Raw genomic sequence first — 461,373 nt, 5'->3', positions numbered from 1 at the left:
GTGCCCAGCTCGACGAATTCGCGCTCGGCAGCCACGAAAAGGCCGCCCGCGCAACCAAAGACGGCGCGTTCGACGCCCAGCTCGCGCCGCTGGCCGGACTCACCGCCGATGAGGGCATCCGCCTCGGCGGCACCCTGGAAACCCTCGGCAACCTGCGGCCCGCCTTCTACAGCGAGGAGATGGCGGCCCGCTTCCCGCAGATCGGCTGGAACATCACCGCCGCCAACGCCAGCCAGATCAACGACGGCAGCTCCGCGGTTCTGATCATGACCAGCGAGCGCGCCGCGCAACTCGGCCTCACACCCCTGGCCCGCCTGCACAGCTTCGCCGTCGCGGGCGACGACCCGCTGCTCATGCTGACCGCCGTGATCCCCGCAACCCGAAAGGTATTGCAGCGCAGCGGCCTGCAACTCTCCGACATCGACCTGTTCGAGGTCAATGAAGCCTTCTCCTCGGTGGTCCTGGCCTGGGCCCACGACACCGGAGCCGACCTGTCCAAGGTCAACGTCAACGGCGGCGCGATAGCCATCGGCCACCCCCTCGGCGCATCGGGCTCCCGCATCGCCACCACCCTCGTCCACGCCATGCACGACCGCGGCGCCCGCTACGGCCTGCAAACCATGTGCGAAGCGGGCGGCCTCGCCAACGCCACCATCTACGAACGCCTCTGACCCCCCGAAGTCACAGGGACACCGCGACAATCGCGGTGAGCAACCCCAGCACCCACGATTCGATGAGCAGCGGGAACGCCACCAACGCGGTAGGCCAAGCCCGCTGCCCCAACCGCACCGCCCGCTGCACCCACAACGGAATCACCAAGAGCGTCACAACAATCCCGAACCACCCCACGAAATAAGCGACCGGCAGATACCGATGCTCGCCGCCCCCACCGGCGAGCACCCGATAATCCGGAACAAACGCGGCCAGCACCCACCCCGCAACCACCGCCGCGACATAAATCACCACGGCGACAACAAGATCCACCGGCCGAACCGGCGGCCGCCACCGCTCCGCCATACCTCCAGCATGCCCGCTAAGGCAGCAACTCATCCCGCATCGCAGCATTGAGCCGCTGGTACGCCGGAGTGGTGGCGAACCGCTCCCCGCTCCGCGCCGCAGCCGCTTTGGCGTAGACGGCGCCCAAGAATTCCTCAGCGGACAGCACCACGCCCGGTCCCCCGATCAGCAGGAGCACCCCGGCGGCCTCTCGCCATTCGGAGTCCATTTGCGGCCAGTCGCTATTCGCCACGAGGTCAGCCAGATCGACAGATCGCGGGCTGCCGTATTCGCTGACTTCATCGCGAAGCCGCACCAGCAGGTCGTTGAGTCGGTTCCATTCCGACCAGAACCGCACATACGCCTCGCGCCGCTCTTCCCGCAGTGCCTTGACCAGGTCATGCCGGAACTGTCGCTCGGCGTGTTGCACCTGCCAGCGATGGTTCAGAATCGCGACCACCAGCCCCGTCAGGGCGGTGAGAGCGACTCCGCCCAACGCCCCGGCGAGACCGAACCAGGCTGCGCTCACCGTGACACCGCCTCAGTCGACGGCGTTGCCGACCAGGAAGTGGCCGATCAGGCCGCAGATCGCGATGATCGGCAGCGCCGCCGCCGTCCACCACCAGGCCCTGCGGCCGGTCATGGCCGCGACCGCCGCGAGTACCAGGGCGGCGACCAGGGCGAGGGACATGCCGCCGCCCGCGATCAGCAGGCCCCAAAGGGCGGAACCGGCGGGGCGAATCACCGTGCACTGCACCGAGAAATCCTTCTTGGCGGTGCAGCGGTTGCGGACCAGGCCGAAGGCCTTGCCGAACAGGTCGTAGGAGAACAGCGCCACGATCGCGATATCCACCGCGAAAAGCAGTGCGGCGAGCAGGGTGTCCTTGCGGCTGACCTGGGTAGGCGCATTCGTGGAATTGGACTCGGATTCAGCCGTTTTCGAACGATCGGCTGCGGTTTCGCCGCTCTTGGACAGAGTCTGGCGGACGGTTTCGTCGCCAGCGCCGGGCACGTTCGGAGCTGATTCGCCGCCGCCGGGCCGATTCCCGCCGGGGCCGAAACCCGGCCCCGGAACCGGCTGTGACAGTGGCCCTTCCGGGCCCCACGGCGCATGCTGCCCCGTCCCGTATGGCCCACCCGGGCCTCCCTGGCCCGGAGCTCGGCCCGGATTCCGCTGTGACGCTGGATCGCCCGGCCCGCGACCTTGACCGGGTCCGCCTGGCCCGGGACCTCCCGGACCACCGGCTCCCGGTGCGCCGCCGCGTCCGCCCGGGCCGCCGAAGCCGCCGGGGCCCTGGGGGCGGCCGGGGCCGCCCGGGTTGCGCTGTGGCCCTGGGCCGCCGGGGCCGTGGGGCGGTGGGGCGCCTGGGCCCGGGGGTGGCATGGGGGTGGGTGGGTAGCCCTGGCCGCTCGAGCCTCGGGATTGGTTCGGATCTCCCTGCGGGTCGCCGGGTCCACCCTGTCGCCGCGTCTGGCCCGGGTCGCCGGGGACGGGGCCGGAGTTCGGCGGGCTGCCGTCCGGGCCGGTCCGACGCGGTTCATTGGGTGGGTACATGCTGATGGGCTCCCCCGGTCGATCGATTGCTTCCGGGCATTGTCGCCGCGTCGCGACCCGGACGCCACTTTGTTATCGCGACGCGGGTCCAGATCGACAACATCGGGCCGCGTGCGCGTCATTCCCGCCACACTCTCGCACCAGTGTGCGCCCATCTCCACAGGGAAGCAGGGTCTTTCGCATGCGGCGTGAGTAGGCTCGGCGGGGATGAGCGAGCACGCTTTGCACTCAGCCTCGGGGGCGGATCTCGACGCCGCGATCGTCTACGCCATTCCCATGCGGACCAGGTTTCGCGGGATCACCGTGCGCGAGGGGATGTTGATTCCCGGGCCGCTGGGGTGGGGTGAGTTCTGCGCGTTCGCCGAATACGACGATCGGGAGGCGGCGGCCTGGCTCGCCACGGCGGTCGAGCAGGCAACTCTCGGATGGCCGGAACCGGTGCGGGATCGGGTCCCGGTGAACTGCATCGTGCCCGCGGTGGGGCCGGAACGCGCACGCGAGATCGTGGCGGGGTCGGGATGCCGGACCGCGAAGGTGAAGGTCGCCGATCACCCGGATTCGCTTGCCGAGGACCTGGATCGGGTGGCCGCCACCCGGGAGGCGCTCGGGCCGGACGGGGCGGTGCGGATCGACGCCAACGCGGTGTGGGATGTGGAGACCGCCGTCGAGCGGATCGCGCTGATCGACAAGGCGGCCGGCGGCTTGGAGTACGTCGAACAGCCTTGCCGGACCATCGAGGAATTGGCGCAGGTGCGGCGCAGGGTGACTGTGCGGATCGCCGCCGATGAATCCATCAGGCGCGCAGAGGATCCCATGCGGGTGGCGGTGGCGGGCGCGGCGGACGTCGCGGTGCTGAAGTGCACGCCGCTGGGCGGGGTGCGGCGCGCACTCCAGGTGGCCGAGGCGGCCGGACTGCCCGCCATCGTGTCGTCGGCGCTGGAGACCAGCGTCGGACTCGCCGCTCAAATACGTTTGGCCGCAACCCTTCCCGAACTGGAATTCGCGTGCGGCCTGGACACGCTCTCGCTGTTCACCGGCGATCTGGTGAGCGAATCACTGCGCCCGGTGGATGGATACCTCACCGTCCCGCCCGCGCCCCCGACACCGGACCCGGAACTGGTGGAGCGCTACCGCCACCCCGATCCGGAACGGGAACGGTGGTGGCGGCAGCGCCTCGAACGGGTAGCGCCGCTCCTGCCATAGCGAGCGGCCCAACTCGACGGGCTCGGGCATCGCTCGGTCCACGCGGCCGGTCACCCCGGCGTGCACGTCTTGATCAGGCGGGCACGGATACCGCTGTGGCCGAACGCGGTTGCGGTGCTGTGCTCAGTCGGCGATCAGGGCATTGCGCATGCTGCCGGAGGTGGTCAGGGTGCGTTCGCGCTGGCGGCGGATGAGGTAGCGGCCGGGGGCGATACCGCTGCCGCCGTGTTCGGGGTGCAGCAGGTAGGCGGTGGCGCGGGTGTCCAGGCAGCCCAGCGCCAGGCCCTCGGGGTCGGCGACGCGGGTGGTCCAGCGGCAGACACCGGGATCGGCGACCAGGACGTGCGGGTTGGCTCCCGTTGCGCCGCGGATGATTTCGATGCCCGCCCGCGGAACCTCGGTCCAGCGGTTGTCGGGCACACGGACATTGGCGACCAGGTCGATGGGGATGACAATCAGATCGCCCTGGGCTTGCAGGCCCGCGACGGCGGGGACCGCGACCTGGGTTTCCAGGTGGTCGAGGACGTCGACACCGGTGCGGGCGGTCAATTCGGCAAGGGTAATGGTCATGAGATCACCTCGGGTGTGAGAAGTTTCAGGTGCGGCGCAGCAATTGCGCGTATTGCGCGCCGGTCAAGCCGTAGGACCAGCCGGCGGCGGCCACCGGATCGCCGATGGTCACCGGGACATTGAGGCCGTAGCGGCGACGGGTGCCGTCCCGTTCGCGAGAACCGTTGACCACCAGCAGGACTCGGGTGCGATCGCGCCAGTTGTCGTAAAGCCGCAGTTCCGCGCCCGGATTGCCCGGATCGGCAGCGGTGGACAGCAGGGTGAGCCCGGCCCGATCGATGAATTCGTCCCAGCCCAGCCGTTCGACGGCGGCCCGCCGGACCTCGATATTGCGGGTGGCCAGCACCCGCTCCACGGTCAGATCGGTGAACACCCACTCCGGGACGAAGGTGCCGTGCAGCGCGAATACGCCCGCGCCATCGGCGAATTCGACCGCCGGACCCGCGTCGTTGTGCAACCGAACCTCGCCGTACCAGGCACTCTGCTGCGCCTCGGTATGCACCGCGACCGGCCGTTCGGACAGCACACAGCGCCTCGGACCGGGCCACCACCAGCCCGCGTGCCGGGCCAGGGCCACCCACTGATCGAGTTGATGCGCATCGTCATCGCGGTATCGAGCCAATCCGGCGACCCGATTCACGTCGTGGAATGCCACGGTCCAGGTGTCGTACTGCTCATATCCGGCGATATCGGTGCGCCGCCCCTCCGGACCGAGCAGTTCGGTGCGCATCGGCCGATACATACTGTCGCGCAATGATTCCTGCAAAGGCAGATGCACCAGATTATCGAGAATCCGCGGGGCGGAAATACCCGCCGCCAGCAATTCTCGCGGCGACATCACCGCCCATTCGTGCGCGGGCAAAGAAGGTCCGCGCAGCCACCATTCTCGTTCGGGCTCGGTGCGCTCGATCATTCGCCGGCGCATACCGGATTTGATGCCGATCAGACGCTGTATCAATGGCCAGTTGCGAAATGGCTCATCCGAGGGCGGAATTCCGATGCCGCCCGGTGGCGCGTCCGGATCATCGCGCAGTAATTCCACCGCCGCCGCAGGTGAGGGCACCCAGACGAATTGCGGTGGTGGTTGACCGACGAGCCGATACAGCTCGGTGACGGCACGCTGTGCGATATCCCGATCGGCTGGTGCGGTGGACAATCCGGTCCGCAGCCATTCATCGCGTAATCGGCACGCGATTTCGACGGGTTCTACCAGGGAAACCCCACGGGCGCTGGGCCGGCGCGGGGTGGCGACCGCGGTCACCGCTGCGAGGCGGTGGCCGCCTTTCCATAGAAGGAGATCATGAATCCGATCATGGCATCGAATTCGCTCCGCCGCAACCGCGATCCGGCGTGGCGCTCAAAGTACGCGCACGCCACAGGAATACATGGTGGTGCGCAGCAACAGCGCCGCTTCCGGTCCGACGATGCCGTCGACGAGCTCGATATAGCGGCCGCAGAATTCCGGCCCGTGCGGCGCGGTCACCGCGTGCTCGGCGTCCAGGTGATGCGCCAGTTCGTGCAGAATCACCAATTCCCGCAGCGCCCAGGCCTTTCCGTGCACGTGCAGCGGTACCGCGAGTACCGCGTCATCCGCCTCGTAGTGCGCGGCCCGCGCCCCGGAACGCGCCCGCACCGTGATCGGGACATCGGCTCTTTTCCACTGGGCGGCAACCCAATTCAGCGCCAGCACTTTATCCACATAGCTCTGCACCGATTCCACCGAGGCGAACTTCCGTTCCACCGGCAGGGTCACCTGTGAGCCGAGCACCTCCACGGTGCGCACCCCGAACTCGTCGGCCCGCTCGAAAGCCCCGCGCACCAGCATTTCCGCGTCGTACACCTGTGACCGCTGCGAGTCACGCACGGCGGAGGTCAGCCCTCACCGCGCGGTAATTGCCCGCGGCCCGCACCCAATTCGGGAGCGGTGCCCAGCCGCGCGGCGCGCCCGGCACGGTCACCGGCGCGACGGGCGGCGGCGGAGTAGCCCGCCGACGCCTGCGGCCCGCGCCAGGTACCGCGCGCCTCGGAGGTACTGGAGTAGAAGTCCGTCAACTCCAGCTCTTTATTGCGCAGTGCGAGAGCCGTTCCGGTGGACAGGTTTTCGGTGCGCACGGCCTCTGCCTCCACCTCGGTTTTGACCTCGGCCAGACGGCGGCCGATGCGCGCCGCGAACGCCATCTGGAAATTCAGGCGCGCGGTCACCGCCGCGACCGGAGCCTGCACCCGCTTCTGAATCGTTCGGCCCCAGCGGGTTTCGGCGACGATCTTCTCGGTGGTCGCGCTCTTGTACGCCCCGGATTTGATGTACTGGTCCGAGGCCCGCACCATCTGCACCAGCAGACTGCCGTACAGCGCCTCGCAGGTGTCGATATCGGAGTCGAATCCGTACGCGTACACCGTCGTCGAGGACCGCGCCACATCGCAGCGCACATCATTGGCCGCGGCGATCGCCACGAACAGCTGCACGTAGGTGCGCAGCCCCTTCTTGCCCGGCTCCCCGATCGGGATCACCCGCTGCATCGGGGTGGGCCGCCGCTCCCGGCTCGCGATATGCGCCCGCGCCACAGTCAGATCCACCGAGGACCGGGTGGCGAGCTTTTGTGCGGCCGCCAGGAACGCCTCGGCCTCATGCTCGTTATCGGTCGACTCGGCCTGGCGCAGCAGCCCGCCGATACGTGTGAGTAACTTGTCCTGAGAAGACATCGGCACCCAGCCTAGCTGGGCGGATGATCGGATGACTCGGTGCGGGGACCTACCGGGCGGGGGTGCGAAGACCGAGGTAGTCCGGGCACGGGGAAGATCCACCATGTATCTTCCCTTGTGCAACCGGCTGAGTGTGCTGCCGCTCACGTCTCGACCCTGGAGTATCCGCGATGGTTTTGAAGAAGGTGTCGTCCCTACGATCGTCGCTCGTCCCGCGCGCCGCGGTGGCTGTCACCTCGGCCGCGCTGTTGACCGCGACATTCGCCGCGGGTTGCTCGAGCGACTCGGGGAGCAACGCCGCCTCACAGAACCTGACCGGGCGCGGCCCGATCACCTACGTCGAGGGCAAGGACACCACCGAGACCGGTGCGGTCAAACAGCTCATCGACCGCTGGAACAGCGCGCACCCGGATGAGAAGGTGACGTTCAAGGAGCAGTCCAACGACGCTTCTCAGCAGTACGACGATCTCAAGCAGCATCTGCAGGCCAAGTCGTCGGACTACGACGTGGTCGCGCTCGACGTGCCGTGGACCGCGGAGTTCGCCGCGCAGGGCTGGATCCAGCCGCTGAAGGACTCCTTCGCGATCGACACCTCCACCCTGCTGTCGCCGCCGGTCGCCTCGGCCACCTACAACGGCACCCTGTACGCCGCACCGCGAAACACCAACGGCGGCCTGCTGTTCTACCGCAAGGACCTGTCCCCCGAACCGCCCAAGACCTGGACCGAACTGCTGGCCCAGTGCCCCAAGGCCAAGGAAGCCGGAATCGGCTGCTACGCCGGGCAGTTCGCGCCCTACGAGGGCCTGACCGTGAACACCGCCGAGGTCATCAACGCCTTCGGCGGCAGCTTCGTCGGCCCCGACGGCAAGACCCCCACCGTGAACACCCCGCAGGCCAAGGCCGGCCTCCAGGTGCTGGTGGACTCGTACAAGAACGCCGATATCCCGAAGGAAGCCATCTCCTTCAAGGAGCCGGAATCGCAGAACGCGTTCGTCACCGGCAAGCTCATGTTCATGCGCGGCTGGCCGTCGTCCTTCGGTGACGCGGGCTCGGACGCCTCCGCGGTCAAGGACAAGTTCGGTGTCGCCCCGCTGCCCGGTAAGGACGGCATCGGCGCCTCCACCCTCGGTGGCTACAACGCGGCCATCTCCACGTTCTCCAAGAACAAGGCCACCGCGCTGGACTTCCTGCGCTACCTGATCAGCGAGGACGCCCAGCACATCGTCGCCCAGGGCGCGCTGCCGTCCGTGCGCGCCTCGGTGTACGACGATCCGGCCCTGATCGCCAAGATGCCGTACCTGCCCGCGCTGAAGGATTCCATCGCCTCGGCCGTGCCGCGTCCGGTCACCCCGTTCTACCCGGCGGTGTCGAAGGCCATCCAGGACAACGCATATGCTGCGCTGACCGGTACGAAGTCCGTCGACGACGCCATTGTCGGAATGCAGAAGGGCATCGAGACCGCCGGTTCGTAGTCCGACGAGTCCGTCCCCGTAGGAGAAGATAAACGGTGTCACGTCCTTCGGGAGCGACCGATGTCGCGACGCCCGACCTGCCTGGCAAGCCCGTGAAACCCGCACCGCCGCAAGGTAAACGCCGATTCGCCCCGGGCGGATCGGCCAAGCCGTGGCTGTTCGTCACGCCCGTGCTGCTCGCCCTCGCCGTCGTGGTCGGCTATCCGGTCGTCCGCGCGGTGTACATGTCCTTCCAGAAGGACGCCGGACTGGACAAGTCCACCGGCATGTTCACCAAGGGCGGCAGCGCCGGGTTCGACAATTACACGCACTGGCTGCTGCAGCAGTGCACCAACTCGCTCGGTGAGACCGTCGACTGCCCCACCGGCAATCTCGGCTCGCAGTTCTGGCTGGCCATCGGCGTCACGCTGTTCTTCACCGTGGTGACCGTGACCCTGGAGGCCACCATCGGCCTCGGTATGGCCGTCATCATGGGCAAGACATTCAAGGGCCGCGCCCTGCTGCGCGCCGCCGTGCTGATTCCGTGGGCCATCCCCACCGCCGTCACGGCGCGCCTGTGGGAGTTCATGTTCCAGTACGACGGCGTGGTGAACCGGGTGCTCGGCACCCACATCCTGTGGACCGCCGATCAGTGGCCCTCGCGTTTCGCGGTCATCATCGCGGACGTGTGGAAGACCACCCCGTTCATGGCGCTGCTGATTCTGGCCGGGCTGCAAGTGATTCCGGCCGATGTGTACGAGGCCGCCAAGGTCGACGGCGCGTCCGCGTGGCAGCGCTTCACCCAGATCACACTGCCGCTGCTCAAGCCCGCCCTGCTGGTGGCCGTGCTGTTCCGCACCATGGACGCGCTGCGCATGTACGACCTGCCCGCGATCCTGACCCAGTCCAATCCGAACACCCGCACCATCTCGATGCTGGTGGTCGATCAGGTGCGACAGGGTCCCAACAGCGCCTCGGCACTGTCGGTGATCACCTTCTTCCTCATCTTCGCGGTGGCGTTCCTGCTGGTGAAGGTGCTGGGCGCCAACGCGGTTCGCACCCAGGAAGCACAGCGGGAGGCGCACTGATGAGCATCGATATGAGCAAGGCTCCCGCCGCCCCGGTGAAAAAGCCGGTGGCGCAGACGGTTCCGTGGACCAAGCGACTCGCCTCGGGCCGGGTCTATCTCGGCGCGCTGATCGTGCTGGTGTGGGGCCTGGGCCCGTTCTACTGGATGGTCGTCACCGCACTGCGCGATCCGGCCTACACCTTCGACAACACGCCCTGGCCGACACACGTCACCCTGGACAACTTCCGCGACGCGTTCAGCACCAACCGCGGCAACGACTTCGGGCGCGCGCTGTTGAACAGCGTGATCATCGGATCGGTGACCACGGTCATCGCGCTGCTGCTCGGCGTCATGGCCGCTTACGCCCTGGCGCGCTTGACCTTCCGCGGTCAGTACGTGGTCTCCGGGCTCATCCTGAGCGCGTCCATGTTCCCGGTCGTGGTGCTGGTGACACCGCTGTTCCAGCTGTTCACCGACCTCGGCTGGATCGGGCACTACCAGGCCATGATCATCCCGAACATCTCGTTCGTGCTGCCCATGACCGTGTACATCCTGGCCTCGTTCTTCACCGAACTGCCCTGGGAACTCGAAGAAGCCGCGCGCATCGACGGCGCGTCCCGCTTCCAGGCGTTCCGGCTGATCATGCTGCCGCTCGCCGCGCCCGCCGTATTCACCACGGCCATTCTGGCTTTCATCGCCGCGGTGAACGAATATCTGCTGGCGCGACTGCTTTCCAGCGATAAGACCGAACCCGTCACCGTCGCGGTGGCGCGTTTCTCCGGTAATAATCCGCTGGTACAGCCCTATGCCGCCATCATGGCGGCGGGCACCATTGTCACCATTCCGCTGGTGATCATGGTGTTGCTCTTCCAGCGCCGCATCATTTCCGGTCTCACCGCGGGCGGCGTGAAGTCCTGATCCTGACGGTAGCGTCGATTAGCATGGGTCGCGCCGCGCCTGCGGCGCTCTGACGTACACAAGCTTTTTCGACGCTCCGGAAGGAGATGATCGTGAGCTCGTCCCGCAAGCGGCGCCGAAACGAACCGGCCCCGTACGCCACCATGGCAGGGTGGAACGAGCTCCCGACCGTGCCGCTGCAGCGGCAACCGTCGCACGGCAAACCGCGCCGGCGCGCGAAACCGCCGAGCCGGCCCGAATCGGCCACGCGTCCGCCGCGCACCCGCGGGCAGCGCGTGCGCCGGGTGATCGCCGCGCTGGTCGTCATCTTCCTGGTGCTGCCCGCCATGCTGCTCGGACTCGCCTACTGGAGCGCGGAGATCCCCGATCCGTCGGCGGTACAGACCAATCAGATCGCCACCATCCTGACCTCGGACGGCAATACCGTCATCGCGAAGGTCATTCCGCCCGAAGGCAATCGGACTCCGGTGCCGCTCACCGACGTGCCGCAGCCCATGCGGCTGGCCATACTCTCGGCCGAGGACCGCAATTTCTATACCAATCCCGGATTCTCGACCTCGGCCTTCCTGCGCGCGGCACGCGACAACCTGACCGGTAAGGACGATGCGGGCGGCGGCTCCACCATCACCCAGCAATATGTGAAGAACGCCTTCCTGACCTCCGAGCGCACGCTGAGCCGGAAAATGCGCGAGCTCATCATCGCCGCCAAGATGTCCAGGCAGTGGAGTAAGGACGATATTCTCGCGGCCTACCTGAACACCATTTACTACGGTCGCGGCGCGTACGGCATCTCCGCCGCCGCCAAAGCCTATTTCGGCAAACCGGTTCCGGAGCTGAACCTCGGTGAGAGCGCGGTACTGGCATCAGTGGTGCGCACCCCGTCGATCCTGGATCCGGAAACCCATCTGCCGCAGTTGCGCGCCCGCTGGGCGTACGTGCTGGACGGCATGGTCGAGATGGGCGTGCTGAGCCGCACCGACCGGGCCGCCGTGCAATTCCCGGAAATCGTGCCCGCCACCGAGGTCGGCGACAATATCCCGCGCGGCCCGGAAGGACTGATCCGCGCGCAAGTGCTGCGCGAACTGCGCGCCTCCGGAATCAGCGAGCAGGAGCTCAATACCGGTGCGCTGCAAATCTTCACGACCATCGACGCGCGGGCACAGCAGGCCGCGCTCGGCGCGGTCGGCAACACGATGGGCGGACAACCCGGCGAGTTACGCACGGCGGTGGTCTCTATCGATCCGCGCTCGGGCGCGGTCCGCGCCTACTACGGCGGACCCGACGGCATCGGCTTCGACTTCGCACAGGCCCCGCTGCAAACCGGTTCCGCCTTCAAGACCTTCGCGGTACTGGCCGCGCTGCAACAGGGAATCTCGCTGTCCTACAAGCTCGACAGCACACCGCTCACCGTCAACGGCGAGAAGATCCAGAACGTCGGCGGCGAATCCTGCGGCACCTGTTCACTCGGCGAGGCGTTCAAGCGCTCGCTGAACACCAGCTTCTACCGGCTCACCCAGACGCTGTTCGAGGGACCCAAAGCCATTGCGAACGCGGCACATCAGGCCGGTATCCCCGATCAGATCCCGGGCGTCGCGGGCAAGACGCTGACCGAGGACGGCGGACAGCCGCTGCCGTCCATCGTGCTCGGCGCGTATTCGGTGCGGCCCATCGATATGGCCTCGGCGTACTCGACCCTCGCGGCCTCCGGCGCCTATCGCGCACCCTATTTCGTGCAGAAGGTGGTGACCGGGGACGGCCGGGTGCTGCTGGATCGCGGCCCCGCACCGCAGAAGGGTGAGCAGCGCATCCAGGCCACCGTGGCCGATACCGTCAGCCAGGCCATGCTGCCCATCGCCGCGTACTCGAACAATCACAATCTGGCCGGGCGGCCGTCCGCGGCCAAGACCGGCACCACCCAGCTCGGCGATACCGGGCAGAACAAGGATGCCTGGATGGTCGGGTTCACCCCGTCGCTGTGCACCGCGGTCTGGGTGGGAACCGAACAGTCGCAACCGATTCGGACCGCGCGCGGCGCGGCGATCTACGGTTCCGGGCTGCCGTCCGATATCTGGAAGCAGACCATGGACGGCGCCCTCGACGGCGCGCCGGTGGAGCAATTCCCGAATCCCGGTGACCTGCCCGGCGCGGCGCCGGGCAGCGGCAACTACGACATACTCAACCCGGGCCCGGGTCCGCAGCAGGAGCCGGTGGTGATCATTCCGCCCGCGCCGGAGCCACGCCAGGTGGAGATATTTCCGGGCCTCAGCATCCCGGTTCCGGGCTAGTTGATCATGAATCCCGACTACCGGACCCATCCGCCCCCGGCCACGGATATTGTGGAAACGGCCACCGGTGCCATCGACTCCGGACATCGGTGGCAGGATGCGGGTTGGGAGCAGGGTGGGGTCGGAGACAGCACGAGACTTAGGGGCGACGCCGGTGGATTTCAATGTAGTTGAACGCCACGAGACGCTGGTGGCCGGAACGGTGCTACGCAGCCCGGCGCTGGCGGTCGAGGGACCGCGCCGCGCCAAGGTCGAGGACGCCTGGAAACAGAACCTCGCCCGCAGCCTGCCCGGGCCACCCGCGACCGCGTATGTCGATCACGCGCCCGAGATCGGCTCCTATCTCACCCATATCGTCGGCTACCGCTGTGAAAGCCTGGACGACCTGCTGCCGGGCGATGTGCTCGCCCGGATTCCCGCGGGCACCTTCGCGCGCTTCACCCGCACCGGCGACAACCTGGGCGACACCATCGCCTCCATCTGGCGCACGGTGTGGGATCTGGAAGCCTCGGGCACGTTGACCCGCGCGTATACCGGGGATTTCGAACGGTATCCGGACTCCCGGACCGTGGAGGTTTTCGTCGCGCTGCACGCAGGCGCGGAGGGGTAGGGGCTGTGGATTTCGAAATCATCACCCTCGACGGGTTTCTCGTCGGCGGGCTGACCATCCCGCTCGCGGGTCGCGAGGTCACCGCGCGGGACCTCGATCTGGTCAATTTCACCTGGGACCGCTATCTCGCCCGGGAGAAGAAGGCATCGCGCGTGGCCGCCTACATCGGCCAGAACGACCACGCCGTGGCGGTGCTCGGCTACGAGCTCTCGGGTCTGGACGATCTCGACACCGGGGACGTGCTGACCCGGATCCCCACCGGGCGCTATGCCAAATTCGTGGTCTCGGACAAGCCCTACGACCTGCTCCGCACCGCCTGGGCCAAGGTCGCCAAGGCCGAGAACGCCGGAACCATCACCCGATCCCACACCGCCGAGATCGAGCGCTACACCGGGCCGACCTCGGTCGAGGTCTACGTCTCCCTCGACTGACCGTCGAACTGCGCGAAAAGCCAAGGGCGGGACCGCGAATCGCGGTCCCGCCCTTCCCTCACCCGTTGGTGAACGCTACCTACTCGGCACCGATGATGAAGGCCTCGAGCTGGGCGCGCGCGACATCGTCGGCGAGCTGCTTCGGCGGGGACTTCATCAGGTAGGCCGAGGCCGGGATGACCGGTCCGCCGATGCCGCGATCGAGGGCGATCTTGGCGGCGCGGACGGCGTCGATGATGATGCCGGCCGAGTTCGGGGAGTCCCACACCTCGAGCTTGTACTCCAGGTTCAGCGGGACGTCACCGAAGGCGCGGCCCTCGAGACGCACGTACGCCCACTTGCGGTCGTCCAGCCAGCCCACGTGATCGGACGGGCCGATGTGCACGTTGCCCTCGCCCAGTTCCTTCTTCAGGTTGCTGGTGACGGCCTGGGTCTTGGAGATCTTCTTGGACTCCAGGCGCTCACGCTCGAGCATGTTCTTGAAGTCCATGTTGCCGCCGACGTTCAGCTGCATGGTGCGGTCCAGCTGCACACCGCGGTCCTCGAACAGCTTGGCCATCACGCGGTGCGTAATGGTCGCGCCGACCTGGGACTTGATGTCGTCGCCGACGATCGGGATGCCCGCGTCGACGAACTTCTGCGCCCACACCGGATCCGAGGCGATGAAGACCGGCAGCGCGTTGACGAAGGCAACACCCGCGTCGATGGCGCACTGCGCGTAGAACTTGTCGGCCTCTTCCGAACCGACCGGAAGGTAGGAGACCAGGACGTCGACCTTGGCATCCTTGAGCGCCTTGACCACGTCGACCGGCTCGGCCTCGGACAGCTCGATGGTCTCGGCGTAGTACTTGCCGATGCCGTCGAGGGTCGGACCGCGCAGCACGGGCACATCGGCCGGCGGCACATCGGAAATCTTGATGGTGTTGTTCTCGCTGGCGAAGATCGCGTCGGAGAGGTCGAAGCCGACCTTCTTGGCGTCGACATCGAACGCGGCGACGAACTTCACATCGCGGACATGGTAGGGGCCGAACTTGACGTGCATGAGACCCGGAACGGTAGCGGTCTCGTCAGCGTCCTTGTAGTACTGCACACCCTGAACCAGGGAAGACGCGCAGTTACCCACACCTACGATGGCCACCCGAACTTCGGTGTTGTTCTCACTCATGGCCGCTATTTCCCTCTTTCTGTGGTGCCGCCTTCGTCGATTGCTCCGCAGCAATCAACTCGTTGAGCCAGCGCACTTCGCGCTCGCTTGATTCGAGACCGAGCTGATGGAGCTGGCGGGTGTAGCGATCGAGTTGCCCGCTGGCTCGTTTGATCGCTTCCCGCAGTCCTTCTCGGCGCTCTTCGACCTGCCGTCGCCGACCTTCCAGAATCCGCATCCTCGCTTCCGCGGGGGTGCGGCTGAAGAAAGCCAGGTGAACGCCGAAGCCGTCGTCGGTGTAGTTCTGTGGTCCGGTATCGGCCAGGAGTTCGGCGAACCGCTCCCGGCCGAGATCGGTCAGCTGGTAGACCCGCCGCGCACGCCGCGTGGTCAACCCCGGTGGAATCTCTTCCGCGATAAGGCGATCCGTCTGCATGCGCTTGAGGGTCGGATACAGGGACCCGTACGAGAAGGCCCGGAACGGGCCGAGCAGACCGGTGAGCCGCTTGCGCAACTCATAGCCGTGCATCGGAGATTCGAGGAGCAGCCCGAGGATTGCCAACTCGAGCACCGGGCCTCACCCCCTCCTGACTGTTGTCTTCAGACCTAACCGATGGATGCGATTACAAACTATATCGCGCCGATATATTTAGCGAGACGGGACGGCCATCGGGGTGTCTGACGGAACCCTGAGAGTCACTCGGGGGCGTGCGGGGGGCGTGCCGCCGCAAGTACTCTGGGTCGCGTGCGAATACAGCGGCAGGTAGTGGACTATGCGCTCCGGCGCCGGTCGCTGCTGGCCGACGTCTACGCGGGCCGCGTGGACGTCTCGTCGGTGTGCGATGCGAATCCGTACCTGTTGCGTGCGGCGAAATTCCATGGGCGCGGGAGCGAGGTCACATGCCCCATCTGCCGGAAAGAGCAGTTGACTCTCGTATCGTGGGTCTACGGTGACGCTCTGGGACCGGCCGCCGGTTCCGCGCGCACACCGGAAGAACTGATCCGGCTGGCCGAGACGCGCGAGGAGTTCTCGGTGCACGTGGTCGAGGTGTGCCGGACCTGCAGTTGGAACCACCTGGTGCAGTCCTATGTGGCGGGCCTGGCGCCCGCGCCGGGCCGCCGTCGATCGGGCGCCCGCCGCCGCGCGGCCGAGTGAAGGGCCGCACCGACTGCTGAATGCGCGGGTACACGCGTGCCCGCAGCGGCCAACTGCCGCAAGGACCCACCACCCCGGGCTAGGACCGTAAGTATCGAGTAGCTATTGGAGAGCCAGGCTGTGACATCGCCCTATGACGACGGACCGCACGGCGGCCGCCCCCAGCGTGGCGGTTCGCAACCCGGCCCCGGCGGATATCCGCCGCCGCGACCGCAGGGTCCGCCGCCAGGAGCGCGCCAGCCGGGCATGGGCCCGGGGCAGCCGGGCCGTCCCGGTCCCGGCGGGCAGCCGCCGCGCGGACCGCAGGGGCAGCCGATGCGCGGTCCCGCGCCGCAGGGTCAGCAACCGCCGCGCCGTCCGGGTCCGCCGCCGCCGGGGCGGCCCAATCCGGACGCGACGCGCAAGCTGCCCGCGCCCGATGCCACCCAGAAGATGAACACCGGCGGCCGCCAGGCCGTGCCCGCGCATCTGCAGCGGGCCGCGACTTCCGATCGCGCCGAACGGGTTTCCGATCGCAATCCGCGGGTGCAGGCCCGCGCGGGGGCGGGCGTCGCCGACCGCACCCGCAATGACGACCGCACCCGGCCGCCGTCGGGCGCCGAGCCCGCGGTCGGTCGCCGCCCGCAGGGCGGTGCGCCGGGTGGACCGCCGCCGCGGCGTCCGGGCGAACGAGGTTCGGGCGGGGGCGGCGGCAGCAAGCGTCCGAAGCGCAAGTCGCCGTGGAAGATCGTGCGCCGGGTGGCGTACGTACTGATGGCACTGTTCATCGTCACGCCGAGCACCATCTTCCTGGTCGCCTATTCGACTGTTGACGTACCCAAGGCCGGTGACCTGAAAACCAATCAGGTCGCCACCATCTACATGGCCGACGGCACCTCGGTGCTGTCCAAAGTCGTTCCGCCCGAGGGCAACCGCACCGATGTGACCATCGACCAGATTCCGCCGCACGTGCGCAACGCGGTGATCGCGGCCGAGGACCGGGACTTCTACACCAATCCGGGCTTCTCCATCTCCGGCTTCGTGCGCGCCGCGCGTGACAATGTCATGGGCAAGGCCAGCGCCGGTGGTGGTTCCACCATTACGCAGCAGTACGTGAAGAACGCGATGGTCGGTGACGAACGCTCGCTCAGCCGTAAGCTGCACGAGCTGGTGATCTCGGCCAAGATGGCGCGGCAGTGGTCCAAGGACGACATTCTCACCGCGTACCTGAACACCATCTACTTCGGTCGTGGCGCGTACGGCATCGACGCGGCGGCCAAGGCGTACTTCGGCAAGAAGGTCTCCGAACTCGATCCGTCCGAGGGCGCGATGCTGGCGGCGACGATTCAGCAGCCGTCCAACCTGGATCCGGAGAAGAACCCCAAGGGCGCGCAGACGCGCTGGAACTATGTGCTCGACGGTATGGTCTCCGGCGGTAACCTGCCCGCCGCGCAGCGCGCGGGAATGCAGTACCCGCAGGTGATTCCGGCCGCGCAGGCCGCCGGTGACAAGACCATGGACGGCGGTCCGGAGGGTCTGATCAAGACCCAGGTGCTCAAGGAGCTCGAGACCGCGGGCATCAGCGAGCACGAGCTGAACACCGAGGGTCTGCAGATCACCACCACCATCGATCAGAAGGCACAGCAGGCGGCCGTCGATTCGGTGAACAAGACCATGGACGGTGAGCCGGACATCCTGCGCACCGCGGTGGTTTCGGTGGATCCCAAGACCGGTGCGGTGCGCGCGTACTACGGCGGCACCGACGGTCAGGGCTACGACTTCGCCAATGCCGGTCTGCCGCCGGGCTCTTCGTTCAAGGTGTTCGGTCTGGCCGAGAACCTGGAGATGGGCAAGCCGCTCTCGACGCTGTACGACTCCTCCCCGGTGACGGTGAACGGCATCAAGATCACCAACGTCGAGGGCGAGCAGTGCGGTATGTGCACCATCGCCGAGGCGCTCAAGCGATCGCTGAACACCAGCTTCTACCGCATGATGCTCGATATGCCGGGCAACGGCCCGCAGAAGATCGCCGATATGGCGCATAAGCTCGGCATCCCGGACACCATCCCGGGCGTCGGCAAGACCCTCACCGAACCGGACGGCAGCGGCCCCAATAACGGTGTCGTACTGGGTCAGTACCAGGTGCGCCCGCTCGATATGGCCTCCGCGTACGCCACCATCGCCGCCTCGGGCATGTACCGGGCGCCGCACTTCGTGCAGAAGGTCGTCACCTCCGACGGCACCGTCCTGCTCGACCGCGGCGAAACCGCCGGCGAACAGCGGGTTTCGGCGGCCGTGGCGGATAACGTCACCGATGCCATGAAGCCGATCGCGGCCTGGTCGCGCAATCACAATCTGGCGGGCGGCCGGGATTCGGCCACCAAGACCGGCACCAACCAGCTCGGCGATACCGGCGAGAACCGCGACTCCTGGATGGTCGGTTTCACCCCCGAGCTGTCCACCGCGGTCTGGATGGGCACCGAGCAGGGCGTGAAACTGCGAAATGCCAACGGCGGCATGATCTACGGCTCCGGCCTGCCCGCCGATATCTGGAAGGGCACCATGGACGGCGCGCTCAAGGGCGTGCCGAACGGCAAGTTCCCCAAGCCCGGCACCATCGCCGGACAGGCGGGCGTGCCGTCCTGGTCGGCGCCGTACACCGCGCCGTCCACCACCGATTCGCCGGTGCTGCCGCCGGTGATCACCCAGAGCCAGGTCGAGATCCTGCCCGGTATCACGATTCCGGTGCCGGGACTGGCGCCGAATCCGCAGAATCAGCAGCGAGCGCAATCGCAGCCGACCCAGGATCCGGGGGCGGGCCCGATGTCCGGGCAACCGGTGGCGCCCGCGGACGGTTCACCACTGACCACCACACCCAGTACGGGCGGCGGGAATGGCAATGGGAACGGCAACGGGAACGGCAATGGCAACGGGGCGCCACGCGGTCGGTAGCCTCGAGGCGTGATCGAGCAGGAAGTGACACACCGGTCGGCCGCCCTCGGCGAGCCGGCCGGTGGCGCACCGGAACCCGGCCCGTCCGCCCCGGTGCGATACGTCTCCCCCGCACCGCTGGCAGCCGATCTGCGATCCGCCGACGACCGCGACAAGCCCAGCCGCACCGATACCCTGACCGCGCAGCTGTGCGATCTGATCGGCGGACCGGTCGGGGATCACGCGCTCATCGGGCGGGTGCGGTTCTGGACGCCCACGCGGGTGCTGCTGGCGTTCGCGGTGCTGTTCCTGGCATTCAGCTGGTTCGGCAAGGCGGGCTGTATTCAACAGGCCCCCGACGGCTCCGGCGGTATCGGGCTGGACTGGAACAACGGCCGCCAATACGTGGCCATGTGCTACTCGGACACCGTGCCGCTGTACGGCGCGGAACATTTGAACGAGGGCGCGTTCCCGTACAAGAAGCAGTGGACCGACTTCGGCGCGGACGGCAAACCGCAGACGCGGTACATGGAGTATCCGGTGGTATCCGGGCTCTACCAGTACGGCGCGATGGGAATCGCCAAGGCCTGGAAGCAATCCCACCTGCCCGGCGCGCTGGAAGTGGTCATCTACTTCAATGTGGTCGCGGTGGGTCTGGCGGTGGCCTGGCTGATAACCGTCTGGGCCTCAGCGCAATTGGCGGGACGCCGGGTGTGGGATGCCGCGCTGGTCGCGCTGTCACCGCTGGTGCTGGTGCACGCGTTCACCAATTTCGACACCCTGGCAACGGCTTTCGCGGCCGGTGGCCTGCTGGCGTGGGGACGGCGGCGGCCGTGGCTGGCGGGCATACTGCTCGGCCTGGGCGGTGCGGCGAAGCTGTATCCGCTGCTGCTGCTCGGCCCCATCCTGATTTTGTGCCTGCGCGCCGAGCGCTGGCACGAGGGTGAGAATGTCTGGGGCGGAATGCGTCCGCTGCGGGCGGGCCTGACCGCGGTCGCCGGGGCGGTGATCACCTGGCTGGCGGTGAACGCGCCGATCGCGGTGCTCTACGGCAAGGGGTGGCGAGAGTTCTTCCGGCTCAATACCGAACGGCACGCCGATCCGGATTCGGTGTACAACGTCATCACCTCGTTCACCGGCTGGAAGGGATTCGACGGGGCGCTGGGTTCCGCCGAAACCCCGACCATGTTGAACAGCGTGTCGCTGCTGCTGTTCATCGCCGCGTGCGCGGGCATCGGCTGGATCGGATTGACCGCCGCGCGGCGACCGCGCCTGGCGCAGTTGGCATTTCTGGTGGTGGCGGCGTTCCTGCTCACCAATAAGGTGTGGAGCCCGCAGTATTCGCTGTGGCTGGTGCCGCTGGCCGTGCTCGCACTACCGCAGCGCCGAATCCTGTTGGCGTGGATGACGATCGACGCGCTGGTGTGGGTGCCGCGGATGTACTACTACCTCGGCACCGATCACAAGGGCATACCCGAGCAGTGGTTCACCGGTACCGTCGCGATCCGCGATATCACGGTGATCATCCTGTGCGGCTTGATCATTCGGCAGATCTATCATCCGGGCGAGGATCCGATCCGCCGCGACGGCGTCGATGATCCGGCCGGCGGCATCCTCGACAGGGCCCCCGACCCCGACCAGCCCTGGCTGCCGCCGCTGCTGAGGCCGCGCCCAGCCGTAGTCACCTAGCGCGACAACCCCTTCCGTCATCCCGGCATGTCTTTGGCCGGGATCCACACCGCGCAGTACATGCGCCGAAGGTGTGGATCCCGGCCAAAAGCGCGCCGGGATGACGGGGGCTAGTGCAGGAAGCGCCCCAGCTGGGGTACGGCTTCACCCGGGTGCTTGGCCTGGAAGCCTTCGCCGAGGGCTTCCAGTTTCCAATCCTGGGTGCCGCCCTGGCGGTAGACCTTGGCCATCGCCATGCCGGTGAAGGACATGCCGCCGGTCATCGTGTAGCGCGCCAATTCCGCGTTGTTGGTGCCGTCCACCATGCGGCAGAACGCATTCGCCACCTGTTCGAAGGTGTGCCCCTTGTACGAGGTGACGATGAACAGCAGCGTGGTGACGTGCGTCGGGATGCGGGTCAGGTCGACCACGATCACCTCGTCGTCGCCCTCGCCCTCACCGGTGAGGTTATCGCCCTGATGCCGGATCGAGCCGTCCTTGGAGGCCAGGCTGCCGTAGTAGACGACATCGACCGGGCTCATATCGGCGAACAGCACCACCGAGGCGTCCAGATCGATATCGGGCGCGCGGTTTCCGAACATGCCGCCGCGCTTGGCCGGATCCCAGCCCAGGCCCATCTTCACGTAGGTGAGGGCGCCGCCGCCCTCCTTGCGCAGATTGATGCGCTGACCCTTGACCAGGCTCACCGACTGCCCCTTGGGCAGATCGCGATCCGCGCTCGGATCGGTGGCGGGACTGTAGGCGGGCGGGGCCGCGCTGCCCTGCGGCGGATAACCCTGTGCCGGAGGCGGATAGCCGCCCGCGGGCGGCGGATAGCCACCGGCCGGCGCGGACTGCTCCGCGTATCCGCCCGCGGGCGCGGCGACCGGGGCCGGCTGGGACTGCGCCTGATTCACCTGCACGCCGTGATCGGTGACCAGCGCGGCGAATCCGCCCGCATAGCCCTGTCCGACCGCGCGCACCTTCCAACCGCCCTGGCGCCGATACACTTCCAGCGCGATGACGATGGATTCGGTGTCCAGGCCCTCGATCCGGTACTCGAACAACGGGTTTCCACCGAGGTCCGAGACCACCGCGACCGGTGCGGGCAGCCGGCCGAAATTATTGCCCGCCTCGTCCAGGGTGATCACGGCCCGGATCTGCTCGATCCCGGCGGGCACCGCGCCCAGCGAGATCACCAGCGCGGCAGGCTGGCCCGATGAACCCGGTTGCAGGTTCACCCCCGGCCCGCTGGGCTGATTGAAGAACACGAAATCGGCGTCCGAGCGGACCTTGCCGTGCTCGGTGACCAGGAGTGCGGACAGATCCGCGGGCGCGGCGATCTGCACACTGATCACCACATCGTTCACATTCAAAGGACCGTTCTGGCCCTTCACCAATGCTGCGGACAAGGTCGACCCTTCGCTTGTCGGTGTTGTCGCTGCCACTCTACGAGAAATAGACGACCACGGGCGGCCACCCGATCGGTTAGGGTTGCCCGCAAGTTTCGAGTACGGGGAATCCATTGGCGCAGCTGTTCGAGAAGTCCAAAAAGGTGATCGAGGCGCACCTGTCCGGCACCAGCCTGCGGGCGATCTCCGGGTCCATGGTCGCCTACGAGGGCAACGTGCAGTTCAAGAGCGCCGGTTTCGGCGGCGGTGACGGCCTGGTCGCGGGCATCAAACGCCGCGCGACCGGCGAATCGCTCTCGCTCATGGAGTGTTCCGGGCAGGGCCGGGTGTTCTTCGCGGTCAACGGTCAGCACGTGACCGTGGTGGATATCAACAACGAGACCTTGCAGGTGGAGTCGCAGCAGCTGCTGGCGTTCGCCGGAAACCTGCGCACCAATGTGAGTTTCGCCGGTCTGCGCGGCGCGACCACCGGCGCGGGCCTGTTCACCACCACGGTGAGCGGGCAGGGACAGGTGGCGTTGCTGTCCGCGGGCGGGCCGCTGATCCATCTGGAGGTGTCGCCGCAATACCCGTTGGTGGTCGATCCGGATGCGTTCGTGGCCGCGCGCGGCAATCTGAATCAGTCCTTCGTCACCGACGTGTCGTGGCGCGATGTGATGGGTCAGGGTGGCGGGGAGGCGTTCTCGCTGCGCTGGGACGGGCAGGGCGTGGTGTTGATCCAGCCCGCCGAACGGTAGGGGCGAGAACATGTTCGAACAGGTCAACGCGAAAGTCGTGAAGGTCAATGTCGCGCAGGCCGGTGGTGTGATCGCGCGCACCGGGGCCATGCTCTTCTACACCGGCGATGTGTCGTTCTCCCCGCATCAGGTGCCGGGTGCGGGCGCGATGGGCGGTATGAGCGGGCTCGCCGGTATGGCCGGTCGCATGATGGCCGGTGAGCACGAGCGCACCATGCTGGCGCAGGGCAACGGTGAAGTGCATTACGGCTTCGCGGGTTTGGAGACCCACGTGGTGCAGATGCAGCCGGGCGCGGTACTGCGCGTGGAAGCCTCGCGGCTGCTCGCCAGTACCGCCGGATTACAGAGTTCGGTTGTCTCGGTGGCGAGTTCGGGCGGCGGCTCGGGCGGTCGCGGTGGCGGCCTGATGGGCGCGCTGCGCGGCGCGGCGAGCGGAATGCTCACCGGCGCGGGCATGTTCACCACCCAGCTGTCCGGGCAGGGCAGTGCCGTCTTGCTCGCGCACGGCGGGTTCTTCGAACTACCGGTCGGCGGGCAGTATCCCGTCGTGGTCGACCCGCAGGCTTTCGTAGCGGCCTACGGGAATGTGCAGACGGAATTGAAAACCGCGTTGAGCTGGCGGGACGCGGTCGGCCGCGGGTCCGGTGAGGCTATGCAATTGCACTGCGCCGGCCAGGGCGTCGTGTACGTGCAAGCCTCCGAACAGAAGCTGTGAGACTGCCATGAGCACCCTTCTCAATCCGATGAATCTTGTTGAAAGCGATAATCTTCCGGGCAACGATTATGCCTACAGCATCGATCTGCGCCAACCGTGGTTCATGCGCCGGGGAGCGATGATCGCCTACTACGGGCAAATGGAGTTCCGGGCGCTGACTCATGGACTGCAGGGCGGGTTGCTACACATGGTGTCGCAACAGTTTTCAGCTCCATTATTCACCGGTGACTACGTGATTGCCGAAGGTCACGGAAAATTGATCATCGGCGATCGTGGTTACAACATCAACTCCTACGACCTGGACGAGGGCAATCTCACCATCCGTGCCGCGAATTTGCTGGCATTCGAACCGGGTCTGTCGCTGAATCAGTCCATCGTTCCTGGTTTTCTAACGCTCATCGGCACCGGCAGGTTCCTGGCATCCTCCAACGGACCTGTGATGTTCGCCGAACCGCCGCTGCGGGTGGATCCCGAAGCGCTCGTCGGCTGGGCCGATTGCCCGTCACCGAGCCATCATTACGACCAGCGCTGGGTTTCGAGTTTCCTGGCCGCCGGGGCCGCGCGGTTCGGCGTGAACTCCGGCGAGGAACGGCAATTCGACTTCACCGGCGCGGGGACGGTGCTCATCCAGTCCAGCGAGAAGATCCTGGACGACTCGCATCTGGTGCGCACCATCGAGGGTCAATTGCAGAGCGGCATCACCCCGACCGGCCTGCAGCGCATCCAGAGCGTGGTCACCCAGCAACTGGGCGGGCAGCAGAGCTACTGAGCGCGTGACCGACACCGCCCGGGGCACACCGCACAGGGCACGCCAGAGGTTTGCTGCCATTACTACGCGGCGCCGCTCACCCGTGGCAGGATCGGATTCGTGAGCGACGGTGAGGTAGAACCCGCGGAAGCGCACGAACAGTATCTGCGCGCCTTCCGGCATCCCGCCGTGTCCCGGAACCAACTCGAGGACCTCCTCGACGCCGTGAACGGCTTCCTGGACACCATTACTCCCGGCGAGGGCGAATTCGTGCCGCAGGGCGGCTGGGCGCCGGAATCCACCGCCATGGCATTCCAGATCGGGCGCGCGGTGGAACAGGTGCTCACCGAACGTGAACAAGCCGAGCAGGAATTGTTGCACCGCCGTGACATTCGAGACCGGCTCGTGGTGGCGCTGGACGCGGTGCTGGACTGCCTGCGCACACTGCCCGATCTCGCCGAGGCCGAGATCGCGCTCGGCACAACGGCTGTGAACGAGGGCTTCCAGGTCTTCGACGACGGATCGGTGCGCACCACCGTCTCCCAGGAGATCGGGGCGGATCTGGGCGCGCTGGAGGCGCGCCGGGTGGAACTCGACGAACAGATGACCGCCGCCGTCGCCGCCCGCACCGGATTGATCGAGGACACCACCGATCTGGTGCGCGACCGTCTCGGCGTCGCCGACGTCGGCATCCCGTGGGTGATCCTGGAGGCCACCCGCGGTGGACTCGATGTCTCCGAACCCTTCGAATTCGCGGCGCACCACCTGCCCGACTGCGAATTACGGGAGTTGATGGTGCAGTTGGTCACCGATATCGAATTGGCGCGCACACTGGAAGAGGACGCGACCGCCTGACGCCGTTGGCTGCGGAGGAGACGATTCGGTGAAGAAGCTCATCAACAACCCGGCCGAGGTGGTCGACGCGGCACTGGCGGGAATGGCCGCCGCGCACCCCGAATTGCGGGTCGACGCCAAACAGCGGCTGATCATTCGCGCCGACGCACCCGTTCCGGGCAAGGTGGGCCTGGTCTCCGGCGGCGGCTCCGGACATGAACCGCTGCACGCCGGATTCGTCGGCCACGGCATGCTCGACGCCGCCTGCGCCGGCGAGATCTTCACCTCACCGGTTCCCGATCAGATATTGGCCGCCACCACCGCCGTCGACGCCGGGGCGGGGGTGCTGCACATCGTGAAGAACTACACCGGCGATGTACTGAACTTCGAGATGGCCGCCGAACTCGCGGCCGCCGAGACGGGGGTCCAGGTGATCTCCGTCGTGGTGAACGACGATGTGGCCGTGCAGGACAGCCTCTACACCGCCGGGCGGCGCGGGGTCGGGGCCACCGTAGTCGTGGAGAAAATGGCCGGGGCCGCGGCGGCGGCGGGGCGGCCGCTCATCGAGGTGGCGGGCATCGCCACCCGGGTAAGCGTCGAATCACGCAGTATGGGAATGGCTTTGACCTCCGGAACCGTCCCGGCCGTCGGCCATCCCACCTTCGAACTCGGCGACGACGAGATGGAAATCGGCATCGGCATCCACGGCGAACCCGGCCGCCGCCGCGTCCCGCTCGCTCCCGCCCGCGATATCGCCGCCATGCTGGCCGAGCCGATCCTCACCGATCTGCCGTTCCAACGGGGCGATCGGGTGCTCTGCTTCGTCAACGGCATGGGCGGCACACCGCTGCTGGAGCTGTACCTCATGTTCGACGAAGTGGCTCGACTACTGCGCGGTCAGGGTGTGGAAATCGAACGCTCCCTGGTCGGTTCGTACATCACCTCGCTCGATATGGCCGGCTGCTCGGTCACCCTCACCCGCCTCGACGAGGAACTCACCACCCTGTGGGACGCACCGGTCCGCACCCCGGCGCTGCGCTGGGGCATCTGATGCGGGTCGACGCGGCGACCTGGATACGCGAATTCGCGGCACTGATCGACGCACACGCCGATGAACTGACCACCCTCGACGCCGCCATCGGCGACGCCGACCACGGCACCAATATGCGGCGCGGCATGGCGGCCGCCGTTGCGGCACTGGATGATTCGACACCCGCGACGGCGGCCGAAATCTACAAGCAGACCGCCATGGTGTTGATCCGCACCATCGGCGGCGCGAGCGGCCCGCTGTACGGAACCTTCTTCCTGCGCCTCGCGACCGCCCTCGGCGACGACCCCGAAACCTCCACCGGCCTGGTCGATTTCGCCCGCGCCTTCCGCGCCGGAGTCGACGGGGTCATCGCCCGCGGCAAAGCGGAACCCGGCGACAAAACCATGATCGACGCCCTGGCCCCTGCTTCCGACGCACTGGCCAAGGAGGCGGCGGCCTTCACCGACCACTCGACCCCCGACGTGGGCGCGGCGGAGATCGCCGCCCTGGATGCGGCGCTCGCCGCCGCCGAATCCGGCAGGGACGCAACCACATCCCTCATCGCTCGCAAGGGCCGCGCCTCCTACCTCGGTGAACGCAGTGCGGGACACCAGGATCCAGGCGCAACCAGCGCCGCCCTCCTGCTCCGCGCCGCCCGCCGGGCACTCCGATGATCGGCCTGGTGGTCGTCTCACACAGCCGCCCACTCGCCCGCGCAGCGGTAGCCCTCGCAACCGAACTACTCCCCGAGCAACCGATACACATCGAAATCGCCGCGGGCACATACGAAAACGAACTCGGCACGGACGCGCTGGCCGTAGCCGAGGCCGTCACCGCCGCCGACAGCGGCGACGGCGTCCTCGTTCTGATGGATCTCGGCAGCGCGATACTCTCCGCCGAGACGGCCCTGGAACTGCTGGAATCCCCCGTGCGCGTTCGCCTCTGCGCCGCACCCTTCGTCGAGGGATTGATCGCCGCGCTCGCGACGGCGGGTGGTGGCGCAAACCTGGAGCAGGTTGCGCGGGAGGCCGAACACGCCCTCGAAGCCAAATTCGCCCAACTCGGCAATAACGATTCACACCGGGAATCCGAAGCAGAGGCCGTCACCACCACCACACACCCCGCCCAGACCGCACGCACGATAACCACCTTCGAGGTCACCGACCCCCACGGCCTACACGCCCGCCCCGCCGCCGAACTCATCGCCGCGCTCCGCGACCTGGACGTCGACGTAGAACTCCGAAACGCCACCACGGGAACGGGACCAGTCCCCGCCGACAGCCTCACCCGCCTCCTCACCCTCGGCGTATCACCCGGTCATCAGCTGGAGGTGTCCGCACTCGGCCCCGATACGGCCGCGGCGATCGACCGAGTGCGCACCGCGGTCACCGGCGATTGAGATCGGCTTCACCCTGGACGTATCCAAATTCTCGGCCTATTTTAGTCATTAAGACTAATACAGTAGGACGGGGAGGCAACCATGACCGCCACGGAGATTCGGTTTCCGGGAGTCGACATCGACGAGCGGATCGGCGAAGGCGCCGAACTCGTCACGCACCGCATCGGCGATCGCGAACACACCTTCTCCCTGCCGCTGACCTTCACCCCGTTCGCTTCCGCCCAACCCTGTTCGGCCCGCTGCGTCTTCTGCTCGGAAACCCTGCGGCACCGCGACGCCACCGTCCTGTCGGCCGGATTGCGGCCGGGGCCGGACTATTTCGACGGTCTCGCGCGCTCGCTGCGGGAATTGCGCGGCCTGCCGTTCGGTCTCTCGCTCTCCGGACTGGAATCGACCGATGACCCGGACTGGCTGGAGCGGGTACTGGCCCTGATCGACGCGCACGAGGGACCGATCACCGAGAAGGTGCTGTACACGAACACCGCGGGACTGTCCCGGGAAACCCATGGGGCCCGGTTGATTCCGCGCCTGCGCGAGTTCGGGCTGACCCGCGCCGAAGTATCCCGTCACCACCCGGATCAGCAGGTCAATGATCGAATCATGCGCTTCCGCAAGGGAAAGCCGGTCGCGGACAATGCTGTCTTCGAGCGCACGGTGCGAGATGTGGTGGCAGCCATGCCGGTTCGGCTGGTGTGCATCGTCCAGGCGAGTGGAATCCACGACCTCGCCGGTGTCGAGCACTATCTGGCGTGGGCACGCGAACTGGGCGTCACCGACGTGGTGTTCCGGGAGTTCTCCCGCCTCGCGGATCTCTATCGCCCGAACGCACCGCTGCGATTGATCGAACAGGACCGGGTGCCGATCGAAACGCTGCTGGATCAGGTGTGGCCCGCCGCCACCGAACCCGCCGCCGGATTCGCCCCGCTGCGGCACACCGTCGGGTACTACTACTGGAACCTGCGCCTGCGCTGGCGTGATGCCGTCGACGTCACCTTCGAGACCTCGGATTACGGACTCATGAAGGAACGGCACCACTCGGGCGTGGTCTACAAGCTGATCCACCACGCCAACGGAAACCTCTGCGCCGATTGGGATCCGCAAACCGATGTGCTGCTCCGGACCGCCTAGATGACCGCCGATCTCACAGACTATTCGGACATGCTGCGCGAATTACGTTCGCGCGGTGTCCCGTTCGTGGTCATCGGCGGCTTCGCACTGCACCTGAGATACGGGGACGCGGTGCCGGTCAACGATTGCGATCTCATTGTCGAACCGGCCGATCTCGACGCTCTTGCCGACACCCTGATCACACACGGCTGGCGAATTCACTCCTGGCAGGACGAAGTTCGGCCGCCACTGTGCCCGGGGACGCTGACCGGGCGGTTCTATCTGCGCGCACGACGGGGTACGGCGATCATCGACGCCACCTATGAATACGACGCCGTGCCCTGGCCCGAACTGGTCGCCGCGGCGGACACCGGCTTCGGCTTCCCCGTCGCATCGCCGGCACATCTGATCGCGTTCCTGGCCGCGCGCGGAACGGACCGGGATCAGCAGCGGATCGAGCTGGTGCGCGAACACCTGCGGCACGCGAGTGACGCGGGCCGCCTTTCGCCGTTCACGTGTGAAGGGCAGGATCGTGGGATGACTCTGAAGGAGCAAGCCGAAACGTTTCTCGCACTTCATCAGCCGGGGAATCCGGTAATTCTGCCTACCGTGTGGGATGCGTGGTCCGCGAAGTTGGTGCAGGAGGCCGGGTTCTCGGCGATCACCGTCGGTAGTCATCCGCTGGCCAACTCGCTGGGGCGGGCGGATAACGAGGGGATGACCTTTGCCGAGGTGACGGCTCGGATTCGGGAGATCACCGCGGCGGTGGATATTCCGGTGTCGGTGGATATCGAATCCGGGTATGCGCAGAAGGCCGCCACGCTCGTCGATGGGCTGCTGGAGGCCGGGGCGGTGGGGCTCAATATCGAGGACACCGTGCACAGTGAGGGCAAGCGGCTGCGGGAGCCGCAGGAGCATGCCGATCTGGTCGGGGAATTGCGGCAGGCGGCCGATGCGGCGGGCGTGCACCTGGTGGTGAACGCGCGCACCGATGTCTTCATGCGGCCCGATACCGGGACACCGGCCGAACGACTGGACAGCGCGCTGGAGCGGATGAAACTGGCCGCTGCCGCCGGGGCCGATGTGCTGTACCCGGTGGGACGGCATGAGCCCGAGGTGCTGCGGCGGCTCACCAGCGAACTGCCGTTGCCGGTCAATTCGATCGGCATCCCGGCGCAGGACGGACGCGCCTACTTCGCCGAATTGGGTGTGGCGCGGGTGAGTTTCGGGCCGTTCCTGCAGAACGCGCTCACCGAATACGCGAACGGGCTGTTCGGCATCTGGCGCTAGGAGAGCACCGGCTCGGGGGTCGTCAGCGCGGCACCGGCCAGGAACCAGTCCAGGATCTCCACACCGGCGAGAATGCCCGCCGACGCGGTGAGCGTCAGATTGGGGCTGGTCCAGCCGAGCTGTTCGAGTTCGCCGTGCCTGGGACGGATGGCGGCGTCGGCGGCGCGGAGCATTTCCGCGTCGAGGGCGCCGTCACCGGCGGCCAGCAGCCGCGCCGCCGGGGCGAGTTCGCCCGAATCCCGCAGGCGGCGACGGACTTCGGCCACCGCACGGCTCTTGCACACCGCATCTGGCATGGAGTAGATCTTGCGGCCCTGCTGCGAGGCGGACCAGCCGTGCGCGCGGCACCAGGCATCCCATTCGGCCAGGAAATCGGCCGGCTGCCGGGCCAGGTCCACCACCAGGTAGTTGAAGAGGTGGTCGGCTACGCGGAACTTGGTCGCCCAGGAATCGTCTATGCGGGCAAGCAATTCGGCGTTCACCTGCGACAGGGTGGCGCTGCCCGAGCGCACCTCGGCGTCCAGTGAACTGCGCCAGCGGGTGTCGGGGACGCCGTTGTCGAGGATATTGCCGCCATTGGTGGTGACGGCGTACCGCCACGGCGCACCGGGCAGGCCGATTCGCTTGAACTGCTTGATGGTTCGCGTAGTCGTCGGGATGACCGCGGCGATCTCGGTGAGGGATCGCAGGCGTTCGGTGGCGATAACCGTCATGAACGACAGCGGTGCGCCTTGGTAGTGCTCGACGCACACCGCGGGCAGGTCCGGGGTCGCGCCCGAGGCATCGCGGGATGCGTTGCGGGAGTAGATCATGGTGCGGTCGAGATCGGTCGCGATCAGGGTTTCCCTGCGCGACAGCAGCTTCCGTCCGGTCACTGCTCGGCCACATCCTTGATCAGGCCCATGCACGCGTACGCGAGATCGGGCACCACTTCGACGGGGACATCGCGGGCGGCGGCCAGCATGCGGATGTGCGCGTGCTCGGGGGCATCCGCCTCGCGCACCAGCACCCGCCAGGGCACGCGGCGCAGCAGCACCCGGGTCGTCTCTCCCACACCGGGTTTCACGAAATTCACGCTGGCGACGCCGTACGCTTCGCGCACCTTCTCCACCGAGGCCCAACCCGCCCAGGTGGGGGTGCGATCGGAAGCCAGCACCGCTTCGACCTGCGCGGGGACCTGCGGGCGCACCGTATCGAAGGCCGCGGTGACGGCATCGAGCAGGCGGCCGGAGACATCGTCGGCGGCGAGTTCGGCGTAGAACTTCGCGCCGTGGAAATCGCCGGGGCCGATCAGCGTGTCATTGAGCACCGTGCGCGAAACCAGGCCGGACACCGTGGAATTCAGGCAGGCCGACGCGATCAGGAAATCGTCGCGGGTGCCGTAGGTGCGCACGCACGCGCCCGGATCGGCGAGCACGACCAGCTCGGGATTGAACCGTGCACCACCCGCGGCGGCGTACGCGTCGAGCGCCTCGGCCAGCTCATGGGTGATCGCACCCTTGCCGGTCCAGCCGTCCACGAACACGATATTCGCCGGATCATGATGCACGGCAAGGTAATCCAGCGCCACCGCGTCGATGCCGCGATCCCGCACGATCGACACCGCGTAATGCGGCACATCCAGGCCGCGGGTGGCCAGCCACCGCCGCATCAACACCCCGACCGGTGTCCCTGCCCGCGCCAGCGACACCAGCACGATATCGTTCCCGCGCTCGGCCATCACGACTTCGGAAACGGTCGCCACCGCCAGCGCCAACCGCTCCGCGCTCTCGGCGAGCACCTTGTCGAACAGCTCCCGATAGGCGGCATCCGGCTGATACTCCACCGGCAGCGACTCCGCGTAATGCGCGACCCCGGCCTGAATCCGCCGCTCCCGCTCCGCCACATCGGCTTCCAGATCCGCCCCCGACAAATCCTTCAACAGCCAAGCCACTTCATCGGCCGCATACGACCCGAACTCGGGTCCGCGCAACGGTTCCGGCAGCACGCGCTCGGCCCCGGAAGGTGCTACGACTACCGCACCGGCGGAGCGAATGGCCTGCAACGCCTGCGGATCGACGCCCGGCAGCACGGCCAGCACGACATCCGCACCGGACGCGGTCAGCACATCGATCAGGCCGCCGGCCTCGGTGAGGCGCTCGGTATCGGCGGGCTCATCGATCACAACCAGCAGAATCGGCTCCACAGCGATCGGCTCGGGCCACTGCGCGTTGTACACGAAGCGCGGTGCGTCCTCACCGAGTTCCGGTGCGGTGAAACGGAACCCACGCCGCAACGGATACCCGGGCTCATCCAGCACATAGGCCGGTGACCGCGTGGTGGTCTGGTACCGCGCCGCCACTCCCCCATCGGCCAGCGCCGCCGCAAGACGCAGCGGCAAGTACATGAGCTCCTCATGCGCGAGCACGATCACCGGCCGAAGCGAAGATCCATTCGCGGCCGCAGCCGAGGACCGATCGGACACGGTTGCGGAAGCAGGCTCGGCCTCAACCGAATCCACGTGCGCCACTGCCTGATCAACCGATTCGGGAGCGGTCGCGATCCGCTCACTGCCCCAGGGAAGTTCGGTGAGATGGTCGCGCAGTGCCGCGGTCGCGATCGAGACAGCGGCCTCGAAAGCGGGGGTATCGGACTCCAGAATTCCGTGCCGGCCACCCTCGGGAACCGTTCGGGACCAGGGTAGTTCGAGGCGCGAGAACTCACCGCGAACCGCGGCGACGGGATTCAGCTCCGGATCCGGTAGCGCCGCAACGGCTTCGACCAGTCCGGCGGGAAGGAGGGTCTCCCCAGCCGCCAGGCACACCGCATCGATCTCGACACCGAGCTCGGCGGCGGTCGCGGCGAAGGCGGCCTTGTCCGCGTCGGTGCGCATATCAACCAGCGAAGCCAGAATGTAGTGCGGGCGCGGAGTGAACGCGTGCAACGCGCGAATAGCATCCAAAGCCGTTGCGCCGGTGGAGATCTCATCATCGATGAGCACCATGGGTAGCTCATTGCGGAAGATCTCGGCGGGCATCGGCTGCAGCAGATGCGAGGTGGCGTGCGAATGCCCCTCTTCGAACCCGGTGAGGGTTACGGCGGTCGGCACATCACGCCGAGTGGAGTGCAGATAGCACCGCGCACCGATCCGCGCGGCGACCGTATGCCCCAGTCCCGTTGCGGTCTCGGCGAATCCGAGCACAACCGCGGGGCTGTCGCCGAGCGCCTCCAGCACCAGATCGCCCAGGCGGTTTCCGGCGTCGATGACGCGGTGCGGGTCGGTGGGGAGGTGTTTGCCCAGGACGGTGGAGACCAGCAGGTGGGCACGGCGGGGGTTGCGGCGCAGGCCGGGTTCGATGAGGTCGGGGATGTCCCAGGCGGGGGCGGGGACGTGGGAGTCGCCGTGGCGCAGGCCGAGGCCGAGTTCGCGGGTGGCCCAGGGTTCGGTGGCGGACGTCGCGGGCTCGGTGGTGACTGTGCCCTCGGGACGCGCGCTCACGATGCCACCAGCACTTTCAGTAGGTCGACGAAGGAGACGCCCTTGTTGGTGACTCCGAATACGCGGGCGCGCAGGATGGTTTGGCGGGCCCAGCTGCGGTGCGGCTTCATCTCGTTCATCTTGTTGCGGTACTCCGAGGCTGCGACACCGCCGGAATCCTCGCGCAGGATGTCGAGGGCGTCGGAGTACTCCTCATGGGTGACGACCGAGAGGGCATGCACCACCGCCACGTGGGAGGGGTGGATAACCGTCTTGCCCTGAATTCCGTTGGCGCGGTCCAGGGTTATCTCGCGCAGCAGCCCGTCCAGGTCGCGGCTGACCAGGTACTGCCGGAACGGCACAGCGTCCGCTTCGGAGAACGGCGAGGTGCGCAGCTGCGGGCGGAACATGCGCTCGTGATCGGCGAAGTACTCCCATACCGGCCCGGTGATGGTGAATCCCGTTCCGTCCGTTCGCCCCAGGTAGTTCACGATGTCCGCGATGACGTCGGCCACCACGCGCACGTCGTAGATGGTCAGGTCGCGATCGCGCCGAATTCCGAAGGTGGAGCACATATCCGTGGCCCCGATGCGCACCGCGAGCACGCTGTCCCGGCGCGCGGTGAGCATGTCCTGGATGCGATGCAGTTCCAGATCGCGGGTCTGGCGGTGCACCAGTGCGGGCGATTCCAGCACCGGCATGCAGAAGACGGTGCGCCCCAGCACTTCCGAGGCCCGATCCAGGGCGTCGAGGTATTTCGCGCCGGAGGTGCTGTCGAATTTGGGGAAGACGAATCCGGTGAGCGCCCGCGCGCCCGGTCCGAGCGCGGCGACGATCTCCCCGACGGATTCGGCATCGCGCACACGCACGAACAGCAGCGGATGCGCGGCGGTGCCCGCGCCGAGTTCGTCGAGCGTGGCGACGGCCTGCTTCTTGCCGAATTCCAGGTCGTGGTCGGCGACGGCGTCCTCGAGGTCGATGACCATGGAGCAGACCCCGCGTTCGGCCCGGCGCACGATGGTGGCGGTGAGGTCGTCGCGGGTCGCGGGCACGTAAAGCGTCGCGCCCAGGGCCATCGCAAGCAGTTCGCGGTCGCTGGAGCCGCCGAAGGGTTCGGGCAGGCAGTGGAAGAGCAGTCGCAGTTCCGGCCCCGGTACCTGCGGGAAGTGGCGCATGGGGAAGCGCTTGTGCAGGGATACGGGGGCGACTTCCGGATAGGTGCTGATAATCGCGGTCATCGTCCCCCGTGCCTCCTACTGTTCGGTCGGTTTATCTATCGGTATTTCGCATGCGTTCGACAACACCCGCAAGGAACGCCGAGACGGCGTCCAGTTCGGAGATATACGCCCAGTAGTCCGGATGCGGGCCGGTCAGCCCGGCGACCACCCGATCCAGGCGTTCGGACTGGGCATCCAGTACCGAACCCCACTGTGGGACGAGACCGTTGTTGACCGCCAGCATCTGCGCGTCACGCAGTTTGAACCGTACGGTCTTGGCCTTCTCCTGTGGCTTCTCGCGGACCTCGCGCAACAGTGTCAACCGGTCGGTGACAGCGTCGGCCTGCTCCTCTGCGGAGGCAAGGTGCCCGCGGGCGGATGTGGTCAACTCAAGCGTTTGCTCCGGGTCGTTGTTCTGCAATGCGGCCCGGGCCCGGGACAGTTCCGCGGCTGCGGCGTCGATGGCTCGGTGGGCTTGCCGCTCATTGTTCGCCAAATCCGCCGAACTTGCAGCGTTGAACTCCCGGAGCAGGGCGGACAGCGCCGGGGCGAGTCGCTCGGTGCGATGCTGGGCGGCCGCCAGCCGGGTACCCGCCGACGCCAGTGCGGTGGTCGCCGAATGCTGTTTGCCCGGTGCGTCTTCCAGTGCCCTTGACAACGCGCGCGTGCGACTGTCCAACTCCGTCGCGGCCTCGCGGGTCGCCCCGACACCGGCCGCGGACGCCGCCTCCAGTGTGACGAGACCCTCATCGACCGCGGCCTTGGACAGCAGCACCGACGGATATCCGGTGAACGGTGAGGCGTCCGCGGCCTGCCGCGCCTGCTGTGCCGCGGACCGCACCTGCGCCACCAATTGCGGTACCGAACCGTAGATAGCGACGGCGTGTTCGAGGTGCGCCTGATTGCCGCGATAGAACTCGTCGACCCCGCGCGCGGCGTCCGCGAGCTTGCGCACCTGGGCGTCGATCTCGGGCTGCGGCACCGTGCCGCCGTCCCGTTCGGCCTGGTCCAGCCGCTCGTTCAGGCCCAGGTAGGAGCCCGCAGCGTCATAGCAGCGGGCCCGCACCCGATCCCACTGCGCCGCCATCCCGCGTTCGGGAAACACCTGCGCTGATGCCGCGACCGCGTTCTCGGCGATGCTCTGCCGGGTATCCATGTCCAGGAAGGCCGCGGTCAGCGCCGTCCGGGCGTGCGCCACCCATTCGGTGTTCGGGGGTGCGGAGCGGAACCATCCGCGTCTACGGCCTGCCACGCCCCGATGTTATTGGTCTGTTCACACCGGCGGCGACTGTCACGATGAACCCGGTGACATGTCGCGTGACAGGCTGGTGCCGGTGGATGTCCTCGGCTTGTTCATGCACAAGCTCGGGGAAAGCTACTAGGGTCGTACCTGCGGACCCCGGCAATTCGGACATGCCGCGCTACAAGAACGTTTGAACGCTTTCCAACGGAAGGGATTCCCGCATGGGTGTCAGTTTGTCCAAGGGCGGCAATGTTTCGCTGACGAAGCAGGCCCCGAACCTCACCGCTGTGTCGGTCGGCCTCGGCTGGGATCTGCGGACCACCACCGGGAGCGACTTCGACCTGGACGCCAGCGCCATCGCGACCGGTGCCGACAAGAAGGTCGTGTCGGACAAGCACTTCGTGTTCTTCAACAACCTGACCTCGCCCGAGGGCTCGATCGTGCACACCGGCGACAACCTCACCGGTGAAGGCGAAGGCGACGACGAGATCATCAATATCGATCTCGCGGCCACCCCGCCGAACATCGAGTCCATCTTCTTCCCGGTCTCGATCTACGAGGCGGATCAGCGCGGCCAGAGCTTCGGCCAGGTCCGCAACGCCTACATCCGCGTGGTCGACCGCGCCAACGGCGCCGAACTGGCCCGCTACGACCTCACCGAGGACGCCTCCACCGAGACCGCCATGGTCTTCGGCGAGCTGTACCGCAATGGAGCCGAATGGAAGTTCCGGGCCATCGGCCAGGGCTACGCCTCCGGTCTGTCGGGTATCGCGCGCGACTACGGCGTAAACGTCTAATCAAATAGTTCGACGCGCCAGGGGGGGCTCGGGTGCACGAGCCCCTCCTCGTGCGAGCATCACCCGATCCTTCAGCGGTTCCGGTACAACGAAAGGCCCCCTAGCGGTGCGTATATTCGGCCTCTCCATCCTCGTCACGGTGGTGTCGCTCATCGCGGCATTCCTGTACGGCGGTCCGACAGCGCTGGCACTGTGCGCCATCCTGGGCATCCTCGAGGTGTCGCTGTCGTTCGACAATGCCGTAATCAATGCCAGTGTGCTGCAACGGATGAGCGAATTCTGGCAGCGCATCTTCCTGACCGTCGGCGTCGTCATCGCCGTCTTCGGTATGCGCCTGGTCTTCCCGCTCGCCATCGTGTGGGTCACCGCGGGCCTGGACCCCAAGCGCGCGTTCGATCTCGCGATGAACCCGCCCGAGGGTGACGCGCTCACCTTCCCGGACGGCAGCCCCTCCTACGAGAAGCTGCTCACCGACGCGCATCCGCAGATCGCCGCCTTCGGTGGCGCGTTCCTGCTGCTGCTGTTCCTGAACTTCATCCTCGAAGAGCACGAGATCACCTGGCTGGGCTGGATCGAGCGGCCGCTGGCCAAGCTGGGCAAGCTCGACATGCTCTCGGTCGTGCTCACCCTGGTCGCCATTGTCATCGCGGCGGAATGGATCGCCGACGCGGACGACCGCGGCACCGTCCTGCTGTCCGGCATCCTGGGCGTGGTCACCTACATACTCGTCGACGGACTCGGATCCATGTTCCACACCGAGGAACTCGAGGAGGGCGGCGAGACCGGGCCGAGCGGGGTCGTCAAGGCCACCGGTAAGGCCGCGTTCTTCCTGTTCCTCTACCTGGAAGTGCTCGACGCCTCGTTCTCCTTCGACGGTGTCATCGGCGCGTTCGCCATCACCTCGGACCCGATCCTGATCGCCCTGGGCCTGGGCCTGATCGGCGCCATGTTCGTCCGGTCCATCACGGTGTTCCTGGTCCGCAAGGGCACGCTGTCCGAATACGTGTACCTGGAGCACGGCGCGCACTGGGCCATCGGCGCGCTGGCGATCATCCTGCTGGTCTCCATCGGCGTGCACATCAACGAGGTCATCACCGGCCTGGTGGGTGTGGCGTTCATCGGAGCGGCCTTCATCACCAGCATCATTCGCAATCGCCGGCTGGGCGATGACGACGACTCCAAAAGCGTGACCACCCAGGAACCCACCCCGGTAGCCTGAACCACGTAACTCCACTTCCCGCGCCCGTCACGCGAATTCGCGCGGCGGGCGCGGTGTCGTTTCAATCCCTGAGGGGGGAATGTCATGAGCAAGGTGACGCTGTCCAAGGCCGCACCGTCGGTGAATCTCACCAAACCCGGTGACAGCCAAGGGTTGTTGCGAGTGAACCTGAACTGGTCGCAGGGGGCGCGGCGCGGCTTCTTCAAACGCTCCAGTGCGATAGACCTGGATCTCGGTTGCCTGTGGGAACTCTCCGACGGCAGCAAAGGCGTGGTGCAGGCGGTCGGAAACAATTTCGGCTCTTTGCATTCCGCGCCCTTCATCCAACTCGACGGCGACGACCGCACCGGGGAATCCTCCGGCGGCGAGAACATGCACATCGACCTGGCACGCCCGGACGCCTTCCGGCGGATTCTGATCTTCGCGTTCATCTATGAGGGCGTACCCAATTGGGCCGCCGCCGACGGTGTGGTGACGCTGTACCCCACCTCCGGTCCGGAGGTCGAGGTGCGGCTGGACTCACCGGTGGACGGCGCGCGCTCGTGCGCCATCGCCCTGCTGCAGAACAGCGGCAGCGGACTCACCGTGCATCGAGAAGTCCAGTACATCAACGGGAATCAGAGTGCGATCGACCGCGCCTACGGCTGGGGCATGAAGTGGCAGGCGGGTAGCAAGTAGCTCCGGCTCGGGCGCGGGGGTTTTGCGCGAGGCCAGCACCATACCGAGGATGCCGACGGCCAATCCGGCAATCGTCATGGGGTGCAACGGTTGTGCGATGAACAACCAGGCCAGCACGGCGGTGGTGACCGGGGTGGCGAAGAAGAGGCGGCCGACCCGGGTGGCGTCCCAGCGGCGCAGCATGGCGTTCAACAGCAGGAACGCGCCCATGGAATTGATCAGGATCATCCAGATCAGCGCAACGCCGTAGCGGGCGGGATCGCTGATGTGGAAGTTGCCGCCGAGCAGTACCAGCAGTCCGGCGAAAGGAGCGCTGACCAGCTGGTGCACGGCGGTCGCGGCGCGGGAGTCGACGGTGGGAGTGAATTTCTTCTGGTAGACGGTGCCCAGGCTCAGGCCGAGCAGGCCGATGACGCACAGCAGCAGGCCCAGCCAGGAGAAGTTCGATTGGTCGCTGACCGCGAAAGCCACACCGAGACCGCCGATTCCGAAGCCGAGCCACTGTCGCTTGGTGATGTGCTCACCGAGTACACCCGAGAACAGTGCGATGACAACGGGATTCAAGCCCTGCACCAGGGAGATGACGGCGGCCGAGACGTGTTCACCCATGGCGGTGTAGAAGGCGCCGAACTGCACGATCTGCATGAGCAGACCGGCGATCATGACGTGCCGCAGTTGCCTGCCGCGCGGCCAGACCGCGTGCACCGCAAGCCCGTACAGCAGCAGTAGCGGTCCGGCGATGGCGTAGCGGCCCAGCAGCACCAGCATCGGCGGGGCCGCACCGACGCCGATGATTCCGGCGATGAACGCGCTGCTCCACATGAGGACGAAGGCGGGTTGTGCGATGCCGTTCATCAGCCGGTCCTGCATTGCGAGCTCCCGTCGAAGTAACCCCTTTAGACGGTTATCAGCGTCCACCTCATCGACGTAACCTGTCAAGGGGGTTATTGTGGATGGCATGTTCACCTTCGTCAGCGGCAACCTGGCCTTGGACTTCATCGGCACCGTGAAAGCCCGGCGCGCCCGCTTCGAGGACCTCCTCGAAACCCCGGCCGACCTGGGCGCCTGGGCCGTCGCGGCGGAACTGCTGGACAGCGCCCCGCCCGCCGATGCCGCCGAACTCGAACGCGCCACCGCACTGCGCGAAGCCACCTGGCGCATGACACTGGCCGTCATCGACGGCGCGACCATCGCCGACGCCGACCGGCGACTGGTCAACGACATCGCGCGCGGCCCGCTGCCCGGCGTCGAACTCACCCCCGCCGGGGGGCTACAGCGCAGCGGCACAAGCGAATCCGTGCTCGCCGCGATCGCGCGCTCGGCCGTCGAACTGGTCGGCGGCGCGGACCGGAATCGAGTCCGCGAATGCGGGCGCGCGGACTGCACCCGGCTCTACGTCGACACCTCACGGGCCGGTTCGCGGCGCTGGTGCGATATGACCGTCTGCGGAAATCGCGCCAAGAGCGCGGCCTTTCGCGCGCGCGGCACCGAAACCGATACCGCGGCAGCGCATTAGGACATCAGAGTGCCGAATACGCCAGCACCGGCGCCGGATTCTCCTCGAATCGGGTTGCCGCGCTATCCCTTACGCGCGAGCGAGCCTTGATGAACAGGAAGAAGAACACCAGCAGCAATACCGCCCGGCCCCACACCCCGAACTGCACCACATTCTCCGCCAACTCCGGCGCGTGCCCCGAACCCAGCGCGTAAAAATACCGGAACACCCCGATCCCGATCGCGGCATCGGCCAGCAGATACACCCCCACCAGCGTCCACGGCACCTCCAGCAGCACCAGGAACGGAATCAGCCACAGCGTGTACTGCGGTGAATGCACCTTGTGGAACAGCAGGAATCCGCACAGCATGGCCCCGCTCACCCCGATCCACGGGTACAGCCCGGTGACCGCGAAACGCCGCCAGCCCAGCCAGCCCGCCACCGCGAACGACAGCACGATCAGCAGCGGAGAGGCCGCCGACACCACATCCTGGAAGTTGGCCTCATCGGCGGCGGTATTGCCGAACATCGGGCGCAGACCCCAGTACCAGATCGAATTCGTGGTGATATCGGCCTGCCGCAACTGCTGGAACGTGATCGAGGCCCGCCAGCCCTCATAACCGGCCAGCGCGAACGGCAGATTCACCGCGACCACCGTCGCGATGGCGGTACCGGCCACCAGCAGCGCGCCGCGCACATCGAAACGACGCGGCACGCGCGCGTCCTCACCCGGCTGCGGTTCACCCACCAGCACGTATAAAAGCAAGGGCAGCACGAAGATTCCCGGATACAGCTTCAGGCAGAAACCGATGCCGAGCAGCACCGCGGCGGCGATTCCGCGCGCCCGCAACGAATATCGCGTCATCGACACGATGTAGGCCGCGCCGACCGCCGTGCACACCACCGGCAGTTCCCAATTGTGGAAGGCGTACAGGATCAGCGGCGGACCGGCCGCCCACAGCAGCGCCGCGCGCCCGCCCATCCGACCCAGCATGTACGCGGTCAACAGCGCGAACGGCGCCAGCAGCAGTGCCGAATGCAGCAGGAACGCGGCGTCATCGTGCGCGCCGATCGCGCCCAGCCACATGAAAAGCCCACTCAGCACCGGATATTCGACCGCACCGCCGGTGAGCGCGCCATCCGGGGTGATGCCGCCGGACAGATACGGGAAAACGTGCTCGTTGATATCGCGGCCCAGCCACAGGAACTGAATGTCCGAATAGCAGACATTCGAATCCTTGACCGAATCGAAAACGGTGCTGCGGCCGAACTCGGTGAACGGCGCGCCCGCACAGCGCGCCTTGTTGAAGTAGGCCACCAAAAGTGTGACCGCGCACACCAGTACGGCGATCAAACCCATCGATGAACGGTCCGCGCCCGCGCGGCCGGTGACCGGCTCATTGCCGACGGGTCGGTTCAACATGGCCACCACCCTAGGCGGCATAGCCGGGTTCCGGCCCGGCAAACCCTTGTCCGGGGCCGATTTCGCTGCTCACAGCCGCTCATGTAGCCTTGGCGGGTTGCTGACGCAACGAACCCTCCTGCCACGGATCGTCCGTGGCCGTTTAAGCCCATAGGAGGTGATGAGGTCCGTGCGTCATTATGAAGTGATGGTTATCCTCGATCCGAGTCTGGACGAGCGCACCGTTGGCCCGAACCTGAACACCATGCTCGGCGTGGTTGGTTCAGAAGGCGGCAAGGTCGACAACGTCGACATCTGGGGCAAGCGTCGTCTCGCTTACGAGATCGCCAAGCAGGCCGAAGGCATCTACGCGGTCGTCAAGCTGACCGCCGAGTCCGCCACGGTCAGCGAGCTCGATCGCCAGCTGGGACTGAACGAGTCGGTGCTGCGCACCAAGGTGCTGCGCCTCGGCAAGAAGTAGGTCCTGCCCTCCCGCATGTGCGCTCACAATGCGTCGGTCTGTGTCTCTAGGCTGAGCGCAACAGGCGAGTGCACTGCGGACTGCACCGGATAGCAGGAGGAACCATGGCAGCAGGCGACACGGTCATCACCGTCATCGGAAACTTGACGGCTGACCCCGAGCTTCGATTCACGCCCGCGGGAGCGGCCGTCGCGAACTTCACGGTCGCGTCGACTCCCCGTGTGTTCGACCGTAATACCAATGAATGGAAAGACGGCGAAGCGCTTTTCCTGCGCTGCAACATCTGGCGAGAAGCTGCGGAGAATGTCGCCGAGAGCCTGACCCGTGGATCTCGGGTGATCGTGAGCGGACGACTGAAGCAGCGCTCCTATGAAACCCGCGAGGGTGAGAAGCGCACAGTGGTCGAGCTCGAGGTCGAAGAGGTCGGTCCCTCCCTGAAGTACGCGACCGCGAAGATCAACAAAACCACCCGTGGCGGTGGCGGCGGAGGCTTCTCGGGCGGCGGCGGACAGGGCGGCGGCCAAGGCGGCGGCGGTTTCTCCGGCGGTGGCAGCAGTGGTGGTGGCGGAGGTCGTGGCGGCCAGAGTGCCGGCGACGACCCGTGGGGCAGTGCGCCCGCGGCCGGCTCCTTCGGGGGCGGGCAGCAGATGGACGATGAACCGCCGTTCTAGACAACGGCTTTCGCAGGGAGCCTGAGAGCTCCCCCAGAATTACGGAGTAAAACCCATGGCCAAAGCACCGGCACGCGAGAAGGTGCTGAAGAAGAAGGCTTGCGCATTCTGCAAAGAAGCCAAGACCGGCACCGTCAACATCGACTACAAGGACACCGCGCTGCTGCGCAAGTACGTGTCCGATCGCGGCAAGATCCGCGCGCGCCGGGTGACCGGTAACTGCGTGCAGCATCAGCGCGACGTCGCCGTTGCCGTCAAGAACTCTCGTGAGGTGGCTCTGCTGCCTTACGTCTCCACGGCTCGCTGAGAAGGGAAGACACAGCAATGAAGTTGATCCTTACTGCTGATGTGGATCACCTCGGTGCGCCCGGCGACACCGTTGAGGTCAAGGACGGTTACGGCCGTAACTTCCTGCTGCCCCGCGGCCTGGCGATCGTCGCCACCCGTGGCGCCGAGAAGCAGGTTGCCGGCATCCGTCGTGCCCAGGACGCGCGCAAGGTGCGCGACCTGGACCACGCCAACGAGCTGAAGCAGGCCCTCGAGGGCCTGACCGGCGTGGCGCTGTCCGTCAAGACCGCGGGCACCGGCAAGCTGTTCGGTTCGGTCACTACCGCCGACGTCGCGGGCGCCATCAAGGCCGCCGGCGGTCCGGTTGTGGACAAGCGCAGCATCGAGCTGCCGAAGGCTCACATCAAGAGCACCGGCAAGCACAATGTCGTGGTGCACCTGCACCCCGATGTGGCTGCCAAGTTCGACCTGCAGGTCAACGCCGCCGAGTAATTTCGGCGTCAGAACGGAGGCCGCCTTCGTACTTCCGGGTGCGAGGGCGGTCTCCGATTCTTTTCTCCTGCGCTCTTGTTTGCCAGGTTGTGGATGGTTGAACAAACCAACCTTTCTCTTTGTGTGACAGCTCACAAACCGGTCCGGCACTGTTCACCGAACACGCCCGAAGGTGGACGTCCAGCGACACGCCGGAACGTTTTGATCCACAGTCGCCAACATTGAGAAATAGACCACTACCTGGCGGTTGTACACTCCAGCCGACTGTTGTCCCCAAGTAATCCACAGGGGGTGCACAACGGTTGGTGAACAACACCCACTTTATCCACAGGTGTATCCACAGGTCGGTTTGGCGAGTGCCTGTTCGGTCGCCTAGGTTCGCATCGTTGTCCTCATCACCACGCGCGTTTGCCCGCCGCGTGGCAGCCCGAATCTGTCGGTATGCAGGCGTAGAACGGTGAGGGATGTCGAATCCGGGCCGGAGGAGAGAGGACGGTCGAGATGGCAGTCATCGACGATCGCGGCCACGACGATAACGGACCCTCCGAGTACCGCGAAGCCCCCGGCGAGGATTTCGGCCGCCAGCCCCCGCACGATATGGCCGCCGAACAATCCGTCCTGGGCGGCATGCTGCTGTCCAAGGACGCCATCGCCGACGTCATCGAGGTCATCCGCCCCGGCGACTTCTACCGCCCCGCGCACCAGGCTGTCTACGACGCCATCCTGGACCTCTACAGCCGCGGCGAACCCGCCGACCCGGTAACCGTTTCCGCCACCCTCGACCGCCGTGGCGAACTCAAACGCATCGGCGGCCCCCCGTACCTGGTCACCCTGACCCAAACGGTCCCCACGGCGGCCAACGCCGGCTACTACGCCGAAATCGTCGCCGAGAAGTCCGTCCTGCGCCGCCTCGTGGAGGCAGGCACCCGCATCGTCCAGTACGGCTACGCCGGAGCCGACGGCCAAGACGTAGCCGAGGTCGTAGACCGAGCCCAAGCCGAACTCTACGAAGTAACCGAACGCCGCTCCAGCGAAGACTTCCTCCCCCTGGAAGAACTCCTGCAGCCGACAATGGACGAAATCGACTCCATCGCCAGCCGCGGCGGCATTTCCCTGGGCGTCCCCACCGGCTTCACCGAATTGGACGAACTAACCAACGGCCTGCACGCCGGCCAGATGATCATCGTCGCGGCGCGACCCGGTGTCGGTAAGGCGCTCGCGCTCGATACCCCGCTGCCGACGCCGACCGGCTGGACCACCATGGGTGAAGTTCAGGTCGGTGATCTATTGCTGGATGCCAACGGCAACCCGACCCGCGTGGTCGCCGCCACCGAGGTCATGTCCGGCCGACCCTGCTATGAAGTCGAATTCTCCGATGGCACAGTCATTGTCGCGGATGAGCAGCACCAGTGGCTGACCGATACCCGAGCCTCCCGGAAGTCCGCACAGGCTGCGGCGACCGGGTACAACCGGACGCGTAATCAGCGGATTTTCGCCGAGGTTCGAACCACGGCGGATATCTCGGCCACGTTGCGCTGCGAGACCGCGGATCGCCGTCTGAATCACAGCGTCAATAACGCCGCGCCACTGCAACTTCCGGAGCGCGAACTGCTGGTGCCCCCGTACACGCTGGGTGCCTGGCTCGGTGACGGAACCTCCGCGGCAGCACAGCTGACCACCGCAGACCCCGAAATCCTCAGTCGTATCGAGGATGAAGGCATCATCACGGTGCAGTCGAAGTCGGCGACACTGCGCTATCAGCTCCGCTTGCCGGCCGAGGATGCCATTCCGGCGCGCGAGTGCGTGGTGTGCGGCATCGAGTTCATTCCCTTCACCAGCGAAGTCCGCACCTGCGGACAGTCCTGCGGCGGCAAGGCCCGATTCGTCTCGGCCGCGGTACCCGCGCCGAGCTGCGCCATCTGCGGAGGGCCGTCCATCGGACTTCGCATGTGCCAAACCTGCCGCAACACAGTGGGTTCGGTGCAGGCGCGGCTGCGCACGATCGGCGTGCTCGGCAACAAGCACATCCCCGCCGACTACCTGCGCGCCTCGGAAACCCAACGGCGCGCGCTCTTGGCCGGGCTGCTCGATACCGACGGCACGGTGACCAAGGGCGGATCGGTTCAGTTCTCGGTGACCAGCGAACGCCTGATCCGTGATGCTGAGGAATTGATCGTCAGCCTCGGCTACCGCTGCCAGCTCTCGACCAAGCGCGTACGCGGCCGCACCGAGGAATCGTCGACGGCCTACACGCTGACCTTCCAGACCGAGGACGAGGTCTTCGGCCTGAGCCGAAAAGAACTGCTGCACAAGAAGCGTCGGGGCGCCGTGAACACCGCGCGCTCGAGTTCTCGCTTCATCGTGGACGTTCGCCCCATCGCGAGTGTCCCCGTACGTTGCGTGGAGGTCGCCAATATCGACCACCTCTACCTCGCGGGCCGAGCCATGGTCCCGACCCACAACTCCACGCTCGGTATGGATTTCATGCGCAGCTGCTCCATCAAGCACGGCATGGCGAGCGTCATCTTCTCCCTGGAAATGAGCCGCACCGAAATCGTCATGCGCCTCCTATCCGCCGAAGCCAAGATCAAACTCGGCGATATGCGCTCGGGGCGCATGAGCGATGACGACTGGACCCGGCTGGCCCGCCGCATGAGCGAAATCAGCGAAGCCCCACTCTTCGTTGATGATTCGCCGAACCTGACGATGATGGAGATCCGGGCCAAGGCCCGCCGCCTCAAACAACGTCACGACCTACGCCTCATCGTGGTCGACTACCTCCAGCTGATGAGCTCCGGCAAGAAGGTGGAATCCCGCCAGCAGGAAGTCTCGGACTTCTCCCGAAGCCTCAAGCTGATGGCCAAGGAATTGGAAGTCCCGGTAATCGCGATCAGCCAGCTGAACCGTGGTCCGGAACAGCGAACGGATAAGCGCCCCATGGTGTCCGATTTGCGTGAATCTGGATCGCTCGAGCAGGATGCGGATATGGTCATCCTGCTGCATCGCCCCGATGCCTTCGAACGGGACGACCCCCGTGGCGGCGAAGCCGACCTCATCGTCGGCAAGCACCGTAACGGCCCCACCGCCACCATCACCGTCGCCCACCAGCTGCACCTGAGTCGCTTCGTCGACATGGCCCGAGGCTGATCGACCCTCACGACAATGCCCTCCCCGGATTTGAAATCCGGGGAGGGCATTGTTTGTATTCGGTTGTCCGGTAAGGGCTTTGGGTTAGCGGTTGGGGGTGGTGGTGACCGTGGTGGTCGGGGGCACGGTTGTTGTGGTGGTGGGGGCCGTGGTTGTGGGCGGGGTGGTGGTGACGGGGGCCTGGGCCAGTACGGAATCCGTGGTCGTCGGGGCGACGGTGGTCGGAGCCGGGGTGGTGGGCGTGGTTGTCACGGGGGCGGGGGTGGTTGTGCCCGGGGTTGTGGTGCCCGGCGTTGTGGTGGCCGGGGTGGTTGAGCCGGGGGTGGTGGTGCCCGATGCCTTGGTGGGGGAAGTTGTTGTGGTGGGGGCGGCTTCGACGGTGGGCTTGGCGGCCTTGTAGGCGGCGGCGAGGTCTGCCGGTTCGGGCTTGGCGGTGGTGGTTACCGGTTCGCCCTTCTGGGCCTGCTGGGCGAGGTGGGTGAGCCAGGCGGCGGCGTATTCGGCTGAGGTCAGCGGCTTTCCGTTGGCCTGGTCGGCGTCTTTCCAGTAGTCGAAGTGGTGGCCGGTGTGGTCGGGGCCGAGGGTCTGCTGGTACGGGTCGCTGAGGATGACGGGGATCGTGTTGGTGTTGGTGACGATCAGGCCGACGATCTCGTTGAAGACCTTCTGCGGCAGGTAGGCCAGCGGCGACATGTCGTTGGTGGCGACGCTGTTGCCACCGGAGACGGGTCCGGCGGTGACGGCGGCGGCGCCGGGCTTGTAGGTGGGGGCGGAGACCTTGAGCAGCACCTGCAGGAAGGTTTCGTCGCTCTTCATCCAGTTCGGGTTGTTGCCGATGTACTGGAATGCCTTGAGCGCAATATCACCGAGTTTGACCGCGACGTCCTGACCCGTTGCGGGCGTGAGCCCGTCGTTCTGCAGCGAGTCGACATTGATCTGGCGGCCGACGTTGATGGCCAGCTGCAGCAGCGAAATGTTCTGCGGCGCAGAGCAGGTGAGGTCGCCGTCGGAACAGAAGGAGGCGATCTTGCCGTTCAGTTTGCCGAAGTCGCCGCCGGTGTCGGGCAGTGCGCCCTGGCCGCCCGCGCCCTTACCGCCGTAGTTGGTGTCGAAGTTGTCGGGGTGGTTGGGGTCCTGGGCGCCGATGAAGGTGCCGTCGCCCGCCTTGCGGCCCGGGTCGGCGAGGATGACGACGCCGAGCACCTTGTCGGGGTCGATATCGGTCTGCGAGTTGCCGATCTGCATGGCGACGCGGCGGACGACGTCCGAGCCTTCGCTGTAGCCGACGATGGAGTACTTGGTGTTCGGGCAGACCGAGGAGATTTCGCGCATGACCTTCTCGGTGTTGGCGACGCCGGCGGTGACGGCGGCCTCTTCCGAGTTGAGGTTGGCCGGGTAGGCGATGTAGATGGCGGCGTTGGAGTCGGAGCCGACGGCATTGCTGCCCGCGTTCACGACCGGGTCCAGCCATTCGCTCTTGTGGTCTCCGGACAGCGCGGCGGGCAGTTCATTGCCGTTGCGGTCGACCAGCATGGCGGTGGTGCCGGAGACGGGGGTGTCGTTGCGTCCGGCCACCGAAATGGTCACCATGTCATGGCAGTCCATGACCGATGAGGTGAGCTGCGTCTCGGTGGTGCCGGGCTTCGAGGTGATACCCCAGGAGGCCGCGATGGCCGCGACCAGCCCGAGTGCGGCGAGTGCCGCAACGGGTATCGCGGTGCGGCGGTTCTTTCCGAGGAACGATCGAATGCGCGCAAAATAAGTTCGAAGAGCCAATGTCCCGGTTCCCATTCCCATTCCGGTGGATGGATAGGCCCCCCGACGGGCCGTGATTCACCGTGGACGTCGGAATGGGGAAGGGAATCGTTACTGCGGCTATCGTTTCCGCTGCTAGAGGTCAGTGCGCGCGCAGCATGCGACCGGCGGCGTCGACGGCCGGGGTGGATGATCCGGCGTCATTGATGAACACCGCGAACGCGAGATCACCGGAGATTCCGACGAACCAGCCGTGCGCGTGTTTGTCATCGATGAATTCGGCGGTTCCGGTCTTGCCGAGCAGTCCGGGGATATCGGCCAATTGGGTGGCGGTGCCGGAGGTGACGGTTTCCCGCATCATGGTTTTGATCTGGTCCGCGATGCCCGCGGGCAGTGGTGCGGCGGCGTGGTCGGGGGTGCCGGGGCGGCCCTGCACCAGCACCGGGTTCGGCGGTGAGCCGTGTGCGAGGGCGGCGGCGACCAGCGCCATGCCGAATGGGGTGGCGGTGACCTTGCCCTGTCCGATGCCCTCTTCCACGCGCAGCGCGGAGGTGTCGGCGACGGGCACCTTGCCGGTGACGGTGGTCAGCGCGGGTGTGACGTAGTCGATGCCCAGGCCCAATTGGTTGGCGGCGTTGGTGAGTCCGTCGGGCGGCAGGTTCACCGCGAGCCGTCCCATGGTGGTGTTGCAGGATTTCGCGAAGGCGGTGTGCAGCGGCACGCTGCCGAGGTCGAAGTTGTTGTCGTTGGGGATCTGCCGACCTTCGATGTTCTCGGTGCCCGGGCAGGGCAGCACGGTGTCGGGGGTGACGGCACCGGATTGCAGTGCGGCCGAGACGGTCACCGTCTTGAAGGTGGAGCCGGGCGGGTACAGCCCGGTGAGCCCGATCGGTCCCTGGGCGTCGGCCGGCGCGTTCTGCGCGATGGCGAGCACGTCGCCGGTGGAGGGTTGCAGCGCCACGATGGTCGCGGCCTGCGGGATGGGCGCGAGCGCGCCTTCGGCGGCGCGCAGCAGCGCCGGGTCCAGCGTGGTGCGAATGTCGGTGACCGGCTTGGCGTCCTGTCCGCCGACCCGCTGTGTCCCGTCGGTGCCGCGCGCCCGCACGGCCCAGCCCGCGGCGGCGTCGTTCTCCTGTTGCCACAGGTCGGACAGCCCGGACCAGGATGGCGAGCTGAGGGTCTTGTCGGTGGTCAGTAGCCGATTCTGCGGAGCCAGCGTGACATTCGGCAGCGCGGACAGCGCGTCCTGAATCGGTGCGATATCGGCCGCGCGCAGCGTGACTGCGGTTATCGATTTACCCTGTGCGCCAGCCAGTTCCGTGGTCAGCGAGGCCGCGGTGATATCGGCGGCGACCGGTTGCAGCAGTGCGGCGACGGCCGCGGTGTCGACCCCCGGTGACAGATTCACCAGGGTGACGACCTGCTGTGTCATGAATTCCGCACCGGTGCTGTCGAGGATGCGGGCGGCGGGCGCGGGATCCACGGCGCTGTACGAGAGCGGCCCGATATCCAGTCCGGGTGCGACGGTGGCCGGATTCCAGTGGATCTTCCACCCGTCACCGGTGTCGTCGAGTTGCCCGTTCGTCGTGTACGTCCACGCGTTGTGCCCGTCCTTACCGAGTTTCCAGGTGCCGGTGAGGGTGAAAGTGCCGCCCCCGTCGGTCTTCTCGACCTTGCCGACCTGGAATTTCACATCCTTGCCGAGTGCGTCGTACAGGCCGGCGAGGGTGTCGGTGGCCTGTTTGCCGTCGGTGGTGGACGCGGCGGCGGCGGTGACGTCGTCGCGGCTGAGCGCATCGGCGAAACCGCTGACGGCGTCCTGCATCCGGTCGGCGGTCTTATCGCCGGAGCAGGCGGTGAGTGCGAGTCCGCTCGCGATGACCATTCCGAACAGTCTGGTTCCCGTGCGCATTGGCCCGACGGTACCTGCCGATCACGTGGTAAGCACGGACCTCGCGGGGCTACTGTCGCCACGTGGGTTTCGAGGTTCGGGTGGACAGTGCGGGCGCTATCGAGATCGTCCGGGCCGCAGTGCGGTTCGTCTGGGGCTGGGATGCGACCGATGTCCGGAGTTTCGCGCGCCGGGTGGGGTGGGACACCCCGGAGCCGGTGGGCACCATGCGGCGCGGCGCGGTGTTCTCCCGCACCGGGCTGAAGATCTGGTGGGATTCGGCCATGTTCTGGGGCAGCGGGCGGCGCCTCCAGTACGTGCGGGTGCCGGTTTCGGATTGTCCCGCGACCGCGCATCGGGAACTGCTCGCCGATGCGCTGGCGCGGGTGCGCGCCGCGTTCGTCGAGGTGTGGGGTGAGCCCGAATCGGGTGCGGGACCCGATGAGGGACCGTCCTGGGTGTTCCCGAATCTGCTGGTGGGTTTGACGATCGGCTCCGACACCGTGGATTTGATGCTGGTGAATCCGCTCGATCAGCGCTTCTGGATGGATAAGCGGCATGACGGCGCACGCAGGCGTGCGGGCCTGGGCGGCTGGGGCCGCTTCACCGAGGATCTGGCGGAGTATCTGGAATCGCTGGCCACCGACGCGCGCCTGGTGGTGACCGCGCCCGGCGGCCGCTACGTGCAGTTCGTGGTGGAGCCGGGCGAGTTCACCGGTGAGCTCAGTCGTAGCGAATTCATCGATCCCACTTGGCGATACGGCGTCGAGGTCGAGGATCAGCTGATGGCGCAGGGCTGGAAACCCTCCGAGGACGCGAACTGGTGGCGCACCCTGCCGCGCGATGCCGGGCGCACCGCCGTCAGTCATTTCGCGGCCGATACCGTGCAGGCGCTGCGCATTCTGGATGTGCGCGCGGTGACCGATCTGGTGGCCGACGCCTGGGTGGAGGGCGGCGAGGACCTCGATGTCACCCCGCTCGGTATTCCGCCGCATGCGACCGCGCGCACGCAGCGCGCGGAATTCCTGCGCAGCAACGCCCCATACGGTTTCGATATCGGCCCGTTGCGCGTGGATGTGCCCGGCGGTATCGAAATAGCGCGTGCCGCAAAGGATTTCGACTGGTCGTGGGCGCGCGCGGATATCGTCGCGTTCACCGAGCGCCTGGGCTGGCGACTGGAGGGCGAGCCCGGTCCGTCGGATCGCGTGGTGCACGCGAAAACCGAACTGCGGATCGATCATTCGCGCGCTCGCTACTGCTACGGCGGCGACCGTCTGGAGGCGGTGTGCATCACCCTCAGCGACAGCATCGAATCCCAACTGTACGAGGAGGGTCCGCCCGCCGAGGTGCGAGAACAGCTGACGGCGGCCGTAACTCGCGCGGTGGAGGGTCTGCGCGCCGAACTCGGCGCACCCGTGCACGGCACGCTCCGGCATGCGCACGGCCCGGTCTGGGCATCGAAGAATCTGGCGATCGGCATTGTGCCGGACGAGAATACGGTCGAGCTGTACCTGGTGAATCCGGCCGAACGCGGCCGTCAGTTGATCATCGAACAGCAGCAGACCGCCCGGCGCGCCGCCGAGCGCGAATGGCGGCAGTTCTTCGACGATCTCGCGGTGGTGGTCGCGGAGCTGCCCGAGAACGCCGAGGCCACCGTCGATGCCGGTGATCGCGGCACCGCGCATTTCCATCGCGACGCGGACGGCCTGCGGGTGAGCCTGGACGCCGAGGCCGGTCTCGGCCTGCATCCACGCATTACCGGGTTGATGCGCGCGAACGGCTGGCAGCGGCCCGAGGCGGCGCGCCCGGTGTGGCGGTGCGGCCTGTATCGCCCCGCGCTGTACCGGGACTTCCGGCATTTCGTGGAGTTCGCGCTGTGGCCGCTGCGCACCCGCATGGGCCCGTACACGGTATTGCGGGTGCGCTCGGGCGCGGAAGATCACGATCTGCGCACCCCGTCGACGGGGGCTACCGGCTTCTGACCGTGCGCGGCCATAGAGTCAGAGTCATGACCACCGAGATCGACGATGTCCGGGTGACCAGAGAAAGCTATGACGAGATAGCGGAGCTGTACACGAACACTTTCCAGGAGGGTATCGAGGAGAATCCCTTCGATCGGGCGATGCTCGATATGTTCGCCGCCTCGGTGCGTGCCGCCGAAGCCGAGCCGGGGTTGATCGCCGATCTCGGCTGCGGTCCGGGCCGTGCCGCACGCTATCTGGATGTGCTGGGGCTCAATGTCTTCGGCCTCGACCTATCTCCCGAGATGATCACCCGCGCGCAGTCCGCGCTGCCGCATCTGCGGTTCGAGATCGGTTCCATGGAGAGCCTGGATCTCACCGATGCGTCGCTGAGCGGAATCGTGGCCTGGTACTCCATCATTCACACCCCGCCGCACCGAATCCCGGCGCTGCTGGGCGAATTCGCGCGCGTGCTGCGCCCGGGCGGTCACGCCCTGTTCGGTTTCCAGGCCGCCGACGAATCGCGCGGTATCCAGGAGTACGACCACAGGGTCACCACGTCCTACCGCTGGGCCCCCGATACCCTGGCGGCGACCCTGGAGGACCTCGGTTTCACCGTGACCGCGCGCATGTCCCGCACCGCTCGCGAGGAAGAGCGCACCCCGCAGGGCTATCTGCTGGCCGTCAAGAACTGAGCGGTTCCACCGGGCGCGCCGCGCGCTCGTCGAATTCGGCTCGGGCGCTGGTGATTTCATCCACGTGCGCCAGCGCCCACTGCCCCATGGCATGCGTGAGCTTTCCGAGGTCCGCCCCGATCGGGGTGAGTGAGTATTCGACCCGCGGCGGCACGGTGGGATAGACCGCGCGGCGCACGAGTCCGTCGCGTTCCAGATCGCGCAGGGTGCGGGTGAGCACTTTCTGGGTGATGCCGTCGAGGCGGCGGCGCAGTTCGTTGAAGCGGACCGGGCCGTCGTTCGCGCGCAGTACGCCCAGAACCAGCAGCACCCATTTGTCGGCCAGCACCGCCAGCACATCACGCGCGGGGCAGCGTTTGAGATAGTCCTCCACCAGATTGGTGGATTCTTCCACGTCGAAGACGGTATCCATCGGGTACCTCGGGATCTATTTAGTGCCTTCTTCCCAGAAGATACTACCGGCCGAAGAATCATGGACATGAAAGCGATCAGTCAGAACACAGTCGGCGGACCGGAAGTTTTGGAAACCGTCGAGATCGAACGGCCGGTCCCCGGTGCGGGTGAGGTCCTGGTGCGGGTCGCCGCCACCTCGGTGAACGCGGCGGACTGGAAGCTCCGCAACGGCAGCATCGATGTGCTCGGACCGCCGCCGTTCACCCTGGGGTTCGACGTATCCGGGACGGTTGCCGAAATCGGGGACGGGGTAACCGATTTCAGTATCGGCGATGAGGTTTTCGGGATGGCACTGAGCCGTTCGGGCACCTACGCCGAATATGTGGTGACCCCGGCGGACAATCTGGCTCCCAAACCCGCGAGCCTGCCGCACACCGCGGCCGCCGCGTTGCCGACGGCGGTGCTCACCGCATGGCAGGCATTGGCGAAAATCGAACCGGGACAACGGGTGCTGATCCACGCGGCCGCCGGTGGCGTCGGACATCTGGCGGTGCAGATCGCGAAACACCGTGGCGCGTATGTGATCGGCACGGCGCAGGCGGCGAATCACGAATTCCTGCGATCGCTCGGCGCGGATGAGGTGATCGATTACCGGACAGTCGATTTCACGACGCTGACCCCGGCGGTCGATGTGGTGTTCGATCTCGTGGGCGGCGATTACGGTGACCGCTCACTGTCCATCCTGACCCCGGAAGGTCGCCTCATCGACGCCCAGCGCGACGGCGTCCTGGACGATCCGCGGTTCCACCGGCACTACGTCGCCCCCTCCGGCGCGGATCTGCGCGCGCTCACGCCCCTGCTCGAACAGGGTCTGCTGCGCGGTGCGGTCGAGCGCGTCATGTCCCTGGCCGATGCCGCCGAAGCGCATCGGCTCAGTGAATCCGGGCGGGTGCGCGGCAAGATCGTGCTGCTGCCCTGGGTTGCCGCCTGATTCCTGGCCATCGGGACGTTCCTGTGCGAGGCTCGCGCCCGCGCCTTACCGTCGGGCGTAGGCGAGAACAGGGAGTTTGTGGTGACGTACTGGGACAATGAGGTCGATGTGCTGGTCGCCGGTTCGGGCGGCGGCCTGGCCGGGGCGTATACGGCGGCGCGCGAGGGACTGACGGTGCTGCTGGTGGAGGCCACCGAGAAATTCGGCGGCACCACCTCGTATTCGGGTGGCGGTGGGGTGTGGTTCCCGTGCAATCCGGTACTCCGGCGCGAGGGTGTGGATGACACGCTCGAGGACGCGCTCACCTACTACCGGGCCGTGGTCGGTGATCGCACGCCCGCCGAATTGCAGGAAGCGTATGTGCGTGGCGGCGCGAAGGTGATCGAGTATCTGGAGAGCGATGAGAGCATCGCGTTCCAGATGTTCCCGTGGCCGGACTACTACGGCAAAGCACCCAAGGCGCGGCTGGACGGTAAGCGCCACATCATCCCCAAACCGCTGGCCGCCAAGAAGCTCGGCGAGCTGAGCGCGTCGATCCGCGGACCGCTGGGCACCGACCGCAATGGCGAACCGCAGCCGGACTATCTGATCGGCGGGCGCGCGCTGGTCGGCCGGTTCCTGCTGGCAATGGGCAAGTACCCCAACGCTTCCCTGCGCTTGAACACCGCGCTGGTGGAGCTGGTCGTCGAGGATGGCGCGGTGGTCGGCGCGATCGTCGAACAGGACGGGGAGCGCACCGCGATCCGCACCCGCAAGGGAGTGCTGTTGGCGGCGGGCGGTTTCGAGGGCAATGACGAACTGCGCCAGCGCTTCGGTGTGCCGGGTGTCGCGCGAGACACCATGGGGCCGTGGGGAAATGTCGGCAAAGCCCATGAGGCCGGTATCGCGGCGGGCGCGGACACCGATCTGATGGATCAGGCGTGGTGGTCGCCGGGTCTGATCCACCCGGACGGGCGCGCGGCGTTCGCGCTCTGGTTCACCGGCGGCGTTTTCGTGAATCAGGCCGGGGAGCGGTTCGTGAACGAATCCGCGCCGTACGACCGGCTCGGCCGGGACATCATCGAGGCGATGGACGCCGGAACCGTGACACTGCCGTTCTGGATGGTCTACGACGACGCCGACGGCGGCGTACCGCCCATCAAGGCCAGCAATGTGCCGATGGTGGAACGCGAGAAGTACCTCGAGGCCGGACTCTGGCACACCGCCGACACGCTGGAGGAATTGGCCGCGAAGATCGGCGTGCCGGGTGATGCGCTGGCGGCGACGGTGGCCCGCTTCAACGAACAGGCCGCCGCCGGGGCGGATCCGGACTTCGGCCGCGGCGACGAGGCCTACGATCGCGCCTTCTCCAACGGCGAATCCCCCCTCACCCCGATCGTGCAGGGGCCGTTCCACGCCGCCGCCTTCGGCATCTCCGACCTGGGCACCAAGGGCGGCCTGCGCACCGACACCGTCGGCCGCGTTCTCACCGCCGACGACACCCCCATCCCCGGCCTCTACGCGGCGGGCAACACCATGGCCGCCCCCAGCGGCACCACCTACCCGGGCGGCGGCAACCCGATCGGCGCATCGGTGCTGTTCAGCCATCTCGCGGCGTTGGATATGGCGGCTCGCTGACAACCTCGTCATCCGTTGCGGGATGGCGGAGAGTTCCGGCATAGCCGGGCTTAGAGTCGATTCATGAGTGACGAGACGGCTCCGGGCTTTCCCGCGCGCGGGCGGTACGACGTGGTGGTGGTCGGCGGCGGGCACAATGGCTTGGTCGCGGCGGCGTATCTGGCGCGGGCCGGGCGGTCGGTAGCGGTGCTGGAGCGGCAGGATCACACCGGCGGGGCGGCCGTCTCGTCCCGGGTGTTTCCGGGGGTGGACGCACGGCTGTCCCGGTATTCGTATCTGGTGAGTCTGCTGCCGGAGCAGATCGTGCGAGAACTGGGGCTGCGCTTCGAGACTCGGAAGCGGCGCATCTCGTCGTATACGCCGGTGGGTGCGGGTGGGCTGCTGGTGGACAACGGGTCCGAGGCGCAGACGCGGGAGAGTTTCGTTCGAGTCACCGGTTCGGACAGGGACTTCCGGGCGTGGCAGGATTTCTATGCCCGTACCGGGGCGCTCGCGGAGCGGGTCTTCCCGACCCTGACGCAGCCGCTGCCCAGCAGGGACGAAATGCGCGGCACCGTCGCTGATTCCGAGCTCTGGGAGTCGGTTTTCGAACGGCCACTGGGTGACTGGGTGGAGCGCGAGTTCGCCGACGACACCGTGCGCGGTGTGGTGCTCACCGATGCGCTGATCGGCACCTTCACCCACGCGCATGATCCGTCGCTGCTACAGAACCGCTGCTTCCTCTATCACGTGATCGGCGGCGGCACCGGCGACTGGGATGTGCCGGTCGGCGGGATGGGTGCGCTGACCGACGCGCTCGCGACGGCCGCGCGGACGGCCGGGGCGGAGATCATCACCGGTTGCGCGGTGACCGGTATCGAAACCGACGGCGGCACAGCGGAAGTGGCATTCACCTCGGGTGAGGGCAGGGCGGGCGCGGTCGCCGCCCGGCAGGTGCTGGTGAACGCCGCACCCTATGAACTCGCGAAACTACTCGGCGAACCCGCCGAACGCCCCGAGGGCGCACAGCTCAAGATCAATATGCTGTTGCGCCGCCTGCCGAAACTCCGCGATACCGCCGTCGATCCGGCCGATGCCTTCGCGGGCACCTTCCATATCGCCGAATCGAGTTCCCAACTCGCCCGGGCATATCGGGAGGCCGCCGCCGGGCAGCTCCCCTCCGCACCGCCCGCGGAAATCTACTGCCACACCCTGACCGATCCGTCGATCCTGTCGCCGGAATTGCGCGCCCGGGGCGCACACACCCTCACCCTCTTCGGTTTGCACACCCCCGCAAGACTTTTCGCCGACGACCCGGAGGGCGCGAAGGCCCGCCTGGTCGAGGCCACCCTCGCCCAACTGGACGCCGTCCTCGCGGAACCCCTACGCGACTGCCTGGCCCTGGACGGCGACGGCAACCCCTGCCTGGAAGCGAAATCCCCGGTCGACCTGGAACGCGATATCGGCCTCCCCGGCGGCCACATCTTCCACCGCGACCTCGAATTCCCCTACCTCCCAGTTGATTCCAGCGACTCCCCCGCCGCCCGCTGGGGCGTCGCCACCGCCCACCCCAACATCCTGCTCTGCGGCGCGGGCGCGATCCGCGGCGGCGGCGTAAGCGGCATAGGCGGCCACAACGCCGCCATGGCAGCCCTGGAAACCACCTAGCCCCTCGTCATCCCGGCATGCTTTTGGCCGGGATCCACACCGGCCACACACCAACAGGTTTGGTGGATCCCGGCCAAAAGCGCGCCGGGATGACGGGGTGCGGGGCGCACTATTGTCCCGACCCGGCGGCGCATACCTCTAAGCAGCAGTGAATGAAATCGCTGACCAGCGGCGGAGTCTCGGCCGAGGCGGGCCAGGCGACCGCGACGCGGCTCGGGCCGATGCCGCGCACCGGCCGATACACGATGCCGGGGCGCGGGTAGTAGCGCGCCGACGAGGCCGGGGTGAAACTGAGCCCGAAGCCGTTGGCGATGGCGGTGAGCCATTCATCGGTGTTGCGGGCGATGGCCCCGATGACCGCGGTACCGGCGGGCCGGGCGTCCGCGCCGATCCAGAAGTCGCGCCACCAGCCGTTTTCCGGTGGTGAGGCGACGAATGGCTCCTCCCATACTTCCCGGAAGTCGATTTCCGGGGCGGCGGCGAGCGGATGGTCCGCGGGCAGCGCCAGCCAGCGCGGTTCGGTGAACAGCTCCCGGGCGCGGAAGCGGTCGTCGCCGGGAAACGGTAGTCGCACCAGCGCCGCGTCCACATCCCCGTCGGCGAGTCCGGCACTGGGGTCGGTCCAGCCGACCTGGCGCATATCCACCCGCCAGTCCGGGTGCGCGCGCCGGAAGGCCGCCACGATCTCGGGCGTGAATTCGTTTGCGGCACTGGCGATGAATCCGACCCGCAGCACTTTCCCGGCCCGGCTGGCATCGCTCTTGGTGGCGCGCAGCATGCGATCCCATCCGGCGAGCAGCTCCGGTGCGTGCTCGGCGAATACCCGTCCGGGTTCGGTGAGTGTCATTCCGGTGCGCGATCGGGTGAAAAGCTGCACACCGAGCTGGTTTTCGAGTAGCCGGATCTGTTTGGTCAGCGCGGGCTGGGATACGTAGAGCCGTTGTGCGGCCCGGGTGAGATGACCTTCCTCGGCGACGGCGACGAAATAGCGCAGCAGCCGAGTGTCGATATCCATTCCCACAGGTTATGAATGCGGGTATTGGACGCCGAATCCGCCCCCGGCGAGGCTGAAAATCATGAACAACAGCGAATTCACTTCCCCTCCGAGCGTTGTCGTCGCCTATCACTCGGGTTGGGGACATACCGAGGTACTCGCCGCGGCGGTAGCGGACGGTGCACGGACGACGGGCGCACGCACCCGCGTGGTTCCGGTGGACCGGATCACCGAATCGGACTGGTCGGCGCTGGACGAGGCCGATGCCATCGTTTTCGGCAGCCCCACCTATCTGGGCGATGTGTCGGCCGGGTTCCGAACGTTCGCCGAGGCCACCTCGCGCCGCTGTTCGGAGGGCCGCTGGCGGGACAAGGTCGCGGCGGGCTTCACCAATTCCGGTGCGATGAGCGGTGACAAACTGCATTCGCTTGTCTCGCTGTCGATTTTCGCCGCGCAGCATCACATGCACTGGGTGAACCTGGGTTTGACGGCGGGCTGGAATTCCAGCACCGCGAGCCGGGAGGATTCGAATCGCCTGGGTTTCTGGCTCGGTGCGGGCGCGCAGACGAATGTCGATCTGCCGCCGAATGCCATGTCCGAGTCCGATATTCGCACCTGCGCCGTACTCGGCGAGCGGGTCGCGCGGCTGGCCGCGCAATTGCGGCGGGGCCGGGCCGAGGAGCCGGGCCGATCTGTGCCGGGCGTGAATAGCGCCGCGTTGCTATGAGGTGCGGCGGCCGTCGCCGGCCTGATGTCCCATGATGTCGGTGCAGCACCGAATGAAGTACCGCACAATGGGATCCGCTTCGGAGGCGTCCGGCCACACCAGTGCGACGCGGGTCTGCGCGATGCCGTGCACGGGCCGGAACACCACGCCCGCATGGGCATTGGCGGCGGCGGTGGAGGCGGGGGTGAAGCTGACGCCGTACCCGTTGGCGATGGCGCGCAGCCATTCGTCGGTGCTGCGGGCGATGGCGCCGATGATGGCGGTATCGGCGGGTCTGGCGTCCAGGCCCATCCAATAGTCGCGCCACCACCCGGTTTCCGCGGGTGAGGCGACGTAGGGCTCATCCCAGAGTTCGCGGAAGGCGATGTCCTCACGCTGGGCGAGCGGATGGTTGTCCGGCAGTGCGATCCAGCGCGGTTCGGTGAACAGTTCCCGGACGTAGTAGCCGTCCTGGCCGGGGAAGGGTAGTCGCAGCAGCGCCACGTCCACATCGCCTTCGTCGAGTCCGGCGGTGGGGTCGGTCCAGCCGCCCTGGTGGATGTCGACCTGCCAATCCGGGTGCAGCCGGTGGAAGACGCGGATGATTTCCGGGATGTGCCCGTCGGCGGCGCTGTGCACGCAGCCCAGGCGCAGTACGCGCGCGGCGCGGCTGGCATCGCTCTTGGTATCGCGCAGGATGTGGTCCCAGGCGCCGAGCAGTCCCGGAACCCGGTCGGCCAGTACCTTTCCGGCGGCGGTCAGGGTCCAGCCCGCCCGGGAGCGGATGAACAGTTCCACGCCGAGCTGCTGTTCGAGCTGTTTGATCTGGGTCGCGAGGGCCGGTTGGGCGACATGCAGGCGCTGCGCCGCCAGCGGCAGGGACTCGGTGTCCGCGACCGCCAGGAAGTAACGCAGCAGTCGCGTGTCGATATCCATGCACTCAGGTTATGGACGCTGCAACCGATAGGCATACCCCGGCTTTGAAGGCCGGGACGGGATTGACGGTTCTGTCACACCGCCAATGCTCGCAGACGAGTCGTTCCAGGCGAACCGGATTACCCAAGGTGGATGTCGTCGTGAAACCCCGCACGCCACCGACCAGTCGGTTAGTTGCGCGCTAGGGTGAATTTGCCAGAAAGTTGCCAACTCGAACGGGCGAAAGGAGGCGCATGGACTCGGACACCCCCGACCACCCGCAACCGGAAAATCATCAACCCCAGCACCGCATCGCTCCGGCCCCGCGCCCCAGTAGCGGCCGTCTGTACGGGGCCACCCGCCGCGCCGCCGGTTCCATGGATCGCTGGCTGCGCCGGGTCAGCGCCAGCGGACCCGAAGTGCCCGCCGAGGACGCGCCCGAACCGGAGGAGCCGCCCGTCTCGGCCGATCTGCTGGATCTGCTGCGGCATATGGGCGTCGCGCTCATCGCCTCCGGCGAGACCACCAATCAGGTGCAGCGCATTCTCGATGATCTGGCCCGCCGCTACGATGCCGATGAAGTGCACTTCTTCGTGCTGCCCACCGGAATCTTCGTGCGCGTGCATGATTCGCGCGGTTCGGCCGTCGATCTGCTGGACGCCTCGGTGGATACGCTGCGACTGGATCAGATCGCCGCGCTGTACAAGCTGATCGATCAGATCAAGAACAAGGTGCCCCCGCCACCCATGGCCACGGCCGCCCTGGCCGCGATCCTGCGCTCACCGCCGCCGACCGCGGTGTGGCTCATGCTGCTCGGCAATGTGGTGCTCACCCTCGGCCTGGGCCTGATGCTCAATCCGACCGCCAATGCCCTGCTCGGCTATATCGTGATCGGCCTGGTGGTGCAGTTGCTGATCATGCTCGCGGACCGGATGCCGCTGCTGTCCCTGGGTTTGCCGGTGGTCGCGGGCGGCGCGGTCACCATGCTGGCCTTCGGTTTTCCGCACGCGCTCGGCGGCGGCAATCCGCAGCAGCTGCTGGTGCCGGGCGTCTCGGCGCTGCTGCCGGGCGCCACGCTCACCAACGGTTCCATCGAATTGGCCACCGGCTCGATGGTGGCGGGTGCGAGTCGCACCATCTATGGCCTGAATAAATTGTTCCTGCTGGCGTTCGGCGTTTTCATCGGATTGCAGCTGCTGGGCCCGAATCATCCGAATCCGCCCGAGCATATGCATCAATTGGGTTGGTGGGCCCCGATTCTCGGTGTGCTGCTGATCGGGTTCGGGCATTCCTGGCGATCCAGCGCACCGCCGAAATCACTGCCCTGGCTGCTGGTGGTGCTGTACGCGGCGTTCGCGGCGCAGAAGCTCGGCGTGCAGATCGGCGGGGGGCTGCTGGGGTCGTTCCTGGGCGGCATGGTGGCGGTGCCCGCGGCATATCTGGTGCAGCGCAATCGGAATGCCCCGCCCACCCAGGTGACGTTCCTGCCCGCGTTCTGGATGCTGGTGCCCGGCGGCATCGGGCTCACCGGTGTCTCGCAACTGGTGGCCGAATCCAATGCGAATGGTCTGCACGTGCTGGTCACGACCACGCTGACGGTCGCCGCCATCGCGCTGGGGGTACTGGTCGGTTCCGGTATCGCCGCCAAGCGGCCGCCGCAGATCACGCCGGTGGTGGATCAGCTGCTCGGCCCGGACACCGGGCGGCATTCAGCGAACCGTCGGAAGTCCTGAACCCGGATCGGCCAGCCACAGTAGCCAGTGCGGTGCCAGCAGTGCCGCGAATTCGTCGTAGCCGGTGGCGTCGGGGTGGTAGCCGTCGCCCGCGGCCACCTCGCGCATCCAGATCGGATTGGCGCGCAGTGGTTGGTGCACACGCAGATACCGCGCGTCGAAGGCGTCGCAGACTTCGGCGAAGCGCAGATCCAGAGCCAGCAGTCGCCGATTGTGATCCTCGTCCACATTCGGCGGCGGTGCGACCACCATTGTCTGCCAGCCTCTTTCCCGCGTCCCGCGCAGAATGGCGGCGAGGTTGTCCGCCGAGACCCCGGGATCGACTCGGGGATGGCCGTTCTCGTATTGCGAATCGTTGACCCCGGTGGAGATGACCACCCGGCAGTCCGCCCCGGCGGGTAATCGCGGGGTGCATTCGGCGGCCCAGCGCGCTCGCAACTCGGTACTGGTCTCCCGGCGAATTCCCAGGTTGTAGTAGTTGAGCGGCTGTCCGGCCGCGGTGGCGCGCACCGCGAGACGGCCCGCCCAGCCCAGGTGTTTTCGGTCGCCGATCCCCGCTACGAAAGACTCGCCGAGAAAACACACACGCAGATCGGGCACCACGCGTCGATCCTCGCACGGGGCTCCGGCGGCCCCGCGCCGAACCTATTAAGCAGGAATAACCGCGACGACGCGTTCGGCGTGGCGGCGGGGTCGTCCCGCTCGGAGGGCGCGACGGGTTACGGTAACCGGGCACCACCACCGCCCCGAGCCGACCATGGGACCGCAGTCGTTCCCACGATCCGAAAGCGCCCATAGGACATGCGAGTCGACGGACGGGAAATTCCTGTCTCCGGCAGTCTGCTGCAGCCGCGGATCCGGCGGACCAGCGACATTCTGCGTGTCGTGCTGTCCGCGATACTGACCGCCGTCGTCATCACCGGCTCGCTCATCACGCGGCCGCAGTGGGTGGCGCTGGAGCGCTCGGTCTCGGAGATCGTCGGATTCCTCACCCCGGAACAGTCCAACCTGGTCTACATCCTGTACGGCATCGCGATTCTGGCGCTTCCGTTCGCGATTCTGGTGCGCCTGATCTGGGGCCGGCAGTGGAAACTGCTGGGCGGCTTCCTGTCCGCGGGCCTGATAGCGCTGCTGCTGTTCTCCATCACCGGCACCGGTTTCACCCCGCCGAAGTGGCATCTGTCCGAGGCCGAACAGCTCAATACCTTCCTGTCGCAATTCCTGGACGATCCGCGCTGGATCGCCATGCTGGCGGCCACCCTCACCGTGGCCAGCCCGTGGCTGCCCCCGCGCTGGCGGCGCTGGTGGTGGACGCTGCTGCTGGCGTTCGTGCCGATCCACCTGGTGGTGTCGCTGGTGGTGCCCGCCCGCGCCATGCTGGGCCTGGCGGTGGGCTGGCTGGTGGGCACGGTGATCGTGCTGGTGGTCGGCACGCCCGCGCTGGAGGTGCCGCTGGACGCGGCGGTGCGGGTGCTCGCGCAGCGCGGTTTCAAGGTGACGGCCTTCCAGGTGGTGCGCCCGGCCGGGCGCGGGCCGCTGGTGCTCTCGGCCAAGACCGAGGGCGATCCGATCACCGTCGAGATGTACGGACAGAATCAGCGCAGCCGCAGTGCGCTGCGACAGTTGCGGCGCTGGTTGACGATTCGAGCCAGCGAGTATCCGAGCCTGTTCGCGTCCATGCGGCGCGCGGTCGAACATCGCGCGCTGATGGGCATCGCCATCGGCGATCTGGGCCTGGGCAGCAATAAACCGCTGACCGTCGCCGCCCTCGATCGCGGCTGGATGATGTACGCGCACACCGTGCCCGGCGGTAAACCGCTTTCGGCCGCCGACGGCGCCCAGACGCTCGCCAAGGTGTGGCAGGCGCTGCACACGCTGCACGACGCCCAGATCTCGCACGGGGATCTGCGCGCCGAGGATATTCGGATCATCGACGGGCAGGTGCGCTTCGGCGGTTTCATGGCCTCGGAATTCGGCACCTACGAGGTGCGCTTCCAATCCGATGTGGCACAGTTGCTGTTGACCTCGGCCGCGCTGTTCGGCGTCGAGACCGCGGTGCGCACGGCCATCGAGTGCATGGGCGCGCAGCGGGTGCTGATCTCGTCCCGGCGGCTCACCAGAACGGCCATCCCCGAACAGGTTCGGAACGCGGTGACCGATGCCGGGGATCTGATGAAGCACACCCGCGAAGAGGTGGCCAAGCAGACCGATCAGGACAAGATCGAGGCGGCGCGGATCACCCGGTTCTCCCGGAACCAGTTCATTCAGCTGATCCTGCTGATCGGCCTGGTGTACGTGGCGTACCCGTACATCAGCGCCGTGCCGACGTTCTTCTCCGAACTGCGCTACGCCAACTGGTGGTGGGCGCTGCTCGGGCTCGCGGTATCGGCGCTGACCTATCTCGGTGCGGCAATGGCGTTGTGGGCGTGCGCTTCCGAGGAAGTGAACTTCCGGAATCTGCTGTTCATGCAGGTGGCCAATACCTTCGCCGCGACCACCACTCCCGCGGGTGTGGGCGGGCTGGCGTTGAGCGTGCGGTTCCTGCAGAAGAGCGGGTTGGGCGCGGTGCGGGCGACCGCGGCGGTGGCGCTACAGCAGACCATTCAGGTGGTCACGCACCTGATCCTGCTGCTGTTCTTCAGTGTGGCGGCGGGGGTTTCGACGAACCTGTCGCATTTCGTGCCCAGTGCGACGGTGCTGTATTTCGTGGCGGGCGCACTGCTGGGGCTGCTCGGTGTGACCATGTTCGTGCCCAAGATTCGACGCTGGCTGCTCAACGAGGTGCGGCCGCAGCTCGCGGATGTGCTGGCGCAGCTCAAGGATCTGTCGCGCCGTCCGGGTCGGCTGGCGATGATCGTCGCCGGTTGCGCCACCACCACGCTGGGCATGGCGCTCGCGCTGTGGGCGAGTATCGAAGCCTTCGGCGGCAGTACGACTTTCGTGACCGTCACCATCGTGACGATGATCGGCGGGACGCTGGCCTCGGCCGCGCCCACACCCGGCGGCGTTGGCGCGGTGGAGGCCGCGCTCATCGGTGGTCTGGCGGCATTCGGAGTGGCGGCGACCATCGCGGTCCCCGCCGTACTCCTCTACCGGGTGCTCACCTGCTGGCTCCCGGTGTTCTGTGGCTGGCCGATCATGCGCTGGCTCACCAAGAACGACATGATCTGAAACCTATTTGCGCAGTTCGACCTTCAAGACCTTGCCGCTGGCGTTGCGGGGCAGCTCGGTGACGATGACGAGATCCTTGGGGTGCTTGTAGCGGGCCAGGGATTCGTTCAGGAAGGGTTCGAGTTCCTCGAGGGTCAGGGTGTCCACGCCCGCGGCCAGGGCGACCACCGCGACCGGGACCTCGCCCCACTTCTCGTGGGCACGGCCGATGACCGCGGCCTCGTGGATCTTCGGGTGCGCGAAGAGCACATTCTCCACTTCGGCGCAGTAGATGTTCTCACCGCCGGAGATGATCATGTCCTTCTTGCGGTCGACGACGTAGATGAAGCCGTCCTCGTCCGCGCGGACCAGATCGCCGGAGTGGAACCAGCCGCCGTGGAAGGCTTCCGCGGTCGCTTCGGGCTTGTTCCAGTAGCCCTGCATGAGGGTCGGGCCGCGGTAGACGATCTCACCGACGGTGCCGGGTTCGACATCGTTCATCTCGTCGTCGACGATGCGGGCCTGAATGGTGGGGATGGGCTTGCCGACCGAGCCGAGCTTGGTCAGCGCGTCACGACCCTCGAGCACGCAGGTGATGGGCGACATCTCGGTCTGGCCGAAGACCGCGACATTGAAGGCGTCCGGGAAGCATTCGGCCATGGCGCGCAGCACCGTATCCGAGGCCGGTGCCGCACCCCAGCAGAGCGCGCGCAAGGCCAGCTTGCGGTCCTTGACGGTCGGGTCCTCGCAGATGAGTTGCCACTGCACCGGGACGCAGAAGGCGGTGGTGGCCTGTTCGGCCTCGATGGCGTCGAGGAATTCGGTGGGGTTGAACGCGCCGAGCGGATGCAGCACGGTCTTGCCGCCGAGCAGGAAATACGGTGTGAGACTGCCCAATCCGGCGATGTGGAACAGCGGTGAGGTGCAGAAGCCGATGGAGTCGGGGGTGATCTCCATGGCGCGGATACAGGTCAGCGCCTGGGAATTCAGGTTGGCGTAGGACAGTACCGCGCCCTTGGGGGTGCCGGTGGTGCCCGAGGTGTACATGATCAGCGCCGGGGAATCCTCCGGAATGTCCAGTGCGGCATGGGGTTCGCCGCCTTCGGCGAGGAAATCGTCGTAGCCGATGACGCCGTCGCCGCTCTGCCCGTTGATGACCACGCAGGTTTCCAGCGCCGGGGCCTGGGCGCGCACGGCGGCGGCCAGCGGTTGCAACGGCGCGTCGGTGACGATGGCCTTCGCACCGGAGTCGCTCACGATATAGGCGACCTCGGGCGGGGTGAGCCGGAAGTTCACCGGCACCGCGATGGCTCCGAGCGCGTTGATGCCGAGCACGGCCTCGATGTACTCGGTGTAGTTGAGCGCCAGGATGAGCACCCGGTCGCCGAATCCGACGCCGCGCCGGGCGAGCCCGTCGGCGAACCGCTCCGAGCGCTCGTGCAGCTGTCCCCACGTGGTGTCCGTGCCCTGGAAACGGAAGGCCACACCGTCTCCCCGCATGGCCGCGTGCGTGGCGACCTGGTTGACCCAGTGATTGCGCCGCGACCGGATCGGCTCGTCGAGCGGCCGGAAACCTGTGGTCATGCTGTGCCCTTCCGTCTGGTTGGTCGCGAGAATACCAACTAACTTCTTGGCGTGACAAGGGTTACAGAGAAGGTTCTGTACGATGTTTATCATCGATTCAATCAGCAGCTCAGAGGCTGTAAATTGCTCTTGGTAGCCGAAGTGACCAGCTGCGGTTATCCCCAGGTCGACGTCACCTACGCCACCGAAGGTGCAAACTCCGACTCACATCGGGGTTGAACCCCCATATGCAACTATGCGAGTATCGAGCCAGTTGTGAGAGGCCAGAGAGGACTGCGTCGATGCTGCGTACCAGGTTCACCGAGACCTTCGGGGTAGAGCACCCGATCGTGCAGGGCGGCATGATGTGGGTCGGCCGCGCCGAACTCGCCGCCGCCGTGTCCCAGGCGGGCGGTCTCGGCATCATCACCGCCCTCACCCAGCCCACGCCCGAGGATCTGCTGAAGGAGATCGAGAAGGCGCGCGAGCTCACCGATAAGCCGTTCGGTGTGAACGTGACGATCCTGCCGTCGATCAATCCGCCGCCGTACCAGGAGTACATGCAGGCGATCATCGAGTCGGGCGTGAAGATCGTGGAGACCGCGGGCTCCAACCCCGAGCCCTTCCTGCCGTACTACAAGGCGGCGGGCATCAAGGTGCTGCACAAGTGCACCAGCGTCCGGCACGCGCTCAAGGCGCAGAAGATCGGCGTCGACGGCGTGTCGATCGACGGGTTCGAATGCGCGGGTCACCCGGGCGAGGATGACGTCCCCGGCCTGATCCTGATCCCCGCCGCCACCAAGGCGCTCGATATTCCGGTGATCGCCTCCGGCGGTATCGCCGACGCGCGCGGTCTGGTCGCGGCGCTGGCGCTGGGCGCGGACGGCGTGAATATGGGCACCCGCTTCATGTGCACGCAGGAATCGGCCATTCACCAGACGGTGAAGGAGCAGATCGTCGCCAATTCCGAGCGCGCGACGCAGCTCATCTTCCGTACGCTGCACAACACCGCGCGCGTGGCGGACAATGAGATCAGCCGCAAGGTCGTCGAAATCGAGAAGGCGGGCGGCACTTTCGAGGATGTGCGCGAACTGGTCGCCGGTGCGCGCGGCCGCCGCGTTTTCGAAGAGGGTGATCTGAACGCCGGAATCTGGTCCGCGGGTCAGGTCCAGGGCCTCATCGATGACATCCCGACCTGCGCGGATCTGGTGTCCCGCATGGTTTCCGAGGCCGAGGAGATCATCCGCGGCCAGCTGGGCAGCATGCTGGTCTGACGACCAGGCGGCATGTTCTCGAAAGCGCAATAGGTGTTTTGAGAATTTCCGCTAAGAGCCCTTGGCAGATCGTGCCAAGGGCTCTAGTCATTTCGGTTACCCGGGGCCCGTCGATGCGTCATGCTTTAACGACAGTCCGAAGTGGTGGAGGTGCCGAAATGGCAATCACTCGTATCTATCTCGACGATGACGCGCTGCGGCGGACAATGGCTATTTCGGGCGTTCACACCGAACAGGACGCGGTGAACCTAGCATTGCGATTCTTCACCTCGCATGCCACGCCGGCGGATCTCGAGCACCCGATTCACACCCGGGCAGCCTCGGCCTAGCAGCCGCTCCCCCGCCGATGTCGTAACCGCGCGCGGCCACCCGGTGGCGGCGCGCGGCGCGCGTCCCACACCCGTGGATGGCACGCCGAGTCACAATCTACCTGCGCCAAAGCTCTTCTGGCGGCGGCGAATTCTTGGCAGAATCGCCGGAGGTACCTCGGCGCACACGTCGCCGGACCACGGGAGGGGTTCTCCGTGCGGCAGAGTACGACAGCAGCGAACGATTCGGCGCCCGCTCCGCGGGTGTCGATCGTCGGTGTCGCGTACCGGCCGACAGGTACGGCATTCGACAATGACTGGTTCGCGCTGCCCGAACACGAGGCGGCTGCCCTCGATCCGCGCCAGCGCGTCACCCTGGAACTCGCCGTCGAGGCCCTCGACGATTCCGGCCTGGGCCACCTCGCCCCCGGTTCCCGCGCCGCCGTGGTCTTCGGTGCCGCAACGACATTCGGCCCCGCCGCCGCGCTGAACATCGCGCACCTGCTCTCGCGCACCCTGGACCTGCACGGCCCCAGCCTGCTGGTGGCCAGCGACCGCACCGCACCGCTGGTCGCGGTCGACACCGCCGCCCGCCTGCTCGCCGACGAATCCGTACCGTTCGTCATCACCGGCGGCGCGGACCTGGCCGCAGTTCTCGATTCATCTCTGCCGCAGCATATTTCGGCGATCGCGATTCCCGAGTCCAGTCACGCCGCCGTGCTGATCCTGCAACGCACCCGGGACGCCCATCGCACGGGCGTTCGGTGTCACGCCGAATTCTCCGGCTCGGGAATGGGATTCCCGCATGGAGGAGACGCCATGACGCGAATTTCCTTGCGCCTGAACGATGCCGGGGCGACCCAAACCAACACTTCGGTACCCTTCGCCGCGCAGACCGTGTCCGCGAACGTCGCGGCCGCCCGTGTCCACCATATGGACCCCCCGCTGCTTATCCCGCTGTCGGCGCGGGATCTCGATGCCCTGCACGAACTCTGCCTGCACTATGCGTCGGCGATCGGCGCCTATCCCACGCTGCGCGATTTCGCCGCCGCCGTGGCGCGCCTGACACCGGGCAGCACCCGAGCCGCCATTCTGGCCGATGACATCGCCGACGCCGCAAGCCAATTCCGCGAACTGGCCCGCCACATCACCGCGCTCGCGGGCGCACTGCCCGTATCCGCCGCCGCCCGCGTATCCCCGCCCGCGCCGAGCACACCGTGCGATATCGCCGGTGAAATGGTGCGGCGCGTGGTCGGTTCCACGCTGCCGAGCACGACAGGGACAACCGGATCCGGTGAGGTGGTCGGGATTTCCGACCATGAGCGCGCGGGCGGAGTGCTGTTCCTGTTCTCGGGTGCGGGCGGGCACGCGCGCATGGGGCGCGGCCTCGCGGCACGCTATCCGGTGTTCGCGGCGGCACTGACCGAGGCCGCCGATGCGGTGGCGGCGGCGGGCGGGCCGCGAGTGTGGACGCCGCGCAACGGATTCGGTGCTGCCGCCGAGGGCGAGGAGTTCGCACAACCGGCGCTGTTCGCGTTCCAGGTGGCGCTCGCCGCCCTGCTCGGCGTGTGGGGTGTCTGGGCGGATGCCGTTGCGGGACACGGGATCGGCGAAGTCGCCGCGGCCGTGGTGTGCGGTGCGGTATCACTGGCGGACGGTGCTCGGATCGCCGTTGCCCGCGGCCGCCTGCTCGCCGGAACCGGTGCGGACGGTGCCGCGGCGGTACTGGAAGCCACCCCCGCCGAAGTACATCGGCTGATCGAACCCATGCGCTCCTCGGTCGGAGTCGCGGCCGTCGACGGCCCATCGTCCATCACGGTCTCCGGCGACCCGCGCTATATCGACACCCTGGTACGCCGCGCCCACCGCCGCGCCATCTTCGCGCAGCGCATCGCCGCCGACGACGCCATCGGCGGCCCGATCCCTGTGCCGCACGCTCCGCGCGCCCGAGATGTTGCCCCGCAACTGGTTTCGGAACTCGCGACCGTTTCGGCGCTGCGTCCCGAAATGCCGTTCTTCTCAACCACCCGGCGCGGCATGGTGATCGGACCGAAAGCAGCGCAGGGGGCGAATGGGGTGGCGCAGGGGTGTACGGATGCGGCGTATTGGGCGCTGAATGCGGCTGGGCCGGTCGAACTCGGTGCGGCGTTGGATTCTGCTGCGGGGGCCGGTATTTCGACGGTGGTGGAGATCGGGCCGCACGGGGTGCTGACGCCGGTGGCGCGGGAGCATATGGCGTTTCGGGGAGCGGCGTACGCGGTGGGGTCTCGGACGGATGAGGCGGGGAGCTTTCTGCGGGCGGTGGGGCGGCTGTTCCTGGAGGGGCGGCGGGTGGAGTGGTCGGCGCTGGGTGCGCTGACGATGCCGCCGCCGCAGCGGCGCTGGGGGCGGCGGGTGTCGGTGGAGGGGGTCGGGGTGCGGATGCCCGAGGTGCGGATTCGGGTGGACGGGACGTACGTGGTGGCGGGTGGGCTCGGGGTGTCGGGGGCGCTGGTGGTGCGGTGGCTGCTGGACGCGGGGGTGCGCGAGGTGGTGGTGCTGACCCGGTTGGCGCGGGCGCTGCCGGAACCCCTGGAGGGGATGGAGGAGTGCGTGGTGGTGGTGCAGTGCGATGCCACCGATCGGGTGGATCTGGCTGGGGCGCTGGACGATATCCGCGATTCCGGGCCGCCGATCCGGGGTGTGGTGCTGGCGGGGCGGGCGCTGCATCCGGTGGCGGCGGGCAATCTGGTCGAGCTGACCTCGGCCGATCCGACGGATTTCACCATCGGGTTCTCGGGGGTGGGCTGGCTGCCGCTGACCAGCGTGTCGGGCGGTGCCACGCCGGTCGCGCGGGAATGATGTCGGAATGGCCGAGGCGACTATCCAAGTGAAATGGAAGGACCAGCCGGACGAGCACGACTATCCGGCCGCGGCGGACTTCCTGGACATGCTGGGCGATCCGGATGTGGTGAACACCGTCATCGAGGAATTGCGCGCCGCGCAGGTCACCCACAAGAAGGCCAAGGATATTCTGCGCGCCTCCCAGCTGGAGATCCTGCCCGCGTACAACCCGTACGTGCGCCGCGATCTGGAGAAAATCCTGGCGGGTAAGGCGCTCTCGCCGATTCTGCTGGTGCGCGGCAACTTCCGGCGCGGTGTGCCCGCGCAGATCGCGGACGGCTATCACCGGGTGTGCGCGATTTACTACTCGGACGAGAACATCCTCATCCCGGTGAAAATCGCTTCGCTGCCGTGACTTTCGAACTGCTGTCGCTGATCGTGCTGCTCGGCCTGGCCGGACCGATCCTGGCGTGGCGGCCGCAGTGGCACATCCCGGTCATCCTGGGTGAGCTGCTGGCGGGAATCGTGTTCGGCAGCACCGGTTTCGGGGTGCTGAACCCCGCCGACGACACCTTCACCTTCCTCGCGGACGTGGGTTTCGCGGTGGTCATGTTCGTGGCCGGAACCCATGTGCCCATGCGGGATTCGACCATTCGGTCGGCGCTGGGCCGGGGCGCGGTGCGGGCCGTGCTGGTCGGCCTGCTCGCGGTCGCCGCCGGGCTGGGTGTGGCCGCGCTGTTCGACACCGGCCACGGCGCGCTGTACGCCGTGCTGATCGCCTCCTCGTCGGCCGCGCTGGTGCTGCCCATCATCGACGGGCAGGGCCTGACCGGAAAGCCGGTGCTGGAGTTGACCGCCCAGGTCGCCATCGCCGATGCGGCGTGTGTGGTGGCGCTGCCGCTGGTGATCGATCCCGGCAATGCGGGCCGGGCGGCGCTGGGCGCGCTGGCGGTGTCGGCGTGCGCGGTAGTGCTGTACTTCGCGCTGAAGTACCTGGGCGATTCCGGGCTGCGCCACCGCTTCCACAAGGTGTCCGAGCAGCGCGGTTTCGCGCTGGAGCTGCGGGTCAGCCTGGTGCTGCTGTTCGCGCTGTGCGCGCTGGCCACCCGCACGCACGTCTCGATCATGCTGGCGGGTTTCGCACTGGGCCTGGTGGTCTCGGCCATCGGGGAGCCGCGGCGGGTGGCGCGACAGCTGTTCGCCATCGGCGACGGTTTCCTGACCCCGATGTTCTTCGTCTGGCTGGGCGCGCGACTGAACCTGCGCGAGTTCGGCGATCACCCGTGGCTGATCCTGCTCGGCCTGGCGCTGGGCGGGGCGGCGGTGCTGGCGCATATGGCCATGCGGATCACCGGTCAGCCGATCACGTTCGGCGCCATGGCTGCCGCGCAGATCGGGGTGCCGGTCGCGGCGGTCACCGTCGGCACCGAACTGCATGTGCTGCGCCCGGGCGAACCCGCCGCGCTCATGCTTGGCGCACTGGTGACCGTGCTGGCGACGGCCCTGGCCGCCAATCGCGCCGCCGCCCACTCGCCGAGCACGGCCGATGGCGGGCACGGTGCCGGGGCGAAGCGCGGCGGCTCAGGCGTCGCGGCCGAGTAGCCGATCCGTTTCGCGGCGTTCGCGTTTGGTGGGCCGGCCGCTGCCGCGATCGCGCTGCGGCAGGGTGGCGATCACCGCGGGATCGGGCGGGGGCGGGCTGTTGTCGATCATGCACTGCACGGCGACGGCCGCGCCCACGCGTTTGGTGAGCAGCCGCTGCACGATCACGATGCGTTCGACGCCGCCGATCCGAACCCGGATCTCGTCACCGTGTTTGAGCGAGTGGGCGGCCTTGACCGCCACGCCGTTGACCTTCACATGCCCGGCCCGGCAGGCGGTCGCGGCGGCGGAGCGGGTTTTGAAAAGACGAACGGCCCAGACCCAAGAATCAACTCGGGCCTGGGCCGGTTCGCTCGGTAGAGCTGACGTCACGGGCTACACGATACGTGTCGCGCGCGAGGTCGTGATCTTCGACTGGGCGGCAGTCGTTTCGAACTCGGTCGTTATGCGGCGATCGCTGTTTTTCAGGCGGCGATGCGGCGCGCGGTGACGACCATGTCGGGGCGCAGGTTGGTGTAGGAGACGGGGGTGCCGGTCTGCACCGCGTTCAGCAGCTTGCCGTCACCGGCGTACATGCCGACGTGGCCGCCGCCGTTGGTGACGACGATGTCGCCGGGCTGCAGATCCTGGAAGGCGACGGGCGCGCCGACGTGCGACTGCTCGAAGCTGGTGCGCGGCAGTTCGACTCCGGCCTGCTTGTAGGCCCACTGCACCAGACCGGAGCAGTCGAAGCTGAACGGACCGGTGGCACCCCAGGAGTACTGAGCGCCGACCTTGGTCTGCGCGGCCTCGAGCGCGATCTGCGCGGGGCCGGTCTGCTTCTGGGGGAACAGCTCCGGAAGCTGGAAGCCGTTGGCGCCGGGGGAGGGATTCACCCCGACCTGAGTGCTCTGGAGGTCCTTGACCGCCTGGTTGAACTGCTGAACCTGGGGCGCGAAATCGTCCGGTACATCGAAGTTCCCGATACCCGGGATATCGATGGTGGCGGCCTGGGCGGTGATCGCCGGGAACACGCCGGTTGTCGTTGCCGCCATGGCGCCCATGACCACTGCGCCCTTCACGGAACTCGGAATTCGAGATTCCCGCTGCATGCTGTGCTTACCCACCGAGCCGCCATCTCCGATCTTGCTACATCCCGATTCGCTGACGAACGTCTTTGTGGTTCGTCGTCGACTAGCCGGTAACGTCGCGGGCCGCCTCTCCGATGAAGCGACAGACTCCGCTAAGTCACGAAGAGATTACGACTACCCGGCTGTGTTGTCCACCCCACACGCGGCGCGTGTCGCGACACACCGCAAATCCCCCGGCCGCAGCACGAATTCCGCTATGCCGGGCCGGATCACGGGAAGATATACGCGATCGAAATGCCCGTTATCGAAGCGCAAACTCGAGATCAACCGCGCGCCTCAACTGCTTTTTCGAGATCCGCGATGCGGCGGCGCGCGTCCGCGAGTTCCACTTCGAGTTGGCCCAGCGCCATCACGAGTGGACCAACCGCGAGATCGGCGACCAGTTGCGGATCGTCATAGCCGCGTTCGATCGCGACCAGAATGTTGTTGCGAATGCGCGCGGCGACTATCGCCTCCGCCGGTACGTTCCAGGACTCGACCACCTCGGCGACGGTGGACGGGGCTTCCTCCGACATGAACCCTCCTGCCCTGGGCATCTGTGAATCAGCCATAAGGGTAGCGAGGGTGCAAGCGCGACAAGGGGTACGAAGCGAACACCCGCTCCCGGCGAAACGGACAGTTCCTCGTGTCGCCGGTGGACAGGCGGCGTATGCCCGTCGATTGCCCTCTCTAAGGGCTTCGGTAGATGCCCGGATAATCCCGAACTTTGGCGCTACCGTCGTGCCCGTGGATCCGGTCAGAAATCCCTACGCCCCAGGTGCCGGGCAGCGCCCACCCGAACTCGCGGGTCGCGATCGGCAGCTGGACGCTTTCGACATCGTGCTGGAGCGCATTGCCCGCGCCCGCCCCGAACGCAGCGTCATGCTGACCGGTCTGCGCGGTGTCGGAAAAACGGTGCTGCTGAATCAACTTCGTTCGGCCGCGCGGACCCGCGGCTGGGGTACCGGCAAACTCGAGGCACGCCCCGATCAGGAATTGCGGCGGCCGCTTTCCTCAGCTCTGCACATGGCGGTGCGCTCGATAGCGGTGGCACATCGCAATCCGGAGCAGGTGGACGATTTCCTGGGGATTCTCAAGGCTTTCGCGCTCCGATCGACCGCGGACAAGGGTATGCGGGACCGCTGGAATCCGGGTATCGATGTTCCGGCGGTCACCGGCCGGGCCGATTCCGGGGATATCGAAATCGATCTCGTCGAGCTGCTGCTGGAGGCCGCGCAACTTGCCCGCGACATCGGTGTCGGCATCGCTTTGTTCATCGACGAGATGCAGGATCTGGGCCCGCAGGACATCTCCGCCATCTGCGGCGCCTGCCACGAATTGAGCCAGGACGCCGCGCCTTTGATCGTGGTCGGCGCGGGCCTGCCGCATCTGCCCGCCGTGCTCTCGGCCTCCAAGTCGTACTCCGAGCGCCTGTTCTCGTACCACCGCATCGACCGCCTGGATCGGGAGGCGGCGGATCAGGCGCTGATCGCCCCCGCCGGTCGCGAGGACGTGAAATACAGCGAGGCCGCCCTGGACGCGCTCTACGAAAAGGCGGACGGCTACCCGTATTTCGTGCAGGCGTACGGCAAGGCGACCTGGGACGCGGCGGCGCAGAGCCCGATCAGCGAGGAGGATGTGGCGGTGGCCGCGCCGCATGCCGAGGAGGAGCTGGCGGTCGGATTCTTCGGCTCCCGCTATGAGCGCGCCACACCCGCCGAACGCGAATACATGCGCGCCATGGCGGATCTCGCGGGCGATGAGGGGCCGGTGTCCACCTCCGCCGTGGCACGCGAGCTCGATCGCAAACCGGCGTCCCTGTCCCCCGCCCGGGACGGCTTGATCAAGAAGGGTCTGATCTACTCCGCCGAACGCGGCACCATCGGTTTCACGGTGCCGCATTTCGGCCGATATCTGCGCGGGGTTCAATAACCGAAGAATTGCTGTGCAACCAAGATCATTGTCCGACAAGGGTTTTTGATCTTAACTGGCGTCTACCGGTGGGTAACAAAGACTTCTACACTCGAATGTGATTCCGATCACCTCCGAGGAGGACGCTATGGCGACCACAGCGAAAGTCGATGCCACCGAAGAGCAGGCCCGCGCACTTGTCGAGGAGTCCCGCGAAACCGACTGGGCCAAACCCTCTTTCGCGAAGGAGATGTTCCTCGGCCGCTTCCGCCTCGATCTGATCCATCCGTTCCCGAAGCCGAGCACGGCGGATCAGACCAAGATGGATCTGTATCTGACCCGCCTGCAGGCCTTCTGCGAAACCATCGACGGCCTGCGCATCGAGGCCGAGGGCCGGATTCCGGACGAATATGTGCGCGGGTTGGCCGAACTCGGCTGCTTCGGCCTCAAGATTCCGGAGGAGTACGGCGGCGTCGGCCTCACCCAGGTGGGCTACAACCGCGCGCTCATGCTGGTCGGTTCCGCGCACGCCAGCCTCGGCGTACTGCTCTCGGCGCACCAGTCGATCGGCGTCCCGGAACCGCTGAAACTCGCGGGCACCGATGAACAGAAGCGAGAGTTCCTGCCGCGCTGCGCCAAAGGCGCGGTGAGCGCGTTCCTGCTCACCGAACCCGATGTGGGCTCGGATCCGGCGCGCATGGCCTGCACCGCCACCCCGACCGCCGACGGCGAAGCCTACGAACTCAACGGCGTGAAGCTGTGGACCACCAATGGCGTGGTCGCCGAACTGCTCGTGGTGATGGCCCGGGTGCCCAAGAGCGAGGGCCATCGCGGCGGCATCTCGGCGTTCATCGTGGAGGCGGACAGTCCGGGAATCACGGTGGAGCGCCGTAATTCGTTCATGGGCCTGCGCGGTATCGAGAACGGCGTCACCCGCATGCACGATGTGCGGGTGCCCAAGCGCAATCTGGTCGGCCGCGAGGGTGACGGCCTCAAGATCGCGCTCACCACGCTGAACGCGGGCCGCCTCGCCATCCCCGCGATGTGTACCGCGGCGGCCAAGTGGTCGCTCAAGATCGCCCGCGAATGGAGCGGTGCGCGCGTGCAGTGGGGCCGCCCGGTAGGTGAGCACGCCGCGGTCGGTTCCAAGCTGTCCTTCATCGCCGCAACCACTTTCGCGCTGGAGGCGGTGCTGGACCTGTCCGCCACCATGTGCGATGAGAACCGCAATGACATTCGCATCGAGGCCGCGCTGGCCAAGCTGTGGGCGTCGGAGATGGCCTGCACCATCGCCGATGAGCTGGTGCAGATTCGCGGCGGCCGCGGCTACGAGACGGCGGCCTCGCTGGCCGCGCGCGGCGAACGCGCGGTGGGCGCGGAGCAGATGGTGCGCGATCTGCGCATCAATCGCATCTTCGAGGGTTCCAGCGAGATCATGCGGCTGCTGATCGCACGCGAGATGGCCGATGCGCATATGTCGGCGGCGGGCGCGCTGGTCGATCGCAATGCCGAACTCAAGGACAAGGCGAAGGCGGCGGTCGGCGCGAGCGGTTTCTACGCCAAGTGGTTCCCGCAGTTGGCCGTGGGCACCGGCACGGTACCGGCCACCTTCGGCGAATTCGGCCCGCTGGCACGGCATATGCGGTTCGTGGAGCGCATGTCGCGCAAGCAGGCCCGGGCGCTCATGTACGGAATGGCGCGCTGGCAGGCGAAATTGGAGTACAAGCAGGGTTTCCTGGGTCGCATCGTGGATATCGGCGCGGAACTGTTCGCGATGGCCGCCGCGTGCGTGAAGGCGCAATCCCTGCGGGTGGCGGGCGATCCGGACGGTGCGGCGGCCGAGGAGCTGGCCGAGGTGTTCTGCCGTCAGTCCCGTATCCGAGTGCAGCGGCTGTTCGAATCCCTGTGGGACAACACCGATGACGCCGATACCGAACTGACCCGGGGCATTCTGGACGGCCGCTACAGCTGGCTGGAGGGCGGTGCGCTGGATCCCAGCGAGGGCACCGGGCCGTGGATCTCCGAATGGCAGTTCGGACCGTCTACGGAGCAGAACCTGATCCGGCCGTTCCTGCCGTCGACGAAGGCGGCCTCGTCCACCTAGTACTCGTCCGCCTAGCGCTCGTCAGGTAAATCTGCCCCTCTCTAGCTTCTCGGGTAGAGAGGGGCAGATTGCTGTCGAGAACGCGGGCGTGCGCGTTGACCAGGCGGTCTGTAGTTCTCATAAGCATCTACAGCTTTCTAGTGCCATCACTAGAAAGCTGTAGATAGTCCGATTGCGCAGCGATGGCGCAGAAATCCGGTCGAATCGGTATATCGATCACCGGCATCGGTTGGACAACTTGTGCATAACGCATGGTGTGAACGGTTAACGGAGCGGCAATACCCATCGACAACCGGGCAAGAGGCGAACTCTCCAGGAGGCCGTCATGTCCATCCGCACCCCCGCCGCCGATCACGACGGTCACCACCTGACCGTCACCGCGGACGATGGCGTGCCGATCGCCGTCCGCGAATTCGGCCCCGCCGGCGCACCGCTCACCGTGGTCTTCGCACACGGGCACTGCCTGCGCACCGAATCCTGGGAGCTGTTGCGCGAGCATCTGCGACGGCGCTGGGGCGAGAGCACGCACATGGTGTTCTACGACCATCGCGGACACGGCAATTCGGGTGCGGCCGATCCGGCCACCTACACCATCGATCAGCTGGCACTGGATATGGACGCCGTGCTGCGCGCGGTCGCACCAACGGGTCCGGTTGTGCTGGTTGGTCATTCGATGGGGGCCATGACCATCCTGGCCTACGCCCGGCTCTTCCCCGAGACCATCGGCACCCGCATCATCGGCGTGGGGCTGCTGGCGGGCGCGGCCAACAGCGTCACCCGGGTCGGCCTGGGCCGCCTGCTGAACGGTCCCGCCGTGACCTCGCTGCGGGTCGCGGTACGCCGTGCCCCGCGCGCCATGCAGGCGTCCAAGCATTTCACCCGGCATCTGTTCGAGCCGATCATGCGCGAGGCCACCCTGGGCACCCGCAAGATCAGCCCGCGGGTACTGGCGGTGGCCACGGCCATGCTGAACGAGACCTCGCTGCTGACCATGGCGAGTTTCCTGGAATCGCTGATGCGCTTCGACGAGACCGCCACCCTGCACCGGCTGGGCGCGATTCCGGCGCTGGTGCTGGCCGGTTCGGCGGACATCGTCATCCCGTTCGCGCATTCGGTGGTGCTGGCTTCGCAGCTGGACGATGTGGAACTGGTGCGGCTGGACGGCGCCGGGCACAGCGTGATCATGGAGCGCGCCGAAGAGGTCGCGGCTTCCATTGCGGCACTGGTGGATCGGGCCGTGGCGGCGCTGGCGGATCCGGCGGAACGGCCCTGCGGGCGCGGCGAGGACTGTGGCCCGGAGTTCGCCATCGCGGGGTGAGGCGCTGGTCGTTCCGGGTCGCGACTGTCGCGTCGGCGGCCCGGATCGGCACCGGGGACAGGCCGCTGACCAGCGAATATCGCTCTGCGACGAGACGAACAGAGTATCTTCACGTACTGTGTTGTAGATCATATTGTGTGGTCGGTCACACGGCTCGAGGAGGCTTTCGATGACACGCAGCGAGATTGCGGAACTCCGCTACACGGTCGGCCAGCTCCGGCAGTGCGTCACCGCATTGCGTTCCCACTACGGGGAGACCGGTTCCATCCGCCGGTTGGAGAACGATCTGGAGAGGCTCGTCATCGACGCCGATGAATTCGAGCAGGCCCCGCCGAGCGAATCGGCGAAGGCCAAGCAGGAACCCATCTACGTCCCGGATGCCAAACACGACGAGGCGGCATGGATGGGCGCGCAGGACGAGGGCCTCGGCTTCCACTCCCGCCCGCGCACCAAGTAACTCCCACTTCATCGACACTTCCGCCCACACCGGCGTGGGGAATCACTAAACTCCCGCCCGGGACAATGCTGCCCGGCAGTACCCGTCCATCGCGATGGGGCGGTCCCGGGCAGGAGTATGTGTGTGAGTCGCGCGGAGCAATTGACGGCGCGCGATGCCGTCTTCGTCTATGACGAATTCGAGCGGCACCCGTCGAATATCGTCGCGGTGTACGCCTTCGACGCCACCGCGGCCGGAGCCTCGCCCCCCGATGCCGCGACCGTGATCGCCTGGGTCCGAGCGCGTCTCGGGCATTTCCGGTTGTTCCAGCGCCGACTGGCGCGGGTGCCGGGGGATCTGGATCTGCCCTATTGGGTATGGGACGCGGACTTCGACATCCATCGGCACGTCTCGATGGAATCGGCTCGGGACTGGAGCGCGGTACGCGCCCGGATCGCCGAAATCGCCGCCACCCGAATGGATCTCACCCGGCCGCCGTGGCGGATTCACATCTTCGAGGCGGTCACCGAATATCCGGGCAGGCCCGATGCGACCGTGACCCTGGTCCTGCTCGGCTTCCATCACAGTGCCGGTGACGGTGTGGCGACCCGGGAACTCGAACTGAAGTTGTTCGACGGCAGCGCATTACCGACACCGATCGATTCCGGCGACGCCCGGGAATGGTCCGCCCGCCGGGCGCTCGCCCGCGCGGTGGTGACACAGCCGTACCGGTTGCTCCGGTTCGCCCTCGGATTGCGGAGCACCCGCGCCGTCCCGTCATCGGCCCCGGAACCGCTCGCCATGCGGCCCGCCACCCGGTTCAATCGAAAAGTGGATCCGCGCTTCGGATTCGATCTGGTGCGCATTCCCATGGCCGCTGTCCTGAAGGCCAAAGCCGCTGCCCCGGAGAGGATTACGGTCAACGATCTGGTGCTGACCGTGGTCGCCGGAGCGCTCGCCGCCTACCTGGACGAGCAGGGCGAGACACCCGCCGATTCGCTGGCCGCCATGGTGCCGCGCTCCATGCGCGGTCTCGCGCACTGGGATTCGGTGAATCAACTCACCCAGATGTCGGTCGATCTGCATACCGATATCGCCGATCCGGTGCGGCGGCTGCGCGCCATCCGGGAATCGGTGCGACGGGAGAAGGAACGCGGCGGCGATCCGGCGTATCTACGGCGGCAGGAACGCGTGCAGACCTCCCCCGCGTGGCTGCTGCGATTGGCCGGATGGGGCAGGGCGCAGCGGCGATTCGATGATGTCGCGCAGGTGCCGCTGTCCAATACCACTGTCAGCAATGTGCCGCCGGTGGCGGAACGGCTGGCCTTCCTGGGTGCGCCGATGATCAGCGCGTTCGGTGCGCTGCCGATCATGGACGGTGACGGTCTGCGGCATCTGACCACCTCGCAGGGCGATGAGCTGATCATCAGTTTCAGCGCCGACACCGCCATGCTGCCCGATACCGGGCACTACGGGGAATTACTGCTGCGCTCGTTCGACGAGCTCTGGCAGGCACTCGAATCCCACCGGGACTGAAAGGATTACAGCCCCAGCGCCGGACCGAGCACCGGCCAGGAGCGGTGCAGTTCGTCCTGCCAGTAGCCCCAGGAGTGGGTGCCCGGTGCATCGAGGTTGTAGGTGATGTCGGTGCGGCCCAGTGCGTTCGTGCGATCGGCGAGCCGGGCGGTGCAGTAGTTGGTGGCCGCCTCGATACCGCCGCCGACCATCATCTGATTGGCCAGGGTCTTGGTGTTCTGCCGCACGGTCGGATCGGCCAGCACATCGTGCGGGCCGGGCAGCCCGGTGCCGCTGGAGATGTACATGGGGATGCGCGGCAGCCGGTCCGCGTTCAGCAGCACATCGTGCGCACGCCATTCCGGACCGTTCAGCGGACCCCACATATTCTGTGCGCGACCGCCGCCGAGGCTGATGACGAAGTTGATGAACGACTGTCCCAGTGGATCACTGGTCATGGCGCAGCCGCTGTACGCGGCGACGGTGCGGTACAGCTCGGGCGCCTGGATGGCCAGATCGAGTACCGAGGTACCCGCCATGGAAATGCCCGCCAGCCCGTTCACGCCGTTGGTTCCGAAGGCGCGGTCGATGACCGGCGGCAGTTCCTCGGTGAGGAAGGTGGCCCATTTGTTCCGGCCGTTGTTGCCGAGCAGCTTGCCCAGGCCGGGATCGTCCTGCTGCCAATCGGTGTAGTAGCTGAACGCGCCCTCCATCGGGACGACGATATTGACCTGTTTATCGGTGAAGAAGCCGTTCAGATCGGTTTGCGCGACCCAGCTCGCGGCGTCTTCGCCGCCGCCCGCGCCGTTGAGCAGATAGAGCGTGGGCGCGGGGGTGGCGGTATCCACCGGGCGCAGCACCTGGAGTGCGATATCGCGGTCCATCGCCGGTGAGTGGACGCTGATCTGAATCAGCCGTCCCGCTCCCGCGGTCTGCGATATCAGCCGGGCCGGGCCGGCATCCTGGGCTCGGGCGGGACCGGCGGGGGTCCAGAGCAGGGCCGCGGCCAGCAGACTCAGCCCGAACGCGGTGTTGCGCAACCGCCGTGTACTCATGAAATCGCCTGTGCCCCTGTGCTATCGCCAAGGGGGCGCACCCGAGTCGGTGCGCCCCCGTAATCGACTATCCGTCTGTCTACTTGCCCGCCGCGGGCGTGCCGCCGCTCAGCGTGATCAGCGCGTTCACAATCGTGGTGCCCAGGCTGCCGATGCTGCCGCTGCCCTTACCGAGCACATCCCAGAGTGATCCCATGGTGTATCTCCTTGCCGTGCTTGTGATTTAGCGAATTGTTCGGCTATTTGCCGCGGAAGGCGGCGAGCGAGCCGAGGAAGGTGTCCAGCAGGCTGTCGCCCGCGACCGCGGAGCCGAGAGCCGGAATTATGGAGCCGAGCAGATCGCTCAACGAACCCATCGTGAATCTCCTTGTGCGCGTTCGTCGTTGCCCCGTGCGAACGGCGCCTGCCCGCAAAGAGAAACGTTCACATTCATCAATGAACGTGACGCAGGCAACATAACAAGCGACCAGTTTATGATCAAGACATCACGTGAAAAATTCTTCGCCACGCGCACTATCGATCAGGCGAATTTTCAGCAACCACAGCTGATTTGGGCACTCCCCCGAAAACATCGGCTTCCGCTAACCAGGAACACGTGCTATCCGTGCGCGCGGAACTTTTCCGTTCAGCAGCAATAGTCGGTGTGTCGAACGGCGTGTCGAATTCGGATCAGGCGCGGTGCCTGCCGAAACGCCGGGGCGGACGCGCCCCGTGGAAGCGCGCACCGCGCGGGGTCGGAGCGACTTGTTCGGTGTAGGCCGATTCGAAGACCGCGGCCAGCGCCTCGGCGGGGCCGGTGGGAATTGCGGCCAGCCCGTAACCGCCTTCGCTGCGGGCCAATTCGTGCAGCAGCGTGGTCACCATGCGCAGTCCGGCGGCACCGCCCGGATCCCCGAGCGCGATGGCCGCGCCGTGCACGTTGAGGCGGTCGGCGGGATCGAATTCCCAGCCCTCGCGCTCCCAAAGCCGGGTCAGCGCAAGCACTTCCACCGCGCTGGTCTCGTCGATCTCCAGCAGGTCCAGGGCTTCCAGACCGAAACCGCTGCGTCCCAAAGCTTTTTCGATGGCGGGAGCGGCTGCGGGCACGGCCTGATCAGGTTCACCGGTGGCGGCGGCCCAGCCGACGAGATAGCCGAGCGGTTCCAGTCCCAGATCGACGAGGCGGTCCTCGGCCACCACCAGGCAGGCCGAGGCGGCCAGGGTGCGGGTGCTGCTGTTGCCGACGGTGGTGACGCCGCCCGGCAGGAACGGTTCCAGCGCCGCGAAGGCGCGCGCGGACACATCGTCGCGCAGCCCCTCATCGCGGTCGACCAGTTGCACCACACCGGAATTCACATCACCGGCGATGGCGTTCACCACCACCGGCGCGGTCTCCTCACCGAAGATGCCCTGTCGCCGGGCGCGCGCGGCGCGGCGGTGACTGGCCGCGGCGAACTCATCGGCCTCGAGCCGGGAAATCCCGTAGTGCTGCGCGAGCAGATCCGCGTACTTGGATTCCTGCGGACGGCGCACACCCTCGGCCGCGGCCCACACCGCCAGCTGTTCGCCGGTGTCAACACCCATGGCCACACCGCTACCCACGGCCACACCGTTCGGCGCGGGCGGTGCGACCCGCTGCGCGCCGATGGGCCTGCCATTGCGCGGACCGGTCGGCAGCGGTCCCGCACCCAGCGGCCCCGGACCGACCGGTCCCCTGGGTTGCACCGGGGCGCAGGGGAATTCGGCGCCGAGCGTGAGCACCACATCCGCGGATCCGGTCTGCACCATCATGGCCGCGGTGATCAGGGCGCGCAGTCCACCGCCCGGTCCCGCGCCGAGCGGGAATTCCCCCACGGTGGGCGGCAATCCGGCCAGCGGCACCGCGGCGCGCACCGCGCGCTGATCCGGCACCGCGGTGACGAGTTGTTCGATGCGGTACGGATCGATGCCCGACCGGCCCACCACCGCGCTCAGCACGGTCGAGATCAGCCGTTGCGGGGCGACCGCAGCGAGTGCGCCGCCCGGCAGACCGACCGGTGTGCGCATCGGCATGACGATTGCGGCTCTTCTCATCACAACAGCTCCTAACTCACTACAGGGCAAGGTCCCACAGTGTTGTTGCTGCTGTGTGACGGCTGAGATAGCCGTTTGTTCACCAATCAAACGACAGGCCGGGAAAATCACGGATTGTGGCGCAAATCACGGGATCACGAATTCGCGGTACCGAGCTCGAGTGATAGCTGCCCTGTCGTAGGGTGCTCACCATCACATTCGATGCCGGAGGTAACGATGACGTTCCACGGGGTAGAGCAGCGAGGCATCCAGCAGTGAGCGCCGCACCAGTCAAGGGTCCTGAATCGAGCACAACCGGGGTATTCAGCAAGGGCCGCGCGGCCATCTCCGCGCGCACCCTACGGACCGACAGCTGGTGGGTTCCACCGCTGGTCACCGTGCTGGGCCTCGGCACCTTCGTCATCTACGCCACCGTGAGATCCTTTGCGCGCGCGGCGTATTGGGTGAACGACTACCACTATCTGACGCCGTTCTACTCGCCGTGCCTGAGCGCGTCGTGCGTCGAGGGTTCGAGCCACCTCGGCACGCCGATCGGCCACCTGCCCATGTGGATTCCACTGGGCTTTCTGGTGTTGCCGTTCCTGTTGCTGTTCCGGCTCACCTGCTACTACTACCGCAAGGCCTATTACCGCGCGGTGTGGTTCTCCCCGCCGGCCTGCGCCGTGGCCGAACCGCACGCCAAGTACACCGGCGAGACCAAGCTGCCGCTGATCATCCAGAACGCGCACCGCTACTTCTTCTTCGTGGCGGCCATCATCGCGGTGATCAACACCTATGACGCGGCGATCTCGTTCCACGGCAAGGACGGTGGCTTCGGCATCGGCCTGGGCACCATCATCATCACCGGCAACGCGCTGCTGCTGTGGGCATACACGCTGTCCTGCCACTCCTGCCGGCATATCGCGGGCGGGCGGCTCAAGCACTTCTCCGCGCATCCGGTGCGCTACTGGTTCTGGACCAAGGTCTCGGCGCTGAACACCCGGCACATGCTGCTGGCCTGGACCACCCTCGGCACGCTCATCCTCACCGACTTCTACGTCATGTTGGTCGCGAGCGGCACCATCAGCGATCCGCGTCTCATCGGCTGAGCACGCTTCGCTGATCCCAATCCTCAAGTCTGTCAGGAGTATTCGGTTCCATGCCTGAAGTCGAACGGCACAAGTACGACGTCGTGGTCATCGGTGCGGGCGGCGCCGGACTGCGTGCGGTGATCGAAGCCCGCGAACACGGTCTCTCGGTGGCGGTGGTGTGCAAATCGCTGTTCGGCAAGGCGCACACCGTCATGGCCGAGGGCGGCTGCGCGGCCGCCATGGGCAATGCCAATGAGAAGGACAATTGGCAGACCCATTTCAAGGACACCATGCGCGGTGGCAAATTCCTCAACAACTGGCGGATGGCCGAACTGCACGCGCAGGAGGCCCCGGACCGGGTGTGGGAACTGGAAACCTATGGGGCGCTGTTCGATCGGACCAAGGACGGCCGGATCAGCCAGCGCAACTTCGGCGGCCACACCTACCCGCGGCTCGCGCACGTCGGCGACCGCACCGGGCTCGAACTCATTCGCACCATGCAGCAGAAGATCGTCTCGCTGCAGCAGGAGGACTTCGCCGCCACCGGTGATTACGAGGCGCGCATCAAGGTGTTCGCCGAGCTGACCATCACCGAACTGCTCAAGGACGGCGACAAGATCTCCGGCGCGTTCGGCTACTGGCGCGAATCGGGCCGGTTCGTGCTGTTCGAGACCCCGGCCGTGGTGCTGGCCACCGGCGGAATCGGCAAGTCCTACAAGGTGACATCCAATTCCTGGGAGTACACCGGGGACGGCCACGCCCTCGCCCTGCGCGCGGGCGCGACGCTGATCAATATGGAATTCCTGCAATTCCATCCGACCGGCATGGTCTGGCCGCCGTCGGTGAAGGGCATCCTGGTCACCGAGGGCGTGCGCGGTGACGGTGGCGTGCTGAAGAATTCGGACGGCAAACGCTTCATGTTCGACTACATCCCCGGGGTCTTCAAGGGGCAGTACGCCGAATCGGAGGAAGAAGCCGATCAGTGGCTCAAGGACAACGACTCCGCGCGCCGCACCCCCGACCTGCTCCCCCGCGACGAGGTCGCGCGCGCCATCAACGAAGAGGTCAAGGCGGGCCGCGGCACCGAGCACGGCGGTGTGTACCTTGACATTTCGTCCCGGCTGCCCGCCGCCGAGATCAAGAAGCGGCTGCCGTCCATGCATCACCAGTTCCTGGAACTGGCCGATGTCGATATCACCTCCGAGCCGATGGAAGTCGGCCCCACCTGTCACTACGTGATGGGTGGCATCGAGGTCGATCCCGATACCGGCGCGGCCACCGTGCCCGGATTGTTCGCCGCCGGTGAGTGTTCCGGCGGTATGCACGGCTCCAACCGGCTCGGCGGCAACTCGCTGTCGGATCTGCTGGTGTTCGGGCGTCGCGCCGGATTGGGCGCGGCGACCTACGTGGAGCAGCTGCCCGGACGGCCCAAGATCACCGATCAGGATATCGCCGCCGCCGCGAAAGCCGCTGTGGTGCCGTTCGATCCGGCCGCCGAGGGTCCGGGCGAGAACCCGTACACCATGCACCTGGACCTGCAGCAGACCATGAACGACCTGGTCGGCATCATCCGCAAGGAGGGTGAGCTGAAGCAGGCCATCGAGAAGCTCTCCGAACTGCGCGATCGCTACGACGGGGTCACCATCGAGGGACACCGGCAGTTCAATCCGGGCTGGCATCTCGCACTGGACCTGCGCAATATGCTGCTCATCAGCGAATGCGTGGCGCAGGCGGCGTTGCTGCGCACCGAATCTCGCGGCGGGCATACCCGCGACGATCATCCGGGCATGGATCCGGCGTGGCGGAACAAGCTACTGGTCTGCCGCATCGATCCGGACGAGATCGGTTTCTCGGTGCCGTCGGTGACGGTCACGCCCGAACAGCAGATCCCCATGCGCACCGATCTGCTGCGGCTGTTCGAACTGAACGAACTCGAAAAGTATTACAGCACCGCCGATCTCGCACCCGTGCGGGACGGCGACGCCGGAGAGGCGGAATAGCCATGGCTTACGACGCGAAGTTCAAGGTCTGGCGCGGCGATATCGAGGGCGGCGAGCTCCAGGACTTCACCGTCCAGGTGAACGAGGGCGAGGTCGTGCTCGATGTGATCCATCGCCTGCAGGCCACCCAGACACCGGATCTGGCGGTGCGCTGGAATTGCAAGGCGGGCAAGTGCGGATCGTGTTCGGCGGAGGTGAACGGGCGGCCGCGACTGCTGTGCATGACCCGCATGAACACCTTCACCCCGGATGACGTCGTCACCGTGACGCCACTGCGCACCTTCCCGGTGATCCGGGATCTGGTCACCGATGTGTCGTTCAATTACCAGAAGGCGCGGGAAATCCCGTCCTTCACTCCCCCGGTTGATCTGAAACCCGGCGAGTACCGCATGCAGCAGCAGGATGTGGAGCGGTCGCAGGAATTCCGCAAGTGCATCGAATGCTTCCTGTGTCAGAACACCTGTCACGTTGTCCGTGATCACGAGGAGAACAAGCAGGAGTTCGCCGGGCCGCGCTATCTGATGCGGATCGCGGAACTCGAAATGCATCCCCTGGATGTGGCGGATCGGCGCGATCTGGCGCAGGACGAGGCCGGGCTCGGATTCTGCAATATCACCAAATGCTGTACCGAGGTGTGCCCGGAACACATCAAGATCACCGACAATGCGCTGATCCCGCTCAAGGAGCGGGTGGCCGATCACAAATACGATCCGCTGGTCTGGCTGGGCAACAAGCTCTTCCGGCGCTGATACGCGTACTGCCCGTCGTTCCACGGAACGGCGGGCAGTTCTTACGGTATGGCGGGTGAGATCACAGCATCGCGACGACGCCCAGCGCCACCGCGCCGACCAGCAGCCCCACGGCCACCGCCGATACCAATGCTCCGGTGAGTACGTATACGCCCATCGCCGATACCGCGAAGAGCATCCCTACGATCAGCCGTTCCATCCAGTCATCGGGACCTACTTTGCGGTACCGGGGTCGGGAATTCTTCAGCCCTCGGTCCACGAATACTTGGATACCCAACTTTAGCCGTCGCAAACATGTTTTCGATATGCAACGGCCGCCGTTTCGTGATCTTGGGCGGGGCGGGGGATGAACAGGAAGTTCATCGCCCGCCGACCGTTATCAATCGCGCACGATCAATTCCGTGAACGAATCCCATTCCCGCGCACCGAACACCAGGGCGGGCCCGCCGGGATTCTTGCTGTCCCGCACACCCACCTGCCCGCCGGTCAGGAACGCCACCTCGACGCACTCCTTACCGGCCCCGCTGCGGCTGCTCTTGAACCAGCGCGCACCGGCCAGATCCTGCACACTCATGCCGAATACTCCTTCGCCACCTGCCGCAGCAGGTTTCTGCTGTCCTGGACCTCCAGCGCGCAGCGTTCCAGGCATCCCTGCGCCCGGCGATAGCGCTGAACATCGCCCTGTCTTTCGAGATACAGATCGCCGGTGAACCCCTCCACGTACACCACCGGGGGTTCCACCGGCTGCCCTTTGCCATCGGTCCCGAACTCGAGAATCACGAATGGTCCGGTCGAAAGTCCCAGGGGGACACCGGCATCAAAGGGCAGGATGCGCAATGCGACATTGGGTCTGGTGCTCACCTCCGCCAGGTGCCGCACCTGCGCCGCCATCACCCTTGCACCTCCCACCGACCGGCGCAATACCGATTCGTGCAACACCATGGCGACCGTCGCCGGATGCATGCGGCGGGTGATCAGCGCCTGCCGCTGCAACCGCAGCTGGACCCGCCGATTCACCTCCGCCGCAGACTCTTCCGGATATCCGAGGGTGTTCAGGGCCCTTGCGTAATCGGCGATCTGGAGCAGTCCGGGCACCAATTCCGATTGGTAGCAGGACAACTGCTGCGCGGATGCCTCCAGGCCGACGTAGACGTCGAAGTTCTCCGGAATGAGGTCGCCGTAGGAGTGCCACCAGCTCTTCACCGCGGCCTGCTGCGCCAAACCCTTGAGCCCCTCGGCGATCTCGGCCGGGATGCCGTAGATGCGGCAGAGTTCGTGGATGTCGATGGTGCGGATGCGATCGGCATTGCCCTTCTCCAGCCGCTGCAGCGTGCTCGCGCCCCATTCCATGAGTTTGGCGGCCTCGGCGATGGTCAATCCCGCCTGTATCCGCCAATCCCGTAAATAGCGCCCGAGCTGGCGGCGGGGCAGGGTCGATGACGCAGGGCTCTCTGACACAGCGCGCTCCGTTCTCGGTCGCGGGCACGAGCGGGGCGGCGGCACGACGATGCCGGAGGGCTGGCGGCACGATAGTGTTGCGGCACACCGGCTCCCGCCCGGACGCACTTCTCATCGGCTGGGGGCTTCGTCCACTATGGAGAATCTTCCTCTCCCAGTTGGATTCACTGCTGGGAATTCGCGCAATTTTGCGTTCTCATCTTCGAAAATCACCCGCCGGACGGCTGCTCATGGTGTGCTGGATATGTGCCCGGGGCGGTGTTGCCAGTCCCCTTTCGTTTCCTGAATGCTCCGGGCACTTCAGGAATTCCATGCGGAACGAGGAGTCATGGCCGAAGCAGTCACCCCCTACCACCTCTCTCTTGCGGAGGTCGGATCATGCAACTGACCGCCCTCAATATGCATGTAGCCGGATTGCTGCGGTGTCGCAGGGATCCCGGTGTCATGAGCACCGAACAGGCCCACGCCGCAATGCAATTGCACCTCGATTGCACGGTTCAGACCTGCAAGGTGCGGCGCCGCGCCCGCGCGACGCTGGTGGACGAGGGGCGCTGCGTCCTCGACGAGCGCGCCCTGCCATGACAACCGGCGCCGATCGGTATGAGCGCGCGGTCTTTCGAGCACTGTGGTGGATGCTCGATCGCCGCCGCGCGCTCATCCGGCGGCGCCGCGTCCAAGGGCCGGGGAAGGCCCCTGGCCGCGAAAGCAGCTGCCGCACCGCCTTTCGATAGCCGTCGCACCTTCCTACCTCCTGGGTGCGCCGGCCAACCCCCGCCGCGATGCGTCAGCGCGGTTCGGCCCGCCCGTCCGGCAGACGGCAGGCGGGCCGAACCGCATCCCACCACCGCTCTCACCTGTGAGTACACTGCCTCCTGGCTCGTTTGCGGAGACACCGGACCGGTGTGCCGTCTAGGCTTGACTCAGAGACTTGTGTACGAACGCAAGGGAGCAGATGACCACCATCGCGGAGACAGTTCGATCGTCGCCCGTGTACCGGGTGCCGGAGCGGGCCGACCTGCCCGACATCCAGATCATCGACGCGGCGGCCTTCCGCGACCGCTATCCGTACTTCGTGCTCCGCCAACTACTGGACGCGCACAGTTCCGGCTGTGTCGTCGCCGTCGAATTCGGTGACGACGACGAGGAGAAGGTGGTCGGCTACGCCCTGACCATCGGTGAGGGCGGCCGCGCCTGGCTGATCAGCCTGGCCGTCTCCCCCGATGCCCGCGGCCACGGTTACGGCCGGGGTCTGCTCCAGCACACCGTCGACGTCTGCCGCGACAAGGGCGATGTGGACGAGGTGCTGCTGACCGTTGACCCGAAGAATCAGCCCGCCTACAACCTGTTCAAGGATTTCGGCTTCGTCCTGCACGAGCGCGATGAACGGTATTTCGGCGATGACGAGCCCCGCGATGTGCTGATCTACAAGGTGCACCGGGTGCCCGATCCGTTGCCCGCCCTGCTGGACTGAAAACGGTTACCCTGGAACCTGATTGGTGGTTCGCAACGGGGGAGTAGCCGAATGCCGACGGCTGACGAACGGTGGGGGCGGCTGAATTCGGTCATCGAGAATATCGAGGACCGCGCGGCCAGGCACACCGAGAAGATCGATTCGACGGGCGCCGCCGATCTCTCGAAACCGACTGTGCTGGATGACTTCCACGGTCGCGTCGAAGCATTGATCGACAGATCCGAACTGCTCGGCCTGGGCCGTCGCGGTAATCGGCTGATGTTCGTCGCACTGTACGAGAAGGCCCCGCAGCTGACCCCGGGCACCGAGGCCTGGCGCACGCCGCTGCTGGCCGGACTGCTCGCCGCGGAGGTCGAATTCCGCGGCCCGCTGCGCCTGAGTCAAACCCAGAATGTGCTGCTCGCAACGGAATTCGAGACACTGGCGGAGGAACTACGCAAGGCCGGATTGCCCGCGCACGCGGTGCTGGCCTGGCGGCGCGCGGTGGCACTGCACCGCCTCACCGAGGATGTGCAGGCCGAGGATCGCTGCGGCCTCGCCCTGGCCAGAGCCCGGCGGCGCGCCACCACACCGGCCTGGCGGCGCATTCCGGGCGCGATATCGGATCTGTTGTGCGGCTACGGCTATCGGCCGTTCTGGCTGCTCGGCTGGGTGGCCGTGCAGCTGGTGGTGTTCTCCCTACTGGGCCTGGCCTGGCGGGGCACCGTATCGCGGGGCGATGTCATCTACCTGTGCACCGTCGGCTTCCTCAATCCGCTCGATCCGGGCAATACCAAGGATATGGCGGCACCCGCGGAGGCGCTGTTCGCGGTCGAGGCCTGGCTGGGCGTGGTGTCGATATCGGTGTTCTTCGCGCTACTGGTCCGAAAGTGGTTCCGGCTCTAGCCCTCTCAGTGATCGTCGGCCGGGTAGCCGCCGCGCGCGGCGTGGTACGTCGCCACCGCGATGCGGTGCTCCAGCTGCGCCACCCGGGTATCCCACTGCCGGGAGAAACCCGGATCCGTCTGCAGTTTGCGCCACAGCGACCGGATCTCGTCGGGTACGTGCGCACCGGGCATCCACAGGTGCGCCAGGTGTTCCAGCACGGGGGCCAGCACTTCGACCTGCCGGGCATACCCGCCGCCGAATCCGTTCGCGGCGAGCACTTTCGCGTTGATGACGGTCAGCAGCCAGTCGTGCGCCGCGACGTCCTCGCAGAATCGCCGCGCGGTGGGCAGATCCTCGGCGCGCTGCACGGTGACCGTCAGGGTTCGGGGCTGGTCGTCCCGGTGGTATTCGAAGTACACCGAGGTCGCCTTCTCCTTGCCGACCCGGGCCGTCCAGCGCAGCCGGGTGGTGGGGGCCAGCAGCGGCGGGCTCTGATCCAGCAGCGGCGAATAGCGCAGTTCGTCCAGCTGCCGAGCGCAGACGGACGCGATATCCAGGAACGCCATATCCGCGCTGTCGGAGGTCGGCATGGCGCGATAGGCGTCGGTCAATTGCTGATCCGCGCCCTCGCGATCCGGCAGGGTGCCGATGATCTCCACCGTCCCGACCCGGCTGACATAGTGCGACCAGGACCGGCGCAGCTTCTGCGGTGCGCGCACCACCGTGACGTGCGAGGAGACCTGAGATATGCGGCCGCCCACCAGAATCGCCGTCGAGGCGACGGTACCCACGATTCGCGCCGTCGCCGTGCCACCGCGGGACAGGTGACAATCCACCCCCACCGCGCGCGGCGGTGAAAAAGCAAGGGGCCCGGGACGATCCCGGCTGACCACATTCGCACCCGGGATCAGCGCCAGCAATTCCTCGGTGGCCTGGATGTCGAGCGTGGTGGAATGCGGCAGCAGGCAGGTGCGGATCTCGCCCAGTGCCGCGAGCGGAGTCTGCGAGACCTGACGGGACCGCCCGCGCGCGGGTTGCGTTGTGGTGGTCATGGTCAGGTCCCCTCGAGGAGCAGATGTCCCACGCGTTCAACGACTTTGGCGGGTACCGCGACGTCCTCCGCACCACCCTGCGCGATGACCCGCGCGGCCACGGTGTCATCGATCGCGATGTGATCGAGAATGACCCGCACCGCGTGCTCGATGGGCAGATAGCGTTTGGGCAGCATGGACATGGTGCGATACGCGGTGAACGGAGCGGCACCGGCTTCCAGGCGCACCACCGGCGGCAGGTCCTGCCAGGTGGCCGGCCAATCTCTGCCGTCCGGCCACGGCTGCGGTTCCGCGACCGGCGCGCCCTCGTAACGAAGCATGCCCAGCCGCAACAGCTGCCACACCGCGGCGAGGAACGGACAGGACCAGCGGCGCGGCTTGTCGACCGAGTCCTTCCACAGCTCGACATCGATGAAGATGGAATGCTCCCGAGCACCGTGTTCCTGGGGGTGCCGATATTCCTCGCGATGCATCGCGGATCTGGTCCGGCCCGCCACCTCGCGCCTGCCATTGCACAGCCAGCCGGATTCCGTGGTCGGCGGGCGACGTCCGTTGGCGGTGTTCTCCTCCTCGGGCTGTGCGATCAATCGTGCGGCCACCATCGCCGCGACCGGAACCGGTTCTCCCACAACGACTCCGCCGGAGTAGGCCGGAGCCTCGTGGCAGCCGGACTCCCGTGCCAGATAGTCGATGGTCAGCCCCGCGTCGGCGGCGACACCGAGCAGCCGGTCCAGCACCTCGGCGGGTTTGTGGTCGGTCTGGAAATAGTCGTCCGCCAGATAGCAGGTGCTGACCCTGGCCTCGGGACCGAACTCGACCCGCGCCGATTCGGTGAACGCCCGCACCAGCGGCACGGCCCGGCGGAATTCGGCCCGGATCTTATCGGTCTCGTAGACGATCTCGTCCAGCGAGAAGTGCCCGACTTCGATCGACAGATGGGCCATGGGTAGTCGCGCGACCGCCGACTCCTCCGAGGACTCACGATAGGTTGGTTGACTTATCACTCGATATCCCAGGTCGACTTGTCGGTCAGCTTCCGGGCCAGGCTCATGTACGCATCCACCGTGGCCACATTGGCGATCTTGGTATTGACGTCCACATCCATGATCAGCTGCTCGCGCCACTGCAACACCGGTTCGATGGGCGTCTTGCCCAGCAGCATGGCGGTGCCCAGACCGTTCGCCAGCGCCAATTCCGTCAGCGATTTGGCCTGCGTGTCCAGCCAGGTGCCCTGCGGCGCGTGTTCACCGCTGGGGGTGCGATCGGAGGCGACGGCGGTCCGCACACAGCGGGTCGCGGCCAGCAGCGTCTCCCGCTCATGCCCCCATTCGCTTCCGGTCTGCAGCAATCCGTGCGGGCCGTACACCAGCCCACCGGCCGCCAGCACATGCTGGCGGGTCCAGCGGTGATAGACCAGCCAGCGATGTGGCCTGCGCCGCAGGCCATTCGAGGCGGTCGCCCGCAGCGCGATCTCCAATGCGACCGAACGCCCGGCGCTGAGATCCACGATCACCACGCTGAACTCGTTCAGCAGCGCGGACAGCAGCGCGACGCCGCGCGCCACCATCGCGTCATCGCATCCGGCGAATTCCGCGCCTCCTTCGTCTCCCGGCAGCAACACCAACTTTCCGGCCCCGGACGGAACCTTGCGCAGCGCGATCCGATCGGTGCTGCTCGCGACATTGAGCCGCTCGGGCTCGCCGATCTGGTCGAGCAGATACGAGTGCACGCCGGTGCCCTCCGGATTTCCGCGCTCGGCCTTGCCGATCTCGAAAAGCGCACCGGCCGTTGGTGATCCGAAGTCGAAGTCGACGTACGCCACGTCATGACCGCGCAGGCTGAGCCGGTACGCGATATTGCAGCTGGTGACCGATCGGCCCGTCCCGCCCTTGTCGGAGGTCGCGAACACCAGCATCGGGTCCATACCCCGGACACTCATCGCGTCGCGTCCTCCCGGGCATAGGCCAGGGCGTTGAGACGCAGCAGGGCGTCGGCGGCCAGGCTTTCGGCGGTATGCGGTCGTTTCGCGGCGATGGCGCGTGCACGATCGAGCGACTGTTCGATCGCCTCGAGTTCCTTGCGCCGGGGCGAATACGCGGTGTCGCCGATCTCCAGGAATTCCTGGTTCAGCAGATGATCCGCCTCGCTGATCCTGCCCGTCGCGCTGTTCACCATCGACGCGGTGGCAACGGGCGGGCGCGAGAACGTATTGTGCGCGACCACAAGCGATTCCATCATCCGCTCGGTCAGGAACCAGGACGGAGCGGGCTCCGCGGCATGGTCGGTCGGAGCCAGGTTGTCCCACAGACCGGATGAGCGACCGCGGCTCACGCTGCGGTCCTGCATATGTTCCATGGCCGAGGCGGCCAGATCGAACAGCTGCTCCCGGGTCTCGACATCACGCGCCAGCCGGGCGGCCTGCAGACAGCGTTTGAGCAGCAGCGTGGTGAAGTCGGCCACGTGATAGCCCATCATCGGACCGTCGCCCACGTCCTGTGATCCCTTGAGCGTCAAGGTGATTCCGGGATAGTGCAGGGTGGCGGCCGGATCCTCCGGGATCTCCCGGTTGGTGATCCGCGCCCGCTGCGCGAGCTGGGTCAGCACCGCGACCGTGCGCGGCAGATCGGTGGTGGACTCCCGATCCAGCATGTCCTGGATCAGGAAGGAGGTGACGACCAGGCTGTAATAGTCCGATTGTTTACCGTCCGAGGTCCGCCACGGCAGATCCTCCAGCGGCCAGCGCCCCGTACCGAATCGAGAAATGGTGGACCAGTAGCGCTGAGTCAGTTCCGCACGCCGCTTGAGCGATTCGGCGAGCGCCAATTGTTCGCCCTCGAGCAGGTCCGGCTCCTGCGTCCGCTGTGAATAAAGGTCTTTGACACCGTCCAGGGCCACCAGCGTGAAATAGAGATACGGCTCGGAAACCGCGACACCCGGCTGACTCGCGATCCGGGTATCGAGCTCACCGCGCGGGGCGGACCTACCGTCGATGCTCCAGCTCCACCCGCATTCGAAGAGCAGATTGTCATCGCGCAGATCGGTGTCCGGCGTCTGCAGACTGCGAATATCGTTGCGCGCCTGCACGCGGATGCGTTCCAGCGTGCCGGAGAAATCGGCGATGACATCCTTGAACGCGGAACCGGTCTGATTGACCAGCGTCAGAATCTCCTGTCCCGCCGGGGAGGAGAAATGCGGCGTGTGAATCACGAAACTGCGGATCAAACCCATCATGGCCGCGGTCAGACGGCTCTGCACCCGGGGAGTCAGCGCCTCGATGCGCTTGCCGAGTCGTCCCGCCTGCAATCGCACCTCACCACCGAGATAACGCTGGAGACCGCGTACGAAGCGCAGTACCGCGATGCACAGGCTCAGCGACATCGAATACGAGTCGACCACATCGAGCGCACGCTGTTCTTCGGTGGGCGCACCCTGCCCGACATCACGAAAGTAGCTGCCGCCCGCGAAGATCGGCTCACCCTCGGCATCGGTGTAGCGATCGAAGAACTGCTCGATGACCTCGACCAGGAATTCACCGACCCGCAGATCCTCGCCCAGCACCGATACCACCGCGGCGACATCATCGGCCGTCGCGATTCTTTCCGGATCCAGCCCGAAACTCGAAAGCTCGGTGGCCGGATACAAAAGACACATCAACTGTTCGGCGTCGCAGATCGAATTACTGCCATCACGCCCGCCCCAGACCCACACCCCGTCCCGATATGACGTTTCCAGATGCGCACGCCATAGATCGAGCAGCTGTTGCCGCGGTCGAATCCTCATCGATCCCCCTCCACGAGCCGACCGGATACGGCTCGTCGCCGAACTCGTCCTTCCAGTGTGAGTGGTTCACAAGATCTTGTCATCGGTTGCGCCGGAATATGTTTCGCGTCGATACCGGCGTTCACGCGCGAGTTATCGGCCAGTTTCGGCACGAAACCACCGTGATTTCTCTCGATGTTCATCGCGGACACACCGGGCGGTGGAAATTCGCGTCCGGGTTATCCCGGCGGTAGCGTCGGCGCTCATGAACCGGGCCGTTCGGCGTGTGGCCACCAGTTATGTCCTGCTGTTGCCGAGTGCGATCGGCGTCGGCTGTTTTCTGCTGATTCCGATCGGGGTGGTGCTCTGGCTCAGCCTGCACAGCTGGAATCTGCTGGGGCCCATGGAGTTCAGCGGACTGGCCAACTGGCGGGCGGTACTGGGCGACCGGCAATTCGGGCACTCCCTGCTGGTGACACTCGCGCTGACGGCGATGGTGGTGCCCGTGCAGACGGCGCTTGGGTTCGGGGTGGCGGCATTGCTGGCGGGGCGGCGGCGCGGGGGAACGGTGCTGCGGGTGGTCTACGCGCTGCCGTGGATGTGCGCGCCGGTTGCGGTGGGAGTGGTGTGGCAGTGGATATTCGCGCCGACGGGCGGGGCGTTGAGTGCGGTGCTCGGGCGGCGGGTGGAGTGGTTGAGTTCGCCGGTACTGGCGCTGCCGTGCGTCGCGGCGGTGCTGGTGTGGATGAACGTCGGGTACGTGGCACTGTTCTTCGTGGCCGGGATACGAGCTATACCCGGGGAAATACTGGACGCCGGGACATTGGACGGGGCCACGGGGTGGCGGCGGACGCGGTGGCTGGTGCTGCCGCTACTGCGGCCGACCATGTTCTTCGTGCTGGCCACGGGCGTGCTGACGGCGTTCCAGACCTTCGACGCGGTATACGCGCTCACCCGGGGCGGACCGGACCATCACACCGATGTGGTTGCCATGCGGCTGTATTCGGAGGCGTTCGACGCGGCGCGGCCGGGACGGGCCGCGGTGATGGCGGTGGTGATGTTCGCGGTGATGTTCGCGATCACCTTCGCGCAGCATCGGTACTTCCGGAATCGGACCAGCTATGAATACTGAAACGCGCAGGGGAGCGATGCGCTCCGGGGTGGCGTATCTGGCGTTGATCGCGGGGGCGCTGCTCACCGTCGCGCCGCTGGTGTTGAGCGCATCCACCGCGTTCAAGACCCCGGGGCAGTTCAGTGGCGAATCCGCCTTGACGCCACCGCATCCGGTGACGCTCGACAATTTCCGCACGGTACTGGATCAGGGACTCGGCCGGGCGGTCGTGGTGACCGCGCTGATGACCGCATGCATCACCCTCGGGCAGCTGCTGTTCTCGATCCTGGCCGCGTACGCGTTCGCGCGCACCAGCTTTCCCGGACGGGAGGTGCTTTTCTGGGTGTATCTCGGCACCATGATGGTGCCCAGTGCCGTCACGCTCATTCCGCTGTATCTGATGTTCGCGGAGCTGGGGTGGTTGAACACCTTCTGGGCACTGGTGCTGCCCTTCATGTTCGGATCGCCTTACGCCGTATTCCTGCTGCGGCAATACTTTCGGGCCATCCCCGGTGAGCTCATTGACGCGGCGCGCACGGACGGGGCGAATACGCTCGACATCCTGGTGCACGTGGTGGTGCCGATGAGCAGGCCGATCCTGGCCACGCTCACCGTGATCACCGTTGTCACGCAATGGAACAGCTTCATGTGGCCGCTGGTCGCGGCCAGCGGGGCGAAGTGGCAGGTACTCACGGTCGCCACCGCGAATATGCAGACGCAGTACAACTCGCAGTGGCCGCTCATCATGGCCGCGACCACGCTCGCCATCGCACCGCTGGTGGTGGTGTTCGTGGTGTTCCAGCGGCAGGTGCTGCGGTCCATCGCGTGGACGGGGCTCAAATGAGGGTCAAGGATTCCACCCGGGTCGTGCTCGGGATCGCGCTGATCATCGCGCTGCTGGCGGGGGCGGCGCTGTGGCTGGGACGGGACGGGGAATCCAGCGGGCGCACGGTGGTGCGATTGCGGATCTGGGATGAGAGCTTCGTTCCGGCGTACCGGGCATCGCTCGATGAATTCGAGCGGGCGAATCCGGATATCGAGGTGCGAATCACCTTGGTGCCGTGGGCTTCCTACGCGCGCAAGCTGCGACTCGACGTGGCGGGCGGGATCGCCGACGATCTGTTCTGGACCGGACTGTACGAGGACTACGCCGACAGCGGGCGACTGGTCGATATCGGTGCGGCGCTGGGGCCGCAGGCTGCCGCGGCCTGGGATCCCAGCGCGGTCGACCAGTTCACCCGTGGCGGAAAGCTCTGGGCGGTACCGCAATTCGTCGACGGCGGCAGTGCGGTGTTCTACAACCGGGACCTGCTGGAGCGCGCCGGAGTCGATCCGGGGGCAGTGACCGCCGCGCGCTGGAGTCCTGATGACGCGGTGGATACGTTCCGGCCGCTGCTACGCCGACTGCACGCCGTCGCGCCGTGGCCGTACAACGCCGCCAAGGACTTTCAATCCATCGAACTGCCGTACCTGGGTTCGGCGGGAGCCGAATTGCAGCGTGACGAACGGTTCGAGTTCGCGAATGCCCAGGGCAACGCGGCGTTCGGCTATCTGGTGAGCCTCATTCGGGACGGGCTGTCGCCGTCCGCCGCCGATACGAACACCAGCGGGGACTTCGCGAAAAACGCATTCCTGCAAGGGAAGATGGCGCTGTTCCAATCCGGCAGTTTCACGCTCGCGACCATCTCGCAGCAGGCCGGATTCCGGTGGGGTCTCACCCTCATACCGCAGGGGCCGAAAGGCCGGATCAGCACCAATAATTCGATCGCGGTGGCGGGCAATGCGGCCTCGGCGCATCCCGAGCAGACGCGCCGGGTGCTGGCGTGGCTGGGCAGCGCGGCGGGCAATCGCCATCTCGGGCTGACGGGGGCCACCATTCCGGCGGTGCTGTCGGAACAGCATGTGTACCGGGACTATTGGGCGCGGCACGGGGTAGATGTGACACCGTTCTTCGAGGTGCTGCGCGACGGGCGGATGGCCGGTGGCAGCGGGCCCGGATTCCCGGCGGCCCTGGAAGCCATGGATCCGATCCTCGCCGAAATGTTCCTCGGCCGGGTACCCGTGGACGTGGCGCTGCGGCGTGCGCAGGATGCCGGGAACGCGGCCCTGGACCAGCGTTGATCGACATCGGCCCGGCACGGCCGCGAACAAAGGGGGCGGGTCAGATGCGGCTGTGATCGGTGTACGGGGTGCGCGGACCGAACTTCGGCTTGTGCGCGAAACCCGCCAGGCCGAGCAGCCGAACGGCCCGATACCGGTGCGGCCGTAGCGGTTCCAGGTAATCGATCATCTCGGCATCGTCGATCGGACGGCCCAGCAGCGTCCAACCGACGATCGCGGCGAGATGAAAATCGCCCACCGACAACGCATCCGGATCACCGAAGGCGCGCTGTGCGATCTCCGCCGCCGTCCACACCCCGATACCGGGCACGGTGCGCAACCGACGCTCGGCGTCGGCATGACCCATGGCCGCCGCCTCCTCCAGCTTCCCGGCGATACGGGCCGCCAGCACAATGGTTTTCGAGCGCTGCGGACCCACATTCGCGCGGTGGTAGACCCACGACGGAATATGCCGCCAGGTCTCCGCGTCCGGCATCACCCGCAATCCGTCCGGCGCGGGTCCGGGCGCGGGAGTTCCGTACCGCCACACCAGCTTCCGCCAGGAATCGTGCGCGGTCCTGGTGTGCACCTTCTGCTCCAGCACGCACGGCACCAGCGCCTCGAACACCAGTCCGGTCCGCAACATCCGCAGACCCGGATTGAGCCGATGCGCCTCGGCCACCTTCGGATGCTCGGGCGCGAACCCGCTCAGATCCTCGTCCAGGCACAACATGGTCGGCACTTGCTCGAGAAACTCCTCGGCCCCCGGACCCCACGCCCGAGCCTCCACCGCGCACCGATCAACCTGCCGCAATCGATAGGTCACCACCCCGGACGCCATCCGCGAGGCATGCCAGTGCGAACCGTCCGGCGTCTCCCGATGACAGGGATCGCCGAACCCGTGGCGCAGCGGCGAGACGGTCGCCGCGAGATCGATGGGACGCTCCGACCGCACCGTGCGCGTCAATGCGAGGGCGATCGGCGCGGTGGTCACCGGGACATTCTGCCAGTGCCCGAATCCTCGATCAGGAATTGGGCGAGATGCCGGGCGGACCTGCCCGCCAGCTGGGCGGCCTGGGTGCGGCAGGAGAAACCGTCGGCGAGGAAGACCGCATCGGCGGGTGCGTCGCGCAGGGCGGGGAGCAGGCCGTTCTCGGCTACGGCGATCGAGACGTCGTAGTGGCCGCGTTGCATGCCGAAGTTTCCGGCGAGACCGCAGCAGCCCGCGATCTCGCGCACGGTCGCGCCGGTGCGCTCCAGGATGCGGCGGTCCGCCGCGAAACCCGAGACCGCGTGCTCGTGGCAGTGCGGTTGCACGACCACCGTCCGACCGGAGCGATCCGGGGGCGTCCAGTCCGGCTGCGCCTCGAGAAATTCCGCGAGGGTGCGCACGGCCGCCGCGACCGGGGCCGCGCGCGGATCGTCGGGCAGCAGACGGGGGAGATCCTCGCGCAGGGCGGCGGAGCAGGACGGCTCCAGGCCGATCACCAGACCACCGGCGCGCACATGCTCGTGGAGCGCGTTCACTGTGGCGCGCAGGCGCTTTCGCGCGCCATCCAACTGACCGGTGCTGATCCAGGTCAGCCCGCAGCACACCCGCTGATCGGCGACAGCGACCCGATAGCCCAGCGATTCGATCAGTTCGGCAGCCGCCCAAGCGATCTCGGGGTCGAATGCGTCTGTGAAAGTGTCCACCCACAGCAGCACCCCGGGCACAGTGCCACTATTCCGGGCCTGGGTTGCGGCCGCCGGCTCGGTACGGTCGCGAGCATCCCAGCCGCGGCGGAAACTCACGCGTGCCAGTTCCGGCACCGGGCGGCGGGAATCGATTCCCGCGGCGCGCAACCCGATTCGGCGTAGCAGCGGGTTCCCGGACAGCGCGTTGGCCAGGCGGGGGAGGCGGGTGGCGGCGGATAGCCATTGCGGGAGGCGGCCGAGGGCGTAGTGGTCCCGGGGGCGGAGGCGGCCCCGGTAGCGGCGGTGCAGGGTTTCGGATTTGTAGGTGGCCATATCGACTCCGGCGGGGCAGTCGGAGTGACATGCCTTGCAGGACAGGCAGAGATCGAGGGATTCGGCTACCGCGTCGGAGCGCCAGTCGAGCGCGCCGCGCACCACCTCTTGCAGGACGCGGGCACGCGCTCGGGTGCTGTCCTTCTCATCGGCGGTGGCCAGGTAGGACGGGCACATGAAGCCGCCGGAGGCGCGGGTGTCGGCGCGGCATTTGCCGACGCCGACGCAGCGGTGCACGGCGGTCGCGAGGTCGCCGTCGGCGGGGAAGGCGAAGCCGCCCGCGGCGGGAGTCGGCAGCAGACCCGCCACCCGCAGATCGGCGTCGATATTCCTGGGGCGCACCAGCACACCGGGATTGAGGACATCGTCCGGGTCGAATAGCGCTTTGAACTCCGCGAACGCGGTAAGCGCGGCGGGGGAGTACATGTGGCGCAACAGTTCCGAGCGGGCGCGGCCGTCGCCGTGCTCGCCGGAGAGGGAGCCGCCGAACGACACCACCTGCCGGGCGGCCGCTTCCAGGAAGGCCCGGAAGCGTTGCGGGGCATCGGCTATCGGAAGATCCAGGCGGACGTGGATGCAGCCGTCGCCGATATGGCCGTAGAGGAGTCCGTCCACCCGGTGCTCGCTCATGAGCTTCTCGAATTCGCGCAGGTAGTCGCCGAGCCGTTCGGGCGGAACCGCCGCGTCCTCCCAGCCCGGCCAGGCCGGATTACCCTCCGGGGTGCGGCCGGACAGGCCCGCACCGTCGGCGCGAATAGCCCACAGCGCCTTGGCTTCCCGGCCGTCGAGCACCAGGCGGGAATCCACGGCCCCGGTGGATCGACACAGCAGTTCGGCGGTTTCCCGCGCCTGCTCCGGCGTCTCACCCTCGATTTCGACGAACAGCCAGCCACCGCCGCGCGGCAGGGCGGGCACGCCACCGCGATATTTGCGAACCACGTCGACCAGGCGCGCGTCCATACCCTCGACGGCGACCGGCCGCAGTGCCATGACCGATGCGACATCGTCCGCGGCCGTTGGCATATCGGGGTATCCGAGGACCACCAGCACGGTCGCGGCCGGGACGGGCACCAGTTCGACGGTCGCATCCAGCAGCAGACCGCAGGTGCCCTCGGTGCCGACGAACGCCTTCGCGATCGACGAACCCCGTTCCGGCAGTAGATGTTCCAGCGCGTAACCCGACGCCTGGCGCTCGAATCTGCCCACCTCGGTGCGCAGCACGGCCAGGTTCGCCAGCGTGAACTCGTTCAGCCCCGGCACCGCCGACAGGTCGCTGCCCAGCCGCCGCTCGGTACCCGAACCGTCGAGAATTCGCAGTTCACGCACGGTATCCGAGGTTCGCCCCCAGGCCACCGCGTGCGGCCCGCAGGCATTGTTGCCGATCATCCCGCCCAGCGTGCAGCGGTTCTGCGTCGAAGGATCCGGTCCGAATCGCAGCCCGTGCGGGGCGGCCGCGCGCTGCAATTCCGCGAGCACCACCCCGGGCCGCACCCGCGCCCACCGTTCCTGCGCGTTCAGTTCGAGGATCGCGTTCATATGGCGGCTGAAATCCAGCACGATGCCCGCGCCGATGGCATTCCCGGCCACCGAGGTCCCCCCGCCCCGAGCCGTAACCCCGAGCCCTTCCGCCCGCGCGAACTCCAGCACCGCGCGCACATCCGAATCGCCGTGCGGAAACACCACCGCCGCGGGCAGCACCCGATAGTTGGACGCGTCGGACGAGTACTCCGCCCGCCGCCGCTCGGACCACTCGACCTCGCCGCCGACCCGCCCGCGCAACTCCCGCATCGCCGCTTCCATCCGCACCCCGCCAGCCTATGAGCCCGGGCCCGCGATGGGACGCACGCGCACCCACCAGGCCTGGATGGCCGGGGAGACGAGACGGCGCCGTCCCGCTGCCGATGTTCGCCGTCAGCGAATCTCTGCTGGTAACGGCTTGTCCTCAACCTTTGTTGAGGTCCTACTGTCGGTGGTCTGAGGTTCGATGAACTTCAGACGGTGAGGAGTGCGGTTATGACCATGGAATCCATCGCTTGGAGTCAGCTCTATCGGCAGGCGAACGCGCCTACCGCGCAGCGGCCGCTGCGGGCCGGGACCGCGCGGCGGATCCTGGTGTTCGCCCGGGCGCATCATCGGCGGCTGGCGGCGTTCCTGGCTTTCAGCATTGTCTCGGCGCTGCTCGCGGTGGCGACGCCGGTACTGGCCGGGCGGGTCGTGGACGACATCGTCAAGGGGTCCGCGCCCCGGACGGTGCTGATTCTCGCGGGCGTCATCGCGCTGGTCGCGGTGCTGGATGCCGCGCTCGGCGTGGTCATTCGCTGGCTGTCCTCCCGAATCGGGGAGGGACTCATCTTCGATCTGCGCACCGCGGTCTTCGATCACGTGCAGAAGATGCCGGTCGCGTTCTTCACCCGCACCCGCACCGGGGCGCTGGTGAGCCGGCTCAACAACGATGTGATCGGCGCGCAGCGCGCGTTCAGTTCCACGCTGTCCGGTGTCGTCACCAATGTGGTCACGCTCGCGCTGACCTTGGCGGTCATGCTCCGACTGTCCTGGCAGATCACCCTTCTCGCGCTGGTGCTGCTCCCGGTGTTCGTGCTGCCCGCCCGCCGCATGGGCGAGAAGATCGCCGGAATCCAGCGCGAGGCCGCCGGACTGAACGCGTCCATGAGCACCCAGATGACCGAACGGTTCTCGGCTCCGGGCGCGACGCTGGTCAAACTGTTCGGCCGCCCGCAGCAGGAATCCTCCGAATTCGCGGTGCGCGCCGGGCGCGTGCGCGATATCGGGGTGCGCACCGCCATGCTGCAGACCGTGTTCGTCACCGCGCTGACATTGGTGTCGGCGCTCGCATTGGCGCTGGTGTACGGGCTCGGCGGCTACTACGCGCTGAAGGGGCAGCTGGAACCCGGTGCGGTGGTGGCGCTTTCGCTGCTGCTGACCCGGCTGTACTCACCGCTCACCGCGCTGGCCAGCGCGCGGGTCGACATCATGTCGGCACTGGTGAGCTTCGAGCGGGTCTTCGAGATCCTGGATCTGAAACCGCTCATCGAGGACGCCCCCGATGCCCGCGCGGTGCCGGAGGGTCCGATCGCGGTCGAGCTGGATCGGGTGACATTCGGTTACCCCTCCGCCGACAAGGTGTCCCTCGCCTCCCTGGAGGATGTGGCGACGCTCGACACCCGCGGCGGCGAGGAAGTGCTGCACGAGATCAGCCTGCGCGCCGAACCCGGGCAGATGGTGGCCCTGGTCGGCTCCTCCGGAGCGGGCAAATCGACCATCGCGCAATTGGTTTCGCGACTGTACGACGTGGATTCCGGCGCGGTCCGGCTGGGCGGCGCGGATGTGCGCGAGCTGACCGGACGGTCCATCCAGGACACCGTCGGCCTGGTCACCCAGGACGGGCACCTGTTCCACGACACCATTCGCGGCAACCTGCTGCTGGCCCGGCCCGAGGCCACCGAGGACGAACTCTGGAACGCGCTGCGGCGGGCCAGGCTCGGCGAGCTCATCGAATCCATGCCCGACGGCCTGGACACCGTGGTCGGCGAGCGCGGCTACCGGCTCTCCGGTGGTGAACGGCAGCGGCTCACCATTGCCCGGCTGCTGCTCAAGCAACCGCGCGTGGTGATCCTGGACGAGGCCACCGCCTCGCTGGATTCCACCTCCGAGGCGGCGGTGCAGGAGGCATTGGCCGAGGCGCTGGACGGCCGCACCGCGCTGGTCATCGCGCATCGGCTCTCCACCATCCGCAATGCCGATCAGATCCTGGTGCTCGAACACGGCCGCATCGTCGAGCGCGGCAGCCACACCCAACTGCTGGCCGCGAACGGGCGCTACACCGAGCTCTACCGCACGCAGTTCGCCGACGACGGTGCACCCGCCGCGGCCTGATCGCGGTGTGCCGGTCCGGCAACTGTTTGCCGGACCGGCAAACAAAGTTGGCAATTCGGGGAAATTCGATACGGTCGTAGGAATGGGAGCACACACGCACGGGCACTCGCATTCACCCGATATCGCCGCACCTGAGGAAGAAAACGCCGCGCACGGGAACGGGCACGGTGGCGGCCACGGGCACGGCCATCATCACGGCCACACCTATGACGGGATCGACTGGACCGAGCAGATCGGCAATCTGCGGCGTGAGGACCTGATCACCGCCGATGCGCAGGCGCGGATCGCGGAACGGCTCATCGGCCTGCCGACCGGATCCGACGGGCAGCCCGTGATCGTGGATATCGGGGCCGGTGCGGGCGGACAGAGCGCCGCGTTCGCGGTGGCGCTGGCCGCGCGCGGTGGCGGGCGACTGATCATCGCCGACGCCGTACCCGAATTGCTGACCGCGGCCCGCGAGCACACCGAGCAGGCGCTCGCGGGCGACGATCGGGTCACCATCGAAACGGTCGTGGTGGATGCCGCCGCCGACAGTGTGCTCGACACGGTCGCGCAGGCCGATATCGTGTGGGCCTCGCGCATGGTGCACCACCTGCCCGATCAGCAGGCGGGCACCGATCGACTCGCCAAACTGGTGCGCGCCGGCGGCTGGCTGGCACTGTCCGAAGGCGGGCTCAGCACCCGAAACCTGCCCTGGGACATCGGAATCGGCGCACCCGGACTACAGGACCGCCTGCTCGCCGCCCGCGATGCGGCCTTCGTCCGCATGCGCGCCGAGATCACCGGCACCGTCCCCATGCCCTACGGCTGGACCACCGCGCTCACCCGCGCGGGCCTGACCGAGGTCACCTCGTTCAGCGTCCTCACCGACCACCCCACCGCCACCCCCGAGGTCCGCGCGTCGGTCGCCGCCTGGCTGGAATCGCTGCGAAATCACGTGAGCGATGCCATCACCGCCGAGGACCTCGCCGCCCTGGATGCCCTGCTGGACCGGGACGCCGACAGCTATGTCGGCAATCGCGACGATCTCTTCGTGCTCGGCGCCGGCACCATTCATCTCGGCCGGCGCTGATCCTCCTCGGTGGCAACCGGATATCGCGGATGATCCGACCACCCGCGATATCCGGTGGCCGCGCGCGGCCCGCGCGACGGCATCGACATTCGCGATCCTGATCACTAATAGTTTTGTGCTGCAAAGTATTTCGACCTACCCGGCGGTAGTCGTGCGCCTTTCCGGGTGGTTGCCCCCGTGCGACGGGGAACGGATTCATAGCGAATCGGTGCTACGACGTTTGCAAGATCAGTTGAGAATGCATCCTCGATGGTATCGGCGCGAGTCCCTCCTGTGACCGTTCCGTTAAGGTACGGCCGGTCTCAAATGCCCTGCTGTACGGCATAATTCGGGTTCCCTGGCACAGCAGTCGGACGCTTGTTTCACATGCCGGGGGAGGAGTTTCGGTGAGCCGTACCACGGAGCAGCGGCGGGTGCCCGCCTTCGGTTTCGATGATTTGCAGCGTTTCGCTGCCGCCGCGCGGAGAAGCGGTGAGCAGGCCCGAACGCCGATCCCGGCGACCCCGCCGCTGGAATTGCGCGTGACCGGTGAATCCCGGCGCACCGAAGAACAGTGGACGGTGCCGGAAAAGCTGGTCGCGGAATGCACTTCGGGCAAGGTCGTCGTGGATTTCACCCAGGCCTACTGCTCCCGGCGCGAAATCGATATGCGGGTCATCGCGGGCTCCGGCACCATCATCGTGATCGTGCCGCGCGGCTGGCGGGTCGACCTCGAAGCCGTGGAATTCGGTACCGGGGGACATGTGTCGAATCGGGTGACGCTGCCGCGTTTCCCGGGAGCGCCGCTGATCCGCATCGAGGGCCGGGTGGAGACCGGGGTGCTCAAGGCGCGGTACGCGTACCGCTCGCCGAAGGCCTGGCTGCGCGGGGACCGCTGACCGCTGATTGATCCCGCCGAATGCCGCGCGGGTGCGCCGGTATCCCGGCATTTCGACAGACCATGCGGTATGACGGAAGGGTGACGCGCTGGCTGCTGCACGTCGACCTCGACCAATTCCAGGCCGCGGTCGAATTCCGGCGGCATCCCGAGCTGCGCGGTCAACCCGTCATCGTCGGCGGCAACGGGGATCCGAAGGAGCCGCGCAAGGTGGTGTCCTGCGCGTCCTATCCGGCGCGGGCGCACGGGGTGCGCGCGGGCATGCCACTGCGATCGGCGCTGAAGCTCTGCCCCGACGGGGTGTTCCTGGCGCAGGATCTCGCCACCTACGCGGAGGCGTCCGAGGAGATCATGGCGCTGCTGCGCACCTTTCCCGGACGGGTGGAGGTGCTCGGGTTCGACGAGGCCTTCCTGGCGGTCGACACCGATGACCCGGACGAGATCGCCCGCGATATCCGTTCCGCCATCGCGGAATTGGGGCTGACCTGCGCGGTCGGCATCGGCGACAACAAACTTCGCGCGAAGCTGGCCACCGGATTCGCCAAAGCCGTTGGAAAATCGGGAGATTCGGATACCGGGCAGTCGGATGGCACGCAGTCCACCGGAACCGGTATCTTCCGGCTCACCGCCGACAACTGGACCGAACTGATGGCGCATCGGCCCACCACCGCGCTCTGGGGTGTCGGCGCGCGCATCGCGAAACGCATGAGCGCCTTGGGAATCGAGACCATCGCCGATCTCGCCGCCTCCGATCGCGAGGTGCTCGCCAAGGAGTTCGGCCCCAATACCGGCCCATACCTGTGGGTGCTCGGGCATGGGGCGGGCGATACCGATATCTCCGAACCCCGTGAGCCGGTGGGCCATTCCCGCTCGGAGACCTTCCCCGCGGATCTCACCGAACACGCCGAACTCGATGCCGCCATCACCCGGCTGGCCACCCAGGTCGCGGAGGAGACCCTCGCGGGCGGCCGCAGCGTGGGCCGGGTCGGCGTCACCGTGCGCACCAAGACCTTCTTCACCCGCACCAAACAGAAGAAGCTGCCGCGACCCACCACCGATGTCGACGAAATCGTCCGGACCGCGCTGCTGATCCTGCACACCTTCGAACTGGATCGCCCCATCCGGCTGCTCGGCGTGCGCGTCGAATTCGGGAGGGAATGACCGAGCCGCGAGCGGGCACACCGCGTTTGTCATGCTGGGATCAGGCATACCGACGGAAGGCACCACCGGACAATGAGCAACTACCAGAACATCGGCTTCGTGACGGACGGCCCGATCGCCCGCATCACGCTGAACCGGCCCAGCGCCGCCAACGGCATCGACCAGGCGCTCGCCGACGAACTGGCAGCCGCCGCGACCTACTGCTCCGAGGATCCGGCCGTGAAGGTCGTGGTGCTGACCGGTGCGGGCAAGTTCTTCTCCGCGGGCGGCGATCTGCGCGCCATGAGCGAGAGCCCGGACACCGGCGAGTTCATCGCCAAGCTCGCCGATACCCTGCACCAGGCCGTTTCCGCGCTGGCGCGAATGGACGCGCTGCTCATCGTCGCGGTGAACGGCACCGCGGCGGGGGCGGGCTTCAGCCTCGCGGTCGCCGGTGATCTGGTGGTGGCGGGCGAATCCGCGTCGTTCACCATGGCGTACACCAAGGTCGGGCTGAGCCCGGACGGCGGCGCGTCCTACTACCTGCCGCGCCTGATCGGCGTGCGTCGCACCCAGGACCTCATGCTCACCAACCGGGTGCTGCGCGCGGCCGAGGCGCTGGACTGGGGCCTGGTGCACCAGGTGGTGCCGGACGCCGAGCTGACCGACACCGTCGAGGCGCTGGCGCAGCAGTTCGCGCAGGGGCCCAAGGGTTCCAACGCGAATGTGAAGAAGCTGCTGCTGGTTTCGTCGCAGCACACCCTGGAGGAGCAGCTGGCCACCGAGGCCTCCTTCATCACCCACGCCGCGGAATCCGCCGACGGCGCCGAGGGCATCGACGCGTTCCTCGGCAAGCGGGCGCCCAAATTCGCCTGAGCCACACCGTGATTCGCCGAGGAACGCGGAGATTCAGCGCTTCAGGAATTCCAGGATTTCCGCGTTCACCTCGGCGGCATGGGTGATGTACAGCCCGTGCCCGGCGTCCCAGTACTCCTTCAGCACCGCGTGCGGGGCGAGCTTTACCGCCTGATGGCTGCTGATCTCGATCGGAATCGACTGATCGGCCAGGCCGTGCAGCAGCAGGAACGGCACCGTCACCGCCGCCACATCCGGGCGGTGATCGGAGTGGAACAGGTCCCGCTGCACCGCGATCGAGGCGTACGGCGACGCCGACAGGCAGCGCTGAATCTCCATATCGATGATCGCCTGTGAGGTGCCGCGGCGCAGATGCGTCGCGAAATAGCCCTGCGCGCGCTCGGCGAACCACTGCGGACGGTCCGTCTTCATCTGCGCGATCGAGCTTTCCAGCGCTTCCCGGGGTGCGCCGACCGGGTTGTCCTCGGTCTGGCACATGAACGGGATGGCCGGGGCCAGCAGCGCGATGCGGTTCACCCGGTCCTGACCGTGCCGGGCCAGGTAGCGCACCACCTCCGCGCCGCCCGCCGAATGCGCGATCATGGTGAAATCGTTCAGATCCAGGTGCGCGATCAGGGCGGCGATATCGTCGGCGCGGGTGTTCACGTCGTATCCGGCGGCCGGGCGATCGGAACGGCCGTGGCCGCGCCGGTCCAGCAGGATGCAGCGGTAACCGCGCTCCACGAAGTAGTGCAGCTGGTATTCCCACATATCCGCGTGCAGCGACCAGCCCGCGATGAAGACGAGCGGTGCGCCGGTGCCGTACTCCTCGTAGGCGAGGGTGGTGCCGTCGGTGGTCTGGAAGTAAGGCATATCGGCTGCGCTCCTTGGTCTTTCGCGGTGCGGGGGGAGTGTCTCCCGCTGTGCTGAGAACAAGGTTGCCGCAGCGCGGGAACGAAAGCGATTACGCGCGAGGTAAAGTCACCGCTTCCCCGGGAACACCGCCCTGACCAGCGGCGCGAGCCCTATGCTCGGTGCATGGAGTTCCAGGCGATGGTGGCACGCAAGACGGACAGCGGGATCGCACTCGCGCGCGAGACGGTCGGCGACGACTTCCTCGGCCCGGGCGAGGTGACGATCAAGGTGCACTTCACGAGCGCCAACTACAAGGACGGTCTGGCCATCACGCCCGGCGGCGGTGTGGTGCGCGAGTACCCGATCATCCCCGGCATCGACCTCACCGGCGAGGTATTCGCCTCGGACAACCCGGAATTCGCGCCCGGCGATCTGGTCGTCGCGCACGGCTACGATATCGGCGTCGCGCATAACGGCGGCTTCGCCGAATACGCCCGCGTTCCCGCCGACTGGGTGGTGAAACTGGACGGCCTCACCCCGCGCGAAGCCGCCACCCTGGGCACCGCCGGCTTCACCGCGGCCATGAGCGTGCAGGCGCTGCTGGACAATCGCATCACGCCCGAATCGGGTCCGGTGCTGGTCACCGGCGCGACCGGCGGCGTCGGCAGTGTCGCCGTGGATATCCTCGCGGGCTTGGGCTTCGAGGTGATCGCCTCCACCGGAAAGCTCGGCGCGAGTGAACTTCTCACCGCGCTCGGCGCGTCCAGCGTGATCGGCCGCCTGCCCGGCGAGGGCGAGAAGCTGCGCCCGCTCGGCAAGGCGCAATGGGCCGCGGCGGTGGACAGCGTCGGCGGCACCTCGCTCGCGCATATCCTGTCCACCGTCAAATACGGTGGCGCGGTGGCGGTTTCCGGCCTCACCGGCGGCACCGACCTGCCCACCACCGTGATGCCGTTCATCCTGCGCGGCGTCTCCCTGCTCGGCGTCGACTCCGCGCACTTCCCGATCAAGTCCCGGCGCGAACTGTGGGCGCGGCTGGCCAAAGACCTGAAGCCCCAGCATCTTTCGCTGCTGGAGAACTACGCCTCGATCACCGAGGCCGAAGCCGTGCTGCACTCGATTCTGGAGGGCAACCACTCCGGCCGCACCGTGCTCGCGGTGGCGGGGGAGTTCTAGCCGACCGTCGCCCGGACGAGATTGTGGTCGGACACCCCGGCCACATCCTCGACCGCCGTTGCGCGCGCGGCGATTCCGCGCGTCACCACGTGGTCGATGAACTGGGACTTCTCCGCTCCCGAGGTGCGCGGACGGGTCGCGATGGCATCGGCGGGCAGCGCGGCGACGGTGTAGTTCGCACCCAGTGCCGCACCGACTTCCGCCGCGGGCGCGTTGAAGTCGCCGAGCAACACCACCGGTCCGCCCGCGGTCAACTCCGCCAGCCGCGCGAATTGCCCACCGCGCCGATCATCGCCGGTCACATGCGTGGCGACCACGAGCACCTCGTCCAGCAGCACGGCGACATAGCCCTTGCCCGGATCGCTGGTGAAGGCTCCGGCGGCGAAATCCCGCGCGGTCCCGTTCACGATCAGTACCAGGAATTCGGCGCGCTCCTCGAGCACCGAGGGCACCCGGCGCGGCCGCGGCACCCGGGGATACCGCAGCACATGGAATGCGCGGTCCGGCAACGCTTCCCGCAGACTCGCGAGCTGATCACCGCTCACCTCCTGTAGCGCGATGACCTGCTCGGATCTCCCCGCCACCACCGCGGTGACGCCCTCGATCCGCACCTTCTCCTCCGGCCAGCGCCCGGAAAACGAGCTGTCCCAGTTGTCGGCGTGCACCCGATGCAGGACATTCCACGTGGCAACAGTGATCACGCAGCACACGTTACGAGACACAAACGGACCGCGCGGGATTCACGTTTCATGTGAAACACGCGCGGTCTCGGTAGTTGACATGGGAGAGGCCGTGCATGTGGGACGCATGCACGGCCTCTCATGAGGAGCGCTCGCGGGTTAGGCGGTGGCGCTCAGGGGGCGGCCTTCCAGGGCCGGTTCGATGACCGGTTCGATGGCGTAGGCCAGGATTTCGGCCACGTCGGCGACGGGGCGGACATCCAGGGCGGCCAGCACCTCGGCGGGGACTTCGTCGAGGTCGGGCTCGTTGCGGGCGGGGATGAAGACGGTCTTCAGGCCCGCGCGCTGGGCGGCGAGCAGCTTCTGCTTGACGCCGCCGATGGGCAGGACGCGGCCGTTGAGGGTGACCTCACCGGTCATGCCCACATCCGCTCGGACCTGACGGTCCAGGGCCAGCGACACCAGGGCGGTGACCATGGTGACGCCCGCCGACGGGCCGTCCTTGGGGACCGCGCCTGCCGGGAAGTGGATGTGGATATTGCGGTCGAGGACCTTCGGCTCGATGCCGATCTCCTCCAGGTGCGAGCGCACGTAGGTGAGGGCGATCTGCGCCGACTCCTTCATGACGTCACCCAGCTGACCGGTAAGGGTGAGCGAGCGCTCGCCCTCGGCGGCATTGGCCTCGATGTACAGGACATCGCCACCCGCACCGGTCACGGCCAAACCCGTCGCCACACCGGGGACCGCGGTGCGTTCCACCCCGTCCGGGGTGAAGCGCGGACGGCCCAGGTAGTCCTTCAGGTCGCCGAGACCGATCACCAGCTGATCGGCCGCGCCGTCGTATCCCAGCTCCTTCGCGTAGCCGAGCTCGGTGGATTCGCCTGCGGCCGAACCGTTCCGGCCGGCCGCCGGGGCGTCCGGCACGAACTCTCCTGCGCTGACGATGCTTTCGACATCGGTGAGATCCGCCGATTCGGACAGCTTGGTCGCCGCCTTGCGCAGCGCCTTGGCGATCAGGCGCTCCATCTGGCGGACACCGGCCTCCCGGGTGTAGTTGGCCGCGACCTCACGCAGCGCCTCATCGGTGATCTGCACCTCGGCGCTGGTCAGCGCGTTGCGCTCCAGCTGACGCGGGATCAGGAAGTCACGGGCGATGGCGACCTTGTCGTCCTCGGTGTAGCCGTCGACGGTGATCAGTTCCATCCGGTCCAGCAGCGGGCCGGGGATGGTGTCCATGACATTCGCGGTCGCGATGAACAGCACATCCGACAGGTCCAGATCCAGGTCCAGGTAGTGATCGCGGAAGGTGTGGTTCTGCGCGGGGTCCAGCACCTCGAGCAGCGCCGCCGCCGGATCACCGCGGAAATCGGAGCCGACCTTGTCGATCTCGTCCAGCAGGACAACGGGATTCATCGAACCCGCCTCCTTCATGGCGCGCACGATGCGACCGGGCAGCGCCCCGACGTAGGTGCGCCGGTGACCACGGATCTCGGCCTCGTCGCGCACGCCGCCGAGAGCGACGCGAACGAACTTGCGGCCCAGGGCACGTGCCACGGACTCACCCAGCGAGGTCTTACCCACACCGGGCGGGCCGACCAGCACCAGCACCGCGCCGGAACCGCGACCGCCGACGACCTCCAGGCCGCGGGCGGCACGACGGGCGCGCACCGCCAGGTACTCGACCATGCGGTCCTTCACCTCGTCCAGGCCGTGGTGATCGGCGTCCAGCACCGCGCGGGCAGCCGAAACATCGGTGCTGTCCTCGGTTTTCACGCTGAACGGCAGTTCCAGGACGGTATCGAGCCAGGTCCGGATCCAGCCGGATTCCGGGCTCTGATCGCTGGAACGCTCCAGGCGGTCCACCTCGCGCAGCGCGGCCTCGCGGATATTGTCCGGGAGATCGGCGGTCTCGACGCGGGTCCGGTAGTCATCGGCACCGTCGGGCTCACCCTCGCCCAGCTCCTTGCGAATCGCGTTGAGCTGCTGGCGCAGCAGGAATTCGCGCTGCGACTTCTCGACGCCCTCGCGGACTTCTTCGCTGATCTTCTCGTTGACCTCGGTTTCCGCGATGTGCTGTTTGGTCCACTCGATCAGCTTGGTCAAACGGGTTGCGGTGTCCAGGGTTTCGAGCAGCTCGCGCTTCTCGTCATGGCTCAGGTACGGGGCCCAGCCCGCCGCGTCGGCGATGGCCGACGGATCGGTCAGCTGGTTCACCGCGTCGATGATCTGCCACGCCTCACGACGTTGCAGCACCGCCACGACCAGCTTCTTGTATTCGGCGGCAAGCTCTTTGGTGCGGCCGTCGGGCTCGGGCACCTCGACCGGTTCGGCCTCGACCCAGAGCGCCGCGCCGGGTCCGGTCACGCCGTGCCCGATCTTCGCGCGCCCCTCGGCCTTCAATACCGCCGCCGGTGCGCCGCCGCGCATGCGGCCGACCTGCTCGATGGTGGCGACCACGCCGTAGCTGGCGTAGCCCTCGTCCAGGCGAGGCGCGACCAACACCTGGTTGACCTTGCCCGCGCGGGCGGCATCGATGGCGGCTTGGGCGGACTCATCGAGCTCGATCGGGACGATCATGCCCGGGAGCACGATCGGATCGGTCAGGAATAGCACCGGCAAGTTCTGAGGGTTGGTCACTTCTCTACCTCTTCCAAGATTGAGCGTCTCCTACTCAACTCAGGTTGAGCGTTACCCAGTCAACTCCGACCCCCGCCGAGTAATTCCGCGACCTTGTTCGCCCCGGGCGAACGCCGGGTTCACCCCGGTCGGAATATAGATTCCATGTACATAGTTTCCATGTACAGTAAATGATCGGACAGCTTACTCGTCGATATAGGGAGTCACCATGACCACCGCACCCACACTCACCGGACAGGACATCGCCGAGGCGGAAGGGGCGGTCACCGCCCTGCTCGAGGCGACGCTGATCGCACAGGGATTCAGCACGACCAGCAATGAATACGCGGTGCTGCGGGCGCTCGCCGTGCGCGGGCCGATCGCCGAACCGGGGGAATTCCACCGCTACCTGGCCGGGCAGCGGCAGCTCGGGGTCGATGCGGCGGGGGCGGCCGAACTGCTCGCCGGAATGGAGAAGAAGGGGTTCGTCAGCGGGTCCGCGGTCGACGGACCCGGACCGGTGGAACTGGCCACCGCCGGTTCCGCCGAGTTGAAGACCCTGATGCAGACCATCGCGCCGTTGACGCGGCCGATCTTCGGCGGATCCGATCCCGAGGAGCTGGCCATCGCGCATCGGGTGCTGGCCTCGGTCATCGAGCGCGCGAAGAAGTTGCGCGCGGGCGAGGCGCTGTGAAAACGCTTTAGCGACAGTACTATTCGGCACTCTCGGGCGCATCGAGGAGTTCGCGCAGCATGGCCGCCAGCTCCGCGGTGCGCTCGCTGTCGTTGCCGCCCAGGGGCGCGGTCAGCCGGTCGCGCATGCCGTGCACGAGTTCTATTGTGCGCCGGGCGGTTTCAGCACCCTGGGCGGTCAGCGAAAGTTCGACCGCGCGCGGGTCCGCGGCACTGGTCGCGCGGGTGACCAGCCCCTGCCGTTCCAGTGCGCGCACCAATTTGGAGATGTAGACGGCGTCGAGACCGGTCAGATCCGCCAGTCGCCGCTGACTCGGACGCGTTCCATCGCTGGTTAGACCGTAGAGCGGGGCGAGCACCGAATACTGCGCCTGGGTGAGACCGTGCGGCGCGAGGGCTCGATCGAGGGTGGCGCGCCAGCGGGTGGACAGCCGCCAGACCAGGTATCCGACGTTCGCGTTCACATCACTCTCGGTATCCGCCACGCGGGACAGTTTATATGGCAACTATCCGCCGGAGACTCGCCGGGAATTGAGGGTTGACGACTTTGGCTAAAGCTATTAGCTTTATGGCTACAGGAGTTAGCCACACGAAGGAGCGAACGACATGACCGAGTACATGGACATCGACGGCGGACAGATCGCATACGACTCGATCGGCGAAGGCCCCCTGGTGGTGCTGTCGCACGGCATCGGCGACCGCCGCCAGGCCTACCGATTCCTGGCCCCGATCATCGCCGCCGCCGGGTACCGGGTGGTGAGCGCCGATATGCGCGGACACGGCGATTCGAGCATGAACTGGGTGTCCGAGACCGGTAAGGAAGCCATCAGCCGCACCGATGTCGCCAATGATCTGCTCGCCCTGATCGCCGGACTGAACGCCGGACCCGCGGTCGTGGTGGGCCACTCGCTCGCCGGCGGCTCGGCCACCATCGCCGCCGCCAAATCGCCCGAACTGGTGCGCGCCATCGTGGAGATCAACCCCTTCACATTGACCCAAACCCCTTCCGTCGGAGCGCTTTTCACCGTGTCCCGGTACCGCCGCGGCATGTTCGCGCTGATGGGCACCATGATGTTCAAGAGCGTGAACCAGTGGCTGAAGTACCTGAACATCGCCTACCCGACCAAGCCCGCCGACTACGACGAGTACATGGCCGCCAATGCCGCCAAGCTCCGGGAGCCGGGCCGGATGGCCGAATTCATGAAGACCGGCAAGTCCACCCCCGTCGATGCGCAGGCCCAGCTGCCGAACGTCACCCAGCCCGCGCTGATCGTCATCGGCACCGCCGATCCGGACTACCCGAACCCGGAGGCCGAGGGCAAGGCCATCATCGCCGCGCTGCCCGCCGGGCTGGGCACCCTCGGACTCGTCGAGAATGGTGGCCACTACCCGCACGCGCAGCTGCCCGAGCGGACCGCCGAATTGATCCTGCCGTTCCTGAAGGAGTACGCGAATGCCTAGAGCCGGGCTCAGCAAAACCGATGTCGTCGCGGCGGGGGCTCAGCTCGCCGACGACGCCGGTTTCGCGAACCTGGCCCTGAGCCCGCTGGCTCAGCGACTCGGCGTTCGCACCCCGTCGCTGTACAAGCACATCGACAGCCTCGCGGACCTGCAGCACGGCGTCGCCACGCTCGCCATGACCGAACTCGATCAGCGACTGCGCGACGCCATGCACGGACTCTCGGGCAGTGCGGCCCTCGCGGCCTTCGCCACCGCCTTCCGGGAATACGTGGTCGCGCATCCGGGCCGGTACAGCGCCACCGTCGGGGCCGGCTTCACCGGGCCGGAAGATCCACTGCTGCAATCGAGCTTGCGCGTCATGGAATCCATGCGGGCGGTGCTGCGCGGCTACGGCATCCCCGAACAGCAGATGGTGCACGCCATCCGCACGCTGCGCTGCACCTTCCACGGCTTCGCCACGCTGCAGGCCGCGGACGGCTTCCAATGGAGTGACGACTCCGAGGACAGCTTCGACTGGATGATCCGCTTCCTGGACCGCGGACTCGGCCAAATCGGCACCGCCTGAGCCGAACTCCCACGACGCGGCCGCGATCCGGAGGACCATGGACACGACACCGGCAACGAAGCCACCTGGAGCGTCATGGAAGACTTCACCTTCGACGGGACCCGCATCGCCTATCTGAAGCGCGGTGACAGCGGACCACCGGTGGTGCTGCTGCACAATGCCGGATCCTCGCATCTGATCTGGACCGCGCAGTTGACGGCGCTCGCACGGGAGTATCGGGTCTACGCGCTCGACCTGCCGGGTTACGGTTCGTCCGACCGGCCTGCCGACAACTTCACCCTCGCGCGCTATGCCCAACTGGTGCACGAGTTCCTGCTGCACCATGAGCTCACCGATGTCCGGATGATCGGCAATTGCCTGGGCTCGGCCATCAGCCTCACGCTGGCCCGCACCCATCCCGGCCTGGTGCACGCGGTGGTGGCGATCAATCCGCTCACCGAATCCACCGCCATGCGCGGCGATCTGGGCGCGGCGGCGCGGCTCACCCGCGCGCTCCCCGATTCCGGCGCTCGCGCGCTGTTCGGCTGGCACACTCCGAAATGGTTCGCCCGCACCACCATTCGCACCTGGTTCTCCAGCGGCAGGGCCTATCGCGAATGCCCGTACGTGCAACCGCTCTCGGACGGTTTTCCGGCCCGGGCGCTGGTCGGACTGGTCCGCGACCTGGGAGCTTTTGCCGCACTGGACAACTGGCCCGACCGCGACGCCATGCCGCCGGTCTGCACCATCTGGGGCACCGAGAACCGCATCCTGTCCGCCGCCGCCGGGCGCACGCTCAATGAACAGCTGCGACCGGACCGCGCGGAATGGCTGGATCGGTGCGGTCACGTCCCGATGCTGGAGCGCGCACCCGAGGTGACCGCCATCATCACCGGTTTCCTGGAATCGACCGCCTCCGATACCCATCGCGGCGCTCGGACCAGACGCCGCGCATCCACCGCGTAGCGGACGAACCGGACCAAGTACTCCCGAACGCGACCTAGCATGGCGGGAAGTGAGCAATGCTTCCAACCGCCATAGGAGTCGATGATCATGCTGGCCGCGCGACTGCACCTGGGACCGAATCGCCGCTTGGAATTGGATGAGGTTCCGGTGCCCGAGCCCGGCCCGGATCATGTGCTGGTGAAGGTGGAGGCGGCGGGCGTCTGCCTGTCCGATGTGCATCTCATCGACGGCACCCTGTCGCCGCTGTTCCTCGAAGGTGACGTGGTGACGCTCGGGCACGAGGTCGCGGGCACCGTGCATCAGCTCGGACCGGGGGTCACCACGGCCAAGGTCGGGGATCGAGTGCTGTTGCAGGCCGGGGAACTTCGCGGGGGAGCCACCTACACCCGCGGGGTGGATTACGACGGCGGCTGGGCCGAGTACACCCTGGCCCGCGTCGACACGCTGGTCCCGATTCCCGATGAGTTGCCGTTCGAACAGGCCTGCTTCATTCCGGACGCGGTCTCCACGCCGTGGGCCGCGGTCACCGCCACCGCCGAGGTGAAAGCCGGTGAGGCCGTTGGCGTCTGGGGCGTGGGCGGGCTGGGCGCGCACGGGGTGCAGTTGCTGCGGCTGGTCGGCGCGGCCCCGATCATCGCCGTCGATCCGCTGCCCGCCGCCCGGGAGCGGGCGCTGGAATTCGGCGCGGACTTGGCCTTCGATCCGGCCGATCCGGACCTGCGGCAGAAGATCTTCCAGGCCACCGGGACCGGACTGGCCGCGGCCTTCGATTTCGCCGGTGTCGCCGCCGTACGCGAGCAGGCCGTGGTGTGCCTTGCGCCGCAGGGGCGTTTGGTGCTGGTCGGGCTCACGAACAAGCCGATCACCATTACCGGCGGCACCGCGTTCAGCTTCTTCCAGCAGCAGCTGCGCGGGCACTATGGTTCCGGGCCCGAGCATGTCACTCAGCTGGTGAAGTTGCAGGGATTGAATCGGGTCGACTTCTCGCGGTCGGTGAGCGCGGTGGTGCCGCTGGCCGATGCCGCCAAGGCGGTACACGCACTGGATGCCAAGGAAGGCAACCCGATTCGGATCGTGCTCAAGCCCTGAGTCTCAGAGGCGACGCTGGAATACGTCGGCGGGCTGACCGTTCGAGGGATCGACGGTGTGAACGGTCAGGTCCGCCGACGATGCGGTGAGGTCGAGCACCATGAAGCCGAGGTCGGTGAAGTTCTCGAACAGCGCCGGGGTGATGCGGGCCGGATCCTTCTCGTGCGAGCCGGAATTGGTCTTGGCGGCCGCGCCGGACACGATCTGCCGGGTGCCCTTGCAGGCCGGATTCGGTTCCAGCACCTGCAGGCAGTGGTCGTGGCCCGAGAGCAGGAACTGGGCGCGGCCCAGCACATGGGCTTCGAAGAAGCGCTTCACGTGAATGCCGTTGACGGGTTCGATGCTCAAACCCTCGTATTCCCCGGCGTTTCCGTGGCTGCCATTGCTCAGGTACGGGTGATGGGTGCAGACGATCTTCCACTTGGCGGTGGATTGGTCCAGCGCGCGATCGAGCCAGGCGGCCTGTTCGGTCATGAACTGGCCGTCCGCCGCCCAGTAGGGCGCGAACAGCGGGGGCAGGTACGCCGCAATGGGATTCAGGTCCAGGACGAAGAATTCCACCAGGTCGCCGATCGGGACCGAATAGTAGCGGGACGGCATCCACCAGCGCGGTGAGCGGGAGTGATAGGCGACCTCGTGATCGCCGCGCAGCAGCCAGCCGCCGTCGCCGGGCAGGATGGAGCTGTTGTCGTGATTGCCCTGCACCATGATCCAGGGGAAGTCCAGATCGTGGTTGGGGTCTTCGAATTTGGCGTTGAACTGGGCGTCGTCATCGGACTGCGGGCCCTGCTCGTACATATTGTCGCCGAGTCCGATGGCGAAGGAGAACGGCTTTTGCGCGTGCAGCGTGCGGGCGGCGTCGGCGACGGCCCACTGCGGGCGCGCGCCGGTGCCCGCGTCACCGGTGACCAGGATGCGCAGCGGCCCGCCGTCGGGGAAGGGCAGTTTGCCGGGTGCGGGTTCCGCTGCGGCGGGTGCGGCGGTCGCCAGGCTCGCGGCGGTGGCCAGTCCGGCGGCGGTGGCGGCGCCGGTCAGAAAGCCGCGGCGGTCGACGTTCATTCATCTCTCCCTTGACTACCCGATTTGGTCGCCCGACCAGTATTGCCGGTCCCGTGAAACCACGCACAATATGACACGTTCTCCGAGGCCATCGACCTTTTGACAGCACACTTGGCCAATGAGAGTGTTGTGTGTCCGTTTTCTCACCATCGGCCGCAGGGGGACGCAGTAATGACGACAATGGCCTCGGGTGTCTTCCTCGACTGGGAGCAGCTGACCGGCCAACCCAAACTCGTCGTCGATCTGATCAGCTTCCCCATCTTCAGCGCCATCGCCGGTTGGCTCACCAACTGGACCGGCGTGCTGATGTTGTTCTGGCCGCTGTATTTTCGCGGCTTCCGCGTTCCGGGACTGGAGATCCTCTACCCGTATCTGCCGCGCCGCGTACAGGTGCTGCCGACCTTCTCCGGTGACGGCAGACAACTCGGCTTCCAGGGCTTCATCCCCGCGCGCGCCGAGAAAATGGCCAGCATCTGCGTGGACGTCGCCATCATGCGGATCGGCAGTCCCCGCGATTTCATCCATGAACTGGATCTGGACGGTATCGCCGACTACATCGCGGACGTCGGCCGGAAACAGGTGCCGTCCATGGTCAACGAGATCATGAAACGGGAGAACCCGGACCTGTGGGGCGCGGTACCGCGCGCGGCCCGAAATGTGTTGTACCAGCGCGTGGAACGCGAATTGCCGACACTGGCGCGACGCGCGTTCGAACAACTCGGCGACAATGTCGATCAGCTCATCGACATCAAATCCTTCGTCATCGGCTACCTGCGCGAGAATCCGCACATCCTGAAGGACCTCACCACCACCATCGCCGCGCCCGAACTCAAATTCATGGTGCGCATCGGACTGCTCGGCGCGCCGTTCGGCCTGCTGCTGGCACTGTATATGCAAGTGCACCACCGGATTCCGATCGTGGGCTGGGTGCCGAGCTGGGTGGTCATCCTGGCCGCGGCCGCCGCCATCGGCGTACTGGTCAATGTGATCGCGGTGAAGATGGTGTTCGAGCCCGGCGATCCGCAGCCGCGCTACAAATACCTGTGGAAGCAGGCGCTGCTGGCCAAGCGGCAGCCCGAGGCGGCGGCCGATCTCGCGCACATCCTGGCCTACCAGGTGCTGACGCTGCCCAATCTGGCCAAGGAACTGCTGGACGGCACCAATGGCGATAAGACCCGGCAGCTGCTCGAGCGCCTCATCGCCACCGAGATCCACCGGCAGCTCGGTCCGACGCACACCTTCGTGCGCACCGTGTTCGGCGCGCGGAATTTCGACAATCTCAAGGTCGGCGCGACCGCCGCGGCCGCCGGGCTCGCACCGAGCCTGGTCGAGGACGAGGAGTTCGCGGCCGCGCAGGCCAAGAAGATCGACGAATTCGCCGCGCGCAAACTCCAGCAGCTGACGCCGGGCGAGTTCATGGAGATGTTCTACGCCTCGGTGGAACAGGACGCGTGGCTGCTCTACCTGCACGGTGCGGCGCTCGGGCTCGGCGTCGGCGCGGTGCATCTGATTCTGTTCGGCTGGTAGACGGCCACTTCCGGACAAATACAAGCACGTGTGCTTGCATTTTTTCGCCCGCACTGCGATGCTGGCGGCGACGGCACACACAATGGCGTGTGTGCCCGTTCTGTGCCTGTCTCGGCACAGCGAGCATGAGCGACAAGGACTTTCGATGGCCGATCTCGAGGCGTTGCTCGCCGACTTCATCGCCGAGTGCGACGACCTGGACCGGCTCATCGCCGATCTCGATCCCACCGAGTGGCAGCGGGACACCCCCGCGCCCGGCTGGACCATCGCCCATCAGATCGCACACCTGACCTGGACCGATCGCGTCGCCGCGATTGCCGCCAGCGATGCGGTCGCCTTCGACGCGCTCGTACAGGCGGCACTGCCCAAGGCGCTCACCTTCGTGGACGAGGCCGCCGAGGAAGAAGCGAAGACACCCGCGCCGGAATTGCTCGCCGCCTGGCGGCGCGATCGCGGGGTGCTGGTCGAGGCGCTGCGAGTGGTGCCCGCGGGCACCAAACTGCCGTGGTTCGGGCCGCCGATGAGCGCGGCCTCCATGGTGACCGCGCGGCTCATGGAGACCTGGGCGCACGGACAGGATGTGGCGGATGCGCTCGGGGCCACCCGAGTACCGACCGCTCGGTTGAAGAATGTCGCACACCTGGGCGTGCGCACCCGCAATTTCGCGTACATGACACACGGGCGCACCGCGCCCACCGAGGAATTCCGAATCGAACTGATCGCGCCCGATGGCTCGGCATGGACCTGGGGTCCGGCGGACGCGGCGCAGCGAATCAGCGGGCCCGCCGTGGATTTCTGCCTCGCGGTCACCCAGCGCAGGCATCTCGATGACCTGTCTTTGCAGGTGGAGGGTGCGCAGGCGCTCGAATGGCTCGGGCTGGCACAGGCTTTCGCGGGTCCGCCGGGAGTAGGCCGGACGGCGGGTCAGTTCGACTGACCCGCCGCCGATCCCGGCCTCCGGCCCAGATCTCCCCAATTCCCAGGGAGTAGAGCGAGCGAGCGCCACCCTTGGGTGCGCCGTGCCTGGTGCCGACCGGACGACATTGGCCGGAGGTCCTCGAGTGGCAGTCGAGTGGGCGCTCGCCGCTCTCTGGTATTTACCCAGCCTTCCGATACCGGAAACCTGATCGTGCAGAAAGCCGGGCGAAGTTCCCATTTCGGACCCGGCAGTCTCATTCGTCGGTACAGTCGCTGTGATCCTGGTCTCGAGGGCCGCGGGTGTCACCGCGCGTCGCCGTAACCTGGACGAGCGTACGACTTTCAATGGTGCGGGTCGTGGGCGTCGAAAGACGCAGGGGGACCAGGGGAGAGGGAAAGGAACGCACCAGTCATGTCGCATCAACTCGCGACGCAGGCCGCCGGATCATCGCGGCGTGCGGCACAGGTGCTCCGCTACAGCGCCATCGTCACCGCCGGAATGGCGAGCATCGGTCTGACCGTCGCCGCCGGCTCCTACATCGCCAATCAAATGGCCGAAGCACAGAAATCGGGCACGATCGTTGCCGCGCCCGGCGCGCAGCACGCACCGGTGACCGCACCCGGCAACGTCGCAGCACCGGTCGAGAACACGCCGAGCGCCGACAATATCGGCCTCACAGCGTTTTTCACACCGCACGTCACCGAAAATCATGCACCGCTGAATATTCCGGTCACCCGGGTCGGAACGACCACCGAAACCACCGGCGCGACCCGGCCCGAGCCGATTGCCGGGCAGTTGCGACTCGGCGGTACCTACGTCGGCGCGGCAGTCGTTCCGGTACAGCGCAATTCGGTCTCGCTCACCCTGGACACCAATGTGTTCGCGACCCTCGCGGATCTGGTGCTGCACACGCCCATCGGGGAGACCCTGGGCATCGGATCCGATCCGACCGCCAACACCCAGCTGCGCACCGATGTGGATACCCACAGTGGTGAAGTGACGGTGACGCTGTCCGATCCGGCCCTGGGCCGCTACGGCGTCCAACTGGCCAGGCACAACACACCGGCCGCGGCGACCGTGCCGAACGAGGCCGGAGCACAGCAGGTCTCGCCCGGCGCGGCAGCGGATTCCGGCCGTGCGGGCGGCTCGGAACTCACCGCTGTGTGAGACTTCGGGTTGTGTACGACTACTGCGTGATCGGCGGCGGCATCGTCGGAGTGGCCACCGCGCACCGCATTCTCGAACGGCATCGCGGCGCGAGCCTGCTGCTGCTCGAGAAGGCGGCTGCGCTGGGCGTGCACCAGACCGGGCACAACAGCGGGGTGATCCACTCCGGAATCTATTACGAGCCGGGCAGTCTCAAGGCGCGACTGTGCCGGGCCGGGGCCGAACAGACCAAGGAATTCGCCGCGGCACACGGCATTCCGTTCGAAGTGTGCGGAAAACTGCTGGTGGCAACCGATTCCGCCGAACACGCGCGAATGATGGCGCTGTACGAGCGGTCGGTGACCAACGACGTCGAGGTGGAACTGCTCGACGCGGCCGAGCTGGTGCGCCGGGAGCCACGCGTCACCGGGGTGGGCGCGCTGTTCGTGCCGAGCACCGGAATCATCGACTACAAGCTGGTCACGGCGGCGCTGGCCGATGGCATCCGCGCCGCCGGGGGTGAGATCGCGCTCGGCGCGGAGATCACCGATATCGCCGAAACCACCGATGCGGTAACCGTTTCCGGACCCGCCGGGAGCTGGCGCGCAGCCCGGCTGGTGGTGTGCGGTGGCTTGCAGGCCGATCGGCTCGCCGCACTCGCCGGATTGCGCCCCGACCTGCGCATCGTGCCGTTCCGCGGTGAGTATTACCAGCTGCCGCCCGAGCGCGAGGGCCTGGTGAGCACGCTCATCTACCCCATTCCCGATCCCGAATTGCCGTTCCTGGGCGTGCATTTGAGCCCGACCATCGACGGCGGGTTGACCGTCGGGCCCAACGCGGTGCTGGGACTGGCGCGCGAGGGCTACCGCAAGGGCAGCGTGAATCTGCGCGATGCGCGGGAAATCCTGGGATTCCCGGGTTTTCACCGGGTGGCCGCGGCCAATGTGCGCACCGGACTGCGCGAGATGCGCAATTCGATGTTCCGGCGCGGATATCTGGCGGAGTGCCGGCGGTACTGCCCGGAATTGACGGTAGCGGATTTGTTGCCCCGCGAGGCCGGGATCCGTGCGCAGGCGGTGCGGCGCGATGGCACGCTGGTGCACGATTTCCTGATCGAACGGACGACGCGGTCGGTGCACGTGCTCAATGCGCCGTCACCGGCCGCCACTTCGGCGCTGCCGATCGCGGCGCATATCGCCGAACAATTGGACAACTGACCGAATTGCGCACGCACAGCAAATCCGGGTATCCATTCATTAAATAGGATTGCTGTAGTACTTTTGTTGGCAGCCGTGGGACAGGGAGCACCTATGGGCCACATGAAATACGCGTGCGACGTCGGGGCACCGGTGGAGGTCGCGTTCACCTATACCGACAACCATCAGTTCGTACCGGACTGGGCCTTCGCCGTCACCGCCTTCGAACCACTCGGAGACAGCGATCACGGCTCGGGCGCCATCTTCGGCACCACGCTGCGGGTCGGCTTCTGGCATCCGGTCATCGAATGCGAGATCACCGACTACCGCCGCAACGCGGTCATCGAATACACGCTGCGCAGACGCAGGACGGGGAAGTCGGCGCCCGCGCAGCCCGATGGCGGCACACCGGTGGGCGCACCGCTGTGCGTAATCACCCTGCGATTCGATCCACTGGGCTACGGTCGTGCGGTGCTGACCTCGGAAACCGAGTACCGCGTGCCGAGCGGGCTCACCGGCCGCCTGCTCTCCCGAATGCTGGCCGCCGCCGTACAATCGGCCGTGCGACGCACCGAATCGCAATTGCGAAGGGAGATAGAGGAATTCCACGGAACGGATCTTGTCGGCCGGATTGCGTAGGGTTGTGAGCATGATCATCGTGAGCACCGACGGATCGTGCCTGCGTAACCCGGGCGGAGCCATCGGCTGGGCGTGGGTCAATCACGCCGGCGGATCGGCCAGCGGCGGTGCGGCCTCGGGCACCAACCAGATCGCGGAGCTACGCGCGCTGTTGGAGGCCATCCGCGCCCATCCCAGCTCGGAACCGCTGTTCATCGAATCCGACTCGCTCTACGCGATCAAGTGCGCCTCCGAATGGATCAACGGGTGGCGGCGCAACGGGTGGAAGACCTCCAACGGGGGGCCGGTGAAGAACCTGGAGTTGATCCGGGCGATCGATCAGGCCATCAGCACCCGGCCCGGACCCGTGCGATTCCGCTGGGTGCGCGGGCATGTCGGCAACTACTTCAACGAGCAGGCGGACACGCTGTGCGGGCAGGCCGCGCGCGCCATCGCCGCCGGAACGCTCGAGCCCTCGCCCGACCCGACGCCGAATGACCCGGTCACCGAACCGATCCCGATCGATCCGATGACCGAGCCGATTCCGGTGATAGCTCCGGTGGAGAATGTCTCGGCGGTCGCCGAAAAGATCGTGGCGCAGGCGCATACGGCCCCGGCGACTCCGCGGCGCAGGGCCGCCCCCGCGAAAACTCCGGCGCCCGACGCGCTGACCCTGTTCTAGAACAAGGGAAATGGGTAGACGCTGACGCTGGGTCTTGGGGGCTACGCCCCCAAACCCCCGGGCGGACGCGGTGACAGCCGCTAGAGGACGCGACCCCATACCCTCGGCAGCGCGACGCCGGACCGAGGACGCGACCTCAAACCCTCGGCAGAGTGACGCCGGATTCGGGACGTTGCGCCAGCCGCTCGATCAAAAAGGCCCGCCTCCGATTTCTATCGGAGGCGGGCCTTTTCGTGTGGTGGCTTAGTTACCCGGGGCCGGGGTGGGGGCGGGGGCGGCCGGGGCGCCGGAGGGGGCGGGCTGTTGGGTGCCGCCGCCGGGGAAGAGGCCGTTGTTGCCGTTGTCGGCGATGGGCTCGAACTTGGAGACGAGCCACTTGCCGTCCTTCTTCTCCAGTTCGGCGTAGGTGGGCAGGGTCAGCACCAGGGGCTGGGCGCGCATGGTGTTGCTGGAGGTCTGGGTGAGGCTGACCAGGACGGTGGCCTTGGAGTCGTCGCCGGATTCCCAGCCGCAGCGCACCGTATTCAGCTTCGAGGAAGCGTGCACGCTGGTGAGGACGTCTTTGAGATCCCCGGACATCTTGTCGAACATGTCCCGGAAGTCGCCGGTGGTGGCGGCCTGGACGCGCTGCACGTAGTCGCCGAGGCTCTTGTCGTCGTAGACCGAGACGGTTTTGACGAAATCGCAGGCGGCCTTGGTGGAATCGTCGCGGTCCGCGAGTTCGTTCTTGTCGTTGTTCGACTGCATCCAGAAGAACACGACCGCACCGATCGCGGCGACCAGCAGCACACCCGCCGCGAAGGCGGCGATCAGCGGCAACGGCAGCGATGAGCCCGACGGCTTCGCCGCAGGCGGCGGCGTGGCGGTAGCGGGCCTCGCCGGAGCGGGCGGCACCTCGGAATCGGCGGCGACCGCGGCCGGTTCGGCCGGGATGGCGTCGGCCGGCGCGGCCTGGTCAGCCGCGTCGGAATCCTTGGTCAGCGCGACCGTTTCCGGTTCGGCCGCTTCCTGCTTCGCCGTCGGCGTTACGTCGGCGCTGCCCTGTACATCGGCCTCGGCGATCGAGTCGTCTTCGGTTTTCTTGTCCTGGGCAGCGTCATCCGACATGTATCGATCACTTCCTCGGTGCGCTGCGGGCGCACCGTTCTAGGTTCTTCAGCGAGTATGCCCGCTCACCGGATCGGCGGAATGGTCCGCTCGTTCTGGTCGGCACCCGCGGGCGGGTACGCGCCATTGTTCGGCACATCCGGTCGCGGTGCGTTCCCCGAACCGCGGATCTGCTGATCCGCCTGTCCGTTGGTGCAGTAGCTGCCCCATTTGGAGAGGGTGGCCTCGGTGGCTGCTTCCGGGCGGATCTGCTTCGTCGGGTAGTCGCAGAACGGACGCGGCCAGATATCGACGATGGTGTAGAACTCGCCGTCGTGCGCCGGCACACCCATCGCCGAGGTACCGACCACCAGCGCCGGGAACAGCGCGCGCAGCGCGGGCTGCCGCAGCATCGCGCCCTTGGTGATGGCGGCGAAATTGGCGGCCAGGCTGGTCATCGGGTCGGCGGTCTTGTCGAGCACCGCTCCGAGGGCCTGCAATTGCGCGGGCGCCTGCTCCAGGATCTTCTGAAGTTCGGCATTGGCATCGTTGAACTGCTGGAACAACACACCCGAATTGCGGGTCAGCGTAGCCAGATCCGGCTGTGCCATCGAGGTGGTGGCATTGATCGTCTGCAGGTTCTTGATCAGATTCGTGGTCTGCGGCAGCAGGTTGTCCAGGCCGGTGGTCGCCAGGCTGATGCCGTTGATGAGCGATCGTAGCTGATCCGGTCCACCGGACAGCGCGGTGTCGAGTTCGGTGAGGATGGTGGAGAACTTATCCGGATCGATCTGCGAGATCAGCTCACTGGAATTGTCCAGCACCGACCACACCGGGGTCGGCGTCTTGATCTTGTCCTTGTCGAACTGCACGATCGAGCCATTGTTCAGGAACGGCGCCTTATCGGTATTGGGCCGGAAATCCAGGAACTGCTCGCCCGCGCCGGACAGCGCGCCCACCGAAATCACGGTATCGCTGGGGATTCGGTACTTCTTGTCGATCTCGACGGTCGCCGCGATGGCCGAGCCGTCCTTCTCCAGCTTGATATCGGTGACCTTGCCGATGCGGTAACCGCGCAGAGTGACGTCATTGCCGGACTGCAGACCGCCGGAGCGATCCAGATCGACTGTCACCTTGTACGTTTCGCGCAGCGGATTGATGCGCATGACGCTGATGGCCAGATAGGTCGCACCGACGATCAGAATGAGCACCAGCGCCGAATTCGACACCAGGTTCTTGTGGTTCTTCACCCAATTCATCGGTGGCCCCCGTTGATCCGGCCGTAAATGATCTGCAGCACCTGGATCAGGCTGCCCCCGAAGTCGTTCAGGTCGCGCAGGTCCGGGAACTTGCTGTTGGCCGGGTCGGTGAGCAGGCCGATATCGAGCATGCTGAGCGTGGCCGCGACCGCGAGCGTATTGCCCTTGAACGAGGCGTCCACCGCCGGTCGCAACTCGTGAATGCCGTCGAGCATGGGACCGAAGTCCGGTTCGGTACGGGCCAGCGCGTTCATCAGCTGTTGCACATTGTCGAGCAGGCTGGCCAGATCGGCGGAGGTGGTGTTGGCGTAATCGCCCAGTGCCGCACTGGTTGTGGAGATCTTGGTGAGCAGATCGCCGAGCGCCTGATTGTTCTCCGCTACCGCGCCGATCATGCTGGGCAGCGTGTTCGCCACCTGACCGAGCTGATCGTGATTGGCCTGAATGGTGTTGGCCAGCGCGCTGAATTGGGCGAGCACGCTGTCCACCCGCGAGCTGTTGTTGTTGAGACTGCCCACCACACCGGTCATTTCGGTGATCAGGTGCGAGAGGGTCTGCCCCTTGCCGCCGACAATGGAGTCCATCTCGGAGGTCAGTTTGGACAGTGCCGCGATACCGCCGCCGTTGAACAGCATGGAGATCGACAGCAGCAGTTCTTCGACGGTGGCGCCCGCGGACGTATTCGTCAGCGTGTCACCGTTCTTCAGCATCTGCACGCCGGGATCGGTCTTGGGCTTGGACACCGCGACGAACACGTCACCCAGGGGCGTGGCCTGCCGCAGTTCCGCCGTACTGCCCGAAGGCAATTCGATATCGGTGCGGATGGCCAGGTCGACATTGGCCTTGAAATCCTTGGTGCTGATCTTGGTGACGACGCCGACGTCGGAACCACCGATCTTCACCTTGGCCTGATCGGGCAGGTTCAGCGCATTGTCGAAGACCGCGTGGATGGTGTACGTCTTATCGCCCGCGCCGGGTTTGGGCAGCGGCAGGCTCTCCACGGTCAGGCCGCAGCCGGAGACCGCGAGGGTGGACGCCGCCACCGCCAGCGCGACGATGGTGTGCCGGGTTCGCCTGCCCGACCGCAACTCCCGGCGGAAACGGTTACTCATTTCGTCATTCCCAACATTGCCGCCATCAGGCCGAGATCGGGGCCGAGGTCCTCCACCTTGCCGGTGCGACAGCCGTCCGCTTTCATCTGGAGGCGTTCGCAGAACAGGCTGATGACCTCACCGGAGAGGGTGACACCGAGCACCGCGTGCAGGCGGATGAACTGGCCCTGCCGGTTCACCGAGCGGTCCAGGTTCTGCATGAGCAGCGGTGCGGTGTCGACGACCTCGATGACACCGGCGGCGTTGGCGCGCAGCTGGTTGGTGACATTGGTGAGGCCGGTGAGCGTGCCGTTGAGCTGATCGGAATACTGCGAGAACGCGCCACTGGTGTTGGCCAGGAAGGCATTGAGCTGTTCCAGGGTGGCCTGCAGGCCGGGGGCCTGGTCGGCAAGCAGCCCGGTCATCTGGGTCATCCGATTGCTGAAATCCCGTACCGACTGGTCGTTGTCGGCCAGCATGGTGGTCAGTTCGTTCAGCTTGATGATGATGGTGGAGACGGCGTCCTTGTTGTCGACGCCGACCTTGAGCGCGCCCGAGAGCGAGTTGAGCACATCGCGCATCTTCTCGCCGTTCCCGTTCATCATCGGGTACAGCACGCGACCGGACAGCGGACCGAGACCGTCATTGCCGTCGGTCGGCTTGAGCGCCGCGGCGAAGGTGTCGATGGTCTTGATCATGGTGTCCAGCTCGACCGGGGTCTTGGTCTGCTGGGTGGTCAGGTGCGAACCGTCCTTCAGCTTGTCCCCGCCGGTGTAGCGCGGGGTCAGCTCGATATGCCGGTCCGTCACGATGGACGGCGAAATCAGTGCCGCCTGCACGTTTTTCGGGATGTCCACACCGGCGTCCACCGTCATGTGCACCTCGACGTACTGCCCCTTGGGCACGATCTTGTCGACCTTGCCGACATCGAGCCCGAGCACGGTGATCGGGTTGCCCTCGAACATGCCCGCGATATTGAGGAAGTCGGCGGTGAAGTGCTGGGTCTGGCCGACCGCGTCCTTCACCCCGAGCGGCACGATGGAGCAGCTGCCGACCGCGAGCGCGGCGGTGCCGATCATGGCGACCTTGGCGATGCGCCCGATGTTGAGCTTGACCGATTTCATCCCTGGCACCCCTGAATGACTTGAGCGAAGCACAACCAGTTGTCCGGGAACAGCCAGGGCAGACCGACATTGCCGTAGTTGCCGTCACCGAACGCGTTGTTGAACGTGCGCACGCCGACCGGCATGGCGGACAGCAGGCGATCCAGGTTGTCCTTGTTCTTCTGCAGGCCCTCGGCCATGGTGTTGAGCTGGATCAGGGTGGGGCCGAACTGGTTATCGTTCTGCGCGCCGATCTGCTGCAACTGATTGCTCAGCGTGGCGACGTTGTCCAGCAGCGTGCGCAGCAGGGTCTGCCGTTCCATCACCCGGTTGGCGATGGCCTCGCCCTGGGTGATGACCAGCAGCACGCTGTTGCGGTTGTCGCCGAGGATCTTGGTGACCCGGTCCAGGTCCTTGAGCAGCTGGTCGACCTCGCCCTTGCGGTCGTTCATGGTCTTGGCCAGCGCGCCGACCGAATCCAGCGCCTGCACCGTGAGCTGCGGCGAATCACCCATCTGCTGATTGATCAGATTGAGCGAATCGGCGAGCTTCTTGGTGTCGAGCTCCTCGAACTTCGGCGTGCCCTCCTGCACCACATCGGCCAGGTTGTAGGGAACGGCGGTGTTGGACTTGGGGATTCGATTGTTCTTCAGACCGGAACCGTCGCCGGGCACCAGATCGACATAGCGGGCGCCGAGCAGCGTCGCCATCTTGATCGAGGCCTTGGCGTCCGGTCCGAGCTTGACGTCGTTGTTCACCGAGAGCGAGACCATCACATGATCGCCCTCGAGTTCGGCGCCGGTGACGGTGCCGACCGAGACGCCGGATACCGAGACCCGGTCACCGGTCTTGATGCCGGCGGTCTGCACGAATTCGGCCTTGATCGTCTTCTCGCCGATACCGATCTGGCGGTACAGCGTCGAACCGGCCAGCAGGCCGACGATCAGCAGCACGCCGAACAGGCCGAGCCACAGATTGCGATTGGCGTTGAAGCGGGACTTGAGTTTCACCATCATGGCCGGCACACCGCCGAGTGGGAGTTGCCGCCGATCTGGTTGAACAGACCGCGCGGGAAGAGGATTCCGTACAGCGAGACGTCCAGGCTGCACACGTACGCGTTGGCGTAGGTGCCGTTCTGGGTGAACTTGCCGATATCGGTGAGGATGTTGGGGAAGTCCACCGCGCCCTTGTCGAGCTTGTCGCCATTGGCGAGCAGCAGCGCGAGCGCGTCATGCGTGGAGTTCTGCGCCAGTACGAGTTTCGGCTGGATCTGACCGATCATGGTCACCAGCGCGGAGGTCGCGTCGGCGATCTGCACGGTCGAGGACTGCAACGACTGACCCTGCGCGTACAGCCCGCCGATCAGCGAACGGGTCTGTGTCACCAGGGTTTCCAGTTCGTCACCGCGCTTGGCCAGCCCGGACATGACACCGGAGAGATTGGTGATCACATCCGAGAGGATGGCGTCGCGGCGCTGGAAGTCGGTGGCCAGGGTGGCGGCCTGGGTGATGAAGGCGCTCAACGAGACTCCGTCACCCTGCAGAGCCTGGATGAAGGTGTTGGACAGGTTGTTCACCTGATCCGGTTGCAGCACCTGGAACAGCGGCTGGAAACCGTTCAGCAGACCGGACACGTCGAAGGACGGTTCGGTGCGCTCGACCGGGATACCCCCGTTGTTCTTCAACACCGTATGCACGCCGGACACCGGCTTGCCCTTGACCGGCTCCGCCAGCGCGATATAGCGCTGGCCGATCAGGTTCTGGTAGCGCACCAGCGCCTTGGTGTCGCCGTACAGCGTTTGATCGCGCTGCACGATGAAGGTCACCTCGGCGGCGTTCTTCTTGTCCAGCTTGATGTTCTCGACCTTGCCGACGCGCACGCCGGCCATCCGGACGTCATCGCCCTTGCGCAGGCCGAGCACATCGGTGAAGGTCGCGGTGTATCGGTTGGTGGAACCGTCCACGGTGCGCGCCAGGGTATTCCAGATGACCGCGGTCACCAGGACGGACACGATCGCGAAGATGCCGAAACCGATCAGCGGTTTGCGAATGCTCATCGACCGGGCTCGCTTTCGGTCACTTGCAAGGTTCCATCCCTCAGAATCGGGCTCAGCAGCAGGTATTCGGCCGCTGACGGGCGACGGCCCAGCAGCGCGGTAATAGCGGAGTCACCGGGGTAGGAGATTGTCCCGCCCTTGGGCAGCGTCTGCTGGGACGCCGGTGCGGCGGCGGGCGCCGCACCCGGCTGATTGCCCGGCGCCGCGGGGGCGGCGTTCGGGAACAGGCCCTGCAGCGGGGTGCCCGCGAAGGGGTTGGCGGGCGCGGTGTCACCGGCGGCCGGGGTCGGCTCGACCATGGTCAGGCCCGGGATCAGCGGGAAGCCCGCGGGCGGCGGCAGTTTCGGCAGCCCGGCGGCGACGTCGAGGGATTTGGGCCGCAACGATTCCGGCAGCGTGCCAGGATCGGAGATGAGCGGCGCGTTGGCGCAGCTCGGGGCGGCCAGTTCGCCGTAGCGCGGGCAGTCGTCACGGGTGTACGGCTTATAGGGCGTGAAGGTGAGCCCCATATTCCAGACCATCTGCTTCTGCGGACCCCAGTGGAACGTGGACCCCAGCCTCTTCACCGAGTTGTTCAGGTTCGCGATGGCCTGCGGAATGGCGTTCGGATCATCGGACAGCGCGCCGAACAGCGCACTGGTGCCGGTGGTGACGTCCTTGCCCACGTTGGGGTTTCGCGCGAACAGGGCGTTGACCTTGTCCACGGTGACCGCGGTGCCGGAGATCAGCGAGGTGAGTTCGGCGCGGCGATCGGCGATGGTCTGCGCGGTCTTCACCGATTCGCTGAGCACGCCCATCAATTCCGGCGCGGACTGATTGAGCGCGCGGAAGGAATTGGAGAAGTCGCCCAGCATGACACCGAGATCCGGAATCGAATCGTCGACCGACTGCAGCCAGCGGTCCACGCGTTCGATGGAGGAACCAGGCATGCGACCGGAACCGTCGAGGGCGTAGGACAGCGTGCCGAGCACCCGGCCGAACTGGATCGGGTCGATCTTGCCGAGGATATTGCGCACCGTGGTGAGCGTGTCCTGCAGTGCGATGGTGCCTTTGGAGCGGTCCTCGGGGATCTGCGAACCCTCTTTGAGGTGTGCGGCGTCCGCACCGTTGTAGACCAGCTCCACCGAGGTGACGGCGAAAAGGTTCGAGGGGACAACGCGCGCGGTCACATTCGCGGGAATGCCGGAGGTGTACTCCGGCTTCATCTCGATGTGTACCTGCTGCAGTTCACCTTTGGCGGCGACCGAGACATTCTTGACCGCGCCGACCAGCACACCGCGGAACTTCACGTCCGCCTTGTCGGGCAGACCGTCACCGGTGGTGGTGAGGTTCGCGGTGACATTGACCTTGTCGACGAACGCGCCCTGGTAGCGCGCCATCAGGAAACCCAGGATGAGTGCGAAGACGATAAGCCCGGCGACGCCCGCTATGAGCAGTTGTCGCATGGTCGGGCCGCGCCCGCTGGGATCGAGAATCATGCTGTGCGCCCCCTTATCCCGAGATCCGGATGCCGGGGTTGACGCCCCAGATGGCCAACGTGATGAACAGGTCCGCGAATACCACGGCGATGATGCTCAGCTTGATCGCGCGACCCGCCGCGACACCCACGCCCTCCGGGCCGCCGGAGGCGAAAAACCCGTAGTAGCACTGGATGAACGTGGTGATCGCGACGAAGATGATCGCCTTCAGCAGTGAGTACAGCACATCGTGCGGTATCAGGAACTGATAGAAGTAGTGCTGGAATGTCCCGGACGCGGTGCCGCCGATCAACTGCACGGTGAGCGAGCAGGAGATGTACGCGAACGGCAGCGCCAGGCAGTACAGCGGCACGATGGCGATCATGGCCGCGATCATGCGGGTGCTCACCAGGTACGGAAGTGGCCGGATGGCAACCGATTCCAGCGCGTCGATCTCCTCGGAGATGCGCATGGCGCCCAGCTGCGCGGTGAACCGACAGCCCGCCTGCGCCGCGAAGGCGAGGGTAGCGAGCATCGGGCCGAGCTCGCGGGTGGTGGCGAACGCGGAGATGGCGCCGGTCAGCGGGCTCAGGCCGAGCAGGTTCAGCGAGGTGTAGCCCTGGATGGCGACGGTCATACCGCCGAACGCCGACAGGATGAGCACGACGCCGATGGTGCCGCCACCGACGATGAGATTGCCGTTGCCCCAGGTGACGTCGGACAGCAGCCGCCACACCTCTTTGGGGTAGTGCCGGAACGCCATCGGCATCGAGCCGAGCGAGCGCAGGAAGAAGAAGACCTGGTGGCCGATGCGCGCGACGAAGTCACGCGGCGAATTCGCCACACCCTTGATCCGCTGGAACGGCCGCAGCAGCGGCGGAACATACGTTGCTGACACGACTCAGACCATCTGTGGGGGGAACAGGGAGTTGTAGACCTGCGTGAGAATCAGATTCACGCCGAAGAGCATCACCGCGGACATGACCACCGAGGTGTTCACCGAGTTGGCGACACCGCCCGGGCCGCCGCGGGTGTTCAGCCCGGCATCACAGGCGATGATCGCAGCAAGTACGCCGAAGATCAGTGATTTGAGCAGCGCCACGAACAAATCGGTGGTGATGGCGAACGAGGCGAAGGTGCCGACGTAGGAGCCGGGGGTGCCGCCCTGCGCGAAGATATTGAAGACGTAGCCGGTCAGGAAGCCGACGAAAACCACGAAGCCGCAGAGCAATACCGAGACCAGCATGGCCGCGCCGAGCCGGGGGGCGACCAGGCGGCGCATGGGATCCACGCCCATCACCTTCATGGCGTCGATCTCCTCGCGGATGGTGCGCGAGCCGAGATCGGCGGTGATGGCGGAGCCGACCGCACCGGCGATCATCAGCGAGGTGACCAGTGGCGCACCCTGCTGAATGATGCCCAGGCCGTTGGCCGCGCCGATGAACGAGGTCGCGCCGACCTGTCCGGCGACCGAGCCGACCTGAATGGAGACGATGACGCCGATCGGTATGGCCACCAACAGGGTCGGCGCCGCGGCGACATTGGTCATGAACGCGCACTGCCGGACGAACTCCGCGAAGGGAAAGCGCTTCCGGAAGATCGCGATGAACAACTCGGCGATAGCGGAGACGCCCATGGCCATCATTCGGCCGCCGGTTTCCAGCGACTTCTGTGGATGGTCCTGCCAGTAGCCTCTGGCCCAGTCCACGGCTGCGTTCATCCGCGACTCCGTGGGGCTCCCCTGCCCACCCGGGCTCTTGGTCAACTGCACTGACTACCCCTCTCGACGCCGGGTTACCCGCCTCCGGCACCTGTTTGCTTGACGCACCTTACTACGGAGTTAGGAAAAACACACCACGCGTTGTGGTTTCAGTCATAGAGGCAGATCACTTTGCATGAACTGTTGTGAACTGGCAGATCACGGTTGGTTTTTGTCACAAAGAACCAGGCAAACAACTAGAACTTGTTCTAATTTCGCAAGCGTTTGCGAACGATTTCCAGAGATGTGAAGCTGCGCCGAGTAAGAATTAATGGGAGAGAATTTATCGGAAATCGAAGCGAGTTATGCATTAATTCCATAACTCGTATCCAACTCGGTATCGCCCTCGAAGACGCGCAGGACACGGCTGCGCAACATGTGGCAGTACAAGCAGCAACCCGGAACGAATACTGACAGGATGAGTTCCGCAGCTTGACTCGAGCGGCTTCCGACGTCTGGAGGGACATGTTCAGGAAACTCGCCGGTGTGGCCGGCGTCTTCGCAATCGCCCTGGGGACCGCGCTGCTCGGCACCGGGGCCGCGAACGCCGACCCCGCTCCGGCAGTCATCGGTGGTGGCTCCGGCATCATCATCGATGACATGTTCGAGTGCACCGTCACCACCATCGGGCATGACGGCACCGGTCGGCTGGTCGGGCTCACCGCGGGACACTGCGGTGACGCGGGCGCGAAGGTATGGGCCGAAAAGGACCGTGGCGCAGGACAGATCGGCAAGTTCGTCTACTCGAACCATGATCTGGACTACGCGGTCATCGAGTTCTTCGGGGACCGGGTCATCCCGGTGAACCGGATCGGCAATGTCACCATCACCGGACTCGGCGGTCCGCCGAGCTTCCCGATGATCGTCTGCAAGGAAGGCCGCACCACCGGCAATACCTGCGGACTCTCCTGGGGTGACGTCTTCGCCAGCAATGTCGAGACCTGGAGTCAGATGTGCGTGGTGGAGGGCGATTCCGGCGCTCCGGTCGTCGTCGGTACCACCCTGGTCGGCATGGTGAACGCGTATCTGGCCCTGGCCTGCTTCGGCCCCGAGGTCGGCACCAATATGTCCGCGATCATGGCGGATCTGAACGGGCACGGCGGTATCGGCTCCGGGTACTACCCGATCTAGCCGGACCGGCGAACCGCGCCGTGGCGCGAAACAGACTGAGCGGGGCGGTGATCCGATGGATCACCGCCCCGCTCCTTATATCTATGGGGTCGCTACAGCGTGTTGACGCAGATGACGATTTTTCGCTCGTCGTAGACGTATCCGGAGTCGCCGTTGGCGCAGTCGTCCACGCTGGTGCTGTTCTTCATGATCGCGAGCACCTTCACCCCGTTCGCCGCGCCGCGGGTGGAGCAGTCGATGCGCTTGGGATCGGCATTGCTGCCCTTGGCGCCCAGATCCAGGCAGTCGTTCACGACCCAGTCGATGTCCAGGCAGAGCGCGCCGGTCTCGACGCCGACCACGGTCTCGTAGTAGGCCTGATCGATATCGCTCGGACACTGGGCGTTGGTGCGCGCCTTGGCCACCACCTTGTAATTGGAGTCCTTGCTCCCGCAGGTCGCCTTGTGGATGCTGGCGTTCTCGGTGGTGCCGCCGAGTTTCACGCAATCGCCGATGCTGGCCTGGAAGTCGGTGTCACCGCCCTTGTCGGCATTGGTCGTGGTCGGGCGGTTGCCCTGCGTCGGCTTACCGGAGGGCTTGGGTGTGGTGGTGGTGACGACCGAATCCAGTCCGGGCGGGGCGGCCACCGGCGTGCCCGAGATGGTGGAGCCGCAACCCGCGAGCAGCAGGGCTGCGGCGGCGACGGCCGGGGCGGCAATCCGGGCGGAGATCTGCTGACGCAACACGAAACTGTCCTAAATTCGAGTAATACCAGGCGCGGAGTTCAATGCCCATGCATACACGACAAATACGACAACCGTCGAGCCATATGGCCACTCACCAGCGGTCCTCGAACCGGAGCGGGCAGTGACAACGTATAGGGGAGCATGAGTAGCACCGCGCGATCAGGCGCAGCCGGAACGCTGCTGCGCGAACCCCGGCCGATGCCGCTGCACGCGCTGGCCGCCGCGATCGATCTGCGGCGCTATTTCGACTGGCGGCGCGGACGGGACGGCGATCCATTTCTGATGCGATTCCCGGCCTTCGGCTCCGCGGTGTTCACCGGCACCGCGGCGGGAGCGCGGGAGATGTTCCGCGCGCCGATGGAATTGCTGGAACCGCCGCTGCCCAATCCGATCGAACCCATGGTCGGCCCGGCATCGCTGATCCTGGCGCGCGGCGAACAGCACCGCAGGCAACGCGCGGTATTGGCCCCGGCCTTCCATCGGCAGCGAATCAGCGCGTACGGCAGCGTTATTCGCGATACCGCGCGGGACGAGGTGGCAGGTGCGCGCACCGGGCGGGCCTGGCGGCCGGGCAACCGGGTGGATGCGCGGGACGCCGCGCGCGCCATGACATTGCGAGTCATCCTGGCGGCGGTATTCGGTATCGAGGATCCCCGGACACTGGCCGAATACACCTCGGCCACAGCCGAATTCCTCGCCTCGTTCGGCGGGCCGCTGTTTCTGGTTCCGGCACTGCGGCGCGAGATGTTCGGACTATCGGGATGGGAACGGTTCCTGGCGGCGCGGGATCGGCTGGACGCGCACATCGATACCGAAATCGACCGGCGGCGTACGCATCCGGGCGCGCGCGGCGGCGCGGACATGCTCGGCCTGCTGCTGGAGACCCGCTACACCGACGGCAGCGCACTGACCGATATCGAATTGCGCGAGCAATTGCGCACGCTCATCGTGGCCGGGCACGAGACCACCGCGACCGTGCTGGTGTGGGCGCTGTACCGATTACACCGCGAACCGGCGGTGCTGGAGCGGCTGCGCGCCGAACTCGCTTCCGCCGGAACCGATATCGATCCGGTCGAGCTGGCCGAACTGCCCTATCTGGACGCGGTGTGCCAGGAGACGCTGCGCCTGCATCCACCGGTGCCGATCGTATTACGCAGGCTCACCGGTGATTTCGAACTGCGCGGGGCGCCGCTGGTGGCGGGCGACACCATGGGGCTCTCGGTGCAATTACTGCACAGTGATCCACAGGTGTGGAACGAACCACAGCGGTTCCGGCCCGAGCGCTTCCTCGAACGCCGCTACAGCCCATTCGAATTCGCGCCGTTCGGTGGCGGGCACCGGCGCTGCGTGGGAGCCGCCCTGGCCGATTACGAATTGCGGATCGTGCTGGCGACGCTGCTCGGGTCGGTGCGATTGCGGCTCTCACCGCGGTTCGCGCGAGGGCGGGCGCCGTGGACCGTGCCGCACAACATTGCGACCGGTCCGCATGCGGCCATCACCTTCGACGTGCTCGAACCCTGATGCGACGTCAGTGATTTCGATCACAACCAGGTTTGGGCATATCGACTCCGCCGCGATGACCGGACAGCCGGTCTGATTAGGGAATCGCCGACGCGAACGGCGATAACACACCGGCGATTCGACCCCTCGCGGTTGTGTGCCCCGGAACACACCATGAGGTCTGTATGCATGACCGGCGCAAGTCGATTGGCACACGCTGGATCGCAAGGTAGGAATGAACCCGGGGTTGGGACCTACGCGGGTAGAGCTGTGCCCGCGATCTGCGTATGAAACAAGGATCGGAAGGACACCTAGCTGTGCGCAACACCCGGTATGGACTGATTTCCCTCGCCGCCATCGCGGCGACCGGAGCCCTGGTGGCCGCGCCCGCCTCAGCAGCCCCGCTATGGCCGGGCGGCCCGGAACTCCCGGGTGTGCCCTCCGCCGTCATGCCGCAGCCCGTACCCGGCGATCTGCCCACCGCGCCCGGCGCGAGCTCGCCGCTGCCGCCCGCCAACTTCACCGCCCCGAACATCACCCCGGGTGACGGCGACAACGTCGGCGTGGCGCAGCCCATCATCATCAACTTCAAGGAACCGGTGAGCGATCACGCCGCCGCCGAGAAGTCCATTCGCATCACCTCCACCAACAAGGTGGACGGGCATTTCTACTGGCGCGGTGACAGCCAGGTGCGCTGGCGGCCCGAGGAGTTCTGGCCGTCCGGCTCCAAGGTCACCGTCGAAGGCGGCGGCACCAAGACCGCGTTCGAGATCGGTGACGAATTCATCGCCACCGCCGATGACGCCACCCACCAGATCGTGGTCACCCGCAATGGTGAAGTGGTGCGCACCATGCCCACCTCCATGGGCAAGACCGGGCACGAGACCCCCAACGGCACCTACATCGTCAGCGAGCGCAATCGCAAGATGATCATGGACTCGTCCACCTACGGGGTGCCCACCACCGCGCCCGAGGGCTACAAGCTCGAGGTCGAGTACGCCACCCGCATGTCCAACAGCGGCATCTTCGTGCACGCCGCGCCGTGGAGCGTTGCGCAGCAGGGCTATTCGAACACCTCGCACGGCTGCCTGAACGTGTCCACCGAGGATGCCAAGTGGTACATGGACAATGTGAAGAAGGGTGACCCGGTGGTCGTCAAGAACACCAAGGGCGGCACCCTGAGCACCAGCGACGGCTGGGGCGACTGGAACTGACGTTCCGCGCGCTCCCACAATAACTTTCGTCGGCCCCGCCTCTTATGAGGCGGGGCCGACATACTTGTGGAGTGGGCTTCGCAAGCGCGGCCGGGTGCGCATCGTCGGTGCGGGGCCTCGGACTTGTACGGCATGCGCACGCGCTGTCGCAGTTGCCGGAGCCGCGTTGTCTCTCAATACTGTTCGAGGCGGATCGCGTTGGCGGCGTGCTCGAGTGGCTTCGTGATCGAGCGCAGGGCCATGCCCTTCCAGGGGAGGTGGCGCAGGGCGCGCATGGCGGTGGTTTGAATCCACACCGCGAATTTGTCGGCGGCCACCATGCGGGTGGCGTTGTCCCAGCCGATGGTCAGGTTCAGGTCGATGTATTCGCGCATGCGGTCCTGATATCCGGCGAAGGCGATGCGGTGATCGCCGCGCGCCGCTTTCAGTTCGCCCGCAAGGACATACGCGCCGACCAGCGCCATGCTGGTGCCCTGCCCGGACAGCGGGGACGGGCAGTAGGCGGCATCGCCGACCAGTGCGACGCGGCCGCTCGACCAGCGCTCCAGGTGAATCTGGCTCACCGAGTCGAAGTAGAAGTCCGGCGAATCCGCCAGGTGCCGCAACAGGTTCGGGGTTTCCCAGCCCGCGTCCGCGAACGCTTCCGCCACCAACCGCCGCTGCGCCGCGCTATCGCGGCGATCGGGCAGGCCCTCGGGAGCGCCGAAGATGAACTGCGCCTTCGCCGAATGCCGCCGGGTGCTGTACACCTGCACGACCCGGCCCGGCATCGGATGCATGATCTCCCAGTGATCCAAGCCCAGATAGTTGGGCACCGAGATGACACACGCGGCCATACCGGTGTGCCGGGCGAACTGCTCCTCCGGACCGAAAGTGCCGCGCCGCACCGCGGAATGCGCACCGTCCGCGCCGATCACCAGGTCGAAGACCTCGGGCGCGGCATTCCGGAAGCGCACCGAGACGCCGTCGCGGCCCTGCGTCAGTTCCGCGATCGAGTCGCCGAAGAGGTAGCGCACATCATTCTTGGTGGCATCGAACAGGATTCGAGCCAGATCACCCCGCAGCACCTCATCGTCCCCGGGCGACCGCAGCCCGATGAGATCCGGGCCGAGTGTGGCCAGCGCCTTCCCCGAACCATCCACCCACTCGCCCCCGCGCATGGCGGTCGAGGCGCGTTGCAACTCCGGTAGCAGCCCCATCAGCTCCACCACCCGCATGGCGGCCCCGCGAATATCGACCTTGTACCCGCCCTCGCGCAGTGCGGGGGCCTCCTCCACAACGGTCACGGTGAACCCGTGCCGATGCAGCCAGTACGCGAGCGCCGGACCCGCAACACTCGCACCGCAGATAAGAACCGTCTTGCTGCTGAACTGCCGCTTCGTCATGCCCAAAGCATCATCCGCACCCCTCACCACCGACTCACCGTCGGCTCACCACCGCACACCGTCCACGCCGATCAACCTGCGGCAGGCCGACCGCGGCCAACCGCTACGGTCCGGTCTGCGCCAGAGCGATCACCTGGTCCGCAGACAGCCCGGTGCCGCGACCGAAGGCGACGTTGAAATCCCGGTCGCCCAGGGTGTTCCGGCAGCGCTCGACGAGGCCGGACACTTCGGGATCGCCGGTTGACGCCAGGCCACGCATGGTCTCGGCCGCTCCGAGCAGTGCCGCCGCCACCTCCGGCGCACCTGACGAGCAGGATGCGGCGGCCATGCCCTCCACCGCGCTGGCCGCCACGGGTGACAGACCACTGCCGAGTGCCAGATCGAAGGCCGCGCGATAGTGTGAAAACCCCTGCACCACTGCTTGTTCGGCGATACTCAGCCGGGCAAGGCCGATCAGTGCGCGGGCGCGGGCCTCGACCGCACCGATCGATTTATCACCGGACGATTCCAATGCCGCCTCGTAGTACGCCCGCGCAGACCCCGGATCGGTAGCGGACGCGATATCGCCGAGTCCACGTAATGCGTTGGCACGCATATCGGTCGCACCTACCGCCCGAGCCAAATCCGCGGCACGTTCGTAGTCGTGAAGCGCACCCTCCCGATCGCCGCTCGCGCGGATATCGCCACGACGGCTGAGCAGATCGGCGATGTCCGCGGCCATGCCCAGTTCCGTGCCCATCGCGATGGCCTCGTCGATCAATGTCAGCGCGGTCCCGTGGTCACCGCGCAGTTCGGCGACGGCGGTCAGCTTGTCCAGGGTGGCGGCAATCGCCCAGCGGTCGCCGATGCCGCGGAAACCGGCCAGGGCCGCGAGGAATTCGGGCTCGGACTCGGCGGCCCGGCCGGACATGAACAGCCCGAGGCCGTCACCCAGCCGCACAAACGCCTGTGACCAGGGATCCGACCCGAACAGTCGGCGCATCCGGTCCGGATCGCCCGGTATCCGCCCACCGGCGAACGCCAGCAGCAGCACGAGATACGGCCTCCGCAGCGGAGTTTCGAGCCTCGCGATCGCGGCGGCCGCCTGCGCGATGACTGTCGTGTATTCGGCCGCTACCGCATGACCGGCCGCATCGAAGGCTTTGGCACCCCGGGCGGCCACAGTGACACACAGAGCGAACTCCTCCGCGTCCCCACTCGAATCCTGCTTCGCGCGTGCGAATTCCCCGCCGGCTTTGCCGGAATCGAGCTCGGTTCGTCGCCCGGAACCTGTTCGCGCACCTTCGAAATCGCCGGGGGCGCGCACCGAAGTCGCCTCGGTACGGCCGAATCCCGGGTGCGGATCGGTGGAATCTCCCAGGCCCCGAGCGAGATACAGATCGGCGGGTCGGGAACCCGGGATCACGGGATCGGAAAGAACCTCGGCGCCTGGGGTGTCCGCGCCGGTGCGGGCGGGTCCTGCCGCGATGTCGGGACTCAGGCCCGTGAGGAGGCGTCGGGCCAGTGCGGGGGCGTCGCCGGGACGGCCGGTCAGCCACCAGTACCAGGCTTGGGAAGCTATGAGGCGTTGTGCCAGTGGGGGATCGGCGCGGGCCGACCAGTGCAGGGCGGCTTGGAGGTTGTCGTGGTCCGCGGTGAGGCGGGCCAGGTGGGTGAGCTGGTCGGGGCCGCGCAGGGCCGGTTCCGAGTGTTCGGCCAGGCGGAGGTAGAACTCCGCGTGCGCGCGCAGGAGGCGGTCGTGGTCGCCGGAATCGCGCAGCTCGCGCAGCCCGAATTCGCGGATCGTCTCGAGCATGCGGTAGCGGCCCGATACCGCCACGACCAGGGATTTGTCGACCAGGCCGGACAGTAGTTCGTCAACGTCACCCGGGAATTCGCGGTCGTCGCGCCATGTTCCGGCACCAGCGCCTCGGTCTTCGACACCGGCGTTCCGGCCTTCGGCACCGGTGTCACGGTTTTCGGCACGGTCGCCCCCGTTTTCGGCACCGGCGTTGGGGTTTTCGGGCCTGCCGCGCATGGCTTCGGCGCTGCCGCGAAGGATTTCGCCGCCGGTGCCGGACGCACAGATGTGCTGGACCGCCGCGAGTGTCGCTCCGTTGGCGAAAACGGTGAAGCGTTGGGCGAGTTGGCGTTCGGCGGGGGTGAGCAGGTCCCAGCTCCAGGCCACGACGGCGTGCAGGGTGGCGTGGCGGGGTTCGGCGGTGCGATCGCCGCGGGACAGCAGGCGGAAGCGGTCGGTGAGGCGGGCATCGATATCGTCGATATCGAGGGTGCGCAGGCGGGCGGCGGCCAGTTCGATGGCGAGGGGGAGGCCGTCCAGGCGGGCGCAGACGCGGCGGACCGCGCCGATGGTGCCGGCGTCCACGGTGAATCCGGGGCGGGCGGCGGCCGCGCGGTCGGCGAAGAGGCGGATCGCGGGGCTGTTCAGTTGCTCGGCCAGCGCGACTTCCGGTGCGGCGATGGGCAATTGGCCCAGGGAGAAGACCGCTTCACCGGTGATGGCCAGGGGTTCTCGGCTGGTGACCAGCACGCGCAAGCCGGGGCAGGCCCGCAGTAGACGGTGGGTGAGGTGCGCGGTGTCGAGGACCAGGTGTTCGGAATTGTCGAGGATGAGCAGTAGGGGCCGGTCGGCGAGCATGGCCAGCAGCTGGGTTTCGGGGTCACGACCACCGGTTGCGTCGCGGCCGCCGAGGGCCGCCACGACCGCGGGCGCGACCTGGGCACCGTCGGCGAGGGCGGCCAGTTCCACGACGCACACCTCACCCTGCACTCGCGCGCCGACCTCCAGCGACAGCCGGGTTTTCCCGGTGCCGCCCGGTCCGGCGATCGTCACCAGGCGTGACCGGGCGAGCAGTGGAATCAGCTGTGCGAGTTCGGTTTCACGGCCGATGAAGCTGGTGAACTGGGCGGGGAGCCTTCGCACGGCGGGTGCCGGGGCGGCATCGGCGCGCAGGATCGCCAGGTGCGCCTCGGTCAATTCCGCGCCCGGGTCAGCGCCGAGCTCATCGGAGAGCAGGCGTCGTCCCTGTTCGAACGATTCCAATGCGTCGGCCTGACGGCCCGCCGCGTAGAGCGCGCGCATGAGCAGGGCGCGCAGGCGTTCCCGTAGTGGATGCGCGGCCACCAACTCCGGCAGCGTGGCCACCACCGAATGGTGATCCCCCAGTGCCAGTGCGGCTTCGGCGCGATCCGCCAGCACGGTGAGACGGGCCTCGTTCAGGCGTGCCACCTGCACCTCGGCGAAAGGCGCGTCGCGGACATCGGCGAGCGCGGGTCCGCGCCAGCAGGCCAGCGCCTGATCCAGCAGCGTCGCCGCGGCGGCCGGATCCCTGTCGCGCAACGCGTTTCGTCCCTGTTCGGCGAGCTGCGCGAAACGGTGCGCGTCCACCGCCCGCGGTTCCACCGCCAATCGATAACCCGCGGGCGAGGATTCGACGAACTCGCTCGTGGCGGACTCCGTACTCGTACCGACCGGCCCACCGGCGGACGCGCCGGTCGCGGCCGACCCCGCATCGGCGGCCGCGCCGGTCCTGGCCGGCCCGTCCGCAGCGCGCAGTGCGCGGCGCAATCGGGAGACCTGGGATTGCAGGGCGTGCGCGGCATCGCCGGGCGGATCCTCACCGTAGAGTCCGTCGATCAAACGTTCCCGGCTGACGAGTTTGCCCGCGTCCAGCGCCAATAGCGTCAGCAATGCTCGCACCTGCGGTCCGCCGACCACGATCGGATTGCCATCGGTCCGCCGTACCTCGATCGAACCGAGTATTCCGAACTGCACGCCGTCAGTATGCCCGCGGCCGCACCGCCGCCGTATCGGACGATCGACCCGAAATCCGGCTGCCCGCCGCGCCTCGCGTCGCCGGGCGGTACGCCCCGGCACCGGATCGCTACGCCCCGATGGCGGGGCTGATGGCCGAACCGCCGCTGACGTCGATCACCGCGGCGGTGACCCAGCGAGCATCGTGCGAGGCCAGGAAGGCGACCACATCGGCGACGTCCGCCGTCTGCCCCATCCGGCCGAGCGCGGTCATGGCGCTCATCTGCGCACGGGCCCCGGGGTTGGCGTCCAGGAACGCCGCCATGCCCTCGGTCTCGGTCGCGCCCGGCGCGACCGAGTTCACCGTGATGCCGCGCGGGCCGAGCTGTACGGCAAGGGTTTTGGTGAGCACGTCCAGTGCGCCCTTGGTCATGGCGTACGCGACCTGCGACGGGGCGGCGATGCGCGGTGCGCAGGACGAGATATTGACGATGCGCCCGCCGTCGGCCAGCAGCGGCAGCGCCCGCTGGGTGATGAACAGCGGCGCGGACACATTCACCGCGAACAGCCGATCGGTGTCGGCGGGGGTGAGCTGTTCGATGGAACCGCCGCCACCGCCACCGCCCGCGTTGTTGACCAGGATGTCCAGCTGTGCACCATCCAGGCCTGCGGCCAATTCATCGAAGAGGGCGTCGATGCCCGCGGGCGCGCCCAGTTCGGCCCGCACCGCGAAGGCGCGGCCGCCCTTGGCCCGGATCTCCTCGACGGTCCGCTCCGCGGCTTCCTTATTACTGCCGTAGTGCACGGCCACCGTCGCGCCGTCGGCGGCCAGGCGCAGTGCGATGGCGCGGCCGATGCCGCGGGAGGCGCCGGTGACGAGTGCGTTCTTACCGGTGAGAGACATGGGGAACTCCTGTGCCGTTCGGGTTTCGGTGCTGGACACAGAGTTGCCGGAGGCGCTCACCGAACCCTCACCGTGTGCTCACCAACGGTGGTGATCGATTCCGGCATGAAAGAGACTGGGCGGACGTACGATTCGGCGCATGTCCGCGCCCCCAGCGGGTGCGTCCGGTGAACAGTCGGTTGCGCCCGTGCGCCGACTATTCAACCGGGCGGCATCCAGTCGTTACCGGCTAGTCGCAAGCAACCGTCACGCTGCGCGGGTGAGATCGAGCCCGGAACGAGTACTGCCGCAGCCCACCGGGCGCGGATGGCGCGGTAGACCCTGGCGGGACTACGCGCTGTTCATAGTGCTCGTCGCGCCAAACCTGGTGCTGCTCTCGGTATTTGTGTATCGGCCGCTGATCGACAATATTCGGCTGTCGTTCTTCGACTTCAATATCTCCGATACCTCCGCCACTTTCATCGGCGTCGACAACTACACCGAGTGGTGGGGTCGGCATGATTCGTGGCAAATCGTAAGCAACACGGTCATCTTCACGCTGGCCGCGGTTATCGGCAGTATGGTGCTTGGTTTGGGTCTGGCGCTGCTGCTGGATCGGAAACTGTTCGGGCGCAATGTGGTCCGCTCCGCGATCTTCGCGCCGTTCGTCATCTCCGGCGCGGCCATCGGCGTGGCCTTCCAGTTCATCTTCGATCCCGGTTTCGGCCTGGTGCAGGATGTGCTGCACCGGCTCGGCGTCGACAAGGCCCCGGACTTCTATCAGGACCCGCACTGGGCACTGTTCATGATCACGGTGACCTACATCTGGAAGAACCTCGGCTACACCTTCGTCATCTATCTCGCTGCCCTGCAAGGGACTCGGGCCGATCTGATGGAGGCCGCCGAGATCGACGGCGCGAGCCGGTGGACCACGTTCACCCGGGTGCTGCTGCCGCAATTGCGGCCCACCACGTTCTTCCTGTCGATCACCGTGCTGCTCAATTCGCTGCAGGTCTTCGACATCATCAATGTGATGACCCGCGGCGGTCCGCTCGGCACCGGCACCACCACCATGGTCTTCCAGGTCTACGAGGAGTCCTTCCGGAACTTCCGGGCCGGATACGGCGCGACCGTCGCCACCATCATGTTCCTGGTGCTGCTGACCGTGACCCTCGTGCAGGTGCGCATCATGGATCGGAACGAACAGTGAAGCTCGACAATGACCGCTGGGCAACGATTTTCGGCTACCTCGCCATGGCGTGCGTGCTGATCATCGTCGGCGTACCGCTGTTCTGGATCATCATCACCTCGTTCAAGGCGCGCGGCGATATCTACGTGCAGCCCGCCGTGTACTGGCCGCACAGCTGGCATCCGGAGAACTACAGCGAAGCCACCACCGCGCTGCCGTTCTGGACCTTCCTGCGCAATTCGCTGATCATCACCGGGGTCATCTCGGCGGTGAAGTTCGTGCTCGGCGTGCTGAGCGCGTACGGCCTGGTCTTCCTGCGGTTTCCGGGCAAGACGGTGCTGTTCCTGGTGATCATCGCCGCGCTCATGGTGCCGAATCAGATCACCGTCATCTCCAATTACGCGCTGGTCGCGCAAATGGGCTGGCGAAACACCTTTCAGGGCATCATCGTTCCGCTCTGCGGCGTCGCGTTCGGCACCTTCCTGATGCGCAATCACTTCCTGTCGCTGCCCGCCGAGGTCATCGAGGCGGCGCGGATGGACGGTGCGGGCTGGTGGCGGCTGCTCACCCGGGTGGTGCTGCCCATGTCCGGACCGACCATGGTGGCGTTCGCGGTGGTCACGCTGGTGAACGAATGGAACGAATACCTGTGGCCGTTCCTGATGGCCGATGACTCGCGCGTCGCCACGCTGCCGGTCGGCCTCACCCTGCTGCAGAACACCGAGAACCCGAGCGTCACCAACTGGGGTCCGGTGATGGCCGGAACCCTGCTCACCATGCTGCCCATTCTCATCGTCTTCCTGGCATTACAGCGTCACATGATCAAGGGCCTCACCTCCGGTGCGGTCAAGGGGTAAGTCCCAGAAGGAGATTCCCGTGTCCGAAGCACGTTTTCCCGCTCTGTCCCGGCGCGGGTTCCTAGGGTTGGCCGGCGCCACGGCGGCCGGACTCGCGCTGACCGCGTGCGCCGGATCCGGCGGCGGCAGCCAGCAGGGCGGCGACTCGAAGACCATCACCTTCTGGTCCAACCACCCGGGCACCTCCAAGGACCTGGAGCTCGAGCTCATCAACCGGTTCCAGGCCAAGTACCCGGATCTGAAGGTCAACCTCGTCGACGCCGGTAAGAACTACGAGGAGGTGTCGCAGAAGTTCAACGCGGCGCTGTCCGGCGGCGAACTGCCCGATGTCGTTGTGCTGTCCGATGTCTGGTGGTTCAACTACGCGCTGAACAGCACCATCGAACCGCTGGACTCGCACTTCGGTTCCGCCGGTGTGAAACTCGACGATTACGTCGATTCGCTGGCCAACGACTACAAGTTCAACAACAAGCACTACGCGCTGCCCTACGCGCGGTCGACGCAGGTCTTCTACTACAACAAGGATGTCTGGGCCAAGGCCGGACTGCCGGACCGCGGCCCGAACTCCTGGCAGGAATTCGACGAGTGGGGCCCGAAGATCCAGGGCGTCATGGGCGGCGACAAGTTCGCGCACGGCTGGGGCGATGCCAAGAACTACCTGGCCTGGACCTTCCAGGGACCGATGTGGACCTTCGGCGGCGGCTACTCCGACGACTGGAAGCTGAAGTTCAGCGATCCCAAGTCGATCGAGGCGGGCAAGTTCTTCAGCGACATGATCAATGTCAAGAAGTACGCGAGCATCCGCCCGCAGATCGCCAATGAATTCGGCACCGGCCTGCTCGGCTCCACCATCGCCTCCACCGGTGACCTCAAGGGCATCATGAAGAACGCCGAGGGCAAGCTGACCGTCGGCACCGCGTTCCTGCCGCACCCGAACGGCGCGGGCGCCACCACCGGCGGTGCGGGACTGGCGATTCCGTCGCGCATCTCGGACGCGCGCAAGGAGAACGCGCTCAAGTTCATCGAGTTCATCACCAATGCCGCGAACACCGCGTACTTCTCGCAGGGCACCGGATATATGCCGGTGCGCAAGTCGGCGCTGAGCGATCCGAGCGAGCAGGACTTCCTGGCCAAGAACCCGAACTCCAAGACCGCCATCGATCAGCTCGCGGTGACCAAGTCGCAGGACTTCGCCCGGGTGTTCGTGCCCGGCGGTGACCAGATCATCGGCACCGGTATGGAGCAGATCGGCCTGCAGAACCGCGATGTCACTTCGGCTTTCGCGGATATCAGCAGCCAGCTGCAGACCATCATCGACCGGCAGATCACGCCCAAGCTGCCCAAATAAGAACTAGCTAGCTAGGAGACCCGCCCGCATGGCGACTGTGCAGTTCGAGGGTGTTTCCCTCAGTTACCCGGGTGCGCCCCGCCCCGCGGTCGAAGACCTGAACCTGGAGATCGCCGACGGCGAATTCCTGGTGCTGGTCGGACCGTCGGGCTGTGGCAAATCCACCAGTCTGCGCATGCTGGCGGGCCTGGAGGCGGTGTCCGCCGGGCGAATTCGCATCGGCGGCGTCGATGTCACCGGACTGCCGCCTCGCTCCCGCGATGTGGCCATGGTCTTCCAGAGCTACGCGCTGTACCCGAATATGACTGTCGCCGAGAACATGGGCTTCGCGTTGCGCAACGCGGGAGTCAGCAAGGCGGACACCTTGATTCAGGTCAAGGAAGCCGCCGCCATGCTGGAACTGGAAGAACTGCTGGACCGCAAACCGGCCAAGCTCTCCGGCGGGCAGCGCCAGCGCGTGGCCATGGGCCGCGCCATCGTGCGCCGTCCCCAGGTCTTCTGCATGGACGAGCCGCTCTCGAATCTCGATGCCAAGCTGCGGGTTTCGACCCGCTCGCAGATCGCGGCGCTCCAGAAGCGACTGGGCACGACCACCGTCTACGTCACCCACGACCAGGTCGAAGCCATGACCATGGGCCACCGGGTGGCGGTCATGAAAGACGGTCACCTGCAACAGATCGCCGCACCCCGCGAGCTCTATGACAACCCGGTCAACACCTTCGTGGCGGGTTTCATCGGCTCACCCGGCATGAATCTGCTCACCGCCTCGGTCCGAGACGGCGCGGCCGTACTGAACGATCTGCGAATCCCGGTGCCCAACAGCGCTTCCGGCAACAAGATCATCATCGGCATCCGCCCCGAGTCCTGGGAAGTCACCACCGATCCGGAGAACTCCCTGGCCGTGGAGGTCGAACTCCTCGAAGAACTCGGCTCCGAGTCCTTCCTCTACTCGCACGGCATCACCGACGAATGGTCCAGCCGCTCCGGCCGAGTCGTCGCCCGCGTAGACCGCCGCTTCCGAGTGGCCCTCGGCGACCGTCTGCATCTCACGCCCAAACAGGACGAACTCTTCTTCTTCGACGCCGAGACCGAAGACCGCCTCCGCTAGGGAGGCGGCTCCGGACCACTCGGGAACTACCAGATCTTCACGCGCTCAGCGGGATCCAGGTAGAGCTCGTCGCCCTGTTTCACGTTGAACGCTTCGTGGAAACTGTCCAGGTTGCGGACCACGCCGTTGCAGCGGAACTCCGGCGGGGAATGCGGGTCCACGGCGAGACGGCGGATGGCTTCCTCCTGGCGCGCCTTGGTGCGCCAGACCTGGGCCCAGCCGAAGAAGACGCGCTGCAGACCGGTCAACTCGTCGAGGACCGGGATTTCCTTACCCTCCATGGCGATTTCGTAGGCGGCCAGGGCGATGGTGAGGCCGCCGAGGTCGCCGATGTTCTCGCCGATGGTGAACTCGCCGTTGACGGTGTGGTCGTCGGAGAGATCCTTGGGGGAGAAGGCGTTGTACTGATCGATGAGCGCCTTGGTGCGCTTACCGAATTCGGTGCGATCGGATTCGGTCCACCAGTCGATCATATTGCCGTCGCCATCGTACTTCGAACCCTGATCGTCGAAGCCGTGGCCGATCTCGTGGCCGATGACCGCGCCGATACCGCCGTAATTGGCGGCGTCGTCGGCGTTCATATCGAAGAACGGCGGCTGGAGAATGGCTGCCGGGAAGACGATTTCGTTCATGCCCGGGTTGTAGTAGGCATTGACCGTCTGCGGGGTCATGAACCATTCGCCGCGATCCACCGGACCGCCCAGCTTGTCCAGGTCGCGATCGTGTTCGGCGGCGTAACCGCTGCGGTAGTTGCCGACCACATCCGCGGGATCGATGGTGATGGCGGCGTAGTCGCGCCACTCGTCCGGGTAGCCGATCTTGGGGGTGAACTTCTCCAGCTTGGCGATGGCGGCCTGCCGGGTGTCCGGGCTCATCCACTCCAGACCGGAAATGCTGCGGCGGTACGCCTCCTGCAAGTTCTCCACCAGCTCGACCATGCGGGCCTTGGCGGCGGGCGGGAAGTGCCGAGCCACATACAGTTTGCCGACGGCCTCGCCGAGCAGATCCTGCACCACCGAGACGCCGCGCTTCCAGCGTTCGCGGTTCTCCGGCGCACCGGTCAGGGTGCGGCCGTAGAAGTCGAAGCTCTCCTCGACCAGGTCATCGGTGAGATACGCGGCGCGCGCCTTGACCACGCGCCAGGCCGCCCACGCCTTCCAATCGTCCAGCGATTCCGCGGCCCACAGCCGGGCAAAAGTGCGCACGTAATCCGGCTGCCGAACCACGAGTTCGGCGAACAGTTCCGGACCGGAGCGATCCACGCCCTCGGCGAGGGCGGAAGTCCAGGCATTCCAGTCGAATTCGGGGTTTTCGGCGGCCAGGGCGTCGAATGTGGTGAGGTTGTAGCTCTTCTCGGCGTCGCGACGGCGCACCACATCCCAATGGCCCTGCGCCAGCTTCTTTTCCAGTTCGAAAACCCGCTGGGCGTCGTAATCCAGCCCGGCGAGCGCGAACATGCGGCCGATATGCGCGACGTACTTCTCGCGAATCTCGGCGTTCTCGGCCTTGTGGTAGTACGACTCATCGGGCAGGCCGATACCGGACTGCGAGGCGTGCACCAGATAGCGCTCGGAATTCTTGTCATCGGTATCGACGTAGAACCCCAGCGCGCCACCGACACCGGTGCGCTGATGGCGGCCGATGAGCGCGGCGAACGCACTCGGGTCGGACACCTCGGCGATCGCGGACAGTTCGGCGGCGATCGGGGACAGCCCGGCGGCGGTGATGGCCGCGGTGTCCATGAAGCTGTTGTACAGATCGCCGATCTTGCGCTCTTCGCTGCCGGACGCGGCATCGGAGGCGGCCGCCTCCTGGATGATGGCCTGCACATCCCGCTCGGCCTGGTCGTAGAGCGTGCGGAAGGCACCGTCCACCGCCCGGTCCGACGGTATGTCGTATTTCTCCAGCCACTCGCCGTTGACGTGGGCGAACAGGTCGTCCTGCACCCGCACGCCCTCGTTACGGAAGGACAGGTCGATACCGGAGGGAGGCGTCAGCTGCGAAGTCACGCCCTCCAGTATGCCGATCTCCCCTCGGTCGGGGCAGCATCACGCGGAGAGCGAAACAACATCACGCGGAGAGCGAAACAAGATCACGCGGCGAGTGCGATCCGATCGAATTCACCGTCCCGCACGCCCGCCAGGAACGCGTCCCATTCGCCAGGGGTGTAGACGAGACCGATCTCCCCGTACCCGAGCGTGGTGAATCCGTCGGCGGCGGTGTGCGCGGTGAGCCGCACGCCACCCGCAGGACGCTCCCGCAGCACGGACAGGAAGGACATCCATTCGACTGCGCTGACGGTGATGATGGGTTCATCGTGTGAGCTGTTGGCCGGATTTCGCCGGAACTTGCTGTCACGGATGAACACCGCCGCACCGTCGAATCGGACCTCGACGCACTGATTCCCATTATTGGTGCGCGTCGACGTGAACCAGCCGGTGGATTCCGGTTGATACTTCGCGGTTTTCAGCATAGGCAGCATTCTACGGTCTCGCATGCGTCTCCTACCCTTGCGAATAACTCTTGATCATTTCCAAAGACTTTGCACGACTGAGAGATTGGTCGAGTGCACGCACAAATGCGAAATCCAGATCGCGAATCAGATCCGGATCCTCCACGGCCCCACCGAAAACCGCGCTCTCCACCCAGCCGAAGGTATGCAGCGCGGTGGAGGGGAAATCCAGCAGATGGAAACTGGAGCCGCCGAGAATCGCACCGCGGGTGGCGGCGAACGGAATCACCCGCACCGTCACCGAATCCAGGTCATCCAAGAGTGTTGCCAGGTGTTCCAGTTGTCCCCGAAGGACTTTCGGGCCGCCGATCTGCTGCACGAGCGTGGCCTCGCCGATGACGGCGGTCAACTCCGGATGATCGCCGTCGCGTAATCGTTCCTGTCTTCGCATCCGCACCGCGACCAACTGCTCCACCTGCACCGGGCGGATCATCACATCGGCGCTGATCAGCGCCCGGGTGTAATCCTCGGTCTGCAGCAGACCGGGCACCACGAGCGAGTCGTAACTGCGGATGGCGTCGGCACCGAATTCCATTCCGTAGTAGCGCTGTAGTTCCGGGCCGATCAGCGCGGGGGATTTCGCCCACCAGCCGCGTTCTTTACTGGCGGTGAGCAATTCGAGGAGCTCGTCGCGCTCCTCACCGTCCACCTCCAGCAGTTCCAGCACCGGGCCGATGGTGGTGGCGGTCAGGACCCGGCGACCCTTCTCCACATGGGACCAATTGGCCGGGGTGAACCCGACCCGCTTGGCGAACGTCGCCGAATCGAAGCCGCGCTGCTCGCGCAGCTCCCGTAATCGCAGTACCAGTTCCCACCGGGCGACGGTGGGTGACACGGGCGCCATGACTGCTGACTCTACGCCCCCAACTCACCGGCGTGTGACTATTGTCATACCGATTGCGGGAGAATAGGGTCGGTAGCAGGAGGTTCGCCATGAGCGCGCTGGACCCGTCCTCGTACACCGCCACCCAGGAGGCGCTGGCCCGCTGCCGGGCCTACCGCAAGGAGCATGGCCTCTACGGGATAGTCGACTCCGCGCTGGGCCGGATCATGTTGGAGATCGGCTCCGTCGGAGCCGTCACCATGCCCGCCGAACTGGGCGCACGCGTCCGCGACCACCTCATCGCGCGCCGCCGCTGCGGCCCGGTGATCAGTCATCCGCGCTCCGGGCGCTGGACCTTCCTCACCGGGCCGACCGACGATTCCTACCTCGATATGGCGCTGTTCTCCGACCTGTTCCGGGATTGCGCGGCGGTGGCGCTGCCCGGTAGCCACATCGTGCTGCCCTCACCCACCGATGAGCACAGCGGCTACCGGATCTGGATCTGCCCGCCGGACAGCGACTTTCGACCCGAACTCGCCGAAGTCGTCGGCGCCACCCGCGAATGCGGCACCGTGCAGCGGTAGCAAGCCGCGCGCGAACGGTCGAGACGGAACTCAGCGGGTGGGGGCCGGGGTCAGCGTGATGCTGAACTTGTCCTCGATGCGCTGCTGGAAATCGTCCTGGCAACGCTGCTGCGCGGCGGTGTCATTGCCCGCCTTGTTCAGGCAGTCGACCAGATCCGTACCACCGTTGTCCTTGAACACCACCCAGACCAGGATGCCGATCACGACGCCGCCGATCAGGCTCAGCACGCCCAGGATCAGGCCGGCCACGGCCATACCGAAACCGCCGGAGGTGCCCTTGCGCGCCTTCATCATGGCGATCAGGCCGAAAATGGCGGCGAGCAAACCGAAGAAGACGCCGACCACGGTGAGGATGACGGTCCAGAACGTCAGCACCGCGATGATGCCGAGCACCAGGGCCGTGATCGCCAGGCCCTTGCCCTTGGGCGATTCCTGCCAGTACTGCGGCTGCTGACCGCCGGGCGGCGGGTAGCCACCGGGCGGCGGCGCGGGGTATTCGCCGTAGTTACCGGGGGGCGGGGGCGGGTACTGCGACATGGGCGTCGTCCTTCCGTCGGTGCTGCTCCCGGTATCGCCAACGCTGCGACCAGCCGTTAACGGGGTCCGGTTCGTCCGGAATCAAGTTATCCCGAAATGCTATTGGCCACCGAGACGAGCGTGCATTTCCCACACCAGGATTTCCGACGGCAGGTTGGCGGTCACCCGCTGCCCGCCGCTGCGCGCCATGCGCACCGCATCACCCTCGTACAGGGTGCCGACACCCTCCAACTCCACCTCACCGCGCGCGATGAACACATGCAGATACGGGGACTCCGGTAGTCGCACCTCCGGCGCGTCCGCGGCCACCGGCATCCGGGCCACATGCATGGCCGAATGGGTGCTGCCGATCGCGATGGCCGTGCGATCCCGATACCGGGGCAGACCCGACGCGACCGTCACCAGACCACCGGACGCCAACTCGTCATCCACCTCGAGCTGCTGATAACCGGGCGCACTGCCCGGCTCATCCGGAACCACCCACATCTGGACGAAATGCACCGGTTCCTCGTGTTCGGGCGCGGTGCTGATGCGCCACGAATCATTCTTCTCCGAATGCAGAATCCCCGAACCCGCGCTCATCCGCTGCGCCAGACCCGGATAGATGACACCGTTGTGCCCGAGCGAATCCTGATGCACCAGGCTGCCACTCAACACCCAGGTGACGATCTCCATATCGCGATGCGGATGAGTTTCGAAGCCCTCACCCGGCAACACGATGTCCTCGTTGTTCACCAGCAAAAGACCGTGGTGCGTGTTGTCGGGGTCGTAATGTTCCCCGAACGAGAACGAATGCTTCGAATCCAGCCACGCCACACGAGTTTTCATGCGGTCGCCGCCCCGATGGACATCGATGTGTGGTCTCGTGAGCGTGGACACCGCCCTACTCCCTTCACCGGCGTGCACCGATCGGAATCCAGGGTAGGGCCACATTCGGTGACCCGGGCTGAACTCCGGGTAAATTTTAGCGTGCGAGCAGCGCCGCCCGCACGCCGCCTACCAGGCAGGACGCTCGGAGCGCCGTTCTTCATGCCCTGCCAGCGGCATTCGGTCGGCGACCGTATCATGATGTGCCGCAAGTGAAACCGGAGGGAGAGCAAGGGGATGCGACCCGACGTACTGGCGGGCATCGAACGCGAACTCCGGCAGCAGGCCAACAGCGAGGGGATCACCCACTTCGTCGTGGGTGTGGCCGTTTTCCGTGGGGGAAAACTCCTGGTCGTACGGCGTGTTGCCGATGATTATCACGGGGGCATGTATGAACTTCCGGGTGGCGGAGTGGAATCGGGAGAGAGCTTCGCGCAATGCGTGGAGCGCGAACTCTTCGAAGAGACCGGACTGCGTGTAGTGCGCATCACCGATGTACTCGGCGGATTCGACTACGCCACCCGCACCAAATCCCGCGTACGCAAATACAGCTTCGTAGTCGAAGCGGAATCAGGGGATGTGTTGCTCGCGCCCGGCGAACACGATCAATTCCAATGGATCGACGCCGACAGTCTGGACAACCTACCCATGGCGGACGATATGCGGGCCGCCGTATTCGCACTCGTCACCACGCACCCTTCCAGGTGAACGGGGCCGAGATCGAATCCGCAGAGGTACCCACCACGCCCGCGCCGCCACCGGAACCACAGCGGCTGGAGCGCATTCGGCGTGGCGCGGGCGCGCTGCGCACCGCGCTGCGGGAGAGTCCCGGAGCGCTGCGGCTCGCCGCCGTGCGGCTGTCCGGGCAGTTCGGCGACGGCATGTTCCAGGCCGCACTGTCCGGGGCGATCCTGTTCAACCCCGAACGCGAGACCGATCCGCTGGCCATCGCGGGCGGATTCGCGGCGCTGCTACTGCCGTATTCGATCATCGGGCCGTACGCGGGCGCGCTGCTCGACCGGTGGGATCGGCGCACGGTGCTGCTCATCGCGAATATCCTGCGCGGGTTGCTCATCGGCGTGACCGCGGTGAGCCTGCTCGGCGGGGTGCGGGAGACGCCGCTGCTGTTGCTGGCACTGTCGGTGGTCGGCGTGTCGCGGTTCGTCGGCGCTGGCGTGTCGGCTTCGCTGCCGCGGGTGCTCGCACAACAGCGACTGGTGGCGACCAACTCGATCCTGGCGACCGTTGCCTCCGGCTGCGCGATTCTGGGCGCGGGCGTGGCCTTCGGACTCATCGCGGCCATCGGCGCGGGCGATCGGGCCTCGGCGACGGCGGTCGCCGTGAGCGCCATCGGATCGGTCGTGGGCGCCTGGGCGGCAGCCGGATTCCGGCGGCACGCGCTGGGGCCCGATCCGGACGAACCCCCGGTCGGATCCGACGTACCGGGCCAGCCCGGCCAAGCCGGCGCGGGCAGCCCACCGGCCCAGAGTTCGCTGCGGGCGATCGCCTCCGGATTGCGCTCCGGGGCCGGGGCCGCGTGGCGGTCACGCGAGGTCACCACCGCGATGATCGGCATCGCCGCGCACCGCGCGGTATTCGGTGCGGACACGCTGCTCATGGTGCTCGTGCTGCGGCGCGGGTCCACGGGCGGCGGCGGGGGTGGGCATCACATCGCGAAATTCAGCGCCGCCATCTCCGCGACCGGGGCGGGCATGCTGCTCGCGGCGGTCATCGCGCCCATTCTCATTCCGCGGCTGGGGCGTTCACGCACCATCGTCGCCGGACTGCTCACCGCCATCGTGGTGCAGGTCGTGCTGGTCACGCCCATCACCATCGCCGACGGAACCGGCGAGCGGCGCGCCGAACTGTGCCTGCTCGCGGCGGCGTTCCTGCTCGGACTGGCCGGACAGACCATCAAACTCACCGGTGACGCGGCCATGCAGATCGATATCGACGATCTGCATCGCGGACAGGTATTCGCGCTGCAGGACACCATCTTCAACATCACCTACGTGGGCGCACTGGCCGGAACCGCGCTGTGGATTCCGGCCGATGGGCGCTCACCCATCGTGGTGCTGGCCGCGGCCGGGGTGTACTGCTGTGGAATAGCGGCCATCGCGCTGGTATCGGCTCGATCACAACCGGGCGACAACCGCCACCCGTGAACGCGCACGACGCCCCCGCCGGTTACGGTGGGGGCCGTTCGATCTCGCGCAACCCCGGACGAGGAGACCCGCGCCGCATGGGATTCCGCACGACCGATGCCCTGATCCTGTCAGGCGTACTGACGGTCGGCGCGATCCTGTTGCCCGCCGCACCCGCCGGGGCGCTGCCCGAATGGCAGCCACCGCCGGTGAACAGTTGCGGCGAAACGGGATTCGATCCACTCAGACGCCAGACCGCGCCCGAACCCGCTCCACAGCAGCCGGATCCGACCATCCGCATCCAGATACCGGTTCCCGAGATCACCCAGGTGCCGATTCCGGGACCGCCGCCGGACACCACCCGCATCGAACCCGAGGCGCTGCCCGAGGATCCGTGCGCCGCGCCCTGCCCGGACATTCGCGACAATCCCAAGCCGCCGCCGGTCACCACACCGCCGGAAGGCACTCCGGCGGAAAGCGATCCGACCACCGACGCGCCCGCCCCGACCACCACCGCGCCCGGCGGCTCCGGCTCCGGCGGACTGCCGAAACTGCCGCGCATCGAGATCACGCCCGAGACCGAACCCATCCCGATCCCGGTCCCCGGCGGTGAACCACCCGAACCGCAACCCATGCCCGCACCGGACGTACAACCGCCCGCGGCCGCACCCACCGCCCCGCCGGTCGCACTGCCCAGGGTCGACTCGGTGGACCTGGTCAATCAGATCACCGGGCACGGCTCGGTCAATCGCACCGATATCCGCTGGGGCGTCGACGGCACCGACCTCGGCCTCATGTGGGAGAACCAGCCCGGACAGGTCGCCGTCGTCTTCGGCGACACCTTCGGCAAGGGCTGGGAACCCATCGGCGCGGGCACCGGCGATCAGGACTGGCGCAGCAACACCATCGCCTACAGCAGCAATCACGACCTCGCCGAGGGCCTGGTGCTGGACAACTTCGTGCAGGACACCCGGTGCCACGCCACCGAGATCCTGGACAGCCGCAAGATTCGGAACTTCGAGATCACCACCATCCCGACCTCCGGATTCGCCATCGGGGAGCGGCAGTACCTCAGCTATATGTCGGTCAACCGGTGGAGCCGGATTCCGGGCATGTGGTGGACCAACCAGGGCGGACTCGCCTGGTCCGACGACAACGGGCGCACCTGGACCAAATCCCAATGGGCGCGCTGGGACAACCTGTTCGGACTCGGACGCTTCCAGGTCGCCGCCATGGCGCCGCAGGGCGACTACGTCTACATGTTCGGCACACCCAACGGGCGCATGGGCGTCATCGGACTCGCCCGCGTGCCGCGCGCACAGGTGCTGAACAAAACCGCCTACCAGTACTGGATCAACGGCGGCTGGACCGCCGCCGACGGGGCCAATGAATTGCTCGCCACCCCACTGGTTTCCGGCACCGCCAGCGAGCTGTCCGTGCGCTACGACCCGGACAGCGGGCAATGGCAGATGGTGTACCTCGATCTGCAACGGCATCAGATCGTGCTGCGCACCGCCGCCGAACCACAGGGGACCTGGACCGAACCCGTCGGGCTGCTCGACACCGACGACTATCCGACCGCGTACGGCGGATTCATCCATCCGTGGTCGACCGCGAAAGACCTGTACTTCACGATGTCCGCGTGGAACAGCTACAACGTGTATCTCATGCATGCCACGCTGAATCGCGAAGACTGAACTCGGTTCCGCCTCGCGACCACGGGAAATACCTGTGGCACAGCCGGAATCACGTGCGGCACGGGCGGAAACGGATGCGCTGGCCCGGCCGCGCCTGCGCGACCAGATCCACCTCGGCGGCGGCCACCACGCCGATCACCGGATAGCCGCCAGTGATCGGATGATCGGCCAGGAACACCACCGGCTGACCGCTCGGCGGGACCTGGATCGAGCCCAGTGCCATACCCTCCGTGGGCAATTCGCTGGATACCCGGCGTTCCAGAGCGGGACCGCTGTGCCGATCCAGGCGCGCGCCGATGCGATCCGTCGCCGACGAGACCGTCCAGTCGCCCGCGAAAAGCGCTGCGACAGAGGAGAACCAGTCATCGCGCGGACCCGGAATCACGTGCACGGTGAGCAGACCCGACGCCGGCGGCAATACCGGAGCCACATCCACGATCGGATACTGGCGCGGCGGCGGGCCGACCGGCAGCAGATCACCCGCCCGCAATGGATCCGGACCGAGCCCCGAAAGTGTGTCGCGACTGCGTGATCCGAGCACCGCGGGCACCTCGATGCCGCCGCGAACCGCCACGTAAGTGCGCAAACCGGCCATTGCGAAACCCAGGCGAAGCCGTTGGCCCGCTTCGATTTCCAGCACACTGGCCGCGCCCATCGGGCGGCCGTCGACCGAGGCGGGTGCGGCCGCACCGGTCACGGCAACCGTCAGATGCCGATCGGCCAGCAACTCCAGCCCGCCCAGCAGCACCTCTATCCCGGCCGCGCCCTCCGGATTTCCCACCAGGCGATTGGCCAGCCGCAACGAGGCGCGATCCGCCGCCCCGGCGATACCGACACCGGAATCGAACCAGCCGGGACGCCCCAGATCCTGAATCGTGGCCAGCGGGCCCACCCGCTCGACCCTGATCACGCCAGACCCGCTTCCACATCGACGAATTGGACGGCGGCCGCGGCGCGGATCAGAGCGGGCGGATCCCGATCCACATCCCACAGCGGCACATCGGTACTGCCGATCAACTGCCAGCCACCCGGACTGCGCCGCGGATAGACGGCGGAGTAACCGCCCGCCAGCGCCACCGCGCCCGCCGGTATCGCGGTGCGCGACTCCGGACGGCGCGGCACCGTGAGACGGCCGTCGGCGGATTCCAGATATCCGAAACCCGGAGCGAAACCGACGAAGGCACAACGCCATACGGTGGACGTGTGCCGCGCGATCACCTCGTCCGGGGTCACTCCGAGCAGGCGGGCCACCTCGGGTAGATCCGCGCCGTCATAGCGCACCGGGATGCGAATCGGCTCCGTACCGGGATCGGCCGCCGAACCCGCCGGGGGTGCGTCGGGCAGGGATCGCGGGCCGGGTGATACCGGAGCACCCGCACCCACCCGCGCATCCGATTCCAGTTGTGCGAGCAGTGCATTCAGGCGCACGCGGACCGGTTCGGCGGCAAGAGAATTCGACAGGGTGACCAGTACTGTTTCGGCCGCGGGCAGCACATCGACCACCCCCTCGGGCCGGGTCCGCAATGCCACGACCAGCTCGGCCACCAGTGCGCGCGCCGCCGGAATCACCAGCAGCGCACAATCTCCCGCCGTACGTATCTCACTCCGCACCGGACCCTCGCTCACTACTCGAAGTTGTCCCACCGGCGACCGCCACCGCCGAATGCCGCGGCCCGAGCACCACCCCGCGCGCGGACCACGATCATCGGGCCGCCGCGCCGGAATTCATACGCCGCATATGAAATATCGCGCGATTCGGCGCGCGGCGGGCGAAAACGCGCACCGCGGACAAGTCGCCGGCGAGAGTCCGCGACCATCAGGTGAAGGGGCGAACGGGAATTCCCGCATCGGTCAGGGCCGCGCGAATGCGAACGGCCATTTCCACCGCGGCGGGGGAGTCGCCGTGCACGCAGATGCTGGCGGCCGAGATCGCGACCGTACCGCCGTCGACGGTGATCGCCTTACCGTCGCGGGCAATCGAAAGCGCCTGGGCCAGGGCGTCATCCGGGGACAGGACCGCGCCCGGGGTACCGCGCGGAGCGAGCAGGCCGTCGGCGGTGTAGGCGCGATCGGCGAAACCCTCACCCAGAAAAGGGGTTCCGGCGGCGCTCGCGGCGGTCTCCATCTCCGTGCCCGCCGGGCCCAGCAGTGCGAGGGCGGCATCGAATTCGCGCATGGCCGTCACGATCGCCGATGCGAGCGCCGGATCTGCGGCGGCCGCGTGATAGAGCGCGCCATGCGGTTTCACATAGCGGACGCGATCACCGGCAGCGCGGGCGAAAGCATCGAGACTGCCCAGTTGGTACAGGGTTTCATCACGGATTTCGGCGGGCTGGACCGCGATGGCGCGGCGGCCGAAACCGGCGAGATCGCGATAACCGATATGCGCGCCTATCCGTACACCCCGCTCGACAGCCAGCGCGCAGGTGCGGCGCATGATCGACGGGTCGCCCGCGTGGAAACCACAGGCGATATTCGCGCTGGTGACCACGGCCAGCATGGCGGCGTCATCACCCATGCGGTACGCGCCGAAACCCTCGCCCAGATCGCTGTTCAGATCCACCGTCATGCCAACGATTGTGGTCGCGGGCGCCGGCGCCGACAACATGCCCACCGGAATGTTCGTGACTCAGGTCATATCCGGACGCGGTTCACCTGTTGGGCACGCCATGTCCGATGTCGGCGCCGGCCAGTACGCTCGAAACAATCATGGCCACGTATTTCGATCCCAGGGCCTGGTCACCCCTGCGGGCGGTGGACATGGGCCTGGACCTGGGCAAACGCCTGTTCGACCAGACCTGGGTCGACCAGTGGACCAGCTTCACCACCGCCTGGCTCGATCCCGTCGCCGATCTCGGCGTCGGCACCGTCACCGCGCTCATGCCCGATGTGCTCATGACGCTGCTGTCCGAGGGGATACTCAGCCGGTTCGGCGGGCAGGAGGTGAGCGCCACCTTCCTCGGCCACGATGTGCGGGCCAATCTGCACACGCTCAAGGTGCGGCGGCGCGGGGCGCACTTCCAGACCAAAACCGTGCTCACCGAACTGCATTGGGATACGCATCGGATCGAGGAACTGACGGTCATCGCGCACGGGGTACGGCTGGTGCCGGGCGTGCCGACCAAACTGCGGGCCGCGCAACTCGATGTCACCGGGGTGATATCGCGTGCGGCACTGCTGGATTGGGTCAACAGCTGGCAGCCGGACTGGGAACTGTCGCCCGCCCCGGACGGGCTCGCGGTCGCGCGGCACAAGCGAAAACGGATTCGGGCGCTGGTCGATGCCGATATCACCGACAATCTGCTCACCATCACCGTGCACAGTGCGCACTGGCGCAAAGTGCGTGCGCCGAAACGACTTACGACGCTCAAGCCGATTCCGCTGGTGGAATTGCCGAATCAGGCGCGGATACGCAGCACCGAGCGGCTCGGGGACCACGTGCGTTTCACCGCAGACCTGCCCGGGCTGACCGGATCGTTCGACCTGGCGCAGATTCGGTCGGCGATCGTCGCCGGAACGACACTGATCGTCTTCTGATCCCCAAAGGTTGGGGAAGAAAAACTGACGTTAGGTCTTGGGGGCTTCGCCCCCAAACCCCCGGAAGGGGGGAGACGACGCAGGCCCCCGGAACGACGCGCGAGGCTTGGGGCGAGCTACCCGCCCCTACGACTTGGCGGTTTGCCACCATTCGAGTAGGGCGGCTTCGGCTTCCTCGCGGGGGAGGGGGCCGCGGTCGAGGCGGAGTTCCTTGAGGAATTTCCAGGCTTTGCCTACGTCGGGGCCGGGTTTGATGTCGAGGAGTTCCATGATGGCGTTGCCGTCGAGGTCGGGGCGGACGCGGGCCAGGTCCTCCTGTTCGGCGAGTTTCTCGATGCGGACTTCGAGATCGTCGTAGGTGGAGCGGAGCAGGGCGGCGCGGCGCTTGTTGCGGGTGGTGCAGTCGGCGCGGACCAGTTTGTGCAGGCGGGGGAGCAGTTCCGCGCCGTCGGTGACGTAGCGGCGGACCGCGGAATCGGTCCACTGGCCCTTGCCGTAGCCGTGGAAACGCAGGTGCAGGTAGACCAGGCGGGCCACGTCTTCGGTGAACTGCTTGGGGTATTTCAAGGCGCGCATACGCTTTCGCACCATTTTCGCGCCCACCACCTCGTGATGATGGAAGCTCACCCCGCCGCCGGGCTCGTTCTTCTTGGTCGGCGGCTTGCCGATGTCGTGCAGCAGCGCGGCCCAGCGCAGCACCAGATCCGGATCGCCCTCCTCCTGATCGATGGCCTGGCGCAGCACCGTCAGCGAATGCTCGTAGACATCCTTGTGCTGGTGATGCTCGTCGATCTCCAGCTTCATCGCCGGAACCTCGGGCAGGATCCGCTCGGCCAGACCGGTCTCGACCATGATGTCGATGCCCTCGGTGGGATGCTCCCCGCCGATCAGCTTGTCCAGTTCGGCATGCACGCGTTCGGCGGTGATGCGGTCGATCTCCGGGGCCATCGCGACAATCGCCTCGCGCACCCGCGGCGCGAGCCGGAAACCCAGCTGCGATACGAAACGCGCACCGCGCAGCATGCGCAGCGGATCGTCATTGAACGAATCCTGCGGCAGCGCAGGGGTATCCAGCACACCCTCGAGCAGATCTTCCATCCCGTTCAGGGGATCGACGAACTCCAGTTCACCCAGTTCACCGATGCGCACCGCCATGGCGTTCACCCGGAAATCGCGGCGCACCAGATCAGCTTCCAGGGTGTCGCCGAAGGTGACCTCGGGATTGCGCGACACCCGGTCGTAGGAATCGGCGCGGAAGGTGGTGATCTCCAGCTGCTGCCCGGCCTTGGACGCGCTCACCGTCCCGAACGCCAGCCCGCCGGTATCCCACAGGTGATCGGCCCACCCGCGCATGAGCTCCTGCACCGCCTCGGGCCGCGCGTCGGTGGTGAAATCCAGGTCCGTACCCAATCGGCCCAGCACCGCGTCCCGCACGGTGCCGCCCACCAGATACAGCTCATGCCCGTTCTGGGCGAACAATTCCCCGAGCGGGGTCAGGACATCGGACAACCGGCCCACCGTGATCGCCGCCGAGGCCAGCAATCGGGTTCGGCGATCCACGTTTGCTTCCTCGGACTTCTGCGAAACCACGAAATCCGAGCTTAGTGGAGCCCGCAAATCCATTACCACGGACATCCGCCGAGCGCGCGCCGGATCACGGTCACGGCGTCATGGAGACGGCACCGCTGCGGTGCGGCTGTCCGAGCATTCCTGCCCTATAGACTGACGCCGTGTCTCCGGCCGATCGCGCGAACAGTCGACGCCGCCAGCCCCGGCGCCGTGGTTCGGCCGGTAGTGCGGCGAAACCTCGCATGCGCACGGTGCGGGAGACTTCCGCCGGTGGACTGGTGGTCGACGGCCTCGACGGCCCCCGCGAGAAGCGCTGCGCCGCACTGATCGGACGCACCGACCGCCGCGGCAGACTGCTCTGGTCGCTACCCAAGGGACATATCGAAGAAGGCGAGACCGCCGAACAGACCGCCATCCGTGAGGTCGCCGAGGAAACCGGCATCAACGGCAGCGTGGTCGCCGAACTCGGCAGCATCGACTACTGGTTCGTCACCGAGGGCCGGCGGGTACACAAGACCGTGCACCACTATCTGATGCGCTTCCTCGACGGCGAACTCTCCGACGCCGATGTCGAAGTCACCAAGGTGGCCTGGGTTCCCTTGAGCGAACTCGATTCCCGGCTCGCCTACGCTGACGAACGCAGGCTGGCCGAGGTCGCGAACCGGCTGATCGACCGGATGGAGAACGGCAGACAATGACGCGTGCGGGGTCTGGGCGTCCTGGGCAACACACCGCGGGGGCGCTGCACCGCTGGATCCTGTCGCTCGTCGCGGTGGTGCTGGCTGTGCTCACCGGGGTACCGGTTGTGCTCACCGCACATCCGGCGGCGGCCGAGCCCACCGGTAGCAATACGCCCACCGGGCCGAAATTCCTGAAACTGTCGCTGGATTCGGTGACGCCGACGGCGATCACCGCCACCAGCGACCCGTATTTCGTGGTGTCCGGAACCGTCACCAATATCGGTGACCGGCAGGTCGACGATGTCAGCGTGCGCATTCAGCGCGCCACACCCGTCACCAGCCCCAGCGGACTGCGCTCCGCGCTGCGGCTGGATCAGGGCAGCTACGACATCACCGGCGAATTCCAGGATGTCGCAGACCAATTGACGCCCGGACAGCGAAAGCAGTTCAGCCTCACCGTCGCCCTGCACTCGGCGACCGAACTGCCCAGCGGCATATCCACTCTCGACATCACCACGCCCGGCATCTACCCGCTGCTGCTGAACGTGAACGGGCAACCCGCGTACGGCGGGCAGGCCCGGCTCGACGATGCCCGCTTCCTGCTGCCGGTGCTCGGCATTCCCGCCGCGTCCGCCGATCCGAAACGTCCCGCCCCCGCCGCGGTTCCGGCCGCTCCGGACGGCGGACCGGTCGCCACCACCATGCTGTGGCCGCTCGCCGACCGGCCCCGCCTGGTCGCCGGTAAGCCCGGCTCCGCCGATGCCGAAGCCCTGCTCACCGATGACGATCTGGCCGCCTCACTCACCTCCGGCGGGCGCCTGGACCAGCTGCTGTCCGCGCTGGAGACCACGCTCAAACCCGATACCGGGCGCGATAAGAACCTGAACACCTCGCTGTGCCTGGCCGTCGATCCGGATCTGCTGATCACCGTCTCCGATATGAAGGACGGCTATCGCGTCCTGGCCAGCCCGTCCGATCCGGACGGCAGCACCCGCGCGGGCACCGGCGATCACGCCGCCAAGGCCTGGCTGGACCGGCTGCGCACACTGGCGCCGAGCATGTGCGTGGTCGCGCTGCCGTTCGCGCAGGTCGATCCGAGCGCCCTCGCCGCCACCGGTGACATCACGCTGTCCGATCGCGCGCTCAACGCGCCCGCCGACCTGGTCGACCAGCTGCTCGCGGTGAAATCCGTGCGCGGCGTGGCACTGCCCGACGCGGGCAGCCTCGACACCGAGGGCGCGGAACTGCTCGCGCACCACGGCTACAGCACCGCGCTGCTCGCCGACAACGCCGTGACGCCCGCCGACGGCCGCTCCAATATCTCCAGCGCCAAAAGCCCGGCCGCCCCAGCGGATTCGGTGAGCCCCGATGTGGTGCGCCTGGACGGACTCACCCTGCCCGCACCCGGCGGCGGCGAACCCGCGCCCGGCGCACCCGAATTGCACGCCGCCACCTTCGACATCTGGTCCGCCACCGCGCTGGCCGCGGTCGGCTCACACCCGCCGACCCCGCCGTACACCCCGGACCGGGTCCGCTACGACGTCACCAACGACTCCCGCGCCGCCCGCCTGCAGGACGCGCTCGGCGCGATCACCTGGAGCGCGCTCAACCCGCAACCCGGCCGCCCGCGCTCGGCGCTGCTCATGCCGCCGCAGCAGTGGGGACCCAACCGCGACGAGGCCACCGCCCTGCTCGGACAACTCGACCTGATGTACCACGACAACCTCGCCACCCCGCGCTCGCTCACCGATCTGCTTGCGCAGCAGGTCGATCCGCAGCCCTACGACCTGGACTATCTGCCCGCAGCCGCCGATGAGGCGGTACCCGGCCACTTCGCCGAACCGGTCCGGCAGCAGGCGCACAACATCACCGAACTGATGAGCGCGCTCGCAGATGTGCCGCAGCAGGAACTCAGCCCGCGCGGTTTCCTCACCCCGCTGCGCGACGATCTGATCCGGGCGCTCACCATGTCCGACCGGCGGGCGGGCGGCGCACAGGCCGACACCTTCGCGCAACGCCGCATCGACCAGACCACCCGGACCGTCGACGATCTGTTCCGCTCGGTGACGGTATTGCCGCCCGGCGGCGTCTACACCCTCGCCTCCGAACAGAGCCCGCTGCTGCTGGTCGCCCGCAACGATCTGCCCGTCGCCATCCGCATCAAATTCCGGATCGACGCACCCGCCGAGACGAACATCACCGATATCGGCGAACAGGTATTGCCCGCCAAGGGCACCCGGTCCTTCCAGATCCCGACCGAGGTGTCGGACAGCCGAAACCTGGTGATACCCATCGCACTTACCACACCCGACGGGGTGCCACTCGGCAATGCGGTATCGGTATCCGTGCGATCCAACGCCTACGGTCGTGTGTTGGCGATAATTACCGCGAGTGCCGGTGCGCTGCTGCTCCTGCTGGCCGGACGCCGGCTCTGGCACCGCTTCCGCGGCCAGTCCGATCCGGCCGACGAGGGGCTGGATCCGGAAACCCGACGTCGGGTGAACAGGTTCTCGCGCGCCAAACGCGAGCAACGAAAGGAGGCGTGATGAGCGAGTACGGCGACGACCCCCGCTCCTCCGGCCGACCCGACGGCAATGCCTCCGGCCGTCCCGACGGCAACCCCGGCCCCTACGCCTCCGGCCGTCCCGAGGGCAGTCGCGACCCTTACCCCTCCGGCCGTCCCGAGGGTTACGACGGACCGCGTTCCACCGGCCGACCCGACGGCGGCGCACCCCGCCAGGGCGGACGACCCGCCGGGCAGGACGGGCCACCCGCGCGACGCGCGCCCTCCGCACCCTGGGAACGCGGCATCCCCCCGCAGCGCCCGCAGCGGCCCGGACCGCCGAATCAAGGTCCGCGCACCGGGAATCCGCCGTCCCAGGGAATTCCGACCGTCATGCCGGGTCGCCCAGCCGGTCAACCGTCCGGTCCGCCGACCGGACCCGGGCCCGGCCCCCGCACCGGCGAATCCGGGCCGATCATGCAGCGGCCACCCGGTCAGCCCCCGCGCCGGCCGCAACCCGGCCCGCAGGCGAACCCGCAGCCGCCGCGACCCACCGGACCCCCACCGGGCCGCGGCGCACACGCCGCACCCGAGGACCGCTACCACTGGGGACACCGCCCGGGCGACCCCGATCGGCCACCCGGTGGCGGGCCGTACAACACGCCCACCGGCGGACAGCGCTACCCGACCCCGCAGTCGAATCCGCTACCGCGGCAACCGCTGCCGCGCACCGCGGGCGGACCCGGCACCCGGGAACAACAGGTCGTCGTCGCCGAGAAACCGGAAAGCTCCAACGCGCGGCTGGTCCGCGACTCCGGGTCCATCGCCATCGCCACCCTCGCCAGCCGGATCACCGGCTTCGGTAAACAGCTGCTGCTGCTGACCGTGCTCGGCCCGGCCATCGCCAGCGCGTTCACCGTCGCCAGCACCATCCCGACCATGATCTCCGAGCTGCTGCTCGGCGCGGTGCTCACCGCCATCGTGGTGCCCACCCTGGTGCGCGCGGAGAAAGAGGACCCGGACGGCGGCAGCGCGTTCGTGCGGCGACTGTTCACCGCCGCGCTCACCGTGCTCGGCACCGGCACCCTCATCGTGCTGATCCTCGCGCCGGTGCTGACCACGCACGTCTTCCTGTCCAATGACGGCAAGGTCAGCACCGCGCTCACCACCGCGCTGGCCTTCCTACTGCTGCCCGCCGTGCTGTTCTACGGCACCTCGGCGCTGCTCATGGCCATCCTCAATACGCACGGGGTGTTCAAACCCGGTGCGTGGGCGCCGGTGCTGAACAACCTCGTGGTGCTCACCGTGCTCATCGCCTATCGCATGACACCGGGCGAGATCAGCCTCGATCCGGTGCGCATGGGCGAACCGAAACTGCTCATCCTCGGCATCGGCGTCACGCTCGGCGTGGTGGTGCAGATGGTCAGCCTGCTGCCCGCCATCCGGCGCGAGGGCATCGACCTGCGGCCGCTGTGGGGCGTGGACGCCCGGCTCAAGCAGTTCGCGGGCATGGGCGCGGCCATCATCCTGTACGTGCTGATCAGCCAGGTCGGCTGGACCTTCGCGACCCGCATCTCCTCGCACTGGGACAAGGCCGGACCGGCCATCTACCAAAATGCCTGGCTGCTACTGCAATTGCCGTACGGCGTGCTCGGCGTGACGCTGCTGACCGCGATCATGCCGCGACTGAGCCGCAATGCCGCCGCCGACGACACACCGGCCGTGGTCGACGATCTCGGCACCGCCACCCGTTTGACCATGATCGCGCTGGTCCCGGTGGTCACCTTCATGACCTTCGCCGGACCGCAGATCGGTGAAGCCCTGTTCGGCTACGGGCATTTCGGGCTCGGTCAGGCCGCACGCCTCGGTGAGGCGGTGTCCTGGTCCGCGTTCACGCTGATCCCGTACGCGCTGGTGCTGATTCATCTACGGGTGTTCTATGCCCGCGAACAGGCGTGGACGCCGACCTGGATCATCCTCGGCATCACCGGTGTGAAGATCGCGCTCTCCGCGCTCGCCCCGGTGTTCTTCGATGAGCGGCACGTGGTCATCGCGCTCAGCGTCGCCAACGGCCTGGGCTTCGTCACCGGCGCGGTCATCGGCGGCTTCCTGCTGCACCGCAGCCTCGGCGATCTGCGCATGACCAATGTCGGGCGCACCGTCACCCGGGTCGTGCTGGCCTCCATGGCCGGCGGCGCGGTCATGCTGATCGCGGACAAAGTCATCGGGCTGCACCGGCTTTCGGACTCGTTCGGCGGCCTCGGCTCACTGGTGCGCGTCGGCCTCACCGCGATCATCATGTTCGGCGTGGCCTTCGGGCTGATGCGCCTGGCCGGCATCCCGGAGATCGTCGCCATCACCGTGGCCATCTCCCGGCGACTCGGCTTCACCGCGCCCGCACCGGATCTCGAACTCGACGGCGGGTTGGTCGGCGACCTCGGCGAGACCACGCTGCTGCCCAAGCCGGATCTGCGCGCCGCGCCGTACTACTACCGGTTCGATCCCTATCTCGACGCGCAGACCATGGTGCTGCCCGTCATCCGACCCGATGCGGTTGACATCACCGGCAAGGGTGAGTTCCCGTACCCTGTTCGGCAGGCAAGCGCAAGCTCCGGACACGCCCTCCCCGACCTCGGTGGCAGGGCGGATCCGGGTGCTCGCGCCGCTTCGGACGACGGTGTCCGCAGGACACCTGGTCCGGCCCAACAGCATCGGTCTCCGACATACCAGGGCGAAGGAGGAACGAGGGTGAGCGACGACGCGGCGAGCGGCGTCCCGGCCGCCGAATCCGCAGCGGCCGCGGGCGGTGGGCTCTCCACGGACGCGCCCCCGACTCCGGATCGTACGGATGAAAAGCGGGGCGGCACGGCCGATTCCACGCACCGGAACACCGGGCGGGACGACCGGGAGGATCCGGACGACCTAGAGGAGGCCCAGGCGGGCCCCGAAACCGGTGTCTACGAGGCGATTTCGCCGCAGATGCCGCCCATGCGGGTGGAGGCCACCAAGCGCATCCAGCGCGGGCCCAAACTGCTGCCGGGCGCCTCCGTCGCCGGAGGCCGCTACCGGCTGCTCGCCGGGCACGGCGGCGCGCGCGGACTCAAGTTCTGGCAGGCCCTGGATGTGAAACTCGACCGCGAGGTCGCGCTCACCTTCGTCGACGCCGACCAGCAGGCCGCCGAGAACTCCGGGCACGACGGACCGCAGGCCATCCTGTCCCGCACCCTGCGCCTCGGGCGGATCAACTCGCCCGGTCTGGCGCGCGTGCTCGACGTGGTGCGCGGCTCCTCCGGCGGCATCGTGGTCGCCGAATGGACGCCCGGCCGCTCGCTCAAGGAGATGGCCGATACGGTGCCGTCGCCGATAGGAGCCGCACGCGCCATCCGGGCGCTCGCGGCGGCCGCCGAACTGGCGCACCGCGGCGGCGGCTCGCTGTCCATCGACCACCCGGACCGGGTGCGCATCAGCGCCTCCGGTGACGCCGTGCTCGCCTTCCCCGGCACCCTCGGCGATTCGGACGCGCAATCGGACGTGCGCGGACTCGGGGCCATGCTGTACGCGCTCATCACCGCGCACTGGCCGATCCGCGTCGGCGGGGTCACCGGCACCGCCGCCACCATCGGCGGACTGCCCCTGGCCGATTTCGGGCCGGACGGAACTCCGGTGGAGCCCAGGACGATTCGGCCCGAGGTGCCCTTCGAGATCTCCGCGGTCGCGGTGCGCTCGCTGGAATCCAACAAGGGTGTGCGCACCGCCGCCACCGTCCAGCACGTGCTGGAACAGGCCTCCGTGGTGGATCAGAAGACCGATCTCATCCCGGTGCTGCGGCTGGGCCAGCGCCCGCCGTCCGCGCCGGACGAGACCCTGGCCGATCCGGAACTGCTCGCCGCCGAGAAGGAACGCTCGCAGCGGATGATGTGGATCCTGGTCGGACTCGGCGTGCTGGCCGCGCTGGTCGTCGGCGTCATCATCTGGTGGCTGCTGAGCGTATTCGCGCCCGGCAGTTCCGAGGCGCCGCTCAACGAACAGCGCAATATCGGGCTCACCACCTCCAGCCTGGCCCCGCCCGTACCGGGCGCGCCGCAGACCACCGCGGGTGCGGCGGCGGGCGTGCCGGTGCCGGTCACCGGGGCCATGGTGTTCTCGCCCGAGGGCACGCCCGACGGCGTCGGCAGCATCGGCGCGGTGCTGGACAACAATCCGGCCACGCTGTGGCGCACCGACGCGTACTTCCAGCAGTTCCCCGCCCTCAAGAAGGGGGTGGGGGTGCTGGCGACGCTGGGCAGCCCCAGCAAGCTCACCAAGGTGATCATCGATTCGCCGACGCCGGGCACCCAGGTGGAGATCCGCACCTCGCCGACCGCCTCGCCGACCCTGGATCAGACCCAGTTGATCGGGGCGGCGACGCTCGGCAACGGCACCACCGAGATCGCGGTGCAGGCCGATCAGCCCGCCCGCTACGTACTGGTGTGGATCACCGCGCTGGCGCAGAACGGCGGTCAGTACCAGACCTCCATCGGGGAGATCCGGTTCGAGGCCGCGCCATAATTTCGTGATTTTCGGGTCGTTCCGGTTATCGAAGATGCTGTCCGGTTCGCCCGAAAACGCCCGCTAGCTGCGCTTTTATCGCGCATTTCATTGCTACCGAATCGTTATCTTCGATATGATCTTGCGTACTCTCTGCTGGTTTCAGGAGTCGCATTGTCGTCAGCTCAGGATTTCGGAGTAGCGACCGAGTCACGAACTCGGCCCACAGCGACGGCTGTCCGCACCCGCCCCCGGGTCTGCGAGGCCACCGATCGCGATCTGCTCGCCGCCCACGCCCTCGGCGAGCGGCACGCCTTCGCCGAGCTATTACGCCGCCATCGCGACCATCTCTGGCAGATCGCGCTGCGCACCTCCTACACCCCCGAGGATGCCGCCGACTCACTCCAGGACGCCCTGCTGTCCGTTCATCGCTGCGCGGGCGGCTTCCGTGGCGAGTCCGAAGTGCGTAGTTGGCTGCACCGAATAGTGGTGAACGCGTGCCTGGATCGCATCCGTCGCAACAAACTCCGGCGCACGGTACCTTTGTCCGACGAGTCCGTACTCGAACCCCTGTGTCCCCGCGACGATTTCGCGAGCCTGGAGGCCACGCTCGTGGTCGATGCCGCGTTGTTCACGCTACCCGCCGAACAGCGCACCGCCCTGGTCGCCGTGGAGCTCGAGGGCTATTCGATCGCGGAAGCCGCTGTGCTGCTCGGTGTTCCGGCCGGAACCATCAAAAGCCGGTGCGCCCGCGGGCGGCGGCGACTCGAAGAACATCTGCACTCGATGAACACCTGATTCCGCCGCGCGCGGAGCAGGATATCCGGGGAACCGGACGCGACTCCGGTGCGTCGAACACTAAGACAGGTCTGCGATTTCCCACACGGGTCCGATCTGGAGGGGCAATGAACGAGGACGACGCAGTACTCGCAGGATCAATGGCACCGGGAACGGCGACCGCCGGAACCATCCCGCGCCCGCCCTGGTCCCACGAACTGCTCGCCGATCTGCACGCCGGGAACGTCCCGGCGGATCTGTCCGCACAACTGTGGACGGAGGTGCGCCGCGACCCCGCGGCCATGCGCTATCTGCGCTCGCTCGACCAGGTGAACCTGCGCCTGCGCGATCTGGGCCGCAACGACCATCTCATCCACCCCATGCCGGATGAGATCACCACCCGGCTGGAGCGCATGATCGGCGATCTGGCCGCCACCGAGATCACCGATCCGGGACAGCTCGCCACCGTGCACCGGTTACCCGTGCATCGCCAATCCACCCATCCCGCACCACCTTCCACCGCACCCATGCCGGTATTGAACGGCTCCGCCGTCTTCGACACCGGCCGGCTCGACCCGCGCGAACTCGGCGACCTCACCCCCGAGGAACTCGACGCGGACGACGACTACGAATCGGCCGAACCGGTCCGCGGCGACGAACGGTTCACCCGCCGCCAGCGCTGGCTCAGCGCCGCCGCGGCCGCGGCGGCCGTACTCGCGGGCGGTGTGGTGGCCCTGGACGCCATGCACAATCGCAGTGCCGCGCCCGCCACCGCGCAGCCCGCCGACAATCAACTGCCCGCCGACTTTCCGCCGTCCATGGCGCTGGCCGCGATGGGCCGCCACGACATCAGCGGCCCGCTGGCCCACGGCAGCGCGCTATCGGACTGTCTGACGGCCGCACAGCTGGACAATCGGGTACTCGGCAGCCGCAGCGTCTCCTACGGCGGTCAGCCCGCCGTACTGGTGCTGCTCGCCGGACCGCATGCGCCACAGATCACCGCCGTGGTGCTCGGAAACGGGTGCACATCGGCCAGTCCGCAATTGCTGACCAGCGTCGATATCGGCTGAACCCGCCGCGCGTGATCGCCCGCCGCCGCATGCCGCTCGGCGGGTGCCGCGGGTAATCGGCTGAGCCACAACGGCACTGGTCAGGCAGGTATGAAGTCCGCGCGCCCGGGCGGTTTCGCCGGGCGTGGGGCGGCTCACGCGCGCGCCCGGTCCACGCGGGTTCGGGAACAACACCGTTTACCCTGTTGTTGACCGACCTGCCTGTTTCACATCTGCCTTCGGAGGCCCTCTTGACTACCGCTGTTCGCGACCTGATCATCGTCGGTTCCGGACCGGCCGGATACACGGCTGCCGTGTACGCCGCGCGAGCGGAGTTGCAGCCGTTGCTGTTCGAAGGCACCCAATTCGGTGGTGCGCTCATGACCACCACCGAGGTGGAGAACTTCCCCGGCTTCCGCGGCGGCATCATGGGCCCCGATCTCATGGAGGAGATGCGCGAGCAGGCCAAGCGTTTCGGCGCGGACATCCGCACCGAGGACGTGGACGCCCTCGACCTTTCCGGCAAGATCAAGAAGGTCACCGTCGGCGGTGAGACCTTCGAGGCCTACGCCGTCATCCTGGCCATGGGCTCGGCCGCGCGCTACCTGAACATCCCGGGTGAGCAGGATCTCCTGGGCCGCGGCGTCAGCGCCTGCGCCACCTGCGACGGCTTCTTCTTCAAGGGCCAGGACATCGTGGTGGTCGGCGGCGGCGACTCCGCCATGGAGGAGGCCACCTTCCTCACCAAGTTCGCCTCCAGCGTGACGATCATCCACCGCCGCGAGGAGTTCCGCGCCTCCCGCATCATGCTCGAGCGCGCCAAGGCCAACGATAAGATCCGCTTCCTGCTGAACTCCGAAGTCACTGCGGTGCACGGGGATTCGGCCGTCACCAGCCTCACGATCCGGGACACCCGCACCGGCGAGACCAGCGAACTGCCCGCCACCGGCCTGTTCGTGGCCATCGGCCACGACCCGCGCAGCGAACTGGTCACCGGCCAGGTCGAACTGGACGACGAGGGCTACGTGAAGGTCCAGGGGCAGTCCACCTACACCTCGGCCGAGGGCGTCTTCGCCGCGGGCGATCTGGTCGACCACACCTACCGCCAGGCCATCACCGCCGCCGGAACCGGTTGCCGCTCGGCCATCGACGCCGAACGCTGGCTCGCCGAGCAGGGCGACATCAGTACCAATACTCTCGATCACGCCGGTCAGCCGGTAGAAGTGAACAACTAAGGAGCCAGCATGTCCGACGCCAAGACCTCCGCCACCATCACGGTCAGCGATAAGACGTTCGCACAGGACGTGCTGGCCAGCGAGAAGCCGGTACTGGTCGACTTCTGGGCGGCCTGGTGCGGTCCGTGCAAGATGGTCGCGCCCGTGCTGGAGGAGATCGCCGCCACCCACGCCGACGCCCTGACCATCGCCAAGGTCGACGCCGACGCCAATCCGGAGGCCTCGAAGGACTACGGCATTCTGTCGTTGCCTACCATGGTGCTGTTCCAAGGGGGCAAGGAGATCAAGCGGATCGTCGGCGCAAAGGGCAAAGCGGCCCTCTTGCGCGAACTCGAGGGTGTTATCTAACGACGCGCCGTACGATGCCTGCACTCGACAGTTGCCGAAATCTGGTCCGGGTCTGAGACAATCGACCGACGCTCCGGTCGTGCACAGGTGTGTAAACCTGCGCACGAGTGGGTACCCGGGTTGGCGGAAGGAAAGGGCTCTTACGCATGCACCGACTTCGTCACGGCGATACTGGACCAGCCGTAGCTGAGGTTCGGAGCACCCTCGCAAGTCTCGGATTCCTGCACTCACACCCCGTCGCCGGTGAAACCAACGGCAATGGCGAGTACTGGAAGAACATCGAAGCCACCTTCGACCACGACCTCGACTCCGCGGTGCGCGCTTTCCAGCAGCACCGCGGCCTGCTCGTCGACGGCGTGGTGGGCCCGGCCACCTACCGGGCCCTCAAGGAAGCCTCCTACCGCCTCGGCGCACGCACCCTGATCTATCAGCTGTCCGCACCGCTGTACGGCGACGACGTCGCCACACTGCAACGGCGACTGCAGGATCTGGGGTTCTACGTGGGCCGGGTGGACGGCTACTTCGGGCCGCACACGCATGAGGGGCTCACTTCCTTCCAACGCGAGATCGGTCTCGCGGGCGACGGCATCTGCGGGCCGGACACCCTGCGCTCGCTGGAACTGCTGGGCGCACGCGTCACCGGCGGCAATCCGCATCGCATCGCCGAGGAAGAGGTCGTACACCGCGCCGGTCCGCAGCTGACCGGTAAGCGCATCGTCATCGATCCGGGCATGGGCGGGCCGGACAAGGGCTCCTCGGTACCCAGCGAATTCGGTGACGTCTACGAATCGGAGATCCTCTGGGATCTGGCCAGCCGCCTCGAAGGACGCATGGCCGCAACGGGTATGGAGACCTTCCTGTCCCGGCCGTGGGGCGCCAATCCCACCGATGCCGAACGCGCCGAGACCTCCAATACTTTCGACGCCGATCTGATGATCTCGCTGCGCTGCGCGGGCAATCCGAGCACCTCCGCCAGCGGTGTGGCCAGCTTCCACTTCGGCAATTCGCACGGCTCCACCTCGATGATCGGCCAGGTGCTGGCTGGCTTCATCCAGCGTGAAATCGTCGCGCGCACTTCACTTCAGGACTGCCGCACGCACGCCCGCACCTGGGATCTGCTGCGGCTCACCAAGATGCCGACCGTCCAGGTCGACATCGGTTACCTGACAAGCGATTACGACTCGAGCGTGCTGACGAACCCGCGCATGCGCGATGTCATCGCCGAGGCGATCCTGATCTCGGTGAAGCGGCTGTACCTGCTCGGGCAGGATGATCAGCCGACCGGGACGTACACCTTCGCGGAACTGCTCGCCGAAGAGCTCGCCGCGGCCGACCGCATCTGAGTTCGAACACGAAAAACCCCGCTGGGCCGAATTTCCTCGGCCCGGCGGGGTTTTCCTTTGTCTCGGCCTGCTAGAGGGTGACGAGCCGATTCGGCATGGTCATCGCCGCCGCCGCGAGCAACTGATCCAGCGCGCGCTCGACGTCTTCCTTCCACAGGTGGTCGCTGTCGAGTTCCAGCCGCAGGCGCGGGAAACGATGATGCGCGGCAACCACTTTGAAACCGACCTCCTCCAGGAAATCTGCATCGATCATGCAGGTGTCCGGCGCGCACCCCGCCGACGGCGGCGGGGTCTTGGAGGCACGCGGGGGAGTGGGTGCGATGCGCTCGAGCAGCGTCATGGAACCGAACCGGTCCGCCATCGCGGTAGCCGGTGGATCCCAGCGCATTCCGAACGCCTCGATGGCGCGCACACCACGACGCACCAGATCGCCGACCACGGCCGAAATGAGCTGCTGGGCCACATCGGTGTCCTGATACGGACTTTCGGCCCGCAGCGTGGTCAGCAGGACGGCATCCGGGCTCACCGGGGAGGTGGGGAAGAGCCCGGCGCGCGGCACCCGGCTCGGCGGTGAGTACAGCGCCACCCCGGCCGACTGTCCGTCGACCAGAGCGACCTGACCACACGACCCCCACTCCAGGAGTACGGTCGAGAGCCAGGCCTCCTTTTCGAAGACCGGGTCACTGAATTCGCGGGAGTCCGCTGCCACTGCCGGATCCATCTCCCAGAACACGCAACGCCGCGCGTGCGAGGGGAGTTTGTCGAGTCCGCCGAGGGTCAATGCGGTAACGCTGGTCGACACCGCTCTGCTCAGCCTCCAGCTGTCCGATTCATCCACACTCACGCCGCATCGATATCTACTCGCCAGCAAGAATAAGCGATCAAAGCAACACGCCTCTCGGGGCCTGGGATCGTGTACGTCACAGTGACGTTTCAGCCTCGACCCCAGAGTAGGGCCGATTTCAAAGCTTGGATTGCTCCATCAGGCTGACAATTCGCTCGAGATCGTCGATGGAACCGAACTCGACGGTGATCTTGCCTTTGCGCTTACCGAGCGCCACCGTGACGCGTGTGTCGAAGGACTCCGACAGTCGCTCGGCGACATCCTGCAAACCCGGCATCTGAATCGGCTTGCGCTTCGGCGCCGGGGGAGTGGCCGCGCTGTCGGGATTCCGATTCGCCAACTTGACGGCTTCCTCGGTCGAACGAACCGACATACCCTCCGCGACGATCCGCTTCGCGAGCTCCTCCTGCGCCTCGGCTCCCGCCTCCAGCGCGAGCACCGCGCGGGCATGGCCGGCGGAAAGCACACCGGCCGCTACCCGGCGCTGCACCGGAATCGGAAGTTTCAGCAGGCGAATCATATTCGTCACGACCGGTCGGGAACGGCCGATTCGCGAAGCCAGTTCCTCATGGGTGACGCCGAATTCCTCGAGCAGCTGTTCGTAGGCCGCCGCCTCTTCGAGCGGATTCAACTGCACGCGATGGATGTTCTCCAGCAGCGCGTCGCGCAGCAGCGCGTCATCCGCGGTCTCGCGGACGATCGCCGGAATGGCCTCGAGTTCCGCCTTCTGGCTCGCACGCCAGCGCCGCTCACCCATGATGAGCTGATACTGCGGCTCGGGCACACTCGCGACCTGACGCACCACGATCGGCTGCATGAGGCCGAACTCTTTGATCGAGTGCACGAGTTCGGCGAGCGCCTCGTCATCGAAAACCTGACGCGGCTGCTTCGGATTGGGCACGATCTGCTCGGGCGGAATCTCCCGATAGACCGCGCCCGCGTCCACCTCGTCGACCGCCGCCGGCTCCTCCGGATCCGGAACCCGATGCAGGAAGGCCGAAGCCGGCTGCGGGCCGCTCGGATCCAAACCGATGACGACATTGGCTGCGGCGCTGCCGAGGCCCCCCGGTGTGACCGCGGGTCCGGTAGGGATCAGCGCGGCGAGACCGCGTCCCAGTCCACCCTTCTTCGCCTGACTCATCGGTCTAGGACCCCTTTCGTTGTTCACCATGCACCGCGGCCGCGATTGTCATTACACACTGGATCCGGCGTCGGTGGTCGGCACCGGCTCCGGGCGCGCCGCCTTGGCTGCCATCTCACGTCCCGCATCCAAATAGCTCATGGCGCCACGTGAACCCGGATCGTAATCGAGCACGGTCATGCCGTAGCCCGGCGCCTCGGAAACCTTCACGCTGCGGGGGATGACCGAGCGCAGCACCGCGTCACCGAAGTGCGCGCGCACCTCCTCGGCCACCTGATCGGCCAGCTTGGTGCGGCCGTCGTACATGGTGAGAACAACGGTGGAGACATGCAATTCGGGATTCAGATGCGCCTGCACCAGACCGATATTGCGGAGCAACTGACCCACGCCCTCCAGTGCGTAGTACTCGCACTGGATCGGAATCAGCACCTCCTTGGCCGCCACGAGCGCGTTCACCGTGAGCAGGCCGAGCGAGGGCGGGCAGTCGATCATGACGTAGTCGATGTCGTATCCGGCGAGGTTCGCCTCCTGGATGGCGGCCTTCAACCGGCCCTCGCGGGCGACCATGGAGACGAGTTCGATCTCGGCACCGGCGAGATCGATGGTGGCCGGAATGCACAGCAGCCGTTCATTGTGCGGGCTCTGCTGGATGGCGTCACGGACGGTGCACTCGCCGATGAGTAGTTCGTAGCTGGACGGAATGCCGGAGTGATGCGGGATGCCGAGCGCGGTGCTGGCATTGCCCTGCGGATCGAGATCGACCACGAGCACGCGCATCCCCTGCACCGCCAGCGCCGCCGCCAGATTCACGGCGGTGGTCGTCTTGCCCACGCCGCCTTTCTGATTCGCGATGGTGATGACGCGCTGTTCGCGCGGGCGCGGGATCGCGGTATTGCCGGGGTGCAGCACCTGGCTGGCGCGTTGCGCTTCCGCTGCGATCGGGGTCTCGGTGGGGGAGATATTTCCGAACGGGGTGCGGCTGAACTCCTCTACATCGAAAGCTCCGGTATCGAGCATGCCGGGCACCCGGGACGTTGTTTCCCGTGAAACATTCGCCGGACCGTTGGACATACAGGCTCCTAACCCCGAGAACTCAAAGACACGTGGCCGAGTGGATGCGCGTAGGGAAGGCCGCCGGGCACCGCCACTGTGGGGCACTCACGCTCGACGTTCATAGCTTGCCAGTACCGGACACAATACGGAAGTTGAACGACAATCCCGCACCCGCGACACGCATAATCGATCACCCCGAAGGGAATTCGCGCGATGTTTCACGGGAAACCATGCCGGACAAAGACTCTGCCGGAGCCGCCCAGCCGAACGTGCCGCACCAACCAAAACGGGAACGGGCGCGACGGCGGGCCGGCCGTCGCGCCCGTTCCCGGGACGCGGTGGGGGAGTGACTACTTGGCGGAGAGCGAGCTCAGCAATCCGGCGAGCGGGTTGCTCCCGGAGGAGCCGGTGCCCCCACCCGGAGTAGTCGGCTGAGTCGTCACAGTGACGGTGGTCGACTTGCTGCTGATGATCTCCTGGGTCGCCTTCAACTCATGCGAACCGGTGGTGCTCGGCGTCCACTGGATGGTCGCCTTGCTATTGCTCACGTTCGCCTTACCGATCTCGGTGCCGTTATCGGTGAAGGTCACCTGGAACAGCATCGAGGTGAAGGTGACGTCCGCGGTGATGGTGTAGGTCTGGCCGACGTAGAGGGTGGTGTCCGAAACGCTGATGCCATTGACGAGAGCGTTGGCCTGGGGCGCGGTCACCAGCGCGGTCGTGGCCAGTGCGCCCAGCAGTGCGACGCCGAATCCGGCACGCCGTGTGGTCTTCATGAAAACTCCTGTGCTCCTATCCCACCTCTGTGTGGGTGACCCGGACAGTACCGAGCCGGAGCGCGGCGCACAGCACTTTCTGAAAGATTGGCGTTTCAGCTATTTCTTCGGGCGCGCTTTACGCCGATCGGCGCGGGGGAGCTTCTCCGCGCTGATCACCATGGTCGGCGTCTCCAGCACTCCCACACCGCATTCCAGCACCTCGGTCTTGCCCGCGCCCGCCTTGGCGAGATCGTCCCGATCGCGCTCCAATTCCTCGATCGCGCTGATTCCCTTGAGCGCCAACATGCGTCCGTGATCGCGCACCAGCGGCATGGACCAACCCGCCAGCTTCGCCAACGGAGCGACCGCGCGGGAGGTGACGACATCCGCGCCGCCCGCCTCCTTCTTCACGCCCGGCTGCTCCGCGCGCCCGCGCACCACGGTCACTCCGAGACCGGCGGCCTCGATGAACTCGGCCAGGAAAACGGTGCGGCGCAGCAGCGGCTCCACCAAGGTGATTCGCAGATCCGGGCGCGCGATGGCGAGCGGGATACCGGGCAGGCCCGCGCCGGAACCGATATCGACGACGGTCGCGCCCTCGGGGATGAGCTCACCGATCACCGCGCAATTGAGGATGTGCCGATCCCATAGCCGGGGCACCTCGCGGGGTCCGATCAACCCGCGCTCGACTCCCGCGCTCGCGAGCACGGTGTAGTACCGGCGCGCGATCTCCAATCGATCGCCGAAAATCACCGCGGCTGCGGCGGGCGGCTCGACAGCGAGATCGGTCGACTCGGTGCCAGGTTCCACGTGAAACATCCTTCCCAACTGATGACGAAAAGCGGTCGACTCGGGACAAGCGTAGGGCCCCCGGTCTGTTCGACGCGGGGGCCCCGGCTTCAGTGCGGTGTGCGTGTCACGCGGGGAGGACGACGACCCGTCGGCTCGGCTCCACGCCTTCGCTCTCGCTGACGACACCGTCGACGGCGGCGACCGCGTCGTGCACGATCTTGCGCTCGAACGGAGTCATCGGGGTGAGCGCCTCACGCTCGCCGGACTCCAGCACGCGCTTCGCGGCCTCGGTGCCGAGCGCGCTCAGCTCGCTGCGGCGACCCGCGCGCCAGCCCGCGACATCGAGCATGAGACGGCTGCGCACACCGGTCGCCTGCTGCACGGCGAGGCGGGTCAGCTCCTGGAGGGCATCCAGAACCTCACCGCGACGGCCGACCAGCTTCGCCAGATCCTTACCGCCGTCGATGCTCACCACAGCGCGATCACCTTCGACATCGAGGTCGATATCACCGTCGAAGTCGAGCACATCCAGTAGCTGCTCGAGGTAGTCACCGGCGATCTCGCCCTCTTCGATGAGCGCTTCCTCGGCATCCACCACGGGCTCGGCCGCCGCCGCGGTCTCGGTATCCGGTGCCGCCGCCGTCGCAGCCGTCACTGTGGGGTCCCCTCCGTCGGTTTCAACAGTCATGGTTGTTCCTTCATCTGGAGTTGTAGAGAAGATCAGCGACGGCGCTTCTGGTTGGCGCGCCCGCGATTGCCGGACCGCTTCTTCTGCTGGTTCGACTGTTGGTTCGACTTGGCGGAACCGTTCTGGTTGACCTGCGGCGCATCGGACTTCGCCATATCGACGCCATTGGTGTCGGCCTGCACGGGTGCGTCGGCGACCGCCTTCTTACGGGTGTCGACCGGCTTCGCGCCCGGCTTCGGAGCGTTCTGGGCGCGGCGCTCGATGGCGGCGTCCTTCTTCTCTTTCTCTTCCTTCTCCATGCGGCCGAAGACGAGATGCTGCTGCGCGTAGGTCCAGATGTTGTTGGACACCCAGTAGATCAGGATGGCGATCGGCAGGAACGGACCACCGACGAGCACGCCCAGCGGGAACACGTACAGCGCCAGCTTGTTCATCATGGCGGCCTGCGGGTTGGCGGCGGCCGCCTCACTCTGCCGCTCCACCGAGGCGCGCGCGTTGAAGTGCGTCGCCAGGCCCGCGATGATCATCAGCGGTACCGAGACCGCGATGATGGCGACCTTGCTCGGCATACCGCCGTACTCGGCGAAGGATTCCAGCACCGCGTTCTTCTCGGTGATGAAGCCCGAGAGGGGAGCGCCGAAAAGCCGTGCGGTCAGGAAGGACTGGACGTCGCCCGCGCTGAAGAAGTAGTTCGCGGTATGCGCGTTGTCATACGGCGTCATGCCCAACTGGCCGATACCGGTACCGGTCCGGTTGAACGAGCGCAGCACATGGAACAGACCCAGGAACACCGGAACCTGCAGCAGCACAGGCAGACAGCCCATGAGCGGATTGAAGCCGTGTTCCTTCTGGAGCTTCTGCATCTCGACCGTCATCTGCTGACGATCGTTCTTGTACTTCTTCTGCAGTTCCTTGATCTGCGGCTGCAGTTCCTGCATCTGCTTGGTGGTGCGGACCTGCTTCACGAACGGCTTGTACAGCACCAACCGCAATGTGAACACGAGGAACACCACGGCCAGCGCCCAGGCGAAACCGCTGTCGTCGCCCAGCGCCCACCCGAAGACGCGATGCCAGAACCAGAGGATTCCCGACACCGGGTAATAGATGAAATCGAGCACGGCGTTATGTACTCCCGTCGTTCGTCTCGCCGGTCACCGCGGGCGGTGACCCTTGTTTGGCTGCTGCCGCGTGCCGGTGACGTGAACGTTCCGGTACGGGGTCCCACCCACCAGGGTGCCAGGGTGCGCATTTCACGATTCGCACGGCTGCCAGTCCGAGTCCGACGAACAGACCGCGGGTGCGCAGCGCGGTGACCGCGTACTCACTACAGGTGGGAGTGAAGCGGCACACCGGCATGCGGGTGGGGGAGACATAGGTCCGATACAGCTCGATGAGGAATATCAGAGCTTTGGCCGGTAGACGGGCAGCGGCGCGCAGGACATTCATGAGTCGCTGCCAGCTGTTCCCGATTCGCCACCGGCCGGACCGGATTCGCTGAGGGTGCCGAGTTTGCGCAGGCCGCTCCGGATCTGACGTTCGAGATCAACGGAAGCGGCGCTCGCCGCGCCCGGCAGGGCGCGCAGAACGATATCGGCGCCGACGGGTAGATCCACCGCGACGCTCGCACAGATATGACGCAGGCGGCGGGCCACCCGGTGGCGTACCACCGCCGGACCCACCGCCTTGCTGACGATCAAGCCGAAGCGCGGACCGCCCACCCGAATGGATGGTTCCGGTCCGCTCGACTGATCGTCGTGTAGCAGTACGTGCACAACGAGATCCCGTCTCCCGATCCGCCGGCCCTGGCGCACCGTCCGGGAAAAATCGGTACGACGGTGCAGCCGATACGGCTCAGGCAGCACTGATCTCGAATCAGGCCGTCAGAGACTTACGGCCCTTGCCACGGCGCGCCGAAACGATGGCGCGGCCCGCACGGGTACGCATACGAAGACGGAAGCCGTGGACGCGCGCCCGACGACGGTTGTTCGGCTGGAACGTCCGCTTGCCCTTGGCCACGGTCAACACTCCTCATAGGTGGCGGGCGTCGGTTGACGCCCGAAGCTTTATCGGTGAAACGGTCTGCGATCCGGCGAATCTGAGATCCGCGGACGCAAATACCCTTATCGGCACGGGCAGCAGACAGCCGCCACCGCACCATAGGGTGACTGTAGAAGGGTACTTATCTGCTGGACGAGGGTCAAACTCGGGGTAAGAGAGCACTTTCCGGGCCTGAAAAGCCGGTTCGACCGAATGGCCCCGCTTCATGTACCGTCCTTCGAGGCGTTGGAGCGACCTAGCGTGTAGTTGCCAGCTGATTGCTGAAGAACCGCAGGTCTGCGCCCGAATAGGGGGATTCGACGGGATGCGACACGCATCCCCAGGTTGTCCACATCTGTGGATAATTGTGTGGAAACACCCTTGGAGTGGCATATTCGTGGGGCTGACGGTGCTCGCCGACGCCCGGTTACCTGGGGGAATCGAGCAGTCGCCGCCCGTCTGCTCCAATCGACCTTGCTCCGGGGAGGACTCCGTTCGTGAACGACGAACAGAATGTGCTGACAGCCGTCTGGCCCGAGGTGATCGCGGAACTCGCGAGCGGCTCCGCGGACGGTGAGATCCAGCCGGTCAGCAAGGCGCACAAGGCCTGGCTCGGCATCATCGAGCCGATCACCTTCGCGCAGGGATTCGCCCTGCTCTCGGTGCCCGGAACGATGGCGCAGGAGGTGGTGGAACGCGATCTCCGCGAGCCGATTCTGCGGTCGCTGGCCCGGCGCGGACTCCAGGTCGAGGGCCTCGGCGTGCGGATAAGGGCACAGCAGAACTCACCGGTCGACCGCTCGCCCAACGCACCCAGGCACGCCCGCATGACCTCGCGCCCGGAACGTCCGCGTGAGCCCGATCACGCCCCGATGAGCTACCAACCGGCACCTCCGGCGCCCGCTCCGGCGGAGCGCCAGCAGCCGCACTACCAGGCACAGCCGGACTATCCACAGCCCCGCTACGCCCCCGCACAGGACTACCCCGCGGAGTACGGCGAGCGTGAACCTTATCCACCGGTGGAATTCGGTCAGCCACAGATGGCCGAAGAGTTGCCGGTGCCCGTTCCCGAGCCGCAGCAACCGCCGCGCCGCCGGGAAAACCATCGCGCGCCGAACCTGCCGCCCGGGCAGGAATCGCTGTTCTCGCCGGAATCGGAGCCGGAACCGGCGCATATGGCGGCGCAGCCCACCCATATGCCCGCGCCACCGCCACCGCCCATGCCGTCGCAGCCCGCGCGCAGGCCGGTGGACGAGGACCACGAGGACGACGAGCCGGTCGTCAACGCGCGCAATTCGTGGCCGACATATTTCAACAAGTCGCCCGAGCGTGAGACCCCGCAGCCGTCCTCGGCCAACAGCCTGAACGCCAAGTACACCTTCGAGACCTTCGTCATCGGCGCGTCCAATCGCTTCGCGCACGCCGCGGCGGTGGCCATCGCGGAGGCTCCGGCGCGCGCCTACAATCCGCTATTCGTTTGGGGCGCTTCGGGTTTGGGCAAAACCCATCTGCTGCACGCGGCCGGGCACTACGCCCAGCGGCTGTTCCCGGGCATGCGGGTGAAGTACGTGTCCACCGAGGAATTCACCAACGACTTCATCAACTCGCTGCGCGACGACCGCAAGGTCGCGTTCAAGCGCCGGTACCGCGAGACCGACATCCTGCTGGTGGACGACATCCAGTTCATCGAGGGCAAGGAAGGCATCCAGGAGGAGTTCTTCCACACCTTCAACACCCTGCACAACGCGAACAAGCAGATCGTGGTGTCCTCGGACCGGCCGCCCAAGCAGCTGGCCACCCTGGAGGAGCGGCTGCGCACCCGCTTCGAATGGGGCCTGATCACCGATGTGCAGCCGCCCGAGCTGGAGACGCGCATCGCGATCCTGCGCAAGAAGGCGCGGATGGACCGCCTGGATGTGCCGCATGACGTGCTGGAACTCATCGCCAGCCGGGTGGAGCGCAATATCCGCGAGCTGGAGGGCGCGCTCATCCGGGTGACCGCGTTCGCGTCGCTGAACGGGCAGCCGCTGGATCTGTCGCTGGCCGAGGTGGTGCTGCGCGATCTCATGCCCGACGCCACCACCATGGAGATCACCGCGTCCACGATCATGGCCGTGACCGCGGAGTACTTCAACACCACGCTCGAGGAGCTGACCGGTCCCGGTAAGGCCCGCCCGCTGGCGCAGGCCCGGCAGATCGCGATGTACCTGTGCCGTGAACTGACCGACCTATCGCTGCCCAAGATCGGCCAGGCGTTCGGCCGCGACCACACCACGGTCATGTACGCCGACAAGAAAGTGCGCAAGGAGATGACCGAGCGGCGCCGGGTGTACGACCAGGTTCAAGAACTCACAGCCCGGATTAAACAGCGTTCCCGCTGATCCACAGCTAACAGGCCCCCACGTCCTCTGACGTGGGGGTCTTGTGTTTTCGGGGTTGTGGATTCCTCGAGGAATCCTCGAGGAAACTGTGTGGAATCCTCGAGTTGTGCACCGGTTTACGCACAGGGCTCTACTAACAGGGGTGCACAACCGGTAGTGCACAGTTCCCACAGGTTGCTTCATCCTCGAGGTCTGACCTGGGCGGATGCGAGTTGTGCCCTGTGGATTCCTCGAGGAGTCCCATGGGAGTCCTCGAGGAAACTCGGAGTTGTCCACCGATTCGCCCCCATGTGCGCAGGTGGGCCGGAAACCGTGGAGCAACTCGAGGATGGCTCGAGGATGAATGTGGAAACTGGCTGTGACTCCACAGCCATCGGCTGTTCATCCTCGAGACACCCTCGAGACATCCACACGCCGCCGCACCCTCGGACCTGCGGAAAGGGGGGAAGTCCACAGATTCCACAGTGCCTACTACTACTTCATTTCTCTCTAATTAGAATTCTCTTCTAAAACAGGTGTGTGGAAAGTCGGCCTGGGAGCGAACGGTTCGCCGGGAGCGGTTCCCGGTTCGCGCACAGGGCGCCTGGAGAAGAACGGACACCCCGGACTCAGTTGGACCCTCCGCCCCGGCGCGCGCAGATCGCGGGTACGGTTTGATGTCGGCCCCCTGTGCGAGACTGCATGGGTTCCAGGGGGAAGCAGCCCCTGACGAATTCACTGATCACCACTGATCGAGACTGGGAGAGGAACAGACCGGGCGATGGAGCTTGCAAGCATGAAGTTTCGGGTCGCTCGCGAGGACTTCGCCGAATCCGTAGCCTGGGTGGCCCGCAGCCTGCCGTCGCGGCCTCCGGTGCCTGTGCTCGGCGGTGTGCTCCTCGTGGCCGATGAAGATGGTCTTACGGTGTCCGGCTTCGACTACGAGGTCTCCGCGCAGATGCGCGTGGCCGCCGAGGTCGCCGGTCCCGGGCAGGTATTGGTCTCGGGCCGCCTGCTGGCCGACATCACCAAATCACTGCCCAACAAGCCGGTGGACGTATCGGTGGACGGCACCCGCGTGCTGATCGCCTGCGGCAGCGCCAAGTTCTCGCTGCCCACCATGCCGGTCGAGGATTATCCCCAGCTTCCCGAACTTCCTCCCCAGACCGGTGACCTCGCGGTGGATCTGTTCGCCGAGGCGGTCGGCCAGGTCGCCGTCGCCGCGGGCCGCGATGACACCCTCCCCATGCTCACCGGCATCCGGGTCGAGATCGAGGGGCCGAAGGTCGTGCTGGCCGCCACCGATCGCTTCCGGTTGGCCGTGCGCGAGCTGGAGTGGAATCCGGGTCGCGCCGATGTGGAGACCGCTGTGCTGGTCCCGGCTCGCACCCTGTCCGAGGCCGGTAAGACGCTCGGCTCCTCCGATCAGCCGGTGCAGCTGGCGTTCGGCACCGGCAGCGATGGTCTGCTCGGCATTGTCAACGGCGGTCGCCGCACCACCACGCGCCTGCTCGACGCCGAATTCCCCAAGTTCCGGCAGTTGCTCCCCAAGGAGCACACCTCGGTGGCAACGCTCTCGGTGAGCGCGCTGGTCGAGGCCATCAAGCGTGTGGCCCTGGTGGCCGAGCGCGGCGCACAGGTGCGGATGGAGTTCTCCGAGGAGGGCCTGCTGCTGTCGGCCGGTGGCGATGACGCCGGTCGCGCCGAGGAATGGCTGGAGGCCGACTTCCGCGGTGAGGGGCTCACCATCGCCTTCAACCCGGGCTACCTGGTGGACGGGCTCGGCGCGCTGCGCACCGATAAGGTCACCTTCGGATTCACCACCCCCAGCCGTCCGGCCGTCTTCGTGCCCGCACCGGAAGAGGATCCGGCACAGCTGGATTCGGGTGCGTTCGCGGCGCTGGCCAGCAGCTACATCTACCTGCTGATGCCGGTGCGCCTGCCGGGCTGATCGGCGAACCGATAGACCGAACACTGTGCACAGTGTTGGTAAACCTGTGAAAAACTCGGTGCGCGTAGGGGTTTCACCCCGCGCCGCCGGGTTTTTTCGCTGCACGGGCTGGATATCCCCAGTTCCATCAACATTTCCCCAGGTCGAAGGGCAGGGTGGCTAGCCGGATGTACGTGCGCACCCTGTCGCTGCGTGATTTCCGGTCCTGGGAGGCCGCCGAACTCGAATTGCCGCCCGGCCGAACGGTTTTCCTGGGCTCCAACGGCAATGGCAAGACGAACCTGATCGAGGCGGTCGGATATCTGTCCACACTCGGCTCGCATCGGGTGTCCGCCGATGCCCCGCTGATCCGCATGGGCGCGCAGAAGGCCCGTATCGGCGCGACCGTGGTGAACACCGGTCGTGAGCTGCGCGTGGATATGGAGCTCAATCAGGGCGTCGCCAATCGCGCGCAGATCAATCGCTCACCGGTGCGGCGGCCGCGCGAGATCCTGGGGATTCTGCAGACGGTGCTGTTCGCGCCGGAGGATCTGTCGCTGGTGCGTGGTGATCCGGGTGAGCGCAGGCGCTTCCTGGACGAGCTCGCCACCGCGCGACTGCCGCGCCTGGCGGGCGTGCGCGCGGATTACGACAAGGTGCTGCGGCAGCGTTCCGCCCTGTTGAAAACCGCTGGGCGACTTGCCCGTTCCGGTGGGCGCGGCGCGGAATTGAGCACCCTCGACGTGTGGGACGGACATCTCGCCGCGCACGGTGCGGTACTGCTGGCGCAGCGGCTGCGACTGGTGCACGAACTTTATCCACATCTCGCACAGGCCTACGGATCGATCGCGCCGGAGTCGCGCCCGGCCTCCATCGCGTACCGAAGTGGTTATCTGCCACCGGAATTGCTCGACCCCGCGCGTACTCCACAGCTCGACGACGATGCCGACCTCGAGGCGATCCTGTTGCGCGAGTTGGCCGCTGCCCGGCAGAAGGAACTCGAGCGCGGCGTCTGCCTGGTCGGCCCGCATCGCGATGATCTGGAGTTGATGCTCGGGTCCGCGCCGGCGAAGGGTTTCGCCAGTCACGGTGAATCCTGGTCGTTCGCACTGGCTTTGCGGCTCGGCGCGTTCGAATTGCTGCGCACCGCGGGCACCGATCCGGTGCTGATCCTCGATGACGTGTTCGCCGAACTGGATCGCCGCCGCCGCACCGCGCTGGCAGCCGTCGCGGCCGAAGCCGAGCAGGTGTTCATCACCGCCGCGGTGGTCGAGGATGTGCCGCCCGAACTCGAGGCCACCCCGATGCGTGTGGAAACCACGGGCGAGGCGGACAGCCGCAGTTCCCGAATCGCGGTGTAGCCCGCCCGTCTGCGCACGGGATCCTTCGTCATCCCGGCATGCTTTTGGCCGGGATCCACACCGGATCGATGGATCCCGGCCAAAAACGCGCCGGGATGACGGGAGGGATCCGCCCGGGTGACAGCCGGATCGCGGCGGGATGACGGCGAGGTCGCCGACGGGTGTACGCCCGGTGACCTGCGCGGAGTTATCCCCAATTCCCCAGGTTTCTCCCCAGGTGCGGGATTGTTACCAGGCCGTGGCGCCGGTGGCGCGAGTGCGACATCACCCCTGGCCACGGCGTGCCTGTCGGCGGTATGCGGCAGAATCGCCGGGAACCCGCAGATCTCGGCATCGAGATCTCGAACCGATCGCGACCGAAGGGACCTGTGCATGGCCGAGCAGCCGGAAGCCTTCGATCCCGCGCGGTCCGCGGCGGCGGGGGAGTCCGCCACCGGGCCCGATGGTGAGTTGCGGGGTGTGGATCTCGCCCGCCGGGCACTGGAGGAGGCCAGGGCAGCCGCTCGGGCCGCCGGTAAATCGGTGGGTCAGGGCCGGGCGTCGCCGCCGCGCAAGGGCGGGATCCGCGCGTTGCGCGGTAAGCGGCGCGGTTGGTCCGGGTCCGGGCCCGATGATCGCGATCCGCAATTGCTCGGCGCGCTGACCGGTCAGCTGGCCAAGGGGCGCGGCTGGTCGGGCAAGGTGGCCGAGGGCATGGTGTTCGGGCAGTGGGCGAAGGTGGTGGGGGAGGACATCGCCTCGCACGCGCAGCCGGTCTCGCTGGAGAACAATGTGCTGAGCATTCAGGCGGAGTCGACCGCGTGGGCGACGCAGCTGCGCATGTTCCAGTCGCAGATCCTCGCGAAGATCGCGGCGGCGGTGGGCCACGGGGTGGTCAAACAGTTGCGCATCAATGGCCCGACGGCCCCGAGTTGGCGTAAGGGCGAGCGGCATATCAAGGGTCGCGGACCCCGCGACACGTACGGGTAGGCACCCGTATTCGCTTGCGCGGCTGACTCCTTCGCTGGTCAAACGATCGTTTCACGTGGAACGTGCGCGGAATTTGTCGGTGCCGCGCACTAGGCTGGGAGAGTCCGGATCTCGATCGCGGCGAACCCTGTCGCAAACTCTCCCGGCGGCGCACCGTCATCGCCCGCTGAAGGTCTTGGAACCCCTCTCACCCATCACCGGACATATTGATGGTCGATTTCACGCACGTATGAGGCACTCAGGGGTGTCATAGGTGCATTCTGTGTCGGTCGTACCAGTAGGATGGGGGAGTAACTAGCGGCGATACCTCCCGGCGCGTTCGGCGACAGCTTGCGCGTGGATCCGTAACCCTCGAGCAGACCTGCTCCGGGGCTCCACGTGTGCTCACCGTCCGGCGCCCGGAGGATCAGCAAGTAAGGAGAGCTACCGACCAGTGGCTGCCATGGACTCCAACGCAGACGGCTCGACCAAGCCCAAGTCAGGCAACCCGGGCTACGGTGCCGACTCCATCACTGTTCTCGAGGGCCTCGAAGCGGTCCGCAAACGCCCCGGTATGTACATCGGCTCCACCGGCGAGCGCGGTCTGCACCACCTCATCTGGGAGGTTGTGGACAACTCCGTCGATGAGGCGATGGCCGGTTATGCCTCCCGCGTCGATGTGACCATCCTGGCCGACGGTGGCGTCGAGGTCGTCGACGACGGCCGCGGTATCCCGGTCGCCATGCACGCGCAGGGTGTGCCCACCATCGAGGTGGTCATGACCCAGCTGCACGCGGGCGGCAAGTTCGACTCCGACGCGTACGCCGTGTCCGGTGGTCTGCACGGCGTCGGTATCTCGGTGGTGAACGCGCTGTCCACCCGCCTCGAGGCGGAAGTCGACACCGACGGATTCCACTGGACCCAGGAGTACAAGGATTCCAAGCCGGGCAAGCTGTTCCAGGGCGATGCCACCCGGCGCACCGGTACCACCATCCGGTTCTGGGCCGATCCGAATATCTTCGAGACCACGGTCTACAACTTCGAGACGGTCGCGCGCCGCCTGCAGGAGATGGCGTTCCTGAACAAGGGACTCACCATCACGCTGACCGATCAGCGGGTGTCCGACAGCGATGTCACCGACGAGGTGGTCGGCGATACCGCCGAGGCGCCCAAGCACCTGGACGAGAACGCCCCGGCCGCGACGCCGAAGGTGAAGACCCGCACCTACCACTACCCCGGTGGGCTCGAGGACTTCGTCAAGCACATCAACCGGACCAAGTCGCCGATCCACAATTCGGTGGTCGGCTTCACCGGTAAGGGCACCGGGCATGAGCTCGAGGTCGCCATGCAGTGGAATTCGGGTTACTCCGAATCCGTGCACACCTTCGCCAACACCATCAACACCCACGAGGGCGGCACCCACGAAGAGGGCTTCCGCGCCGCGCTCACCACGGTGGTGAACAAGTACGCGAAGGATAAGAAGCTCCTCAAGGAGAAGGACGGCAACCTCACCGGTGACGACATCCGTGAGGGCTTGGCCGCGATTGTCTCGGTGAAGATCTCGGACCCGCAGTTCGAGGGCCAGACCAAGACCAAGCTCGGCAATACCGAGGTCAAGTCGTTCGTGCAGCGCACCTGCAATGAGCATCTGGCGCACTGGTTCGAGGCGAATCCGGCCGATGCGAAGACCATTGTCACCAAGGCGGTGTCGTCGGCGCAGGCGCGTGTGGCCGCGCGTAAGGCGCGAGAGTTGGTGCGCCGCAAGTCCGCCACCGATCTCGGTGGCCTGCCGGGCAAGCTGGCCGACTGCCGCTCCAAGGATCCGGTGAAGTCCGAGATCTACATCGTGGAGGGCGACTCCGCCGGTGGTTCGGCCAAGTCCGGCCGCGATTCGATGTATCAGGCGATCCTGCCGCTGCGCGGCAAGATCATCAATGTCGAGAAGTCGCGTATCGACAAGGTGCTCAAGAACAACGAGGTCCAGGCGATCATCACCGCCTTCGGCACCGGTATCCACGACGAGTTCGATATCGCCAAGCTGCGCTATCACAAGATCGTGCTGATGGCCGACGCCGACGTGGACGGTCAGCACATTTCGACGCTGCTGCTCACGCTGCTGTTCCGCTTCATGCGGCCGCTGGTCGAGCAGGGGCACGTGTATCTCGCGCAGCCGCCGCTGTACAAGCTCAAGTGGCAGCGCACCGAACCGGAGTTCGCGTACTCCGACCGTGAGCGCGACGGTCTGCTGGAGGCCGGTCTGGCCTCGGGCAAGAAGATCAACAAGGACGACGGCATCCAGCGCTACAAGGGTCTCGGCGAGATGAACCCGAAGGAGCTGTGGGAGACCACCATGGATCCGAGCGTGCGCGTCCTGCGTCTGGTGACGCTGGACGACGCGGCGGCCGCGGACGAGCTGTTCTCGATCCTCATGGGTGAGGACGTGGAGGCGCGTCGCAGCTTCATCACTCGCAATGCCAAGGACGTTCGGTTCCTCGACGTCTAGCGAAGTAGGACCCGGGAGTTCACGCCCCCGGGTCCCCCTTGCGTCCGGAACCCCTCGAAAAGACTTCCTACGGAGACCAATTCATGACTGAGACTTCGCTTCCGCCTTCGGGCGGCGACCGCATCGAACCGGTCGACATCCAGCAGGAGATGCAGAACTCCTACATCGACTACGCCATGAGCGTCATCGTCGGGCGCGCGCTGCCCGAGGTGCGCGACGGTATGAAGCCGGTGCACCGCCGGATCCTGTACGCGATGTACGACAACGGCTACCGCCCGGATCGCAGCTATGTGAAGTCCGCGCGCCCGGTCGCCGACACCATGGGTAACTACCACCCGCACGGTGACACGGCGATCTACGACACCCTCGTGCGTATGGCGCAGCCGTGGTCGCTGCGCTATCCGCTGGTCGACGGTCAGGGCAACTTCGGTTCGCGCGGTAACGACGGCGCGGCCGCCATGCGCTACACCGAGTGCCGCCTGACCCCGCTGGCGATGGAGATGCTGCGCGAAATCGACCACGAGACGGTCGATTTCACCCCGAACTACGACGGTAAGACGCAGGAGCCGATGGTGCTCCCGGCGCGCGTGCCGGCGCTGTTGATGAACGGCTCCAACGGCATCGCCGTCGGTATGGCCACCAATATCCCGCCGCACAATCTGACCGAGCTGGCGCAGGCCATCTTCTGGGCGCTGGACAATCACCTGGCGGATGAGGAGACCACCCTCGAGGCGTGCATCGAGCGGGTCAAGGGTCCGGACTTCCCGACCTCGGGCCTGATCGTGGGCACCCAGGGCATCAATGACGCGTACCGCACCGGTCGCGGTTCGATCCGCATGCGCGGTGTGGTCGAGATCGAGGAGGACGCCCGCGGGCGCACCACGATCGTCATCACCGAACTGCCGTACCAGGTCAATACCGATAACTTCATCAACGCGATCGCCGAGCAGGTCAAGGACGGCAAGATCGCGGGCGTCTCGGACATCCACGACGAGTCCTCGGACCGCGTCGGCATGCGCATCGTGGTCACCGTCAAGCGGGACGCGATCGCGAAGGTGGTGCTGAACAACCTCTACAAGCACACCCAGCTGCAGACCTCGTTCGGCGCGAACATGCTGTCGATCGTGGACGGGGTGCCGCGCACGCTGCGCCTGGATCAGATGATCCGGCTGTACGTGAACCACCAGTTGGACGTGATCGTCCGGCGCACCAAGTACTTGCTGCGCAAGGCCGAGGAGCGGGCCCACATCCTGCGTGGCCTGGTGAAGGCGCTCGATCAGCTCGACGCGGTGATCGCGTTGATCCGCCGTTCGGCCGATACCGACACCGCGCGCACCGGCCTGATGCAGTTGCTGGAGATCGACGAGATCCAGGCGACCGCCATCCTCGATATGCAGCTGCGCCGTCTGTCGGCCCTGGAGCGCCAGAAGCTGATCGACGAATTGGCCAAGATCGAGCTCGAGATCGCCGATCTGAAGGACATTCTGGAGAAGCCGGAGCGGCAGCGCGCCATCGTGCGCGATGAGCTCGCCGAGATCGTCGACAAGTACGGCGACGATCGCCGCACCCGGATCATCGCCGCCGACGGCGATGTCACCGATGAGGATCTGATCGCCCGCGAGGACGTGGTGGTCACCATCACCGAGACCGGGTACGCCAAGCGCACCAAGACCGATCTCTACCGTTCGCAGAAGCGCGGCGGCAAGGGCGTGCAGGGCGCGGGTCTCAAGCAGGACGATCTGGTCCGGCACTTCTTCATCACCTCCACGCACGACTGGCTGCTGTTCTTCACCAACAAGGGCCGCGTCTACCGCACCAAGGCGTACGAGCTGCCCGAGGCCAGCCGGACCGCGCGCGGTCAGCACGTGGCGAATCTGCTGGCGTTCCAGCCGGACGAGAAGATCGCCCAGGTCATTCAGCTGACCACCTACGAGGACGCCCCGTACCTGGTGCTGGCGACCCGCAACGGCCTGGTCAAGAAGTCCCGTCTGACCGATTTCGACTCCAACCGCACCGGCGGCATCGTCGCGGTCAATCTGCGCGATGGGGACGAATTGGTCGGTGCGGCACTGTGTTCGGGCGAGGACGATCTGCTGCTCGTCTCCGCGCACGGCCAGTCCATCCGGTTCTCCGCCAATGACGAGGTGCTGCGCCCGATGGGCCGCGCCACCTCCGGCGTGCAGGGCATGCGCTTCAACCAGTCCGATGAACTGTTGTCGCTCAACGTGGTTCGCGACGACGATCAGACGTACCTGCTTGTCGCGACCGCGGGTGGGTATTCCAAGCGCACCGCGCTCGGTGAGTACACCGCGCAGGGTCGCGGTGGAAAGGGCGTATTGACCATTCAATACGACGAAAAACGTGGCAGTCTGGTCGGAGCGCTCATCGTCAATGACGATGATGAGCTGTACGCCATCACATCGGGCGGCGGCGTTATCCGGACGGCGGCCAATCAGGTTCGCAAGGCCGGACGCCAGACCAAGGGTGTGCGATTGATGAACCTGGGCGAAGGCGATACGTTGCTCGCGATCGCGCGTAACGCGGACGAGCCCGACCAGGTTGCCGAAGATGACACCAGCGGTTCGGCGTAGCAGTAGTTTCACCCCAGCAGCGGCGGCACAACGGATCGAAGGATTCACCATTGACCAATCAGCCGAATGACCAGCGCGGTCATGCCAATGGCGTGACCGAGAGAATCGCCCCGTCTCCGATTCCGCCGCGGCCGATTCCACGGCCGGGTTCGGGGAACGAGGGAGGTACGCCGCAGGTGTCCAATGAAATCCCGGACCATTCAGGTGATTTCGCCTCGGATGTCACGGGCCGAATCAGCGATCCGACGGAGGTGACCGCCCCCGAAGCCGTGGACGGTCAGTCCGCCGGCAACCCCTACCAGGACGGCGGGTGGTCGCAGCTGCCGCAGCGGGAACCGCAGTCCAACCTGTACCGCCCGGGTCAGGCCCCCACCACCGGTCGTCCCGGCGGCGTGGGCCTGAACGCGGGTGTCTCCAACGCGCGCACCACCGCCGACCTGGCGGCCAAGGCGGCGCGCAAGGAGGCCGCCATGGTGAAGTCCGTCGGTATCGACGGACCGACCCGCAGCATCGCCCGTCCGGAACTGGTGAAGGATCTGCCGGATCTGTCGGAGATGCGGCATCCGCTGCCGCCGCCGGAGCCGATTCCGCCGGCCGGTCCGGTATCACCGTCCGCCCCCGCGGCGGTGGCCGCCGCCGCTGCCACCGGTGAGCCGCTGCGCGCGACCGTGCAGGTGCGCCATATCGATCCGTGGTCGACGCTGAAGGTGTCGCTGGTCATCAGCGTCGCGCTGTTCTTCGTGTGGATGCTGGCGGTCGGCCTGCTGTACCTGGTGCTCGAGGGCATGGGTGTGTGGGAGCGGCTGAATTCCACGTTCACCGATATGGTTTCGGATTCCTCGGCCTCCGGGCTGATCGACGCCGGCACCGTCTTCGGCTACGCGGGTGTCATCGGCATGATCAATGTGGTGTTGCTGACAGCTCTTTCGACGGTCGGCGTGTTCGTCTACAACCAGTGCACCGATCTGGTCGGCGGCATCCAGGTGACCCTGGCGGACCCCGACTAGAAGCATTTCGGAACGGCCGGTTACACCCCGCGAAACAGGGCTGTGACCGGCCGTTTTGCTTATCCGCACAACCTTCGGGTAATCTTCAGCCTCGGTTCGAGTGACACACTCGGAACCGGATGAGGGCCTATAGCTCAGGCGGTTAGAGCGCTTCGCTGATAACGAAGAGGTCGGAGGTTCAAGTCCTCCTAGGCCCACTCTCGAACATCACAGTAGGGTGGGATTCATGAAATTTCTCCTCACGATCGGCGTCATCGCCGCGGTGATCTTCGGAATCAGCAAGTTGCGCCAGCGCAATGACGCGGATCTCTGGCACGAGGTCACCACGCGCTGATCCCGGCTCGGGGCCTTAGCTCAATTGGCAGAGCACTGCCTTTGCAAGGCAGGGGTTAGGGGTTCGATTCCCCTAGGCTCCACTTCTTTTCGTTCCGTGTTGTGACACACAACATCGGCGCAAATCCCATCGCTTTCGCCCCGTAAGGTGGCGGCATGGCGTCCCCGAATCTGTCGAAGCTGGTCCAATCGGTGGTGGAGCCGTACCTGCTGAACGGGCCGCGCAAATACAACCGTCGTGAGGTCGCCGAGCGCACCGGGGTGCCCTCGTCGCTGACCCGCCGGTTGTGGGTGTCGCTCGGATTTCCCGCCGATCCCAATGACGACGCCGTCGAATACACCGATGCCGATATCGAGGCGGCGCAGGCGTTCAGTCGCCTGAATGTGCTGGCGTCCGCGGACATTCACCGGCAGACCACCGCGGCGCGCACCCTGGGCCGGTCCATGGCGCGGCTGGCCGAATGGCAGGTGGATCTGGTCACCGAGGAGATTCTGGCGCGCATCGCGGCGCGGGCCGCCGCGGAACCCGAGGCCGATCGCACCGAGTTGGCGCGGGAGGTCACCGCGGAGGTGGTCGAGGAGTTCGAAGCGTTGCAGCGCTACGCATTCCGGCGTCATCTGGACGCGGCGCTGGCGCGCTCACTGGACAATGGCGCGGTCGCGGGGGACACGCTGCGGGTGCTGGCGGTCGGCTTCGCCGATATGGTCGGCTACACCCGCCTGACCCGCCATCTCGAGCCCGATGAGCTCTCCGCGCTACTCGAGGCGTTCGAAACCGCCACCAGCAATGCCATCACCGCGCACGGCGGCTGGGTGATCAAGAACGTCGGTGACGAAGTCATGTTCGCCGCCAATACCGCCGAACAGGGTGCGCGCATCGCCCTTGCCATCCAGGAGGCCGCCACGGCCTCGCACGGCGTCACACAGGAGCTGCGGGTGGGTCTTGCCTACGGTGAGGTCCTACAGCGCTTCGGCGACCTCTACGGCTCGGTGGTGAATGTCGCCGCGCGCCTCACGGGTGTGGCGCGTCCCGGCACCGTGCTCATCGATGAGGGCGCGTCCTATGCGATAGACGGCGATCCGCAATTCGATCTACGCAATCTGCGTACCGTCCGCGTCCGCGGCATCAATCGCCTGCACGGTCACGTGCTGCGCCGCAACGAGATTCGCCCGCTGGTGTGATCCGGGCTCGGCCCCCGGTGTAATCGCTGGTCCGACCTGGTCCGGACATGGGGGCGGGCCTCGGCGAAGGGGGGGAGTTAGCCGAGGCCCGCGTAGGTCGGCCCGGGGGGGAGGGGCCGACGCGATCGATCCTACGCGACACCGGCGGATTGCGTGGAAATCGGGGGCGCGTTCTGGAGATTTTTTTCGAGGAAAAAGTGTCATACCCCTGTGCGAACATACGTTCGTGCCCGGGAAAGCGGTGTCGGCCTGTCGGATTCGAGTAGCGCGCTACTCGCGATCCGCCCGCGTGTGCGGGCGGATCATCGAGGTGGCCGCATTCCGCACCGGCAACCCCGAGCACCGCCGGACCCCCAGCGGGATGCGGCCCTCGTCTTGTTCACTCGCTGTGGTTCGCGATGAAAAAGTCATGGCATCCGGTCTGCTCCCCAGGCATACTCAGTCCCAAATGTCCGGTCTTGTTCAGCAGCATCTGTGCAGTTCAGAGCCCCTGCGGCTGCCACATCGCGAGACATCAGGAGAATCATGCCCGACGCAATAGTCGCCGAGGGTCTGGTCAAGAAGTACGGCAAACTCGTCGCTCTTGACGGACTCGATTTATCGGTGCCCGAAGGTACCGTCACCGCCCTGCTCGGCCCGAACGGCGCGGGCAAGACCACCACCGTCCGTGTTTTCACCACCCTGCTCATCCCCGATTCCGGCCGCGCCACCGTGGCCGGGGTGGATGTGCTCAAGGATCCGCAGCTGTTGCGCTCCCGGATCGGCACCTCGGGTCAATACGCCGCGGTTGACGAATATCTCACCGGTTTCGAGAATCTCGAGATGGTGGGGCGGCTGTATCACATGGGGACACAGCGCAGTAAGGACCGCGCACGCGAACTACTGGAACGGTTCCGGCTCGCCGACGCGGCCGATCGTCCGGTCAAGGGGTACTCCGGCGGTATGCGCCGCCGCCTCGATCTCGCGGGCGCACTGGTCGCCAATCCGCCCGTGCTGTTCCTGGACGAACCGACCACCGGCCTGGATCCCCGTGCGCGCCAGGATCTCTGGGACGTTATCGAGGAATTGGTGGCCGGCGGCACCACGCTGCTGCTGACCACCCAGTACATGGAGGAGGCCGATCGACTGGCCGATTCCATCGCGGTCATCGATCACGGCAAGGTGATCGCCGAGGGCACCGCCGATCAGCTCAAGGCCATGGTGGGTGGCGACCGTATCGAGCTGGTGGTGGACCACGTGGACAGTCTGCCGATCGCGCAGCGCGCGCTGGAAGGCTTGGCGCAGGGCGAGATTCGGCTCGAACCGAGTCTGCGGCGCATCATCGTGCCGGTGAACGACGGTTCCCAGGCGCTGGTCGATGCCATCGGCCAACTCGCGAAACATGAAGTGACCATTCATGATGTCGGCCTGCGGCGGCCTTCGCTCGACGATGTGTTCCTGTCGCTCACCGGTCATGAAGCAGACGAATTGGTCAATGGCGGTAAGACCGCCGAGCAATCCGCAGGAGGCAATCGATGACCGCCGCCGTGCTCACCGCCGGAAAGCCTTCGCTCGCAGAACGTTTGAGCATGGTCTTCACCGACAGCGTGACCATCACCAAACGCAATGTCATCAAGATTCGGCGCGTACCCGATGTGCTGATCTTCTCGACGCTGTCGCCGATCATGTTCGTGCTCTTGTTCGCCTACGTCTTCGGATCGGCGATTCAGTTGCAGGGCACCTCATATCGCGAATTCCTGATCGCGGGCATCTTCGCGCAGACCGTGGTGTTCGGTGCGACGTTCACCGGTCTGAGCCTGGCCGAGGATATGCAGAAGGGCATTATCGACCGGTTCCGGTCGCTACCCATGGCACCGTCGGCGGTGCTCATCGGGCGCACGCTCGCCGATGTGTGCATCAATGTGGTGAGCCTGGTGGTCATGTCGCTGACCGGTCTGGCGGTGGGCTGGCGGATTCGCGGGTCGTTCCTGGACGCGGTGTTCGCCTATGTGCTGCTGTTGCTGTTCGCCTACGCCATCTCGTGGATCATGGCGGTGGTCGGCCTGCTGGTGCGTGCGCCGGAGGTCTACAACAACGCGAGTTTCATGGTGATCTTCCCGCTCACCTTCATCGCCAACACCTTCGTGCCGACCGCGACGCTGCCCACGGTGCTACGGGTGATCGCGGAGTGGAATCCGGTGTCGGCGGTGACGCAGGCCAGTCGCAATCTGTTCGGCAATACCAGCCCGATGGGGCCGAGCGCCGATGTCTGGCCGATGCGTCATCCCGAGATCACCACGCTCATGTGGGTGGTGGTGATCCTGGTGATCTTCGTGCCGCTGGCGCTGAAGCAGTACAAGCGGTCGGTGAGCCGCTAGCCCGAATAGTGTGAATTACCCACTCAGCGCGCGGATTCCGCGATCTGAGTGGGGGAGGAGCCGTTGCGCGAATAACCCAGGCGCGGCGGCTCCGCCGCGGGGGCCGGCGGCTGGGGACGGCGACTCGCGAAGATCGCGGCGACACCGCCCGCGATCGCGAATACAGCCGCAACGATGATCCGATTCCGAAAACGCCCCAGGCCCATCCGACCACTTTGGCACAGCGAAAGACTTCGCGCACCCAAGGGTGCACAGGAGGGGTTTCCGGGGGCTGGTGCCCCCGGACCCCTGGGGTGGGCGCAGCGGCGAACGGGGTTACTCGACCGTGACGCTCTTGGCGAGGTTGCGGGGCTTGTCCACATCCCGGTTCAGGGCGATGGCCATGTGATAGGCCAGCAGCTGCAACGGGATGGTCAGGATGATCGGGTCGAGTTCGGTCGCCACCGCCGGGACGCGGATGACCGCATCGGCCAGGCCGTCCGGCAGATCGGTGTTGGTGATGGCGATGACCGGGCCGCCGCGCGCCTTGATCTGCTCGATGGTGGTGATGTTCTTGGCGAGCAGTTCATCGCCCGGAATCAGCACCACGCTGGGCATCTCCGGATCGATGAGGGCCAGCGGGCCGTGCTTGAGTTCGGAGCCCTGGTACGCCTCGGCGTGAATGTAGGAGATCTCCTTGAGCTTCTGCGCGCCCTCGCGGGCCACCGGCCAGCCGCGCACCCGCCCGACGAAGAACATGCTGCGCGCCTTGGCGAATCGCGCCGCGACCTCCGCGATCTCCTTGTCCTGCTCGAGTACCGTCTCGATGGCGTCCGGCAGTGCTCGCAGTCCGGTGACAATGCGCTCGCCGCCCGCGGCCGACAGATCGCGGACCCGGCCCAGCAGCAGTGCCAGCATGGCGAAGGACACGGTCATATTGGTGAGCGCCTTGGTGGAGGCCACCGAGACCTCGGGACCGGCGTGCAGGAACATGCCCGCACCGCATTCGCGCGCGATGGCGCTGCCGACCGCGTTCACCGCGCCGATGACGCGTCCGCCCTTGCGCTGCAATTCCTGAACGGCCGCAAGGGTATCCAGGGTTTCCCCGGACTGGCTGATGGCGATGTACAGCGCGTCCGGATCCACTACGGGATTGCGGTAGCGGAATTCCGAGGCCGGTTCTGCGGTGGCGGGAATGCGCGCGAGTTCCTCGATGAGCTGTGCGCCGAGCTGTCCGGCGTAATAGGCGGAGCCGCAACCCAGGAAGACGACCTTGCGGATTCCGCGCAGTTCGCGCGCGTCCATGTTCAGGCCGCCGAGAATGGCGGTGGCGAAACGCTCGTCGAGGCGGCCGCGCAGCGCGCGGCGTACCGCGTCCGGCTGTTCCGCCATTTCCTTGCGCATGAAGTCCGGGTAGCCGCCGAGTGCGTAGTCCTCGGCCGCCATATCGATGGTGGTGGGTGTCTTGTCGGTCCGGCTGGCATCCAATCCGAGTGTGCTGGTGCGGAATTCACCCGCGCGCACGGTGGCCAGCTCGCCGTCGTCGAGGAAGACCACACGCTGGGTGTGGTGCACCAGCGCGGCCACATCGGAGGCGACGAACATCTCGCCGTCGCCGACGCCGAGCACGATGGGGCTGCCGTTGCGGGCGACCACGAGTTCGTCGGGGCGGCGCGAATCCAGTACCAGCAGACCGAAAGTGCCCTCGACGTGATGCAGTGCGGTGCGCACGGCGTCCTCGAGGGTGTCGGTGCTGTCCAGGGTGGCGGCGATCAGGTGTGCGATGGCCTCGGTATCAGTGTCGGAGAGGAATTCGACGCCGTCGGCGATCAGCGCGGCGCGCAGTTGTTCGGCGTTCTCGACGATGCCGTTGTGCACCACGGCGATTCGGCCGGAGCCGTCGGTGTGCGGGTGCGCGTTGGCGTCACTGGGTTCGCCGTGCGTGGCCCAGCGGGTGTGCGCGATGCCGACGGTGCCGCGCAGTCGGGCGCCTTCGGCGTCCACCCGGTTGCGCAGATCCTGTACGCGCCCCTGGGTTTTGGTGATGCGCAGCCGCCCGCGATGCGGGACGGCCAAACCGGCGGAGTCGTAACCCCGGTACTCCAGCCGGTGCAGGCCCTCCAGCAGGACCGGGACCGACTCGCGGTGTCCGATGTATCCGACGATTCCACACATTGCGGGAGGTTCTCCTCGATCGGTTGCATGACGAAGCCAAGTGGACGGTGCGGCTGTAGCCGGGTGCTAGCCGTAGACGATGCGGCGCAGTTGCCGTTCGGTGAATTCGGGCGCGGCCACCGGGCGCTGCGAGAGCTCGGTCGCGATGCGCTGCCAGATCTCGGCATTGCGCACCTGGCGGCGCTGTAGTTCGGCGTGCCTGCGGCGCACGAATTCCGCCGCGGTCTCGCCGAAGTATCCGGTGACGTCGGCGACCACCCGGGCCGCGACGGCTTCGGGCAGTCCGGTGGATGCCGCCACATGGCGCACCAGATCGGCCGGAACCTCGTCAGTCACGGTCCGAGCTTGCCCGATGAATCGATTTTCGCCAACATATGTGCCCGAATCCGGGCAGGGAATCACAGAAAGCGATGGGTGGCCACCGTCGGGTGTGCCGCGCCGGAGCCTCGCTCGCGCCGGGCTCTAGGCTGGTCGCGTGACCTCACCGAATCAGACTGCTGTTGCGACGCTGCACACCAATCAGGGCGACATCAAGGTCGCGCTTTTCGGTAACCACGCCCCCGCGACCGTGCGGAACTTCCTCGGCCTGGCCGACGGCACCGCCCCGTACAAGACCAAGAACGCCTCCGGCGGCACCGAGGGCCCGTTCTACGACGGCTCGGTCTTCCACCGGATCATCGACGGTTTCATGATCCAGGGCGGCGATCCGACCGGCACCGGCCGCGGTGGCCCGGGCTACGAGTTCAAGGACGAGTTCCACCCGGAACTGCGCTTCGACCGCGGCTATCTGCTGGCCATGGCGAATGCCGGTCCGGCGACCAATGGTTCGCAGTTCTTCATCACCGTCGGCCCGCAGCCGCACCTGAACCGCAAGCACACCATCTTCGGCGAGGTGGTGGATCCGGACTCGCGCAAGATCGTCGACCTGATCGCCAACGTCGCGACCGATCGCAATGACCGTCCCAAGGACGACATCGTGATCGAGAAGATCAGCATCGCCTGAATCCGGTCCGAGCCGAAGAGAATTCGACATGCAACCGCAGCAGCCCGCCCCGACCTGTTACCGGCATCCCGATCGGCCCACCGGCGGTCTGGGGTGCAGCCGCTGCGGGCGTCCCGCCTGCCCGGAATGCCTGACCCCGGCCGCGGTCGGCCAGCACTGCGTCGAATGTGTGCAGCAGGGCCGCGCCGATGTGCGGCCGGTGCGCAATCAGGCGGGCGCGGTGCAGGGTAAACGCCCGGAACCGTATGTCACCTGGGCGCTCATCGCCGCGAACGTGATCGTCTTCGCGGTCACCGCGATTCAGGCGCACAGCGTGGTGGACAACAAGTTCTCGGCGCTGTTCCGGGATTGGATGCTGGTGCCCGCGCTGGTCGGGCACGGCGAATGGGTGCGGGTGATCGGCTCCGGCTTCCTGCACATCGGCCCGATCCACCTGTTGACCAATATGTTCGCGCTGTACGTGCTCGGCCCCTACTGCGAGGTCGCGCTGGGCCGGGCGCGGTTCATCAGCGTGTATCTGGTGTCGCTGCTGGGCGGTTCGGCCGCGGTGACGCTGCTGTCCGATCCATTGCAGGCGTCCGCGGGCGCGTCGGGTGCGATTTTCGGCATCTTCGGCGCGGTGGCGGTGGTGATGCTGCGGACGCGGCAGAACCTGACCCAGATCCTGGTGCTGCTGGTGATCAACCTGATCATCACCTTCGCGGTGCCCGGGATTTCGATCTGGGCGCATCTGGGCGGACTGCTGGCCGGTACCGCGGCGACGGGCGGAATCCTGTATCTGCCGCGCTGGCTGAAGGCGAGCACACCGGCGCTGGCCATGCGGATCGGCTGGATCGCGGTGGCGGCGGTGGGATTGATCGCGATCCTGGTGATGGCGCTGGGCGCGCCGACGCTGTCCTAGCGCCGGGTCGTAGCGCTCACTGATTCACCAGGTACGGGCGCAGTGCGTCGAGCACGTTCTCGGGGCGTGCGCCCAGATCCCAGCGGCCGAAAATGATCAGCCGCTCTTCGCCGTCGTGCCGCACATCCATTTCCAGCATGGGCATGCGCCTACCGAGGCGGCGGTAATTCACAACGCGGGCGCGCAACACCTGATCGGGTGTGTAGAACCGCGGCCCGGTGAGGCCGCGCACCACGATCCGGGGGACGGGTCCGGGCTCGACGGCCAGGCGCGGCCGCTGCCGCACTCCCATTCCGGCCAGGAACAGCAGGCCGAGGGCGGCCAGGCCGATCAGCAACCGGCCCGCGTTATCGCTGGTGACGACGGCCGCCACGGCCATGACGAGGCCGCCCAGACCGCAGACGACCAGCGCCGCCGGGGGTGTGGACCAGGAGAGTTGGGGATCGGTGGTCACTTTCCCCACTCTGTCCTCGAGTTGTCCACAAGGTCATCCACAGGTGTGTATGAATAACAATCGTGTAAGGAGCTCATCGCCAGCGCATGGTCATGATCAGGCCGACGACCATGAGGCCGAACCCGATCAGGAAGTTCCATGCGCCGAGATCGCTCATCCAGCCGATATGGTCCGCCGCCAGGTAGTACACCAGCAGCCACACCAGGCCCGCGAGCATGAAGCCCAGCATGATGGACACGTACCAGACCGGCGACGGACCGGCCGACTTCACCTTCACAGGCGTGCGGCTGGCCGGGTTGATCGTGTAGTCGGTCTTCTTCCGGACCTTCGACTTGGGCATGACGTCCTCAGTTTCGGCGTGCAGGTCTTGGTAGACATTATCCCAGGTCACTCGAGCGCTCCCGGCGCGAGCCGCCCTTGGGGAATAAACGATGGTATTGCGTGCGACGCGAGCGAGCCGGGTGACTACTCTCGAATCATGCGTGTACTGGTCGTCGACAATTACGACAGCTTCGTTTTCAACCTGGTCCAGTATCTCGGACAGTTGGGTGTGGACGCGGTCGTCTGGCGTAATGACGATTCGCGACTCGATGATGTGGACGCCGTCGTACAGGACTTCGACGGAATTCTGATCAGCCCCGGCCCGGGCACGCCGGAGCGCGCGGGCGTCAGCATCGATCTGGTCAAGGCCGCGGCCCGGCACGAGCGCCCGCTGCTCGGGGTGTGCCTGGGCCATCAGGCCATCGGTGTCGCGTTCGGCGCCACCGTGACCCGCGCCCCCGAACTGCTGCACGGTAAGACCAGCGAGGTCTTCCACATCGGCGCGGGCGTGCTGGCCGGACTGCCCGATCCGTTCACCGCCACCCGCTATCACTCGCTGACCGTGCTGGAAGAGACCATGCCGCCCGAGCTGGAAGTGCTGGGCCGCACCGAATCCGGCATCGTGATGGCCATGCGGCATCGCACCCTGCCGATCCAGGGCGTGCAGTTCCATCCCGAATCCGTGCTCACCCAGGGCGGGCACCGGATGCTCGCGAACTGGCTGGGCCAGGTCGGGCAGCGCCCGGCGGAGGGTCTGGTGCGCACGCTCGAGGCGGAGGTCGCGGCGCTGGTATGAGTGCCGGTCGGGGTCGGCCCCATGTGCTGTTGTCGGTCGCGGTCAGCATCGACGGGTATATAGACGATGCTGGGCCGGATCGGCTGTTGCTTTCCAACGCAGCCGATTTCGATCGGGTGGACGCGTTGCGCGCTGAGTCGGACGCGATTCTGATCGGTGCCGGTACGCTGCGCAGCGATGATCCGCGGTTGCTGGTCAACAGTGACGACCGTCGGATGACGCGGGTCGCGGCGGGGAAGCCCGAGTATCCGCTGCGGGTGATCGTCACCGCGACAGGCGATCTCGATCCCGCGCAACGACTGTGGCACTGCGGCGGCGAAAGAATCGTCTACACAACCGATTCCGGGGCCGCCCGGATCGGGCACCGGCTCGACGGTCTGGCCAAGGTCGTATCCCTGGGCGCGGCAGTCGATTTCGCCGCCCTGCTGGACGATCTCGCCGATCAGGGCATCACGCGCCTGATGGTGGAGGGCGGCGGAGCCATCCACACCGCGTTTCTGGCCGCCGATCTGGTGGACGAGATCAGCATGGCCGTCGCGCCGATCGTGGTCGGTGATCCGGCCGCCCCCCGTTTCCTCGGGCCCGCCGATTTCCCGGGCGGTTCCGGGCACCGCATGCGGCTGGCCGAGGTCGGCCGCATCGGTGATATCGCGGTACTGCGCTATCTGCCGAAGGAGGATTCCGATGTCGGATGAGGCTCGCTCGGATCGCGGCTGGATGCGGCACGCCATCGGCCTGGCGCGGCTGTGCCCGCCGAGTGAGACCGCGTTCTCGGTGGGCGCGGTCATCGTCGGCGCGGACGGGGTGGAGATCATCCACGGCTGGTCCCGCGAAACCGATGACAAGGTGCACGCCGAGGAATCCGCGCTGAACAAGCTGGAACCCGATGACGATCGACTGTCGTCGGCGACCATCTACAGCACCCTGGAGCCCTGTGCGTCGCGCGGCAGCAAGGATCGCGCCCCGTGCACGGATCGGATTCTGGCGGCGGGCATTCGGCGCGTGGTGATCGCCTGGCGCGAACCCGGCACCTTTGTGCACAACTGCGAGGGTGTGGAGAAACTGCGCGAGCACGGTGTCGAGGTGGTCGAACTGGCCGATCTCGCCGAGGAGGCCATGTCGATGAACCGGCATCTGCGCCTGTAGCAGGCTTTTCAACAAGAAAATCGGGTTGTGGATAACTTCTCCACAACCCGATTTCCGTCAGTCACAGGGTGGCTGTCACGGCGGGCCGAGCGAGATGACCCCGGTCGTGATGGTCACGGTCTGATTCTTGGCGATCGAGGATCCGGCGGTCGGCTGCTGGGCGATGACCCGGCCGACGCTGCTGGCATCCAGGGTGCTCTGGGTGTTCTGCGTGATCTGCCCGCTCCAGCCGCGCTGGCGCAGGATATCCACAGCCTGTGCGGGAGTGAGCCCGATCAGGCTCGGCATCTGCACGTTATCGCCGGTGGAGACCTGCACGGTGACGGTGGAACCCTTGTCCGCCATGGTGCCCGCGGCCGGGTTGGTGCCGATCACGGTGCCCTTGGGCAGATTGTTGGGGACTTCCTGCACGCTGACCTTGAAGCCCGCGCTGTCGGTCAGATTCGGTTGCGCCACTTCGATCTGCTGCCCGACCACATCGGGGACGCGGACCTTCTCCGGCCCGGAACCCAGGGTGATGGTGACCTGACCGCCGGAGTCGACCTTCTGCGCTTCGCCCGGGCTCTGGCTGGTGACCTTGTCCTTCTCGTCGACGCTGGACGCTTCCCGCTTCACATCCGAATTCAGCCGCAGCCCCACCGAATTCAAACTCTGTTCGGCCTGCTGCTGGGTGAGTCCGGCCAGCCGCGGCACCGCGACCTGGGACGGTCCGGTGGAGACCTGGAGGGTGACGGTGCTGCCCTTGTCGATGCGCGAGCCGCCGAGCGGCTGGGTGGCGATCACATTGCCCGGCGCGATCTTGCTGTCCGCCTTGTCCTGGACGGCGACGCTGAAGCCGGCCTTCTCCAGATCACGTTGCGCGAGTTGGGCATTGTGATTCGACAGTTCCGGCACCGCCACCTGATCCGGTTTGCTGCCGGGGCCGAGGAGCAGCCAGATGGCGACACCGGCGACCGCGAGAATGCCGACCGCGAGCGCCGCGATCAGTCCGATGCGGCGGCCGCCGCCGTCGGCGGGTGTGACGAGTTCCTGTTCGGTGGTGTCGTCGCGGCGCTCGACCGTGCGGTAGGAGCGCGGCGGCGGCAGTTCGTCGTCGAGGAAGCTGTTGCGGTCCTCGTCGTTCATCACCATGGGCGCGGTGGGCTTCTGCCCGCCCAGCACCCGGATCAGGTCGGCGCGCATCTCGGCGGCGGTCTGATAGCGGTTGGCCGGGTTCTTGCTCATGGCCTTGAGCACGACGGAATCGAGTTCGCGGGGCACGCCCGGATGCACGTGCGAGGGCAGCCGGGGGTCCTCGCGCACATGCTGGTAGGCGACCGCGACCGGCGAGTCACCGGTGAAAGGCGGTTCGCCGGTGAGGATTTCGAAGAGTACGCAGCCGACCGAGTACACGTCCGAGCGCGCGTCGACCTGTTCACCGCGCGCCTGTTCGGGGGACAGGTACTGGGCGGTGCCGATGACCGCGGCGGTCTGCGTCATGGGGTTGGAGCTGTCGGCGAGCGCTCGCGCGATGCCGAAGTCCATCACCTTCACCGCGCCCGCGCGGTTGATCATGATGTTGGCGGGCTTCATATCCCGGTGGACGATGCCGTTGCGATGCGAGAAGTCCAGCGCCGCACAGACATCCGCGATGATCTCCATCGCGCGCCGGGGCGCCATCGGACCCTTGCCGCGCACGATATCGCGCAGCGTGTCACCGTCGACGTACTCCATCACGATGTACGGCAGCGGGCCGCCGTCGATCTCGGCCTCACCGGTGTCGTACACCGCGACGATGGCGGGATGGTTCAGCGCCGCCGCGTTCTGCGCCTCACGCTTGAAGCGCAGGTAGAACGTGGGGTCGCGGGCGAGGTCCGCGCGCAGCACCTTGATCGCCACATCGCGCCCGAGACGCAGATCGCGCGCCTTGTGTACCTCCGACATGCCGCCGAAGCCGATGATCTCACCCAGCTCATAGCGGGAGGAGAGATTCTTCGGGGTCGTCATGACTGTCCTTGGGGGAGGGCGGGAGCACTGGGTTCCGTCGTTCCGTAGTAGCCCCGGGCGCCACCGGGAACCGCTGGCCATGATGGTAGGTCCCACGGCGGACGGGCACCGCGACTGGTGGTGGTCGGCGGTGTCGTCGTCTTGGGGACCGTGGTGGTCTGCGGTGTCGTCGTCACCGGCGGTGTCGTGGTGACCGGCGGTGTGGTGGTCGGCGGCACGGTGGTGACCGGCGGCTCGGTGGTCGGATCGTAGGTGGGCGGCGGCGGAACCGGCTTCTCCCGCGTGGTGGTGGGCGGCACCGTCGTGGTGGTGGTCGCCACCGGGGGCGGCGCGACCACGGCGCTGGTGCGGGTGGTCGGCGTCGACTCCGAGGGCGAACCGTTGAGCAGCACCACCGCGGCGGCAGCGCCCAGGATGAGCGCGCCGACGCCGAGTCCGGCCATGGCCTTCTGACTGTTGGTGAAACGTCCGCCGTCACCGTTGCCGTCGCCGTCCTGCGCGCCGACGTGCATCGGCCGCGGCGGACCGCCCGGCGGGGGCGTCTGCGGGCCCGACATCATGACGGTGGAACCGGTCATCGGCGGTTGCTGCGGCTGCCGCATCGACTGCGGCGGCGTCTGATACCTGGTGGTGGCCTGATCGGCGCGGCCGCCCGGAATCATCATTGTCGGGCCGGGCGGCAGGATTCTGGTCGCGCCGGTGGGGATGGCGGGATTGCCGCCGCCGGGGGTGTGCGCTCTGCGACCGGATCGCACCGCGGCCACCGCGTCGGCGAATTCGCCTCCGGTGGCGAATCTTTGGGTCGGATCCTTGGCCATGGTGATCTCGATCAGCTCGCGCACGTTCGGCGGCAGATCGGCGGGCAGCGGCGGCGGGGCCTCGCGCACATGCTTCATGGCGACGGTCAGCGCGCCGTCACCGGTGAACGGGCGTTCCCCGGCCAGCGCCTCGTAGCCGACCACGCCGAGCGCGTACACGTCCGAGGCGGAGGTGGCGTCCTCGCCGGTGGCCTGTTCGGGGGCGATGTACTGGGCGGTGCCCATCACCATGCCGGTCTTGGTGACCGGGGAGGCGTCAACGGCCTTCGCGATGCCGAAGTCGGTGATCTTCACCTGACCGGTCGGCGTCACGAGGATATTGCCGGGCTTCACATCTCGATGCACCACGCCCGCGGCGTGCGCCACCTGAAGCGCGCGACCGGTCTGCTCCAGCATGTCCAGACCCTGGTGCACGGACAGTCGGCCGAGCCGGCTGAGCACCGCGTTCAGCGGTTCGCCCTGCACGAGTTCCATGACCAGATAGGCGGTTTCGCCGCCGGAGGGGTCCATGGTCTCGCCGTAGTCGTAAATCCCGGCGATGCCCGGATGGTTGAGCTGCGCGGTGGTGCGGGCCTCGGTGCGGAAGCGGTGCCGGAAGGTGGGATCGGCGGAGAACTCCGCCTTGAGCACCTTCACCGCGACCCGGCGATCCAGCCGGGTGTCGAGAGCTTCCCAGACCTGGCCCATGCCACCGGTGGCGATCAGCCGATGCAGCCGGTAGCGGTCCGCGATCATCGCACCGTTGTTCAGCATTTCCGACCCTGTCTACCTTGCCCTGTCATGTCGTCTCAGCCCCCCAGCCCGGCATCGAGCACCGCGCGCGCGACCGGCGCTGCCACCGAACCGCCGGTGGCGGCCAGGGCGCGGTCGCCACCGTTCTCGACGATCACCGCGATGGCGATCTTCGGGTTCTGCGCGGGCGCGAAGGCGATGTACCAGGCGTGCGGCGGGGTATTGCGGGGATCGTTGCCGTGTTCGGCGGTGCCGGTCTTGGACGCGATCTGGTAGCCCCGCTGCTGGGTGCCTCCCTGGGTGTTCTTCTCCGACTCGATCATCAGATTGGTCAGCTGGGTGGCCACCGGTGCGCTGATCGCCTGGCCGACCGACATCGGTTTGACGGTCTCCAGGGTGCTCAGGTCCGGGGCCTGCAACTGATCGACCAGGTGCGGCTGCATCCGCACGCCGCCATTGGCGACGGTGGCAGCGATGACCGCGTTGTCGAGTGGAGTCAGCGCCACATCGCGCTGTCCGATACTGCTCTGGCCGAGGGCCGGTGCGTCGGGAATGGTCCCGACGGTGCTGTCCGCCCACGGAATCGGAATGTTCGGATGGGTTCCGATACCGAACGCGGCGGCCTCGTCCTTGAGTTTCGCGGCCCCCACCTTGATACCGAGGTCCACGAAAGCGGTGTTACAGGAGAACTTGAACGCGTCGGTCAGCGATGCGGTCGGCGCGTCGCCGGGACCGCAGTGGCTGCCGTTGTAGTTCTCCAGCGTGGTGGTGGTGTCCGGCAACGTGATTCGCGACTGCGCGGTCAACTGGTCGTCCGGTTTCGCGATGCCGTTGGACAGCGCCGCGGCGGTCACGATCACCTTGAAGGTGGAGCCCGGCGGATATGTCTGCGACACAGCGCGATTCAGCATCGGCTGACGCGGATCACCCTGCAGGGTCTGCCAGGCTTGCGCGGCGGCCGCGCCGTCGTGGCCGGACAGCAGGTTCGGATCGTAGGACGGCGTGGACACCATGGTGAGGATGCGCCCGGTGCTCGGCTCGATCGCCACCACCGAACCGGTGTAGCCCTTGCTGGTCAGCTGCTCGTACGCGACCTTCTGCATAGCGGGGTTGATCGTGGTGATCACGTTGCCGCCGCGCGGATCCCGGCCGGACACCATATCGATGAAGCGGCGGCCGAACAGTTGATTGTCCGAACCGTTCAGCACCGAATCCTCGGCGTGCTCCAGCCCGGTGCTGCCGTACTGCATGGAGTAGAAACCGGTCGCCGGCGCGTACGCCAGCGGATCGGTCGGATAGGTGCGCAGGTACTTGTAGCGGTCGTCGGTGGACACCGAACTCGCCAGCACCGTGCCCTGCGCGGAGATCTGGCCGCGCTGGCGGGCGTACTCGTCGAGCAGTACGCGGCCGTTGCGCGGATCGTTGCGCAGGCTGTCCGCCTTGCCGATCGGCCCGAATTGCACCTGGATGTAGGTGGCGTTGATCAGCAGCGCGACGATCATCAGCATGACCGCCATCGCCACCCGGCGCAGGGGTGTGTTCACGCGGTACCACCCTTCGGTCGCCGTACCAGTTCGGTGGGCGCGTCCGCGAGCGGCTCCGGCGCCCGCTTACGGACGGGGGCCGGGGCGCGCGCCGCATCGGACACCTTGATCAAGAGTGCCAGCAGTGCGTAGTTGGCGAGCAGGGAGGAGCCGCCGTAGGAGACGAACGGCGTGGTCAGACCGGTCAGCGGAATCAACTTGGTGACACCGCCGACGACCACGAACAACTGGATGGCGATGGTGAACGCCAGCCCCGCCGCCAGCAGCTTGCCGAAACTGTCGCGCACCGCGATGGCGGTGCGCAATCCGCGAATCACGAAGACGCAGAACAGCATCAGCACCGCGGCCAGGCCGATCAGGCCCAGTTCCTCGCCGATGGCCGAGATGATGAAGTCGGTTTTGGCGAACGGCACCTGCGAGGGCCGTCCGCTGCCGAGCCCGGTGCCGGCGAGTCCGCCGGTGGCCAGCCCGAACAGCGACTGCGAGATCTGGTAGCCGGTGTTGTTGTAGTCCGCGAAGGGGTGCAGCCAGGTCTCCACGCGCACCCGCACATGTCCGAAGACGTTGTACGCGAACACGAATCCGATACCGAGCAGCACCGCGCCGACCGCCACCCAGCCGACCCGCTCGGTGGCGATGTAGAGCATGCACAGCACCGTGCAGAAGATCAGCAGCGAGGTGCCCAGATCCTTCTCCAGCACCAGCACGCCGACGCAGACGATCCAGACCACCAGCATCGGGCCGAGGTCGCGGGCGCGCGGCAGTTCCATGCCGAATACGTGCTTGCCCGCCGCGGTGAACAGGTCGCGCTTGGCGACCAGCACCCCGGCGAAGAAGATGATCAGCAGGATCTTGGCGAACTCACCGGGCTGAACACTGAAGCCGGGCAGGCGAATCCAGATCTTCGCGCCGTTCACCTGCGAGAACCGGTCCGGCAGGATGGCCGGGATGGCGAGCAGCACCAGGCCGACCAGTCCGAGCGTGTACGCGTACCGCGCCAGCGTCCGGTAGTCGCGCAGCAGCAGCAACAGGCCCGTGAAAACCACCATCCCCAACCCCGTCCACAGCACCTGCTGGTTCGCATCGGGGGAGGGGATGGGCTGCGAGGCGAAGATCGCGTCCTGCTTCTCGGCCAGATCCAGACGGTGGATGAGCACCAGGCCGAGACCGTTCAGCAGCGCCACGATCGGTAGTAGCAAAGGGTCCGCGAACGCCGCGAAACGGCGCACCGCCAGATGCGCGACACCGAACAACGCCAGGTAGGCCGCGCCGAGTTTGGCGATCTCCCAGGTGATCGCCTGTTCCTGACTGGCCTCCACCAGCACCAGCGACACCGTCGTGACCACCGCCGCGAGACCGAGCAGCAGCAGTTCCACATTCCGCCGGGTGGACGGCGGGGGCGCGGGAGCGAATCCGCCTGGGGGACTGGGAAAGGCCCCAGCGGACGGTGGTGCCGGTGCGGACATCAGTCCGTCACTCTGCAGTTCTGCCCCGGCTGCTGCGGCGCGGTCGTAGTGGTGGGGGTGGGCTGATCGGTCTTGCGGGGTTCCAGCGGATGGTTCTCACCGCCCGGCACGGCGGCCGGGGTGGTGGTGGGCGCCGCGGGCGTGGTGGTGACGGGCGCGTTCGGATCGACCGGGGTGGTCGGCGGCGTCGTCGAGGGCTGGGTCTGCGGCTGCGCCTTCTCGCAGGGCGGCAGCAGATCGTTGCGGGTCAGCGCCTGCAACTGCTTGCCCGCTTCCTCGCGGGAGCCGGGCGGCAGACCCTTGTTGACCGAATCACGGCCGGTGGGCTTGAGATCCACCAGGCGCAGTTCGCGGCAACCCGCCGGGAAGCTGGAACCGGTTGCGCTGATCTGCAATTCACCGGAACGGGTGACGCAGGCGATCTGATCCACATCGTGAATCGAATAGCCCAGCACCGAACCGGGCAGTCCGCGCAGCACCACGACCTTGTCGTCCTGGGTGCCCACGTAGTAGTTGCTGCGAATCATGTTGTAGCCGACCGTGAGTCCCGCGCCGATGGCGACCAGCAGGGCCAGCGAGAGCGCGATCCAGCGCAGTTTGTGGCTCTTGCGCGGCGGCTCCGGCTCGGGCTGCTGTACGGCCCGGCGCGGGGCGGCTCTCGGCGGTCGCATGGCGGCGGCGCGTCCGGCGGCGGTATTCGGCGGGGGAGTGTCGTCGTCCTCGCCGGAGGCCGCGCCCGCCACGATCGGATGGCTCTGCCCGTAATCGAGGTCGATGACATCGGCGACCACGACGGTCACATTGTCGGGACCGCCACTGCGCAAAGCCAATTCGATGAGCCGGTCGGCCGCCTCGTCGGTGCTGCCCTCGCGCATGGTGTTGGCGATGGTCTCATCGCTCACCACATCGGAGAGGCCGTCCGAGCAGAGCAGATACCGGTCCCCGGCGCGCGCCTCGCGCACCACCAGGGTGGGCTCGATCTCGTTGCCGGTGAGCGCGCGCATGATGAGCGAGCGCTGCGGATGGGTGTGCGCCTGCTCCGGGGTGATCCGGCCCTCGTCCACCAGCGACTGCACGAAGGTGTCGTCGCGGGTGATCTGGGTGAGTTCGCCATTGCGGAGCATGTAGGCGCGGGAGTCGCCGATATGGGCCAGGCCGAGTTTGCGCCCGGCGAACAGGACGGCGGTGAGCGTGGTGCCCATACCGTCGAGTTCGGGCTCTTCCTCGACCTGATCGGCGATGGCGGCATTGCCCTCGTGCACCGCGCGATCGAGCTTGCCGAGCAGATCATCGCCCGGTTCGTCGTCGTCGAGATGCGCGAGTGCCGCGATCATCAGTTGGGAGGCGACTTCACCGGCGGCGTGGCCGCCCATGCCGTCCGCGAGCGCGAGTAGGCGCGCGCCCGCGTAGACGGAGTCCTCGTTGTTGGCTCGTACGAGACCGCGGTCGCTACGGGCGGCGTAGCGCAGAACAAGAGTCACGATCGCAGCTCGATCACTGTCTTACCGACACGGACGGGGGTGCCGAGTGGAACTCGGACCGGGGTGGTGACCTTCGACCGGTCGAGGTAGGTCCCATTGGTGGAACCGAGATCCTCGACATACCAATCCTCGCCGCGCGGCGACAGGCGCGCATGACGGGTGGAGGCATAGTCGTCGGTGAGGACCAGCGTGGAGTCGTCCGCGCGCCCGATCAACACCGGCTGCGTGCCGAGTGAGATGCGGGTGCCGGCGAGTGAACCCTGAGTCACCACGAGATATTTGGCGCCCTTCTGGCCTCGGCGCAAGGAGGGGAGCACCGCGGAACCACCTTGGGTCCGCGGCGGCACCCGGATGCCGGAGGCCGCGTAGATATCGCTGCGCAGGGTCCGGAGCACCGCCCACACGAACAGCCACAACAACAGCAGGAACCCCGCCCGGGTGAGTTGCAGGATCAGTCCCTGCACGGTGCTCCACCTCCTGTTCGACCGTGTCGTAGGTACGGGCTGTCAGTACGGAGAAAGCTCCGCGACCCCCAACCGGTGCGCCTGGTCGGCGCGGCCTGTTGAGCCGCGAGTAATGGCAGCATCATAGGGCCGTCGACCGGTTGCGATCACGATACGGCGGAGGAAAATCCAGCCATATCGTGATCTGCACCGCGAGCTTACGGGATCAGACGATCCTGATCAGGATCTCGGAATGCCCGGCGCGGATGACATCGCCGTCGGCGAGCTGCCAGTCCTGGACGGGCGACCCGTTGACCAGCGTGCCATTGGTGGAACCGAGGTCCGAGAGCATGGCCGTCTGGCCGTCCCAGCGAACTTCGATGTGCCGCCGCGAAACTCCGGTGTCGGGAAGCCGGAAGTGCGCGTCCTGGCCGCGGCCGATGATGTTGGAACCCTCGCGCAACTGGTAGGTGCGACCGGAGCCGTCGTCCAGCTGCAGCGTGGCCGAGTAGCCCGAGCCACTGCGCGCGGGTGCGGCGTAACCGCCCGCGGCGGGCTGCTGGCCGTACCCGGCCTGCTGGCCGTACTGGTCGTCGCCGTAACCGCCGGCGGCGGGCTCGGCATAGCCCTGCTGCTGCCCGTACCCCTGCTCGGCGTAGCCCTGCTGCTGGCCGTAGCCCGGATCGGCGTAGCCCTGCTGGTCGCCGTAGCCCTGCTGCTGCCCGTAACCGGGTTCGGCGTACCCCTGCTGGCCGTAGCCGCCCTGGTCGTACGCCTGCTGGCCGTAGCCCTGCTGGCCGCCCTGTTCGGCGTAGCCGCCGCCCTGCTGCTGGCCGTAGCCGGGTTCGGCATAGCCCTGCTGGCCGTACGCCTGATCGGAGTAGCCGGGCTGCTGCCCGTACGCCTGATCGGCATAGCCCTGCTGCTGGCCGTACGCCTGATCGCCGTAACCACCCTGCTGAGCGCCGTAGCCCTGGCCGCCCTGCTGGTTGTAGTCGTAGCCGTTCTGGTACTCGCCATAGCCCTGCTGATCCGGGGCAGCGCCGTAGCCCTGCTGATCCGGGTACTGCGGGGCGGCACCGCCGCGGCCGTATTCGCCGTAGCCCTGCGGAGCGGGTCGGCTCGCGGGCGGGGGCGCGTACCCGCGGTTTCGTGGATCGGACTCCGCGGGCTCACGGCTTGGGTCGTAGCCTGAGTTCTGCGTCATGGGGCCAGCTCCTGGTTGCGGGTTGGGTCGTGGTGTGCGTTCAGGTCCCACCGCCGGACCCGCCCGGCGGTCGACACTACCGCCGACGGCGTCCGGGTCCACTCGACCGCGTGTCCTGAACTGTCCGGTGTGCAGCGTAGGGGATGCCTCGAATTCCACGTGCACTTCGCCGTACGTCTGCCAGCCTTGCTCACGGATGTAGTCCTGTAAGTGTTTGGCGAACGCGCGTACCGCGAGGTCGTGGTCGGCCTGTCCCTCGCCCTGGACGAGCTGCCCCAGGTCCGACTCGTTGATGGTGATGACGTAGCTGTTCGGTGCGAGCAGATGCCCGTTGCCGAGGTCCTGGACATGGTCCGCGGCCTCGCGCTGGAGCGCTGCCTCGACCTCCTGCGGAACGACACTGCCACCGAAGACGCGGGCGAACACATCGCCGACAGCACCCTGGAGGCGACGTTCGAATCGCGAAACGATCCCCATCGAGCCCCTCCTCTCGGGTCAGGACGCTCCCGCGAGTGAAGCGTGCTTCGTGTCTTGGTCTCCTGGTGGCGCCGTGTGGTCTGCGGCGGTCCTACTGTGCGACACGCGGACATGGCGTGTCGCCGCTGGGACACGGTCCTTGCATGATATCCACGATCGTCCACACCTGTAACTCCTGGAAACGGGTCGGGGTTCCCGTCGCGGCATCGGCCGCCGTCACAGCCGATAACCAGGCGATTTCTTTTTGGCGCATACCCCGTGATACGTTCTTTCAGTCGCTCGGGCGAGTGGCGGAATGGCAGACGCGCTGGCTTCAGGTGCCAGTGTCCGTAAGGACGTGGGGGTTCAAGTCCCCCTTCGCCCACCAAGTCGAAGAGCCCCATCCGGAATCGGATGGGGCTCTTCGCTTTTCGCTGTCCGTGCGCCCGTTCCGGGCCCGGTCCCGGGTAGGCGGTGGTCACCGCAGGTCACGCCGGATGTGACGAAGATCGCAGGCATATCGGGGACTCCTCGGCCGGGGCGTTGCCGGATGGCCTCCGGCGGTCCGCGGAGGGGTGAAAATCGATTGCCGGAAGGTGTCGGTTCGAGTATGCGACCGATTATCTGCGGCCATTGCCTGATGCTCGTTTAGTCAAAACTGAGTTAAACAAACTTGGGGTCTGTTTACCCTCGGGCGACCGCTTGGCAATGGTGCCGACCAGCCATGAAATTCCAGCTTAACGCGGGTTGAACCGGCGGCGGAGGGTTATCCGGGAGAAATCGGCAAACCGGGCGACGGGGGTGTTCCGGAAGTCCGAGCGAGGGGTCGAAACAGGGTCGCCGAACGGTACCGCGCGGGTGGTTTCATTAACCTCCGCAGACCGCTCGCAAAGCGTATGCCGGTAAATAGCGGACATGTCGGGTTGTGTTCGCGCAAAGGGCATTTCGCCTGGTGGCCATATACGCCCACCCAGCAAGTCGGAGGTTGCGTAGCCATAACGATTGTGTAGAGTCGACGGTAACGCTGGCCGCAGCTGAGCCGGACTCGCTGCGGCCAGTGGAAATCAATTCCGGGCCGTTGCCACCAGTGTCGAACCGAACACTCCCGCAACCGTTTCCGGATTCCGGACCGCCGAGTTGCCGGACATGTGCTCCCGCACCGCGGCCGTCTCCTCCTCCAGCACCGCGCGCCGGCCCAGGCCGAAGACATAGGCCAGGAAACCGATTTCGGCGAGCGCGCCGATTCCGATCCGCACCGCGTCGGGCAGCTCGCTCGGAGTGACGAAGCCCTCGAGGAAACCCGAGACGAGCAGCACACCCACCAGGCCCAGCGCGATAACGGCCGTGGCACGGCCCTGCCGGGCCAGGGCCTGCGGGCGGCTCTCCCGGCCCGGATCGATCAGTGTCCAGCCCAGTTTCAATCCCGCGCCGCCCGCCACGAAAATCGCGGTCAGCTCCAGCATGCCGTGCGGCAGGATGTAGTTGAAGAAGGCGTCCAGGCGGCCCGCGTCGGCCATCAGGCCCGCGCTCACGCCCACATTGAGCGCGTTCATCGCCAGCGCGTAGACCGCGGGCAGGATGAGTACCCCCATGAACAGGGCCACCGCGGCGACCGCGGCGTTATTGGTCCACACCTGGGCGGCGAAGGCATCGTGCGGATGCTCGTAGTAGTAGGTCTCGAATTCGCCGCCCGGGCGGGTCAACCGGTCGGTATCGGTATCCAGGCCCAGATGCCGCCGCGCCGACTCCGAATTGGCCACCCACGCGCCCAGGGCGGCCGACGCCCCGATGAACGCCACCGCGACCGATACCCACCAGCGCCGGGAGCGATACAGCGCGGCCGGGAAGCGATGCGTGAAGAAGCGCAGGATTTCGGCGAGGTTATCGGTGCGGGCGCTCAGCACCCGGCCGCGTGCCCGGGTCAGCACGGCGGAGAGTCCGGCCACCACTTCGGCATCGGCCGAACGCGATTGCAGGCGGGCCAGCTGTTGCGAGGTGAGGCGATACAGCCGGACCAGTTCGTCGGATTCCGCGCCGGAAAGTTTCTTACGGCGCGTCGCGAGATGATCCAGCCGATCCCAGGAAGGTTTGTGCAGGAACGTATACGCGTCCAGGTCCATCGGTTGCCTTCCTGTGCCTCGGCTCGGAAGAATGCTAGTCGCCCCCGAGCAGGAGTGACATGGCCCTTTTCACCACCGGCGAGGCCGTCGCCGTAGAACTGCCCATCGCGCGCATCCCGACCCGGGCCGCGGCGTTCCTGCTCGACCTGATGATCCAGTTGATATTCGGGGTCGCGCTGTTCTTCCTCTGCCTGTGGACTCTGTTCGTATGGGACGCCGATACGGCGTGGATCTCCACCATGCTGGTGATCGTGGTGACGCTGACCCTGATCGGCTATCCGGTGCTCAGTGAAACCCTTTCGCGCGGAAGGTCGCTCGGCAAGATGGCGCTCGGCCTGCGGGTGGTGCGCGCGGACGGCGGCCCCACCGATTTCCGGCACGCGGTCACCCGCGGCCTGGCGGGCATCGTGGACTTCTGGATTCTGGGCACCGGCCTGATCGCGGTCGTGGTGTCACTGTGCTCGCCGAACGCCCGCCGCATCGGTGACGCGCTGGCGGGCACCGTGGTGGTGCACGATCGCAGCCGCCTGCCGTTCGCGGCGCTGGTGCTGCCGCCGCCGTGGTTGCAGGGCTGGGCGCGGCAGCTCGATCTGACCGGGCTCTCCGATGATCTCGCGGTCCCGGTGCGCCAGTACCTGACTCGCTTCCGCACGCTCACGCCCGTGGCGCAGGATCAATTGGGCCGCGCCCTGGTGGTCACGGTGTGCGCCCGGCTGCACACGCCGCCGCTGAATGGCTATCCGCCGGTGCAGATTCTGGGCGCGGTGCTGGCCGAACGGCAGCGTCGTTCCTTCCCGCCCCCGCCCAAGCCGGACACCAAGGCGTTCCAGCGCGCGGCGTGACGGGTTCCCGCGAACGGGCGAATTACATTGCGCCCGTTTGCTTGAGCTCCAGGTATTCGTCGGCGAGCGCGCCCGGCAACCGGTCGGGGGAGTCCGAGATGACGCGGACGCCCATGCGGCGCAGGGTTTCCCGCGCCACCGCGTGTTCGGCGATGACGTTCTCGGCGGCGGCCGCGGTGTAGAGATCGTCCAGCGCGGAGCGCCGGGTGGCGGCGGCCGCGATATCCGGATCGGTGACCGCGACGATCAGCACGCGATGCCGGTCGGCCAGAATCGGCAGCACCGGGAGCAGCCCCTCCTGCACGGTGGCGGCATCGAGGTGGGTGAACCAGACGACCAGACTGCGGCGGCGGGCGCGTTGCAGGGTGGTGCGCAGCAGACCCTGATAGTCGGTATCGGCCAGTTGCGGGGTGACGCCCGCCAGGGCGTGCATGAGCTTGAGCTGCAAGCGTTTTCCGCCGATGCCGCGCACTTCCGCGCGCAGCGCGTTGTCGTAGGCGAGCAGATCCACCGAATCGCCGCCCGCCGCGGCGAGCCCGCCGAGCAGCAGCGCGGCCTCGATGGTGGCGTCCAGCCGGGTGCCGTCGCCGACGCGGCCCGCGCTCACCCGGCCGGTATCGAGCAGCATGACCACGTGCCGATTGCGTTCGGGCCGCCAGGTGCGCACCAGCACGTCATTGGCGCGCGCGGTGGCGCGCCAGTCGATGGTGCGCACATCGTCGCCCGCGACGTATTCGCGGAATGAGTCGAATTCGGTGCCCTGTCCGCGCCGGTTGGTGGTGTTGCGGCCCTCGAGATGTTGCAGCTGACGGACTTTGGAGGCGAGCAGCTGCTCACTCCGGAACGGCGGCAGCGCGCGCAACCGGGCCGGAACGGTGCGGCGCGTCTGGCGTCCGGCGATGCCGAGCGGTCCGAGCAGGCGCACGGTGACCGGACCGGCGACCCGATCGCCCCGGTACTCCGGGGTGAGTTCGGTGTGCAGCCGAATCCTGGTGTTGGGCGGCAGATTCAGCGCGTGCGCGCGATTGCGGGCCTGTGCGCTGTTCGGCCAGTCGTCCCACAGCGTGCCGCGCAGCGTGCGGTCGCCGGTGTTCAGCGCGGTGAGTTCCACCTCGGCGGTGCGCCCGGTGCGCACCGTGGTGATCGGATCGCGCGAAAGCTCCAGTGCCCCGGGCGAACCCAGCAGCAGCACATCGAGCAGCACCAGCGCGACCAGTACCGCGGTCGCGCCCAGCAGTCCCACCCAGGAGGGCAGCACGAAGGTGACGAAGAGTGCGGCGACGCCCGCCGCGATGGCCAACCGGCCGGTGACGACCACGATCTACACCGGAACCGGGACGGACATCAGCAGTGACGCCATCACCCCTTCGGCGGTGACGCCCTCCACCTCGTGTTCGGGCCGCAGTTGCAGGCGATGCCGCAGCACCGTGGTGGCAACGGCTTTCACATCGTCGGGGGTGACGTAACCGCGACCGTTCAACCAGGCGAAGGCGCGCGCCGCCGCCATCAGCGCGGTCGCGCCACGGGTGGACGCGCCGTGCGCGACGGCGGGGGAGGTGCGCGTGGCGCGGCACAGATCGACCGTGTACGCGAGCACTTCCGGGCTCAATGTCACCTGGGCGACGGCCTTGCGGGCGGTCGCGATGTGTTCGGGTCCGGCGACCGGCCGCAGTCCGGCGGCATCCAGATCGCGCGGATCGAAGCCCGCGGCGTGCCGCTGCAGAATCCGGAATTCGTCTTCGCGCCCGGGCAATTGAACGTCGACCTTGAACAGGAACCGGTCCAGCTGCGCCTCCGGCAGCGGATAGGTGCCCTCCTGCTCGATCGGATTCTGGGTGGCGATCACCACGAACGGATCGGGCAGCGGCCGCGGCACGCCGTCCACCGAAACCTGGCGCTCCTCCATCGATTCCAGCAGCGCGGACTGGGTTTTCGGTGGGGTGCGGTTGATTTCGTCCGCGAGCAGCAGGTTGGTGAACACGGGCCCGCGCCGGAAGGTGAATTCGGCCGAATGCGGATCGTAGATCTGCGAGCCGGTGACATCGCCGGGCATCAGGTCCGGGGTGAACTGGATGCGGCTGTGCTCCAGATCCAGGGCCTTGGCCAGCGCGCGCACCAGCAGCGTCTTGGCCACGCCCGGAACGCCTTCCAGCAGTACGTGGCCCTGGCACAGCAGTGCCAGCACCAGGTACATGACCGCCTGGTCGTTGCCGACGACAGCCTTGCCGATCTCGGCGCGCAGGGCGAGCAGCGCCTGCTGGGCCTGTTCGGGTGTCGGCGCGTGATTGGTGTCCATCACGACGACGGCTGTGGGCTCTGATCCGGTCACAAGACCTCCGCTTCGATCCATTCGAGTTGTGCGGCCACGAGTTCCAGCGTGTCCCGGTCCGGAACCGGGTCGTACAGTGCGGCCCGCAGCATGGCCGGGTCGGCGTGCAGGCGTGCGGCCAGGGGCGCGATCACCAGCTCGGGCAGGGTTTCGGCGGTGACGCCGAGGGTCGGTCGCAGTCGCCGCAGGGTGGCCGCCCGCAGTTTCGCCGCGATGTGGTCGTGGTCGCGGGATTTGCGGTACAGCCCGGCCTGTCCGGCGAGCACCTCGTTGGCGGGCGCTTCCACCGGCAGTGGTTCGCGCACCACCGCGCCGCGGCGGCGACCGCGCCACCACAGCACCGCACCCCACGCGATGAGCAACTGCGCGCCGCCGAAGGCCGCCCAGGCGGGCAGGCGTTCGAAGATGGAGTCGTCGCCTTCGCCGAAATTCGGCGCGTGCCGGGGTGTCGGCGGCGGTTTCGACGTCGACGGCGGCGGTGTGTAGGGCGTGTTGTCGTGATGCTCCGGCGGCGAGGGCGGCGGCGGGCTGATGTGCGTCACCAGGTAGACGAGCACCACGATGCCGAGCAGTGCGCCCAGCACCGCCCAGAAGCGCCAATCCCGCAGCAGCGCGGGCAATTCGAGCGGTTCGCGTTCGTTCTTCTTGCGCGGGGTCCGCTGCTTCTTGCCTTTGCGGCGCTGTTCGGTGATCTCGACGGGCGCGTTCTTGGGCGGCGGCGCGATCGAGAATTGATCGGCCTGTTCCAGCCGCCGGTATTCGGCCTCCGCGCCGGGGCGGCCGCCATACACGATCTCGTCGAAACTGTGTGCCGCCGCGGGCAATTCGACGGTCTCACCGGGCAGCGCGGTGGTCGCGGCCTGCGCGGTCTCGCGCGCGGTGCGGGCGCGCTGTTCCTCGAGAATGCCGCGCTGTTCCAACCCGCGGGTGACCGCGCGATAACGCTCGCGCAACGCGGTACCGAAATCCGCGCGCCGGGCGGCGTCCTCCGCGGCGGCCAGGTGGGCGGCGGCGGGACCGAGCGCGGGTTCCGGCGGCGGCCCGAAGTGGTTGTGCGGCTGCTGATTCGCGTCGACGGGGGCGGACCCGTCCGTGCGCGGCCGCTCGTACGGCGGCAGGGGAGTGCTCACGGCCGCGCCTCCCCGGGGATCTTGATATCCCAGCCTTCGCGGCGGCAGCGGCGATCGACGTAGGCGACGACCTGGGCGGAGGATTCCACCATTTCGGCGAGTGCGACGAAGAGCAGACCGGCGGTGATGAGCAGGACGGTGACCGCCCAGCGCCGGGTGCCGGTGATGCCCGCCGCGAATTGCGGCAGCGCGAGCAGCGGGACGATCAGCACCAGCAGCAGTCCGCGCAGATAGATCAGTACGCCCACCAACTGCCAGTCGGTGCCGGATATCAGCAGTTTCGAGCGCAGCGTGGCGATCCGGTAGGTGCTGTTCTCCTCGAAAATGGCCGGGACCGTGGCGAATCGGCGGGCGCGCAGCCACAGCAGCCAGATCACCGCGAACGGCGCGGTGAACATGAGTGGTGCGCCGAGCGCGAGCACACACACCCCGATGAGCGTGTACATGGCCGAATACCCGAGCAGCGGACCGGCTTCGGCGGACAGTCGGCTCAGCGCCGCGCGCCAGCTCAGGGGCTGCCGGTGCACGATCGAAAGTCCCATCGGCACGGTGAAGCCGCGCACGAACAGGCGCAGCACCCAGGCGGCGATCAAGGTCGTGAGCAGTGCGCCCCAGAAGGTGCCGCTGTCCGAATCACCGGTGGCGACCGAGACGAAGACGGTGACGCCGACGGAAATGGCGGCCGCGATGGCGACGGCCACCCCGAAGACGGCGGCGAAGGTGGCGATCCGCGCCTGGATCAATGCGAATGGCAGATCCAGCAGTTCACGGAACTGCACGGGTCGGATCGGGACCGTCGCCGGTTCGGTGTGCGGTTCCCCCACCGACCCGGCCGACGGACCGACTGAATCGGCGGCGGCGGGCAACACGGACCTACTCTAACCGGCAGGTGCCCCGTGGTCGCCCCATGTTTATTCGCCGAGCAGGCGTGCCACGACCTGGCGGTACAGGGCGGGGTCCACGGGTGACATGCCGAGCAGGGCGCGCAGGTAGACGCCGTCGCCGACCAGCCGGACGATTTCCGCTTTGACCGGATCGTGAATCTCATTGTCCAGTGCGGTTTTCCAGCCGCTCATCATTTCGGCGAGGGCCCGATCGGCCTCGTCGGCGGCGCTGTCCTGCGGGCCGTCGACGGTGCGCATGGCGGCGAGCATGGAGCGATACAGCGCGAGCTCCAGCGCGTCCGAGTCATTATCGGGATGCGGGGTCTGCAGATACCACTCGGCGACCGATTCGCCCTGGGCCACGGCATTGTTCAGCTGCTGATCGGCGCGTTCGCCGAGGCGGCGGACCAGTCCGGCGAGCAGCGCGTCCTTGCTCTTGAAGTGATAGAGCAGTCCGCCCTTGGAGACGCCTGCCGCCGCCGCGACGCTTTCCAGCGTCACCTGGGACATGCCCTTGTCGAGCAGCAGGGTTTCGAGCGCGTCGAGGATCCGGTTGCGGGTGCCCGCCGGATCGCGAGGGGTGGTCACGGGACATAACTGTACCGTCTGGACGGTAAGTCTGTTACTGTACCGTCCAGACGGTTCAACTCTGGAAGAGAAAGCTCCCATGGCCACCCACACCTCCGCCCGATCCGGACCCGGATCAGAGGCGGATCCCAGCGTCAACGACCCCCGGCCCGCCACCGCGCGCCGGGATTCCGGCATGCCCGCCACCCCGGACTCGGCTGCGGCGCTGGCATCCGAGAGCGGTTCGGAGCGCGCGTCCCTGCGTGACTGGGCCGGACTCGGCGTGCTCGCGCTGGCCCTGCTGCTGGTCTCGGTCGATGCCACCGTGCTCGATCTCGCGGTGCCCGCCATCTCCGGCGATCTCGCGCCGACCACGCCGCAGCTGCTGTGGATCATCGACGTCTATTCCTTCGTGCTGGCGGGTCTGCTCATCACCATGGGCACGCTCGGCGACCGCATCGGGCGTAGGCGACTGCTGTTGATCGGCGCTGCCGGATTCGGTCTGGCCTCGGCGGTCGCCGCCTGGTCGGTGAGCCCCGAAATGCTCATTGCCGCACGCGTTCTGCAGGGTGTCGCCGGTGCGACCCTGATGCCCGCCACGCTCGGCCTGATCCGGTCCATGTTCACCAACGCGCGCCAGCGCACCCTCGCGATTTCGGTCTGGGGTGCGATGGCGGGTTCGGGTGCGGCCATGGGCCCGCTGCTGGGCGGCTGGCTGCTGGAGCACTTCTGGTGGGGTTCGGTATTCCTGGTGAACCTGCCGGTGATGGCGCTGCTCATCGTGCTCGGACCGCTGCTGGTGCCGGAGTCGAAGGATCCGAATCCGGGCCGCTTCGACCTGGTGAGCGCGGGGCTGTCCATGCTGGCGCTGATCCCGATCGTGTACGCGGTCAAGGAGTTCGCCGCGCACGGGCCGGCGTTGAATCAGCTGATCGCGGGCGTGATCGGTGTGGTCTCGGGTGTGGTGTTCATTCGCCGCCAGCGCGGGCTGACCGATCCGCTGATCGATCTGGAGCTGTTCCGGCTGCCGCCGTTCCGGGCGGCGGTGCTGACCAATCTGCTGTCCATCTTCGCGTTGGCCGGTGTGCTGTTCTTCGGTTCGCAGTATCTCCAGCTGGTGCTGGGGCGCGCGCCGTTGCAGGCGGGTCTGCTGTTGATCCCGGGCACATTCGGCAGCATGGCCGGTTCGTTGCTGGCGGCGTGGCTGGTCGGTCGCTGGCGTCCGGTGAGCGTGCTGTGCGGTGCGCTGGTCACGGCTGCGGCGGGCGCGTCCATGTTCTGGCTGCTGGAAGCCGATCCGTCGGCGTCGGTGCTGCCGTTCATGATCGGATTCCTGTTGATCGGCCTGGGTGTCGGTGTGGCGCTGACGGTTTCGGCCGACATGATCATCACCACCGCTCCGGCCGAGCGCGCGGGCAATGCCGCCGCGATTTCCGAGACCGCGCTGGAAGCCGGTGTGGCACTTGGCGTCGCGGTGCTGGGCAGCGGTGTGATGGCCGCGTTCCGGCACGGCCTGGATCTGTCCGCGGTTCCGGCCGCGCATACCGACGCGGCGCGGGAATCCCTGGGCGGTGCGGTGGAAACCGCACGCTCGCTCGGTGAACCGGCATCCAGCTCACTGCTGAACGCCGCGCACGGTGCGTTCGTGGACGGTATCCATCTCGCGGCCACCGGCACCACGCTGATCCTGCTGGTCACGGCGGTCATCACGTACCGCGCCGCGACGAGCAAGCGCAAGGCGAGCTGATAAGACGGGGTGGGGCCGCCCACCCCGTCATCCCGGCGCGTTTTTGGCCGGGATCCGCACAATCTGTTGGTGCACAACAGGTGTGGATCCCGGCCAAAAGCATGCCGGGATGACGGGGTTACTCCTTGGCGGGCGGCAGTTCGCGCGGGCCGCGGTATTCCAGTTCCGGGTTGTATCGGCCCGGAATCGCGCCCTGATGCGGTGCGGCGGGCAGCGGATATCCGGGCTCGACGACCTGACCCTGCGGCAGCGCACCGTAATTCGGGTACTGCTGCTGATACGGCTGATCGACCACCTGCGCGGCGACGCGCTGCGCGTACACCTGCTGCGGCGCACCCGGCGGCAACTGGTATCCGTACTGCGGTTGCGGCTGGTAGAGCTGCTGCTGCGCCTGCGCCTGCGCGCCCGAATCCGAGGAATCCACCGTCACCTTGCGGGTCCGCTTGAGCGTGAAGGTGATCTCCTCCGCCTCCTCGAACGCCTGCCGCACGGTGCGCAGCGGATGCGTCGCGGTATCGATGGCATTGGCCACGAAGGACGGCACCAGTGGCCGGATCCAGCGGGCGGCGGTATCGGTGAACGGCACGGTGCCGATGATCGGAAGTTCCAGTCCGCCACCCTTGTTCGCGGGTGCGGGCTGCGGTGCGGGTGCGGGCACGAGCGCCCCGCCCGGGCCGATCGGCGCGAGGCCGCCGCCCTGGCCGAGCTGGGCGGGCAGGTTCGGCGTCGGTGTCACAATCCCCTCCTGGGACACGGAGTCGTCCTTTCGGACCGCGGCCGGAAGCTCATGCTGTGCGGCCCGGTCGAATTCGTCGATGGCGCGCTGTTGCGCCGGTTCGGTGATGCCGATCTGGAAATTGCCGATGGCCGCGATGATGCGGGTGCGCTGACGCTCCCGGTCGATGGCGGTATCGGCGTGCAGGGCCAGTTTCGCCGCGGTGAGCTGTTGTTCGGCGCGCAGTTTCTCGGCTTCGACCCGCACCTGCGCCTGGGTTTCGGCGATGGCGACCTCGGCGGCCTGTTCGACCCGGTCGGTGGCGGTGCGGGTGGCGATATCGCGGTCGAAAGCCGTTTCGCCGCGCCAGAATCGGAGCAGCAGCGGCAGTAGTGCGAGCACGATCAGCAGCAGCGCCACCGCCAGGCGCAGCACGAACGGCCCGGCGTGATCGGTGGTGTAGTCGTTCATGGCGACCCAGCGCGCGCCGAGTCCGCGATCACCGTCGGTGTAGGCGTCGGCGCGGGCGGTGCCGAGCGCCTTGTCCTTATCGCCGATCTTGGTGTCGAGTCCGTCGATCTTGGCGCGCGCGGCGGTGAGCTGCGCCCGCGAATCGTCGAGCATCTGCAGCGCGGTGCGCGCCTCCGCGCCGTATCCGGGCACCCTGGTGATGCGGGTCGCCGGGCACTGCGGGTCCGGATTGGTCTCGCAGCGCGCGATCACCAGCGCGGTGTCGACATCGGTCTGCGCCTTGGCGATCTGCTGATCCAGGTCCTTGCGATCGGTGCGGGCCTGGTCGAGTTCGGTGCGCGCGGTGACCACCGCGGGCGCGGATTCGACTCCGCGCCGGGAGGTTTCGTCGAGCAGCCGGTTCACGGTGCCGCCGAAAAGTACGGTGCAGGCCAATTCGGCGATGACGATGCCGACCAGGACGGCCACTCCGGCCCGTGCGCCGAATTCGGCTCGGGCCCGGCGGCTTTCACCGCGCGCGGGTGTCGACGCGGTCGCCAGCGTGCGAGATACCGCCCCCACCAACAGGGTTGCGATCAGGGCGATCACGATCACCGCGGCCAAGGGCCATTTCGCCGCACCGGTGGCCAGTGCGGTGATTACCCCCGCTGTCAGCGCGAACAATGCCACCACGGCACCGGTAACCGAATACCCCGTGCGCTCGTGCCGATCGGTGACCCCCGCGTGCGCGCCGCCGAGCCAGGTGAGCAGAACGGTCATGGGAGCTCACATCCTCTAAGTCCCAGGCTTATTCGGGTTCTCTAAACCGTCGCTGATTCGTTGTTTCAGCGTGACAGGAAGGGGGCGGTTACACCGAGTGTGGTGGCTGTGATGTGTCCAGCCTCACATCTGACGGCTTCCCAGCCGTGACGTGGCATTGATCACGCAGGTATCGGCCGCAGAATCCCTGAAGTAGTGACTTACCGCATATTCACTGTTTGCCAGGCGTGTGCCAAATCCCACGTTTAAGAAAGATTCCGTACGGTCGGATCATTGCATTGGCTTGTCGCCCGGACCTCCGAACCGCTTCCCGGGGGTCTCCGGAGAATTAGCCGCAGCACGCCCGGTTTGCCGGATGCCCTTGTGGGGAAGTCTGTTTCATTGCAGGTAGGAGGCTGTCCCGGGGCTGCGCCGGGGCACTCGGCCCCCGCCCTCGCGCGCGCGGAGAACTATGGGCAAGTCAACTGCGGGTCCCCCGCATGCCTGCTTTACACTGGACAACGCGCAGGTACTGGAGGATCGATGAAGAAGCCCAGCTAGACGCTGGTATTAGTGCAACCTAAGTTGGTTGGGCTCGAGTCCTGACTTATCGTTTGCTCTTACGCCGGATGCGACAAGTTCGGCATATCGCCCCATACCGTCCAGAGGCCCGATCGGTGCTCAGCGTAATAGGCGAGAACGGCGCGGTTGGTAGCTAACACGTAAGCGTTCGGTTACCGCCGAGCACCCGACGAAAAATCGAAACGGGTGAAAACAACTGGAGAGTTGACTGCACGGGACGACCATCAGCGCCGCTGGTCTCCGAACCGCCTGGGCGCAGTCTGACGGAGGCGTTCGACGAAGGCCGCAATTCTTCGAAGGCCTGTTTTTTGTGAAGGCAGAGGCATGACGCAACTTCCCGGCCACAGGTCCCCCACCGGCGGTGCCGGCTATGGGCACGGACCCCGCGGGCTCTATGACCCGGCGAATGAACACGACGCCTGTGGCGTCGCATTCGTCGTCGACATGCACGGCCGTCGTAGCCGTGACATCGTCGACAAGGCTATTACCGCCCTGCTGAACCTGGAGCACCGCGGCGCCGCGGGTGCCGAGCCCAACTCCGGTGACGGAGCGGGCATCCTGATTCAGCTCCCGGACAAGTTCTTCCGTGCGATCGTCGACTTCGACCTTCCCGCCGAAGGCTCCTACGCCACGGGTATCGCCTTCCTTCCGCAGGCTCGCCGCGAGGCCGCTCGCGCCGGATACGGCGTCGAGAAGATCGTGCGCGAAGAGGGCCTCGAGGTCCTGGGCTGGCGTGAGGTCCCGATCGACGAATCGTCGCTCGGCGCGCTGTCCCGCGACGCCATGCCCACCTTCCGGCAGATCTTCATCGCCTCGCCGAAGGACGCCGCCGAGCAGCTCTCCGGCATGGATCTGGAGCGCCGCGTCTACGTCATCCGCAAGCGCATCGAGCACCAGCTCGGTAAAGCGGGCGCGGGTGAAGGCAGCGTCGGCAAGGAATCGGTGTACTTCCCGAGCCTTTCCGGTCAGACCTTCGTCTACAAGGGCATGTTCACCACGCCGCAGCTGCGCGCCTTCTACCTGGATCTCCAGGATGATCGCGTGGAGTCGGCGCTGGGCATCGTGCACTCGCGCTTCTCCACCAACACCTTCCCGTCGTGGCCGCTGGCGCACCCCTTCCGCCGCGTCGCGCACAACGGCGAGATCAACACCGTCTCCGGTAACGAGAACTGGATGCGGGCACGTGAGGCGCTGCTGAAGTCGAACGCCTTCGGCATCGACTCCGAGGGCAACAACCGCCTGGAGAAGATCTTCCCGGTCTGCACCCCCGGCGCGTCCGACACCGCTCGCTTCGACGAGGTGCTCGAACTGCTGCACCTGGGCGGCCGCAGCCTCCCGCACGCCGTGCTCATGATGATCCCGGAGGCGTGGGAACGCCACGAGTCCATGGACCCGGCCCAGCGCGCCTTCTACCGCTACCACTCGTTCCTGATGGAGCCGTGGGACGGCCCGGCCTCGGTGGCCTTCACCGACGGCCGCTTCGTCGGCGCGGTGCTGGACCGCAACGGCCTGCGCCCCGGACGCATCTGGGTCACCGAGGACGGCCTGGTCGTGATGGCCTCCGAGGTCGGCGTGCTCGATATCGACCCGTCCACCGTGGTGCAGAAGACCCGTTTGCAGCCCGGCCGCATGTTCCTGGTCGACACCGAACAGGGCCGCATCATCAGCGATGACGAGGTCAAGTCGTCGCTGGCGAACGAGCACCCGTACCAGGAGTGGCTGGACAACGGCCCGACCAAGCTGTCGGACCTGCAGGACCGCCCGCACGTGCACATGTCGCACGACCGCGTGCTGATCCGCCAGCAGATCTTCGGATACTCCATCGAAGAGCTGAACCTGCTGATCTCGCCGATGGCGCAGACCGGCGGCGAAGCGCTCGGCTCGATGGGCACCGACACCCCGATCGCGGTGCTGTCGGCGCGTCCGCGCCTGCTGTTCGACTACTTCTCGCAGCTGTTCGCGCAGGTCACCAACCCGCCGCTGGATGCCATCCGCGAAGAGGTGGTCACCTCGCTGCGCAGCATGATCGGCCCCGAGGACGATCTGCTGAACCCGGGCCAGGACTCCTGTCGCCAGATCACGCTGACCCAGCCGATTCTGGACAACGACGAGCTGTCCAAGCTCGTGCACATCAACGATGACGGCTCGCGCCCCGATCTGCGTTCGGTCGTCGTGCACGGCCTGTACCCGGTCAAGAAGGGCGGCAAGGGGCTGCGCAAGGCCATCGAGGCTGTGCAGCAACAGGTTTCGACCGCCATCGACGGCGGCGCGCGCATCATCATCCTGTCCGACCGCGAATCCAACGAGAAGCTGGCGCCGATCCCGTCGCTGCTGCTCACCGCCGCGGTCCATCACCACCTGGTGAAGGAGCGCACCCGCACCCAGGTCGGCCTGGTCGTGGAGGCCGGTGACGCCCGCGAGGTGCACCACATGGCGCTGCTCGTCGGTTTCGGCGCGGCCGCCATCAACCCCTACATGGCCTTCGAGTCCATCGAGGACATGCTGGAGCGCGGTCAGCTGCAGATGCCGGGCAGCACCGGCGATCACGCGGCCGACTTCAAGAAGGCCGTCTACAACTACAACAAGGCCGCCGGTAAGGGTGTGCTGAAGGTGATGTCCAAGATGGGCATCTCCACCATCGCCTCCTACCGTGGCGCGCAGCTGTTCCAGGTCGTCGGCCTGGCGCAGGAACTGGTGGACGAGTACTTCACCGGTCTGCGTTCGCCGCTGGACGGCATCGGCCTCGATGACATCGCGGGCGAGGTCGCCACCCGGCACAAGGTCGCGTTCCTGGAGAACCGCAACGAGCGCGCGCACCGCGAGCTCGAGGTCGGCGGCGAATACCAGTGGCGGCGCGAGGGCGAATACCACCTGTTCAACCCGGACACGGTATTCAAGCTGCAGCACGCCACCCGCTCGGGCCAGTACAAGGTCTTCAAGGAGTACACCAAGCTCGTCGACGATCAGTCGGAGCGCTTGGCCTCGCTGCGCGGCCTGTTCCAGTTCAAGTCCAAGGGCCGCAACCCGATTCCGCTGGACGAGGTCGAACCCGCCAGCGCGATCGTGAAGCGTTTCTCGACCGGTGCGATGAGCTACGGCTCCATCTCGGCCGAGGCGCACGAGACCCTGGCCGTGGCCATGAACCGGCTCGGCGGGCGCTCCAATTCCGGTGAGGGCGGCGAGCATCCGGCCCGCTTCGAGCCGGAGGAGAACGGCGACTGGCGTCGTAGTGCGATCAAGCAGGTGGCCTCGGGCCGCTTCGGCGTGACCGCGCACTACCTGACCAACTGCACCGATATCCAGATCAAGATGGCCCAGGGCGCGAAGCCGGGCGAGGGTGGCCAGCTGCCCGCGCACAAGGTGTACCCGTGGGTCGCCGAGGTCCGGCACTCGACTCCGGGCGTGGGCCTCATTTCCCCGCCGCCGCACCACGACATCTACTCGATCGAGGATCTGGCGCAGCTGATCCACGACCTGAAGAACGCGAACCCGCAGGCGCGGATTCACGTGAAACTTGTCGCGGAGCCCGGCGTCGGCACCGTCGCCGCGGGTGTGTCCAAGGCGCACGCGGACGTGGTGCTCATCTCCGGTCACGACGGTGGTACCGGCGCTTCGCCGCTGACCTCGCTCAAGCACGCGGGTGGTCCCTGGGAGCTCGGCCTGGCCGAGACCCAGCAGACGCTGCTGCTCAACGGGCTGCGCGACCGCATCGTGGTGCAGGTCGACGGTCAGATGAAGACCGGCCGCGATGTCATGATCGCCGCCCTGCTGGGCGCCGAGGAGTACGGTTTCGCGACCGCTCCGCTGGTGGTCTCGGGCTGCATCATGATGCGCGTGTGCCACCTCGACACCTGCCCGGTCGGCGTCGCCACCCAGAACCCTGTTCTGCGTGAGCGTTTCACCGGTAAGCCGGAGTTCGTCGAGAACTTCATGCTCTACATCGCCGAAGAGGTGCGCGAACTGCTCGCCTCGCTGGGGCTGCGCACGCTCGACGAGGCCATCGGCCGCGTCGACCTGCTCGACACCACGCAGGCCAAGGAGCACTGGAAGGCCGCCAAGCTGGATCTGTCCCCGATCCTCGACGATGTCGAGACGGCGTTCATGATGCAGGATCGCCGCAACACCAAGGGCCAGGACCACGGTCTGGACAAGGCGCTGGACAACCAGCTCATCGCGCAGGCGTCCGATGCGCTCGAGCGCGGCAAGCCGGTCAAGTTCGACACCAAGATCACCAACGTGAACCGGACCGTCGGCACCATGCTCGGCCACGAGGTGACCAAGCTGTACGGCGGCGTCGGCCTGCCGGACAACACCATCGACATCACGTTCACCGGTTCCGCCGGTAACTCGTTCGGTGCGTTCGTCCCGGCCGGTATCACCCTGCGCGTGCACGGTGACACCAATGACTATGTCGGCAAGGGTCTTTCGGGTGGACGCATCATCGTGCGGCCGTCCCTGGACGTGCCCGCCGAATTCGTCGCGGAGCAGAACATCATCGCGGGCAACGTGATCCTGTTCGGCGCCACCAGCGGTCAGGCCTTCATTCGCGGTGTGGCCGGCGAGCGCTTCAGCGTGCGCAACTCGGGCGCCACCGCGGTGGTCGAGGGTGTGGGCGACCACGCCTGCGAGTACATGACCGGTGGCAAGGTGGTCATCCTCGGCGAGACCGGCCGTAACTTCGGCGCGGGCATGTCCGGCGGTATCGCCTACATCTACAACCCGAACGGCACCTTCGAGAACAACCTCAACGGTGAACTGGTCGACCTCGAGCAGCTCTCCGCCGATGAGACCTCGTGGCTGCGGGACACCATCTCCCAGCACCGCGACGAGACGGGTTCGGCTGTCGCGGAACGCATCCTGGGCGATTGGTCGCAGCAGGTGAACCATTTCGTGAAGGTCATGCCGCGGGACTACAAGAAGGTCCTGCTGGCCATCTCGGAGGCCGAGAAGGCCGGCCGCGATGTCGACGCGGCGATCATGGAGGCCGCACGTGGCTGACATGACCTGCACCGGATTTGTTGGGTGCGCCCGCGTTGGCGCGAAAGTTGGAGTCGTAAATGGGTGACGCACAGGGCTTCCTGAAGCACACGAGTCGGGAACTGCCGAAGCGCCGTCCGGTCGAACTGCGCCTGCTGGACTGGAAAGAGGTCTACGAGGAGAAGTTCTCCCACGAGACGCTCCAGAAGCAGGCCAGCCGCTGCATGGACTGCGGTATCCCCTTCTGTCACAACGGTTGTCCGCTCGGGAACCTGATTCCCGAATGGAATGACCTGGTGTACAAGGGTTCCTGGAAGGAATCGTTCGACCGGCTGCACGCCACGAACAACTTCCCGGAGTTCACCGGCCGCCTCTGCCCCGCGCCCTGCGAGGCGTCCTGCGTCCTGGGCATCAACCAGGATCCGGTGACGATCAAGCAGGTCGAGGTCGAGATCATCGAGAACGGTTTCGACGAGGGCTGGGTCACCCCGGTGTACCCGACCCGTCTGACCGGCAAGAAGATCGCCGTCGTCGGCTCCGGCCCGGCCGGTCTGGCCGCCGCGCAGCAGCTGACCCGTGCCGGTCACACCGTGACCGTGTTCGAGCGTGACGACCGCATCGGCGGCCTGATGCGCTACGGCATCCCGGAATTCAAGATGGAGAAGCGCTTCATCGATCGCCGGATCGCGCAGATGGAAGCCGAAGGCACCGTCTTCAAGACCAGCGTGAACGTGGGCGTCGACATCACCGCCGATCAGCTGCGCGAGCGTTTCGACGCCGTGGTGCTGTCCGGTGGCGCGACCATCGCGCGTGATCTGCCCATCCCGGGCCGCGATCTGGACGGCATCCATCAGGCGATGGAGTTCCTGCCGCTGGCCAACCGCGTGCAGCTGGGCGATCCGATCACCGATGAGGACGGCCTGCCGCGCATCAACGCGCGCGGCAAGAAGGTCATCATCATCGGCGGCGGCGACACCGGCGCGGACTGCCTGGGCACCTCGCACCGTCAGGGTGCGGAGTCGGTCCACCAGTTCGAGATCATGCCGCGCCCGCCCGAGGAGCGCGCCGGTTCCACCCCGTGGCCGACCTACCCGCTCATGTACCGGGTCGCGTCCGCGCACGAGGAGGGCGGCGAGCGCCTGTTCTCCGTCAACACCGAGCGTTTCGTCGGTGCGGACGGCAAGGTCACCGGGCTGCAGGCGCACGAGGTGTCGATGGTCAACGGCCGTTTCGAGAAGGTCGAAGGCACCGACTTCACCCTCGAGGCCGATCTGGTGCTGCTGTCCATGGGCTTCGTCGGACCGCAGAAGAACGGTCTGCTCGAGGGTCTGGGCGTGGGCTACGACCAGCGCGGCAACGTCAAGCGCGATAACGACTGGTCCACCACGGTTCCCGGCGTCTTCGTCGCCGGCGATATGGGCCGCGGCCAGTCGCTCATCGTGTGGGCCATCGCCGAGGGTCGCGCCTGCGCGTCCGCGGTCGACAAGTTCCTCGAGGGCGAGACGGCGCTGCCGTCCCCGATCCGCCCGACGGATGTCGCCCAGCGGTGATGTTCATCTCGAGCTGAGCTGAAAAACGGAACGGCCGCGGATCTTCGGATCCGCGGCCGTTTTCGTATTCGCGATGTCTCGTACAGGGTTTTCCGGCTCCCGAATAGGTCGGGTCATGGGTGGCGGCACCCTGACCTGACGTGCCGAATAGGGGTCGAAATCGGACAACTTGTCATGGTCGCGTGGCGCGGGGACAAGGTCACCTTTATTGTTATCGGCGTTGTGTCGCTGATCTCTGTCTTGCGGTCTGGTTTGCGCATCTCATACGGGGCGGTTACTTCGGTTAACCCTGAGTGCACCGGATTGTCATCCGGCGACGACACCATGATCGGGAACCAGGACGCAGAAGTTGTCCCGGGCAGGCGTGAACTGGAGCAGTAGTGCGGTTGAAAAGAATAGTCGCGGCTGCGGGGGCAGCGGCGAGCGTGCTCATAACTGGAATCGTGCTGGGCAGCGGTCCCGTTACGGCGGACCCCGGATGCCCGGTCATGTACACCGTGGCCATCCCCGGCACCTGGGAAACCGGCCACGACAAGACCCCCGGCCCCGGAATGCTGGCGCAGGTTACCAGCGGGCTACCCGGCGAGGTGGACTACGTGACCTATGCGGCCACGGCCTTCCCCTGGGAGGGTGACGTCTACGGCGCCTCCAAGAAGGAAGCCACCGACAACGCGCGCGGCCTGGTACAGGCCATGGGTGCGCGCTGCCCGGGCACCAAGATCTCCATCACCGGTTACAGCCAGGGCGCCGACGCCGCGGGCGATCTGGCCGCGGAGATCGGCTCCGGACTCGGTGTGGTGCCGCCGGATCGCATCGCGGCCGTGGCGCTCATCTCCGATCCGCGTCGTTCCATCACCGATGTGCAGGTCGGCCCGATCGCGCCCGGTGCGGGTGCGGGCGGTCCGCGCATGGGCGGCTTCGGCTTCATCTCCGATCGGGTCCGCACGGTCTGCGCGGTCGGCGATCTGTACTGCTCCACCGAGGAGAGCGACTTCGTCAGCCGGTTCGCCGGATTCCTGGCGCAGACCTCCGACCCGAATCCGGCCAACCTGTGGCGGTACCAGCTCGAGGTCGGCGCGATCATCAACGATCTGATGGCCCAGGGCGGTATCCCCACCCTGCAGTCGCAGCTCAGCGAGGGCGCGAATGAACAGCGCGCCCAGCAGTTCGAGCAGTTCTTCCGCACCGGACGGCACACCAGCTACGGCAGCTACGGCGTCGGCGGCGGTCAGACCGCGCTGAGCTGGATGCACAACTGGCTCGCCAACGCGGCGTAAGTCGTTCGTTCGCAACAGAATACGAAAAGGCCGCTCCCACCAGTCCTGGGAGCGGCCTTTTCGTTGTGTCCCGAGGTTATCCGGCGGAGCCGGTGGCGGGGGGCTGCCACGGCGCGGGCGGCGGGGTGTTGTCACCGGGCTGACCACCCTGATTCCAGTCGTGGTCGCCGGGGTGGTCACCGCGATTGCCGCGGTGGTGGTGGTCGCGATCGTTGTCCCCGCCGTTCCAGCCGGGCTGGTCGACCTGCTGGGCAACGGCAACGGTGTTGTCGGGGGTGGCGGCCGACGCGGTCGCGGGCAGGGCCACCAGGGCGAGCGGTACGGCGGCGAGTACACCGGCGGCGGCCACGCGCAGGGCCATGCGGCGGCGGGACTTCTTCGGGGCGGAGGTCGAGCTGGCGATCACGGTGGATCCTTTCGCGGGGTCCGGGCCACTTGTGCGGCTCGTGGTTCCCATCAAAGGTTCCGGGTCTGGGAGCGCCATCCGACGACTCTGGGAATCGACTGCGAGACGTTCCACAGGCCTATTCGCGCGGCTGGCGATTCCTCGGCAACAGGTCGAAGACGTGCCCGTTCTCATTCACCGTGGCGACCGTGCGGCGGCCGGTGCGGGAGTACAGGATTCGGGTGATCGAGCAGTAGTCGATCGGGAAGGTGAGCGGCCGTTCCAGTCCGAGCACGTCCTGCAACAGCACGTTGATGACGCCGCCGTGCGCGAAGGCGACCACGGTGTCATCATGATCCGCGGCCTCGGCGATGGCCGCCGCACTGCCAAGGACGCGGCCGCGGAAGGCGTCGCCGTCTATTTGCTCCGGTAGGTATCCGGCCTTGATGCGGTCGTAGACGGCGCGGAATTCCTGCTGCGCGTCCTCGATCGGAATATAGGCGGGCAGCTCGCGATCGTATTCGGCGAGGCCGTCCAGAATATCGATCTCCAGACCGAGCTTTTCGGCTGTGGGCCGGGCGGTTTCGCGGGCGCGCAACTGTGGGCTGCTGACCACGCGGGCAATGCGATGGTGGGCGAGCGCGGCGGGCACCCGGGCCGCCTGCTCGACCCCGATCTCGGTGAGATCGGGGTCCGCCGGGCCGGTGAGCCCCTGGACGCGTCGCGGCTGGGCATGGCGGACGAGGATCAACTGCACATCCCCACTCTGCCGCACGCCGTCGGCGCGTCCCGCTCGGGGCGGGAAGGGCCTACTGGCCCTGGTTCTTCTTCTTGTTGGTCATCAGGTAGACGATGCCGAGGATCAGCGCGACGATGGCGATGCAGCAGACCGCGCCGAAGATCCAGAAGCTGCCGCCACGCTTGGAGGACTTCTTCTTGGCGGCGTACTCCATGGTGGAGGTCCAGGTGTCCGGATTGGTCCATACCTGGTGGTCCAGCAGGTTGGCCTGGGTCATCAAGTCCAGGTAGTGCATGTGAAACCCCATCTCATCTATTCGGTAGCCCCCTCCCCGGGACTGCTCACAAGGTTAACGGGCAGTCCCGGTTCTGGGAGTCCACTGTGAATCGGCTGTGAACATCGAAACGTTCACAAGATCGCCGAGTCTCTTCGAATCGGGTTACCCCGTACGGGGTTTCACAAGCGGGAAGGGCAGGGTTTCGCGAATACTGCGCCCGGTGATCAGCATGACCACGCGGTCCACGCCGACGCCGAGGCCACCGGTGGGCGGCATGGCGTGCTCCAGGGCCTGCAGGAAGTCCTCGTCGAGTTCCATCGCCTCGGGATCGCCGCCCGCGGCCAGCATGGACTGTTCGGTGAGGCGTTTGCGCTGTTCCACCGGATCGGTCAATTCGCTGTAGGCGGTGCCCAATTCGACGCCCCACGCGACCAGATCCCAGCGCTCGGTGACCCCGGCGATATGCCGGTGCGCCCGTGTCAGCGGGGAGACCGAGGTCGGGAAATCGATGTAGAAGGTGGGTTCCTCGGTGCTCGCCTCGACCAGATGCTCGTACATCTCGAGGACGATCTGCCCGGCGTCCCAGCCCAATTGCCAAGTGATACCGGCCTTATCGCAGAGCAGGCGCAGGCGTTCGGCGTCGGTCTCGGGGCTGATGGTCTCGCCGAGTTTCTCCGACACCGCGCCGTGCACGGTCTTGACCGGCCAGTCCCCGGAGATGTCCACCTCGGTGAGCGTGCCGTCCGGTCCGGGCCGCATGGCCACCATCTTGCCGTTGGCGGCGAGCGCGGCCTCCTGGATGAGCTGGCGGCAGGCGTGCATCATGCGCTCGTAATCGCTGTGCGCCTCATAGGCTTCCAGAATGGTGAACTCGGGGTTGTGGCTGTAGTCCACACCCTCGTTGCGGAAGACGCGGCCGAGTTCGAACACCTTCTCCATACCGCCGACGCAGAGCCGTTTCAGGTACAGCTCGGGTGCGATGCGCAGGTACAGGTCGAGATCGTAGGCATTGATGTGCGTGGTGAACGGGGTGGCGTTCGCGCCGCCGTGCACCTGTTGCAGCACCGGCGTCTCGACTTCCAGGAATCCCCAGCCGTGCAAGGTGTCTCGCAGCGAGCGCACCACGGCGCTGCGCTTGGCCATCACCTCGCGGATATCGGTGTTGATGGCCATGTCGACGTAGCGCTGCCGCACGCGCGCCTCGGGATCGGCCAGGCCCTTCCACTTGTCGGGTAGTGGGTGCAGACATTTTCCGATCATGCGCCAGTCGGCGGCGAGCAGGGATAGCTCACCGCTGCGGCTGCGCCCGATCTGACCGCTGACCTCGATGAGATCGCCGAGATCGAAGTAGGTGTCGAAGTCCGCGCTGCGTTCCGCGCCGACTCGGCCGCGGTCGATGACCAGCTGGATCTCCCCGGACCAGTCGCGCAGCAGCGCGAAGCTGACGCCGCCGTAATCGCGAATTCGCAGGAGCCGTCCGCAGACTCGCACCGTGGTGCCCTGCGGGGAGCGGCGCGCGGCGGCGACGGTGTGGGTCGGGGGATAGGCGACCGGATAGGCGTCGACGCCGGAGTCATTGAGTTTGCGCAGTTTATCCATGCGCACCCGCACCTGTTCGGGGCGGCGCGGTCCGGATTCGGCGAGATCCTCCGGCGGCAGATCGGGCATGCTGCCGTCGGCGTGCAGTCCGGTCATGGTGTCCGGCACCGAGGAACGCAGACCGGTGTGCGCGGAAGCGTTCTGCTCCTTGCCGATTCGCGGCAGGAAGCCCTCGGCGAGCGCGCTGGCGATGGCGACGCGCGGCAACTGGCGGCGTTCCTCGAACATGGAGAAGCGCGGCACCCAGTCCGGCTGATATTTCACATTGGAGCGGTACAGCGCCTCCAGCTGATACCAGCGCGAGAAGAACATCAGCACCGAACGCCACAGGCGCAGTACCGGTCCCGCGCCGATGCGACTGCCCTCCTCGAAGACCGCGCGGAAGACCGCGAAGTTCAACGAGATTCGGGTGATGCCGTACTGGTCGGAGGTGAGCGCCAGTTTGGAGATCATCAATTCCATGACGCCATTGGGGCTTTGGCGATCGCGGCGCATCAGATCGAGCGAGACGCCGGTGCGGCCCCACGGCACCAGGGACAGCATGCCGAGCACCCGCTCGTTCGCGTCGATGGCCTCGACCAGCAGGCAGTCGCCGTCCAGCGGATCGCCGAGTCGGTCCAGGGCCATGGAGAAACCGCGTTCGGTCTCGGTATCGCGCCACAGTTCGGCGCGATGCATGACCTCGCGCATCTCCTCGGGCTCGACTTCCTTGTGCCGCCGCACCCGAACGGTGATGCCCTGCTTGGCGAGCCGGTTCACGGCCTGCCGGACCTGCTTCATCTCCGGGCCCGCGAGCGAGAAGGTGCGGGTCTCCAGAATGGCCTCGTCGCCCAGGCGCAGCGCGGAGAGTCCGGCGCGCTTGTAGGCGGTCGCGCCGATCTCGCTCGCGCCCATGACCGCCGGTGCCCAGCCGTACTGGTCGGCCAGTTTCAGCCAGGCGTCGATGGCGTGCGGCCACGCCTCCTTCAAGCCGATGGGATCGCCCGAGGCCAGGCAGACGCCGAGTTCCACGCGGTAGGTGACCGCGGCCTTACCGCTGGGCGCGAAGACGACGGCCTTATCGCGGCGGGTCGCGAAGTAGCCGAGCGAGTCCTCCACATCCGAGCGTTCGATGAGCCCGCGCAGCGCGGATTCGTCGAGCCCGGTGAGCGCGTTGGTGGCGCGCTGGGACCGGAACAGCACCATCACCGCGGCCAGCAGCGCGATCGCGCCGAACAGGCCGAGCAGCAGGTTGACCAGATGCGGCGGATGCCCGTCGAAGTCCTCGTTGCTGACCAGGATCGCTCCGGTGACCCTCGAGATGGCCCAGAGCGGCCGCTGCTCGTCCGAGGGCAGGCTGCCGGGGAACAGTTCCACCAGACCCCAGCCGACCACGCAGCCGAGCGCCAGGCCGCCGAACAGCACACCGAACGAGCGCAGGATGGTGCCGCCGCGCACCCGCGTGTAGAACTCGCTCCACGCGGCGAGCAGCACACCCATCACACCGAGGTGCACGATCAGCGCGACGAGCGCGTTCACATCGCCCTCGGTGCCGAAGTCCAGGGCGTTGGCGAGCGCGTACGCCGCCATATAGCCGAACAGTAACCACCAGGCGATGCGCTTGCGGCTGGCGGTCGCGCCGGCGAGCAGGCCGACCACCAGCGCCCACACCAGTGAGGTGTCGGGCGCGTCGAAGTAATAGGTGTCGACGTAATGCCGCAAACCGGAGGTCAGATAGCGCAGACCGGGCGAAATACTCCACATGGCGCACAGGACCGCGAAGACGCCCAGGACCAGCCCCGCAACGTGCGGGACTTCCCGGAGCCGCCCGTGTCCGCGATGCGGCACTTCGGGCGACCGCGCGTCGGGTCTGTGTTCGAGTTCCCGGTGCTGCCGGTCCTGCGTCGAAGTCACCGCACCAGTGTGTATGTTGCCGTCGCTCCCGCGCACTCGGAACCCGGTTCGTGTCTTGTCGCGGCTGCCTTACCGACGGGTTGCGGGCCCGATATTTGGTCTCGGGGAACCCGCGGGTGAGGATGTAGCCATGTCGGAACCAGTCGATGTGCCGATCGAAGACGAAGTCATTCGACTCGGCCAATTCCTGAAGCTGGCGAACCTCATCGATTCCGGTTCGGAAGCCAAGAACGTCATCTCCGGTGGCCTGGTGCGGGTGAATGACGAGGTAGAGCTACGTCGCGGCCGCCAATTACAGGCCGGAGACGTGGTCGCCATCGCGGGCCACAAAGCCCGCGTCGCCAACTACTGACCCGCTGACACAGAGCGACCCCGCCCGCCCCGCGGCGACTTGCGCGTCGGGTGGCGAACAGGGCCGCTGAGAGTCTCCCCAGAGTCTCTCGAGAGGGTCTCAGTCCTCGGAACGGACGACGACGCCGTCGTGGTCGCTGTAGACCATGTCGCCCGGGGTGAAGGTGATGCCGCCGAACTCGACCGGCACATCCTTCTCACCCGATCCGGTCTGGGTGCTCTTGCGCGGGTTGGTGCCGAGCGCCTTGACGCCGATGTCCAGCGTCCGCAGGATCGCGGAGTCGCGCACCGCGCCGTTGACGATCACGCCGGACCAGCCGTTGTCGACGCCGCGGCCCGCGATGATGTCGCCGACCAGGGCGGTGTGAATGCTCGCGCCGCCGTCGACGACCAGCACCCGGCCGTTGCCCGGCTCGCCGAGGGTCTGCTTGACCAGCAGGTTGTCCTGGAAGCAGCGGATGGTCACGATGCGGCCGGCGAAGGCTTCGCGGCCGCCGAATTGAATGAACTGGGTGTCGCAGCTGCGGATCTCGGGGCCGATCTCATCGGCTAGGTCGGCGGTCGCCACGATGTTTGCTGATTCGGTCACCCGCTTATCTTGTCAGGGCGAAAATACGCAAATCACGCGCGGTGCGGTTCTTGTAGGCGGTGTACGCCTGGGTGGTCTCCTCGAATCGCGCGAAGATCTCGCCCTTGCGTGCCTCGTCGTCGATGAGGCTGGCGCGCACCGGAATCCGCTGTCCCGCGATGGTGACCTCGCCGTCCGGATTGACCAGCAGGTTCCCGGTCCAGGCCGGATGGTGCTGCTGTCCGAAATTGCTGCCGATCACATACAGCGTGTCCCCGTCGTGCACGTACAGCAGCGGGGTGGTGCGCGGCTGCCCGGACTTGCGCCCGATGGTGGTGAGCAGGATGACGGGCGCGCCGATCGGCCCGAGCACGGTGTATTTGCCGCCGGTGCGCTCGAGTATCCGCCGATCCAGCGGCGTGAGCTTGCGTATCACCAGTGACCCGAGTTTGGTCGCGGCGAATGGACTGGCAACGCGGGAAAGAAGGTTGGTGCGCGAACCCCAGATACGGTCCGGAAACTGCTCACTCATGTCCGGAACATTAGTGCCCGCCACGGTGCGCTGTCCGCCCGTCGCGCTGCTCCGCACCCATTTCCGCGCGGTGAATTCGGTACGCCCGTGCCGACTTCCGGGTGCATACTGAAGAGGTGGCGCTCCCGGAGGAGGACCGGTTGCCATGGTGTACGCGGAGGGCATGAGGTTGGAGTCTGCGATCGACTCGGACGCTGTCGGCGAGACCCGCTCGCTGCTCACGGCGGTCGCGGCACGCTTCGCCGCGGCCTGGGAGCAGGCGGGCCAGCCGCCGGAACTGTCCGAATTCCTGCCGCAGGCAATCGAATTCCGCCGCCTGTGCCTGATCGAGTTGATCAAGGTGGATCTGGAGTACCGCTGGATCCGCTACGACTTCCCCAAGCGCCTGGCCGACTATCGCCTGGAATATGACGAACTCCGCTCCGGCCCGCTGCCCCCGGATCTCGCCTACGAGGAATTCCACGCCCTGCGCCGCTCCGGTCGCGGTATCGACGAGAGCGGCTATCCGACCGAGGCCGCGCTCACCGAGGTCGCCTGGGGTGAACGCGACTATCGCAGCACCCTGATCGCCAGCCCGCGCGCCCGCGCCGCCCTGGAGGGCATCGAGGTCGGCGATCGGGTCGACGATTTCGATCTGCTGGTCGAATTGGGCGCGGGCGCGTTCGCCCGGGTCTTCCTGGCCCGGCAGCGTTCCATGCAGCGCCTGGTGGCGGTGAAGGTGTCGCAGAATCACGGCACCGAATCCGAGACCCTGGCGCAGTTGGATCACGAGAACATCGTGCGCGTCTTCGATCAGCGCCTGATGGATGAGCGCGAACTCAAACTCATGTACATGCAGTACCTGCCCGGCGGCACGCTGTCGAAGGTGCTGAGCCTGGTGCGCAAACGTCCCGAGGCGGAGCGGGACGGGAGCTTGCTGCTCGAGGCGGTCGATACGGCCATGCGCGACAAGGGCGGTTTGGTGCCGAGCGAATCGGCGACCCGCACCGCCATCGCCGCGCAGTCCTGGCCGGAGACGGTGGCCTGGCTGGGCAGCAGGCTGGCTCGCGCGCTCGACTATTCCGCCGGAAACGGTGTGCTGCACCGCGATATCAAGCCCGCCAATGTGCTGCTCACCGCGGACGGTATTCCCAAGCTGGCGGATTTCAACATCAGTTTCAGCCTGCACGTGGCGGGGACGAGTCCGCTCGCGTATTTCGGCGGTTCGCTGGCGTACATGTCACCGGAGCAGCTGGCCGCCTGTCATCCGCAATTGCCGGATACCGCCGAGGATTTGGACGGCCGCTCCGATGTCTTCGCGCTCGGCGTGGTGCTGTGGGAACTGCTCACCGGGCATCGTCCCTTCGATGACGAAACCCGCGCGGGCGATTCGGAATCCTCCCTCGAACGCATGCTGCGATTGCGGCAGCGCGAGATCGATCCGCAATACCTGGAACAGCTTCCGGCCGATTGCCCGCCGACGCTGCGCCGGGTGCTGCTGAAATGTCTTGCCCCGCATCGTGACGACCGCTGGCCGAATGGCGCGGCACTGGCGCAGCAGTTGGATCTCTGCCTGGATCACCGCGCCCGCGATCTGGTCGATCCACCGCGAAACAGTCTGCGCGCCAGGGTCGGACCGTGGTCGCTGCTGCTGTTGGTAACGGCCGCGAGCTTCCTCGGTGATTTCCTCGGCATGCTGTACGCGAATCTGCACAATGGCCCGCTGTGGGATGTCTGGTTCACCGACACCGAGCGGCACCACTTGCAAACGGTGGGTGCGGGTTTGGCGTTGTTCACCACGCCCGCGGCGATCATCGTCACGAATTACCTGTGCCGTCGCGCGTTCATCGTGTGGCGCGGTCTGCGCCGGGGCCGCAGTTATGACCCGGAGACCCTGGCTCGCGCGCGCCGGGACACCCTCGTCAATGGCGATCGGGTGGCGCTGCTGGCATTCCTGTGGTGGGTGGTGTCGGCGATCGTGGCGGCGATCTCGCTACTGGTCTACACCGATCTGTCGATGGGTCAGCTGGTGAATCTGACGGCGACACTGCTGGTTTCGGGTGCGGTGGCGGTCGCGTACCCGTTCTTCCTGGTGACGTTCTTCGTGGTCCGCTGTTTCTATCCGCGCCTGCTCACGCACGGTGAGATGGCTGGTGATCAGGACGCGTTGCGGGCGCTGGGCCGCCGCTGCACCCGCTATCTCGCGGTGGCCGTGGCGATTCCGCTGATCGGCGTGGTGACCAGTCTGCTGTTCCTGACCCCGCACGAGGTGTCGCTGGCGATCGGCCCGATCAAATGGCTGTGCGTGGCCGGTGTGCTCGGATTCCTCGGCGACTATTGGCTTTTCCGGCAATTGGAGGCGGATTTGCGGGCGTTCGAGCGCGCGGTGTCCTCGCACTCCGACTTCCGCTGACATTCGGTGCGGTCGCCGAGATTTCAGTGCAGCCAGAGGAACGCGAACAGCAGTAGCCAGAATCCGCCCGCCGCGACCCCGGCGATGGCGAACGCCTTGTCCTGTCGTTTCGGATCGATGCCGATGGCCGCCACCCCCAGCGCCACCGCCGGAATCGCGGTGATGCCGCAGATGAATCCGAAGACGCCGAGCACGAATGCGGTGAGCCCCATGCCGTTCCACTGCTGCTGCCGATGCTGGCGATAGAACATCGGTGCGTTCGCGGGAATCGCCGCCATGCCCGGCATCGGCGGCATGGGCCGAACCACGGGCAGCCCGGTCAGCACCACATCGAGATCGGCGAAGGTGCGGGCGTTGAAGGTCAGCCCTATTCGTTCGGAGAGTTCGTCGGCGGTGATCCGGCCATCGCGGAAACACTGATTGAGGCCCTCGATCACGCGTTCCCGGTCGGCATCGCTGGCTCGCAGTTGTGCGGCATTCCAGTGCGGTTGCATGTGGTTCTCCATCGAACCCGAAGCGGTATAGGTCTTCTCACCGAGATTAGGCCGGTCCCGGCGGACCGCACCGCAATCGAGACCGGAACCACAGAGAACGCTCAGGCTCGGCCGTGCCGTTCTTCGTACGACTGTCGTTCGGCGGCTTCGCGATCGCGCCGATCGGCATCGGCGAGCGCCGGATCGATGCCGTGCTTGATGAGTTTGTTGCGCCGGAACACATAGGTGAGCGCGACCGTGAAATAGATGAGCGGCAGATACAGCAGCGCCATCATGGCCAATCGCATCCAGAGCGGGCCGGGGATGAGCAGGAACAGGCACAGCACCGGAATGATCGGGATCAGAATGCGGAGCAGATAGCGGCGGGTCGCGCCGGGACCGATGACGTCCTCGCGAACCCAGTCCGACATCGCGGGCGGCAGCGTGCGGCCGCAGATATAGCCGAGGCGCTGCGCGAGGGTCGGGGTGCTGCGTTCGGGCATGTGCCCAGCATCCCCGCCGTGGCCGAATCGGACAAATATTCGGGGGGTCGGCGGCTTTGGCGACCCCGGGCGATCAGGCGCTGGTGCGTTCTTTGTGGAATGCGGCGACCTGCGTCACCAGGTTGTGCGTGGAGCTCTTCACGGCCAGTTTCACGAACGGCTCGATGGTCTTGCCGAGTAGTTTTCCGGCGATGCCGCCGGGCACGCGGTAGTCGACGATGGCGTCGATGGTGCAGGCCTCGTCACCTTTGTCGTGGAACAGGAAGGTGGATTCGATTTCGAAGCCCTTGATGGACTTCACCGCGATGGCTTTACCGGGTTCGTGCCGCACGATTTTGATCGTGGAATGCAGTGAGACCGGGCCGAGTCCGATGGTGCCGTCGAAGGTGGCGTCGACGCCTTCGGTCTGTTCGGTCAGCGGTGTGAAGCTGTTGATCTCATTGATGAATTTGGGCAGGTTGTTGTAATCGTTGACGTAGGCGAAGGCGGATTCCGCCGAGGCGGTGCAGTCCGCGACGATCTTGACTTCGGTCATGCGCACGACAGTAACTTGTTGCAAATTCATGCGCAGATGATGAGGTGAGCGCCACAATCGGACCGCACGGCCGATTCCTACGCGGTGACCGCCAGCGTGCCCGCGACCCCGAACACCACCGCCATCAGCAGCACCTCGAAAATCGCACGGCGCAAAGAGGATTCCGCGTCCATGCGGTGATCGGCGGCCACCGGCACCCAGCTGCGCCGCCACCACCAGCCCAGCGCCAGCAGCGCGAGCAGAATCACCGTCTTGGCCAGCAGCAGCCGCCCGTATCCGGTGGTCGCCAATTCGGTGAGCCCGCCGATCCGAACCAGGCCGTTCACGATGCCGGTGCCGGTCACCGTCGCCGCCAGCGGCAGCGCCCAGCGCGAATAGCGGGGGAGCAGCACCGCCCACTCGCCCCGGGTGCGCACGGTCAGCGCCAGCGCCAGCAGCACCCCGAACCAGGCCGAGGCGGCCAGCGCGTGCACCGCGCCCAGCACCGATCCGAAACTCTGCTGCGACATATGCCCGGTGATCGGGCGCAGCGCGAGCGTGACCGCGGTGAACACCAGCACCAGATCCGCCGTCACCCGATCCGGATTGCGAAAACCGAAGGCGCTGTACAGCGCGACCGCGCCGCTGCCGATCAGCAGTGCGATGCCGATCTGCCCGCCGCTCACCGTGGTGAGGTAGTCGCCGAACTGTCCCGCGCCCAACTTCGCGACCCGAATGCCCTGTACCTCGGAGGCTTCCAGCACCAGCATGGCGAATTCCGTCACCGCCCAGACCCCCGCGGCGACGGTGAGCAGCCGCCACGGCGGGGACAGGCGTTCGGACAGCCGGGGTAGCGCGGCCGCGCCGAGCACGATCGCGCCCGCGCAGTCGGCGAGCACCCGTACCGGCGCCTCCGCCTGCACGGGATCGTTCGCCGCGAGCGCCCAGGCCAGCGCCCAACCGCACAGTGCGAGCGGAATGACCAGCAGCAGTAGCCATCTCAGTTGGCTGCTGCCGCCGGTCGGGCCGCGCTCGCGGCGGCGATCGGTGCGGTCGGACCGGTTCACTTACGCTGCTTGCCCCGTCCGCCCAGCAGTGCGAACGCCAGCCCGCCGCCGAACAGCACCACCGCGCCCGCGATGAACACCCACAGCGGCACCCCGCCGTCGGAACCGCCCGATTTGGCCGAGGAGTCGGCCTTCGGTCCGGGAGTTCCGGTGCCCGCCTTGGTGAGGGTGAAGGTGCGGGTGCCGCTGACCGGATGGCCGTCGGCCGAGGTGACCCGGTACGCGATCTTGTAATCGCCGGTCGGGCCGAGTTCGCCGACCTCGATGCTGACGGTCGGGCCCTCCACCTTGGGCTGGCCCTTGGACCACAGATTGCCGTCCGGACCGGTGACGGTCATGGACGGATAGCTCTCCTGCAGGTTCTCGTTGAAGGTGACGCTGGCCCGCGCGGGGGAGACGTCGATCTGCGCGCCGTTCTCCGGGCTGGAGCCGATGGCGGCCGAATGCGCGTTCGCCACACCGCCGCCCAGCAGGGCGAAACCGGTGATCAGCAGGCCGGTCAGGACTCCGGCGAAAAGCTTGCGGCTCATGACTTGCGACCGCGGATGACGCTGCCCAGACCCAGGGCCGCACCGAGCGCGCCCAGCACCAGGCCGATACCGCCCAGCCAGCGCGCGGTGTTGTCGGTGTCCTTGGCTTGCTTGGCCTCGGTGGTGGTCGCGGCGTGATCGTCATCGCCGCCACCGGCCGCCAGGGTCAGCGCGGGGGCCGGGTGCTCGGGCTCGCTGCCGTCCGGGTTGTCCTTCTGATCCCAGACCACGACCTTGCCGTCGCTGTAGGTCTGGGTGGCGGGGAAGGCGACCTTCTCCTGCTTGGGCAGCGCGACGGACAGCACGAACCGCTGGAATTGACCCGGCGCGACACCGGCATTGCCCGGATCGGCGGTCCAGGTGACGGCCACGGCCTCACCCTTGTCGTTCTTGTCCACCTTGGACGTCCAGCCCGGCAGCGGCTCGGTGCGCGCGCTCTTCAGATTCGGCAGCACCACACTGACTTTGGTGGTGGAGGCGGTATCGGATTCGGTCGGCACCTTGAAGGTGGCGACCGCGTACCCGCCCTGCGACGCACCCGGGGCGTCGACGGTGACATGCGCGGACGCGACTCCGGCGCCCAGCAGCGTCAAACTCGCGGCCGCGACAACCGTGCCGAGCGCGCGCGAAGAGGAAATAAGCATGAGTGAATGGCCTTTTCTGGCAAAGGGTTACGGGTGAGAGGAAGTCACGCCGCGACCGGCGGAGCCCGAGACCCATTGCCCCCCACCGCGAACCGCCCCAGCGATCCGGCCAGCGCGGCCCAGCGCTCGGCGGTGCGCCGGACAGCCGGTGCCACGGGCCGGGTGAGCACCGCTCGAACCGCCTGCGAAACAAGCCCGTACAGCCGCTCGGCCGCCAGAATCAGCACCGCGAACACCACGGCGGCCACGGCATGCGCTGCCGCCATGGCGCCGTCGTTCACGAAATCCATTGCCCCCGAGACATGCCCGTGATGGGCCGCGCCGCTCAACGCCAGATGGCAGGCCGGTTGCCCGAGCACCATCAGCACGGGCAGCGTGCCGGGGGAGTGCAGTACCGCCGCCGACGCGCCGATCGCGGCACTGATGAGCAGTAACAGCGTCGATCCGGCCGAATCCGGATAGCCGCCGCCCGCGATCCCGTGCGCGGCGATCGCGAGCACCACCATCGCCACGCCCGCCAGAGAGCCGCGGAATGCCTTGTGCGGCAACCGCGATGCGGAACCGCGCACGGAAACGGGCTGCGGGCGCGAATCCCGGCTGCCTGCTCGTACGCGGTGCTTCATCGTCGGGTACTGCTCAGTTCACGCCGAGGCGGGCGAGCACATCGGCTTCGATGCCGGAGAGCTCGTTCGAGATGGAGGCGTGCACGGCGCGCCGCCGCTGCACGGGCATCTGCGCGGCGGTGCGCACGGCGGTCGTCAGGCTCTCCAGCCGATCGCGGGTGGCGGCGACGAACTTCTCGGTATCGGAATCCTTCGGGTTCTTCTTCTCCAGATCGGTGAGCGTGCTCTCCACATTCGCCAGCCGGGCCTGCAATTTCGCACCCGGACCGGCGAACTCGCCGAGCTGATTCACCCCGACGCCCAACTGCTGCGCCCGGCGGGTGTCCAACTGCCCGCGCAATATGGTCGCGCCCCGATAGGCGAGCGGTGCGAGCACCGGCACCAGAATCCGGGCGACCCCGAGATACTTGCGCACCGAGGCCACACTGAACGGATCCCGCTCGGCCCTGGCGGCCAGCTTCACCGCGGCCTTCTCCTCGGCCTGCAACTTGGAGATCTCCGCATTGGCGACCTTGCGCTGCAACCGCACCTCGCCCCGATGCTTCTTGCGCTCATTGCGAGCCCCGAGCTTGGCCTCCATACCGGCCTTGTGCTTCAGCGCCTTGGCCTCAGCCCGCCGGCTGACCTTCTTCTTGCGCTTGGTGAACAACCCCATAGATGGCCTCCGTCATGCTGGTTCGCCATGGCAGCACAGGGCCGGGGGAATTGCCTGTCCGCCCATGAAACACAGTTTGATCGCCACCCTATCGTTTCCCCAGCCAACCGAGCGAACACCATGCCCAATCAACGAACCACGTATCCCCGCGGTTCGAGACACAGACGCTGACGCAAGGTCTCGCGGCCCTTCGTCATTGGGGGTTTGGGGGCGAAGCCCCCAAGACTCAGCGTCAGCGTCCCCCTCTTCCCTCTGTCGGGGGTTCGGAGGCGGAGCCCCGGAGTGTTTTCGCACCACCCGGGGGTGCGCGCCCCTCGCTCGCATCATCTTCTCCGCGCGCCGAGGGGCGCGGGGGTCGGAGTGTCGGGGGATGAGGCCATACTGCTATCCGTGTATTCGGGCATCGGTGACCATGGCGAGCGGGCCGCGTTTCTTGACGCGCGGGCCTTGATCGGCTGCCGGCACCGGCTGCTTTTGGACTCCTCGCACCCACAGGTGCTGACCGGAGTCATCGAAGACGCCGGTGTGCAGCAGCGGCGGGATGCGGCGGCCGCGCATCGAATTCAGGTGCGGGACACCCTCGTCGGCGGTGATCCGGAGCGCTGGACCGTGATCGATCCGGGCATGTCGGCGGGCCGTCGCGCGGAGGCGACGATGGCGGCGATGGCGGCGGGCGCGGATCGCATCTGGGGTGGCCTGCTGCCGCAGGAGGCGGACACGGGTCGGCGCGGTGGTTGCGAAATCCTGTGGCGGGACGTGGATCGCGGCGGTTACATCCCGATCGTGGTGGTCAATCACAAGGTGACCGATCCGCGGCAACCGGATCCGGCCGATTTCCATCCGATCACCAGCGGCCTGTATTCCTGGACCCCCAAGCCGGACCGCTACGTCCGCACCCGCCCGCAGCCGCGCGATCAGCAGCGCCTGGCGCACCTGTACCGCATGTTGCAGCGGCACGGCTTCGCCAGCCCCGCCCTGGTGGGTGGCGCGATCGGATATGCCTTCGACCGCATCCTGATTCACGATCTGGGCCCGATCCTGGACGATTACGACCGTCGCTACGCGGACCGCATCGCGGTGGTGCGCGGTGAACTCCCGACGGTTCCGTCGAAGGTCCCCGAATGCCGTCAGTGCCCGTGGTGGACCCGCGCTCCCGAACCGGGCGCGCTCAGCTGTGAGAAGTGGCTGGCCGAACACCGCGATATCAGTCTGGTCGCCCCGGGCGCGCGCGCCGAGGTGCTGCGCCGCCACGATGTGAACACCATCGACGATCTCGCGGCCTGGACGGGCGATGATCCGGACGACTGGCATTTCGAGCCGTTCACCGAAACCATTGTGACCGCGCGTGCCTGGGCCACCGGAGCCCCGCTGGTCCGTCGCGTCGATCAGGTCCGGGTGACCCGCGCCGACGTCGAGGTGGATGTCGATCTGGAGAGCTTCCAGGAGCACGGCGCATACCTGTGGGGCACTCTCCTGGACGGTGTCTATCGCCCCTTCGTCACCTGGGATCCGCTGCCCACCGAGGATGAGGGCCGTTCCTTCGCCGAATTCTGGGCGTGGCTGATGGAAACCCGCGCGCAGGCCGCCGCGGACGGCAAAACCTTTGCCGCCTACTGCTATTCGCGCACCGCCGAGGACAAGTGGCTGTACGAGTCGGCCCGTCGTTTCGCGGGCATGCCCGGCATCCCGACCGAGCGCGATATCCAGAAGTTCGTGGACAGCCCGCAGTGGGTGGACATGTTCCAGGCGGTGTCGGAGCAGTTCATCTGCCCGAACGGCAAGGGCCTGAAGAAGATCGCCCCGGTCGCCGGTTTCGCCTGGCGCGATCCGGAAGCCGGCGGTGAGGCGTCCATGAGCTGGTATCGCCTGGCCGTCGGCTACGACGGCGGCGATCCGGACATGTCGCAGCGCACCCGCATCCTGGAGTACAACGAGGACGATGTGCAGGCGACGAAGGTGTTGCGTGACTGGATGACAGATCGCGCCGATGCCGAGGTTCCCGCCATCGCGGATTTCGCGCGACGTAATATCGCGTCGTGACCGAACACGTCGAGCACCTGGAGTTTCAGGCCGAGACCCATCAGCTGCTGGAGCTGATGATTCACTCGGTGTATTCGAATAAAGACACGTTCCTGCGGGAGCTGATCTCGAATTCCTCGGACGCGCTGGACAAGCTGCGCCTGGAATCGTTCCGCGACAAGGATTTGCAGGCCGATATCTCGGATCTGCACATCGAGTTGTCGGTGGATCGGGATGAGCGCGTGCTGACCGTCCGCGATAACGGCATCGGCATGTCCCGTGCCGAGGTGGTGGATCTGATCGGCACGCTCGCCAAGTCGGGAACCGCCACACTGCGCAAGCAGCTGCTGGAAACCAAATCCGACGCCGCCGCCGAAGAGCTCATCGGCCAGTTCGGCATCGGCTTCTATTCGACCTTCATGGTGGCCGACAAGGTCACCCTGACCACCCGCAAAGCGGGCGAAACCACCGGCACCCGTTGGGAATCCGCCGCGGGCAGCTCCACCTACACGATCGAGGAACTCGACGAGGCCCCGCAGGGCACGTCGGTGTCGCTGCATCTCAAGCCCGCCGATGACGAGGACCACCTCTTCGATTACACGATGGAGTGGAAGCTCCGCGAAATCGTGAAGAAGTACTCGGATTTCATCGCCTGGCCCATCCGCATGGATGTGGAACGCACCGTCATGGACGGTGAGGGCGAGGAGCAGACCGAGAAGACGCTCACCGAAACCCAGACCCTGAACTCCCAGAAGGCGCTGTGGACCCGCCCCCGGAGCGAGGTCACCGACGAGGAGTACAAGGAGTTCTACAAGCACGTCTCGCACGCCTGGGATGACCCGCTGGAAGTCATTCCGATGAAGGCGGAGGGCACATTCGAGTATCAGGCGCTGCTGTTCCTGCCCTCGACCGCCCCGTTCGACCTGTTCACCCGTGAGCACAAGCGCGGCGTGCAGCTGTACGTGCGCCGAGTGTTCATCATGGACAACTGCGAAGAGTTGATGCCGGAGTACCTGCGCTTCGTCAAGGGCGTGGTGGACGCACAGGACCTGTCGCTCAACGTCTCTCGCGAGATCCTGCAGCAGGACCGGCAGATCCGGATGATCCAGAAGCGTCTGGTGAAGAAGGTGCTGTCCACGGTCAAGGATTTGCAGAAGGCCGAGGATCAGTCGAAGTACCAGACGTTCTGGCGCGAGTTCGGCCGAGTTCTCAAGGAGGGCATGCTCTCCGACTCCGATAATCGCGAAACCATCCTGGGCGTCTCGTCTTTCGCGTCCACGCATTCGACCGAGGAGCTCACCACCCTCGCCCAGTACGTGGAGCGGATGCCGGAGACCCAGACCGCGATCTACTACATGACGGGCGAGTCCCGCGAGCAGATCGAGAACTCCCCGCATATGGAAGCCTTCAAGGCCAAGGGCCTCGAGGTGCTGGTGCTGACCGATCCGGTCGACGAGATGTGGGTCGGTTCGGTACCCGAATTCGCCGGTCAGCCACTGCAATCCATCGCCAAGGGCGAGGTGGATCTGGAGTCCGAGGACGAGAAGAAGGAGTCCGAGGCGCTGCGCGAGGCGCAGGACAAGGATTTCGCGGATCTGCTCGGCTGGCTGACCACCACCCTGGACGAGAATGTGAAGGAGGTCCGCCTGACCTCCCGCCTCACCACCTCGCCCGCCTGCATCGTGGGCGACGTGTTCGATTTCACACCGCTGCTGGAGCGCATGTACCGCGCCTCCGGTCAGACGCTGCCCGACTCCAAGCGCATCCTGGAATTGAACCCCGGGCATGCCCTGGTCACGGGCCTGCGCGATGCGTTCGCCAAGGTGAAGGACGACGCCGAGAAGCCCGCCGATCTCACCGAGACCGCCGAACTCCTCTATGGCACAGCGGTGCTCGCCGAGGGCGGCGAACTCAAGGATCCGGCGCGCTTCGCCCGGGTGCTCGCGGAACGCCTCACCAAGACCCTCTAGTCGGCGGTTTTCGGTCATACCCGGTTCGGCGCGATTGTGACGCGCGCGATGATCCGCCGAACCGGGGAACTCGTTCGAACGCCATACGTTGTACTGCTTGGTCGTAAGTTTTTCGTGTTCGTGTCTCACATGCTCGCGCTGAACATCGTGCGGGCGCTTCTCTTGCCAGGCAAGTTGCAAGTCGCCTTCTGATTCGACCCGGTCGCCGTGACCGCGGCGGCCGATGCAACATCCAGCAGGAGAAAGTTATGGTTCAGGGCACCGTCAAGTGGTTCAACGCGGAGAAGGGCTACGGCTTCATCGCCCGCGAGGACGGCCCCGATGTGTTCGTTCACTACTCTGAAATCGAAGGCAACGGCTACCGCCAGCTCGAAGAGGGCCAGGCCGTGAGCTTCGAAATCACCGAGGGCAAGAAGGGTCCGCAGGCCGCGGCCGTCCGCCCCCACTGAGATTTCCGGCAGGGCGCTGAAGCCTCCGCGTCCGCCGACCTCGTGAAATAACAAGGCCCGCACGGTAATCCGTGCGGGCCTTGTGCCGTTTCAACGCTTAACGCGGTGCCATGCGCAGTGCGCCGTCCATGCGGATGGTCTCGCCGTTGAGGTAGTCGTGCTCGGTGATGTACTGCGCGAGCTGCGCGTACTCGTCCGGGCGACCCAGGCGGGACGGGAAGGGAACCCCTGCCTCGAGGCCCTTGCGGTATTCCTCGGTGACACCGGCGAGCATCGGGGTGTCGATGATGCCGGGGGCGATGGTGTTGACGCGAATGCCGAACTGCGCCAGGTCACGCGCGGCCGGGATGGTCATACCGGCGACGCCGCCCTTGGAGGCGGAGTAGGCGATCTGACCGATCTGCCCCTCGAACGCCGCCACGGAGGCGGTGTTGATGATGACGCCACGCTGGCCGTACTCGTCGACCGGCTCGGTCTTGGAGATGGCGTCGGCGGCCAGCCGCATGACATTGAACGAGCCGAGCAGGTTCACGGTGATGACCGTGCGGAACAGCTCGAGATCGTGCGGGCCGTTCTTGGACAGGATGCGTCCCGCCCAGCCCACACCGGCGCAGTTGACGACGATGCGCAGTGGCACACCGGATTCCACGACCTTGGCGACCGCGGCGGCCACCTCGTCACCGCTGGTGACGTCGGTCGGGATCAGGGTGACACCGGCCGGGACGCTGTCGCCCGCGCGCTCGATCGACTGGGCCAGGTCCAGGCCGAACACAGTGGCGCCGGCGTCGGCGAGGCGCTTGGCGGTGGCCGCACCGAGGCCGGAAGCACCTCCGGTGACGATGGCGGCGGAGCCGGAAATCTCCACGGTGATTGGTCCTCTCGAACGTGGAGCGCCCTCTCACTGGCCCTCCGTCAACAAGCACACTAGTGGGGGCGGACACAGTCCGATTCAGGGGCACCGGAAGACGACTATCCAGTTTGCGAACATGGGTGTTCGTTGAGTGCTACTGTCGCTGCTATGAACGCCCACGCGGCCCGACGTTCGCGCCGTGGTCTCCTAGCTCCCGCCCGGCAGGTCGCCGGGCAACGCATCCTGATCACCGGCGCCGCCCGCGGTATCGGGGCGGCTCTCGCCCGGCAGTTGCATGCCCACGGCGCCCAGGTGGCGCTGCTGGGCATCGAAGAGGGACTGCTGGCCGAGGTCGCCGCCGACTGCGGTGAGGCCCCGTGGCGCTACTGCGATGTCGGCGATCCGGCCCAGGTGCAGCGCGTGGTCAACTCGCTCACCGCCGAGCTCGGCGGTTTGGACGCGGTGGTGGTGAATGCCGGTATCGCCCGGCAACTTTCACTGCTGCACGGCGATCCGACGGTGCTGGAGCAGACGCTCACGGTGAACGTGCTCGGCGCGTACTACACGCTGCGCGCGGCGGGCCCGCATATCGCGCATCCGGGCGGGTACGTACTGCTGGTGTCCTCGCTGGCCGCCGCCATCCACCTACCCCTGGCCGGTGCGTACAGCGCGTCCAAGGCCGCGGTCGAGGCGCTCGGCGACACCCTGCGCATCGAACTGCGCCATACCGGCGCGAAGGTCGGCATGGCCTACTTCGCCGAACTCGACACCGATATGACCAGCCGCGGTTTCGGCACCGATGCCGCGCGCAGCATTCTCGGCCGCAGCACGGTGTCGGGCATCGCACCGCTGGGCCCGGCCATCGACGCCATGGAACGTGCCCTGGCCCGCCGCTCGCGCCGGGTGTTCTCGCCGTACTGGGTGGGTGTGGTGCTGAGCTTCCGAGGGGTCGGGCAGCGGGTTGTCGACTACGCTCTGCGGCACGGTGTCGCACCGGGTTTGGAAGTGGCGCGCACCGAACCGGTGGCCTTCACCACCGAGCAGCCCGCCCGCCCGAGCAGAATGAGGAAGCTCGCCTGATGCCCGATTCGGCAGTCACCTCCCGCCAACTGCCCCGCGGCCGCCACGGCCTGCCGCGCGAGACGGTGGTCGCCGCGCAACGCGACCGCATCCTGCTGGCAATGGCCGAGGCGATGGCCGAAAACGGTTATGTCGGAACACCTGTGGCCGCGGTCATCAAACGCGCCGGTGTTTCGCGTGAAACCTTCTACGAGCAATTCCGTTCCAAGGAAGACTGTTTCGAGGCCGCGTACGAGCGCGCGGTGGAACTCATGCTCACCGGCATACTCGCCGTCACGGGTGCGGAGTTCGACGGGGAAACCCAATCCGAGCGCATCGAACGCGTGCTCGGCGCCTACCTGGACGCCCTCGCCGCCGAACCCGCCTATGCCAGACTGTTTCTCGTCGAGGTGTACGCCGTCGGCCCCGAGGCCATCATCCGCCGCACCAACCTCCAGGAAACCTTCGTCGCCATGGTCGCGGACATCCTGCGCGCCGATACCGAGGAACAGCGTTTCGCCTGCCAAACCCTGGTCGCCGCCTTGAGCGCCATGGTCACCAACCGCATTGCCGTCGGCGATATCGACGGCCTGCGCGCCCTCCGCGAACCCCTGACCAATCTGGTCCGCCGCGCGGGCGCGCTATTCGGCGAGAGTCCGCTCGACGACTGAGAAGCCGAATCAGGCGGTGCGTTCCTCGACGGTGACCGCTTCGTCCGCATCCGGTTGCTCGCCGATCCGTGCGGAGTTCTTGCGCCGCAACAGCATCAGCACCGCACCGGCCGCCGCGGGCAGTACCGCGCCGAGGGCGATATTGCCCAGCGTCCCCAGTTCCGGTGCCAGCGCGCCGAGCAGCGTGACCGCGCCGAAGTACAGGAACAGCAGTCCGGAGCAGAGCGCGATGGCCCGCTCGGGAATGTGCTTGCCGACCGTCACGCCGATCAGGATCGCGAGTCCGCCCGCCGCGACCATGCCCGCGACCGAGCCGATCCATACCGCGATCCAGCCGTTCTTGGTGGCCAATGCCATGGTCGCGAACATGGTGCGGTCGCCGAGTTCGGCGAGCAGGAACGCGGACAGCACCACCAGGAACGCCGACCGCGATTTCGTTTGCGGCGCGACCGTTTCGGCGTCGTCCTCGGGCGCGTTGCCCGGCAGCAGTTCGCGCAGCGTCCACAGGCCGACCGCGATCAGGGTGGCGGCGGCGAAGAACGCGATGAGTTCGGTGGGCAGTGCCGCGCCGAGGAAGTGCCCGACGCCGACGGCGATGAGGTTCACCAGAATGCTGGCGACGGTGATGGCGCTGAGCACGACCCACCAGCGGTAGCGCAGCGCGAACGTCAAGGCCATCAACTGCGATTTATCGCCCAGTTCGGCGAGGAAGAGCGCGCCGAAGCTCAGCAAAATCGTGGTGATCATGAAATGTCAGCTCCCAGGTTCTCCGGCCTGCCGACTGAATTGCGGGGGCGCTTCAGCCGACATCCGCACCGTGATCGGTTTGGTTGTCATGGCCGAAGGTCTCGCCCACCGGTGAATCCCGGTTCACGCAGCCGGACCCGAGAGCGGATCAGTATGTCGACTACGCGATTGGGGGCTACTCCCCTTCGCTCTGACACACCCTACTCCGGCAAACCCGGCATTCGCAAACGCGTGTAGTCGAAATCGCAATGCGCACAATAAGTTTGGACGCACTGCCGAGAGGTTTCGGGAACCCTTAAGCGGCCAGCAGCATAGCCAGAACCGCGGTATCGGGATCACTGATCGGATCGACGCCCACCCGCGAAACCATCGAGGTCACCGACCCGTCCATATCGGTTTCCACCCAGGCCGCCCGATGTTCGAGCCCCAGATGCGGCAGCCCGGGCAGCAGCAAGGTCCCGGAGGCCGCGCCCGCGCATTCGGGCAGTGACGGCCGCGTCTCGCGCGGCGGATGCAACATGATCAACGCGGGTGGCACATGTTCGGCAAACCTGCCGGGCGCCAGCGCGGCTTCCCCGAGCACGGTCCCCTCGGCGATGACGAGCCCCACCATTCCCGGCTGCGGATCATCGGGCAGCTCTTCTCGCGCCCCGAACACGGTGGTGGTGGGCAACAATCCCGGCAGACTGGCCACCCGCACCGCCAACACCAGCAACTGCGCCCACTCCTTGGTGGAGTCCGGCCAGCGCCCCGAAATCACGAACCCGTGCAACGACCCATGCGCCTGAAACGGCAACACACCGATCTGCTCGCTCATCGCGGCCTCCCGAAGTGAAGAAATCCGGGGCGGCTATGCCCGTCCTAGTAGTACCCGAGTTTGTACCCGGTTATGTCTGGCACACAAGTACCAAAGAGTGCCAGCACCCGCCCATCCCGCCCGCCATCACACCCCCCGAACACACAAAAGCCCCGCGAATCAACCGATTCGCGAGGCTGCTGCGCTGAGAATCCGGGGCTGCGTCCCGGGTTCCCTGCCCACCGGGTCCCCGAACCCGTGATCAAGCCGGGCGTGTCTCGGGGCGTCCCAGTGGAGGTGTGGGGCGGAGCCCCACGAAGTCCCGGCCTATCAGCCGAAGATCAGGCCCTTGCCCTGGGTGACGGCGCGCGCGAAACGATCCTGCACGTCCGCCCAGTTGACGACGTTCCAGAACGCGGTCACGTAGTCGGCCTTGACGTTCTTGTACTGCAGGTAGAAGGCGTGCTCCCACATGTCGACCTGCAGCAGCGGGATGATGCCCAGCGGCACGTTGGCCTGCTGGTCGTACAGCTGGAAGGTGAGCAGCTTCTGGCCCAGGGTGTCGTAACCCAGGACGGCCCAGCCCGAGCCCTGCAGGCCGTTGGCCGCGGCGGTGAACTGCGCGCGGAACTTGTCGAACGACCCGAACTGGTCGTCGATGGCGGCTTCCAGGTCGCCGACCGGCTTGTCGCCACCGTTGGGGGAGAGGTTCTTCCACCAGATGGAGTGGTTGGCGTGGCCACCGAGGTGGAACGCGAGGTTCTTCTCGTTCAGGAAGATGCTGGCGTGATCGCCCGCCTCACGGGCGGCTTCCAGCTTCTCCAGCGCGGCGTTCGCGCCCGCGACGTAGGCGGCGTGATGCTTGCTGTGGTGGATCTCGTTGATCTGCCCGGAGATGTGGGGCTCCAGGGCGCTGTAGTCGTATTCCAGTTCTGGCAGCGTGTACTCAGCCACGATGTCCCTTCCTCAGTGTCGGGGCTGTGTGCCCTCGGCGATTGTGCCCGGCGCACCCAACCATCATTCGTACACCCGCTTCATGGCAACCGGGGTGTCTGCCCCCACATTCCGGTGTACAGCCGGTTATCCCAACCCTTGGACTGGCCGTGATCGGAACCCGGGACGGATCGGCGGCGCTCATGGTGAAGGCCGCATCGCGGATCGCGATGCGGCCCTGGTCTGCGCCGGGGGCGGCCCGGAAGTTACAGCGGCGGCACGATATTCGGCTTCATGGTGCGCGGATCGCCCGCGTCGTGCGCCTGCCACCAGCGCACTCCGCCCGCGATGAATTCGGTCAGCGGCAGTTCGGCGCCCTGCTGATCGGTGACGATCATGCCGTCGAACCACACCCGCACATCGAGTTCGCGCGGATCGATGCCTTCTTCCTGGGAGATCTCCAGCATGTGCGCGGCGGGCCGGTCCTCGAGGACGGTGTCGAAGCTGAGCAGTTTGCTCCACTGCGCCCAGGCGCGGTCGCTGAGGTCGAAGAATTCCCAGCCGTGCAGCGCACCGCCGCCGAAGCTGCTGACGGCGTCGTGCAGGCCGTCGAGTTCCAAGGGCAGTACGACCGGGTCGAGGTCGTCCCAGCGCTGGCGGCGCAGTGAGGCGGCGACGCGGCTGACCCCGGTCAGGGTCAGGTAGAGATCGCAATCGGCGGGCGGTGGCCCGCTTTCGGGGAGAGTGAGGACATCGAGTTCCAGCCGTAGTGTTCCGGCCGCCGCGTCGACGTCGATTCCGAGGCAGGTCGCCTCGGACAGTGCGGTGTTGAGTCCGGTGATGTCCAGTCCGTCGAGTAGCCCCCTGCTCACAGTCATAGCGCCAGGCTACCGATCTTGCCTGGACCGGCTGAGGATTTCCGATTTTCTGTAGTGTTGTCGTTTTTTTCGGGAGCGAACGGAACCGATCGGGATCCGCCGCCGTCCAACCAGTTGTCGGGTCGGCCGCTCCGAGACGTGGAGGGGACATTTCGGAACGGTTGACCCGGCATTACGAACCGCACGGCAGGAGATTCCGGACAGTTCTCAACCTGTGGATCAGGTTGTGGATTATGTGGATAACTCGGGACGGAACTCCACGTCCCCCGCGTGCCCGTGGCAGGATCGAAGGCGTGACCAGTCCCCATATTCCCTCGGTTCCGATCGAGGAGGTGCCCGCGGAGTTCGACGCCGCCGCGCCCTGGGCGACCACCGCACCCGCGCCCGCGCTGCTGGTGGATGTGCGCGAGGACGATGAATGGCGGCTCGGGCACGCGCCCGGCGCCCTGCACATCCCCCTCGTCGACCTGCCCCCGCGCCTGGACGAATTGGATTACGACGCCCAGATCTACGTGATCTGCCGGCAGGGCGGCCGTTCGGTCCAGGCGGTGCAGTACCTGGAGAGCGTCGGTTTCGAAGCCGTCATGGTCTCCGGCGGCATGGTCGCCTGGCAACAGGCCGGGCGTGCCCTCACCGGTGACGATCCGGCCGCGGCGAAGATCTACTAGTGAGGTGCAGCCGATGAACGGGGGGAATGTGGCGAATCAGCGATCCACGGTGGTTCAGCCGTGTGCCCGCTGCGGTGCGCGCTGGGCGGTGCAGGGCAAACCACTGCACTGGTGCCCGCGCTGCCACGGTGTACTGCTCTCGCCCGCACCCGTGGACGCGCCCGCCGCGCGCCGCAACTATCGCTGGGTGGCGCGCCCGCCCGGCCGCAAAGCCCAACCGGCGCAGCCCGTTCGGCAGCCGGTCGCGCCGCAGACCCCGCACTACACGCAGACTCCGCGCTGGGGTTTGCAGGATCGCCTGCCCGAGACGACCACCGTGCCGGTCGGCCGCCTCGAAGCCCTGGCCGCGCGGGTACCGCGCCTACTGCTCGGCACGGCGGGCGTTTTCGGCTTCGCCGCACTCGCCGAATTGGGCCGGTACGGCATTCTGCTGCGCAATCGCACCCGGCTGATCCAGCCCTGGCTGCTGTGGATTTCCGATGGGGCCGTGACGGTTTCCGCGATCGCGGCCGCACTGCTGGCATTGCTGACCGCGGTCGCGCTGGTCGGCTGGCTGGTACAGGTGCGCCGCACCGCGTATGCCGGTGTGCGCCGGACGGATCCGCGCCATCCCGCCGAGTTGTTCCTTGGCTCTTTGATTCCCGGGGCGAATCTGTTGTGGCCGGGGGTATTCCTCACCGAGGCGATTCGCGCGGGCGAGCTGGAGCCGCGACTGTTGCGCGTGGTCCGGATCTGGTGGGCGGGTTGGATTCTCAACGGCGTGCTGGTAGTGGCGGTGACGCTGTACCGGTTCGCCGCCTCACTGCAGGTGCGGGCGGACGGCGTGCTGGTGAGCATGTGGGCCGATCTGGTCGCGGCCGGTGTCGCGGTGCTGACGCTGTGGCTGGTGCGCGCGTTCGCCGGTCTGGACCTGCGCGGTGCGCCGCATACCGTCAAGCGCTGGCTGCCCGCCACCGCGCCCGCGGTCCCGGTGATCGCACCGGTGCGGCCCGCGGCCGAGCGGGTCCCGGGTTCCGCCGGGCGCGCGCCGCTGGACGCCGTCGGGAATGATGAGGCGACCGCACCGAATTCGGCGAGCGCGAACGCGGCCGCCGACGGCGCGCCGGAATCGGAGCACGAGGAGGTATTGGCGAAGTGAGCCGGGAGAGCCGCGCACCATTCGTGGTGGCGCACCGGGGGGCGTCGGCGGCGCGACCCGAACACACCCTCGCCGCATACGATCTCGCGTTGCAGGAGGGCGCCGACGGCGTCGAATGCGATATCCGCCTGACCAAGGACGGCCAGCTGGTGTGCGTGCACGATCGCACCGTGGACCGCACGTCCAACGGCACCGGCGCGGTCAGCGAGCTGACCCTGGATGAACTCCGCGCGCTGAACTTCGGCACCGCCGAGGAACCGTCCCCGGTGCTGACCCTGGCCGAACTCATCGAACTGGTCCTGGATTGGAAGAGCCGCCCCACCAAGCTCTTCATCGAGACCAAGCATCCGGTCCGCTACGGCGCGCTGGTGGAAACCACCCTGCTCACCGAACTCCAGCGCTACGGCATCGCGGCTCCGGCCTCGGCGGATCATTCGCGCGCGGTGGTCATTTCCTTCGCCGCGACCGCGGTGTGGCGCATTCGCCGCGCGGCCCCGCTGCTGCCGACGGTCCTGCTCGGCGAATCCTCCCTCTACCTGTCCGGCGGTGCCGCCACCACGGTCGGCGCGACGGCGATCGGCCCCTCGGTCCGCACCCTGCGCGAACACCCCGACCTGGTCGACAAGGCCGCCGCCGCCGGCCGCGCTACCTACGTCTGGACCGTCGACGACCCCGAAGACGTCCGCCTCTGCGCCGACCTCGGCGTCAGCTGGATAGCCACCAACCACCCCGGCCGCACCAAGGGCCTCCTCCCCGTCGCGTAATTCGATAAGCCGCACCGCAGCCCGCTCAATCGGACACGGTACGTTTGCCAGCTATGGGTAAGAGCAAGCGCAACAGTCCCAAGCCGGACAGTAACCGGGCGCAGAAGCTGGCCGAGCGCCGTGCCGCGCAGGAGGCGGCGTCGCAGGTGGTGACGCGGCCGTTCGAGGGTTTGGCCGCCGAGTGTGATCTGGTGGCGCTCCGGGAGTTCGTGCCTTCCGCCACCGCGACCTTGAAGTTGTCGCCGAGTGTGGCCGCCGAGCGCGCGGTGACGCTGTCGACGGTGCTGCCGGGCGCGGTGGCCGCGCTGGTGCGCGCGGGCGATGAGCCGGTCGGGTTCGTCGGCACGCAGGTGCAGTTCCAGTCGGATAATCCGGCAGCCGATCTCGCCACCGCGATTCTGTGGACGCAGTCCGCGGAGCCGGGCGATTCGCTCGCGGCCGCGAGTGTCGAAGGCGCGCCGAGCCTTTCGGACGTGCTCGACAACGCCGCACTGGATCTGACCGTGCACCAGGACTTCAACTGGTGGGTACCCGAGGGTGTCACCCCGGACCCGCAGGTGGCCGCCACCATCGAGCAGGCGAATCAGGCGATCATGCCGTCGGCCCGCCTGAACCTGGGCGCGGACGCGATCGGCGCGGCCTGGTGGGTGGACGCCGGTGAGAAGGCGCATCTGCGCTGGGTACGCCCGGAGGACGAGGACGCGCTCATGGTCGCGCTGGCGCGCCTGCACGCGGCCGGTGAACTGAACCTGGGTGAGGGTTCGCGGTTCGCGGGCTCGTTCCGCACCCACGGTTTGCTGGTGCCGGTGTTCGATCTGGATCCCGAGCGCCACCCCACCGAATGGGAGCCCGCCGCAAAGGAATTCGGCGCCCGCCTGGCCGCCGCCCTGAAGAACGACGAGCCGCTGACCTCGGAGATCCGCCGCTCCCGCGACGGCTTGCGCTCGCGCCAGGTCACCCTGCGCTGATTTTCCCGGGCGCTGAATTGTTTTCAGCGCCCGGCGGTTTCACCCCGAATTTGCTTCGGCAATAGGAAAGGCCCGGTCCCACAGGGGAACCGGGCCTTTTCGTATGTCCTTAGAGCGAGCCGCCCGCGGTGTGCGGCGAGCCGGAGGCGTCCTTCGGCGAGCTCATCTCGCGCGAGACGAAGTTCTCCAGGTCGAACATGTTGGCGCTGGCGCGCTCGGCGACGGTGAGGAGGGTCTTCATGGTCGCCACCTCCTCGACCTGCTCCTTCAGGAACCACTGCATGAACTGCTCGCCCTGGTAGTCGCCCTCTTCGCGGGCGGTCTTGGCGAGCGCCACGATCTGCTCGGTGACCGTCTGCTCCTGGGACAGCGCCAGCGCGATCGGCTCCTTGGCATTCTCGAAACTCGACTTGGCGGCGCTGTTGTCGGCCACCTCGACCACGAAATCCTGATCGAGCAGGTACTGCGCGATCATCAGCGCGTGATTGCGCTCTTCGACGGCCTGCTTGTAGAAGTACTTGGCCAGGACCGGCAGATCGGCGTGATCGAACCACAATGCGATGGCGATGTACTGGCGCTCGGCATTGAATTCGTTGCGGATCTGATCCTGCAGCAGGGCGTGGAACTTGCTGCTCTTGGTTTGGGTTCGGCTGGACATGCGGATGACATTAACCCTGGTCAGAGCGCGTGTCATCCAAGTGCAGCCTTATTGAGTACAGCCTTATTGAGGCAATACTTGCCTAATTTCGCTAATTTCCGACGGTGGTGATCAAGTCGCTCGGGATGGGTTTATCGGCGGCCAGCGCATCGAAGAACTGACCGGCTCTGGTCTTGTCCCACAGCAGCACATTGCCACTGCCGTCGGTGTCCTCGAACCCACCGACCGGCACGGTTGTCGCTATCGGATTGCCCGCCATCGCCTTGCCGAGCAGGGCGAGGTTCCAGACGTGCGATCCCTCGTCGACCTTCAAAGTTTTCGTCAAGCCCTGTATCAGCGGCCAGGACCGGAACGGGTTGGCCAGCGTGCCCACGCTGGTCGCCTTCTTCAGCAGCGCGCTGAGGAATTTGCGCTGGTTGAGCATGCGATCCAAGTCGGCGCGGGCGGTGGCGCGCGAGCGCACGAAGCCGAGCGCCTCCGCGCCGTTGAGATGCTGGCAGCCCGCCTGCAGGTCGATACCCGCCAGCGGATCGTTGATCGCCTGGTCCAGGCACATATCGATACCGCCGACCGCGTCGACGATATCGGCGAAACCACCGAAGCCGATCTGCGCGTAGTGGTCGATGCGCAGTCCGGTGGCGAGTTCGACGGTCTGCGTCAGCAGCGGTGCGCCGCCGAATGCGAATGACGCGTTGAGCTTGTCTTTTCCGTGTCCGGGAATGGCCACGTAGGAGTCGCGCGGCAGGCTGACCAGGGTCGGCTGCCCGGATTTCGGCAGGTGCACCAGGATGATGGTGTCGGTCCGCTCGGATCCGACCTCACCGCCGGTGGCGAGCTCCTGTTCCTGCTCCGCGGTGAGTCCGGTGCGGCTGTCGGAGCCGACCAAAAGCCAATTCGTCCCGGGCGTGTCGCTGATCCGCCCGGAGTAGCCGGGCAGTGCGTCGATGCGGGTCAGATGCGTATCCACGTAGATCCCCGCCACGATCGGCGTGAGCAGCACGATCAGCAGCAGCGCCGTGATCCACCGGAACCAGTGCCGTTTGCGCTTCGGCTTGGGTCCGCGCGGCGGACGGTCACCGCCGCCGCCTTTGCCGCCACCGCGTTTGGGCGGCAGCGCGGGCGGTGGTGGCGGCGCATCCTCCCGGAAGGGTTGCGGGGTCTGGGTGGGGGCGTGCCCCATCGGCGCGGCCACCCGCGTCCGCTCGTACCGGGACGCACCTCCGGGCTGATCGCGTTGTCCCGCAGCGGGTTCGCGCGATGCGGGTTGATTGCGCTGTGCCGCACCCGGTTCGCGCCGGGGTGGCTGATTGCCCTGTGGCACGCCCGAATTCCGCTGCGGCGGCAGATTGCGTTGCGGTGGTTGCTGATCGCGCCCCGGCCCGCGCGCCGGACCCTGCGGCGGCCGGTTCATGGTGGGCGGGACTTCCGACCAGGCCAGTGCGGGTTTCGGCTCGTCACGCGAGATCTTGTGGGTGGGCCCGTGCGCTCCGGCGGCCGGATCGCCCTGGCGCGGATTCGGATTCGGCCGCGCACCCGGATCACGTGCCGCGGGACCCTGGTTCCGCTGCGGTGGCTGTCCCGCGCGCGGTGGCCCGCCCGGTTGTGCGCGCGGCGGTTGCGGCTGGTTTGCTCCGGGCCGTGCGGGTCCGGCCGGGGGCTGGCTCGCACGATTCGGCGGCGGCTCCCGGCGCATCCGTGCGTGTTGCTGGGGGTCGTCGCCGTTCATCACCGGAACTCTACTGATTCCACCCGCTCGGGGGTTCATTCCAATCGCATTACGGCAGCCAGGAGAGGTGTCCCCGCAGCAGGGAGTAGCCGATGTAGGCGACGGTGTCGATCAGCGCGTGCGCCAGCAGCAGTGGCCAGAGCCGGTTGGTGCGCTGCCAGTACCGCCCGAATATGAGTCCCATCACCAGGTTTCCGATGCCGCCGCCGAGTCCCTGGTAGAGGTGGTAGCTGCCGCGCAGGAGCGCCGATGCCAGCAGGGACCGATTCTCGGACCAGCCGAGCGCCCGCAATCTGGTGATCAGATACGCGACCACCAGCACTTCCTCGGCCGCCGAATTCGCCCAGGCGTTCAACACCAGTACCGGCAGCCGCCACCAATGATCCAGGGAGCCGGGCACAATCGTGACGCTCACCCCGAGGGCGTGCGCGACCAGATACAGCCCGAGCCCGGGAATCCCGATGATCGCGGCCAATGCCAGCCCCGGCAGCACATCGCCCCGCCACCGCAGCCGGGCGATCCCGATCAGCCGCGGCCCGATCCCGCTGCGCCACAACAGATACAGCCCGAGCGCCGCCCAGCCGAGCAGTCGCGCCACGCTCAACAGTTGGAACAGCAGGTCGATGGTGGATTGCGCCGCCCGCGACGGATTCAGCGCGACGGTCTGCCCGCCCACCCCGCCCGGCGCGAGCGCGCTCTCGAGCAGCGACAGCGCCGCATTGGCACCGCTCAGCCCGAACGTGACGACCAGGACGATCGCGATCTCGATCCGGATCGCCCGCCGCTGCTGCGCGGTAGATGCCAACGCGGGCCATACAGGCGAGGTCTCGGCTCCGGAATCCATGGACGCCAATCTATGTGCTGCCCTCCCGGCAATCCCGCCCCGTCATCCCGGCAAATCCCGCCCCGTCATCCCGGCAAATCTTGCCCCGTCATCCCGGCATGCTTTTGGCCGGGATCCACACCGGTCAGACCTTGCGCCGATCGTGTGGATCCCGGCCAAAAACGCGCCGGGATGACGAGGGTGCGGCGCTAGATGCGGTGCAGGCCGTGTTCGAAAGGGTTGGCCGCCAAGGCCTGTACGGCGCGGCTGAGCGATTCGACATCGTGTGCGGGGGTGGGGAAGGGGATGCGGATGTCGTGGTCGGCCTCGACGGCTTCCACCCGCAGCGTGACGCCGTACCGGTCGATGGCGAGCGGATGCACCAGCGCGCCGCGCCGCAGTGCGGGCGGCAGATGCCGGGCGAGCCGGTCGATGACATCGGCGTGGTCGGCGTGCAGGTGTTGCAGCCACGCGCCTTCCATGGCGCAGAACGGGTCGGGGTGCGCCTGCCGGAGTTGTTCGCGGGTCACCGAATCCGCGCCGGAGGTGTCGGCGACCACGGCGGAGTCGACGACCAGGCGCAGCAGGGTCGCGGTGTGGCCGATATCGAGCAGCGCCGGATGCGGGTGGTCCTCGGCGACGGCGGCGGCGAGCGCGCGCTGGGTATTGCTGGGGACCGCGTGCACCCAGCCGCGCAGCCAGACCAGGGCGCGCACGGGTTCGCGCAGCGGCAGCGGGGCGTGGTCGGTGAGTTCGAGCACGGCGGGTGAGCCGGTGTTACCACAGGTCATAACCAGTACGGCCGCAACCGAATTGGACGGTACGGCGATGACGATATCGCCGCACTGGCGCAGCAGGTGCACCGAGGTCGGTACCGGGTCGAGGCCGGGCACGGCCAGCATCGCGCTCTCGGCGTGGGCGCAGGCGCTGTGCACGCGCTCGGCGGTGTGGGGCGCGACGACCGGAGCCGTGTTGGTCATGCCTACCTCCATGATGAATTAGGTAAACCTAAGCTAAGTCAGAGTGTGATCTTCCGCAACCCATCGACTCGCTACGGTTGAGTCGTGCCGCATGATTCCGCCCCCGCCTCCGAACCGGTCATCCTGCAATTGAGCGTCCCGGGAAAACCCGCCGTGCAGGGGATCACCGACGGTCTGATCCGTCCCATCAGCGCGAATCCGGCCCCGGCCGAGGTACTCGACCTGAGCGTCGACGATGTGGCGGTCGCCGAATTCCTGGTCCGAATCGCACACGCCGACACCGGTTTCGTGGCCCGCACCGATTCCGGCGCGCGCGCCCTGGCGATCGTCGCCGCCACCGTTGCGGCGCTCATGGGCGAGGACATCCCGACCGCGCTCGCCGCCCCCGACCTCCCCTTCCTGTCGGGTCTGAAACAGCCCGCCGTCGAAGCGCTGCGCACCGTCCTGCTCGCCATCGAGACGAACGATCCGGACACCATCACCGCGGGGCTGCGCGCGCTCCAGCCTTAGGGGTAGGTAAGGGAGTGATTCAAAATAGGGAGTTGCTCAGCGTGCGCAAGTAGTGTCTAGACCGTGCCGCGCATCGCCTATTTCGGGCCGTCGGGAACCTTCACGGAGATGGCCCTCGCAAAACTCGAGTCCACCGGAACCTTCGGCGGGCCGGTCGAGCGTGTCCCCGCCCCGAGTCAGGGCGCGACCATCGAACTGGTGCGCGCCGGGCAGGTCGACGGCGCGGTGGTGCCGATCGAATCCTCGGTGGACGGGTCGATCGCTCCGACGCTGGACGCGCTGGCGCTGGGTCCCCGCTTGCAGATCATCGCCGAGACCGAACTGAATGTGGCGTTCACGATCCTGGCGCGGCCGGGTATCGAACTCTCGCAGGTGCGGCGGATCGCCGCCTATCCGATCGCGGCCGCACAGGTGCGGATCTGGCTGGCGCACCGGTTGCCCGAGGCGGAGATGTTCACCTCGGCTTCCAATGCCGCCGCCGCCGAGGATGTGGTGGCCGGGCACGCCGATGCCGCTGTCTCGACCGCACTGGCGGGCGAGCGCCTGGGCCTGGCGACGCTGGCTTCCGATGTGGCCGACGTGGATTCGGCGGTGACCAGGTTCGTGCTGGTCGCGCCGCCGCAGCCCGCGCCGCCGCGCACCGGTGTGGACCGCACCTCCATCGTGATGGAGCTGGCCAACGAGCCGGGTTCGCTCATGCGCGCGTTCGCCGAATTCGCCACCCGCGGTATCGATCTCACCCGCATCGAATCCCGTCCGACCCGAACGGGCATGGGCACCTACCGCTTCTACCTGGACTGCGTCGGCCATATCGACGACACCGCGGTCGCCGAGGCGTTGAAGGCGTTGCACCGCACCGCCGCCCGGATTCGGTTCCTGGGTTCCTGGCCCGCGACCGCACCGGCCGGGGCTCCGCCGCCCGCCGACGAACCCGCCGCGGCCTGGCTGGCAGACCTGAAGAAAGGGGTGGCCGACCTGTGACCGGCAAGCTCATCCTGGTGCGACACGGCGAGACCGAGGGCAATGTCGCCAAGATCCTGGACACCAGGCTCCCCGGCCTGCCGCTCACCGAACGCGGTGTGGCGCAGGCGAAAACCTTCGGCGCGAACCTGTCGACACCGCCGCGCCGCCTCTTCTCCTCCGAGGCGCTGCGCGCCCGCCAGACCGGCGGCCACATCGCCGACGCCACCGGCGTGAAGCTGGAAACGCTGGAGGGTATGCAGGAGGTCCAGCTCGGTGACCTGGAGGGCTTGAACACCCGCGAGGCGCACGAAACGTTCCAGGACGTCTACCACGCCTGGCATTTCGGTGATCTGAGCCAGCGCGTCCCGGGCGGCGAGACCGGCATGGAAGTGCTGGACCGCTACGTCCCCACCCTGGAACGCCTACGCGACGAGTACCTCTCCGACGATGACTCCGGCGACATCATCCTGGTCAGCCACGGCGCGGTAATGCGCCTGGTCTCCCGCGAACTAGCCTCGGTCCCAAGGCTTTTCGCCGCCAACAACCACCTCGACAACACCGACACCATCGAACTCCTACCGCACACCGACGGCACCTGGGAATGCACCCGCTGGGGCCGCTACCTCCCACCCTTCGGCGAGGAAACCGCCCCCACCGGCGACGACCCCATGGGCTGACCGCTCCGACAGGGCCGCGAGGGCGCACAACCCCCCGACAGGGTTGAGGGCGCACATCCCCCGACAGGGTTGAGGGCGCAGACACCCCCCGTCATCCCGGCGCGTTTTTGGCCGGGATCCACACGCCGCAGCGCTGTCCCGACCGCTGTGGATCCCGGCCGAAAGCATGCCGGGATGACGAGGTGGGGCGACGTGGTGGGCTAGCTGGGTGCCCGGAACTTCGGAAACTCCTGGCGCAGAGGCAAACCGGCGATCAGATCCTGTAGCGCTGTGCGCAGGCGGGCTGGTGTGCCCGTTGCGAGGGACGTCCACTTGGTGCCGTCGTCGGCGGTGCTGGCGGTGGCGAGGAATCTGCCGTGCCGGGTGTTGAAGACGGCGATGTGATTGTCGGCGGTGTCGCGGGTGCCGTCTCCGTAGATGACGCCGGCGATCTCGGCGTGCGAGTCGACCTGAACCAGCGCGGCGGCAAGGGTTTTCGCGTCGCGCGGCGGTTTGCCCACCTCGGCGAGGCGCTTGGCGGTGGTGGTGACATCGCCCGCATCGTCGAAGATCGGGGCCAATTCGGCTGTGGGCGCGTTCATTCCGTTGAGTTCGAGCGGATCGGCCGGGCCGAGGGCCGCCATCACCGTGCCCGGCAGATCGTGCCCGGCGGTATCGAGGACGTAGGAGTGCGGCCCGCGCAGCGCGACGACTTCGATATCGTCACCTTTGGCCAGGCAGAACCTGTTGACCTGACCGTTCACGTACCAGCGCAGGGCGATTACCCAGTGCGGGCGGTAGAGCACGCGCAGCCGTTCGGCGAGTTCCGGATGCACCTGATCACCGTCCAGCAGATCGCGTTCGGCCAGTGCCGCCGCCGCGACGTTCATGGCCGCGTCATGATCGGCGGCATTGTCGTAGCGTCCCATGGCATTCAGCACTACGGGCAGCTCATCGAACTCCAAAGCCTCCTGGAGATACTGCATTTCGTCGAGCGACAGCGTCACCGATCGCAACACCGACGGCCCGCGCCCCGCGCCGAGCACGGTCACCGCTGCGCCGCCGAATCGCAGCCGAGCATGGTCATCGGACCTGCGGCCGCGGCGTTGATACTGCTCACCGGGCATCCGTCGGATCGCCGCCGATTACCGCGGGCGCGATGACCCGGCCGTCGGCGAAGTGTTCCACCGAGCGCCCGTAGTCATGGCCGTCGTAGGTCTCGTCCTCATCGCCCCGTGCCTGATTGCCCAGTAGCGGACTGGAATTCGAGGCGCGCACGGGTGCGGCGGATTGCGCGGCGGGCGTGACGCTCACCGGTTCGGCGACGGCCCCGGGGGCCGCCGGTGCGGCATTGGGCATTCCGGTGCCCGCGCCCCAGCCTTCGGGCAATTTCAGTGTGCCGCCACCGTTTCCGATGCTCACGTTCGTGCCGCCGCCACCGAAGGAAACCGCGCTGGTGCTCACTCCGGCTACGCCCGCGCCCACGGTGGCAAGGCTCGCGTCGCCGCCACTGGGCATGGCGGTCCCGATATGACCCGGCGCAAGTCCGTTGGCCACGGCTGTAATCGCGGTGCTCGCGACATTGCCGACGGTGGTCGCGCCGGAGGTGGCCACGGTCCCGGCCACCTCGGCGGCCTGGCTCATGGCGCTGAGTACGGCGGGATTGTTCGCCAGCCCGGCTGCGGCTGCCAGCGCGGCCTGCACCGGATCACCGGAGCCGTCGCCGAAACCGCTTGCGCCATTGACGGATCCGGCCCCCATGGCGATGGCGGGCGGCAGGAAGAATTCGCCGGGTGTGCTGACCAGCGCGGTGGTGGCGGCCTCGTAGGTCTCCATGACCAGCGCGGCGCGAATGTCGAGCGCGAGTTTGGCGGCCTCGGCCGCTTCGGCGGTGCCGTTGAGCGCACCGCCGGTGGAGTGCGCCGCCACCCGCGCGGCCTCGACGACCGCGATCTCGGGCAGGCTCGGCATGACGATCGACGCCACGGTGTAGGCGGTCACATTGGCGGCGGCCTTGGCAGCCATGGCGGCGGCGAGCACGCTCTGCTGTTCGGACCACAGCGTGAATCCGGTGAGACGGCCCAGCACGTTCAAGCCGTTGATGCCCTGGAGTCCGACCCCGACCTCGGCCATGACCCGGGCGACGGTGGTGGTGGCGTCGACCCAGGCGGCGGTGAGCCCGCCCCAGGCGGTGCCCGCGGCCGCGATCGGAATGGCGTGCGCCCCCGCGTTCAAGGTCACGGAGTTCAATTCGGCCATGCGGGGGAGCCAGAAGACCCCGGTGATGCCCAATGTCATTCGAGTGTTCCCCTCTACACCTGGATGGCGGCGATACCGGCGGCGCGCACCGCGTCCTGCACCAGATACTGGGCGAGCTGACTGCGCAGCGTGGCGGCGGCGTGATGCAGTTCCAGTACCGCCTGAGCGGTTGCCCGATCGTGGCTGAATGCCGCCTGATTGAAGTGCGCGGCGGCCAGGAAGGAGACTTCCTCGGTGCCGGAGGGGAGCACATGGGTGGCGGGCGCGGTGAAAGCGGATGCCGCCGAGAGTCGTTCGGCGAGCAGGTCGAGCTCGAGAGCAGCGGCGAGAATGACCTCGGGCTGCACGAGGACGTGGCCAACCATGAAGCGACTCCCCTTCCAGGCGTGTGAAGCAGACAGCGGTACCGGCTATGAATCCTTGGACGCACCGGTTAGCTGAATGGTTCCCCGCAACCCCGGATCAGCCCCATCCCAGCTGATGAAGGCGGTCGTCGTCAATCCCGAAATAGTGCGCGATCTCGTGAATCACTGTGATTGCCACCTCTTCAACCACCTCTTCTTCGCTGTGGCACATGCCCAGGATGGCCTCGCGATAGATGGTGATGGTGTCCGGTAATGCGCCCCCGTAGTGGCTGAAGTCCCGTTCGGTGAGGGCGATCCCGTGGTACAGCCCGAGCAGGTGCGGGTCCTCGTCGCTGCGGGGTTCGATGAGAACCACCACATTGTCGATCGCCTTGGCCAGCTCGGCCGGAATCAGATCCAGTGCGTCCCCGACGAGCTCCTCGAAGCGCTCGTCGGACATGGTTACCGACACGGCGAGCCGTTCTGCTCGATCACCGCGGCTGCGGGATGACCGGCGGCGCGGCGCCCGGTAGCGGCGGCGGGGTGTAGCGGCCGTTGTTCGGCGGCGGCACCGGGGCCTGACCGTCGATGAGCAGATCGCCGCGCGCCGAACCGGTGATGGTGGCGAAGCCCTCCTGGTCCGCGCCCTTGCCGATCAGGCAGTTCAGGCTCTGACTGCCGGCCAGCCAGCTGCGGGTGTCCAGGAAATCCCAGAACAGCGTGAGGGTCTTGTTGCGCAGTGCGTCCGGTGAGCCCAGATAGTCGGTGGAGTCCTTGGCGCACTGGTCTTCCATGACCTTGTCCTGATCGTCCTTGCTGGGCGCGCCGTTCGGGAAGCGCGCGCCGAGGTCGACGGTGGACACGATCTCGAAGGCGTGCGGTTGCGCGCAGTCGACCGGATCGGTGGGCAGATTGCGGGCGATGCCCACGCACGTGCCCACGTCGAACACCTTCGACTGATTCACGCTGCGCACGCTCCCGGAGATGGGATGCGTGGCGGTGCCCGCGCTGCCGGTGACCTGCAGACCGCAGCGCAGCGTGCGCTCGCCCGCCTTCCAGCCCGCCTCGCCCGGATTGATCAGGCCGACCACGAACTTGCCGCGCGGATCGAACTTGCCGCCGAGATAGCTCTGTGCGGCGCTGACGCAGTGCTCATCGCGCAGTTCGGAGAAGCGCAGCGAATCGGGAAAGCGTGAGCCCGGCCCGAATTCGCGGCCCGGGTACTTGCTCAGATCGACATCGGCGGTGACCTCGAACAGGTGCTTGCTGCCGCAGTCGATCTTCACCAGATCGCTGGCATTGCTCTTGCTCCAGCTCAGGCAGTCGCCCTGTTTGGCGGTGCCGAAGGCCGCACCGGCGACCGCGCCGGTGGGCTGCGCCCCGCCCGGGGTGTGCGCCTCCACCCGCCCGGAGTCGAAGCCGGAGACCACCATGGTGATGAGCGCGGCGACCACCGCACCCACCGCGACGGCGAGCAGCCCCCAGCGCAATGTCGGCGCGGACAGCGGACCGTCCGTACTCAGCTTCGATCGCAGCCCGGCCAGCGGCCCCGACTGCCCGCCCGAAGAACCTGACCGACCGGACGAACCCGGCCGCCCGGCGGAATCCGGCTGACCGTACGGATCCGGCTGACCGGACGCTGGACCCGACCTGCCCGCCCGCCGTGACCCCCCTTTTCGGGGACCAGCGGGTGGCCACGCGGGCTGCTTCTGCGGAGGCACTCGTTCGTCGGACATCGCCGTCCATCATGTCAGCGCGGCAACCCGTGTGCCACGTCCCATCGAACTTCGCACCCCCACCAATCTTCGCCACCCTCGTCATCCCGGCATGCTTTCGGCCGGGATCCACCGTGAAGCAATGAGTTCGGTGAGATTCCGGCCAAAAGCATGCCGGAATGACGGTGGGTTCACCCCGCGATGAGGTCGGCGGCCTTCTCACCGATCAGTACCGCGGGTGCGTGGGTGTGTCCGCGCGTGATGATCGGCATGACCGACGTATCGGCGATGCGCAGCCCTTCGACCCCGCGCACCCGCAGTTCCGGATCGACGACGCCGGTGGAGTCCGAGCTCATCCGGCACGTCCCGACCGGGTGGTAGAGCGTGTGCGAATGCGCGTCCAGACACCGCTTGAGCACCTCGTCCATCGGTGTGCTGGCGGGCATTTCGGGCTGCATGAGTTCGCCGATGTGCTCCTTGAGCGCCGGCTGCGAGGCGATTTCGACGCAGGTGCGCAGTCCGGCCATGAGCGCGATGCGGTCGTTGATCTCCGCGACGTACTGCGGATCGATGCTCGGCGCGGCGAACGGATCGGCGGAGGTGAGCGTGATCCGGCCCAGCGATTCGGGCTTGAGCAGCACCGCGGCGAAGGTGAGCGCGTGCCCGTCGGGTTCGCCGAGCCCCTCGCCGATATAGGGCGCGGGCGCGAAGATCAGTTCCAGGTCCGGCAGGTCCAGATCCGGCCGGCTGCGCACGAATCCGTATGCCTCACCGACATTGGAGGTGAGCTGTCCGCGCCGCCGCAGTAGATAGTTGCCCAGTTCGAGCAGGTTCTTGTCCGCGCCGTAGAGGCTGCCCGCCTTGGTGCGGTACACGATGGGCGCGGCCAGGTGATCGCGCAGGTTGCGCCCGATCTCCGGATTGTGGTGGCGCACCGGGATTCCCAGCTCGGTCAGCTGATCCACCGGCCCGATGCCGGACAGCATGAGCAGCTGCGGGGTGTTGATCGCCCCGCCGGACAGGATGACCTCGCGTTTGGCGTGCAGCTGTTTGGTCTCCCCGCCGATCCGGTATTCCACCCCGACCGCGCGATTGCCCTCGAACAGCACCTGGGTGACATGCGCGTCGGTGATGAGCGTGAGATCCCGGTGCCGTTGCAGCGCGGGGCGCAGGTAGGCGTCGGCGGTGCTCCATCGCGCCCCGCGCTTCTGGCTCACCATGGTCTGTGTGAACCCCTGTGGCACATCGGCATTCGCCGTCTCCAGGGTGTATCCGGCCTGGGTCGCGGCGGTCAGGTACTCCTGGGTGATGGGGCGCGGGCTGCGCTGCGGTGCGATGTGCAGCGGTCCCTCACCGGTGTTGCCCTCCGGTCCCTCGATGGTTTCCATGCGCTGGAAATAGGGCAGCACCTGCTCGAATGACCAGCCGGGCCCGGCGTGTTCGGCCCATTCGTCGTAGTCGGCGGCGAAGCCGCGCACCCACATCATGGCGTTCATGGAGGAGGAGCCGCCGAGCATTTTGCCGCGCGGCCAGTACACCTGGCGGTCGAGCAGTTCGGTTTGCGGTTCGGTGCGATAGTTCCAGTCGTTCTCGCCCTGGAAGAGCTTGGAGAATCCGGCCGGGATGTGCACGAATTTATCGCGGTCGGCGCTGCCCGCTTCGACGACGGCGACGCTGACGCCGGGCCGGTCACTGAGCCGAGCGGCCACGGCCGCCCCGGCGGATCCGGCGCCGACGACGATGAAATCGACTGTGCTCGGCGTGTATTGGGGCATGGGGACTCCTCGGGAGGTCTGGCGAGGGATACGTGCGCGGGCGCAGCGGCGTTCCGGCCGTACCCATGACCCAACTCTGGTCGATCCTGTGAACGAGGGCGACCGGAACGCGGGAAAAGGACGGAAACTGGCGCTGACGCATTTGTCCGGTCCTGGACCTAAGGGAAATTCGCTGGCCCCGCCCCGATAGGCTGGGCCGCATGATCGACCTTCGATTCCTGCGGGAGAACCCGGACGTGGTCCGCGCGTCGCAGCGGGCTCGCGGCGAGGACCCGGCCCTGGTGGACGCCCTGCTCGCGGCCGATACGGCGCGTCGCGCGGCCGTCGCCAATGCCGACGGTCTGCGCGCCGAGCACAAGGCGCTTGGCAAGAAGGTCGGCAAGGCGTCTCCGGAGGAGCGCCCGGTGCTGCTGGCGCAGGGGCAGGAGCTGTCGGCGAAGGTCAAGGAGGCCGAGGTCGCCGAGAACGCCGCCGACGCCGTGCTCGATGCCGCGCAGCGCGCGCTGTCGAATGTGGTGCAGGAGGGCGCGCCCGCGGGCGGCGAGGACGATTACGTCGTGCTCGACCACATCGGCACCCCGCGCGAATTCGATTTCACCCCGAAGGATCACCTGGAATTGGGCGAATCGCTGGGCATCATCGATATGGAACGCGGCGCGAAGGTTTCGGGCGCGCGCTTCTATTTCCTCACCGGTTATGGCGCGTTGTTGCAGCTGGGTCTTTTGCAGCTGGCGGCGCAGCGGGCCACCAAGAATGGTTTCACCATGATGATTCCGCCGGTGCTGGTGCGCCCGGAGATCATGGCGGGCACCGGTTTCCTGGGTCAGCACGCCGCGGAGATCTATCACCTGGAAGATGACGACCTCTATCTGGTCGGCACCTCGGAGGTTCCGCTGGCGGGCTACCACTCGGGTGAGATCCTGGATCTGGGCGCGGCGAACGCCAAGCGCTACGCGGGCTGGTCGTCGTGTTTCCGGCGCGAGGCGGGCAGCTATGGCAAGGACACCCGCGGCATTATTCGCGTGCATCAGTTCGACAAGGTGGAGATGTTCGTCTACACCCGCCCCGAGGACGCGGACGCCGAGCACAAGCGCCTGCTGGCCTGGGAGCAGGAGATGCTCGCCGCCATCGAGGTGCCGTATCGCGTGATCGATGTGGCCGCCGGTGATCTGGGCAGCTCGGCCGCCCGCAAATTCGACTGTGAGGCTTGGGTTCCGACCCAGCAGACCTATCGCGAGCTCACCTCGACCTCGAATTGCACGACATTCCAGGCGCGCCGCCTCAATGTCCGTTACCGCGACGAGAACAACAAGCCGCAAACCGCCGCCACCCTGAATGGCACGCTCGCCACCACCCGCTGGATCGTCGCGCTGTTGGAGAATCATCAGCAAGCCGACGGCTCGGTCCGGGTCCCGGCGGCGTTGGTCCCGTTCGTGGGTGTCGAAGTGCTCGAGCCGATCCGGTGAGCAAATATCAACTCACCGTTTAGGCTGGGCAGCGTGCGAGGAATCGGGTCTCGCGGCGATACCCGAACGCGGGTGCGGACGGCTTCGGCGCTGGCGACGGCAATGGTCATGGCTCGAACCACCGGTGCGTTCTACGTCATGGGTGGTGTGCTCGGTCTGGTGATCACGGCCGTCGCTCCGGGTGATGAGGGCAATCGGCCGCTGGTTGGTAGTGCGGCGCTGGTGGCATTGCTGCTCGGGGTGAGTCTGCTGTTCTGGGGCCCGCGCATGCCGCATTACGTGCATCACGGGTATGTGGCGGTGGCCACGGTGTTGGTGACCGTTGCGGTGCACTGGTTTCCGAATACCGTCGGCGCGATCAGTCTGGCCGCGTTCTATGTGTTCGTAGCGTGTGATGCCGCGATTTTCTTCGCCTGGAAATGGCTCGGCGCGCATCTGGTTTTCGCGGTGCTGTGTTGTTTGTGGGTGGTGCCCTCGCGCGGTCTGCCGTGGTGGTCGGGTTTGATTCCGGCGGGTATCACCATCGGAATCGGCATTGTGGTCGGCATTCTCACCCGGATGGCGTCGGACGCGGATATCGATGTGCTGACGGGTTTGTTGAATCGGCGCGGTTTCGATCGCGCGCTGGCCAATGCGATCGGGCACGCGCAGCGCACCGGTCAGGCCCTGTCGCTGGTGCTGGTGGATCTGGATCGTTTTCAGAAGATCAATGATCATCTCGGGCATCGCGCGGGTGACGCGGTGCTGCAGCGGGTGGGTGACACCTGGCAGAAATTGCTGACCCCGGAGCAGCGGCTGGCCCGCTACGGCGGTGACGCTTTCGCACTGCTGCTGCCGAATTCGACCGAGCAGGCCGCGATTCTGCTGACCGAGCAATTGCGCGCCGCGGTGACCACGGGTTGTTCCGCGGGTGTCACCTCGTGGCAGCCGGGTGAGTCGGGTTCGCTGCTGGTGAGCCGCGCGGACGTGGGTCTGTACCGCGCCAAGCAGGCGGGCCGCAATCGCACCGTGCTGGAGTCCTCGCGGCAGTTGCCGCTGGCGGTGGAGCTACGCGAGGCGATCGATCGCGGCACCCTGGATGTGCAGTATCAGCCGATCGTGAGCCTGTCCGATGGCGCGACCCGCGCGGTCGGCGTGGAGGCGCTGCTGCGCTGGTCCTCGCACGCGCAACCGGATGTGACCACCGAGGGCCTGATCCGGGTGGCCGAGGAATACGACCTCATCTCCGATCTGGACGAGCTGGTGCTGCGCCGGGCGTGCGCGGACGCGATGCGTTTGCAGGAGACGTTCGCCCAGCTGGATCTGACGCTGAATGTGAATGTGAGCGGCCTGGAATTGGCCGAATCCGCCTATGCGGATCGGGTTTCCGGAATTCTCGCCGATACCGGCTGGCCCGCCGATCAGCTGGTCCTGGAAGTGACCGAGAGCGAGATCGCCGCCGAATCCGAGACCGCCATCGCGAATCTGCACAAGCTGCGCGAGACCGGCGTCCGCATCGCCATCGACGATTTCGGTACCGGCTATTCGTCTTTGAGCCGTCTGGCCACACTGCCCAGCGACATCCTGAAGGTGGATCAGTCCTTCGTGGCCGCCATCCGCTCCGATTCGCCGGCCCCGCCGCTGCTGGGTGTCATTGCGGCACTGAGCAAATCGCTGGACCTGCAGGTGATCGCGGAGGGCGTGGAGACCGAATACCAGGCCGCGGTGCTCACCGAATTGGGTTTCGCGCTGGCGCAGGGTTACCACTACAGCGATTCGCATCCGGTGTCCGAGCTCATCAACGACCTCAATGACCGGCACGGTCTGGTCGGGGTCGGGCATACCGATCACGAGGTGAACACCAACGGCTGGATCCCGGTCGACAATCCGTTTGACGGGGGAACGCCGGGCGCGCAGAGTTGATCGCATGCGCATGCTCGTCTACGCCTGTTGATCCTGGCTCGCACTCCTAGGTAATCGCCGCGCCGATCCGGTGCGCGGTCTCACGCTGCGCGCGGTGCTGTTCGCGCTGACGGCGGATCTGATCCCGTATTACGCGCTGTACGCGCTGCTGTTCGCCGACCACGGTCTGAGCACGGCGCAGATCTCCTCGCTGCTGGCCATCTGGTCGGCGACCTCGTTCCTGCTGGAGGTGCCCTCGGGCGCGTGGGCCGATACGGTGTCGCGCCGGGGTCTGCTGATTCTTTCCGGCGTGCTGCTCACGGCGGGTTTCCTGGTCTGGACGCTGCTGCCGTCGTACGCGGGTTTCGCGGCCGGCTTCGTGCTCTGGGGTACCTCGGGTGCATTGCGTTCGGGCACCTTCGAGGCGCTGATCTACGACGATCTCGCCGCCCGTGCGTCGACCTCGGCGTATCCCCGGCTGATGGGTTACACCCGTGCCGCCGCCGAATCCGCCGCTCTCGCAGGCATTCTCGCGGCCGCGCCGCTGTACGCGTGGGGCGGCTACGCCCTGGTCGGCTGGTCGAGCGTGGTGCTGGCGGCCGTGCACGTGGTGTCGGCGGTCGTCCTGCCGACTGCTCCGAAGGTGGTATCCGCGTCGGACGTGGAGGAATTGGAGGAGGAGCCTGATGCGGTGCCGACCGCGCTCGCACCCGCCGGTATATCGCGATATGTGCACATGTTGCGTTCCGGACTTCGAGAGTCATTGCGGGTCAAGGTGGTTCGCCGCGGCGTCATCCTGGTCGCACTGCTGAACGGCATCACCGCGTTCGACGAGTACTTCGCACTGCTCGCCGATCATGCCGGAGCCTCCCCGTCGATATCGGCGGTGCTGGTCGGCGTGACGGTGGCGGGCGCGCTGGCCGGTGCGGCCCTGGCCGGTCGCACCGAAAGTGTTTCGGCGCGGGCCTTTTCGGTCGCGATGGGTATCGCCGGTGTGCTCTTCATCGGCGGCGCACTGCTGTGCGGGCTCGCGACCGCGCACCCCGGGTTCGGCTATCCGCTTGTCGCGGTGGGTTTCACGGCCATCGCGATCGCGTACGGCATCGATTACAACGCCGATGTGCTGGCCTCGGCCCGGCTCCAGGACGCCATCGAGGGTCCGGCCCGGGCTACCGTCACCTCGGTGTCCGGTCTGGTCACCGAGGTGATCGCACTGATCGTCTTCGTTTTCGCCGGTGTGTCGGCGGCCTGGCTGCCCATTCCGGCGCTGGTGGCGGCGCTGGGCACCCCGCTGCTGGTGATCGCCGCGCTGCTGCCGACCTGGCTGCCGGGTGAGCGGGAGGTCAGACCACCGACGGCCGATTGATGCTGGACCGCAGCACGTCGCCCTGTGCGGCGAAGCGCCGGGCGAGTTCGTGGCGCGCGTCGGCGTCGCCCATCGAATTGTTCACGCAGAAGCGGCCTTCGGCGACGGTCAGCAGTTTCACGTTGACCAGTCGAATCGGTGACAGCGGTCCGGGCACGGTGCCGGGTAGTTCGTCACCGACCAATCCGAGCATGACCACCAGCGCGCCGTCCTCGTCGAGATATGTTCCCGTCGCGGCGCGCGGCAATTGCGCGTTCTCGAGTTGAATGGTGATGACCCCGTACTGCTCCAGCATGTCCGATACCCGGAATCCATACTGCGCCACCAGATTCGATACCGTCATCACGGTCTGCCCGAGCCAGGAGGTCGCCACCGAAATGGTGTCGCTGTCACCGGGAATGTCCGGCGATATCCCGAACACCTCCAATTCGTAGCCGTTGGTGGGTTCCGAGTTCTCCCATTCGGTGGGGTCGGCCAGCCCGCTACTGGCGACCAGCAGCGCGTCATCGCGCCGCGAAATGGCGTGTGCCTGCCGCAATGCGGGCCACTGCGGCCCGCCCATGAACGCGGGATTGATCAAATGCGCGATCACATCACTATCGAGCCGCCCCCAGGAATTCCACGCTTCATCAAGTACCCGATAGGTCTCGGCGTCATGCGTATCGCCGATTGTTGATTCGGTCACGCAACGACCGTAACCGACCCACCCCGCCCCGGGCCATTCTCAGCTTCGTTCCCGCGCAACACATCTCGCCATTCCGGCCGGGCTGTGGAAATGCCGGGCGGTCGGCACGGGGAGGATTGAAGTGTGACTGGGCGACGGCGAGCGGGATTGGTGTTCGGGGGTTGCATCGGCGCGGGTGTGGCGGTGCAGGCGCGCGTGAACGGTGAGTTGGGGGAGCGCCTGGGCGATGGTGTCGCCGCCGCGGTCATCAGTTTCGGATCCGGGTTGCTGGTGGTGGGTGCGATCGTCCTGATGAGCGCGCGTGGGCGAGCGGGCCTGGGGAAGGTGCGGGACGCGTTGCGCGCGGGGGAATTGCGGTGGTGGCAGCTGCTGGGCGGATTGTGCGGCGCGTTCTTCGTGGCCTGCCAGGGGCTCACGGTGGCGGCCATCGGAGTCACGGCCTTCACGGTAGCGGTAGTGGCTGGGCAGTTGACGAGCAGTCTGCTGGTGGATCGGGTGGGGCTGGGTCCGCGCGGGCGGACGCCGGTGACCCTATTGCGTTCCGTGGGAGCGGGATTGGCGCTGGTCGCCGTCGCGCTGTCGGTGGCCGAGCGCTCAGGTGAGCGGGGCGGGCTGTCGGTACCGGAGGGATTGCGCGGCGGGCCGCAGCTATTGCTGATCGTATTGCCGCTGGTGGCGGGCTTCGGGGTGGCCTGGCAGCAGGCGGTGAACGGCCGGGTGGGTGCGGTCGGCGGACCGCGTACGGCAACGCTGGCGAACTTCGCGACCGGTTTGGCGGGGTTGGTGATCGTCGAGGCCGTGGTCATCGCGGGCAGCGGATGGCCGCACGGATTTCCCGGCGAACCCTGGCTCTACCTGGGCGGTGTGATCGGCGTGGTGTTCATCGCGCTGGCCGTACTGGTGGTGCGCTGGATCGGGGTGCTGCTACTCGGTTTGACCTCGGTGGCGGGTCAGTTGGCGATGTCGCTGGCTCTCGATGTGGTCGCCCCGACCGGCACTGGAGTCTCCGCACTCGCGGTGGTGGGCTGCGTGCTCACCTTCGCGGCGGTGGCGATTGCCGCGCGGGAGTGACCGAACGGCCGGTGCCCATCGGCACCGGCCGTAATCGTTTGTCAGGCAGGTGTTTCCAGCTTCCGCGAGCGCAGCTCGTGGCCCTTGGAGGTCTTGCAGCGCCCGGATTCCAGATCCCACTGCCAGCCGTGCAGATTGCAGGTGAGGGTATTGCCCTCGACCACACCGAATTTCGACAGGTCCGCCTTCAAATGCGGGCAGCGGCGCTGAATTTCCCAGCCGTCGAGTTCGGTGGAGGCGGAATCGTCGTGCGCCTCGGAGAACCAGCCGTCGGCGTAGGCGATGCGTTCATCGGTGAGGCATTTGAAGAAGGTGTAGAGGAATTCGTTGTATCCGCCGATGCGCCAGGTGGTGAAGCGCGTGGACAGGAAGATGGTGTTCACCCAGTCGGGTTCGTTATCGCGCAGTACGGTGCGCACCAGCGTGGGATCGATGCGGAAGCCGTAGCGCTGCTTGCCTTCTCCGTCGATGGGTGCGCGCACGATGCGCTTGGGGAAATCGAGCACGACGGTCTCGTCGCCCATGACCAGCGCGACCGAATAGCCGATGCCGTCGCAGATGAGATCGCTCTGCGCCATGATCGGCTCGAAGAGCTCCTTCAGGCGCGGCAGCAGGGGTCCGTCGGATTCGCTTGCCCAGGAGGCCTTTTCGGCCGCGATGACGGGCGCGAAGCGCTGTGCCATGGCCTCGATATAGGCGGCCTTGTCCCCGTATACGGTGTCCGGGTCGACCGCGTGCTCGAGCTGGAGTTCCTTACCGCGCACATCGGCGACCGAGCCCGGGATCATCAGGATCCCGCCCTCGTTGCCGTGGATGCGCATCTGCTCCAGGAAGACGACCTGGTCGGGGAAGATATTGCCTTCGTCGCCGCGATCGTCGTTGAGGTAGCGCAGTTCGTCGTCCAGGAAGACCGGCGGCCCGGCGGACGGCACCACCCAGGTGGCCCCGACCTGTTCGATGTAGGAGCGCGCCCGGTCCATCCCGCGCTGACGCTTCTGCTTGCCGAAGTTGGACTTGGTCTTGGTGGGGATGTCGTACACCATCGGGTACCAGATGGCCCCGGAGTACTGCAGCAGGTGAATGTCGATGTGCCCGAACGCATCGTGCAGCACATCCATATCGACGGGCCGCGCGTCGTTCATGTTGAAGCACACGGTCTCACCGTCGGAGACGATGATGCCGGAGTCGCCGATCGGCCCGTCGGCGGGCGCGCGCAGCGCGATGATCATGATCTCGAGGTCGCCGCCGGGTCCGGTGACGGTGTGCTTGACCGAATCCTCGGTCTCGAAGAATTTGGTGAAGCCGAGCTGTTCCAGTTCGCGGCGCAGGTCCGGCACGGGATAGTCGGGCAGCAGGACGGTGGCGTCCTTGTTGATCTTGTCGGCGAGGTGCTTCGCGTCGAAGTGATCGCGGTGCAGATGCGAGACGTAGAGGAAATCGCAGTTGCCGAGCGCGTCCCAATCCAGTTGCGTGTTATCGGGGAAGGGCACCCATGATGCGAAATATGCCGGGTTGACCCACGGATCGCACAGGATCGTCCCCGCTGCGGTGGAGATGTGGAACCCGGCGTGTCCGACGCTGGTGATCTGCACGAGCTTCTTCCTCCTCGACCGTTACCAGCCACCCAGGGTACTTGCTACCCCGAAACGTCGCCTATGCAGGAACCCCTCCTGCCGGAGTTCAGGGTGAATGTCCGTTTTTGCCGAATGGCTGTTACCTGGATCACTGGTAGCCGCGCGAGCAGCGACTACGCTGACGCAACTGTGGAACCCGTCTACTTCCCGATCATCGGGCTGGCTCGTACCGTCTTCGCGGCTCAGGGCCTGAAGTTCACTGTCACCGGCGACGAAAACATCCCGGCGAGCGGTGGCGCTGTCGTCGCCATCAATCACACCGGGTACATGGACTTCACGTATGCGGGCCTGCCTGCGCGTACGACGAAGCGCTATGTGCGTTTTATGGCGAAGAAGGAGGTATTCGACAACTCGATCACCGGGCCGATCATGCGGGCGCTCAAGCATATTCCGGTGGATCGCGCCGCGGGCGCGGACTCGTACCACGAGGCCGTCAATCGTTTGCGCTCCGGCGAACTGGTGGGCGTCTACCCCGAGGCCACCATCAGCCGCAGTTTCGAGTTGAAGGAATTCAAGTCGGGAGCGGCGCGCATGGCGATCGAGGCGAACGTGCCGATCATCCCGATGGTGATCTGGGGCGCGCAGCGGGTCTGGACCAAGGGGCATCCGAAGCGCCTGGGCCGCACCAACACCCCCATCTCCATCGAGGTGGGCGCACCGATCCAGCCGTACGAACCGGCGTCGGAGCTGACCGATCAGCTGCACAAGACCATGGAAGCCATGCTGCTCAATGTGCAGCGGGATTACGCGCACGAGCCGGGCGCGTACTGGGTGCCCGCTCGATTGGGCGGCAGCGCACCGACTTTGGCCGAGGCCAACGAACTCGACCGCGCCGAAGCGGCGGAGAAGGCCGCCCGCCGCGCCGAGCAGTAGCGCGCATGGACCGGGTGCGCGCACAAACCCCTTCCGGCCTCGATGAGGAGGGTGAGAGTCCGGAAGGGGTTGCGCGCCGCGGTTATTCAACCGTCGCGGCGGCCTTGGTGGTGATGGCTTCGGCGGCGGTGACCGCGTCGGCCGGTGCGTGCTTGCCGGCCGGAACGGCGAGATGGTCCAGTACGTACGCGGTTTCGCCGTGCACGGCCAGATCCAGTCCGGCGTCCTCGGCCTCGTCATCGGCGCGGATGCCGCCGAACAGCTGCATGACCTTGGCGATGGCGAAGGTGACCACGAAGGTGTAGGTCAGCACCGCCAGCACCGCGACGGTCTGCCGCCACAGCTGATCCACCCCGCCGCCGTAGAACAGTCCGGCCACGCCGTTGGGCGCGGAGCCGTCGGCGAGGAAGCCGATGAGCAGCGTGCCGAGAATGCCGCCCGCCAGGTGGATGCCCACCACATCGAGCGAATCATCCAGTCCGAAGCGGTATTTCAGCGAGACCGCGAGGCAGCACACCGCACCGCAGGCCGCGCCGACGATGAGCGCGCCCATCGGTGACACCGCACCGCAGGCGGGGGTGATGCCGACCAGGGCGGCGATCAGCCCGGAGGCCGCGCCCAGCGAGGTGGCGTGTCCCTCCTTGAACTTCTCCACCACGATCCAGCCGATCATGCCCGCGCAGGACGCGGCGATGGTGTTGAGCACCACCACCGAGGCGGCGTTGCCGGCGGCCAGCGCCGAACCACCGTTGAACCCGAACCAGCCGAAGAACAGGATGCCCGCGCCCAGCATGGTGAGCGGAAGGCTGTGCGGCCGTGGGGCGTTCGGGAACACCTTGCGCTTGCCGAGGATGAGCGCCAGCGCGAGTCCGGCGATGCCCGCGTTGATATGCACCGCGGTGCCGCCGGCGAAGTCGATGGCCTTCAGCTTGTTGGCGATCCAGCCGCCGTGGACCGAACCGTCCTTGCTGTCGAAGGCGAAAACCCAGTGTGCGACGGGGAAATACACCAGCAGCGCCCAGATGCCCGCGAAGGTCATCCAGGAGCCGAACTTCATCCGGTCGGCGACCGCGCCCGCGATGAGCGCGACCGTCAGTGCGGCGAACAGTAATTGGAAGGCCGAGAAGATGGCCGGTGGGAGTCCCGGCGTGGCGGGTGCGTCGAGCAGTTTGGATGATCCGAAGTATTCGAGCGGATCACCGAGGATGCCCGCGCCGCCCAGCGAATCGCCGAAGGACGCCGAGTAGCCGACGATGATCCAGAGCACGCCCACCACCGCGAGCGCGCCGAAGACCATCATGGCCATATTCAGGGTGTTCTTGACGCTGACCATGCCGCCGTAGAACAGCGCCAGTCCCGCCACCATGAGCGACACGGCGGCGAAGGCCGCGAGCATCCACGCGGTATCGGCCGCGGCTACTGCTTGTTCCATGTATCACCTGACTTAGAAGCGAATCCATACCAACGGTGTCCCTTGATAGGAATCGCCGTTGCGTGACAGTGGACCATCGCAGATGTTGCGTCGTGGTACGCCACTGTGAAAGATGCGTAAACCGCTGGGTCGCCCCGCGTTCGCTATGGTTTCATATCAATCAACAGTGATTCACTGTAGAAGACGATTGAAGCCGAAGGATGGACATGACCGACACCGCGGAATTCCTGATCATCGGCGGCGGCCTGGAGGGGCTCGCCATCGCCTGGTCCCTGGCCGAACGCGGTGCCACCGAGGTCCTGGTGCTGGAGCGCGCCACCCTCTGCTCCGGGATGACCGGCAAATCCAGCGGGGTGGTCCGATGCCATTACGGCGCACCGTCATTGGCGGCGATGTCCTGGTGGTCGGTGCCGTTCTTCGAGAACGCCGCCGAGATCCTCGGCGATGACCTGGGGTTCCGCCAGTGCGGATACGCGGTCGGCGTGGGCGCGGACAATCTGGATCCGCTGCTGGCCAATGTGGCCATGCAGCAGGCGCTGGGCATCGAGGTGGAACTGCTCGGCCACGATGAGATGGCCACACTGTGGCCGGGCTTGCGCGTCGACGATTTCGCCGGGTTCGCCTATGAACCGCGCGGCGGACGCGGCGAGGCGTATCTGACCGGCATGGCATTCGGTGCGGCGGCCCGTAGGCGTGGCGTCCGGATCCGCCAGCAGTCACCTGTGCTGGAGCTGATCAGCAAGGGCGACAACGTCATCGGCGTACGCCTGGCCGACGGCACCGAGGTGCATGCGGCCAACGTGGTACTCGCCGCCGGTCCGTGGACGCCCGGTCTCGCCGCCACCGCCGGGGTCGAGGTGGACGTGAAAGCCCAACGCGCACAGTTACTCCTGATAGATCAGGGTGAACCGCTGCCGCCGGTCCCGGTGCTCTCGGATCTGGTGAGCCTGCAATACCTGTGCCGCGAGCCCAATGGCGAACTGCTGGCGGGCAATAGCGATCACGCCGTCCCCGAGTACATCGATCCCGACGATTTCGTGAATCGCGCCGACGATTCGACCGTGGAGAAGGTGGTCGGCCGGCTCGAGCGGCGTCTGCCGGACATGCCGGATCCCCGGATCACCGGCAGCTATGTCGGCGCGTACGACGTCACCCCCGATTACAACCCGATCATCGGTCCCGCACCCGTGCCGGGACTGTTCCTGGCCACCGGTTTCTCCGGTCACGGCTTCAAGATCTCCCCGGCCGTCGGCCGCCTGGTCGCGGATCTGCTGCTGGACGGCCGCACCGACCTGCCGAATGTCGAGGCCGCCGACTTCCGCTACACCCGGTTCGCCGAGGGCCGGCCCCTGATCAGTCCGCACCCGTATCTCGGTGCGGGCGAAATGCGCTGAATCCCAACCACATCCGTACACCCTGTTCCAGGAGCCGATATGGCGATAGACACCACCACCGCGACGGTCACGCCGATCACCCCGGCCATGCCGTCGACCGGTCACCGCACGCTGTCCGATCTGGCGCGAGCCAGCGGCACCACCTTCATCCTGGCGCTGTTCACCACGCTCTCGGGCAAGCCGTGCGCGAAACTCGTTCCGGTACAGGCGGTCGGGCAACTCGAACAGGACGGCGTCGGGTTCGCCGGGTACGCCGCCGGAATGATGGGGCAGCAGCCTCGCGATCCGGATCTGGTCGCCATCCCGGATCCGGAGACGTTCACGCCGATCCCGTTCGTGCGTCCCGGTCTGGCACTGGTGCACTGCACCCCGCATGTGGAGGGCAAGCCGTGGCCGTTCGCGCCGCGCGTCATCCTGCAGCGCACCCTCGCGCGCGCCGCCGAGCGCGGGTACACGGTGAATGTCGGGACCGAAATCGAATACTTCCTGGTGGACAAGGGGCCGAACGGTCTCGCACCCGCCGACACCGCCGACCTGAGCCTGCAACCCTGTTATGACGCCCGCGATGTGACCCGCATGTACGACCATCTGGCCGAGGTCTCACAGGCCATGAATTCGCTCGGCTGGGGTAATTACGCCAGCGATCACGAGGACGGCAACGGCCAATTCGAGCAGAACTTCGATTACGCGGACGCGCTCACCACCGCCGACCGCGTGATCACCGCCCGCTACCTGCTCTCGGTGATCGCCGAAAAGCGCGGTATGAAGGCGACTTTCATGCCCAAGCCGTTCACCGATCGCACCGGCACCGGTATGCATATGCACCTGTCGGTGTGGGACGGCGAGCAACCGCTGTTCCCGGACGCGTCGGATCCGCGCGGTCTGGGCCTGTCCGCGACCGCCTACGGTTTCCTCGCCGGAATGCTCGAGCACGCCTGCGCTCTGCAAGGCGTGATCGCGCCAACGGTGAACTCCTACAAGCGAACCGGGGCCACCAGCACCGCGAGTGGCGCGACCTGGTCACCGCGCTATGCCACCTACGGTGGTAATGACCGCACCCACTATCTGCGGGTGCCCGATCAACATCGAGTGGAACTGCGCGGCGCGGACGGCTCGGCCAACCCGTATCTCGCCACGGCGGCCGCCATTGCGGCGGGACTCGACGGCATCGATCGCGCCCTCGATCCCGGCCTGCCCGGTGAGCAGCGCGGCGACATGCTCCCCATGACCCTGGTGCACGCCATGGACGCCCTGGAATCCGATCCGGTGGTGACCGCGGCCCTGGATATCGCCGGCCCCGGCGTCGCCACCTACTTCGCCGAACGCAAGCGCGAAGAGTTCTTCACCTGGCACAACACGGTTTCCAGCTGGGAGATCGACAACTATCTGACGGCTTTCTGACGTCCAGATCCCGAAAGGAGGGTGATTTCGATGTGTGGAATCGTGGGCTTGCACCTTCGAGACCCGGCGCTGTATCCGCGGCTCGGCGCGCTGCTGACCGGCATGCTGGATCAGATGTGCGACCGCGGACCGGATTCGGCGGGTATGGCGGTCTACGGCGATCCGGTGTGGTCGCCGCCGGGCACGGTCACCGTGTCACTGCTGGACAGTCCGCTATCGGCCGCCGAACTCGCCGAAAGGCTCACCGCCGCACTGGGTACCGCGGTCACCGCGATAGCGCTGGACCCGACCATCGTGCTGCACGCCGCTCTCCCCGCCGAGGACGGATCGGATGCGCTGGTGCGCGCGGTGCGGGAGATCGCGCCGGATGCGCGGGTCATCGGTTTCGGCTCGGATCTGGCCGTGCTCAAGGGGATCGGCAATCCGACCGAACTGGCGCATCGATTCGGGCTGCCGAATGCTCAGGGTTGGCAGGGCGTGGCGCACACCCGGATGGCCACCGAATCCGCTGTGACAGCGGAGGGTTCGCATCCCTTCTCGGTAGGTCCGGGCCAATGCCTGGTGCACAACGGATCGTTCAGCAATCACATGAGCATAAAGCACGAATTGCAGCGCGCGGGAGTCGAATTCGACAGCGAGAACGATACCGAGGTGGGCGCGCGTTTCGTCGCGCGGCAGCTGGCGCAGGGCGCTGACCTGGAGAAATCATTGCTGCTGCTCAATGACGCCTTCGACGGTTTCTACACGCTGCTGGTGTCGACGAGCGATTCGTTCGCCGTCGTGCGCGATGCCATCGCCTGTAAGCCCGCGATCATCGCCGAGACCGATCGCTGGGTGGCGATGGCATCGGAGTATCGCGCACTGGCGGATCTGCCGGGTGTGGCACAGGCCCGAATCTTCGAACCGGAACCGGAAGAGGTGTACCTATGGCGGCGATCGTGAGTGAGCGCACCGTGCTCGATGTGGCCGAATCCGGCACGCGCGCGGTGAATTCCGTCCTGATGGCGGCGCAGCCCCCGGCCGTGTTCGGCCTCGACAATCCACGCGGCGCGCACGCGCTGGCCTGCGGCTTGGATCGCGAGATCGAGGTCGCCATCGACGGCCATGTCGGCTACTACTGCGCGGGCATGAATCAGCGCGCGGCGGTGACGATCAATGGCAGCGCGGGGGTCGGCGTCGCCGAGAACATGATGTCCGGAACCGTCCGGGTGCGCGGTGACGCCTCGCAGTCGGCGGGTGCGACCGCACACGGCGGATTGCTGGTGATCGAGGGCAATGCCGGTGCGCGCTGCGGTATTTCGATGAAGGGCGTCGATATCGTGGTCGGCGGCAGCATCGGCCATATGAGCGCCTTCATGGGTCAGGCCGGTCGCCTGGTGGTGCTGGGTGATGCCGGTGAGGCACTGGGTGATTCGCTCTACGAGGCACGAATCTACGTGCGCGGCACCGTCGCCTCACTGGGCGCGGATTGCATTCGCAAACAGATGCGCCCCGAACATCTCGCCGAACTGCGCGAACTCCTCGATGACGCCGGATTCGACGCCGACCCAGCGGATTTCACCCGCTACGGCTCGGCCCGCGAGCTCTACCACTTCCACGTCGACAACGCCGCCGCGTACTGAGCAGCCAGGAGGCCACACCATGACTTCCCCGAATCCCGTGCTGCGCGAATCGGCGACCTTCGATCGCCGGGCCATCGCGGAAATCCAGCGCGCCGCCGATACCGGTATCTACGATATTCGCGGCTGGGGCGCGAAACGCCCACTGCCGCACTTCGATGACCTGCTGTTTCTCGGTGCGTCCATGTCCCGATATCCGCTGGAGGGGTACCGCGAACGCTGTGACACCGATGTGGTGCTCGGCGACCGGCATGCGAAACATCCACTGCACCTGGATATCCCGGTCACCATCGCGGGCATGAGCTTCGGCGCGCTGTCGGGCCAGGCCAAGGAGGCGCTGGGCCGGGGCGCGAGCGCGGTCGGCACCTCGACCACCACCGGTGACGGCGGTATGACACCCGAGGAGCGCGGTCAGTCCAAATACCTGGTGTATCAATATCTTCCGTCACGATACGGAATGAATCCGGATGATCTGCGCAAGGCCGACGCCATCGAAATCGTGCTCGGCCAGGGTGCGAAGCCGGGCGGCGGCGGCATGCTGCTCGGTCAGAAGATCAGCGAACGCGTCGCCGGAATGCGCACCCTGCCACAGGGTATCGATCAGCGCAGCGCCTGCCGCCACCCCGACTGGACCGGTCCGGACGATCTCGCCATAAAGATTCTGGAACTGCGCGAGATCACCCGCTGGGAGAAACCGATCTACATCAAGGTCGGCGCGACCCGCACCTACTACGACGTCAAGCTGGCCGTGAAGGCGGGCGCGGACGTGGTCGTCGTCGACGGTATGCAGGGCGGCACCGCCGCCACCCAGGATGTCTTCATCGAGCACGTCGGCATTCCGACGCTGGCCGCCATCCCGCAGGCCGTCCAGGCATTGCAGGAGTTGGGCGTACACCGCAAGGTGCAGCTCATCATCTCCGGCGGCATTCGCACCGGTGCCGATGTGGCCAAGGCGATGGCGCTCGGCGCGGACGCGGTGGCCATCGGCACCGCCGCCCTGATCGCCCTGGGCGACAACAGCCCCCGCTATGCCGCCGAGTACGAGGAGTTGGGTTCGGCTCCCGGGTTCTACGACGACTTCCAGGACGGTCGCGATCCGGCGGGCATCACCACCCAGGACCCCGTCCTCGCGGCCCGCTTCGATCCGATCGAGGGTGGCCGCCGCCTCGCCAACTATCTGCGCGTCCTCACCATGGAGGCGCAGACCCTGGCCCGCGCCTGCGGTAAATCCCACCTGCGCAATCTCGAGCCGGAGGATCTGGTCGCCCTCACCATCGAGGCCGCCGCCATGGCCCGCGTGCCGCTGGCCGGTACCACCTGGGTTCCCGGAGCCCCGCTATGAGCGTGCTCGGAGATCAGCCACCCGCGGTGGGGTCGGCGCGGTTCACGGACGACTCGGATTCCGCGGCAGCGGTTTTCGATCCGCTGTGGGCGGAGATTCTCGATGTCGGCAGGGATGGCGGTTCCGGCGGATACCGGCGCTATGCGTGGTCGGACGCGGATCTCACACTGCGCGAATGGTTTCGGGGCTGCGCCGCCGCACGTTCGATGGATCTCGAGCAGGATCGCAATGGCAACCTGTGGGCCTGGTGGCTGCCGCGCGATTGGCTCGGCGACCCCAAGGGTGCGTTCGTCACCGGCTCACATCTGGATTCGGTGCCGGACGGTGGCGCGTTCGACGGCCCACTCGGCATAGTCTCGGCATTCGCGGCGGTGGATCTGCTGCGAGCTCGAGGTATCGAGCCCACGATTCCCATTGCAGTGGTGGCCTTCTCGGATGAGGAGGGTGCACGCTTCGGCGTCGCGTGCATAGGTTCGCAGCTCTCGACCGGCGTCCTGGCTCCGGAGCGCGCCTTGGGCTTACGCGACATCGACGGAATCACCTTGGCGGAGGCACTGATTCGCGCGGGCCGCCGACCCGAGGAGCTCGGCGCGGACACCACCCTCACCGAGCGCGTCGGCGTCTTCGTCGAACTGCATATCGAACAGGGCCGTGCCCTGGACCTGGTGGATTCCGCACTGGCCCTGGCATCTTCGATCTGGCCGCACGGCCGCTGGGAATTCGATTTCACCGGTGAGGCCAATCACGCGGGCGCGACCCGGCTGGTCGATCGGCACGACCCCATGCTGGCCTTCGCCTCCACCGTGCACACCGCGCGCGCGGAGGCCGCCGCTCTGTCGGCCGTCGCGACCTTCGGCAAGGTACTGGTATCACCGAACGGCACCAACGCGATTCCGTCCCGGGTCCGGGCGTGGCTCGATGCCCGCGCCGCCGATCAGCCGACCCTGGAGACGCTGGTCGCGCACATCACGGCGGCAGCGCGCGGGCATGCGGCGGTGGATGACATCGATCTCACGGTGGTTGCCGAATCCATCACCCCGATAGTCGATTTCCCGGACGGTCCACGTAATCGCCTGGCGGCCGCGCTCTCCCACCTCGGCGAGATTCCGGTTATCCCCACCGCGGCGGGTCATGACGCGGGCATTCTCTCCGACAGTGTGCCGACCGCAATGCTTTTCGTCCGCAATCCCACCGGCGTCTCGCATTCCCCCGCCGAGCACGCGAATCCCGTCGATTGCCATGCGGGCGCGACGGCCCTGGCGGAGGTGATGGCGGCCTGGGTCGCCTGACTACTCCTCGACGTGGTTATCCGGGTACGCGGTGATGGCGAGGAAGCGAATCGGCAATCGCACCAGCTCATTCGGCCCGTGCGGTCCCTCGCCGTCGAGCAGCAGTGCGTCCCCGGGGCGGAGCGTGTACTCGGAATCCCCGTGGCCGTAGACCATTACGCCCTCGAGCATGTACAGCAGTTCGGTCCCGGCGTGCTGGAACAGCGGGAAGGTCTCACTGGCCTCGGTGAGGGTGACGAGCACCGGTTCCAGCCGCTTGTGCTGTCCGCGCAATGCGCCGAGCAGCTCGTAGTGGTGCCCCACCCGGGTGCCGCGCCCCACGATCCGCGCGCCGTGTCCGGCCGGGGTGAACACCGCCTCGCGTGCGGCGTCCGCCCCGCGGAACAGTGAGGTCACCGGCACATCCAGCCCGGCGGCCAGCCGCGCCAAAGTCGAAAGGCTGCACGAGGTCTGCGCGTTCTCGATCTTGGAGAGCATGGCCTTGGAGATCCCCACCTTGGCCGCCATATCCCCGACCGACAACCCGCTGGCCAGCCGCAGCGCCCGCACCTGCTTGCCGATGATCCGTTCCAGATCGACCCCGGTGGGCGTATCCGCGGCGATCTCCCGCTGCACCGGAGCCGGATCGCCGGTATCGCGAATTTCGGTGCGCCCTGTCATAACCCGATCCTAGCCTGGCCGTTTCCTGCCAGTTGACAACGGCTACGCAGGGTCGGACCCGCGCACCGCCGACAGCCAGATCGCGGCGGCCGCTCCCACCGTGGTCCCCGTCGCGAAACCCGTCGGCCCGCCGCCCGCCACGTACACCCACAGCAGGCCGATGAACGGCCCCGCGATCGCGGCCTGCGCGTCCAGCAGCAGCCGCCGCCCGAATTTCGCGGCGGTCTCCGCCATTGCCGCGGCATTGTCATCCGGCCGCGCCGGATTGTCGATGAGCCGTCCCACCGGTTCGGTACTGCGCATCCGCCCCGACGGATACACCCGCACCCCATCGACAACGACTGTGCGCCCGATCATTTCGCCGTTCCCCTGCGTCAGCGTGACCAGGGTGGGGTCGAAGAACACCGGTAGCCAGCGAGTTCGGCCCCCGGTGGTGAATTCCAGCCAGGACCGGCTCACCAGGCGGTGCTGCTGGCGCACCCGGCGCACCCCGACGGCGCGGCACGCGTCGCCGCGCGGTAGGCCGACCGGCAGCACGCCCAGTGCTCCGCCGAATTGGAAAGCGCTGTACCCCAGGATGATCACCGCGACCGTCCCGAGCAACGCGCCCTGCTCCGAACCGCCGAACGGCGCCCACGCGAGGCAAATCGCGAGGGCGCCGATCGTCATAACGGCCGGATAGGTCAGCGGATGACCCGTCCGGAGGATCACTTGAGGAAGCCGACCTTGGTGTAGTCCGCGCTGGCCAGACCGAACGCACCCCAGTTGGCGAGGTTCGCGCGCACGGCGTGGGTGCCGGAGGCCTGGTTGAGGGGCAGCGAATGCACCTCGTTGAAGATCATCAGATCGGCCTTGTTGGCGAGTTCGCGGGCCTTGGCCGGATCGAGCTCGGACAGCGTCTGATCGATGAGGGTGTTCAGTTCCGGCGATCCGACGCGGGCCTTGTTGCCCTGCCAGTTCGCGGGGTCGTAGTAGTAGAACTGCCGCAGCGCCTGCAACGGCAGCGTGGAGCCGGAGATGCCGGACTGGGCGATATCGAAGTTGCCGGGATTGATCACATTGGTGAAAAGACCGGTGCCGGGCACGGTTTGGATGATCATCTTGACGCCGACCTTGGCCAGGTTGGCCTGGATGATCTTGGCGGTATCCACCCAGCCGGCCTGGTCGTACATGACATCGCGCAATTCCAGCTTGCGCCCGTCCTTTTCGCGGACGTCACCCTTGAGCACCCAGCCGGCCGCGTCCAGTTCCTTGGCGGCGGCATCCGGATCGAACGCCACAACCGCTGAATTGTCCTGGTACCCGGTCTGTCCCGCGATGAAGACGTGGTTGTTCACCACCTGCGGCTGATCGACGATGCCGTGCTGGCTGGTGTTGACGATGTTCTGCCGGTCGATGGCCTTGGCGACGGCCCGGCGCACCGCCGGATCCTCCAGCAGACCGCCGGGTGCGCCGTTGAACGTCAGAATATTGACGCTCGGCTCCGAGGTGCGCCGGATCTCCACCCCGGGGGCATTGCGCGCCGCGGTGACGTTCTCCAGACCGGCGACGTACGCCTCATCCAGCTCGTTGTTCTGGATGGCGGGCACCACCGCGGTGCTGTCCAGCACGCTGAAGGTGATGTTGGCCAGTACCGGCTGATCGCCCCACCATTTCGGGTTGCGGCTCAGGGTGATCCGGTTCTGCGTCCGGTCCAGATTGGTGATGATGAACGGCCCGGAGCTGACCGGCAGCGAATTGCGCGCCCAGTCGTTGAACGCCTGCGGGGATTCGGTGTCGGCCTTCGGGTACAGCCCGCCGAACAGGCCCTGCCATTCGCCGTACGACTTGTCGAAGGTGACGATCACCTGCCGGTCGTCCGTGCCGCGTTCCACCTTGCCGATGGCGTTGTAGCCGCTGGAGGAGGCGACCTGGTAATCCGGGTTCCGGCCGTTCATGGCCTGCCACTGCGAGCGGAAATCCTCCCAGGTGATGGGGGATCCGTCGGACCACACGGCCTTCGGGTTGATCGTGTAGGTGACGACCTGCTGCGGGCTGGTGCTGGTCAGCTGGATATCGGTGTAGTAGTTGTTATCGACGCTGAGCTCACCGGCCGCATTGCTCTTGAACGTCTGCGGCAGCGTCGGACTCACCACATCGTTGGTGTCGGTGGTGTTGCCGTCCACGTGCAAGCCGTTGAACGACTCCGGATACGCGCTCAGCGACAGCCGCAGGTTGCCGCCGTCGGCCAGATCCGACACCGGATGCGGATTGATCGCATTGGTGGCTCCGAGCGCGGCGGTACCGCCCTCCGTGCTGTCGCCGGCGCTACAGCCGGACACGAGCAGGCCCAGGGCGACCATGGGGATCGCGAGTCGTGTCACTGTCGAACGTATCCGCATGGACCGCTCCTTCCGCCGAGACGGCTGTAGTTACTTCAGGAACCCGATGAGGGTGTAGTCGTACGAGGCCAGCCCGGGTGCACCGTAATTGGCCAGCTCGGACCGTACCCCGTAGTTGCCTTCGGACTGGGTCAGCGGCAGTGAGTGGCCCTCTTCGAAGACCTTGCGGTCGACCTGATTGGCCAGTTCGATCGCCTTTTGCGGATCCAGTTCCGAGAGCGTCTTGTCGATCAGCTCATTGAGTTCGGGTGAGCCGATGCGCCCGTAGTTGGCCTGCACGTCATCGGGGTAGTAGCCCCAGATCTGCGGGACGCTGCCGAGCGGGAAGGCATCGCCCTGGAAGGTGAACTGGCAGACGTCGAAATCGCCGGGCTGGATGACATCGGTGAAATACCGTGCGCCGGGCCGGGTGTCGATGGTGAGCCCGACGCCCACCTTGGCCAGATCGGCCTGGATCATCTTGGCGATGTCGACCCAGGTGGGGTCGTTGTACATGACATCGCGGATGACGAGCTTCCTGCCGTCCTTGCTGCGGGTGCCGTCGCCGTCGCGCCGCCAGCCGATGGCATCGAGTTCGCGGGCGGCGGCATCGGGATCGAAGCCGAGGGAATTATCGCGATATCCGTTCTGGCCCTGCAGATATACGTGATTGTTCAGCGCCTGCGGATTCGCGGACAGCCCGTTCTGCACGGTGACGGCGATGCGCTGCCGATCGATGGCCTTCGAGATCGCCACGCGCAGTGCGGGATCGGCGAGAATGGAACCCGGTGCGCCGTTGAAGGTGAAGTGCCGCCAGCGATTACCGGGCGCGTGCCGCAGATCCATCCCGGGCGTATTGCGCACGTTCTGCACATCGTTGATATCGCCGAGCAGGGCGGCGTCGAGTTCCTTGTTCTGCAGCGCTGGCACCCAGGCGGTGCGGTCCAGCACGCTGACGGTGATGGTGTCCAGCTTCGGCGTCGCGCCCCACCATTTCGGATTGCGGGCCAGCACGATTCGGCCCTGCGTCTTATCGGTGGACTGCACCACGAACGGTCCGGCGGTCAGCCCGATGCCGTTGAGCAGCGAGGTATTGAACGAATCCGGGTCGCGCGTCACCTGTTTCGGGAACAGCGTCGCATTGCCCGCGAACTGCCCGCGCCAGTCGGCGAAATGCTTGTCGAAGGTGATGACGGCCTGCCGGTCGTCCACCCCGCGCTCGACCTTGCGGACCCGGTCGAAGCCGTTGGCGATGGCGATGAGGAAGCGTTTGTCCTTGCCGCTCAGCGCATTCGCCTCGGAGGCGATGTCCTCCCAGGTGATGGGGCTGCCGTCGGACCACACCGCCTTCGGGTTGATGGTGTAGGTGACCACCTGCGGATCGGTGGAGGTCAGCTGCACATCGGTGAAGTAGTCGTGATTGACGGTGAGGTTGCCCGCGGCGTCGGTGTCGAACGCGCGCGGCATGAGCGGCCGGATGCTGTCCATGATCTCGCCGTCATTGCCGTCCACCTGGAGGGTGTTCCAGTTGACCGGGAACGAGGTGACGGCCAGGCGCAGATTGCCGCCGTCGCGCAGATCGTCGCGGGGATGCGGATTGATATCGGCGCTATTGCCGATGATCGCGGAACCGGTGGGGGCCTCGGTGCTGCCGCCGCACCCCGCCACCAGCAGTCCGGCCGTGAGAAGTAGTGCGGCGCACCGTGTTTTCCGCATCGCATCGCTCCTATCGGGTGGTCGCCGGAACCGGTACCGCGTCGATCAGCGCGCGGGTGTACTCGTGTTCGGGAGCGGCGAAAATGCGTTCCGCCGGGCCGTATTCGACGATCTGTCCGCGATACATCACCGCGATGTCGTGCGCCAGATTACGCACCACGGACAGGTCGTGTGAGACGAACAGATAGGAGAGCCCGCGCTCGGCCTGCAGGTCGCGCAATAGATTCAGCACACCGGCCTGGATCGAGACGTCCAGCGAGGACACGGGTTCGTCCAGCACCAGCAGTTCCGGATCCAGGGCCAGGGCGCGCGCGATATTGATGCGCTGCTTCTGCCCGCCGGAGAAGTCGGCAGGGTAGCGGTCGGCGTGCTCGGGGCGTAATCCCACCTGCCGCAACAACTCCGGTACCCGCCGATTGATCTCCTCGCGCGAGCGCCCGTCGATGCGCAGCGGTTCGGCCAGCACATCGGAGATGGGCAGGCGCGGATCCAGCGAGGACGACGGGTCCTGGAAGACGATCTGCATCTTGCGCCGGATATCGCGCCGCTGCTGTTTGGTCAGCGCGGTGACGTCATTGCCGAGGATCTCGATGCTGCCGCTCTCCGGCTGCACCAGATCCATGATCTGGGTGAGCGTGGTCGACTTGCCCGAGCCCGATTCCCCGACCAGGGCCAGCGTGCGACCCGCGCGCACCTCGAAGCTGATGCCGTCGACGGCCTTCACTTCGCCGGTGCGCCTTTGGAATACGACGCCCTTGGTGATCGGGAAGGTCTTGCGCAGCTCCTGGACCTTCAGCACCACCTGCGAGGTGTCGACCTCGGTTTCCTCCGGCGGCGCGTCGATCTCGCGGCGATAGGCGGTGAACAGCGCGTCGCTGCCCACCTCCTCGGTGCGGATGCACGCGGCCCGATGTCCCGGACCGGTATCGCGCAGCGGCGGTTCGGCGGCCAGGCAGTCCTCGACCGAGACCGGGCAGCGCGGTTCGAACGGGCAGCCCGCCGGCAGGTCGTGCATGGCGGGCGGGGTGCCGACGATGGGAATCAGCGGTGCGCGCGGCGGACCGTCGATGCGCGGGATCGAGCCGAGCAGCCCGACCGTGTACGGCATCCGCGGTGCGTGGAAAAGCTCTGCGGCCGGGGCGGTTTCGACGACCCGTCCGGCGTACATGACGGCCACGCGATCGGCGAGGGTGGCGGCGATGCCCATATCGTGGGTGATGAAGATGACGCCCGCGCCGGTGATATCGCGCGCCTTGCGCAGCAGGTTCAGGATCTGCGCCTGCACGGTGACATCGAGTGCGGTGGTGGGCTCATCGCAGATGATGAGTTCGGGATCATTGGCGATGGCCATGGCGATGACCACGCGCTGGCGCATACCGCCGGAGAACTCGTGCGGAAAAGCCTTGGCGCGCACCGTCGGATCCGGAATACCGACGAGCTCGAGCAGTTCGATCGCCTTGGCGGCGGCCTCCTGCTTGCTCATCTTGCGGTGTGCGAGCAGGGCTTCCGCGATCTGATCACCCACGCGGTAGACCGGTGTCAGCGCCGACAGCGGATCCTGGAACACCATGGACACCCGGCTGCCGCGCAGCTCGGACATCTGCTTATCGCCGAGCCCGAGCAACTCGCGCCCGCGCAGCCGGATGGAACCGCGCACGCGCGCCTGTTCCGGCAGCAATCCCATGATGGCCATGGAGGACACCGACTTGCCGGAGCCGGACTCGCCGACGATGGCGACCACTTCCCCGTCGTTGACGGTGAAGTTCACCCCGCGTACGGCATCCACCCGGCCTTCTTCGCCGGGAAAGGACACCTTCAGATCGGAGACTTCCAAAAGCGGTGCGGTGGTGCGCCGCTCGGTCGACTCCGGCACGGTCTCACTCATGCCTCGGCCTTTCGGTCGGCGCGCTTGCCACGCTGTTTGGCACGCGCCCGCTTGGCGCTCGGATCGAAGGCGTCGCGCAGGCCGTCACCGATGAGGTTGGTGCACAACACGATCGTGACCAGGAACGCGCCGGAGAATACGAAGGTCCACGGATAGTTCAGCGCGGAGGAGCTGTACCGGCCGATCAGCGAGCCCAGCGAGATGTCCGGCGGTTGCACACCGAAACCCAGGAAGCTCAAACCGGTTTCGGCCATGACCGCGCCGCCGACCGCGAGGGTGGTGTCGATGATCAGGATGGACGCGATGTTCGGCACCACGTGCGTGGTGATGACGGTCCAGGTCGACGCGCCCATATACCGTGCGGCGCGCACGAATTCGCGCTCGCGCAGGCTCATCGAGAGCCCGCGGATGATGCGGGCGCTGATCATCCAGCCGAAGAAGGCGATCAGCACGGTGAGCAGCAGCAGTGAGCTGTTGCCCTTGGTCTTGGGCGCGAACAGCGCGATCATGATGAAGCTGGGGATGACCAGCAGCAGGTCGACCAGCCACATGATGGCCCGATCGGTCCAGCCGCCCAGCAGACCCGCGAGCGAGCCCGCGACGGTCGCGATCACCGCGGACAGGAATGCCGCGCAGAAGCCGATGATCAGCGACTTCTGCAAACCGTGCAGGGTCTGCGCCAGCACATCCTCACCGGAGAGCGTGGTACCGAACCAGTGCTTGGAGCTCGGCGGCTTCAGCTTCTGATTGAGGTCCGGATCCATATCGGTGTACGAGTACGGCACGAAATGCGGCAGCACGAACGCGGCCAGGAACACCAGCAGCAGCACGAACAGTGCCGCCACCGACACCCTGTTGCGCAGGAAGCGGCGAATGACCAGCTTGCGGCGGCCCACCGGCTGCGGTGCGCCCTGGATGATGGTCTCGACTTCGGTCATCCCACACGCACCCGGGGATCGAGCAGCGCGTACGCGATATCGGACAGCAGGCCCGACAGCAGCACCACGATGCCGGTGAACAGGGTCGAGGCGAGCACGATATTGATGTCCTGCGCGCCGATGCCGTTGACGATCCATTCACCGACGCCGTGCCAGCCGAAGATCTTCTCGGTGAAGGTCGCGCCGGTGATGAGTCCGCCCAGGCTGTAGGCGAACAGGGTGGCCATGGGTATCAGCGCGGTGCGCAGGCCGTGTTTGTAGAGGGCGCGGGACCGGGTGAGGCCCTTGGCGCGTGCGGTGCGAATGAAATCGCTGCTCAGCACATCCAGCATGGCATTGCGCTGATACCGGCTGTATCCGGCCATCGCGCCCAGCGCCAGGCCGAGGGTGGGGATGAACAGGTGCTGCGCGCGATCGACGAGCTGATTCCACAGGCCGTGGATCTGCGTCGCCGAGGTCTCACCGGTGTAGAGGAAGATCTGCTCACCGGTGGCCTGATTGATTTGCAGCGCACCGAATTTCAACAGTGTCGCGAGCAGGAACACCGGCGTGGACAGCAATAGCAGCGAGACTATGGTGCTGAAGTAATCGCTGAACTTGTACTGCCGGATGGCATTCGCCGCGCCGATCAGCACACCGAGCACGCTGCCCACGATCGATCCGATGAGCAGCAGTCGCAGACTGACACCGATGCGCCGCGGCAGCTCCTCGCTGACCGGCTGGCCGGGGAGCGTCTTGCCGAAGTCGCCGTGCACCACCCCGCCCGCCCAGGCCAGATAGCGCTGCGGGATCGGATCATCGAGATGCAACTCGGCGCGCTTGGCGTCGATGACCGATTGCGGCGGTCGCGGATTCCGCTGTTCCAGGTAGTCCAGCGGCGTGAATGTGAGTGACGCCACGGTGAAAACCAGGAACGACGCCAGCACGAGCAGCACGACATAGTTCAGTGCGCGTCGCAGGAGAAAGCCGGCCATCAGTCCCTCTCGGGTCGAGTTCTTGTGCAGATCATAGGGAGTCCTGTGGATAACCGTGCGTTACGGAGCGCAGTGGCGGATAACGAGCAGGGCATCGGGGCGGTAACGAGGATCAGCCAATGCCGGGCAATTCACCCGGGCTGCACATTCCGGGCTCGGATTTCAGGCAGGATGGACTAGGTGACTCTCTTCCACCTGCCCAAACCCAAGATGGTCGCGACCGATGTCGATGGGACCCTCATCGACAATGGTGAGCAGGTGACACCGCGCACCAAAGCCGCGATCGACGCCCTCATCGCGGACGGTGTGCCCTTCGTCCTGGCGACCGGTCGCCCACCCCGCTGGATCGATCCGGTGGTGGACGGACTCGGCTACGCGCCGCTGTGCGTATGCGGCAATGGCGCGGTCATCTACGACAGCGCGCAGGATCGAATCCTGGCGAGCCGAACTCTCGATGTGGACACCCTGGCCTGGGCGGCGGATCTGGCCGAAACCCTGCTCCCCGGTTGCGGACTCGCCGCCGAGCGGATCGGCGCGACCGCCCATGACGCCGCCACCCCGCAGTTCGTGAGCTCCCCCGAATATGAGCACGCCTGGCTGAACCCCGATGACACCGAGGTCTCCCGCGCGGAAGTGATCGCGTCCCCCGCCATCAAAATGCTCATCCGCCTGCCCCGCATGACCAGCGGCGAAATGCGCGCCATCCTGGAACCCCACCTCACCGGCCGCGCCGACCTCACCTACTCCACGGACAACGGCCTGATCGAACTGTCCGCCCCCGGCGTCACCAAGGCCACCGGCCTGGCCAGCGTCGCCCAGCGACTCGGCGTCCAGCACGCCACCATCATCGCCTTCGGCGATATGCCCAACGACGTCCCCATGCTCAAAATGGCAGGTCACGGCGTAGCCATGGGCAACGCCCACCCCGAAGCCAAAGCCGCCGCCGACGAAGTCGCCCCGGCCAACCACGAGGACGGAGTCGCCCGCACCCTCGAACGCTGGTGGTTGTGACAGGCGCACCCAGCCCGTCTCGTCATCCCGGCATGCTTTTGGCCGGGATCCACACGCGTCGGTGGAACCCGGCCAATCGCCTCGAACCATGAAAGTTACTGCCCCGCAGCAGGTTCCGGTGCGGCCGCCGGAATGGGATCCGCCTGCTGCCCATTGCCCAGCATCGCCGGAATCGGCGCGGGCCCCTGTCCCTGCCCGGCGGTGAGGTTCTTCAACACCGTCGTGACGATCCCGGTGAGCTGGCTGAAAATCAGTGACCCGTTCTGGAAGTCGGTGCGCACGCCGTCCTGCACCGGATACTCCCCGCTGGTCGGCAGCCCGAGCGTCCCGGTTCCCGCTCCCAATTGCAGGAAGCGTTCCAGGATCTTCCCGACCACCGCGAACGCCTGCCCGTCCGGCGTCGAGTACACGTATCCGTTCACGAATTGCGCGTACTGTCCGCCGTTGGCGGTCGCGATCGGCTCCGACTTCGCCTGTCCCATGGGACCATTCGGCCCACCGGAGGCCTCGTAGTACTTCGCGACCGGACTGGTCTCGAGCATCCCGAGCAGCTTGGTGGTCAGATCCGCGAGCGTCGCCAGATCCGCCTCGGTATTCGGATTGCCTTGCGGCTGTTGCTGATTCCCCGCATTGCGCTGCGGACGGGTCTGCGTCGGCGGCTTCTGCTGCGGGGGCGGCGGCCCACTCGGCTTGCCCGCGACATTCTCCGCCAGGGAGCGAATCCGGTCCATCAGGTCGTAGGCCATATCGCCCGGGCAGGTGGTGTTCCCGACGTCCCGGTGCGCGAACACATTCGGCAGTTTCACGGCCTGTCCGAGCGGATAGCGCGTGTAATCGCTGCCCTCGGAGTACATGGTGGTCTTGCCCTCGGGATCGATCCCGGCCACCTTGGCCCGCCAGCCGATGAAATTGCCCATGGCCTGCATGGCTTCCTCGGTGGGCGCTTCCTCTTCGTGATTGCCCATGAACGCCACACCGGCGGTGTTGATATTGAATCCGCCCGCGTGCGCGCCCTCGACCGGGCGATCCAGTCCGCCGAAGCGGCCTTCGAAGATCTGTCCGTACTTGTCGACCAGCGCGTTGTAGCCGATATCGCACCAGCCCAATGTCTTCGCGTGATACGCGTAGATCGAACGCACGATGCCCGCCGATTCCGAGGCGGTGTAGTCATTGCGTCCGGCCGTATGGTGCACGGTAATGGCGTTGACGCCGTCGTCGTAGGTGGGTTCCTCGCAGCGCAGCGATTCATCCGCACCCCATTGCGCGCGGCTGATCACCTTGGGTCCGCCGCCGGGCAGCGGAGCGGCCACCCGATTGAGGTTCTCATCGGCCGCGCCGCGGCCCGGATCGATGAGGATGGCGGCGAGTTTCTCCAGGTTGATCTGGGCCGGATCACCGTGATCGGTGAACGGCGCGACCTCGGGCTGGGCGGGAGTGGCCAGCGTGTCCGGGTTCGCGGGAGCGTTGGGCACCGGCTGCGCGTCGGGGCCGACGGCAGGCTCGGGCGCGGGCTGAGCCTCCGGGTTCGCGGGCGCGGGCTCCTGGGCTCCGGGGGCGGCCTCAGGCACTGGATTCGCCGGAATATCCTGTGCCGCAGGGGGATCCACGGGAGCCGCCACCGCGCGACCGGCGTTCTTCTTGGTCACCAGGATCTGCACGGATTTGGTCTTGCCGACGTAGATCGGTTCGGTGCCGGTGCGGCCCGGCTTCTTGGCGGGGGTGTCGACGGCCTCGCTGTCGTACCACGGCCCCCAGCCCCCGTCCGAGCGCTTGGCGCGAATGTACGCGGTGGTCCCGACGAGTTCGGGCGCGGTGAGCGCCACCATGCTGAACGGGGTGTCCCGGCTGAGTTCCTTGACCTGCGCCCCGACCTTGTTGACCAGCTCGTTCGGCACGGCGTTGGGGGCCAGGGCGGGAGTATTGAGATCGCCGGTGAGATCCGGCTTGCGCACCTGTTTCGGTGCGGGGGAGGGGTTCGCGGTATCGGGCCCGTCCGGCCCGGGGGCGGCGATGAATCCCGGTGCGCCGCTTGGATTTCCATAGGTATTAGCGCCCGGCATACCGGGCTTGCCTAGTCGCGGTAAAGGTATCTCGCTGGGTAGGCCCAGTCCCGGCGCCAGCCCCGGCGGAATGTGGATCGATGCCGGCAGCGGCAACATCCGCAGATCGGACAGATGCAGATCGGGCAGGTTCATCCCGGTCAGTTCCCTGAGCGGCAGCACCAGATCGGGTGCGGAGGCGAGGGCGACCTCGGCCATTTCCGCTGGTATTGCTGCCGGATTGCTTGCGTCGGTGGGCTTGATATCTCGGGAGTCTCCCAGCGCCAATATGCCGAGCGGCGTCGTGATCGCCAGGATGGTGACAACCGGGAGGACATACGAGTGTTTCGTTCGGCGGTACGGCACGAGCAGCTCCCATTCGACGTAAAACCGTTGCGGATCGCCGGGGCCCGGGGTTGCTTCCCGGCGAACCAACGATCACACTAGTCCCAACTGTCACAATCCCTGAACGTGTGGTTGAGGATTAGCTTTCGGTAACTCGAATGTAGCTTCGGCTATCGACAGAATGGGTATGACATGCCGAACGGGCATCTACATCAACGCCGGAGACGGCGCCGCCTACTAGCCTTATCGGTCGCCGCGTGCACCCTGGGTGGTGCGACGGCGGGCCTGCTCTGGGCCTGGCCGGATGAGGAGTACGAATTCGTCAACAGTCCGGGGCACGGTCGCGGGCTGAGCCAGAACGGCGCGTTCGATCGCGCCGTCGGCGGCAATACCGCCGAAACGATCCTGGCGCACTACTATCCGGGCGCGCAGCTCGACACCCTCGCCTCGGTGCCGGTCCGCGTCCGGCTCATGGGTCTGGATGACAAGACCCTCGACGTCGAATCCGAGACGGGTCTGTATGTCGCGGGCCGCCGGGTGGTTCCGGGCCAGGCCGCACATCTCACGCCGACCGCCGCGGGCGCGGATGTCACTATCACCCAGGGCTGCGACGGTGCGGTGCTGTGGGAGGGGACGACCGACGACCCGTACGCGTATCCGCTGGAGAACGGCAGTAACCGGCCCAAGGACGAACACCTCGAACTCTGCGAGGGATCCAACTATCGAGGCGTCCTCGGTGTCACGCTGGACGGCAATTCCAGTCGCGTGGTCAACGAGGTCGACCTCGAGGATTACCTGCTCGGGGTCGTGCCCGCCGAGATGGTGCCCAATTGGGCGGATGAGGGCGGCTCGGAAGCCCTTCGCGCACAGGCGATCGCGGCGCGTTCCTATGTGCTGGCCGAACAGCGGTACTCGTATGCGCAAACCTGCGATACCACCGACTGCCAGGCGTACCCGGGCACCGATAAGGAGGACGCGCGCACCACGGCGGCCGTGCAGTCCACGGCCGGGCAGGTGCTGGTGCACGACAATCATGTCCTGCGCGCCGAGTACTCCGCCGCGCCCGATGGCGGCATCCCGAGCATCGACAACCTCGAGGTCGGCCCGGCGCTGAGCGAATTCCAATCCGCCCCAACACTTATCGATCCGACGGTGCCGACCTACACCGACCCGTCGTACACCGATCCCACGGATCCGAACTACACCGGTCCCTCCGGCACCGATCCGGGCTATTCCAATCCGGCCGCGCCGCGCGATCCGGCGGGAGCCGTGCTCCGGAGCCTCGCCGATCTGCTCGCACCGCAGCCGCGCCCGAACCGGAGCCTCTCCCCGGCAAGCCATTTCGGTGTTCCGGGAACCTTGGTGCCGACCACCGGCCCCGTCATCCCCGGCAACACCATCGCCCCCAGTACCGCCTCCACCCCGACCCCGCCCGCCGCGCCCTTCTGACTCGCTGCGCGGCCACGCTCGTCATCCCGGCATGCTTGTGGCCGGGATCCACACCGCTACTCCGCCGCCAGTTCACCGGCGACCGGATCGGCCCCCAGCGGGATGAGCCAGCCGAGCCCCGCGTCCGGCGCGAATTCCGCCATGCGGCTGGAGAGTTCGTCCTTCTGCGCGTCGGTGAGCGAATCCGCCCCATCGCGCAGTCGCTCGACGGCTTCGCGGTACGTCACCAGGTATTTCCGCTGTTCGGCGAGAATTCCGATATCGCCGGCGGGTCCGTGCCCGGGGTACAGCGTCAGGCCGCCCAGTTCGGTGCTCAGTCGCTCCAGCGCCGCCAGCCATTCGGTGGAATGTCCGTCGGTCATATAGGAATGCACCCCGCAGAACGCGAGATCGCCGATGAACGCGACCCGCTGGTCCCCGCTCTCCACGAGAATCCAACTGTCGGAATGACTTTCGGCCGGTCCGACCTCGTGCACGGTGACCCGCACGCCGCCGATCTCGACGGTCGATCCGCTCTCGACGAGGGTCTCCGGCACCCGGTACCGATCCGGCCATTCCGCGCCGTAGGTCGGACCCCACTGCGCCCGTTTGGCATCGGCGCTGTCCGCGATCACCTTGGCCACGGCGGCGGTCGAGTACACCGGGGTCTCCGCCGAGACCACATACGGCAGCCCGTTGAAGTGGTCCGGATGCGGATGCGTCACGAACGCCGCCGCCACCGGCTTGCCGATCGCCGCGATCTTCTCCTTCAGCGCCTGTGCATCCGAGACCAGCAGCGTGGAGTCGATCAGTACGATCGCCTCCGCCGTCTCCACCAGGTAACCGTTCACGAAAATGCCGTTCTCTCCGGCTGTGAACGTGTGCACCTGAAATTCCTGCGACATGGTGTTCTTCCCTTCTCCATTACGGTGAAGATGAAGTTAGAACCGCCGTCCACCCGCCACCAGAAGGCACTTTCAAGTGCCCATACCCCGGGAGCCCCCATGCCCCTGGTGATACCGGATGTCCTGGAAGAATCCTGCGCCACCCGCCAAGCCCTGGAACGCCTCTCGTCCAAGTGGCGAATCCTGCTGGTCTACGCGCTTCTGGACGGTCCGCACCGCCACGCCCACCTGCGCCGCCGCCTGCCCGGCATCACGCAGAAAATGCTCACCGAAACCCTGCGCTCGATGGAGTCGGACGGTCTGGTCGAGCGCCACGTCTACAAGGAAACGGCTCCCCAGCACATCGAGTACGCGCTGACCGCGCTCGGTAAATCCCTGGAACAGCCGCTCGCCGCGATCTGCGATTGGGCGGTGCAGAACCAGGTCGGCGGGTAGCCGCTGTTGGGTCGCCCGCCCGGTTTTCGGGATCTGTTGTGCCACACTGCGTTTGTGACGTGGTTCAGCCAGATCTTCGATGCCGAGGCCATGCGAGTGGTGGCCGCTCGCCTGGGTGCCGAACTGGCGCAGCGCATTTCGGGCGGCACCCCCACCCTCGAAGACCTCTTCCGGGTCTCGGAAGCCCTGAACCGCAATCCGATAGACCTACTCCCCGCCACCCTTGACGATCTCGACCGACCTGGCGACGATCTCCTGCGGCGAGATTTCCAGCGCAGTGCATAGCGCGTAGAGCTGCCCCAAATCCGGCGACCGCTCCCCATTCTCGAACCGCTGAATGGTGCTGACCGCCACCCCCGATGCGGCAGCGAGCTGAGGCCGTGTCATTCCGCGCCGTCCACGGGCAGCCCTGAGCTCCCCGCCGACGGCGCGATTGAGTTCGTGGAGATCCCGCAGTTCCATATGGACCATTCTGAGGTCCGAACGGCCCAGTTGCAAACGACTCCAGAAAATCCGTGCCGTATCTCTGCCGTATCGTGCCAAAACAGTAACAGGTCCATACGGACTTGAAAAAGGTCCAAACGGACCTTAATGTGTTCCGTATGGACCTGTTCAGTTATCTTCCGGCCGAGGTGCCCGCGTGATCGACGTTCTGATCGTCGGCGGTACGGGCGTCCCCTACGGCGAAAGCATCACCGACACCTTCTCCCGCACCCTCGACCACAGCCGCTTCGCGCCCCGCATGGTCCCGTATCCGGCCGACTACGGCCTTCATGTCTCCTACGCCGAGAGCAGCGCCGCGGGGAAGGCGGCGCTGCTCTCGGCGATCAGCGATTCCGCGAATCGTGTTGTCATAGCGGGGTATTCGCAGGGCGCGGCGATCGCGGGCGACGTAGCCGCCGAAATCGGTCGTGGTCTGCATCCCGACCTCGAGGTCCTGGCCTGCGCCCTGATCGCCGATCCGCTGCGCCCGGCGGGCCAATGCATCACCCAGGACCCCGGCGGCTACGGCATCGCAGGCCAGCGGCCGGTTGACGGCCTGCCCACTTTCTGGGCAGCAGCCCCCGGCGACCCCATCACCGCGCTTCCGGCGGGCAACCCGCTGCGCACGGTCGCAGATCTGACTCAGTACTTCTGCATCTCTTCCCCTGAAGCCGCGTTGCGCTGGGGCCAATCCCTGGTCGACGCGGTCCTGCACCAGCGAGTCCAACGCTGGTGGGCTCCGAAGAACTGGTCCGCCTGGAGCGGAGCCCTCGCCTATGCCCGCGGCTACCTCACCGACGGCCGCCACACCGACGACTACGTCCGCCAGGGCCACGCCGCCCTGCTGGCCACCATCATCAATCGCGAGGTCGCCTGATGCCCAACACCGATCACCTATACCTATCCCACGAAGCCATCCGCGACCTCGCTGCCGTTCTCTCCGAAATCCCCGGTGTAGCTGAGGATCTCGAAGACGCGGTCACGCGTCGAGCCCGCCACAACGCCCCGAGCCACCGCCTGTCCTCCCGCACCAGCGATCAGCCGCTACCCTTCAGCCCCGCCGCCGCCCGCGCCCGAGACCACCTGCACGCCACCCTGGTCGCCTGGGTCCGCCTGATCTGCGAACAGCGCGCCGTCCCCTACAAGGGAGACCCCACCACCCCCGGCCTCTCCCGCTGGCTACACCGCAACCTCATCGCTTTCGCCATGACCGAAGGCGTCGAATCGGCCCCCACCGAAATCCGATCTGCGGTGGACGCCGCCCTGAACATCATCAGTCCCGCACCGGCAAAGCTGACCATCAACCCGTCCCAACTGGCAGCGGCTCGCCGAACCAGGCTGAACATGTCCGGAATCGCCACCCTCGCAAGGGAACTCGGCGAACCCTTCGCGAAGGTGACAGTCCGCCGCATCCAAACACTGCGCGACGCAGGCAAAATCACCCCCATCCCCGGCCCCTGGTCCCCCGACTGCCCCGAACAATTCACAGTCGGCGAAGTCCTCGACGCCCACCTCGCCCACCCCATGCGCCAACGAAAGTCACCCCACCTCTCCCCGTGTCAGTAGACGTGTCAGGTAAGTGTCAGAGGCGTGTCAGCAGCTCCGTTCAAAGTGTGTACATCGAACAAAACGACCTGATCAACAGGTCCCCAACACCTTTCGAGGAGCACACCATGTCGAACAACACCACCACCCTGACCGCCGAAGCCAAGTCCACCCTCCGCACCGCCGCCTACGGCACCGTCTCCCTCCTCGCCGCCGCCGGTGCGCCCCATAAGGGCAATGCCCAGGCTTCCATCGCCCTCACCTCGGCCACCGGCCTGGTAGGCCACGTCCTCTCCGCCAAGTCCAAGGACATCCACCTCACCGGCAAAACCGTCGCCGACCTCGCCGACCAGGTCCTCCCCGCCCTGACAGCAGCCATGACCCTCCTGGAAACCCACTCCTCGGCGGAGGCCACCAACTTCCGCGCCACCATCCAGGTAGCAATCGAAGCCGCCCTCCAGTCCGGCAAGGGTGACCCCACCCCGGTCCTCATCGCCATGGCCAACAAGATCACCGAGGCCCTCGACGCCGCGTGACGGCCATGAGGCCGACGACCAGCCGTGCCACCGCGTCCCGATGAGGACCCGTGGCACGGCTCAGTCGTGTTTCAGTCGAGGTCGTCGAAAGTCTCGATCGCGGTTCTGAATGAATGCCCGGCCGCGGGTTCGATCAGTACGACGAAGTCGGGAAGTGCGGACGGGGTGGCGTCGCCCTCGTCATCCATGGCCCCGGGTTCCGCCTCCCAATCGAGAAGGTGCACCGTCACCGCGTAATCGCCAGCGGGAAGGTCGATCTCGGTGGGAACCATGTCCGCCACCGACGCCTCGGTATCGTCGAAAGCGCCGACACTCTCAATCCCACTCACCTTGGCAGTCCCCGTGGACCGGAACAGATACGGCTCCGAAGACTCCTGCAGATACTTGCGTTCCCGCGCGGTGAGCTCGGCCGCACCGGTAGCGTCCACCCGCACCAGCACCCCAAATCGCCCGTCGGCCAGGATATTCAGCGGAACCAGCTTCCCAGTCTGAATATGCTCCCCAACCGGCTCATCCTCGAGCAACTCCACCTCCCACCCGTCGTAATCCACGACGTGCGCGAAGCTGACCGGATCCCAAAGCGCAAGCATCCCCGACCCGGTAACCGCCGTGAACACACTATTGCCCGCCGCATCCGCCGACGATCTCGAACTCATGCCGCAGAGCTTCTCAGAAGGGTCCGACAACCCGGAATTCGGTTGTGCCATAACCCGGCTGAGGCATGGCAGCCTCGCTGCCGACTCCAGGCGGTACCGGACGTTGTCGGCGGCATGGCTGAGTCAGGAACCGCTCGGAGGACCTAGGGCGACTACGTCGGCATAGTGGATACCGGCCTCCTGGAGCAACTTGAGAGCGCGGTCCGAAACCACCAGGCAGAGTTCGTCGTTGAGGGCGAAGTCGGATTCTCCGGCGCGGCCTGTCAGCTTCAGCCATTTCCAGGTTGGCAGTTCGGTGTCCATGAACTCCCGCCCCTTGGACGAAATCGATACGGAAACAGTGTCGAAGTGCACGCCGGTGAGTTCGAGCCGTTCGATACTGCGCGCGAGATCCTCGGTGACGATGAAGCACGGGGTCGATTCGAGTAGCGCGTCGCCCAGCCAGCCATCGAACCTGTACTCCAGCGCCGTCACTGTGACCGGCACTGTCGATCGGTCGTACCGGGTGCCACGGCCATGGCCGCCGGCGACTTCGGGCTCGACGAGATGAAATCCCATTCGTGCAGCTTAGAGGCCGGATTTCAATGGGCTCCGTGGCTGTCACGGGAGGCTTCACGGTGTCAGTCGACATGTCAGCCGGGCGTCAGGGTGGTGTCAGCGGGGCCGGACAAAGTGTGTACATCGAACAAAGCAGCCCGGGCCGAACCGGTTCGGGCAAGCGCCACAAACGATTTCGAGGAGTACACGAAATGTCTGTCACCACCATCGCCACCGTCACCCTGACCGACCAGGACAAGAGCGTTCTTCGCAGCGCCGCGTACGGCGCGGTTTCTCTGCTGGCTGCCGCCGGCGCCAAGGGCAATGCGCAGGCTTCGATCGCGCTGACTTCGGCTACCGGAGTGGTCGGCCACGTGCTGTCTGCCAAGTCCAGGGACATTGTGCTGCCGGGCAAGACCGTTGCCGAGTTCGCCGAGCATGTGTTCCCCAACCTGACTGCGGCGATGGCGATCCTGGAGCGGCAGTCACCGGCCGAGGCCGATAACTTCCGCAGCACGGTGCTGGTTGCGGTCGAGGCCGCGGTTCACTCGCGCAAGGGTGCCCCGAGCCCCGTCGTGAATGCGATGGCTCGCAAGATCGCCGATGCGCTCGACGCCGTGTAGTAGGCCTTCTACCTGCGTCTTTCATGAATTTTCGAGAAGGGTGTTGACATTGGTCGCCGCTTAAGTGAAGCTATCTGCAGCGCCACAGTTGCGCCTTCATCCCGAATTCACGGGAAACTCGCTCTCCGGCAAGAGGTTTCATCCTCTTCAGAGCATCTGTCTTCGAACCAACGGAACCCTCGATCCGCCAGTCGGATCGGGGGTTCTGTCGTTGAAGCATGCCTGCAGCCGTCGAATCAGGAGGTATTGCAATGGTTTTCGGTCTCACTCTGGATCAGTGGATCACCGTCGGCGGCCTCGTCGTCAAGTTGCTGGCCGCCGTCGCCCAGCTGATCGCCTAGCCCGCCCACGACCCTGCTTCCAGAGCGGCAATCGGGGTCCGTTGGCATTGCCGGAAGGAAGAATTTCATGCGTATCAATGGGGTTCCCGAGCCCGCTCTGGTGCGATCCGTGCTCGTCGCGATCACCGGCCTCGTCGCCTATTTTCTTGGGCACCAAGTGAATACGGATTGGATCGACGCGGTACTCCAGCTCTACGGCCTGCTCACACCCGTAATCGCGGGTCTGATCATCCGGCCGGCGGTGACTCCGGTACAGCGTCCGGGCGGTGAGGGCTGAATGCAGCAGTGGCTCAGCCCCGATCTCGTCCAAGCCACCGGCGCGGCCGCGGCGACCGTCATCGGCGCGGTAACCGCGTGGCAGGCCCGCGAAGTCGGCAAACTCCGCGAACGTGTTGCGGCATTGGAGGATCAGGCCGCAACCGATCAACGCCGCTTCCGCGACGCCATCCGCCTCATCCGCGCCCTGCAAAGTCACATCGACGAGTTACTGACCTTCCTGCGCCTGCACGTCCCCGGTCAGGAACCGCCCCCGGTCAAGTACCAGATCCCGGCAACTCTCGAAGAAGAACTCTGACGGTCCTCACCGTCATCGAAGCCCGTGCGGCCAGCCCCCGAAACCTCTCGACAGGTACAACGCGGGATTAGAGCCAGCCGCATGCCCGCCCCTGACGCACCGTCTCCCGCAGGTGGTCCGCGGTCGTAGACGTTCCCAGTTGCGCAGGGGCGCAATAGGTCCCGCCCCCGGGTGCCCCCCATTTCCCCGGGGGCGGGACCTTCCCACGTGATCCCGAGCCCGGACAGGGCCGGCGTTCAGCCATGCCCACATCCGAAAGGCTCGCGAATCCCCATGTCCGGCAAGGAAATCATCGAATCGGTCCGCTTCGGCAACCACGCGGCCCCCTCCTCGGAATACGTGAAGACCGACACCGGCCAGCTGGTCACACCGGAATTCCTCTCCCTGCTCCAGCAGACGTTGTCGGGCAAACTCGCCGAACCCAAGCCGGACGAAGAGCAAGACCCCCAAGTCCGCGCTCTCGCAGAGGAACTCGCGGTAATTCACCTCCCTGAATGGCACAGCCAGGTAGGCCGCAAACTCGCCGACCCCACGGTGACCAGCATCAAACAGGCCACCCGAGTAGCCGAATACCTCGTAAAACGAGGCGTCCGAGTCCATTCCGACCTCGAAGAAATCCGCTGGGCCCCCACCCCGGGCGGCCTCCCGGGCGCCTTCGACACCGGCATGCACATCACGAAAGACCCCGAAGGCAACTGGCCGGTTCCCGACCCCGAAACCTTCTACGACCTCGACCTCATCGAAGTCAAACAAACCGACGAAGGCTTCTGGTCCGCCACCCACCCCCGCGGCCTCTCCACCGAAGCCCCCACCAAAACCGACGCCTACGCGGCCCTGGTCAACCAACTACGCCAGCGCATCAACGAGGCGCGCGCATCCCGTGAGGAGTGATCAATGTCGATCGCCCCAACCGTCGATGTGCCCAGTTGGGTGGCAGTCCGCGCCGCAGCCTGGAATCAGCTGATCAGCGGCACCATCGGCGAACTCAGCCTCGAATCAGCCAGCGGCGGGAGAACTTTCAACTTCCCGGGCATGACATCCGCAAGCGCCGTCAACCAGCTGAACCGCATCCATGGCGCGAGCGATCTGGTGGCGAATGCGGGAAGCCCGGCAATATCCGGCACCAATTCTGTTCCGCAATTGCGGTTCGCCTCCGACACGGAGGCGTTCACCAATATGAACGAGAAGGACCAGCGTGTTGGGACACCCGGGACCGTGCCAAATCCCGGATCGAAGCTACAGAACGCTCCTGAAACCCCGGCTCCCGCAGCTGATGTCCCAGTTCCGGACGCTCCAGCGCCGAAAGCCGATACCCCCGCCCCGGTTGTTCCACAGGCACCTGCGATGTCTGCGCCGCAGGGTTCGGCACCGGCAACTGGCAGTCCAACCGTGACTACGACGGTGAGCAGTCCGACCGATGTGTTCAACCAGCTCTATGGGGATGGTCTTCTCGTTCCTACGCCGAAACCCCCGACGTCGCTGGAACAGATGGTCAACCCGGACTATCAAGCGCCGCCCACGGTTCCGGAACAGCTGATCAAGAATATGGTTTCGACCGATCCTGCCGATTCTTCGCCACCGCAGCCGACATCGTTGGCGGAACTGCTCATTCCTGGAAGCAAAGATCAGCCGGTCGCGGTCACCGCAGAGGTGACGGTACCGGTCGGACCACAGCCTGCAGATGTCATTACGGGCGAAGACGGCAAGCCCGCACTGGTTATCGTTCCTGTGTTGGGCCCGGACGGTCTCTACCGGATGGTGATCACTCCGGATAACCAGATATCCATCATCGACCCCGACGGCACTCAAACGCCGCTCAATTCGATGGGAGTCGCACCGCCGCGTCGCGCGCACGCCAACCGAATGTTCGACCCCAATCTGGGTCGATGGATTATGCCGCTACCAGAGACTCCTAAGGGTCTCGATCCCGAAATCCGAGACATTCCGATTCTTTCCGTTGGCGGTCCCACTCCGCAAATCGTCTCGAACAAGGACGGATCGGTCGAGATTCGCACTCCTCGCGGAGGGACCGACGGCGGCGAAAGACCGTCTACCGACGTCCGTGTCATAGATGCCCTTGGGCGCGAGATCGCCCACTACACCCAGGATTCCAGCGGCAACCGCTACTACCCACTCGGTGCCGGCCACTTCCTGACCGTCGGACCGAACGGAAACGTGCTGGATCCGGCGAACGTCACGCCCGTCAGCACCCAGCTACACGCGTATCCCGAAGTCCAGTCGGATATCGGTTTCATCGAGCACGACGGATGGACAACCAAACTCTCCCCGATTCCGGTACCGGTCGGCGTGCCTGCAAAGGCGCTCTACCAGCACGACAACCGTCTGATCGTATTGGATCTGAACAACCAATTCCATTGGGCCGATGCCACTCCCGAGGCGTTCGCTCCCACACCGGCCGAACGCAGCATCAACGTGCCTTGGGACGGCGGTCCGGAAAACAGTTACACAGGTCCGGACGGCACCGTCTACGTCAACGTGAACGGACACAAGGTCGCGTTCAGTGCGGACCAGCGCTCGGTCATCGATCCGGAGAACGGCGCACGCCCCACGGGCCTGCCTGGTCTCTACAACGACGACCGAAATATCGGCCCTCAGAGCTTCATCAACGCGGCCTTCCCTATTCCGGCTACGAAGCTCGATGTCCCGCCCGGTGTTCCAGCCAACGAGCTCTACCAGCTGGAGGACGGTCGTCTGGTCATTGTCGACCGCACCGGTGGCAGTCACTATGTTTCGCCGCTACCCGCCCTTCCCCCCGAGGGTTGGAATAAGGGCCTCATCAGCATCTTGATGGACATGGCCATGGTCTACGGCGGTCGGAGGGGCGGATGGTCATCCGCCAAACTGTTCAACGACTACCTGAATTCGATGCCCCGTCCGTCTATCCGGCCGACAGAAATTCAGCCGTTGCCGCGCCAGCCGTTGCGGCCGGCCATCGCTGATTTTGAACCGCAGCAAGTCGGGCGGCAATCGAATACTGCCAATATAGAATCACGACTATCGGGCCGCCCCGCGGTTACGGACGAGAACGTTCGGCCTGTACCGAACGCCGACCTCCGGCAGCCACCGAGGCCAGAAAAGGTATCCGAAGGGAACCTCACTGGCATCATCAAGGTTGACACTTGGATCGAAAAACAATTCGACAAGATGCGGAGTGGTCCCGGTGGGCCTCCGGCTGTGGTTGCCGGACTTGCGGACACCAGAATTGGTAGGACCGGAATCAGTTGGATGGACGGCAGATTGTCCGCTCCTTATCGAGCTGATGTGGAAGGATTCGCAAAGGACCTGAACTCGGTCTCGCGATGGCTTGGTGCGAAATTCGATGTTTCTCGCGGAAATAGATCTCGTAGTTATCCTGGCAATTACCAATGGGCCGAGGGGCATTCGCCGATATCTCGGATCCGGGCTGATGTAGACAGAATTGAAACCTCCAAGCTGCCGGATCCGCCTCTGACAGAGATCAAGATAACCGACAAGACCTGGGTGCATATTTTCCGAGGAGAATTTGACTCCAACCTCAAGCCCAAGGGATATCATCACCGCCGGGATGGAAGGGATCCCTACGGTGTGTCCATACGTAAAATCTCACAACCGAATGGGCAAGGTGTCTATGAAGGGTATGTCTACATGAATGTCTGGACCGGTCGTGGGTGGACAAGAAAGAAAGGTGCCGGCAAGAGCACATTCTTTCCTGATGACTGGACTGAGGCGCAGGTAAGGCACGCTGTCGAGAGGGCGGCGGCGGAACCAACACGCCTTGATCCATTAGAAGAGAAATGGCAAGGTGTGTATCGCGGTATGAAGATCGGCGGATACTATGATCCAATTACTGGAGAAATAGAGACCGCCTTTCCGCTGCTGGGAGAATGGTGATATTCATGGTCGTCCGTAAGGAATTATTCAAAGTCGTCGACGGCTATATAGAGACGCGACTGAGTGAGCGGTCGGCCGACACGATGGGAGCGTCGTGGCTCACTACTGATGTGCAGAGTGCTCGGAGCCTGGTCGAATTGGTCGATCTCATCGCTCGAATCGATTCGGGAACTGAAACTGGCAAGCATTCTCACGACGGAAATGTGTGGACGGTAGAAATTGATGCATCAGGTATCTCGATGGAGCATCTATATTCGAGCCGTTTGGGTGTGTACACGATGTCTCTCGAGGATGCGCTGTCTATTCTGGAGCAATATTGGCGCGCTGCCGTGGATGCTGGCCGGGCTGCACCTATCAAGCGAGAAATGAAACGGTTTTCGAACGTTAATCGTCGATCGCCCAAAATCCCCTGGGCCGACGAATTTGAATATTGAGACCTGCTGCTCTCTATCTACTGCCGTCGAAAGGAGGTTGCTCGGTGCCTGAACGGATCGTGTTTCCTGATATCGAGAAGACTTTGACTGATTTTCTTACCGCGCAGTTCGCGGCGTTGTCCGAGACTGCGAAGGTGGTTACTCGGGTGGCGGATCCGCGGCCGGCGCGGATGGTGCGGGTCAGTCGTAATGACCGGAAGTCTCGGGTTGATATCGAGGATCAGGTGGGGCGTCGTGGCGCTCAGTTGGTTCTCGATCGGCCGAGAGTTGTTTTCGAGTGTTTTGATGATGCCGGTAATGCGGCGGGGCTGGCTGCGCTGGTGCGCAGCATTGTGAACGCTGCCGCGCCCGGTTATATCGGCACTGTGTGGTGTGACTACGTGGAGGATGCGGGGGAGGAGAATGACACCGATCCGGTGACCGCTGCCCCGCGGTACACGATTATCACCGATTTGATTGTGCGAGGCACTGTTCTCGCGTAACTCCCACTGCGGTGCGAGTTGATAACTGAATAAGCACGATTCCCGAGGGCCTGCGCAACATCCCAAGGGAGATAACAACAATGGCTCTGCCTTCCAGCAAGTACATCGGCTCCGGCACTCCTAACCTCGCGGTCACCGGTGGCGTTCTCGTCGCCCCGATCGGCACCGCGCTTCCGGCCACCGCGGCCGACGTCATCAATGCCTCGTTCAAGCCCCTGGGTTACGTCTCCGAAGACGGCATCGAATCCCAGGGTGAGCGCAAGGTCGAGACGGTCAAGGACTGGAACGCCGACATCATCGCCAAGCTGCAGACCGAGCACTCGGTGCGGTTCGGGCTGACCCTTTACGCCGCGTGGGACAAGGATGTGCTGGGCGAGGTGTTCGGTCCGAGCAACCTGACCGTCACCCCGGCCACCGCCACCACCGGCACGCTGCTGAAGATCAACGAGACCGGTTCGGTGCTGCCGCGCCGCGCCTGGGTTTTCGACATGCTGAACGACAAGAAGAAGCTGCGGATCGTGCTTCCGAACGCACAGATCTCCGCCGTCACCGAGAAGAAGTTCGTCTCGAATGAGCTGGCCGGCTTCACCATCACCGTCGAAGCGTTCAAGGACGACACCGGTATCAAGGCGTACCGCTACCTCGACGACGGCATCACCACCGCCTAATTAGACCCCCAGCGGCGACGGGTTACACACCTATGCGCAGGCCCGCTCGTCGCCGCTGGGCCTTTCCCTGTCACAAAATCAACGAAAGGGTCTGTGTACCAATGACTTCCCCGAAAGCCCCCATCACCATCTCGACCCCGACCAAGGTGAAGGACGACTTCTCCTACAAGGTGAACGGCATCGACATCGAGTTGCCGTCGCTGTCCTACCTCAAGCCGGGCCTGGTGCGACGCATCCGCCGCCTGGGTGACGTGGACGCGATGTACACCCTGCTGGAACTGACTCTCACACCGGAAGCGCTTGCGGCCCTGGACGATATGGATCCGGACGCCTACCACGAACTGCTGGAGGCCTGGCGCGCGCACTCGGGGATCAGCCTGGGGGAATCCTAGGCCTCGATGTTCTTCTCGAAGAGCATTCCGAGGCAATCGAATACGACCTGATTGCCCTCGGCCTGCGGTTGCGCCGGCTCAGCACTGAAGAGCTGAGCTGGCGCGACCTCAAGGCCATCGTCAAGTTCCTGCCGCCGGATTCGGCGTTGACCCGCGATATGTACGCCGAGACCAGCCGCTGGCAACTCGACCAGTACCTGCTCGCCGATATGGCCGACTGCCTGCGCTGGCTCGTGTGGTCCAAGAGCGACGACGCCCGGCACGGCCGCAATCGGCCGGAGCCCATTCCGCGCCCCGGCGTCGAGTCCGGTCGCGAAAAGCTCGGCACGGCAACGGATATCAACCAGATCAACGAATTCCTCGGCTGGAGCAAGTAGTCGCATCGCCGATGGCCGAGCTCGGGCGCAATCAGCTCAGAAAGTGGATGAATTGTGGACAAGCAACGCCCATCGGCGATGACACTGCCGGACATTCTCGCGATGACGGGCAACGGGCAGCCGGGACCTGGCAAGAAGGTCACGCTGCCCAGCGGCGCGCTGTGGGAAGGCGGCCCCACCGCGGGGACCTCGCTGATCACACTGCCCGACGGCGACCCGATCCTGGTCGCGGACAACGGCTCCGGGATCTCGAACTCGATCGTGGGCCGCTCGGGTCCGTTCGGGGCGATGGCCCGCGTCTTCGAAGAAGTCCTCGGTCACGTGCCGAGCTTCTTCGCCAATCGGGTAGCCGCGCAGGCGCTCGAGCTGGTTCGTGGCCTCCCGGACGCGGATGAGCGCGAAACCGAAACCCGCATAGTCAAATTCAGTTCCAGGGCCACCCTGCTCAACCCAGCCAAGAGTCGGAATCGATCCGGATCGTCGAGTGATGATGCGGAAACGTTCGGCGTCGAACCGATCCGCCGTGCAAACGGCGGTTACATCGACGAGTCCGAATATCGGAACCGTGCCGCCGGAATGGTGCGCGGGCCCGGTGGCTCAACCGGCGACGGCGTACCCCTGCGAGCCTCCGACGGCGAATTCGTCGTCAGAGCCTCGGCGGTCGACAACACCCTGCCGCTGCTGGAGATGATCAACTCCGGCTGGGTCCCGTCGGCGCGCTTCCTGACCGGGATGTTGCAGCAATTCAGCGGCCCCGCAGCCGATCCCACCACTGACGCGCAGAGCTGGCGCGACATGCTCGGCCAGGGCGTCATCGCCGACAGCATCGGAAACATCGGTAGTGCCGCACTGAATACCGGAGCATGGGCGGGAGCCGCACTGGGCTCCGCGCTGGCCCCGATGTTCCAGCCCGGCGGCCTGCTGGCGCCTCGTCCGGGGTCGGGCGGGTCCACGGCGCTACCCCGTGAATCGGCGGACTCGCCGTCCGGTGTGACCGCGTCGATGCAGGCCACCCCCTCCGGTGTGCTCGGCATGTTCGGCGGGTCCAGCGCGTCCAGCAGCGCCGGTGACGGCACCGAATTGACCTCGCTCGCACAGGCTCTCAGCTCCGGTATCGCCGGTGCGGCCACCGCTGCGGGCAGCACCCTCGGGTCGATGCTCGGTAATGCGATCAAGCCCGCGCTGGGCCCCGGCGGTGACCTCGCTCCGCAGATCGGTGAGCAACTCGGCCGGTTGATCGGATCGCAGTTCGGCGGTGCGCTGACGGCCTCGATGAGTGTGAAAACCGAAGGCGGTCAGCTCGGTTCCGGTGGTGGCCTGGGCGGCGGCACATCGGTGGGTGGTGGAACATCCGTCGGCGGTGGAACTTCCGGCGGCGACGGGACTTCCGCCGGCGGTAGCGGTGACACCGGTGGCCCCGAACCGACGGGGGATGGCGGTGGCGGTGGAAGCACCGTCGTCGACACCTCGGGTCCGGCCGGTGGCTCCGGTGGGGGTTCCGGCGGCACCCCGGATTTGTCTGCTCGCTGGGATTACTTGAACGGCCAGGACACGGACGGAAATCCGGTATCCGGCTGGGCATACCTGACGCCTCACAAGGCAGACGCGGGAGTACTCAAATCCGAGGTCCCCGACGGGATGGACGTATCTCGGTACATCACCGACGACGGCACCGGCCCAATCGTCCGGGATGTGCCCGGCACGAGTTGGATCGACGCACTGACGGGCAAGACCGATCCCGCGGGCGCGCAGGATCTGGTCGGCACCGGCCACAAGTACAACCCCAACTCGGGCAATTTCGGCGATCTGCTCCAGGTCGCCGCGAACCAGGCCGGAGGCAATCTCGGCGAACTGCTCAAACCGATTCTGGGCGAGAACGCGTCGGACATAGTGAAGACCGCCGCCGAGAGTTTCATGAAACCAATCGGTGATGCCTACAACGCGGCCGACCCGAATCACGACTGGACCAATACGCTCGGCACCTGGGTCAGCAACCTGACCGGCATCAAGTGGACCCCACAGGGACAGAGCGGCTCCTCGACCGCCACTCAGCTGGACCATTACCAGGAGACCGGCGTCGCCGCCTTCAAATCCGGCGTCCAGGGCCTGCAACAGCACGGCCTGCTCGGCGGCCTCACCGGAGCCATCTCCGGCGCGGCTACCACCGGCGGCAGCCTGATCGGCGGTGCCATCGGCACCGCCATCGCGCCCTTCCTGGGCCCGGCCGCCGCACTCGGTCCCGCGATCGGCTCATTCCTGGGCTCGATGGCGGGCGGCGTCATCGCCTCGGAATTCACCCGCCCCATCGAATGGGCCGGAAACGCCATAAAAGAGCTCGTCGGAACAGGTTTCGGCCTCACGGACCTGGCCGACGGCCCGGGCGGCCGCACCATGCGCGGCGATATCTACAACTTCAACGGAACAGACCCCAAGAGCGCGTCGATCGCGACGGAGCGGGTTCGCCGGCGCCGGGCTGTGGCGCAACAACGCGGAGGAGGTATGGGGCGATGACCCACCAACTTTTGGAAACCCACGGCACCAAGGTCGTCGTGTGGGATGTGAACGGCCGGGTGTGGCATCTGTCCGGCGTCAACTCCGGACGCGAGGGCGTGCGCCTGTCCCAGCAGAACGGTTTCATGTTCGCACCGGTGCAACTGCTGATCACCGAGGGTGCGCGCCAGGACGGCGCGACCTTCGAGCGTTCGGTGCGCGCGAAGAAGGAATGGGATTTCCTCGTCGTCATCACCGGTGCGTCGAAAGATCCTGGCGTGGACCCGGTTCGGGATTTCCACGCGGTGCACGATGCCTGGTTCCGCGGCTGGTCCAGCGATAAGCCGGTCACCGTCGGGTATTTCACCCGCCATCAGGGCTGGCGGTTCCAGCAGGCGCAGCTCGATGCCGCGCCGGAACCGGTCGCGAGCATCGATCCGGCGGTGAATGCCCTTGCCGCGTACAAGATGTCGGCGATGGCGATGGATCCGCTGGAACACCACCTCGAGGAGAACTCAGTGTGGACCAACACTTCCGGCGCGGGCGAGAGCACGCTGCGCGTTCGCAATGCCGCCGATCAGCCCGCCTGGCCGCGCTACACCATGAACGGTCCCGGCCGCTGGTCGATTCTGGACCCGGGCGACGGCGATCTACTGCGCATGGTGCAGACGCCCGTGCTGCTCGATGGCGAGACCTTGCGCATCGACACCCATCCGCGGCACCGCACCGCCCGCGTCTACTCCGGAGACTCCCCGCAGGGACGAAATGTTTGGGCGCAGTTGGCCGGTCGGCGCTGGCTGACGCCGATGGACCCGTGGAGCGCCACCGACATCCGGGTGAAGGTGGAGGGCGGCACGCTCGCCTCGAGCATCATCGCCACCGCCACGCCGCGCTCCTCCCGGCCGTTCTGATGGCCGATACCGACGAGCCGGTTGTCATGGGCGATGTCCCCGCACCCGTGGAGTTCGCCGAAACCTTTGCGGATCAGCCGTTCTCACCCGCGCGCATCGTGCTCCGGATACCGCAGCTCGGAAATCTGAACGGCGGGACCGCACCGGCTGATCCCCCCGCCCCTGCACCGGCTGATCCCCCCGAGCCCGCACCGGCCGATCCCCCAGAGACCCCCACGGAAGGCGGTACCGATGCCTGACAACCCGAACTGGGATCCGCAGATCGAAGCCCGCCGCATGGACGAGGCCTTCCGGGCCGACCAGGAGCAGGCGCACGATCCCGAAGTGCTGGTTCGCTATTGGGACAAGTTCATGCGCGAAGTGGGCGAGGAACACAGCTACCTCTCCCTCGAATTCACCTATCCGCGCAATGCCGCCGGTGGCCTGAAGATGATCTGCCCGCGCGACATGGTGCACTTCGATCACCTCTTCAACAACGCGGACGGCGAAGACGCCACCATCCCGATCACGGTGAACACCAAGGGTTTCCGGTGGGACGGCTACATCACCAAGGCCTCGCTGGTCCGTGATGACAACGGCGTCGAGACCGTCGACATCGAGGCGATCCACGCCTGGAATCATGTGGCCACCATCTGCTGCTGGGCCTCGCCCTTCGCGCCGGTGCTGGCCCAGTTCCCGCGCCACCACATCCTTTTCGGTCCCGTACGCACGATCATCACCACCTATCTGACAATGAACCTCATGCGGTTGCAGGCCCCGGGCTGGGCCCCGCCGGGCACCGCGAAGGATCCGCTGTGGAGCGGTGTGGGCAATCCGCTCTTCCCGATCGCCGTCGTACCGGTCGATCCCGCGACCGACACCAGCCGCTGGAGTGCGGCGTCGGCGCGATTCGATATGGCGGACAAGCTTTTCGAGCCGATGCTCGAGGATTCCGGCGTCATGCTCACCGCCCGCTTCTTCCTGCCGGGCGAGGATGAGCAGCCCGCGCCCGACTACTACTACCTGGAACAGCCGACCGTGGTGCTGGAGACGGTGGACAAGTCCGGCGTCACCGGCCCGACCGGCACCCTGCTCGACGGAATTGCCTCGTGGATAGAGGAATTCGCCGACGACGGCACCACGCCGATCCGCTATCCGCGATTCGATTCCACCACCGAATACGAGGCCGTCTACGGACAGCCGGGCAAGTTCGGCACCTTCACGAACTTCCCGTGGGTGTGGTACTTCGAGGGCGAATACTCCGGCATCGGCGCTTCCGAAGTGGCACTGCACAAACCACTCGCGACCGATGTCATCATCGGTGGCCGGTCACCCGGCTGGGTGAACGCCGGAATCGAAGTCGTGATCAAGGGCCTGCTGTCCCTGATCGGCCTGGACTGGCTGTATCGCGGCCAGCTCAACGACGTATTCCTGGCCTGGATGGTCTACCGGGATATGGAGCGAGTGGACCGCGCCGGACCGTACGCCTTCCGCGAGCTCTACATCACCGGCAGCGATAAGGCATTCAACCTCGACGGACTGGTCGCCGCCCGCCAGGGCCTGCACCTGACCCGCGGCTACACCAGCCACAAGGTCACCATCGAGGACAACGCGCCCTACCTGCTTGGCCGCGACTTCGGCCTCGGTGACCAGATCGGTTTCGCGGTCGGTGAGCACGTATTCACCGACTACGTCACCGAATTGACGTTCCACGACGATCGCGAAACGGCTTCCAAGTGGCAGATCACCGTGGGTGACGGCTCCGACGAAGAGGATTCGATCGTCAAGGCATGGCAGCGCCTCGGCCGCTTCGCGCACGCCATCAAGGACCTGTCCACCGATGTCGGCGCCGACCTCGACCTACTCATCTTCTGATTCCCCGTGAAGGAGTGAAACCCATGGCGGACACCAGTTTTCCCGCCCACCTGAGCGTGAATCGGCAGCTCGACGTCGACGGCGTGCCGATCCTCATCGCGAACGTCTCGGTCTCCGACGATATCGCCTTCCTGCCGCTACCCGCCGGACCGGCCGGTGCGCAGGGGCAGCGCGGCCGGCCGCGCAGCACCTTCCGCAAGATGGGAGAGATCCCCAATGCGGCGGCCCGGCCCGCCGGTCTCGTTGCCGAGGATCGCGGCAAATGGTGGCATCGGCTCGATGACAACGGCATGGATGTCTGGACCGGCACGGCGTGGAAGCATTCGACCGCCGCGGTAGGTGCGCGCGGGCCTGTCGCGGAGACCAATGCCATCACCACCACGCCGACCGGAAAGCTACCGAATCTCACCAACCCCGCGGTCGAGTTCATCGGTGCGGGCGCGCAGCAGCAGTTGAACACCACCGCCCCCGCCGGCGTGCAGGGCGCGAAGGGGCCGGCTGGGGTTTCCGGGCAGATCAGCAAATCGCCGGACTTCGACCAGAGTTCCGGTATCTCGCACGGCGGCGTCTTCGCCTACCAGCGCTCCAGCGGAAAGTTCCGGGGTATGCCCGCCCCGATGGGCGCGGGACCCTGGTCCTGGTACGAGTCGGATTTCATCGCCGACCAGGAGTCCTCGGTCGGGCAGTTGATCGCCGGAACCTTCACCATTCCGGCGCAGCCGTTCGCGTGGCGGCCGGTCGTGTACGGGAATATGTCGACCTACTCGGTGAACAACGGACAGCAGGCCGCGCGCGCCGTTGTGCGGCTGTACAACTCGCAGGGTCAGGTGGTCGCGTCGAGCGCCGGTGCCTCCGGCGTTTACCTGTACCTGCCGATCATCTCCACCTACCGCGATGAGCAGTCCACCCGAACCCTTTCTCCGACATCCGATTTCGGTGTTGTTCCGGCCGGGCAGCCTGCCAGCCTGCTTGTCGCGGTCGAACGCGACAGCGGCAACTCCACGATCGGATACCGGACGAGCAGGGCATCGCTCGTCATCTACGCCCGACCCATCTGAGTGAGGTGACATGTCCACTATTGGTGAATACTTCCAGAACACCCTCATCCGCGGACTCGACGAGGGCATCGGCACGCCGGGCCTGGTCCAGTCCATGCACGGCACCCCGCGTGACGGATCGCTGGAGCTGATGACCGGATCGCCGGGACCCACCGGTCCGGCGGGTGACCCGTGCCGCGCCTTCCGCTGGGAAGGCGATATCGCCGATCAGGCCGCCCTCTCGGCGCTGTCGACGAAACTCGGTGTGGCACACGCGGGTAAGGCGTGGCGAGTGCTGTCCACCGACACCCTCGTGTACTGGAACGGCATCGGGTTCGACAACTTCGCGGACGCGTTCGGCGCGGCCGGGCCGGACGGCGTTTCGTGTACCGTCAGCATCGGAACCGTCGATACCGGTCCGGCCGGCTCGGATATCCAGGTCACGGTCACCGGCGCCGCACCCAATCTGACCCTGAACCTGACGGTTCCGCGCGGGGTGAAGGGCCTCAAGGGCGACAAGGGCAGTCCGGGACCGATCCGCAACGCACCCGACTACGCCAACGGCACACACATCAATAACGCTGTGCCCCGGTGGGATTCGGTTGCGGGCAAATGGACGCCGAAGCCGTATCCGGGTCTTCGCGGTCCGTGGTCGATCGCCGAAACCGTCGCCTGGGACGGCGGACCGGCCTTCGCCGCCACCCAGATGAACATCGCGACATCGCCGAATACCGTTGCCCGACTCAATATCCCGGCACAGGACACGGACTGGCGGCCGATCGTCGCGGGCGCCGTCTACTTGCAGACCGCCGAGGGTGAACAGACTTTCGACACCCGGGTCGACGCCGAGATCCGCCTCGGCTCCGACAGTGGTCAGCTGGTCGGACTGGGTTCCGGCCTCGGCGCGGGCATCGACGGCCCCTGCCGCTTCCAGCCGTTCTTCGGCGCGCGAGTAACCCCGGACAGCGCCATCGGCGTGGTCCCGGCCGGTCAACCGGCCGTGCTGTATGTCGTGGTGCGCCGCATCACCGGCAGTTCGAATTACTACTACTACCAGGGCGGCGCTCAAGTCCTGTGCTGGGCACAGCCGGTCGCATGACGCCGACATTCGCTCGAGTAGGGAGCAACAGCTGTGACCAATGAACCCACCACCGTCTACGACGACGATGTGATGATCACCATGCGCGGTATCGCCGACTCGATCGGGTTGCCGCACACCGTGAATCCGGTCGAGCACGTCGATCGAGAAGCGCTCATCGAATTGCGACAGGGACCGGCCGGTGACGCCGGGCCCATCGGAGATCCGGCCTGGCCGTGGGATTGGCAGGGCGATATCGCCGATGTCCCCACGCTTCAGGCTCTCAACCTCACCACGACCGACGCCCGCAAGGCCTGGCGCGTGGTCTCCGAGAACGCGGTCTACTACTGGACCGGACTCGAACTCGTCGCCTTCGCCAATGCCTTCGGCAAGATCGGTCAGCGCGGAAAGGCCAACCGGCTCAGCGGATCCGCGGTCGCCGGGCCGACCGGGTCCGCCGCGAGTGCGCGGATCACCGGGACCGTGCCGAACCAGAACGTCGAAATAACCTTCCCGCGCGGAGATACCGGTGACGTCGGTGACCCGGGCGTCGCCGGGCGCATCCAGGACTCGGCCGACGTGTTGGTCGACGACACACATCCGCTCGGGCAGGATCTCGTGCTGTCCTGGAGCACGGACCTGCAGAAGTTCGTGCCCACCCCCAGCCCGCGGCTGGGCGGCCCGTGGGCCATCGGGCAGGGCCAGTTCGTCGGCGGAACAGGCCTCAACGAGGACTCGAAAGTGCTTGCCACCATTACGATTCCCAGCCAATCGATGAAATGGCGGCCGATCGTCGACGGCTGGATCAATATCGGCACCGAGGGCCCGCGCTACAAATCGCGGTGCAACGTCGAGGTCCGAATCGGCAGTCCCACCGGCGATCTCGTCGGCTACGGACTCGGTACCAGCATCCCGACCTTCACCAGCGTCTGGATCACCCCCTGGTACCAGTTCGCGGCGACACCGAGCTCCACCTTCGGTGTGGTGCCTGCCAACCAGACCATCACGCTGTACATCGTCGCCCGCCGCGTGATCGGCAGCGAAACCTATTTCGTGAAAACCAATAACGCGCAGGTCACCGTATACGCCGATCCCGTGTAGTTCCGGAATCGACTCTCTCCCAGGCTCTTCGGAGCCGCACCCCTTCAGGTACGCCGCTTCCGGCTGCCCGCTGTCCGAAAGGCATCCTCCATGGCCGATCTGCCCCCGCTGAAGTACGGAAAGGTCGTCGGGCGGTTCCTCGCCAATGTCGCCGACGGTCCCGACATCGGTGACCTGCCCGAATTCCCGCCGCTCGCGGGCACCGTCACGTTCACCGCCGACGCACCGAAAGTGCTGGTCGCGGCGGGTCAGCCTGCGCCCGCCACCTATGTGCAGCTACCCAATCACTACGTCTGCGAGCTGGATGAATTCGGCTTCCTCACCTGGCGCGGCAAGCGCGGCATCCGCCTCGTCGCACCGACCGCGGACACCAATCCTGGGAACTGGACCTGGCGGGTGTCGTTCGAACTGAATTACGAGGGTGAACCCGTCGCCCTCGATCCGTTCAGTTTCAGTGTGGCCGAATATGTTCCGGGAGCGGATTCGGCGAATCCCGATACCGGCTCAACCGGGCTGGTCGATCTGACCCTGGTATCGCCGGTGCCCGCCAGCGCGGGCAACGCGGTGGTTCGTGGTGAACGCGGTACCGGAATCCAGTTCGACGGTCAGGCAGCCACTTACGCGGCATTGCCCGCCGCACCCAAGGACGGCGCGCAGTATGTGGTGAAGGCGGACGGGCTGCTGTACGTCTACCGCACCGTCGGCGGCTGGACGCCGAATGGCCAGGGCATCGCGGTGCGCGGGCCCGCGGGCACGACCGACTGGGCCGGAATCACCAATAAGCCCAGCACCTTCCTGCCGGTCACCGGAACCACCCCCGGGACCGCGGCGGCGGGTGATGACCCGCGCCTGTCCGATGCCCGCACGCCGGTCGCGCACGCCCACACCATGAGCCAGATCAGCGATGCCTCGGCTTTCGGGCGCACTGTGCTCGCTGTCGCGGACGCGAATACGTTGCGCACCAGCCTATCCGCCGTCGCGACCAGTGATACGCGGCTCACCGACGCTCGTACGCCCACCGCCGCGGGGCAGGTGTACGACCTCGCGTTCAAATCGCACACCGGAACTCGCGTCGCGGGTGCGGGCAACTCCATGCCGGAGGGGTTGCGGATCGAACGCAATATCTCGATCAGTGCGATCACCTTCCGTGGTGAGACGGCGGGTACCGGCAATCTGGTCGTCGAACTGCGCAAGAACGGCACCACGATCGCGGGCACCTCGGCCACGATCACCCCGGCCAACCAGATCCTGGACACCATCGTGACGGCCGGTGGGCCGTTCGCGCTGAGCGCCGGGGATCGCCTCACGGTCTTCGTCACCACCCTCGACACCGCTCCGGGCAAGGGATTGCAGGTCAGCCTGAAGGCGGTGACCGTCTGATGCCGATGATCGTGGTCACCGGTGGTGACAGCTTCGTGCCGTCGGGCATGAACAAGGTCGCACCGGCACAGCCGCTCACCAATAGCATGACCGAAATTCCTGGTTGGACAGCAGATCCCGGTTCCCCGGGATCCTTGCTTTCCGGAAATGCACTGCGCAATCAAGGCAGCAGAGCAGCGGCCACCATCACCGCGAACCTGGTCTTCTCCGGCGCCCAGAGCGCCACCACGACACATCAAGCCAGGATCTTCGTCAACGGTATCGGTGTCGGCAACACCCCTTCTGTGACCGCAGCTGCCGGAACCCTCGTCGCCACGGCGACGCTCCCACTTGCCGATGGTGACCTTGTGACAGTGCAGGCCACCGGCAACGCGACACTCTCGGCCTGGAACGCCAGCATCCAAGTCGCGGGAAGCACCGTGCGAATCGCATAACGGACTCCATCGGAAAGGCGAAAACCCATGTCCTGGACCGGAGATCCCATCTGGCTCGCTGACGTCCTACGCGACGCGGGCCTGAAGGTCATCGAACACGACGGCTGGCGCGACCGCGGCCACGGCGACTTCGCCGATATCCGCGGCGTGCTCTGCCACCACACCGCCGGGGGCACCACCGACGACTGGCGCATCGTCCAATACGGCCGCCCCGACCTGGAAGGCCCACTGGCCCAACTGGTTCTCGAACGCGACGGCACCTTTCGCGTCATCGCCGCCGGCGTCTGCTGGCACGCGGGCCGCGGCTCCTGGCCCGGCTGGCCCACCAACAACGCCAACTACTACGTCATCGGCATCGAAGCGGTCTCCCGAGGCGACGGAACCGACTGGACCCCAGTGCAACTCGACGCCTACAAACGTGGCTGCGCCGCCATCCTGCGCCGCATCGGCCGCGACGCCGACGACTGCGTAGCCCACCGCGAGTACAGCTCCGAAGGAAAAATCGACCCCGCCGGCATCGACATGGACGCCTTCCGCCGCGATGTCCAGGCACTTATCGACGGAGAGGACGCCCCCATGAGCGCCGCCGAAGTAACCCAGATCCAGGATTTCATCACCTCGTTCTGCGGCCCGATCAGCAGCGATGTCAAAGACATTCGCGAACAGCTGTGCGGCAAGGAGCAGCGCGATGCGGCCGAATACGCGGGCTGGCCCCAGCTCGGCAACCGCACCGTCGTGGACGCCCTCGCCGAAGTCCTCACCCGCCTGGAGAAGCTCGAGAAATAGGAGCCCCCATGTCGAACCCCGTCCCGGCCTGGAAGCCCGGAACCTTCAGTGCCACAACTGCTACCGGTGCTGCGGGAACCGCGTCCAGAACCTTCAACATCAACAACCTGCCGCAGAAGGAAACGTTGCAGCGAGTTATGCGCCTGAGTAGCGGCAGGCAGATGGTCAAGGACTTCCGGAATACCCAGCAGGCATAGCCCACACCTAATTCCCACCCCATACCCGTGTCGGGATGGGGATTTTTTATGCCCCGATCCCGAAAGGCGGACCAGTTCCCTTGCCGAACAACACGAACGCTGGTCCGCCTACCTGGTTGAACCAACGCAGCAATTGGCTCGCGGCCGTTACCCCCGCCACCTCCAACGCATCGAGCAGAAGCGATGTCCACAACCTATCGGTTCGAGACAGTGCGGACGTGGTACAGCGACTGGCACGGGTCAACGCCAGAGACGAACTGCGCGTTGGATCGAATGGCATCCAATCAGCGCAACCGATCTCGGCAAAGCCGGAACCCGTCGGCCCGCAACCTGTCTCGCCCTTCCCTACCCACAAGGATTGGGAGACTGGCCAAACCGTTCCGGGCCTCCCGAACCCAGGCGCCGCCGACGCCCCCGCTCCAGTCGCACCATCGAATCCGCAACCAGCGCAGCAGCAACCAGTGCAGCAGCAACCGGCTCCGGCGAATCCGGTTGGCCAGGATCCGCAACCGAGCAACCCTGCAGACCCAAAGGTTGTTACGCCCAATCTTCCCGACCACATCAGCGGCCTCACTCCGGGGATGCGTGCGTTGTTTCCAACGTTGTCGGACTACTACAACCCTGATGGATCACTAAAGACCCCAGAGCAACAAAAGGCTGCCGGTGGCGGTTTGCAATCCCAGCTTCCGACGATCCCCGATCCGGCCGGACAACGGAAGAACGTGCCATTCATTCCTGGCATAACGGCACCGACGACACCGGTTAGTCCTCAACCGATCACGGTTACAGCTGAGGCGACTGTTCCAACGACACCGCAGACAGTCGTGACTGCAACACCGCCCACGATTAGTCCAGCTGCGGGGGGTGGATCGTTATCGACCGACGCTGGGGTGGGTTTGGTACCCGCAGCTCCGCAACTGCCGTACACGATTACCGGACTCGACTACAACGGGAAGACCTTCGAGGTCAATATTCCTGGTGCCTCGAACCCTGACTCACCGGTATCTCCCCAATCCGATGGCCCGTTCAACTGGCCAGCACCAGACTCAACGAATCCAATTCCTGGCCTTGGTGGGACCGGCACACTGGCTGGTGGTCAGTCGCAGCAGCTCGTTGCGCTGAAGAACGCGCCCTCACATCCGAAACTGTCGGCAGCGGTTGTCGGCGCGGTTACATTGGCAGGCTATGCGGGAGCTGCTGCCGTCCCAGGTGCAATTCTCCCTATTGGCCTGTTGCTCGCCACGGGCGCATTGGTGTGGGCGGCATACAGGGTAGAGCAGACTGCCTCGGGGCCAACGGAGCTAATTCCCATATCTCCGCCGACAACCGGTCCTGTTCCGCAGCCGCCGCCAGAGATTCGACCGGTTCCGTCACCCACTCCGGAAATGGTGCCGATAGAGATTACACCGGCTCCTCCCGCAACTATCCCGTCGCAGCCGGCAGATACTGTAGAAATCCCCGTACTGCCCGATTCTCTGACTTTGCCGGATGGGCTCGATAGTCAGGAGATTCCAGGCCCGGCTGAGATTCCAGTGCCGCCATCCCCAGAATCGGACGTCCCGCCCGACCCGGCGTTGCCGACACCTGAGGTGGACACTCCGGTTCGCCAGGAGATCGATTCCGATGATGTATCCGAGATCAATCTTCCGGGCGCTCGAAACGATTTTGGGATTATTCCATCGGACATCGTTCCCGCCAATTCGAATTGGATGGACACTCCGGCGGCAACAGATATTCTTGCGAATCAGTTTCTGGTTACTGCATCGGCGAATTTCTATCGCAGAATACCTTATCTCGACCGGACGCCTAATCCGAAGTGGGAAGGCCCGCTCCCTGACGTTATTAGAGCACCAGATGGTGAGGGTAATACAAAGAGTGGATCTCCCAATCTGAACTATCTCTATGAATATTGGATATCTCGCTACCCGGGAACTTCTGTTTTTCTCCCAGCTCCCGAATACGACAGCGGGATGCGGAAGCTCGACGAGTTCATCGAGGCGTTGATTGCCGGTGTTGATGCGAAGGGCTTCCTGGGAGGATTTTACGACAAGAACGGCAAATTTCTGAAGTTCATGCCGAAGATTCTCAAAGCTGAGGCAAAGAAATTTCGCGAGCAGAAGTTCGATATTGCCAAACGTGAAATCGGCCCAGAGGTGACTATGATCATCGTGACCGACGACGAGGAGGTGGCACGAGCCTATCAAACAGAATTTCAAGAAGAAATCGATTCGGGCGAGTTTGCGGTTCTAAATTCGACTGACTACTTTGCTCTGCTCGAACAAGCTGGAGTTGAACATCCTAACGCGGGTGTAAACTTCTATCAGTACCTGGAAAATCAGGGTGTCGGACATCTGATGGATAAATTGCTAGAATGATTTTCAGTCGGAATGATGTGTAGGCGTTTGAAAGGATGAATCGATGGGCTTCGAGTGTTATGCTACATGGATAAATGCGGACAACGCTGCCGAGGTAGATGATTTATCTGCTAGGTTTGCAACTATGTGGCGGGCATTCACTCGAGTTTCGCCTGTATTCATTGATCCTTGGGTTGATGAAGGCTGGTGGGCGAAGAACAATTTCGATGGCGATCCAGAAGTTGTGTCTGGAATCGATATCGACAGTGTCATCGGGTTTTTTGATCGAGGCCTACATTCCGAGTTCCCGGATAATCCGAGTTCACGCAATCCCATTGGCCGAGTGAATACAGTACTCGCCTCCGCAAACGAAAATTTCCCTTTGGAGATATCTGTTTATGTTGGAGGGAATCGTGGTGATAAATCGTATATCAAACTGTCTTCCGGGGAGGGCGGGGCGCAAAATTTATTCGGTAGAAACGAAGCTCGAGATACTCTCCGTGCAATGGTGTCGGCATGGGATCCTATCTGGTGTAGATGGTCAGGCGCCGATGAGCATAAGCAGCAAAAGCCACGGATCGAACTGACGGATATAGCCGGACGTGCTCGTGCCAGAACGAGTATCGAGTGGACCGTCAGTTTTGGTTGGCTAACTTATTTGAATGCTACTTCCGCTGCTATCACCGAGGTCGTAAATTGGCCCGCGGAGACAGTTTTGGAAGAATACGGTGACGGTGTCACTATTCAAATCGGTGACGACCCCGATGGCGTAACTCCGATGATGGTGGCAGAGGTGCGTAAGGCCCTTGGCTGGCCTTACGTCCCTCAGGATTAATACGCGATGCGCGATCTTCTTTGGACGGCCCGCGAGTACTTCGGAGTACTACGAGCTCAGTGAAGTCGAGTTCGACATGTTCATTGAAAATCTCAGCGCTGCTGATGAATTCGCATGGCGATGTCGGCGTCAGGAACTGGATGAGCGGTTGATCGTGCCCGCGTTCAAGAACCGGGGCACGGCGATCTGAGGGTGGAGTCTTGGGCCATTGACGAAAGTGATTACTGTGCAGCCGAATGAGTGACCTCAGTCCGTTGGGTTGTGGGCTGGGATGAGGCGGTGTAGCCACCAGGGGCGATCGGGGAACTCGGGGCTGTAGAGGCGCGGGTTCAGGTGGCGCACTTCGTGATTCGTGGGGTCACGGATGGTGATGTGGTCGCGGAAGAGGGTTGCCGGGGGGAGGGTTGTGGTCCAGAGGTGGTGCCATTCGGGGGCGGTGCGGCACTTTTGGATGAGCTCGGTCAGGTCGGGGTCCAGGGTTATGTCGGGGGTCAGGATTCGGAGGCCCTGGATGAGGCGATGGGCTTCTTGATGCCAGTTCAGGACTGTGGAGCGGGCTGAGGGGTCGAGTAGGAGCCACTCGATGAGGTTGGTGCCGTTGGTGATTCCGGGGAAGGTCGTGCGGTAAGCCTCGTTGACCGCTACCAGGGTGAACCTCGGGATGAGGAGGAAGCCTGCGGGGTGGGGGAGGCTGGCTAGGTCGGCTAGGTCTTCGGGGGTTGGGTCCGGGATGGTGTCGGCGGGGTGGCTCAGGACGCCGGGGAGGCTCAGGTTGAGGATGTGGCGGCGGTGTAGTGGGGGGACATCGAGGCCGTCGAAGAGGGTTTTCAGGGTGTTCAAGGTCGTCGGGCGGGAACCCAGTTCGATTTTCTCGATGAGGGAGACCGAAATGTTGACTCGGGCGGCGAGTTGTTCGCGGGTCAGGCCGGTTGCCGTTCGCTGTAGGCGAATGTAGGCGCCGAATGGGTTGCCGGACAACGGGTCTCACCTTTCTATTGGGGGATGATGCCTATTCGATATGGGGTCCTCGGACGGATTGTGTGGACGGCGGTTGTTGACCTCGCGTCGTGTGTTCTCAGATAATAGAACATATGTTCGAACAGCAACTGATGTGGTGGCGCGTGTCTTCATGGGCGAGGGCTCGAGCTGCACGTTGTGGCTCGAGTGGGAGGCGGTCCGGGTGGACTGGATGGGCAAATGTGTCGGTAAGAGGGTCGGGCGCGCAATGAGTGAGACGGGGGTGAGTGTCGTGGAGCTCGCCGAATGGAGTGGGCTGCCGGAATGGCTGCTCGGCGACCGGCTCGACGCGCCGGAATCTTTTCGACTCGATGAGCTCATTCTTATTGCATCGGTGATGAAACAAGAAGTGGGGGAACTGCTTCCGTGTTCGGAAGCGGCGCGCGGGCGAGCGTGTGAATGCGGTGATGCGGTGACGTGAATCAGGGCGGTGCTCCTTTGGGAGTGCCGCCCTTTTTGTCGTGTTTCAGGTGAGGGAGGTGTCGCCCAGGGAGATTGTCAGGGTGCGCAGCAGGGGGTTCAGCTGGTCGCGGTCGGCGGGGGACAGGGCGGCCAGGAGGCGTTCCTCGTTGACCATGTGCAGCGGCAGGACCTTGTCGACCAGGGTTCGGCCCTCGGGGGTGAGGTTGACGCGGATGGCGCGGCGGTCGTCCGGATCGGGAATCCGGGCCACCAGCCCCTTGGCGGTGAGGCGGTCGATGCGGTTGGTGATCGCGCCCGAGGTGCGCATGGCGGCCTTGTTCAGCGCGCCCGCGGTCAAACCGCGCGGGTCGTTGGAGCGGCGGAGGGTCGCCAGCACGTCGAATTCCCAGAACTCGAGGCCGTGACCGCGGAAGAACTCGGCGAGTTCGCGCTCCAGCAGGTGGGACAGGCGGTTGATGCGGGCTACCACCTCCATGGGGGAAACGTCCACGTCGGGGCGTACTTCTCGCCAGGCTGCGGTGATCTGGTCGACGGCGTCGGGCACCTGCGCTCCTCTCAACGGAAATAATCTCAACGTGAAGATACTTGACGCTGAGGTATCTCAGTGGTTTTATTTCAACGTTGAGATTATCAATGAGGAGCTAGAGATGACCACCATGACCCGCCCCAGCGTCTCCGGAACCGCCGCGACCCTGGCTCTGACCGGGCTCGCCCCGCTGGTGTGGGGCTCCACCTACGCGATAACCACCGAATTCCTGCCGCCGGACCGGCCCATGTTCACCGCCCTCATGCGCGTGCTGCCCGCCGGACTGCTGTTGCTCGCGATCACCCGCAAGCTGCCGCACGGCGAATGGGTCTGGAAGGCAGGGATTCTCGGCGTGCTGAACATGGGCGCGTTCATGCCGCTGCTGTTCCTCGCGGCCTATCGGCTGCCGGGTGGTGTGGCCGGGGTACTGGGCGCGGCCGCACCGCTGGTCGCCCTCGGCTTCGCCGCCGTGGCATTGAACGAACGCCTGACCATCCGGAAAATCCTTGCGGCAGTTATCGGTATGGTCGGCGTCGGCCTGGTGGTGCTGCGCGCCACCGCCGCACTCGACACCCTCGGCGTCATCGCCGGACTCGGCGGCGCGGCCTCCATGGCGGCGGGCACCGTCATGACCAAGCGCTGGGGTCGCCCCGAAGGCATCAAACCGCTGGCCATGACCGCATGGCAGCTCATCGCCGGCGGCATCATGCTGCTGCCGATCGCCTTCTTCATCGAAGGCATGCCGCCCGCCCTGGACGCCCGCGCCATCGGCGGCTACCTGTACCTCGGACTCATCGGAACCGCTCTGGCATACGCGATCTGGTTCCGCGGACTGGCCCGCGCCAATGCCACCTCGGTCGCCTTCCTCGGACTGCTGAGCCCGCTCTCGGCCACCATCATCGGCTGGATCGCCCTCGGACAGTCGCTCGCACCGCTGCAGGTGCTCGGCATGGCCATCGCACTCGGCGGCACCCTGCTCGGCCAGACCGCCGCCGCGCCCAAGCCGGTCCCGGTCAAAGAACCCGCGCCCGTCGCGGCCTGATCCACCACCCATCGAAGGAGTTCAGAAGCCATGCGTATCACCGTTTTCGGAGCCACCGGCGGAGTCGGCAGCCGGGTCGTGGCCGAAGCGATCCAGCGCGGACATCAGGTCACCGCCGTCTCCCGCGATCCGGGCAAGGAGCGCGGACTGCCGGACCAGGCGACCATCATCGCCGGTGACGCCACCGATCCCGAGGACATCAGAACCGCGGTCGCCGGAAGCGATCTGGTGATCAGCGCGACCCGGCCCGGTATCGGCGATGAGCCCCAGCTCCCCAAGGTGGCCGCCGCACTGCTGGAGGCCTTGGCCGACAACGATATTCGACTGCTGGTCGTCGGCGGCGCGGGCAGTCTCATCGTCCCCGGCACCGATGCCATCCTCACCGAACAGCCGGATTTCCCCGCCGAACTCATGCCGATCGCCACCGCCTGCAATGACCAGCTGGCCGTCTTCCAGCAGTCCGACACCGACGTCGATTGGGTTTACGTCAGCCCCTCGGCCGTGCTCGAACCGGGCGAGCGCACCGGCAACTACCGGATCGGCGCGGGCGAACTCCTCCGGGATGACGAAGGCAATTCGGCGATCTCGATGGAAGACCTCGCGGTCGTCCTCCTCGACGAGGCCGAGAACCCCAAACACCACCGCATCCGCTTCACCGCCGGATACTGAAGTCCCCCAGCGAAAACGCGGCCCCCGGTAGTGAACCGGGGGCCGCGTTCTCGCTGTGCCGAGATCAGAAGGGGCGGAAGCCCGCGCCCGCGCCGCCGCGGCGGTCGATATCGGCCAGCACCATGGAAATGGTGGTGGACAGCTCCGGCTCGTGGATCAGATCGCCCGCGCCCTTGCAGGCGGGAAGTTCGATCGAGATCGGCCCGGCGTCGAAATCGGTTCCGGCGACGACCATTCCGACCAGGCGATCACCCAGGATCACCGGAGCGCCGGAGTCGCCGTGGTTGGCGCACACCTGGCTGCGGAACCAGTTCGGGGTCGCCTGCCACACGGGGCCACAGGTGTACCCGGTGGTGCGGCCGTTCTTGCACGGGATATCACCGACATTCGGGGGAGCGCCGACGGTGTTGATCACCGATTGCGCGACCTGCTTGGTCGGGTTCACCCGGGCCGGATCGAAAACGATTACCGCCCAGTCATTTCCGGCGCTCTTGTTCGCGATCACGCCGATCCCGCCGCTGCGGGTGTATTCGGCGGCGATCCGCGCCCCGACCTCACCGCAGTGCCCGGCGGTGATGCCCACCAGGCGGCCGTCCCGGTCGTAACCGATGGTGGTGAGCGTGCAGTCGGCGGTGCTGTTCGGATCGTCGAGTTGCTCGACATAGATGCCGGAGCCCCCGCCGAGCGTCACCGGGGGAGCGGCGTCGGCCGTCCCGGTGAACAGTACGGAGGCGCTCAGCGCGGTCACGACCGCGGCAGCCCAGGACAGCATTCGGGCGCGGCCCGTTACCTTCATTGATTCCTCATCCCCCGGAAAAGAATTCGAGCGACGCGATGAATACCGGTATCCGCCATCGCGCCGGGCGATCGTGTCATGCGCCGGATCACTGAAGCAAGTCTGTTCCTGACTTAGGCTTGACCTTGACGCTACGTCAACTTGCATGCTGAATTCATCGAGGTGAACGAGAGAGCAGGACGGGATGGCGACCGAATGGTCTATCCAGGATCTGGCCAAGGCCGCCGGGACCACCAGCCGCACACTGCGGCATTACGGTGAGCTCGGGCTGCTGACGCCGACCCGGGTGGGGGCCAATGGGTATCGCTATTACGGGCAGGAATCTCTCGTTCGATTGCAACGGATCCTGCTGCTTCGCGAGCTCGGGCTGGGGCTACCGGCCATTGGTGAAGTGCTCGCGGGGGAGAAGGACACCGCTTCCGCGTTGCGGACACATCTGGAATTGCTGAAACAGGAGCAGGACCGGATCGCCCGGCAAATCGCCTCGGTGCACACCACATTGCGGAAAACGGAAGCAGGTGAGCCGCTGATGGCTGACGAAGTGTTCGACGGGTTCGACAACAGCAAGTACAAGGACGAGGTCATCGAGAGGTGGGGAAAGGACGCCTGGGAGAGCGGGGATCGCTGGTGGCGAGCCATGACCGACGCCGACAAGAAGGCGCATATGCAGGCCCACCTCGATATCGCCGCCGACTACGGCCGGGCGCGCGCCGCCGGGCTGGCGGTCGACAGCGATGCGGTGCAGGCCATCGTGCAACGCCACTTCGACTGGGTGACCGTCGGCTGGCAGGGAAAGCGGCCGAACGCGGAGTACTTCACCAATCTCGGTGAAATGTATGTCGCGGACCCACGATTCGCGGAGAACTACGACCGGCACGGGGCGGGCACCACCGAGTTCGTCCGGGACGCGATGGTCGCCTATGCCGCCGCGCGACTGTAATCAGGTAATACCGCAACCCCTTTCGGTCATAGCACCGGAAGGGGTTGCGGTATTGCGGGTCACAGGCGGTGAATATGCCATCGCCGGTGTCGGTCTCGCGCGGTAGAGTTCCGCCATCGCAGTGGGGGAGGGACCATGAGTTATCCGTACGGCCCGCCGGAAAATCCCGGGCAGGGGCAACCGACGTCCGGATGGGGCCAGCCCGAATATCCCCCGCAGGTCTATTCGCAACCGGCCTATCCACAGCCCGGTTATGCACAGACCGGATATCCCCAAACGGGTTATCCCCAAGCGGGTTCGGCGTATCCACAGGGTTATCCCGCCCTGCCGCCCAGCGGCGGCACGGCGATCACCGCGGGCGTGCTCTCGATGATCGTCGGAATTCTCGCGGGCCTGGCCGCTCTGATCATGTTCGCGGCGGGGATGGATTTCTCCTCCCGGCGCCGGAACCGTTCGTACTCCTACTACGACAGCGACTATGACGACCTGGCCGGATTCATGATGATCTTCTCGGTCATCGTCGCGGTGATGGCCGTGCTGTGGATCCTGGGCGCGATCCTGCTGTTCATGCGCAAGACCGCGGGCCGGGTCATCCTGATCGTGCTATCCGGCATCTGCGTCGTCGGAAATCTTCTCGGCATGGTGAAGAGCCCGGGCGGTGCGATCATCGGCCTGCTGCTGGCGGGCGTGATCCTGGCCCTCGCCGCGGTGCCGCCCACCGGGCGCTGGATCGCCGCGGGGAAGATTCCGCCGCCCGCGGTGCCGGGTTATATGCCCTATCCCTACGCCTGAACGATGACCGGCCCCGGGCGTAATCGCCCGGGGCCGTTCACATTCGGTGCTACCCGATCACGCCGCGCACATGGATTGCATGACGCCGCGCAGGATCGGCATACCGTAGGTGGTCGGTGCGAACGCCAGGGTCTGCGCGATGCCCAGCGGGGTGGTGATGGTGGAGGCCACACCGGTGAAACCGGCGATGGTGCTGCCGACGGTGATGAGCAGGCTGGTGGTGTCCAGGGTCAGGGTGATCAGGTCGAAGGCGTTCTCCACCTTCACATCCGCCAGCGAAACGGTGTTCAGCGCCTTGCCCTCGTAGATGTCGAAACCGAGGTTGGCCAGGAACGTCAGCGGACCGTAGTCCATGGCGTTCACCAGCGGGCCGAGCTGTTCGATGCGGCGCATGGTGACGATGTCCGCGACCCGGTTGTCACGCAGGAACCCTTGCAGCGCATCGGCATTGGCCTGCACCGCGGCGGTATCGACCGGCAGCCCGGCGGTCTGGGTCAGGAAGGCCCGCGAACGCTCGACCAGATCGGAGGTCTTGAGCTCGGCCAGCGGGGTGCAGGCGCCATCGGCCTTGACCAGTTGATTCGCCAGGTCCAGCAGCGGCTGCGGGACGGCCACGTGCTCGTCCGGAAGTTCGAGGCGCAACTTCTCATACGCGTTGGGCGCGTTGCAGTTCCGCACCAGCTGCGCCTGCACGGCACGGGCGAGGGACTTCACGCCGTTGAAGATCGCGCCGACGATCGGCTTGAGAATGAAGCCCGCGGTCGGCACCAGGCTGGCGGCCAGCTGCGCCGGGATCTTCACGATGCGGGTGCCCAGGATGAACACCTCGACCACATCGGCGACGGTCACCTGGGACAGTGAGACCGTCTTGTCGATGCCGCCGGTGCGAATCGCGTCAAGGCTGTTGACCAGGTAGGACACGATCGGATCGTCGAGGAATTCCAGGCGGTCGCCGGAACCCACGGGGCTGCTGGGCAATCCGCGCCGGTGCACGTGCACATCGGCGATGGTCTGCCGGAAATCGTTCACCTGCTGATCGAAAGCGGTCAGCTGACCTGCGGGAACGGCGGTGCGGATCGCGGTCGCGGCATTGGTGACAATGTCGTCGAAGCTTGCCGCCCCGTTGCCACACAGGCCGGGGGATTCGGCGACCGGCATGGTCGCGAGGGTTTCGGTATCGGCGTGTGCCGGAGCGGCGGCCGGAATCAGGGCGGCGGTGCCCAGCATGGCCGAGAGGGTCAGTGCGCCCACGAACGGGGCGAGGCGTTGAAACCGCATGTAGACAGGTCTTCCGGGAGGAGCGTGTGGGCACGGCCGCTGACGAGCTCACGGCGACAAACTGGACGGACGTTCAGTCTGGTGCGTATGTAATACAGCGCTTGTGAAGCGCTTGTCCTCACTTCGGTGAATTCTGAGCTAATACCTCGACAACCCATCCCGCTCACCGGGATGACCACCGCCCATTTCGGTCGTATCCTCGAGGCCCCCCGAACCCCTCATACCGGAGCCCACGCACGGCAATACCTTCTTCCACTACGCTGGGCTCCCGTGACCGTCGCATCCCCCTTCGATCTCATCGTCGTCGGCTCCGGCTTCTTCGGGCTGACCATCGCCGAACGCACCGCCAACCTGCTGGGCAAGCGGGTCCTGGTGGTCGAACGCCGTTACCACCTGGGTGGTAACGCCTATTCGGAGGCGGACCCCGAGACCGGCATCGAAATCCATAAATACGGTGCCCACCTTTTCCACACCTCCAACAAGCGGGTGTGGGACTACGTGAATCAGTTCACCGAGTTCACCGGCTACCAGCACCGCGTCTTCGCGCTGCACAAGGGCCAGGCCTACCAGTTCCCGATGGGGCTGGGCCTGATCTCCCAGTTCTACGGCCGCTACTTCAGCCCGCAGGAAGCCCGCGCGCTGATCGCCGAGCAGGCCGCCGAAATCGACACCAAGAACGCCGCCAATCTCGAGGAGAAGGCGATCTCCCTGATCGGCCGCCCCCTCTACGAGGCGTTCATCCGCGACTACACCGCCAAGCAGTGGCAGACCGACCCCAAGAATCTGCCCGCGGGCAACATCACCCGCCTGCCCGTGCGCTACACCTTCGACAACCGGTACTTCAACGACGCCTACGAGGGCCTGCCCAAGGACGGATACACCGCCTGGCTGACCAAGATGGCCGAGAGCGACCTCATCGAGGTGCGCGTCGACACCGACTGGTTCGACGTCCGCGACGAGATCCGCGCGCAGAACCCGGACGCCCCGGTCATCTACACCGGACCGCTGGACGCCTACTTCGACTACGCCGAAGGCGAACTCGGCTGGCGCACCATCGATTTCGAGACCGAGGTCTTGGAAACCGGTGACTTCCAGGGCACCTCGGTCATGAACTACAACGATGGCGACGTGTCCTACACCCGCATCATCGAGCCGCGCCACTTCCACCCCGAGCGCGACTACCCCACGGACAAGACGGTCATCATGCGCGAATACTCGCGCTTCGCCCAGACCGGCGACGAGCCGTACTACCCGATCAACACTCCCGAGGACCGCGCCAAGGTGCTCGCCTACCGCGAGCGCGCCAAGGCCGAAACCGCTTCCGCCAAGGTGCTTTTCGGCGGCCGCCTGGGCACGTACCAGTACCTGGACATGCATATGGCCATCGGCGCCGCGCTCAGCATGTTCGACAATGTGCTGCGCCCGCATCTGGAGACCGGCGCGCCCCTGGTGGATACCGCCGAATGACCGCACAAGCGACGCTGGAAGAGATGATCACCGAAACCCGCGCGAAATCGCTGCTGCAGCGCATCATCCTGCCGCGGCCGGGTGAGCCCCTCGACGTGCGCAAGCTGTACCTCGAGGAATCCGACACCAACGCCAAGCGGGCGCACGCGCCCACCCGGACCTCGCTGTCCATCGGCGCGGAGTCCGAGGTGTCGTTCTGCACCTACTTCAATGCCGTGCCCGCGAGCTACTGGCGGCGCTGGAGCATTCTCGACTCCGTGGTGCTGCGGCTGGAACTGTCCGGCCACGGCCGGGTGGACGTGTACCGCTCCAAGGCGGACGGTTCGCGAATCCACGTGCAGGGCTCTGAGTTCGGGGTGGATCCCGGCCAAAACCATGCCGGGATGACGGATGCTGATTTCGGCGCGCACGGGACCGGAGCCGTCGAGTTCGAGGTGGATCTGGGCCCGTTCGAAGACGGCGGCTGGATCTGGTTCGACATCACCACCGACAGCGCGGTCGAGGTGCGCAGCGGTGGCTGGTACGCGCCCATCGAGGCGCCGGGCGAGGGCAGCATCGCCGTCGGCATGCCCACCTTCAACCGGCCCACCGATGCGGTGAAAACCATTGCCGCGCTTGGCAATGACCCGCTGGTGCTGGAGAAGATCAAGGCCGTCATCATCCCGGATCAGGGCAATCGCAAGGTTGTCGACGAGCCGGGATTCGCCGAAGCCGCACTGCCCCTTGGTGATCGGCTCGCCATTCACAACCAGCCCAACCTGGGCGGGTCCGGTGGCTACAGCCGTGTGATGTACGAGGCGCTCAAGACCACCGATGCCGAATTCATCGTCTACATGGACGATGACATCGAGATCGAGCCGGACAGCATTCTGCGCGCGCTGGCCTTCTCGCGATTCGCCAAGTCGCCCATCCTGACCGGTGGGCAGATGCTCAACCTGCAGGAACGCTCGCACCTGCATGTCATGGGCGAGATCGTGGATCGCTCCATCTTCATGTGGACCGCGGCCCCGAATGTCGAGTACGACCACGACTTCTCGAAGAATCCGCTCAGCGACCGCGACAACTCCAAGTTGCTGCACCGCCGCATCGATGTGGACTTCAACGGCTGGTGGACGTGTGTCATCCCGCGTCAGGTCGCCGAGGAACTCGGGCAGCCGCTGCCGCTGTTCCTCAAGTGGGACGATGCCGAATACGGTTTGCGCGCAAGGGATCACGGTTACCCGACCGTCACCCTGCCGGGCGCGGCGGTATGGCATATGGCGTGGAGCGACAAGGACGACGCCATCGACTGGCAGGCGTACTTCCACCTGCGCAATCGCCTGGTGGTCGCCTCGCTGCACCTGCCGAACGACGGCCGCCCGATGGTTATCAACACCATCAAGGCCACGCTGAAACACCTGCTGTGCCTGGAGTATTCGACGGTCGCCATCCAGAACGAGGCGATCCGCGACTACCTCGCCGGTCCGGACAAGCTGTTCGAATTGCTGCCGACCGCGCTCGGCAAGGTGCACGCCATGCGCAAGGAATACCCGGACGCGGTGGTCGTCTCCTCCTCGACCGAGCTGCCCATGGCCAGCCGCGCCGAGGTCGGCGCGGTCGGCGAACCCGGCAACCCGCTCGCCAAGATCGTGCGCCTCGGCAAGGGCGTGGTGCACAACTTCCGCAGGGCCAACACCGCGCACCACGAGACCCCGCAGCTGAACGTCCCGACCCTGGACGCGCGCTGGTTCCTGCTGTCCCAGGTGGACGGCGTCACCGTCACCACCGCCGACGGCCGCGGCGTCGTCTACCGCAAGCGCGATCCGCGCAAGGCCGCCGAACTCTTCAAGGAGGCCATGCGCCTGCGCAAAGAGCTGGCCGAGCGCTTCCCCGAGGTGCGCGAGCAGTATCGTGCGGCGCATTCGCATCTCACCAGTAAGTCCGCGTGGGAGAACACCTTCGGCATCGACTCAGGGAACGGGAGCAAATGACCACGCCCAATTCCCCCCAACGGGCCAGCCAAGCCGCCGAGTCCGACCGCGGATTGCATGTGGTTCCGGACGCTCCGGCTCCGGCCGCCCCGCCCGAGGTGAAGATCCTGAACCTGGTGCAGGGCACCATCGGCCGCAATCCGGCGGTCATCAAGGCCGCGCGCGGCATGTCGCACTTCGGTGAGCATTCGCTCGGCTGGATCGGCATCGCCGCGGTCGGCGCGCTGGTCGACAAGCCGCGCCGCCGCGAATGGGCCGGGGTCGCCGTCGGCGCGTTCGGTGCGCACGCCGCGTCGGTGGTGATCAAGCGGGTTGTCCGCCGCCCCCGCCCGAATGATCCATCCGTGCAGGTCAACGTGTCGACGCCGAGTAAACTGAGCTTCCCGTCCTCACACGCGACATCAACCACGGCAGCGGCTGTGTTGCTCGGCAGGCTCACCGGGTTACCCTTGCCCGCGGTGCTCGTCCCGCCGATGCTGCTGTCCCGGGTTGTTCTCGGGGTGCATTACCCATCCGACGTGCTCGCCGGTTCCGCGCTGGGCGCCGCATCAGCCGCTGTAGTGCTTGCCGCCGAAAAGAGACTCGCGAAGTGACCGCGCAGGAAGAAAGAGCCCTTGTTGACATGAGCGAAGAGCCGACCAGCACCGATCTGGCCGAAGGTGTCGTCAAGGGTCCGCCGAAGACGCTGGGCGGCGGCCTGATCAAGGCCATGCGCCCCCGGCAGTGGGTCAAGAACGTGCTGGTCCTGGCCGCGCCACTGGCCGCGGGCAAGACCGCCGCGGGCGACCTGGTGATCGGCGATATGACCGTGCTCGGGCATGTGGCGCTCGCCTTCGTGGTGTTCTGCATGGCCGCGTCGGGCATCTACCTGGTCAACGACGCCCTCGATGTCGAGGCCGACCGGGCCCACCCCACCAAGCGTTTCCGTCCCATCGCGGCCGGTGTGGTGCCGGTGAATCTCGCGTACGGGCTCTCGGCGCTGCTGCTGGTCGGCTCGATCCTGCTGTCCTTCGCCGCGAACTGGCATTTGGCCGTGGTGATGGCGGTGTACATCGGCATCCAGCTGGCCTACTGCTTCGGGCTCAAGCATCAGGCCGTGCTCGACATCTGCATCGTGTCCTCGGGCTTCCTGCTGCGCGCGGTCGCGGGCGGTGTGTCCTCGGATATCCGTCTGTCGCAGTGGTTCCTGCTGATCATGGCGTTCGGTTCGCTGTTCATGGCGGCCGGCAAGCGGTACGCCGAACTGAAGTACGCGCTCGACACCGGCGCCAAGATCCGCAAGTCGCTGCAGTACTACACGCCCACCTACCTGCGATTCGTGTGGACCCTCTCGGCCACCGCGGTCGTCATCTTCTACGGTCTGTGGGCGTTCGAGCAGGATCGCGCCAAGGACACCATCTGGTTCGCCATCTCGATGATTCCGTTCGTCGTCGCCATCCTGCGGTACGCGGTGGACGTCGACGGCGGCGAAGCCGGTGAACCCGAAGAGATCGCCCTGGGGGACCGTGTCCTCCAGTTCCTCGCAATCGCCTTGATCGGAGCGGTAGGTGTCGCTGTCTATCTCACCTGACGTGGTAGAGGGAGAAGAGCGAGAGGGGGGCGCGCCTACGGCACAATTGCCGCTCGGGCGCGCCCATCGGCGTGCGACGGATCCGTCCACGCGCAGATTCTCGCGACTATCCCGCACCGTCTTCGTCGGTGGGATCGTGCTGACCGCGACCCTCTTCGCGGCCGGAGGCTGGCAGCGGCGCTGGATCGCCGATGACGGCCTCATCGTGCTGCGCACGGTGCGAAACCTGATGGCGGGCAACGGCCCGGTATTCAATGCGGGTGAACGCGTCGAAACCAATACCAGCACCGCCTGGACCTATCTGGTCTGGTTCTTCAGCTGGCTGACCGATCTGCGGCTGGAGTACGTGGTGCTCGGCATCGCGCTCACGCTGTCGGTGCTGGCGATCGTCTTCGCCATGCTCGGCGCGGCCCGGCTGTGGGGCGGCACCGGATCCGCGCTGCTGGTTCCGGCCGGTGCGCTGGTCTATATCGCCATGCCCCCGGCCCGCGACTACGTCACCTCCGGGCTGGAGTCCAGCCTGGTGATCGCCTGGCTGGCGGTGCTGTGGTGGTTGCTGATTCGCTGGAGCCAGGCCGAACGGGTCCGGCTGCCAGGGTTTTTCGGGCTGGTGTTCTTTGCCGGACTGGCGCCGCTGATCCGCCCGGAGATGACCCTGGTGGGTGCGCTGGCGCTGCTGATGATCTTCTGCGCGCCGCTGCCCGAGACCCGGCTGCGGCCCATCGTGTTCCGCGCGCTCATCGTCGCGGTCGCGGGGCTGGTGCCGATCGTCTACCAGGTCTGGCGGATGGGCTATTACGGTCTGCCGTACCCGAATACGGCCGTATCCAAGGACGCGGGCGGGGCGAAATGGAAGCAGGGGTTCGTCTACCTGTGGAATTTCGTCGGACCGTACTGGCTGCTGATTCCGCTGGCGCTGCTCGCGGTCGCGGCGGTGTTCGCGTGGTGGACCTCGCCCTCGTCATCCCGGCGTGTTTTTGGCCGGGATCTCACCGAGGCTGTGGATTCCGGCCAAGAGCACGCCGGAATGACGGGCATGAAGGGGCGGATCCACCGCTTCAGCGTGTGGCTGCACACCCCCGCGGCTGTGGTCGCGCTCATGGTCGGCAGCGGTCTGCTGCTCACCGTCTACGAGATTCGCGTCGGCGGTGACTTCATGCACGGCCGCATGCTGCTGCCGCAGCTGTTCTGCCTCATCCTGCCGGTGGCCGTGCTGCCGATCCGGATTCCGCGCGGCCTGTTCGCCGGTACCCGCGAAATGCGTCGCCGGGATTGGGCTTTCGTGGTGGTGCTGGCCGGATTCCTGGGTACGGCGGGCTGGGCGCTGTTCGCGGCCAACACCACCGCCATCACCACCGGAACCAAGATCAGCTCGACCGGCATCGTGGACGAGCGGATCTACTACGTCCTCAATACCGGCCACGATCATCCGATCCGCGCCGAGGACTACCTGGACTATCCGCGCATGCGCGCCATGGTCCGCGATATCGCGAACACCCCCGACGGTGGTCTGCTGCTGAACTCGCCGTCCTTCATGTTCTGGTACATCGCGCCGCCGCCGGAGCCCATCGCACCGGGTGGCAACGGGCATACCGTTTTCTTCCTGAATCTCGGCATGACCAGCATGAACGTTCCGTTGAGCGTGCGTGTGATCGATCAGATGGGTCTGGCGTATCCGCTTGCGGCGCATACCGAACGGCTCGAGGACGGCCGCATCGGACACGACAAGAACCTCTACCCGGACTGGGTCGTGGTGGACGCGGGCATGGTGGATCGGCATCCGTGGCTGCCCTGGTACATGGATGACAAGTGGGTGGCGCAGGCGCGGGTCGCGCTGAGCTGCCCGGCCACCCAGGATCTGCTGGCGTCCTCGCGGTCGCCGCTGACCTTCGACCGGTGGCGGCACAATGTGGCGCAATCGCTCGGCTTCTCGAAGTACCGGATCGATCGGGTGCCCAAGTACGAGATCGAACGGTGCGGTCTGGTCGATCCGTACCCCTCGCCGCAGAAGTAGCGAGGTCCCGGGATAGTTCCCGGCAAAATTCACGAAACACCCACGGCGGCGGTCCATTAACACAGGACCGCCGCCGTTGTGTCCGATTCGGGATCGCAAACCGATATCGCATCTCGGTTTGGTAACACCGAGGGGTGTGTTCCGCGATAGCATCCACGGACACGTTCGTCGCGAATCATCTTTGTATGTGTCGCAACGTTTGTCGCAATACTGATGAGAGGCCGCTCGGATGCGAGGCTTGACTGTGGGTGGGGCGCAGCGGATTCCGGACATGGGAAGGCGTGACCTGCTCAAGCTTTCCGCGTCGGTGCTGGCTGTGGCCGCCTTGCTACCGCTGGGGGTGGCGGTGGCGGACGGGGGACTCGCACCGCGGGCCCGCGCGGCGTTCGATCCGGCCGGGATGGACTTCTACGTCGATTCGACCATGGGGCCCATCAAGTCTCGGGTGTTCCGGGCCGCCGACGGAAATACCAACCGGGTGGTTTACGCACTCGACGGTATGCGCGCCCGTGATGATCTGAACGGCTGGGAAATCGAAACCAATGCCGTGCACGCGCTGATCGCCGCCAATATCAATGTCGTCATGCCGGTCGGCGGCATGTCCAGCTTCTATGCCGACTGGACCTCGCCGAGCACCTTCCTGGGCATTCCGGCGGGCACCCTGTCCGGCACCGGATCCGGTGCGGCACAGGCGCTCGCGGGTGGACCGGGCAAAACCTCCACCTACAAGTGGGAAACCTTCCTGAGTCAGAACCTGCCCGCCGCGCTGCGAGATCGCCTGGGCTTCAGCACGACTCGCAACGGTGTGGTCGGACTGTCCATGAGCGGCAGTTCCGCGCTCACCCTGGCCGCCTACTACCCGAGCCAGTTCTCCTATGCCGCATCGCTGTCCGGTGCGCTCAACCTGTCCATGTCCGGTATGCGGGACGCGGTCCGGGTCGCCATGCTCGACGCGGGCGGTTACAACATCGACGCGCTGGCCACCGCCAAGGACGCCCGGTGGCAGCACATCGATCCGTACACCTTCGCTCCGAAGTTGAAGGCCAACAACACAAGACTGTTCATCTCCGCCGGTAGCGGGCTGCCGTCCTCGGCCGATGCCATCAACGCCTCGACCATCCAGGGCATGGGCATCGAAGCCATCGCGCTGGTGGGCACCAAGTCATTTCAGACCCGATTCAACAGCATCGGCGGAAAGAACGTGACCTACGACTTCCCAGCCGTGGGCGTGCACAATTGGAAGAATTGGGAGAGCGAGATGCTTCGCCTCATCCCCGATCTGTCGGCCAATATCGGCTGATGCGATTGCCGGGTCACATTCACAGCAACTCCGCAGTGTCCGCACAGCGGGCGTTTTTGTGCCCCTTGTTGTATCAACGTGCTGGTCCAGACCATAAAAGCTCGCTTGAGTGGTCCGGGTCACATATATCTCATTCCGATAACGCCCGGTTAGCCATGGGGCGATAGGCTCCCCGAGACGCCCACCGTGCCCCGCGATGCACGGTGGAGACGAACGATATGAAAAGGACCTGATGATGCGAGGCGCGCAGGAGAGACGTCGGAGATCGAGCGGCGGTTGGGTAAAGCGGTCGGCGGTCGGCGTGGCCCTGGCGCTACTGGTGCCGTTCGGGGTGTCGGCGGCGGGAGTGGCGGGAACCGCCAACGCGGCCTTCGATCCCTCCGCGTTCGACTTCTGGGTCGACTCGTCGGCCGGAATGGGCCCGGTCAAGACGCGCGTGTTCCGCGCGGCCGACGGCAATACCGATCGGGTGGTCTACGCGCTCGACGGTATGCGCGCGCAGCCCGTCCTCAACGGCTGGGAGAACGACACCGATGTGGCGCGGGCGCTGACCGCCGCCAACATCAACGTCGTCATGCCGGTCGGCGGCGAATCCAGCTTCTACGCGGACTGGGCCTCGCCCAGCACCTTCCTCGGCGTCCCCGGCGGCACCGGTTCCGGCTCGCTGTCCTCCTCGGGCTCGGCCTCCGGATCCTCCTCGGGCTCCGGCGCTTTCCAGCTCATGTCCGGTGGCCCGGGCAAGAGCTACCGGTACACCTGGGAGACCTTCCTGACCCAGGACCTGCGCAACGCGCTGCGTGACCGGCTCGGCTTCCGCGCCACCCGCAACGGTGTGTTCGGTCTGTCCATGGGCGGCTCGGCCGCGCTGACGCTGGCCGCGTACCACCCGGATCAGTTCAGCTTCGCCGGCTCGTTCTCCGGCTACCTGAACGTCTCCGCGCCCGGTATGCGTGAGGCGCTGCGCCTGGCCATGGTCGACGCGGGCGGCTACAACATCGACTCCATGGCGCTGCCGTGGAGCCCGGCGTGGCTGCGCATGGATCCGTTCGTGTTCGCGCCGCTGCTCAAGAACAACAACACTCGGCTGTGGGTGTCCGCGGCCAGCGCCATCCCCGGCGCGGGCGACGTGACCTCGTTCATGTCGGTCATCCAGGGCATGCCGCTGGAGGCGCTGGCGCTGGTGAACACCCGGGCCTTCCAGGCGCGGATGCTCTCCATCGGAGCGAGCAACGTGACGTACGACTTCCCGGCCACCGGTGTGCACAACTGGCAGAACTGGGCCGCCGAGGTCTACCGGATGATCCCGGACCTGTCGAACAACATCGGATAGAACGACCTCTCATAGCTCGTCGAGTACGCCCCCGTCCACCTGGGCGGGGGCGTACTCGTGCGTAACACGCCGGGTCGGTCACGCTGTTTGAGCCGTCGCATCGCTGATGATCTGTTCAGCAAGAGTTTTCCGGTAGGTCTGCAAGCTCGGTTCTGCTCCAACGAGAGGGCTAGGTCGATGCGGGTTAGAGGCTTCAAACGGGTGGCGCTGGGTTTGGCCACCGCGCTGCTGCTGCCATTGGGCGTGACGGTGCTCGGAACTCCGCCCGCCACGGCGGCTTTCAACCCGGCGGCTTTCGACTTCTGGGTGGACTCTCCCGTGATGGGGCCGATCAAGACGCGGGTGCTGCGCGCGGCGGACGGCAATACCAATCGGGTCGTCTACGCGCTGGACGGGCAGCGCGCCACCGAACTGTTGAACGGGTGGGAGAACGACACCAACGTTCCGGAGATCCTGGCGGCCTGGAACATCAATGTGGTGATGCCGGTCGGCGGCGAGTCCAGCTTCTACGCGGACTGGAATTCGCCGAGCTCCTTCTTCGGCATCCCGGCGGGCGCGGGATCCTCGGCGGCCAATACCGGTTCGGGCGCCACCGAGGCGCTGGGCGGCGGTCCGGGCAAGAGCTACCGGTACGACTGGGAGACCTTCCTGACCGATCAGCTGCGCTGGGCGCTGCGAGACCGGTTGGGGTTCAACCCCTATCGCAATGGCGTGTTCGGCCTGTCCATGGGCGGTTCGGCCGCCTTGACGCTGGCGGCCTACCATCCGGACCAGTTCAGTTATGCCGGTTCGTATTCGGGCTATCTGAATATTTCCGCGCCGGGTATGCGCGAGCTGATTCGCGCCGCCATGATCGACGCCGGTGGTTACAACGTCGATTCCATGGCGCCGCCGTGGGGTGATCGCTGGCTGCGGATGGATCCGTTCGTTTTCGCGCCCACACTGATCGCGAACAACACCAGGCTGTGGATCGCGGCGGGCAGTGGTACGCCGATGCCGCAGGATCTGGATATTCCGCTGGGCGCGGCCGCGGATCGACTGGTGCGCGGTTCGCCGCTGGAGGCGTTGGCGCTGGCGAATACTCGCGCCTTCCAGATCCGGATGGACACGCTCGGCGCGCGAAATGTGGTGTATTCCTTCCCCGCTGCCGGTCTGCACGCCTGGACCAACTGGCAGGACGAGGCGTACCGCATGATTCCGGACATGTCGGCGAATATCGGGTAACCCTCGCAAAAGGGTTGTAATACCAAGCCCCCTACTCAATCTGGGTGGGGGGCTTTTCGCTTTTTTGCCCGAAGAGTCGATCTAGTCACAATTCGGTCTCCTGGCCGTTTTCCCGGCGATCGGCTCCGAATAAACGCATATAGAGGAGCCAGCGCTTCTCCATTTCTGTTGTGGTCAACGGCGATCGCGGTGAAAGGCGAATCGATGAGGTCTGTTCGGGCACTCGGATCGGTCCAGGTTCGTCACGGCCGCACCTTCCTGCGGCGTTCGGTCGCCGGACTCGCGATGGCGCTCGCACTGCCCTGGATGGTCGCCCTGGGCCCCGCCACGCCACCCGCGGCCGCGAGCTTCGATCCGGGCGGACAGGACTTCTGGGTCGATTCCAGCATGGGCCCGATCAAATCCCGTGTCTTCCGCGCCGCCGACGGCAACACCCAGCGCGTGGTGTACGCCCTGGACGGCCTGCGCGCCCGAAACGACCTGTCCGGCTGGGAGATCGACACCGATGTCGAGCGGGTGCTGACCGCCTGGAACATCAATGTGGTGATGCCGATCGGCGGCCAGTCCAGCTTCTATTCGGACTGGATGGCCCCGAGCAATACCAACGGCCAGGCCACCGCCTACGCCTGGGAAACCTTCCTCACTCGCGATCTGCGCTATGCGCTGCGCGACCGGCTCGGCTTCAATCCGAACGGCAACGGCGTATTCGGACTGTCCATGGGTGGGAGTGCGGCCCTGGTGATGGCCGCCTATCATCCCGATCAGTTCCGCTATGCCGCTTCATATTCCGGATATCTCAATATTTCCGCGCCCGGTATGCGCGAGGCGCTGCGGTTGGCGCTGCTCGATGCGGGCGGCTTCAACATCGACTCCATGTGGGGACCGCCGTGGAGCGAATTGTGGCTTCGCAACGATCCTTTCGTGTTCGCACCGCAGCTGCGGGCCAATGGCACCCGATTGTGGATATCCACAGGTAACGGCGTCCCGACCGCGCGCGATGCGGTGAACTCGCCACTGGATGCTTACAACCTGACGAATGCGGCGGGTCTGGAGACTGTCGCACTGGCGAATACCCGTGCGTTCCAAGCCCGTATGGACTCGCTCGGTCCGAGCAATGCGGTGTTCGACTACACCCCCGAAGGTGTGCACAGCTGGAAGTACTGGGCGGATCAGGTCTACAAGATGCTGCCCGATCTGAGCGCGAACATCGGCTGATCGTAAGGATTTTCCTGTTGCCGCGACATCAGTGATGATTCGCGATAAGGTCACCGCACGATTACGGTCGGGATTTAGCATCACCTTGCCAACCGCGTGGAAGGTCGAATACCCTCCAGCGAGCGCATGTAACCAGACCGTGGTAGCGCCTCACTCACTTCGGAGCGTCGGGATTCGTCGTGGGTGCTGATCGCTTATGCAGCAACGGTATTGCCCGTTCGCGCAGAGCGACTACAACTGAACTAACAGCAGTAGAGAAGGAGCAGTATCCATGCGTTTCGGCAGGTCTGCCATGCCGGGTGGAGTCCAGTCCAGACGTGGTGTTCAGCGTGGATGGGGAACACGACTTCTGGCTGCGAGCGCCGCGGCGCTGGCCATCCCGACCGCCGCAGCGGTCGCGGCCCCGACGATCGCCATGGCCGCTCCGATCGCGGGCCCGGTGCACCGCACCCCGGCCGGCGGTTACGAAGAGCTGATGGTTCCGTCCAGCATGGGCCCGGTCAAGGTCCAGGTGCAGTGGGCGAAGAACGGCGGCAACAAGGCGCTGTATCTGCTCGACGGCCTGCGCGCCCGCGATGACAAGAACGCCTGGTCGTTCGAGACGAACGCCCAGCAGCAGTTCGAGAACGACGATGTCACCCTGGTGATGCCGGTCGGCGGTCAGTCCAGCTGGTACGCGGACTGGACCTCGGCGAGCAACACCAACGGTCAGAAGTACACGTACAAGTGGGAGACGTTCCTCACCAAGGAGCTCCCGGATTTCCTTGCCGGATACGGTGTTTCGCGTACGCAGAACGCCATTGTCGGTTTGTCGATGAGTGGTCCGGCCGCGCTGCGCATGGCCGCCTACCACCGCGATATGTTCAAGCACGCCTCGTCGTTCTCCGGTCCGCTGAACTGGAACGCGCCGGGTATGCGTGAGGCCATTCGCGTCATGATGCTCGATGCCGGTCGCTTCAATGTGGATTCCATGGCCGCGCCGTGGAGCCCGGCGTGGCTGCGCATGGACCCGTCGGTGTTCGCACCGCAGCTCAAGGGTCTGCCGATGTACATCTCGGCCTCCAGCGGTCTGCCCAGTGGCGCGGACGCGGCATCCGGTGTGTTCAACACCGCCAATGCCATGGGTATCGAAGCCATTTCGATGGTCACCACCCGTTTGTTCCAGGGCCGGATGAATCAGCTGGGTATCGGTCAGAATGTGACCTACGACTACCCGGCGATCGGTGTGCACAACTGGAAGAACTGGGAAGCGGAGCTGTGGAAGGCGCGCCCGTCGATTCTCGCGGCGCTGAACTCCTGATTTCCGGTTCGCGGCGAATTTAGACATACAGGACCGGCCATCCCGACGGGGGTGGCCGGTCCTTTGTGTATGCCGAAGTTCGGAAGCCGCAGGGGCGGAAGCGAACTAGTGTTGCACCTGTGGCAAGAGGTAGACGACGGAGACCCAGGTGGGGTGGGCTCGTGGCGCTTACGGCGGCTACGACGGTTCTGATGGGGGGAGGGACTGCCACGGCGGATCCCGGTGCGGCGCAGGTATCGTCGACACCGGTCATTCGAAATGTGGTGTGGCTGACCGATAGACGGGTCGCGCTGTGGATCGATTCACCTGCCATGGAGGCGCGGATCCAGGTGCAGCTGCTGCTGGCCAGGGATTGGAATATCAAGCCGGGCAGCAGATTCCCGGCACTGTTCATGCTCGATGGTTTGCGCGCAACCGATGACGAGAGCGGCTGGACCAAAGACGCGGGGGCACAGGCTTTCTACGCCGACAAGAACGTCACAGTGGTGCTGCCGGTAGGCGGTCAGTCCAGCTTCTACACCGACTGGCGTAAGCCCGACAACGGCAAGACCTACAAGTGGGAAACGTTCCTCACCAAGGAATTACCGCCGCTGCTGGATCGGGAGTGGCGCACCGGCAATGTGCGCGGTATCGCGGGCCTGTCCATGGGCGGCACCGCGGCCATGACGCTGGTCGGCCGCAATCCCGGCTTCGCGCGGTTCGCGGCATCCTATTCCGGTCTGCTGACCACCACCACTCTCGGTATGCCGCAGGCAATTCGATATTCCATGCACGATGCGGGCGGATACGACTCCGACGCCATGTGGGGACCGATCACCGATGCGGAGTGGGGCACGCACGATCCGTACGCGCTGGCGGAGCATCTCAAGGGCGTGAGCCTGTACGTCTCCAGCGGCAGCGGGCTGGTGGGGATCGCCGATATTCCCGCGGGCATCCCGGGGGTGAGCACCACCTTCACCGGTATGGCGCTGGAGCTGCTGTCTCGGATCTCCTCGATCCAGTTCGTGGCCAAGCTGAACAAGCTGAGCATTCCGGTGCAGGTGAATTACCGTCCGTCCGGCACGCATTCGTGGCCGTACTGGGATTTCGAGATGCGGCAGTCCTGGCCGCAGGCGGCGTCCGCGCTCGGGGTGGAGGCCGCCAAGCCGGACTGCGCGTCGGCGGGCGCGATTCTGCCTGTGGCACTGGCGAAATCGTGGCTCGGTGAATGCCTGACGCCGGAGTTCGCGGTGGCGGGCGGTGCGGCGCAGGATTTCAAGGGCGGCCGGGTGTTCTGGTCGCAGGCCGGTGGGGCGCATCCGGTGGGCGGAATGATCGGCGGCGCGTACGAGGGAGCGGCGGGACCGACTGGGGCACTCGGATTTCCGATTAGCGACGAAAGTCCTATTTCAAATGGCGTGCGCCAGAATTTCCAGCACGGATTCATCGAGTTTCGCGACGGAAAAGCCGAAATACACGCCAGCTGACCGAGATACCCGCCAGTTACCACCTATGCACCGGTAAAGTGCTGCCCTGTCCGTGACGCCGGTCACGTTTGGTGTCGTTCCCCCTTTGCGGTTCAGGAGCACATTCTGATGGCAGTAACGGGTGCGTCATGCCCAGATTCGGTTCGGAAAACTGTTTCGGCCCAGCGCACCTCGGCTGCCGGGCGCGCGCACAACTGGCGTCGGCGGGTGCTGGCCGCCGCCCTGGCGGTCACCGCCGTGCCGGGCGTTGCCGTGCTGCCCGGTATGTCGGGAATGCCGGGCATCGCCGGGACGGCGCAGGCCGCGCCCGTGAGTCCGCTGCGCCAATCACCCGATGGCACAGTCGAACCCGCCGGTGAGACGGGTAGCACGCCCGCACCGGTGGCCGAGCCCGCCCCGCCGGGCGCACCCGCGGCGGCGCCCGCCGCGCCCGGCGCACCCGCCGCCGAGCCCGCGCCGGAACCCCCGCCGCGCCCGCGCTTCGAGGAATTCATGGTGCCCTCCAGCATGGGCCCGGTGAAGGTGCAGGTGCAGTGGGCCAAGAACGGCGGCGACGCCGGGCTGTACCTGCTCGACGGCCTGCGCGCGCGAGATGACTTCAACGCCTGGACATTCGAGACCAACGCGCTACAGCTGTTCGCCGACGACAACATCAACCTGGTGATGCCGGTCGGCGGCCAGTCCAGCTTCTACACCGATTGGCGTGCGCCCTCGAGCACCAACGGCCAGAAGTTCACCTACAAGTGGGAGACCTTCCTGACCGAGGAGCTGCCCGCCTTCCTGGAGCCGATGGGGGTGTCCCGCACCAAGAACGCGATCGCCGGACTCTCCATGGGCGGTTCCGCGGCGCTGGCGCTGGCCGCCTATCACCGCGATATGTTCAAGCACGCGTCCTCGTTCTCGGGCTACCTGAACATTTCCGCGCCGGGTATGCGCGAGGCCATCCGGCTCGCCATGCTCGATGCCGGTCGCTTCAATGTGGATTCGATGGCGTGGCCGTGGAGTCCGCAGTGGTTGCGGATGGATCCGTTCGTGTTCGCGCCGCAGCTGCGCGGTCTGCCCATGTACATCTCGGCGTCCTGGGGTGTGCTGGGTGCGCACGATGATCCGGAGAACGGCGCGTTCAACACCTTGAACGCGGTGGCGCTGGAGGCGCTCTCGATGTTGAACACGGTTTCGTTCATGTCGCGGATGAACGAGCTCGGCATCGGCGCGCACTACAGCCTGCCGACCAAGGGCACGCATTCGTGGGGCTATTGGCAAGACCAGTTGACCGGTGCGCGTCCGGACATTCTGGCGGCACTGGGCGCTTAGTCGCGAACTCGTACCGGACGAGTCCAAAAAGAAACCGGTCGTTTGCTGTAGTGCCCCCGATTACCGCGCGTCCTACCGGGCCGCGCACCGAATCGGGGGTACAACACTTGTGTGGTTGGAGTTGTCAGTGGGACGAAGCGGGCGCGCCGACGCTGGGCGGCATGCGCCGCTGCAGCCGTGTTTCCGCTGGCCGCAGGTATTTTCGGGGGTGCGGGCGGGATAACCGGCGCCGGCATCGCGCACGCCGAACCCGAGGCCGCCCCGAGCGTGCCCGCCACCGTGCAGAAAGCGGTGTGGCTGGGAGATCGCCGGGTGGCCCTCTGGGTCAATTCGCCCGCCACCGGAGCACCCGTCGAGGTGCAGCTGCTGCTGGCCCGCGACTGGCGCGCCAAACCCGACACCAAATTCCCGGTCATGTACATGCTCGACGGCCTGCGCGCCACCGATGACGAGAACGGCTGGACCAAGGATGCCGGCGCGGCCGGATTCTTCGCCGACAAGAACATCACCGTGGTGTTGCCCGTCGGCGGCCAGTCCAGCTTCTACACCGACTGGCTGCAACCCGATCAGGGCCGCAACTACAAGTGGGAGACGTTCCTGACCAAGGAACTCCCGCCGCTGCTGGAAAGCCAGTGGCACGCCACCAATGTGCGTGCGGTATCCGGACTTTCGATGGGCGGCTCGGCCGCCATGATGCTCGCGGCGCGCAATCCCGGCTGGGTCCGGCACGCCGCCTCCTACTCCGGCTTCCTCACCCTCACCACGCTCGGCATGCCGCAGATGGTCAATTTCGCCATGAAGGACGCGGGCGGATTCGATTCCACCGCCATGTTCGGGCCGCCGTCCAGCCCGGAGTGGAAGGCGCACGACCCGTACGAGCTGGCCGACAAGCTCAAGGGCATCGCGCTGTACGTCTCCAGCGGCAGCGGCACCGCGGGCGCCACCGATCCGCCCGGTGAGCTACCCGGCCTGACCACCAATTACGCGGGCATGGGCCTGGAAGTGCTGTCCCGCTTGAGCACTCAGAACTTCGTCGCCAAGCTGAACAAGCTGAATATCCCGGTGCAGGTGAGCTACCGGCCGTCGGGCACGCACACCTGGCCGTACTGGGATTTCGAGATGCGCCAGTCCTGGCCGCAGACCGCGGCCGCGCTCGGCGTGGATTCCGGCCTCAGCGATTGCAAGCCCGGCGGTGCGATCGGCGGTGCGCTGGCACTGAACAATTGGCTCGGCGACTGCCTCACCCCCGAATACCCCGTCGCCAATGGCGGTGTGGCACAGGACTTCCGCAATGGCGTCATGTTCTACTCGCCCGCCACCGGCGCGCAACCGGTCGGCGGAGCCATCGCGGGCAGCTACTCCGGACTCAACGGCGCGGCCAGCGGGCTGGGCTTCCCGACCGGCGGGGACGCACCGCTGCCCGATGGTCGCGGCCGCTTCCAGTCCTTCCAGAGCGGTTCCATCTACTGGACCCCGCAGACCGGCGCGCAGATGGTGCGCGGCGCGATCCTGGACGCCTGGGGCAAACAGGGTTTCGAGCGCGGCCCGGCCGGATATCCGAATGGCCAGGAGGTCGCCACCCCGAACAAGGACGGCGTGGTGCAGGGCTTCGAGAACGGCCCGATCTACTTCAGCCCCAGGACCGGAGCGCATCTGGTGCAGGGCCTGATCCTGGGCCGCTACGCCCAAATCGGTTTCGAGAACAGTCCTTTCGGCTTCCCGATCAATGAGGAACAGGGCCTGCGCGACCTCGGCCGCTTCGTGGCCTTCGAGGGCGGCAATATCTACTGGAGTCCGCTCTCCGGCGCCTGGGGCGTGCGCAAGGGACCGATCATGGAGGCCTGGGCCGCACAGGGTTTCGAGAACGGCGGCCTCGGCTTCCCGATCGGCGATGAGGGCACCAACCCCAATGGCACTGTGCAGCAATCCTTCCAGGGCGGCACGGTGATGGTGCAGGACGGTCGCGCCCAGGCGTTCGGCCTGGACGGCAAGCCGATCGGCGGTCCCGTCGGTGGTCCGCCACCAGCCCCAGCCCCAGCCCCGGCCCCGGCCACTCCCACCCCGGCTCCCGCCGCCGCCCCCGCACAGCCGGTGGCCCCGGCGCAACCGGCGGCCCCGGCCGTCGAACCGGCACTACCGGCGGAAATGTTCCCCCTGCCCATTCCGGCCCTCGGGCCCGAAGTGCGTCCCAACTGACCGGTAGGTGTTTTCAGAGTGCGTGATCGGGTACCGCCGGGAGCAGCATCAGACACTGAGAAGTGCATGAGGTTCGCAAACGGAGCGGGGACGTGCGCCGAGGTTGCCGCTAGCCTGGGTGCGACCTTGTGCCCGCAGACAGATCAAGGAATCCATCAAATGCATCGGACCCGTGGAAAGGTTTTCGGCGTAGTGCTCACTGTCGCCGCAGCCGGACTGCTTGCCGCCTGTGGCAACAATGATTCGACCGCGACGAGTACGCCCACGCTGGCTCCGACCACGAGCAAGGCCGCGGCCGCCACCACCGCTCCGGCTGGCACCGCGCCCACCGATCAGCCCGCACCGCAGACCTCCGAGGCCGCGCCCACCACGGTGCCGCAGGCCGAGCGTCCGCAGCCGGTGCCGAGCCAGTTCCTCACCACGCCCAGCGGCACCCCCGCGCTCACCGATCGCGACAAGACCTTCCTCGAGGAGCTCAAGAAGCGCGGAATCAACCCGGGCGCACCGGATATCGCGCTCACCGCCGGCAGCCTGGTCTGTCAGGGCACCGCCGAAGGCGCCACGCAGGATCAGATCATCACCTACGTGACCGCCATCGCCGGATCCGATCCGTCCTTCGACGAGTCGAAGATGTCGGTCGATCAGGCGGGCAAGATCTACTACGAAGTCGCCTCGAAGAGTTACTGCAACAAGTGACCATCCGACGCCGCTCCGGAAGCCGGTCGAAACCGGCGGGTTGCCTGCTGCTCATCGCCGCGATCGTGATCGTCATCATCGTGGTGCTGCTGCTGTGGTACCTGCTGGCGGGCCGGCTCCGGCTGCCGGGGCCGAAGCCGCCCGGGCCGAAGGAGCCGACCTCGCAGTCGGCGGACTGCCCGGATGTGCTGATGCTGTCGGTCCCGGGCACCTGGGAGTCCAGCAGTGCCGACGACCCGTACAACCCGGCCTCGAATCCGGCGTCGCTGATGCTCAATATCTCGAACCCGGTCCGGGAGAAGTTCCCGAACGACCGGCTCGAGGTCTACACCGTCCCGTACGTGGCGCAGTTCTCGAATCCGATCGCGCTGCCGCCGGACGGTCAGCAGTCCTACAACAACAGTCGTTCCGAGGGCACCAAGCGCGCGACCGACAAGCTGGCCGCGACCTACAAGGCGTGCCCGCTCACCAATTACGTCATCACCGGCTTCTCGCAGGGCGCGGTGATCGCCGGTGACGTGGCCGCACAGATCGGCGCCGGCAAGGGGCCTATCCCGGAGAACAAGGTGCTGGGCGTGACGGTCATCGCCGACGGACGGCGCGATCAGGGACCGGGTCAGGCCGCCGAGATCGGGCAGTCACCCGCCGGTGTCGGCGCGGAGGTGGCACTGCGCGGGCTCAATGTCCCGGGCATCACCATGACGGGACCGCGAGACGGCTTCGGCGCCTTGGCCAATCGCACCTTCACCATCTGCGCCCCCGGCGACATGATCTGTGATTCGCCCAAACAGGCCCTCAACCCGATGAACATCCTCAGCAGCGTCGGCACCCTGGTGAAGGCCGCGGGCAATCCGGTGCACAGCCTGTACAACGGATTCATCGTCGACGAGAACGGCACCACGGCCACCCAGTGGACCGTGAGCTGGGCAGATGGCCTGATTGAGAACGCGCCGCATCCCGCCCACTCCTGAAGTTCCGACCGACCCCCCAGTTTCAGGGTCACGCTGTAAAGTGCTCCGAGTCGTGTTACCGGCGAGTCCGGTAAGCGGTTCGGTCCGGACAGCCAGGAGCAGGTGTTGATGACAGCAGTGGGGTTCGGCACACCCGCGCCGTCCCTCGCCCGGGCGACCCGGGTGCGGCAACTCACATCCCGTCCTTCGGGGCGGGGGGTTGCGCACCCACACCACCGCATTCGCGCCGGTGATCCCGTATGTGCGAGTCGAGTGAGCTGGGATATGTTTAGCCGCTCCGGAGCATGGCAGGGTGGCTCCTCTGTAACATGACCCTGGTTTGAGTACATCTAGCCAATAGACGGTCACCGCGCAGACCGCAACGGAATTCTGCAGGTCGGCTCTCGCAAGAGCTTCCCGCGGGCGAAAAGTCGGGGCCTCACAGGCAACAGCGGCATCGTCGCCGCCCATGTCGCGTGTGCCTCGGAGGAGAAGAAGGAATGGACGAGACTTTCGACGATTACCTCGACGAAACGGGGAACATCACGATTCCCGAGGGGCGCACCCTCGTCGACTACGTCGAGAAGCACACCCACGGGAATGACGCCGATGATCTGGCTTACCGGTACATCGACTACTCACGCGAGCGCGACGGTGTGTATCAGGATCTGACCTGGAGTCAGTTCGGCGTTCGGCTGCGCGCGGTGGCTGCACGTCTGCAACAGGTGACCAAGCGTGGTGATCGTGTCGCGATCCTGGCCCCCCAGGGCCTCGATTACGTCATCTCCTTCTTCGCTGCCATCTACGCGGGCACCATCTCGGTACCGCTGTTCGATCCGGATGAGCCGGGCCACACCGACCGCCTGCACGCGGTGCTCGGTGACTGCACGCCCTCGGCGATCCTCACGGCCAGCTCCTCCGCCGCCGGGGTCCGCCAGTTCTTCCGTGGTCTGCCCGCCGCGCAGCGGCCCCGCATCATCGCGGTCGACGCGATTCCCGACAGCGTCGGCGAGTCGTGGATCCGACCCGATATCGCGGTCGACGATATCGCGTACCTGCAGTACACCTCCGGTTCGACACGCGTCCCGGCGGGTGTCGAGATCACCCACCGCGGTGTCGGCACCAACGTGCTGCAGATGGTGAACGCGCTGGACCTGAACTGGAATTCACGCGGCGTCACCTGGCTGCCGCTGTACCACGACATGGGTCTGCTGACGGTGATCCTGCCCGCCGTGGGCGGTAAGTACATCACCATCATGTCGCCGTCCGCGTTCGTGCGGCGGCCCTCGCGCTGGATCCAGGAACTGGCCGCGGTCTCGGACGGCGCCGGAACCTTCGCCGCCGCACCGAACTTCGCGTTCGAGCACGCCGCCGCGCGTGCCGTGCCGAAGAACGGTGAATCGCTTGACCTTTCGAATGTGATCGGCCTGATCAACGGCTCCGAGCCGGTGACCACCGGATCCATGAAGAAGTTCAACGAGGCGTTCGCACCGTTCGGCCTGCCCAAGACCGCCATCAAGCCCTGCTACGGCATGGCCGAGGCGACCCTGTTCGTATCGGCCACCCGGCACGAGGACGAGGCCAAGGTCATCTACGTCGATCGCACCGAGCTCAATGCCGGTCGCATCGTGAAGGTGGAGCACGGTACGCCGAACTCCATCGCGCAGGTGTCCTGCGGTTATGTCGCGCTCTCGCAGTGGGGTGCGATCGTCGATCCCGAATCGGTCGATTCGCCCGAGGGCGCGACCGAGCTGCCCGAGGGCCGGGTCGGCGAGATCTGGTTGCACGGCAACAATGTCGGCATCGGCTACTGGGGTCGCGCCGAGGAGACCCAGAAGACCTTCCGGAACCGGATCGTCAATCGGGTCGCCACCGGTTCGCACGCCGAAGGTGTTCCGGCCGACGGCAATTGGCTGCGCACCGGTGACTACGGCGTCTACGTGGACGGCGAGCTCTACATCACCGGCCGCGTCAAGGACCTGGTCATCGTGGACGGCCGCAACCACTACCCGCAGGATCTGGAGTACTCCGCGGGGGAGGCGTCCAGCGCGCTGCGTGCCGGTTTCATCGCCGCGTTCTCGGTCCCGGCCAATCAGCTGCCCGCCGAAGTCTTTGCCGCGGACAGTCATTCGGGTCTGGCCTTCGACGCGGACAACGGTTCCGAACAGCTGGTCATCGTGGCCGAGCGTGGTCCGGGCGCCGGTAAGGCCGATCCGGGTCCGATCGCGGACGCGGTGCGCGGTGCGCTCTCCGCTCGTCACGGAGTGACCGCGCGCGACATTCTGCTGGTACCCGCGGGCTCGATTCCCCGCACCTCCAGTGGCAAGATCGCGCGTGCCGCATGCAAGGCCGCGTACATCGAAGGCACGCTGCGTGGTGGTTACACGCAGCAGGCCTTCCCCGATGCTCCTGACGAGGAGTGAGGCCGAGCATCTAACGTGGAGTGGCGCGGGCCGAACAGGTCCGCGCCATTCATGCTTGGAGCACACCACCGTCCTCAACAGGAACGGTGAAATCTCAATACCGCCGCGCACGGTACGCAGACAGGTAACTTGAGGAATTGATGGCTGAGAACGAGGGCACGTCCCCCACCCAGACGACCGACAATGCTCCGACGGTGTCCGAAGGCGCCGCGAAACCGGCTCCCACCGGTGCGAACATGTCCGTGGGCGAGCTGCAGGAGTGGTTGCGCCGCTGGGTCGCCGACGCGACCGGGCAGCCGATCGAGAAGATCACCACGGACCGGCCGCTGGAGGAGTTCGGTCTGGCCTCACGTGACGGGCTCGCGCTCGGCGGTGACATCGAGGATCTGACGGGGGTCATCCTCAACCCGACCATCGTGTTCCAGCACCCCACGATCGCTTCGCTCTCGGAGCGAATCATCAACGGGGAACCCGAACTTCCGGCCGAAGCGGCCGACGACTCGTTCTACACCGCGGGCTTCAACCCGGACGAGGCGCACGATATCGCGATCGTCGGGTTGTCCACGCGCCTGCCGGGTGCGGGCGAGACGCCCGAATCCACCTGGGAATTCCTGATCAATCGCGGTGACGGCATCCGCGATCTGCCCGAGGGCCGCTGGTCCGAGTTCACCAGCGATCCGCGCGCCGCCGAGGCCGTCGCGAACGCGATGACCAAGGGCGGCTACCTCGATCAAGAGGTCATCAAGGGCTTCGACGCCGAATTCTTCGCGACCTCCCCGGTCGAGGTCGAGCGCATGGACCCGCAGCAGCGGTTGACCATGGAGCTCACCTGGGAAGCGCTGGAGCACGCCAGGATTCCGGCGAACACCCTCAAGGGCAAGCCGGTCGGCGTGTACATCGGCTCCTCCGGCAACGAGTTCATGCTGATCGCGGCGCTGGGCGTCGGCAGCATCACCGGTGACGAGAAGACCCCGATCTCCGCCGAGGCCTACGGCATCATGGGCAGCGTTTCGTCGATCATCGCGAACCGCACCTCGTACTTCTTCGACTTCCGCGGCCCGTCGGTCGCCATCGACACCGCGTGCTCGTCCTCGCTGGTCGCGGTGCATGACGCGGTGCGATCGCTGCGCAACGGTGAGACCGAACTCGCCGTCGCGGGTGGTGTGAACGCACTTGTCGCGCCCATGGCCTCGCTCGGCTTCGATGCCAATGGCGGTGTGGCGAAAGACGGTCATATCAAGGCGTTCTCCGCCGATGCCGACGGTATGGTCCGCGGCGAGGGCGGCGCGCTGGTCGTGCTCAAGCGCCTGGCCGACGCCGAACGCGACGGCGACAAGATCTACGCGGTGATCAAGGGTTCCGCGGTCAACAATGACGGTCGTTCCAACGGCATGCTGGCGCCGAATCCGGATGCTCAGGCCGAGGTGCTGCGCAGCGCCTACCGGGATGCCGGAATCACCCCGTCCAGCGTCGATTACATCGAGGCGCACGGCACCGGCACGCTGCTCGGTGACCCGATCGAAGCGGATGCGCTGGGCCGGGTGGTCGGTCGCGGCCGCGAGGCCGATAAGCCCGCGCTGCTCGGTTCGGTCAAGACCAACTTCGGTCACCTGGAGTCGGGCGCGAGCGCGGCCGGTCTCGCCAAGATCATCATGGCGTTGCAGCACAATGTGATTCCGCCGAGCATCAACTACAGCGGACCCAATCCCTACATCCCGTGGGACAGCGCGCATCTGAAGGTCGTCGAGCAGCCGACCGAATTCCCGCGCTACAGCGGCACCGCCACCGTCGGTCTGTCCGGCTTCGGTTTCGGTGGCACCAACGCGCACGTGGTCATTCAGGAATACGTGCCCAGCGCGCCCGCCCCCGCCGCCGATACCGTCGACGGCGATCTCGATGACGAGACCACCGATGTGTTGGCCGAGGCCGAGCGCATCGTCTCCGACAGCACCGAATCCGCTGCGCCGGAACAGGAGTGGACCCGCGAGGAGCCGCTGCCGGTGATCCTGCCGGTGTCGGCGTACCTGCCCTCGCGCCGTAAGCGCGCCGCCGCGGATCTGGCTGATTGGCTGGAATCCGAAGTGGGACAGGCGACTCCGCTCGAGGATGTGGCCCGTTCGCTGGCCAAGCGCAATCACGGCCGTTCGCGCGGCGTGGTCATCGCCACGACCCGCGACGAGGCGATCGCGGGTCTGCGCGCCATCGCGGAGGGCAAGCCGGGCACCGGCGTCTTCACCGCCGACGCCCCGGCCGCCAAGGGACCGCTGTGGGTGATGGCCGGTTTCGGTGCGCAGCACCGCAAGATGGGCAAGCAGCTCTACACCGAGAACTCGATCTTCCGTAAGACCGTCGACCAGGTCGACGAGTACGTGCAGGACGAGGCCGGTTATTCGGTCGTCGAGATGATCCTCGACGACGAGCAGGACTGGGATATCGGCACCGGTCAGGTCGGCACCTTCACCATTCAGCTGGGCCTGGCGGCCGTGCTGCGCGCGCACGGCGCACAGCCGGAAGGCGTTGTCGGACATTCGCAGGGTGAGGTCGCGGGCTCGTACATCTCCGGTGGCCTGAACCTGGAGGACGCGGTCCGCGTCATCTGCGCCCGTTCCCGGCTGATGGCCGAGGGCGAGGCCATGCTCACCGATGATCAGGTGCGCAATATGGCGCTGGTCGAATACTCGGCCGAGGCCATCGAGGAAGTCCTGGTCGACTATCCGGATCTGGAGGTCGCGGTGTACGCCGCGCCCACCAACACCGTGATCGGCGGCCCGCCGGACCAGGTGCACGCCATCGTGGCGCGCGCCGAGGCCGAGGGCAAGTTCGCGCGCGTACTGCAGACCCGCGGCGCGGGCCACACCTCGCAGATGGACATGCTGCTCGGTGAATTGGCCGCGGAGCTGGCCGGTTTGGAGCCGACGGCGCTCAAGCACGACCTGTACTCGACCGTGCACAAGGACGGCGTCTACCGCGCCGGTCACGCCCCCGTGCACGATGTGGACTACTGGGTCACCAATATGCGCGGCTCGGTGTACTTCACCAACGCCATCCGGCAGGCCGTGGACGCCGGTATCACCACCTACCTGGAGCTCGCGCCGAATTCGGTGGCGCTCATGCAGGTGCTGGGCACCACCTTCGCGGCGGGCGTGCACAATGCCGCTCTGATTCCGACGCTCAAGCGCAAGGAAGACGAATCCGCCGCTGTCGTATCGGCTTTGGCGCAGCTGTACGTGCAGGGTCACCCGGTGAACCTGCCGTCGCTGCTGTCCGACGGCGATTACGCCGAGGTGCCGCGCACCGCGTTCGTGCGCAAGCAGTACTGGCCCAAGGTCAACCTGACCGGTGATTCCGGCAGCAGCCGGATTCCGGGCGCGCACGTGGCGCTGCCGGACGGGCGGCACGTGTGGGAGGTGCAGGCCACCACGGCCGAGGATCTCACCGCGCTGGCGAAGGCCGCTGCGGCACAGGTGCTTTCGGATGTCGCCGTCGGCGCGTCCGTCACGCACGCCGCCATTCCGGCCGCCGGAACCCTGACCACCACACTCACCCCGCATCCGGGTGGCGCGTCGGTATCGGTGCACGCCAAGGCGGGCAACGCTTTCCAGCTGCTGTTCGACGCCGTCGTGACTTCCGGTGCGCCGCTGCCGGTTTCGGTGGTGGCGGAGTCGGTGGCGACCACCGAGCTGGTCGCCGCCGTCGAGGTGGTCGAGGAGGCGGGGGAGCGCTGGAACCCGAACGGTTCGCAGACCATCGAACAGCGCCTGGCGATCATCGTCGCCGAATCCATGGGTTATGCCGTGGAGGATCTGCCGATGGAGATCCCGCTCATGGAGCTGGGTCTGGACTCGCTGATGGCCATGCGCATCAAGAACCGCGTCGAATACGAATTCGACATCCCGCAGCTGCAGTTGCAGGCGGTCCGCGATGCCAGCCTGCTCGAGGTCGGCAAGGTGCTGCGCTACGCCATCGAACATCGTGATCAGCTGGACGCGATCGCCAAGCGGCAGGCCGCGGGCGAGGACATCGCGGTCGACGCCGACTTCGTGAGCGCGGCGCGCGCGGCCATGGCCGCGGGCACCGATCCGCTGGCTGCGCTGCCCGACGCGACCGCCAACGCGGTGCCGTCCCTGGCCGATCGCCTGGACAACGAGACCACCGATGTGGTCGCCGCAGCCACCGAGATCGTCGCGGAAGCCGAAGCCGCCGAAGGTATTTCGCTGACCAGCGCAGATATCGAGGCCGCGCCGCCGGTTGCCGAGACCGATAAGGACAACGTCCCGCCGCGTAATGCGCCGGAGCGCTTGGCCTTCGGCACCTGGGCGCTGGCCACCGGCAAGTCCGCGGGCGGCATTTTCAATCCGCTGCCCGAGCTCGACGAGGCCACGCTGACCAAACTGGTCGACCGGCTCTCGGAGCGGGTGAAGGCTCAGGTCAGCGTCGAGGATGTGCGCGCCTGCACGACCATCGAGAAGCTGGCCGATCTGGTCGCCACCTATCAGGAGCACGGCGACGATGTCGAGGGCTTCGTGCGCACGCTGCGCGCGAAGGAAGCCGGTTCGAACGCGGTGCCGGTCTTCGTCTTCCACGCTTCGGGCGGAAACACCCTCGTCTACGAGCCGCTGCTGAAGCGCCTGCCGGCGGGCACCCCGATGTACGGTTTCGAACGCGTCGAGGGTTCCATCGAAGAGCGTGCGCGCCAGTACATTCCGGAGATCCGCAAGCGGCAGCCGGAGGGTCCGTACTTCCTGTACGGCTGGTCACTGGGTGGTGTGTTCGCGCTCAAGGTTGCCGAGCTGATGCGCGCCGAGGGCGCGGATGTCCGCGAGGTCGGCCTGATCGATGTGGCACTGCCTTCTCAGCCGCATGTCGACACACCGGAAGAGCGGTTGAACCGGGTGCGTCGTTTCCAGAACTTCGCCAAGAAGACCTATGGTTTCGAGGGCGAACTGGATGACGAACAGCTCGAGGAGCTGGCCGCCGCGACCGATGCCGAGCAGATCGATATCGTGTTGCAGCTGGTCAAGTTCGCGGGTGTGGACATTCCGGGCGGCGTGCTCGAGCATCAGCGCAGCTCGTACATCGACGGTGGTGAGTTGCAACGCATCTCGCCGCAGCGGTATGAAGGTCACGTCGTGCTGTACCTGGCCGACCGCTACCACGATGGAATCATCGAACTGGAACCGCGTTTCGCCGAACGGCTGCCGAACGGTGGCTGGGGTGAGCACATTCCGGATCTCGAGATCATCCACATCCCGGGTGATCACATCGATATCGTCGATGAGCCGCGTATCGGGGTCATCGGTGCCGATCTGACCAAGAAACTTGGGGCAATCGACACGACCCCGAAATAGCCCCACCGTGAAAAAGGTTCTGCGAAAGTAGGTTTCTACCGAAGGGAGCCCCGTGACCACGACCGCTGAGAAACTCGCCGACCTGCGACACAAGTTGGCCGTAGCGAGAGAACCGGCGGGAGAGGCGGGGACGGCGAAGCGGGCCAGGAAGGGTATCCCTTCCGCCCGCGACCGGATCAATATGCTGTTGGATCCGGGCACCTTCGTGGAAATCGGTGCGCTGGTGCGGAATCCGGGCGATAAGAACGCCCTGTTCAGCGATGGTGTGGTCACCGGGCACGGTTTGGTGGAGGGCCGCCCGGTGGCGGTCTTCTCCCATGATCAGACCGTGTACGGCGGTTCGGTCGGAGAGATGTTCGGCCGCAAGGTCGCCGGGATCATGGAGTTCGCGGCCAAGGTCGGCTGTCCGGTGGTCGGCATCAATGATTCCGGTGGCGCGCGCGTGCAGGAGGCGGTCACCTCGCTGGCCTGGTACGCCGAACTGGGTCGCCGCCAGGAGCCGCTTTCCGGTCTGGTGCCGCAGATTTCGATGATCCTGGGTAGTTGCGCGGGCGGTGCGGTGTACGCGCCGATCAATACCGATGTGGTGGTGGCGACCGAGCAGGCGTACATGTTCGTCACCGGTCCCAAGGTGATTCGCGAGGTCACCGGCGAGGATGTGAGCCTCGAGGAGCTCGGCGGCGCGCGCAATCAGGCCGAGTACGGCAATATCCACCATGTCGCGAAAGATGAAGCGGCAGCGTTTCAATGGGTGCGGGACTACCTCGGCTTCCTGCCGTCCAGCTGTCAGGAACTCGCCCCGATCGTGAATCCCGGCTTGGAGCCGGAGATCACCGAATCGGATCTGGAACTGCGCGCCATCGTCCCCGATGCCGATAACGCGGGCTACGACATGCACGACATTCTCATCCGCATCTTCGACGACGGCGACTTCCACGAATTCGGAGAATCCGCGGGGCGCAACGTGATCTGCGGTTTCGCTCGGGTGGACGGTCGCCCGGTGGGTGTGGTCGCGAATCAGCCGCTGGTCTACGCCGGAGCCCTGGACGCCCGCGCCTCGGATAAGGCCGCGCATTTCGTCCGGCTCTGCGACGCTTTCGAACTCCCGCTGGTGTTCGTGGTCGACACCCCCGGTTTCCTACCCGGTGTCGAACAGGAGAAGATCGGCGTCATCAAGCGCGGCGGCCGGTTCATCTTCTCGTTCGTGGAGGCCACCGTACCCAAGGTGACCGTGGTGATCCGCAAGTCCTACGGCGGCGGTTACGCGGTCATGGGTTCCAAACAGCTCGGCGCGGACGTGAATCTGGCCTGGCCGACCGCCCGCATCGCGGTGATGGGCGCGGAATCGGCGGTAACCCTCATCGGCGCAAAGTCTTTGGACGCGGCCCCGGAGGAACAGCGTGCCGCCATGCGGCAGCAGATGATCGATTTCTACAACGCCACCATCGCGACGCCCTGGGTGGCGGCCGAGCGCGGCTATATCGACGGCGTCATCGATCCGGCCTCGACCCGGCTGGAAATCCGCCGTGCCCTCCAGGTGCTGCGGGATAAGTCGCTGCCGCGCAACCCCCGTAAACACCACCTGCTGCCCCTGTAGGCCGCGGCTCGCCGATTGTGCTGAATCGGTCGGTCGGGTGGGGTGGATGTGAGAGCCTTCAGCTATGAGTAGCTCACCGAAGGCATTGCTCGAAGGCGGACCTGACGGGCTGGAACAGCGGATCGTGCCCATTACGCCGCCAGGTATCGAGTTGAGGGTTGCGCACGGGGGCGGGTACGAGCGGTTCAAGGTGACGCCGCGGTGGGAGGACACCCCGGAGGGCAGTCTCCCGGTCTACGAGTGGGTGGCGCACACCGAGCACTGAGCCAGATAAAGCACCGAATCAGGCCGGAGCGGCGCGGCGGATGGGCTGTCGCGTCGGGACCGGATCGTTGGTCAGGAAGTCGGCGATCAAGGGGTAGACCTCGTTCGGCTTCTCCATGACCAGCAGGTGCGAGGTGCCGGGAATGATCGCGAGTTCGGAATCGGCGATGGCCCGGTACAGCGCGATGGTGTGTTCCAGCGAGACGGAGTCGTCGTCACCGGACATGACCAGCGTGCGGGTGGAGACGGCCTTCAGATCCTCGGGGGTGAGATCGGGCTGCGTCTCCCACATTTCGGCCAGTTTGCGGGCCACGATCGGGAAGTGCTCTTCGCCATCGGGTGAGACCGCGCCGTAGTTGGAGCCCAGGTAGCGCATGGTCTCTTCGTCTTCGAAACCGTCCAGCACGCCCGGCAGAATGCCGTCGTAGTGGAAGTTTCCGCTGATCAGCACGAGTTTGCGCACCAGGTCGGGGCGGCGCAGCGCCACCAGCAGGGCCACGTTCGCGCCGTCGCTGTGCCCGATCAGATGCGCGGGTTCGCGGACGACCTGTTCCAGGAACGCGATGGTGTCCTCGGCCATGACGTCATAGGAGATCGGACCCGGCACATCGGGGGTGTGCCCGTGGCCGCGGCGGTCGTTCGTGTACACCCGGAAACGCCCGACGAGGGACGGCATGGCGGGGGCGAACATTCGCGAATCGACGAAGGCGCCGTGCAGCAGGACCACGGCTTCACCGTCACCGTGCACGTCGTACCAGGCCGCCACATCGCCGAGTTGCATGTTCACCATGGGCTCTATCCTCCCGGGTGGGTCGCGCCGGTCTCACAACGGGTGCCCACTGGTGGTGAGCGGATACGAATCCCTTCCGTCATCCCGGCATGTTTTTGGCCGGGATCCACACGGTCAGCCGAGGTCGGCTAGGTGTGGATCCCGGCCAAAAGAGTGCCGGGATGACGCAATCAGGCCCGGAGCTTGCCCGGTGACCAGAGTCCCGACCGGGTTTCGGTCCCGGTCTGGATCTCCGCGGGATTCGCCGTGTAGTACGGCGTGTACTTCTCCAGCGAACCCCAGTCGCGCGCCCAGTTGTCCTTCAGATAGGTGGGCACGGTCTCCGAGGAGCCGAGCATTTCCGCCCAGCCCAGCGGTCCGCCGAATTCCTCGGCCTGCCAGGTGTTGGTGGAGCTGATGGCGAGCGGCCGGTCCGGCAGGATGCGGAAGTTGGGCACCTCGGCGACGCCGTAGCGGTGGTCGAACGGCCGCTGGCACGGGAATTGCAGGCCGACCGCCCAGTCCTCCAGGATCGGCTGTTCCGAACCCAGGTAGCTGTTGAGCGTCTGCAACTTCGGCATGCGCGGCGGGGTGAACGCCAGCCACTGATCACCGATCAGGATCGGATCGTTGGCATTGATGCGAATCACGTTCGCATCGCCGGGCAGCGCGTCCACCGGCACCCGCAGATTGCGCCAGGACGGGGCCGGGCCGATGTCCTGCGGCCGGTAGTTGCCGGGCAGCTGGCTGACCGTTCCGTCCGCGTTCTGATGTCCGAACTCGACCAGCAGCTGCTGTCCGTAGGTCATATTGCCGGTGTCGTCGAAGGACATGATGCGCCCGGCCGCCGAGATCACGATGAGCGGTGAATCGGACGACCGCGCGGGCAGCTGATACCAGCTGGAGATCAGGCTGGCGGGCTGCTGCACGCCGTCCTGCCAGCTGCCCATGATCGGGGTGGTCGCCGGGTCCAGGCCGAACGGCAGTGCCACGGTGGATCCGTTGACGCCCTCCGCGCCCTTGCCGCCGCCGGTGCCGGCGTTCTGGCCCTTCTCGAAGGCGGGGCCGACGGTCTGGTTGGAGGTGTTGCCGGTGCCCGGCTTCACCTCGACGCTGTCGGCGTCGAGCTTCTCGGGAACTCCGTTGGGGGAGAAGCCCTTCGGATCGGCACCGGCGAGCGGATCGCCGTTCAGCGGCGGATGCGCCGGATCGATGACCGGAGTCAGGTTGCCGCCGTTGACATTCGGCTCGACCAGCACGTCATTGGCGAGGCCGCAGCCCTTGCCGGACAGCGCGTCGAAGTTGGAACGGGCCAGCGAGTACGCCGGGTACTGCGTGGCCGCGCCCTTGACCAGCGACAGCACCTCGAACGCCACCATGAGCGCCGCGACGACCGTCAGTGGAATGGCCGCGAATTTGCGAACTCGCCTGCCGCGCGCGGTCTTTCCGTTCGCCATCGGCTTGGCGTAGCCCTCGCGCAGCGATTGCCAGGCCACCACCGCGAGCGCGAGCCCGAAGAACACCAGCATCAGCGTGTTGGACTGGAAGCCGTGCAGCGAGACGCGCTTGTCGAACCACGGCACGCCGTAGCTGGAGACGTACCAGTAGCCGTTGATGCCGGAGAACGCCAGCGCGAGGGTGAACATCAGCCCGGCCAGGAAGACCGAACGGTTCTTGCGCGAGCGCAATGCGGTGGCGGACACCGCGACCGCGGTCACCGCCGCCAGCGCGCCCGCGATGCCCGCGTACGAACCGAAGTGGTGGGTCCACTTGGTCGGGTTGAACATCATGAAGAAGATGGTTCCGAAGACCACGCCCAGCAGTCGCCAGGTCGGTCCGGAGGCGATACCCGGCACCTGCCGCCTGCGCAGCAGCACCAGCAGGGTGGTTACCAGGCACAGGATCATCACCAGGAAGGCGAAGCGGCGGGCCAGCGATCCGTCGACGGTCTCGACGAACAGGTAGTAGTACCGCAGATAGTCCTCGTACCAGGCCAGATTCGGCCCGGTGGCCTGCCGTACCCGGTTCGCCTCCATGATTCCGGCGAAGGTCTGATCGCCGAAGACGACCACCAGCACCAGCACTCCGGCAGCGGCGATGGGTGCGAGCAATGCCAGATCACCGAATTGTTTACGCCTGCGCACCGCGATTCGCACCAGCGGCCGGATACCGGCGAGCAGTGCGGCCACACACATCAAACCCGTCGGCGCGGCGGCCAGTGTGAAGGCCGCGACCAGGACCGCGACCGCGGCGGGCAGCAATCGTGAAGTGGCGATGGCTCGTTCGATCGACACCCAGGTCAGCAGCGCGCCCAGCGCGACGATGGGTTCGGAGCGCAGGCCGTTGTCGTAGGGCAGCCAGAAGGCCAGGAACACCAGTCCGCCGGTCCACAGCGCCACCTTGGAGGTGGCGACCCCGCGCCCGAGCCGGGGCACCACCTCGCGGCTGATGACCAGCCAGCAGAGAATGCCGCAGAGCAGGGCCGGAATTCGCACCCACGGGCTCGCGGTGGAGATTTCCGAGAACGCCTGGATGACGTAGTAGTACCAGCCGAACGGCGCTTCGGGGACGCCGAACCAGCGGAAGTAGTTGGCCATATATCCCGCGTGCGGTGCGACGCGCACCATGGTCAGGATGTAGCCGTCGTCAGATGTGTTGGCGCCCACGAAATGCCAGAGCACCAGCGTGCCGATGATGCCGCCGTCCGCCCAGGTCGGCTGCAGCCAGTGCCGGGGGAAGATGCGCCGGTGCCCGCGCCCGTCGCTGGTGTCGAGTACCGCCAGCGCGCCCATGGCCAGCAGGGTCAGCAGCACGGCCGCGATGATGGCGACCAGTTTGATGAGCGTCGGCGACGAGGAGAACCGCGAATCCACATTCATGTGGAACGAAAGGCCCTGCGGCACGTCACCTTTCAGATCGGTGAAGACGCCGACCACCTGCGGCCGCAGATCCCCGAGCAGCGAGTTCTCCACCGGCACGGTGACGAGTTCGCGGCCGCCGTCGGCGGTCGGCTTCTCGATGGTCCGGTTGAGGCCCTCGAATTTCGCGTAGGTGCGTTTGGCATCGGATTCGATGACGATGGCGGAGCATTCGCTCATCTCCGAGCGCTGCGCCGACACCACGACCGCATTGCGGTCGAGCACGTCGACGGTGTCGCCGGAGACGCGGACGAACAGCCCCTCCAGGTCCGCGCCCTTACCCTGCGGCGGCGCGGTTGCCAGCAGAATGCCGCCGCGCGGATCCAATTGCCCGATCGCGGAACAGGGAATGGTGGCGCTCAGATCGATCGGCACCTGCGACATGAGCGGCGCGTCGACATTGCCGAGCGTTCCGTTCTGCGGCCAGTTCACCACCGCGGTGGTCTGGGTGACCGGAAGGAACGGCGTCGCCAGCGCGAACAGCGCACCGAGCACACCGGCGACGATCGCGATCATCTTCGCGATGCGGAAGTCGCGCGGCGTCGCGGTGGGAATCGGCGGCGTTGGCGGTTTGCTCAATACAGCGGAGGCGTCGGGCACGGTTGCTGATGGTATCTGCCCCCGGCCCGAGTGGCGCTCTTCACTCCGGCGGCGCGACACGTATGCCGTGTCGCATCCGATTCCGTCCGTGTCGTCGGTTACTTGGCCCTGATCGGCGAATCCTTGGCGAGCCCCGATCGCGTCTGCACCGTCACGTCCGGCACCGCCTGTACGGCGTCGGGGACGTACGGGGTGAACTGTTCCAGCGAACCCCAGTCCCGGCCCCAGTCATGGTTCAGATAGGACGGTTTGGTCTGCGATTTCAGCAGCAGTCCGGTCCAGCCGAGCGGCCCGCCGCCGATATCGTCCTGCCAGGCGTTGGAGGCGTCCGCGCCGGTGCGGTCGGGCAGGATGCGCCACTGCGGCACCTCGGCGATGCCGTCGTGATGGTCGAACGGGCGCTGGCAGGGGAAGGCCAGACCGACGTGCCAGTCCTCCAGCACCGGAGCCTGCTGCCCGACAAGGGAATTCAGGGTCTGCAATTTCGGCAGTCGAGGAGGGGTGACAGCCAGCCACTGTTTGGGTGTTATGTCCGGATCATTGGCGACCAGGCGGATGCTGTTGGCCCCCACCGGAATATCGGCGATCGGCACCCGCAGATTGCGCCAGGACGGCGCGCCACCGATATCCAGCGGCCGGATCCGATTCACCTCGCTCATGGAGCCGTCGGCGGCGCGGGTGCCGTATTCCACCCACAGGTCCGCGCCGTAGGTCTCCACGTGGTCCTTGTTGATCGAGCGGATCCGCCCGGCCGCGGTCACGATGAGCACCCGGTAGGCGGGATCGTCGCGGACACTGTCGGACAGGTCGACCTTGTACCACTCGGTGGTGAGCTTGGCCGGAGCCTGATCGCTCTCGGTGTAACTGCCCATGACCGGCGTGCGCGCCGCGTCCAGTCCGAACGGCAGTGCCACGGTGGAGCCGTTGACGCCGGCCTGCGCGGTCTTGCCGCCGCCGGTGCCCGCGCCGGTGGTGTTGGTGGTCTTGTTGTCGTCCTTGTTCACCGAGTTGGCCCCGCCGGTGACGGTTTCCTCGGCATCGGCGGTGAGGTCGGCGGCGACCCCGTTCGGGGTGAATCCGGTGTTCGCCGCGGCCAATCCGTCGGCGTCCGGACCACTCCACGGTCGCAGCAGCGAGTCCGCGGTATTCGTCTCCACCAGCACGTCATTGGCGAGAGCGCACGAATCACCGGTCAGCGCGTCGATATTCGACTTGGCGATGCTGTACGCCGGGTACTGGGTGACGGCCGCCTTGGCCAGGGACAGCACCTCGAACAGCACCAGTAGCGCGGCCGCGATGGTGAGCGGCATGCTCGCGAATTTGTCGAAGGCGCGCACCGGTTTCGGCTGCCGGTACGGTTCGCGATAGTGCTGGAAGGCGGCGATGAGCAGGCACACGATGGCCAGGCCGAGGAAGAGCGTGGACAGGCCCTTGCCCGCGATCAGCGGGGCCTTGTCGAACCACGGCACGCCGTAGCTGGACACGTACCACCAGCCGTTGGGTCCGGTGAAGGTGATGGCCAGCAGGAACAGCACCGCCGCGCAGAACAGCGTCCGATTGCGCGGGGAGCGAATCCCGTTGACGCCCACCGCGACCGCCGCCAGCGCCGCCACCGATCCGGCGAGTCCGGCGTAGACGCCGAAGTGGTGCGTCCATTTGGTGGGCGTGAACATCATCAGGAACAGCGACATGAACACGATGCCGAGAATGCGTGTGGACGGTCCGCGCGAGGCCCCCGGAATCCGGCCGTTCTTGCGCAGCATCACCATGACGCAGACGCCCAGGCACAGCAGCATGGCGAGAATGCCGAACCGGCGGGCCAGCGATCCGTCGGGGGAGAGCATGAGCAGCGAATCCCAGCGGGTGCGTTCGTCGAACCAGGCCACATTCGGCCCGATGATCTTGCGCACCCGGGTCGCCTCCAGCACCGAGGCCAGCGTCTGATCACCGAAGACGACCACCAGCACCAGGGTTCCGGCCGCGATGCCGGGCGCGAGCAGTGCCGCGTAGCGCAGCAGCGCCGATCCGGTGCCCTTGGCCTGCTTGATGATCACCTGCAGTACCGGCCGCGAGCCCGCGATGAGCGCGGCGATGCAGATGAGCCCGGTGGGCCCGGCGGCCAGCGAGAAGGCCGCGATCAGCACACCGACGGCGGCGGGCAGCAGTCGTCCGGTGGCGATGGCGCGCTCGATGGAGCACCAGGTCAGCAGCGCGCCCGCGGCGATGATCGGTTCCGGTCGCAGCCCGTTGTCGTAGGGCATCCAGGCGGCCAGGAACACCAGTGCGGCGGTCCACACCGCGACATTGTCCCGGCGCACCCGAGCGCCCAAGCGCGGCAGCACTTCCCGGCTGATCACCAGCCAGCACACGATGCCCGCGAGCAGTGACGGCAGGCGCATCCAGGGGCTGGAGTCGCTGATCCGGGTCATCCAGACCAGTACCTCGTACGGCCAGCCGAACGGTGCTTCGGCGACACCGAACCAGCGGTAGTAGTTGGCCATGTAGCCCGAAACCTTCGAGGCCCGAGCCATATTCAGGATGTAGCCGTCATCGGAGGTATTGGCCCCGATGAAATGCCAGAGCACCAGCGTGCCCAGTGCCACGCCGTCGACGAGCCGGAAGCGCCACCAGTGCGCGGGCAGGAACCGGCGTGGTCGCCGCCCGTCGCGGGTGTCGAGCAGATGCAGCGCGTACAGCGACAGCAGTGTGAACAGCACCGCGCCGATGATCGCGGCGTATTTGAGCCAGCTCGGGCTGGAGGTGAAGCGGGCGTCGATATCCGCCTGTGCCGCACCGGTTCCGAGCTGTGCGCGGCTCAGATCGGTGAACATGCCGACCACCTGCGGCCGGGTGTCCCCGCCCACGGTGCCGACGAACGGCGTGCCGTCCTTACGGCTGACGCCGGTGAGTTCGACCCGGGTCTCGACAGCATCGGAGTGCAGGGTCAGCGCCGTGCAGTCCTGGATTTCCGCGACCGGCGCGGACAGCAGCGGGATATTGCGCAGCAGCACCGACAGCGTGGGTGCGGCCTCGGCCCCCTCGTCGACCTTGATGACCAGGCCCTTGTCGATGGCCTTGCCCGAGGCGACCGGCACCGTGGAGAACAGCGTCCCCTTCGGCAGTTCGCGCAGCGCCTGGCACGGCAGGTTCACATCCAGGTTCAACGGCACATAGGACACCAGCGGCGCGTCGATATTCGCCGAATCCCCCTGTGGCCAGTGCACGGTGGGCCGGTCCTGCCGGACGGGCAGGATCGGGGTCAGCACCGCCAGCAGGAATCCGAGAATTCCGGATACCACGGCGAGCAGTCGGACTCGATGAAACGCTCGGGTGTCTTCGCGCACGAGTGCCGATGCTATCGACCCTGCTCGAGTACGCGGCGCAGCCGGGCTACCGCGGCGTCGAAATAACCTGTGCCCCCGCCGCGTTCATCCTCCCCCGCGAGGTGGAAACTGGCTCTTCCGGTGGAAACACGTCAGGATGGTTGTTATCCGAACTGGGCGAGGGGCCGGGCCGGGAGATTACGAGGGAGCATGACCGAGCTGCGTCCGGGCGAAGTGATCGCCGGGTTTGTCATTGCGCGGCGAATCGGTGCTGGTGGATCGGGCGTCGTGTACGCGGCGCGGCATCCCCGGCTGCCCAGGTTGACGGCGTTGAAGATTCTGAAGCGCGATGACGTCACCGGGGCCGATGAGGTGTGGAAGCGATTCGAGCGCGAGGCCGATATCGCCGCGCACTTCGACCATCCGAATATCGTGCAGGTGTACGACCGGGGTATCGAGGACGATCGGTTCTGGATCTCCATGCAGTACATCGAGGGCACCGATGCCGGTGAGCTGCAAGGTATTTCACCGGATCGGGCGCTGCGGATCGCGGAGGAGATCGGCGGTGCGCTGGATTACGCGCACGGTAAGGGCGTACAGCACCGCGATGTGAAGCCGTCCAATATCCTGATCGCCGACTCGGACAGCGGTCGCCCCGAGCGGGCGCTGCTCACCGATTTCGGCATTGCCCGGCTGCGGGATGAGACGACCAACCTCACCCATCCGGGAAATATCTCGGCGACCTTCGCTTTCGCTTCGCCCGAACAGATTTCGGGGAAACCGGTCGGTCCGAGATCGGATCAGTACTCGCTCGCCTGCACCCTGTTCGTCCTGCTCACCGATCAGCGCCCGTTCACCGCCGACAATCTGCTCGGCTGGGTGCATGCGCACACGCAGGGAAAACCACTGCGCGTCAGCGATATTCGGCCCGATTTGCCCGCCGCGCTGAATCCGGTGTTCGAACGCGCCCTCGCCAAGGACCCGGACGATCGCTATCCGAGCTGCCTCGAATTCGCCGAGGCCGCCACCGCCGCCTACTACTCGGATCCGTCGCTGGCGGTCACCGCGCCCGCCCGCCTCACCGCGCGCGGGTCCGCGGCTGCGGCCGCGTCAGCGCCGCGAAAATCACTGGCACGCTTGGTATTCCGCAAGCAGATCGCCGTCGCCGTGGTTACGGCCGCCATTGTCGCCGCCGGGGTGAGTTTCGCGCTCTACCGCACCGGTTCCGAACCGGTGCCCGTCGACAGCAGCTCGGTCCCGGACAAATTCGTGGGCACCTGGCTCGCCACCGAGGGTCAGACCAACTATCGCCTGATCGTGCAGCAGGGCCGGGTCGGCGATTCGATTCTGCGCAATCGCGTGGATGGCGTGCTGCCCAACGGTTCTCCCTTCCACTGCGAGTTCGCCGCCCCGCTCGGCCAGGTGCCCGCCGATGGCGACCGGCTGCTCATCGGCACCTCCGAGATCGTCGACCGCGAACCCGCCAATGCCTGCCGCGCCAACGGCCCCACCACCCTGACCCTGCTCTCGGACGGCCGAGTGAGCCGCAAAACCGATGTGAGCGGGCTGATCACGTACACCAGCGCGGGCGCGGTCGCCGATTCCTGGGGCCGCGATCACGAACCCATCGCACAGGCCTTCACGAGCCTGATCGGGCAACTGGCGTCCACCGGCAGTGCGGTGGGCTGGCAGGGCGCGAACTGCCAGAAACTCGATCCCGGTGCCGGGGAACCGGCGCGCGGTGCGCACCGGGTGCAGTGCAATGCCCAGGACCCGACCGGTCAGGTGCGCTTCAGCCTCCTGGACTTCGGTGCCCGTCCGGCCCAGTCGGTGGCGGCGCTGTTCTTCGACGGCAATGCCCGCACCCGCTCGTTCACCCATCAGGATGTGGCCGGCGCGCTGACCGTCACCACCGGAAACGGCGTGGACCCGGCCACTTTCACCGATACCGACACGCGGAACGCGATGGCCGCGGTCAGCTTTCCGGACGGCGATCCCAGATCACGTTTCGTGCTACTGCTCCGCTGGCCCGGCCACACCGTCGATAATGTGTTGAGCGACTGGCTTTCCCGAGCGCCGCTGAAGTAGGTGCGTCATGGCGGAATTGCGTCCCGGCGAGGTGATAGCCGGGTATGTCATTCAACGCGGTATCGGTGTGGGAGGCTCCGGCGCGGTCTACCTGGCCCGCCATCCCCGACTACCCCGGCTGGCCGCCATCAAGGTCTTCGGCAGCGACAAGGTGCACGCCGATGCCGAGGCGTGGAAGCGGTTCGAGCGCGAGGCCGATATCACCGCGCGCTTCGATCATCCGAATATCGTGGCCGTCTACGACACCGGGGAAGACACCGGGCGACTGTGGATCTCCATGCAGTACGTGGAGGGTAGGGACGCCGACGCACTGCGCGGCACCCACCCCGAACGGGCGCTGCGCATCGCGAGCGGGGTGGCCTCGGCGCTGGACTACGCGCACGGCAAGGGCGTGCTGCACCGCGATGTGAAACCGTCGAACATCCTGCTCTCCCCGGCCGAGGACGGGCGGGCCGAGCGCGCGCTGCTGACGGATTTCGGCATCGCCCGGCTGCGTGACGAATCCACCCACCTCACCCGGACCGGGGATGTGGCGGCGACGTTCGCGTATGCCTCGCCCGAACAGGTCTCCGGTCGCGATCTCGATCCGCGCACCGATCAATACTCGCTGGCCTGCACGCTTTTCGTACTGCTCACCGGGCATCGGCCGTATATGGCCAAGGATCTCGCGGGCTGGGTGCTCGCGCACACCCAGATCCCGCCGCTGCGCATCACCCAGGTGCGCCCGGATCTGCCGCGGGCGCTGGACTTCGTTTTCGATCGGGCGCTGGCCAAGAATCCGGAGTACCGGTTCGGCGGTTGCGCCGATTTCGTGGATGCCGCGTGGACCGCCATGTCCGGGCCGGTGACGGCCGAGCAGTTGCCCTATATCAGTGCGCCACGGCCGATTCCGCCAGTCGATCCGGCGCGAATGAAGACCACGCTGCGCGCATCGGGGTTCGCCCGCCCGTATCCGCAGCCGGAACCGACCCCGTCGCCGGTTCCGGTTCCCGAGCGCGGCGGCTCGCGAGTACTGGCCGGAGTGCTCGGCGGCGCGGTCGCGATCCTGCTCGCCGGTGGCGGCTTCCTGCTCGCCTACAAGCTGGAGAGCAATGGCAGCACGCCGGGCGCACCGCTGTCGGCCATCGTGCAGACGGCGGCGACCGCGCCGGTCACCCCGGCGTTCACCGCGCCCACCGCCACCGTGCCGACCGCGACCACCGTCGCCACACCCGCCGGTCGCGTGCCCGCGGCCTTCCTGGGGGAGTGGACCGGGTCCAGCGATCAGAACGCCGACGACTACCGCCTCACCATCCGGCAGGGTGAACTGAACCAGGTGGTGGAAACCTCGACGGTGTACCGCAACGGAACCCTGGTGTGCAGCTTCGACTATCGGCTACTGGATGTCTCCGCCACCGATATCACCGTGGGCAACGGCATAACCACCAGCGGCGGTTCCAACTGCCATCCCCAGACCACCCAGGTACTGCGCCTGACCGGCGGGCAGATAGTCCGGGACCTGGATATCAGCGGTCACGTCACCTATACCCGGGTCAGTTGACCAGGCCGCGCACATCCCAGAGCCAGACGCCGTCGACACGTTCGGCCGGGATTCCGATCAGCTGATCCACGGTGTACCGCAGCACATCGGCATTGTCGGTGGGCGGCAGCACGATCACATCGGCCTGCCAGAAACGCAGGTCCGCCAGGGCCTGCGCCTTCACGGTGTCGTCGATGACCGGAACCTTGTTGGACTGCTGTGCCTTGATCAGCAGGCTGGCGGTCGGGCGATCATCCGGACCGTATCGCCCCTTCTTCTCGGTCCCGGTGGGCCCGACGAAATAGCCTCCGGCCAAAGGGAATTGGAAGTCGGCACGGGTCTGCCATTGCAGCGCGCGAGCGTCCGGCGGCGTGGGCGGCGGCGCGATCACCACCGAACCGTGCGAAACATACTGCCGCACAGTGCCGTCGGTGAAGAACTTCGGCGCGGCCGGACGCTGCACCACCGGCAGAATCGTGGGCGTGAGCGGCAGCAGCGCCAGCACCACGGCCGCGAACCAGGCCAGCGGCCGCCAATCGGTGGCGGACACCCGCCAATAATCCAGGGCGCGTTGGGTTCCCATGGCGAGCACGATCGCGATGGCGGGAATGGCCGCCATCGTGAACCGCGATTCCAGCACCGAGTTCAGCAGTGGCACCTGCTCGAACCAGTGCCACGGCATGGTTATCCCGGTGTCGCGCTTACCGATCGTCAGGGTGGAGCCCAGCGACAGCACGGTGCCCGCCACGATCACCGCGACCGCGGCCCGCACCACCCGCTCGCGCCACATGAATACGGCGGCCAGGAGCACCAGCAGCAGGAGTGGCCAGCCGAAATACGAGTTCTCCTCGGTCGGATTGATGGCCACGTTCTGTCCGTGCTGGAACACCCCGCCCAGGGATTCGGACGGGAATTGGAACAGCGCCTTGAGATCGTTCTGCATCGGCCCGTGATCGATGGACCGGTAGGACTGCGGGCCGAAGAACTGCCACCACAGCGGAATCTCGGTGAACGCGATGGTGATTCCCGCCGCCAGCAGCACGGTCGGCGCGACGGTGCGCACCGCACGCCAGCCGGTGCGCGGCGCGTGCAGGTAGTAGACGAACGCGAAAAGCCCGAAGGCCAGGGCGAAAATGAGCAGCGGTTCCTCGCCCAGCGCGATCTGCAGGGCGATCAACAGGCCCAGAACGAACGCGTCGCGCAGTCGGCGGGCCTTACGGGTCTCGGCGGAGTTGCCCGCCTGCCGCGCGACCCGGATGAGCTGCAGGGCGATCAACGGAAGCAGCGCCAGCACAACGAAATTCGGATGCGCGTTGGCGTGCGAGATCATGGCGGGCGCGAACCCGCAGAACACACCGCCAACGGCCGCGGCGAATTTCGAGGTGACGAGTTCCCGGGAGAACAGCCAGTACCAGGCGAACGCGGTGCCGAACAATCCCAGCGTGAGCACCAGGACGAAGGTGACGGTCGGCCCGAACAGCAGCGTGACCGGCGTCAGCGGGACACCGACGCCGAACATGGCGGTATTGGCCATCATGTTCACGCCGTCGGGATAATTCTGCAGTCCGGTGCCGAGCGGATTCTCCAGATGCGCGATCTTGTGCGCGGTGACCGCGAAGAACCACTCCCACATGGTCTGGTCCTGACCGCTCTTGATCAGGTACCCGCGATCGGTGTGCAGCCACTGCCCGGACAACACCAGCACGGCGAGCGAGAGGTATGCGGTGGCGGCGATCAGGTCGGCGCGGGCGGTGCGCACCCGGTGCGCGACACGCTGCCCGCGAGTGCGCTCCGGGGCAACAGTTTTCGGTACTGTTCGATCCAGAACGGTGTCGAGCCCCTGTGCCACGCGATAACCCCTTTTGCCATCAGAACAGCGGCCCACGCTACCGCGTGCGTCTGAGACCGCGCTGGCAAGATTGCGGAGTTATCCACAGAAAAAGGCCTTCATCCCCAGGTTTCTGCCCTCTTTTGGGGATAAGTACCGTGGGCCACATCACATTTGATGTGGCCCGGCTATAACTCTCAGGGTTGAACGACCACCAGGGTGAACGGCCCGATCTCGGTGATCCGGAAGTGCGAGTCCGCGAACAGCGACTTCGGGAACGCCACCGTGTACCGCTTCACATTCGGATCGTTCGGGTACACGTCCTCGGACAGCCGCAGCGTGTAATCGTCGCCGGAACGCCGGAACAGGAACGCGTCCGGTGCGCGCCACGGCGACTTCGCCAGCGCGTCCCGCAACTCCCGGGGAGACTTCAACTCGCTCCACCGCTTGATCTCCGCCGAGCGCGCCGCGAAATCGGCGAGGGGGTTCGCGTAATGCGAAGTGAGCGCCTGGAATCCGTAGTACGGATAGATGGACAGGAAGCTGGTGTCGGCGGTCAGCACCACACTCTGATCGCGGGCCCGACCCGTCTGCGCCAGCAGCGCCGCATCCACATCCCGGTAGTGCGAGACCGCCGACGGCGGCCGCTTATCCGCACGCTCACCGTTGCCGTCGGTATCGGTGTAGGCCGTGGTGATCTCATTGGTCAGCACATGTGGAATCTGCTGTGCGAAAGCGACGGCGCCGATCACCGCGATCACCCCCGCCGCCAACGGCATTCGCGCGGGCTCGTTCAACACCTGATAGACGGCCCGAGCACCCTCCACGAACCCGAACGCGCCCGCCGTAGCCAGCAGCACGTACAGGATCGGCTCCAGGCGGAAGGACAGCAGCGTGGTCCCGGCCGCGGTGGCGGTCATGGACAGCAGGCACCAGAGGTAGATGGCCACGACGGCGATACCCAAAGCCTGTGCGCGACGCGAACTTCCGACCCGCAGCACCAGCCACACCGTGCCGAGCAGACAGAAGACGCCGAGCGGGGAGAAGTCGAACATGGGCAGCGGCAGCTGCGACCCGCCCTCGGGCAGATAGTGGAAGGCGGTTCCGGACTTGGGGATGGTGCCGCCGAGCAGCTTCAACAGGAACGGGAACCAGACGGTCAGCGCCAGCACACCCGCGACCACTCCGGAGGCGATCAGCCGCAACAGGATCGGCCACACCACACCCCAGCGCCCGGGCACCGCCGGTTCGCCATCCGCTCGATGCCGTTGCGCGCGTACCGCTTTGCCACGCTCGCGCAGTGCCAGGCCCGCCGCGACCAGTGCCATCAGGCACACCGCGAACACCGCGACACCGAAATACAGGGTGTAGAGCATCGCTCCCACGCCCAGGAACAGCCCCGTGCCCAGCACCGCGCCCCATCCACCGGCGGTGGCCGCCGCGGGTTCGGCGGGCCGGTACAGCGCGCCCCAGGCCAGCACCATCGCGGGGGCGAACAGCAGTACCAGCGGGGCGCTGTAGGCCTCCGGTGAGCCGTAGGCGAGTGTCACGGCGGTGGTGGCGGCCGCGACCGCGATGGCCCAGTCCGGTCGAATCAGCTTGGACCACAGCACAACCGCGATAACCGCGGTAACCGCCAGCCCGATGATGGCGAACGGCTTGAACGCCTCCCAACCCGCCATACCGGTCAGACTCGCGAAACGCCCGCCGACCCAGAACCAGCCGGCCGGATAGAAGGGCGGCAGATCGACGTAGTTCATATCGTGCAGCGCCGCACTGTCCGTCAGGCGCGTCAGATATTGAGTCCGGAACTCCTGGTCAACGGAGATGCCGAAGAGATACAGCTTGGTGGCGGCCAGCGGCATTCCCAGCGTGACCGTCGCGAATCCCGAGATTCCCACCCAGGACAGCAGTTTCGCGACCCACGGCCATTTTTCCATGCGCACCAGCACGATCGCGGCGACCAGCAGGGCCAGCGTCACCACCTGGCCGACGGTCGTCAGTGCCCGAGTCACGTTGGAGGAGTTGAAGGCGGGCCACTGGACGGTCGAGAACGCCACCAGGCCGATACCGGCGACGACCGCCGCGACGATTGCCGCCAGCGCGCCCTCGCCGAGCGCACCTCCGGCCTGCCGCACCAGCATCGCCCCCCGGCCGCCTGCTTTCTCGCTCATTCCCACTTCGCCTCCGGGTTCGCCTCCATGGACCGCTTACCGCAGCGAAGCCTAACGATCTTCGGCCCCTCATGAACTCTCGCCCGGCCGACACAGCCTTCAGAGACCCAACCCCAAGACACAAGACCCGGAAAGACAAAACCCGGAAAGACAAAAGAACCAAAGACAAAGACGCCCGGACAAGAAAAGAACAAGAACAAAAGAAACAAGACACAACAAGAAGATCTGGGCCGTGGTTCTGGAGGCGACCACAGCCAGTCACCCCGTCAGGGACGTGAGGGTCGGGCCTGAGTTGCGGAAGAGCAAGTCGGGTACGGCAGGCGAAGTAACCAGCACTGCTTCTTTGTCCGGACTGCGGAAGGGCTGGAACCGGACACGGGGCACCGGGATTGAGGTGTGGGCATGCCCGTAGAGGTGCGGACATGCCTGTAGCACCGGCAGGAAGGCTCCTGACGGTGGATACAGGTGGGTGGAACCTATTGCCGGGCTGGGCAAGCCGGGCGAGGCAATACCCAGGGTCGCTGGCGCATCCGGTTCGGCGCGCACGCCCGAGCACGGGCGGCGGGCAGTGGTGGGGCTGCCGGTGCGGTGGCCATCAACTCGTCCGGGTGATGCATGTGATTGACCTGCGGTGTCCGAGTCGGATCGATATGCGCGGGAGCGATCCAGGCGGTCCGCCCGGCGAACTTCGCACCCTTACCGAGCTTGATCGTTGTCCATCCGGTGGGGGTGTCGTTGACCAGCGCGTGGCAGTGATCGCAAGCGAGGGTGAGGTTTTCGATGTCGGTCAGGCCGCCTTTGACGAATTCGGTCACATGGTGGACAGCGGCCATGCTCGCGGGTGCGGTGCAGCCGGGGCGGGTGCACCCGCGTTCGGTGGCGATCAACGCCATCCGCTGGGCCGGGTTCGCCAAACGGGCACGACCGATATGCAGGGGCATGTCCTCGCCATCAGTGATGACCGAGAACGTCTTGCTCTTGCGGGCAGCCATTTCCAACGCCACGGCAACCGGAACGGTCCCACCCGTCGCGGTGGTGGCGACACCGGCAGCGCGCTCCACGTCGTGGATGCTCATGGTCAGGATGGTGGTGACCGGCAGGCCTCGGTGCACGCCGAGGTGGGCGGGGTGGAAGTCGGGGTGCAGCAGCGCGAACAACGCATCATGCTGACGCTGCACCGTGGTGCGCATGTCCCGCTTCGCGGCAGCCTTTACCACCTCGGGATCCAAGTTTTCGTCCACCACGAACGGGCTCTCGGGGTCGGCGGGGTTGCACAGGCCGGGCTTGGCCAGTTTGGCCAACACCGCATCGACTGCCGCGCGTGCTTCCGGGGTCAGCACCACGGTCATGGTGGACATCAAGTCAAAGCCCTGGGGGCTCAACCGCATACTGCGCATGCGTGCACGGTCCGCGTCATCGGTCAACGTGCCATCAGGATCGAGGTGGCCCAGGATCCGGTCGCCGATCTTGGGCAGCTGGTTCGGGTTCAACGCGCGGGCATGCCGGGCGAGGTGCTCTTCGGCGAGGGCACGGTCTTCGGTGGTGACCTTGTTCGGGAGCCGGTCCATGACCTGGCGAATCACGCGCACGTGGTCGAGGCCGATCGCGCCTTCCTCCTGCGCCAGAGCTGTGTTCGGCAGCAGCGGTGCCGGGGTAGAGATTTCGGCGTTGTCCCCTACACGCGGCCAGATGGCTGCTTGTTCGGCGCAGTGCCACCGGTTCAACGCGTCCCCGTGCGAAATGCGAAGTGTCTGTTGCAGAAACAGCGCCACCGAACCTGCGCCCGCGCGCTTGGGCAGTGACCGGGAGCAGGTCTGCACGACCAGATCGAGTTTCATCGCGTCGAGTTTGCGGGTGGCGGTTTCGATCTGCTGCATCAATTCGACAATGTCGTTGTCCGACACCGGGATAAGCGGCTGAGAGATCAGGGTGTCGATCGCAGCGGAAAGCGCTGATGCACTCTCCGCGATTGCGACGTTCTCCCCTGAATTCATATCCTTATTCTACTCCCGCAAAACAGACCCCGATAGTCGAATTACGTTGTGATATAAGGATATTCAGAATATTGATGTTTTATCTCCACCCCGAATACAAAACGAGCGGCAGCCGAATCGGCCACCGCTCGTTGCGTTTTCGCTCTCGCCTACACAGGCAGCTTCCGGAAGATAGGCCGCGGAATATGCCGCAGCACCATCATGATGTACCGGAAAGTCCCCGGGGCCCAGACGATTTCCTTGCCCTTCTCCGAAGCCGCGACAGCCAGCGCCGCCACGTCTTCCTTGTCCACCGTCAGCGGCGCTTCCTTCACATGCGCCGACATGCGGGTGCGGACCTGACCCGGCCGGATCACGGTCACGCGCGGTCCGTGCGGGCGCAGCGCCTCGCCGAGGCCGAGGTAGAAGCCGTCCAGGCCCGCCTTGGTGGAGCCGTAGACGAAGTTGGAGCGGCGGACGCGCTCACCGGCCACCGAGGACATGGCGATGATGCGCCCGTAGCCCTGGGCTTTCATCTTCTCGCCGACCAGCACGCCGACCGAGACGGCCGCGGTGTAGTTCAGCTCGCACGCGATGACGGCCTTGCGCTGGTCCTGCCACAGTTCCTCGGCGTCGCCGAGCATGCCGAAGGCGACGATGGCGACGTCCACGTCACCGTGCGACCAGGCCGCGTCGATGACCTTGGGGTGGGAGTCCATCTCCAGCGCGTCGAAGTCGATGACCTCGACCTCGGACGCACCGGCCGACTTCAGCAGCGCGACAGACTCTTCGCGCAGCGGGTCGCCGGGCAGCGCCGCCAGAATGATCCGCGCGGGACCCTTCTTGAGGTACTCCGAGCAGATCGCGAGACCGATCTCGGAGGTGCCGCCAAGCAGCAGAATGGACTGCGGATTCCCTACCGCATTGATCACTGAAGCTCCAGCCTTCGCGCCATATCGGACATGAAAACGCCTGTGGGATCGACACTTCGGCGGATTTTGATCCACTCGTCGATCCGGGGGTACATCTTGTGGAAGGTCTCCGCCGTGGTGCGGGAGTCCTTCGCGGTGTAGAGCCGGCCGCCGAATTCGGTGACGCGCCGGTCGAGCTCGGTGACGAGTTCGTTGAGCCCCGCCCGAATCGGGAAGTCCACGCAGATGTTCCAGCCCGGCATCGGGAAGCTCAACGGCGCCGGGTTACCCGGGCCGAACAGCTTGAAAACATTCAGCGCCGAATAGTGCCCCGACGCCTGGATATCGATGATGATCTTCTTGAACTCATCGACGGCCTCGGTCGGCACCACGAACTGGTACTGCAGGAATCCGGCCGGACCGTACGCCCGATTCCACTCCGCGATCATGTCCAGCGGGTGATAGAACTGGGTCAGGTTCTGGATCTTGCCGGTGTAGTTGCCGCCCATGGCGTAGTACGCCTCGCCGACCGAACCGAGGGTCAGCTTGTTCGCGGTGAAGCTCGGGAAGATGTTCGGCACCGTCAGCAGCTGCGGCGCGTCGAACTTCAGCGGGTTGCGCTGCTTCTTCTTCGGCAGCTCATCCACTTTGGCCAGCCGGCCGCGAGTGATGGTGGCGCGCCCCAGCTTCGGCAGCGGGTTCATCACGTCGAACCACGCGCTCGAATACGTGTAGTTCGCCTCGCTGCCATCGCTGTGCGCGGCGATGGTCTCGTCGAGGGTGCTGGTCTTCACACCGTCATTGATGAAGTACGCGGTCTCCGTCGCCACCATCTCGATGGTCGCGCGCAGGATGATGCCGGTCAGCCCGTTGCCGCCGACGGTCGCCCAGAACAGCTTCGCGTTCTTCTTCGGCCCGATGGTCGACACCTTGCCGTCGGCCGTCAACAGGTCGATGGACCGCACGTGATTGCCGAACGAACCCTCGGAGTGGTGGTTCTTGCCGTGGATATCGGAGGCGATGGCGCCGCCGATGGTCACCTGCCGCGTACCCGGCAGCACCGGAACCCACAGCCCGAACGGCAGCGCCGCCTTCATCAACTGGTCCAGGCTGACCCCGCCGTCCACATCGACGAGGCGCGAGTCCCGGTCGATGCGGTGGATGCGGTTCAGCGCGGGCATGTTGATGACGAGCCCGCCCGAGTTCTGCGCGTGGTCGCCGTACGAGCGGCCGAGGCCGCGCGCGATGACGCCGCGGCGTAGATGCGCGGGCTTGGAGTCGTTGTCCTCGGCGACCATGGCGACCGCCTTGGCGATCACCTCCGGATCACTCGTCGACAGGACTTCAGACGTGGTGGCTGCGGTGCGACCCCATCCGGTCAGGCGGCGGGTCTGCGTGGGCAGTTCATAGGAACCGTTCGACGCTGCGTCCGCACCCACACTCGCCGATTTCGTATCGGGAGCGGCCGTGGTGGTGGTCTGAGCTTTCGTGGACATCGGGATAGAGGCTACAGGCATAACCGTCTCGAGGCTTGTGTCCTTCGTCCCGGGCGATACCCTCATGCCTTGTGACCGCGGAACCCCATCTGCCCCTGCCGCCCGAGCTGCCCCTCGTCGACGAGCCGGGCGGTACGGACGTCGATCTGAAGACCCAGATCATCCGCTTCGGTGTCACCGGCGGCCTGTCGGCCATTGTCGACTTCGGCCTCTACACGCTGCTGTTCAAGGTGTTCGGCCTGCCGCTCCCGGTGGCCAAGGCGATCAGCTTCATCGCGGGCACCACCACCGCCTACCTGATCAACCGCCGCTGGACCTTCAAGGCGGAGCCGAATCGCAACCGCTTCATCGCGGTCATCGTGCTGTACGCGGTGACCTTCGGCCTTCAGGTCGGCATCAACTCGCTCTGCTATTACGCCCTGCCCGATCAGTGGTGGCGAATCTGGCTGGCGTTCTGTGTCGCCCAGGGCACCGCGACCGTGATCAACTTCATCGTCCAGCGCGCGGTCATCTTCAAGATCAACTGACCCGCTCCGGCACGTGGCAGGGTGAATGCCATGGCGGTTCAACTATGACTCGGTCGGTACTGGTCACCGGAGCGTCACGGGGGATCGGCCGCGCTGTCGCGACCGTGTTCGCCGAAGCGGGGGATCACGTCGCGGTGCACTACTCCTCGCGGCGCGAGGAGGCGGAGCGGACCCTCGCCGCACTGCCGGGACAGGGGCATGCGCTCATCGGCGGCGACATCTCCACCCCCGACGGCGCGAAACCGGTGGTGGACACCGCGATCGGCGCGCTCGGCGGGGTCGACGTGCTGGTGAACAATGCCGCCGTGAATCTGGCGCAGCCGGTGGCCGAGACCTCCTACGAGCAGTGGCAGCGGATCTGGCGGCAGACCGTCGACGTCAATCTGATCGGCACCGCGAACGTGTCATTCCTGGTGGCGCGGAACATGATCGATCGCGGCGTACCCGGCCGGATCGTCAATATCGGATCGCGCGGCGCGTACCGCGGCGAACCCGATCACGTGGCATACGGCGCGACCAAGGCCGGAGCGCAGTCCCTGGCGCAATCGCTCGCGGTCGCGCTCGCCCCCTATGGAATCGGCGTCGCGGCGGTCGCTCCCGGCTTCGTCGCCACCGAACGGGTCGCGGAGCGGGTCACCGATGCGGTGCAGGCGCAGAGCCCCTTCGGGCGGGTGGCCGAACCGCACGAGATCGCGGCGGCGGTGCGCTATCTCGCCTCGCCGGAGGCGATCTGGAGTTCGGGCACCGTGCTGGACGTGAACGGAGCCTCACACCTGCGCTAGCGCCGCAACGGGTCGACAGTCGACCGGGGCTCAGTAGTCGACTAGGGCACCGGATTCGGCTTCGGCCTTCGCGCCGAAGTAATCGCCGCCCTTGGCCCGCACATTGTCGGTGCCCCATTGCACGGCCTCGCGCTGGGCGGGCACCAGATGTGGAATGTGCTTGCGGCAGTGGATGTATGCCTCCTCGACATCGACCACTACCCAGCGTTCGGCCTGCCGGCCGCGCTCACCCGGCGGCAGCTCGGGCACACAGCGGCGCATGAGCGTGTCGTCCACGATGCGGGCGGTGCCGTTGATGTGCAGCCCGATCAGATCGCGCACGAAATCCACCAGCAGGATGCCGATGTGCGGGTTCTCCAGCATGTTCCCCAGGCTGGCGAGCACCCCGTTGCCGCGATACTCCGGATAGGCGAGCGTGCGGTCGTCGATCACATGCAGGAAGCCCGGCTTCCCGGCGCGAAAGCTGTTGTCGCACTCGCCATGTTTATCCGAGGTGGCGATGAAGGCCATATCCATCCGGCCGATGAATTCGATCATCTGCGCATTGAGCCGATTCCGGACTTGATCGGAATAGAACCGGTCGGCTCGCTCCTGGGTGCCGTAGCGTTCCTGCAGTTCCCGCTCGCCGTCGCTGCCGTTTCTGATACCGGGCATCGTCCGACCCCTTTGGTAGCTGAATACCGGATGAAAAGAGGCTCGGCCACGAACTCAGGCCATCCGAAATGCTATACGGTTTAGCTATTTTCGTCCGGCGAATGCGCGAGAACAAGGGTCTTCGGACCCTTAACCACCGGTATGCCGGTAATCCCCCTTACCGCCCGCGCGCCAGCCGCGCCCGGTCCAGCACCAGCACCGAACCCCGTCCGAGCCGCACCACGCCCGCCTCCTCCAACTCGCGCAGCACCTTGTTGGCCGTGGCCCGCGTGGTCCCCGCCATGGACGCCAGATCCTCCTGGGTGAGCCGGATGAGCGCGGGCTTACCGTCCCCGTCGCCGTACACCGTCGCCAGATGCGCCAGCCGACGCAGCACCCGCGTCTCCACCGGCAGGTACAGCGCCTCCAGCACCGCCGCCGATAGCCTGCGCACCTGCGCCGCGAGCGAAGTGGTGAGGAACCGTTCCACCTGTGGATGCTCGCGCCGCAACCGCTCCAGCTGGGTGCGGTTCAGCGTGAGCGTCTCACCGTCGGTGACCGCCACGATGGTCGCGGTGCGCCGCGCGTCCGGGCTCAGCAGCGCCTGCTCACCGAACATCTCACCCGGCCCGAGAATGGTCAGGGTGGCCGAATTGCCCAGCGGCGTGGTGATGCGCACGACGTAGCGCCCGGACAGGATCAGGTGCACGCAATCGCCGGGATCGCCCTCGTGGCAGACGATATCGCGGCGGCGGAACCGCCGCGGCGTGCACGCCGCGATGAACTCCCGCCGTTCCTCCGGCGAAAGACCTTCCAGCAGTTCGAATTCCGCCACTACCTCACCGCAGTCCGTTCAGCCGGTACACCGTCACCGGCAGGCTCTTGCCCTTGATGTCGAAATCGCCCAGGTTCGTCACCTGTGCCCGATCGCCGAGCCGCTGCCGGGTGAGCGGCCCGATCGCCACCGTGCCCGGTTCGGCCAAACCCTCCAGGCGCGCGGCCAGATTCGTGGTGTCACCGATCGCCGTGAAATTCCGCATCTCGCGCGCACCCACATTGCCGACGATGGCCGGGCCGGTATTCACCCCGACCCGGAACATCGGCCACTCCAGCGCGGTCGCACCGCTGGCGCGCTTGATCTGGACGGTGTCGCCGGTGCCGACCCGGCCGTATCGCACCGTCGCCTCGTCGGCCGGATCGGACCCGGTCTGCCCGGACGGTCCGGTGCGCGCCCCTCGTCCCGGGCCGCCGGTGGGTCCCGGGCCGGTGGGTCCCGGCATTCCGGGCTGCCCCGCCGTGACGTACGCCGTGCCCTGGCGTTCGCGCACCCCGGCCGTCGCACGCTGGATCGCCAGCCCGGCCCGTGCCGCGCGCAGCGCGTGATCGGGTTGGCGCACCGGGGCATTGAAGATCGCCATCACCGCATCGCCGACGAACTGCACCACGGTCCCGCCCTCGGCGAGGATCTCCGGGACGATCACCCCGTAGTAGGTGTTGAGCATGCGCATGACCTGCACCGGACCGGCCTGTTCGGAGAACGGCGTGTACCCGCGCAGGTCCGCCATCAGCACGCTCACCTCGTGCACCTCGCCGCCCAATCCGGCTTGGGACGGGTCCGCCAGCAGTGCCGTAGCCACCTGCGGTGACATGTACGACCGGAACAGGCCGTCCAATTGCTGATAGAGCCGGGCGTTCTCGAGTGTCACCGAGGTCTGGCTGGCGAACGACTGTGCCACCGCGTGTTCGGCGGGTCCGAGCTGCGCCGGTGTACCGGGTCCGGTACGCAGCAGTTCCAGCACGCCGGTGCGAATTCCCTTGACCGTCAACGGGTATACGAACGCGGCGGGATTCGGCGGCTGCCCGTCGCTGAAGTGCAGCCGCCCGTGCCGCAGCACGCCGATCCGAACCAGATCGCGGTCGAAGGCGTGATTGGCCAATTGCTGTATCTCGGTGAGCATTTCATCCTCACCGCGAATTACGTTGGCGCGCTCGCCGACCGCGACCAGCGCGCCCAGCCGGCGCACCTGTTCGCGTTCGTCACCGAGCGCCCGCGCGCTCTGCTGCAGCACCGCCACCTGCCGCTCGGTCAGCCCGAAGCGGCGCGAAAGTTCCTGTCCCACAGCGCCGAGCGGCTCATCGGCGGGCACCCCGCCGCTACCGCGCTGATCCAGCGCGATCACCATTTCCTCCAGCGCCCGCGCGTAATCGCGCTGGATGGCGGCGAGGGTGCTGCGCTGGGTGATGCTGTCGAACAGTCCGCGCGCGGAGCCCTCCCGCCGGAAGCTGCGATGCGCGCTGATCGCGATGAGCGCGAACGCCACCCCGAGCAGCACGTGCCATTCCCACCAGGACAGCCGCCAGCTGCGCCCGAAGCCGACCGCGAACATGGCCTCGGCCAGCAGTACGAACGAGGTGAGTACGCTCAGCAGGATCGTCGACCGATTGCGCAGGTAGAGAAAGGCGTACGCGCCCGCGGCCACCAGATAGCAGGCCCCGCCGACGAAGGCGGCCGCCACCAGCGGCCCCTGCACCTCGTCCGGATCGGGCACCGAATCGAACGGCGGCACCCGGGTCAGCGAGGCCAGTGCCCACACCGCCATCAAAGTCAGAGGCAGGGCGGCGAGGAGCTCGGTGAAGCGGTGCGCCCGCGCGGTGGGCCCGTACTCCACGACCGAGGCCAGCGCCGCCAGCCCGCCAAGCACCATACCGACTGGGACGGCTCCGGTGAAGCCCACATTCGGTTCGGACAGAATGACACCCGGTGTGGCCAGCGCGTGCAGCCCCAGAAAACCCGAATTCACTTGGAACACCAGCGAAACCAGGATCAACCGCATATCCCGGTGGGCGCGGGCGGCGCGCAACAGCAGCACCCCGAGCCCGAGCGACAGCACTGCCGCCCCGAGGATCAGCCAGAAGTGCACACCGCCGTCCATGTACATGTGATCCAGCGGCGGATGCGTGATCAACAGCAGCAGTCCGGCGGCGGGCAGCGCCACGTGCACCGCCCACAGCGCCACCCGCGATATCGAAATCCGGCCGGTGTCAACCGCGGTCACGGCGCGCCCCTCTCCACCCGAGCGGCCGGCATACCCGCCCCGCTCGGTCTCACGATCGTTCTGTCCGTCCGGTGTCTCAGGCGGGTGTCAGCGTCACCGGCACCCCGTTGAACACGGCATTCCCGGACGGTGCGTCCACCAGCGAATCATCGGTCAGCGCATTGGCATTCACCCCGGCGTGCGCCCGCGCCACCGACTGGTCGGAATCACCGTGTCCCCAGCCGTGCGGCAGGCTCACCACGCCCGGCATGATGTCCTCGGTCGGCTCCAGATCCACCGTGAGCGCGCCCGCGGCGGACTTCACCACCGCATGCCCGTCCAGTCCGAGCCGGGTCATATCGTCCGGATGAATATGCAGCGTGCACCGATTCGCGCCGCCCACCAGCGGCGGGACATTGTGCAGCCAGCTGTTGTTGGACCGCAGATGCCTGCGCCCGACCAAGACCATCGCGGGCGCGGCGTCCGCCAGCCGCTCATGCAGCCGCGCCACATCCGCCAGCAATGCCTCCGGCGCGAGATCCACCTGCTTCGACGCGGTGAGCAACAACCCCGGCAGCCGCGGCTCCAACGGCCCCAGATCGATCCCGTGCGGATTATCCAGCAGCACTTGTAGATTCAGCCCGGTCCGAAACACCGGATGCGCAGGGCTTTCGGCAACATCGCCGCCCGCGTGTGCGCTGTCGCTTCCGTCGGCATCGTCGCCCCTGTCATCCCGGCGTGCTTGTGGCCGGGATCCACCCGGTGATTCGACCGGCCGCACCGGATCGACTGCCCACTCGCCATACGGACCGAGCCGCACCATCATGTCGATGCGCTGTTCGATGGTGTTCTCGCCCAGCAGTTCCGACCGCCGTTCCGAGAGCCCGGCCTTGTGCAGTGTCCCCGCGATCACGAATTCATCCACGGCCGCAAGCGGATCCACGCCCGGCTGTGTCTCCTGACCGGTGATCGCCAGCGCCAGCCGCGCCATGATCTCGGATTCGGAGAGCTCATCCGGGCCCAGCGGCAGCAGCGGCCGCGAGTAGCGCGCGTAGTTGTGCACGGCGAAATTGAGCAGCGCGAAATCGTAGTGCGGTGATTGCAGAATGCGCGGCGGCGGCAGGATCACATCGGCGTGCCGGGTGGTCTCGTTGAGGTAGCGGTCCACGCTCACCATGAAGTCCAGCCCCGCGAAGGCATCTGCCAGCCGCGGCCCGCTGGGTGCGGACAGCACCGGATTGCCCGCGACCGTCACCATGGCGCGGATCTGCCCGTCACCGGGCGTGAGGATCTCATCGGCCAGCGTCGCGACCGGCAGCTCGCCCATGGCCTCGGGCAGTTCGCGCACCCGGCTGTTCCAGCGGCCGAGCCGGAAGGCTCGGGTGCGGACGATGCCCAGCGCGGCTCCGTTGGCGAACATGGCCCCGCCGGGCGAATCCAGATTGCCGGTCAGCGCGTTGATCACATCGACCAGCCACTGCGTCACGGTGCCGAATTCGGCCGTGCAGGTGCCGATGCGCGCGTAGACGGCGGCGGTCGGTGCGGCGGCGAGTTCGCGCGCGAGCCGGACCACGGTATCCGCGGCCACCCCGGTGCGCTCGGCCACCACCTCGGGGGTGAAAGGTGCTGCGGCATCGCGTACCTCGTCCAGTCCCCGGACCGGTACCCGCACATCGGTCAGATCTTCCGCGAACAGCGTCCGCACGATCCCGAACAGCAGGTACGCGTCACTGCCCGGCCGCACGAACAGATGCTCGTCCGCGAGTTTGGCGGTGCGGGTGCGGCGCGGATCCACCACCACGAACTTCCCGCCGCGCTGCCGCAGCGCCTTCAACCGTCCCGGGAAGTCCGGTGCGGTGCACAGCGATCCATTGGATTCCAGCGGATTCGCGCCCAGCATGAGCAGATAATCGGTGCGATCCAGATCCGGCACCGCCACGGTGAGCGGATCGCCGAACATCAGCCCCGACGCCACCTGCTTGGGCATCTGATCGGAGGTGCTGGCGGAGAACAGGTTCCGGGTGGCCAGCGCCCGAATCAGCAGCGGCACATACAGCGCCCCCGCCACCGTATGCGCGTTCGGATTGCCGAGATACAGCCCCGCCGACTGATTCCCGTGCGCGGCGGTGACCTGCGGCAGCCGCTCCCGAATCACCCCGAACGCCTCATCCCAGCTCACGGCCCGCCAGGTGTTCGTGGCGCGATCGCGAATCATGGGCGCGGTGAGCCGATCCGGATCCTCGTCGAGATGTCCGAGCGTCGCGCCCTTGGGGCAGATGAAACCCCGACTGAACGGATCCGCCTTATCGCCGCGTACAGCCGTCACGTGATCATCGGCGTCGAGCGTGATCTCCAGCCCGCACACCGCCTCACACAGCGGACAGGTGCGCGGCAGGGTCCGCGAGGTGTTCATGGCGGGGGTCATACCTCATCATCGCGCGGTGGCACGACAACGGAAACAGCAACGCGTCAACTGGGCATCAATTGCGAGTGTCGGTTTTCCGACACACTGACCGTGTCGGTGGAGACAGACGCGGCCCGGCCCCCGCGACCACGCTTGCCACATGCGGTTTTTGGAGCGAACACAAGCACTCGAGGTCCTGCGCGCGGCCTGGGCGGACATCGCCGCGGGCACCGGATCGGCGGTCGTGCTGAGCGTGGGCGGTGAGACCGGCGTCTTCATCGCGCTGCCGGACACCCCCGGGCCGCCTCCGGGCGCCCGGTCCGATGCGACCTTCCCCCGGCCCGTTCCGAGTTCGCCGCCCGTCTCTCGTACGGTGCCCGGACTCACCGACCGCCAGCAGGACGTCCTGGACCTGCTGTGCGCGGGTCTGACCAATGCCGAGATCGCCGAATACCTGGTGCTGTCGGTCCGGACCGTCGACCACCATGTGTCAGCCATCCTGCGCGTCCTCGGCGTCCGCAATCGGCGCGCGGCGCGGGCCAAGGTGCTCGGCGATGAGTCGCCGGTGCAATCGGGTCATCCCACCGGCCCCAGAGCGGCTCTCACACATCACAATTCACACCCGTCACGCCGACTGCGCAGTGCCTGAATAGTTTCCACTTCCAGATACGCCAAAAACCGCGGATGCCGGGGAGCATCCGCGGTTCTGCGGTTATAGCTATCGACTACTGCCGATAATGTCTATTCACATGTGACGCCGGGTCATTCCCCTCAGGAAGCGATGCGGGTGCTCTGCGGCTTGACTCCGCCTTTGGCGGCGGCGCGCACCGCGGCCGAGATGGCGACCACCGGCGGGACCCAGCGGGCCTCGTGCGGCGCCACGCCCCAGCAGGCCGAACCGTCGAACAGCTGGGTCGGCGGCAGCGGGATGCCCGCACCGTCGGTGTGCACGATGGCCCCCGCGGCGCGCAGCGCCTCGATGGCCATGGCGGCCTTGCGCAGCCCCGTGACCAGGTGGATCTCGCGGCGCTCGGCGCCCGGGATCTCGATAATCGGCCCGGTCAGATCATTGGCCCGCAGATACCGGCGGACGAAGGCGGCGGTTTCACCCGTTACCTCGATGCCCGACAGGTTCTCATCGGTGACCAGGCTGATGCCATTGGCCGTTTCGGCGACCGTCCATCCACGCTCGGTGTACTCCTGCGCAGAGGCGGCCAGTGCTGCCGCCATGACGGAAGACGAAAACGTCGTTCGCACTGGTTTCTCCATTCCCCGGTAGATCTATGTCCTGCTCTGTGCGGGGTATCGGAACGAGACGTTCGTTGCGTTACAGGGTTGTTTTCCCCCGATATGGTTTTTCCCTCCAAAAGAGACGGCTCGTCCTTGTTCGTGGCGCGACTGTGTCGGTGGCCCATCTGTGACAGGTCCGGGGGAGGGGCCCGCTGCCTGCGAAGACGCCGTCAGGAGGTGTATCGCCCCGGCTACCCCGGAATGCAACATCCAATCCCGGAGTGTTCTAGAACACACTGTTTCGATCTGTCCCAGAAGGGGGATAGCGATGAGACTTCGCATGGTCGAAAAGGTCTGCGGGAGAGGAGATCGGCGGCATGTCGGACCAATCGAACGGGAAGACACCCGGACTCGATGAACTCGAGGTCGAGGAGTTCGAGATCGGGCGGTGGGCCGCGTTCAAGGACTCCGCGGCCCGGCGCATGACCCGGCGGCTGGAACAGGAGGCCGTGGTCGACGAGGAGCCCGTCGAACCCTTCGCCAGCCCAAGCGCTTTCGGCTCCTGGAGCCTCGAGGCCATTCGCGCGCTGCTGGACGTGCAGTTCCATCGCGCCGCCACCCGCACCCTGCTGCCGCTGGCCTACATCTTGGGCCTGGCAGCCGCTTTCGCCATCCCGATCGTGGGAACCATTGGGCTGTGGCGGGTTTCGGCCTGGCTGGGCATCGTCTTCGCGGTGGTCTTCGCGATTCCACTGGGCCTGACCATCGCCGCGGTGGTGCGCCTGCTGCTGGAGTTCGTACTCAACGCCTCACGGCTGGCAAGCCGGGTGGAGCACATCGCCGAGATGGGCGATGACCTGTTCCAGGCCCTTTCCGACGTGGCCGAACCGGTCAATCAATTGTCGGAAGATGTTCGCGCCGTGCAGTTCTGGCGCTTCGGGAGACGGTCGTCGCGCAAGTAATTGTGCAACAATGCGAGCGCAAGACTCGTAAGGGGGAGGGATGGCACTACCGCAGGGGATCACCGGATCCACCATGCCGCGGCGGCAACTCGGCCGTCACCTGCGCGACCTGCGCAATCGCGCCCGGATGACGACCCGGGTGGCAGCGCAGCGGCTGGAATGGTCCGAAGCCAAGATCTGGCGCATAGAAACGGGGCAGACCTCACTGCGCAGCCTCGATGTCGAGGCCATGTGCCGCATCTACGGTGCGCCCGAGGATGCCATCGAACCGCTCACCGCCCTGGCCCGGGAAACCAAGGCGCGCGGCTGGTGGACCGAGTTCGGCGATGTGATCGACGAGGGGTACGAGGTCTACATCGGGCTCGAAGAGGCGGCGGCCCGGCTCACCACCTACGAAAACGAGCTGGTACCCGGGCTTTTGCAGACCGAGGCGTATATGCGCGCGGTGCTGGCCGGAGCCAATCCGGGCATCTCCGCCGAGCAGATGGACCGGCGCGTGCGGGTGCGCACCGCCCGGCAGTCCCTGCTCACCCGCGCCGAATCGCCGGTGCACCTGGACGTGATCATCTCCGAGGCGGTGCTGTGGCATCGCATCGGCGGCGATGAGGTCACCATCGGCCAGCTGGACAAGCTGCGCAAACTCGGTGAGCTGTCGAATGTGCGGCTGCGGCTGCTGCCCGCGGACTGCGGCTACCACCACGGTATGGATGCCGGGCGGTTCGTACTGCTCGAATTCCCTTCCACCGCAACCGAACAGACCGAACCACCGGTGGTCTACGTGGAATCGCTGACCGGGGCGTCCTACCTGGACAAGGAACCCGATGTGGAGCGCTATCGCGAGGCGTTCGCGGCCGCGGCCACCATCGCGGTGGACGCGCTCCCGCTGATCGAGACGATCCGCGCCACGGTCTAGCTGACCGACCCCGTCATCCCGGCGCGCTTGTTGGCCGGGATCCGCAGCGGCACAGTGGATCCCGGCCAAAACATGCCGGGATGACGGGCTGCTATTCGCTGAGCGACTGCTCCAGCACCTCGCGGTGCGTCGGCGCGGCCTCACTGTGCAGTTCGCGGCCCTTATCGGTGAGGCATACGAAGATTGCCCGCCGATCCTCCACGCACAGGGTGCGGCTGACCAGTCCATCGCGTTCCAGCCGCGCCACCGCGCGGGAGAGCGCGCTCTGACTCAGGTGGATGTCGTTGGCCAGATCGGCCATCTTGTAGCTCTCGACACCGGCGTCCATGAGCCGGTCGAGGGTTTCGAATTCGCTGAGCCCGAGGTGGTGGCGGCCTTGCAGTTCCTTCTCGAGGGCGCAGGAGGTCGTCGCGTGCCGGGCGAGAAGATCGCGCCACTGAGCTACTAGAGCATCAGGAACGACCTGTTCGACAGTCGTTGTCGGCTTCGGCATGGCCGCCATCTTAGTGCGCGAGCGCAACCCATGCAACTGCATTAAATGTTTGGACAACATATGCGTGTGCATGTACTGTCCTCTCTCGTGACTTCCACAGACCTACGCCCCGCAGTGAGCACCGCGGCAGACTCCACGCAGTGGACGCTCCGGCTCTGGGGCATGCTCATCACCCTGTGCATCGTGCTGTTCCTCGACGGCCTGGACGTGTCGATGATCGGCGTCGCCCTCCCGTCCATCGGCACCGAACTCGACCTGCAGACCTCCACCCTGCAGTGGCTGGTCTCCGGATATGTCCTCGGCTACGGCGGCCTGCTGCTGCTCGGCGGTCGCACCGCCGACCTGCTCGGCCGTCGCAAGGTCTTCCTGATCGCCCTGGCCGTCTTCGCCATCGCTTCTCTCGCAGGCGCTTTGGTGAGCTCCGGCCCGCTGCTGATCCTGACCCGGTTCATCAAGGGCTTGGCCGCCGCGTTCACCGCGCCGACCGGACTCTCCATCATCACCACCAACTTCGCCGAGGGCCCGGCCCGCAACAAGGCGCTGTCCATCTACACCGTGTTCGGCGCGGGCGGCTACTCCATGGGCTTGCTGTTCGGCGGTCTCATGACCGGTCTCGGCTGGCGCTGGACCTTCCTGCTGCCCTTCCCGGTCGCCATCGCGGCCCTGATCGCGGCCTTCTACCTGGTGCCCAAGGACGGGCCCGCCGAAGAGGGCGGTCACGATCTGCTCGGCGCGCTGCTGTCCACCTCGGGCATGCTGCTGCTGGTCTACACCGTGGTCTCGGCTCCCGAAGCCGGTTGGGCCTCGGCGCGCACCATCATCTCGTTCCTCGCGGTCGCCGCACTGTTCGCCGGATTCGTCGCGGTGGAGAAGCGGGTGCGCTACCCGCTCGTTCGCCTCGGCATCCTGAAGAAGCCCACGCTGTGGCGGGCCAGCCTGGCCATCATCGCGGTCGCCGGTTCGTTCTTCAGCTGGCAGTTCATCACCACGCTGTACCTGCAGGACACCCTCGGCTGGTCGCCGCTGAAGCTCTCGCTGGCGCTGCTGCCCGTCGGCCTGCTGGTGGTCGCCTCGGCGTTCGTCTCGGACAAGCTGGTCGATCGCTTCGGCACCGGGCCGATCATCGCGGTCACCATGACCATCATGGCCATCGGCTACCTGATGTACCTGCGCATCGACACCGCACCCGCCTACCTGACGGTGCTGCTGCCCGCCGTACTGCTGGTCGGCATCGGCTGGGTCGGCTTCCCCGCCATCAACATCCAGGCCACCAGTGGCATCGATGACGATGAACAGGGTCTGGCCGCGGGTGTGCTGCAGACCGCCATGCAGGTCGGCGCCGCCATCGTGCTCGCGGTGACCACCGCGATCATCTCCTCCGGATCGCACGCCGACACCAGCCCCGCCGCGGTGCTCGACAACTACCGTCCCGGACTGGAATTCGCCGCCGGTGTCGCCATTGTCGGCGCGCTGGTAGCCCTCACGGTCTACCTGCCCAAGCGCAAGGCGCGTAAGACCGCCGCGGCGGAGCCGGAGGTCGCACTGGTCGGCTGAGACACCGGGCCGACGCCCGCCGCTCACACGGGCGACGGCCATCCTGAAAGACCTGGGGCGCACCGTATTACACGGTGCGCCCCAGTGCCGTATTCGGAAGCCGTGCTCAGTGCGGCAGTTTCAGGTCCGCCAGGCGCGGAGCCGCCGCGTCCTTGGGGGAGCGGGTGAAGCCGAGTGGATTCCCGTAGCGGTCGGCGGTCGGCCATTCGATGCCCAGGTCCGGATCGAAAGCGTCCAGGTCCCGGTCGAATTCGGGCGCGTACTCCAGCGAGCACAGGTAGATGACGGTGGAATCGTCCTCCAGGGACAGCAGCGCGTGGCCCAGGCCCTCGGCCAGGAATACCGATTTGCGCTCCACATCGTCGATGACGACGCTGTCCCACCGCCCGAAGGTCGGCGAGCCGGGCCGCAGATCCACCACCACGTCCAGGAACGCGCCGCGCACGCACGTCACGTACTTGGCCTGGCCGGGCGGATCCTCGGTGTAGTGGATGCCGCGCAGCACCCCCGCCGCCGAGGTGGAGGTATTGACCTGGAGCAGTTCGAATTTGCGCCCCACGATCTTCTCGAACTCCGAGGACTTGAAGGTCTCGGCGAAGACTCCGCGCTCGTCACCGTGCAGGGCGGGGGTGAACTCCCACGCGCCGGGCACCGCCAGTTCGCGAATTCGCATGCTCATTCCACTCGTCCCTGTTCCAGCAGGCGCAGCAGGTAGGCCCCGTAACCGGAGCGCACCAGCGGCCGGGCGGCCGCGTCCAATTGCTCGTCGTCGATGAAACCCATGCGCCAGGCCACTTCCTCGGGTACCCCGATCTTCAGGCCCTGGCGCTCCTCGATGGTACGGACGTAGTTGGCGGCATCGAGCAGCGAATCGAAGGTGCCGGTGTCCAGCCACGCGGTGCCGCGGCGCAGCACCTCCACATTCAATCGGCCCTGTTCGAGGTAGGCGCGATTGATATCGGTGATCTCGTATTCGCCGCGATCGGACGGCTTCAGCTCGCGCGCGATCGCCAGCACGTCGTTGTCGTAGAAGTACAGCCCCGGGATCGCGTAGTTGGAGCGCGGCGTCTTGGGCTTCTCCTCGATGGAAATGGCCTTGCCGTCGGCGAATTCGACCACGCCGTACGCGGTCGGATTGGAAACCCGGTAGGCGAAGACCGCGCCGCCGTCCACATGCGCGTACCCGCCCAGGCTCTGACCCAGGCCCGGACCGTGGAAGATGTTGTCGCCCAGCACCAGTGCGGCGGTCTCGGTCCCGATGTGATCCGCGCCGAGCACGAAGGCGCGCGCCAGCCCGTCCGGTTCGGGCTGCACGATGTAGCTCAGATTCAATCCGAACTGGCTGCCGTCGCCGAGCAGCCGGGTGAACGCGTCCGCGTCCTCGGGGGTGGTGATGACCAGGATGTCCCGGATGCCCGCCAGCATGAGGGTGGACAACGGGTAGTACACCATCGGTTTGTCGTACACGGGGACAAGTTGTTTGCTCACCCCGCGCGTAATCGGGTGCAAACGCGACCCGGTGCCGCCCGCCAGGATGATTCCACGCATGTCACGAGAGTCTGCCAGTTCCATTGCGAGCGAGAGCGGGGAGGTTCCGAGTGCGCTGCGAAACCGTCACGGTCGTTTGCGGCCATACCTATCCGGCGATATCTGTTGCGTAGGTCACGTTCCCATGGTGTTCTGAAATGACGCTATGTGAGATGTCAGCGCCGACTCTCCCGCGCCGGGTAACCCGAGCCCTCTTCGGTCCACCGGACGAACGGCTCGGCGCGCCAACAATGAGGTAGGTGCGCAATGGCGAAGACCCACGACGACCAGGTCCAGACCCCCGTCGTCAATCCCGATAACGTCAGCGTCTACGCACGCACACTGGAAGCCGTGAGCCGCGCGACCATTCGGCCCGCCGGTGAACTCATGACCCTGACCGAAGGCGCCATGCCGATCGTCAGCGGCGTCATCAACGGCCTGGCCAGGCTGCGGCCCGCACCCCGCGGGGTGGAACGGGAAGAGGTGCGGCTCAAGGGCTTCCGCATGGAGATCGTGCGGCCCGCCGGAGCGCGCAGCTCGATGACCGACGGAGTGGTCATGTACATGCACGGCGGCGGCTTCTTCCTCTGCGGACTCGATACCCACCGGCCCGTGGTCGCCGCCATCGCGCGGCGCACCGGAATGCCGGTCGTCAGTGTGGAATACCGGCAGCTGCCCGCCACCGATATCGCCGGTTCGGTCACCGACTGCCTCACCGCCTACCAGTGGCTGCTGAGCCACGGCGTGCCCGCCGCGCGCATCGTGTTCGCCGGTGACTCGGCGGGCGGCTATATGACCTTCGCGACCGCGCTGCGCGCCCGCGATGCCGGACTCCCGGTGCCCGCCGGACTCGTGGGACTGTGTCCCGCACTGGATCTGGACTGCACCGAGAAGCGCGCGCACCCCAACTACCACCGCGATTCGCTGATTCCGCTGTCCGCCCTGGAGACCGTGGTCAAGCTCGGCGCGGAGGTGAACGGCCGCCTGGATCCGCAACTCTCGCCGGTCAACAACCCGCTCGCCGGAATGCCGCCCGCACTGCTCATCGTCGCCGAGGACGAGGTACTGCGCCGGGACAGCGAGATCATGGCACAGCGGCTCGCTCAGGCGGGCGTACCGGCCACCCTGGAGATCTGGCGGGGCCAGGTGCACGCCTTCATGGCCATCTTCCCGAATATGCCCGAGAGCCGGGCCGCGCTGGCGCACGTGGCCCAATTCGTCCGCGCCCGAATCGAATCCGCGCAGATCGCCCGGACGGCCTGATACGACGAAATCCCCCACCCGGGTGGTCCGGGCGGGGGATTTCGTTGTACTGCTTGCGAATTACTTCGCGGGAGCCACCGGGGCGGCGTTGATGGTGGTGAAGTACTGCACCGCGGCCAGGATGGCGACCGGGGCGGTCACGAACAGCTGGCCCGCGAGGGTGCCCAGGAAGCCGATGGCGGCCATACCGGCGATGCAGCCGACGATGCCGGCCGGCAGCGCGCCGAACATGGCGGTCAGGGCGCCGGTCAGGGTCGCGGAAACCGCGCCACCGATGACACAGCCGATGGCCGCGCCGCCGATGCCACCGACCAGGGTGCCGATGGTGGCGCCCATGGAGATGGTGTCCTTCAGGCGGTTCCAGGCGGCCTGCTCACGGTCGTAGTCGTTCTTCCAGGGAGCCTGGTTCTCGTAAGGCAGTGCGACAGGCTTGTAAACGGCCTTGTCCGCGACGAACTCCGGGGTCAGGGTCGCGGTGTGGTCCGAGATGTTGGCCGCGATCGGGAACACGAAGTCGTCCACCCGGAAGTTGAGCTCGGTGCCCGCGATGGTGGCGCCGTTGGCGGCCTTGATCTTGAAGACGCCGTCCTCGACGACCATGGAGCCGGCATCGGTCCGGATGACGGTGTTGGTGTCGGTGGTGGTCGCGGTGTAGTTGATCGCAGCGGCCTCATCGGTCGCGGGCGCCGCGTTCACGGTGCCGGCGGTGATGCCCATAGCGGCGATCAGCAGCGCCGACGTGGCGGCGAATTTCCTCATCAGCATTTTTTTCAGAACCTCATCGGGGAAGAGCTCGGGGGGACAGGAGAATCGAAATCCAGGACAGCTAACGAGCGGTGAACCGGCTGTGACCGTTTGTTCAAATTACGTTCACCTCTCCAGTCGCGTGGTTCGTCAGCTTCCGGAAATGTGCTGCGTACGTATGGTTTTCGGGGGTGCTTCCTGTCGGCCGGTTCGTTACTGTTCGGTCTCTTTGTGGCGAAGGTCACAGTGTTTTACCGTAAAACCGGAATGATCCTGACCCGAAAGTCCCGGGGAATCCACGAATTCGAGACTTTCCGTATGAAAATACGAGTAATGGGTGGACAACTTGTTTCCTTCTTGTGTCCGATTCCGCTCCCGGGAAACGGTGGAACAGTGTAGGAACCGCAACATGGACACCGAACGCGGACGGACTCCGAAGGCGACGTAGGGTTTTCGGTGTGCGATTGCTCGTAACCGGAGGCGCCGGCTTCATCGGCGCGAACTTCGTTCATCAGACCGTGACCGCCCGTCCCGGTGTCCAGGTGACCGTCCTGGACAAACTCACCTATGCGGGGAATCGGGCTTCGCTGGCCCCGATCGCCGATCGCATCGAGTTCGTGCACGGCGACATCGCCGACGCCGCACTGGTCGACCGTCTGGTCGGCGGAGTGGACGCGGTGGTGCATTTCGCCGCCGAATCACACAATGACAATTCGCTCGCCGATCCCTGGCCCTTCGTGCAAACCAATATCGTCGGCACCTATTCGCTGCTGCAGGCCGTGCGCAAGCATCAGGTGCGGTATCACCACATCTCCACCGATGAGGTCTACGGCGATCTCGAGCTCGACGATCCGGCGGCGTTCACCGAGGCCACGCCCTACAACCCGTCCAGCCCGTACTCCGCCAGCAAGGCGTCGAGTGACATGCTGGTGCGCGCCTGGGTGCGATCCTTCGGCGTGCGGGCCACACTTTCCAACTGCAGCAACAACTATGGCCCGTACCAGCATGTGGAGAAATTCATTCCGCGGCAGATCACCAATCTCATCGACGGGGTGCGGCCGCGGCTCTACGGCACCGGACATCAAGTGCGGGACTGGATTCACGTCGAGGACCACAACGCCGCCGTCTGGGAAATTCTGGAAAACGGTCGAATCGGTCAGACCTACCTCATCGGCGCGGACGGCGAACGCGACAACAAATCCGTCGTACAGCTCATTCTCGAGGCCTTCGACCGCGCACCGGACGACTTCGATCACGTCACCGATCGCCCCGGCCACGACCTGCGCTACGCCATCGATTCCACGCTGCTGCGCACCGAACTCGGCTGGAAACCGCGATATTCGGACTTCCGCGCCGGACTGGCCGACACCGTGCGGTGGTACCGCGACAACGAGAACTGGTGGCGGCCACAGAAATCCGCCACCGAGAACGCGTATGCCGCCGCCGGGGAAAAGGTGCTCTAACCCCAGACCACGGTGGAATAGGTGACCGCCGCGGCCGTCAGCGAAATAACGGTCGCGACAATCACCGTGATCGCCGGGCCCCGGCTGGGGGTGCGGTTATCGGAACCGGTGAGACGCAACGGCATCCAGCGCAGCAACACCGCCAGGGTGAGCAGGGCCAGGGGTACGAAGTAGCGGCCCTGTACGCCGTCGATGATGAAATAGTCGACGGGGGTGAAGGACATGTACAGGGTCACGTAGATCATCGCGACGCTTGCCGCCATGGTCAGCAGCACCACCCAGGTGCGCAGCCGATCACCGGTGAGGCGGTCGGCGATGCCGACGCTCACCGCGAACGCGACCAGGCTCGCGCAGACCGTCAGTGCCGGGACATCCACGTACGCGAAGCCCAGTTCCCCGAAGAACTGCATGAACCAGCGCTGATCGCGGCGCGCGATGCTGTCGCCGAACACCCGGATGAAATGGCCCGGATCGGTCAGGACGTTATGCAGCTGATCGCCGGGACGCACTGTGCCCCACTGCTTCTGCGGGCGCATCAGGCTCATGCCGTCACCGGTCGGCGCGGCGATCCGCATCCACAGCGCGAAGCAGATACCGCCGATGGCGGCGGCCGCCCACGGCAGCAAGCGCTGCCACATCGCGATGCGCTCGGTACCGCCGAAACCGAGATTGCGCGCCGGGATCACCACGATGAGCATGGCCAGCAGCACGTAGGTCGGCTTGCACACCGGCAGCAGAATCGTGGCGGCAAGCGCCGCAACCGTTTCCGGCCGGGACAGCCGCTCACCCAGGAACAGGCCCTTCACCACCAGCGCCGACACCAGCAGCGCGAGCGCGTTGGTGACGGTGTCCGCGGTGACGGTCCCGGCCTGGAACAGCGCGATCGGCAGCACCGCGACCGTCAGCGCCAGCCATTGGATGCGATGCCCGCGCAGCGTGCGCAACGCGAAGCCGACGATCGCCAGATAGGCGAGCAGTCCGGCCCAGCGGGGCGCGAGAATGGTCCCGCCGACATCGAGATCCAGCACTTCGGCGATCCGAATGCCCGCAGCCGCAGGAAGATACGGGATCGGCGAGTAGGCGGCGGTATTGGTGAACCACACCTGCGTGGTGTGCTTGGACACCGCGGCCGAACCCAGCCGGTCGTAGGCGTCCGGATCGGCGACCTTGGGTTCCGGCTCGTCGTTGTTGTTCTGGTAGTCGTCGAACGCGTAGCTCTGCAGCGCGTCGATGGTGACCGGAACCTGACCGCCCCACGCCGGACCGCGATCATCCTTGATCTTCTCCGGCAGGAAACCGCCGTGCGCCACCTGATAGGCGCGCCCGAACTGGGTGATCTCGTCATGCCCCCAGAACGGCGGCGTCAGCACCGACCACACCGCGCCGAACACCCCGGCGATCAGCAGGAACGCCAAAGCGGCCGTGCCGAAACGCCTTTCGATCCCGGCGACCGCGCCCGCGAGCCCGCTCGATTCCGGTTCCGCCGGTTCCGGCGCGCTCTTCGCCGCCGGTGCGGCGATGACGGTCCGCACCGCGCCCTCCGGCTGTGCCGCTGCCTTTTCGGCCGTGCTGTCGCTTGCCTCGGTTACCACGATGTCCGATTGTGCTGTACGGCCATTCGTGGGTGTGGCAGGCGGGGTCATCGCCGGGTTCCGCCCGAGCGTTCATCGGCGGGTTCATCCGCTCCGACGGCGGAATAGCGCAGGTACATCAGGCGGGCGGCCTCGTGCCGGGATCGGCGGATGCCGTCCAGCACCAGACCCGCGGTCCAGGCCAGGCTGCCCAGCAGCAGCAGCGTGAAGCCCAGGAACAGCGTCGGGAAACGCGGTACCTCGTGGATCTCGTAGAACTGGATCACTATCGGGGTGATCAGGATGATCGAGATCAACCAGGCCAGCGTGCCGAACAGGCCGTAGAACGCGACCGGGCGCTCATGCCGGGCCAGGCCGATGATCAGGCGCAGGATCTTGAAACCGTCGTGATAGGTGCGCAGTTTGGATTCGCTGCCCTCGGGACGATCCTTGAATCCGACCGGCACCGCGGTCTGCGGAACACGCAGATGCAGTGAATGCACGGTCAATTCGGTCTCGATCTCGAATTCGCGCGAAACCGCCGGGAAACTCTTCACGAATCGCCGGGAGAACACCCGGTATCCGCTCAGCATGTCCTCGACATTCTCGCCGAACACCTGCGCCACAACGCCATTGAGCACCTTGTTACCGGTCTCATGGCCCGGGCGGTAGGCGGATTCGCCGGCGATCTCGCGGCGCACGCCCAGCACATGGTCGTACGGCCCGGATAGCAGCGCTTCGATCATGCGCGGTGCGGCGGACGCGTCATAGGTGTCATCGCCGTCGATCATCAAATAGACGTCGGCCTCGATATCGGCGAAGGCGCGGCGCACCACATTGCCCTTGCCCTTCCGATATTCGTGACGCACGATCGCGCCGGCCTCGCGCGCCCGCTCTGCGGTCGCGTCGGTACTCCGGTTGTCGTAGACATATACGACGATTCCGGGCACAGCGGCCTTGAGGTCGGTGACGACCTGTGCGACCGAGGCCTCTTCGTTGTGGCACGGAACCACGGCGGCAATTCGGAGCTCGGTGGGGTCCACCCGGTCAATCCTCGATGTGATCGGAAGGCGAATACGAACACGGGGAGGGTACCCGAGAATGCTGCGGTACCGTCGCCGAGTGCCCAGCAGTGAGTCGGCGACCCCCGGCGTCAGCCCAGCGGAGTCCGCCGAGATCGTCCCGCAGTCCCTCGTCGACAAGGTGCGTTCGGCGCTACGGCAGGGCGGTGCGTTCCTGGTCGTGGGCCTGCTCGGCTTCGCGGTCGACGCGGGCACCTACAACCTGCTGGTGTTCGCGGGCGGCGAGGGTCCGCTGTTCCATCAGCCGTTGCTCGCCAAGATCATCGCGATCGGCGTCGCCACCGTGGTCACCTATTTCGGCAACAAATGGTGGACCTTCGCGCACAAGAAGGGCGGCAGCCGGACCCGCGAATACGTCCTCTACGCCCTGTTCAATGTGGTCGCCATCGGACTGCAACTGAGCTGCCTCGGCTTCTCCCGCTATGTCCTGGATCTGTCCAGCCCCTTGGCGGACAACATCTCCGGAACACTCATCGGCCAGATCGTCGCGGTTGTCTTCCGCTACTGGGCATATGACAAATTCGTCTTCACCGGCGCGCGCGAAGAATCGCGTTAACGCGGGTTCGCGCTGACGCTATGCGCGGTGATTGATATTGTCGCCGGGCCGAGCGGTGACAGTGGGTGTGCGTCCACGTCGGATGTTGCCGGTGTCTGTTTGATTTCGAGGGATGTCGAGGGAATTCATGGATGCGTCGGCTGGCCAAGCCGTGACCGAAATCAATGACCGGACCGCCGGAGCCCCCGCGACGCTACGCGCGGAACACGCGGCTCCCGAGCGGCTGGTGCTCGCGCGCGGGTTGTTCACCGGTCCCGCGCCGCGGATCAGCGATGAGCTGTACGCGGTCGTCAAGGGCGGCAAGGCACATCGTGAACGCTTCAGCCTGCGGCTGGACAAGGGCGCGAAGGCGCACACCAACACCTACTTCGGGCGGTTCGCCGCCAGCTACTGGCAGCGCTGGACCACCGTCACCGCCGTCGAGGTCGCCATGACACTCGAGGTCGGCGGTAAGACCAAGGTGCGACTGGCCGCCTCCGATATCGCCGGGCATCGGCGTGTCGTCGCGACCGCCGAAACCAGCGAGACCGGGCGCGTCGTCTTGAGCGCGGCCCTGGACATGTTCATCGACGGCGGCGCGCTCTGGCTGGAGATCGACGCCATCGGCGGCGAGGTCACCGTCACCGATCTGGAATGGACCGCGCCCGCACCGGATCACGTGCGCCCGGTGGCCATTGCCATCTGCACGTTCAACCGCGCGCCGGACTGCGCGGCCACCGTGGCCGCGCTCGCCTCCGACAGCACCGTGCTGAGCGCTATCGACGCGGTCTACGTGGTCGATCAGGGCAGCGATCTGGTGCAGGATCAACCCCTCTATACGGAGACGGCACCCAAATTGGGTGACAAGCTGCGTTACATCCGGCAGCCGAATCTCGGTGGCGCGGGCGGCTTCACGCGCGGCCTCTACGAGGTGTCCGGCGCGAACGAGCACGCCGACATCATCCTGATGGACGATGACATCCTGTGCGAGCCCGAAACGGTGTTGCGGCTCAACGCTTTCGCCAACATGACCACCGAGCCCACGCTGGTGGGCGCGCAGATGCTGTTCCTCTACAACCCCGACTACCTCAATGTCGGTGCGGAGGAAACGAATCTGGGCAAGCTGCGGCACGGGCAGAAGGTGTCCAAGGCGCTGCGCAACACCAGCATGCTCAAGAAGCATCAGGAGCGCCGCGTGGACGCGGGCTACCAGGCCTGGTGGACCTGCCTCATCCCGGCCGAGGTGGTGAAGAAGATCGGGCTGCCGGTGCCGATCTTCTTCCAGTGGGACGACGTCGAATACGGTTTGCGCGCACGGGAGAACGGCTTCGTCACCGTCACCCTGCCCAACGCCGCCGTCTGGCACGCGGACTTCTACTGGAAGGACTTCGACGACTGGGCGCGCTACTTCAGCTCGCGCAACTCGCTCATCGTGTCCTCGCTGCATCACGATCTCGACGCCAAAGCCATTACCCGCCAGCTCTTCCGGGAGATCGGCGAGTACCTGGTCGGTATGCAGTACGGTCTGGCGCACACCACCCTCTCCGGTATCGAGGATTATCTGCGCGGCCCGAAGGCGTTGCGCGACGGCGGAATCGAAGCCCTCGCCACCGCCCGCGGCTCGCGCGCCGACTATCCGGAGACCATCAAGCATCCGGCGGCGACCGCACCGGTCGTGAACGCGCACGTGCACCTGCGCCGCGCCGGCGGTGAGCCCAGCCGCCCGCTGCTCATCCTGTTCAAACGCGCCTTCACCCAGTGGACCGGCCGCACCATTCCGGGCGTCGTCGGCGTCACCCGCGAGGACGCGCACTGGTGGCATATCGGCCTCTACGACCACGTCGTCGTCACCGACGCCTCCCAGTCCGGTGTGCGAATTCGCCGCCGCGACAAGGAAACCGCCCGCCGTCTGCTGCTGCGCGCCTACAAGGTCCTCAAGCAGCTGCGCGAGGAGCTCCCGTCCCTGCAACAGCAGTGGCGCGCAGCCATGCCCGAGCTCACCAGCCGCGAGAACTGGGAACGCCTCTACGGCATCGACCCGAAGTAATCCGGGCGTCCGGCAGGCTGGGGCCCGAGGGCATTCCGCGCCGGACCACCCCCGTCATCCCGGCATGCTTTTGGCCGGGATCTACACACATCGGCTGAACCGCTGCGTGGTGTGGATCCCGGCCAAAAACGCGCCGGGATGACGGGGAGTTCTGCTGCTATCGGGTGAGCAGCGTGCGGGTGGCGGCGGTCAGGTCGGCGTCCAGCCAGTCCGGGAACTCCCCGGTGTGGGCGAAGCGCCGCAGTGCGCCGTAGGGCAGGTCCACCACGGCGCGCCGCACCGCGTCCAGTTCGCGTTCGCCGTCGGAACCGAAGATCCCGCGCGCGATCCGGTGGAATTCCGCGAACAGCGGTTCGTTCATCGCCGCCAGTCGCTCGTTGAATTCGGTATCCGGGGTGCCGTCGAGCAGATCGCGCAGTCGCAGATTCAGCAGTAGTTTGGCGTCCTCCGGGCACCCTCGCCCGAAGGTGAGCGAGGCCGTGGTCATGGCCACCGCCGCCTCGATCGGATCCGGCTGCGCCACAGCCGCGTTCACCACCCCGCTCTGGAATCGTTCCAGCGCGCGCAGCCAGGCCGCGATGACCACCCCGTTGCGATTGCCGAACCGGTGGTACAGCGTCCCCACCGGCGCGCCACTGGCCTCCGCGATGGCGGCCACGCTGGCCGCGCGCGGCCCATCGCGCAGCACCAGTGTGCGGGCCGCGTCGAGGATCACATCGGTGTCGTGCTTCCGGGGAGGTGCCATGAACTAGTACAGTCCTTCTATATGGAGCGTTTGCCCTATATCGATGAGCATTCCACAATAGTCCCCGCCGATCGCGCCGAAACCTGGTCCGCCCTACTGCGCACCACCTGCGAGAACCCGAATGATCTCAGCACACTCCCGCGCGGATTCACCCTCGACGCCGCCGACCCGCCGAACCGACTGGCCGCAGTCGGCCACCACCCCTTCTCCCGCTACGCCCTGACCTTCACCCTCACCGAAGAAACCCCCACCCGAACCCGCCTCACCGCCGAAACCCGCGCCGTCTTCCCCGGCCCGCACGGCCGCATCTACAAGGCCCTCGTCATAGGCACCGGCGGCCACCGTCTGGTAGTCCGAAACATGTTGAAGCGCATAGCCGCCGCGGCGAGCGCGCCGTGATCGGCCGCCGGTGGGGAGCCACCGCCGCCGAGATCGCGATGGAATTGCCCTGCGACAGCGCGACTTCCGGAGCATCCGTGAGCTGTGACCGCGCGGTCTCGGTCGCCGCACCGCCAACTCTGGTTTTCCAGTGGATCTGCCAGCTCCGCGCCGCCCCCTACAGTTACGACCTGCTGGACAACTTCGGCCGCCCCAGCCCCCGCACCCGCGATCCGGAACTCGCCGAACTGGCTGTGGGACAGCGCTTCATGAGCATGTTCGAACTCACCGATTTCACCCTCGGCAAGGACGTCACCCTGCGCGCCCGTGCGGCCGCCGTCACCTACGCCGTACACCCCGGCCCTTCGCCCGAAACGAGCCGCCTACATGCCCGCGTCCGCTTCCCCGGCCCATCCTGGCTACTGGCCCTTCCGGTCCTGGGCGATTTCATCATGATGCGCAAACAATTGCTCACGCTGAAGGAGCTGGCCGAGCTCGAGGCGCGATCCGGCAGTTGACGGCGGTCCCCGACCGGCGCACCGTCAGCCGAAGGAGCCGGTGGGTGCGGGCCGGGGACTGTTGTCGACGCGCGCGCTCCGGTGCCAGATGGCACCCGGGAAGGTGGGGACCGTGCTGCCTGGCACGGTTACCGGCGGGTCCTGCCGCCAGGTGCCGTCCGGTTTCCTGGTCGGTGACGGTGTCCGCGTGGTGGACGGCTCCCGGTACATGGGGCAGGACGCGACCACCCTGGTGATGGCGTGTGGTGCGGCGTAGGTGGTGACGTGGATGGTCGAATGGCTCCAGCCCGACGGCAAACCTCTGCTGCTCCATGTGTATTCGTTTCCTTTGATCGAACGCGAATATACCTGGAGCCGCAGCGTGCCGGAGTTCTGTTATCGCACAACGATTTTCGTGGTTGTAGGGGTGCCCGTCAGAGGAACAGGTCGGTGGTTAGGGGGCCGTCGCCGGGGATGACGCGGTATTTGTCGAGGTCTGTGATGCCGTGGGCGGCGAGGACTTCGTCGTCGAGGAAGAAGTTGCCGGTGGTGTCCTTGGCGGGGGAGGTCAGGACCAGGTAGGCGGCGTCGGCGTAGATGTCGGGGGTGCGGGAGGTGGCTACCATTTCCTCGCCGCCTAGCAGGTTGCGGACGGCCGCGGTGGCGATGGTGGTGCGGGGCCACAGCGAGTTGACGCCGATGCCGTACTTGCGGAGTTCTTCGGCGAGACCCAGTGTGGTCAGGGACATTCCGTACTTGGCGATGGTGTAGCCGAGTGAGGCTCCGGCCCATTTCGGGTCCAGGTTCAGCGGCGGCGACAGGGTCAGGATGTGCGGATTGCGGCCCGCCTGGGCGGAATCCTTGAGCGCCGGAATGCAGGTCTTGGAGAGCAGGAAACTGCCGCGGCAGTTGATGTCCTGCATCAGGTCGTACTTCTTCATGGGGAGAATCTCGGTGGGGGACAGGTCGATTGCCGACGCGTTGTTCACCACCAGATCGATACCGCCGAAACGCTGCACGGTCTGCTGTACCGCCTCGGCCACCGCGCCGTCATCGCGGACATCGCCGACATATTTGAGGACGGTGCCGCCCGCCTGCTCCAGCTCCGCCGCCGCGGTGTGAATGGTGCCGGGCAGTTTCGGATGCGGGGTATCGGTCTTGGCGATCAGCGTGATGTTCGCGCCGTCCGCCGCCGCGCGTTTGGCGATCTCCAGCCCGATGCCGCGGCTGCCGCCCGACATGATCATGGTCCGGCCCGCCAGCGGCTTCCGTTCTTGCGTCATGGTCAGCTCCCTCTCCCTTGCCATCGCCCCGGTTCGATAATCCGCGCGTCCATGCGAGGCCGGGGCGAAACCCTGCAATTCGGACAGTAGGCGTATTCGCCGCGTTATGCAACGAGTTGCATACCACCGGTAGCGCTAGCGCTACCAAGGATCCGGGTGTTCACCGGATGGGCAGGTCAGAGCCGTTTTCCTAGGCTGGAATCCGCCGGACAACCCGGCCTGAACAGGAGGAACGCCTTCTCATGAGGACACTCGCGCGGCATCGCGGCCGTACCGCGCTGGCCGGACTCGGACTGGTCGCGGCACTCACCGCGGCCGGATGCGGTAGCGGGGACACCACGCCCGCACCGAACGGCCCCGACCGGAATCGCGCCATCGCCGACGCCATGAACGCGGCCGTGCAGGGCGGAATCCCGGGCGTCCAAGTGGTCATCACCGGACCCGATGGACAGCGCACCCTGACCGCGGGCGCCGGCGATATCACCACCGGCGCGCCCATCGCCGACAACGCGCAGGTCCGAATCGGCAGCAATACCAAGACATTCGTCGCCACGGTCCTGCTGCAACTGGTCGCCGAAGGCAAACTCGACCTGGACGCGCCCATCGAGCGCTACCTGCCGGGCGTGGTGCAGGGCAGCGGCAATGACGGCAACAGGATCAGCGTGCGGCAACTGCTCCAGCACACCAGCGGTCTGCCCGACTACCTCGCCAGCGCCAACCCGGCGGCGACGGAGCCCCCGAACCCCGCCCAGGTGCAGGTGCTGCGGCCCGAAACCCGCTACCGGCAATATGATTCGGCTGAACTGGTGCGCGACGCGATGACAATGCCCCCGCAATACGCGCCCGGCGCGCGCTCGGTCTACACCAACACCAATTACCAGCTGCTCGGCATGCTCATCGAGAAGATCACCGGCCGATCCGCCGCCGCGGAGATAGACACCCGCATCGTCGGCAAGCTCGGATTGCGGAACACCTACTTCCCGGCCGATGGCGAAACCGTCATTCGCGGACCGCATCCCAGGGGATACCAGGTGATCGACGGCAAGCGGCAGGACTACACCGACCTCAACCCGTCCTGGGGCGGCACCGCCGGCGCGATGGTCTCCACCGGAGCCGAACTCAATCGCTTCTTCATCGCGCTGATGAAGGGGGACCTGATTCCCACCGCTCTGCTCGAGCAGATGAAGCAGACCGTGCCCTTCGACCGAATGCCCGGCGCCGGTTACGGATTGGGCCTCATTCGCGAGGCCAACACCTGCGGTAAGGAGATCTGGGGCCACGGCGGCAGCATCCCCGGCTTCGAAACCCGCAATGGCGTGCTCGCCGACGGCACCGCGATCACCGTCACGGTGAACCAGCTCCCCACCGACGAGGCGACCGATGAGCTGGTCGTCAAGGTCGTGGACGCCGCCTTCTGCGCGAACTGAACCGCGTTCCGCCGCAACCCGACTCGCCACCACAGCATGTTTTGGAAGGAATGACTGTGCGCCACTCCGAGAGCGCCCGCCCCGACGATTCCGCCGCGTCCTCGCGCGATCGCACCGACGCGACGGCCACGGGGGACTCGCCCGGCGCCGCGGCCGCGAAAGTCCTGCCCGGTGCCGTAGCTCCGCGCGGCAACCGCCGGACCAGACGGCGATTGACCATCGGCGCGGGCGTCCTGACCGGCGTCGCCGCGGTGATCGGCGCGCTGCTCGTCACTCCCATCGTCCCGTCCGCCGACGCCGAACCCGCCCTCGACGGGTTCTATGACCAACGGCCGCAATGGAAATCGTGCGATGTGCCCAGCCTGGACAAGGCGGGCGCGCAGTGCGCCGATATCACCGTGCCCCTGAATTACGCTGCCCCGCAAGGGGAGACGATCACCGTCGCGATCTCGCGGATCTCCGCCACCGATACGGCGAACCGGCGCGGCATCATGCTGTCCAATCCGGGCGGGCCGGGCGGCGCGGGCTTGGACTTCACCCCCGAATTCGGCGCCGCCATGACCCCCGAGGTGCGCGCCCGCTACGACCTCATCGGCATGGACCCACGCGGTATCGGCCGCTCCTCCGCCGTGCACTGCGGCTGGACGCGCGGTTTCGGCCTACAATCGGCCGGACTCGACGCCGCCGGTTACGCGGAATCGGTTGCCTCGCAAGCCGAACTCGCGGCCCGCTGCGCCACCTCCGGCGGAGAACGACTGCGGTACTTCACAACTCGTAACACCGCGCGCGATATGGATGTGATTCGCGCGGTACTGGGGGAGTCGAAGACCAGTTACTACGGCACCTCGTACGGCACCTATCTGGGCGCGGTCTACACCCAGATGTTCCCCGAGCGCACCGACCGCATCGTGCTGGACAGCGCGGTCGATCCGGTCCGCTACGGCGCGGTCGACATGATGCGCGATATGGGTGCGCCGAACGAGGCCGCCCTGGACGCCTGGGCCGACGCCGCGGCCGCGAAGAACGACCGCTACCGGCTCGGCGGCACCCGGGCGGAAGTGCGCGCCACCCTCATGGATCTGATCCGCCGTGCGGCCGAAAAGCCCATCCGGGTGGGCGAATACGATGTCGATGAACACGCGCTGCCGATGATGCTGTTCACCGTCCTCGACGATCCGCGCGCGTACGACAGCGTCTCCGATATGGTGCGGCTGTTCGCCGACGCGGCCGACGGGAAACCGATCACCCCCGATCCGGGCGTGCTCACCTCTCTGGCCTACATGCTGAAGGCCGATCCAGCGGACGGCGCGGCGCAGATGGCCATCATGTGCGGCGATGTCGCGGTACCCCGCGATCCGGCCTGGTACTGGCGCAATATCGAGGCGGCCCGGGGCAGTCAGCCGGTATTCGGCGCGTTCACCAACAACATCACGCCCTGCGCGTTCTGGGCTCCGCCGGTGGAGGCGGCGACCGAGGTGCACAACGCGGTCCCGGCGCTGATCGTGCAGTCCACCGGTGACACCCGCACCAGCTACGGCAATGCCCAGGGCCTGCACCGGGCCATGACGGCCTCACGCCTGGTGACGCTGGAAAACGTTGCCATCCACTGGATTTTCGGCCGCTACCCGAACGGCTGCGTGTACGCGGCGGTGAACAACTACCTCCTGGATGGCACGGTGCCCGCGAATGACGCCACCTGCCAAGCGGATTGAGGCGGTCGGGTCGCCGCGGCCGCGCACGGCGATGCGGCCGCGGCGGACCCGCTCAGGCGTTGAGATAGGCGAGCACCGCCAGCACCCGGCGGTGCCCGACCTCGTCGGCGAACAATCCGAGCTTGGCGAAAATGCTCCGAATGTGTTTCAGCACAGCGCCTTCGGAGACGATCAGCCGCTCGGCGATGGTGCCGTTGTCCAGGCCCTCGGCCATGAGCGCCAGCACCTCCCGTTCCCGGGGCGTGAGCGCGGACAGCGGATCATCGGCTTTGCGCCGCACCAGCAGCTGCGAGATCACCTCCGGATCCATGGCGGTCCCACCCGCCGCGACCCGGTGCAGCGATTCCAGGAACCGATCCACCTTCCCGACCCGTTCCTTGAGCAGATACCCCACCCCGCCCGCCCCGTCCCCGAGCAGTTCGGCCGCATAGCTGTCCTCGACCCACGCCGACAGCACCAGCACCGGCAGTCCGGGATGAATCCGCCTGGCCCGCACCGCCGCCCGCAATCCGTCATCGGTGAACGTGGGCGGCATCCGCACATCCACCACCAGCGCGTCCGGCCGATCCGCCGTCACCACTGCCAGCAGATCATCCGCATTGTCCACCGCCGCCACCACCTCGATCCCGGCGGATTTCAACAGCAGCGCCAACCCCTCCCGCAACAGCGCATCGTCCTCGGCGATGATCACCCGCACGGCGACACCTCTCCTTCGCCCCACGGCACAGTGGTGTTCCCAACTCTCACAACCCGCATGGCAGCTCCACGCGCACCACGGTAGGTCCTCCGGCAGGACTGCTCAGCAGCATCCGCCCATCCAATGCTTCGGCCCGCCGCCGGATTCCGGCCAGCCCGCCACCCTCGATATCCCGGGCGTCTCCGACCCCGTCATCGGCGATCTCAACGGTCAGGGCGTCGGCCGACCCGCCGAGTGTCACCGAAACATGCTCGGCCCGAGAATGTTTGGTCGCATTGGTGAGTGCCTCCGCGATCACGAAATACGCCGCGGCCTCGACCGCCGCGGGACGGCGCGGGAAGGCTGGCGTCGACTCGGTGCCCTGATCCTCGGGGCCGGGGCGATGCGCACCCGAGCCGAGATCCACCGTGCAGGGGATGGGACTGCGCGCGGCCAAGGCCGAAATCGCGCTGGCGAGACCGCGATCGGACAGCACCGGGGGATAGACGCTGCGCACCACATCGCGCAGTTCGGCCAGTGCCGCGGTAGCGGTGTCCTGGGCCTTGCGCACCAGCTCATCGGCCGCGTTCGGATCTCGTTGCCGCAGTTGATCGGCCACTCCGAGCTGCATGATCACGGCGGCGATCCGCGCCTGCGCGCCATCGTGCAGATCGCGTTCGATGCGGCGCAATTCCGCGCCGTGCGCATCCAGGGCGGCGGCCCGGGTCGCGGTCAGCGCCGCCACCCGATCCGCGAGCACGATCCCCTTCGCCGGACCGAGCAGTGCCGCCGCGATCCGCGCCTGCCAGCGCGCCACCACCGGGGCCTGCAAGCCCAGCCACAGGAACGGCAATGCCGCGATCGAACCCAGCAGCGCCAATCCCCAGGAGTCCACGACGAACCCCAGCCCCTCGACGCTGCGCTCGGGCAGCACCTGCCAGAACCACGGCCGCAGCGCCTGCGCCGCAGCCGCCACCGGCAACGCCACCGCGATGATCCCCACGAAGATCCCGGTCACCGCATGCAATGTCAGCCACCCCAGATCCCGCCGATTGGCCGGATCCCGCAGCAGCGTCCCCCACTGCTGCCGCCAATCCCCGGCCATCGGCTGATACGGCTCGGCCACCTCGACCCCGAGGAAGCCCGCGGCCCGCCGCCGATCGAACCGCACCAGCGGCCGCACCACCCGCACCGCCTCCGGCATGAGCGGCAACCCGACCCCCACCAGACAGGCCGCCGCGACGAGCAACAACCCCACCAGCGCGAGCACCGCGACCACCGCGGTGACCGCCCCCACGCCCAGATACAACAGCGCACTCGGCATGGCCCGCAGCCGACCCCGAACCCACCCCACCGCGAAACTCATCGGCTCATCCCGGGCATCGACCCGCCCGGAGCCGCCACCCGATGCGGGGCAGCACTCAACCCCGCATCGGGAAAACTCGCAGCTCTTCGCACCCTTCCAGCCTATCCGCCCACACCTGTTCACCCGTCCAGCGGCCCGCTGCGTAACCGTCCGCTGTCTCGGCGCTAGGGCCGACCCCCGCCGATCCAGGGTTTCGGGGGCGGGGGTTGGAGGTCGGGTAGATGCCCCCAGCGTGCCCAGGCTTTGAGGACCTGGGCGGCCACGGGGTGCGGGGGTGCGCCCGGGGCGGGCGCGGTCGGTGCGGTCATCGGCCGAATTTGCTGCGGTCGCGGTACATGCGGCGTTGATCCTTGCCGATCTGTTTCCAGGCGCGTTCGCGTTCGGCGCGCAGGCGGTGATTCGAGCGCGCCGCCATCCACTCGTTCTCGCGGGAGAGTTTGCGATAGCTGGTGAGGCGGCGCTCCGGGATCTCGCCGGATTCGATGGCCTCCCGGACGGCGCAGCCGGGTTCCCGGTCGTGCGAGCAATCGGTGAAACGGCAGGCGGCGGAAAGGGATTCGATATCGCTGAAGGTGCGGCCGATACCCTCGGCGGCATCCCAGAGGCCGATGGAGCGCAGCCCGGGGGTGTCGATGAGGGTGCCCCCGCCCGGCAGCGGACGGAGTTCGCGGTGCACGGTGGTGTGCCGTCCGCGTTTGTCACCCTCGCGAACGGCGTTGGTGGCGAACACTTCCGAACCCAGCAGGGCATTGGCGAGGGTGGATTTGCCCGCACCGGACGGTCCGAGCAGCGCCACCGTGCCGTCCAGTACGGCCGTCAGCACCTCCATGCCGAGCCCGGTGGACGCACTCACCGCGAGCACGGTCGCCCCGGGAGCGGCCGCCCGCACCTCGTCCAGCGGGAGATCCTGCGCGAGATCGGCTTTGGTGAGCACCACCACCGGTTGCGCCCCGGATTCCCAGGCCAGTGCGAGCATGCGCTCGATGCGCCCGAGATCCACATCCCCGTCGCCGGGCGAGCAGATCAGCACGGTATCGACATTGGCGGCGAGCACCTGATCGCCCGCGCGAGCCCGAGAATCCGAATGCCCGGAAACCGCGGCGCGGACGATGGCGGTATTGCGCGGCAGCAGCTTTCGCACCACGGCCGAATTGAGCATGCCGCGCGTGACAGGCCGTTCGCCGGATTCGGTGCTCAGTCCCACCCAGTCCCCCGTGCACAGTCCGGTGACATCGGAGTCCGAGCGCGGGCAGCGGGCGCGCACGATGACGGCCGCGGCCTGATCGGGCAGGCGGGTGCCGGAAATCGGCACCGCCACATCGCATTCGCTGCGATCCATGCGCAGCAGTCGCGCCGGGGTCAGCGAATCACCCAGCAGCGGAAGGTATTCGGCGGCCACATCGGCGGTCCAGCCGTAGGGGGAGAGCAGGTCGTAGTCGACCACAGACATTTCAGGGAGTCCTTCGACGGGCCGAGCCCGTCCGGGGCTCAGCGCGAGATATTCGAGGTGGATACGCACGGCGCGGCAAAAACACGCGCGGGCACGACAATCCGAGCTGCTGTAGTCACGTAATCCACCTCCTCATCTCTCCCTTGGCGACCACCGGGGTGATCGCGACGCCGAATAAGAACGGGGCCAACCCTGTCAGGTTCGCCCGATCGGCGCAATCTATTTTTCTACCTGCGCTTATGCCTTCGCCTCGGGCTTGCGGAACTGTTCGCGCCGCCCGAGCCGCTGCAACCGCAGCCATTCCATGAACCCCTGCGGATCCTTCTGCTGCAGCAGGAAGAACCAGCCGAACCGAGCCAGCTCCTGCGGCAATAACTTCCGCATGCCCGGCTGCGCCATCAGGTACCCGCGGTTGCGATAGGTGAAGTACCGCTTCACCGGATCGTCCGGATACTGGGTGTGCATCCGCCCGCCCAGGATCGGCTTGAACTCCTCGGACCCGTTGGGGTGCAGGTACGCGGTCTGCAAACAGGTTCCGAACGGCAGCCCGGACCGCACCAGCCGCCGGTGCACCTCGACCTCGTCACCGCGCACGAACAGCCGCAGATCCGGTACGCCGATGATGTCAACGGCCTCCGCCGACACCAGCGCGCCATTGAACAGCGAGGCGATGCCGGGCAGGAAATCCTCGTCGCCGAGTTCGGAGCGCAGTCGCCGCCACACCACGCCGCGGCGCAGCGGGAACGCCAGCCGATCCGGATCGTCGATATCGGCGACCACCGGCGACACCTCGACCAGCTGATGCCGCTTCGCGCAATCGAACAGCGTGGCAAGCACTTCCGGCCCGTCCGGGCGGCCGTCGTCATCGGCCAGCCACACCCAGTCCGCGCCCATGGTGAGCGCGTGCAGCATGCCGAGCGCGAAACCGCCCGCGCCGCCGAGATTGTGCGCGGAACCCAGGTACGTGGATTCGATGGGCTGATTGCGCACCAGCTCGCCCACCTCGGCCTCATTGCCGTTGTCCACGACGATGAGGTGGTCGATGGGCCGGGTCTGGGTGGAGAGCACCTTGAGTGACTCCGCCAGCAGTTCCCGGCGTTTATGGGTCACCACGATGGCGACGATGCGGGCATCGTCGCCGAAATGCGGTGTGGTCTGGTCAGCGTTGCCGGATTGACGGTCGCTCATGCGGGATTCCGTTCGGGTTCACGTGCCAAATCCCGCAGCACCTGTGCCACGTGATCGCCCGCCTCCGGGCCTTCGTACGCGCGCACGACTTCTTCGATGCCGCCGTGCATGCGGACCTGTCCATGATCTATCCACATCGCGGAATCACATAGCTGGGCGAGGAATTCGTTGGAGTGGCTCGCGAAAACCAGGATGCCGGAGCGGGAAACCAATTCCTGCAACCGGATTCGCGCCTTCTTCATGAATTCCGCGTCGACCGCGCCGATGCCCTCGTCGAGCAGCAGGATCTCCGGATCGATGGAGGTCACCACGCCCATCGCCAGGCGCACCCGCATACCGGTGGAGTAGGTGCGCAGCGGCATCGCCAAATATTCGCCCAATTCGGTGAAATCGGCGATTTCATCGATCAGCGACAGCATCTTCTTGCGGGTCTGCCCGAGGAACAAACCGCGAATAATGATGTTGTCGTAGCCCGAGACCTCCGGGTCCATGCCGACGCCCAGATCGAAGACGGGGGCGACCCGCCCGCGGATCCGGGCGCTGCCGCGGGTCGGTTCGTAGATGCCCGAAAGCAGCCGCAGCAGCGTCGATTTGCCCGCGCCGTTGTGGCCGACCAGACCGATCCGATCGCCCTCTTTCAGCGACATGGTGATATCGCGCAACGCCTCCACGACCACCACATCGGACTGATTGCGCCCGATGGCGCCACCGGCCGACCCCAGGACCGCCTTCTTCAGCGACCGGGATTTGGCGTCGAAGATCGGGAACTCGACCCACGCGTGCTGGGTTTCGATACTCACATGGTCGGTCATTGAGCCTTCACACCCAGTAGGGGACGCGGGAACGGAACTTCTTCATAGCCAGTATCGCGACTATCCAGCCGACGACGGTGATGGCCAGCACCACAATCCAGCTGCGCAGGTGAATCGGATCGCCCAGCAGCGGCGCGCGCACGATCTCCAGGTAGTGGAAGGTCGGCACCAGCTCGGCGAGTTTCGCGCGATCGCTCGCGGTGCCGGTCAGCGCGGTCGGCTTCCACATGACCGGGGTCAGCACGAAGAGCATGAGCGTGGTGCTGCCCAGGATCGGCGCGAGATCGCGGTAGCGGGTGCTGAAGATGCCGAACACGATCGTCACCCAGAGCGCGTTCAGGAAGATCAGCAGCAGTCCGGGAATCGCCAGCAGCGCCGACCAGTGCAGATGCCGCCAGATGCTGAACGCCACCAGCATGATCACGTAGATGATCAGGTTGTGCGCGAAGAACAGGAATTGCCGCCACACCAGGCGATAGACGTGCACGCTCAGCGCCGACGGAAGTTGTTTGATCAGGCCCTCATTGGCGATGAAGACATCGGAGCCCTCGATGATGCTGGCATTGATGACATTCCAGACAATCAGGCCGACCGTCACATAGGGCAGATACGAATTCAGTGACTGCCCGAACAGGGTGGCGTACAGCACACCCATCGCCGCCGCCTGCAAACCGGTGGCGATGGTGATCCAGAACGGCCCCAGCACCGAACGCCGGTACCGCTGCTTGATGTCCTGCCAGCCGAGCGCCAGCCACAATTCACGCTGGGAGAAACCGTCGCGGAAGTCCTTGAACGCACGCGCGAACGACTGCGAATCCGACACGAGTGTCACCGATTCATCATCCGGAGTCACTTCGGTCGTCGCCGAGTCTGGGGGAGCAGCAGCAGGCACAGTCCCCGACCCTATCTAATAGCCCGCAAGTTGCGTCAGGAACCTGCCGCCGACCCGCAGATGGTCAGAGATATTGGCCACCACCGCTGGAGGACGACCCGCCGCGCGGATCATTCCCGCTCATGCCGGGCGGGAGCGCGTGCCGCATTTGTTCCAGTTGTGCGCGGGCCGCCATCTGCTGGGCGAAGAGCGCGGTCTGGATGCCGTGGAACAGGCCCTCCAGCCAGCCGACCAATTGCGCCTGGGCGATGCGCAGTTCGGCGTCGGACGGGATGACGTCATCGCTGAAGGGCAGGGCGAGGCGTTCGAGTTCTTCGCGGAGTTCGGGGGCCAGGCCCTGTTCGAGTTCGCGAATGGAGGTGCGGTGGATATCGCGCAGCCGGGTGCGGCTGGCGTCGTCGAGCGGTGCGTGCCGCACTTCCTCGAGCAACTGTTTGATCATGGTGCCGATGCGCATGACCTTCGCGGGCTGCTCCACCATGTCGGCGAGCGACTCATCCTGTTCGCCGGAATCGTCGGAATTACCCTCACCGACAACCTGTCCGGTCACCTCGACCGGCTCGCCGCCGATCTGCGCGGCGGCGGGAATCATCAACGGCTTGCCCTCGGGGCCGATCACCACAATGGATTCCGGCGCCCCATCCGATTGCGTCATCCCCCCATCATGTCCCGTCACCGCCGACGGCGCTAAGCGGCACCCACCCAAACCGCACACACCGTTACGCCGACTTGCCCTCTGCCTTTAGAGTGACCAGCATGACTTACGACGTCGCACGGGTTCGGGGCCTAATACCGTCCCTGGGCGACGGCTGGATCCACCTCGACCCGCAAGCGGGCATGCTGGTCCCCGATTCGGTATCACGAGCCGTCTCAACAGGTTTCCGGACCTCCGCCTTCTCGCACACCAATCGGCACGGCGCCGCCAAGCGCAGCGCCGCCATTCTGGAGGCCGCTCGCGAAGCGGTCGCGGACCTGGTCGGCGGTGACCCCGCGGGTGTGGTGCTCGGCCCGGATCGCGCGGTACTGCTGGCCTGGCTGGCCGAATCGCTGAGCTCCCGACTGGGTCTGGGCACCGGGATCGTGCTGTCGCGCCTGGATGACGAAGCCAATGTCGCGCCGTGGCTGCGCATCGCGAATCGCTATGGCGCACATGTGCGCTGGGCCGAAGTGGAGATCGAGACCTGCGAAATGCCCGCGTGGCAGTTCGAGGAGCTCATCGGACCCACCGCCCGCCTGGTCGCGCTGACCGCCGCCTCCCCGATCGTCGGCTCCGCGCCGGCGGTGCGGGTGGCCGCCGATCGCGTGCACGAGGTGGGCGGGCTGCTGGTCGCCGACTGCTTCGGGGCCGCGCCGTACGCGCTCATCGATATCGACGAACTCAACGCCGATGTGATCGCGCTCAGCGCACCCGCGTGGGGCGGACCGCAGATCGGCGCACTGGTTTTCCGCGATCCCGCGTTCCTGGACCGGATTCCGTCCATGTCGCTCAACCCGTATGCCAAGGGCGCGGAGCGGCTCGAGGTCGGCGGGCACCAGTACGCGCTGCTGGCGGGCCTGGCCACCTCGGTCGACTATCTGGCCGGACTCGACGAACGCGCCACCGGCACCCGCCGCGAACGCCTCGAGATGTCCATCACGTCGCTGCAGGACTATCACGATCAACTCTTCGAACATCTGATGTCGGTGCTGGACACCATCCCGAACCTGACCGTCATCGGCCGCGCCTCCACCCGCATTCCGACGGTGAGCTTCACCATCTCGGGCATGCAGGCGGAGAAGGTCTCGGCCAAACTCGCCGACGCCCGCATCGGCACCCTGAGCGGATCGCACGGCGGCTCCCGCCTGCTCGACGCGCTCGGGGTGAACGACGAGGGCGGGGCGGTCACCATCGGTCTCGCCCCGTACACGACCAAATTCGAGATCGATCAGCTCGGCCGCGCCCTCACCGCACTCGACACCTAGTCGACCCGCAGGATCACCTTCCCGAAGTTCTCCGGCGAGTCCAGCAGCCGATGTGCCTGTGCCACATCGGTTATGGGCAGTTCGTCGGAGACGACGGGGACGATGGTGCCGTCGGAGATCATCGGCCACAGGTGACGGCGCAACTCGGTGATGATCTCCGCTTTGGAGCCGCGGCCGTGTTCGGGGCGGCGGCGCAGATTGGTGGCGTGAATGGTGCCGCGTTTGGCAAGCAGCGCACCGAGATTCAGTTCGGCCTTGACCCCGCCCTGCATGCCGATGATCACCAGTCGGCCGTCATCGGCGAGCGCCTCGACATTGCGTTCCAGATAGGCCGCACCCATATTGTCGAGAATGATGTCCACACCGGGATATTCGCTGTGGATGACGGTGACGAAATCATGTTCGCGGTAATTGATCAGCACCGTCGCGCCCAGTTCCCGGCACAGCTCCAACTTCGCGTCCGAGCCCGCGGTCACCGCCACCCGCGCGCCCAGCGCCCGCGCCACCTGAATGGCGTGCGTGCCGATGCCACTGCCGCCGCCATGAATCAGCAGCAGATGTCCGCTGTGCAATCCGGCGGTCATCACCAGATTCGACCAGACGGTCGCCGCCACCTCCGGAAGTGCCGCCGCCGCAGCCACATCCAAATGTTCCGGGATCGGCAGCAGTTGGGATTCGGGTGCGATCACCCGTTCGGCATATCCGCCGCCGGACAGCAGCGCGCACACCCGGTCGCCCACATGCCAATCGCGCACGTGCGGGCCGAGCGCCGCGATCACACCGGAAACCTCCAGCCCCAATATCTCGCTGGCGCCGGGCGGCGGCGGATAGAACCCCTGCCGCTGCATCAGGTCCGCGCGGTTCACACCGGCGGCCGCCACCTCGATCACTACTTCACCGGGTCCGGGCGCGGGCAGGTCGGGTACCTGCGCCCATTTCATGACCTCTGGCTCACCGAAACCGTCGAGTGTCACCGCATACATGAAAGCGAGCCTACGGCGGCGGATCAACGATTACTGTCAGGCCGGGCTCGCTTATTGCCAGGCGGGCCTGGGCGGGAGCACAGCCTCCTGTCAGCTTCGGCGGTCATTGTGTAATGACCACATCCGAAAGGGAGAATCCATGATCGGCTTCGTGACCGCGCTGTGCGCCCTGACCATCCTGACCGCAATGGCCATTTCCGGCTTCGTCGCCGCCGAATCCCCGCGCGCACTGGTGCGCGTGCGCAGCAACCGCCGCTGATACCAGCGCATTCGAGCCGGAACCTTTCCGGAAGTTACGCTCCGGGAAAGTATTTCCGACACCCCCCGTACCACCGGTGTTGGTACTAGCGTTTGCCGAATGAGCAGTTTCGTCGACTTCCAGAACGAGATCTACCTTTCCGGACTCGCCGGCAATGTCCCCGCCCTACCCATGACGGCGGCCGGACTCGAAGCCCGGGCTCGGGAAGTACTGGAACCGGCGGCCTTCGCCTATGTGGCGGGCAGCGCGTCATCCGAGCGCACCGCGGCGAACAATCTGCACGCCTTCGAGAAATACCGGCTCATGCCCAGGGTGCTGCGCGGCACCAGCGGCCCGGACGCCCGCGATCTCTCGGTCGAGGTGCTCGGAACCCATTTGGCCGCACCGATTCTCACCGCGCCCATCGGGGTGCTCGGCCTGCTGCACGAGCGTGGCGAGACCGTCGTCGCCGATGTCACAAGGGAACTCGGCATCGGCATGGTGCTGTCCACCGCGGGCTCCTCCACCATCGAGGAGGCCGGGGCGCTCGCGGGTGACTGGTGGTATCAGCTGTACTGGCCCAGCGATCCCGAACTCGCGCACTCCTTCGTCGAACGCGCCGAAAAGGCCGGAGCCAAGGCCATTGTCGTCACCGTCGACACCCCGTCGCTGGGTTGGCGGCCGCGCGATCTGGAGCTCGGGCACCTGCCGTTCCTGGCGGCCAAGGGCATTGCCAACTACCTCTCGGATCCGGTCTTCCGCGCCAAACTCCCCGCCCCGCCGGAGGAGAGCGAGGACGCCATGCGCGCGGCCGTGCTCACCTGGATCGGCCTGTTCGGCAATCACGGTCTGCGGCCCGCGGATATCTCGCGACTGCGGGACTGGACCACCCTGCCCATCGCGGTCAAGGGCGTGGTGCATCCCGATGACGCCCGCCAATGCGTCGACGCCGGGGCGGACGCGGTGATCGTCAGCAATCACGGCGGCCGCCAGGTGGACGGGGCCATCGCCGCCCTGGACGCACTGCCGACGATCGTCGCAACCGTCGGCGATCGCGCCGATGTGCTCTTCGATTCGGGCATCCGCACCGGCTCCGACGTCATGATCGCGCTGTCCCTCGGCGCGAAGGCGGTGCTCTACGGCCGCCCCTGGGCCTACGGCCTCGGTATCGCCGGACGCGACGGCGTGCGGCACGCGCTGCGCACCCTGCTCGCGGATTTCGATGCGGCCATGGGACTTTCGGGCTGCTCCAGCGTTCACGACCTGAGCCGCACCATGATCAGCTCCTTCCGCTGAGCCGATCTTCGGGAAAAACTCCAGCGCAGCTCGCCCGGGTTCGACCTGCTCGTCTGGCTACAATCAGGCGTGGCGTTCGAATCCGGCGGCGGCCGCGGGTTCGCTGCCGAACCGCGGTGGCTCACCCCGGAACAGCAACGCGCGTGGCGGTCCTACATGGATGGCGGCCAGCGCCTCATGGCCGACCTCAATCGCCAATTGCAACGCGACAGCGCGCTCTCCTTCGCCGACTATCGCATTCTGGTCAAACTCTCCGAGGCGCCCGGCCGCTCGCTGCGCATGAGCGATCTCGCCGACGGCGTGCTCTCCTCCCGCAGCCGCCTCACCCATCAGATCCGTCGTCTCGAGGCCCAGCAGATGGTGCGCCGCACCGCCTGTGAGGACGACGGCCGCGGCGTGCTGGCCCAGCTCACCGACGAGGGCATGCGCCGCCTGCGCCTGGCCGCCCCCGGCCACGTCGCCGCCGTCCGCCGCTACTTCATCGACCTGCTCACCCCGCAGCAATTGACCGCGCTGGCCGCCGCGATGGAACTCATCGACCGTGCGGGCGACCACCGCGCCGACTGAGCACGCGTCCAGCGTGTGCGAAGTGGCAGGCGGGCCGTGCGCCCGCACTGCTAACATCGAGCCCGCTGGAAGCGTGGCAGAGCGGCCGAATGCACTCGCCTTGAAAGCGAGCGTCGTGAGAGCGACCGGGGGTTCAAATCCCTCCGCTTCCGCTGTAGATACGTAGATGGGCACCGGATCAAGTTGCCGGTGCCCATTTGCGTCGACGCCCGCGCCGAGGGCTCCGAGGATGTGGCGCAGGTGCGGGCACGGCGAGATGAGGTTGTGTCGTGCGCGGTTGGGTGGCAATGGGTCTCGCGGTTCTCGCGCTGCACATCATCGGCTGGGGCACCCTGCTGATCTTCGTGGTGCCGGGCCATCACATGGTGCAGGGCGCGGTCTTCGGGGTCGGACTGGGCGTGACCGCCTACACGCTCGGCATGCGGCACGCCTTCGACGCCGACCACATCGCCGCCATCGACAACACCACCCGCAAACTCGTCGCCGAGAACGGCCGCGCCAAGACGCACACCGTCGGATTCTGGTTCGCCCTCGGCCATTCCAGCATCGTGTTCCTGATGGTGGCCCTGCTGGCGGCCGGTGTGCGCGCGCTCGCCAGACCCATCGAGGACGAGGGCTCGGCCCTGCACAAGTGGACGGGGCTGTGGGGCACCAGCATCTCCGGCGTCTTCCTGATCGCCATCGGCCTGCTGAATCTGGCGTCGCTGATCGCCATCTGGAAGGTGTACCGGCGCATGCGCGGCGGTGACCTCGACGAGGCGCGACTGGAATACGAACTCGAACACCGCGGCGCGCTCAACCGCATCCTCGGCCCGGTCGTGAAGCTGGTGCGCAAACCGTGGCAGATGTACCCGGTCGGACTGCTTTTCGGGCTCGGCTTCGACACCGTCACCGAGGTCGGCCTGCTGGTGATCGCGGGCGGCGCGGCCGCCACCGGCCTGCCCTGGTACACGATTCTCGTTCTGCCCGTGCTGTTTTCGGCCGGTATGACGCTGTTCGACGCCCTCGACGGCTCGTTCATGAGCTACGCCTACGACTGGGCGTTCGCGCGACCGGTGCGCAAGATCTACTACAACCTGGTCATCACCGGGCTGTCCGTGGCCGTCGCACTGCTGATCGGCGTGCAGGAGATCATCTCGATCTTCGTCGAACGTCTCGATATCACAACGGGTTTCATCGCCTGGATCGGAAATCTGGACCTCGGGGATCTCGGCTTCGTCATCGCCGGGCTGTTCCTGGGCACCTGGGCGGTCGCAATCGCTGTGTGGCGCTTCACAGATGTGGAGACGCGCTGGGAACGTGATCTCGCCACCGAATGATTTCTGGCAGGATTGGCAGGGTGCTTCGCCGCAGTGCAGTACGGCGTCGCCTCGCCGGCGCCCTCGCCAGCGTCGCACTGCTCGCCGGTGCGGCGCTGTTCGCTCTACCGCAATCACTCGCCGAACCGCCCGTGGACTCCGGATCCAATGAGGAGGCCCCGCCCGCGGTCGACCCGGTGCACCCCTCTCACGCCGCCATCGCGCGCGTCGCGAACCTGAACGATCGGCTGCTCCAGGTCTCGGTCGACTCACCCGCCATGGGGCGGACCGTCGACGTGCAGGTGCTGCTGCCCGCCGTCCGCGATTCCCCGCGCCCCACCCTCTACATGCTGGACGGGCGCAGCGCCGCGGCCGACGCCAACAACTGGGCGGTCAAGGGCGGCGCGCTGCGCTTCTTCGCCGACAAGAACGTGAACGTGGTCTTCACCCTCGGCGGACCGGCCAGCTACTACACCGACTGGCTGCACGCCGACCCCAAACTCGGCACCAACCGGTGGGAAACCTTCCTCACCCGGGAACTGCCGCCGCTGCTCGACGCCCGCTTCGGCGGAGACGGCGTCAACGGGCTCACCGGCGTCTCCATGGGCGCCGAGGCGGCCATGATGCTGGCCGTGCGCCATCCGGAGCTCTATCGCGCCGTGGGAGCCCACAGCGGCTGCTACGCAATGAGTTCGGACTTCGGTCAGGCGCAGGCGCGCGCCGTGGTCGGCACCTTCGGCGGCGATCCGGACAATATGTTCGGCCCGTCGGACGATCCGCAGTGGGCGGCGCACGATGTGCTGGTGCACGCGGAAGCGCTGCGCGGCAAGACCATCTACCTGTCCTCGGGCAGCGGGCTGCCCGGTGAGCACGACGGTCCGGGCAATCCCGATGCGCGCCAATCGATCCTGTTCGGCGGACCGCTCGAGGCGGGCGCGGACATGTGCACCGCTCAGCTCTCGGATCGCCTGGGCCAGCTCGGCATCCCCGCCGTGGTCGACCGCCGCATCACCGGCACCCACTCCTGGCCCTACTGGGCCGATGAACTCCCGCGCTCCTGGCCGACCATCGCCCTTGGCCTCGGGATCGGCTGAGGCGCACCGGCCATCAGCCGAGGAAGCGCGCGACCGTCGCGGGATCGGTGGCGAAGCTCAGGAACAGGTCGTTCTCGTGCGGGTCGCCCGCGGTGATGCGGACGCCGTCATTTCCGTAGGGCCGCACCAGGACTCCGGCCTCGGCGCTGGCCTGACCGTATTCGCCGCTGCGGTCGCCCAGCGGCAGCCACAGGAAGTTCGCCTGGCTGTCGGCCACCCGGTAGCCCACGGCGGCCAGCGCGTCCCGCATGCGATTGCGCTCGGCCACAACGGCGTTGGTGCGCTCCAGGAGCTCGTGCCGGGCCTCCAGCGAGGCGATGGCGGCGGCCTGCGCGACCCGGTTCACGCTGAACGGGATGTGCACCTTCATCAGCGCGGTGACGACGTCGGGAGCGCCGACCGCGTAGCCGACGCGTAGTCCCGCGAGCCCGTACGCCTTCGAGAAGGTGCGCAGCACAAGCACATTGGGCCGGGTGCGGCCGATCTCCACGCCGTTGGGCTGATCCTCGAGCCGCATGTACTCGTAGTAGGCCTCGTCCAGCACCACCAGCACGTTCGCGGGCACCGAATCCACGAAGCGGATGAGTTCGGCGGTGCCGTGCGCGGTCCCGGTCGGATTGTTCGGATTGCAGACGAACACCACGCGGGTATTCGGCGTGATCGCCGCCGCCAGCGCGTCCAGATCGTGTGCGAAGTCATGGTCGAGCGGCACCCGCACCGCGGTCGCGCCCGCCACCTGCGTCACGATCGGGTACGCCTCGAACGAACGCCACGCGAACACCACCTCATCGGTGGGCGCCAGGCAGGTGATCTGCACCAGTTCCTGGCAGATGGCGACACTGCCGCAACCCGCGGCCACGTTCTCCACCGCGACACCGTGGAATTCGGCGATGGCGCTGCGCAATTCGAGCGCGGCGTTGTCCGGGTACCGGTTCACCAGTTCGGCGGCCTCGGCGATCGCCTTGGCGACCGAGGGCAGCGGCGGAAAGGTGGTCTCGTTGCTGGCCAGCTTCACCAGGTCGGGGTGGCTGCGGCCGGCGATGTACGCCGGGATGGCATCGAGATCCGGACGAATGTGCGCGCTCACCATCCCACCCTATGCGGTGCCCGATTCTGCCCGCCCCGGTGGTGCCGTACCGATACCCCGCGGCCGCCGATCGGTAGCCATCGCGAAAGTGGCACGGCGTTTGCTGCGCGGGTGTTTGTACCGGAAAATGTTCTGCGCATTGACCCCGGCAAAACATTAATCCCGAAGTTACCTTGCACAACTACTCTGGCTGCATGGCGGGCATTTTCCGAGATCTAGCGCCTGTGCACGAGACGATGCGGGTTCCTCTCACGGTGATCGAACCGGATGGTCATGCACGAGGCGGCATCGTGGTGTTGCACGAATCGCGCGAATTCACCGATCCATTGCTGGATCTCATGCGATCGCTGGCCGATGACGGCTGGACGGTGGTCGCACCCGACCTGTTCCACCGCGCCAATGGCGTGGTGCCCGAACAGGTTTTCGGCGCGGACCTCGTCGAGGACTTCGACGCCTGCTTCGAATGGCTCACCGGGCACGGCGTCTTCGGCGACTGCATCGGGGTGCTCGGGTTCGACTCCGCGGGCACCGCCGCCGCCCTGGTCGCCACCGATCGCCGGATCGGCGCGGCGGTCAGCGTCGCCGCCCCCGGCATCGAAACCCCGCTCACCCCACAGGCTGTCGCGCTCGCCGCGGCCGCGCCCGGTCTCAAGGCGCCCTGGCTCGCGCTGTTCGGCGCCGACGATCCGCGCACCCCGCCCGAACAGGTCGACCGGCTGCGCGATGCCGCCGCCCGCGCCGACGTGGCAACCCTGGTGGTCACCTATCCGGGTCTGCGGCACCGCCCCGATCACCCCGGCTTCGACCCCGCCGCACCGGACGACGCCGCCACCCTCGACGCGCAAACCCGGATCTTCGAATGGTTCGACAGTCACCTGCGCTGAAACCGTCCTCGGCGAATGCCCCGCACCGCGCCTCTGACCAGCCGTTTTGCCTATTGGTCACCCGCTGTGTAATCTTTCGTCCCGGCGGTTCGAAAGGACCGGCGCCCTCGTAAGAGAAGGCTCCAGGAGGCGTGCCAGAGCGGCCGAATGGGACTCACTGCTAATGAGTTGTCCCTTCACGGGGACCGGAGGTTCAAATCCTCTCGCCTCCGCCAAGCCCGGTTCGCCGGGCTGCTACAACTGAATATGTTCGACCATGCGCCCGTAGCTCAACGGATAGAGCATCTGACTACGGATCAGAAGGTTAGGGGTTCGAATCCCTTCGGGCGCACAACAGAACGGCCCCGCACCGACAGGTGCGGGGCCGTTCTTGTCATGCGGTGCGGTGCCTATTTCCAGGCCGCGAGATTCGGGAGCGTGCCGGTGAGATCCGCGCCACTCGAGCGGCCGATGAGCCAGGCGGCGAGAGCCGGTGCGGGGCCGGTGATTTCCGTCTCAGGGGTGCCGACCGTGCCGGTGTAGCCGGTGTCGGTCGCGGTGACGGTGAAGCCGGGGCCATCCTTGGCGGACAGGTCGGTGATGGACTGGGGGAGTAGGCGGGCCACGAAGGGAGCGGGCCAATCCTGGGGCGTGTAGCCCACATTCAGGTCCACGTGGTGGATCTCGACCTCCAGCAGGCGCATCCACAGCACCCGGCTGGCGGGGAGTTCACCGCCCTGGCGGTTGCGCACGATCGCGTGCCAGGATTCGGCGGGCATCACCCGGGCCAGCGCCAGCCAGCGCTCGGCGGAGGCGGTGAGGTCCTCGAACTGTTCGCGCAGCGCGCGCGGGGCGCCCGCCTCGATATCGGCGTCGCGCAGGAAAGCGCTTGCGTACTGCGGGGTTTCGATACCGGTGCGCGCCCACAGCAGCAGGTTCACCAGGCTGTCCGCGTTGCGGGACAGATGCGCCAGCACATGTCCGCGGGTCCAGCCGGGCAGCAGTGACGGTTCGATCAGATCGGCGTCGGTGAGGCCGGAGGCGGCGTCGATCAACAGGCTCGTCGCGGCGGCGACAGTGTCGAGCTGCGTGGGAATCTCGGTGAGTGCGTCGCTGGTCACAGCATCGACCCTACCCAGCGCGGCGGTCGGAATCCCGTTCGGCGAGAACGATTTGCACCGCCAGCACGACCAGCCACAGCGACATCGCGCCCACCTGGATGCGCTGTGCGATGCCGAGACCGTAATTGCCGGGCAGATTGTCGGCGATCAGCATCCACGCCGTCACCACCGAACCGATGATCAGAATCCACAGGCCGGTATGGCGCAGGATCGGCCAGCGCTTGTACTTGAACGCCGCCACACTGAACGCGATCATCGCGATGTAGATGGAGAACACCGCCAGCGAACTGGTGAGCGCGTGAATCTGGTGCAACTGCGGAACCAGTCCGGATTCCGAATACGTATGCGTCACAGTGGGATCGATCGGCCACTGGGCATCGGCGATGGTGGACAGCCCGAAACAGGTCAGCGCGATCCAGCCGATGGTGGAATAGCGGCGGCGCGAGAACAACAGCAGTCCGCCGATACCGGCCACCGCGAGCATCGCGCCCGACACGGTGTCACCGGTGGTGAAGACCCAGCGGAACGGTGCGCCCTTCTCGGCCAGCTGACTCAGGAAGGTATTGGTCGGATCGCTGGGGATGGGTAGTAGGAATTCCAGCACCCACGAGGAGTAACCGAGTCCCGCGAAACCGATCAGGATCGCGATGCACCAGCGCAGTACCCGTCGCCAGCGTGGGGTGGGCGGTGCCTCGCTCGGCGCCGCCGCTGCCTGTTTCTCCTGGGTCCGGGTCATAGCCGTACTCGCTTTCGCTGGCCTCGCTCGCTCTCGCAGCCGTACTGGTCGGACGGTCCGGTGGTACGTCCATTGTCGCGCATCGGCCGTGCGGGCTTCACGCCCCGCGGGCCAATACCAGCAATACCAGGTCGGCGGCCGCTTGCGCCGATTCGTGTTCCCACACCCGCACCACCGTCCAGCCCTGCGCCGTCAGCCGCGCATCGGTATCGCGATCCCGGGCCACATTCCCGGCCAGTTTCTCGGCCCAGAATTCGGCGTTGTTCTTCGGTGAGGTGGCGTGTTGCGGACAGCTGTGCCAGAAACAGCCGTCCACGAAAACCGCCACCTTCCGCCGCGGGAACACGATGTCGGCCCGCCGCCGCATCTTCGGCAGTGGAGCCCTGTCCACGAAGAACCGCGCACCCCGCCGGTGCAATTCCCGCCGCAGCGCCATTTCCGGTTTGGTGTCGACGCGGCGCTGCTTCGCCATTCGGGCACTGGTCGCCGCATCGGTGATCGGACGCGGCATGACAACTCCTGAATCAGCGACTTCTGCAGTGCGATCGGATAATTCGCCCGTTCGGCTCAGGCCGCCTCGCGGGGGAATCCTCCCATTCGGTCGAGATGGTTCTCCACGTCCTCGATGAAACCGGGCGGGAAACGCAGCGTGCCCATCGTGGTGCGGCGCAGGAATCCGGCCGTGGCGCGGGCCGAGAGCAGGTTCACATCGTCGAGGAACCAGCGCAGATCCTCGTACGGCGCGTGCACCGGCCAGGTGGACACCGGAACCCGGTACACCTCGCCGTCGCGTCCCCACGCGGCCAGCGGCCAGGCGCGGCGGGTATGCGGTTCGCCCGCCGGGAACGGGTCATCGGCGGGATCGGCGAGGCGACCCGCGATCCAGGACGCCATCCGTACGCTCACCGCGTTGCCGACCAGCTTCCAGCGATGCCCGCGCCGCACCCCCGGGACATCGAGAGCCGGTGTCGTCCAATCCCGGTCGAAGCCCTGTAAGCGTTCACAGTCGGTGATGCCCGGGGTGACCAGCTCACCGGAGGGCAGCCGCACGGCGGGCGGGCTTGCGATGCCGAGGCCGGAACCGCCCTTGAGGGTCGGCACCGCGTTCACCGCCCAGCCCAGGCCGCGATTGCCCTCGGTCCAGTAGAACCCGCACGGATCGTGCGCCGGATCGCCGACCGGATGCGGTCCGGCGTCGGTGCCGAACAGTACGGGCCGCGGGTCCTCGGTGCGCGAGGCCAGCATGAGCACCCGCTGACGGCGCTGTGGCAGCCCGAACGCGCGCGCGTCGACCACCCGGTATGCCCAGGTGTATCCGAGCTCCTCCAGCGCGCTCGTAATGTGCCGCATGGCCGCGCCCGCGCCCAGCTGCAGCATGAACGGGACATTCTCGATGAGCAGCCAGCGCGGTCCGCGCTTGCGCTTCACCAGCCGGAACACCTCGTCAACCAAACCCGAACGCGCACCGGTGATTCCGGCGGTGCGCCCGGCCTGGGACAGGTCCTGGCAGGGGAATCCGGCGGCCACCAGATCGGTTCCGGCGGGCAGCGACCGCAGCCGGGTCACATCCGAGTGCAGCTCCACCCCGGGGAACCTGGCGGCGAGCACGGCCTGCGCGCCCGCGTCGATCTCGCACAGCAGTTCGCTCTGCCAGCCGTGTGCGGCCAGTCCGAGCTCCAGCCCGCCGATACCGGCGAACAGCCCGACCATCCGCGCGCCAGCCACAAAAATCCCTTCCAGCCCCGAGTTCCCCACTTGCCCGCGGATACGTTACTCGAGTCCCCGCGACCCGCCGCCGAGCAACACCGGGCATACCGGGCGGTCTCTCTCGCCTCCGGGCGTCAGCACCCCGACACGCCGCCGGGAAACGCGCGCCGGGGGTCACCGGAGGAAAACCGGCTGCACGTACGGTTATAGGCGTGACGGAGAGCGGGAGCGAGGATTCGAAACCGGCGGCGCCGAAATGGCCGTCGATATTGACCTGGCGCGCGCATAACGCGTCGCGAATGGAATCGGTGCGGGTTGTGCTCAGCGGCAACCGGATTCGCGCCGCGGGCCGCATCATCGCGGGCGAGTGCGAGGATCACCCGGCCTTCAGCGCCTCCTACGACCTGGTCACCGACGAGAACGGCGTCACCCGCCGACTGTCCCTGCGCAGCACCCTGGCCACCGGCGAACGGCACGCATCCATCGCCCGCGACGAGGAGAACTACTGGCTCATCGACGCCGGTGGCACACATGTGCGCTCCACCTTCGGCGGTGCGCTCGACGTCGACGTGGTGCTGAGCCCGTTCTTCAACACCCTGCCCATCCGCCGCTACGGCCTGGCGCACGCCAGCGAGGACGTCCAGGTCCCGGTCGTCTACGTCCGCCTGCCCGACCTGCACGTCCAGGAAGCCAGCCTCACCTACAGCAGCGGCGCCGACGGCATCCACGTGCTCTCACCCGTCTCCAGCGCGACGGTGAAAGTCGACGACGACGGCTTCCTGCTGGATTACCCCGGCCTCGCCGAACGCATCTGAGCCGCCCCCGTTCTCGGTAGCGGCCCCCGTCATCCCGGCATGCTTTTGGCCGGGATCCACACCTACAGCGACTCGATGACCCCGCCGCGCCGCCCGGCCTCGGCCAGCCGCTCGGCCCAATCCTGGTCGCCCGGGCGGATATCGGTGATCGCCCAGCGCTCGTTGTCGTCGAAGTCGACGCGTGCGTCATGGCCCGCATCGGCCAGCTGCCCGATGGTGCCGTTCTCGCGCAGGCTGTCCCGCGCGCCCTCCAGCACCCGCAGCGCGTCCTCCAGCACCTCGAGCAGCGCGGTCGCGTTCGGATCGCAGATGGCGCGCACCAGATCCGGCGCGGTGGCCGCGACCCGGGTGCCGTCGCGGAATGACCCCGCGGCCAGGCCCAGCGCCAGCGCGCCGCCATTGCGGCCCTGGATCGCGAGCGCCTCGGCGAGCACATGCGGCAGATGCGAGATGCGCGCCACGGCCCGATCGTGTTCCTCGCTCAGCACCGGCACCACCACCGACCCGCAATCCAGGGCCAGTCGCGCCACCCGCTCGAACGCGCCGGCGTGCGTCCCCGGATCCACGCTCACCGCCCAGGCGGCGCGCTGGAACAGATCGGGAGTGGATGCGGCCCAACCGGACTCGCTGGTCCCCGCCATCGGATGCCCGCCCACGTACCGCGCCGCCAGCTCATGCCGCTTCATAGCCGCCGCCACCGGGGCTTTGACGCTCACCACATCGGTGAGCGCGCAGTCCGGTGCGAAGGACTTCACATCCGAGAGGATGGTGTCCAGCGCGGGCATGGGCACGCCGACCACGATCAGCGCGTCCTCGCGTGCCGCCCGCCGCAGCACCGGTTCGATCTCGCTGGTCACGTCGACGTCATCGGCGCGGGCGGCTTTCGCGCCCGCCTCGGATCGGTTGAAACCCCATACGTCGTAGCCCGCCGCGGCGGCGGCGCGGAGCACCGATCCGCCGATCAATCCGGCGCCCAGGACACAGACAGCTGCTTTCGGATGGCCCGTCATGCGATCAGATTCGCATACGACTTCAACATTTCCCCCGAAGCGGACTACCGTTGCGCCCATGGCAGCACAGCGCTCGAGCACGAACAGGGCGGCGTCGGATGAGTACGACGACGTGGAAGGGTTCGCAGTGGCGGTTGTCCGCGAAGAAGCCGATTGGAAAGTCACGCCTTTGAGCGCGGCTGCCCTCTCCAGTCTTTCCGCGGCCGAGGCCGAGTTGCGTGAGCTGCGAGCTTCCGGCGCGGTATTCGGCCTGCTCGATATCGACGACGAATTCTTCATCATCCTCCGTCCCGGCCCCACCGGCAGCAGAATCCTGCTCTCCGATGCGACCGCGGCCATCGACTACGACATCGCCGCCGATGTGCTCGAGGAGCTGAACATCGAGATCCCGGATATCGATCCGGACGAACTCGATGACATCGAACCCTGGGAGGAGGGCGACCTCGGCGTGCTGTCCGACCTGGGCCTGCCCGAACCCGTGCTCAGCGTCATCCTCGCCGAAACCGACCTCTACCCCGACGAACAGCTCGGTATGGTGGCCCGCTCGCTGGGCTTCGCCGATCAGTTCGCCGCGGCCCTCGACAAACTCCCGCGCTGAACCCGCTCTCGGACGAGGACATGATCCGCGCGGCCATCGCGGCCGCGCGCACAGCCGACCCACGGGACGTTCCGGTGGGCGCGGTCGTCTTCGACGGCTCGGGCCGCGAACTGGCCCGGGCCGCCAATGCCCGTGAGGCGCTCGGTGATCCGACCGCGCACGCCGAAGTCCTGGCCCTGCGCGCCGCCGCGCGGGTGATGGGCGACGGCTGGCGGCTGGAGGGCGCGACCCTCGCGGTCACCCTCGAACCCTGCACCATGTGCGCGGGCGCGCTGGTGCTGTCCCGGGTGGGCAAGGTGATCTTCGGCGCGTGGGAGCCGAAAACCGGTGCGGTGGGCTCGCTCTGGGACGTGGTACGTGACCGACGTCTCAATCATCGCCCGCAGGTCCGCGGCGGCATCCTGGAACCCGAATGCGCCGCTCTGCTGGACACCTTCTTCAAAACCCAGCGCCCCTGACCCCCTTTCCGGCCGATTTCGGTATTCGGCGGGTGGTCCGGTAAAGTCACCGGCGGTGGCGTGTCCGAGCGGCCTAAGGAGCACGCCTCGAAAGCGTGTGAGGGGTAACCCCCCTCCGAGGGTTCAAATCCCTCCGCCACCGCTGCAAGCCCCTCGCCTGAATTCAGGCGAGGGGCTTTTTGCTTGTGCCGCAACATATCCGGATGCGTCGGTGGCGCAGATGTGATATCGGTAGTCCCGGCGGAATGTGGTCCGCCCAATCCACGGGAGTTAGGAATTCAGGGGACATGGAACTTCTCAGCATCTTCTTCGCCAAGGCTCTGCAGGTGGCGAGTGCGGGCTCCGCTTACGCGAACACCCCGCACTGATCGCTGACAGTTGAAGCCCCGCAACCGTTTTCGGTTGCGGGGCTTCACGTTTCGGATCAGATGGGGCTGATCGGGCCGGCGAACAGGCCGCCGAAGCAGCCGCGGATATTGGGGGAGGTCATGCTGATGCCGAGGTGGTATTCGCCGCCCGTGAGGTTGCAGAGGATGTAGGCGGTGGGCAGGTCGAGCGCGGCCGAGCCGGTGCCGGAGCCGGATTGCACAAGCGAGTGACCTGATCCGGAATCGGCGATCGGGGCGGGTTGCAGGGTCTGGGCTTCGGCATTGGCCGTGCCCGCCAGCGTCACCCCGGAGGTGACGATGGCAGCGGACAGGGCGGCGGCCGCGGATACTTTCGCCAGGATTCGTGTCATGGGCGAGACCGTAATCCGCATGCCCGTTGAGTGAAATGTAAACGTTTCGAATTGTTGCGGGCGTGCGATGCGAATTTAGATCCGCTCCCAGTCGAAACCGTCCAGATCGGTGAAAGGGGCGGCGTCGGTCTGGATCGCGACGCGATGCGAACCGCTGCCCTCGGCGCTCACGCCCGCGTCCTTGGCGGCGAATTTGCGGGTGTAGAGCGCGAGCTTCACCGGTGCGGCCTCCGGGGCCTCGAATTCGACGTACTTGGTGCCGAAACTCTTTGCGACGGTGAGGCCCTGGTCGACGTAGAACTTCTTGGTGGCCTTCACATCGTCGACGCCGAGCAGCAGGACGAACGCGTCGACATCGCGGGTGAACGGGCCGGTGTCCTTCTTGGCGGAGGTGGCGATCTTCCAGACCACGCCGTCGGGGGACTGCAGGACGCCGCTGTAGCCCCAGAGACTCTTCTTGGCGGGCTTCACGACCGTCGCGCCCGCGTCCACGGCGGTGCCCATGAGGCTGTCCACGGTGCTGGGCTGCGATACCACCAGCGAGAGGACGAAGCCGCGGAAACCGGTGGACGGGGCCTGGGCGGCGCGGACCCGCAGGCGGTCGCCCAGGCCGAACGCGGCGGCGTAGAAGGCGGTGGTCGCGGCCGGGTCGTCGGCCTCCAGGGTGATGGCGTTGATGGTGGTCTGAGCTGCGGTGATGTTCATGTGAACAACAATATGAGCGGGGGTGGGGGCAAAGCTTCTCGATTCCTGATCGCTTCGCGGCGGGGCTAATTCGCGGTCAATTCCAGTGCCGACGGGATGGCTGCGAAGGCATGGTGCAGGCGGTCGAGAAGGGCTCGGCGGCCGCCGTCGCCGTCGGCCGCCACCCAGGCGCGGCCCGCGATACTCCAGGCGGTGGTGGTCAGTTCGGCCAGGATGTGCGGGCGCAGATCATCGGCAGGAAGATTCAATTTCGTTGTGAGGCAGGCGATTACCTGCTTCTCGACGCCGGAGCGGTGGTACTCCACATGTCCCATGAGGGCGGGCGCGGTGAGCACCAGGCGGCGGGTGGCGATATAGCGACGGTCCCAATCCTGCGGCAGCTCCCGCGCGGCCGCGGCGAGGGTATCGCGCAGCTCGTCGAGCACGGGACCGGATAATTCCCGATCTTCCAGTGCCGCAAGGTAATTCGCCCAAAGCTCGGTTTCGGCCTCGGTGGCCGCGGCCTCCTTGGTCGGGAAGGTGCGGAAGAAGGTGCTGCGCGAGACCTCGGCCTCCTCGACCAGCTGCTCCACCTTGGTGCCGTCGAAACCCTGTTCGGTGAACAGGCGCAGTGCGACATCGGCGAGGGCGCGGCGGGTGCGCAGGCGCTTGCGTTCGCGCAACGGGAGCGCGCGGTCGTCCGTGGTCATGCCGGTGATCATAGCCGGTTGCGGAACTGGGTCGCTGAAGAAACTCAGTTCAAATTGGCACTTGCGCACTTATGGAACTGAGTGTCATGATTGCCGCACACCGAACGGAACACCCCGCAAGAGGAGCTCGACATGACCACCACCGCCGCCCCTGTCCTGAACCCCTCGATCATCGGCCAGGCCGAGAAGCACCACACCGCGGTGCTGACCCGCGTGCTGGCGGGCACCACCCTGGACGAGCGCCAGTGGATCACCCTGAATCAAGCTCTGGCCCAAGGTGTTCCGGTCCCGCGCACCGCCCATGTCGCCCGGGTCGCCGGTATGACCCAGTGGGACCCCGCGGACGTCGAAGCGGCCGTCGCGGCGTTGGTCGGCAAGGAGTTGCTGGCCACGCTGCCCGGCGATGAGATCCAGATCAACGATGCCGGTAGCGAATTGGTGGCCCGGGTGCGGGCGGCCTCCGGCAAGATCGTCGGCCCCGCCTACGGTTCGGTCTCGCCCGAAGACCTGGAGACCGCCGCCCGCGTGCTGATCACCATCACCGCCCGCATGGGCGAGGAACTGGCCCGCGCGTGACCACCTCCGGAAACGACTCGGCCCCGCACCTGAATCCAGATGCGGGGCCGAGACTTTCGAGCTATCGGGGGATCACACCCCAGCCGGTTCCTTGTCCATCGACACCGGAGCCGACGACTCCTTGAGCGCAGCCAGCTTGGCGCCCTCGACATCGATATCGGGCAGCACGCGATCCAGCCACTTCGGAATCCACCAGGCCCACTTGCCCATCAGCACCAGCAGCGACGGGATGAGCACCATGCGGACCACGAAGGCGTCGAGCAGCACGCCCGCCGCCATGGCGAAGCCCATGGACTTGGCCACCACGTTCGGTTCCAGCATGAAGGCGCTGAACACCGAGATCATGATGACGGCCGCGGAGGTCACCACGCGCGCGCCGTGGTGGTAGCCGCTGATCATGGCTTCCTTGGCGGACTTGCCGTGCACGTATTCCTCGCGCATGCGGGTCACCAGGAACACCTGGTAGTCCATCGCGAGACCGAATACCAAGCCGATCAACATGATTGGCAGGAAGCTCACCAGCGGATGCGCCTCGACCAGGTTGAACTTGCCCTCCTGGAAGATGAGCACCGTCGCGCCGAAGGTGGCCGCCATGGACAGCAGGAAGCCGAGCGCGGCGGTGAGCGGCACCAGGATCGAGCGGAACACCAGGATCAGCAGCAGGAATGCCGCACCCGCCACGATGGCCAGGTAGGGCACGATCTTGCTGAGCAGGCCCGCCGACACATCCGCGTAAATCGCTGTGGTGCCGGTGATTCCGTACTCCATGCCGTACTTGTCGTTGAACTTCGACTCGGCATTGCGGGCGTCCTTGACCAGATCCTTGGTGACCTTGTCATTCGGTCCGGCCTTGGGCACGACCGTGAACAGGGCGGCTTCGCCGTCCTTGCTCGTCTGGGCGTGCGTCAGGTACTCCACACCCTCGTACGGGCCCTTGGGGCCGAGCTGAGCGCGCAGTTCGTCCAGTGCTTCGGTGCGCTGATCGGCGGGGGTCTTGCTCATGTCCACGGCGATCATGAGGGTGCCGTTGGCGCCCTCGCCGAATCCGGCGGTCTGCAGGTCGTAGGCCTTGCGCAGCGTCGAATCCTTGGGCATGGAATCGCCGCCGGGCAGACCCAGCTGCATATTGAGCGCGGGCGCGGCCAGCAGGCCGAGCAGGATCACCGAGGCGGCCAGCGTCAAAGCCGGTGCCTTACCGATGAATCGGGCGAAGCGCTGTCCGTTGGTGACGGAGTTCTCGTCCTCGGGATCGTGCTTGGCGACCAGCGGCAGCTTCGGCTTGAACAGGAAGCGGCCGAACGCGCCCATCAGCGCGGGCATCAGGGTGACCGCGACGAGCACCGCCATGAAGGCCGCGACCGCGCCGAAGATACCCATGTAGGTCAGGAAGCTGACGCCGACGAAGGCCAGGCCCGCCAGCGCGATGATGACGGTCAGACCGGCGAAGATGACCGCGGATCCGGCGGTGCCGACCGCGGTGCCCGCGGCTTCCTCCGGCGAATTCGATACGGCCAGTTCATGTTTGTACCTGGACACGATGAACATGGCGTAGTCGATGGACAGCGCCAGGCCGATCATGGACGCCAGGATCGGGGTGAAGGTCGGCACCGTGAGCCAGTGCGTGCCGAACATGATGATGGAGATGGCGGTGCCGACGCCGACCAGCGCGGTGAGGATCGGCACGAAGGCCGCGACGACCGCGCCGAAGCCGATCATCATGACCACCAGCGCGACCGCGATGCCGATCATCTCCGAGGTGCCCTGCGAGCCGCCCTGTTCCTGTGCGATGGAACCGGTCAGCTCGACGGTGAGGCCGTTGGCGCGCGCCTCGTCGCCGATGTCGTACGCCTTCTTCTGGTCATCCTTGGTGATGTCCGAGAACTTGGCGATGGCGTACTTGGCCTTGACGGTCGCGACCGAGTCGGCGGTGCCGTCCTTGCCGAGCACGTTCAGCGGTGCGGCCGAGCAGATGCCGGTGAAGTCCGCCGAATTGCGGTCGCCGGTGAGGCAGTCGATCTTGGCGGATTCGCCGATCTTCTTGGTGACATCGATCGGGTTCATCGCCGGAACGGCCTTGTCGACGATGTCGAGCCCGTTCAGCTTGTCGACGAAGGCCTGCAGCTGCGCCGCGTTCTTCGGATCGGTGAGCTTCTCACCGGCGGGCGCGCCGATCACGTAGGTGCCGGTGACCGCATCCGGATCGAAGTCGGCCGAAGCGCCCGGGAAGTGCTTGTCGAGGATTTCGGTTGCCCGCTCCGACGGGAGGCCGGGCATGCTGAAGCTGTCCTGGAAGGGCTTGGCGAGGGAGCCGCCGACGCCGCCGATGACGATCAGGGCGGCGAGCCAGACTCCGATGACGAGCCATTTCTGGCGGAAGGCGAACTTTCCCCACCTATAGAGGTATACGGACACGAGGGGTTCTCCTGGCGATGGTCTCGGGGCGATGGTTTCATTCGCACTGCACCGTGCGTCGTGAGCGCGTAGACAGCCCTGCCGCGGGAGCGCGCTGTCCGCTCCTCGCCTCCACGTAATTTCTGCCTACCGTGCGGTAGGTAGACTAACCGTTGAATAAGCGGAGGAACAACCTCGACTTTTCCGACGTTCCTCGCGTCGCGAAAGCCGGTGAGAGGATGATGCGCATGGCGGGTCGAAGCGTGGCGGGAACAGTTGTCGCAGGTAGAAGCACGAAAGATGCGATCCGGGACGCCGCGATTGAGCTATTTACCAGCAAAGGTTTCGAACAGAGCAGCCTACGCGAGGTAGCCGATGCGGTGGGAATCACAAAAGCATCGCTCTACTATCACTATGCCTCGAAAGTGGATCTGCTCATAGCTATTGTCGAGCCGATGGTCGATGACCTCCGTGCTCTGGTAGAGGGACTCGACGCAATTCCGCATTCCCCCGAGACCGTGCGCGAGGTACTCGAAGCGCATCTGCGATCGACGCTGGGCCATCGCACGGCGGGCACCCTGTGTATGCGCGACACCGTCGCAATTCTGAACGCCCTCGGCGATCGTTATCCGGACATGATCGAACTCAGCCGGCGCATGTGTGCCTGGCTCGCCGGTCCGGGCGCGGATGACGAGACCGTGCTGCGCGCGTACGCCGCGATGCAGGTGCTCGGCGCGGCGCTGATGTCGAAGGACAGCGTGCCGGAGGCCTCGGAGGAACTGATCGGTGGCGTATTACTGGAAGCCGCACTGGGCGTGCTGAATCCACGGTTGGTGGCGCGATAAGGTTTCGTTCACCCGCCGGACGAGATCAGGAGAGCGCAGTGCACATCACCGCGAAGGTCGATTACGCGGTGCGCACCCTCGTGGAAATAGCGAAGGCGCAATCGGATTCGGTGAAAGCCGATGCCATCTCGGCCGCGCAGGATATTCCGCCGAAGGTGCTGGAATCGGTTGTCGCGGATCTGCGGCGCGGCAAATTGGTGACCAGTCGGCGCGGACCCGACGGTGGTTATCGACTCGGCCGCCCGGCCGGCGAAATCACCATCGCCGATGTCATTCGCGCCGTCGAAGGACCGCTCGCCTCGGTGCGCGGACAGCGTCCGGAGGATGTCAGCTACACCGGAGCGGCCGAACCGCTGCAGCGGGTGTGGATCGGATTGCGGGTCAATATCCGCTCGGTGCTCGAGCGCGTGACCATCGCCGATATCGCGCACGATCTGCTGCCGTCGTTCCTGGACGAGCTGCTGCACGATCCGGACGCCTGGACCCGGCGCGCCCGCTCGTCGGAGGGTTCGACCGCCACGCAGTGGCAGGATCTGGATCGCCCGGATATCTGAGCGCTGTGACGTGGCACACCATATTAAATGAAATGATCACATTTCACCTGGGTGGCGACGGCGAACACCGCAGTTCATCCGGGGGTTCATCGGCAAGCTGGGAAAACGTCGCGCCTAGGTTCCCGCTATGGCGGTAGCCTGCCAGCATCATGTTGATTCGACTACTCCGCACCTTCTTGGCGCCCTACCGCAAGCAGTTGGCGGGGGTCGTCGTACTGCAATTGATATCGGTCATCGCCATGCTCTACCTGCCGAGCCTGAACGCCGACATCATCGACAAAGGTGTCACCAAGGGCGATATCGGCTACATCTGGAGCACCGGTCTGATGATGCTCGCCGTCACCGGCGTGCAGATCATCGCCCAGGGCATCTCGGTCTATCTGGGCGCACAGGCCGCCATGGGCGCGGGCCGCGATATGCGCGCGGGCCTGCTGCACCGGGTCGGCACCTTCTCCGCGCGTGAGGTCGGCGTCTTCGGCGCGCCCTCGCTGATCACCCGCAATACCAATGACGTGCAGCAGGTACAGCTGCTGGTGCTGATGAGCGCGACCATCCTGGTGATGGCCCCCATCATGTGCGTCGGCGGCATCATCATGGCGCTGCGCCAGAGTCTGGGCCTGTCCTGGCTGCTGCTCATCGCGGTGCCCGCGCTCGGCCTGGCCATGGCCCTGATCATCGCCCGCATGGTGCCCGGCTTCCGGCGCATGCAGGAACGCATCGACGCGGTGAATCGTGTACTGCGCGAACAGATCACGGGCATCCGCGTGGTGCGCGCCTTCGTGCGCGAACGGCAGGAGGCGTGGCGTTTCGGCGTCGCCAATACCGAGCTCACCGAACAGTCGCTGTATGTCGGCCGCTATATGGCGCTGATGTTCCCGCTGGTCATGCTGATCTCGAATGTGACCGCCGTGGGCGTGATCTGGTTCGGCGGGCACAGCGTCGACAACGGCACCATGCAGATCGGCTCGCTCACCGCGATGCTGTCCTACATCATGCAGATCCTGACCGCGGTCATGATGGCCTCGTTCCTGGCCATGATGGCCCCGCGCGCGGCGGTCTCGGCCGAGCGCATCGCCGGGGTGCTGGACACCGAATCCTCGGTGACCGAACCGCGGCTGCCGCAGGACTTCAAGGAAGATCCGGCGATCGTGGATTTCCAGTTCGCCGAATTCAAGTTCCCGGGCGCGGAAAAGCCGGTGCTGCGGGCGATTCGGTTCCGCGCCGAACCCGGCACCACCACCGCCATCGTGGGTGCGACCGGTGCGGGTAAGACCACGCTGGTCAATCTGATCCCGCGGCTCATCGATGTCACCGACGGCGCGCTCTACGTGGGCGGCACCGATGTGCGCCATATCGAATTGGAGCGGCTGCGCAATCAGATCGGCCTGGTGCCGCAGAAGGCGTACCTGTTCTCCGGCACCATCGGCTCGAATCTGCGCTACGGCAAACCGGACGCCACCGATGCCGAACTGTGGCACGCACTGGAGATCGCGCAGGCCGCGGACTTCGTGCGGGATATGCCGCAGGGACTGGAAACCCCTGTGGCACAGGGCGGTACGACCGTCTCGGGCGGTCAGCGCCAGCGCCTGGCCATCGCCCGCGCCCTGGTGCGCAGGCCGCGCGTCTACCTTTTCGACGACTGCTTCTCCGCCCTCGACGTCGCCACCGATGTGCGGGTGCGTGACGCCCTGCGCCCCGAAACCGCCGACGCGTCGGTGATCATTGTGGCGCAACGCATTTCGACCATCCGGGATGCCGATCAGATCGTGGTGCTGGAGGACGGCGCCATGGCGGGCATCGGCACGCACGACCAATTGCTGCGCGACTGCAGGGAATACAGGGAGATCGTGGAGTCCCAGTTCAGCGCGGAGGAGGTCCGATGAGGCCCGGAGCACCGAATCCCGGCGCGCCGGATACCAAGGCCAAATCCTTCGGACCCTCGCTGAAGCGGCTCATGCGCCGCCTCGCGCCCGAACGCTTCTATCTCACAGTCGTTCTGGTGCTCGCCATCGGTTCGGTGGTGCTCAATACGCTGGGTCCGCAGATTCTCGGCAAGGCCACCAACCTCATCTTCGACGGTGTGGTCGGCAAACAGCTCGGCCAGAGCCTGCCGCCGGGCACCAGCAAGGATCAGGCCGTCGAGGCGCTGCGCCAGGGCGGTGACAAGACCTTCGCCGACATGCTCGCCAGCATGGACGTGATTCCCGGTGTTGGCGTTGATTTCACGGCCGTCGGCCACGTGCTGGCGCTGGTGCTCGCGCTGTACGTCGGCTCCTCGGTGTTCGGCTGGTTGCAGGCGTACCTGCTCAATGTGGTGATCAACCGGACGGTCAAGCGGCTGCGCGGGGAGATCGAGGAGAAGATCCACCGCCTGCCGCTGAGCTACTTCGACTCCATGCCGCGCGGCGATGTGCTCTCCCGCGTCACCAATGACGTCGACAATGTGGCGCAGACGCTGAATCAGACCATGAGCCAGCTGCTCATCTCGGTGCTGTCGGTAATCGGCATCCTGGGCATGATGTTCTGGATCTCCTGGCTGCTTGCGCTGATCGCGCTGCTCACCGTGCCGCTGGCGGTCATCGTCACCGCGCAGATCGCCAAGCGCTCGAAGCCGCATTTCGTGGATCAGTGGAAGCTGACCGGCCAGGCCAACGCCCAGGTCGAAGAGGCCTTCACCGGGCACGAGGTGGTGAGCGCGTTCGGCCGCGTGCGCGAGGTCGGCGAGCGCTTCGACGACACCAACGACAAGCTGTACAACGCCTCGTTCCAGTCGCAGTTCATCTCCGGGCTGATCATGCCCGCGATCATGTTCCTCGGGAACCTGAACTACGTGCTGATCGCGGTGGTCGGCGGCCTGCGCGTGGCCTCGGGTCAGCTGTCCCTCGGTGAGGTGCAGGCGTTCATCCAGTACTCGCGAGGATTCACCCAGCCGCTCACCCAGATCGGCTCGATGATCAACATGCTGCAATCCGGAGTCGCTTCGGCGGAGCGCATTTTCGAGATCCTGGACACCGACGAGCAGGTGCCCGATCCCGAGATCGAGGATTCGCGGCCGGTGGACCGCGGCCGGGTCGCGTTCGAGAACGTGTCCTTCCGGTACGAGCCGGAAACCCCGATCATCGAGGAACTCTCGCTGGTCGCCGAACCCGGGCACGTGGTGGCGATCGTCGGGCCGACCGGTGCGGGCAAGACCACGCTGGTGAATCTGCTCATGCGGTTCTACGAGGTGGATTCCGGCGCCATCACCATCGACGATGTGGATATCACCCGAATCACGCGGGACCACTTGCGTTCTCGCATCGGGATGGTGCTGCAGGACACCTGGCTGTTCGGCGGCACCATCAAGGAGAACATCGCGTACGGCAACCCGAACGCCTCCGAGGACGAGATCCTCGCGGCCGCGCGGGCGGCATATGTGGATCGTTTCGTGCACGCGCTGCCGCACGGCTACGAGACCATGATCGATGAGGAGGGCTCCGGCGTCAGCGCCGGTGAGAAGCAGCTCATCACCATCGCGCGCGCGTTCCTGGCCAAGCCCTCGATTCTGATCCTGGACGAGGCCACCAGTTCGGTCGACACCCGCACCGAGTTGCTGGTGCAGCACGCCATGGCGGCGCTGCGCCGGGATCGCACCAGTTTCGTTATCGCACACCGCCTTTCGACCATCCGCGATGCCGATCTGATCGTCGTCATGGAGAAGGGCCGGATTGTCGAGACCGGCACGCACGATCGCCTGCTCGCCGAACGCGGTGCGTACTTCCGCCTCTACCAGGCGCAATTCGCCGCCCCGATCGACGAGGACGAGGAGCCCGAGGCGATCGAACTCTCGAAGTCGAGCAGCTAGACCGCATGGGATGCGCGGACACCCGCCTGGGAGGATGGGCGGGTGTCTGCATCCGAATTCTCGTTCAAGGTCGGTACCCGTCTGGACGGCCACCATGGCCGATCCGGGCTGATCAGCACCCCGCACGGGGATATCGCCACGCCCGCGTTCATCCCGGTCGGGACGAAGGCGACCGTGAAAGCGGTGCTGCCCGAGACCATGAAGGAAATCGGTTCGCAGGCGCTGCTGGCCAACGCCTATCACCTGTATCTACAGCCGGGCTCGGACATCGTGGACGAGGCGGGCGGGCTGTCGAAGTTCATGAACTGGCCCGGCCCCACCTTCACCGACAGCGGCGGTTTCCAGGTCATGTCGCTGGGCGTCGGCTTCAAGAAGGTGCTCGCGATGGAATCGGTCGGCGTGCAGAACGACGATGTGATCGCCAAGGGCAAGGAGCGCCTGGCGCACGTCGACGATGACGGCGTCACCTTCCGTTCGCACCTGGACGGTTCGCGGCATCGCTTCACGCCCGAGGTGTCCATGGGCATTCAGCATCAGCTCGGCGCGGACATCATGTTCGCCTTCGACGAGCTCACCACGCTCATGAATACCCGTGGCTACCAAGAGGAATCGCTGGAGCGCACCCGCCGCTGGGCGCAGCGCTGCCTGGACGAGCACGAGCGGCTCACCGACGCGCGCACGCATCGCCCGTATCAGGCGCTGTTCGGCGTCATCCAGGGCGCGCAGTATGAAGACCTGCGCCGCAAGGCTTCTCGCGATCTCGAAGCGTTACGCGGTGCCGCCGGAACGGAATTCGACGGTTACGGTATCGGCGGCGCGCTGGAGAAGCACAATCTCGGCACCATCGTCGGCTGGTGCTGCGATGAGCTGCCCGAGCACAAGCCGCGCCATATGCTCGGCATCTCCGAACCGGAGGATGTGTTCGTTGCGGTCGAGAACGGTGCGGACACCTTCGATTGCGTGAATCCGTCCCGGGTGGCGCGCAATGCCGCCATCTACGTGGACAAGGGCCGGTTCAATATCGACACCGCCCGGTTCCGTCGCGATTTCACCCCCATCGACGAGACCTGCGACTGCTACACCTGCGCCAACTACACCCGCGCCTACCTGCATCATCTGTTCAAGGCCAAGGAGATCCTGGCCTCCACGCTGTGCACGATCCACAACGAGCGCTTCACCATTCGCCTGGTGGACCGCATTCGCGAGAGCATCGAGGGCGGGTACTTCGCCGACTACAAGACCGAGTTCCTGGGTCAGTGGCGCGGCCGCATCAAGGCCCCCGAGCTGTGACCCGCGCGTGGATCAGTGAGCCTGGCTAATCGATCCATGCACAGATAGCCATTGTTCCGGCTCCCCGCGCGCGCGACGATCATCTCGACGCCGAGATGAGGAGGCAGGGATGCCGGGACTGACAGTGATCGAGGCGAACGGTTCGACCGCGGCGCGCGCGGTATTGCGGGTGAGCGCGGTGCTCGGGTTCAAGGCGGCGCTGGTGCGCACGCACGGTGAGGTCACCGACGGGCACCTCGAATTCGCGCGGATCTGCGGGTTGTCCGACACCGAGATCATCGATATGGCAAGGGAATACGCGCGTTTGCGCGATCGCCGCGACGCACGCGGCGATCGCGCCGTGGCCGCCTACTCGTAGAGCGCCGAGCGCTCGCGCGGGCGGTAGCTGGTCTCGCGCTTCTTCAGGAAGGCGATGCAGCGGTAGCTGATGGGCAGGATCATGGCCTCCACCAAGGTCTTCCAGATGAACCCGACCAGCACGTAGTTGATGAAGTCGGGCCAGGTGTGGATGCCGATGGCGGTGGCGGCGATGGAGCAGAACACCAGGGTGTCGCCGAACTCACCGGCCACGGTGGAGCCGAGCAGGCGCGCCCAGAGATGCTTCTCCTTGGTGCGTTCCTTGATCATCACCAGGGTGACCGAGTTCAGGAACTGGCCGACGAAGTATCCGGCGAGTCCGGCGAGCACCAATTGCGGTGTGGTGCCCAGGACATTGCGGAACGAGTCCTGGTTCTCGTAGAAGTCCGCCGCGGGCAGGCCGATGGCGATCCAGAAGGTGCCGACCATGAGCAGCAGCATCCCGAAGCCGTAGTAGACGGCGCGGCGGGTGGCCTTGAAGCCGTAGACCTCGCTGAGGATGTCGCCGATCACGTAGGCGATGGGGAAGAGGAAGAACGCGCCGTCGGTATTGATCGGCAGCAATTGGATCGGGCCGAGCGAGGCGTGCTTGTCGGCGAAGAACTGCACGCCCTTGGTGGCGCAGATATTGGAGATCAGCAGGACCGCGGTGAAGACCACGACCACCTGCGTGTAGTAGCCCCCCGCGGCCGACGCGAATGCTGCGTGCTCGGGCGCGGGGTGTCCAGATCGGTCCGAATCGACCGTTTTCGTATCGCTCACCCGAGCAGTATCCCCGCTGCGATCGATGGTTATGGGCTGGTGGGGTGGCATAGGCTGAAGCAATGACGCAATCCGGGGATTCCGACGAGTGGTGGAAGCAGTACGGGGGTGACAGCGCCCCGAGCGACGCGGGGGCGCAGCAACCGCCACCGCCTCCGGCCGGATACTCGTCCGCACCCAATCTGCACAAGCCCGTGGACGCCACCCCGCAGCCGCTGCAGTATCCGAGTTATCCACCGCCGCAGGCGAATCCGTCGGGCGGTTACGCACAACCCAACTCCGGCGGGTTCCAGCAACCCAACTCCGGTGGCTTCCAGCAGCCCGGTTCGGGTGGTTACGCACAGCCCGCGCCGGGCGCGTATCCGCCGCCCGCCGCGCCCTACGGTCAGCCGCAGGGTTATCAGCCGTACGGGTTTCAGCCCGCCGGTCCGGGGACGAGCGGCATGGCCATCGCCTCGCTGATCGTCTCGGTGCTGGGCCTGTCCACGCTGTTCTTCTGCTTCCTGCCGATCGGTTCGCTGGTCGGCCTGATTCTCGGCGTGGTGGCGCTGAATCAGGTGAAGACCTCCGGGCAGGAAGGCCGGGGTCTCGCGCAGGGCGGTATCTGGGTCGGCGCGGCGGGGCTGGCGCTGGGCATCGTGCTGTGGCTGATCATCGGCGCGGCCTTCATCGGCAGCTCCTAGTTCGGCCGGAAACGACTGCGGGGCGCATCCATTCGATGGATGCGCCCCGCTTCATCTAGCCGTTGTCAGCTGTTGTCAGCCCTTGACGACCTGGGTGCCGCCGGCGAACTTGTCGTGCCAGCCCTGCTTGTTCGGATCCTGCTCGATGGTGACCGCGATGTAGATCTGCGCACCGATGCTGACCAGCCAGCCCAGGCACGGGATCAGCTGCACGAGCACGAACAGGTTGCGCTTGGCCGAGGTGGCCGGATCCACATTGCCGCCGCCGGGGGCGAGCACCTTGAGGCCGAGGATCTTCTTGCCGAAGGTCGCGCCCTGCGAGGACTCCAGCAGTACGAAGTAACCGAACAGCAGAACCGGGACCAGCACCTCCCAGGCCCAGCCGAGCTTGCCCGGCAGCAGCACGTAGATGATTCCGGCGGGGATGCCGACGATCAGGCTGTCGATGATGCGCGCCGCGAGGCGCAGCCACAGGTCACCGGGCTGTGAGCCGCCACCGAAACCCGGTGCGCCGTAACCCGGCTGGCCGCCGTACGGCTGGTAGGGCTGGCCGTAGGGCTGCTGCGGCTGCTGGCCGTAGGCCGGGGGCTGCTGCCCGTAGCCGTCGGCCGGCTGCTGACCGAAGCCGGGCTGCTGGCCGTAGGCCGGCGGCTGCTGCTGACCGTACGGATCCGACGGCGGCTGCTGCCCGTAGGGCTGCTGCGGCTGCTGACCGTAGGGGTCGGACTGCCCATAGGGCTGTTGGGGCTGCTGGCCGTAAGGCTGGCCCTGCGGGTACGGCTGCTGCCCGTACGGCTGGCCGCCCTGCGGATACTGGTTGGGGTCGTACCCACCGCTCGTCATTGTTCTCGCCGTCCTCGTCGAATTCGTTCGGGATCTGGGTCGGTTGCGTACGTTACGGACCTGACCAGGGTTGCAACAACCCGTTAGGGTCGAGTCGCCATGGTTCTTTCGGCAAGGTGTCCGGCCGGAATCCGGTGAGTAACTGCGAGGTTGTGGTTGCGTCCGAGTAGCCCAGCGAGGCCGCGAGCGCGCCCCGGACCTGCGCCGGAGTCTCACCGAGCGCGATTCGATCGTGCAGGGTGACCGCGCCGTCGCGTTTGGCCAGCCGCTGTCCCTCGGTGTTGAGAACCAGTGGCACATGGGCGTATTGCGGGATCGGCAGCCCCAGCAGGGTGGCCAGGTACACCTGCCGGGGTGTGGAGGGCAGCAGATCGTCACCGCGCACCACCTGATCGATGCCCTGGGCGGCGTCGTCGACCACCACCGCGAGGTTGTAGGCCGGACTGCCGTCCCCGCGGCGCAGCACCAGATCGTCGATTGCGCCGCGATAACTGCCGAGCAGCTCGTCGGTGATCTCCAGTTCGGTGACATCCGCCCGCAGGCGCAAGGCCGCTGGTCGGCCCGCCGCGCGGCGTTGCGCGCGTTCGTTTTCGGTGAGATCGCGACAGGTACCGGGATACGCGCCCATGGGACCGTGCGGCGCGGTGACGGCCTGTTGAATTTCCTTGCGGGTGCAGAAACATTCGTAGGTGCGCCCGGCGGCGGTCAGGCGCGCGATGGCGTCCTCGTACAGCGGCAGGCGTTCGGATTGGCGGACCACCGGATCGTCCCAGTCCAGTCCGATGGCGGCGAGGTCGGCCAGCTGACGTTCGGCCGCACCGGCTTTCACGCGATCCAGATCCTCGAGGCGGATCAGGAATCCGCGTCCGGTGCAGCGGGCGAACAACCAGGCGAGCAGGGCGGTGCGCAGGTTCCCCAGGTGTAGATCACCCGAGGGGCTGGGGGCGAATCGTCCGAATCCGGGCACGATGGCCAATGCTAGGCGGGTTGCTCGGGTGTCGACCGCGGCCCCGGCCTTCGCAGTCTTCGCTGATCGCGCATCCTTCGCATTCTTGCGGGTGCACACACATCGGGTGTGCGGTGGCAGCGGTATTGCGCCTTCAGTGAATCCGCAGCTGCGGGCTCAGATCGGCCTCCGACAGCGGTGTTTCCCGGTCCAGCGCGGTGAGCAGGGTGTGCGCGCGGGCGATGAGTCCGGCCGCGTCGATGTCGTACGGGGGTGGTCCGAAGGCTGTGAGCCGATGCGCCGCGCGTTCGAGCAGGGTGCGGGCGCCCTTCGAATTTCCGCGCTGAATGTGGGTCAGGCCAACGGCGTATTGGGCCAGGCCCTGCCACAGCATCCGCTCGGCGAACGGACCGTTCTTCCAGGCGGCCTCCAGCACCTCGTGCGCGTTGAAGGCCAGGCCCTCGTCGAGCAGGCGTTGTGCGAAGTCGAGCGTCTCCTCGGGGGTGAGTTGAAGATCATCGGGAATGCGCGGTACGCCGGTGCTGCCGAAGGGCAGCGGCCGCCCAAATCGGTCACGCGGTCGGGCATTCCGGGCACGCCCGTCATCGTCGCGGTCTCGTGCGGTCTCGTCCTGCGGCTGTTCGCCCATGCGGTCCATGATCCCCGATGCCGTGGCGACCAGCGCGGTGTGCGTTTGCGGAAAGGTGCGCAAATGCGCCGACAACTTAATTGCGGCCTTCATAATTCATGCGCTCGAAAGTTCGGCTATTTCTAGGCAAATAATTAGCTGGTTAACCTTGCCCTAAATTTGCTGATTGAAAACGAAAGAATGCGATCTCCTTATGACGAACCCTGCTAGTGTTTAGCGCGGGAACGGCCATCGGGGGTGCATTCCCATCGTGAAGTGCAGAGAGCAGGTTGTACGGAGAGGTTGCGTGCAACTCGCGGCGTACGCAGGATCCGCTGTAAATGCCGGATTCCGGCGTCACCAAGATCGATGCCAGCAAGATCTCGTGCTTGACGCAGCAAAGGAGCTAGTACAGTGAATGTGGATTTCACAGGCGCCGTATGGC

The 461,373-nt window shown here is 66.5% G+C and carries 410 protein-coding genes, 7 tRNA genes and 2 pseudogenes (2 of these 419 running past the window's edge); 235 read left to right on the top strand and 184 right to left on the bottom strand.

What is annotated here, in order from left to right:
* Positions 1-671, top strand: the 3' portion of a protein-coding gene (locus ACFVUS_RS22260) for a thiolase family protein (RefSeq protein WP_387769206.1). The gene continues 499 nt to the left of window position 1, outside the view; 671 of the gene's 1,170 nt are visible here — the last part of the coding sequence; its start codon lies beyond the left edge, outside the window; its stop codon occupies positions 669-671.
* A gap of 10 nt (positions 672-681) precedes the next feature.
* On the opposite strand, the gene ACFVUS_RS22255 is transcribed toward ACFVUS_RS22260, so the two are convergent.
* The 3 genes from ACFVUS_RS22255 to ACFVUS_RS22245 are packed head-to-tail and all read right to left on the bottom strand — an operon-like array spanning position 682 to position 2,008.
* Positions 682-1,017: a hypothetical protein gene (locus ACFVUS_RS22255; protein WP_387769203.1), complete on the bottom strand. Its 336-nt coding sequence runs from the start codon at positions 1,015-1,017 to the stop codon at positions 682-684.
* Between the two features lie 16 nt (positions 1,018-1,033).
* Positions 1,034-1,525 carry a hypothetical protein gene (locus tag ACFVUS_RS22250; protein WP_387769200.1) on the bottom strand — a complete coding sequence of 164 codons (492 nt, stop codon included), beginning with the start codon at positions 1,523-1,525 and terminating at the stop codon, positions 1,034-1,036.
* A gap of 12 nt (positions 1,526-1,537) precedes the next feature.
* The gene (locus tag ACFVUS_RS22245; protein ID WP_387769197.1) at positions 1,538-2,008 is read right to left on the bottom strand and encodes a hypothetical protein; all 471 of its coding nucleotides are present in this window, start codon (positions 2,006-2,008) and stop codon (positions 1,538-1,540) included.
* Positions 2,009-2,758: 750 nt separating this feature from the next.
* On the opposite strand from ACFVUS_RS22245, the gene ACFVUS_RS22240 reads away from it, so the two are divergent.
* Positions 2,759-3,754, top strand: coding sequence for an o-succinylbenzoate synthase (locus ACFVUS_RS22240; RefSeq protein WP_387769194.1), 996 nt, complete (start codon positions 2,759-2,761; stop codon positions 3,752-3,754).
* A 123-nt stretch (positions 3,755-3,877) separates the two neighbouring features.
* Here ACFVUS_RS22240 and ACFVUS_RS22235 read toward each other — a convergent pair whose 3' ends face one another.
* The 4 genes from ACFVUS_RS22235 to ACFVUS_RS22220 form a co-directional block, all read right to left on the bottom strand.
* Positions 3,878-4,324, bottom strand: a complete 447-nt coding sequence (locus ACFVUS_RS22235) for a hypothetical protein (protein ID WP_387769191.1) — start codon at positions 4,322-4,324, stop codon at positions 3,878-3,880.
* 25 nt (positions 4,325-4,349) lie between these two features.
* Positions 4,350-5,585: a DUF6745 domain-containing protein gene (locus ACFVUS_RS22230; RefSeq protein ID WP_387769188.1), complete on the bottom strand. Its 1,236-nt coding sequence runs from the start codon at positions 5,583-5,585 to the stop codon at positions 4,350-4,352.
* Between the two features lie 96 nt (positions 5,586-5,681).
* A complete protein-coding gene (locus ACFVUS_RS22225; RefSeq protein ID WP_387769185.1) occupies positions 5,682-6,188 on the bottom strand; it encodes a TIGR04338 family metallohydrolase in 507 nt (168 codons plus the stop codon).
* Between the two features lie 8 nt (positions 6,189-6,196).
* A complete protein-coding gene (locus tag ACFVUS_RS22220) occupies positions 6,197-7,027 on the bottom strand; it encodes a DUF2786 domain-containing protein (RefSeq protein ID WP_387769182.1) in 831 nt (276 codons plus the stop codon).
* Between the two features lie 170 nt (positions 7,028-7,197).
* Between ACFVUS_RS22220 and ACFVUS_RS22215 the strand changes: the two genes are divergently transcribed.
* From ACFVUS_RS22215 to ACFVUS_RS22190, 6 genes are all read left to right on the top strand, one after another.
* Entirely contained in the window at positions 7,198-8,499 is a 1,302-nt protein-coding gene (locus ACFVUS_RS22215; protein WP_387769179.1) for an ABC transporter substrate-binding protein, read from the top strand.
* 92 nt (positions 8,500-8,591) lie between these two features.
* Positions 8,592-9,566: a carbohydrate ABC transporter permease gene (locus ACFVUS_RS22210; RefSeq protein ID WP_387770116.1), complete on the top strand. Its 975-nt coding sequence runs from the start codon at positions 8,592-8,594 to the stop codon at positions 9,564-9,566.
* Positions 9,566-10,465 (top strand): carbohydrate ABC transporter permease, encoded by a 900-nt coding sequence (locus ACFVUS_RS22205; RefSeq protein WP_387769176.1) that lies wholly within the window; start codon positions 9,566-9,568, stop codon positions 10,463-10,465. The genes ACFVUS_RS22210 and ACFVUS_RS22205 overlap by 1 nt, the downstream gene beginning before the upstream one ends.
* A gap of 86 nt (positions 10,466-10,551) precedes the next feature.
* The gene (locus ACFVUS_RS22200; protein WP_387769173.1) at positions 10,552-12,750 is read left to right on the top strand and encodes a transglycosylase domain-containing protein; all 2,199 of its coding nucleotides are present in this window, start codon (positions 10,552-10,554) and stop codon (positions 12,748-12,750) included.
* 154 nt (positions 12,751-12,904) lie between these two features.
* Entirely contained in the window at positions 12,905-13,360 is a 456-nt protein-coding gene (locus ACFVUS_RS22195) for a GyrI-like domain-containing protein (protein ID WP_387769170.1), read from the top strand.
* A gap of 5 nt (positions 13,361-13,365) precedes the next feature.
* A complete protein-coding gene (locus tag ACFVUS_RS22190; RefSeq protein WP_387769167.1) occupies positions 13,366-13,791 on the top strand; it encodes a GyrI-like domain-containing protein in 426 nt (141 codons plus the stop codon).
* Between the two features lie 79 nt (positions 13,792-13,870).
* Here the strand turns inward: ACFVUS_RS22190 and ACFVUS_RS22185 are convergent, their stop codons facing one another.
* Positions 13,871-14,956, bottom strand: a complete 1,086-nt coding sequence (locus ACFVUS_RS22185; RefSeq protein ID WP_387769164.1) for an inositol-3-phosphate synthase — start codon at positions 14,954-14,956, stop codon at positions 13,871-13,873.
* Positions 14,949-15,506, bottom strand: a complete 558-nt coding sequence (locus ACFVUS_RS22180; RefSeq protein WP_364636546.1) for a PadR family transcriptional regulator — start codon at positions 15,504-15,506, stop codon at positions 14,949-14,951. Before ACFVUS_RS22180 ends, ACFVUS_RS22185 begins: the two co-directional genes overlap by 8 nt.
* A gap of 174 nt (positions 15,507-15,680) precedes the next feature.
* Here ACFVUS_RS22180 and ACFVUS_RS22175 point away from each other — a divergent pair, with 174 nt between their 5' ends.
* The 3 genes from ACFVUS_RS22175 (at position 15,681) to ACFVUS_RS22165 (ending at position 20,690) form a co-directional block, all read left to right on the top strand.
* Positions 15,681-16,091, top strand: a complete 411-nt coding sequence (locus tag ACFVUS_RS22175; RefSeq protein ID WP_387769160.1) for a DUF5318 domain-containing protein — start codon at positions 15,681-15,683, stop codon at positions 16,089-16,091.
* A 753-nt stretch (positions 16,092-16,844) separates the two neighbouring features.
* Entirely contained in the window at positions 16,845-19,022 is a 2,178-nt protein-coding gene (locus tag ACFVUS_RS22170; protein ID WP_387770113.1) for a transglycosylase domain-containing protein, read from the top strand.
* 93 nt (positions 19,023-19,115) lie between these two features.
* Positions 19,116-20,690, top strand: coding sequence for a glycosyltransferase family 87 protein (locus ACFVUS_RS22165; protein WP_387770110.1), 1,575 nt, complete (start codon positions 19,116-19,118; stop codon positions 20,688-20,690).
* 110 nt (positions 20,691-20,800) lie between these two features.
* On the opposite strand, the gene ACFVUS_RS22160 is transcribed toward ACFVUS_RS22165, so the two are convergent.
* Entirely contained in the window at positions 20,801-22,081 is a 1,281-nt protein-coding gene (locus ACFVUS_RS22160; protein WP_387769156.1) for a TerD family protein, read from the bottom strand.
* Between the two features lie 113 nt (positions 22,082-22,194).
* Here ACFVUS_RS22160 and ACFVUS_RS22155 point away from each other — a divergent pair, with 113 nt between their 5' ends.
* The 9 genes from ACFVUS_RS22155 (at position 22,195) to ACFVUS_RS22115 (ending at position 29,941) form a co-directional block, all read left to right on the top strand.
* Complete coding sequence (locus ACFVUS_RS22155; RefSeq protein ID WP_364636552.1) at positions 22,195-22,818, top strand: AIM24 family protein; 624 nt, start codon at positions 22,195-22,197, stop codon at positions 22,816-22,818.
* Positions 22,819-22,828: 10 nt separating this feature from the next.
* The gene (locus ACFVUS_RS22150; protein ID WP_387769152.1) at positions 22,829-23,533 is read left to right on the top strand and encodes an AIM24 family protein; all 705 of its coding nucleotides are present in this window, start codon (positions 22,829-22,831) and stop codon (positions 23,531-23,533) included.
* A gap of 7 nt (positions 23,534-23,540) precedes the next feature.
* Positions 23,541-24,302 (top strand): AIM24 family protein, encoded by a 762-nt coding sequence (locus ACFVUS_RS22145; RefSeq protein WP_387769149.1) that lies wholly within the window; start codon positions 23,541-23,543, stop codon positions 24,300-24,302.
* Between the two features lie 99 nt (positions 24,303-24,401).
* Entirely contained in the window at positions 24,402-25,136 is a 735-nt protein-coding gene (locus ACFVUS_RS22140; RefSeq protein WP_387769146.1) for a hypothetical protein, read from the top strand.
* Positions 25,137-25,164: 28 nt separating this feature from the next.
* Entirely contained in the window at positions 25,165-26,166 is a 1,002-nt protein-coding gene (dhaK, locus tag ACFVUS_RS22135) for a dihydroxyacetone kinase subunit DhaK (RefSeq protein ID WP_387769143.1), read from the top strand.
* Complete coding sequence (gene dhaL, locus ACFVUS_RS22130; RefSeq protein WP_387770107.1) at positions 26,166-26,819, top strand: dihydroxyacetone kinase subunit DhaL; 654 nt, start codon at positions 26,166-26,168, stop codon at positions 26,817-26,819. The genes dhaK and dhaL overlap by 1 nt, the downstream gene beginning before the upstream one ends.
* Positions 26,820-26,827: 8 nt before the next feature.
* Positions 26,828-27,544, top strand: a complete 717-nt coding sequence (gene dhaM / locus ACFVUS_RS22125; RefSeq protein WP_387769140.1) for a dihydroxyacetone kinase phosphoryl donor subunit DhaM — start codon at positions 26,828-26,830, stop codon at positions 27,542-27,544.
* A gap of 81 nt (positions 27,545-27,625) precedes the next feature.
* Complete coding sequence (locus tag ACFVUS_RS22120) at positions 27,626-28,672, top strand: radical SAM protein (protein ID WP_387769137.1); 1,047 nt, start codon at positions 27,626-27,628, stop codon at positions 28,670-28,672.
* 516 nt (positions 28,673-29,188) lie between these two features.
* Positions 29,189-29,941: an isocitrate lyase/phosphoenolpyruvate mutase family protein gene (locus tag ACFVUS_RS22115; protein ID WP_387770104.1), complete on the top strand. Its 753-nt coding sequence runs from the start codon at positions 29,189-29,191 to the stop codon at positions 29,939-29,941.
* On the opposite strand, the gene ACFVUS_RS22110 is transcribed toward ACFVUS_RS22115, so the two are convergent.
* The 4 genes from ACFVUS_RS22110 to ACFVUS_RS22095 form a co-directional block, all read right to left on the bottom strand.
* Positions 29,938-30,753, bottom strand: coding sequence for an HAD family hydrolase (locus ACFVUS_RS22110; protein ID WP_387770100.1), 816 nt, complete (start codon positions 30,751-30,753; stop codon positions 29,938-29,940). The genes ACFVUS_RS22115 and ACFVUS_RS22110 overlap by 4 nt on opposite strands.
* A 59-nt stretch (positions 30,754-30,812) precedes the next feature.
* Positions 30,813-33,419 carry a phosphoribosyltransferase domain-containing protein gene (locus tag ACFVUS_RS22105; protein ID WP_387769134.1) on the bottom strand — a complete coding sequence of 869 codons (2,607 nt, stop codon included), beginning with the start codon at positions 33,417-33,419 and terminating at the stop codon, positions 30,813-30,815.
* On the bottom strand, positions 33,416-34,573 hold the full coding sequence (locus tag ACFVUS_RS22100) for an HpcH/HpaI aldolase/citrate lyase family protein (RefSeq protein ID WP_387770097.1): 1,158 nt from the start codon (positions 34,571-34,573) through the stop codon (positions 33,416-33,418). The genes ACFVUS_RS22105 and ACFVUS_RS22100 overlap by 4 nt, the downstream gene beginning before the upstream one ends.
* A gap of 94 nt (positions 34,574-34,667) precedes the next feature.
* Positions 34,668-35,867: a hypothetical protein gene (locus ACFVUS_RS22095; protein ID WP_387769131.1), complete on the bottom strand. Its 1,200-nt coding sequence runs from the start codon at positions 35,865-35,867 to the stop codon at positions 34,668-34,670.
* A gap of 212 nt (positions 35,868-36,079) precedes the next feature.
* On the opposite strand from ACFVUS_RS22095, the gene ACFVUS_RS22090 reads away from it, so the two are divergent.
* From ACFVUS_RS22090 to ACFVUS_RS22080, 3 genes are all read left to right on the top strand, one after another.
* Positions 36,080-36,655 (top strand): TerD family protein, encoded by a 576-nt coding sequence (locus ACFVUS_RS22090; protein ID WP_387769128.1) that lies wholly within the window; start codon positions 36,080-36,082, stop codon positions 36,653-36,655.
* A 106-nt stretch (positions 36,656-36,761) separates the two neighbouring features.
* Positions 36,762-37,874 carry a DUF475 domain-containing protein gene (locus ACFVUS_RS22085; protein ID WP_387769125.1) on the top strand — a complete coding sequence of 371 codons (1,113 nt, stop codon included), beginning with the start codon at positions 36,762-36,764 and terminating at the stop codon, positions 37,872-37,874.
* Between the two features lie 84 nt (positions 37,875-37,958).
* The gene (locus ACFVUS_RS22080) at positions 37,959-38,552 is read left to right on the top strand and encodes a Tellurium resistance (RefSeq protein ID WP_387769122.1); all 594 of its coding nucleotides are present in this window, start codon (positions 37,959-37,961) and stop codon (positions 38,550-38,552) included.
* A gap of 39 nt (positions 38,553-38,591) precedes the next feature.
* On the opposite strand, the pseudogene ACFVUS_RS22075 reads toward ACFVUS_RS22080, so the two are convergent.
* Positions 38,592-39,374 (bottom strand): annotated as a pseudogene (locus ACFVUS_RS22075) (DMT family transporter); the annotation flags it as partial.
* Positions 39,375-39,510: 136 nt separating this feature from the next.
* On the opposite strand from ACFVUS_RS22075, the gene ACFVUS_RS22070 reads away from it, so the two are divergent.
* Positions 39,511-40,068, top strand: coding sequence for a CGNR zinc finger domain-containing protein (locus ACFVUS_RS22070; RefSeq protein ID WP_387769119.1), 558 nt, complete (start codon positions 39,511-39,513; stop codon positions 40,066-40,068).
* Positions 40,069-40,072: 4 nt separating this feature from the next.
* Here the strand turns inward: ACFVUS_RS22070 and ACFVUS_RS22065 are convergent, their stop codons facing one another.
* Complete coding sequence (locus ACFVUS_RS22065) at positions 40,073-41,470, bottom strand: glycosyltransferase family 87 protein (RefSeq protein ID WP_387769116.1); 1,398 nt, start codon at positions 41,468-41,470, stop codon at positions 40,073-40,075.
* A gap of 169 nt (positions 41,471-41,639) precedes the next feature.
* Between ACFVUS_RS22065 and rpsF the strand changes: the two genes are divergently transcribed.
* The 5 genes from rpsF to dnaB all read left to right on the top strand — a co-directional run bounded on the left by rpsF (position 41,640) and on the right by dnaB (position 46,528).
* The gene (rpsF, locus tag ACFVUS_RS22060) at positions 41,640-41,930 is read left to right on the top strand and encodes a 30S ribosomal protein S6 (protein WP_330185601.1); all 291 of its coding nucleotides are present in this window, start codon (positions 41,640-41,642) and stop codon (positions 41,928-41,930) included.
* A 104-nt stretch (positions 41,931-42,034) separates the two neighbouring features.
* On the top strand, positions 42,035-42,601 hold the full coding sequence (locus ACFVUS_RS22055; protein ID WP_364636583.1) for a single-stranded DNA-binding protein: 567 nt from the start codon (positions 42,035-42,037) through the stop codon (positions 42,599-42,601).
* Between the two features lie 55 nt (positions 42,602-42,656).
* Positions 42,657-42,908, top strand: coding sequence for a 30S ribosomal protein S18 (gene rpsR, locus ACFVUS_RS22050; RefSeq protein WP_067567655.1), 252 nt, complete (start codon positions 42,657-42,659; stop codon positions 42,906-42,908).
* 17 nt (positions 42,909-42,925) lie between these two features.
* Complete coding sequence (gene rplI / locus ACFVUS_RS22045) at positions 42,926-43,381, top strand: 50S ribosomal protein L9 (RefSeq protein ID WP_364636585.1); 456 nt, start codon at positions 42,926-42,928, stop codon at positions 43,379-43,381.
* A gap of 501 nt (positions 43,382-43,882) precedes the next feature.
* Positions 43,883-46,528, top strand: a complete 2,646-nt coding sequence (dnaB, locus tag ACFVUS_RS22040) for a replicative DNA helicase (protein ID WP_387769109.1) — start codon at positions 43,883-43,885, stop codon at positions 46,526-46,528.
* Positions 46,529-46,612: 84 nt separating this feature from the next.
* Here the strand turns inward: dnaB and ACFVUS_RS22035 are convergent, their stop codons facing one another.
* Both ACFVUS_RS22035 and ACFVUS_RS22030 read right to left on the bottom strand, forming a co-directional pair.
* Positions 46,613-48,319, bottom strand: a complete 1,707-nt coding sequence (locus ACFVUS_RS22035) for a cutinase family protein (protein ID WP_387769106.1) — start codon at positions 48,317-48,319, stop codon at positions 46,613-46,615.
* A 106-nt stretch (positions 48,320-48,425) separates the two neighbouring features.
* On the bottom strand, positions 48,426-50,195 hold the full coding sequence (locus ACFVUS_RS22030; RefSeq protein WP_387769103.1) for a penicillin-binding transpeptidase domain-containing protein: 1,770 nt from the start codon (positions 50,193-50,195) through the stop codon (positions 48,426-48,428).
* A 62-nt stretch (positions 50,196-50,257) separates the two neighbouring features.
* On the opposite strand from ACFVUS_RS22030, the gene ACFVUS_RS22025 reads away from it, so the two are divergent.
* Complete coding sequence (locus ACFVUS_RS22025; protein ID WP_387769100.1) at positions 50,258-52,156, top strand: DUF6301 family protein; 1,899 nt, start codon at positions 50,258-50,260, stop codon at positions 52,154-52,156.
* Positions 52,157-52,182: 26 nt separating this feature from the next.
* On the top strand, positions 52,183-52,830 hold the full coding sequence (locus ACFVUS_RS22020; protein ID WP_387769096.1) for a class I SAM-dependent methyltransferase: 648 nt from the start codon (positions 52,183-52,185) through the stop codon (positions 52,828-52,830).
* Here the strand turns inward: ACFVUS_RS22020 and ACFVUS_RS22015 are convergent.
* Positions 52,820-53,242, bottom strand: a complete 423-nt coding sequence (locus ACFVUS_RS22015) for a winged helix-turn-helix transcriptional regulator (RefSeq protein WP_387769093.1) — start codon at positions 53,240-53,242, stop codon at positions 52,820-52,822. The two genes, ACFVUS_RS22020 and ACFVUS_RS22015, sit on opposite strands and share 11 nt — an antisense overlap.
* 66 nt (positions 53,243-53,308) lie before the next feature.
* Here ACFVUS_RS22015 and ACFVUS_RS22010 point away from each other — a divergent pair, with 66 nt between their 5' ends.
* The 3 genes from ACFVUS_RS22010 (at position 53,309) to ACFVUS_RS22000 (ending at position 57,478) form a co-directional block, all read left to right on the top strand.
* A complete protein-coding gene (locus tag ACFVUS_RS22010) occupies positions 53,309-54,214 on the top strand; it encodes an NADP-dependent oxidoreductase (protein ID WP_387769090.1) in 906 nt (301 codons plus the stop codon).
* A gap of 81 nt (positions 54,215-54,295) precedes the next feature.
* The gene (locus tag ACFVUS_RS22005; protein WP_387769087.1) at positions 54,296-55,831 is read left to right on the top strand and encodes an FAD-binding protein; all 1,536 of its coding nucleotides are present in this window, start codon (positions 54,296-54,298) and stop codon (positions 55,829-55,831) included.
* 63 nt (positions 55,832-55,894) lie between these two features.
* Positions 55,895-57,478 carry a phytoene desaturase family protein gene (locus ACFVUS_RS22000; protein WP_387769084.1) on the top strand — a complete coding sequence of 528 codons (1,584 nt, stop codon included), beginning with the start codon at positions 55,895-55,897 and terminating at the stop codon, positions 57,476-57,478.
* Positions 57,479-57,587: 109 nt separating this feature from the next.
* Here ACFVUS_RS22000 and ACFVUS_RS21995 read toward each other — a convergent pair whose 3' ends face one another.
* Positions 57,588-58,493, bottom strand: coding sequence for a LysR family transcriptional regulator (locus ACFVUS_RS21995; RefSeq protein WP_387769081.1), 906 nt, complete (start codon positions 58,491-58,493; stop codon positions 57,588-57,590).
* 61 nt (positions 58,494-58,554) lie between these two features.
* Here ACFVUS_RS21995 and ACFVUS_RS21990 point away from each other — a divergent pair, with 61 nt between their 5' ends.
* A complete protein-coding gene (locus ACFVUS_RS21990; protein WP_387769078.1) occupies positions 58,555-59,199 on the top strand; it encodes a flavodoxin family protein in 645 nt (214 codons plus the stop codon).
* On the opposite strand, the gene ACFVUS_RS21985 is transcribed toward ACFVUS_RS21990, so the two are convergent.
* Complete coding sequence (locus ACFVUS_RS21985; protein WP_387769075.1) at positions 59,194-60,114, bottom strand: LysR family transcriptional regulator; 921 nt, start codon at positions 60,112-60,114, stop codon at positions 59,194-59,196. The genes ACFVUS_RS21990 and ACFVUS_RS21985 overlap by 6 nt on opposite strands.
* A gap of 233 nt (positions 60,115-60,347) precedes the next feature.
* Between ACFVUS_RS21985 and ACFVUS_RS21980 the strand changes: the two genes are divergently transcribed.
* The gene (locus ACFVUS_RS21980) at positions 60,348-61,826 is read left to right on the top strand and encodes a threonine/serine exporter ThrE family protein (RefSeq protein ID WP_387769072.1); all 1,479 of its coding nucleotides are present in this window, start codon (positions 60,348-60,350) and stop codon (positions 61,824-61,826) included.
* Here the strand turns inward: ACFVUS_RS21980 and ACFVUS_RS21975 are convergent.
* Entirely contained in the window at positions 61,803-62,426 is a 624-nt protein-coding gene (locus tag ACFVUS_RS21975; RefSeq protein ID WP_387769069.1) for a GDSL-type esterase/lipase family protein, read from the bottom strand. The genes ACFVUS_RS21980 and ACFVUS_RS21975 overlap by 24 nt on opposite strands.
* 201 nt (positions 62,427-62,627) lie before the next feature.
* Here ACFVUS_RS21975 and ACFVUS_RS21970 point away from each other — a divergent pair, with 201 nt between their 5' ends.
* The gene (locus tag ACFVUS_RS21970) at positions 62,628-64,997 is read left to right on the top strand and encodes a YbhN family protein (protein WP_387769065.1); all 2,370 of its coding nucleotides are present in this window, start codon (positions 62,628-62,630) and stop codon (positions 64,995-64,997) included.
* Between the two features lie 3 nt (positions 64,998-65,000).
* Here ACFVUS_RS21970 and fadD5 read toward each other — a convergent pair whose 3' ends face one another.
* Positions 65,001-66,560: a fatty-acid--CoA ligase FadD5 gene (gene fadD5, locus ACFVUS_RS21965; protein WP_387769062.1), complete on the bottom strand. Its 1,560-nt coding sequence runs from the start codon at positions 66,558-66,560 to the stop codon at positions 65,001-65,003.
* Between the two features lie 281 nt (positions 66,561-66,841).
* Here fadD5 and ACFVUS_RS21960 point away from each other — a divergent pair, with 281 nt between their 5' ends.
* From ACFVUS_RS21960 to ACFVUS_RS21940, 5 genes are all read left to right on the top strand, one after another.
* Positions 66,842-67,813 (top strand): NAD(P)H-dependent flavin oxidoreductase, encoded by a 972-nt coding sequence (locus tag ACFVUS_RS21960; RefSeq protein WP_387769059.1) that lies wholly within the window; start codon positions 66,842-66,844, stop codon positions 67,811-67,813.
* Positions 67,814-67,971: 158 nt separating this feature from the next.
* The gene (locus ACFVUS_RS21955; protein ID WP_387769056.1) at positions 67,972-68,142 is read left to right on the top strand and encodes a type II toxin-antitoxin system VapB family antitoxin; all 171 of its coding nucleotides are present in this window, start codon (positions 67,972-67,974) and stop codon (positions 68,140-68,142) included.
* Between the two features lie 243 nt (positions 68,143-68,385).
* Positions 68,386-70,962, top strand: a complete 2,577-nt coding sequence (locus ACFVUS_RS21950) for an acyltransferase domain-containing protein (protein WP_387769053.1) — start codon at positions 68,386-68,388, stop codon at positions 70,960-70,962.
* Positions 70,963-70,969: 7 nt separating this feature from the next.
* A complete protein-coding gene (locus ACFVUS_RS21945; RefSeq protein ID WP_375961318.1) occupies positions 70,970-71,359 on the top strand; it encodes a hypothetical protein in 390 nt (129 codons plus the stop codon).
* On the top strand, positions 71,356-72,546 hold the full coding sequence (locus ACFVUS_RS21940; RefSeq protein ID WP_387769049.1) for a cation:proton antiporter: 1,191 nt from the start codon (positions 71,356-71,358) through the stop codon (positions 72,544-72,546). The genes ACFVUS_RS21945 and ACFVUS_RS21940 overlap by 4 nt, the downstream gene beginning before the upstream one ends.
* On the opposite strand, the gene ACFVUS_RS21935 is transcribed toward ACFVUS_RS21940, so the two are convergent.
* From ACFVUS_RS21935 to ACFVUS_RS21925, 3 genes are all read right to left on the bottom strand, one after another.
* Positions 72,526-72,918: an RNA-binding S4 domain-containing protein gene (locus ACFVUS_RS21935; protein ID WP_387769046.1), complete on the bottom strand. Its 393-nt coding sequence runs from the start codon at positions 72,916-72,918 to the stop codon at positions 72,526-72,528. The two genes, ACFVUS_RS21940 and ACFVUS_RS21935, sit on opposite strands and share 21 nt — an antisense overlap.
* A gap of 92 nt (positions 72,919-73,010) precedes the next feature.
* The gene (locus ACFVUS_RS21930; protein WP_387769042.1) at positions 73,011-73,652 is read right to left on the bottom strand and encodes a C40 family peptidase; all 642 of its coding nucleotides are present in this window, start codon (positions 73,650-73,652) and stop codon (positions 73,011-73,013) included.
* 287 nt (positions 73,653-73,939) lie between these two features.
* On the bottom strand, positions 73,940-74,191 hold the full coding sequence (locus ACFVUS_RS21925) for a hypothetical protein (RefSeq protein WP_387769039.1): 252 nt from the start codon (positions 74,189-74,191) through the stop codon (positions 73,940-73,942).
* A 211-nt stretch (positions 74,192-74,402) separates the two neighbouring features.
* Between ACFVUS_RS21925 and ACFVUS_RS21920 the strand changes: the two genes are divergently transcribed.
* The 5 genes from ACFVUS_RS21920 to ACFVUS_RS21900 all read left to right on the top strand — a co-directional run bounded on the left by ACFVUS_RS21920 (position 74,403) and on the right by ACFVUS_RS21900 (position 80,960).
* A complete protein-coding gene (locus ACFVUS_RS21920; RefSeq protein ID WP_387769036.1) occupies positions 74,403-75,587 on the top strand; it encodes an AAA family ATPase in 1,185 nt (394 codons plus the stop codon).
* Between the two features lie 127 nt (positions 75,588-75,714).
* On the top strand, positions 75,715-77,670 hold the full coding sequence (locus ACFVUS_RS21915; protein ID WP_387769033.1) for an acyl-CoA dehydrogenase family protein: 1,956 nt from the start codon (positions 75,715-75,717) through the stop codon (positions 77,668-77,670).
* Positions 77,671-77,995: 325 nt separating this feature from the next.
* Positions 77,996-78,988 carry an alpha/beta fold hydrolase gene (locus ACFVUS_RS21910; protein WP_387769030.1) on the top strand — a complete coding sequence of 331 codons (993 nt, stop codon included), beginning with the start codon at positions 77,996-77,998 and terminating at the stop codon, positions 78,986-78,988.
* A gap of 169 nt (positions 78,989-79,157) precedes the next feature.
* On the top strand, positions 79,158-79,445 hold the full coding sequence (locus ACFVUS_RS21905) for a hypothetical protein (protein ID WP_364636637.1): 288 nt from the start codon (positions 79,158-79,160) through the stop codon (positions 79,443-79,445).
* A gap of 123 nt (positions 79,446-79,568) precedes the next feature.
* Complete coding sequence (locus ACFVUS_RS21900; protein WP_387769026.1) at positions 79,569-80,960, top strand: wax ester/triacylglycerol synthase family O-acyltransferase; 1,392 nt, start codon at positions 79,569-79,571, stop codon at positions 80,958-80,960.
* Positions 80,961-80,965: 5 nt separating this feature from the next.
* On the opposite strand, the gene ACFVUS_RS21895 is transcribed toward ACFVUS_RS21900, so the two are convergent.
* Both ACFVUS_RS21895 and ACFVUS_RS21890 read right to left on the bottom strand, forming a co-directional pair.
* Positions 80,966-81,994 carry an alpha/beta hydrolase gene (locus tag ACFVUS_RS21895; RefSeq protein WP_387769023.1) on the bottom strand — a complete coding sequence of 343 codons (1,029 nt, stop codon included), beginning with the start codon at positions 81,992-81,994 and terminating at the stop codon, positions 80,966-80,968.
* Positions 81,995-82,663: 669 nt separating this feature from the next.
* Positions 82,664-84,046, bottom strand: a complete 1,383-nt coding sequence (locus ACFVUS_RS21890) for an acetyl-CoA acetyltransferase (RefSeq protein WP_387769020.1) — start codon at positions 84,044-84,046, stop codon at positions 82,664-82,666.
* Positions 84,047-84,300: 254 nt separating this feature from the next.
* On the opposite strand from ACFVUS_RS21890, the gene ACFVUS_RS21885 reads away from it, so the two are divergent.
* From ACFVUS_RS21885 to ACFVUS_RS21875, 3 genes are read left to right on the top strand one after another with little or no spacing between them, the layout of a single operon-like run.
* Positions 84,301-85,134 (top strand): hypothetical protein, encoded by an 834-nt coding sequence (locus tag ACFVUS_RS21885; RefSeq protein WP_364636645.1) that lies wholly within the window; start codon positions 84,301-84,303, stop codon positions 85,132-85,134.
* Positions 85,135-85,184: 50 nt separating this feature from the next.
* On the top strand, positions 85,185-87,116 hold the full coding sequence (locus ACFVUS_RS21880) for a fumarate reductase/succinate dehydrogenase flavoprotein subunit (protein WP_387769016.1): 1,932 nt from the start codon (positions 85,185-85,187) through the stop codon (positions 87,114-87,116).
* Positions 87,117-87,118: 2 nt separating this feature from the next.
* A complete protein-coding gene (locus ACFVUS_RS21875) occupies positions 87,119-87,865 on the top strand; it encodes a succinate dehydrogenase/fumarate reductase iron-sulfur subunit (RefSeq protein ID WP_387769013.1) in 747 nt (248 codons plus the stop codon).
* A 61-nt stretch (positions 87,866-87,926) separates the two neighbouring features.
* Here ACFVUS_RS21875 and ACFVUS_RS21870 read toward each other — a convergent pair whose 3' ends face one another.
* The 3 genes from ACFVUS_RS21870 to ACFVUS_RS21860 all read right to left on the bottom strand — a co-directional run bounded on the left by ACFVUS_RS21870 (position 87,927) and on the right by ACFVUS_RS21860 (position 89,323).
* Entirely contained in the window at positions 87,927-88,064 is a 138-nt protein-coding gene (locus ACFVUS_RS21870) for a hypothetical protein (RefSeq protein ID WP_387769010.1), read from the bottom strand.
* 180 nt (positions 88,065-88,244) lie between these two features.
* On the bottom strand, positions 88,245-88,439 hold the full coding sequence (locus tag ACFVUS_RS21865) for a DUF397 domain-containing protein (RefSeq protein WP_387769007.1): 195 nt from the start codon (positions 88,437-88,439) through the stop codon (positions 88,245-88,247).
* Positions 88,436-89,323 (bottom strand): helix-turn-helix domain-containing protein, encoded by an 888-nt coding sequence (locus ACFVUS_RS21860; RefSeq protein ID WP_376071297.1) that lies wholly within the window; start codon positions 89,321-89,323, stop codon positions 88,436-88,438. The genes ACFVUS_RS21865 and ACFVUS_RS21860 overlap by 4 nt, the downstream gene beginning before the upstream one ends.
* Before the next feature lie 378 nt (positions 89,324-89,701).
* On the opposite strand from ACFVUS_RS21860, the gene ACFVUS_RS21855 reads away from it, so the two are divergent.
* The 3 genes from ACFVUS_RS21855 (at position 89,702) to ACFVUS_RS21845 (ending at position 91,679) form a co-directional block, all read left to right on the top strand.
* On the top strand, positions 89,702-89,905 hold the full coding sequence (locus ACFVUS_RS21855; protein ID WP_387769002.1) for a hypothetical protein: 204 nt from the start codon (positions 89,702-89,704) through the stop codon (positions 89,903-89,905).
* A 370-nt stretch (positions 89,906-90,275) separates the two neighbouring features.
* The gene (locus ACFVUS_RS21850) at positions 90,276-90,794 is read left to right on the top strand and encodes a GNAT family N-acetyltransferase (protein WP_387768999.1); all 519 of its coding nucleotides are present in this window, start codon (positions 90,276-90,278) and stop codon (positions 90,792-90,794) included.
* A gap of 51 nt (positions 90,795-90,845) precedes the next feature.
* Positions 90,846-91,679 carry a hypothetical protein gene (locus tag ACFVUS_RS21845; protein WP_387768996.1) on the top strand — a complete coding sequence of 278 codons (834 nt, stop codon included), beginning with the start codon at positions 90,846-90,848 and terminating at the stop codon, positions 91,677-91,679.
* Positions 91,680-91,684: 5 nt separating this feature from the next.
* Here ACFVUS_RS21845 and ACFVUS_RS21840 read toward each other — a convergent pair whose 3' ends face one another.
* Genes ACFVUS_RS21840 through ACFVUS_RS21825 form a run of 4 tightly spaced genes read right to left on the bottom strand, consistent with a single transcriptional unit; the run spans position 91,685 to position 96,493 of the window.
* Positions 91,685-92,713, bottom strand: coding sequence for an SCO2521 family protein (locus ACFVUS_RS21840; protein ID WP_387768993.1), 1,029 nt, complete (start codon positions 92,711-92,713; stop codon positions 91,685-91,687).
* Between the two features lie 2 nt (positions 92,714-92,715).
* Positions 92,716-93,717 (bottom strand): SCO2522 family protein, encoded by a 1,002-nt coding sequence (locus ACFVUS_RS21835; RefSeq protein WP_387768990.1) that lies wholly within the window; start codon positions 93,715-93,717, stop codon positions 92,716-92,718.
* Positions 93,714-94,652 carry an SCO2523 family variant P-loop protein gene (locus ACFVUS_RS21830; RefSeq protein ID WP_387768987.1) on the bottom strand — a complete coding sequence of 313 codons (939 nt, stop codon included), beginning with the start codon at positions 94,650-94,652 and terminating at the stop codon, positions 93,714-93,716. Before ACFVUS_RS21830 ends, ACFVUS_RS21835 begins: the two co-directional genes overlap by 4 nt.
* Complete coding sequence (locus ACFVUS_RS21825) at positions 94,649-96,493, bottom strand: SCO2524 family protein (protein WP_387768984.1); 1,845 nt, start codon at positions 96,491-96,493, stop codon at positions 94,649-94,651. The genes ACFVUS_RS21830 and ACFVUS_RS21825 overlap by 4 nt, the downstream gene beginning before the upstream one ends.
* Before the next feature lie 244 nt (positions 96,494-96,737).
* Here ACFVUS_RS21825 and ACFVUS_RS21820 point away from each other — a divergent pair, with 244 nt between their 5' ends.
* The 3 genes from ACFVUS_RS21820 to ACFVUS_RS21810 are packed head-to-tail and all read left to right on the top strand — an operon-like array spanning position 96,738 to position 99,704.
* On the top strand, positions 96,738-97,604 hold the full coding sequence (locus tag ACFVUS_RS21820) for a carbohydrate ABC transporter permease (protein ID WP_387768981.1): 867 nt from the start codon (positions 96,738-96,740) through the stop codon (positions 97,602-97,604).
* A complete protein-coding gene (locus ACFVUS_RS21815; RefSeq protein ID WP_387768978.1) occupies positions 97,594-98,427 on the top strand; it encodes a carbohydrate ABC transporter permease in 834 nt (277 codons plus the stop codon). Before ACFVUS_RS21820 ends, ACFVUS_RS21815 begins: the two co-directional genes overlap by 11 nt.
* On the top strand, positions 98,424-99,704 hold the full coding sequence (locus ACFVUS_RS21810; RefSeq protein ID WP_387768975.1) for an ABC transporter substrate-binding protein: 1,281 nt from the start codon (positions 98,424-98,426) through the stop codon (positions 99,702-99,704). Before ACFVUS_RS21815 ends, ACFVUS_RS21810 begins: the two co-directional genes overlap by 4 nt.
* 40 nt (positions 99,705-99,744) lie before the next feature.
* Here ACFVUS_RS21810 and ACFVUS_RS21805 read toward each other — a convergent pair whose 3' ends face one another.
* Entirely contained in the window at positions 99,745-100,677 is a 933-nt protein-coding gene (locus tag ACFVUS_RS21805) for a DNA-3-methyladenine glycosylase family protein (protein ID WP_387768972.1), read from the bottom strand.
* Positions 100,674-103,493, bottom strand: a complete 2,820-nt coding sequence (locus tag ACFVUS_RS21800; protein WP_387770094.1) for an FAD-binding and (Fe-S)-binding domain-containing protein — start codon at positions 103,491-103,493, stop codon at positions 100,674-100,676. Before ACFVUS_RS21800 ends, ACFVUS_RS21805 begins: the two co-directional genes overlap by 4 nt.
* Before the next feature lie 213 nt (positions 103,494-103,706).
* Between ACFVUS_RS21800 and ACFVUS_RS21795 the strand changes: the two genes are divergently transcribed.
* From ACFVUS_RS21795 to ACFVUS_RS21775, 5 genes are all read left to right on the top strand, one after another.
* A complete protein-coding gene (locus tag ACFVUS_RS21795) occupies positions 103,707-105,587 on the top strand; it encodes an ABC transporter ATP-binding protein (protein ID WP_387768969.1) in 1,881 nt (626 codons plus the stop codon).
* Between the two features lie 82 nt (positions 105,588-105,669).
* Entirely contained in the window at positions 105,670-106,659 is a 990-nt protein-coding gene (locus ACFVUS_RS21790) for a class I SAM-dependent methyltransferase (RefSeq protein ID WP_387768965.1), read from the top strand.
* A gap of 386 nt (positions 106,660-107,045) precedes the next feature.
* Positions 107,046-107,537, top strand: coding sequence for a hypothetical protein (locus tag ACFVUS_RS21785; protein ID WP_387768962.1), 492 nt, complete (start codon positions 107,046-107,048; stop codon positions 107,535-107,537).
* 80 nt (positions 107,538-107,617) lie between these two features.
* On the top strand, positions 107,618-108,697 hold the full coding sequence (locus ACFVUS_RS21780) for a DNA polymerase IV (protein WP_387768959.1): 1,080 nt from the start codon (positions 107,618-107,620) through the stop codon (positions 108,695-108,697).
* Positions 108,698-108,769: 72 nt separating this feature from the next.
* Positions 108,770-109,552 (top strand): enoyl-CoA hydratase/isomerase family protein, encoded by a 783-nt coding sequence (locus tag ACFVUS_RS21775; protein ID WP_387768956.1) that lies wholly within the window; start codon positions 108,770-108,772, stop codon positions 109,550-109,552.
* Between the two features lie 33 nt (positions 109,553-109,585).
* Here the strand turns inward: ACFVUS_RS21775 and ACFVUS_RS21770 are convergent, their stop codons facing one another.
* Complete coding sequence (locus ACFVUS_RS21770) at positions 109,586-110,404, bottom strand: alpha/beta fold hydrolase (RefSeq protein ID WP_387768953.1); 819 nt, start codon at positions 110,402-110,404, stop codon at positions 109,586-109,588.
* A 165-nt stretch (positions 110,405-110,569) separates the two neighbouring features.
* On the opposite strand from ACFVUS_RS21770, the gene ACFVUS_RS21765 reads away from it, so the two are divergent.
* Positions 110,570-111,562, top strand: coding sequence for an oxidoreductase (locus ACFVUS_RS21765; protein ID WP_387768950.1), 993 nt, complete (start codon positions 110,570-110,572; stop codon positions 111,560-111,562).
* On the opposite strand, the gene ACFVUS_RS21760 is transcribed toward ACFVUS_RS21765, so the two are convergent.
* On the bottom strand, positions 111,559-112,263 hold the full coding sequence (locus ACFVUS_RS21760) for an endonuclease/exonuclease/phosphatase family protein (RefSeq protein WP_387768947.1): 705 nt from the start codon (positions 112,261-112,263) through the stop codon (positions 111,559-111,561). The two genes, ACFVUS_RS21765 and ACFVUS_RS21760, sit on opposite strands and share 4 nt — an antisense overlap.
* Positions 112,264-112,401: 138 nt before the next feature.
* On the bottom strand, positions 112,402-114,879 hold the full coding sequence (gene lon, locus ACFVUS_RS21755) for an endopeptidase La (protein WP_387768944.1): 2,478 nt from the start codon (positions 114,877-114,879) through the stop codon (positions 112,402-112,404).
* Between the two features lie 208 nt (positions 114,880-115,087).
* Here lon and ACFVUS_RS21750 point away from each other — a divergent pair, with 208 nt between their 5' ends.
* Positions 115,088-115,552 carry a hypothetical protein gene (locus tag ACFVUS_RS21750; RefSeq protein WP_387768941.1) on the top strand — a complete coding sequence of 155 codons (465 nt, stop codon included), beginning with the start codon at positions 115,088-115,090 and terminating at the stop codon, positions 115,550-115,552.
* A 19-nt stretch (positions 115,553-115,571) separates the two neighbouring features.
* Here ACFVUS_RS21750 and ACFVUS_RS21745 read toward each other — a convergent pair whose 3' ends face one another.
* The gene (locus ACFVUS_RS21745) at positions 115,572-116,036 is read right to left on the bottom strand and encodes a MarR family winged helix-turn-helix transcriptional regulator (protein WP_387768938.1); all 465 of its coding nucleotides are present in this window, start codon (positions 116,034-116,036) and stop codon (positions 115,572-115,574) included.
* 121 nt (positions 116,037-116,157) lie between these two features.
* Here ACFVUS_RS21745 and ACFVUS_RS21740 point away from each other — a divergent pair, with 121 nt between their 5' ends.
* The 4 genes from ACFVUS_RS21740 to ACFVUS_RS21725 all read left to right on the top strand — a co-directional run bounded on the left by ACFVUS_RS21740 (position 116,158) and on the right by ACFVUS_RS21725 (position 119,611).
* Entirely contained in the window at positions 116,158-117,012 is an 855-nt protein-coding gene (locus ACFVUS_RS21740; RefSeq protein WP_387768935.1) for an alpha/beta fold hydrolase, read from the top strand.
* Complete coding sequence (locus tag ACFVUS_RS21735; protein WP_387768932.1) at positions 117,005-117,577, top strand: TetR/AcrR family transcriptional regulator; 573 nt, start codon at positions 117,005-117,007, stop codon at positions 117,575-117,577. The genes ACFVUS_RS21740 and ACFVUS_RS21735 overlap by 8 nt, the downstream gene beginning before the upstream one ends.
* Before the next feature lie 75 nt (positions 117,578-117,652).
* Positions 117,653-118,522: an alpha/beta fold hydrolase gene (locus ACFVUS_RS21730; protein ID WP_387768929.1), complete on the top strand. Its 870-nt coding sequence runs from the start codon at positions 117,653-117,655 to the stop codon at positions 118,520-118,522.
* Positions 118,523-118,603: 81 nt separating this feature from the next.
* Positions 118,604-119,611 carry a zinc-binding dehydrogenase gene (locus ACFVUS_RS21725; RefSeq protein WP_387768926.1) on the top strand — a complete coding sequence of 336 codons (1,008 nt, stop codon included), beginning with the start codon at positions 118,604-118,606 and terminating at the stop codon, positions 119,609-119,611.
* Between the two features lie 3 nt (positions 119,612-119,614).
* Here the strand turns inward: ACFVUS_RS21725 and ACFVUS_RS21720 are convergent, their stop codons facing one another.
* On the bottom strand, positions 119,615-120,670 hold the full coding sequence (locus ACFVUS_RS21720) for a metallophosphoesterase (protein WP_387768923.1): 1,056 nt from the start codon (positions 120,668-120,670) through the stop codon (positions 119,615-119,617).
* A gap of 171 nt (positions 120,671-120,841) precedes the next feature.
* Between ACFVUS_RS21720 and ACFVUS_RS21715 the strand changes: the two genes are divergently transcribed.
* The 6 genes from ACFVUS_RS21715 (at position 120,842) to ACFVUS_RS21690 (ending at position 126,758) form a co-directional block, all read left to right on the top strand.
* The gene (locus ACFVUS_RS21715) at positions 120,842-122,197 is read left to right on the top strand and encodes a hypothetical protein (protein WP_387768920.1); all 1,356 of its coding nucleotides are present in this window, start codon (positions 120,842-120,844) and stop codon (positions 122,195-122,197) included.
* A gap of 145 nt (positions 122,198-122,342) precedes the next feature.
* Positions 122,343-123,134 carry a TIGR03084 family metal-binding protein gene (locus ACFVUS_RS21710; protein WP_387768917.1) on the top strand — a complete coding sequence of 264 codons (792 nt, stop codon included), beginning with the start codon at positions 122,343-122,345 and terminating at the stop codon, positions 123,132-123,134.
* A gap of 393 nt (positions 123,135-123,527) precedes the next feature.
* Positions 123,528-124,283, top strand: coding sequence for a hypothetical protein (locus ACFVUS_RS21705; RefSeq protein ID WP_387768914.1), 756 nt, complete (start codon positions 123,528-123,530; stop codon positions 124,281-124,283).
* Positions 124,280-125,479 (top strand): L-2-hydroxyglutarate oxidase, encoded by a 1,200-nt coding sequence (gene lhgO / locus ACFVUS_RS21700; RefSeq protein WP_387768911.1) that lies wholly within the window; start codon positions 124,280-124,282, stop codon positions 125,477-125,479. The genes ACFVUS_RS21705 and lhgO overlap by 4 nt, the downstream gene beginning before the upstream one ends.
* A gap of 93 nt (positions 125,480-125,572) precedes the next feature.
* Positions 125,573-126,097: an SRPBCC family protein gene (locus tag ACFVUS_RS21695; RefSeq protein ID WP_387768908.1), complete on the top strand. Its 525-nt coding sequence runs from the start codon at positions 125,573-125,575 to the stop codon at positions 126,095-126,097.
* A 10-nt stretch (positions 126,098-126,107) separates the two neighbouring features.
* On the top strand, positions 126,108-126,758 hold the full coding sequence (locus ACFVUS_RS21690) for an RNase H family protein (protein WP_387768905.1): 651 nt from the start codon (positions 126,108-126,110) through the stop codon (positions 126,756-126,758).
* 243 nt (positions 126,759-127,001) lie between these two features.
* On the opposite strand, the gene ACFVUS_RS21685 is transcribed toward ACFVUS_RS21690, so the two are convergent.
* The 9 genes from ACFVUS_RS21685 to ACFVUS_RS21645 all read right to left on the bottom strand — a co-directional run bounded on the left by ACFVUS_RS21685 (position 127,002) and on the right by ACFVUS_RS21645 (position 136,530).
* On the bottom strand, positions 127,002-127,865 hold the full coding sequence (locus ACFVUS_RS21685) for a hypothetical protein (protein WP_387768902.1): 864 nt from the start codon (positions 127,863-127,865) through the stop codon (positions 127,002-127,004).
* Between the two features lie 65 nt (positions 127,866-127,930).
* Positions 127,931-129,103, bottom strand: a complete 1,173-nt coding sequence (locus ACFVUS_RS21680; RefSeq protein ID WP_387768899.1) for an MlaD family protein — start codon at positions 129,101-129,103, stop codon at positions 127,931-127,933.
* Entirely contained in the window at positions 129,100-130,215 is a 1,116-nt protein-coding gene (locus tag ACFVUS_RS21675; RefSeq protein ID WP_387768895.1) for an MCE family protein, read from the bottom strand. Before ACFVUS_RS21675 ends, ACFVUS_RS21680 begins: the two co-directional genes overlap by 4 nt.
* Positions 130,212-131,318, bottom strand: coding sequence for an MCE family protein (locus ACFVUS_RS21670; RefSeq protein WP_387768891.1), 1,107 nt, complete (start codon positions 131,316-131,318; stop codon positions 130,212-130,214). Before ACFVUS_RS21670 ends, ACFVUS_RS21675 begins: the two co-directional genes overlap by 4 nt.
* Positions 131,315-132,310 (bottom strand): MCE family protein, encoded by a 996-nt coding sequence (locus ACFVUS_RS21665; RefSeq protein WP_387770091.1) that lies wholly within the window; start codon positions 132,308-132,310, stop codon positions 131,315-131,317. Before ACFVUS_RS21665 ends, ACFVUS_RS21670 begins: the two co-directional genes overlap by 4 nt.
* Positions 132,310-133,353, bottom strand: a complete 1,044-nt coding sequence (locus ACFVUS_RS21660; protein ID WP_387768888.1) for an MCE family protein — start codon at positions 133,351-133,353, stop codon at positions 132,310-132,312. The genes ACFVUS_RS21665 and ACFVUS_RS21660 overlap by 1 nt, the downstream gene beginning before the upstream one ends.
* Entirely contained in the window at positions 133,350-134,831 is a 1,482-nt protein-coding gene (locus tag ACFVUS_RS21655; protein WP_387768885.1) for an MCE family protein, read from the bottom strand. Before ACFVUS_RS21655 ends, ACFVUS_RS21660 begins: the two co-directional genes overlap by 4 nt.
* Positions 134,832-134,844: 13 nt before the next feature.
* Positions 134,845-135,708, bottom strand: a complete 864-nt coding sequence (locus ACFVUS_RS21650; RefSeq protein ID WP_387768882.1) for an ABC transporter permease — start codon at positions 135,706-135,708, stop codon at positions 134,845-134,847.
* Positions 135,709-135,711: 3 nt separating this feature from the next.
* Positions 135,712-136,530, bottom strand: coding sequence for an MlaE family ABC transporter permease (locus ACFVUS_RS21645; protein WP_387768879.1), 819 nt, complete (start codon positions 136,528-136,530; stop codon positions 135,712-135,714).
* Between the two features lie 504 nt (positions 136,531-137,034).
* On the opposite strand from ACFVUS_RS21645, the gene ACFVUS_RS21640 reads away from it, so the two are divergent.
* Complete coding sequence (locus ACFVUS_RS21640; RefSeq protein ID WP_387768876.1) at positions 137,035-137,700, top strand: serine protease; 666 nt, start codon at positions 137,035-137,037, stop codon at positions 137,698-137,700.
* A gap of 92 nt (positions 137,701-137,792) precedes the next feature.
* On the opposite strand, the gene ACFVUS_RS21635 is transcribed toward ACFVUS_RS21640, so the two are convergent.
* Positions 137,793-138,425: a hypothetical protein gene (locus ACFVUS_RS21635; protein ID WP_387768873.1), complete on the bottom strand. Its 633-nt coding sequence runs from the start codon at positions 138,423-138,425 to the stop codon at positions 137,793-137,795.
* 141 nt (positions 138,426-138,566) lie between these two features.
* Between ACFVUS_RS21635 and ACFVUS_RS21630 the strand changes: the two genes are divergently transcribed.
* Positions 138,567-139,946, top strand: coding sequence for a cytochrome P450 (locus tag ACFVUS_RS21630; RefSeq protein ID WP_387768870.1), 1,380 nt, complete (start codon positions 138,567-138,569; stop codon positions 139,944-139,946).
* A gap of 266 nt (positions 139,947-140,212) precedes the next feature.
* The gene (locus ACFVUS_RS21625) at positions 140,213-141,139 is read left to right on the top strand and encodes an Ig-like domain-containing protein (protein WP_387768867.1); all 927 of its coding nucleotides are present in this window, start codon (positions 140,213-140,215) and stop codon (positions 141,137-141,139) included.
* A 173-nt stretch (positions 141,140-141,312) separates the two neighbouring features.
* On the opposite strand, the gene ACFVUS_RS21620 is transcribed toward ACFVUS_RS21625, so the two are convergent.
* The 3 genes from ACFVUS_RS21620 to ACFVUS_RS21610 all read right to left on the bottom strand — a co-directional run bounded on the left by ACFVUS_RS21620 (position 141,313) and on the right by ACFVUS_RS21610 (position 147,182).
* The gene (locus tag ACFVUS_RS21620; RefSeq protein ID WP_387768864.1) at positions 141,313-142,524 is read right to left on the bottom strand and encodes an FAD-dependent monooxygenase; all 1,212 of its coding nucleotides are present in this window, start codon (positions 142,522-142,524) and stop codon (positions 141,313-141,315) included.
* A 103-nt stretch (positions 142,525-142,627) separates the two neighbouring features.
* Entirely contained in the window at positions 142,628-146,299 is a 3,672-nt protein-coding gene (locus ACFVUS_RS21615; RefSeq protein ID WP_387768861.1) for a BTAD domain-containing putative transcriptional regulator, read from the bottom strand.
* Between the two features lie 109 nt (positions 146,300-146,408).
* Positions 146,409-147,182, bottom strand: coding sequence for an SDR family NAD(P)-dependent oxidoreductase (locus tag ACFVUS_RS21610; protein ID WP_387768858.1), 774 nt, complete (start codon positions 147,180-147,182; stop codon positions 146,409-146,411).
* Between the two features lie 259 nt (positions 147,183-147,441).
* On the opposite strand from ACFVUS_RS21610, the gene ACFVUS_RS21605 reads away from it, so the two are divergent.
* Genes ACFVUS_RS21605 through ACFVUS_RS21590 form a run of 4 tightly spaced genes read left to right on the top strand, consistent with a single transcriptional unit; the run spans position 147,442 to position 151,663 of the window.
* Positions 147,442-148,371 carry a carbohydrate ABC transporter permease gene (locus tag ACFVUS_RS21605; RefSeq protein WP_387768854.1) on the top strand — a complete coding sequence of 310 codons (930 nt, stop codon included), beginning with the start codon at positions 147,442-147,444 and terminating at the stop codon, positions 148,369-148,371.
* 44 nt (positions 148,372-148,415) lie between these two features.
* Complete coding sequence (locus tag ACFVUS_RS21600; protein WP_364637936.1) at positions 148,416-149,207, top strand: carbohydrate ABC transporter permease; 792 nt, start codon at positions 148,416-148,418, stop codon at positions 149,205-149,207.
* Positions 149,208-149,226: 19 nt separating this feature from the next.
* Positions 149,227-150,555, top strand: coding sequence for an ABC transporter substrate-binding protein (locus tag ACFVUS_RS21595; RefSeq protein WP_387768851.1), 1,329 nt, complete (start codon positions 149,227-149,229; stop codon positions 150,553-150,555).
* Positions 150,556-150,583: 28 nt separating this feature from the next.
* Positions 150,584-151,663, top strand: a complete 1,080-nt coding sequence (locus ACFVUS_RS21590) for an ABC transporter ATP-binding protein (RefSeq protein ID WP_387768848.1) — start codon at positions 150,584-150,586, stop codon at positions 151,661-151,663.
* A 26-nt stretch (positions 151,664-151,689) separates the two neighbouring features.
* Here ACFVUS_RS21590 and ACFVUS_RS21585 read toward each other — a convergent pair whose 3' ends face one another.
* The 3 genes from ACFVUS_RS21585 to ACFVUS_RS21575 all read right to left on the bottom strand — a co-directional run bounded on the left by ACFVUS_RS21585 (position 151,690) and on the right by ACFVUS_RS21575 (position 155,019).
* Positions 151,690-153,672 (bottom strand): M13 family metallopeptidase, encoded by a 1,983-nt coding sequence (locus ACFVUS_RS21585; RefSeq protein ID WP_387768845.1) that lies wholly within the window; start codon positions 153,670-153,672, stop codon positions 151,690-151,692.
* An 83-nt stretch (positions 153,673-153,755) separates the two neighbouring features.
* The gene (locus tag ACFVUS_RS21580; RefSeq protein WP_387768842.1) at positions 153,756-154,136 is read right to left on the bottom strand and encodes a DUF397 domain-containing protein; all 381 of its coding nucleotides are present in this window, start codon (positions 154,134-154,136) and stop codon (positions 153,756-153,758) included.
* Positions 154,137-154,167: 31 nt separating this feature from the next.
* A complete protein-coding gene (locus ACFVUS_RS21575) occupies positions 154,168-155,019 on the bottom strand; it encodes a Scr1 family TA system antitoxin-like transcriptional regulator (RefSeq protein WP_387768839.1) in 852 nt (283 codons plus the stop codon).
* An 89-nt stretch (positions 155,020-155,108) separates the two neighbouring features.
* Between ACFVUS_RS21575 and ACFVUS_RS21570 the strand changes: the two genes are divergently transcribed.
* Positions 155,109-155,582, top strand: a complete 474-nt coding sequence (locus ACFVUS_RS21570; RefSeq protein ID WP_387768836.1) for a hypothetical protein — start codon at positions 155,109-155,111, stop codon at positions 155,580-155,582.
* Positions 155,583-155,612: 30 nt separating this feature from the next.
* Here the strand turns inward: ACFVUS_RS21570 and ACFVUS_RS21565 are convergent, their stop codons facing one another.
* Positions 155,613-156,119 (bottom strand): DUF4190 domain-containing protein, encoded by a 507-nt coding sequence (locus tag ACFVUS_RS21565; protein WP_387768833.1) that lies wholly within the window; start codon positions 156,117-156,119, stop codon positions 155,613-155,615.
* Between the two features lie 99 nt (positions 156,120-156,218).
* Complete coding sequence (locus ACFVUS_RS21560) at positions 156,219-156,947, bottom strand: pirin family protein (protein WP_387768830.1); 729 nt, start codon at positions 156,945-156,947, stop codon at positions 156,219-156,221.
* 276 nt (positions 156,948-157,223) lie between these two features.
* Here ACFVUS_RS21560 and ACFVUS_RS21555 point away from each other — a divergent pair, with 276 nt between their 5' ends.
* From ACFVUS_RS21555 to ACFVUS_RS21545, 3 genes are all read left to right on the top strand, one after another.
* Positions 157,224-157,694: an NUDIX hydrolase gene (locus tag ACFVUS_RS21555; protein WP_387768827.1), complete on the top strand. Its 471-nt coding sequence runs from the start codon at positions 157,224-157,226 to the stop codon at positions 157,692-157,694.
* Positions 157,695-157,759: 65 nt separating this feature from the next.
* Complete coding sequence (locus ACFVUS_RS21550) at positions 157,760-159,151, top strand: MFS transporter (protein ID WP_387770087.1); 1,392 nt, start codon at positions 157,760-157,762, stop codon at positions 159,149-159,151.
* A 77-nt stretch (positions 159,152-159,228) separates the two neighbouring features.
* Complete coding sequence (locus ACFVUS_RS21545) at positions 159,229-160,827, top strand: DUF4185 domain-containing protein (protein WP_387768824.1); 1,599 nt, start codon at positions 159,229-159,231, stop codon at positions 160,825-160,827.
* A gap of 49 nt (positions 160,828-160,876) precedes the next feature.
* On the opposite strand, the gene ACFVUS_RS21540 is transcribed toward ACFVUS_RS21545, so the two are convergent.
* From ACFVUS_RS21540 to ACFVUS_RS21530, 3 genes are all read right to left on the bottom strand, one after another.
* Entirely contained in the window at positions 160,877-161,737 is an 861-nt protein-coding gene (locus tag ACFVUS_RS21540) for a biotin-dependent carboxyltransferase family protein (RefSeq protein WP_387768821.1), read from the bottom strand.
* The gene (locus tag ACFVUS_RS21535; protein ID WP_387768818.1) at positions 161,734-162,453 is read right to left on the bottom strand and encodes an allophanate hydrolase subunit 1; all 720 of its coding nucleotides are present in this window, start codon (positions 162,451-162,453) and stop codon (positions 161,734-161,736) included. Before ACFVUS_RS21535 ends, ACFVUS_RS21540 begins: the two co-directional genes overlap by 4 nt.
* A 190-nt stretch (positions 162,454-162,643) precedes the next feature.
* Complete coding sequence (locus tag ACFVUS_RS21530) at positions 162,644-163,396, bottom strand: LamB/YcsF family protein (protein ID WP_387768815.1); 753 nt, start codon at positions 163,394-163,396, stop codon at positions 162,644-162,646.
* Positions 163,397-163,536: 140 nt separating this feature from the next.
* Between ACFVUS_RS21530 and ACFVUS_RS21525 the strand changes: the two genes are divergently transcribed.
* On the top strand, positions 163,537-164,364 hold the full coding sequence (locus tag ACFVUS_RS21525) for a hypothetical protein (RefSeq protein WP_387768812.1): 828 nt from the start codon (positions 163,537-163,539) through the stop codon (positions 164,362-164,364).
* A gap of 126 nt (positions 164,365-164,490) precedes the next feature.
* Here ACFVUS_RS21525 and ACFVUS_RS21520 read toward each other — a convergent pair whose 3' ends face one another.
* The gene (locus ACFVUS_RS21520) at positions 164,491-165,924 is read right to left on the bottom strand and encodes a CCA tRNA nucleotidyltransferase (RefSeq protein ID WP_387768809.1); all 1,434 of its coding nucleotides are present in this window, start codon (positions 165,922-165,924) and stop codon (positions 164,491-164,493) included.
* A gap of 170 nt (positions 165,925-166,094) precedes the next feature.
* On the opposite strand from ACFVUS_RS21520, the gene ACFVUS_RS21515 reads away from it, so the two are divergent.
* The 8 genes from ACFVUS_RS21515 (at position 166,095) to ACFVUS_RS21480 (ending at position 178,395) form a co-directional block, all read left to right on the top strand.
* Positions 166,095-166,631, top strand: coding sequence for an NUDIX hydrolase (locus tag ACFVUS_RS21515; RefSeq protein ID WP_309230343.1), 537 nt, complete (start codon positions 166,095-166,097; stop codon positions 166,629-166,631).
* The gene (locus tag ACFVUS_RS21510; RefSeq protein WP_387768805.1) at positions 166,628-169,159 is read left to right on the top strand and encodes a DUF6049 family protein; all 2,532 of its coding nucleotides are present in this window, start codon (positions 166,628-166,630) and stop codon (positions 169,157-169,159) included. Before ACFVUS_RS21515 ends, ACFVUS_RS21510 begins: the two co-directional genes overlap by 4 nt.
* Positions 169,159-173,664, top strand: coding sequence for a lipid II flippase MurJ (locus ACFVUS_RS21505; protein WP_387768802.1), 4,506 nt, complete (start codon positions 169,159-169,161; stop codon positions 173,662-173,664). Before ACFVUS_RS21510 ends, ACFVUS_RS21505 begins: the two co-directional genes overlap by 1 nt.
* A gap of 258 nt (positions 173,665-173,922) precedes the next feature.
* The gene (gene sigM / locus ACFVUS_RS21500; RefSeq protein ID WP_375963791.1) at positions 173,923-174,441 is read left to right on the top strand and encodes an RNA polymerase sigma factor SigM; all 519 of its coding nucleotides are present in this window, start codon (positions 173,923-173,925) and stop codon (positions 174,439-174,441) included.
* 140 nt (positions 174,442-174,581) lie between these two features.
* On the top strand, positions 174,582-175,490 hold the full coding sequence (locus tag ACFVUS_RS21495; RefSeq protein ID WP_387768799.1) for a hypothetical protein: 909 nt from the start codon (positions 174,582-174,584) through the stop codon (positions 175,488-175,490).
* A 230-nt stretch (positions 175,491-175,720) separates the two neighbouring features.
* Positions 175,721-176,704 (top strand): thioredoxin-disulfide reductase, encoded by a 984-nt coding sequence (gene trxB / locus ACFVUS_RS21490; RefSeq protein ID WP_387768796.1) that lies wholly within the window; start codon positions 175,721-175,723, stop codon positions 176,702-176,704.
* Between the two features lie 9 nt (positions 176,705-176,713).
* The gene (trxA, locus tag ACFVUS_RS21485) at positions 176,714-177,052 is read left to right on the top strand and encodes a thioredoxin (RefSeq protein WP_364636807.1); all 339 of its coding nucleotides are present in this window, start codon (positions 176,714-176,716) and stop codon (positions 177,050-177,052) included.
* Between the two features lie 146 nt (positions 177,053-177,198).
* The gene (locus tag ACFVUS_RS21480) at positions 177,199-178,395 is read left to right on the top strand and encodes a peptidoglycan-binding protein (protein ID WP_387768792.1); all 1,197 of its coding nucleotides are present in this window, start codon (positions 177,199-177,201) and stop codon (positions 178,393-178,395) included.
* 70 nt (positions 178,396-178,465) lie between these two features.
* On the opposite strand, the gene ACFVUS_RS21475 is transcribed toward ACFVUS_RS21480, so the two are convergent.
* The 10 genes from ACFVUS_RS21475 to rpmH form a co-directional block, all read right to left on the bottom strand.
* Positions 178,466-179,197: a GNAT family N-acetyltransferase gene (locus tag ACFVUS_RS21475; RefSeq protein ID WP_387768789.1), complete on the bottom strand. Its 732-nt coding sequence runs from the start codon at positions 179,195-179,197 to the stop codon at positions 178,466-178,468.
* A gap of 160 nt (positions 179,198-179,357) precedes the next feature.
* Positions 179,358-180,380 carry a ParB/RepB/Spo0J family partition protein gene (locus tag ACFVUS_RS21470; RefSeq protein WP_387768786.1) on the bottom strand — a complete coding sequence of 341 codons (1,023 nt, stop codon included), beginning with the start codon at positions 180,378-180,380 and terminating at the stop codon, positions 179,358-179,360.
* Between the two features lie 51 nt (positions 180,381-180,431).
* A complete protein-coding gene (locus ACFVUS_RS21465) occupies positions 180,432-181,397 on the bottom strand; it encodes a ParA family protein (RefSeq protein WP_375963794.1) in 966 nt (321 codons plus the stop codon).
* A 386-nt stretch (positions 181,398-181,783) separates the two neighbouring features.
* Positions 181,784-182,209 carry a hypothetical protein gene (locus tag ACFVUS_RS21460; protein ID WP_375961508.1) on the bottom strand — a complete coding sequence of 142 codons (426 nt, stop codon included), beginning with the start codon at positions 182,207-182,209 and terminating at the stop codon, positions 181,784-181,786.
* A gap of 99 nt (positions 182,210-182,308) precedes the next feature.
* Positions 182,309-183,010, bottom strand: coding sequence for a 16S rRNA (guanine(527)-N(7))-methyltransferase RsmG (gene rsmG / locus ACFVUS_RS21455; protein WP_387768781.1), 702 nt, complete (start codon positions 183,008-183,010; stop codon positions 182,309-182,311).
* Between the two features lie 97 nt (positions 183,011-183,107).
* Positions 183,108-183,671: a protein jag gene (locus tag ACFVUS_RS21450; protein WP_376073186.1), complete on the bottom strand. Its 564-nt coding sequence runs from the start codon at positions 183,669-183,671 to the stop codon at positions 183,108-183,110.
* Between the two features lie 32 nt (positions 183,672-183,703).
* Positions 183,704-184,789: a membrane protein insertase YidC gene (gene yidC, locus ACFVUS_RS21445; protein WP_387768778.1), complete on the bottom strand. Its 1,086-nt coding sequence runs from the start codon at positions 184,787-184,789 to the stop codon at positions 183,704-183,706.
* A gap of 4 nt (positions 184,790-184,793) precedes the next feature.
* Positions 184,794-185,117 (bottom strand): membrane protein insertion efficiency factor YidD, encoded by a 324-nt coding sequence (yidD, locus tag ACFVUS_RS21440; protein ID WP_387768775.1) that lies wholly within the window; start codon positions 185,115-185,117, stop codon positions 184,794-184,796.
* Positions 185,114-185,533, bottom strand: a complete 420-nt coding sequence (rnpA, locus tag ACFVUS_RS21435) for a ribonuclease P protein component (RefSeq protein WP_387768772.1) — start codon at positions 185,531-185,533, stop codon at positions 185,114-185,116. The genes yidD and rnpA overlap by 4 nt, the downstream gene beginning before the upstream one ends.
* Positions 185,534-185,543: 10 nt before the next feature.
* Positions 185,544-185,687, bottom strand: coding sequence for a 50S ribosomal protein L34 (rpmH, locus tag ACFVUS_RS21430; protein ID WP_083898281.1), 144 nt, complete (start codon positions 185,685-185,687; stop codon positions 185,544-185,546).
* Between the two features lie 518 nt (positions 185,688-186,205).
* Between rpmH and dnaA the strand changes: the two genes are divergently transcribed.
* The 13 genes from dnaA (at position 186,206) to ACFVUS_RS21365 (ending at position 202,280) form a co-directional block, all read left to right on the top strand.
* Positions 186,206-188,089 carry a chromosomal replication initiator protein DnaA gene (gene dnaA / locus ACFVUS_RS21425; protein ID WP_387768768.1) on the top strand — a complete coding sequence of 628 codons (1,884 nt, stop codon included), beginning with the start codon at positions 186,206-186,208 and terminating at the stop codon, positions 188,087-188,089.
* Positions 188,090-188,849: 760 nt separating this feature from the next.
* Positions 188,850-190,019 (top strand): DNA polymerase III subunit beta, encoded by a 1,170-nt coding sequence (dnaN, locus tag ACFVUS_RS21420; RefSeq protein WP_364636827.1) that lies wholly within the window; start codon positions 188,850-188,852, stop codon positions 190,017-190,019.
* A 167-nt stretch (positions 190,020-190,186) separates the two neighbouring features.
* Positions 190,187-191,359 (top strand): DNA replication/repair protein RecF, encoded by a 1,173-nt coding sequence (gene recF, locus ACFVUS_RS21415; protein ID WP_387768764.1) that lies wholly within the window; start codon positions 190,187-190,189, stop codon positions 191,357-191,359.
* Between the two features lie 372 nt (positions 191,360-191,731).
* A complete protein-coding gene (locus tag ACFVUS_RS21410) occupies positions 191,732-192,328 on the top strand; it encodes a DUF721 family protein (protein WP_387768761.1) in 597 nt (198 codons plus the stop codon).
* Positions 192,329-192,770: 442 nt separating this feature from the next.
* Positions 192,771-194,810 carry a DNA topoisomerase (ATP-hydrolyzing) subunit B gene (gyrB, locus tag ACFVUS_RS21405; protein ID WP_387768758.1) on the top strand — a complete coding sequence of 680 codons (2,040 nt, stop codon included), beginning with the start codon at positions 192,771-192,773 and terminating at the stop codon, positions 194,808-194,810.
* 83 nt (positions 194,811-194,893) lie between these two features.
* Positions 194,894-197,401 (top strand): DNA gyrase subunit A, encoded by a 2,508-nt coding sequence (gene gyrA, locus ACFVUS_RS21400; protein WP_364636835.1) that lies wholly within the window; start codon positions 194,894-194,896, stop codon positions 197,399-197,401.
* A 50-nt stretch (positions 197,402-197,451) separates the two neighbouring features.
* The gene (locus ACFVUS_RS21395) at positions 197,452-198,408 is read left to right on the top strand and encodes a DUF3566 domain-containing protein (RefSeq protein ID WP_387768753.1); all 957 of its coding nucleotides are present in this window, start codon (positions 197,452-197,454) and stop codon (positions 198,406-198,408) included.
* A 123-nt stretch (positions 198,409-198,531) separates the two neighbouring features.
* Positions 198,532-198,605 (top strand) — tRNA-Ile (locus ACFVUS_RS21390).
* 29 nt (positions 198,606-198,634) lie between these two features.
* Positions 198,635-198,742 carry a DLW-39 family protein gene (locus ACFVUS_RS21385; protein ID WP_364636839.1) on the top strand — a complete coding sequence of 36 codons (108 nt, stop codon included), beginning with the start codon at positions 198,635-198,637 and terminating at the stop codon, positions 198,740-198,742.
* A 9-nt stretch (positions 198,743-198,751) separates the two neighbouring features.
* Positions 198,752-198,824 (top strand) — tRNA-Ala (locus ACFVUS_RS21380).
* Between the two features lie 73 nt (positions 198,825-198,897).
* Positions 198,898-199,923 (top strand): adenylate/guanylate cyclase domain-containing protein, encoded by a 1,026-nt coding sequence (locus ACFVUS_RS21375; RefSeq protein ID WP_387768749.1) that lies wholly within the window; start codon positions 198,898-198,900, stop codon positions 199,921-199,923.
* 525 nt (positions 199,924-200,448) lie between these two features.
* The gene (locus ACFVUS_RS21370) at positions 200,449-201,441 is read left to right on the top strand and encodes an ATP-binding cassette domain-containing protein (protein ID WP_387768746.1); all 993 of its coding nucleotides are present in this window, start codon (positions 200,449-200,451) and stop codon (positions 201,439-201,441) included.
* A gap of 50 nt (positions 201,442-201,491) precedes the next feature.
* Positions 201,492-202,280 (top strand): ABC transporter permease, encoded by a 789-nt coding sequence (locus tag ACFVUS_RS21365; RefSeq protein WP_364637944.1) that lies wholly within the window; start codon positions 201,492-201,494, stop codon positions 202,278-202,280.
* 315 nt (positions 202,281-202,595) lie between these two features.
* Here the strand turns inward: ACFVUS_RS21365 and glmS are convergent, their stop codons facing one another.
* Together glmS and ACFVUS_RS21355 are read right to left on the bottom strand one after the other, a co-directional pair.
* Entirely contained in the window at positions 202,596-204,434 is a 1,839-nt protein-coding gene (gene glmS, locus ACFVUS_RS21360) for a glutamine--fructose-6-phosphate transaminase (isomerizing) (RefSeq protein WP_387768743.1), read from the bottom strand.
* A gap of 66 nt (positions 204,435-204,500) precedes the next feature.
* Positions 204,501-204,770, bottom strand: a complete 270-nt coding sequence (locus ACFVUS_RS21355) for a hypothetical protein (protein ID WP_387768740.1) — start codon at positions 204,768-204,770, stop codon at positions 204,501-204,503.
* Between the two features lie 139 nt (positions 204,771-204,909).
* Here ACFVUS_RS21355 and ACFVUS_RS21350 point away from each other — a divergent pair, with 139 nt between their 5' ends.
* Positions 204,910-205,437, top strand: a complete 528-nt coding sequence (locus ACFVUS_RS21350) for a peptidylprolyl isomerase (protein ID WP_387768737.1) — start codon at positions 204,910-204,912, stop codon at positions 205,435-205,437.
* A gap of 28 nt (positions 205,438-205,465) precedes the next feature.
* Positions 205,466-206,338 (top strand): rhomboid family intramembrane serine protease, encoded by an 873-nt coding sequence (locus ACFVUS_RS21345; protein ID WP_387768734.1) that lies wholly within the window; start codon positions 205,466-205,468, stop codon positions 206,336-206,338.
* Between the two features lie 16 nt (positions 206,339-206,354).
* Here the strand turns inward: ACFVUS_RS21345 and ACFVUS_RS21340 are convergent, their stop codons facing one another.
* Both ACFVUS_RS21340 and crgA read right to left on the bottom strand, forming a co-directional pair.
* Complete coding sequence (locus ACFVUS_RS21340) at positions 206,355-206,792, bottom strand: PH domain-containing protein (RefSeq protein ID WP_387768731.1); 438 nt, start codon at positions 206,790-206,792, stop codon at positions 206,355-206,357.
* 73 nt (positions 206,793-206,865) lie between these two features.
* On the bottom strand, positions 206,866-207,132 hold the full coding sequence (crgA, locus tag ACFVUS_RS21335; protein ID WP_364637946.1) for a cell division protein CrgA: 267 nt from the start codon (positions 207,130-207,132) through the stop codon (positions 206,866-206,868).
* A gap of 138 nt (positions 207,133-207,270) precedes the next feature.
* On the opposite strand from crgA, the gene ACFVUS_RS21330 reads away from it, so the two are divergent.
* Genes ACFVUS_RS21330 through ACFVUS_RS21320 form a run of 3 tightly spaced genes read left to right on the top strand, consistent with a single transcriptional unit; the run spans position 207,271 to position 209,055 of the window.
* On the top strand, positions 207,271-207,909 hold the full coding sequence (locus ACFVUS_RS21330) for an aminodeoxychorismate/anthranilate synthase component II (RefSeq protein WP_387768728.1): 639 nt from the start codon (positions 207,271-207,273) through the stop codon (positions 207,907-207,909).
* A complete protein-coding gene (locus tag ACFVUS_RS21325) occupies positions 207,906-208,604 on the top strand; it encodes a RibD family protein (RefSeq protein WP_387768725.1) in 699 nt (232 codons plus the stop codon). Before ACFVUS_RS21330 ends, ACFVUS_RS21325 begins: the two co-directional genes overlap by 4 nt.
* Positions 208,594-209,055, top strand: coding sequence for a dCMP deaminase (locus ACFVUS_RS21320; protein ID WP_387768722.1), 462 nt, complete (start codon positions 208,594-208,596; stop codon positions 209,053-209,055). Before ACFVUS_RS21325 ends, ACFVUS_RS21320 begins: the two co-directional genes overlap by 11 nt.
* Positions 209,056-209,130: 75 nt before the next feature.
* On the opposite strand, the gene pknB is transcribed toward ACFVUS_RS21320, so the two are convergent.
* The 7 genes from pknB to ACFVUS_RS21285 all read right to left on the bottom strand — a co-directional run bounded on the left by pknB (position 209,131) and on the right by ACFVUS_RS21285 (position 219,209).
* A complete protein-coding gene (gene pknB, locus ACFVUS_RS21315) occupies positions 209,131-211,041 on the bottom strand; it encodes a Stk1 family PASTA domain-containing Ser/Thr kinase (protein WP_387768720.1) in 1,911 nt (636 codons plus the stop codon).
* The gene (locus tag ACFVUS_RS21310) at positions 211,038-212,612 is read right to left on the bottom strand and encodes a protein kinase (RefSeq protein ID WP_387768717.1); all 1,575 of its coding nucleotides are present in this window, start codon (positions 212,610-212,612) and stop codon (positions 211,038-211,040) included. The genes pknB and ACFVUS_RS21310 overlap by 4 nt, the downstream gene beginning before the upstream one ends.
* Positions 212,613-212,647: 35 nt before the next feature.
* Complete coding sequence (locus ACFVUS_RS21305; protein ID WP_387768715.1) at positions 212,648-214,135, bottom strand: peptidoglycan D,D-transpeptidase FtsI family protein; 1,488 nt, start codon at positions 214,133-214,135, stop codon at positions 212,648-212,650.
* Positions 214,132-215,601: an FtsW/RodA/SpoVE family cell cycle protein gene (locus ACFVUS_RS21300; protein WP_387768712.1), complete on the bottom strand. Its 1,470-nt coding sequence runs from the start codon at positions 215,599-215,601 to the stop codon at positions 214,132-214,134. Before ACFVUS_RS21300 ends, ACFVUS_RS21305 begins: the two co-directional genes overlap by 4 nt.
* Positions 215,601-217,082 carry a PP2C family protein-serine/threonine phosphatase gene (locus ACFVUS_RS21295; RefSeq protein WP_387768709.1) on the bottom strand — a complete coding sequence of 494 codons (1,482 nt, stop codon included), beginning with the start codon at positions 217,080-217,082 and terminating at the stop codon, positions 215,601-215,603. The genes ACFVUS_RS21300 and ACFVUS_RS21295 overlap by 1 nt, the downstream gene beginning before the upstream one ends.
* Positions 217,079-217,546: an FHA domain-containing protein gene (locus tag ACFVUS_RS21290; RefSeq protein ID WP_364636871.1), complete on the bottom strand. Its 468-nt coding sequence runs from the start codon at positions 217,544-217,546 to the stop codon at positions 217,079-217,081. The genes ACFVUS_RS21295 and ACFVUS_RS21290 overlap by 4 nt, the downstream gene beginning before the upstream one ends.
* Before the next feature lie 205 nt (positions 217,547-217,751).
* Positions 217,752-219,209, bottom strand: a complete 1,458-nt coding sequence (locus tag ACFVUS_RS21285; protein WP_387768705.1) for a DUF3662 and FHA domain-containing protein — start codon at positions 219,207-219,209, stop codon at positions 217,752-217,754.
* 281 nt (positions 219,210-219,490) lie between these two features.
* On the opposite strand from ACFVUS_RS21285, the gene ACFVUS_RS21280 reads away from it, so the two are divergent.
* A tRNA-Leu gene (locus ACFVUS_RS21280) sits at positions 219,491-219,576 on the top strand.
* A 676-nt stretch (positions 219,577-220,252) separates the two neighbouring features.
* Here the strand turns inward: ACFVUS_RS21280 and ACFVUS_RS21275 are convergent.
* A complete protein-coding gene (locus ACFVUS_RS21275) occupies positions 220,253-221,308 on the bottom strand; it encodes a stage II sporulation protein M (protein ID WP_387768702.1) in 1,056 nt (351 codons plus the stop codon).
* 59 nt (positions 221,309-221,367) lie between these two features.
* Here ACFVUS_RS21275 and ACFVUS_RS21270 point away from each other — a divergent pair, with 59 nt between their 5' ends.
* On the top strand, positions 221,368-222,150 hold the full coding sequence (locus ACFVUS_RS21270; protein WP_387768699.1) for an RDD family protein: 783 nt from the start codon (positions 221,368-221,370) through the stop codon (positions 222,148-222,150).
* 22 nt (positions 222,151-222,172) lie between these two features.
* On the opposite strand, the gene ACFVUS_RS21265 is transcribed toward ACFVUS_RS21270, so the two are convergent.
* The 5 genes from ACFVUS_RS21265 to ACFVUS_RS21245 all read right to left on the bottom strand — a co-directional run bounded on the left by ACFVUS_RS21265 (position 222,173) and on the right by ACFVUS_RS21245 (position 227,081).
* Positions 222,173-223,468, bottom strand: a complete 1,296-nt coding sequence (locus ACFVUS_RS21265) for a DUF58 domain-containing protein (RefSeq protein WP_387768696.1) — start codon at positions 223,466-223,468, stop codon at positions 222,173-222,175.
* A 3-nt stretch (positions 223,469-223,471) separates the two neighbouring features.
* The gene (locus ACFVUS_RS21260; protein WP_387770080.1) at positions 223,472-224,446 is read right to left on the bottom strand and encodes an AAA family ATPase; all 975 of its coding nucleotides are present in this window, start codon (positions 224,444-224,446) and stop codon (positions 223,472-223,474) included.
* 29 nt (positions 224,447-224,475) lie between these two features.
* Entirely contained in the window at positions 224,476-225,609 is a 1,134-nt protein-coding gene (locus ACFVUS_RS21255) for a DUF4129 domain-containing protein (protein ID WP_387768693.1), read from the bottom strand.
* Positions 225,606-226,388: a hypothetical protein gene (locus ACFVUS_RS21250; protein WP_387768690.1), complete on the bottom strand. Its 783-nt coding sequence runs from the start codon at positions 226,386-226,388 to the stop codon at positions 225,606-225,608. Before ACFVUS_RS21250 ends, ACFVUS_RS21255 begins: the two co-directional genes overlap by 4 nt.
* A gap of 132 nt (positions 226,389-226,520) precedes the next feature.
* Positions 226,521-227,081 carry a TetR/AcrR family transcriptional regulator gene (locus ACFVUS_RS21245; RefSeq protein ID WP_387768687.1) on the bottom strand — a complete coding sequence of 187 codons (561 nt, stop codon included), beginning with the start codon at positions 227,079-227,081 and terminating at the stop codon, positions 226,521-226,523.
* A gap of 175 nt (positions 227,082-227,256) precedes the next feature.
* Here ACFVUS_RS21245 and ACFVUS_RS21240 point away from each other — a divergent pair, with 175 nt between their 5' ends.
* On the top strand, positions 227,257-228,807 hold the full coding sequence (locus tag ACFVUS_RS21240) for an MFS transporter (protein WP_387770077.1): 1,551 nt from the start codon (positions 227,257-227,259) through the stop codon (positions 228,805-228,807).
* A gap of 118 nt (positions 228,808-228,925) precedes the next feature.
* Here ACFVUS_RS21240 and ACFVUS_RS21235 read toward each other — a convergent pair whose 3' ends face one another.
* Complete coding sequence (locus ACFVUS_RS21235) at positions 228,926-230,752, bottom strand: DUF4407 domain-containing protein (protein ID WP_387768684.1); 1,827 nt, start codon at positions 230,750-230,752, stop codon at positions 228,926-228,928.
* Between the two features lie 885 nt (positions 230,753-231,637).
* On the opposite strand from ACFVUS_RS21235, the gene gltB reads away from it, so the two are divergent.
* The 3 genes from gltB (at position 231,638) to ACFVUS_RS21220 (ending at position 239,117) form a co-directional block, all read left to right on the top strand.
* The gene (gene gltB, locus ACFVUS_RS21230; RefSeq protein ID WP_387768682.1) at positions 231,638-236,311 is read left to right on the top strand and encodes a glutamate synthase large subunit; all 4,674 of its coding nucleotides are present in this window, start codon (positions 231,638-231,640) and stop codon (positions 236,309-236,311) included.
* Between the two features lie 59 nt (positions 236,312-236,370).
* Entirely contained in the window at positions 236,371-237,840 is a 1,470-nt protein-coding gene (locus ACFVUS_RS21225) for a glutamate synthase subunit beta (protein WP_387768680.1), read from the top strand.
* 431 nt (positions 237,841-238,271) lie between these two features.
* The gene (locus ACFVUS_RS21220) at positions 238,272-239,117 is read left to right on the top strand and encodes a cutinase family protein (protein WP_387770074.1); all 846 of its coding nucleotides are present in this window, start codon (positions 238,272-238,274) and stop codon (positions 239,115-239,117) included.
* Between the two features lie 76 nt (positions 239,118-239,193).
* On the opposite strand, the gene ACFVUS_RS21215 is transcribed toward ACFVUS_RS21220, so the two are convergent.
* The 4 genes from ACFVUS_RS21215 to lysX form a co-directional block, all read right to left on the bottom strand.
* Complete coding sequence (locus ACFVUS_RS21215) at positions 239,194-239,523, bottom strand: hypothetical protein (RefSeq protein ID WP_387768678.1); 330 nt, start codon at positions 239,521-239,523, stop codon at positions 239,194-239,196.
* 118 nt (positions 239,524-239,641) lie between these two features.
* Complete coding sequence (locus ACFVUS_RS21210; protein WP_387768676.1) at positions 239,642-240,259, bottom strand: histidine phosphatase family protein; 618 nt, start codon at positions 240,257-240,259, stop codon at positions 239,642-239,644.
* A gap of 52 nt (positions 240,260-240,311) precedes the next feature.
* Entirely contained in the window at positions 240,312-240,536 is a 225-nt protein-coding gene (locus ACFVUS_RS21205; RefSeq protein ID WP_387768674.1) for a hypothetical protein, read from the bottom strand.
* A gap of 144 nt (positions 240,537-240,680) precedes the next feature.
* Positions 240,681-244,010, bottom strand: a complete 3,330-nt coding sequence (lysX, locus tag ACFVUS_RS21200) for a bifunctional lysylphosphatidylglycerol synthetase/lysine--tRNA ligase LysX (RefSeq protein ID WP_376072903.1) — start codon at positions 244,008-244,010, stop codon at positions 240,681-240,683.
* A gap of 130 nt (positions 244,011-244,140) precedes the next feature.
* Here lysX and ACFVUS_RS21195 point away from each other — a divergent pair, with 130 nt between their 5' ends.
* Complete coding sequence (locus tag ACFVUS_RS21195) at positions 244,141-244,362, top strand: RNA-binding S4 domain-containing protein (protein WP_387768672.1); 222 nt, start codon at positions 244,141-244,143, stop codon at positions 244,360-244,362.
* Between the two features lie 99 nt (positions 244,363-244,461).
* On the opposite strand, the gene rraA is transcribed toward ACFVUS_RS21195, so the two are convergent.
* A complete protein-coding gene (rraA, locus tag ACFVUS_RS21190) occupies positions 244,462-244,950 on the bottom strand; it encodes a ribonuclease E activity regulator RraA (RefSeq protein ID WP_387768670.1) in 489 nt (162 codons plus the stop codon).
* A gap of 4 nt (positions 244,951-244,954) precedes the next feature.
* Positions 244,955-245,461, bottom strand: coding sequence for a nitroreductase family deazaflavin-dependent oxidoreductase (locus ACFVUS_RS21185; RefSeq protein WP_387768668.1), 507 nt, complete (start codon positions 245,459-245,461; stop codon positions 244,955-244,957).
* A 163-nt stretch (positions 245,462-245,624) separates the two neighbouring features.
* On the opposite strand from ACFVUS_RS21185, the gene ACFVUS_RS21180 reads away from it, so the two are divergent.
* A complete protein-coding gene (locus ACFVUS_RS21180; protein ID WP_387768666.1) occupies positions 245,625-247,853 on the top strand; it encodes a serine/threonine-protein kinase in 2,229 nt (742 codons plus the stop codon).
* A gap of 23 nt (positions 247,854-247,876) precedes the next feature.
* Here the strand turns inward: ACFVUS_RS21180 and ACFVUS_RS21175 are convergent, their stop codons facing one another.
* The 8 genes from ACFVUS_RS21175 to ACFVUS_RS21140 form a co-directional block, all read right to left on the bottom strand.
* Entirely contained in the window at positions 247,877-248,347 is a 471-nt protein-coding gene (locus ACFVUS_RS21175) for a DUF1707 domain-containing protein (RefSeq protein WP_387768664.1), read from the bottom strand.
* A 101-nt stretch (positions 248,348-248,448) separates the two neighbouring features.
* Complete coding sequence (locus ACFVUS_RS21170) at positions 248,449-248,829, bottom strand: DUF5313 family protein (RefSeq protein WP_387768661.1); 381 nt, start codon at positions 248,827-248,829, stop codon at positions 248,449-248,451.
* A 73-nt stretch (positions 248,830-248,902) separates the two neighbouring features.
* Positions 248,903-249,364: an SRPBCC family protein gene (locus tag ACFVUS_RS21165; protein WP_387768658.1), complete on the bottom strand. Its 462-nt coding sequence runs from the start codon at positions 249,362-249,364 to the stop codon at positions 248,903-248,905.
* 77 nt (positions 249,365-249,441) lie between these two features.
* The gene (locus ACFVUS_RS21160; RefSeq protein ID WP_387768655.1) at positions 249,442-250,410 is read right to left on the bottom strand and encodes a copper resistance D family protein; all 969 of its coding nucleotides are present in this window, start codon (positions 250,408-250,410) and stop codon (positions 249,442-249,444) included.
* Positions 250,407-250,940, bottom strand: coding sequence for a copper resistance protein CopC (locus tag ACFVUS_RS21155; protein WP_387768652.1), 534 nt, complete (start codon positions 250,938-250,940; stop codon positions 250,407-250,409). Before ACFVUS_RS21155 ends, ACFVUS_RS21160 begins: the two co-directional genes overlap by 4 nt.
* A complete protein-coding gene (locus ACFVUS_RS21150) occupies positions 250,937-251,584 on the bottom strand; it encodes a YcnI family protein (RefSeq protein WP_387768649.1) in 648 nt (215 codons plus the stop codon). The genes ACFVUS_RS21155 and ACFVUS_RS21150 overlap by 4 nt, the downstream gene beginning before the upstream one ends.
* A 44-nt stretch (positions 251,585-251,628) precedes the next feature.
* Positions 251,629-252,207 carry a hypothetical protein gene (locus ACFVUS_RS21145; RefSeq protein WP_387768646.1) on the bottom strand — a complete coding sequence of 193 codons (579 nt, stop codon included), beginning with the start codon at positions 252,205-252,207 and terminating at the stop codon, positions 251,629-251,631.
* A 13-nt stretch (positions 252,208-252,220) separates the two neighbouring features.
* On the bottom strand, positions 252,221-252,862 hold the full coding sequence (locus ACFVUS_RS21140) for a DUF6474 family protein (protein WP_387768643.1): 642 nt from the start codon (positions 252,860-252,862) through the stop codon (positions 252,221-252,223).
* Positions 252,863-253,252: 390 nt separating this feature from the next.
* On the opposite strand from ACFVUS_RS21140, the gene ACFVUS_RS21135 reads away from it, so the two are divergent.
* From ACFVUS_RS21135 to ACFVUS_RS21125, 3 genes are all read left to right on the top strand, one after another.
* Positions 253,253-254,902, top strand: a complete 1,650-nt coding sequence (locus tag ACFVUS_RS21135; protein ID WP_387768640.1) for a TM0106 family RecB-like putative nuclease — start codon at positions 253,253-253,255, stop codon at positions 254,900-254,902.
* Entirely contained in the window at positions 254,899-256,851 is a 1,953-nt protein-coding gene (htpG, locus tag ACFVUS_RS21130) for a molecular chaperone HtpG (protein WP_387768637.1), read from the top strand. The genes ACFVUS_RS21135 and htpG overlap by 4 nt, the downstream gene beginning before the upstream one ends.
* Positions 256,852-257,099: 248 nt before the next feature.
* A complete protein-coding gene (locus ACFVUS_RS21125; protein WP_033085228.1) occupies positions 257,100-257,300 on the top strand; it encodes a cold-shock protein in 201 nt (66 codons plus the stop codon).
* Between the two features lie 97 nt (positions 257,301-257,397).
* Here ACFVUS_RS21125 and ACFVUS_RS21120 read toward each other — a convergent pair whose 3' ends face one another.
* Complete coding sequence (locus ACFVUS_RS21120; RefSeq protein ID WP_364636926.1) at positions 257,398-258,165, bottom strand: SDR family NAD(P)-dependent oxidoreductase; 768 nt, start codon at positions 258,163-258,165, stop codon at positions 257,398-257,400.
* Positions 258,166-258,318: 153 nt separating this feature from the next.
* Between ACFVUS_RS21120 and ACFVUS_RS21115 the strand changes: the two genes are divergently transcribed.
* Positions 258,319-259,230: an SDR family NAD(P)-dependent oxidoreductase gene (locus tag ACFVUS_RS21115; protein ID WP_387768632.1), complete on the top strand. Its 912-nt coding sequence runs from the start codon at positions 258,319-258,321 to the stop codon at positions 259,228-259,230.
* Positions 259,230-259,880 carry a TetR/AcrR family transcriptional regulator gene (locus tag ACFVUS_RS21110; protein ID WP_387768629.1) on the top strand — a complete coding sequence of 217 codons (651 nt, stop codon included), beginning with the start codon at positions 259,230-259,232 and terminating at the stop codon, positions 259,878-259,880. Before ACFVUS_RS21115 ends, ACFVUS_RS21110 begins: the two co-directional genes overlap by 1 nt.
* A 9-nt stretch (positions 259,881-259,889) precedes the next feature.
* Here the strand turns inward: ACFVUS_RS21110 and ACFVUS_RS21105 are convergent, their stop codons facing one another.
* From ACFVUS_RS21105 to ACFVUS_RS21090, 4 genes are all read right to left on the bottom strand, one after another.
* A complete protein-coding gene (locus ACFVUS_RS21105) occupies positions 259,890-260,627 on the bottom strand; it encodes a TMEM165/GDT1 family protein (RefSeq protein ID WP_387768626.1) in 738 nt (245 codons plus the stop codon).
* Between the two features lie 295 nt (positions 260,628-260,922).
* Complete coding sequence (locus tag ACFVUS_RS21100; protein ID WP_387768623.1) at positions 260,923-261,444, bottom strand: peptidase; 522 nt, start codon at positions 261,442-261,444, stop codon at positions 260,923-260,925.
* 309 nt (positions 261,445-261,753) lie between these two features.
* Positions 261,754-262,377, bottom strand: a complete 624-nt coding sequence (locus tag ACFVUS_RS21095; RefSeq protein ID WP_364636936.1) for a superoxide dismutase — start codon at positions 262,375-262,377, stop codon at positions 261,754-261,756.
* 245 nt (positions 262,378-262,622) lie between these two features.
* Positions 262,623-263,234, bottom strand: a complete 612-nt coding sequence (locus ACFVUS_RS21090) for a hypothetical protein (protein WP_387768618.1) — start codon at positions 263,232-263,234, stop codon at positions 262,623-262,625.
* A gap of 293 nt (positions 263,235-263,527) precedes the next feature.
* On the opposite strand from ACFVUS_RS21090, the gene ACFVUS_RS21085 reads away from it, so the two are divergent.
* The 4 genes from ACFVUS_RS21085 to ACFVUS_RS21070 are packed head-to-tail and all read left to right on the top strand — an operon-like array spanning position 263,528 to position 266,772.
* Positions 263,528-263,902: a rhodanese-like domain-containing protein gene (locus tag ACFVUS_RS21085; protein ID WP_387768615.1), complete on the top strand. Its 375-nt coding sequence runs from the start codon at positions 263,528-263,530 to the stop codon at positions 263,900-263,902.
* 13 nt (positions 263,903-263,915) lie between these two features.
* Positions 263,916-265,040, top strand: a complete 1,125-nt coding sequence (locus ACFVUS_RS21080; protein ID WP_387768612.1) for a DUF4328 domain-containing protein — start codon at positions 263,916-263,918, stop codon at positions 265,038-265,040.
* A complete protein-coding gene (locus tag ACFVUS_RS21075; protein WP_387768609.1) occupies positions 265,037-265,804 on the top strand; it encodes a glycerophosphodiester phosphodiesterase in 768 nt (255 codons plus the stop codon). Before ACFVUS_RS21080 ends, ACFVUS_RS21075 begins: the two co-directional genes overlap by 4 nt.
* Positions 265,805-265,857: 53 nt before the next feature.
* Positions 265,858-266,772, top strand: a complete 915-nt coding sequence (locus ACFVUS_RS21070) for a DUF5926 family protein (protein ID WP_387768606.1) — start codon at positions 265,858-265,860, stop codon at positions 266,770-266,772.
* A gap of 109 nt (positions 266,773-266,881) precedes the next feature.
* On the opposite strand, the gene ACFVUS_RS21065 is transcribed toward ACFVUS_RS21070, so the two are convergent.
* The 4 genes from ACFVUS_RS21065 to ACFVUS_RS21050 all read right to left on the bottom strand — a co-directional run bounded on the left by ACFVUS_RS21065 (position 266,882) and on the right by ACFVUS_RS21050 (position 270,959).
* Positions 266,882-267,430, bottom strand: a complete 549-nt coding sequence (locus ACFVUS_RS21065; protein WP_375961632.1) for a ferritin — start codon at positions 267,428-267,430, stop codon at positions 266,882-266,884.
* Between the two features lie 91 nt (positions 267,431-267,521).
* Positions 267,522-269,156 (bottom strand): LCP family protein, encoded by a 1,635-nt coding sequence (locus ACFVUS_RS21060; RefSeq protein WP_387768602.1) that lies wholly within the window; start codon positions 269,154-269,156, stop codon positions 267,522-267,524.
* Between the two features lie 49 nt (positions 269,157-269,205).
* Positions 269,206-270,000, bottom strand: a complete 795-nt coding sequence (locus tag ACFVUS_RS21055) for a CPBP family intramembrane glutamic endopeptidase (protein ID WP_387768598.1) — start codon at positions 269,998-270,000, stop codon at positions 269,206-269,208.
* 188 nt (positions 270,001-270,188) lie between these two features.
* Positions 270,189-270,959, bottom strand: coding sequence for a DUF2470 domain-containing protein (locus ACFVUS_RS21050; protein ID WP_375961639.1), 771 nt, complete (start codon positions 270,957-270,959; stop codon positions 270,189-270,191).
* An 84-nt stretch (positions 270,960-271,043) separates the two neighbouring features.
* On the opposite strand from ACFVUS_RS21050, the gene ACFVUS_RS21045 reads away from it, so the two are divergent.
* The 3 genes from ACFVUS_RS21045 to ACFVUS_RS21035 all read left to right on the top strand — a co-directional run bounded on the left by ACFVUS_RS21045 (position 271,044) and on the right by ACFVUS_RS21035 (position 273,109).
* Complete coding sequence (locus ACFVUS_RS21045; protein ID WP_387768593.1) at positions 271,044-271,469, top strand: hypothetical protein; 426 nt, start codon at positions 271,044-271,046, stop codon at positions 271,467-271,469.
* 63 nt (positions 271,470-271,532) lie between these two features.
* Positions 271,533-272,450: a prephenate dehydratase gene (gene pheA / locus ACFVUS_RS21040; protein WP_387768590.1), complete on the top strand. Its 918-nt coding sequence runs from the start codon at positions 271,533-271,535 to the stop codon at positions 272,448-272,450.
* Positions 272,447-273,109: a histidine phosphatase family protein gene (locus ACFVUS_RS21035; RefSeq protein WP_387768587.1), complete on the top strand. Its 663-nt coding sequence runs from the start codon at positions 272,447-272,449 to the stop codon at positions 273,107-273,109. Before pheA ends, ACFVUS_RS21035 begins: the two co-directional genes overlap by 4 nt.
* A 200-nt stretch (positions 273,110-273,309) precedes the next feature.
* Here the strand turns inward: ACFVUS_RS21035 and ACFVUS_RS21030 are convergent, their stop codons facing one another.
* The 6 genes from ACFVUS_RS21030 to ACFVUS_RS21005 all read right to left on the bottom strand — a co-directional run bounded on the left by ACFVUS_RS21030 (position 273,310) and on the right by ACFVUS_RS21005 (position 279,181).
* Positions 273,310-274,215 carry an ESX secretion-associated protein EspG gene (locus ACFVUS_RS21030; protein WP_387768584.1) on the bottom strand — a complete coding sequence of 302 codons (906 nt, stop codon included), beginning with the start codon at positions 274,213-274,215 and terminating at the stop codon, positions 273,310-273,312.
* Entirely contained in the window at positions 274,205-275,386 is a 1,182-nt protein-coding gene (locus ACFVUS_RS21025; RefSeq protein ID WP_387768581.1) for a PPE domain-containing protein, read from the bottom strand. The genes ACFVUS_RS21030 and ACFVUS_RS21025 overlap by 11 nt, the downstream gene beginning before the upstream one ends.
* A 14-nt stretch (positions 275,387-275,400) precedes the next feature.
* Positions 275,401-275,712 (bottom strand): PE family protein, encoded by a 312-nt coding sequence (locus tag ACFVUS_RS21020; RefSeq protein WP_387768577.1) that lies wholly within the window; start codon positions 275,710-275,712, stop codon positions 275,401-275,403.
* A 97-nt stretch (positions 275,713-275,809) separates the two neighbouring features.
* A complete protein-coding gene (locus ACFVUS_RS21015; RefSeq protein WP_375961656.1) occupies positions 275,810-276,151 on the bottom strand; it encodes a metallopeptidase family protein in 342 nt (113 codons plus the stop codon).
* Between the two features lie 31 nt (positions 276,152-276,182).
* The gene (locus ACFVUS_RS21010) at positions 276,183-277,427 is read right to left on the bottom strand and encodes a septum formation family protein (RefSeq protein ID WP_387768573.1); all 1,245 of its coding nucleotides are present in this window, start codon (positions 277,425-277,427) and stop codon (positions 276,183-276,185) included.
* Between the two features lie 170 nt (positions 277,428-277,597).
* Complete coding sequence (locus ACFVUS_RS21005) at positions 277,598-279,181, bottom strand: GMC family oxidoreductase (protein ID WP_387768570.1); 1,584 nt, start codon at positions 279,179-279,181, stop codon at positions 277,598-277,600.
* Between the two features lie 200 nt (positions 279,182-279,381).
* Here ACFVUS_RS21005 and serS point away from each other — a divergent pair, with 200 nt between their 5' ends.
* From serS to ACFVUS_RS20990, 3 genes are all read left to right on the top strand, one after another.
* Positions 279,382-280,647: a serine--tRNA ligase gene (serS, locus tag ACFVUS_RS21000; RefSeq protein WP_387768567.1), complete on the top strand. Its 1,266-nt coding sequence runs from the start codon at positions 279,382-279,384 to the stop codon at positions 280,645-280,647.
* Between the two features lie 108 nt (positions 280,648-280,755).
* Positions 280,756-282,549 carry a putative bifunctional diguanylate cyclase/phosphodiesterase gene (locus ACFVUS_RS20995; RefSeq protein WP_387768564.1) on the top strand — a complete coding sequence of 598 codons (1,794 nt, stop codon included), beginning with the start codon at positions 280,756-280,758 and terminating at the stop codon, positions 282,547-282,549.
* Positions 282,550-282,619: 70 nt separating this feature from the next.
* The gene (locus ACFVUS_RS20990) at positions 282,620-283,894 is read left to right on the top strand and encodes an MFS transporter (RefSeq protein WP_387768561.1); all 1,275 of its coding nucleotides are present in this window, start codon (positions 282,620-282,622) and stop codon (positions 283,892-283,894) included.
* Here the strand turns inward: ACFVUS_RS20990 and ACFVUS_RS20985 are convergent.
* Positions 283,872-284,579, bottom strand: coding sequence for a hypothetical protein (locus tag ACFVUS_RS20985; RefSeq protein ID WP_387768558.1), 708 nt, complete (start codon positions 284,577-284,579; stop codon positions 283,872-283,874). The two genes, ACFVUS_RS20990 and ACFVUS_RS20985, sit on opposite strands and share 23 nt — an antisense overlap.
* A 123-nt stretch (positions 284,580-284,702) precedes the next feature.
* Between ACFVUS_RS20985 and ACFVUS_RS20980 the strand changes: the two genes are divergently transcribed.
* The gene (locus ACFVUS_RS20980) at positions 284,703-285,650 is read left to right on the top strand and encodes a DMT family transporter (protein WP_387768555.1); all 948 of its coding nucleotides are present in this window, start codon (positions 284,703-284,705) and stop codon (positions 285,648-285,650) included.
* A 41-nt stretch (positions 285,651-285,691) separates the two neighbouring features.
* On the opposite strand, the gene ACFVUS_RS20975 is transcribed toward ACFVUS_RS20980, so the two are convergent.
* The gene (locus ACFVUS_RS20975) at positions 285,692-287,242 is read right to left on the bottom strand and encodes a Rieske 2Fe-2S domain-containing protein (protein WP_387768552.1); all 1,551 of its coding nucleotides are present in this window, start codon (positions 287,240-287,242) and stop codon (positions 285,692-285,694) included.
* A 171-nt stretch (positions 287,243-287,413) separates the two neighbouring features.
* Between ACFVUS_RS20975 and ACFVUS_RS20970 the strand changes: the two genes are divergently transcribed.
* Complete coding sequence (locus ACFVUS_RS20970) at positions 287,414-288,157, top strand: lysophospholipid acyltransferase family protein (protein ID WP_387768549.1); 744 nt, start codon at positions 287,414-287,416, stop codon at positions 288,155-288,157.
* A gap of 82 nt (positions 288,158-288,239) precedes the next feature.
* Here the strand turns inward: ACFVUS_RS20970 and ACFVUS_RS20965 are convergent, their stop codons facing one another.
* Positions 288,240-289,589 (bottom strand): ammonium transporter, encoded by a 1,350-nt coding sequence (locus ACFVUS_RS20965; RefSeq protein WP_387768546.1) that lies wholly within the window; start codon positions 289,587-289,589, stop codon positions 288,240-288,242.
* A 206-nt stretch (positions 289,590-289,795) separates the two neighbouring features.
* On the opposite strand from ACFVUS_RS20965, the gene ACFVUS_RS20960 reads away from it, so the two are divergent.
* Genes ACFVUS_RS20960 through ACFVUS_RS20935 form a run of 6 tightly spaced genes read left to right on the top strand, consistent with a single transcriptional unit; the run spans position 289,796 to position 296,634 of the window.
* Entirely contained in the window at positions 289,796-290,983 is a 1,188-nt protein-coding gene (locus tag ACFVUS_RS20960) for an NAD(P)/FAD-dependent oxidoreductase (protein ID WP_387768543.1), read from the top strand.
* A 39-nt stretch (positions 290,984-291,022) separates the two neighbouring features.
* A complete protein-coding gene (gene glnT, locus ACFVUS_RS20955; protein WP_387768539.1) occupies positions 291,023-292,384 on the top strand; it encodes a type III glutamate--ammonia ligase in 1,362 nt (453 codons plus the stop codon).
* Between the two features lie 30 nt (positions 292,385-292,414).
* Complete coding sequence (locus ACFVUS_RS20950) at positions 292,415-293,326, top strand: glutamine amidotransferase family protein (RefSeq protein WP_387768536.1); 912 nt, start codon at positions 292,415-292,417, stop codon at positions 293,324-293,326.
* On the top strand, positions 293,311-294,006 hold the full coding sequence (locus ACFVUS_RS20945; protein ID WP_387768533.1) for a protein glxC: 696 nt from the start codon (positions 293,311-293,313) through the stop codon (positions 294,004-294,006). The genes ACFVUS_RS20950 and ACFVUS_RS20945 overlap by 16 nt, the downstream gene beginning before the upstream one ends.
* Positions 294,007-294,025: 19 nt before the next feature.
* Positions 294,026-295,345, top strand: coding sequence for an FMN-binding glutamate synthase family protein (locus tag ACFVUS_RS20940; protein WP_387768530.1), 1,320 nt, complete (start codon positions 294,026-294,028; stop codon positions 295,343-295,345).
* Positions 295,342-296,634, top strand: a complete 1,293-nt coding sequence (locus ACFVUS_RS20935) for an allantoate amidohydrolase (RefSeq protein WP_387768527.1) — start codon at positions 295,342-295,344, stop codon at positions 296,632-296,634. The genes ACFVUS_RS20940 and ACFVUS_RS20935 overlap by 4 nt, the downstream gene beginning before the upstream one ends.
* Here ACFVUS_RS20935 and ACFVUS_RS20930 read toward each other — a convergent pair whose 3' ends face one another.
* From ACFVUS_RS20930 to ACFVUS_RS20900, 7 genes are read right to left on the bottom strand one after another with little or no spacing between them, the layout of a single operon-like run.
* Entirely contained in the window at positions 296,635-297,294 is a 660-nt protein-coding gene (locus tag ACFVUS_RS20930; RefSeq protein WP_387768524.1) for a helix-turn-helix domain-containing protein, read from the bottom strand.
* 42 nt (positions 297,295-297,336) lie between these two features.
* Positions 297,337-297,963, bottom strand: coding sequence for a hypothetical protein (locus ACFVUS_RS20925; RefSeq protein ID WP_387768521.1), 627 nt, complete (start codon positions 297,961-297,963; stop codon positions 297,337-297,339).
* A gap of 38 nt (positions 297,964-298,001) precedes the next feature.
* The gene (locus tag ACFVUS_RS20920) at positions 298,002-299,675 is read right to left on the bottom strand and encodes an ABC transporter family substrate-binding protein (RefSeq protein ID WP_387768518.1); all 1,674 of its coding nucleotides are present in this window, start codon (positions 299,673-299,675) and stop codon (positions 298,002-298,004) included.
* 30 nt (positions 299,676-299,705) lie between these two features.
* Positions 299,706-301,370, bottom strand: a complete 1,665-nt coding sequence (locus ACFVUS_RS20915) for an ABC transporter family substrate-binding protein (protein ID WP_387768515.1) — start codon at positions 301,368-301,370, stop codon at positions 299,706-299,708.
* Between the two features lie 10 nt (positions 301,371-301,380).
* Entirely contained in the window at positions 301,381-303,255 is a 1,875-nt protein-coding gene (locus ACFVUS_RS20910) for a dipeptide ABC transporter ATP-binding protein (RefSeq protein WP_387768512.1), read from the bottom strand.
* Complete coding sequence (locus ACFVUS_RS20905; protein WP_387768509.1) at positions 303,252-304,193, bottom strand: ABC transporter permease; 942 nt, start codon at positions 304,191-304,193, stop codon at positions 303,252-303,254. Before ACFVUS_RS20905 ends, ACFVUS_RS20910 begins: the two co-directional genes overlap by 4 nt.
* Positions 304,190-305,167 (bottom strand): ABC transporter permease, encoded by a 978-nt coding sequence (locus ACFVUS_RS20900; RefSeq protein ID WP_375961712.1) that lies wholly within the window; start codon positions 305,165-305,167, stop codon positions 304,190-304,192. The genes ACFVUS_RS20905 and ACFVUS_RS20900 overlap by 4 nt, the downstream gene beginning before the upstream one ends.
* A 210-nt stretch (positions 305,168-305,377) precedes the next feature.
* Between ACFVUS_RS20900 and ACFVUS_RS20895 the strand changes: the two genes are divergently transcribed.
* A complete protein-coding gene (locus ACFVUS_RS20895; protein ID WP_387770071.1) occupies positions 305,378-306,178 on the top strand; it encodes an HAD family hydrolase in 801 nt (266 codons plus the stop codon).
* A gap of 95 nt (positions 306,179-306,273) precedes the next feature.
* Here ACFVUS_RS20895 and ACFVUS_RS20890 read toward each other — a convergent pair whose 3' ends face one another.
* Positions 306,274-308,583: an N-acetylmuramoyl-L-alanine amidase gene (locus tag ACFVUS_RS20890; RefSeq protein WP_387768505.1), complete on the bottom strand. Its 2,310-nt coding sequence runs from the start codon at positions 308,581-308,583 to the stop codon at positions 306,274-306,276.
* A 171-nt stretch (positions 308,584-308,754) separates the two neighbouring features.
* On the opposite strand from ACFVUS_RS20890, the gene ACFVUS_RS20885 reads away from it, so the two are divergent.
* Positions 308,755-310,011, top strand: a complete 1,257-nt coding sequence (locus ACFVUS_RS20885) for a SpoIID/LytB domain-containing protein (RefSeq protein WP_387768502.1) — start codon at positions 308,755-308,757, stop codon at positions 310,009-310,011.
* Positions 310,012-310,067: 56 nt separating this feature from the next.
* Here ACFVUS_RS20885 and ACFVUS_RS20880 read toward each other — a convergent pair whose 3' ends face one another.
* Positions 310,068-310,895 carry an MBL fold metallo-hydrolase gene (locus ACFVUS_RS20880; RefSeq protein WP_387768499.1) on the bottom strand — a complete coding sequence of 276 codons (828 nt, stop codon included), beginning with the start codon at positions 310,893-310,895 and terminating at the stop codon, positions 310,068-310,070.
* A gap of 99 nt (positions 310,896-310,994) precedes the next feature.
* On the opposite strand from ACFVUS_RS20880, the gene ACFVUS_RS20875 reads away from it, so the two are divergent.
* Both ACFVUS_RS20875 and ACFVUS_RS20870 read left to right on the top strand, forming a co-directional pair.
* Positions 310,995-311,330 (top strand): winged helix-turn-helix transcriptional regulator, encoded by a 336-nt coding sequence (locus ACFVUS_RS20875; protein WP_387768496.1) that lies wholly within the window; start codon positions 310,995-310,997, stop codon positions 311,328-311,330.
* A gap of 54 nt (positions 311,331-311,384) precedes the next feature.
* Positions 311,385-311,615 (top strand): hypothetical protein, encoded by a 231-nt coding sequence (locus ACFVUS_RS20870; protein ID WP_387770175.1) that lies wholly within the window; start codon positions 311,385-311,387, stop codon positions 311,613-311,615.
* Here the strand turns inward: ACFVUS_RS20870 and ACFVUS_RS20865 are convergent.
* Positions 311,538-311,717: a helix-turn-helix domain-containing protein gene (locus ACFVUS_RS20865; protein ID WP_387770068.1), complete on the bottom strand. Its 180-nt coding sequence runs from the start codon at positions 311,715-311,717 to the stop codon at positions 311,538-311,540. The two genes, ACFVUS_RS20870 and ACFVUS_RS20865, sit on opposite strands and share 78 nt — an antisense overlap.
* A 253-nt stretch (positions 311,718-311,970) precedes the next feature.
* Between ACFVUS_RS20865 and ACFVUS_RS20860 the strand changes: the two genes are divergently transcribed.
* The 3 genes from ACFVUS_RS20860 to ACFVUS_RS20850 all read left to right on the top strand — a co-directional run bounded on the left by ACFVUS_RS20860 (position 311,971) and on the right by ACFVUS_RS20850 (position 313,894).
* The gene (locus ACFVUS_RS20860; protein ID WP_387768493.1) at positions 311,971-312,690 is read left to right on the top strand and encodes a cutinase family protein; all 720 of its coding nucleotides are present in this window, start codon (positions 311,971-311,973) and stop codon (positions 312,688-312,690) included.
* Positions 312,690-313,379, top strand: a complete 690-nt coding sequence (locus ACFVUS_RS20855) for a hypothetical protein (RefSeq protein ID WP_387768490.1) — start codon at positions 312,690-312,692, stop codon at positions 313,377-313,379. The genes ACFVUS_RS20860 and ACFVUS_RS20855 overlap by 1 nt, the downstream gene beginning before the upstream one ends.
* Positions 313,380-313,486: 107 nt before the next feature.
* A complete protein-coding gene (locus ACFVUS_RS20850; RefSeq protein ID WP_387768487.1) occupies positions 313,487-313,894 on the top strand; it encodes a hypothetical protein in 408 nt (135 codons plus the stop codon).
* Between the two features lie 71 nt (positions 313,895-313,965).
* On the opposite strand, the gene ACFVUS_RS20845 is transcribed toward ACFVUS_RS20850, so the two are convergent.
* Entirely contained in the window at positions 313,966-314,601 is a 636-nt protein-coding gene (locus ACFVUS_RS20845) for a hypothetical protein (RefSeq protein WP_387768484.1), read from the bottom strand.
* A 72-nt stretch (positions 314,602-314,673) separates the two neighbouring features.
* The gene (locus ACFVUS_RS20840) at positions 314,674-315,108 is read right to left on the bottom strand and encodes a hypothetical protein (RefSeq protein ID WP_387768481.1); all 435 of its coding nucleotides are present in this window, start codon (positions 315,106-315,108) and stop codon (positions 314,674-314,676) included.
* 191 nt (positions 315,109-315,299) lie between these two features.
* On the opposite strand from ACFVUS_RS20840, the gene ACFVUS_RS20835 reads away from it, so the two are divergent.
* The 23 genes from ACFVUS_RS20835 (at position 315,300) to ACFVUS_RS20725 (ending at position 337,326) form a co-directional block, all read left to right on the top strand.
* Positions 315,300-315,710 (top strand): hypothetical protein, encoded by a 411-nt coding sequence (locus tag ACFVUS_RS20835; protein WP_364637036.1) that lies wholly within the window; start codon positions 315,300-315,302, stop codon positions 315,708-315,710.
* Positions 315,711-316,118: 408 nt separating this feature from the next.
* Positions 316,119-316,328 (top strand): hypothetical protein, encoded by a 210-nt coding sequence (locus tag ACFVUS_RS20830; protein WP_364637038.1) that lies wholly within the window; start codon positions 316,119-316,121, stop codon positions 316,326-316,328.
* Positions 316,329-316,625 carry a hypothetical protein gene (locus tag ACFVUS_RS20825; protein WP_387768477.1) on the top strand — a complete coding sequence of 99 codons (297 nt, stop codon included), beginning with the start codon at positions 316,329-316,331 and terminating at the stop codon, positions 316,623-316,625.
* A 273-nt stretch (positions 316,626-316,898) separates the two neighbouring features.
* Entirely contained in the window at positions 316,899-317,516 is a 618-nt protein-coding gene (locus tag ACFVUS_RS20820) for a hypothetical protein (RefSeq protein WP_387768474.1), read from the top strand.
* Positions 317,517-317,519: 3 nt separating this feature from the next.
* Positions 317,520-320,516 carry an EndoU domain-containing protein gene (locus ACFVUS_RS20815; protein ID WP_387768471.1) on the top strand — a complete coding sequence of 999 codons (2,997 nt, stop codon included), beginning with the start codon at positions 317,520-317,522 and terminating at the stop codon, positions 320,514-320,516.
* Positions 320,517-320,521: 5 nt separating this feature from the next.
* Positions 320,522-320,950, top strand: a complete 429-nt coding sequence (locus tag ACFVUS_RS20810; RefSeq protein ID WP_387768468.1) for a hypothetical protein — start codon at positions 320,522-320,524, stop codon at positions 320,948-320,950.
* A gap of 44 nt (positions 320,951-320,994) precedes the next feature.
* Positions 320,995-321,432: a hypothetical protein gene (locus tag ACFVUS_RS20805; protein ID WP_387768465.1), complete on the top strand. Its 438-nt coding sequence runs from the start codon at positions 320,995-320,997 to the stop codon at positions 321,430-321,432.
* A gap of 80 nt (positions 321,433-321,512) precedes the next feature.
* On the top strand, positions 321,513-322,100 hold the full coding sequence (locus ACFVUS_RS20800) for a hypothetical protein (RefSeq protein ID WP_375961754.1): 588 nt from the start codon (positions 321,513-321,515) through the stop codon (positions 322,098-322,100).
* A gap of 101 nt (positions 322,101-322,201) precedes the next feature.
* A complete protein-coding gene (locus ACFVUS_RS20795; protein ID WP_387768461.1) occupies positions 322,202-322,492 on the top strand; it encodes a hypothetical protein in 291 nt (96 codons plus the stop codon).
* A gap of 68 nt (positions 322,493-322,560) precedes the next feature.
* Positions 322,561-322,869, top strand: a complete 309-nt coding sequence (locus ACFVUS_RS20790; protein ID WP_387768458.1) for a DUF5361 domain-containing protein — start codon at positions 322,561-322,563, stop codon at positions 322,867-322,869.
* A 54-nt stretch (positions 322,870-322,923) separates the two neighbouring features.
* Positions 322,924-325,380 (top strand): hypothetical protein, encoded by a 2,457-nt coding sequence (locus ACFVUS_RS20785; protein ID WP_387768455.1) that lies wholly within the window; start codon positions 322,924-322,926, stop codon positions 325,378-325,380.
* Positions 325,377-326,270 (top strand): phage tail protein, encoded by an 894-nt coding sequence (locus ACFVUS_RS20780; protein ID WP_387768452.1) that lies wholly within the window; start codon positions 325,377-325,379, stop codon positions 326,268-326,270. The genes ACFVUS_RS20785 and ACFVUS_RS20780 overlap by 4 nt, the downstream gene beginning before the upstream one ends.
* Entirely contained in the window at positions 326,270-326,509 is a 240-nt protein-coding gene (locus ACFVUS_RS20775; protein ID WP_387768449.1) for a hypothetical protein, read from the top strand. The genes ACFVUS_RS20780 and ACFVUS_RS20775 overlap by 1 nt, the downstream gene beginning before the upstream one ends.
* On the top strand, positions 326,502-328,124 hold the full coding sequence (locus tag ACFVUS_RS20770) for a phage tail protein (RefSeq protein WP_387768446.1): 1,623 nt from the start codon (positions 326,502-326,504) through the stop codon (positions 328,122-328,124). Before ACFVUS_RS20775 ends, ACFVUS_RS20770 begins: the two co-directional genes overlap by 8 nt.
* 23 nt (positions 328,125-328,147) lie before the next feature.
* On the top strand, positions 328,148-329,182 hold the full coding sequence (locus ACFVUS_RS20765) for a hypothetical protein (RefSeq protein ID WP_387768443.1): 1,035 nt from the start codon (positions 328,148-328,150) through the stop codon (positions 329,180-329,182).
* Between the two features lie 10 nt (positions 329,183-329,192).
* Positions 329,193-330,260 carry a hypothetical protein gene (locus ACFVUS_RS20760; RefSeq protein WP_387768439.1) on the top strand — a complete coding sequence of 356 codons (1,068 nt, stop codon included), beginning with the start codon at positions 329,193-329,195 and terminating at the stop codon, positions 330,258-330,260.
* 33 nt (positions 330,261-330,293) lie between these two features.
* Positions 330,294-331,340, top strand: coding sequence for a hypothetical protein (locus ACFVUS_RS20755; protein WP_387768436.1), 1,047 nt, complete (start codon positions 330,294-330,296; stop codon positions 331,338-331,340).
* Between the two features lie 90 nt (positions 331,341-331,430).
* Positions 331,431-332,720, top strand: a complete 1,290-nt coding sequence (locus tag ACFVUS_RS20750) for a hypothetical protein (RefSeq protein ID WP_387768433.1) — start codon at positions 331,431-331,433, stop codon at positions 332,718-332,720.
* Positions 332,720-333,154 (top strand): hypothetical protein, encoded by a 435-nt coding sequence (locus ACFVUS_RS20745; protein WP_387768430.1) that lies wholly within the window; start codon positions 332,720-332,722, stop codon positions 333,152-333,154. The genes ACFVUS_RS20750 and ACFVUS_RS20745 overlap by 1 nt, the downstream gene beginning before the upstream one ends.
* 27 nt (positions 333,155-333,181) lie before the next feature.
* Positions 333,182-333,940, top strand: a complete 759-nt coding sequence (locus ACFVUS_RS20740) for an N-acetylmuramoyl-L-alanine amidase (RefSeq protein WP_387768427.1) — start codon at positions 333,182-333,184, stop codon at positions 333,938-333,940.
* Positions 333,941-333,948: 8 nt separating this feature from the next.
* Complete coding sequence (locus tag ACFVUS_RS20735; protein ID WP_387768424.1) at positions 333,949-334,137, top strand: hypothetical protein; 189 nt, start codon at positions 333,949-333,951, stop codon at positions 334,135-334,137.
* A 581-nt stretch (positions 334,138-334,718) separates the two neighbouring features.
* Positions 334,719-336,512 carry a hypothetical protein gene (locus tag ACFVUS_RS20730; protein ID WP_387768421.1) on the top strand — a complete coding sequence of 598 codons (1,794 nt, stop codon included), beginning with the start codon at positions 334,719-334,721 and terminating at the stop codon, positions 336,510-336,512.
* A 43-nt stretch (positions 336,513-336,555) separates the two neighbouring features.
* Complete coding sequence (locus tag ACFVUS_RS20725; RefSeq protein WP_387768418.1) at positions 336,556-337,326, top strand: hypothetical protein; 771 nt, start codon at positions 336,556-336,558, stop codon at positions 337,324-337,326.
* A gap of 246 nt (positions 337,327-337,572) precedes the next feature.
* Here the strand turns inward: ACFVUS_RS20725 and ACFVUS_RS20720 are convergent, their stop codons facing one another.
* Positions 337,573-338,304, bottom strand: coding sequence for a helix-turn-helix domain-containing protein (locus ACFVUS_RS20720; RefSeq protein WP_387768415.1), 732 nt, complete (start codon positions 338,302-338,304; stop codon positions 337,573-337,575).
* Positions 338,305-338,575: 271 nt separating this feature from the next.
* On the opposite strand from ACFVUS_RS20720, the gene ACFVUS_RS20715 reads away from it, so the two are divergent.
* Positions 338,576-338,764: a hypothetical protein gene (locus ACFVUS_RS20715; protein ID WP_387768412.1), complete on the top strand. Its 189-nt coding sequence runs from the start codon at positions 338,576-338,578 to the stop codon at positions 338,762-338,764.
* 45 nt (positions 338,765-338,809) lie between these two features.
* On the opposite strand, the gene ACFVUS_RS20710 is transcribed toward ACFVUS_RS20715, so the two are convergent.
* A complete protein-coding gene (locus tag ACFVUS_RS20710; protein ID WP_387768409.1) occupies positions 338,810-339,310 on the bottom strand; it encodes a MarR family winged helix-turn-helix transcriptional regulator in 501 nt (166 codons plus the stop codon).
* Positions 339,311-339,413: 103 nt separating this feature from the next.
* Between ACFVUS_RS20710 and ACFVUS_RS20705 the strand changes: the two genes are divergently transcribed.
* Entirely contained in the window at positions 339,414-340,334 is a 921-nt protein-coding gene (locus ACFVUS_RS20705) for an EamA family transporter (protein WP_387768406.1), read from the top strand.
* 30 nt (positions 340,335-340,364) lie between these two features.
* Positions 340,365-341,003, top strand: coding sequence for an NAD(P)-dependent oxidoreductase (locus ACFVUS_RS20700; protein ID WP_387768403.1), 639 nt, complete (start codon positions 340,365-340,367; stop codon positions 341,001-341,003).
* A gap of 64 nt (positions 341,004-341,067) precedes the next feature.
* On the opposite strand, the gene ACFVUS_RS20695 is transcribed toward ACFVUS_RS20700, so the two are convergent.
* The gene (locus ACFVUS_RS20695; RefSeq protein WP_387768400.1) at positions 341,068-341,799 is read right to left on the bottom strand and encodes a S1 family peptidase; all 732 of its coding nucleotides are present in this window, start codon (positions 341,797-341,799) and stop codon (positions 341,068-341,070) included.
* Between the two features lie 184 nt (positions 341,800-341,983).
* On the opposite strand from ACFVUS_RS20695, the gene ACFVUS_RS20690 reads away from it, so the two are divergent.
* Together ACFVUS_RS20690 and ACFVUS_RS20685 are read left to right on the top strand one after the other, a co-directional pair.
* Complete coding sequence (locus ACFVUS_RS20690) at positions 341,984-342,739, top strand: MerR family transcriptional regulator (RefSeq protein ID WP_387768397.1); 756 nt, start codon at positions 341,984-341,986, stop codon at positions 342,737-342,739.
* Between the two features lie 135 nt (positions 342,740-342,874).
* Complete coding sequence (locus tag ACFVUS_RS20685; RefSeq protein WP_387768394.1) at positions 342,875-343,531, top strand: hypothetical protein; 657 nt, start codon at positions 342,875-342,877, stop codon at positions 343,529-343,531.
* Positions 343,532-343,588: 57 nt separating this feature from the next.
* On the opposite strand, the gene ACFVUS_RS20680 is transcribed toward ACFVUS_RS20685, so the two are convergent.
* A complete protein-coding gene (locus tag ACFVUS_RS20680; RefSeq protein ID WP_387768391.1) occupies positions 343,589-344,809 on the bottom strand; it encodes a hypothetical protein in 1,221 nt (406 codons plus the stop codon).
* A 270-nt stretch (positions 344,810-345,079) separates the two neighbouring features.
* Between ACFVUS_RS20680 and glf the strand changes: the two genes are divergently transcribed.
* From glf to ACFVUS_RS20585, 19 genes and pseudogenes are all read left to right on the top strand, one after another.
* Positions 345,080-346,276 (top strand): UDP-galactopyranose mutase, encoded by a 1,197-nt coding sequence (glf, locus tag ACFVUS_RS20675; RefSeq protein WP_387768388.1) that lies wholly within the window; start codon positions 345,080-345,082, stop codon positions 346,274-346,276.
* Positions 346,273-348,246: a glycosyltransferase gene (locus ACFVUS_RS20670; protein ID WP_387768385.1), complete on the top strand. Its 1,974-nt coding sequence runs from the start codon at positions 346,273-346,275 to the stop codon at positions 348,244-348,246. Before glf ends, ACFVUS_RS20670 begins: the two co-directional genes overlap by 4 nt.
* Positions 348,243-348,839 carry a phosphatase PAP2 family protein gene (locus ACFVUS_RS20665; RefSeq protein WP_387768382.1) on the top strand — a complete coding sequence of 199 codons (597 nt, stop codon included), beginning with the start codon at positions 348,243-348,245 and terminating at the stop codon, positions 348,837-348,839. The genes ACFVUS_RS20670 and ACFVUS_RS20665 overlap by 4 nt, the downstream gene beginning before the upstream one ends.
* 29 nt (positions 348,840-348,868) lie before the next feature.
* Entirely contained in the window at positions 348,869-349,816 is a 948-nt protein-coding gene (locus tag ACFVUS_RS20660; RefSeq protein ID WP_387768379.1) for a decaprenyl-phosphate phosphoribosyltransferase, read from the top strand.
* A gap of 46 nt (positions 349,817-349,862) precedes the next feature.
* On the top strand, positions 349,863-351,830 hold the full coding sequence (gene zomB, locus ACFVUS_RS20655; protein ID WP_387770065.1) for a flagellar motor control protein ZomB: 1,968 nt from the start codon (positions 349,863-349,865) through the stop codon (positions 351,828-351,830).
* 271 nt (positions 351,831-352,101) lie between these two features.
* Positions 352,102-353,130, top strand: coding sequence for an alpha/beta hydrolase (locus ACFVUS_RS20650; protein WP_387768376.1), 1,029 nt, complete (start codon positions 352,102-352,104; stop codon positions 353,128-353,130).
* A 232-nt stretch (positions 353,131-353,362) separates the two neighbouring features.
* Positions 353,363-354,460 carry an alpha/beta hydrolase gene (locus ACFVUS_RS20645; RefSeq protein WP_387768373.1) on the top strand — a complete coding sequence of 366 codons (1,098 nt, stop codon included), beginning with the start codon at positions 353,363-353,365 and terminating at the stop codon, positions 354,458-354,460.
* A 177-nt stretch (positions 354,461-354,637) separates the two neighbouring features.
* Positions 354,638-355,684 (top strand): alpha/beta hydrolase, encoded by a 1,047-nt coding sequence (locus ACFVUS_RS20640; RefSeq protein WP_387768370.1) that lies wholly within the window; start codon positions 354,638-354,640, stop codon positions 355,682-355,684.
* A gap of 204 nt (positions 355,685-355,888) precedes the next feature.
* Entirely contained in the window at positions 355,889-356,899 is a 1,011-nt protein-coding gene (locus ACFVUS_RS20635; RefSeq protein ID WP_387768367.1) for an alpha/beta hydrolase, read from the top strand.
* A gap of 292 nt (positions 356,900-357,191) precedes the next feature.
* Entirely contained in the window at positions 357,192-358,199 is a 1,008-nt protein-coding gene (locus ACFVUS_RS20630) for an alpha/beta hydrolase (protein ID WP_387770062.1), read from the top strand.
* A gap of 191 nt (positions 358,200-358,390) precedes the next feature.
* A pseudogene (locus ACFVUS_RS20625) lies at positions 358,391-359,626 on the top strand (alpha/beta hydrolase-fold protein); the annotation flags it as partial.
* Positions 359,627-359,773: 147 nt separating this feature from the next.
* On the top strand, positions 359,774-360,979 hold the full coding sequence (locus tag ACFVUS_RS20620) for an alpha/beta hydrolase (RefSeq protein ID WP_387768364.1): 1,206 nt from the start codon (positions 359,774-359,776) through the stop codon (positions 360,977-360,979).
* 177 nt (positions 360,980-361,156) lie between these two features.
* The gene (locus tag ACFVUS_RS20615; RefSeq protein ID WP_387768361.1) at positions 361,157-363,175 is read left to right on the top strand and encodes an alpha/beta hydrolase-fold protein; all 2,019 of its coding nucleotides are present in this window, start codon (positions 361,157-361,159) and stop codon (positions 363,173-363,175) included.
* A gap of 159 nt (positions 363,176-363,334) precedes the next feature.
* Positions 363,335-363,871, top strand: coding sequence for a DUF732 domain-containing protein (locus ACFVUS_RS20610; protein WP_387768358.1), 537 nt, complete (start codon positions 363,335-363,337; stop codon positions 363,869-363,871).
* 2 nt (positions 363,872-363,873) lie between these two features.
* Positions 363,874-364,842: a cutinase family protein gene (locus ACFVUS_RS20605; protein ID WP_387770059.1), complete on the top strand. Its 969-nt coding sequence runs from the start codon at positions 363,874-363,876 to the stop codon at positions 364,840-364,842.
* Between the two features lie 479 nt (positions 364,843-365,321).
* Positions 365,322-367,244 (top strand): long-chain-fatty-acid--AMP ligase FadD32, encoded by a 1,923-nt coding sequence (gene fadD32, locus ACFVUS_RS20600; protein ID WP_387768355.1) that lies wholly within the window; start codon positions 365,322-365,324, stop codon positions 367,242-367,244.
* A 140-nt stretch (positions 367,245-367,384) separates the two neighbouring features.
* Positions 367,385-372,592, top strand: a complete 5,208-nt coding sequence (gene pks13 / locus ACFVUS_RS20595) for a polyketide synthase Pks13 (protein WP_387768352.1) — start codon at positions 367,385-367,387, stop codon at positions 372,590-372,592.
* Between the two features lie 52 nt (positions 372,593-372,644).
* Positions 372,645-374,189: an acyl-CoA carboxylase subunit beta gene (locus ACFVUS_RS20590; protein WP_387768349.1), complete on the top strand. Its 1,545-nt coding sequence runs from the start codon at positions 372,645-372,647 to the stop codon at positions 374,187-374,189.
* A 64-nt stretch (positions 374,190-374,253) separates the two neighbouring features.
* The gene (locus ACFVUS_RS20585) at positions 374,254-374,454 is read left to right on the top strand and encodes a DUF5988 family protein (protein ID WP_330184029.1); all 201 of its coding nucleotides are present in this window, start codon (positions 374,254-374,256) and stop codon (positions 374,452-374,454) included.
* Positions 374,455-374,472: 18 nt separating this feature from the next.
* Here the strand turns inward: ACFVUS_RS20585 and ACFVUS_RS20580 are convergent, their stop codons facing one another.
* From ACFVUS_RS20580 to ACFVUS_RS20570, 3 genes are all read right to left on the bottom strand, one after another.
* A complete protein-coding gene (locus tag ACFVUS_RS20580) occupies positions 374,473-375,243 on the bottom strand; it encodes an alpha/beta fold hydrolase (RefSeq protein ID WP_387768344.1) in 771 nt (256 codons plus the stop codon).
* Positions 375,244-375,413: 170 nt separating this feature from the next.
* Complete coding sequence (locus ACFVUS_RS20575; protein WP_387768341.1) at positions 375,414-378,740, bottom strand: arabinosyltransferase domain-containing protein; 3,327 nt, start codon at positions 378,738-378,740, stop codon at positions 375,414-375,416.
* Between the two features lie 98 nt (positions 378,741-378,838).
* Positions 378,839-382,084, bottom strand: a complete 3,246-nt coding sequence (locus ACFVUS_RS20570) for an arabinosyltransferase domain-containing protein (protein WP_387768338.1) — start codon at positions 382,082-382,084, stop codon at positions 378,839-378,841.
* A gap of 189 nt (positions 382,085-382,273) precedes the next feature.
* Here ACFVUS_RS20570 and ACFVUS_RS20565 point away from each other — a divergent pair, with 189 nt between their 5' ends.
* Together ACFVUS_RS20565 and ACFVUS_RS20560 are read left to right on the top strand one after the other, a co-directional pair.
* Positions 382,274-384,151, top strand: a complete 1,878-nt coding sequence (locus tag ACFVUS_RS20565; RefSeq protein ID WP_387768334.1) for a serine/threonine-protein kinase — start codon at positions 382,274-382,276, stop codon at positions 384,149-384,151.
* Between the two features lie 7 nt (positions 384,152-384,158).
* The gene (locus ACFVUS_RS20560) at positions 384,159-385,691 is read left to right on the top strand and encodes a serine/threonine-protein kinase (protein ID WP_387768331.1); all 1,533 of its coding nucleotides are present in this window, start codon (positions 384,159-384,161) and stop codon (positions 385,689-385,691) included.
* Here ACFVUS_RS20560 and ACFVUS_RS20555 read toward each other — a convergent pair.
* The 5 genes from ACFVUS_RS20555 to ACFVUS_RS20535 form a co-directional block, all read right to left on the bottom strand.
* Positions 385,684-387,495 (bottom strand): DUF6541 family protein, encoded by a 1,812-nt coding sequence (locus ACFVUS_RS20555; protein WP_387770056.1) that lies wholly within the window; start codon positions 387,493-387,495, stop codon positions 385,684-385,686. The genes ACFVUS_RS20560 and ACFVUS_RS20555 overlap by 8 nt on opposite strands.
* 200 nt (positions 387,496-387,695) lie before the next feature.
* On the bottom strand, positions 387,696-389,672 hold the full coding sequence (locus ACFVUS_RS20550; protein WP_387768328.1) for a galactan 5-O-arabinofuranosyltransferase: 1,977 nt from the start codon (positions 389,670-389,672) through the stop codon (positions 387,696-387,698).
* Between the two features lie 476 nt (positions 389,673-390,148).
* Entirely contained in the window at positions 390,149-391,666 is a 1,518-nt protein-coding gene (locus ACFVUS_RS20545; RefSeq protein WP_387768325.1) for a DUF222 domain-containing protein, read from the bottom strand.
* Positions 391,667-391,815: 149 nt separating this feature from the next.
* Complete coding sequence (locus tag ACFVUS_RS20540; RefSeq protein WP_387768322.1) at positions 391,816-392,577, bottom strand: decaprenylphospho-beta-D-erythro-pentofuranosid-2-ulose 2-reductase; 762 nt, start codon at positions 392,575-392,577, stop codon at positions 391,816-391,818.
* Complete coding sequence (locus tag ACFVUS_RS20535; RefSeq protein WP_387770053.1) at positions 392,574-394,058, bottom strand: FAD-binding protein; 1,485 nt, start codon at positions 394,056-394,058, stop codon at positions 392,574-392,576. Before ACFVUS_RS20535 ends, ACFVUS_RS20540 begins: the two co-directional genes overlap by 4 nt.
* A gap of 65 nt (positions 394,059-394,123) precedes the next feature.
* On the opposite strand from ACFVUS_RS20535, the gene ACFVUS_RS20530 reads away from it, so the two are divergent.
* Positions 394,124-394,579: a GtrA family protein gene (locus ACFVUS_RS20530; protein WP_387768319.1), complete on the top strand. Its 456-nt coding sequence runs from the start codon at positions 394,124-394,126 to the stop codon at positions 394,577-394,579.
* A gap of 44 nt (positions 394,580-394,623) precedes the next feature.
* Positions 394,624-395,361, top strand: coding sequence for an SDR family NAD(P)-dependent oxidoreductase (locus ACFVUS_RS20525; RefSeq protein ID WP_387768316.1), 738 nt, complete (start codon positions 394,624-394,626; stop codon positions 395,359-395,361).
* Between the two features lie 30 nt (positions 395,362-395,391).
* Here ACFVUS_RS20525 and ACFVUS_RS20520 read toward each other — a convergent pair whose 3' ends face one another.
* From ACFVUS_RS20520 to ACFVUS_RS20505, 4 genes are all read right to left on the bottom strand, one after another.
* A complete protein-coding gene (locus ACFVUS_RS20520; RefSeq protein WP_387768313.1) occupies positions 395,392-396,015 on the bottom strand; it encodes a pyridoxamine 5'-phosphate oxidase family protein in 624 nt (207 codons plus the stop codon).
* A 157-nt stretch (positions 396,016-396,172) separates the two neighbouring features.
* On the bottom strand, positions 396,173-396,829 hold the full coding sequence (locus tag ACFVUS_RS20515; RefSeq protein WP_387768310.1) for a Crp/Fnr family transcriptional regulator: 657 nt from the start codon (positions 396,827-396,829) through the stop codon (positions 396,173-396,175).
* A gap of 4 nt (positions 396,830-396,833) precedes the next feature.
* The gene (locus ACFVUS_RS20510) at positions 396,834-399,050 is read right to left on the bottom strand and encodes an adenylate/guanylate cyclase domain-containing protein (protein ID WP_387768307.1); all 2,217 of its coding nucleotides are present in this window, start codon (positions 399,048-399,050) and stop codon (positions 396,834-396,836) included.
* A gap of 76 nt (positions 399,051-399,126) precedes the next feature.
* Entirely contained in the window at positions 399,127-401,442 is a 2,316-nt protein-coding gene (locus tag ACFVUS_RS20505) for a molybdopterin-dependent oxidoreductase (RefSeq protein ID WP_387768304.1), read from the bottom strand.
* Between the two features lie 151 nt (positions 401,443-401,593).
* Here ACFVUS_RS20505 and ACFVUS_RS20500 point away from each other — a divergent pair, with 151 nt between their 5' ends.
* Positions 401,594-402,082 carry a LuxR C-terminal-related transcriptional regulator gene (locus ACFVUS_RS20500; protein ID WP_387768301.1) on the top strand — a complete coding sequence of 163 codons (489 nt, stop codon included), beginning with the start codon at positions 401,594-401,596 and terminating at the stop codon, positions 402,080-402,082.
* Positions 402,083-402,204: 122 nt separating this feature from the next.
* Here the strand turns inward: ACFVUS_RS20500 and ACFVUS_RS20495 are convergent, their stop codons facing one another.
* Positions 402,205-402,702 carry a hypothetical protein gene (locus ACFVUS_RS20495; protein ID WP_387768298.1) on the bottom strand — a complete coding sequence of 166 codons (498 nt, stop codon included), beginning with the start codon at positions 402,700-402,702 and terminating at the stop codon, positions 402,205-402,207.
* 338 nt (positions 402,703-403,040) lie between these two features.
* Here ACFVUS_RS20495 and ACFVUS_RS20490 point away from each other — a divergent pair, with 338 nt between their 5' ends.
* A complete protein-coding gene (locus ACFVUS_RS20490) occupies positions 403,041-403,625 on the top strand; it encodes a DUF4282 domain-containing protein (protein WP_387768295.1) in 585 nt (194 codons plus the stop codon).
* Positions 403,626-403,665: 40 nt separating this feature from the next.
* Positions 403,666-404,538, top strand: a complete 873-nt coding sequence (locus ACFVUS_RS20485) for a helix-turn-helix domain-containing protein (RefSeq protein WP_375961872.1) — start codon at positions 403,666-403,668, stop codon at positions 404,536-404,538.
* Positions 404,539-404,629: 91 nt separating this feature from the next.
* Here ACFVUS_RS20485 and ACFVUS_RS20480 read toward each other — a convergent pair whose 3' ends face one another.
* Complete coding sequence (locus ACFVUS_RS20480) at positions 404,630-405,031, bottom strand: MarR family transcriptional regulator (RefSeq protein ID WP_387768291.1); 402 nt, start codon at positions 405,029-405,031, stop codon at positions 404,630-404,632.
* A gap of 60 nt (positions 405,032-405,091) precedes the next feature.
* On the opposite strand from ACFVUS_RS20480, the gene ACFVUS_RS20475 reads away from it, so the two are divergent.
* A complete protein-coding gene (locus ACFVUS_RS20475) occupies positions 405,092-406,585 on the top strand; it encodes an MFS transporter (protein ID WP_387768288.1) in 1,494 nt (497 codons plus the stop codon).
* Positions 406,586-406,691: 106 nt separating this feature from the next.
* Here ACFVUS_RS20475 and ACFVUS_RS20470 read toward each other — a convergent pair whose 3' ends face one another.
* Together ACFVUS_RS20470 and rfbA are read right to left on the bottom strand one after the other, a co-directional pair.
* A complete protein-coding gene (locus ACFVUS_RS20470) occupies positions 406,692-407,258 on the bottom strand; it encodes a dTDP-4-dehydrorhamnose 3,5-epimerase family protein (protein WP_387770050.1) in 567 nt (188 codons plus the stop codon).
* A gap of 2 nt (positions 407,259-407,260) precedes the next feature.
* On the bottom strand, positions 407,261-408,133 hold the full coding sequence (gene rfbA, locus ACFVUS_RS20465; RefSeq protein WP_387768285.1) for a glucose-1-phosphate thymidylyltransferase RfbA: 873 nt from the start codon (positions 408,131-408,133) through the stop codon (positions 407,261-407,263).
* A 246-nt stretch (positions 408,134-408,379) separates the two neighbouring features.
* On the opposite strand from rfbA, the gene ACFVUS_RS20460 reads away from it, so the two are divergent.
* Positions 408,380-409,375: an alpha/beta hydrolase gene (locus tag ACFVUS_RS20460; RefSeq protein ID WP_387768282.1), complete on the top strand. Its 996-nt coding sequence runs from the start codon at positions 408,380-408,382 to the stop codon at positions 409,373-409,375.
* A gap of 60 nt (positions 409,376-409,435) precedes the next feature.
* Here the strand turns inward: ACFVUS_RS20460 and ACFVUS_RS20455 are convergent, their stop codons facing one another.
* Positions 409,436-410,140, bottom strand: coding sequence for a hypothetical protein (locus ACFVUS_RS20455; RefSeq protein ID WP_375961882.1), 705 nt, complete (start codon positions 410,138-410,140; stop codon positions 409,436-409,438).
* 437 nt (positions 410,141-410,577) lie between these two features.
* Here ACFVUS_RS20455 and rfbB point away from each other — a divergent pair, with 437 nt between their 5' ends.
* Positions 410,578-411,582, top strand: coding sequence for a dTDP-glucose 4,6-dehydratase (gene rfbB, locus ACFVUS_RS20450; RefSeq protein ID WP_387768278.1), 1,005 nt, complete (start codon positions 410,578-410,580; stop codon positions 411,580-411,582).
* Here the strand turns inward: rfbB and ACFVUS_RS20445 are convergent.
* Together ACFVUS_RS20445 and ACFVUS_RS20440 are read right to left on the bottom strand one after the other, a co-directional pair.
* A complete protein-coding gene (locus tag ACFVUS_RS20445; protein WP_387768275.1) occupies positions 411,579-413,174 on the bottom strand; it encodes a DUF2142 domain-containing protein in 1,596 nt (531 codons plus the stop codon). The two genes, rfbB and ACFVUS_RS20445, sit on opposite strands and share 4 nt — an antisense overlap.
* A 47-nt stretch (positions 413,175-413,221) precedes the next feature.
* Entirely contained in the window at positions 413,222-414,196 is a 975-nt protein-coding gene (locus ACFVUS_RS20440; protein ID WP_387768272.1) for a glycosyltransferase, read from the bottom strand.
* Between the two features lie 79 nt (positions 414,197-414,275).
* On the opposite strand from ACFVUS_RS20440, the gene ACFVUS_RS20435 reads away from it, so the two are divergent.
* Both ACFVUS_RS20435 and ACFVUS_RS20430 read left to right on the top strand, forming a co-directional pair.
* Positions 414,276-414,791 (top strand): GtrA family protein, encoded by a 516-nt coding sequence (locus ACFVUS_RS20435; protein WP_387768269.1) that lies wholly within the window; start codon positions 414,276-414,278, stop codon positions 414,789-414,791.
* A 127-nt stretch (positions 414,792-414,918) separates the two neighbouring features.
* The gene (locus tag ACFVUS_RS20430) at positions 414,919-416,817 is read left to right on the top strand and encodes a glycosyltransferase (protein WP_387768266.1); all 1,899 of its coding nucleotides are present in this window, start codon (positions 414,919-414,921) and stop codon (positions 416,815-416,817) included.
* A gap of 157 nt (positions 416,818-416,974) precedes the next feature.
* Here ACFVUS_RS20430 and ACFVUS_RS20425 read toward each other — a convergent pair whose 3' ends face one another.
* Positions 416,975-417,562 (bottom strand): TetR/AcrR family transcriptional regulator, encoded by a 588-nt coding sequence (locus tag ACFVUS_RS20425; RefSeq protein ID WP_387768263.1) that lies wholly within the window; start codon positions 417,560-417,562, stop codon positions 416,975-416,977.
* A gap of 21 nt (positions 417,563-417,583) precedes the next feature.
* On the opposite strand from ACFVUS_RS20425, the gene ACFVUS_RS20420 reads away from it, so the two are divergent.
* From ACFVUS_RS20420 to ACFVUS_RS20410, 3 genes are all read left to right on the top strand, one after another.
* Complete coding sequence (locus ACFVUS_RS20420; protein ID WP_387768260.1) at positions 417,584-417,961, top strand: hypothetical protein; 378 nt, start codon at positions 417,584-417,586, stop codon at positions 417,959-417,961.
* 77 nt (positions 417,962-418,038) lie between these two features.
* Positions 418,039-418,458, top strand: coding sequence for a hypothetical protein (locus tag ACFVUS_RS20415; protein ID WP_387768257.1), 420 nt, complete (start codon positions 418,039-418,041; stop codon positions 418,456-418,458).
* A gap of 112 nt (positions 418,459-418,570) precedes the next feature.
* Entirely contained in the window at positions 418,571-418,714 is a 144-nt protein-coding gene (locus ACFVUS_RS20410) for a hypothetical protein (RefSeq protein ID WP_387768254.1), read from the top strand.
* A 157-nt stretch (positions 418,715-418,871) separates the two neighbouring features.
* Here the strand turns inward: ACFVUS_RS20410 and ACFVUS_RS20405 are convergent, their stop codons facing one another.
* Entirely contained in the window at positions 418,872-419,720 is an 849-nt protein-coding gene (locus ACFVUS_RS20405) for an SDR family oxidoreductase (RefSeq protein ID WP_387768251.1), read from the bottom strand.
* Positions 419,721-419,962: 242 nt separating this feature from the next.
* Here ACFVUS_RS20405 and ACFVUS_RS20400 point away from each other — a divergent pair, with 242 nt between their 5' ends.
* Entirely contained in the window at positions 419,963-421,147 is a 1,185-nt protein-coding gene (locus ACFVUS_RS20400; RefSeq protein ID WP_387768248.1) for a serine hydrolase domain-containing protein, read from the top strand.
* A gap of 56 nt (positions 421,148-421,203) precedes the next feature.
* Positions 421,204-422,859: an alpha/beta fold hydrolase gene (locus ACFVUS_RS20395; RefSeq protein ID WP_387768245.1), complete on the top strand. Its 1,656-nt coding sequence runs from the start codon at positions 421,204-421,206 to the stop codon at positions 422,857-422,859.
* A gap of 52 nt (positions 422,860-422,911) precedes the next feature.
* On the opposite strand, the gene ACFVUS_RS20390 is transcribed toward ACFVUS_RS20395, so the two are convergent.
* The 8 genes from ACFVUS_RS20390 to ACFVUS_RS20355 form a co-directional block, all read right to left on the bottom strand.
* Positions 422,912-423,556, bottom strand: a complete 645-nt coding sequence (locus ACFVUS_RS20390; RefSeq protein ID WP_387768242.1) for a response regulator — start codon at positions 423,554-423,556, stop codon at positions 422,912-422,914.
* A gap of 46 nt (positions 423,557-423,602) precedes the next feature.
* Complete coding sequence (locus ACFVUS_RS20385) at positions 423,603-424,901, bottom strand: sensor histidine kinase (protein ID WP_387768239.1); 1,299 nt, start codon at positions 424,899-424,901, stop codon at positions 423,603-423,605.
* 164 nt (positions 424,902-425,065) lie between these two features.
* A complete protein-coding gene (locus ACFVUS_RS20380; protein ID WP_387768236.1) occupies positions 425,066-425,209 on the bottom strand; it encodes a hypothetical protein in 144 nt (47 codons plus the stop codon).
* The gene (gene rsgA, locus ACFVUS_RS20375) at positions 425,206-426,351 is read right to left on the bottom strand and encodes a ribosome small subunit-dependent GTPase A (protein WP_387768233.1); all 1,146 of its coding nucleotides are present in this window, start codon (positions 426,349-426,351) and stop codon (positions 425,206-425,208) included. Before rsgA ends, ACFVUS_RS20380 begins: the two co-directional genes overlap by 4 nt.
* 237 nt (positions 426,352-426,588) lie before the next feature.
* A complete protein-coding gene (locus ACFVUS_RS20370; RefSeq protein WP_387768230.1) occupies positions 426,589-427,539 on the bottom strand; it encodes a glycosyltransferase in 951 nt (316 codons plus the stop codon).
* The gene (locus ACFVUS_RS20365; protein ID WP_387768227.1) at positions 427,536-428,351 is read right to left on the bottom strand and encodes an ABC transporter ATP-binding protein; all 816 of its coding nucleotides are present in this window, start codon (positions 428,349-428,351) and stop codon (positions 427,536-427,538) included. The genes ACFVUS_RS20370 and ACFVUS_RS20365 overlap by 4 nt, the downstream gene beginning before the upstream one ends.
* A 7-nt stretch (positions 428,352-428,358) precedes the next feature.
* On the bottom strand, positions 428,359-429,183 hold the full coding sequence (locus ACFVUS_RS20360) for an ABC transporter permease (protein WP_387768224.1): 825 nt from the start codon (positions 429,181-429,183) through the stop codon (positions 428,359-428,361).
* A gap of 124 nt (positions 429,184-429,307) precedes the next feature.
* Complete coding sequence (locus ACFVUS_RS20355) at positions 429,308-429,898, bottom strand: bacterial proteasome activator family protein (protein WP_387768221.1); 591 nt, start codon at positions 429,896-429,898, stop codon at positions 429,308-429,310.
* Between the two features lie 101 nt (positions 429,899-429,999).
* Here ACFVUS_RS20355 and ACFVUS_RS20350 point away from each other — a divergent pair, with 101 nt between their 5' ends.
* Positions 430,000-431,205: a cysteine desulfurase-like protein gene (locus tag ACFVUS_RS20350; RefSeq protein ID WP_375961918.1), complete on the top strand. Its 1,206-nt coding sequence runs from the start codon at positions 430,000-430,002 to the stop codon at positions 431,203-431,205.
* On the opposite strand, the gene ACFVUS_RS20345 is transcribed toward ACFVUS_RS20350, so the two are convergent.
* Positions 431,202-432,188 carry an NAD(P)H-quinone oxidoreductase gene (locus ACFVUS_RS20345; RefSeq protein WP_387768218.1) on the bottom strand — a complete coding sequence of 329 codons (987 nt, stop codon included), beginning with the start codon at positions 432,186-432,188 and terminating at the stop codon, positions 431,202-431,204. The genes ACFVUS_RS20350 and ACFVUS_RS20345 overlap by 4 nt on opposite strands.
* A 358-nt stretch (positions 432,189-432,546) precedes the next feature.
* Between ACFVUS_RS20345 and ACFVUS_RS20340 the strand changes: the two genes are divergently transcribed.
* The 5 genes from ACFVUS_RS20340 to ACFVUS_RS20320 all read left to right on the top strand — a co-directional run bounded on the left by ACFVUS_RS20340 (position 432,547) and on the right by ACFVUS_RS20320 (position 436,681).
* Positions 432,547-433,722, top strand: coding sequence for an alpha-hydroxy-acid oxidizing protein (locus tag ACFVUS_RS20340; RefSeq protein WP_387768215.1), 1,176 nt, complete (start codon positions 432,547-432,549; stop codon positions 433,720-433,722).
* Positions 433,723-433,878: 156 nt separating this feature from the next.
* On the top strand, positions 433,879-434,289 hold the full coding sequence (locus ACFVUS_RS20335) for a MarR family winged helix-turn-helix transcriptional regulator (protein WP_387770047.1): 411 nt from the start codon (positions 433,879-433,881) through the stop codon (positions 434,287-434,289).
* Between the two features lie 67 nt (positions 434,290-434,356).
* A tRNA-Ser gene (locus ACFVUS_RS20330) sits at positions 434,357-434,441 on the top strand.
* A gap of 135 nt (positions 434,442-434,576) precedes the next feature.
* Complete coding sequence (locus ACFVUS_RS20325) at positions 434,577-435,608, top strand: HoxN/HupN/NixA family nickel/cobalt transporter (protein ID WP_387770044.1); 1,032 nt, start codon at positions 434,577-434,579, stop codon at positions 435,606-435,608.
* Positions 435,609-435,628: 20 nt separating this feature from the next.
* Positions 435,629-436,681 (top strand): alpha/beta hydrolase, encoded by a 1,053-nt coding sequence (locus ACFVUS_RS20320; RefSeq protein ID WP_387768212.1) that lies wholly within the window; start codon positions 435,629-435,631, stop codon positions 436,679-436,681.
* 13 nt (positions 436,682-436,694) lie between these two features.
* On the opposite strand, the gene hisC is transcribed toward ACFVUS_RS20320, so the two are convergent.
* A complete protein-coding gene (hisC, locus tag ACFVUS_RS20315) occupies positions 436,695-437,771 on the bottom strand; it encodes a histidinol-phosphate transaminase (RefSeq protein ID WP_387768209.1) in 1,077 nt (358 codons plus the stop codon).
* Between the two features lie 191 nt (positions 437,772-437,962).
* Between hisC and ACFVUS_RS20310 the strand changes: the two genes are divergently transcribed.
* From ACFVUS_RS20310 to ACFVUS_RS20300, 3 genes are all read left to right on the top strand, one after another.
* Positions 437,963-438,652 carry a dienelactone hydrolase family protein gene (locus ACFVUS_RS20310; protein ID WP_387768206.1) on the top strand — a complete coding sequence of 230 codons (690 nt, stop codon included), beginning with the start codon at positions 437,963-437,965 and terminating at the stop codon, positions 438,650-438,652.
* Positions 438,653-438,777: 125 nt separating this feature from the next.
* Positions 438,778-438,867 (top strand) — tRNA-Ser (locus ACFVUS_RS20305).
* A gap of 43 nt (positions 438,868-438,910) precedes the next feature.
* A tRNA-Arg gene (locus tag ACFVUS_RS20300) sits at positions 438,911-438,983 on the top strand.
* 58 nt (positions 438,984-439,041) lie between these two features.
* Here the strand turns inward: ACFVUS_RS20300 and ACFVUS_RS20295 are convergent.
* The 4 genes from ACFVUS_RS20295 to ACFVUS_RS20280 form a co-directional block, all read right to left on the bottom strand.
* Complete coding sequence (locus ACFVUS_RS20295; RefSeq protein WP_387768203.1) at positions 439,042-439,752, bottom strand: maleylpyruvate isomerase family mycothiol-dependent enzyme; 711 nt, start codon at positions 439,750-439,752, stop codon at positions 439,042-439,044.
* Positions 439,753-439,762: 10 nt separating this feature from the next.
* Complete coding sequence (locus tag ACFVUS_RS20290; RefSeq protein WP_387768200.1) at positions 439,763-440,488, bottom strand: DUF998 domain-containing protein; 726 nt, start codon at positions 440,486-440,488, stop codon at positions 439,763-439,765.
* A gap of 97 nt (positions 440,489-440,585) precedes the next feature.
* Positions 440,586-440,999 (bottom strand): very short patch repair endonuclease, encoded by a 414-nt coding sequence (locus ACFVUS_RS20285; RefSeq protein ID WP_364637235.1) that lies wholly within the window; start codon positions 440,997-440,999, stop codon positions 440,586-440,588.
* Between the two features lie 56 nt (positions 441,000-441,055).
* On the bottom strand, positions 441,056-442,198 hold the full coding sequence (locus ACFVUS_RS20280; RefSeq protein WP_387770041.1) for a DNA cytosine methyltransferase: 1,143 nt from the start codon (positions 442,196-442,198) through the stop codon (positions 441,056-441,058).
* 209 nt (positions 442,199-442,407) lie between these two features.
* On the opposite strand from ACFVUS_RS20280, the gene ACFVUS_RS20275 reads away from it, so the two are divergent.
* Positions 442,408-443,010, top strand: coding sequence for a putative glycolipid-binding domain-containing protein (locus ACFVUS_RS20275; RefSeq protein WP_364637237.1), 603 nt, complete (start codon positions 442,408-442,410; stop codon positions 443,008-443,010).
* 62 nt (positions 443,011-443,072) lie between these two features.
* Here the strand turns inward: ACFVUS_RS20275 and ACFVUS_RS20270 are convergent, their stop codons facing one another.
* Positions 443,073-444,020 (bottom strand): prephenate dehydrogenase, encoded by a 948-nt coding sequence (locus tag ACFVUS_RS20270; protein ID WP_387768195.1) that lies wholly within the window; start codon positions 444,018-444,020, stop codon positions 443,073-443,075.
* A gap of 58 nt (positions 444,021-444,078) precedes the next feature.
* Here ACFVUS_RS20270 and ACFVUS_RS20265 point away from each other — a divergent pair, with 58 nt between their 5' ends.
* From ACFVUS_RS20265 to ACFVUS_RS20255, 3 genes are all read left to right on the top strand, one after another.
* Entirely contained in the window at positions 444,079-444,618 is a 540-nt protein-coding gene (locus ACFVUS_RS20265; protein ID WP_364637241.1) for a tRNA adenosine deaminase-associated protein, read from the top strand.
* Between the two features lie 20 nt (positions 444,619-444,638).
* Positions 444,639-445,076: a nucleoside deaminase gene (locus ACFVUS_RS20260; RefSeq protein ID WP_387768190.1), complete on the top strand. Its 438-nt coding sequence runs from the start codon at positions 444,639-444,641 to the stop codon at positions 445,074-445,076.
* 54 nt (positions 445,077-445,130) lie between these two features.
* A tRNA-Ser gene (locus tag ACFVUS_RS20255) sits at positions 445,131-445,218 on the top strand.
* A gap of 282 nt (positions 445,219-445,500) precedes the next feature.
* Here the strand turns inward: ACFVUS_RS20255 and ACFVUS_RS20250 are convergent.
* From ACFVUS_RS20250 to ACFVUS_RS20240, 3 genes are all read right to left on the bottom strand, one after another.
* Positions 445,501-445,815: a hypothetical protein gene (locus tag ACFVUS_RS20250; RefSeq protein WP_387768187.1), complete on the bottom strand. Its 315-nt coding sequence runs from the start codon at positions 445,813-445,815 to the stop codon at positions 445,501-445,503.
* Between the two features lie 75 nt (positions 445,816-445,890).
* Complete coding sequence (locus ACFVUS_RS20245; protein ID WP_387768184.1) at positions 445,891-446,520, bottom strand: glyoxalase; 630 nt, start codon at positions 446,518-446,520, stop codon at positions 445,891-445,893.
* 65 nt (positions 446,521-446,585) lie between these two features.
* On the bottom strand, positions 446,586-447,209 hold the full coding sequence (locus ACFVUS_RS20240) for a TetR family transcriptional regulator (protein ID WP_387768181.1): 624 nt from the start codon (positions 447,207-447,209) through the stop codon (positions 446,586-446,588).
* Positions 447,210-447,341: 132 nt separating this feature from the next.
* Between ACFVUS_RS20240 and ACFVUS_RS20235 the strand changes: the two genes are divergently transcribed.
* Positions 447,342-447,785 carry a hypothetical protein gene (locus tag ACFVUS_RS20235; RefSeq protein ID WP_387768178.1) on the top strand — a complete coding sequence of 148 codons (444 nt, stop codon included), beginning with the start codon at positions 447,342-447,344 and terminating at the stop codon, positions 447,783-447,785.
* A 72-nt stretch (positions 447,786-447,857) separates the two neighbouring features.
* Here the strand turns inward: ACFVUS_RS20235 and ACFVUS_RS20230 are convergent, their stop codons facing one another.
* Entirely contained in the window at positions 447,858-450,197 is a 2,340-nt protein-coding gene (locus tag ACFVUS_RS20230; protein WP_387768175.1) for an MMPL family transporter, read from the bottom strand.
* A 227-nt stretch (positions 450,198-450,424) separates the two neighbouring features.
* Here ACFVUS_RS20230 and ACFVUS_RS20225 point away from each other — a divergent pair, with 227 nt between their 5' ends.
* The 6 genes from ACFVUS_RS20225 (at position 450,425) to ACFVUS_RS20200 (ending at position 457,067) form a co-directional block, all read left to right on the top strand.
* On the top strand, positions 450,425-451,021 hold the full coding sequence (locus ACFVUS_RS20225; RefSeq protein ID WP_387768172.1) for a TetR/AcrR family transcriptional regulator: 597 nt from the start codon (positions 450,425-450,427) through the stop codon (positions 451,019-451,021).
* A gap of 38 nt (positions 451,022-451,059) precedes the next feature.
* Positions 451,060-451,575, top strand: a complete 516-nt coding sequence (locus ACFVUS_RS20220; RefSeq protein ID WP_387768169.1) for an RrF2 family transcriptional regulator — start codon at positions 451,060-451,062, stop codon at positions 451,573-451,575.
* A gap of 149 nt (positions 451,576-451,724) precedes the next feature.
* Entirely contained in the window at positions 451,725-453,458 is a 1,734-nt protein-coding gene (locus ACFVUS_RS20215; protein ID WP_387768166.1) for an ABC transporter ATP-binding protein, read from the top strand.
* A complete protein-coding gene (locus ACFVUS_RS20210; protein ID WP_387768163.1) occupies positions 453,455-455,419 on the top strand; it encodes an ABC transporter ATP-binding protein in 1,965 nt (654 codons plus the stop codon). Before ACFVUS_RS20215 ends, ACFVUS_RS20210 begins: the two co-directional genes overlap by 4 nt.
* A gap of 42 nt (positions 455,420-455,461) precedes the next feature.
* Positions 455,462-456,709: a tRNA guanosine(34) transglycosylase Tgt gene (gene tgt / locus ACFVUS_RS20205; protein WP_387768159.1), complete on the top strand. Its 1,248-nt coding sequence runs from the start codon at positions 455,462-455,464 to the stop codon at positions 456,707-456,709.
* A 109-nt stretch (positions 456,710-456,818) separates the two neighbouring features.
* Positions 456,819-457,067: a hypothetical protein gene (locus tag ACFVUS_RS20200; RefSeq protein WP_387768156.1), complete on the top strand. Its 249-nt coding sequence runs from the start codon at positions 456,819-456,821 to the stop codon at positions 457,065-457,067.
* On the opposite strand, the gene ACFVUS_RS20195 is transcribed toward ACFVUS_RS20200, so the two are convergent.
* Entirely contained in the window at positions 457,058-457,828 is a 771-nt protein-coding gene (locus tag ACFVUS_RS20195; protein ID WP_364637268.1) for a queuosine precursor transporter, read from the bottom strand. The two genes, ACFVUS_RS20200 and ACFVUS_RS20195, sit on opposite strands and share 10 nt — an antisense overlap.
* 62 nt (positions 457,829-457,890) lie before the next feature.
* Here ACFVUS_RS20195 and ACFVUS_RS20190 point away from each other — a divergent pair, with 62 nt between their 5' ends.
* Positions 457,891-458,511, top strand: a complete 621-nt coding sequence (locus ACFVUS_RS20190) for a DUF4190 domain-containing protein (protein ID WP_387768151.1) — start codon at positions 457,891-457,893, stop codon at positions 458,509-458,511.
* A gap of 75 nt (positions 458,512-458,586) precedes the next feature.
* Here the strand turns inward: ACFVUS_RS20190 and ACFVUS_RS20185 are convergent, their stop codons facing one another.
* The 3 genes from ACFVUS_RS20185 to ACFVUS_RS20175 form a co-directional block, all read right to left on the bottom strand.
* On the bottom strand, positions 458,587-459,354 hold the full coding sequence (locus tag ACFVUS_RS20185; protein WP_387768148.1) for an RDD family protein: 768 nt from the start codon (positions 459,352-459,354) through the stop codon (positions 458,587-458,589).
* A 52-nt stretch (positions 459,355-459,406) separates the two neighbouring features.
* The gene (gene gluQRS, locus ACFVUS_RS20180; RefSeq protein ID WP_387768145.1) at positions 459,407-460,321 is read right to left on the bottom strand and encodes a tRNA glutamyl-Q(34) synthetase GluQRS; all 915 of its coding nucleotides are present in this window, start codon (positions 460,319-460,321) and stop codon (positions 459,407-459,409) included.
* Positions 460,322-460,454: 133 nt separating this feature from the next.
* Complete coding sequence (locus ACFVUS_RS20175; RefSeq protein ID WP_387770038.1) at positions 460,455-460,949, bottom strand: DUF309 domain-containing protein; 495 nt, start codon at positions 460,947-460,949, stop codon at positions 460,455-460,457.
* A 393-nt stretch (positions 460,950-461,342) separates the two neighbouring features.
* On the opposite strand from ACFVUS_RS20175, the gene ACFVUS_RS20170 reads away from it, so the two are divergent.
* A protein-coding gene (locus ACFVUS_RS20170) for a DUF397 domain-containing protein (protein WP_387768142.1) crosses the window boundary here: on the top strand, positions 461,343-461,373 show its start. The gene runs 179 nt beyond the window's last position; 31 of the gene's 210 nt are visible here — the first part of the coding sequence; its start codon is at positions 461,343-461,345; the stop codon falls past the right edge of the window.

It is taken from the genome of Nocardia sp. NPDC058058 (genome assembly GCF_042885355.1).
Lineage (GTDB): Bacteria > Actinomycetota > Actinomycetes > Mycobacteriales > Mycobacteriaceae > Nocardia.
The sequence above is the reverse complement of the archived record's forward strand: the minus strand, read 5'-3'. Positions and strand labels throughout refer to the sequence as shown.

Excerpts from the sequence above, each read along its gene's own strand:
- ACFVUS_RS22255 (WP_387769203.1), bottom strand. The coding sequence starts at position 1,017 with ATGGCGGAGCGGTGGCGGCCGCCGGTTCGGCCGGTGGATCTTGTTGTC.
- ACFVUS_RS22240 (WP_387769194.1), top strand. The coding sequence starts at position 2,759 with ATGAGCGAGCACGCTTTGCACTCAGCCTCGGGGGCGGATCTCGACGCC.
- ACFVUS_RS22235 (WP_387769191.1), bottom strand. The coding sequence starts at position 4,324 with ATGACCATTACCCTTGCCGAATTGACCGCCCGCACCGGTGTCGACGTC.
- ACFVUS_RS22220 (WP_387769182.1), bottom strand. The coding sequence starts at position 7,027 with ATGTCTTCTCAGGACAAGTTACTCACACGTATCGGCGGGCTGCTGCGC.
- ACFVUS_RS22215 (WP_387769179.1), top strand. The coding sequence starts at position 7,198 with ATGGTTTTGAAGAAGGTGTCGTCCCTACGATCGTCGCTCGTCCCGCGC.
- ACFVUS_RS22205 (WP_387769176.1), top strand. The coding sequence starts at position 9,566 with ATGAGCATCGATATGAGCAAGGCTCCCGCCGCCCCGGTGAAAAAGCCG.
- ACFVUS_RS22200 (WP_387769173.1), top strand. The coding sequence starts at position 10,552 with ATGATCGTGAGCTCGTCCCGCAAGCGGCGCCGAAACGAACCGGCCCCG.
- ACFVUS_RS22185 (WP_387769164.1), bottom strand. The coding sequence starts at position 14,956 with ATGAGTGAGAACAACACCGAAGTTCGGGTGGCCATCGTAGGTGTGGGT.
- ACFVUS_RS22170 (WP_387770113.1), top strand. The coding sequence starts at position 16,845 with ATGGCACTGTTCATCGTCACGCCGAGCACCATCTTCCTGGTCGCCTAT.
- ACFVUS_RS22150 (WP_387769152.1), top strand. The coding sequence starts at position 22,829 with ATGTTCGAACAGGTCAACGCGAAAGTCGTGAAGGTCAATGTCGCGCAG.
- ACFVUS_RS22145 (WP_387769149.1), top strand. The coding sequence starts at position 23,541 with ATGAGCACCCTTCTCAATCCGATGAATCTTGTTGAAAGCGATAATCTT.
- dhaL (WP_387770107.1), top strand. The coding sequence starts at position 26,166 with ATGCGGGTCGACGCGGCGACCTGGATACGCGAATTCGCGGCACTGATC.
- ACFVUS_RS22120 (WP_387769137.1), top strand. The coding sequence starts at position 27,626 with ATGACCGCCACGGAGATTCGGTTTCCGGGAGTCGACATCGACGAGCGG.
- ACFVUS_RS22115 (WP_387770104.1), top strand. The coding sequence starts at position 29,189 with ATGACTCTGAAGGAGCAAGCCGAAACGTTTCTCGCACTTCATCAGCCG.
- ACFVUS_RS22110 (WP_387770100.1), bottom strand. The coding sequence starts at position 30,753 with ATGATCTACTCCCGCAACGCATCCCGCGATGCCTCGGGCGCGACCCCG.
- ACFVUS_RS22100 (WP_387770097.1), bottom strand. The coding sequence starts at position 34,573 with ATGCGCCACTTCCCGCAGGTACCGGGGCCGGAACTGCGACTGCTCTTC.
- ACFVUS_RS22090 (WP_387769128.1), top strand. The coding sequence starts at position 36,080 with ATGGGTGTCAGTTTGTCCAAGGGCGGCAATGTTTCGCTGACGAAGCAG.
- ACFVUS_RS22080 (WP_387769122.1), top strand. The coding sequence starts at position 37,959 with ATGAGCAAGGTGACGCTGTCCAAGGCCGCACCGTCGGTGAATCTCACC.
- ACFVUS_RS22070 (WP_387769119.1), top strand. The coding sequence starts at position 39,511 with ATGTTCACCTTCGTCAGCGGCAACCTGGCCTTGGACTTCATCGGCACC.
- ACFVUS_RS22065 (WP_387769116.1), bottom strand. The coding sequence starts at position 41,470 with ATGTTGAACCGACCCGTCGGCAATGAGCCGGTCACCGGCCGCGCGGGC.
- ACFVUS_RS22055 (WP_364636583.1), top strand. The coding sequence starts at position 42,035 with ATGGCAGCAGGCGACACGGTCATCACCGTCATCGGAAACTTGACGGCT.
- rpsR (WP_067567655.1), top strand. The coding sequence starts at position 42,657 with ATGGCCAAAGCACCGGCACGCGAGAAGGTGCTGAAGAAGAAGGCTTGC.
- rplI (WP_364636585.1), top strand. The coding sequence starts at position 42,926 with ATGAAGTTGATCCTTACTGCTGATGTGGATCACCTCGGTGCGCCCGGC.
- dnaB (WP_387769109.1), top strand. The coding sequence starts at position 43,883 with ATGGCAGTCATCGACGATCGCGGCCACGACGATAACGGACCCTCCGAG.
- ACFVUS_RS22035 (WP_387769106.1), bottom strand. The coding sequence starts at position 48,319 with ATGGGAACCGGGACATTGGCTCTTCGAACTTATTTTGCGCGCATTCGA.
- ACFVUS_RS22030 (WP_387769103.1), bottom strand. The coding sequence starts at position 50,195 with ATGCGCACGGGAACCAGACTGTTCGGAATGGTCATCGCGAGCGGACTC.
- ACFVUS_RS22020 (WP_387769096.1), top strand. The coding sequence starts at position 52,183 with ATGACCACCGAGATCGACGATGTCCGGGTGACCAGAGAAAGCTATGAC.
- ACFVUS_RS22015 (WP_387769093.1), bottom strand. The coding sequence starts at position 53,242 with ATGGATACCGTCTTCGACGTGGAAGAATCCACCAATCTGGTGGAGGAC.
- ACFVUS_RS22010 (WP_387769090.1), top strand. The coding sequence starts at position 53,309 with ATGAAAGCGATCAGTCAGAACACAGTCGGCGGACCGGAAGTTTTGGAA.
- ACFVUS_RS22000 (WP_387769084.1), top strand. The coding sequence starts at position 55,895 with ATGAGTGACGAGACGGCTCCGGGCTTTCCCGCGCGCGGGCGGTACGAC.
- ACFVUS_RS21995 (WP_387769081.1), bottom strand. The coding sequence starts at position 58,493 with ATGGATATCGACACTCGGCTGCTGCGCTATTTCGTCGCCGTCGCCGAG.
- ACFVUS_RS21990 (WP_387769078.1), top strand. The coding sequence starts at position 58,555 with ATGAACAACAGCGAATTCACTTCCCCTCCGAGCGTTGTCGTCGCCTAT.
- ACFVUS_RS21985 (WP_387769075.1), bottom strand. The coding sequence starts at position 60,114 with ATGGATATCGACACGCGACTGCTGCGTTACTTCCTGGCGGTCGCGGAC.
- ACFVUS_RS21980 (WP_387769072.1), top strand. The coding sequence starts at position 60,348 with ATGGACTCGGACACCCCCGACCACCCGCAACCGGAAAATCATCAACCC.
- ACFVUS_RS21970 (WP_387769065.1), top strand. The coding sequence starts at position 62,628 with ATGCGAGTCGACGGACGGGAAATTCCTGTCTCCGGCAGTCTGCTGCAG.
- fadD5 (WP_387769062.1), bottom strand. The coding sequence starts at position 66,560 with ATGACCACAGGTTTCCGGCCGCTCGACGAGCCGATCCGGTCGCGGCGC.
- ACFVUS_RS21960 (WP_387769059.1), top strand. The coding sequence starts at position 66,842 with ATGCTGCGTACCAGGTTCACCGAGACCTTCGGGGTAGAGCACCCGATC.
- ACFVUS_RS21955 (WP_387769056.1), top strand. The coding sequence starts at position 67,972 with ATGGCAATCACTCGTATCTATCTCGACGATGACGCGCTGCGGCGGACA.
- ACFVUS_RS21945 (WP_375961318.1), top strand. The coding sequence starts at position 70,970 with ATGGCCGAGGCGACTATCCAAGTGAAATGGAAGGACCAGCCGGACGAG.
- ACFVUS_RS21925 (WP_387769039.1), bottom strand. The coding sequence starts at position 74,191 with ATGTCGGAGGAAGCCCCGTCCACCGTCGCCGAGGTGGTCGAGTCCTGG.
- ACFVUS_RS21915 (WP_387769033.1), top strand. The coding sequence starts at position 75,715 with ATGGCGACCACAGCGAAAGTCGATGCCACCGAAGAGCAGGCCCGCGCA.
- ACFVUS_RS21910 (WP_387769030.1), top strand. The coding sequence starts at position 77,996 with ATGTCCATCCGCACCCCCGCCGCCGATCACGACGGTCACCACCTGACC.
- ACFVUS_RS21905 (WP_364636637.1), top strand. The coding sequence starts at position 79,158 with ATGACACGCAGCGAGATTGCGGAACTCCGCTACACGGTCGGCCAGCTC.
- ACFVUS_RS21895 (WP_387769023.1), bottom strand. The coding sequence starts at position 81,994 with ATGAGTACACGGCGGTTGCGCAACACCGCGTTCGGGCTGAGTCTGCTG.
- ACFVUS_RS21890 (WP_387769020.1), bottom strand. The coding sequence starts at position 84,046 with ATGAGAAGAGCCGCAATCGTCATGCCGATGCGCACACCGGTCGGTCTG.
- ACFVUS_RS21880 (WP_387769016.1), top strand. The coding sequence starts at position 85,185 with ATGCCTGAAGTCGAACGGCACAAGTACGACGTCGTGGTCATCGGTGCG.
- ACFVUS_RS21875 (WP_387769013.1), top strand. The coding sequence starts at position 87,119 with ATGGCTTACGACGCGAAGTTCAAGGTCTGGCGCGGCGATATCGAGGGC.
- ACFVUS_RS21870 (WP_387769010.1), bottom strand. The coding sequence starts at position 88,064 with ATGGAACGGCTGATCGTAGGGATGCTCTTCGCGGTATCGGCGATGGGC.
- ACFVUS_RS21865 (WP_387769007.1), bottom strand. The coding sequence starts at position 88,439 with ATGAGTGTGCAGGATCTGGCCGGTGCGCGCTGGTTCAAGAGCAGCCGC.
- ACFVUS_RS21855 (WP_387769002.1), top strand. The coding sequence starts at position 89,702 with ATGCAACTGACCGCCCTCAATATGCATGTAGCCGGATTGCTGCGGTGT.
- ACFVUS_RS21850 (WP_387768999.1), top strand. The coding sequence starts at position 90,276 with ATGACCACCATCGCGGAGACAGTTCGATCGTCGCCCGTGTACCGGGTG.
- ACFVUS_RS21845 (WP_387768996.1), top strand. The coding sequence starts at position 90,846 with ATGCCGACGGCTGACGAACGGTGGGGGCGGCTGAATTCGGTCATCGAG.
- ACFVUS_RS21840 (WP_387768993.1), bottom strand. The coding sequence starts at position 92,713 with ATGACCACCACAACGCAACCCGCGCGCGGGCGGTCCCGTCAGGTCTCG.
- ACFVUS_RS21830 (WP_387768987.1), bottom strand. The coding sequence starts at position 94,652 with ATGAGTGTCCGGGGTATGGACCCGATGCTGGTGTTCGCGACCTCCGAC.
- ACFVUS_RS21825 (WP_387768984.1), bottom strand. The coding sequence starts at position 96,493 with ATGAGGATTCGACCGCGGCAACAGCTGCTCGATCTATGGCGTGCGCAT.
- ACFVUS_RS21820 (WP_387768981.1), top strand. The coding sequence starts at position 96,738 with ATGAACCGGGCCGTTCGGCGTGTGGCCACCAGTTATGTCCTGCTGTTG.
- ACFVUS_RS21815 (WP_387768978.1), top strand. The coding sequence starts at position 97,594 with ATGAATACTGAAACGCGCAGGGGAGCGATGCGCTCCGGGGTGGCGTAT.
- ACFVUS_RS21810 (WP_387768975.1), top strand. The coding sequence starts at position 98,424 with ATGAGGGTCAAGGATTCCACCCGGGTCGTGCTCGGGATCGCGCTGATC.
- ACFVUS_RS21800 (WP_387770094.1), bottom strand. The coding sequence starts at position 103,493 with ATGGAAGCGGCGATGCGGGAGTTGCGCGGGCGGGTCGGCGGCGAGGTC.
- ACFVUS_RS21795 (WP_387768969.1), top strand. The coding sequence starts at position 103,707 with ATGACCATGGAATCCATCGCTTGGAGTCAGCTCTATCGGCAGGCGAAC.
- ACFVUS_RS21790 (WP_387768965.1), top strand. The coding sequence starts at position 105,670 with ATGGGAGCACACACGCACGGGCACTCGCATTCACCCGATATCGCCGCA.
- ACFVUS_RS21775 (WP_387768956.1), top strand. The coding sequence starts at position 108,770 with ATGAGCAACTACCAGAACATCGGCTTCGTGACGGACGGCCCGATCGCC.
- ACFVUS_RS21770 (WP_387768953.1), bottom strand. The coding sequence starts at position 110,404 with ATGCCTTACTTCCAGACCACCGACGGCACCACCCTCGCCTACGAGGAG.
- ACFVUS_RS21765 (WP_387768950.1), top strand. The coding sequence starts at position 110,570 with ATGGAGTTCCAGGCGATGGTGGCACGCAAGACGGACAGCGGGATCGCA.
- ACFVUS_RS21750 (WP_387768941.1), top strand. The coding sequence starts at position 115,088 with ATGACCACCGCACCCACACTCACCGGACAGGACATCGCCGAGGCGGAA.
- ACFVUS_RS21740 (WP_387768935.1), top strand. The coding sequence starts at position 116,158 with ATGACCGAGTACATGGACATCGACGGCGGACAGATCGCATACGACTCG.
- ACFVUS_RS21735 (WP_387768932.1), top strand. The coding sequence starts at position 117,005 with ATGCCTAGAGCCGGGCTCAGCAAAACCGATGTCGTCGCGGCGGGGGCT.
- ACFVUS_RS21730 (WP_387768929.1), top strand. The coding sequence starts at position 117,653 with ATGGAAGACTTCACCTTCGACGGGACCCGCATCGCCTATCTGAAGCGC.
- ACFVUS_RS21725 (WP_387768926.1), top strand. The coding sequence starts at position 118,604 with ATGATCATGCTGGCCGCGCGACTGCACCTGGGACCGAATCGCCGCTTG.
- ACFVUS_RS21720 (WP_387768923.1), bottom strand. The coding sequence starts at position 120,670 with ATGAACGTCGACCGCCGCGGCTTTCTGACCGGCGCCGCCACCGCCGCC.
- ACFVUS_RS21715 (WP_387768920.1), top strand. The coding sequence starts at position 120,842 with ATGACGACAATGGCCTCGGGTGTCTTCCTCGACTGGGAGCAGCTGACC.
- ACFVUS_RS21710 (WP_387768917.1), top strand. The coding sequence starts at position 122,343 with ATGGCCGATCTCGAGGCGTTGCTCGCCGACTTCATCGCCGAGTGCGAC.
- ACFVUS_RS21705 (WP_387768914.1), top strand. The coding sequence starts at position 123,528 with ATGTCGCATCAACTCGCGACGCAGGCCGCCGGATCATCGCGGCGTGCG.
- ACFVUS_RS21695 (WP_387768908.1), top strand. The coding sequence starts at position 125,573 with ATGGGCCACATGAAATACGCGTGCGACGTCGGGGCACCGGTGGAGGTC.
- ACFVUS_RS21690 (WP_387768905.1), top strand. The coding sequence starts at position 126,108 with ATGATCATCGTGAGCACCGACGGATCGTGCCTGCGTAACCCGGGCGGA.
- ACFVUS_RS21685 (WP_387768902.1), bottom strand. The coding sequence starts at position 127,865 with ATGTCGGATGACGCTGCCCAGGACAAGAAAACCGAAGACGACTCGATC.
- ACFVUS_RS21680 (WP_387768899.1), bottom strand. The coding sequence starts at position 129,103 with ATGAATTGGGTGAAGAACCACAAGAACCTGGTGTCGAATTCGGCGCTG.
- ACFVUS_RS21675 (WP_387768895.1), bottom strand. The coding sequence starts at position 130,215 with ATGAGTAACCGTTTCCGCCGGGAGTTGCGGTCGGGCAGGCGAACCCGG.
- ACFVUS_RS21670 (WP_387768891.1), bottom strand. The coding sequence starts at position 131,318 with ATGAAATCGGTCAAGCTCAACATCGGGCGCATCGCCAAGGTCGCCATG.
- ACFVUS_RS21665 (WP_387770091.1), bottom strand. The coding sequence starts at position 132,310 with ATGGTGAAACTCAAGTCCCGCTTCAACGCCAATCGCAATCTGTGGCTC.
- ACFVUS_RS21660 (WP_387768888.1), bottom strand. The coding sequence starts at position 133,353 with ATGAGCATTCGCAAACCGCTGATCGGTTTCGGCATCTTCGCGATCGTG.
- ACFVUS_RS21655 (WP_387768885.1), bottom strand. The coding sequence starts at position 134,831 with ATGATTCTCGATCCCAGCGGGCGCGGCCCGACCATGCGACAACTGCTC.
- ACFVUS_RS21645 (WP_387768879.1), bottom strand. The coding sequence starts at position 136,530 with ATGAACGCAGCCGTGGACTGGGCCAGAGGCTACTGGCAGGACCATCCA.
- ACFVUS_RS21640 (WP_387768876.1), top strand. The coding sequence starts at position 137,035 with ATGTTCAGGAAACTCGCCGGTGTGGCCGGCGTCTTCGCAATCGCCCTG.
- ACFVUS_RS21630 (WP_387768870.1), top strand. The coding sequence starts at position 138,567 with ATGAGTAGCACCGCGCGATCAGGCGCAGCCGGAACGCTGCTGCGCGAA.
- ACFVUS_RS21625 (WP_387768867.1), top strand. The coding sequence starts at position 140,213 with ATGAAACAAGGATCGGAAGGACACCTAGCTGTGCGCAACACCCGGTAT.
- ACFVUS_RS21620 (WP_387768864.1), bottom strand. The coding sequence starts at position 142,524 with ATGACGAAGCGGCAGTTCAGCAGCAAGACGGTTCTTATCTGCGGTGCG.
- ACFVUS_RS21610 (WP_387768858.1), bottom strand. The coding sequence starts at position 147,182 with ATGTCTCTCACCGGTAAGAACGCACTCGTCACCGGCGCCTCCCGCGGC.
- ACFVUS_RS21600 (WP_364637936.1), top strand. The coding sequence starts at position 148,416 with ATGGCGTGCGTGCTGATCATCGTCGGCGTACCGCTGTTCTGGATCATC.
- ACFVUS_RS21590 (WP_387768848.1), top strand. The coding sequence starts at position 150,584 with ATGGCGACTGTGCAGTTCGAGGGTGTTTCCCTCAGTTACCCGGGTGCG.
- ACFVUS_RS21580 (WP_387768842.1), bottom strand. The coding sequence starts at position 154,136 with ATGCTGAAAACCGCGAAGTATCAACCGGAATCCACCGGCTGGTTCACG.
- ACFVUS_RS21575 (WP_387768839.1), bottom strand. The coding sequence starts at position 155,019 with ATGGCGCCCGTGTCACCCACCGTCGCCCGGTGGGAACTGGTACTGCGA.
- ACFVUS_RS21570 (WP_387768836.1), top strand. The coding sequence starts at position 155,109 with ATGAGCGCGCTGGACCCGTCCTCGTACACCGCCACCCAGGAGGCGCTG.
- ACFVUS_RS21565 (WP_387768833.1), bottom strand. The coding sequence starts at position 156,119 with ATGTCGCAGTACCCGCCCCCGCCCCCCGGTAACTACGGCGAATACCCC.
- ACFVUS_RS21560 (WP_387768830.1), bottom strand. The coding sequence starts at position 156,947 with ATGAAAACTCGTGTGGCGTGGCTGGATTCGAAGCATTCGTTCTCGTTC.
- ACFVUS_RS21555 (WP_387768827.1), top strand. The coding sequence starts at position 157,224 with ATGCGACCCGACGTACTGGCGGGCATCGAACGCGAACTCCGGCAGCAG.
- ACFVUS_RS21545 (WP_387768824.1), top strand. The coding sequence starts at position 159,229 with ATGGGATTCCGCACGACCGATGCCCTGATCCTGTCAGGCGTACTGACG.
- ACFVUS_RS21530 (WP_387768815.1), bottom strand. The coding sequence starts at position 163,396 with ATGACGGTGGATCTGAACAGCGATCTGGGCGAGGGTTTCGGCGCGTAC.
- ACFVUS_RS21525 (WP_387768812.1), top strand. The coding sequence starts at position 163,537 with ATGGCCACGTATTTCGATCCCAGGGCCTGGTCACCCCTGCGGGCGGTG.
- ACFVUS_RS21510 (WP_387768805.1), top strand. The coding sequence starts at position 166,628 with ATGACGCGTGCGGGGTCTGGGCGTCCTGGGCAACACACCGCGGGGGCG.
- ACFVUS_RS21505 (WP_387768802.1), top strand. The coding sequence starts at position 169,159 with ATGAGCGAGTACGGCGACGACCCCCGCTCCTCCGGCCGACCCGACGGC.
- ACFVUS_RS21495 (WP_387768799.1), top strand. The coding sequence starts at position 174,582 with ATGGCACCGGGAACGGCGACCGCCGGAACCATCCCGCGCCCGCCCTGG.
- trxA (WP_364636807.1), top strand. The coding sequence starts at position 176,714 with ATGTCCGACGCCAAGACCTCCGCCACCATCACGGTCAGCGATAAGACG.
- ACFVUS_RS21480 (WP_387768792.1), top strand. The coding sequence starts at position 177,199 with ATGCACCGACTTCGTCACGGCGATACTGGACCAGCCGTAGCTGAGGTT.
- ACFVUS_RS21470 (WP_387768786.1), bottom strand. The coding sequence starts at position 180,380 with ATGAGTCAGGCGAAGAAGGGTGGACTGGGACGCGGTCTCGCCGCGCTG.
- ACFVUS_RS21465 (WP_375963794.1), bottom strand. The coding sequence starts at position 181,397 with ATGCTCGATACCGGAGCTTTCGATGTAGAGGAGTTCAGCCGCACCCCG.
- ACFVUS_RS21460 (WP_375961508.1), bottom strand. The coding sequence starts at position 182,209 with ATGAAGACCACACGGCGTGCCGGATTCGGCGTCGCACTGCTGGGCGCA.
- rsmG (WP_387768781.1), bottom strand. The coding sequence starts at position 183,010 with ATGTTTCACGTGGAACCTGGCACCGAGTCGACCGATCTCGCTGTCGAG.
- ACFVUS_RS21450 (WP_376073186.1), bottom strand. The coding sequence starts at position 183,671 with ATGACTGTTGAAACCGACGGAGGGGACCCCACAGTGACGGCTGCGACG.
- yidD (WP_387768775.1), bottom strand. The coding sequence starts at position 185,117 with ATGAATGTCCTGCGCGCCGCTGCCCGTCTACCGGCCAAAGCTCTGATA.
- dnaN (WP_364636827.1), top strand. The coding sequence starts at position 188,850 with ATGGAGCTTGCAAGCATGAAGTTTCGGGTCGCTCGCGAGGACTTCGCC.
- recF (WP_387768764.1), top strand. The coding sequence starts at position 190,187 with ATGTACGTGCGCACCCTGTCGCTGCGTGATTTCCGGTCCTGGGAGGCC.
- ACFVUS_RS21410 (WP_387768761.1), top strand. The coding sequence starts at position 191,732 with ATGGCCGAGCAGCCGGAAGCCTTCGATCCCGCGCGGTCCGCGGCGGCG.
- gyrB (WP_387768758.1), top strand. The coding sequence starts at position 192,771 with ATGGACTCCAACGCAGACGGCTCGACCAAGCCCAAGTCAGGCAACCCG.
- gyrA (WP_364636835.1), top strand. The coding sequence starts at position 194,894 with ATGACTGAGACTTCGCTTCCGCCTTCGGGCGGCGACCGCATCGAACCG.
- ACFVUS_RS21385 (WP_364636839.1), top strand. The coding sequence starts at position 198,635 with ATGAAATTTCTCCTCACGATCGGCGTCATCGCCGCGGTGATCTTCGGA.
- ACFVUS_RS21375 (WP_387768749.1), top strand. The coding sequence starts at position 198,898 with ATGGCGTCCCCGAATCTGTCGAAGCTGGTCCAATCGGTGGTGGAGCCG.
- ACFVUS_RS21370 (WP_387768746.1), top strand. The coding sequence starts at position 200,449 with ATGCCCGACGCAATAGTCGCCGAGGGTCTGGTCAAGAAGTACGGCAAA.
- ACFVUS_RS21365 (WP_364637944.1), top strand. The coding sequence starts at position 201,492 with ATGGTCTTCACCGACAGCGTGACCATCACCAAACGCAATGTCATCAAG.
- glmS (WP_387768743.1), bottom strand. The coding sequence starts at position 204,434 with ATGTGTGGAATCGTCGGATACATCGGACACCGCGAGTCGGTCCCGGTC.
- ACFVUS_RS21345 (WP_387768734.1), top strand. The coding sequence starts at position 205,466 with ATGCAACCGCAGCAGCCCGCCCCGACCTGTTACCGGCATCCCGATCGG.
- crgA (WP_364637946.1), bottom strand. The coding sequence starts at position 207,132 with ATGCCCAAGTCGAAGGTCCGGAAGAAGACCGACTACACGATCAACCCG.
- ACFVUS_RS21330 (WP_387768728.1), top strand. The coding sequence starts at position 207,271 with ATGCGTGTACTGGTCGTCGACAATTACGACAGCTTCGTTTTCAACCTG.
- ACFVUS_RS21325 (WP_387768725.1), top strand. The coding sequence starts at position 207,906 with ATGAGTGCCGGTCGGGGTCGGCCCCATGTGCTGTTGTCGGTCGCGGTC.
- ACFVUS_RS21320 (WP_387768722.1), top strand. The coding sequence starts at position 208,594 with ATGTCGGATGAGGCTCGCTCGGATCGCGGCTGGATGCGGCACGCCATC.
- pknB (WP_387768720.1), bottom strand. The coding sequence starts at position 211,041 with ATGACGACCCCGAAGAATCTCTCCTCCCGCTATGAGCTGGGTGAGATC.
- ACFVUS_RS21310 (WP_387768717.1), bottom strand. The coding sequence starts at position 212,612 with ATGCTGAACAACGGTGCGATGATCGCGGACCGCTACCGGCTGCATCGG.
- ACFVUS_RS21300 (WP_387768712.1), bottom strand. The coding sequence starts at position 215,601 with ATGTCCGCACCGGCACCACCGTCCGCTGGGGCCTTTCCCAGTCCCCCA.
- ACFVUS_RS21285 (WP_387768705.1), bottom strand. The coding sequence starts at position 219,209 with ATGGGGATCGTTTCGCGATTCGAACGTCGCCTCCAGGGTGCTGTCGGC.
- ACFVUS_RS21275 (WP_387768702.1), bottom strand. The coding sequence starts at position 221,308 with ATGGACCTGGACGCGTATACGTTCCTGCACAAACCTTCCTGGGATCGG.
- ACFVUS_RS21270 (WP_387768699.1), top strand. The coding sequence starts at position 221,368 with ATGGCCCTTTTCACCACCGGCGAGGCCGTCGCCGTAGAACTGCCCATC.
- ACFVUS_RS21260 (WP_387770080.1), bottom strand. The coding sequence starts at position 224,446 with ATGGACACCAATCACGCGCCGACACCCGAACAGGCCCAGCAGGCGCTG.
- ACFVUS_RS21240 (WP_387770077.1), top strand. The coding sequence starts at position 227,257 with ATGCCCGCCACCCCGGACTCGGCTGCGGCGCTGGCATCCGAGAGCGGT.
- ACFVUS_RS21235 (WP_387768684.1), bottom strand. The coding sequence starts at position 230,752 with ATGACCGTTCTGCTCACCTGGCTCGGCGGCGCGCACGCGGGGGTCACC.
- gltB (WP_387768682.1), top strand. The coding sequence starts at position 231,638 with ATGACGCAACTTCCCGGCCACAGGTCCCCCACCGGCGGTGCCGGCTAT.
- ACFVUS_RS21225 (WP_387768680.1), top strand. The coding sequence starts at position 236,371 with ATGGGTGACGCACAGGGCTTCCTGAAGCACACGAGTCGGGAACTGCCG.
- ACFVUS_RS21205 (WP_387768674.1), bottom strand. The coding sequence starts at position 240,536 with ATGCACTACCTGGACTTGATGACCCAGGCCAACCTGCTGGACCACCAG.
- ACFVUS_RS21195 (WP_387768672.1), top strand. The coding sequence starts at position 244,141 with ATGTCGGAACCAGTCGATGTGCCGATCGAAGACGAAGTCATTCGACTC.
- ACFVUS_RS21185 (WP_387768668.1), bottom strand. The coding sequence starts at position 245,461 with ATGAGTGAGCAGTTTCCGGACCGTATCTGGGGTTCGCGCACCAACCTT.
- ACFVUS_RS21180 (WP_387768666.1), top strand. The coding sequence starts at position 245,625 with ATGAGGTTGGAGTCTGCGATCGACTCGGACGCTGTCGGCGAGACCCGC.
- ACFVUS_RS21175 (WP_387768664.1), bottom strand. The coding sequence starts at position 248,347 with ATGCAACCGCACTGGAATGCCGCACAACTGCGAGCCAGCGATGCCGAC.
- ACFVUS_RS21170 (WP_387768661.1), bottom strand. The coding sequence starts at position 248,829 with ATGCCCGAACGCAGCACCCCGACCCTCGCGCAGCGCCTCGGCTATATC.
- ACFVUS_RS21165 (WP_387768658.1), bottom strand. The coding sequence starts at position 249,364 with ATGACCGAAGTCAAGATCGTCGCGGACTGCACCGCCTCGGCGGAATCC.
- ACFVUS_RS21155 (WP_387768652.1), bottom strand. The coding sequence starts at position 250,940 with ATGAGCCGCAAGCTTTTCGCCGGAGTCCTGACCGGCCTGCTGATCACC.
- ACFVUS_RS21150 (WP_387768649.1), bottom strand. The coding sequence starts at position 251,584 with ATGCTTATTTCCTCTTCGCGCGCGCTCGGCACGGTTGTCGCGGCCGCG.
- ACFVUS_RS21145 (WP_387768646.1), bottom strand. The coding sequence starts at position 252,207 with ATGAAGCACCGCGTACGAGCAGGCAGCCGGGATTCGCGCCCGCAGCCC.
- ACFVUS_RS21140 (WP_387768643.1), bottom strand. The coding sequence starts at position 252,862 with ATGGGGTTGTTCACCAAGCGCAAGAAGAAGGTCAGCCGGCGGGCTGAG.
- ACFVUS_RS21125 (WP_033085228.1), top strand. The coding sequence starts at position 257,100 with ATGGTTCAGGGCACCGTCAAGTGGTTCAACGCGGAGAAGGGCTACGGC.
- ACFVUS_RS21115 (WP_387768632.1), top strand. The coding sequence starts at position 258,319 with ATGAACGCCCACGCGGCCCGACGTTCGCGCCGTGGTCTCCTAGCTCCC.
- ACFVUS_RS21110 (WP_387768629.1), top strand. The coding sequence starts at position 259,230 with ATGCCCGATTCGGCAGTCACCTCCCGCCAACTGCCCCGCGGCCGCCAC.
- ACFVUS_RS21105 (WP_387768626.1), bottom strand. The coding sequence starts at position 260,627 with ATGATCACCACGATTTTGCTGAGCTTCGGCGCGCTCTTCCTCGCCGAA.
- ACFVUS_RS21100 (WP_387768623.1), bottom strand. The coding sequence starts at position 261,444 with ATGAGCGAGCAGATCGGTGTGTTGCCGTTTCAGGCGCATGGGTCGTTG.
- ACFVUS_RS21090 (WP_387768618.1), bottom strand. The coding sequence starts at position 263,234 with ATGACTGTGAGCAGGGGGCTACTCGACGGACTGGACATCACCGGACTC.
- ACFVUS_RS21080 (WP_387768612.1), top strand. The coding sequence starts at position 263,916 with ATGAACGGGGGGAATGTGGCGAATCAGCGATCCACGGTGGTTCAGCCG.
- ACFVUS_RS21070 (WP_387768606.1), top strand. The coding sequence starts at position 265,858 with ATGGGTAAGAGCAAGCGCAACAGTCCCAAGCCGGACAGTAACCGGGCG.
- ACFVUS_RS21065 (WP_375961632.1), bottom strand. The coding sequence starts at position 267,430 with ATGTCCAGCCGAACCCAAACCAAGAGCAGCAAGTTCCACGCCCTGCTG.
- ACFVUS_RS21060 (WP_387768602.1), bottom strand. The coding sequence starts at position 269,156 with ATGAACGGCGACGACCCCCAGCAACACGCACGGATGCGCCGGGAGCCG.
- ACFVUS_RS21055 (WP_387768598.1), bottom strand. The coding sequence starts at position 270,000 with ATGGATTCCGGAGCCGAGACCTCGCCTGTATGGCCCGCGTTGGCATCT.
- ACFVUS_RS21050 (WP_375961639.1), bottom strand. The coding sequence starts at position 270,959 with ATGACCAACACGGCTCCGGTCGTCGCGCCCCACACCGCCGAGCGCGTG.
- ACFVUS_RS21030 (WP_387768584.1), bottom strand. The coding sequence starts at position 274,215 with ATGCCCGGTGAGCAGTATCAACGCCGCGGCCGCAGGTCCGATGACCAT.
- ACFVUS_RS21025 (WP_387768581.1), bottom strand. The coding sequence starts at position 275,386 with ATGACATTGGGCATCACCGGGGTCTTCTGGCTCCCCCGCATGGCCGAA.
- ACFVUS_RS21020 (WP_387768577.1), bottom strand. The coding sequence starts at position 275,712 with ATGGTTGGCCACGTCCTCGTGCAGCCCGAGGTCATTCTCGCCGCTGCT.
- ACFVUS_RS21015 (WP_375961656.1), bottom strand. The coding sequence starts at position 276,151 with ATGTCCGACGAGCGCTTCGAGGAGCTCGTCGGGGACGCACTGGATCTG.
- ACFVUS_RS21010 (WP_387768573.1), bottom strand. The coding sequence starts at position 277,427 with ATGTCCGACGAACGAGTGCCTCCGCAGAAGCAGCCCGCGTGGCCACCC.
- ACFVUS_RS21005 (WP_387768570.1), bottom strand. The coding sequence starts at position 279,181 with ATGCCCCAATACACGCCGAGCACAGTCGATTTCATCGTCGTCGGCGCC.
- serS (WP_387768567.1), top strand. The coding sequence starts at position 279,382 with ATGATCGACCTTCGATTCCTGCGGGAGAACCCGGACGTGGTCCGCGCG.
- ACFVUS_RS20995 (WP_387768564.1), top strand. The coding sequence starts at position 280,756 with ATGGCTCGAACCACCGGTGCGTTCTACGTCATGGGTGGTGTGCTCGGT.
- ACFVUS_RS20965 (WP_387768546.1), bottom strand. The coding sequence starts at position 289,589 with ATGGAACAAGCAGTAGCCGCGGCCGATACCGCGTGGATGCTCGCGGCC.
- ACFVUS_RS20960 (WP_387768543.1), top strand. The coding sequence starts at position 289,796 with ATGACCGACACCGCGGAATTCCTGATCATCGGCGGCGGCCTGGAGGGG.
- glnT (WP_387768539.1), top strand. The coding sequence starts at position 291,023 with ATGGCGATAGACACCACCACCGCGACGGTCACGCCGATCACCCCGGCC.
- ACFVUS_RS20950 (WP_387768536.1), top strand. The coding sequence starts at position 292,415 with ATGTGTGGAATCGTGGGCTTGCACCTTCGAGACCCGGCGCTGTATCCG.
- ACFVUS_RS20945 (WP_387768533.1), top strand. The coding sequence starts at position 293,311 with ATGGCGGCGATCGTGAGTGAGCGCACCGTGCTCGATGTGGCCGAATCC.
- ACFVUS_RS20940 (WP_387768530.1), top strand. The coding sequence starts at position 294,026 with ATGACTTCCCCGAATCCCGTGCTGCGCGAATCGGCGACCTTCGATCGC.
- ACFVUS_RS20935 (WP_387768527.1), top strand. The coding sequence starts at position 295,342 with ATGAGCGTGCTCGGAGATCAGCCACCCGCGGTGGGGTCGGCGCGGTTC.
- ACFVUS_RS20930 (WP_387768524.1), bottom strand. The coding sequence starts at position 297,294 with ATGACAGGGCGCACCGAAATTCGCGATACCGGCGATCCGGCTCCGGTG.
- ACFVUS_RS20925 (WP_387768521.1), bottom strand. The coding sequence starts at position 297,963 with ATGACGATCGGCGCCCTCGCGATTTGCCTCGCGTGGGCGCCGTTCGGC.
- ACFVUS_RS20920 (WP_387768518.1), bottom strand. The coding sequence starts at position 299,675 with ATGCGGATACGTTCGACAGTGACACGACTCGCGATCCCCATGGTCGCC.
- ACFVUS_RS20915 (WP_387768515.1), bottom strand. The coding sequence starts at position 301,370 with ATGCGGAAAACACGGTGCGCCGCACTACTTCTCACGGCCGGACTGCTG.
- ACFVUS_RS20910 (WP_387768512.1), bottom strand. The coding sequence starts at position 303,255 with ATGAGTGAGACCGTGCCGGAGTCGACCGAGCGGCGCACCACCGCACCG.
- ACFVUS_RS20905 (WP_387768509.1), bottom strand. The coding sequence starts at position 304,193 with ATGACCGAAGTCGAGACCATCATCCAGGGCGCACCGCAGCCGGTGGGC.
- ACFVUS_RS20900 (WP_375961712.1), bottom strand. The coding sequence starts at position 305,167 with ATGGCCGGCTTTCTCCTGCGACGCGCACTGAACTATGTCGTGCTGCTC.
- ACFVUS_RS20895 (WP_387770071.1), top strand. The coding sequence starts at position 305,378 with ATGGTCGCGACCGATGTCGATGGGACCCTCATCGACAATGGTGAGCAG.
- ACFVUS_RS20885 (WP_387768502.1), top strand. The coding sequence starts at position 308,755 with ATGCCGAACGGGCATCTACATCAACGCCGGAGACGGCGCCGCCTACTA.
- ACFVUS_RS20880 (WP_387768499.1), bottom strand. The coding sequence starts at position 310,895 with ATGTCGCAGGAATTTCAGGTGCACACGTTCACAGCCGGAGAGAACGGC.
- ACFVUS_RS20875 (WP_387768496.1), top strand. The coding sequence starts at position 310,995 with ATGCCCCTGGTGATACCGGATGTCCTGGAAGAATCCTGCGCCACCCGC.
- ACFVUS_RS20865 (WP_387770068.1), bottom strand. The coding sequence starts at position 311,717 with ATGACACGGCCTCAGCTCGCTGCCGCATCGGGGGTGGCGGTCAGCACC.
- ACFVUS_RS20855 (WP_387768490.1), top strand. The coding sequence starts at position 312,690 with ATGCCCAACACCGATCACCTATACCTATCCCACGAAGCCATCCGCGAC.
- ACFVUS_RS20850 (WP_387768487.1), top strand. The coding sequence starts at position 313,487 with ATGTCGAACAACACCACCACCCTGACCGCCGAAGCCAAGTCCACCCTC.
- ACFVUS_RS20845 (WP_387768484.1), bottom strand. The coding sequence starts at position 314,601 with ATGGCACAACCGAATTCCGGGTTGTCGGACCCTTCTGAGAAGCTCTGC.
- ACFVUS_RS20840 (WP_387768481.1), bottom strand. The coding sequence starts at position 315,108 with ATGGGATTTCATCTCGTCGAGCCCGAAGTCGCCGGCGGCCATGGCCGT.
- ACFVUS_RS20835 (WP_364637036.1), top strand. The coding sequence starts at position 315,300 with ATGTCTGTCACCACCATCGCCACCGTCACCCTGACCGACCAGGACAAG.
- ACFVUS_RS20830 (WP_364637038.1), top strand. The coding sequence starts at position 316,119 with ATGCGTATCAATGGGGTTCCCGAGCCCGCTCTGGTGCGATCCGTGCTC.
- ACFVUS_RS20825 (WP_387768477.1), top strand. The coding sequence starts at position 316,329 with ATGCAGCAGTGGCTCAGCCCCGATCTCGTCCAAGCCACCGGCGCGGCC.
- ACFVUS_RS20820 (WP_387768474.1), top strand. The coding sequence starts at position 316,899 with ATGTCCGGCAAGGAAATCATCGAATCGGTCCGCTTCGGCAACCACGCG.
- ACFVUS_RS20815 (WP_387768471.1), top strand. The coding sequence starts at position 317,520 with ATGTCGATCGCCCCAACCGTCGATGTGCCCAGTTGGGTGGCAGTCCGC.
- ACFVUS_RS20810 (WP_387768468.1), top strand. The coding sequence starts at position 320,522 with ATGGTCGTCCGTAAGGAATTATTCAAAGTCGTCGACGGCTATATAGAG.
- ACFVUS_RS20800 (WP_375961754.1), top strand. The coding sequence starts at position 321,513 with ATGGCTCTGCCTTCCAGCAAGTACATCGGCTCCGGCACTCCTAACCTC.
- ACFVUS_RS20795 (WP_387768461.1), top strand. The coding sequence starts at position 322,202 with ATGACTTCCCCGAAAGCCCCCATCACCATCTCGACCCCGACCAAGGTG.
- ACFVUS_RS20780 (WP_387768452.1), top strand. The coding sequence starts at position 325,377 with ATGACCCACCAACTTTTGGAAACCCACGGCACCAAGGTCGTCGTGTGG.
- ACFVUS_RS20775 (WP_387768449.1), top strand. The coding sequence starts at position 326,270 with ATGGCCGATACCGACGAGCCGGTTGTCATGGGCGATGTCCCCGCACCC.
- ACFVUS_RS20770 (WP_387768446.1), top strand. The coding sequence starts at position 326,502 with ATGCCTGACAACCCGAACTGGGATCCGCAGATCGAAGCCCGCCGCATG.
- ACFVUS_RS20765 (WP_387768443.1), top strand. The coding sequence starts at position 328,148 with ATGGCGGACACCAGTTTTCCCGCCCACCTGAGCGTGAATCGGCAGCTC.
- ACFVUS_RS20760 (WP_387768439.1), top strand. The coding sequence starts at position 329,193 with ATGTCCACTATTGGTGAATACTTCCAGAACACCCTCATCCGCGGACTC.
- ACFVUS_RS20750 (WP_387768433.1), top strand. The coding sequence starts at position 331,431 with ATGGCCGATCTGCCCCCGCTGAAGTACGGAAAGGTCGTCGGGCGGTTC.
- ACFVUS_RS20745 (WP_387768430.1), top strand. The coding sequence starts at position 332,720 with ATGCCGATGATCGTGGTCACCGGTGGTGACAGCTTCGTGCCGTCGGGC.
- ACFVUS_RS20740 (WP_387768427.1), top strand. The coding sequence starts at position 333,182 with ATGTCCTGGACCGGAGATCCCATCTGGCTCGCTGACGTCCTACGCGAC.
- ACFVUS_RS20735 (WP_387768424.1), top strand. The coding sequence starts at position 333,949 with ATGTCGAACCCCGTCCCGGCCTGGAAGCCCGGAACCTTCAGTGCCACA.
- ACFVUS_RS20730 (WP_387768421.1), top strand. The coding sequence starts at position 334,719 with ATGCGTGCGTTGTTTCCAACGTTGTCGGACTACTACAACCCTGATGGA.
- ACFVUS_RS20725 (WP_387768418.1), top strand. The coding sequence starts at position 336,556 with ATGGGCTTCGAGTGTTATGCTACATGGATAAATGCGGACAACGCTGCC.
- ACFVUS_RS20705 (WP_387768406.1), top strand. The coding sequence starts at position 339,414 with ATGACCACCATGACCCGCCCCAGCGTCTCCGGAACCGCCGCGACCCTG.
- ACFVUS_RS20700 (WP_387768403.1), top strand. The coding sequence starts at position 340,365 with ATGCGTATCACCGTTTTCGGAGCCACCGGCGGAGTCGGCAGCCGGGTC.
- ACFVUS_RS20695 (WP_387768400.1), bottom strand. The coding sequence starts at position 341,799 with ATGAAGGTAACGGGCCGCGCCCGAATGCTGTCCTGGGCTGCCGCGGTC.
- ACFVUS_RS20690 (WP_387768397.1), top strand. The coding sequence starts at position 341,984 with ATGGCGACCGAATGGTCTATCCAGGATCTGGCCAAGGCCGCCGGGACC.
- ACFVUS_RS20685 (WP_387768394.1), top strand. The coding sequence starts at position 342,875 with ATGAGTTATCCGTACGGCCCGCCGGAAAATCCCGGGCAGGGGCAACCG.
- ACFVUS_RS20680 (WP_387768391.1), bottom strand. The coding sequence starts at position 344,809 with ATGCGGTTTCAACGCCTCGCCCCGTTCGTGGGCGCACTGACCCTCTCG.
- ACFVUS_RS20670 (WP_387768385.1), top strand. The coding sequence starts at position 346,273 with ATGACCGCACAAGCGACGCTGGAAGAGATGATCACCGAAACCCGCGCG.
- ACFVUS_RS20665 (WP_387768382.1), top strand. The coding sequence starts at position 348,243 with ATGACCACGCCCAATTCCCCCCAACGGGCCAGCCAAGCCGCCGAGTCC.
- ACFVUS_RS20660 (WP_387768379.1), top strand. The coding sequence starts at position 348,869 with ATGAGCGAAGAGCCGACCAGCACCGATCTGGCCGAAGGTGTCGTCAAG.
- ACFVUS_RS20650 (WP_387768376.1), top strand. The coding sequence starts at position 352,102 with ATGGGAAGGCGTGACCTGCTCAAGCTTTCCGCGTCGGTGCTGGCTGTG.
- ACFVUS_RS20645 (WP_387768373.1), top strand. The coding sequence starts at position 353,363 with ATGATGCGAGGCGCGCAGGAGAGACGTCGGAGATCGAGCGGCGGTTGG.
- ACFVUS_RS20640 (WP_387768370.1), top strand. The coding sequence starts at position 354,638 with ATGCGGGTTAGAGGCTTCAAACGGGTGGCGCTGGGTTTGGCCACCGCG.
- ACFVUS_RS20635 (WP_387768367.1), top strand. The coding sequence starts at position 355,889 with ATGAGGTCTGTTCGGGCACTCGGATCGGTCCAGGTTCGTCACGGCCGC.
- ACFVUS_RS20630 (WP_387770062.1), top strand. The coding sequence starts at position 357,192 with ATGCCGGGTGGAGTCCAGTCCAGACGTGGTGTTCAGCGTGGATGGGGA.
- ACFVUS_RS20620 (WP_387768364.1), top strand. The coding sequence starts at position 359,774 with ATGGCAGTAACGGGTGCGTCATGCCCAGATTCGGTTCGGAAAACTGTT.
- ACFVUS_RS20610 (WP_387768358.1), top strand. The coding sequence starts at position 363,335 with ATGCATCGGACCCGTGGAAAGGTTTTCGGCGTAGTGCTCACTGTCGCC.
- fadD32 (WP_387768355.1), top strand. The coding sequence starts at position 365,322 with ATGGACGAGACTTTCGACGATTACCTCGACGAAACGGGGAACATCACG.
- pks13 (WP_387768352.1), top strand. The coding sequence starts at position 367,385 with ATGGCTGAGAACGAGGGCACGTCCCCCACCCAGACGACCGACAATGCT.
- ACFVUS_RS20585 (WP_330184029.1), top strand. The coding sequence starts at position 374,254 with ATGAGTAGCTCACCGAAGGCATTGCTCGAAGGCGGACCTGACGGGCTG.
- ACFVUS_RS20580 (WP_387768344.1), bottom strand. The coding sequence starts at position 375,243 with ATGGTGAACATGCAACTCGGCGATGTGGCGGCCTGGTACGACGTGCAC.
- ACFVUS_RS20565 (WP_387768334.1), top strand. The coding sequence starts at position 382,274 with ATGACCGAGCTGCGTCCGGGCGAAGTGATCGCCGGGTTTGTCATTGCG.
- ACFVUS_RS20560 (WP_387768331.1), top strand. The coding sequence starts at position 384,159 with ATGGCGGAATTGCGTCCCGGCGAGGTGATAGCCGGGTATGTCATTCAA.
- ACFVUS_RS20550 (WP_387768328.1), bottom strand. The coding sequence starts at position 389,672 with ATGAGCGAGAAAGCAGGCGGCCGGGGGGCGATGCTGGTGCGGCAGGCC.
- ACFVUS_RS20545 (WP_387768325.1), bottom strand. The coding sequence starts at position 391,666 with ATGAATTCAGGGGAGAACGTCGCAATCGCGGAGAGTGCATCAGCGCTT.
- ACFVUS_RS20525 (WP_387768316.1), top strand. The coding sequence starts at position 394,624 with ATGACTCGGTCGGTACTGGTCACCGGAGCGTCACGGGGGATCGGCCGC.
- ACFVUS_RS20520 (WP_387768313.1), bottom strand. The coding sequence starts at position 396,015 with ATGCCCGGTATCAGAAACGGCAGCGACGGCGAGCGGGAACTGCAGGAA.
- ACFVUS_RS20505 (WP_387768304.1), bottom strand. The coding sequence starts at position 401,442 with ATGAACACCTCGCGGACCCTGCCGCGCACCTGTCCGCTGTGTGAGGCG.
- ACFVUS_RS20500 (WP_387768301.1), top strand. The coding sequence starts at position 401,594 with ATGCGGTTTTTGGAGCGAACACAAGCACTCGAGGTCCTGCGCGCGGCC.
- ACFVUS_RS20495 (WP_387768298.1), bottom strand. The coding sequence starts at position 402,702 with ATGGAGAAACCAGTGCGAACGACGTTTTCGTCTTCCGTCATGGCGGCA.
- ACFVUS_RS20490 (WP_387768295.1), top strand. The coding sequence starts at position 403,041 with ATGTCGGACCAATCGAACGGGAAGACACCCGGACTCGATGAACTCGAG.
- ACFVUS_RS20485 (WP_375961872.1), top strand. The coding sequence starts at position 403,666 with ATGGCACTACCGCAGGGGATCACCGGATCCACCATGCCGCGGCGGCAA.
- ACFVUS_RS20480 (WP_387768291.1), bottom strand. The coding sequence starts at position 405,031 with ATGCCGAAGCCGACAACGACTGTCGAACAGGTCGTTCCTGATGCTCTA.
- ACFVUS_RS20475 (WP_387768288.1), top strand. The coding sequence starts at position 405,092 with ATGCGTGTGCATGTACTGTCCTCTCTCGTGACTTCCACAGACCTACGC.
- ACFVUS_RS20470 (WP_387770050.1), bottom strand. The coding sequence starts at position 407,258 with ATGCGAATTCGCGAACTGGCGGTGCCCGGCGCGTGGGAGTTCACCCCC.
- rfbA (WP_387768285.1), bottom strand. The coding sequence starts at position 408,133 with ATGCGTGGAATCATCCTGGCGGGCGGCACCGGGTCGCGTTTGCACCCG.
- ACFVUS_RS20460 (WP_387768282.1), top strand. The coding sequence starts at position 408,380 with ATGGCGAAGACCCACGACGACCAGGTCCAGACCCCCGTCGTCAATCCC.
- ACFVUS_RS20455 (WP_375961882.1), bottom strand. The coding sequence starts at position 410,140 with ATGCTGATGAGGAAATTCGCCGCCACGTCGGCGCTGCTGATCGCCGCT.
- ACFVUS_RS20430 (WP_387768266.1), top strand. The coding sequence starts at position 414,919 with ATGGATGCGTCGGCTGGCCAAGCCGTGACCGAAATCAATGACCGGACC.
- ACFVUS_RS20425 (WP_387768263.1), bottom strand. The coding sequence starts at position 417,562 with ATGGCACCTCCCCGGAAGCACGACACCGATGTGATCCTCGACGCGGCC.
- ACFVUS_RS20420 (WP_387768260.1), top strand. The coding sequence starts at position 417,584 with ATGGAGCGTTTGCCCTATATCGATGAGCATTCCACAATAGTCCCCGCC.
- ACFVUS_RS20405 (WP_387768251.1), bottom strand. The coding sequence starts at position 419,720 with ATGACGCAAGAACGGAAGCCGCTGGCGGGCCGGACCATGATCATGTCG.
- ACFVUS_RS20400 (WP_387768248.1), top strand. The coding sequence starts at position 419,963 with ATGAGGACACTCGCGCGGCATCGCGGCCGTACCGCGCTGGCCGGACTC.
- ACFVUS_RS20385 (WP_387768239.1), bottom strand. The coding sequence starts at position 424,901 with ATGAGTTTCGCGGTGGGGTGGGTTCGGGGTCGGCTGCGGGCCATGCCG.
- ACFVUS_RS20380 (WP_387768236.1), bottom strand. The coding sequence starts at position 425,209 with ATGACCGCACCGACCGCGCCCGCCCCGGGCGCACCCCCGCACCCCGTG.
- rsgA (WP_387768233.1), bottom strand. The coding sequence starts at position 426,351 with ATGTCTGTGGTCGACTACGACCTGCTCTCCCCCTACGGCTGGACCGCC.
- ACFVUS_RS20370 (WP_387768230.1), bottom strand. The coding sequence starts at position 427,539 with ATGAGCGACCGTCAATCCGGCAACGCTGACCAGACCACACCGCATTTC.
- ACFVUS_RS20365 (WP_387768227.1), bottom strand. The coding sequence starts at position 428,351 with ATGACCGACCATGTGAGTATCGAAACCCAGCACGCGTGGGTCGAGTTC.
- ACFVUS_RS20355 (WP_387768221.1), bottom strand. The coding sequence starts at position 429,898 with ATGACGCAATCGGATGGGGCGCCGGAATCCATTGTGGTGATCGGCCCC.
- ACFVUS_RS20350 (WP_375961918.1), top strand. The coding sequence starts at position 430,000 with ATGACTTACGACGTCGCACGGGTTCGGGGCCTAATACCGTCCCTGGGC.
- ACFVUS_RS20345 (WP_387768218.1), bottom strand. The coding sequence starts at position 432,188 with ATGTATGCGGTGACACTCGACGGTTTCGGTGAGCCAGAGGTCATGAAA.
- ACFVUS_RS20340 (WP_387768215.1), top strand. The coding sequence starts at position 432,547 with ATGAGCAGTTTCGTCGACTTCCAGAACGAGATCTACCTTTCCGGACTC.
- ACFVUS_RS20335 (WP_387770047.1), top strand. The coding sequence starts at position 433,879 with ATGGATGGCGGCCAGCGCCTCATGGCCGACCTCAATCGCCAATTGCAA.
- ACFVUS_RS20325 (WP_387770044.1), top strand. The coding sequence starts at position 434,577 with ATGGGTCTCGCGGTTCTCGCGCTGCACATCATCGGCTGGGGCACCCTG.
- hisC (WP_387768209.1), bottom strand. The coding sequence starts at position 437,771 with ATGGTGAGCGCGCACATTCGTCCGGATCTCGATGCCATCCCGGCGTAC.
- ACFVUS_RS20310 (WP_387768206.1), top strand. The coding sequence starts at position 437,963 with ATGGCGGGCATTTTCCGAGATCTAGCGCCTGTGCACGAGACGATGCGG.
- ACFVUS_RS20290 (WP_387768200.1), bottom strand. The coding sequence starts at position 440,488 with ATGACCCGGACCCAGGAGAAACAGGCAGCGGCGGCGCCGAGCGAGGCA.
- ACFVUS_RS20285 (WP_364637235.1), bottom strand. The coding sequence starts at position 440,999 with ATGCCGCGTCCGATCACCGATGCGGCGACCAGTGCCCGAATGGCGAAG.
- ACFVUS_RS20280 (WP_387770041.1), bottom strand. The coding sequence starts at position 442,198 with ATGGTCGGGCTGTTCGCCGGTATCGGCGGGCTGGAGCTCGGACTGGCC.
- ACFVUS_RS20270 (WP_387768195.1), bottom strand. The coding sequence starts at position 444,020 with ATGACGGGCCATCCGAAAGCAGCTGTCTGTGTCCTGGGCGCCGGATTG.
- ACFVUS_RS20265 (WP_364637241.1), top strand. The coding sequence starts at position 444,079 with ATGGCAGCACAGCGCTCGAGCACGAACAGGGCGGCGTCGGATGAGTAC.
- ACFVUS_RS20260 (WP_387768190.1), top strand. The coding sequence starts at position 444,639 with ATGATCCGCGCGGCCATCGCGGCCGCGCGCACAGCCGACCCACGGGAC.
- ACFVUS_RS20250 (WP_387768187.1), bottom strand. The coding sequence starts at position 445,815 with ATGACACGAATCCTGGCGAAAGTATCCGCGGCCGCCGCCCTGTCCGCT.
- ACFVUS_RS20245 (WP_387768184.1), bottom strand. The coding sequence starts at position 446,520 with ATGAACATCACCGCAGCTCAGACCACCATCAACGCCATCACCCTGGAG.
- ACFVUS_RS20240 (WP_387768181.1), bottom strand. The coding sequence starts at position 447,209 with ATGACCACGGACGACCGCGCGCTCCCGTTGCGCGAACGCAAGCGCCTG.
- ACFVUS_RS20235 (WP_387768178.1), top strand. The coding sequence starts at position 447,342 with ATGACCACCACCGCCGCCCCTGTCCTGAACCCCTCGATCATCGGCCAG.
- ACFVUS_RS20225 (WP_387768172.1), top strand. The coding sequence starts at position 450,425 with ATGGCGGGTCGAAGCGTGGCGGGAACAGTTGTCGCAGGTAGAAGCACG.
- ACFVUS_RS20215 (WP_387768166.1), top strand. The coding sequence starts at position 451,725 with ATGTTGATTCGACTACTCCGCACCTTCTTGGCGCCCTACCGCAAGCAG.
- ACFVUS_RS20210 (WP_387768163.1), top strand. The coding sequence starts at position 453,455 with ATGAGGCCCGGAGCACCGAATCCCGGCGCGCCGGATACCAAGGCCAAA.
- ACFVUS_RS20200 (WP_387768156.1), top strand. The coding sequence starts at position 456,819 with ATGCCGGGACTGACAGTGATCGAGGCGAACGGTTCGACCGCGGCGCGC.
- ACFVUS_RS20190 (WP_387768151.1), top strand. The coding sequence starts at position 457,891 with ATGACGCAATCCGGGGATTCCGACGAGTGGTGGAAGCAGTACGGGGGT.
- ACFVUS_RS20185 (WP_387768148.1), bottom strand. The coding sequence starts at position 459,354 with ATGACGAGCGGTGGGTACGACCCCAACCAGTATCCGCAGGGCGGCCAG.
- ACFVUS_RS20175 (WP_387770038.1), bottom strand. The coding sequence starts at position 460,949 with ATGGGCGAACAGCCGCAGGACGAGACCGCACGAGACCGCGACGATGAC.